The 447,318-nt window shown below is 60.9% G+C and carries 409 protein-coding genes, 1 tRNA gene, 1 other RNA gene, 2 pseudogenes and 1 riboswitch (1 of these 414 only partly in view); of the genes and pseudogenes, 203 read left to right on the top strand and 210 right to left on the bottom strand.

Features of this window, described 5'->3' with window-relative positions:
- The 12 genes from trpD to AB7933_RS30485 form a co-directional block, all read right to left on the bottom strand.
- On the bottom strand, window positions 1-349 hold the 5' end (the start) of the coding sequence (gene trpD, locus AB7933_RS30430) for an anthranilate phosphoribosyltransferase (protein ID WP_024077699.1). 701 nt of this gene lie to the left of the window's left edge; 349 of the gene's 1,050 nt are visible here — the first part of the coding sequence; it begins with the start codon at window positions 347-349; its stop codon lies off the left edge, out of view.
- Window positions 350-358: 9 nt separating this feature from the next.
- Complete coding sequence (locus AB7933_RS30435; protein ID WP_024077700.1) at window positions 359-952, bottom strand: aminodeoxychorismate/anthranilate synthase component II; 594 nt, start codon at window positions 950-952, stop codon at window positions 359-361.
- Window positions 953-961: 9 nt separating this feature from the next.
- Window positions 962-2,443: an anthranilate synthase component I gene (trpE, locus tag AB7933_RS30440; RefSeq protein WP_024077701.1), complete on the bottom strand. Its 1,482-nt coding sequence runs from the start codon at window positions 2,441-2,443 to the stop codon at window positions 962-964.
- 70 nt (window positions 2,444-2,513) lie between these two features.
- A complete protein-coding gene (locus tag AB7933_RS30445) occupies window positions 2,514-3,332 on the bottom strand; it encodes a phosphoglycolate phosphatase (protein ID WP_024077702.1) in 819 nt (272 codons plus the stop codon).
- Entirely contained in the window at window positions 3,329-4,003 is a 675-nt protein-coding gene (gene rpe, locus AB7933_RS30450) for a ribulose-phosphate 3-epimerase (protein ID WP_024077703.1), read from the bottom strand. The genes AB7933_RS30445 and rpe overlap by 4 nt, the downstream gene beginning before the upstream one ends.
- Window positions 4,004-4,087: 84 nt before the next feature.
- Window positions 4,088-5,236 (bottom strand): iron-containing alcohol dehydrogenase, encoded by a 1,149-nt coding sequence (locus AB7933_RS30455; RefSeq protein WP_024077704.1) that lies wholly within the window; start codon window positions 5,234-5,236, stop codon window positions 4,088-4,090.
- A 137-nt stretch (window positions 5,237-5,373) separates the two neighbouring features.
- Window positions 5,374-6,198 (bottom strand): ABC transporter permease, encoded by an 825-nt coding sequence (locus AB7933_RS30460; protein ID WP_024077705.1) that lies wholly within the window; start codon window positions 6,196-6,198, stop codon window positions 5,374-5,376.
- Window positions 6,199-6,210: 12 nt separating this feature from the next.
- Complete coding sequence (locus AB7933_RS30465; RefSeq protein WP_024077706.1) at window positions 6,211-7,458, bottom strand: ABC transporter permease; 1,248 nt, start codon at window positions 7,456-7,458, stop codon at window positions 6,211-6,213.
- 159 nt (window positions 7,459-7,617) lie between these two features.
- A complete protein-coding gene (locus AB7933_RS30470) occupies window positions 7,618-8,658 on the bottom strand; it encodes an ABC transporter substrate-binding protein (RefSeq protein ID WP_024077707.1) in 1,041 nt (346 codons plus the stop codon).
- Window positions 8,659-8,702: 44 nt separating this feature from the next.
- Window positions 8,703-9,815: an ABC transporter ATP-binding protein gene (locus AB7933_RS30475; protein ID WP_024077708.1), complete on the bottom strand. Its 1,113-nt coding sequence runs from the start codon at window positions 9,813-9,815 to the stop codon at window positions 8,703-8,705.
- Between the two features lie 226 nt (window positions 9,816-10,041).
- Entirely contained in the window at window positions 10,042-10,671 is a 630-nt protein-coding gene (locus AB7933_RS30480; protein WP_024077709.1) for a response regulator, read from the bottom strand.
- Window positions 10,672-10,689: 18 nt separating this feature from the next.
- The gene (locus tag AB7933_RS30485) at window positions 10,690-12,684 is read right to left on the bottom strand and encodes a sensor histidine kinase (RefSeq protein WP_375156305.1); all 1,995 of its coding nucleotides are present in this window, start codon (window positions 12,682-12,684) and stop codon (window positions 10,690-10,692) included.
- A gap of 77 nt (window positions 12,685-12,761) precedes the next feature.
- On the opposite strand from AB7933_RS30485, the gene AB7933_RS30490 reads away from it, so the two are divergent.
- Entirely contained in the window at window positions 12,762-13,736 is a 975-nt protein-coding gene (locus AB7933_RS30490) for an alpha/beta hydrolase family protein (RefSeq protein ID WP_024077711.1), read from the top strand.
- Window positions 13,737-13,878: 142 nt separating this feature from the next.
- Here the strand turns inward: AB7933_RS30490 and AB7933_RS30495 are convergent, their stop codons facing one another.
- Genes AB7933_RS30495 through AB7933_RS30505 form a run of 3 tightly spaced genes read right to left on the bottom strand, consistent with a single transcriptional unit; the run spans window position 13,879 to window position 16,344 of the window.
- Complete coding sequence (locus tag AB7933_RS30495) at window positions 13,879-14,646, bottom strand: TerB family tellurite resistance protein (RefSeq protein WP_024077712.1); 768 nt, start codon at window positions 14,644-14,646, stop codon at window positions 13,879-13,881.
- Window position 14,647: 1 nt separating this feature from the next.
- On the bottom strand, window positions 14,648-15,322 hold the full coding sequence (gene murU / locus AB7933_RS30500) for an N-acetylmuramate alpha-1-phosphate uridylyltransferase MurU (protein ID WP_024077713.1): 675 nt from the start codon (window positions 15,320-15,322) through the stop codon (window positions 14,648-14,650).
- Window positions 15,319-16,344 (bottom strand): aminoglycoside phosphotransferase family protein, encoded by a 1,026-nt coding sequence (locus AB7933_RS30505; protein WP_024077714.1) that lies wholly within the window; start codon window positions 16,342-16,344, stop codon window positions 15,319-15,321. The genes murU and AB7933_RS30505 overlap by 4 nt, the downstream gene beginning before the upstream one ends.
- Before the next feature lie 130 nt (window positions 16,345-16,474).
- Here AB7933_RS30505 and AB7933_RS30510 point away from each other — a divergent pair, with 130 nt between their 5' ends.
- From AB7933_RS30510 to AB7933_RS30560, 11 genes are all read left to right on the top strand, one after another.
- Window positions 16,475-19,288, top strand: a complete 2,814-nt coding sequence (locus AB7933_RS30510) for an LPS-assembly protein LptD (protein ID WP_024077715.1) — start codon at window positions 16,475-16,477, stop codon at window positions 19,286-19,288.
- Window positions 19,263-20,603 carry a peptidylprolyl isomerase gene (locus AB7933_RS30515; RefSeq protein WP_024077716.1) on the top strand — a complete coding sequence of 447 codons (1,341 nt, stop codon included), beginning with the start codon at window positions 19,263-19,265 and terminating at the stop codon, window positions 20,601-20,603. Before AB7933_RS30510 ends, AB7933_RS30515 begins: the two co-directional genes overlap by 26 nt.
- Window positions 20,600-21,589: a 4-hydroxythreonine-4-phosphate dehydrogenase PdxA gene (gene pdxA / locus AB7933_RS30520; protein WP_024077717.1), complete on the top strand. Its 990-nt coding sequence runs from the start codon at window positions 20,600-20,602 to the stop codon at window positions 21,587-21,589. Before AB7933_RS30515 ends, pdxA begins: the two co-directional genes overlap by 4 nt.
- A complete protein-coding gene (gene rsmA / locus AB7933_RS30525; RefSeq protein ID WP_024077718.1) occupies window positions 21,586-22,398 on the top strand; it encodes a 16S rRNA (adenine(1518)-N(6)/adenine(1519)-N(6))-dimethyltransferase RsmA in 813 nt (270 codons plus the stop codon). The genes pdxA and rsmA overlap by 4 nt, the downstream gene beginning before the upstream one ends.
- 160 nt (window positions 22,399-22,558) lie before the next feature.
- Entirely contained in the window at window positions 22,559-22,939 is a 381-nt protein-coding gene (gene apaG, locus AB7933_RS30530) for a Co2+/Mg2+ efflux protein ApaG (protein WP_024077719.1), read from the top strand.
- Complete coding sequence (locus tag AB7933_RS30535; RefSeq protein WP_024077720.1) at window positions 22,939-23,790, top strand: symmetrical bis(5'-nucleosyl)-tetraphosphatase; 852 nt, start codon at window positions 22,939-22,941, stop codon at window positions 23,788-23,790. The genes apaG and AB7933_RS30535 overlap by 1 nt, the downstream gene beginning before the upstream one ends.
- A gap of 29 nt (window positions 23,791-23,819) precedes the next feature.
- Window positions 23,820-24,149 (top strand): thiosulfate sulfurtransferase GlpE, encoded by a 330-nt coding sequence (glpE, locus tag AB7933_RS30540; protein ID WP_024077721.1) that lies wholly within the window; start codon window positions 23,820-23,822, stop codon window positions 24,147-24,149.
- Window positions 24,150-24,434: 285 nt separating this feature from the next.
- Window positions 24,435-26,357: a PrkA family serine protein kinase gene (locus AB7933_RS30545; RefSeq protein WP_024077722.1), complete on the top strand. Its 1,923-nt coding sequence runs from the start codon at window positions 24,435-24,437 to the stop codon at window positions 26,355-26,357.
- Window positions 26,358-26,470: 113 nt separating this feature from the next.
- Window positions 26,471-27,742: a YeaH/YhbH family protein gene (locus AB7933_RS30550; RefSeq protein ID WP_024077723.1), complete on the top strand. Its 1,272-nt coding sequence runs from the start codon at window positions 26,471-26,473 to the stop codon at window positions 27,740-27,742.
- Window positions 27,739-29,304, top strand: a complete 1,566-nt coding sequence (locus AB7933_RS30555) for a SpoVR family protein (RefSeq protein ID WP_024077724.1) — start codon at window positions 27,739-27,741, stop codon at window positions 29,302-29,304. Before AB7933_RS30550 ends, AB7933_RS30555 begins: the two co-directional genes overlap by 4 nt.
- A gap of 63 nt (window positions 29,305-29,367) precedes the next feature.
- Complete coding sequence (locus tag AB7933_RS30560; protein WP_024077725.1) at window positions 29,368-30,600, top strand: multifunctional CCA addition/repair protein; 1,233 nt, start codon at window positions 29,368-29,370, stop codon at window positions 30,598-30,600.
- Window positions 30,601-30,668: 68 nt separating this feature from the next.
- On the opposite strand, the gene folK is transcribed toward AB7933_RS30560, so the two are convergent.
- Entirely contained in the window at window positions 30,669-31,187 is a 519-nt protein-coding gene (gene folK / locus AB7933_RS30565) for a 2-amino-4-hydroxy-6-hydroxymethyldihydropteridine diphosphokinase (RefSeq protein WP_024077726.1), read from the bottom strand.
- Window positions 31,178-31,531, bottom strand: coding sequence for a dihydroneopterin aldolase (folB, locus tag AB7933_RS30570; protein WP_015886183.1), 354 nt, complete (start codon window positions 31,529-31,531; stop codon window positions 31,178-31,180). Before folB ends, folK begins: the two co-directional genes overlap by 10 nt.
- Window positions 31,532-31,603: 72 nt before the next feature.
- On the opposite strand from folB, the gene plsY reads away from it, so the two are divergent.
- Complete coding sequence (gene plsY / locus AB7933_RS30575) at window positions 31,604-32,173, top strand: glycerol-3-phosphate 1-O-acyltransferase PlsY (protein ID WP_024077727.1); 570 nt, start codon at window positions 31,604-31,606, stop codon at window positions 32,171-32,173.
- 33 nt (window positions 32,174-32,206) lie between these two features.
- On the opposite strand, the gene tsaD is transcribed toward plsY, so the two are convergent.
- Window positions 32,207-33,232 carry a tRNA (adenosine(37)-N6)-threonylcarbamoyltransferase complex transferase subunit TsaD gene (gene tsaD, locus AB7933_RS30580; RefSeq protein ID WP_024077728.1) on the bottom strand — a complete coding sequence of 342 codons (1,026 nt, stop codon included), beginning with the start codon at window positions 33,230-33,232 and terminating at the stop codon, window positions 32,207-32,209.
- A gap of 203 nt (window positions 33,233-33,435) precedes the next feature.
- Between tsaD and rpsU the strand changes: the two genes are divergently transcribed.
- The 6 genes from rpsU to arsA all read left to right on the top strand — a co-directional run bounded on the left by rpsU (window position 33,436) and on the right by arsA (window position 43,955).
- The gene (gene rpsU, locus AB7933_RS30585) at window positions 33,436-33,651 is read left to right on the top strand and encodes a 30S ribosomal protein S21 (protein ID WP_002551877.1); all 216 of its coding nucleotides are present in this window, start codon (window positions 33,436-33,438) and stop codon (window positions 33,649-33,651) included.
- A gap of 442 nt (window positions 33,652-34,093) precedes the next feature.
- Window positions 34,094-36,064 (top strand): DNA primase, encoded by a 1,971-nt coding sequence (gene dnaG, locus AB7933_RS30590; protein ID WP_024077729.1) that lies wholly within the window; start codon window positions 34,094-34,096, stop codon window positions 36,062-36,064.
- 67 nt (window positions 36,065-36,131) lie between these two features.
- Window positions 36,132-37,982 (top strand): RNA polymerase sigma factor RpoD, encoded by a 1,851-nt coding sequence (gene rpoD, locus AB7933_RS30595; protein ID WP_024077730.1) that lies wholly within the window; start codon window positions 36,132-36,134, stop codon window positions 37,980-37,982.
- A gap of 124 nt (window positions 37,983-38,106) precedes the next feature.
- Window positions 38,107-41,850: an EAL domain-containing protein gene (locus AB7933_RS30600; RefSeq protein ID WP_024077731.1), complete on the top strand. Its 3,744-nt coding sequence runs from the start codon at window positions 38,107-38,109 to the stop codon at window positions 41,848-41,850.
- Window positions 41,851-41,865: 15 nt separating this feature from the next.
- Window positions 41,866-41,942 (top strand) — tRNA-Ile (locus AB7933_RS30605).
- Window positions 41,943-42,194: 252 nt separating this feature from the next.
- On the top strand, window positions 42,195-43,955 hold the full coding sequence (gene arsA, locus AB7933_RS30610; RefSeq protein ID WP_024077732.1) for an arsenical pump-driving ATPase: 1,761 nt from the start codon (window positions 42,195-42,197) through the stop codon (window positions 43,953-43,955).
- 63 nt (window positions 43,956-44,018) lie between these two features.
- Here arsA and AB7933_RS30615 read toward each other — a convergent pair whose 3' ends face one another.
- Entirely contained in the window at window positions 44,019-44,444 is a 426-nt protein-coding gene (locus AB7933_RS30615; protein WP_024077733.1) for a VOC family protein, read from the bottom strand.
- Window positions 44,445-44,556: 112 nt separating this feature from the next.
- Between AB7933_RS30615 and AB7933_RS30620 the strand changes: the two genes are divergently transcribed.
- From AB7933_RS30620 to pqqE, 10 genes are all read left to right on the top strand, one after another.
- Entirely contained in the window at window positions 44,557-45,426 is an 870-nt protein-coding gene (locus tag AB7933_RS30620) for a LysR family transcriptional regulator (protein ID WP_024077734.1), read from the top strand.
- 36 nt (window positions 45,427-45,462) lie between these two features.
- Window positions 45,463-45,909: an Lrp/AsnC family transcriptional regulator gene (locus tag AB7933_RS30625; RefSeq protein ID WP_024077735.1), complete on the top strand. Its 447-nt coding sequence runs from the start codon at window positions 45,463-45,465 to the stop codon at window positions 45,907-45,909.
- A 167-nt stretch (window positions 45,910-46,076) separates the two neighbouring features.
- A complete protein-coding gene (locus AB7933_RS30630; RefSeq protein ID WP_041161310.1) occupies window positions 46,077-47,759 on the top strand; it encodes a flavin monoamine oxidase family protein in 1,683 nt (560 codons plus the stop codon).
- A gap of 10 nt (window positions 47,760-47,769) precedes the next feature.
- Window positions 47,770-48,564: a carbon-nitrogen hydrolase family protein gene (locus AB7933_RS30635; protein ID WP_024077737.1), complete on the top strand. Its 795-nt coding sequence runs from the start codon at window positions 47,770-47,772 to the stop codon at window positions 48,562-48,564.
- 48 nt (window positions 48,565-48,612) lie between these two features.
- A complete protein-coding gene (pqqF, locus tag AB7933_RS30640; RefSeq protein ID WP_024077738.1) occupies window positions 48,613-50,994 on the top strand; it encodes a pyrroloquinoline quinone biosynthesis protein PqqF in 2,382 nt (793 codons plus the stop codon).
- 159 nt (window positions 50,995-51,153) lie between these two features.
- The gene (gene pqqA / locus AB7933_RS30645) at window positions 51,154-51,228 is read left to right on the top strand and encodes a pyrroloquinoline quinone precursor peptide PqqA (protein WP_003194766.1); all 75 of its coding nucleotides are present in this window, start codon (window positions 51,154-51,156) and stop codon (window positions 51,226-51,228) included.
- A 71-nt stretch (window positions 51,229-51,299) separates the two neighbouring features.
- Window positions 51,300-52,211, top strand: a complete 912-nt coding sequence (gene pqqB / locus AB7933_RS30650) for a pyrroloquinoline quinone biosynthesis protein PqqB (protein WP_024077739.1) — start codon at window positions 51,300-51,302, stop codon at window positions 52,209-52,211.
- A gap of 11 nt (window positions 52,212-52,222) precedes the next feature.
- Entirely contained in the window at window positions 52,223-52,975 is a 753-nt protein-coding gene (gene pqqC, locus AB7933_RS30655; protein ID WP_024077740.1) for a pyrroloquinoline-quinone synthase PqqC, read from the top strand.
- Complete coding sequence (gene pqqD / locus AB7933_RS30660; protein WP_024077741.1) at window positions 52,972-53,247, top strand: pyrroloquinoline quinone biosynthesis peptide chaperone PqqD; 276 nt, start codon at window positions 52,972-52,974, stop codon at window positions 53,245-53,247. The genes pqqC and pqqD overlap by 4 nt, the downstream gene beginning before the upstream one ends.
- Entirely contained in the window at window positions 53,189-54,370 is a 1,182-nt protein-coding gene (gene pqqE, locus AB7933_RS30665; RefSeq protein WP_051448908.1) for a pyrroloquinoline quinone biosynthesis protein PqqE, read from the top strand. The genes pqqD and pqqE overlap by 59 nt, the downstream gene beginning before the upstream one ends.
- A 5-nt stretch (window positions 54,371-54,375) precedes the next feature.
- Here pqqE and AB7933_RS30670 read toward each other — a convergent pair whose 3' ends face one another.
- Together AB7933_RS30670 and AB7933_RS30675 are read right to left on the bottom strand one after the other, a co-directional pair.
- On the bottom strand, window positions 54,376-54,534 hold the full coding sequence (locus AB7933_RS30670; RefSeq protein WP_024077743.1) for a YqaE/Pmp3 family membrane protein: 159 nt from the start codon (window positions 54,532-54,534) through the stop codon (window positions 54,376-54,378).
- Between the two features lie 182 nt (window positions 54,535-54,716).
- The gene (locus AB7933_RS30675; RefSeq protein ID WP_024077744.1) at window positions 54,717-55,985 is read right to left on the bottom strand and encodes an aspartate aminotransferase family protein; all 1,269 of its coding nucleotides are present in this window, start codon (window positions 55,983-55,985) and stop codon (window positions 54,717-54,719) included.
- 209 nt (window positions 55,986-56,194) lie between these two features.
- On the opposite strand from AB7933_RS30675, the gene AB7933_RS30680 reads away from it, so the two are divergent.
- Window positions 56,195-57,094 (top strand): LysR family transcriptional regulator, encoded by a 900-nt coding sequence (locus AB7933_RS30680; RefSeq protein WP_024077745.1) that lies wholly within the window; start codon window positions 56,195-56,197, stop codon window positions 57,092-57,094.
- A 241-nt stretch (window positions 57,095-57,335) separates the two neighbouring features.
- On the opposite strand, the gene AB7933_RS30685 is transcribed toward AB7933_RS30680, so the two are convergent.
- The 10 genes from AB7933_RS30685 to bioB form a co-directional block, all read right to left on the bottom strand.
- Complete coding sequence (locus AB7933_RS30685) at window positions 57,336-59,114, bottom strand: acyl-CoA dehydrogenase C-terminal domain-containing protein (RefSeq protein ID WP_024077746.1); 1,779 nt, start codon at window positions 59,112-59,114, stop codon at window positions 57,336-57,338.
- Between the two features lie 122 nt (window positions 59,115-59,236).
- A complete protein-coding gene (locus tag AB7933_RS30690) occupies window positions 59,237-61,006 on the bottom strand; it encodes an acyl-CoA dehydrogenase C-terminal domain-containing protein (protein WP_024077747.1) in 1,770 nt (589 codons plus the stop codon).
- Window positions 61,007-61,096: 90 nt separating this feature from the next.
- On the bottom strand, window positions 61,097-62,386 hold the full coding sequence (locus AB7933_RS30695; RefSeq protein ID WP_041161035.1) for a GGDEF domain-containing protein: 1,290 nt from the start codon (window positions 62,384-62,386) through the stop codon (window positions 61,097-61,099).
- A 202-nt stretch (window positions 62,387-62,588) separates the two neighbouring features.
- On the bottom strand, window positions 62,589-64,394 hold the full coding sequence (locus AB7933_RS30700; RefSeq protein WP_024077749.1) for a phenylacyl-CoA dehydrogenase: 1,806 nt from the start codon (window positions 64,392-64,394) through the stop codon (window positions 62,589-62,591).
- A 414-nt stretch (window positions 64,395-64,808) separates the two neighbouring features.
- Window positions 64,809-65,090, bottom strand: a complete 282-nt coding sequence (locus tag AB7933_RS30705) for a hypothetical protein (RefSeq protein WP_024077750.1) — start codon at window positions 65,088-65,090, stop codon at window positions 64,809-64,811.
- A gap of 104 nt (window positions 65,091-65,194) precedes the next feature.
- Window positions 65,195-65,875, bottom strand: a complete 681-nt coding sequence (gene bioD / locus AB7933_RS30710) for a dethiobiotin synthase (RefSeq protein ID WP_024077751.1) — start codon at window positions 65,873-65,875, stop codon at window positions 65,195-65,197.
- A complete protein-coding gene (gene bioC, locus AB7933_RS30715; RefSeq protein WP_024077752.1) occupies window positions 65,872-66,684 on the bottom strand; it encodes a malonyl-ACP O-methyltransferase BioC in 813 nt (270 codons plus the stop codon). The genes bioD and bioC overlap by 4 nt, the downstream gene beginning before the upstream one ends.
- Window positions 66,677-67,408 (bottom strand): alpha/beta fold hydrolase, encoded by a 732-nt coding sequence (locus AB7933_RS30720; RefSeq protein WP_024077753.1) that lies wholly within the window; start codon window positions 67,406-67,408, stop codon window positions 66,677-66,679. The genes bioC and AB7933_RS30720 overlap by 8 nt, the downstream gene beginning before the upstream one ends.
- Window positions 67,401-68,582 (bottom strand): 8-amino-7-oxononanoate synthase, encoded by a 1,182-nt coding sequence (gene bioF, locus AB7933_RS30725; RefSeq protein WP_024077754.1) that lies wholly within the window; start codon window positions 68,580-68,582, stop codon window positions 67,401-67,403. The genes AB7933_RS30720 and bioF overlap by 8 nt, the downstream gene beginning before the upstream one ends.
- A gap of 145 nt (window positions 68,583-68,727) precedes the next feature.
- Complete coding sequence (gene bioB, locus AB7933_RS30730) at window positions 68,728-69,783, bottom strand: biotin synthase BioB (protein WP_024077755.1); 1,056 nt, start codon at window positions 69,781-69,783, stop codon at window positions 68,728-68,730.
- Window positions 69,784-69,875: 92 nt separating this feature from the next.
- Here bioB and AB7933_RS30735 point away from each other — a divergent pair, with 92 nt between their 5' ends.
- From AB7933_RS30735 to rarD, 5 genes are all read left to right on the top strand, one after another.
- Entirely contained in the window at window positions 69,876-70,613 is a 738-nt protein-coding gene (locus AB7933_RS30735; RefSeq protein WP_024077756.1) for a ComF family protein, read from the top strand.
- A 57-nt stretch (window positions 70,614-70,670) separates the two neighbouring features.
- The gene (locus tag AB7933_RS30740; RefSeq protein ID WP_093235435.1) at window positions 70,671-71,435 is read left to right on the top strand and encodes a TOBE domain-containing protein; all 765 of its coding nucleotides are present in this window, start codon (window positions 70,671-70,673) and stop codon (window positions 71,433-71,435) included.
- Between the two features lie 90 nt (window positions 71,436-71,525).
- On the top strand, window positions 71,526-73,424 hold the full coding sequence (locus tag AB7933_RS30745) for a PhoX family protein (protein WP_024077758.1): 1,899 nt from the start codon (window positions 71,526-71,528) through the stop codon (window positions 73,422-73,424).
- 179 nt (window positions 73,425-73,603) lie between these two features.
- Complete coding sequence (locus AB7933_RS30750) at window positions 73,604-74,578, top strand: serine/threonine protein kinase (RefSeq protein WP_024077759.1); 975 nt, start codon at window positions 73,604-73,606, stop codon at window positions 74,576-74,578.
- Window positions 74,579-74,706: 128 nt separating this feature from the next.
- Window positions 74,707-75,591: an EamA family transporter RarD gene (gene rarD / locus AB7933_RS30755; protein WP_024077760.1), complete on the top strand. Its 885-nt coding sequence runs from the start codon at window positions 74,707-74,709 to the stop codon at window positions 75,589-75,591.
- Window positions 75,592-75,814: 223 nt separating this feature from the next.
- Here the strand turns inward: rarD and AB7933_RS30760 are convergent, their stop codons facing one another.
- Window positions 75,815-76,327 carry a glycine cleavage system protein R gene (locus tag AB7933_RS30760; protein WP_024077761.1) on the bottom strand — a complete coding sequence of 171 codons (513 nt, stop codon included), beginning with the start codon at window positions 76,325-76,327 and terminating at the stop codon, window positions 75,815-75,817.
- 486 nt (window positions 76,328-76,813) lie between these two features.
- Here AB7933_RS30760 and AB7933_RS30765 point away from each other — a divergent pair, with 486 nt between their 5' ends.
- Window positions 76,814-78,991 carry a malate synthase G gene (locus AB7933_RS30765; protein WP_024077762.1) on the top strand — a complete coding sequence of 726 codons (2,178 nt, stop codon included), beginning with the start codon at window positions 76,814-76,816 and terminating at the stop codon, window positions 78,989-78,991.
- Window positions 78,992-79,158: 167 nt separating this feature from the next.
- Here the strand turns inward: AB7933_RS30765 and AB7933_RS30770 are convergent, their stop codons facing one another.
- Window positions 79,159-79,605 (bottom strand): response regulator, encoded by a 447-nt coding sequence (locus tag AB7933_RS30770; protein ID WP_024077763.1) that lies wholly within the window; start codon window positions 79,603-79,605, stop codon window positions 79,159-79,161.
- 245 nt (window positions 79,606-79,850) lie between these two features.
- Here AB7933_RS30770 and AB7933_RS30775 point away from each other — a divergent pair, with 245 nt between their 5' ends.
- The 8 genes from AB7933_RS30775 to AB7933_RS30810 all read left to right on the top strand — a co-directional run bounded on the left by AB7933_RS30775 (window position 79,851) and on the right by AB7933_RS30810 (window position 88,765).
- Entirely contained in the window at window positions 79,851-81,773 is a 1,923-nt protein-coding gene (locus AB7933_RS30775; protein ID WP_041161311.1) for a putative nucleotidyltransferase substrate binding domain-containing protein, read from the top strand.
- A complete protein-coding gene (locus AB7933_RS30780) occupies window positions 81,770-82,477 on the top strand; it encodes a 3'-5' exonuclease (protein ID WP_024077765.1) in 708 nt (235 codons plus the stop codon). Before AB7933_RS30775 ends, AB7933_RS30780 begins: the two co-directional genes overlap by 4 nt.
- A 98-nt stretch (window positions 82,478-82,575) precedes the next feature.
- Window positions 82,576-83,094 carry an RNA polymerase sigma factor gene (locus tag AB7933_RS30785; protein WP_041161036.1) on the top strand — a complete coding sequence of 173 codons (519 nt, stop codon included), beginning with the start codon at window positions 82,576-82,578 and terminating at the stop codon, window positions 83,092-83,094.
- On the top strand, window positions 83,091-84,059 hold the full coding sequence (locus AB7933_RS30790) for a FecR domain-containing protein (RefSeq protein WP_024077767.1): 969 nt from the start codon (window positions 83,091-83,093) through the stop codon (window positions 84,057-84,059). The genes AB7933_RS30785 and AB7933_RS30790 overlap by 4 nt, the downstream gene beginning before the upstream one ends.
- 205 nt (window positions 84,060-84,264) lie before the next feature.
- Window positions 84,265-86,694, top strand: a complete 2,430-nt coding sequence (locus AB7933_RS30795; RefSeq protein WP_024077768.1) for a TonB-dependent siderophore receptor — start codon at window positions 84,265-84,267, stop codon at window positions 86,692-86,694.
- 63 nt (window positions 86,695-86,757) lie between these two features.
- Window positions 86,758-87,861, top strand: a complete 1,104-nt coding sequence (locus tag AB7933_RS30800) for a PepSY-associated TM helix domain-containing protein (RefSeq protein ID WP_024077769.1) — start codon at window positions 86,758-86,760, stop codon at window positions 87,859-87,861.
- On the top strand, window positions 87,858-88,040 hold the full coding sequence (locus AB7933_RS30805) for a hypothetical protein (RefSeq protein WP_024077770.1): 183 nt from the start codon (window positions 87,858-87,860) through the stop codon (window positions 88,038-88,040). Before AB7933_RS30800 ends, AB7933_RS30805 begins: the two co-directional genes overlap by 4 nt.
- Before the next feature lie 95 nt (window positions 88,041-88,135).
- Window positions 88,136-88,765, top strand: a complete 630-nt coding sequence (locus AB7933_RS30810; protein WP_024077771.1) for a glutathione S-transferase — start codon at window positions 88,136-88,138, stop codon at window positions 88,763-88,765.
- Between the two features lie 292 nt (window positions 88,766-89,057).
- On the opposite strand, the gene creD is transcribed toward AB7933_RS30810, so the two are convergent.
- The 4 genes from creD to AB7933_RS30830 are packed head-to-tail and all read right to left on the bottom strand — an operon-like array spanning window position 89,058 to window position 93,101.
- Entirely contained in the window at window positions 89,058-90,431 is a 1,374-nt protein-coding gene (gene creD, locus AB7933_RS30815; RefSeq protein ID WP_024077773.1) for a cell envelope integrity protein CreD, read from the bottom strand.
- A gap of 52 nt (window positions 90,432-90,483) precedes the next feature.
- Window positions 90,484-91,923, bottom strand: coding sequence for a two-component system sensor histidine kinase CreC (gene creC, locus AB7933_RS30820; RefSeq protein WP_024077774.1), 1,440 nt, complete (start codon window positions 91,921-91,923; stop codon window positions 90,484-90,486).
- Window positions 91,923-92,591 (bottom strand): two-component system response regulator CreB, encoded by a 669-nt coding sequence (gene creB, locus AB7933_RS30825; RefSeq protein WP_024077775.1) that lies wholly within the window; start codon window positions 92,589-92,591, stop codon window positions 91,923-91,925. Before creB ends, creC begins: the two co-directional genes overlap by 1 nt.
- A gap of 9 nt (window positions 92,592-92,600) precedes the next feature.
- Window positions 92,601-93,101 carry an ATP-dependent zinc protease gene (locus AB7933_RS30830; RefSeq protein WP_024077776.1) on the bottom strand — a complete coding sequence of 167 codons (501 nt, stop codon included), beginning with the start codon at window positions 93,099-93,101 and terminating at the stop codon, window positions 92,601-92,603.
- 173 nt (window positions 93,102-93,274) lie between these two features.
- On the opposite strand from AB7933_RS30830, the gene AB7933_RS30835 reads away from it, so the two are divergent.
- The gene (locus AB7933_RS30835) at window positions 93,275-94,162 is read left to right on the top strand and encodes an acyltransferase (RefSeq protein ID WP_024077777.1); all 888 of its coding nucleotides are present in this window, start codon (window positions 93,275-93,277) and stop codon (window positions 94,160-94,162) included.
- Here AB7933_RS30835 and AB7933_RS30840 read toward each other — a convergent pair.
- The gene (locus tag AB7933_RS30840) at window positions 94,159-94,731 is read right to left on the bottom strand and encodes a DUF2780 domain-containing protein (protein ID WP_024077778.1); all 573 of its coding nucleotides are present in this window, start codon (window positions 94,729-94,731) and stop codon (window positions 94,159-94,161) included. The two genes, AB7933_RS30835 and AB7933_RS30840, sit on opposite strands and share 4 nt — an antisense overlap.
- 136 nt (window positions 94,732-94,867) lie before the next feature.
- Between AB7933_RS30840 and AB7933_RS30845 the strand changes: the two genes are divergently transcribed.
- The gene (locus AB7933_RS30845) at window positions 94,868-95,326 is read left to right on the top strand and encodes an anti-sigma factor (RefSeq protein WP_024077779.1); all 459 of its coding nucleotides are present in this window, start codon (window positions 94,868-94,870) and stop codon (window positions 95,324-95,326) included.
- Between the two features lie 75 nt (window positions 95,327-95,401).
- On the opposite strand, the gene fdhA is transcribed toward AB7933_RS30845, so the two are convergent.
- The 8 genes from fdhA to AB7933_RS30885 form a co-directional block, all read right to left on the bottom strand.
- Window positions 95,402-96,601: a formaldehyde dehydrogenase, glutathione-independent gene (fdhA, locus tag AB7933_RS30850; protein ID WP_017847873.1), complete on the bottom strand. Its 1,200-nt coding sequence runs from the start codon at window positions 96,599-96,601 to the stop codon at window positions 95,402-95,404.
- 181 nt (window positions 96,602-96,782) lie between these two features.
- Entirely contained in the window at window positions 96,783-97,640 is an 858-nt protein-coding gene (gene purU / locus AB7933_RS30855) for a formyltetrahydrofolate deformylase (protein ID WP_024077780.1), read from the bottom strand.
- Window positions 97,641-97,782: 142 nt separating this feature from the next.
- Window positions 97,783-98,415: a sarcosine oxidase subunit gamma gene (locus AB7933_RS30860; RefSeq protein ID WP_024077781.1), complete on the bottom strand. Its 633-nt coding sequence runs from the start codon at window positions 98,413-98,415 to the stop codon at window positions 97,783-97,785.
- Between the two features lie 122 nt (window positions 98,416-98,537).
- Complete coding sequence (locus AB7933_RS30865; RefSeq protein WP_024077782.1) at window positions 98,538-101,555, bottom strand: sarcosine oxidase subunit alpha; 3,018 nt, start codon at window positions 101,553-101,555, stop codon at window positions 98,538-98,540.
- Complete coding sequence (locus tag AB7933_RS30870; protein ID WP_024077783.1) at window positions 101,552-101,854, bottom strand: sarcosine oxidase subunit delta; 303 nt, start codon at window positions 101,852-101,854, stop codon at window positions 101,552-101,554. Before AB7933_RS30870 ends, AB7933_RS30865 begins: the two co-directional genes overlap by 4 nt.
- A 156-nt stretch (window positions 101,855-102,010) precedes the next feature.
- Window positions 102,011-103,261, bottom strand: coding sequence for a sarcosine oxidase subunit beta (locus AB7933_RS30875; protein ID WP_010207084.1), 1,251 nt, complete (start codon window positions 103,259-103,261; stop codon window positions 102,011-102,013).
- A 22-nt stretch (window positions 103,262-103,283) separates the two neighbouring features.
- Complete coding sequence (gene glyA / locus AB7933_RS30880; RefSeq protein WP_024077784.1) at window positions 103,284-104,537, bottom strand: serine hydroxymethyltransferase; 1,254 nt, start codon at window positions 104,535-104,537, stop codon at window positions 103,284-103,286.
- A 256-nt stretch (window positions 104,538-104,793) separates the two neighbouring features.
- Window positions 104,794-105,522, bottom strand: a complete 729-nt coding sequence (locus AB7933_RS30885) for a TraX family protein (protein WP_041161037.1) — start codon at window positions 105,520-105,522, stop codon at window positions 104,794-104,796.
- A gap of 90 nt (window positions 105,523-105,612) precedes the next feature.
- Here AB7933_RS30885 and AB7933_RS30890 point away from each other — a divergent pair, with 90 nt between their 5' ends.
- On the top strand, window positions 105,613-106,653 hold the full coding sequence (locus tag AB7933_RS30890) for a threonine aldolase family protein (RefSeq protein WP_003176549.1): 1,041 nt from the start codon (window positions 105,613-105,615) through the stop codon (window positions 106,651-106,653).
- 103 nt (window positions 106,654-106,756) lie between these two features.
- Here the strand turns inward: AB7933_RS30890 and AB7933_RS30895 are convergent, their stop codons facing one another.
- Complete coding sequence (locus AB7933_RS30895) at window positions 106,757-108,574, bottom strand: flavin monoamine oxidase family protein (protein WP_024077786.1); 1,818 nt, start codon at window positions 108,572-108,574, stop codon at window positions 106,757-106,759.
- Window positions 108,575-108,851: 277 nt separating this feature from the next.
- Between AB7933_RS30895 and AB7933_RS30900 the strand changes: the two genes are divergently transcribed.
- Window positions 108,852-110,297: a purine-cytosine permease family protein gene (locus tag AB7933_RS30900; RefSeq protein ID WP_041161038.1), complete on the top strand. Its 1,446-nt coding sequence runs from the start codon at window positions 108,852-108,854 to the stop codon at window positions 110,295-110,297.
- Window positions 110,294-111,109 (top strand): nitrilase-related carbon-nitrogen hydrolase, encoded by an 816-nt coding sequence (locus AB7933_RS30905; RefSeq protein ID WP_024077788.1) that lies wholly within the window; start codon window positions 110,294-110,296, stop codon window positions 111,107-111,109. The genes AB7933_RS30900 and AB7933_RS30905 overlap by 4 nt, the downstream gene beginning before the upstream one ends.
- 3 nt (window positions 111,110-111,112) lie before the next feature.
- Here AB7933_RS30905 and gbcB read toward each other — a convergent pair whose 3' ends face one another.
- A complete protein-coding gene (gene gbcB, locus AB7933_RS30910; RefSeq protein ID WP_024077789.1) occupies window positions 111,113-112,213 on the bottom strand; it encodes a glycine-betaine demethylase subunit GbcB in 1,101 nt (366 codons plus the stop codon).
- A gap of 281 nt (window positions 112,214-112,494) precedes the next feature.
- Here gbcB and gbcA point away from each other — a divergent pair, with 281 nt between their 5' ends.
- From gbcA to AB7933_RS30980, 14 genes are all read left to right on the top strand, one after another.
- The gene (gene gbcA / locus AB7933_RS30915; RefSeq protein WP_024077790.1) at window positions 112,495-113,790 is read left to right on the top strand and encodes a glycine-betaine demethylase subunit GbcA; all 1,296 of its coding nucleotides are present in this window, start codon (window positions 112,495-112,497) and stop codon (window positions 113,788-113,790) included.
- An 812-nt stretch (window positions 113,791-114,602) separates the two neighbouring features.
- Window positions 114,603-115,097: a type II secretion system protein gene (locus tag AB7933_RS30920; RefSeq protein ID WP_024077791.1), complete on the top strand. Its 495-nt coding sequence runs from the start codon at window positions 114,603-114,605 to the stop codon at window positions 115,095-115,097.
- Window positions 115,072-115,452 (top strand): type II secretion system protein, encoded by a 381-nt coding sequence (locus AB7933_RS30925; RefSeq protein ID WP_024077792.1) that lies wholly within the window; start codon window positions 115,072-115,074, stop codon window positions 115,450-115,452. Before AB7933_RS30920 ends, AB7933_RS30925 begins: the two co-directional genes overlap by 26 nt.
- The gene (locus AB7933_RS30930; protein ID WP_024077793.1) at window positions 115,439-115,945 is read left to right on the top strand and encodes a hypothetical protein; all 507 of its coding nucleotides are present in this window, start codon (window positions 115,439-115,441) and stop codon (window positions 115,943-115,945) included. Before AB7933_RS30925 ends, AB7933_RS30930 begins: the two co-directional genes overlap by 14 nt.
- A 74-nt stretch (window positions 115,946-116,019) precedes the next feature.
- A complete protein-coding gene (locus tag AB7933_RS30935; protein WP_024077794.1) occupies window positions 116,020-117,516 on the top strand; it encodes a lytic polysaccharide monooxygenase in 1,497 nt (498 codons plus the stop codon).
- A 293-nt stretch (window positions 117,517-117,809) separates the two neighbouring features.
- The gene (gene gspG / locus AB7933_RS30940) at window positions 117,810-118,241 is read left to right on the top strand and encodes a type II secretion system major pseudopilin GspG (RefSeq protein ID WP_024077795.1); all 432 of its coding nucleotides are present in this window, start codon (window positions 117,810-117,812) and stop codon (window positions 118,239-118,241) included.
- Between the two features lie 6 nt (window positions 118,242-118,247).
- Window positions 118,248-118,712, top strand: a complete 465-nt coding sequence (locus tag AB7933_RS30945; protein WP_024077796.1) for a transglycosylase SLT domain-containing protein — start codon at window positions 118,248-118,250, stop codon at window positions 118,710-118,712.
- A complete protein-coding gene (locus AB7933_RS30950; protein ID WP_024077797.1) occupies window positions 118,709-119,893 on the top strand; it encodes a type II secretion system F family protein in 1,185 nt (394 codons plus the stop codon). The genes AB7933_RS30945 and AB7933_RS30950 overlap by 4 nt, the downstream gene beginning before the upstream one ends.
- Before the next feature lie 4 nt (window positions 119,894-119,897).
- Complete coding sequence (locus AB7933_RS30955) at window positions 119,898-121,535, top strand: GspE/PulE family protein (protein ID WP_024077798.1); 1,638 nt, start codon at window positions 119,898-119,900, stop codon at window positions 121,533-121,535.
- Entirely contained in the window at window positions 121,516-122,241 is a 726-nt protein-coding gene (locus AB7933_RS30960) for a hypothetical protein (protein WP_024077799.1), read from the top strand. The genes AB7933_RS30955 and AB7933_RS30960 overlap by 20 nt, the downstream gene beginning before the upstream one ends.
- The gene (locus AB7933_RS30965; RefSeq protein ID WP_024077800.1) at window positions 122,238-122,795 is read left to right on the top strand and encodes a hypothetical protein; all 558 of its coding nucleotides are present in this window, start codon (window positions 122,238-122,240) and stop codon (window positions 122,793-122,795) included. Before AB7933_RS30960 ends, AB7933_RS30965 begins: the two co-directional genes overlap by 4 nt.
- A gap of 6 nt (window positions 122,796-122,801) precedes the next feature.
- Window positions 122,802-123,338 carry a hypothetical protein gene (locus AB7933_RS30970; RefSeq protein ID WP_024077801.1) on the top strand — a complete coding sequence of 179 codons (537 nt, stop codon included), beginning with the start codon at window positions 122,802-122,804 and terminating at the stop codon, window positions 123,336-123,338.
- On the top strand, window positions 123,335-123,826 hold the full coding sequence (locus AB7933_RS30975) for a hypothetical protein (RefSeq protein ID WP_024077802.1): 492 nt from the start codon (window positions 123,335-123,337) through the stop codon (window positions 123,824-123,826). Before AB7933_RS30970 ends, AB7933_RS30975 begins: the two co-directional genes overlap by 4 nt.
- An 18-nt stretch (window positions 123,827-123,844) precedes the next feature.
- Window positions 123,845-125,776 carry a secretin and TonB N-terminal domain-containing protein gene (locus tag AB7933_RS30980; RefSeq protein WP_024077803.1) on the top strand — a complete coding sequence of 644 codons (1,932 nt, stop codon included), beginning with the start codon at window positions 123,845-123,847 and terminating at the stop codon, window positions 125,774-125,776.
- Window positions 125,777-126,131: 355 nt separating this feature from the next.
- Here AB7933_RS30980 and AB7933_RS30985 read toward each other — a convergent pair whose 3' ends face one another.
- From AB7933_RS30985 to AB7933_RS31015, 7 genes are all read right to left on the bottom strand, one after another.
- Window positions 126,132-126,353: an EF-hand domain-containing protein gene (locus AB7933_RS30985; RefSeq protein WP_024077804.1), complete on the bottom strand. Its 222-nt coding sequence runs from the start codon at window positions 126,351-126,353 to the stop codon at window positions 126,132-126,134.
- Between the two features lie 898 nt (window positions 126,354-127,251).
- Window positions 127,252-128,022 carry an electron transfer flavoprotein subunit beta gene (locus tag AB7933_RS30990; RefSeq protein WP_024077805.1) on the bottom strand — a complete coding sequence of 257 codons (771 nt, stop codon included), beginning with the start codon at window positions 128,020-128,022 and terminating at the stop codon, window positions 127,252-127,254.
- A 10-nt stretch (window positions 128,023-128,032) separates the two neighbouring features.
- Window positions 128,033-129,253: an electron transfer flavoprotein subunit alpha/FixB family protein gene (locus tag AB7933_RS30995; protein WP_024077806.1), complete on the bottom strand. Its 1,221-nt coding sequence runs from the start codon at window positions 129,251-129,253 to the stop codon at window positions 128,033-128,035.
- Window positions 129,253-131,196 (bottom strand): dimethylglycine demethylation protein DgcB, encoded by a 1,944-nt coding sequence (dgcB, locus tag AB7933_RS31000; protein WP_024077807.1) that lies wholly within the window; start codon window positions 131,194-131,196, stop codon window positions 129,253-129,255. The genes AB7933_RS30995 and dgcB overlap by 1 nt, the downstream gene beginning before the upstream one ends.
- 171 nt (window positions 131,197-131,367) lie before the next feature.
- Window positions 131,368-133,428, bottom strand: coding sequence for a dimethylglycine demethylation protein DgcA (dgcA, locus tag AB7933_RS31005; RefSeq protein WP_024077808.1), 2,061 nt, complete (start codon window positions 133,426-133,428; stop codon window positions 131,368-131,370).
- 15 nt (window positions 133,429-133,443) lie between these two features.
- Window positions 133,444-133,974, bottom strand: a complete 531-nt coding sequence (locus AB7933_RS31010; RefSeq protein WP_024077809.1) for a 4-vinyl reductase — start codon at window positions 133,972-133,974, stop codon at window positions 133,444-133,446.
- Window positions 133,975-134,025: 51 nt separating this feature from the next.
- A complete protein-coding gene (locus AB7933_RS31015; RefSeq protein WP_024077810.1) occupies window positions 134,026-135,003 on the bottom strand; it encodes a dipeptidase in 978 nt (325 codons plus the stop codon).
- Between the two features lie 219 nt (window positions 135,004-135,222).
- Between AB7933_RS31015 and AB7933_RS31020 the strand changes: the two genes are divergently transcribed.
- Together AB7933_RS31020 and AB7933_RS31025 are read left to right on the top strand one after the other, a co-directional pair.
- On the top strand, window positions 135,223-135,624 hold the full coding sequence (locus AB7933_RS31020; protein ID WP_024077811.1) for a lysozyme inhibitor LprI family protein: 402 nt from the start codon (window positions 135,223-135,225) through the stop codon (window positions 135,622-135,624).
- A gap of 39 nt (window positions 135,625-135,663) precedes the next feature.
- Entirely contained in the window at window positions 135,664-136,080 is a 417-nt protein-coding gene (locus tag AB7933_RS31025) for a DUF3010 family protein (RefSeq protein ID WP_024077812.1), read from the top strand.
- A gap of 124 nt (window positions 136,081-136,204) precedes the next feature.
- On the opposite strand, the gene AB7933_RS31030 is transcribed toward AB7933_RS31025, so the two are convergent.
- Window positions 136,205-137,383: an AAA family ATPase gene (locus AB7933_RS31030; protein ID WP_024077813.1), complete on the bottom strand. Its 1,179-nt coding sequence runs from the start codon at window positions 137,381-137,383 to the stop codon at window positions 136,205-136,207.
- A 68-nt stretch (window positions 137,384-137,451) separates the two neighbouring features.
- A complete protein-coding gene (locus tag AB7933_RS31035; protein WP_024077814.1) occupies window positions 137,452-138,396 on the bottom strand; it encodes a GlxA family transcriptional regulator in 945 nt (314 codons plus the stop codon).
- Between the two features lie 193 nt (window positions 138,397-138,589).
- Here AB7933_RS31035 and AB7933_RS31040 point away from each other — a divergent pair, with 193 nt between their 5' ends.
- The 7 genes and pseudogenes from AB7933_RS31040 to AB7933_RS31070 form a co-directional block, all read left to right on the top strand.
- Entirely contained in the window at window positions 138,590-139,534 is a 945-nt protein-coding gene (locus AB7933_RS31040; protein ID WP_024077815.1) for a choline ABC transporter substrate-binding protein, read from the top strand.
- 89 nt (window positions 139,535-139,623) lie between these two features.
- Window positions 139,624-140,511, top strand: a complete 888-nt coding sequence (locus tag AB7933_RS31045; RefSeq protein WP_024077816.1) for a 3-keto-5-aminohexanoate cleavage protein — start codon at window positions 139,624-139,626, stop codon at window positions 140,509-140,511.
- 128 nt (window positions 140,512-140,639) lie between these two features.
- Window positions 140,640-141,605, top strand: a complete 966-nt coding sequence (locus AB7933_RS31050; protein WP_024077817.1) for an L-carnitine dehydrogenase — start codon at window positions 140,640-140,642, stop codon at window positions 141,603-141,605.
- A 125-nt stretch (window positions 141,606-141,730) separates the two neighbouring features.
- On the top strand, window positions 141,731-142,207 hold the full coding sequence (locus AB7933_RS31055) for a thioesterase family protein (RefSeq protein WP_024077818.1): 477 nt from the start codon (window positions 141,731-141,733) through the stop codon (window positions 142,205-142,207).
- 9 nt (window positions 142,208-142,216) lie between these two features.
- Complete coding sequence (locus AB7933_RS31060; protein ID WP_024077819.1) at window positions 142,217-143,377, top strand: gamma-butyrobetaine dioxygenase; 1,161 nt, start codon at window positions 142,217-142,219, stop codon at window positions 143,375-143,377.
- Window positions 143,378-143,659: 282 nt separating this feature from the next.
- Window positions 143,660-143,923 (top strand): hypothetical protein, encoded by a 264-nt coding sequence (locus AB7933_RS31065; protein WP_024077820.1) that lies wholly within the window; start codon window positions 143,660-143,662, stop codon window positions 143,921-143,923.
- A pseudogene (locus AB7933_RS31070) lies at window positions 143,920-144,048 on the top strand (outer membrane lipoprotein carrier protein LolA); the annotation flags it as partial. The gene AB7933_RS31065 and the pseudogene AB7933_RS31070, both read left to right, overlap by 4 nt.
- Here the strand turns inward: AB7933_RS31070 and AB7933_RS31075 are convergent.
- Both AB7933_RS31075 and AB7933_RS31080 read right to left on the bottom strand, forming a co-directional pair.
- On the bottom strand, window positions 144,038-145,141 hold the full coding sequence (locus AB7933_RS31075) for a GlxA family transcriptional regulator (protein ID WP_024077821.1): 1,104 nt from the start codon (window positions 145,139-145,141) through the stop codon (window positions 144,038-144,040). The pseudogene AB7933_RS31070 and the gene AB7933_RS31075 overlap by 11 nt on opposite strands.
- Before the next feature lie 523 nt (window positions 145,142-145,664).
- The gene (locus AB7933_RS31080) at window positions 145,665-147,041 is read right to left on the bottom strand and encodes an L-serine ammonia-lyase (RefSeq protein WP_024077822.1); all 1,377 of its coding nucleotides are present in this window, start codon (window positions 147,039-147,041) and stop codon (window positions 145,665-145,667) included.
- A gap of 416 nt (window positions 147,042-147,457) precedes the next feature.
- On the opposite strand from AB7933_RS31080, the gene AB7933_RS31085 reads away from it, so the two are divergent.
- The 3 genes from AB7933_RS31085 (at window position 147,458) to choV (ending at window position 150,492) form a co-directional block, all read left to right on the top strand.
- Window positions 147,458-148,405, top strand: coding sequence for a choline ABC transporter substrate-binding protein (locus AB7933_RS31085; RefSeq protein ID WP_024077823.1), 948 nt, complete (start codon window positions 147,458-147,460; stop codon window positions 148,403-148,405).
- 66 nt (window positions 148,406-148,471) lie between these two features.
- A complete protein-coding gene (choW, locus tag AB7933_RS31090; protein ID WP_041161040.1) occupies window positions 148,472-149,317 on the top strand; it encodes a choline ABC transporter permease subunit in 846 nt (281 codons plus the stop codon).
- Window positions 149,314-150,492, top strand: coding sequence for a choline ABC transporter ATP-binding protein (choV, locus tag AB7933_RS31095; RefSeq protein ID WP_024077825.1), 1,179 nt, complete (start codon window positions 149,314-149,316; stop codon window positions 150,490-150,492). Before choW ends, choV begins: the two co-directional genes overlap by 4 nt.
- Window positions 150,493-150,778: 286 nt before the next feature.
- Here choV and AB7933_RS31100 read toward each other — a convergent pair whose 3' ends face one another.
- Window positions 150,779-152,713: a BCCT family transporter gene (locus AB7933_RS31100; RefSeq protein ID WP_236646016.1), complete on the bottom strand. Its 1,935-nt coding sequence runs from the start codon at window positions 152,711-152,713 to the stop codon at window positions 150,779-150,781.
- Window positions 152,714-153,091: 378 nt separating this feature from the next.
- On the opposite strand from AB7933_RS31100, the gene betI reads away from it, so the two are divergent.
- The 10 genes from betI (at window position 153,092) to yccS (ending at window position 167,845) form a co-directional block, all read left to right on the top strand.
- The gene (gene betI / locus AB7933_RS31105; RefSeq protein ID WP_024077827.1) at window positions 153,092-153,685 is read left to right on the top strand and encodes a transcriptional regulator BetI; all 594 of its coding nucleotides are present in this window, start codon (window positions 153,092-153,094) and stop codon (window positions 153,683-153,685) included.
- A gap of 110 nt (window positions 153,686-153,795) precedes the next feature.
- Window positions 153,796-155,268: a betaine-aldehyde dehydrogenase gene (gene betB / locus AB7933_RS31110; protein WP_024077828.1), complete on the top strand. Its 1,473-nt coding sequence runs from the start codon at window positions 153,796-153,798 to the stop codon at window positions 155,266-155,268.
- Between the two features lie 159 nt (window positions 155,269-155,427).
- Window positions 155,428-157,131, top strand: a complete 1,704-nt coding sequence (gene betA, locus AB7933_RS31115; protein WP_024077829.1) for a choline dehydrogenase — start codon at window positions 155,428-155,430, stop codon at window positions 157,129-157,131.
- A 203-nt stretch (window positions 157,132-157,334) separates the two neighbouring features.
- Complete coding sequence (locus AB7933_RS31120) at window positions 157,335-158,777, top strand: TldD/PmbA family protein (RefSeq protein ID WP_024077830.1); 1,443 nt, start codon at window positions 157,335-157,337, stop codon at window positions 158,775-158,777.
- Window positions 158,777-160,093, top strand: coding sequence for a TldD/PmbA family protein (locus AB7933_RS31125; protein WP_024077831.1), 1,317 nt, complete (start codon window positions 158,777-158,779; stop codon window positions 160,091-160,093). Before AB7933_RS31120 ends, AB7933_RS31125 begins: the two co-directional genes overlap by 1 nt.
- 283 nt (window positions 160,094-160,376) lie before the next feature.
- Window positions 160,377-161,267 (top strand): alpha/beta fold hydrolase, encoded by an 891-nt coding sequence (locus AB7933_RS31130; protein WP_024077832.1) that lies wholly within the window; start codon window positions 160,377-160,379, stop codon window positions 161,265-161,267.
- Window positions 161,268-161,303: 36 nt separating this feature from the next.
- On the top strand, window positions 161,304-162,731 hold the full coding sequence (gene mdtD, locus AB7933_RS31135) for a multidrug transporter subunit MdtD (RefSeq protein ID WP_024077833.1): 1,428 nt from the start codon (window positions 161,304-161,306) through the stop codon (window positions 162,729-162,731).
- A 130-nt stretch (window positions 162,732-162,861) separates the two neighbouring features.
- On the top strand, window positions 162,862-164,199 hold the full coding sequence (gene dbpA, locus AB7933_RS31140) for an ATP-dependent RNA helicase DbpA (protein ID WP_236646017.1): 1,338 nt from the start codon (window positions 162,862-162,864) through the stop codon (window positions 164,197-164,199).
- A 150-nt stretch (window positions 164,200-164,349) separates the two neighbouring features.
- Complete coding sequence (locus AB7933_RS31145; protein WP_024077835.1) at window positions 164,350-165,528, top strand: NAD(P)/FAD-dependent oxidoreductase; 1,179 nt, start codon at window positions 164,350-164,352, stop codon at window positions 165,526-165,528.
- 133 nt (window positions 165,529-165,661) lie between these two features.
- Complete coding sequence (yccS, locus tag AB7933_RS31150; RefSeq protein ID WP_024077836.1) at window positions 165,662-167,845, top strand: YccS family putative transporter; 2,184 nt, start codon at window positions 165,662-165,664, stop codon at window positions 167,843-167,845.
- A gap of 42 nt (window positions 167,846-167,887) precedes the next feature.
- Here yccS and AB7933_RS31155 read toward each other — a convergent pair whose 3' ends face one another.
- On the bottom strand, window positions 167,888-168,625 hold the full coding sequence (locus AB7933_RS31155) for a substrate-binding periplasmic protein (protein ID WP_024077837.1): 738 nt from the start codon (window positions 168,623-168,625) through the stop codon (window positions 167,888-167,890).
- 201 nt (window positions 168,626-168,826) lie between these two features.
- Here AB7933_RS31155 and AB7933_RS31160 point away from each other — a divergent pair, with 201 nt between their 5' ends.
- A complete protein-coding gene (locus AB7933_RS31160; RefSeq protein ID WP_024077838.1) occupies window positions 168,827-169,279 on the top strand; it encodes a GNAT family N-acetyltransferase in 453 nt (150 codons plus the stop codon).
- A 121-nt stretch (window positions 169,280-169,400) separates the two neighbouring features.
- Here AB7933_RS31160 and AB7933_RS31165 read toward each other — a convergent pair whose 3' ends face one another.
- From AB7933_RS31165 to AB7933_RS31175, 3 genes are read right to left on the bottom strand one after another with little or no spacing between them, the layout of a single operon-like run.
- Window positions 169,401-169,697, bottom strand: coding sequence for a winged helix-turn-helix domain-containing protein (locus AB7933_RS31165; RefSeq protein ID WP_024077839.1), 297 nt, complete (start codon window positions 169,695-169,697; stop codon window positions 169,401-169,403).
- Window positions 169,698-169,716: 19 nt separating this feature from the next.
- A complete protein-coding gene (locus tag AB7933_RS31170) occupies window positions 169,717-170,217 on the bottom strand; it encodes a M48 family metallopeptidase (protein ID WP_024077840.1) in 501 nt (166 codons plus the stop codon).
- Window positions 170,218-170,261: 44 nt separating this feature from the next.
- Window positions 170,262-172,367 (bottom strand): putative bifunctional diguanylate cyclase/phosphodiesterase, encoded by a 2,106-nt coding sequence (locus AB7933_RS31175; RefSeq protein ID WP_024077841.1) that lies wholly within the window; start codon window positions 172,365-172,367, stop codon window positions 170,262-170,264.
- Between the two features lie 313 nt (window positions 172,368-172,680).
- Here AB7933_RS31175 and AB7933_RS31180 point away from each other — a divergent pair, with 313 nt between their 5' ends.
- Window positions 172,681-173,346: a polysaccharide lyase family 7 protein gene (locus AB7933_RS31180; protein WP_024077842.1), complete on the top strand. Its 666-nt coding sequence runs from the start codon at window positions 172,681-172,683 to the stop codon at window positions 173,344-173,346.
- Between the two features lie 179 nt (window positions 173,347-173,525).
- Here AB7933_RS31180 and AB7933_RS31185 read toward each other — a convergent pair whose 3' ends face one another.
- From AB7933_RS31185 to tkt, 7 genes are all read right to left on the bottom strand, one after another.
- Complete coding sequence (locus tag AB7933_RS31185) at window positions 173,526-173,978, bottom strand: DUF3757 domain-containing protein (RefSeq protein WP_041161041.1); 453 nt, start codon at window positions 173,976-173,978, stop codon at window positions 173,526-173,528.
- 360 nt (window positions 173,979-174,338) lie between these two features.
- The gene (gene fba, locus AB7933_RS31190) at window positions 174,339-175,403 is read right to left on the bottom strand and encodes a class II fructose-bisphosphate aldolase (RefSeq protein ID WP_003177554.1); all 1,065 of its coding nucleotides are present in this window, start codon (window positions 175,401-175,403) and stop codon (window positions 174,339-174,341) included.
- 282 nt (window positions 175,404-175,685) lie between these two features.
- Window positions 175,686-176,018, bottom strand: a complete 333-nt coding sequence (locus AB7933_RS31195) for an MliC family protein (protein ID WP_024077844.1) — start codon at window positions 176,016-176,018, stop codon at window positions 175,686-175,688.
- Between the two features lie 62 nt (window positions 176,019-176,080).
- The gene (locus AB7933_RS31200; RefSeq protein ID WP_024077845.1) at window positions 176,081-176,308 is read right to left on the bottom strand and encodes a hypothetical protein; all 228 of its coding nucleotides are present in this window, start codon (window positions 176,306-176,308) and stop codon (window positions 176,081-176,083) included.
- A gap of 29 nt (window positions 176,309-176,337) precedes the next feature.
- Window positions 176,338-177,501 carry a phosphoglycerate kinase gene (locus AB7933_RS31205; protein ID WP_024077846.1) on the bottom strand — a complete coding sequence of 388 codons (1,164 nt, stop codon included), beginning with the start codon at window positions 177,499-177,501 and terminating at the stop codon, window positions 176,338-176,340.
- Between the two features lie 18 nt (window positions 177,502-177,519).
- Window positions 177,520-178,569: an erythrose-4-phosphate dehydrogenase gene (epd, locus tag AB7933_RS31210; protein WP_024077847.1), complete on the bottom strand. Its 1,050-nt coding sequence runs from the start codon at window positions 178,567-178,569 to the stop codon at window positions 177,520-177,522.
- Window positions 178,570-178,778: 209 nt separating this feature from the next.
- Entirely contained in the window at window positions 178,779-180,776 is a 1,998-nt protein-coding gene (gene tkt / locus AB7933_RS31215; RefSeq protein ID WP_024077848.1) for a transketolase, read from the bottom strand.
- 272 nt (window positions 180,777-181,048) lie between these two features.
- On the opposite strand from tkt, the gene AB7933_RS31220 reads away from it, so the two are divergent.
- From AB7933_RS31220 to AB7933_RS31240, 5 genes are all read left to right on the top strand, one after another.
- The gene (locus AB7933_RS31220; RefSeq protein ID WP_024077849.1) at window positions 181,049-182,044 is read left to right on the top strand and encodes an ArsR/SmtB family transcription factor; all 996 of its coding nucleotides are present in this window, start codon (window positions 181,049-181,051) and stop codon (window positions 182,042-182,044) included.
- Between the two features lie 19 nt (window positions 182,045-182,063).
- Window positions 182,064-183,254 (top strand): methionine adenosyltransferase, encoded by a 1,191-nt coding sequence (gene metK, locus AB7933_RS31225; RefSeq protein WP_024077850.1) that lies wholly within the window; start codon window positions 182,064-182,066, stop codon window positions 183,252-183,254.
- A 219-nt stretch (window positions 183,255-183,473) separates the two neighbouring features.
- A complete protein-coding gene (locus AB7933_RS31230) occupies window positions 183,474-183,821 on the top strand; it encodes a hypothetical protein (protein WP_024077851.1) in 348 nt (115 codons plus the stop codon).
- A 98-nt stretch (window positions 183,822-183,919) separates the two neighbouring features.
- The gene (ligB, locus tag AB7933_RS31235; RefSeq protein WP_024077852.1) at window positions 183,920-185,581 is read left to right on the top strand and encodes an NAD-dependent DNA ligase LigB; all 1,662 of its coding nucleotides are present in this window, start codon (window positions 183,920-183,922) and stop codon (window positions 185,579-185,581) included.
- Between the two features lie 69 nt (window positions 185,582-185,650).
- Complete coding sequence (locus AB7933_RS31240) at window positions 185,651-186,046, top strand: DUF1090 domain-containing protein (RefSeq protein ID WP_024077853.1); 396 nt, start codon at window positions 185,651-185,653, stop codon at window positions 186,044-186,046.
- 6 nt (window positions 186,047-186,052) lie between these two features.
- Here the strand turns inward: AB7933_RS31240 and AB7933_RS31245 are convergent, their stop codons facing one another.
- Entirely contained in the window at window positions 186,053-186,502 is a 450-nt protein-coding gene (locus tag AB7933_RS31245; protein ID WP_024077854.1) for a c-type cytochrome, read from the bottom strand.
- Between the two features lie 128 nt (window positions 186,503-186,630).
- On the opposite strand from AB7933_RS31245, the gene AB7933_RS31250 reads away from it, so the two are divergent.
- Window positions 186,631-187,815 carry a murein transglycosylase A gene (locus AB7933_RS31250; protein ID WP_024077855.1) on the top strand — a complete coding sequence of 395 codons (1,185 nt, stop codon included), beginning with the start codon at window positions 186,631-186,633 and terminating at the stop codon, window positions 187,813-187,815.
- A gap of 134 nt (window positions 187,816-187,949) precedes the next feature.
- On the opposite strand, the gene AB7933_RS31255 is transcribed toward AB7933_RS31250, so the two are convergent.
- Both AB7933_RS31255 and AB7933_RS31260 read right to left on the bottom strand, forming a co-directional pair.
- Window positions 187,950-188,336, bottom strand: a complete 387-nt coding sequence (locus tag AB7933_RS31255) for an MAPEG family protein (RefSeq protein ID WP_024077856.1) — start codon at window positions 188,334-188,336, stop codon at window positions 187,950-187,952.
- Between the two features lie 31 nt (window positions 188,337-188,367).
- Window positions 188,368-189,201, bottom strand: a complete 834-nt coding sequence (locus AB7933_RS31260) for an EamA family transporter (RefSeq protein ID WP_024077857.1) — start codon at window positions 189,199-189,201, stop codon at window positions 188,368-188,370.
- 124 nt (window positions 189,202-189,325) lie between these two features.
- Between AB7933_RS31260 and AB7933_RS31265 the strand changes: the two genes are divergently transcribed.
- Window positions 189,326-190,585, top strand: coding sequence for a cation:proton antiporter (locus tag AB7933_RS31265; protein ID WP_024077858.1), 1,260 nt, complete (start codon window positions 189,326-189,328; stop codon window positions 190,583-190,585).
- Here AB7933_RS31265 and AB7933_RS31270 read toward each other — a convergent pair.
- Both AB7933_RS31270 and AB7933_RS31275 read right to left on the bottom strand, forming a co-directional pair.
- Entirely contained in the window at window positions 190,579-191,466 is an 888-nt protein-coding gene (locus AB7933_RS31270; protein ID WP_024077859.1) for a formate/nitrite transporter family protein, read from the bottom strand. The two genes, AB7933_RS31265 and AB7933_RS31270, sit on opposite strands and share 7 nt — an antisense overlap.
- Before the next feature lie 75 nt (window positions 191,467-191,541).
- Window positions 191,542-191,946, bottom strand: coding sequence for an acyl-CoA thioesterase (locus AB7933_RS31275; RefSeq protein ID WP_041161043.1), 405 nt, complete (start codon window positions 191,944-191,946; stop codon window positions 191,542-191,544).
- A gap of 198 nt (window positions 191,947-192,144) precedes the next feature.
- Window positions 192,145-192,251: riboswitch (S-adenosyl-L-homocysteine riboswitch) on the top strand.
- Window positions 192,252-192,272: 21 nt separating this feature from the next.
- Here AB7933_RS31275 and ahcY point away from each other — a divergent pair.
- The 5 genes from ahcY to AB7933_RS31300 all read left to right on the top strand — a co-directional run bounded on the left by ahcY (window position 192,273) and on the right by AB7933_RS31300 (window position 198,839).
- A complete protein-coding gene (gene ahcY, locus AB7933_RS31280) occupies window positions 192,273-193,682 on the top strand; it encodes an adenosylhomocysteinase (protein ID WP_024077861.1) in 1,410 nt (469 codons plus the stop codon).
- 167 nt (window positions 193,683-193,849) lie between these two features.
- Window positions 193,850-194,695, top strand: a complete 846-nt coding sequence (metF, locus tag AB7933_RS31285; protein WP_041161313.1) for a methylenetetrahydrofolate reductase [NAD(P)H] — start codon at window positions 193,850-193,852, stop codon at window positions 194,693-194,695.
- A 78-nt stretch (window positions 194,696-194,773) separates the two neighbouring features.
- Window positions 194,774-195,856 carry a hypothetical protein gene (locus AB7933_RS31290; RefSeq protein ID WP_024077863.1) on the top strand — a complete coding sequence of 361 codons (1,083 nt, stop codon included), beginning with the start codon at window positions 194,774-194,776 and terminating at the stop codon, window positions 195,854-195,856.
- Between the two features lie 63 nt (window positions 195,857-195,919).
- The gene (locus AB7933_RS31295; RefSeq protein WP_024077864.1) at window positions 195,920-196,723 is read left to right on the top strand and encodes a substrate-binding periplasmic protein; all 804 of its coding nucleotides are present in this window, start codon (window positions 195,920-195,922) and stop codon (window positions 196,721-196,723) included.
- A 223-nt stretch (window positions 196,724-196,946) separates the two neighbouring features.
- On the top strand, window positions 196,947-198,839 hold the full coding sequence (locus AB7933_RS31300) for a DEAD/DEAH box helicase (RefSeq protein ID WP_024077865.1): 1,893 nt from the start codon (window positions 196,947-196,949) through the stop codon (window positions 198,837-198,839).
- A gap of 68 nt (window positions 198,840-198,907) precedes the next feature.
- Here the strand turns inward: AB7933_RS31300 and AB7933_RS31305 are convergent, their stop codons facing one another.
- Window positions 198,908-199,504: a YceI family protein gene (locus AB7933_RS31305; protein WP_041161044.1), complete on the bottom strand. Its 597-nt coding sequence runs from the start codon at window positions 199,502-199,504 to the stop codon at window positions 198,908-198,910.
- 32 nt (window positions 199,505-199,536) lie between these two features.
- Window positions 199,537-200,088, bottom strand: coding sequence for a cytochrome b (locus tag AB7933_RS31310; RefSeq protein WP_024077867.1), 552 nt, complete (start codon window positions 200,086-200,088; stop codon window positions 199,537-199,539).
- A gap of 274 nt (window positions 200,089-200,362) precedes the next feature.
- Here AB7933_RS31310 and AB7933_RS31315 point away from each other — a divergent pair, with 274 nt between their 5' ends.
- Both AB7933_RS31315 and AB7933_RS31320 read left to right on the top strand, forming a co-directional pair.
- The gene (locus tag AB7933_RS31315) at window positions 200,363-201,769 is read left to right on the top strand and encodes an adenosylmethionine--8-amino-7-oxononanoate transaminase (protein WP_024077868.1); all 1,407 of its coding nucleotides are present in this window, start codon (window positions 200,363-200,365) and stop codon (window positions 201,767-201,769) included.
- A 150-nt stretch (window positions 201,770-201,919) separates the two neighbouring features.
- Window positions 201,920-202,639, top strand: coding sequence for a 16S rRNA (uracil(1498)-N(3))-methyltransferase (locus AB7933_RS31320; protein WP_024077869.1), 720 nt, complete (start codon window positions 201,920-201,922; stop codon window positions 202,637-202,639).
- Window positions 202,640-202,707: 68 nt separating this feature from the next.
- Here the strand turns inward: AB7933_RS31320 and AB7933_RS31325 are convergent, their stop codons facing one another.
- From AB7933_RS31325 to AB7933_RS31335, 3 genes are read right to left on the bottom strand one after another with little or no spacing between them, the layout of a single operon-like run.
- Window positions 202,708-203,610 carry a transporter substrate-binding domain-containing protein gene (locus AB7933_RS31325; RefSeq protein ID WP_024077870.1) on the bottom strand — a complete coding sequence of 301 codons (903 nt, stop codon included), beginning with the start codon at window positions 203,608-203,610 and terminating at the stop codon, window positions 202,708-202,710.
- 24 nt (window positions 203,611-203,634) lie between these two features.
- Complete coding sequence (locus AB7933_RS31330; protein ID WP_024077871.1) at window positions 203,635-203,985, bottom strand: RidA family protein; 351 nt, start codon at window positions 203,983-203,985, stop codon at window positions 203,635-203,637.
- A gap of 10 nt (window positions 203,986-203,995) precedes the next feature.
- Window positions 203,996-205,237: a D-amino acid dehydrogenase gene (locus AB7933_RS31335; protein WP_024077872.1), complete on the bottom strand. Its 1,242-nt coding sequence runs from the start codon at window positions 205,235-205,237 to the stop codon at window positions 203,996-203,998.
- 107 nt (window positions 205,238-205,344) lie between these two features.
- Here AB7933_RS31335 and AB7933_RS31340 point away from each other — a divergent pair, with 107 nt between their 5' ends.
- From AB7933_RS31340 to AB7933_RS31360, 5 genes are all read left to right on the top strand, one after another.
- Complete coding sequence (locus AB7933_RS31340) at window positions 205,345-206,247, top strand: LysR family transcriptional regulator (protein ID WP_024077873.1); 903 nt, start codon at window positions 205,345-205,347, stop codon at window positions 206,245-206,247.
- Window positions 206,248-207,307: 1,060 nt separating this feature from the next.
- Window positions 207,308-209,056, top strand: a complete 1,749-nt coding sequence (locus tag AB7933_RS31345; protein ID WP_024077876.1) for a B12-binding domain-containing radical SAM protein — start codon at window positions 207,308-207,310, stop codon at window positions 209,054-209,056.
- 22 nt (window positions 209,057-209,078) lie between these two features.
- Entirely contained in the window at window positions 209,079-209,927 is an 849-nt protein-coding gene (locus AB7933_RS31350; RefSeq protein ID WP_024077877.1) for a DUF692 family multinuclear iron-containing protein, read from the top strand.
- 556 nt (window positions 209,928-210,483) lie between these two features.
- Window positions 210,484-211,464, top strand: a complete 981-nt coding sequence (locus AB7933_RS31355; RefSeq protein ID WP_010466230.1) for an IS5-like element IS1384 family transposase — start codon at window positions 210,484-210,486, stop codon at window positions 211,462-211,464.
- Between the two features lie 183 nt (window positions 211,465-211,647).
- The gene (locus tag AB7933_RS31360) at window positions 211,648-212,904 is read left to right on the top strand and encodes a hypothetical protein (RefSeq protein ID WP_143036934.1); all 1,257 of its coding nucleotides are present in this window, start codon (window positions 211,648-211,650) and stop codon (window positions 212,902-212,904) included.
- Window positions 212,905-213,219: 315 nt separating this feature from the next.
- Here AB7933_RS31360 and trhA read toward each other — a convergent pair whose 3' ends face one another.
- Window positions 213,220-213,837: a PAQR family membrane homeostasis protein TrhA gene (gene trhA / locus AB7933_RS31365; protein ID WP_024077878.1), complete on the bottom strand. Its 618-nt coding sequence runs from the start codon at window positions 213,835-213,837 to the stop codon at window positions 213,220-213,222.
- Between the two features lie 144 nt (window positions 213,838-213,981).
- Here trhA and AB7933_RS31370 point away from each other — a divergent pair, with 144 nt between their 5' ends.
- Complete coding sequence (locus tag AB7933_RS31370) at window positions 213,982-214,905, top strand: LysR family transcriptional regulator (protein WP_024077879.1); 924 nt, start codon at window positions 213,982-213,984, stop codon at window positions 214,903-214,905.
- Between the two features lie 271 nt (window positions 214,906-215,176).
- Here the strand turns inward: AB7933_RS31370 and madM are convergent, their stop codons facing one another.
- The 10 genes from madM to AB7933_RS31420 all read right to left on the bottom strand — a co-directional run bounded on the left by madM (window position 215,177) and on the right by AB7933_RS31420 (window position 222,890).
- Window positions 215,177-215,941 (bottom strand): malonate transporter subunit MadM, encoded by a 765-nt coding sequence (madM, locus tag AB7933_RS31375; protein WP_024077880.1) that lies wholly within the window; start codon window positions 215,939-215,941, stop codon window positions 215,177-215,179.
- A 1-nt stretch (window position 215,942) separates the two neighbouring features.
- Entirely contained in the window at window positions 215,943-216,347 is a 405-nt protein-coding gene (gene madL, locus AB7933_RS31380) for a malonate transporter subunit MadL (protein ID WP_024077881.1), read from the bottom strand.
- A gap of 67 nt (window positions 216,348-216,414) precedes the next feature.
- A complete protein-coding gene (mdcH, locus tag AB7933_RS31385) occupies window positions 216,415-217,314 on the bottom strand; it encodes a malonate decarboxylase subunit epsilon (RefSeq protein WP_024077882.1) in 900 nt (299 codons plus the stop codon).
- Window positions 217,311-217,907, bottom strand: coding sequence for a malonate decarboxylase holo-ACP synthase (locus AB7933_RS31390; RefSeq protein ID WP_024077883.1), 597 nt, complete (start codon window positions 217,905-217,907; stop codon window positions 217,311-217,313). The genes mdcH and AB7933_RS31390 overlap by 4 nt, the downstream gene beginning before the upstream one ends.
- Window positions 217,901-218,671, bottom strand: a complete 771-nt coding sequence (gene mdcE, locus AB7933_RS31395; RefSeq protein WP_024077884.1) for a biotin-independent malonate decarboxylase subunit gamma — start codon at window positions 218,669-218,671, stop codon at window positions 217,901-217,903. Before mdcE ends, AB7933_RS31390 begins: the two co-directional genes overlap by 7 nt.
- Window positions 218,668-219,510: a biotin-independent malonate decarboxylase subunit beta gene (locus AB7933_RS31400; protein ID WP_024077885.1), complete on the bottom strand. Its 843-nt coding sequence runs from the start codon at window positions 219,508-219,510 to the stop codon at window positions 218,668-218,670. The genes mdcE and AB7933_RS31400 overlap by 4 nt, the downstream gene beginning before the upstream one ends.
- Window positions 219,503-219,802: a malonate decarboxylase subunit delta gene (locus AB7933_RS31405; RefSeq protein ID WP_024077886.1), complete on the bottom strand. Its 300-nt coding sequence runs from the start codon at window positions 219,800-219,802 to the stop codon at window positions 219,503-219,505. The genes AB7933_RS31400 and AB7933_RS31405 overlap by 8 nt, the downstream gene beginning before the upstream one ends.
- Complete coding sequence (locus AB7933_RS31410; RefSeq protein WP_024077887.1) at window positions 219,802-220,650, bottom strand: triphosphoribosyl-dephospho-CoA synthase; 849 nt, start codon at window positions 220,648-220,650, stop codon at window positions 219,802-219,804. Before AB7933_RS31410 ends, AB7933_RS31405 begins: the two co-directional genes overlap by 1 nt.
- Entirely contained in the window at window positions 220,651-222,321 is a 1,671-nt protein-coding gene (gene mdcA / locus AB7933_RS31415) for a malonate decarboxylase subunit alpha (protein ID WP_024077888.1), read from the bottom strand.
- A 308-nt stretch (window positions 222,322-222,629) separates the two neighbouring features.
- Window positions 222,630-222,890 (bottom strand): DUF6124 family protein, encoded by a 261-nt coding sequence (locus tag AB7933_RS31420; RefSeq protein WP_024077889.1) that lies wholly within the window; start codon window positions 222,888-222,890, stop codon window positions 222,630-222,632.
- A gap of 488 nt (window positions 222,891-223,378) precedes the next feature.
- On the opposite strand from AB7933_RS31420, the gene AB7933_RS31425 reads away from it, so the two are divergent.
- On the top strand, window positions 223,379-223,666 hold the full coding sequence (locus AB7933_RS31425; RefSeq protein WP_041161314.1) for a HigA family addiction module antitoxin: 288 nt from the start codon (window positions 223,379-223,381) through the stop codon (window positions 223,664-223,666).
- Window positions 223,667-223,686: 20 nt separating this feature from the next.
- Here AB7933_RS31425 and AB7933_RS31430 read toward each other — a convergent pair whose 3' ends face one another.
- Entirely contained in the window at window positions 223,687-224,322 is a 636-nt protein-coding gene (locus tag AB7933_RS31430) for an NBR1-Ig-like domain-containing protein (RefSeq protein WP_236645997.1), read from the bottom strand.
- Between the two features lie 288 nt (window positions 224,323-224,610).
- On the opposite strand from AB7933_RS31430, the gene AB7933_RS31435 reads away from it, so the two are divergent.
- Entirely contained in the window at window positions 224,611-225,417 is an 807-nt protein-coding gene (locus tag AB7933_RS31435) for a 2OG-Fe(II) oxygenase family protein (RefSeq protein WP_024077892.1), read from the top strand.
- Between the two features lie 22 nt (window positions 225,418-225,439).
- Entirely contained in the window at window positions 225,440-226,075 is a 636-nt protein-coding gene (locus AB7933_RS31440) for a LysE/ArgO family amino acid transporter (protein ID WP_024077893.1), read from the top strand.
- 351 nt (window positions 226,076-226,426) lie between these two features.
- On the opposite strand, the gene AB7933_RS31445 is transcribed toward AB7933_RS31440, so the two are convergent.
- The 6 genes from AB7933_RS31445 to pilG all read right to left on the bottom strand — a co-directional run bounded on the left by AB7933_RS31445 (window position 226,427) and on the right by pilG (window position 236,297).
- Entirely contained in the window at window positions 226,427-226,882 is a 456-nt protein-coding gene (locus tag AB7933_RS31445) for a chemotaxis protein CheW (protein ID WP_010207210.1), read from the bottom strand.
- Window positions 226,875-232,694, bottom strand: coding sequence for an Hpt domain-containing protein (locus AB7933_RS31450; RefSeq protein ID WP_024077894.1), 5,820 nt, complete (start codon window positions 232,692-232,694; stop codon window positions 226,875-226,877). The genes AB7933_RS31445 and AB7933_RS31450 overlap by 8 nt, the downstream gene beginning before the upstream one ends.
- Window positions 232,695-232,892: 198 nt before the next feature.
- Window positions 232,893-234,944 carry a methyl-accepting chemotaxis protein gene (locus AB7933_RS31455; RefSeq protein ID WP_024077895.1) on the bottom strand — a complete coding sequence of 684 codons (2,052 nt, stop codon included), beginning with the start codon at window positions 234,942-234,944 and terminating at the stop codon, window positions 232,893-232,895.
- Window positions 234,941-235,465 carry a chemotaxis protein CheW gene (locus tag AB7933_RS31460; protein ID WP_024077896.1) on the bottom strand — a complete coding sequence of 175 codons (525 nt, stop codon included), beginning with the start codon at window positions 235,463-235,465 and terminating at the stop codon, window positions 234,941-234,943. The genes AB7933_RS31455 and AB7933_RS31460 overlap by 4 nt, the downstream gene beginning before the upstream one ends.
- Before the next feature lie 12 nt (window positions 235,466-235,477).
- Window positions 235,478-235,843, bottom strand: a complete 366-nt coding sequence (pilH, locus tag AB7933_RS31465) for a twitching motility response regulator PilH (protein ID WP_014720320.1) — start codon at window positions 235,841-235,843, stop codon at window positions 235,478-235,480.
- 46 nt (window positions 235,844-235,889) lie between these two features.
- Window positions 235,890-236,297 carry a twitching motility response regulator PilG gene (pilG, locus tag AB7933_RS31470; protein WP_010564379.1) on the bottom strand — a complete coding sequence of 136 codons (408 nt, stop codon included), beginning with the start codon at window positions 236,295-236,297 and terminating at the stop codon, window positions 235,890-235,892.
- Between the two features lie 239 nt (window positions 236,298-236,536).
- On the opposite strand from pilG, the gene gshB reads away from it, so the two are divergent.
- From gshB to AB7933_RS31505, 7 genes are all read left to right on the top strand, one after another.
- On the top strand, window positions 236,537-237,490 hold the full coding sequence (gene gshB, locus AB7933_RS31475; RefSeq protein ID WP_024077897.1) for a glutathione synthase: 954 nt from the start codon (window positions 236,537-236,539) through the stop codon (window positions 237,488-237,490).
- A gap of 77 nt (window positions 237,491-237,567) precedes the next feature.
- Window positions 237,568-238,473, top strand: a complete 906-nt coding sequence (locus AB7933_RS31480) for a TonB family protein (RefSeq protein ID WP_024077898.1) — start codon at window positions 237,568-237,570, stop codon at window positions 238,471-238,473.
- An 81-nt stretch (window positions 238,474-238,554) separates the two neighbouring features.
- Complete coding sequence (locus AB7933_RS31485) at window positions 238,555-239,124, top strand: YqgE/AlgH family protein (protein WP_024077899.1); 570 nt, start codon at window positions 238,555-238,557, stop codon at window positions 239,122-239,124.
- The gene (gene ruvX, locus AB7933_RS31490; protein WP_003195067.1) at window positions 239,124-239,561 is read left to right on the top strand and encodes a Holliday junction resolvase RuvX; all 438 of its coding nucleotides are present in this window, start codon (window positions 239,124-239,126) and stop codon (window positions 239,559-239,561) included. Before AB7933_RS31485 ends, ruvX begins: the two co-directional genes overlap by 1 nt.
- An 83-nt stretch (window positions 239,562-239,644) precedes the next feature.
- Window positions 239,645-240,151, top strand: a complete 507-nt coding sequence (gene pyrR, locus AB7933_RS31495) for a bifunctional pyr operon transcriptional regulator/uracil phosphoribosyltransferase PyrR (protein WP_024077900.1) — start codon at window positions 239,645-239,647, stop codon at window positions 240,149-240,151.
- A 24-nt stretch (window positions 240,152-240,175) separates the two neighbouring features.
- A complete protein-coding gene (locus AB7933_RS31500; RefSeq protein WP_024077901.1) occupies window positions 240,176-241,180 on the top strand; it encodes an aspartate carbamoyltransferase catalytic subunit in 1,005 nt (334 codons plus the stop codon).
- On the top strand, window positions 241,177-242,448 hold the full coding sequence (locus tag AB7933_RS31505; protein WP_024077902.1) for a dihydroorotase: 1,272 nt from the start codon (window positions 241,177-241,179) through the stop codon (window positions 242,446-242,448). The genes AB7933_RS31500 and AB7933_RS31505 overlap by 4 nt, the downstream gene beginning before the upstream one ends.
- Window positions 242,449-242,514: 66 nt before the next feature.
- Here the strand turns inward: AB7933_RS31505 and AB7933_RS31510 are convergent, their stop codons facing one another.
- Window positions 242,515-242,943 carry an NINE protein gene (locus AB7933_RS31510; protein ID WP_024077903.1) on the bottom strand — a complete coding sequence of 143 codons (429 nt, stop codon included), beginning with the start codon at window positions 242,941-242,943 and terminating at the stop codon, window positions 242,515-242,517.
- Window positions 242,944-243,193: 250 nt separating this feature from the next.
- On the opposite strand from AB7933_RS31510, the gene AB7933_RS31515 reads away from it, so the two are divergent.
- Complete coding sequence (locus tag AB7933_RS31515) at window positions 243,194-243,829, top strand: C40 family peptidase (protein WP_024077904.1); 636 nt, start codon at window positions 243,194-243,196, stop codon at window positions 243,827-243,829.
- A 139-nt stretch (window positions 243,830-243,968) separates the two neighbouring features.
- On the opposite strand, the gene AB7933_RS31520 is transcribed toward AB7933_RS31515, so the two are convergent.
- A complete protein-coding gene (locus tag AB7933_RS31520) occupies window positions 243,969-245,003 on the bottom strand; it encodes a type IV pilus twitching motility protein PilT (protein ID WP_024077905.1) in 1,035 nt (344 codons plus the stop codon).
- A 57-nt stretch (window positions 245,004-245,060) separates the two neighbouring features.
- Here AB7933_RS31520 and AB7933_RS31525 point away from each other — a divergent pair, with 57 nt between their 5' ends.
- From AB7933_RS31525 to AB7933_RS31565, 9 genes are all read left to right on the top strand, one after another.
- Window positions 245,061-245,747: a YggS family pyridoxal phosphate-dependent enzyme gene (locus AB7933_RS31525; protein ID WP_024077906.1), complete on the top strand. Its 687-nt coding sequence runs from the start codon at window positions 245,061-245,063 to the stop codon at window positions 245,745-245,747.
- Window positions 245,748-245,780: 33 nt separating this feature from the next.
- On the top strand, window positions 245,781-246,599 hold the full coding sequence (proC, locus tag AB7933_RS31530) for a pyrroline-5-carboxylate reductase (RefSeq protein WP_024077907.1): 819 nt from the start codon (window positions 245,781-245,783) through the stop codon (window positions 246,597-246,599).
- 24 nt (window positions 246,600-246,623) lie between these two features.
- Window positions 246,624-247,211, top strand: coding sequence for a YggT family protein (locus tag AB7933_RS31535; RefSeq protein WP_024077908.1), 588 nt, complete (start codon window positions 246,624-246,626; stop codon window positions 247,209-247,211).
- 125 nt (window positions 247,212-247,336) lie between these two features.
- Complete coding sequence (gene metX, locus AB7933_RS31540; RefSeq protein WP_024077909.1) at window positions 247,337-248,476, top strand: homoserine O-succinyltransferase MetX; 1,140 nt, start codon at window positions 247,337-247,339, stop codon at window positions 248,474-248,476.
- Window positions 248,477-248,483: 7 nt separating this feature from the next.
- Window positions 248,484-249,104 (top strand): methionine biosynthesis protein MetW, encoded by a 621-nt coding sequence (gene metW / locus AB7933_RS31545; RefSeq protein WP_024077910.1) that lies wholly within the window; start codon window positions 248,484-248,486, stop codon window positions 249,102-249,104.
- Window positions 249,105-249,125: 21 nt separating this feature from the next.
- The gene (locus AB7933_RS31550; protein WP_024077911.1) at window positions 249,126-249,560 is read left to right on the top strand and encodes a DUF4426 domain-containing protein; all 435 of its coding nucleotides are present in this window, start codon (window positions 249,126-249,128) and stop codon (window positions 249,558-249,560) included.
- Window positions 249,557-250,153, top strand: coding sequence for an RdgB/HAM1 family non-canonical purine NTP pyrophosphatase (gene rdgB / locus AB7933_RS31555; protein ID WP_162163625.1), 597 nt, complete (start codon window positions 249,557-249,559; stop codon window positions 250,151-250,153). Before AB7933_RS31550 ends, rdgB begins: the two co-directional genes overlap by 4 nt.
- Window positions 250,150-251,352: a radical SAM family heme chaperone HemW gene (gene hemW / locus AB7933_RS31560; RefSeq protein ID WP_024077913.1), complete on the top strand. Its 1,203-nt coding sequence runs from the start codon at window positions 250,150-250,152 to the stop codon at window positions 251,350-251,352. The genes rdgB and hemW overlap by 4 nt, the downstream gene beginning before the upstream one ends.
- Window positions 251,353-251,371: 19 nt before the next feature.
- Complete coding sequence (locus AB7933_RS31565; protein ID WP_003176691.1) at window positions 251,372-251,695, top strand: DUF3392 domain-containing protein; 324 nt, start codon at window positions 251,372-251,374, stop codon at window positions 251,693-251,695.
- A gap of 142 nt (window positions 251,696-251,837) precedes the next feature.
- Here AB7933_RS31565 and trmB read toward each other — a convergent pair whose 3' ends face one another.
- The 4 genes from trmB to AB7933_RS31585 form a co-directional block, all read right to left on the bottom strand.
- On the bottom strand, window positions 251,838-252,563 hold the full coding sequence (gene trmB / locus AB7933_RS31570) for a tRNA (guanosine(46)-N7)-methyltransferase TrmB (protein WP_024077914.1): 726 nt from the start codon (window positions 252,561-252,563) through the stop codon (window positions 251,838-251,840).
- A gap of 9 nt (window positions 252,564-252,572) precedes the next feature.
- The gene (locus tag AB7933_RS31575; protein ID WP_017845016.1) at window positions 252,573-253,367 is read right to left on the bottom strand and encodes a thiazole synthase; all 795 of its coding nucleotides are present in this window, start codon (window positions 253,365-253,367) and stop codon (window positions 252,573-252,575) included.
- Between the two features lie 65 nt (window positions 253,368-253,432).
- Window positions 253,433-253,633: a sulfur carrier protein ThiS gene (thiS, locus tag AB7933_RS31580; RefSeq protein ID WP_069077196.1), complete on the bottom strand. Its 201-nt coding sequence runs from the start codon at window positions 253,631-253,633 to the stop codon at window positions 253,433-253,435.
- 83 nt (window positions 253,634-253,716) lie between these two features.
- Window positions 253,717-254,094 carry a DUF423 domain-containing protein gene (locus AB7933_RS31585; RefSeq protein ID WP_024077916.1) on the bottom strand — a complete coding sequence of 126 codons (378 nt, stop codon included), beginning with the start codon at window positions 254,092-254,094 and terminating at the stop codon, window positions 253,717-253,719.
- 74 nt (window positions 254,095-254,168) lie between these two features.
- Here AB7933_RS31585 and mtgA point away from each other — a divergent pair, with 74 nt between their 5' ends.
- Window positions 254,169-254,891, top strand: a complete 723-nt coding sequence (gene mtgA, locus AB7933_RS31590) for a monofunctional biosynthetic peptidoglycan transglycosylase (RefSeq protein WP_024077917.1) — start codon at window positions 254,169-254,171, stop codon at window positions 254,889-254,891.
- Between the two features lie 47 nt (window positions 254,892-254,938).
- On the opposite strand, the gene rpoH is transcribed toward mtgA, so the two are convergent.
- The 4 genes from rpoH to ftsY all read right to left on the bottom strand — a co-directional run bounded on the left by rpoH (window position 254,939) and on the right by ftsY (window position 259,016).
- Entirely contained in the window at window positions 254,939-255,793 is an 855-nt protein-coding gene (gene rpoH / locus AB7933_RS31595; protein WP_003176698.1) for an RNA polymerase sigma factor RpoH, read from the bottom strand.
- Between the two features lie 129 nt (window positions 255,794-255,922).
- Complete coding sequence (ftsX, locus tag AB7933_RS31600; RefSeq protein ID WP_024077918.1) at window positions 255,923-256,945, bottom strand: permease-like cell division protein FtsX; 1,023 nt, start codon at window positions 256,943-256,945, stop codon at window positions 255,923-255,925.
- Window positions 256,942-257,613 (bottom strand): cell division ATP-binding protein FtsE, encoded by a 672-nt coding sequence (gene ftsE, locus AB7933_RS31605; protein ID WP_003213784.1) that lies wholly within the window; start codon window positions 257,611-257,613, stop codon window positions 256,942-256,944. Before ftsE ends, ftsX begins: the two co-directional genes overlap by 4 nt.
- A complete protein-coding gene (ftsY, locus tag AB7933_RS31610; protein ID WP_024077919.1) occupies window positions 257,610-259,016 on the bottom strand; it encodes a signal recognition particle-docking protein FtsY in 1,407 nt (468 codons plus the stop codon). Before ftsY ends, ftsE begins: the two co-directional genes overlap by 4 nt.
- 498 nt (window positions 259,017-259,514) lie before the next feature.
- Here ftsY and AB7933_RS31615 point away from each other — a divergent pair, with 498 nt between their 5' ends.
- The 4 genes from AB7933_RS31615 to AB7933_RS31630 all read left to right on the top strand — a co-directional run bounded on the left by AB7933_RS31615 (window position 259,515) and on the right by AB7933_RS31630 (window position 264,318).
- Window positions 259,515-260,870, top strand: a complete 1,356-nt coding sequence (locus AB7933_RS31615) for a M16 family metallopeptidase (RefSeq protein ID WP_024077920.1) — start codon at window positions 259,515-259,517, stop codon at window positions 260,868-260,870.
- Complete coding sequence (locus AB7933_RS31620; protein ID WP_024077921.1) at window positions 260,863-262,353, top strand: M16 family metallopeptidase; 1,491 nt, start codon at window positions 260,863-260,865, stop codon at window positions 262,351-262,353. Before AB7933_RS31615 ends, AB7933_RS31620 begins: the two co-directional genes overlap by 8 nt.
- Window positions 262,353-262,970, top strand: coding sequence for a 16S rRNA (guanine(966)-N(2))-methyltransferase RsmD (gene rsmD / locus AB7933_RS31625; RefSeq protein ID WP_024077922.1), 618 nt, complete (start codon window positions 262,353-262,355; stop codon window positions 262,968-262,970). The genes AB7933_RS31620 and rsmD overlap by 1 nt, the downstream gene beginning before the upstream one ends.
- A gap of 352 nt (window positions 262,971-263,322) precedes the next feature.
- A complete protein-coding gene (locus tag AB7933_RS31630; protein ID WP_024077923.1) occupies window positions 263,323-264,318 on the top strand; it encodes a hydrolase in 996 nt (331 codons plus the stop codon).
- Between the two features lie 67 nt (window positions 264,319-264,385).
- On the opposite strand, the gene AB7933_RS31635 is transcribed toward AB7933_RS31630, so the two are convergent.
- A complete protein-coding gene (locus AB7933_RS31635; protein WP_024077924.1) occupies window positions 264,386-265,240 on the bottom strand; it encodes a sulfurtransferase in 855 nt (284 codons plus the stop codon).
- Between the two features lie 32 nt (window positions 265,241-265,272).
- A complete protein-coding gene (locus tag AB7933_RS31640; RefSeq protein WP_024077925.1) occupies window positions 265,273-265,944 on the bottom strand; it encodes a TetR/AcrR family transcriptional regulator in 672 nt (223 codons plus the stop codon).
- A 146-nt stretch (window positions 265,945-266,090) separates the two neighbouring features.
- Between AB7933_RS31640 and AB7933_RS31645 the strand changes: the two genes are divergently transcribed.
- The 5 genes from AB7933_RS31645 (at window position 266,091) to AB7933_RS31665 (ending at window position 270,788) form a co-directional block, all read left to right on the top strand.
- Window positions 266,091-267,518, top strand: a complete 1,428-nt coding sequence (locus AB7933_RS31645; RefSeq protein ID WP_024077926.1) for a coniferyl aldehyde dehydrogenase — start codon at window positions 266,091-266,093, stop codon at window positions 267,516-267,518.
- Between the two features lie 28 nt (window positions 267,519-267,546).
- Window positions 267,547-268,092, top strand: coding sequence for a hypothetical protein (locus AB7933_RS31650; protein WP_024077927.1), 546 nt, complete (start codon window positions 267,547-267,549; stop codon window positions 268,090-268,092).
- A 71-nt stretch (window positions 268,093-268,163) separates the two neighbouring features.
- A complete protein-coding gene (locus tag AB7933_RS31655; RefSeq protein WP_024077928.1) occupies window positions 268,164-269,759 on the top strand; it encodes a GMC family oxidoreductase in 1,596 nt (531 codons plus the stop codon).
- A gap of 114 nt (window positions 269,760-269,873) precedes the next feature.
- A complete protein-coding gene (coaD, locus tag AB7933_RS31660) occupies window positions 269,874-270,353 on the top strand; it encodes a pantetheine-phosphate adenylyltransferase (protein ID WP_003176711.1) in 480 nt (159 codons plus the stop codon).
- Window positions 270,354-270,536: 183 nt separating this feature from the next.
- Window positions 270,537-270,788: a YfhL family 4Fe-4S dicluster ferredoxin gene (locus AB7933_RS31665; RefSeq protein WP_010564414.1), complete on the top strand. Its 252-nt coding sequence runs from the start codon at window positions 270,537-270,539 to the stop codon at window positions 270,786-270,788.
- 124 nt (window positions 270,789-270,912) lie between these two features.
- Here AB7933_RS31665 and mutM read toward each other — a convergent pair whose 3' ends face one another.
- Together mutM and AB7933_RS31675 are read right to left on the bottom strand one after the other, a co-directional pair.
- Window positions 270,913-271,725 (bottom strand): bifunctional DNA-formamidopyrimidine glycosylase/DNA-(apurinic or apyrimidinic site) lyase, encoded by an 813-nt coding sequence (gene mutM / locus AB7933_RS31670; RefSeq protein ID WP_024077929.1) that lies wholly within the window; start codon window positions 271,723-271,725, stop codon window positions 270,913-270,915.
- 21 nt (window positions 271,726-271,746) lie between these two features.
- Window positions 271,747-272,613, bottom strand: coding sequence for an HDOD domain-containing protein (locus AB7933_RS31675; RefSeq protein WP_024077930.1), 867 nt, complete (start codon window positions 272,611-272,613; stop codon window positions 271,747-271,749).
- Between the two features lie 133 nt (window positions 272,614-272,746).
- On the opposite strand from AB7933_RS31675, the gene AB7933_RS31680 reads away from it, so the two are divergent.
- From AB7933_RS31680 to ilvD, 3 genes are all read left to right on the top strand, one after another.
- Window positions 272,747-273,943 (top strand): class I SAM-dependent rRNA methyltransferase, encoded by a 1,197-nt coding sequence (locus AB7933_RS31680; protein ID WP_015886370.1) that lies wholly within the window; start codon window positions 272,747-272,749, stop codon window positions 273,941-273,943.
- A gap of 225 nt (window positions 273,944-274,168) precedes the next feature.
- On the top strand, window positions 274,169-275,329 hold the full coding sequence (locus tag AB7933_RS31685) for an MFS transporter (RefSeq protein WP_024077931.1): 1,161 nt from the start codon (window positions 274,169-274,171) through the stop codon (window positions 275,327-275,329).
- Between the two features lie 305 nt (window positions 275,330-275,634).
- Window positions 275,635-277,476 (top strand): dihydroxy-acid dehydratase, encoded by a 1,842-nt coding sequence (ilvD, locus tag AB7933_RS31690; protein WP_024077932.1) that lies wholly within the window; start codon window positions 275,635-275,637, stop codon window positions 277,474-277,476.
- A gap of 128 nt (window positions 277,477-277,604) precedes the next feature.
- Here ilvD and AB7933_RS31695 read toward each other — a convergent pair whose 3' ends face one another.
- On the bottom strand, window positions 277,605-278,666 hold the full coding sequence (locus AB7933_RS31695; RefSeq protein ID WP_024077933.1) for a hypothetical protein: 1,062 nt from the start codon (window positions 278,664-278,666) through the stop codon (window positions 277,605-277,607).
- 241 nt (window positions 278,667-278,907) lie between these two features.
- On the opposite strand from AB7933_RS31695, the gene AB7933_RS31700 reads away from it, so the two are divergent.
- The gene (locus AB7933_RS31700) at window positions 278,908-280,299 is read left to right on the top strand and encodes an L-cystine transporter (RefSeq protein WP_024077934.1); all 1,392 of its coding nucleotides are present in this window, start codon (window positions 278,908-278,910) and stop codon (window positions 280,297-280,299) included.
- A gap of 92 nt (window positions 280,300-280,391) precedes the next feature.
- Here the strand turns inward: AB7933_RS31700 and AB7933_RS31705 are convergent, their stop codons facing one another.
- Window positions 280,392-280,904 (bottom strand): dihydrofolate reductase, encoded by a 513-nt coding sequence (locus tag AB7933_RS31705; RefSeq protein WP_024077935.1) that lies wholly within the window; start codon window positions 280,902-280,904, stop codon window positions 280,392-280,394.
- A 90-nt stretch (window positions 280,905-280,994) separates the two neighbouring features.
- On the opposite strand from AB7933_RS31705, the gene AB7933_RS31710 reads away from it, so the two are divergent.
- Both AB7933_RS31710 and AB7933_RS31715 read left to right on the top strand, forming a co-directional pair.
- Window positions 280,995-282,374, top strand: a complete 1,380-nt coding sequence (locus AB7933_RS31710) for a DUF2868 domain-containing protein (RefSeq protein WP_024077936.1) — start codon at window positions 280,995-280,997, stop codon at window positions 282,372-282,374.
- The gene (locus tag AB7933_RS31715; RefSeq protein WP_024077937.1) at window positions 282,367-283,734 is read left to right on the top strand and encodes a DUF3482 domain-containing protein; all 1,368 of its coding nucleotides are present in this window, start codon (window positions 282,367-282,369) and stop codon (window positions 283,732-283,734) included. Before AB7933_RS31710 ends, AB7933_RS31715 begins: the two co-directional genes overlap by 8 nt.
- 5 nt (window positions 283,735-283,739) lie before the next feature.
- On the opposite strand, the gene AB7933_RS31720 is transcribed toward AB7933_RS31715, so the two are convergent.
- The 8 genes from AB7933_RS31720 to AB7933_RS31755 form a co-directional block, all read right to left on the bottom strand.
- The gene (locus AB7933_RS31720) at window positions 283,740-284,282 is read right to left on the bottom strand and encodes a hypothetical protein (protein WP_024077938.1); all 543 of its coding nucleotides are present in this window, start codon (window positions 284,280-284,282) and stop codon (window positions 283,740-283,742) included.
- Between the two features lie 93 nt (window positions 284,283-284,375).
- The gene (locus AB7933_RS31725) at window positions 284,376-284,930 is read right to left on the bottom strand and encodes a phosphonate degradation HD-domain oxygenase (RefSeq protein ID WP_041161315.1); all 555 of its coding nucleotides are present in this window, start codon (window positions 284,928-284,930) and stop codon (window positions 284,376-284,378) included.
- Window positions 284,930-286,063, bottom strand: a complete 1,134-nt coding sequence (locus AB7933_RS31730) for a TIGR03364 family FAD-dependent oxidoreductase (protein ID WP_024077940.1) — start codon at window positions 286,061-286,063, stop codon at window positions 284,930-284,932. The genes AB7933_RS31725 and AB7933_RS31730 overlap by 1 nt, the downstream gene beginning before the upstream one ends.
- Before the next feature lie 73 nt (window positions 286,064-286,136).
- The gene (locus AB7933_RS31735; protein ID WP_024077941.1) at window positions 286,137-287,162 is read right to left on the bottom strand and encodes a putative 2-aminoethylphosphonate ABC transporter substrate-binding protein; all 1,026 of its coding nucleotides are present in this window, start codon (window positions 287,160-287,162) and stop codon (window positions 286,137-286,139) included.
- A 22-nt stretch (window positions 287,163-287,184) separates the two neighbouring features.
- Entirely contained in the window at window positions 287,185-288,897 is a 1,713-nt protein-coding gene (locus AB7933_RS31740; protein WP_041161047.1) for a putative 2-aminoethylphosphonate ABC transporter permease subunit, read from the bottom strand.
- Window position 288,898: 1 nt separating this feature from the next.
- Complete coding sequence (locus AB7933_RS31745; RefSeq protein WP_024077943.1) at window positions 288,899-289,963, bottom strand: putative 2-aminoethylphosphonate ABC transporter ATP-binding protein; 1,065 nt, start codon at window positions 289,961-289,963, stop codon at window positions 288,899-288,901.
- A 144-nt stretch (window positions 289,964-290,107) separates the two neighbouring features.
- On the bottom strand, window positions 290,108-290,971 hold the full coding sequence (locus AB7933_RS31750; protein ID WP_024077944.1) for a LysR family transcriptional regulator: 864 nt from the start codon (window positions 290,969-290,971) through the stop codon (window positions 290,108-290,110).
- Between the two features lie 16 nt (window positions 290,972-290,987).
- On the bottom strand, window positions 290,988-293,252 hold the full coding sequence (locus AB7933_RS31755; RefSeq protein ID WP_024077945.1) for a heavy metal translocating P-type ATPase: 2,265 nt from the start codon (window positions 293,250-293,252) through the stop codon (window positions 290,988-290,990).
- A gap of 84 nt (window positions 293,253-293,336) precedes the next feature.
- On the opposite strand from AB7933_RS31755, the gene cadR reads away from it, so the two are divergent.
- Window positions 293,337-293,786, top strand: a complete 450-nt coding sequence (gene cadR / locus AB7933_RS31760; RefSeq protein ID WP_024077946.1) for a Cd(II)/Pb(II)-responsive transcriptional regulator — start codon at window positions 293,337-293,339, stop codon at window positions 293,784-293,786.
- A gap of 324 nt (window positions 293,787-294,110) precedes the next feature.
- Here cadR and AB7933_RS31765 read toward each other — a convergent pair whose 3' ends face one another.
- From AB7933_RS31765 to AB7933_RS31775, 3 genes are all read right to left on the bottom strand, one after another.
- On the bottom strand, window positions 294,111-294,944 hold the full coding sequence (locus tag AB7933_RS31765; protein WP_024077947.1) for a thymidylate synthase: 834 nt from the start codon (window positions 294,942-294,944) through the stop codon (window positions 294,111-294,113).
- A 52-nt stretch (window positions 294,945-294,996) separates the two neighbouring features.
- A complete protein-coding gene (gene lgt, locus AB7933_RS31770) occupies window positions 294,997-295,809 on the bottom strand; it encodes a prolipoprotein diacylglyceryl transferase (RefSeq protein ID WP_024077948.1) in 813 nt (270 codons plus the stop codon).
- 64 nt (window positions 295,810-295,873) lie between these two features.
- The gene (locus AB7933_RS31775; protein WP_024077949.1) at window positions 295,874-296,656 is read right to left on the bottom strand and encodes a sulfite exporter TauE/SafE family protein; all 783 of its coding nucleotides are present in this window, start codon (window positions 296,654-296,656) and stop codon (window positions 295,874-295,876) included.
- A 122-nt stretch (window positions 296,657-296,778) separates the two neighbouring features.
- On the opposite strand from AB7933_RS31775, the gene AB7933_RS31780 reads away from it, so the two are divergent.
- Entirely contained in the window at window positions 296,779-297,525 is a 747-nt protein-coding gene (locus AB7933_RS31780) for an NRDE family protein (protein ID WP_024077950.1), read from the top strand.
- A gap of 65 nt (window positions 297,526-297,590) precedes the next feature.
- Here AB7933_RS31780 and ptsP read toward each other — a convergent pair whose 3' ends face one another.
- Window positions 297,591-299,870: a phosphoenolpyruvate--protein phosphotransferase gene (gene ptsP, locus AB7933_RS31785; protein ID WP_024077951.1), complete on the bottom strand. Its 2,280-nt coding sequence runs from the start codon at window positions 299,868-299,870 to the stop codon at window positions 297,591-297,593.
- Window positions 299,871-299,892: 22 nt separating this feature from the next.
- Window positions 299,893-300,372 (bottom strand): RNA pyrophosphohydrolase, encoded by a 480-nt coding sequence (locus tag AB7933_RS31790; RefSeq protein WP_003176750.1) that lies wholly within the window; start codon window positions 300,370-300,372, stop codon window positions 299,893-299,895.
- 143 nt (window positions 300,373-300,515) lie between these two features.
- On the opposite strand from AB7933_RS31790, the gene AB7933_RS31795 reads away from it, so the two are divergent.
- Complete coding sequence (locus tag AB7933_RS31795) at window positions 300,516-301,172, top strand: HAD family hydrolase (protein ID WP_024077952.1); 657 nt, start codon at window positions 300,516-300,518, stop codon at window positions 301,170-301,172.
- Window positions 301,173-301,275: 103 nt separating this feature from the next.
- Here AB7933_RS31795 and AB7933_RS31800 read toward each other — a convergent pair whose 3' ends face one another.
- Together AB7933_RS31800 and ilvA are read right to left on the bottom strand one after the other, a co-directional pair.
- Window positions 301,276-301,689, bottom strand: coding sequence for a DUF2269 family protein (locus tag AB7933_RS31800; RefSeq protein WP_024077953.1), 414 nt, complete (start codon window positions 301,687-301,689; stop codon window positions 301,276-301,278).
- A gap of 40 nt (window positions 301,690-301,729) precedes the next feature.
- Complete coding sequence (gene ilvA, locus AB7933_RS31805; protein ID WP_024077954.1) at window positions 301,730-303,244, bottom strand: threonine ammonia-lyase, biosynthetic; 1,515 nt, start codon at window positions 303,242-303,244, stop codon at window positions 301,730-301,732.
- A gap of 135 nt (window positions 303,245-303,379) precedes the next feature.
- Here ilvA and rpiA point away from each other — a divergent pair, with 135 nt between their 5' ends.
- The gene (gene rpiA / locus AB7933_RS31810; RefSeq protein ID WP_024077955.1) at window positions 303,380-304,051 is read left to right on the top strand and encodes a ribose-5-phosphate isomerase RpiA; all 672 of its coding nucleotides are present in this window, start codon (window positions 303,380-303,382) and stop codon (window positions 304,049-304,051) included.
- A 124-nt stretch (window positions 304,052-304,175) separates the two neighbouring features.
- Here rpiA and AB7933_RS31815 read toward each other — a convergent pair whose 3' ends face one another.
- From AB7933_RS31815 to AB7933_RS31830, 4 genes are all read right to left on the bottom strand, one after another.
- Window positions 304,176-305,090: an SdiA-regulated domain-containing protein gene (locus AB7933_RS31815; RefSeq protein ID WP_024077956.1), complete on the bottom strand. Its 915-nt coding sequence runs from the start codon at window positions 305,088-305,090 to the stop codon at window positions 304,176-304,178.
- Between the two features lie 120 nt (window positions 305,091-305,210).
- Window positions 305,211-306,137: an SdiA-regulated domain-containing protein gene (locus AB7933_RS31820; RefSeq protein ID WP_024077957.1), complete on the bottom strand. Its 927-nt coding sequence runs from the start codon at window positions 306,135-306,137 to the stop codon at window positions 305,211-305,213.
- Between the two features lie 337 nt (window positions 306,138-306,474).
- Complete coding sequence (locus AB7933_RS31825; protein ID WP_024077958.1) at window positions 306,475-307,140, bottom strand: fumarylacetoacetate hydrolase family protein; 666 nt, start codon at window positions 307,138-307,140, stop codon at window positions 306,475-306,477.
- 22 nt (window positions 307,141-307,162) lie between these two features.
- Window positions 307,163-308,557, bottom strand: coding sequence for an FAD-binding oxidoreductase (locus tag AB7933_RS31830; protein WP_024077959.1), 1,395 nt, complete (start codon window positions 308,555-308,557; stop codon window positions 307,163-307,165).
- Between the two features lie 205 nt (window positions 308,558-308,762).
- On the opposite strand from AB7933_RS31830, the gene serA reads away from it, so the two are divergent.
- Window positions 308,763-309,992, top strand: a complete 1,230-nt coding sequence (gene serA / locus AB7933_RS31835) for a phosphoglycerate dehydrogenase (protein ID WP_024077960.1) — start codon at window positions 308,763-308,765, stop codon at window positions 309,990-309,992.
- A gap of 64 nt (window positions 309,993-310,056) precedes the next feature.
- Here serA and AB7933_RS31840 read toward each other — a convergent pair whose 3' ends face one another.
- Window positions 310,057-310,497: a DUF4399 domain-containing protein gene (locus tag AB7933_RS31840; RefSeq protein ID WP_024077961.1), complete on the bottom strand. Its 441-nt coding sequence runs from the start codon at window positions 310,495-310,497 to the stop codon at window positions 310,057-310,059.
- 134 nt (window positions 310,498-310,631) lie between these two features.
- Here AB7933_RS31840 and AB7933_RS31845 point away from each other — a divergent pair, with 134 nt between their 5' ends.
- Window positions 310,632-311,159 (top strand): transporter substrate-binding domain-containing protein, encoded by a 528-nt coding sequence (locus tag AB7933_RS31845; RefSeq protein WP_024077962.1) that lies wholly within the window; start codon window positions 310,632-310,634, stop codon window positions 311,157-311,159.
- On the opposite strand, the gene AB7933_RS31850 is transcribed toward AB7933_RS31845, so the two are convergent.
- Entirely contained in the window at window positions 311,110-311,592 is a 483-nt protein-coding gene (locus AB7933_RS31850; RefSeq protein WP_024077963.1) for a DUF523 domain-containing protein, read from the bottom strand. The genes AB7933_RS31845 and AB7933_RS31850 overlap by 50 nt on opposite strands.
- A 2-nt stretch (window positions 311,593-311,594) precedes the next feature.
- Window positions 311,595-312,227 (bottom strand): 2OG-Fe(II) oxygenase, encoded by a 633-nt coding sequence (locus tag AB7933_RS31855; RefSeq protein WP_024077964.1) that lies wholly within the window; start codon window positions 312,225-312,227, stop codon window positions 311,595-311,597.
- Between the two features lie 131 nt (window positions 312,228-312,358).
- On the opposite strand from AB7933_RS31855, the gene AB7933_RS31860 reads away from it, so the two are divergent.
- Together AB7933_RS31860 and AB7933_RS31865 are read left to right on the top strand one after the other, a co-directional pair.
- Window positions 312,359-313,111: a DUF2059 domain-containing protein gene (locus AB7933_RS31860; protein ID WP_024077965.1), complete on the top strand. Its 753-nt coding sequence runs from the start codon at window positions 312,359-312,361 to the stop codon at window positions 313,109-313,111.
- An 85-nt stretch (window positions 313,112-313,196) separates the two neighbouring features.
- A protein-coding gene (locus AB7933_RS31865; RefSeq protein WP_404943211.1) for an IS3 family transposase occupies window positions 313,197-314,572 on the top strand; the annotation gives its coding sequence in 2 pieces (ribosomal slippage) (window positions 313,197-313,688 and window positions 313,691-314,572; 1,374 coding nt in all).
- Window positions 314,573-314,677: 105 nt separating this feature from the next.
- Here AB7933_RS31865 and AB7933_RS31870 read toward each other — a convergent pair.
- On the bottom strand, window positions 314,678-315,619 hold the full coding sequence (locus AB7933_RS31870) for an alpha/beta hydrolase (protein WP_024077966.1): 942 nt from the start codon (window positions 315,617-315,619) through the stop codon (window positions 314,678-314,680).
- A 111-nt stretch (window positions 315,620-315,730) separates the two neighbouring features.
- Between AB7933_RS31870 and AB7933_RS31875 the strand changes: the two genes are divergently transcribed.
- Together AB7933_RS31875 and AB7933_RS31880 are read left to right on the top strand one after the other, a co-directional pair.
- Window positions 315,731-316,306, top strand: coding sequence for a DUF6436 domain-containing protein (locus AB7933_RS31875; protein WP_024077967.1), 576 nt, complete (start codon window positions 315,731-315,733; stop codon window positions 316,304-316,306).
- Window positions 316,307-316,336: 30 nt separating this feature from the next.
- Complete coding sequence (locus AB7933_RS31880) at window positions 316,337-318,691, top strand: penicillin acylase family protein (protein WP_024077968.1); 2,355 nt, start codon at window positions 316,337-316,339, stop codon at window positions 318,689-318,691.
- A 255-nt stretch (window positions 318,692-318,946) separates the two neighbouring features.
- On the opposite strand, the gene AB7933_RS31885 is transcribed toward AB7933_RS31880, so the two are convergent.
- Window positions 318,947-319,912 carry a GlxA family transcriptional regulator gene (locus AB7933_RS31885; RefSeq protein WP_024077969.1) on the bottom strand — a complete coding sequence of 322 codons (966 nt, stop codon included), beginning with the start codon at window positions 319,910-319,912 and terminating at the stop codon, window positions 318,947-318,949.
- Window positions 319,913-320,204: 292 nt separating this feature from the next.
- Between AB7933_RS31885 and AB7933_RS31890 the strand changes: the two genes are divergently transcribed.
- On the top strand, window positions 320,205-320,846 hold the full coding sequence (locus tag AB7933_RS31890) for an HD domain-containing protein (protein ID WP_024077970.1): 642 nt from the start codon (window positions 320,205-320,207) through the stop codon (window positions 320,844-320,846).
- Between the two features lie 82 nt (window positions 320,847-320,928).
- Here AB7933_RS31890 and AB7933_RS31895 read toward each other — a convergent pair whose 3' ends face one another.
- The 7 genes from AB7933_RS31895 to AB7933_RS31925 all read right to left on the bottom strand — a co-directional run bounded on the left by AB7933_RS31895 (window position 320,929) and on the right by AB7933_RS31925 (window position 329,353).
- Complete coding sequence (locus AB7933_RS31895; RefSeq protein WP_024077971.1) at window positions 320,929-321,813, bottom strand: ABC transporter permease subunit; 885 nt, start codon at window positions 321,811-321,813, stop codon at window positions 320,929-320,931.
- Window positions 321,810-322,730 (bottom strand): ABC transporter permease subunit, encoded by a 921-nt coding sequence (locus tag AB7933_RS31900; RefSeq protein ID WP_024077972.1) that lies wholly within the window; start codon window positions 322,728-322,730, stop codon window positions 321,810-321,812. Before AB7933_RS31900 ends, AB7933_RS31895 begins: the two co-directional genes overlap by 4 nt.
- Complete coding sequence (locus AB7933_RS31905; protein WP_024077973.1) at window positions 322,727-323,869, bottom strand: ABC transporter ATP-binding protein; 1,143 nt, start codon at window positions 323,867-323,869, stop codon at window positions 322,727-322,729. Before AB7933_RS31905 ends, AB7933_RS31900 begins: the two co-directional genes overlap by 4 nt.
- Before the next feature lie 66 nt (window positions 323,870-323,935).
- On the bottom strand, window positions 323,936-325,030 hold the full coding sequence (locus AB7933_RS31910; protein WP_024077974.1) for a polyamine ABC transporter substrate-binding protein: 1,095 nt from the start codon (window positions 325,028-325,030) through the stop codon (window positions 323,936-323,938).
- Between the two features lie 239 nt (window positions 325,031-325,269).
- The gene (locus AB7933_RS31915; RefSeq protein WP_041161317.1) at window positions 325,270-326,364 is read right to left on the bottom strand and encodes a polyamine ABC transporter substrate-binding protein; all 1,095 of its coding nucleotides are present in this window, start codon (window positions 326,362-326,364) and stop codon (window positions 325,270-325,272) included.
- A 207-nt stretch (window positions 326,365-326,571) separates the two neighbouring features.
- The gene (locus AB7933_RS31920; RefSeq protein ID WP_024077976.1) at window positions 326,572-327,936 is read right to left on the bottom strand and encodes an aspartate aminotransferase family protein; all 1,365 of its coding nucleotides are present in this window, start codon (window positions 327,934-327,936) and stop codon (window positions 326,572-326,574) included.
- 58 nt (window positions 327,937-327,994) lie between these two features.
- A complete protein-coding gene (locus tag AB7933_RS31925; protein WP_017845082.1) occupies window positions 327,995-329,353 on the bottom strand; it encodes a glutamine synthetase family protein in 1,359 nt (452 codons plus the stop codon).
- A 609-nt stretch (window positions 329,354-329,962) separates the two neighbouring features.
- On the opposite strand from AB7933_RS31925, the gene AB7933_RS31930 reads away from it, so the two are divergent.
- Together AB7933_RS31930 and AB7933_RS31935 are read left to right on the top strand one after the other, a co-directional pair.
- Window positions 329,963-331,339: a glutamine synthetase family protein gene (locus AB7933_RS31930; protein WP_003213894.1), complete on the top strand. Its 1,377-nt coding sequence runs from the start codon at window positions 329,963-329,965 to the stop codon at window positions 331,337-331,339.
- A 231-nt stretch (window positions 331,340-331,570) separates the two neighbouring features.
- On the top strand, window positions 331,571-332,200 hold the full coding sequence (locus AB7933_RS31935) for a TetR/AcrR family transcriptional regulator (RefSeq protein ID WP_024077977.1): 630 nt from the start codon (window positions 331,571-331,573) through the stop codon (window positions 332,198-332,200).
- A gap of 121 nt (window positions 332,201-332,321) precedes the next feature.
- Here the strand turns inward: AB7933_RS31935 and AB7933_RS31940 are convergent, their stop codons facing one another.
- The 10 genes from AB7933_RS31940 to argE all read right to left on the bottom strand — a co-directional run bounded on the left by AB7933_RS31940 (window position 332,322) and on the right by argE (window position 343,231).
- Window positions 332,322-332,537 (bottom strand): TOBE domain-containing protein, encoded by a 216-nt coding sequence (locus AB7933_RS31940; protein ID WP_003176783.1) that lies wholly within the window; start codon window positions 332,535-332,537, stop codon window positions 332,322-332,324.
- Between the two features lie 28 nt (window positions 332,538-332,565).
- Entirely contained in the window at window positions 332,566-333,372 is an 807-nt protein-coding gene (ssuB, locus tag AB7933_RS31945; RefSeq protein ID WP_024077978.1) for an aliphatic sulfonates ABC transporter ATP-binding protein, read from the bottom strand.
- Window positions 333,369-334,157, bottom strand: coding sequence for an aliphatic sulfonate ABC transporter permease SsuC (gene ssuC / locus AB7933_RS31950; protein WP_024077979.1), 789 nt, complete (start codon window positions 334,155-334,157; stop codon window positions 333,369-333,371). Before ssuC ends, ssuB begins: the two co-directional genes overlap by 4 nt.
- A gap of 9 nt (window positions 334,158-334,166) precedes the next feature.
- A complete protein-coding gene (gene ssuD / locus AB7933_RS31955; RefSeq protein ID WP_024077980.1) occupies window positions 334,167-335,315 on the bottom strand; it encodes an FMNH2-dependent alkanesulfonate monooxygenase in 1,149 nt (382 codons plus the stop codon).
- A gap of 25 nt (window positions 335,316-335,340) precedes the next feature.
- Window positions 335,341-336,309 (bottom strand): sulfonate ABC transporter substrate-binding protein, encoded by a 969-nt coding sequence (locus tag AB7933_RS31960; protein WP_024077981.1) that lies wholly within the window; start codon window positions 336,307-336,309, stop codon window positions 335,341-335,343.
- A 98-nt stretch (window positions 336,310-336,407) separates the two neighbouring features.
- Window positions 336,408-337,001 (bottom strand): NADPH-dependent FMN reductase, encoded by a 594-nt coding sequence (gene ssuE / locus AB7933_RS31965; protein ID WP_024077982.1) that lies wholly within the window; start codon window positions 336,999-337,001, stop codon window positions 336,408-336,410.
- A 312-nt stretch (window positions 337,002-337,313) separates the two neighbouring features.
- Window positions 337,314-337,952 carry a peroxiredoxin gene (locus tag AB7933_RS31970; RefSeq protein ID WP_024077983.1) on the bottom strand — a complete coding sequence of 213 codons (639 nt, stop codon included), beginning with the start codon at window positions 337,950-337,952 and terminating at the stop codon, window positions 337,314-337,316.
- A 290-nt stretch (window positions 337,953-338,242) separates the two neighbouring features.
- Complete coding sequence (locus AB7933_RS31975; protein ID WP_024077984.1) at window positions 338,243-339,601, bottom strand: OprD family porin; 1,359 nt, start codon at window positions 339,599-339,601, stop codon at window positions 338,243-338,245.
- Between the two features lie 1,046 nt (window positions 339,602-340,647).
- Entirely contained in the window at window positions 340,648-341,949 is a 1,302-nt protein-coding gene (argA, locus tag AB7933_RS31980) for an amino-acid N-acetyltransferase (protein WP_024077985.1), read from the bottom strand.
- A 133-nt stretch (window positions 341,950-342,082) separates the two neighbouring features.
- Window positions 342,083-343,231 (bottom strand): acetylornithine deacetylase, encoded by a 1,149-nt coding sequence (gene argE, locus AB7933_RS31985; RefSeq protein WP_024077986.1) that lies wholly within the window; start codon window positions 343,229-343,231, stop codon window positions 342,083-342,085.
- A gap of 158 nt (window positions 343,232-343,389) precedes the next feature.
- On the opposite strand from argE, the gene AB7933_RS31990 reads away from it, so the two are divergent.
- Entirely contained in the window at window positions 343,390-344,757 is a 1,368-nt protein-coding gene (locus tag AB7933_RS31990) for an inorganic triphosphatase (protein ID WP_024077987.1), read from the top strand.
- Window positions 344,758-344,836: 79 nt separating this feature from the next.
- Here the strand turns inward: AB7933_RS31990 and AB7933_RS31995 are convergent, their stop codons facing one another.
- Window positions 344,837-345,307: an Lrp/AsnC family transcriptional regulator gene (locus AB7933_RS31995; RefSeq protein WP_024077988.1), complete on the bottom strand. Its 471-nt coding sequence runs from the start codon at window positions 345,305-345,307 to the stop codon at window positions 344,837-344,839.
- A 127-nt stretch (window positions 345,308-345,434) separates the two neighbouring features.
- On the opposite strand from AB7933_RS31995, the gene AB7933_RS32000 reads away from it, so the two are divergent.
- From AB7933_RS32000 to AB7933_RS32030, 7 genes are all read left to right on the top strand, one after another.
- Window positions 345,435-345,773, top strand: coding sequence for a hypothetical protein (locus tag AB7933_RS32000; protein WP_024077989.1), 339 nt, complete (start codon window positions 345,435-345,437; stop codon window positions 345,771-345,773).
- A 76-nt stretch (window positions 345,774-345,849) separates the two neighbouring features.
- Window positions 345,850-347,529 carry a GspE/PulE family protein gene (locus AB7933_RS32005; protein WP_024077990.1) on the top strand — a complete coding sequence of 560 codons (1,680 nt, stop codon included), beginning with the start codon at window positions 345,850-345,852 and terminating at the stop codon, window positions 347,527-347,529.
- Window positions 347,530-347,606: 77 nt separating this feature from the next.
- A complete protein-coding gene (locus AB7933_RS32010) occupies window positions 347,607-348,527 on the top strand; it encodes an SPFH domain-containing protein (protein WP_024077991.1) in 921 nt (306 codons plus the stop codon).
- Window positions 348,528-348,537: 10 nt separating this feature from the next.
- A complete protein-coding gene (locus tag AB7933_RS32015; protein ID WP_024077992.1) occupies window positions 348,538-348,984 on the top strand; it encodes an NfeD family protein in 447 nt (148 codons plus the stop codon).
- A 69-nt stretch (window positions 348,985-349,053) separates the two neighbouring features.
- The gene (locus tag AB7933_RS32020) at window positions 349,054-349,371 is read left to right on the top strand and encodes a DUF2388 domain-containing protein (protein ID WP_041161049.1); all 318 of its coding nucleotides are present in this window, start codon (window positions 349,054-349,056) and stop codon (window positions 349,369-349,371) included.
- Window positions 349,372-349,560: 189 nt separating this feature from the next.
- Complete coding sequence (locus tag AB7933_RS32025) at window positions 349,561-350,226, top strand: outer membrane protein (protein ID WP_024077994.1); 666 nt, start codon at window positions 349,561-349,563, stop codon at window positions 350,224-350,226.
- A gap of 156 nt (window positions 350,227-350,382) precedes the next feature.
- Window positions 350,383-351,522, top strand: a complete 1,140-nt coding sequence (locus AB7933_RS32030; protein ID WP_024077995.1) for a DegT/DnrJ/EryC1/StrS family aminotransferase — start codon at window positions 350,383-350,385, stop codon at window positions 351,520-351,522.
- Between the two features lie 42 nt (window positions 351,523-351,564).
- Here AB7933_RS32030 and gcvH read toward each other — a convergent pair whose 3' ends face one another.
- The 9 genes from gcvH to AB7933_RS32075 all read right to left on the bottom strand — a co-directional run bounded on the left by gcvH (window position 351,565) and on the right by AB7933_RS32075 (window position 360,818).
- Window positions 351,565-351,951 carry a glycine cleavage system protein GcvH gene (gcvH, locus tag AB7933_RS32035; protein WP_024077996.1) on the bottom strand — a complete coding sequence of 129 codons (387 nt, stop codon included), beginning with the start codon at window positions 351,949-351,951 and terminating at the stop codon, window positions 351,565-351,567.
- 51 nt (window positions 351,952-352,002) lie between these two features.
- Window positions 352,003-353,085, bottom strand: coding sequence for a glycine cleavage system aminomethyltransferase GcvT (gene gcvT / locus AB7933_RS32040; protein ID WP_024077997.1), 1,083 nt, complete (start codon window positions 353,083-353,085; stop codon window positions 352,003-352,005).
- A gap of 156 nt (window positions 353,086-353,241) precedes the next feature.
- Entirely contained in the window at window positions 353,242-354,858 is a 1,617-nt protein-coding gene (locus tag AB7933_RS32045; protein ID WP_024077998.1) for an ABC transporter permease, read from the bottom strand.
- A 60-nt stretch (window positions 354,859-354,918) separates the two neighbouring features.
- Entirely contained in the window at window positions 354,919-355,923 is a 1,005-nt protein-coding gene (locus tag AB7933_RS32050; RefSeq protein ID WP_024077999.1) for an extracellular solute-binding protein, read from the bottom strand.
- A gap of 105 nt (window positions 355,924-356,028) precedes the next feature.
- On the bottom strand, window positions 356,029-357,246 hold the full coding sequence (locus tag AB7933_RS32055; protein ID WP_168233073.1) for a 2-octaprenyl-3-methyl-6-methoxy-1,4-benzoquinol hydroxylase: 1,218 nt from the start codon (window positions 357,244-357,246) through the stop codon (window positions 356,029-356,031).
- Window positions 357,247-357,255: 9 nt separating this feature from the next.
- Window positions 357,256-357,741, bottom strand: a complete 486-nt coding sequence (locus tag AB7933_RS32060) for a DUF4442 domain-containing protein (RefSeq protein ID WP_024078001.1) — start codon at window positions 357,739-357,741, stop codon at window positions 357,256-357,258.
- A complete protein-coding gene (ubiH, locus tag AB7933_RS32065) occupies window positions 357,734-358,921 on the bottom strand; it encodes a 2-octaprenyl-6-methoxyphenyl hydroxylase (RefSeq protein WP_024078002.1) in 1,188 nt (395 codons plus the stop codon). The genes AB7933_RS32060 and ubiH overlap by 8 nt, the downstream gene beginning before the upstream one ends.
- Complete coding sequence (gene pepP / locus AB7933_RS32070) at window positions 358,918-360,240, bottom strand: Xaa-Pro aminopeptidase (RefSeq protein ID WP_024078003.1); 1,323 nt, start codon at window positions 360,238-360,240, stop codon at window positions 358,918-358,920. Before pepP ends, ubiH begins: the two co-directional genes overlap by 4 nt.
- Before the next feature lie 20 nt (window positions 360,241-360,260).
- Window positions 360,261-360,818, bottom strand: a complete 558-nt coding sequence (locus AB7933_RS32075) for a YecA family protein (protein WP_021492630.1) — start codon at window positions 360,816-360,818, stop codon at window positions 360,261-360,263.
- Between the two features lie 138 nt (window positions 360,819-360,956).
- Between AB7933_RS32075 and AB7933_RS32080 the strand changes: the two genes are divergently transcribed.
- The 4 genes from AB7933_RS32080 (at window position 360,957) to AB7933_RS32095 (ending at window position 362,376) form a co-directional block, all read left to right on the top strand.
- Complete coding sequence (locus AB7933_RS32080) at window positions 360,957-361,166, top strand: TIGR02449 family protein (protein ID WP_003177365.1); 210 nt, start codon at window positions 360,957-360,959, stop codon at window positions 361,164-361,166.
- On the top strand, window positions 361,163-361,480 hold the full coding sequence (locus AB7933_RS32085) for a cell division protein ZapA (RefSeq protein WP_010207385.1): 318 nt from the start codon (window positions 361,163-361,165) through the stop codon (window positions 361,478-361,480). Before AB7933_RS32080 ends, AB7933_RS32085 begins: the two co-directional genes overlap by 4 nt.
- A gap of 30 nt (window positions 361,481-361,510) precedes the next feature.
- A non-coding RNA gene (gene ssrS, locus AB7933_RS32090) (6S RNA) lies at window positions 361,511-361,689 on the top strand.
- 57 nt (window positions 361,690-361,746) lie between these two features.
- On the top strand, window positions 361,747-362,376 hold the full coding sequence (locus AB7933_RS32095) for a 5-formyltetrahydrofolate cyclo-ligase (protein ID WP_024078004.1): 630 nt from the start codon (window positions 361,747-361,749) through the stop codon (window positions 362,374-362,376).
- 7 nt (window positions 362,377-362,383) lie between these two features.
- Here AB7933_RS32095 and AB7933_RS32100 read toward each other — a convergent pair whose 3' ends face one another.
- Window positions 362,384-362,533: a hypothetical protein gene (locus tag AB7933_RS32100; protein ID WP_024078005.1), complete on the bottom strand. Its 150-nt coding sequence runs from the start codon at window positions 362,531-362,533 to the stop codon at window positions 362,384-362,386.
- A gap of 195 nt (window positions 362,534-362,728) precedes the next feature.
- Between AB7933_RS32100 and AB7933_RS32105 the strand changes: the two genes are divergently transcribed.
- The 4 genes from AB7933_RS32105 to AB7933_RS32120 all read left to right on the top strand — a co-directional run bounded on the left by AB7933_RS32105 (window position 362,729) and on the right by AB7933_RS32120 (window position 368,152).
- Window positions 362,729-363,178 (top strand): EVE domain-containing protein, encoded by a 450-nt coding sequence (locus AB7933_RS32105; protein WP_024078006.1) that lies wholly within the window; start codon window positions 362,729-362,731, stop codon window positions 363,176-363,178.
- Window positions 363,179-363,354: 176 nt separating this feature from the next.
- Entirely contained in the window at window positions 363,355-364,320 is a 966-nt protein-coding gene (locus tag AB7933_RS32110) for an HlyD family secretion protein (protein WP_024078007.1), read from the top strand.
- Complete coding sequence (gene rbbA, locus AB7933_RS32115; protein WP_024078008.1) at window positions 364,317-367,034, top strand: ribosome-associated ATPase/putative transporter RbbA; 2,718 nt, start codon at window positions 364,317-364,319, stop codon at window positions 367,032-367,034. The genes AB7933_RS32110 and rbbA overlap by 4 nt, the downstream gene beginning before the upstream one ends.
- A complete protein-coding gene (locus AB7933_RS32120; RefSeq protein ID WP_024078009.1) occupies window positions 367,034-368,152 on the top strand; it encodes an ABC transporter permease in 1,119 nt (372 codons plus the stop codon). The genes rbbA and AB7933_RS32120 overlap by 1 nt, the downstream gene beginning before the upstream one ends.
- Window positions 368,153-368,215: 63 nt before the next feature.
- Here the strand turns inward: AB7933_RS32120 and AB7933_RS32125 are convergent, their stop codons facing one another.
- Window positions 368,216-368,623 (bottom strand): flagellar basal body-associated protein FliL, encoded by a 408-nt coding sequence (locus tag AB7933_RS32125; protein ID WP_024078010.1) that lies wholly within the window; start codon window positions 368,621-368,623, stop codon window positions 368,216-368,218.
- Between the two features lie 150 nt (window positions 368,624-368,773).
- Here AB7933_RS32125 and AB7933_RS32130 point away from each other — a divergent pair, with 150 nt between their 5' ends.
- Window positions 368,774-369,751: an NADPH:quinone oxidoreductase family protein gene (locus tag AB7933_RS32130; RefSeq protein ID WP_024078011.1), complete on the top strand. Its 978-nt coding sequence runs from the start codon at window positions 368,774-368,776 to the stop codon at window positions 369,749-369,751.
- A 293-nt stretch (window positions 369,752-370,044) separates the two neighbouring features.
- Window positions 370,045-371,382, top strand: a complete 1,338-nt coding sequence (glpT, locus tag AB7933_RS32135; protein WP_024078012.1) for a glycerol-3-phosphate transporter — start codon at window positions 370,045-370,047, stop codon at window positions 371,380-371,382.
- On the opposite strand, the gene AB7933_RS32140 is transcribed toward glpT, so the two are convergent.
- Window positions 371,379-372,032 carry a gamma-glutamylcyclotransferase gene (locus tag AB7933_RS32140; protein ID WP_024078013.1) on the bottom strand — a complete coding sequence of 218 codons (654 nt, stop codon included), beginning with the start codon at window positions 372,030-372,032 and terminating at the stop codon, window positions 371,379-371,381. The two genes, glpT and AB7933_RS32140, sit on opposite strands and share 4 nt — an antisense overlap.
- A 40-nt stretch (window positions 372,033-372,072) precedes the next feature.
- Complete coding sequence (locus tag AB7933_RS32145) at window positions 372,073-374,460, bottom strand: TonB-dependent receptor plug domain-containing protein (RefSeq protein WP_024078014.1); 2,388 nt, start codon at window positions 374,458-374,460, stop codon at window positions 372,073-372,075.
- A gap of 329 nt (window positions 374,461-374,789) precedes the next feature.
- Here AB7933_RS32145 and AB7933_RS32150 point away from each other — a divergent pair, with 329 nt between their 5' ends.
- Entirely contained in the window at window positions 374,790-375,272 is a 483-nt protein-coding gene (locus AB7933_RS32150) for a hypothetical protein (protein ID WP_024078015.1), read from the top strand.
- Between the two features lie 128 nt (window positions 375,273-375,400).
- On the opposite strand, the gene AB7933_RS32155 is transcribed toward AB7933_RS32150, so the two are convergent.
- The 6 genes from AB7933_RS32155 to AB7933_RS32180 all read right to left on the bottom strand — a co-directional run bounded on the left by AB7933_RS32155 (window position 375,401) and on the right by AB7933_RS32180 (window position 382,674).
- The gene (locus AB7933_RS32155; protein WP_024078016.1) at window positions 375,401-376,369 is read right to left on the bottom strand and encodes a CDP-6-deoxy-delta-3,4-glucoseen reductase; all 969 of its coding nucleotides are present in this window, start codon (window positions 376,367-376,369) and stop codon (window positions 375,401-375,403) included.
- Window positions 376,369-377,835, bottom strand: coding sequence for a 4-hydroxy-3-polyprenylbenzoate decarboxylase (gene ubiD / locus AB7933_RS32160; RefSeq protein ID WP_024078017.1), 1,467 nt, complete (start codon window positions 377,833-377,835; stop codon window positions 376,369-376,371). The genes AB7933_RS32155 and ubiD overlap by 1 nt, the downstream gene beginning before the upstream one ends.
- A 59-nt stretch (window positions 377,836-377,894) precedes the next feature.
- Window positions 377,895-379,877: an acyltransferase family protein gene (locus tag AB7933_RS32165; protein WP_024078018.1), complete on the bottom strand. Its 1,983-nt coding sequence runs from the start codon at window positions 379,875-379,877 to the stop codon at window positions 377,895-377,897.
- Between the two features lie 156 nt (window positions 379,878-380,033).
- Window positions 380,034-381,293 (bottom strand): transcription termination factor Rho, encoded by a 1,260-nt coding sequence (rho, locus tag AB7933_RS32170; protein WP_017845130.1) that lies wholly within the window; start codon window positions 381,291-381,293, stop codon window positions 380,034-380,036.
- A 233-nt stretch (window positions 381,294-381,526) separates the two neighbouring features.
- Complete coding sequence (trxA, locus tag AB7933_RS32175; protein WP_024078019.1) at window positions 381,527-381,856, bottom strand: thioredoxin TrxA; 330 nt, start codon at window positions 381,854-381,856, stop codon at window positions 381,527-381,529.
- A gap of 122 nt (window positions 381,857-381,978) precedes the next feature.
- On the bottom strand, window positions 381,979-382,674 hold the full coding sequence (locus AB7933_RS32180; RefSeq protein WP_024078020.1) for a FadR/GntR family transcriptional regulator: 696 nt from the start codon (window positions 382,672-382,674) through the stop codon (window positions 381,979-381,981).
- Between the two features lie 255 nt (window positions 382,675-382,929).
- Here AB7933_RS32180 and AB7933_RS32185 point away from each other — a divergent pair, with 255 nt between their 5' ends.
- Genes AB7933_RS32185 through AB7933_RS32200 form a run of 4 tightly spaced genes read left to right on the top strand, consistent with a single transcriptional unit; the run spans window position 382,930 to window position 385,769 of the window.
- The gene (locus AB7933_RS32185; protein WP_024078021.1) at window positions 382,930-383,715 is read left to right on the top strand and encodes a transporter substrate-binding domain-containing protein; all 786 of its coding nucleotides are present in this window, start codon (window positions 382,930-382,932) and stop codon (window positions 383,713-383,715) included.
- Window positions 383,716-383,729: 14 nt separating this feature from the next.
- Complete coding sequence (locus AB7933_RS32190; RefSeq protein WP_024078022.1) at window positions 383,730-384,398, top strand: amino acid ABC transporter permease; 669 nt, start codon at window positions 383,730-383,732, stop codon at window positions 384,396-384,398.
- On the top strand, window positions 384,395-385,045 hold the full coding sequence (locus AB7933_RS32195) for an amino acid ABC transporter permease (protein ID WP_024078023.1): 651 nt from the start codon (window positions 384,395-384,397) through the stop codon (window positions 385,043-385,045). Before AB7933_RS32190 ends, AB7933_RS32195 begins: the two co-directional genes overlap by 4 nt.
- Window positions 385,032-385,769: an amino acid ABC transporter ATP-binding protein gene (locus tag AB7933_RS32200; protein ID WP_024078024.1), complete on the top strand. Its 738-nt coding sequence runs from the start codon at window positions 385,032-385,034 to the stop codon at window positions 385,767-385,769. The genes AB7933_RS32195 and AB7933_RS32200 overlap by 14 nt, the downstream gene beginning before the upstream one ends.
- Before the next feature lie 4 nt (window positions 385,770-385,773).
- Here the strand turns inward: AB7933_RS32200 and AB7933_RS32205 are convergent, their stop codons facing one another.
- The 5 genes from AB7933_RS32205 to AB7933_RS32225 form a co-directional block, all read right to left on the bottom strand.
- Entirely contained in the window at window positions 385,774-386,289 is a 516-nt protein-coding gene (locus tag AB7933_RS32205; protein WP_158244166.1) for a hypothetical protein, read from the bottom strand.
- Between the two features lie 10 nt (window positions 386,290-386,299).
- Entirely contained in the window at window positions 386,300-388,807 is a 2,508-nt protein-coding gene (locus tag AB7933_RS32210) for a fimbria/pilus outer membrane usher protein (RefSeq protein ID WP_024078026.1), read from the bottom strand.
- Between the two features lie 6 nt (window positions 388,808-388,813).
- The gene (locus AB7933_RS32215) at window positions 388,814-389,530 is read right to left on the bottom strand and encodes a fimbria/pilus chaperone family protein (protein ID WP_024078027.1); all 717 of its coding nucleotides are present in this window, start codon (window positions 389,528-389,530) and stop codon (window positions 388,814-388,816) included.
- Between the two features lie 98 nt (window positions 389,531-389,628).
- On the bottom strand, window positions 389,629-390,273 hold the full coding sequence (locus AB7933_RS32220) for a DUF1120 domain-containing protein (RefSeq protein ID WP_024078028.1): 645 nt from the start codon (window positions 390,271-390,273) through the stop codon (window positions 389,629-389,631).
- Between the two features lie 139 nt (window positions 390,274-390,412).
- A complete protein-coding gene (locus tag AB7933_RS32225; RefSeq protein ID WP_024078029.1) occupies window positions 390,413-391,066 on the bottom strand; it encodes a DUF1120 domain-containing protein in 654 nt (217 codons plus the stop codon).
- A 499-nt stretch (window positions 391,067-391,565) separates the two neighbouring features.
- On the opposite strand from AB7933_RS32225, the gene ppx reads away from it, so the two are divergent.
- Both ppx and AB7933_RS32235 read left to right on the top strand, forming a co-directional pair.
- Complete coding sequence (gene ppx / locus AB7933_RS32230; RefSeq protein WP_024078030.1) at window positions 391,566-393,068, top strand: exopolyphosphatase; 1,503 nt, start codon at window positions 391,566-391,568, stop codon at window positions 393,066-393,068.
- Window positions 393,069-393,296: 228 nt separating this feature from the next.
- Window positions 393,297-394,538: a hypothetical protein gene (locus AB7933_RS32235; RefSeq protein WP_024078031.1), complete on the top strand. Its 1,242-nt coding sequence runs from the start codon at window positions 393,297-393,299 to the stop codon at window positions 394,536-394,538.
- Window positions 394,539-395,041: 503 nt separating this feature from the next.
- On the opposite strand, the pseudogene AB7933_RS32535 reads toward AB7933_RS32235, so the two are convergent.
- From AB7933_RS32535 to hemB, 3 genes and pseudogenes are all read right to left on the bottom strand, one after another.
- Window positions 395,042-395,155 (bottom strand): annotated as a pseudogene (locus AB7933_RS32535) (hypothetical protein); the annotation flags it as partial.
- A gap of 381 nt (window positions 395,156-395,536) precedes the next feature.
- Window positions 395,537-397,765 (bottom strand): polyphosphate kinase 1, encoded by a 2,229-nt coding sequence (gene ppk1, locus AB7933_RS32240; RefSeq protein WP_024078032.1) that lies wholly within the window; start codon window positions 397,763-397,765, stop codon window positions 395,537-395,539.
- Window positions 397,766-397,783: 18 nt separating this feature from the next.
- Window positions 397,784-398,797 carry a porphobilinogen synthase gene (gene hemB / locus AB7933_RS32245; protein WP_024078033.1) on the bottom strand — a complete coding sequence of 338 codons (1,014 nt, stop codon included), beginning with the start codon at window positions 398,795-398,797 and terminating at the stop codon, window positions 397,784-397,786.
- Between the two features lie 207 nt (window positions 398,798-399,004).
- Here hemB and AB7933_RS32250 point away from each other — a divergent pair, with 207 nt between their 5' ends.
- Window positions 399,005-399,652: a DedA family protein gene (locus AB7933_RS32250; protein WP_024078034.1), complete on the top strand. Its 648-nt coding sequence runs from the start codon at window positions 399,005-399,007 to the stop codon at window positions 399,650-399,652.
- Here the strand turns inward: AB7933_RS32250 and AB7933_RS32255 are convergent.
- Window positions 399,633-400,868 (bottom strand): sterol desaturase family protein, encoded by a 1,236-nt coding sequence (locus AB7933_RS32255; RefSeq protein ID WP_024078035.1) that lies wholly within the window; start codon window positions 400,866-400,868, stop codon window positions 399,633-399,635. The genes AB7933_RS32250 and AB7933_RS32255 overlap by 20 nt on opposite strands.
- Window positions 400,869-400,984: 116 nt before the next feature.
- Between AB7933_RS32255 and elbB the strand changes: the two genes are divergently transcribed.
- Complete coding sequence (elbB, locus tag AB7933_RS32260) at window positions 400,985-401,650, top strand: isoprenoid biosynthesis glyoxalase ElbB (protein ID WP_041161052.1); 666 nt, start codon at window positions 400,985-400,987, stop codon at window positions 401,648-401,650.
- A gap of 296 nt (window positions 401,651-401,946) precedes the next feature.
- On the opposite strand, the gene AB7933_RS32265 is transcribed toward elbB, so the two are convergent.
- Both AB7933_RS32265 and AB7933_RS32270 read right to left on the bottom strand, forming a co-directional pair.
- A complete protein-coding gene (locus AB7933_RS32265) occupies window positions 401,947-402,402 on the bottom strand; it encodes a YaiI/YqxD family protein (RefSeq protein WP_024078037.1) in 456 nt (151 codons plus the stop codon).
- 2 nt (window positions 402,403-402,404) lie between these two features.
- A complete protein-coding gene (locus tag AB7933_RS32270; protein ID WP_024078038.1) occupies window positions 402,405-404,300 on the bottom strand; it encodes an FTR1 family protein in 1,896 nt (631 codons plus the stop codon).
- Window positions 404,301-404,616: 316 nt separating this feature from the next.
- Here AB7933_RS32270 and AB7933_RS32275 point away from each other — a divergent pair, with 316 nt between their 5' ends.
- The 4 genes from AB7933_RS32275 to AB7933_RS32290 are packed head-to-tail and all read left to right on the top strand — an operon-like array spanning window position 404,617 to window position 407,763.
- Window positions 404,617-406,014, top strand: coding sequence for a COG3014 family protein (locus tag AB7933_RS32275; RefSeq protein ID WP_024078039.1), 1,398 nt, complete (start codon window positions 404,617-404,619; stop codon window positions 406,012-406,014).
- A gap of 10 nt (window positions 406,015-406,024) precedes the next feature.
- Window positions 406,025-406,396, top strand: coding sequence for a YcfL family protein (locus tag AB7933_RS32280; RefSeq protein WP_024078040.1), 372 nt, complete (start codon window positions 406,025-406,027; stop codon window positions 406,394-406,396).
- Between the two features lie 35 nt (window positions 406,397-406,431).
- Window positions 406,432-407,019: a penicillin-binding protein activator LpoB gene (lpoB, locus tag AB7933_RS32285; protein WP_024078041.1), complete on the top strand. Its 588-nt coding sequence runs from the start codon at window positions 406,432-406,434 to the stop codon at window positions 407,017-407,019.
- Between the two features lie 3 nt (window positions 407,020-407,022).
- Window positions 407,023-407,763, top strand: coding sequence for a hypothetical protein (locus AB7933_RS32290; RefSeq protein WP_024078042.1), 741 nt, complete (start codon window positions 407,023-407,025; stop codon window positions 407,761-407,763).
- Window positions 407,764-407,856: 93 nt separating this feature from the next.
- On the opposite strand, the gene AB7933_RS32295 is transcribed toward AB7933_RS32290, so the two are convergent.
- The 3 genes from AB7933_RS32295 to AB7933_RS32305 all read right to left on the bottom strand — a co-directional run bounded on the left by AB7933_RS32295 (window position 407,857) and on the right by AB7933_RS32305 (window position 411,138).
- Window positions 407,857-408,489, bottom strand: coding sequence for a LysE family transporter (locus AB7933_RS32295; RefSeq protein WP_024078043.1), 633 nt, complete (start codon window positions 408,487-408,489; stop codon window positions 407,857-407,859).
- 172 nt (window positions 408,490-408,661) lie between these two features.
- On the bottom strand, window positions 408,662-409,228 hold the full coding sequence (locus tag AB7933_RS32300; protein ID WP_024078044.1) for a mechanosensitive ion channel family protein: 567 nt from the start codon (window positions 409,226-409,228) through the stop codon (window positions 408,662-408,664).
- Window positions 409,228-411,138: an ATP-binding cassette domain-containing protein gene (locus AB7933_RS32305; RefSeq protein ID WP_024078045.1), complete on the bottom strand. Its 1,911-nt coding sequence runs from the start codon at window positions 411,136-411,138 to the stop codon at window positions 409,228-409,230. The genes AB7933_RS32300 and AB7933_RS32305 overlap by 1 nt, the downstream gene beginning before the upstream one ends.
- Window positions 411,139-411,188: 50 nt before the next feature.
- On the opposite strand from AB7933_RS32305, the gene AB7933_RS32310 reads away from it, so the two are divergent.
- A complete protein-coding gene (locus AB7933_RS32310) occupies window positions 411,189-411,656 on the top strand; it encodes a TIGR02444 family protein (protein WP_024078046.1) in 468 nt (155 codons plus the stop codon).
- Here AB7933_RS32310 and AB7933_RS32315 read toward each other — a convergent pair.
- A complete protein-coding gene (locus AB7933_RS32315; RefSeq protein WP_024078047.1) occupies window positions 411,653-412,822 on the bottom strand; it encodes an AlgP family protein in 1,170 nt (389 codons plus the stop codon). The genes AB7933_RS32310 and AB7933_RS32315 overlap by 4 nt on opposite strands.
- Window positions 412,823-413,015: 193 nt before the next feature.
- Between AB7933_RS32315 and AB7933_RS32320 the strand changes: the two genes are divergently transcribed.
- A complete protein-coding gene (locus tag AB7933_RS32320) occupies window positions 413,016-413,693 on the top strand; it encodes an FKBP-type peptidyl-prolyl cis-trans isomerase (protein WP_024078048.1) in 678 nt (225 codons plus the stop codon).
- 54 nt (window positions 413,694-413,747) lie between these two features.
- Here AB7933_RS32320 and AB7933_RS32325 read toward each other — a convergent pair whose 3' ends face one another.
- The 7 genes from AB7933_RS32325 to AB7933_RS32355 form a co-directional block, all read right to left on the bottom strand.
- Window positions 413,748-414,206 (bottom strand): Rsd/AlgQ family anti-sigma factor, encoded by a 459-nt coding sequence (locus tag AB7933_RS32325; RefSeq protein ID WP_024078049.1) that lies wholly within the window; start codon window positions 414,204-414,206, stop codon window positions 413,748-413,750.
- 209 nt (window positions 414,207-414,415) lie between these two features.
- Complete coding sequence (locus AB7933_RS32330; protein WP_024078050.1) at window positions 414,416-414,937, bottom strand: disulfide bond formation protein B; 522 nt, start codon at window positions 414,935-414,937, stop codon at window positions 414,416-414,418.
- 237 nt (window positions 414,938-415,174) lie between these two features.
- Complete coding sequence (locus tag AB7933_RS32335; protein WP_024078051.1) at window positions 415,175-416,416, bottom strand: heme biosynthesis protein HemY; 1,242 nt, start codon at window positions 416,414-416,416, stop codon at window positions 415,175-415,177.
- Between the two features lie 5 nt (window positions 416,417-416,421).
- The gene (locus tag AB7933_RS32340) at window positions 416,422-417,537 is read right to left on the bottom strand and encodes a uroporphyrinogen-III C-methyltransferase (RefSeq protein ID WP_024078052.1); all 1,116 of its coding nucleotides are present in this window, start codon (window positions 417,535-417,537) and stop codon (window positions 416,422-416,424) included.
- 42 nt (window positions 417,538-417,579) lie between these two features.
- Window positions 417,580-418,329: a uroporphyrinogen-III synthase gene (locus AB7933_RS32345; RefSeq protein ID WP_024078053.1), complete on the bottom strand. Its 750-nt coding sequence runs from the start codon at window positions 418,327-418,329 to the stop codon at window positions 417,580-417,582.
- Window positions 418,326-419,267 carry a hydroxymethylbilane synthase gene (gene hemC / locus AB7933_RS32350; protein ID WP_024078054.1) on the bottom strand — a complete coding sequence of 314 codons (942 nt, stop codon included), beginning with the start codon at window positions 419,265-419,267 and terminating at the stop codon, window positions 418,326-418,328. Before hemC ends, AB7933_RS32345 begins: the two co-directional genes overlap by 4 nt.
- A gap of 138 nt (window positions 419,268-419,405) precedes the next feature.
- Window positions 419,406-420,152: a LytR/AlgR family response regulator transcription factor gene (locus tag AB7933_RS32355; protein ID WP_024078055.1), complete on the bottom strand. Its 747-nt coding sequence runs from the start codon at window positions 420,150-420,152 to the stop codon at window positions 419,406-419,408.
- 502 nt (window positions 420,153-420,654) lie between these two features.
- Here AB7933_RS32355 and argH point away from each other — a divergent pair.
- Window positions 420,655-422,049 carry an argininosuccinate lyase gene (gene argH / locus AB7933_RS32360; RefSeq protein ID WP_024078056.1) on the top strand — a complete coding sequence of 465 codons (1,395 nt, stop codon included), beginning with the start codon at window positions 420,655-420,657 and terminating at the stop codon, window positions 422,047-422,049.
- A gap of 39 nt (window positions 422,050-422,088) precedes the next feature.
- On the opposite strand, the gene AB7933_RS32365 is transcribed toward argH, so the two are convergent.
- Window positions 422,089-422,748 (bottom strand): glutathione S-transferase family protein, encoded by a 660-nt coding sequence (locus AB7933_RS32365; protein ID WP_024078057.1) that lies wholly within the window; start codon window positions 422,746-422,748, stop codon window positions 422,089-422,091.
- Window positions 422,749-422,873: 125 nt separating this feature from the next.
- On the opposite strand from AB7933_RS32365, the gene AB7933_RS32370 reads away from it, so the two are divergent.
- The 3 genes from AB7933_RS32370 (at window position 422,874) to AB7933_RS32380 (ending at window position 426,574) form a co-directional block, all read left to right on the top strand.
- The gene (locus tag AB7933_RS32370) at window positions 422,874-423,158 is read left to right on the top strand and encodes a hypothetical protein (protein ID WP_024078058.1); all 285 of its coding nucleotides are present in this window, start codon (window positions 422,874-422,876) and stop codon (window positions 423,156-423,158) included.
- A 152-nt stretch (window positions 423,159-423,310) separates the two neighbouring features.
- Window positions 423,311-423,565 carry a TIGR02647 family protein gene (locus tag AB7933_RS32375; RefSeq protein WP_024078059.1) on the top strand — a complete coding sequence of 85 codons (255 nt, stop codon included), beginning with the start codon at window positions 423,311-423,313 and terminating at the stop codon, window positions 423,563-423,565.
- Between the two features lie 168 nt (window positions 423,566-423,733).
- Window positions 423,734-426,574 (top strand): class I adenylate cyclase, encoded by a 2,841-nt coding sequence (locus tag AB7933_RS32380; RefSeq protein WP_024078060.1) that lies wholly within the window; start codon window positions 423,734-423,736, stop codon window positions 426,572-426,574.
- On the opposite strand, the gene rnk is transcribed toward AB7933_RS32380, so the two are convergent.
- From rnk to cyaY, 3 genes are all read right to left on the bottom strand, one after another.
- Window positions 426,571-426,981 (bottom strand): nucleoside diphosphate kinase regulator, encoded by a 411-nt coding sequence (gene rnk, locus AB7933_RS32385; protein ID WP_024078061.1) that lies wholly within the window; start codon window positions 426,979-426,981, stop codon window positions 426,571-426,573. The genes AB7933_RS32380 and rnk overlap by 4 nt on opposite strands.
- A gap of 131 nt (window positions 426,982-427,112) precedes the next feature.
- Window positions 427,113-427,331 carry a DUF1289 domain-containing protein gene (locus AB7933_RS32390; RefSeq protein ID WP_024078062.1) on the bottom strand — a complete coding sequence of 73 codons (219 nt, stop codon included), beginning with the start codon at window positions 427,329-427,331 and terminating at the stop codon, window positions 427,113-427,115.
- A 2-nt stretch (window positions 427,332-427,333) separates the two neighbouring features.
- Window positions 427,334-427,681, bottom strand: a complete 348-nt coding sequence (gene cyaY / locus AB7933_RS32395) for an iron donor protein CyaY (RefSeq protein ID WP_024078063.1) — start codon at window positions 427,679-427,681, stop codon at window positions 427,334-427,336.
- A 238-nt stretch (window positions 427,682-427,919) separates the two neighbouring features.
- Between cyaY and lptM the strand changes: the two genes are divergently transcribed.
- Genes lptM through AB7933_RS32425 form a run of 6 tightly spaced genes read left to right on the top strand, consistent with a single transcriptional unit; the run spans window position 427,920 to window position 432,493 of the window.
- A complete protein-coding gene (gene lptM / locus AB7933_RS32400) occupies window positions 427,920-428,078 on the top strand; it encodes an LPS translocon maturation chaperone LptM (protein WP_024078064.1) in 159 nt (52 codons plus the stop codon).
- 9 nt (window positions 428,079-428,087) lie between these two features.
- Window positions 428,088-429,335 (top strand): diaminopimelate decarboxylase, encoded by a 1,248-nt coding sequence (gene lysA / locus AB7933_RS32405; RefSeq protein ID WP_024078065.1) that lies wholly within the window; start codon window positions 428,088-428,090, stop codon window positions 429,333-429,335.
- Window positions 429,336-429,338: 3 nt separating this feature from the next.
- Complete coding sequence (gene dapF / locus AB7933_RS32410; RefSeq protein ID WP_024078066.1) at window positions 429,339-430,169, top strand: diaminopimelate epimerase; 831 nt, start codon at window positions 429,339-429,341, stop codon at window positions 430,167-430,169.
- 13 nt (window positions 430,170-430,182) lie between these two features.
- Window positions 430,183-430,899 (top strand): DUF484 family protein, encoded by a 717-nt coding sequence (locus AB7933_RS32415; RefSeq protein ID WP_024078067.1) that lies wholly within the window; start codon window positions 430,183-430,185, stop codon window positions 430,897-430,899.
- Between the two features lie 2 nt (window positions 430,900-430,901).
- On the top strand, window positions 430,902-431,801 hold the full coding sequence (gene xerC / locus AB7933_RS32420; RefSeq protein ID WP_024078068.1) for a tyrosine recombinase XerC: 900 nt from the start codon (window positions 430,902-430,904) through the stop codon (window positions 431,799-431,801).
- Window positions 431,798-432,493: an HAD family hydrolase gene (locus AB7933_RS32425; RefSeq protein WP_024078069.1), complete on the top strand. Its 696-nt coding sequence runs from the start codon at window positions 431,798-431,800 to the stop codon at window positions 432,491-432,493. Before xerC ends, AB7933_RS32425 begins: the two co-directional genes overlap by 4 nt.
- Window positions 432,494-432,624: 131 nt before the next feature.
- Here AB7933_RS32425 and sutA read toward each other — a convergent pair whose 3' ends face one another.
- The 4 genes from sutA to glnK all read right to left on the bottom strand — a co-directional run bounded on the left by sutA (window position 432,625) and on the right by glnK (window position 435,401).
- Complete coding sequence (gene sutA, locus AB7933_RS32430; protein ID WP_010567186.1) at window positions 432,625-432,951, bottom strand: transcriptional regulator SutA; 327 nt, start codon at window positions 432,949-432,951, stop codon at window positions 432,625-432,627.
- A 102-nt stretch (window positions 432,952-433,053) separates the two neighbouring features.
- Window positions 433,054-433,479 (bottom strand): secondary thiamine-phosphate synthase enzyme YjbQ, encoded by a 426-nt coding sequence (locus AB7933_RS32435; RefSeq protein ID WP_017845176.1) that lies wholly within the window; start codon window positions 433,477-433,479, stop codon window positions 433,054-433,056.
- 211 nt (window positions 433,480-433,690) lie between these two features.
- Window positions 433,691-435,028, bottom strand: coding sequence for an ammonium transporter (locus AB7933_RS32440; RefSeq protein WP_024078070.1), 1,338 nt, complete (start codon window positions 435,026-435,028; stop codon window positions 433,691-433,693).
- 34 nt (window positions 435,029-435,062) lie between these two features.
- Window positions 435,063-435,401 (bottom strand): P-II family nitrogen regulator, encoded by a 339-nt coding sequence (gene glnK / locus AB7933_RS32445; protein ID WP_002555808.1) that lies wholly within the window; start codon window positions 435,399-435,401, stop codon window positions 435,063-435,065.
- A gap of 422 nt (window positions 435,402-435,823) precedes the next feature.
- Here glnK and AB7933_RS32450 point away from each other — a divergent pair, with 422 nt between their 5' ends.
- Window positions 435,824-436,084 carry an accessory factor UbiK family protein gene (locus AB7933_RS32450; protein WP_010567183.1) on the top strand — a complete coding sequence of 87 codons (261 nt, stop codon included), beginning with the start codon at window positions 435,824-435,826 and terminating at the stop codon, window positions 436,082-436,084.
- A 153-nt stretch (window positions 436,085-436,237) separates the two neighbouring features.
- A complete protein-coding gene (locus AB7933_RS32455; RefSeq protein WP_024078071.1) occupies window positions 436,238-437,755 on the top strand; it encodes a YifB family Mg chelatase-like AAA ATPase in 1,518 nt (505 codons plus the stop codon).
- 91 nt (window positions 437,756-437,846) lie between these two features.
- Here the strand turns inward: AB7933_RS32455 and AB7933_RS32460 are convergent, their stop codons facing one another.
- Window positions 437,847-439,097, bottom strand: coding sequence for a benzoate/H(+) symporter BenE family transporter (locus AB7933_RS32460; protein ID WP_024078072.1), 1,251 nt, complete (start codon window positions 439,095-439,097; stop codon window positions 437,847-437,849).
- 142 nt (window positions 439,098-439,239) lie between these two features.
- Here AB7933_RS32460 and AB7933_RS32465 point away from each other — a divergent pair, with 142 nt between their 5' ends.
- Window positions 439,240-440,739 (top strand): PLP-dependent aminotransferase family protein, encoded by a 1,500-nt coding sequence (locus AB7933_RS32465; protein ID WP_024078073.1) that lies wholly within the window; start codon window positions 439,240-439,242, stop codon window positions 440,737-440,739.
- A 20-nt stretch (window positions 440,740-440,759) separates the two neighbouring features.
- On the opposite strand, the gene AB7933_RS32470 is transcribed toward AB7933_RS32465, so the two are convergent.
- On the bottom strand, window positions 440,760-442,736 hold the full coding sequence (locus tag AB7933_RS32470) for a methyl-accepting chemotaxis protein (protein ID WP_024078074.1): 1,977 nt from the start codon (window positions 442,734-442,736) through the stop codon (window positions 440,760-440,762).
- Window positions 442,737-442,913: 177 nt separating this feature from the next.
- Window positions 442,914-443,834 (bottom strand): LysR substrate-binding domain-containing protein, encoded by a 921-nt coding sequence (locus AB7933_RS32475; protein WP_024078075.1) that lies wholly within the window; start codon window positions 443,832-443,834, stop codon window positions 442,914-442,916.
- A 152-nt stretch (window positions 443,835-443,986) separates the two neighbouring features.
- Between AB7933_RS32475 and AB7933_RS32480 the strand changes: the two genes are divergently transcribed.
- Window positions 443,987-445,390, top strand: coding sequence for a NorM family multidrug efflux MATE transporter (locus tag AB7933_RS32480; protein ID WP_024078076.1), 1,404 nt, complete (start codon window positions 443,987-443,989; stop codon window positions 445,388-445,390).
- A 9-nt stretch (window positions 445,391-445,399) separates the two neighbouring features.
- Here AB7933_RS32480 and AB7933_RS32485 read toward each other — a convergent pair whose 3' ends face one another.
- Window positions 445,400-447,064 (bottom strand): putative bifunctional diguanylate cyclase/phosphodiesterase, encoded by a 1,665-nt coding sequence (locus AB7933_RS32485; protein WP_024078077.1) that lies wholly within the window; start codon window positions 447,062-447,064, stop codon window positions 445,400-445,402.
- Between the last annotated feature and the right edge of the window lie 254 nt (window positions 447,065-447,318).

Genomic DNA, 447,318 nt, shown 5'->3' on the forward strand with positions numbered 1-447,318 from the left:
ATACCGCACGGTTACCGTGCTTGGCCACGGTGCAGCCAGCCGCCGCGACCACAAAGGAAGCCGCCGTCGACACGTTGAAAATATTCGCACCGTCGCCGCCGGTACCGACCACATCGACAACACCGTCGAGGGTCTTGAGCGCGACCTTGTCCGCCAGCTCGCGCATCACCGATACCGCGCCGACGATTTCGTCGATGCTCTCGCTCTTCATGCGCATCGCCATCATGAAGGCGCCGATCTGCGCGTCGGTGCATTGACCGGTCATGATTTCGCGCATCACATCGCTCATTTCAGCGGTGCTCAGGTCCAGATGGCCGACGATACGGCTCAGGGCAGTCTTGATATCCATGGAAAGTCCTTAGCGCGTGCCGCCGCTCTGCTTGAGAAAGTTGGCGAACAGCTCGTAGCCCTGCTCGGTCAGGATCGACTCAGGGTGAAACTGCACCCCTTCGATGTTCAGTGTCTTGTGGCGCAGGCCCATGATCTCGTCGACGGAGCCGTCTTCCAGTTGGGTCCAGGCGGTCAGTTCCAGGCATTCTGGCAGGGTTTCGCGCTTGACCACCAGCGAGTGGTAGCGGGTCACGGTCACCGGGTTGTTGAGTGCCTGGAATACGCCCAGGTCTTTATGGAACACCGGGCTGGTCTTGCCATGCATCACCTGCCGCGCACGCACCACGTCACCACCAAAGGCCTGGCCGATGGACTGATGGCCCAGGCATACGCCCAGGATTGGCAGCTTGCCGGCGAAGTACTTGATGGCTTCGAGGGAAATACCCGCCTCGGTCGGCGTGCAGGGGCCCGGCGAAACCACAATGCGCTCCGGGTTCAGGGCGGCGATTTCGGCCACGGTCAGTTCGTCATTGCGAACCACTTTGACCTCGGCACCCAACTCCCCCAGGTACTGCACAACGTTGTAGGTAAAGGAGTCGTAGTTATCAATCATCAGTAACATGGGGAAACCTCAAGAATTGGGGGTCTGTTCAGCCAGCGCTACGGCGCGGAACATCGCACGGCGCTTGTTCAGGGTTTCTTCCCATTCGAGGGCCGGCACCGAGTCGGCGACAATCCCGCCACCGGCCTGCACATGCAGCTCCCCGTCCTTGATCACGGCCGTGCGAATCGCGATGGCGGTGTCCATGTTGCCGTTCCAGGCGAAATACCCCACGGCGCCACCGTAGACGCCACGCTTGACCGGTTCCAGCTCATCGATGATTTCCATCGCACGAATCTTCGGCGCGCCCGACAAGGTACCGGCCGGCAAAATCGCCCGCAGCGCGTCCATCGCGGTCAAGCCGGCTTTCAATTCCCCGGTGACGTTGGAGACGATATGCATCACGTTGGAATAACGCTCGATGACCATTTTCTCGGTGAGCTTCACCGAACCGATTTCCGAGACACGCCCCGTGTCGTTGCGGCCCAGGTCGATCAGCATCAGGTGTTCGGCGATTTCCTTGTCGTCGCTGAGCAGGTCTTCCTCGAGCGCCAAATCCGCTTCTTCGGTCGCGCCACGCGGGCGTGTACCGGCGATCGGGCGCACGGTGATCAGGTTGTCTTCAACACGCACCAGCACTTCTGGCGAACTGCCCACCACGTGGAAGTCACCGAAGTTGAAGAAATACATGTAAGGCGTCGGGTTGAAGCAGCGCAGCGCTCGGTACAGATCGATCGGCGCGGCCTTGAAGTCGATGGACATGCGTTGCGACGGCACCACCTGCATGCAGTCACCGGCGAGGATGTATTCCTTGATGGTATCGACGGCGCGTTCGTAATCATCCTGGGTAAAGCTGGAGCGGAACACCGGGTCGGCCGCCGGTGGACGGCTGAGGTCCAGGCCGCGACGCGGGGTGATCGGCTGGCGCAGTTTTTCCAGCAAGGCTTCGAGGCTGGCCAGGCCCTGCTCGAAAGCGTTGGCCTGGGATGGGTCGGCGAGCACGATCGCATGCATCTTGCCGGCGAGGTTATCGAACACCACCACCGCATCGGAGACCATCAGCAGAATGTCCGGCACGCCCAATGGGTCCGGATTCGGGCATTTGCCCAGGCGTTTTTCCACATAACGAACACAGTCGTAGCCGAAATACCCCACCAGGCCGCCATTGAAACGTGGCAGGCCAGGGATGGTCGGCACGTTGTAGCGCGCCTTGAAGGTTTCGACGAAGGCCAGCGGGTCTTCGACATCGTGGCTTTCGATCTCGACGCCATCATGGGTAATGCTCACATGATGGTCATGCACCCGCAGTACGGTGCGGCACGGCAGGCCGATGATCGAGTAACGGCCCCACTTCTCGCCGCCCTGTACCGACTCCAGCAGGTAGGAGTTGGGCTCGTCGGCCAGCTTCAGGTAGATCGACAGCGGTGTGTCGAAGTCGGCCAGGGTTTCGCAGGCCAGGGGAATACGGTTATAGCCGGCAGCGGCCAAACGCAGGAATTCTTCGCGGATCATGGTGTGCCTCGTGGCATGAGGGTCTAACAGTCAGGTATGCAAACGTGCCGCAGGGCGCGGCCAGGATCAGTCAGGCGCGCCAACGCCAGCGGGCCAGGGCCTTGATAACTTTCATCCAGAGTTTGCGAGTGACCACCACGATGGAATTTCCAGAAGGGGACGGATCGGTATCGGGCAACGTTATCTCAGCGCCAGCTCCCAAGCAACCGGGGATTAGCAGTCGCAGGTCATCAATCACCAACGACGGCGACTCTTCGGCGATCGGCCGACCATGGTTGTAGCCGTAACTCAAGGCCACGCACTGCACCCCCGCCGCTTTTGCCGCCAGCACATCACTGCGCGAATCGCCGACAAACAACGACTGCGACGCCGGGATATTGGCCATTTTCATCACAAAAAACAGCGCCGCCGGGTCGGGTTTCTTCTGCGGCAAGGTATCGCCACCGATGATCCAGCGGAAATACCGGCCGATTTTCATCTGGTCCAGCAACGGCGCGACGAAGCGCTCCGGCTTGTTGGTGATCAGGGCCATTTCCACGCCCTGCTTGCTCAGCCATTTGAGCGTGTCGCGCACGCCGGGGTATACCACCGTGAGTTCGTGACCGTCCTCATAGGCAGTGTTGAACAACTCCAGTGCATGCTCGGCCTCGACATCATCCACACCTTCGGCGTCGATATGATTGGCCAGGGCCCGGCGCACCAGCATCTGCGCACCGTTGCCGACCCATTCACGCACCGAGTCGATCCCCACCGGCTTGCGCCCCAGCTTGAGCAGCATCTCGTCCACCGCCGCCGCCAGGTCGGGCACCGAATCGATCAACGTACCGTCCAGATCGAACATCACCAGCCGTGGCAGTTTGCCGGGGAATAACTGCTCAAAGCCGCTCATGGACGCGCCAGCGCCAGTTCGGCACGCATCTTGGCGATCACTTCCTGATAATCCGGGGCATTGAAGATCGCCGAGCCGGCCACGAAGGTATCGGCACCGGCGGCGGCGATTTCGCGAATATTGTTGACGTTGACCCCGCCGTCGATTTCCAGGCGGATGTCACGGCCCGAGGCATCGATCAGCGCACGGGCTTCGCGCAGCTTGTCGAGGGTGCCAGGAATGAACTTCTGCCCGCCGAAGCCTGGGTTGACGCTCATCAGCAAGACCATGTCGACCTTGTCCATCACGTACTTGAGCACATCCAGCGGGGTGGCCGGGTTGAACACCAGGCCCGCCTTGCAGCCGCCCTCGCGGATCAGTTGCAGGGTGCGATCGACATGCAGCGAAGCTTCCGGGTGGAAGGTGATGTAGGTTGCTCCGGCGTCAACGAAGTCACCGATGATACGGTCCACCGGGCTGACCATCAGGTGCGCATCGATCGGCGCGGTGATCCCGTACTTGCGCAACGCGGCGCAGACCATCGGCCCGATGGTCAGGTTGGGCACGTAGTGGTTGTCCATGACATCGAAGTGCACGAAGTCGGCACCGGCGGCCAACACCTTGTCCACTTCTTCACCCAGGCGGGCGAAATCGGCAGAGAGAATCGATGGAGCGATAACGAAGGGCTGCATGACGCACCTTTTTTGAGCTAAATCACGATGGCGCGCATTGTATACCTCATGCTTTGCCCTGCGCACCGTGACCTAACTCAACGGCTAATAGGCCGCTCGATAGATTTTCTCGATATCCGCCGGGCTGAGCTTGCGCGGATTATTGCGCATCAGCCGCTCAATGCCCGCCGCTTCGCAGGCCATGGCCGGGATTGCGTCCTCGGGAACCCCAAAACTGCGCAGGCCCGACGGGATCTCCACTGCGGCACACAGTCGCGTCATCGCATCGACCGCCTGGTCGGCGGCATCGTTGACACTCAGGCCGCTGACGTTCACGCCCATGGCCACGGCGATGTCCTGCATGCGCTCGACACACGCCAGCTTGTTCCAATGCATCACATACGGCAGCAACAGCGCATTACTCACGCCGTGGGCGATGTTGAAGCGCCCGCCCAACGGGTACGCCAGCGCATGCACCGCGCCCACACCGGCATTCCCGAATGCCATCCCGGCCATCAGGCTGGCGGTGGCCATATCGTCGCGGGCCTGCAGGTTGGCCGGGTTCGCGTAGGCCTTGGGCAGCGCCTTGGCGATCAGCTTGATTGCGCCAATGGCCAGCGCATCGGTGATCGGCGAGGCATTCAGCGACAGGTAGGCCTCAATCGCATGCACCAGTGCATCCACGCCACTGGCGGCGGTGACGCTGCGTGGGCAGGTCAGGGTCATTTGCGGGCTGATCAGCGCGACATCCGGCAACAGGAAGTCGCTGACGATGCCTTTTTTCAATTGCGCGACCTTGTCGGAAAGAATCGCCACATTGGTCACTTCAGAACCGGTACCGGCCGTGGTGGGAATGGCGATCAGCGGCGGCCCCTTGCGCGGCACCTGGTCGACCCCGAACAAGTCCGCCAGGGCGCCGTGGTAACCCGCGTACGCCGCCACGCTCTTGGCGATATCGATCGCACTGCCGCCGCCCAGGCCGATCAAGCCGTCATGGCCGCCCTCGCGGTACACGCGCATGCAATCTTCGACGATGGCGACTTCCGGGTCGGGCAGCACGCGGTCGAAGATTTCGTAGGTGCGATCGCCCAAATGCTCAATCGCCAGGGCCACGGTGCCCGACTTGACCAGCGCGGCGTCGGTGACGATCAGCGGGTTGTCGATATCCAGCCGCGTGAGCTCTGTAGCCAGTTGCTCGATGGCGCCAGCACCGGTCAGTAGTTTGTGGGCGATCTTGAATGAGGAAGTACTCATGTGCGCGGCCTCTTGTCGATTGTGGGCTAGCACAAGAGTAACTGATCGAAACAGGTTGTCTTCCATTCAACTGCTGAATGGTCACAGTCCCATGCGGGAGGGGCTTTCCCCCTCCCACACTGTGATCTGCGTGGGCTTCAGACCTGTGCGGTGCGCAACTTCTCGCTACGCCCGCGCAGCCATTCCAGGGTCAGCAACAGCAACACCGAGAACGCAATCAGCAAGGTCGCCGCGGCGGCAATCGTCGGGCTGAGGTTCTCACGGATACCGCTGAACATCTGCCGAGGCAAGGTCGCCTGCTCCGGGCCGGCCAGGAACAGCGTCACCACCACTTCATCGAACGACGTCGCGAAGGCAAACAGCGCTCCGGAAATCACTCCCGGCGCGATCAGTGGCAAGGTCACCCGACGAAACGCGGTCAGCGGCGAAGCCCCCAGGCTGGCAGCCGCCCGCACCAGGTTATGGTTGAAACCCTGCAGCGTCGCCGACACGGTGATGATCACAAAGGGCACGCCCAACACGGCGTGCACCACGATCAACGAAAAGAAGCTGTTACCCAGGCCCAGCGGCGCAAAGAACAGGTAACTCGCTACACCGATGATCACCACCGGCACCACCATCGGCGAAATCACCAGGGCCATCACCAGCGCCTTGCCGGGAAAATGCCCGCGGGTCAGGCCAATCGCCGCCAGGGTGCCGAACACCATGGCCAGCACGGTGGCCGCCGGCGCGACGATGATGCTGTTCTTCAGCGCGCGCATCCATTCCGCCGAGGCGAAAAAGTCCTGGTACCAGTGCAGCGAGAAGCCTTGCAACGGGTACACCAGGAAACTGCCGCTGTTGAACGACAGCGGGATGATCACCAGCACGGGCAGGATCAGGAACAGCAGGATCAGGCCGCAGAGTATCCGCAAGCTGTAGAACCACACCCGTTCCACCGGTGACATATAAGGGCTCAGCATCGCAAGGTCTCCTCAGCTCAGGCGCAGGCGACTGGCGCCCACCAGCCGGTTGTAGATCAGGTACAGCAGCACGGTCGCCAGCAGCAGTAAGCCACCCAACGCCGTCGCCATGCCCCAGTTGATACTGGTGTTGGTATAGAAGGCCACGAAGTAGCTGACCATCTGGTCGTTCGGGCTGCCCAGCAGCGCCGGGGTGATGTAGTAACCAATCGCCAGGATGAACACCAGCAGGCAACCCGCCCCCACACCGGCATAGGTTTGCGGGAAGTAGACGCGCCAGAAGCTGGTGAACGGGTGGCAGCCTAGGGAAATGGCCGCACGCATATAAGTCGGTGAAATACCCTTCATCACGCTGTAGATCGGCAAGATCATGAACGGCAGCAGGATATGCACCATGGAGATGTAGACCCCGGTGCGGTTGAACACCAGTTCCATGGGTTTATCGATCAGCCCCATGCCCATCAGTGCGCTGTTGATCAAGCCGCCGGACTGCAGCAACACAATCCACGCCGCCACCCGCACCAGGATCGAGGTCCAGAACGGCAGCAGTACCAGGATCATCAGCAGGTTACTTTTGCGCGCCGGCAGGTTGGCCAGCAAGTACGCCAGTGGATAGGCCAGCAGCAGGCAGACGAAAGTGATCACCAGGCCCATCCAGAAGGTACGGGCGAAAATATCCAGGTAGATCGCCTGGTCGGGGGTGGCCGGGGCCACTTCGCCGAGGTCATCGATGCGATGATCGACGGCCGCCAGCAGGTAGTAGGGGGTCAGGCTGCTGGTATTACGCCGGATCGCCTGCCAGTACGCCGGGTCGCCCCAGCGTTCATCGAGGCTTTCCAACGCTTCTTTATAAGAGGCCGGGGCTTCGGTAAACGGCAGCGCCCGTGCGGTTTTGGTCAGCAGGCTGCGGTAGCCGGCCAATTCCATGTTCAAACGTTTCGACAGATCGCCCAGGGTCTGGTTTTTGCGGGCTTCGCCCAGGTCTTCGCTCAGCGCCTGGTACACCGGCTCGCCCGGCAGGCCACGACCGTCCCAGGTCTTCACCGCCACCACGGTGCGCGGCAAACCGCCCACCACTTCAGGGTTACCCACGCTTTTGTAGAGCAGCGCAACGATCGGCACCAGGAACACCAGCAGCAAAAACAGCACCAGCGGTGCAATCAAGGCCTGGGCCTTCCAGCGATTGAGCCGTTCGGCACGCGCCAGGCGCTGCTTGAGGGTGGGGCTGTTGACCTCGTTCGAGGGAACGGCGATGGCCATGGCTGACTCCGAAACTTGAAAATGAATGCAATCTTTCACACGCGGGAAATCCCTTGTGGGAGGGGGGCTAGCCCCCGATGGCAGAGTTTCAGTCAACACAGGTATCGACTGGGCCGCCGTCATCGGGGGCAAGCCCCCCTCCCACAGGGTTATGCGGTGTTACTTGGCAGCCCAGGAGTTGAAGCGCTGCTCCAACTGCTCGCCGTTATCCGCCCAGAAGCTCACATCGATCTGCACCTGGTTGGCGATGTTCTCTGGCGTAGTCGGCATGTCTTTCAACACATCCTTGGCCAGCAACGGTACGGCTTGGGTGTTGGCCGGGCCGTAGGCGATGTTTTCCGAGTAGATCTTCTGCTGCTGCGGCTGCACGGAGAAGGCGATGAATTTCTTCGCCGCGTCTGCGCGATCCTTGGCCAGGCCTTTTGGAATGGCCCAGGCATCGAAGTCGTAGATGCCGCCGTTCCAGACCACTTTGAGGTTGCTCTCTTTCTGTACGGCCGCGATACGGCCGTTGTAGGCCGAGCTCATCACCACGTCACCCGAGGCGAGGTACTGCGGCGGTTGTGCGCCGGCTTCCCACCATTGGATCGACGGCTTGAGTTCATCTAGCTTCTTGAACGCACGGTCCTGGCCATCTTTGCCGGCCAGTACTTTGTAGACATCCTTCGGCGCGACGCCGTCAGCCATCAAGGCGAATTCGAGGGTGTACTTGGCCCCCTTACGCAGACCGCGCTTGCCTGGGAATTTCTTGGTGTCCCAGAAATCCGCCCAACTGGTCGGCGCGCTGGTCAGCTTGTCGGCGTTGTAGGCCAGCACCGTGGACCACACGAAGAAGCCCACGCCACAAGGCTGGATCGCGCCCTTCACGTAATCCGCGGTGTTGCCGAACAATTTCGGGTCCAGCGGCTCGAACATGTCCTCGTCGCAACCACGGGACAGTTCCGGCGACTCTACTTCCACCAAGTCCCAGGACACGCTCTTGGTGTCAACCATGGCCTTGACCTTGGCCATTTCACCGTTGTATTCACCGGCGACGATCTTGCCGTTGCCCGCGCTTTCCCACGGTGCATAGAAGGCCTTGACCTGTGCAGCCTTGTTCGCGCCACCGAAGGACACGACCGTCAGGTCCGGGCCTGCCATGGCCTGTGTCGCGCCCATCAAGCTCAAAGCCAGGACGGAATATTTCAGGGATCTCAACATTGTTGTTCTCTCCACGTGCAGGGTTGGTGAAGCCATGGGGGCGATTATTTCGCCTCTAGAAGTGGGTCGAGTGCGCGAACGTGCTCGACTTGCCAGCCAATCGGTACCACGTCGCCGACCGCCAGGGCCGGGTCCAGCTCGGCGATCGGTTGTTTCACAAAAAAATCGCTCATGCCGCAGACTTCCAGACGCACGCGCACGTGGTCGCCCAGGTAAATGAATTCCGCCACTCGCCCCGAGAAACGGTTGATGCAGCTTTCACTGGAGCCATTGAGGCTGACGCGCTCAGGTCGTACCGACAGCGTTACCGGGCCGCCGACCTGGCCGACATTCACCGCCAGCGCCTCGACTTTCTCGCCCCGCGCCAGCTCCACCACGCAGCGGTCGCCGCTGTGGCTATGCAAGCGACCATTGAGGCGGTTGTTTTCGCCGATAAAGTTGGCGACGAAGGTGTTCTTCGGTTCTTCATACAAGGTGCGCGGCGCGGCGATCTGCTGGATCTCGCCCTGGTGGAACACCGCCACCCGGTCCGACATGGTCAAGGCTTCGCCCTGGTCGTGGGTCACGTACACCACCGTCACGCCGAGGCGCTGGTGCAGGTGCTTGATCTCCATCTGCATGTGTTCGCGCAATTGCTTGTCGAGGGCGCCGAGGGGTTCGTCCATCAGCACCAGTTGCGGTTCGAACACCAGCGCCCGGGCCAACGCCACGCGCTGTTGCTGGCCGCCGGAGAGTTGCGCCGGATAGCGCTGGGCGAAGGCGTCGAGCTGGACCATGCTCAGCACGCGTTTGACCCGCTCGCTGATATCGGTCTTGCTCAAACCACGTACCGACAGAGGGAACGCCAGATTCTCGGCCACCGTCATGTGCGGGAACAACGCGTAGTTCTGGAACACCATGCCGATATCGCGCTTGTGCGGCGGCACGTTGTTGATCGAGCGCCCGGCCAGCTGGATTTCACCGGCGGTCGGCGTTTCGAAACCCGCCAGCATCATCAGGCTGGTGGTCTTGCCTGAACCGGATGGCCCGAGCAAGGTGAGGAACTCGCCCTTGCGAATCTCCAGGTTGAGGTCTTTGACGATCAGGTTCTCGCCGTCGTAGCTCTTCTGCACGCCACGAAAGCTGACCAGCACATCATTTGAATCCACCTCGCTCATACCCGCACCTTTGTATTTTGGACTGCTGTGGCACAAGCGTAGTCCAGGGGCGAGGCCCCGGAAATCGGGGGCCAGGAGAGAATCACATCAGCAGGATGGACGGTTGGGGGTAGGGAACGCCCTACACCCATGGCGTGTACTGGACAGTGCCGCGCCAGGTGGAGCGCCGCAAGCGGCGAGAATGGGGGCCGTGCCGGTTTGCGGGGTGTCGCAAATAGATATGTCGCTACAGGAGCTTGTGCTCCATGGCGTACTTCACCAGTTCGGCCAGGGAGGTGATATTGAGCTTTTGCATCAAGCGCGCCTTGTGGGTGCTGATGGTCTTGCTGCTCAGCGCCAACTGCTGGGCAATATCATTGACGTTGGCGCCCTGGGCCAGGCGTTCGAATACCGAGAACTCGCGCTCCGAGAGCAATGAGTGCAAGGGCCGCGAATCGGTCAGGCCGACCTCGAATACCATACGGTCCGCCAGGTCCGGGTCAATATAACGACCACCGGCCGCGACCTTGCGAATCGCCATCAACAGCAGTGCCGGGTCGCTGTCCTTGGTGGCATAACCGGCCGCCCCCACCTTCAAGGCACGGGCGGCCATTTGCGCTTCATCGTGCATCGATAGCACCAGGATCGCCGGCGGGTTGTTCAGTGCACGAATGCGCGCGATGGCCTCCAGCCCATTGACCCCGGGCATGGAGATGTCCAGCAGCACCACTTCGCAAGGCACATGACGCAAGGTCTCCAGCAATTGCTCGCCATTGCTTGCCTCGCCCACCACCAGCAGGTCTTTGGCCAGGCCGATCAATTGCTTGATGCCTTCACGCACGATGGTGTGGTCTTCGGCTACCAGTACACGGATCACAGGGGTTTCCTCTTATCGTTATGCATCCAACGGCACCGTGACACTCAGGGTCGTGCCCTCTCCCAACTCGCTGTCCAGGGTCAATTGCCCGCCCATGATCAACACCCGTTCGCGCATGCCAACCAGGCCAAACGACACCGGCCGCCCCTGGGCCTGGACGAAGCCGACACCATCGTCGCTGATAGTCAGCCGCAGGTGTTTGCCTTCCACCGTCAAGGTCAGCTCCACAGTATGCGCCTGGGCATGGCGCATCACATTGGTCAGCGCCTCCTGGAGAATGCGAAACAGGCCAATAGCCTTGGCATCGCTCAGCAGCGGCAGGTTTTCCGGAACCTGCACCAGGCACGGGATCTGCGTGCGCGCTTCGAAGCGCCGCGCCTGCCACTCGATGGCAGAGGCAATCCCCGCATCGAGAATCGGCGGGCGTAGCGCCGTGGCCACATCGCGAACCAGCTGGAACAACTGGGCGATCAGGCGCTTCATGCTGTTGAGCCGCTCATTCAACCCTGGGTCGAGTTGCGCGTAGGCCAGCTCGCACATCAAGGTTTCCAGCTTCAGCACCGTGAGCATTTGTCCGAGCTCGTCATGCACTTCGCGGGCGATACGGGCCTTTTCTTCTTCGCGCACGGTTTCCAGGTGGGCCGACAGTTCACGCAATTGCGCTTCACTTTGCAGCAGCGCGGCCACATAGCGGCGTCGTTCGGTGACGTCATTGAGGTAGACCACCAGGTATTCGCCCTCGGCAAAACGCAGGAAGCTCAAGGACACATCGACGGGCAAGACACTGCCATCGGCACGCAAGCAATCGGTGGCGAAGTTCTGCGGCCCCTCTTCGCTGGCGCGTGCGCGTTTCCACAGGTTCAGCCAGCGGTCCATGTCCAGGCTCGGGTCAAAATCAACCAAGGGTCGCTCGATCAAGGCGCCGGGACCATAGCCCAGCATGGTTTCGGCCGCGCGGTTGGCGTAGCGCACATGGCTGTCCCAGTTGACCCAGAGGATGCCGACGGTGCTTTGATCGATGGAGAATTGCGTCAGCCGCAGCGCTTCGGCACCCGCGGCGCGCGCTGCACTTTCCTCGCGGGCGGCCAGCAGACTGTGTTCGAGCACGCGCTGATGACGCCGCTGCCAAAACACCACCGCCAGGCAGGCGAGCAGCAACAGGCCCAGCAGCAGGCTGAGGTTCTGCCACAAGCCCGGCGACTCTGACAGCCGTGGGTACTTGGGTTGCAGCCAACGGGTGTGTAATTGGTCGAGATCGCGGGCTGGGATGGCACGCAGGGCGCTTTGCATGATGCCCGCCAGTTCCGGCCATTCGCGGCGGGTCGCCACCCGCAGCAACTGCGGCAGGCCGATGTCCCCCACCACGGCCAGCCCGGCGAATTCCGCTTCACCGGACAATCGGCTCAACTGGGCTTCGTCCACCACGGCATAACGCGCCTGCTGGCTCACCAGCAACTGCAAGGCCTGGCGCTCCATGGGCACGCCTTGCAGGTTGAGGCTGGGATAAGTGCTGCGCAGGTAATCGGCCACCGCGCTGGGCATGCGCACCGCAACGCGCGAGCGGTCGTCGAGCTTTTCCAGGTCGACCGCGCCGCCGCCCTCTCGGATACCGACAATGTGCTGGGGCACGCGCATGTACGGGTCAGTGAACAACCACAGGCGCAAACCGGCCGGGGTCTGTTGCAAGCCGGGGGCGATATCGACCTCCCCGTCACGCACGGCGTCTTCCAGTTGTTCCTGCGTCGGGAAGTTACGCCACAACAGTTCAATATTCAGCGCCTTGGCCAGCCATTGCATCAACTCGACATTGGCGCCGGACAAACGCTGCAGGCGCCGATCGTATTGCGCATACGGTGCCTGTAATACCAGGCCCACCCGCAACTCCGGGTGGCCGGCCAACCATTGACGTTGCTGCGCATCGAGCTGCGCTTGCGGTACGACAGGGGCAGGTGCAGCTCCCGCCATCAAGGCAAAGCATAAACAGCCGATAACCAGCAGACAGCGAAAACCCATGATCCACGTCTCACATCACTGACAAATACTGACCAACCCATTAGGCTGCCGGAATCACTTCTGGCCGGGAAATAACGATGCCCCATCTCCACCGTTCGGCACTGCCAGCATTGTGCCTGTCGCTGCTATTTACCAGCGCCTTTTCTGTCCAGGCCGCCGATGCGCCTGCGCCACCAGCCGAAAAACCGGCTGAACGCCAACCCTTGCCTGAGCGTAGCCAGGAAGAAGCCAGCGCCCTGGAACGGCAAATACCACGCGCCGAACAGCAACAGCTACAGGCCGGCAGCGATTCATTCCTGGCCTTGTGGAAACCGGCCAACAGCGCCGAACCCGAAGGTGTGGTGATTATCGTACCGGGCGCTGGGGAAAGTGCTGACTGGCCGCAAGCAATCGCACCATTGCGACGTAAATTGCCCGACGCCAACTGGGGCACCCTTAGCCTGTCGCTGCCGGACGTCAACATGGATACCCTGCCGCCCCGAGTGATCGAAGCGCCCAAGGCGACCGTCGACACCAGCAGCAAAGAAGGCAGCACGGCCGCCAAACCCATTGAACAGGCCGCCAGTGCCGAAGCCGAAGGAACCGATCCGGCAGTGGTGCCAGGCGCGGATGAACAGGAGAAGACTGACACCAAGCGCATCTTCGACCGCATCGACGCTGCGGTCGCCTTCGCCCAGACCCAAGGCGCGCGCAGCGTTGCACTGCTCGGGCATGGCACCGGCGCCTGGTGGGCAGCGCGCTACCTGAGCGAAAAACAACCGGCTCAAGTGCAAAAGCTGGTCATGGTCGCCGGCAAGACCCCGGCAGCTCGCCAGCCGGACCTGCAACAACTGGCCCCAGGCTTGAAAGTGCCGACGGCGGATGTCTTTTATCAAGACAGCGCCCAAGAACGCAAAAACGCGCAGGAGCGTAGCCAGGCGGCCAAGCGTTCGAAGAATGACAGCTATAAGCAGGTGTCGCTCAAGACGCTGCCCGGCAACAGCGCCGCCGAGCAGGAACAGTTGTATCGCCGGATTCGCGGCTGGTTGAGCCCGCAGGCCAGCAACGACTGAGGATCAGCACAACAGCAATGTGGGAGGGGGCTTGCCCCCGATTGCGGTGGGTCAGCCATCGATGCATCTACTGACACTCCCTCATCGGGGTGCAAGCCCCCTCCCACATCGGGTTGTGGTTATCCCCCGCAAATACCGGCAGCTAACGAAAATCCCGGCGCTCGCGAATCAACGCATACGCGTTATGCAATTCACGGGTGCGCTCGGTGGCCTCACGCACTTGCGCGGGGCTGGCACCGCTGCCGGCGATCTTGTCCGGGTGGTGACGACTGAGCAGGCGACGGTAGGCACGCTTGATCACCGATGGCTCGGTAGTGGAAGTCACCCCCAGAATCCGCAACGCCTCCTGATAGGCGCCACTGCGGCTAGCCAGCGGTTTACGTTCCGGCGCGTAGTCAGACGCCAGCGCCTGGAGCTGTTGCGGCGTCCACCCCAGCCACTTGCCCCACTGCTCGATCAGGTCGCGCTCGGCATCATCCGCCTTGCCGTCCGCCCAGGCCATGCGCCAGCAAGCCCGTAACACACCCTCCGCCGCATGGGGCTGCGCCTTGAGGAGGCGCAAGTAGGTGCGCACCCGATCAGAACCCGACTTGCCACGATTGAAGGCCATGATCGCTCGGCGTTGGGCCGGCTCGCTCATGTCCAGTGAACGCATTTCCTGCCGTGCCTGCTGGATATGCCCATCTACCACCCGACCATTGCTCTTGGCCAGGCGCCCCAACAGCACAAACAGCAGTTCGTCATTGCGCAACGCCGGGCGACCGCCCAGGCGCTCGCGCAATTGTGCCCAGCTTTGCAGTTGCAGGCGGCGGTCCAGCGCCTGCCCCAGTAATGCGCCCAACAAGGCCCCCGGAATACTGGCAATGGCAAAGCCAGCCCCGGCGCCGATCAGCGTCCCTGGCCACAACATCCTATTGCCCCGCTTTCAGCAGGGTTTCGACCTGCGCCAGACGCTCCAGCGTACCGACATCAATCCAGCGTCCCGTCATCTTTTCCCCCGTTACCAGACCTTTCGCCATGGCCTCCCGCAACAGCGGCGCCAGCTTGAAGGCACCCGCACTGCAACCCGCGAACAACTGGGGGTCGAGCACTGAAATGCCACTGAAGGTCAGGTTATCGGCACCGGGCGCCGCATCATGAAGCACGCCCTGATGCAGATAGAAATCCCCACCCGATGGGTGATGCGCCGGGTTGTCGACCATCACCAAATGGGCCAGGCCCCGCAGCGGTTGCCGCAGGCGGGTAAAGTCGTAGTCGGTCCAGATATCGCCATTGACCACCAGAAAGGGTTCATCGCCTAGCAACGGCAATGCCTGGAAGATCCCGCCCCCCGTTTCCAGCGGCTCGCCTTCAGCGGAATAACGAATGCGCACGCCAAACTGCGCGCCGTCGCCCAGGTAACGTTCGATCTGCTCGCCGAGCCACGCGTGGTTGATCACGATATCGGTGAAGCCGGCCTTGGCCAGCGCTTCCAGGTGATATTCGATCAAGCGCTTGTCGCCCGCCTGCACCAACGGCTTGGGCGTGTGCAACGTGAGCGGACGCATCCGTTCGCCTTTGCCCGCCGCCAGGATCATTGCTTTCATACCCGCGCCTCGGCGGGTTGACGCAGGCTGGCGAGCAGGTCACCCAGTTCGCTCAGCTCCGCTCGGTCCGCCAGCACCGCTTCTATATAGGCGAAGAAGCGTGGCACATCGGCCAGGTAGCGTGGCTTGCCATCACGATGGCAGATACGCGCAAAAATGCCGATGACCTTGAGATGGCGCTGCACACCCATCAGGTCGCTGGCGCGCAGGAAGTCGTCGAAATCCGCCTGTACCGGGATGCCCAGTTTTCCAGCACGTTCCCAGTAGCCGCGTTGCCATTCACGCACGCGGGCCTGGGGCCAACTGAGGAACGCGTCCTTGAACAGGCAGGTGATGTCGTAGGTCACCGGGCCGTAGACCGCGTCCTGGAAGTCCAGTACGCCGGGGTTGGGCTGGCTGATCATCAGGTTGCGCGGCATGTAGTCGCGGTGCACCAGCACCATGGGCTGGGCCAGGGCGCTGTCGATCAGATGTTCGCTGACACGTTGCCAGAGGGCCTGTTGCTGGGTATCGAACTCGATACCCAAGTGCCGGCGCACGTACCACTCAGGAAACAATTCCAGCTCGCGACGCAGCAGGGCGACGTCATAGCTGGGCAGCGGCGTGTCCATCGGCAATTGCTGGAAAGCCAGCAAGGCGTCGATAGCGTCGGCGAACAATTGATCGGCATTTTGCTCGTCAATCACGTCCAGGTAGGTGTTTCTGCCCAGGTCATTGAGCAAAAGAAAGCCTCGCGGCAAATCTTCTGCGTAAATTTTCGGAACATTAATTCCCGATTTCGCGAGTAAATGAGCGATATCGACGAAAGGTTTGCAGTTTTCCTGGGGGGGTGGCGCGTCCATTACCACGAACGTCCGGCCACCGCCTTCCCAGCGGAAGTAGCGCCTGAAACTTGCGTCGCTGCTGGCCGCGGTCAATGTGGCCGGGGGTACCGGGCCCCAGTCCTGGGCATTGAAAAGGATCGGCAACTGCTCATCCAGCCAGACTTCCAGCTGTTGTAAACGTAGATCTTGCTCGGGCATTACAAGGGTCTCCGACGGCGCTAGCCGTCAAGCGGGGCATGCTTTATTATCACGCATCTTTTTCAGACCATCGAGAGGCGTGCGGCCCAAACCGCGGGCAGATGGCACGCAGGAAGCCCGGACTAATAAGATGGCATTGAAATCCCCCGCGTTTCGTAGAAAATTTCCGTTGCTGGTAACCGGCAGTCTGCTGGCCATGCAACCTTTCGCCACCTCATTCGTGGTCGCCGCGGAACAGTATGACTGCTCAGTCTCTGCTTCGGGTGCCTGGGATTGCGCGCCGAAAACCGCCGCCACCCCATTACCACCGCGCCCGGTGCATGACGGTGCAGCCGTCAGCTCGGCCAACAGCACGGCGCAAGCCGATGCGGGTGGCAACGCCGAGGCCGAGCCGAAAACCGCTCTGGTTACCGAATCCAAGGGCCGTGGCCTGCGCTCGCGCAGCGCCGACTACAGCCACCTGGACTGGGTACCTCGCGAGAAGCTGACCGCAGCCCAGTTGGCCGAAACCGGGCCTTATTGCGCCGGCGCGTACATCGAGCCGACTCGCCCCGGCATGAACGACAAGACGAACAAGAGCGATGCGCCGACCTTCATCGGCGCCAAGGCCTCTCGTTACGAGCAGGAGTCGCAGGTCGCGACCCTGGCCGGTGACGTCGTCATGCGCCAGGGCAGCATGCAGCTCGAGTCCCAGGAAGCCAGCCTGTATCAGGCCGAGAACCGTGGCGAGCTGAACGGTAACGTCCGTTTGCGCGACAATGGCGCGCTGATCGTCGGTGACCACGCGCAAGTGCAGCTGGACACCGGTGCCGCACAAATCGATAACGCCGAGTACGTACTGCACAAGTCGCGCATCCGCGGTAACGCGCTGTACGCCAAGCGTGCCGAAAACGCGATCATCCGTCTCAAGGACGGTACGTACACCACATGCGAACCAGACAGCAATGCCTGGCAGCTCAAGGGCAACAACATCACGTTGAACCCGGCCACCGGTTTCGGTACGGCGACCAACGCGACGTTGCGGATCAAGAACATCCCGATCCTCTACACCCCTTATATCTACTTCCCGATCGACAACCGTCGTCAATCCGGCTTCCTGCCGCCGAGCTTCAGCACGGGCGGTGAAACCGGCTTCACCCTGGTTACGCCGTACTACTTCAACCTGGCGCCGAACTACGACGCCACGTTGTACCCGCAATACATGACCAAGCGCGGCATGTTGATGGAAGGCGAATTCCGCTACCTCACCAAATCCAGCGAAGGCCAGTTCGGCGGCGCGTACCTGAACGACGACAACGACGAGCGCAAAAAGCAGACCGACTACGAAAAAACCCGCTACATGCTCAACTGGCAGCATAAGGGCGGGCTGGATTCGCGTGTACTGACCCAGGTCGACTACACCCAAATCAGCGACCCTTACTACTTCCAGGACCTGAAGGCTTACCAGGAAGGTGTAGAGAGCCGCGATTACATCAACCAGCAGGGCTCCGTGACCTATCGCGGCGACTCCTACCAGGCACGCCTGAACCTCCAGGCCTACCAACTGGCGACGATCTCCCAGATCACCCCGTATGACCGGCTGCCGCAGATCACCTTCAATGGCCAGCTGCCATACCATCCGGGCGGCCTGAACTTCAGCTACGAAACCGAAGCCGTGCGCTTTGAGCGGAACCTGGAGAACGGCACCTTTACCGACGAGAACGGCCTGGTATCGCCGCGCCTGGACACCTACGTCAGGGGGCTGACCCGTGCAAACGGTACGCGCCTGAACGTTGCTCCCGCCGTCGAATACCCGATGAACTGGACCTACGGCTTTGTGACGCCGAAGCTCAAGTACGTCTACACCAAATACGACCTGGACCTAGACAGCATCGGCAAGAACCAGATCATTGCCGATCAAAATGCAGCCGCCGCCGCCGGCACTCAATATGCGGGGGGTAGCTTCAAGAGCTCCCAAGATCGCGCAATCCCCATCGCCAGCGTCGACAGCGGCCTGTACTTCGACCGCAACACCAACTGGTTCGGCAAGGATTACCGCCAGACCCTGGAGCCGCGTGCGTTCTACCTGTACGTACCGAACAAGGACCAGAGCGACATCCCGGTCTTTGATACCAGCGAGTACTCGTTCAGCTACGCCTCGCTGTTCCGCGACAACCGCTTCAGCGGCTCTGACCGGATCGGTGACGAGAACAAGCTGTCCCTGGGCCTGACCAGCCGCTGGATCGAAGATAACGGCTTCGAACGCCAGCGCGTATCCGTAGGCCAGGCGGTGTACTTCAAGGATCGTGAAGTCCAGTTGCCAGGTATCCTGGCGGCCGACCGCGCCGATGCTCAATCGGATGTCTCGCCAATCGCCCTGGACTACGAGTTCCGCTTCAACCGCGACTGGCGCGCCACTGCCGACTACAACTGGGACACCGAGGAACACAGTCCTCGTTCCGGCAGCGCGATGCTTCACTACCAGCCGGAAGACAACCCGAACAAGATCATCAACGTTGGTTATCGCTATCGTAACGACCAGGTCGTCTACAACCAGCTGACCGGCAAATGGCAGTTCGGTGGTGACTACGGCACTCCGGGCCAAGAGAACTTCGTGAAGGATTACTACAAAATCCAACAACACGACTTCTCGATGATGTGGCCGATCGTTCCGCAGTGGAACCTGATCACCCGCTGGCAGTATGACTATGCCCGCAACCGTACCCTGGAAGCCTTCGGTGGTTTCGAGTACGACAACTGCTGCTGGAAACTGCGCGTCATCAACCGTTACTGGGTTTCCAACGACGAATACAGCCAGATCGCCCCGCTTAACGAAAAGGGTGACCACGGGCTCTTCCTCCAGATCGTCCTCAAAGGACTCGGCGGCCTGACCGGCGCCAAGGTAGAGAGCTTCCTCGACAAAGGCATTGAAGGTTATCGTGAACGTGAAGACCAAGCTTTCTGATTGTCTGCGCCCGCTAGTGCTGGGCGCGCTGTTCCTCGGTACCGCATCGGCCCACGCTGCGGTTCAACAGCTGGATAAAGTAGTGGCCATCGTCGATAACGACGTGATCATGCAGAGCCAACTGGACCAACGGGTCAAGGAAGTTCAGCAGACCATCGCCAAGCGTGGCGGTGGTGTGCCACCTACCAGCGTCCTGGACCAACAGGTGCTGGAACGCCTGATCGTTGAAAACCTGCAATTGCAGATCGGCGATCGTTCCGGCATCCGTATCTCGGATGAAGAGCTGAACCAGGCCGTTGGCACCATCGCTCAACGCAACAACATGAGCATTGACCAGTTCCGTGCCGCCCTGGCCCATGACGGCCTGTCCTACGAGGACGCCCGTGACCAGATCCGCCGCGAGATGATCATCAGCCGCGTGCGTCAGCGCCGTGTGGCCGAGCGGGTCCAGGTCTCCGAGCAGGAGGTGAAAAACTTCCTGGCTTCGGACCTGGGCAAGATGCAGCTTTCCGAAGAACTGCACCTGGCCAATATCCTGATCCCGACCCCGGACAGCGCCAACGCCGAGCAGCTCAATGCAGCAGCGGCAAAAACCCAGGCGATCTACGATCGCCTGAAAGCCGGTGCTGACTTCGCTCAAATGGCTATTGCCCAGTCCGGCAGCGACAACGCCCTCGAAGGCGGTGACATGGGCTGGCGTAAAGCCGCTCAACTGCCACCACCATTCGACCGGGAACTGAGCGCCATGGAAGTGGGTGGCATTACCCAGCCAGCCCGTACCCCTGGTGGTTTCATCATCCTCAAGTTGCTGGAACGTCGTGGCGGCGAGACCTCGCTGAAAGACGAAGTCCATGTTCGTCATATCCTGGTCAAACCGAGCGAAATCCGCACCGAAGCGCAAACCAAGGAACTGGCCCAGAAGATCTATGACCGCATCGAAAGCGGTGAAGACTTCGCCACCCTGGCCAAAAGCTTCTCGGAAGACCCGGGTTCGGCCCTCAACGGCGGCGACCTGAACTGGATCGACCCGAAGGCACTGGTGCCTGAGTTCCAGGACGTCATGGCCAAGACCCCGCAAGGCGTTCTGTCCAAGCCATTCAAGACTCAATACGGCTGGCATGTACTGGAAGTCCTTGGCCGCCGCGCCACCGACAACACCAGCCAGGCCCGCGAGCAACAAGCGTTGACCGTACTGCGTAACCGCAAGTACGACGAAGAGCTGCAAACCTGGTTGCGTCAGATCCGTGACGAAGCCTACGTAGAAAACAAGCTGCCAGGCGCCGAGCAAACAGGCACCAACCAGGCAACCCAGTGAAACCCCAGCGTTTCGCGGTGACACCCGGCGAGCCGGCCGGCATTGGTCCAGACCTGTGCCTGCTGCTCGCCTCACAAGCCCAGCCACACCCCCTGATTGCCATTACCAGCCGTGACCTGCTCCTTGAGCGAGCCACGCAACTGGGTGTGGCTGTCGATCTGCTGGACGTTGGGCCGGGGCACTGGCCTGACCTGCCGGCGCCGGCAGGCAGCCTTTATGTGTGGGATACCCCACTGCACGCCAAGGTGGTTGCCGGGCAACTGGACAAGGCCAACGCGGCCTTTGTGCTGGAAACCCTGACCCGCTCCGGGCAAGGCTGCATCGACGGCGACTTCGCCGGCATGATCACTGCGCCTGTGCACAAGGGCGTGATCAATGAATCGGGTATCGCCTTTTCCGGGCATACCGAATTCCTTGCCGAACTGACCCACACCGCCCAAGTCGTGATGATGCTGGCCACACGCGGCCTGCGCGTCGCCCTGGTAACCACGCACCTGCCACTGCGCGATGTTGCCGATGCCATCACTGTCGAGCGCCTGGAGCGCGTGACGCGCATCCTGCACGCCGACCTGCAACAGAAATTCGGCATTGCCCAACCGCGCATCCTTGTCTGCGGGCTCAACCCCCACGCGGGCGAAGGCGGCCACCTGGGCCATGAAGAAATCGACATCATCGAACCCACCCTGGAGCGTCTGCGCCAAGAAGGCATGGACCTGCGCGGCCCACTGCCTGCAGACACTCTATTTACCCCCAAATATCTGGAGCACTGCGACGCAGTGCTGGCGATGTACCACGACCAGGGGCTGCCGGTGCTCAAATACAAAGGCTTCGGCGCCGCCGTCAACGTGACACTGGGCCTGCCGATCATCCGTACCTCCGTCGACCATGGCACCGCCCTGGACCTGGCGGGCAGCGGCAAGATCGACACCGGCAGCCTGCATGTGGCCCTGGAAACCGCCTATCAGATGGCCGAGACCCGTATATGACCGAGCATTACCAACACCGGGCGCGCAAGCGCTTCGGGCAAAACTTCCTGCACGACGCTGGCGTGATCGACCGTATCCTGCGCTCCATCCATGCCAAGCCTGAAGACCGTCTGCTGGAAATCGGCCCGGGCCAGGGCGCCCTGACCCAAGGCCTGTTGGCCAGCGGAGGTCAACTGGACGTGGTCGAACTGGACAAGGACCTGATCCCGATCCTCAACCAGCAGTTTGCCGACAAACCCAACTTCAACCTGCATCAGGGCGATGCGCTGAAGTTCGACTTCAACACCCTGAACGCGGCGCCCAACAGCCTGCGGGTAGTGGGTAACCTGCCGTACAACATCTCCACACCGCTGATTTTTCACCTGCTCAACAACGCCGGGATCATCCGCGACATGCACTTCATGCTGCAAAAGGAAGTGGTGGAACGCCTGGCTGCCGGCCCTGGCGGTGGTGATTGGGGTCGCCTGTCGATCATGGTGCAGTACCACTGCCGCGTCGAACACCTGTTCAACGTCGGCCCTGGCGCATTCAACCCGCCACCGAAGGTCGACTCGGCCATCGTGCGCCTGGTGCCTCACGCCGTACTGCCGCACCCGGCAAAGGATCACAAATTGCTGGAGCGCGTGGTGCGTGAAGCGTTCAACCAGCGTCGCAAGACCTTGCGCAACACGCTGAAGGCCCTGCTGAGCAACGCTGAAATCGAAGCCGCCGGCGTCGACGGCAGCCTGCGCCCCGAGCAACTGGACCTGGCTGCCTTCGTGCGCCTCGCAGACCAACTGGCCATCCAGCCTGCCCCCGCGGTGGAATAAACACCAGCAGCCAGTTTGCCAGCGATGGCGTGCTCGTCATTGCTATCGCCGGCAAGCCGGCTCCTGCCGGGCCAGACAGCATGTCTGGCCTAGTGCCCACCTCATGGCCTAGACTGATCCGCATCTGCTGTCCTCCGCTTTTGCTTTTAAGGCCTCTTGCATGTCCGATCCTCGCTACCAGATCGACGTCAGCGTCGTCACCCGCTTCCTGGCGGACCAATCGCAACCTGAACAGAACCGCTTCGCCTTTGCCTACACCATCACGGTGAAAAACAATGGGCTGGTGCCGGCCAAGCTGCTGTCTCGCCATTGGGTGATCACTGACGGTGACGGCCAAGTCGAAGAAGTGCGCGGCGCCGGCGTCGTCGGCCAGCAGCCATTGATCGATATCGGCGCCAGTCATACCTACAGCAGCGGCACGGTGATGACCTCCAAGGTGGGCACCATGCAAGGCTCGTATCAGATGAAGGCCACTGATGGCCAACTGTTCGACGCAATCATCAAGCCTTTTCGCCTGGCGGTGCCCGGAGCCTTGCACTGATGGCGACGTACGCGGTCGGCGACCTGCAAGGCTGCCTGGAGCCCCTCCAGTGCCTGCTCGAACGCGTGGCCTTCGACCCAGCAAAAGATCGCCTTTGGCTCGTTGGCGACCTCGTCAACCGTGGCCCGCAGTCCCTCGACACCCTACGCTACCTCTATCGCCTGCGTGACTCGCTGGTGTGCGTATTGGGCAATCACGACCTGCACCTGCTGGCGGTCGGCAATAATATCGAGCGCCTGAAAAAGGGCGATACGCTGCGCGAGATCCTCGAAGCGCCGGACCGGGGCGAACTGCTGGATTGGCTTCGCCAGCAGAAAATCATGCATTACGACGAAAGCCGTGACATGGCCCTGGTCCACGCCGGTATCCCGCCCCAGTGGACACTGAAAAAGGCCCTCAAGTGCGCCGCCGAGGTCGAAAGCGCCCTGGCCGATGACAGCCTGTACACCGCCTACCTCGACGGCATGTACGGCAACGAACCGGTCAAATGGGACAACGACCTCACCGGCGTGGCCCGCCTGCGAGTGATCACCAACTACTTCACGCGCATGCGCTTCTGCACCGCCGAAGGCAAGTTGGACCTCAAGAGCAAGGAAGGCGCCGACACCGCGCTGCCCGGCTACAAACCCTGGTTCGCCCATAAGGACCGCAAGACCCGCGACACGAAGATTATCTTTGGTCACTGGGCGGGCCTCGAAGGCAAGTGCGACGAACCTGGTGTATTCGCCCTCGACACCGGCTGTGTGTGGGGTGGCGCCATGACCATTATGAACATCGACACCGGCGAGCGCCTGAGCTGCCAGTGCCCCTCCCCCCTTCCCGCTACACTGCCGGCTGCCGCCAAGCGCTAGACGCAGCAGCCATGCCCAAGGAGCCCGCCATGAGCGAATTCAAACGTATCTCTCCCGAACAAGCCCAGGTCCTGCGCGAACAAGGCGCGGTGGTGGTGGATATTCGTGATCCGCAGACTTACGCCCTGAACCACATCAAAGACGCCCGTCATCTGGACAACCACAACATTGCCGATTTCATCCGCGCCGCCGACCTCGACGCGCCGGTGATCGTGGCCTGCTACCACGGCAACTCCAGCCAGAGCGCGGCCGCCTACCTGATCAGCCAGGGTTTCTCCGACGTCTATAGCCTGGACGGCGGCTTTGAGCTGTGGCGTACGACGTATCCTGCAGAAATTTCTTCATCCGATTCGCAATAATTTTTTTCACACCCCGCTACCCCCCGTGATGCTTGGGCTAGCGCCGTTTCTGACGAACGGCGCAGCCAAACTAATTGTGCATCGCACCTTGACCTCCCGGATTCCGAACTATCCTTAAGCGCAGGCCATCCGAATCAGGGGAGAGCCGGTACACCGGCGTGCGGGTCATCGGTAGCGTTTCAGGGTGTTCTGGGGGGAAAACAGCCATTGGCGTCCGTCAATGTCTGCCAGCATCGACTGATTGATCCGGCGTCGGCTCCACGTATCGAGCGAGGTGACGACGTCATGAGTATTTTTAGCCACTTCCAACAACGCTTCGCATCCACACAGCAGGAAGAACTCACGCTTCAAGAGTATCTCGAGCTGTGCAAACAGGATCGCAGCACCTACGCGTCTGCCGCCGAACGCCTGCTGCTGGCGATTGGCGAGCCGGAGCTGGTAGACACCTCCAACAATTCGCGCCTGTCGCGAATATTCTCCAACAAGGTGATCCGTCGCTACCCGGCCTTTGAGGACTTCCATGGAATGGAAGAATGCATTGACCAGATCGTCTCCTACTTCCGCCATGCCGCCCAAGGCCTGGAGGAGAAGAAACAGATCCTCTACCTGCTCGGCCCGGTTGGCGGCGGTAAATCGTCCCTGGCTGAAAAGCTCAAACAACTGATCGAGAAAGTGCCCTTCTATGCGATCAAGGGCTCGCCGGTCTTCGAATCGCCCCTGGGCCTGTTCAACGCCACGGAAGATGGCGCGATCCTCGAAGAGGATTTCGGCATTCCCCGGCGCTACCTCAACACCATCATGTCGCCCTGGGCCACCAAGCGGCTGGCCGAGTTTGGCGGTGATATCAGCCAGTTCCGCGTAGTGAAACTCTACCCGTCGATCCTCAACCAGATCGGCGTGGCCAAGACTGAACCGGGCGATGAGAACAACCAGGACATTTCGGCACTGGTGGGTAAGGTCGATATCCGCAAACTGGAGGAATTCCCGCAGAACGATGCCGACGCCTACAGCTACTCCGGCGCGCTGTGCCGGGCCAACCAGGGCCTGATGGAATTCGTGGAGATGTTCAAGGCGCCGATCAAGGTGCTGCACCCACTGCTCACCGCGACCCAGGAAGGCAACTACAACAGTACTGAAGGCCTGGGTGCGATTCCGTTTACCGGGATCCTGCTGGCCCACTCCAACGAATCGGAATGGCACACCTTCCGCAACAACAAGAACAACGAAGCCTTCATCGACCGGATCTACATCGTCAAGGTGCCGTACTGCCTGCGCGTCAGTGACGAAATCAAGATCTACGACAAGTTGCTGTTCAACAGCTCCCTGGCCAAGGCGCATTGCGCACCTGACACCTTGAAGATGCTTGCCCAGTTCACCGTGCTGTCGCGCCTCAAGGAGCCGGAAAACTCGAATATCTACTCGAAGATGCGGGTGTACGACGGCGAAAACCTCAAGGACACCGACCCTAAGGCCAAGTCGATCCAGGAATATCGCGACACGGCGGGCGTGGATGAGGGCATGAACGGCCTGTCGACGCGCTTTGCGTTCAAGATCCTGTCCAAAGTCTTCAACTTCGACCCGCATGAAATCGCCGCCAACCCGGTGCACCTGCTCTATGTGCTGGAGCAGCAGATCGAACAGGAGCAATTCCAGGCAGAAACCCGCGAACGCTACCTGCGCTTCCTCAAGGAATACCTCGCACCACGCTACATCGAGTTTATCGGCAAGGAAATCCAGACCGCTTACCTGGAGTCCTACAGCGAGTACGGCCAGAACATCTTCGACCGCTACGTGTTGTACGCAGACTTCTGGATCCAGGACCAGGAATACCGCGACCCGGAAACCGGCGAAATCCTCAACCGCGTAGCCCTCAACGAGGAACTGGAAAAAATCGAGAAACCGGCGGGCATCAGCAATCCGAAGGATTTCCGCAACGAAATCGTCAACTTCGTATTGCGCGCACGAGCGAACAACAACGGCAAGAACCCCACCTGGCTCAGCTACGAGAAGTTGCGGGTGGTCATCGAGAAGAAAATGTTCTCCAACACCGAGGATCTGCTGCCGGTCATCAGCTTCAACGCCAAGGCCAGCAAGGAGGACCAGCAAAAACACAACGACTTCGTCACACGCATGGTCGAGCGTGGCTACACCGACAAACAAGTACGGCTACTCTCCGAGTGGTATTTGCGAGTTCGCAAATCGCAGTAAGGCAGCGGCAAGCGTGCGCTGCCAGGCATTTGGCCTGGCAGCTGACCGCTTGTCTCTAAGCTTCCAGCTCGCGGCTTGAAGCTTGTAACGTGAAGCTGCCCGGAGGGCTCCCCATGAGCTATGTGATCGACCGACGCCTCAATGGCAAGAACAAAAGCACGGTAAACCGCCAACGTTTCCTGCGGCGTTACCGTGACCACATCAAAAAGGCCGTTGAAGAGGCCGTCAGCCGCCGCTCCATCACCGACATGGAGCACGGCGAGCAAATCAGCATTCCCGGACGGGACATCGACGAACCGGTGCTGCACCATGGCCGGGGCGGCAAACAAACCGTGGTGCACCCCGGCAACAAGGAATTCACCACTGGCGAACATATCCAACGACCCCAGGGCGGCGGCGGGGGCAAAGGCCCAGGCAAGGCGGGTAACTCCGGCGAGGGCATGGACGAGTTCGTGTTCCAGATCACCCAGGAAGAATTCCTCGAATTCATGTTCGAGGACCTGGAGCTACCCAACCTGGTCAAGCGCAACCTGACCGGTACCGACACCTACAAAACGGTGCGCGCGGGGATCAGCAACGAAGGCAATCCGTCCCGTATCAACATCATCCGCACCCTTCGCTCAGCCCATGCACGGCGTATCGCCCTGTCGGGAAGCAGCCGCGCCAAGCTGAGAGAGGCCAAGGAAGAGTTGGCACGCTTGAAGCGCGAAGAACCGGATAACTTCGGCGATATCCAGGAAATTGAAGTTGAAATCGAGAAACTCAGCGCGCGGATCCACCGGGTGCCGTTCCTCGACACCTTCGATTTGAAATACAACCTGCTGGTCAAGCAGCCCAACCCCAGCTCCAAAGCCGTGATGTTCTGCCTGATGGACGTGTCCGGCTCGATGACCCAGGCCACCAAGGACATTGCCAAGCGCTTTTTCATCCTGCTGTACCTGTTCCTCAAGCGGAACTACGACAAGATCGACGTGGTGTTTATCCGCCATCACACCAGCGCCCGAGAAGTGGACGAAGAGGAGTTCTTCTACTCGCGGGAAACCGGCGGCACTATCGTTTCCAGCGCCTTGAAACTGATGCAGGAGATCATGGCCGAGCGCTACCCCGCCAACGAGTGGAACATCTATGCCGCGCAAGCCTCGGACGGTGACAACTGGAACGATGACTCGCCCATCTGCCGCGACATCCTGATCAACCAGATCATGCCGTTCGTGCAGTACTACACTTATGTTGAGATCACCCCCCGTGAGCATCAGGCGCTGTGGTTCGAATACGAGCGCATCGGCGAAGCCTTTGCCGACACATTCGCCCAGCAGCAACTGGTCTCGGCCGGCGATATCTACCCGGTCTTCCGTGAACTCTTCCAGCGCAGGTTAGTGACATGACCGCCAAAAAAGAGCAAAAACGCCAACCTATCTCCACGGGGTCTGAGTGGACCTTTGAACTGATCCAGGCCTATGACCGGGAAATCAGCCGTATCGCGGCCGGTTATGCCCTGGACACCTACCCCAACCAGATCGAAGTGATCACCGCTGAACAGATGATGGACGCCTATGCCTCGGTGGGCATGCCGCTGGGTTATCACCACTGGTCCTATGGCAAGCACTTCCTCAGTACTGAAAAGTCCTATAGCCGCGGGCAGATGGGCCTGGCCTACGAAATCGTCATCAACTCCGACCCGTGCATCGCCTACCTGATGGAAGAAAACACCATCTGCATGCAGGCGCTGGTGGTGGCTCACGCCTGCTATGGGCATAACAGCTTTTTCAAGGGTAACTACCTGTTCCGCACCTGGACCGACGCTAGCTCGATCATCGATTACCTGGTGTTCGCCAAGCAGTACATCATGCAATGCGAGGAACGCCATGGCATCGACGCGGTGGAAGACCTGCTCGACTCCTGCCATGCCCTGATGAACTATGGGGTCGACCGCTACAAACGACCCTATCCGATTTCGGCCGAGGAAGAGCGCCTGCGCCAGAAGGAGCGCGAGGAGCACCTGCAGAAGCAGATCAATGACCTGTGGCGCACTATTCCCAAACGCGCGGGCAAGAACAGTGACAAGGATAATGCACGCTTCCCCGTCGAACCCCAGGAAAACATTCTGTACTTCCTGGAAAAACACGCACCGCTACTGGAGCCCTGGCAACGGGAAATCGTGCGCATCGTGCGCAAGATCGCCCAGTACTTTTATCCACAACGCCAGACCCAGGTGATGAACGAAGGCTGGGCGACATTCTGGCACTACACGTTGATGAACGACCTGTACGACGAAGGCCTGGTCACCGACGGCTTCATGATGGAGTTCCTCACTTCCCATACCAGCGTGGTATTCCAACCCGGCTTCGACAGCCCGTATTACAGCGGCATCAACCCCTATGCCCTGGGCTTTGCCATGTACCGCGACATCCGGCGCATGTGCGAGCACCCCACCGAGGAAGACCGTCGCTGGTTCCCGGAAATCGCCGGCAGCGATTGGCTGTCGACCATCAAGTTCGCCATGAGCAGCTTCAAGGATGAAAGTTTCATCCTGCAGTACCTGTCACCCAAGGTCATTCGCGACCTCAAGCTGTTCAGCATTCTGGATGACGACCTCAAGGATGACCTGGTGGTGCCGGCCATTCACGACGAACCAGGCTACCGCATCATCCGGGAAACCCTGGCGGCGCAGTACAACCTGGGCAACCGCGAGCCGAACATCCAGATCTACAGCATCGACGTACGCGGCGATCGCTCGCTGACCCTGCGTCATCAGCAGCACGACCGCAAACCCTTGGGGGAATCCACCGAGGAGGTGCTCAAGCATCTGCACCGGCTATGGGGGTTCGATATCCACCTGGAAACCTTGCAGGGTGATCAGGTGATGAAAACCCACCATGTCCCCCCACGCAGCGATCACAACGACAACGACTACGGCCGCCTGGACCTCGCCGTCGTCCATCTCTGAAACAGCAAAGCCTCCATTGGCCAGGCACAGGCGGTATCCTGTGGCGCTAATGGAGGCTTTTTCATGAAAATCTACAAAGTCGGTGGCGCCGTGCGCGACCGCCTGCTGGGCATCAAGGTCACCGATATCGATCGCGTCGTCGTCGGCGCGACCACCGACGAGATGCTTGCCAAAGGCTACAAACCGGTGGGCGCGGACTTCCCGGTATTCCTGGACCCAAAAAACGGCGACGAATACGCCCTCGCCCGCACGGAACGCAAAAGTGGTCGTGGGTATGGCGGGTTTGTGTTTCACGCCAGCCCTGAAGTCACCCTGGAAGAAGACCTGATCCGTCGCGACCTGACCATCAACGCGATGGCCGAAGACGACGACGGCAACCTGACCGATCCATATCACGGCCAACGCGATCTTGAAGCGCGCATTTTGCGTCACGTTTCCCCGGCGTTCGCCGAAGATCCTTTGCGCGTACTTCGCGTTGCGCGGTTTGCCGCACGTTACGCCCACCTGGGTTTCACGGTCGCTCCCGAGACCCTGGAGCTGATGCGCCAACTCAGCGAATCCGGTGAACTGGAGGCCCTGACCCCGGAGCGCAGCTGGAAAGAAATCTCCAGGGCACTGATGGAAGATCAGCCCCAAGTGTTTATCCAGGTACTGCGTGACTGCGATGCGCTGAAAACCTTGATGCCGGAAGTCGACGCACTGTTCGGCGTACCACAGCCCGAAGCCCATCACCCCGAAATCGACACCGGCGTGCACACCTTGAGCGTGTTGGAGCAGGCCGCCCTGCATCAGCAGCCGCTGACCGTGCGCTGGGCCTGCTTGCTGCACGACCTGGGCAAGGGCCTGACGCCTGTGGATAAGTTACCGCAGCATATCGCTCATGAGCATCGAGGCCTGGAACTGATCAAGGCCGTCAATGAGCGCTTCAAAGTACCGAGGGATTGCCAGGAATTGGCGTTGCTGGTGGGCCAATATCACACCCATGGCCACCGCGCGCTGGAGCTGAAAGCGTCAACGCTGCTGGAGTTACTGCAGAGTTTTGACGTCTACCGCAGGCCACAGCGTTTTGAAGAGTTTGTAGTCGCCTGCGAAATGGATGCCCGGGGCCGCAAGGGGCTGGAGCAAAGAAGTTATCCACAAGCGGATTACTTGCGCGGTGCGGCGAAGGCAGCGCGCGAAGTTGCCGTTGCGCCACTGCTTGAGAAAGGTTTCAAAGGCCCGGAGTTGGGCGAGGCACTCAAGCGCGAACGGCTCAAGACACTCAAAGCCTACAAGGAACAACACAAACCCTTGTAGGAGCCTTGCTCGCGAAGAACGTCAACGATAACGCAACGCTCTCGGTTTTTTCGCGAGCACGCTCGCGCCTACAAGAGCGCGTCCGGGGTGAGTTGCTGGCCCTGCCATTCAAACCCGACAGGCGCCAGCACCTGGTCGATCTGAGCATCACGCCAGAGTGCAGCCATCGTCTTGCCCGTTTCAGGATGCACACGATCGGGCGCCATCAACGACAGCGGCCACAGCACGAAGGCGTTTTTCAGGATTTCTGCCCGTGGCAGGATCAAGCCATCAAAGTTGCCCACCAAGTCGCCGTACAGCAGCACGTCGATATCCAGCGGTAGCCCTTTGCGGTCTGGCGCATAACGACCGTTGTCGGCCTCGATGAATTTAAGCCGGCGATCCAGCTCCATCAACGGCAGGTCGGTATAGGCCGACACCACGAGATTGAAGAACGGTCCGCTCTTGATGCCCACGGGCTGGCTTTCGAACACAGCCGAACAGCGCACATCCGTCAAGAAGCTCGCCAGCGCGTCAAGACCCGCGCGCAGGTGGGCTTCGCGCTCAATATTGCTGCCAAGGCCGAGATAAACCTGAGTTAGCGACATCCGCGCTCGATCTCCACGCCCACGCCCTTTGCGGCCGGTACGGCACCCGGTTTGGTCAACTTGAGGTGCAGCCAGGGAATCTGGAATTCACTCATCAGCACTTCGGCCAGCCGCTCGGCGAACGTCTCCACCAACTGGTACTGAGACTGCTCGGCAAAGGCCTGGATGCGGGCAGATACGCTGGCGTAATCCAAAGCCAGGGTCAGGTCGTCACCGGCAGCAGCTGGGCGATTGTCCCACGCGAAGCTCAGGTCCAGGCGCAAGCATTGACGGATCCCGCGCTCCCAGTCGTAGGCCCCAATCACGGTGTCGACTTCCAGGCCTTCGATAAACACTCTGTCCAAGCTCTTCTCCGCAGCACGACAAGGGCGCAATGCCCCGTTAGAATCAGGGCGTCCTCGCCCGGAATAGTTAGCATGTTTTGGTCACTGGCGATTTTCGCCTACCTGCTTGGCTCGCTGTCCTTCGCCATTTTGCTCAGCCGCCTGACGGGAAATCCCGACCCGCGAATGAGTGGTTCAGGTAATGCCGGCGCTACCAACATGTTGCGCCTGGCCGGCAAGAAACTCGCCGTACTCACCCTGCTGGGCGACGTCTGCAAAGGCCTGTTACCCGTACTGATCGCCAGCCTGGCCGGCCTTACCCTGCAACAGCAGGCCTGGATCGGCGTGTGCGCCGTCCTCGGCCACCTGTTCCCGTTGTACTTCCGCTTTCGCGGTGGCAAAGGTGTCGCCACGGCGGCCGGCATGCTGCTGGGGATTTACCCACCGGCGGCGCTGCTGGCCGTGCTCGCCTGGCTGCTGACGTTCTACTTGACCCGCACCAGCTCGTTGGCCGCACTGATCGCCACCCCGCTCACCCTGCCCTTGCTGGCCTGGCAGGAACCGGCTGCATTGCTGCCGATGAGTGTGTTGACACTGTTGATTGTCTGGCGTCACCGCGGCAATTTACGCGACCTGTTTGCCGGGCGCGAACGGCATTTTTAAAATCGCCCGATAAGCCCGGCTCACATCGCGCCATTACAACGGCGACAACTGCTCCATCGGCCAGCGCGCCTGCACGCTGATCGCCAGGCTTTCATGCTGCCCGGCCTGCAGGCGCTGGCAACCGGCATAGGCGATCATCGCGCCATTGTCGGTGCAGAACTCAGGGCGCGCGTAGAACACATCACCCTTCATGTCTCCAAGCATTTTTTCCAGCGAGGTGCGCAAGGCCTTGTTGGCGCTGACGCCCCCTGCAATCACCAGGCGCTTCATGCCGGCCTGTTTCAGGGCGCGCTTGCACTTGATGGTCAAAGTCTCCACCACGGCCTGCTGGAATGCCAGCGCGATGTCGCAACGGGCTTGCTCACTGTCGTCCCCGGCGCTGACGCTTTGCTGCCAGGTATTGAGCGCGGAGGTTTTCAAGCCGCTGAAGCTGAACATCAGGCCCGGCCGATCGCACATTGGGCGCGGGAAGGTATAACGACCCTGGATGCCTTTTTCTGCAAGACGGGCGATTTCCGGACCACCGGGATAATTGAGCCCCATCATCTTCGCGGTCTTGTCGAAGGCTTCGCCGGCGGCGTCGTCCAGGGACTCGCCCAACAGCGTGTATTGACCGATGCCGTCGACCTGAACCAGCTGCGTATGGCCGCCCGAAACCAACAAAGCGACGAACGGGAACTGCGGCGGTGTTTTTTCCAGCATCGGCGCCAATAAATGGCCTTCCATATGATGCACACCCAGGGCAGGAATCCCCCAGGCAAAAGCCAGCGCCTGGGCGCAAGAGGCCCCAACCAGAAGGGCTCCAACCAATCCAGGGCCGGCGGTATAGGCAATGGCATCGATCTCGGTGGGCACGCAACCGGCTTCATCCAGCACCTGGCGAATCAACGGCAGCATGCGCTTGACGTGATCACGGCTGGCAAGCTCGGGCACCACGCCGCCATAGGCGCGGTGCAGGTCGATCTGACTGAACAGCGCATCGGCCAAAAGCCCGCGTTCACTGTCGTAAAGTGCGACACCGGTTTCGTCGCAGGAGGTTTCAAGTCCCAGTACTAGCATGGGTTTGCGCCTTGTAGAGGCTGAATTCGAAGGCGCGCATAATAGTCGCCACTCCCCCTCCCGACTAGCGGTTTTCGATCAGAGGCTTTGCATTCCGGGCAATGAGGGGTTAACATCCGCAACCCTTAAAAACCGACGACCTCAGCCGCGAATTTTTTGCGACGAGAACGTTGATTCCCGGTAATGAAAGAAGGTAGCTCTGGATGCCAGCCGTCAAAGTAAAAGAGAACGAACCCTTCGACGTAGCTCTGCGTCGTTTCAAGCGCTCCTGCGAAAAAGCCGGTGTTCTGGCTGAAGTTCGTAGCCGCGAATTTTATGAGAAGCCAACTTCTGAGCGTAAGCGCAAGGCAGCAGCCGCTGTTAAGCGTCACGCCAAGAAAGTTCAGCGCGAACAGCGCCGCGCCGTTCGTCTGTACTAATACACAGACGTTCGTAGCAAGCTTCTGCCAAGCCCGGCCCTCAGCCGGGCTGTTGGCATTTGCGGATATCGCTTGATGCTTCATCGTCGACGCCGCCCATGCGACAGAGACACCGCTTCACACGTCAGGACTGGCTTTTCTGCCAGCGGTGCACGTCTCTTCTGACGAGCCTAACAAGGCTACTGACGAGCACACTTATTTTCAGGCAGGCGATCAACAGGTCGACTGTGCCCAACGATGAGCTTCCGAGGCCCTCTATTGGCCAAGACCGGATGCCAGGGCAGCCTTTACACGCCGGACACTGATTGAAATTAACGTCAGTGAACGTTCGGCAGATACACTTCCATACAGCCCAAGCAGACGATTGATGGTCGAGCCACTCGATACGTACGCCTGAGCACTTCACGGGCCCTCAATTACACGCAGTGATGACGAGAACGCCATGGCCGGGCTGATTCCCCAGAGCTTTATTGACGACCTTCTGAACCGCACCGACATCGTCGATGTTGTCAGCTCGCGCCTGCAAATGAAGAAGGCAGGCAAGAACTACACCGCCTGCTGCCCGTTCCACAAGGAAAAGACCCCTTCGTTCAGCGTCAGCCCCGACAAGCAGTTCTATTACTGCTTCGGTTGCGGCGCGGGCGGCAATGCCCTCGGCTTTATCATGGACCACGACAACCTGGACTTCCCCCAGGCCGTCGAGGAACTGGCCAAAGCCGCCGGCATGGAAATCCCTCGCGAAGAAAGTGGCCGACCGCACAAACCGCGGCAACCCACTGACTCGCCGCTATACCCACTGCTGACCGCCGCTGCGGACTTTTATCGCCAGGCGCTCAAGAGCCATCCGCAGCGCAAGGCCGCCGTCGATTACCTCAAGGGCCGTGGCCTTACCGGTGAAATCGCCCGCGACTTCGGTCTCGGCTTCGCCCCGCCGGGCTGGGACAACCTGTACAAACATTTGAGCAGCGACACCCTGCAGCAAAAAGCCATGATCGACGCCGGCCTGCTGGTGGAAAACGCCGAGACCGGCAAGCGCTACGACCGTTTCCGCGACCGCGTGATGTTTCCGATCCGCGATAGCCGCGGCCGGATCATCGCCTTCGGTGGTCGCGTGCTCGGCGACGACAAGCCCAAGTACCTGAACTCCCCGGAAACCCCGGTGTTCCACAAGGGACAGGAACTCTACGGCCTGTTCGAGGCGCGCAAGAACAATCGCAACCTCGATGAAATCATCGTGGTTGAAGGCTATATGGATGTGATCGCCCTGGCCCAGCAAGGTTTGCGCAACGCCGTGGCCACCCTCGGCACAGCCACCAGCGAAGAGCACATGAAACGCCTGTTTCGCGTAGTGCCCAGCGTTTTGTTCTGCTTCGACGGCGACCAGGCTGGTCGCAATGCCGCCTGGCGCGCCCTCGAAGCCACGCTGTCGAGCCTGCAGGATGGTCGCCGCGCACGCTTTCTGTTCCTGCCCGAAGGCGAAGACCCGGACACCCTGGTCCGCTCCGAAGGCACCGACGCCTTTCGCGCACGCATCAATCAACACGCGCAGCCGCTGGCGGATTATTTCTTCCAGCAACTGACTGAAGAAGCCGACCCGCGCTCTCTCGAAGGCAAGGCCCACATGGCCACCCTTGCGGCGCCACTGATCGACAAGGTTCCAGGCGCCAACCTGCGCACCCTGATGCGTCAACGCCTGCTGGAAATCACCGGCTTGAGCGGCGAAGCGGTCAGCCAGCTGGTGCACAGCGCACCACAGGACGCACCGCCCGCCCACGACCCTGGCATGGACTACGACGCCATGCCGGACTATTCCGACTTCCACCAACCGCAGGAGGCGTATGCGCCCCAGCAGGAGTGGACGCCGAAGAAACCCGGCGCCGGCGGCAAAAAATGGGACAAGAAACCGTGGAGCAAGAACGGCAAGCGCGGTGATCGCGACGAGCCCTATGCCCCCCGTACACCGGTAGCCGTGGAAGCCCCGACGCTCATTGCATTGCGCACGTTGATTCATCACCCGCAATTAGCGGGCAAGGTCGAAAGCGCCGAGCATTTTGCCAACGAAAGCAATACCTACGCCCAGGTGCTGATTGCCCTGATCGAGGCAGTGCAGAAAAATCCTAAGCTAAACTCTATTCAGCTGATGGCTCGTTGGCATGGCACCGAACAAGGTCGCTTGCTCAAGGCACTCGCGGAAAAGGAGTGGCTAATTGACGGCGACAACCTTGAACAACAGTTTTTAGACACCATTACTAGGTTATCCGAGGGCCAGCACACGCAGACCCTCGATGAACTCATCAAGAGAGCAAGGCAGCCGGGATTGTCGGCTGAAGAGCAAATTCAGATAGCAAAACAGATGCGCGACCTCTTAAAACAGAATGTTTCCGCATCAAACCCGACCTCAGCTGGCGTGTGAGGTCATAGCTCGGGTATAATCCTCGGCTTGTTTTTTGCCCGCCAAGACCTTCAGTGGATAGGGTGTTATGTCCGGAAAAGCGCAACAGCAGTCTCGTATCAAAGAGTTGATCACCCTTGGTCGTGAGCAGAAGTATCTGACTTACGCAGAGGTCAACGATCACCTGCCTGAGGATATTTCAGATCCAGAGCAGGTGGAAGACATCATCCGCATGATTAATGACATGGGGATCCCCGTACACGAGAGTGCTCCGGATGCGGACGCCCTTATGTTGGCCGACGCCGATACCGACGAGGCAGCCGCTGAAGAAGCCGCTGCCGCGTTGGCCGCGGTGGAGACCGACATCGGTCGCACGACTGACCCTGTGCGCATGTATATGCGTGAAATGGGTACCGTCGAGTTGCTGACACGCGAAGGCGAAATCGAAATCGCCAAGCGTATTGAAGAGGGTATCCGTGAAGTGATGGGCGCAATCGCGCACTTCCCTGGCACGGTTGACCACATTCTCTCCGAGTACACTCGCGTCACCACCGAAGGTGGCCGCCTGTCCGACGTCCTGAGCGGTTATATCGACCCGGACGACGGTATTGCGCCGCCTGCTGCCGAAGTGCCGCCGCCTGTCGACCCGAAAGCCGTGAAAGCGGACGACGATGCCGAAGACGACGATGCTGAAGCCAGCAGCGATGACGAAGATGAAGTCGAAAGCGGTCCAGACCCGATTATCGCTGCCCAGCGTTTCGGTGCGGTTTCCGATCAAATGGAAATCACCCGCAAGGCCCTGAAAAAGCACGGTCGCGCCAACAAGCTGGCGATTGCCGAGCTGGTAGCGCTGGCCGAGCTGTTCATGCCGATCAAGCTGGTACCGAAGCAATTCGAAGGCTTGGTTGAGCGTGTTCGCAGTGCCCTTGAGCGTCTGCGTGCACAAGAGCGTGCGATCATGCAGCTCTGTGTTCGTGATGCGCGCATGCCGCGTGCCGACTTCCTGCGCCAGTTCCCGGGCAACGAAGTTGACGAAAGCTGGACCGATGCACTGGCCAAGGGCAAGGCGAAATACGCCGAAGCCATTGGTCGCCTGCAGCCAGACATCATCCGTTGCCAGCAGAAGCTGACCGCGCTTGAGACCGAAACCGGTCTGACGATTGCCGAGATCAAGGACATCAACCGTCGCATGTCGATCGGTGAGGCCAAGGCCCGCCGCGCGAAGAAAGAGATGGTCGAAGCGAACTTGCGTCTGGTGATCTCCATCGCCAAGAAGTACACCAACCGTGGCCTGCAATTCCTCGATCTGATCCAGGAAGGCAACATCGGCTTGATGAAGGCTGTGGACAAGTTCGAATACCGTCGCGGCTACAAGTTCTCGACTTATGCCACCTGGTGGATCCGTCAGGCGATCACTCGCTCGATCGCCGACCAGGCCCGCACCATCCGTATTCCGGTGCACATGATCGAGACGATCAACAAGCTCAACCGTATTTCCCGGCAGATGTTGCAGGAAATGGGTCGCGAACCGACTCCGGAAGAGCTGGGCGAACGCATGGAAATGCCTGAGGATAAAATCCGCAAGGTATTGAAGATCGCTAAAGAGCCGATCTCCATGGAAACCCCGATCGGTGATGACGAAGACTCCCACTTGGGTGACTTCATCGAAGACTCGACCATGCAGTCGCCAATCGATGTCGCCACCGTTGAGAGCCTTAAAGAAGCGACTCGCGACGTACTCTCCGGCCTCACTGCCCGTGAAGCCAAGGTACTGCGCATGCGTTTTGGCATCGACATGAATACCGACCACACCCTTGAGGAAGTCGGTAAGCAGTTTGACGTGACCCGTGAGCGGATCCGCCAGATCGAAGCCAAGGCGCTGCGCAAGTTGCGCCACCCGACGCGAAGCGAGCATCTACGCTCCTTCCTCGACGAGTGATCCCAGAACCCCCGGCCCAGGCCGGGGGTTTTGCTGTGTGCCGATAAAATTCCCCGCACCTCCCCTCTCCCCCCGCAATGCCCGTCTACACTCGAAACATTCCCCGTGCCATAACGAGACCGTTATGCCCAGATTGCCGACCGTGATACTGCTGTCGCTGCTGACCTGGACCGCAACGGCTGGCGCGTTGACTCTCACTGATGATGAGCGTGGCTGGTTGGCGGACCATCAGGAGCTGCGCCTGGGGGTGGACGCGTCGTGGCCGCCCTTTGAGTACCGTGATGAAAACGGCCGCTACCAAGGCTTGGCGGCAGACTATGTGCGGTTGATCCAGGACCGCCTCGGCGTCAGGATCAAACTGATCGAGCCGGAGAACTGGAGCGCCGTGCTGGAGCTAGCCAGGCAAAACAAGCTCGATCTGCTGCCCGGCATCATGTCCACCCCGGAACGCCAGAGTTTTATGGCGTTCACACGCCCTTACCTGGACTTTCCCATTGTCATCCTCGCCCATGAAGGCGGTGCACACCCACGCAACCTGAAGGAGCTCTATGGCCTGAAGATCGCCGTGGTGGAAAACTACGCCCCCCATGAGCTACTGCGTACCCACCACCCTGACCTCAATCTGGTGGCTCTGCCCAACGTGAGTTCGACGCTGCAGGCGTTGGCCACTGATGAAGTAGACGCCGTGGTCGGCGATCTGGCTTCCAGCGTCTGGAGCCTGCGCCAGCTCAAGCTCGACGGTTTGTACGTCAGCGGCGAGACACCCTACCGCTACCAACTGGCGATGGGCGTACCTCGGGATGACAAAATGCTGGTGAGCATCTTGGACAAGGTTCTCGCCGACCTCAGCCCAGATGAAACTCAAGCGATTCAGCAACACTGGGTCGGCAGCCTCACCGATCACCGCACCTTCTGGTCAGACCTGCTGACCTACGGCCTGCCGGCGGTACTGCTATTGAGCACGGTGCTGGCCATCGTGATTCGCATCAACCGCCGCCTCAGCTCAGAGATCTCTCGCCGTGTCGCCCTCGAGCAGGAGCTGCGCAGCAGCGAATACCACTATCGCGGCCTGGTCGAAAGCCTGTCCGCCATAGCCTGGGAAGCCAGCGTCAGCGATTTCACCTACAGCTACGTGTCGCCGCATGCCGAAGAGTTACTCGGCTATCCTCGCGCCCATTGGCTGATTCCCGGCTTCTGGCGCAACATCATTCATCCTGCCGACCTGACACGTACCGAAGCGTATTGCTTGCGCGAAACCCGCGCCAACCGTGATCACAGTGTTGATTACCGAGTGATCACGGCCGATGGCCGCTGCTTGTGGGTCCGCGATATTGTCAGCCTGATCGAACATGGCCATGAACCGGTGCTGCGTGGCTTGATGATCGACATCAGCGACGCCAAGCGCACCGAAGAGGCGCTGCAGTTGTCAGAGCAAAAGTTTGCCTCGGTGTTCCAGCAGTGCCCGGATATTCTGGTGATCGCACGGATGTCCGATGGCTGCCTGCTGGAGGTCAATAAAGCATTCGAGGACCAGGTTGGCCTGAAGGCCAAGGACGTGATTGGTAAAACCGCCACCGAGCTGAATATCTGGGGCATCCCCGGTACCGGCCCGGATCTGTTGCAACAGGTGCAGACCACCAGCATCCGCAACCTGGAAATGCCTTTTCTGCGCAGCAATGGCCAAGCGTTTACCGGCCTGATTTCGGCCGAACCCTTCCAACTCGACACTATCGAAGCGCTGGTGGTCGTGGTGCGTGATATCACCCAACTCAAGGAAACCCAGCAACAGCTGCAAACCTCCGAAGAAAAATTCGCCAAGGCCTTCCATGCCTCCCCCGATGGTTTACTGCTGAGCCGTCAAAGCGATGGCCTGCTGATCGAGGTCAACGAGGGGTTCAGCCGCATTACCGGCTTTACCAGCGCGACGTCCCTGGACCAGTCGACCCTGGACCTGGGCATCTGGGTCGACCTCAACGAACGCAAACACATGATCGAGCTGATGCAGCGCGACGGGTTTGTCCGCGACTTCATCTGTCACATCCGCCGCAACGACGGGCAGACTCGGCTTTGTGAAGTGTCCAGCCGCCCGCTGCCCATTGGCGGTGATGACTGCATGTTGACCATCGCTCGGGACATCACCGAACGCCAACAGATGCAGGAAAAACTGCAACAGGCCGCGACGGTTTTCGAAAGCACCGCCGAAGGCGTATTGATCACCGACACCCGGCAGAACATCAGCGCCGTCAACCGCGCCTTCAGCGAAATCACCGGCTACAGCGAAGCCGAGGCCCTCGGCCACACGCCGCGCCTGCTCGCCTCGGGCCTGCACGACAGCGCCTTTTATGCCGCCATGTGGCACCAGTTGACTGCGCATGGGCACTGGCAAGGCGAAATTTCCAACCGTCGCAAGAACGGTGAGGTGTATCCCAGTTGGCTGACCATCAGCGCCGTGCGCAACCGCGACCAGTTGATCACGCATTTTGTCGCCGTGTTCGCCGACATCTCCAGCCTCAAGCACGCCCAGGCCCGCCTCGACTATCAGGCACACCACGACCCCCTGACCGGCCTGCCCAACCGCACGTTGTTTGAAAGTCGGTTACAGGCCGCCATCAACTGCCAGCAGGAAACCGGCAGCCAGGGCGCGGTGCTGTTCCTCGACCTGGACCGCTTCAAACATATCAACGACAGCCTCGGTCACCCCATCGGCGACCTGCTGCTCAAGGACATCGCCGTACGTCTCAAGGAGCAGTTGCGCGACATCGACACCGTCGCACGCCTGGGGGGTGACGAATTCATCATCCTGCTGCCCGGCCTGCAACAAGCCAGCGATGCACAACACTTGGCCAACAAACTGCTGGACTGCTTCACCCCGCCGTTCCAGGCCGGTGAACACGAGTTCTTTATCAGCGCCAGTATTGGCACCAGCCTCTACCCCCAGGACGGCACCGACGTGGCCACCTTGGTCAAAAACGCCGACGCCGCGATGTACCGCTCCAAGGCCAAGGGCCGTAACCGGGTCGAAAGCTACACCCGCGACCTCACGGCCCAGGCCAATGAACGCGTAGCGCTGGAGCACGAACTGCGGCGCGCCATCGAACGCGATGAATTGAGCCTGTATTACCAACCAAAACTGAGCCTGCTCACGCAGGAACTGATCGGGGCCGAGGCACTGATCCGCTGGCACCACCCGACATTCGGCGATGTAGCGCCGGAACACTTTATCGCCCTGGCCGAAGAAAACGGCATGATCCTGCAGATTGGTGACTGGGTGCTGGAACAGGCGTGTCGACAAATGCACGCCTGGCAAACCGCCTTCGATGGCTTCGGCCCCCTGTCGGTCAACCTCGCCGGCGCCCAACTGCGTCACCCCAACCTGCTGTCACGTATCGAACAATTGCTGCGCGAGTACCACCTGGAACCTGGCTGCCTGCAACTGGAGATCACCGAGAACTTCATCATGAGCCAGGCCGAAGAAGCCCTCGATGTGCTGCATCAGCTCAAGCGCCTGGGCGTACAACTGGCGATTGATGACTTCGGCACCGGCTATTCGTCCCTCAGCTACCTCAAGCGCCTGCCCCTGGACTTCCTGAAGATCGACCAATCCTTCGTCCGCGGCCTGCCCGACGACCCTCACGACGCCGCCATCGTGCGCGCCATCATCGCCCTCGGCCACAGCATGCAATTCACCATCATCGCCGAGGGCGTGGAAAATTCGGCGCAGCAAGCCTTCCTTGCCGCAGAGGGTTGTGAACAGATGCAAGGCTACATCGTCAGCCTGCCTCTCCCCCCGGAGCTGTTCGCCGCGACCTTTCTTCGTATGAGCGTTGAGGATTTTTCGGATAGCACAGCGGAGAAACCATCGCTATAATCCGCGACCTACTAAGGGCCTATAGCTCAGTTGGTCAGAGCAGAGGACTCATAATCCTTTGGTCCACGGTTCAAGTCCGTGTGGGCCCACCAACTCCAAAGCCGCGCATTGCGCGGCTTTTGCGTTTCTGGCGTATCGACCTCATATACAGTCCAACGGTCCAAGTGATCGTGACCGAAGGTTATCGCCGGAGGAAGAATACCTTCTGCTCGCCGCCGTGAATCGACATAGCAACCCTATGTTGGGCTAAACCTGTCCGCTTGATTCATAAAATAAACTGAGGGGGCAGAACATCGGTCTAAACTCTGAGCCTCACTTGTGCTCCGCGGGGAGGCCAGCACGCCATGCGACCCACCATCAAACTGCTCGATCAACCCACCAAATATATGTTCTTCACTGGCAAGGGCGGAGTGGGCAAAACGTCGGTCTCCACTGCGGTATCAATCGCCTTGGCTGATGCAGGCAAGCAGGTGCTGTTGGTTAGTACAGACGCCGCCTCGAACCTTGATGAGATGCTCGGTGTCGAGTTGAGCAATCAGCCTGTAGCAGTGCCGGAGGTGCCTGGGATGTTCGTGCTGAACATCGACCCCGAGGCCGCCGCCATCGACTACCGAGCCCGGGTAGTCGAGCAAATGGGCTCCCAGGCCAGCGATCAGGATATTGCTCTGGTACGCGAGCAGCTTTCGGGGGCATGCACGACCGAAATCGCAACCTTCGATGAGTTTGCCCACCTCCTGTCAGAAGGCGCAGCAGCCTACGATTATGTCGTGTTCGATACCGCGCCCACGGGGCACACGCTTAGACTGTTGAGCCTGCCAAAAGCGTGGAGCGGTTTTTTGGAAGGCAATGACCGTGGCGCGTCATGCCTGGGGCCGCACTCGGGTTTGAAAATGCAGGAGCAGCTTTTCAAGCAGGCGTTGGCGGCGCTCAACAATTCAGCCCTGACCACCGTTGTGCTAGTCACTCGCCCTGACAAAGGCGCGCTCGACGAGGCTGCGCACTCCTCCGACGAGCTCCGTGAGTTGGGTCTGGTCAACCAGCGTTTAGTGGTAAACGCGGTGTTCAAACGCAGCGATTTGAATGACCCGATCGCAGCAGCGATCGAGGCTATTGGCCAACGGGCGCTCGACCAGATGCCAGCTTCACTGCGCCAGCTTTCAGCCGACTATATTTCGCTCAAGGCTGTAGACTCCGTTGGTTTGCCCGCGCTTCGCGGACTGCTTGCCCCGGAGCCTGCCAGGCCAACAAGTACTGCAACTCAAGCGCCCTCACGCCTGGAACATCACACGCTCTCGGAGCTGATCGCCGAGCTTGCGAATGATGAACGCGGGTTGATCATGGTCATGGGCAAAGGTGGGGTTGGCAAAACCACTATTGCCGCCGCCGTCGCCCTGGGCCTGGTGCAGCACGGCAAGTCCGTGCACCTGAGCACCACTGACCCTGCGGCGCATCTGGCCGTGACCCTCAATGCCGATGTGAAAGGGCTTAGCGTTGGCCGCATTGACCCTAAGGTCGAGACCCAAAAATACGTAGACAAGATCGTGGCGTCCCGCGCGCCGACCCTGACGGAAGCTGAAATAGCCTTGCTCATCGAGGACCTTCGCTCCCCCTGTACCGAAGAGGTCGCCGTCTTCCACGCGTTCTCCCGCGTGGTTTCTCAAGCCAGGACCTCGTTCGTGGTACTGGACACCGCCCCCACGGGGCATTCTTTGCTACTGATGGATGCCACAGGCGCCTATCACCGCCAGATGCTTCGGGAATTCAAAGGCCGAGCCTCGGACCATATCGTTACGCCATTGATGCGCCTGCAAGATGCCAACTACACCAAAATTCTCCTTGTGACGCTGCCCGAAGCCACACCTGTGTCTCAGGCGGCAGCGCTGCAAGATGACTTGCGCAGGGCCAACATCGAACCGTATGCATGGGTGGTCAATAAGTCACTATTGGCTACAGCCACCACCGACCCGCTGCTGCGCGCGCGCCTGGATAGCGAGCAAAAACAGATGACGCGAGTAGCCGACCAAACCAGCCATGCTGTCATTGTGGTTCCCTGGACGGCGGAGCCGCCTGTTGGCGTCGCTGCGTTAAAGCACCTGCTGGATTGATACGCCAGCGTCGGCTCGACGCTGCGTCTCTACTGAGAAGAAAGACCGTGCGAAATACAGTCATCACTTCGCAAACAACTGCCCCATATCCCGAAACGCCTTGAACTCCAGCGCATTCCCGCACGGATCAAACAGGAACAACGTCGCCTGCTCCCCCACCTGCCCCTTGAACCGAATGTGCGGTTCCAACACAAACTTCGTCTCCCGCGCCTGCAAACGCTCGGCCAGGGCATGCCAGTCTTCCCAGCCCAGCACCACGCCAAAATGCGGGACCGGCACGTCGTGGCCGTCCACTGCATTGGTATGCGCCGCTGCTTGAGAGGCGGTTTTCGGGTGTTCGTGGATGACCAATTGGTGGCCGAAGAAATTGAAGTCAACCCAGTGCTCGCTCGACCGCCCCTCCTCCAGGCCAAAGACTTCAGCGTAGAAGTGCCGCGCGGCGGCCAGGTCGAATACCGGGATTGCCAGGTGAAAAGGAGCCAATGCCATCAGGTCAAACCTCTGTGGGTATTAGATGCGTCGAGTTTAGCCTTGCTCCAGATGATGAAAAGACGATAATTTTTGCGCCGAGCTCAAATTATTTCGATGAATCGAGACGTCCATGCTGCGTGAATTGAAGACCTTTATTGCGGTAACCCGCCATGGCACGTTTGCGGCGGCGGGCATGCATATCGGGCTGACGCAGTCGGCGGTGAGTGCACAGATTCGCCAGCTGGAGCAGGTGCTGGGGATGCAATTGTTCGACCGCACGGGACGCCAGGCCACTCTGAATGCCGCCGGCATTCGCGCCTTGCCGCTGGCCAAGGAGATCCTGGAGACCTTCAACCGCATGGCGGTGCCGGTGGATGCCAACGAATACCGGGGCGAGTTGAAAGTCGGCGCGATCACCACGGCGCAAACCGGCCTGTTGCCTCAGGCGCTGGTGCGCTTACGCCAAGCCGCGCCGACAGTGGAATGCAAATTGGTGCCCGGGGTCTCCCTTGAGCTGCTGAGCCAGGTCGACGCCGGCGAGCTGGACTCGGCGATCATCATTCGCCCGCCCTTTGACTTGCCCAAGGAGTTGCATGTACGCGTGCTGCGCAAAGAGCCGTTCGTACTGATCGCGCCTCAGACCGTCGACGGCGATGACCCTTTGCAATTGCTCGGCACACAGCCACACGTACGTTATGACCGCGCTTCGTTTGGGGGGCGATTGGTCAGCCGATTTCTGCGTGAACAAAAGATAGAGGTACAGGTAGCGCTCGAGCTGGACGAGCTGGAAGCCATCGTGAAGATGGTCGAGTGCGGCCTGGGCGTGTCGTTGATTCCCCAGGCGGGCCTGTGGCTGGAGCGCTCGCCCAAGGTGCGGATTATCCCGCTGGGTCATCTGACCTTTTACCGCGAGATCATCCTGTTGAGCCGCTACAGCCAACGCCACCTACCGGTGCCGCAGCTGTTCGCCCGCTGCCTGCTCGCCGACGCAAGCCTGTAACATGCCACCCCATCGCCGCCCGTATCGGAGCCTCCCTTGCACGCCCTAGATGAAATCGATCGCCAATTGATCGCCGCTTTGCAGATCAACGCTCGCGAAAGCGTCGCCATGCTTGCCCGGCAGTTGGGTATCGCGCGCACCACGGTGACGTCGCGCCTGGCGCGCCTGGAAAAAACCCAGGTGATTACCGGTTACGGCGTGCGCCTTGGCCAGCGGGTCGTGGATGGCGGTTTGCAGGCTTATGTCGGCATCACCGTGCAGGCACGCTCGGGCAAGGACGTGCTGCGCAGGCTCAGCGCCATGGCTCAGGTCCAGCAGCTCTGCGCCGTGAGCGGCGAGTTCGATTACGTGGCCTGGCTGCGCACCGATTCGCCGGAGCAGTTGGATCAACTGCTGGACCAGATCGGCAGCGTCGACGGCGTGGAGAAAACCACCACCTCGATCATCCTCAGCAATAAATTGGACCGTGGCCAGCCAATCTGACCAGCCACTTCGTCATATTGACCAAAAACAATCCAAACCGACGACAGTTTGCGTCTTATTAACGAGCGCTACGCTGCCTAAACTGGCTGCCATCTTTTCCTATACTCAGCGGGTCGCTTCCCGCCGAGTCGTCAGTAAGGTCAGCCATGAGCATTCCTTCCAGCACCATCAGCAAAAACAACCGCCACCCGGTCGACGGCAAGAAGCCCATCACCATCTTCGGCCCGGACTTCCCGTTTGCCTTTGATGACTGGATCGAACACCCAGCAGGCCTGGGCAGCATTCCCGCAGCCAACCATGGCGCCGAAGTGGCGATCGTCGGCGCCGGGATTGCCGGGCTGGTGGCCGCTTATGAACTGATGAAGCTGGGTTTGAAGCCCGTGGTATACGAAGCCTCGAAGATGGGTGGCCGCCTGCGTTCCCAAGCCTTTGAAGGCGCCGAAGGCATCATCGCCGAGCTGGGTGGCATGCGTTTCCCGGTATCGTCCACGGCGTTCTATCACTACGTGGACAAACTGGGCCTGGACACCAAACCCTTTCCCAACCCGCTGACCCCGGCCTCCGGCAGTACGGTGATCGACCTGGAAGGCCAAACCCACTACGCACAAAAGCTCTCTGACTTGCCGGCACTGTTCCAGGAAGTGGCTGACGCCTGGGCCGATGCCCTGGAAGCCGGTTCGCAGTTCGGCGATATCCAGCAAGCCATCCGCGACCGTGACGTGCCACGCCTCAAAGAACTGTGGAATAAACTGGTGCCCTTGTGGGACGACCGCACCTTCTACGATTTTGTCGCCACCTCCAAGGCGTTCGCCAAGTTGTCGTTCCATCACCGCGAAGTGTTCGGCCAGGTGGGTTTCGGCACGGGCGGCTGGGACTCGGATTTCCCCAATTCCATGCTGGAAATCTTCCGCGTGGTGATGACTAACTGCGACGACCACCAGCACCTGGTGGTCGGCGGCGTGGCGCAAGTGCCCATGGGCATCTGGCGCCATGTGCCGGAACGCTGCGCCCATTGGCCAGCCGGTACCAGCCTCAGTTCATTGCACAGCGGCGCGCCACGGGCCGGGGTCAAGCGCATTGCCCACGCGCCCGGTGGCCGGTTCGCAGTCACCGACAACTACGGTGACACCCGCGAATACGCGGCGGTACTGACCACCTGCCAGAGCTGGTTGTTGACCACCCAGATCGAATGCGATGAAACCCTGTTCTCGCAAAAGATGTGGATGGCCCTCGACCGTACGCGCTACATGCAGTCGTCGAAAACCTTCGTGATGGTCGACCGCCCGTTCTGGAAAGACAAAGACCCGGAAACCGGCCGCGACCTGATGAGCATGACCCTCACCGATCGCCTGACCCGTGGCACTTACCTCTTCGACAACGGCGACGACAAGCCGGGCGTGATCTGCCTGTCGTACTCGTGGATGAGCGACGCCCTGAAAATGCTCCCGCAGCCCATCGACAAGCGGGTGAAGCTGGCCCTCGACGCGCTGAACAAGATCTACCCGAAAGTCGACATCAAGGCGCGCATCATCGGCGACCCGATCACCGTGTCCTGGGAAGCCGACCCGCATTTCCTCGGGGCCTTCAAGGGCGCGCTGCCCGGCCACTATCGCTACAACCAGCGGATGTACGCGCACTTCATACAGAAGGACATGCCCGCCGAACAACGTGGGATTTTCATTGCCGGCGACGACGTATCCTGGACCCCCGCCTGGGTGGAAGGCGCCGTGCAAACCTCGCTGAACGCGGTGTGGGGCATCATGACCCACTTCGGTGGCAGCACCCATCCAGAAAACCCAGGGCCGGGTGATGTGTTCGATGACATCGGGCCGATCGCCCTGCCCGAGTAAGGAGTTGACCATGCGTGTCGCCCTGTACCAATGCCCGCCCTTGCCCCTGGATGTGGCGGGCAACCTCAAGCGCCTGCACAAACTGGCGCATGAGGCGTCCGGCGCTGATGTGCTGGTGCTGCCGGAGATGTTCCTGACCGGCTACAACATCGGCGCCGAGGCCGTGGGCGCACTGGCCGAAGCGCAGAATGGCCCGTCAGCCCATGCGATTGCCGAACTGGCACGCAGCGCCAAGCTGGCGATTCTGTACGGCTACCCGGAGCGAGCCGAGGATGGGCAAATCTACAACGCCGTGCAATTGATCGACGCCAACGGGCAGCGCCTGTGCAACTACCGCAAGACGCACCTGTTTGGCGACCTGGATCATTCGATGTTCAGCGCCGGCGAGGATGATTTCCCGCTGGTGGAACTCAACGGCTGGACGCTCGGATTTCTCATCTGCTACGACCTGGAGTTCCCGGAAAACACCCGGCGCCTGGCCCTGGCCGGTGCCGAACTGATCCTGGTGCCCACGGCCAATATGGTGCCGTTCGACTTTGTTGCCGACGTCACCGTGCGGGCACGGGCCTTTGAGAACCAGTGCTACGTGGCCTACGCCAACTATTGCGGGCACGAAGGCGAGATCCATTACTGCGGACAAAGCAGCATCGCCGCGCCCAATGGCCAGCGCATCGCCCAGGCCGGCCTGGATGAAGCCTTGATTGTCGGCACGCTGGAACACCAATCGATCCTCGACGCCCGCGCCGCCAATCACTACCTGCAAGACCGTCGCCCCGAGCTCTATGGCACGCTGTACAAGCCCTGACCTGATGGGTTTGCTAGCATAGGCGCTTCCTACGTTTCGGAAGTGCCCATGCCTGCGCCGGTCCATCCTCACCACTCTCATCTGACCCTGGCCAATGGTTTGCGGGTTTCCCTGCGTCATGCCCCGCGCCTGAAGCGCTGCGCCGCGGCCTTAAGAGTGGCTGCCGGCAGCCATGACGTCCCGTTGGCGTGGCCAGGCCTGGCGCATTTCCTGGAACACTTGCTGTTTCTGGGCACGGCGCGGTTCACGGGTGACGAAGGCCTGATGAGCTACGTGCAGCGCCACGGCGGCCAGGTCAACGCCAGCACGCGCGAGCGCACCACGGACTTTTTCTTTGAGCTGCCGGTATCGACCTTCGACGATGGGCTGGAGCGGCTGGCGGACATGCTGACTCACCCGCGCCTGATGCTGGAAGACCAACTGCGCGAGCGCGAGGTGCTGCACGCGGAGTTCGTCGCCTGGTCCGAGGATGCCAACGCACAGCAACAAGTGGCACTGCTGCAAGGCGTCGCCGCCAATCATCCACTGCGGGGTTTTCATGCCGGCAATCGCGATAGCCTGCCGCTGGAAAGCGAGGCATTCCAGCAAGCGTTGCGGGGATTTCACGCGCACTTCTATCGAAGCGGGCAGATGACGTTGAGCCTTGCCGGCCCACAATCATTGGCGCAACTGGAAGCCTTGGCGCAGCGGTTCAGTGACGCACTGACATCGGGGCCCCTGCATCCGCAGGACGCCCCACCCGCCTTGATGGCCGGCCTGGCGCGCGGTTATCAACACACTGCTGGCAATCACCTGCATCAGGTCATCACCTGCGCAGCACCCCGCGAAGCGCTGGATTTCCTGTGCCTCTGGCTTAATACCTCGGCGCCGGGCGGTCTGCTTGCCGAAGTGAAAACGCGACAACTGGCCACCGCGCTGCATGCCAGCGTGGTTTATCACTTCAGCGGGCAAGCGCTGCTGGATGTCGACTTTACCCTGGGTACCCAACGCGGCTCAGCACCACAGATCGAGACACTGCTGCACGACTGGCTGAGCTTTTTCGCCCACAGCGACTGGACACCCTTGCGCGAAGAGTTCGCCTTGCTGAACGCGCGCCAACAACAGACCCTGAGCGCACTCGCCTTGGCGCGACATGACAGCGACGGCCTGGAGCCACAACTGTCGGAACACAGCGCCACCGCCCTCAAGGCCATGCTCGACGCCCTGCAACTGGCGCCCTCCCGGCACACCTGGCAGCTCCCGCCGAACAACCCGTTCCTGCGCCCGCCTGCCAGGGACGAACGCGCCGGTTTGATCCGTGGCCAGACCAGCGCTCATCGCGGCTTGCGCACCTTCGCCCAGGACCGCTCACGGGGACGCAGGGAAGTGTCGGCTCTGACCTTCAGCCAGGCCCTGGCGAATGACAGCGGCGAAGGCGCTTTATACCTGCGCTGGCGCTTTGATTCTCCCGTGCCAGCAGGGCTGGAAAGCACGTTGCAGCCCTTGCGCACGAATGCCCGCCAGGCCGGGGTCGAATTGTCTTTCGAAACGACCGGCAACGATTGGCTGCTGAAAATGGTCGGCCTGCATGAGCCCATGCCGGCCGTGCTGGAAGCGTTGGCACATCGCCTGCACCAGCCGTTGGAGGCGCCCTGCGCCCAGCCCACTATGATCGCGATTCGAGCATTGCTCAGCGCCCTGCCGGCGTGCTGCGCCGGCAGCCCGCCCAAGGCCGGTGAGCCATCGGCGTCGTGGGCCAACGCAGGTTGGCACGGGCTGGGCTGCGGTTTGCCCGCCGCGTATGAAGCGGCGATCAAAACCGCTGTCGCTCGCTTGCCCGGGCAGCCCGTTAACAGCGAGCACGTCCCCCCAAGCCTCAGCGGTCAACAGCTGTGGCATGAGGTAAAGACCGATTCCAACGACGCCGCCTTGCTGCTGTTTTGCCCGACACCCACATATTCCCTGACGGATGAAGCGTCATGGCGACTGCTCGGGCACTTGCTCCAGGGCCCGTTCTATCAACGTCTGCGCGTTGAATTGCAGCTGGGCTACGCCGTATTCAGCAGTGTCCGACAAATCAACGGGCAAGCCGGCCTGTTGTTGGGGGTGCAGTCCCCCAGTGTTTCCCTTGAAGCGATCGTTGATCACCTCCAGGCGTTTCTTGCCCAACTGCCGGCATTGATCGACAGCAACGACGACCTGGGCCAGCAACCCTTGGCGCAACAATTCACAGCACAGGCGCTGCCCATCGCCCAAGCCGCCGAACTGTTGTGGCACGCGCGCCTGGCAGGCCATCCGTCGGATTACCTCTCACAGTTGCAACAAGCAATCCTGACCCGCACCCGCGAAGACCTGCAGTACGCCGCCCAACAATTGCAGGTCGCCGCGGGCGGCTGGCGCTGCGTCGCCAATGGCCCGCGCATCAACGATGCCTGGCAAACGGTGCACTGATCATTGCCGCCCCTGCAATAGGCTTTTTCCACCAAGACAGCGCTAACTTGAAAAGAATTCGGTAACATTCCCACGCACACATCTGAACATCTCCGACTGGAGGTGGACTATATGTATTACTTGGTAGTAAACGTCCCATCCCTTCGTAGGAGTAAGAATATGACCTGGTCCAAACCTGCTTACACTGATCTGCGCATCGGTTTCGAAGTGACCATGTACTTCGCCAGCCGCTGATTGGCTGGGTAAGATTACGCCTCGGCTCGTCCGGGGCGTTTTTGTTTTCAGCTTTGCTTGATGGAGCGGCCATGTTTGTCCAGATTCTAGGTTCCGCCGCCGGCGGCGGCTTCCCGCAGTGGAACTGCAACTGCGTGAACTGCGCAGGCTTTCGTGACGGCAGCCTGCGGGCGCAGGCGCGCACCCAGTCGTCCATCGCGATTTCCGACGATGGCGTCAATTGGGTGCTGTGCAATGCTTCGCCGGATATTCGCGCGCAACTCCAGGGCTTCGCGCCCATGCAGCCCGGTCGCGCACTGCGCGATACCGGCATCAGCGCAATCATCCTGATGGACAGCCAGATCGACCACACCACCGGCCTGTTGAGCCTGCGCGAAGGCTGCCCGCACCAGGTGTGGTGCACCGACATGGTCCATGAAGACCTGAGCAGCGGCTTCCCCCTGTTCACCATGCTCACCCACTGGAACGGCGGCCTGGCCTGGAACCGTATCGAGCTGGACGCCAGCTTCACCATCCCCGCCTGCCCCAACCTGCGCTTCACCCCGCTGCCGTTGCGCAGCGCCGCGCCACCCTATTCGCCGCACCGCTTCGACCCGCACCCCGGCGACAACATCGGCCTGATCGTCGAAGACCTGCGCACTGGCGGCAAACTGTTCTACGCCCCAGGCCTGGGTAAAGTCGATGCGCCGCTGCTGGAGATCATGGCCGGCAGTGATTGCCTGCTGGTGGATGGCACGATGTGGGACGACGATGAGATGCAGCGCCGTGGCGTCGGCACCCGCACCGGTCGCGAGATGGGCCACCTGGCACAGAACGGCCCCGGTGGCATGCTCGAAGTGCTGGAACAATTGCCGAAGCAGCGCAAAGTACTTATCCATATCAACAATACCAACCCGATCCTCGATGAAGACTCCCCCGAACGAGCGGAACTGGTGCGGCGCAATGTCGAAGTGGCTTACGACGGCATGAGCATTGAATTGTAGGAGCTGACGACATGACTGACACACCGTTGACACCCGTCGAATTCGAGCACGCCCTGCGGGCCAAGGGCGCCTTCTACCATATCCATCACCCATACCACGTGGCGATGTATGAAGGCCGCGCCACCCGCGAGCAGATCCAGGGCTGGGTCGCCAACCGTTTCTACTACCAGGTGAATATCCCGCTGAAAGACGCCGCGATCCTGGCCAACTGCCCGGACCGCGAGATCCGCCGCGAATGGATCCAGCGCCTGCTCGACCACGATGGCGCCCCCGGTGAAGATGGCGGTATCGAAGCCTGGCTGCGTTTGGGCCAGGCTGTCGGCCTCGACCCGGACCAACTGCGCTCCCAGGAATTGGTGCTGCCCGGCGTGCGCTTTGCGGTGGACGCCTACGTCAACTTTGCGCGCCGCGCCAGCTGGCAGGAAGCCGCCAGCAGCTCGCTGACCGAGCTGTTCGCGCCGCAGATCCACCAATCACGCCTCGACAGCTGGCCACAGCATTACCCATGGATCGACCCCACCGGCTACGAGTATTTCCGCACCCGCCTGGGCCAGGCCCGACGCGATGTGGAACACGGGCTGGCGATCACCCTGCAGCACTACACCACCCGTGAAGGCCAGGAGCGCATGCTGGAAATTCTCCAGTTCAAACTGGACATCCTGTGGAGCATGCTGGATGCCATGAGCATGGCCTACGAACTGAATCGCCCGCCGTATCACAGCGTGACCGAGCAGCGGGTCTGGCATAAAGGGATCGCCCTATGAGCTTTGATCGCAGCAAAAAACCGACCTGGCGCCAGGGCTACCGCTACCAGTACGAACCCGCGCAAAAAGGCCATGTGTTGCTCTACCCCGAAGGCATGATCAAGCTCAACGACAGCGCCGCGCTGATTGGTGGGTTGATCGACGGTGAGCGCGACGTGGCGGCGATCATCACTGAGCTGGATAAACAATTCCCCGGTGTGCCTGAGCTGGGTGATGACATCGAGCAATTCATGGAGGTCGCCCGTGCCGAGCACTGGATCACCCTTGCCTGAAAAACCGGCGATCGGCCTGCCGCTGTGGCTGCTCGCCGAGCTGACCTACCGCTGCCCGTTGCAATGCCCGTATTGCTCCAACCCGCTGGACTTTGCCGAGCAAGGCAAGGAGCTGAGCACCGAGCAGTGGATCAAGGTGTTTCGCGAGGCTCGTGAGATGGGCGCCGCGCAACTGGGGTTTTCCGGCGGTGAGCCGCTGGTGCGCCAGGACCTGGCCGAGTTGATCGCTGAGGCGCGCAAGCTGGGCTTCTACACCAACCTGATCACCTCGGGCATCGGCCTGACCGAGCAGAAGATCAGCGACTTCAAGAAAGCCGGCCTGGACCATATCCAGATCAGCTTCCAGGCCAGCGACGAACAGGTAAACAACCTGCTGGCCGGTTCGAAAAAAGCCTTCGCGCAAAAGCTGGAAATGGCCCGTGCAGTGAAGGCGCACGGCTACCCGATGGTGCTGAACTTCGTCACCCACCGGCACAATATCGACAAGATCGACCGCATCATCGAGCTGTGCATCGCGCTGGAGGCGGACTTTGTCGAACTCGCCACCTGCCAGTTCTACGGCTGGGCGCAGCTCAATCGTGTGGGCCTGTTGCCGACCCAGGAGCAACTGGTGCGCGCCGAACGCATCACCAACGAATACCGCGCCAAGCTCGAAGCCGAAGGCCACCCGTGCAAGCTGATCTTCGTCACCCCGGATTACTACGAGGAACGCCCAAAAGCCTGCATGAACGGCTGGGGCAGTATCTTTCTGACGGTAACACCCGACGGCACCGCCCTGCCCTGCCATGGCGCCCGACAGATGCCGGTGCAATTTCCCAATGTGCGCGACCACAGCATGCAGCACATCTGGTACGACTCCTTCGGCTTCAACCGCTTTCGCGGCTATGACTGGATGCCCGAGCCGTGCCGTTCATGCGATGAAAAGGAAAAGGACTTCGGCGGCTGCCGCTGCCAGGCTTTCATGCTCACGGGGGATGCGAGCAATGCCGACCCGGTGTGCAGCAAGTCCGAGCAACACGGCATCATCCTTCAAGCACGGGAAGAAGCCGAACATGCCACCCAGACCATCGAGCAACTGGCCTTTCGCAATGAGCGCAACTCACGGCTCATCGCAAAAGGCTGACGACCTCAGCGCTTGGCGATGATGTACACGGCGTGGATGATGCCCGGGAAGTAACCGCACAAGGTCAGCAGGATGTTCAGCCAGAACGCGCCGGCAAACCCCACTTGCAGGAACACACCCAGTGGCGGCAGCAGAATGGCGATAATGATACGAATGAAATCCATGGGTCAGCTCCAAAAAGTCGGCTCGTGTGAGCCGTGTAGCTAATCGACCTTGGGGGTTCGTGAGGGTTCAGTGGGATCTGGCACCGGGCCATACCGAGGTGCACAGTCAAAAAAACGCCCCCAGCCGAAAAAATCAGGCTGGAGGCGACGCGTAGACCGCGAGACGGTTCAGGAATAAGGGGTTAAACGGCGATGCCCTTGCGGCATTGCAACTGCGCGGTGCGCACGCGGGAGAAAGCGCGGGCCAGGCGCAGGAGCATTTCGTCGATATTGCTCTTGCTCACGGTCAGCGCCGGCGTGAAGCGCAGGCAGTCGGGCTGCGGGGCGGTCAGGATCAAGCCTTCATGAAGTGCAGCTTTTACTACGGCGTCCGCAGAGTCATCCGACAGCGTCAGCCCCCACATCAGGCCGTGACCGCGCAGTTCGCCGTGATCGTAGCGATAAGCCAGGCGGGCCAGGCCTTCACCCAGGTAAGCACCCGACTCGCGCACATGTTCAAAGAAGCCGTTCTCCAACACAGTATCGAGGACCGCGACACCGGCCGACGCCATCAGCGCGTTGCCATGATGGGTGCCTTCCAGCTCCCCCACTTCAAAGCAACAGGCTTTGCCCCGCGCCAACAGCGCCGCCAACGGTACGCCGCCGCCCAGGCCTTTGCCGAGGGTAACGATGTCGGCCCGCACGCCGTATTGCTCTTGCGCGAGCAAGGTGCCGCAACGGCCGACGCCGGTTTGCACTTCGTCGAGGATCAGCAGAATCCCCAGCTCACGACACAGGCGCTCAACGCCTTTAAGGTAGTGATCGGTCGCCGGGATGACCCCGGCTTCACTCTGGATCGGCTCCAGCATGATGGCGACGGTGTGTGCATCGACCGCGGCGTGCAAGGCCGGCAGGTCGTTGAACGGCACATGGCTGAAACCCGGCAACTGCGGCTCAAAGCGGTTTTCCTGGGTGCTCGCCGAGGCCGACATCGCCGCAAAGCTGCGACCATGACAACCGTTGCTGGCACTGATGATTCGATACGCGCCACCGCGATACAATTGCCCCCATTTGCGCGCCAGCTTGATCGCCGCTTCGCAGGCTTCCGCGCCACTGTTGAGCAGGTACGCCTGGTCGCTGCCGGTGCGATGACACAAGCGCTCGACCAGAGTGAGTTGAGCGCGATTGTGCAGGGCATTGCCGGGGTTGATCAGGGATTGGGTCTGATCAGCCAGGGCCTTGATCAGGACCTGTGGGCTGTGGCCGAGGCTATTGGCGGCACTGCCCTGGCTGAAATCCAGGTAGGCACGGTCATCGCTGTCCCACAGCCAGGATGCCTGGCCACGTACAAAGACTTGTGGGGGGCGTGCCACGGTTGGCATCAGGCATTCGCCGGGGAGATCTTCATGGGGCGCGTCCAGGATCAGGTCATCCAGGCTCGCCGCGGGGCGACGCAAATTGAACAGGTTCACACTTTACCTCCCATGGCAACCACGCCTTGGTCGGTCCCACCGGCAAAACCCCACGAGAGGTTTTTTGCCTTGCCTATGCAAATACCATCAACATAAACGCTATTCATTGCCCGATCTGGCCCTGTAAGCCTTGTGGATAGGCGCTAGACTAGGCGTCTCGGCGGCTAACGGCCATTTCGATTTTCCAGCTTTTTCGATAAGAAAGACTTATGGATTTCAAGCAACTGCGTTATTTCGTCGCGGTATATGAAGAAGGCCACGTGGGCCGTGCCGCTGAACGCCTGTCGATCTCCCAACCGGCGCTGTCACAGCAGATTCGCCAACTGGAGCAGAACCTGGATGTCAGCCTGTTCGAGCGCAGCAGCAAGCGCCTGTTACCGACACTCGCCGCCCATACCTTGTACAACCACGCCCTGCCGTTGATCGACGGTATGCAGCAAGCCGTCGAAGCCTTGCGCAACTTCAAGGGCCAGGCACTGCGCACCTTGGCCATCGGCGTACTGCAAACCGTGCACACCAGCCTGGTGCCGCAGATGCTGGAGCGGGTGCGCAAGGCCCAACCCCACCTGGTGGTGCAGATCTACGAATTGACCGGGATTGAGATTGAACGGCGGCTGCTCAACGGCTCGCTGGACATCGGCATCAGTTACCTGCCGCCACGCCAGCCGGGCCTGCACGGTGTGCTGTTGTATGAAGATGAACTGAAAGTGGTGATCCCCGAGGATCACCCCCTGCGCGAATTCAAGAAGGTCTCGCTGAAACAGGCGGCCGAATTACCGATGTTGCTGCTGGGAGAAGAGTTTCAGGTTCGACAGATCTGGCAGGGCCAGTTGGCTAACCTCGGGCGGCGCCCGCAAGTGCAAGCGGAGCTCAATACCATGGTGGGGATTCTCGACAGCCTGCCCCATACCAAACTGGCGACCGTCTTGCCGGGCCGTTCCCAGGATGAACACAACAGCCAGTCGCTGCTGTGGAAGCCCTTGAGTGAACCCAGGGTGCCGCTGAAAGTGGGCCTGGTGTGCCGCGATGTGCAGCGTCAGCAGGCCACGATGGCGTTGCTGCGCACCTTGCTTGAAGACGTGATGAATGCCCCGCTGGCCCAGCCCTGAACTCAGCGCCCCTGACTTTTTCGCGGGCAAAAGAAAACCCCGCCGAAGCGGGGCTTTGCAGACTGTTTCCCTGACATCCATTTCACTCCGCCATCCTGGCAGAATCCTACGTGTCCGTGTTGTTGCTTTGCGCTTCCTGCGCGACGTCCATGTGAAGTAGATTATCCGTGGATCCAATTTGGCGATAGAGGACGAATAGCGGCACGTCATGTAAGAGAATGCTTACACGCCCTCAACCCCCTTAGAACAACGCTTCATCCAGCAAAAACAGCGATTCGCTACCGGCTTTTACAGACGCACTCAGTGAGTGAATCCGCGGCAACAGACGGGCAAAGTAGAACCGTGCAGTGCCCAGCTTGCTGGCGTAGAAGTCTTCCTGCGCCTCTTTGCCCAACGCGGCCTTGGCCATCAATGCCCACATATAGGCATAGGCCATGTATCCAAATGCATGCAGGTATTCCACCGAGGCCGCGCCGATTTCATTCGGGTTGGTCTTGGCGCGGTCCAGCACCCAGGCGGTCAGGTCGTCCAGGTTATCCACCGCCGCGTTCAGCGGCTTGGTGAACTCGGCCAACTCAGGGCCTGCGGTGGCGGTGAACTGGCGAATCTCATCGGCGAACAAGGTGTAGAACGCACCGCCGCTGCCGACGATCTTGCGCCCCATCAAGTCCAACGCCTGAATACCGTTGGTGCCTTCGTAGATCTGGGTGATACGCACATCGCGCACCAGTTGCTCCTGGCCCCATTCACGAATGTAGCCGTGGCCGCCAAACACTTGCTGGCCGAGCACGGCGGTTTCCAGGCCCAGGTCGGTGAGGAACGCCTTGGCGACGGGGGTCAACAACGCCACCAGGTTGTCGGCACGCTCGCGGGTGGCAGCGTCTTCACTGAACTTGGCGATGTCCAACTGCGTCGCCACGTAAGTGGAGAACGCACGGCCGCCTTCGTTCGAGGCTTTCATGGTCAGCAGCATACGGCGCACGTCGGGGTGCACGATGATCGGATCAGCCACCTTGTCCTTGGCCTGCGCCCCCAGGGGCGAACGGCTCTGCAAGCGGTCACGCGCATATTCGATCGCGTTCTGGTACGAGCGCTCGCCGGACGCCAGGCCCTGGATACCCACCCCCAGGCGCTCGTAGTTCATCATGGTGAACATCGCTGCCAACCCACGGTTAGGCTCGCCCACCAGGTAGCCGACCGCTTCGTCGAAGTTCATCACGCAGGTCGCCGACGCCTGGATACCCATCTTGTGTTCAATGGAACCGCAGCTCACCGGGTTACGCGCGCCCAGGCTGCCGTCGGCGTTCACCATGAACTTCGGCACCAGGAACAACGAAATGCCCTTGGGACCGGCCGGCGCATCCGGCAACTTGGCCAGCACCAGGTGGATGATGTTTTCCGTCAGGTCGTGTTCACCACCGGTGATAAAGATCTTGGTGCCGCTGACTTTGTAGGACCCATCCGATTGAGGCTCGGCCTTGGTCCGGATAATGCCCAGGTCGGTGCCGGCATGGGCCTCGGTCAGGCACATGGAACCGGCCCACTTGCCGGAGTACATATTCGGCAGGTAGGTCGCCTTGAGCGCCTCGCTGGCATGGGTGTTGATCGATACACAGGCGCCCGAGGTCAACATCGGGTACAGGCCGAACGCCAGGCTCGACGAGTTGATCATCTCTTCGACCTGGGCCGACACGGCCTTGGGCATGCCCATGCCACCGAAGATCGGGTCACCGCCGACACCGACCCAGCCACCTTCCGCGTAGGTTTTGTACGCCTGGGGGAAACCCTCCGGCGTGGTGACGACCGTGTCCGCCCAGTGGCAACCCTGTTCATCGCCACCACGGCTGAGCGGGGCGATGGATTTGGCGGTGACTTTGCCGGCCTCTTCAAGGATCGCCTCAACGGTTTCGGCATCTACGGTGTCTGCCAATGCCGGCAATTGGGCCCAAGTTTTGGCGACCTCAAAAACTTCGTTGAGGACGAAGCGCATATCACGCAGCGGCGCTTTGTAATCAGCCATGGCAAACCTCGTGAGAACGTGAAAAGTGATTCGATAGGATCGGTTTTACAGGCTCCGAGTGTACCCGAACAACTTTTCAGACACATAGGGTCCACTTGTGACTGATTGGTATTCTTAAGTCATCACAACGCAAATGCCTCCGCAGACAGACTCATCAGGCAGTCACTGCCGGCTTCCACGGCCGCCCGATGGGTCGCAGTACGTGGCAGCAAGCGCTTGAAATAGAAGTCGCAGGTGGCCAGCTTGGCTGTGGCGAAGTCGCTGTCGCCCTGTTCCAGCGCTGCAATCGCCATACGCAGCCACAGGTAGGCAAGGATGACGTAACCGCTGTACATCAGGTAATCCACCGCAGCGGCGCCCACTTCGTCAGGGTTTTTCATCGCGGCCATCCCGACCTGGGTGGTCAGCTCGCCCCATTCCTGGTTCAGTTGATTGAGCTGCAGCACATAGCCTTTGAGCTGCGCATGCTCGGCATTCACCGCGCAAAACTTATGCACAATCCTGGTAAAGCCGCGCAGCAGCTTGCCCTGGCTGCCCAACACCTTGCGCCCCAGCAGGTCGAGGGCCTGGATGCCGTTGGTGCCTTCATAGATCGGCGCAATCCGCGCATCGCGTGCCAGTTGCTCCATGCCCCACTCACGAATGTAGCCATGGCCGCCGAATACCTGCATGCCGTGGTTGGTCACCTCCAGCCCGGTATCGGTCATAAAGGCTTTGCAGATCGGCGTCAGGAACGCCAGCAGGTCTTCAGCCTCCTGGCGCTGGCCGGCGTCGCGGCTCAGGTGCGCGGTGTCGAGCAGTTGCGCGGTGAAATAGGTCAGCGCCCGGTTGCCCTCGTTGAACGCTTTCATGGTCAGCAACATACGGCGTACATCGGGGTGCACGATGATCGGGTCGGCGGCTTTTTCCGGCGCCTTGGCGCCGGTAAGCGAGCGCATTTGCAGGCGGTCGTTGGCGTACTTGATCGCGCCCTGGAAGCTCGCCTCGCCGTTACACAGGCCCTGCATGCCGGTCCCCAGGCGTGCATGGTTCATCATGGTGAACATGCAGTTGAGGCCCTTGTTCGCCTCGCCAATCAAAAAGCCCCGGGCGCCGTCAAAGTTCAGCACGCAGGTGGCCGAGCCCTTGATGCCCATCTTGTGCTCGATGGAGCCGCAATGCACGGCGTTGCGTTCACCGGAATCGGCATGAAACTTGGGCACGATAAAGAGGGAGATGCCCTTGGTGCCCGCTGGCGCATCCGGCAGCTTGGCCAGCACCAGGTGGATGATATTGGCGCTCATGTCGTGTTCACCGGCCGAGATGAAAATCTTGCTGCCGGTGACGGCGTAGCTGCCATCCGCCTGGGGCACGGCACGGGTCTTGATCAGGCCCAGGTCGGTACCGCAGTGGGCTTCGGTCAGGCACATGGTGCCGGTCCATTGGCCGGCGGTGAGTTTGCTCAGGTAGGTGGCTTTCTGTTCCTCGGTGCCATGGGCGTGGATCGCCGACATCGCGCCGTGGGTCAGCCCCGGGTACATACCCCAGGAGGTGTTACTGGAGCCGATCATTTCGCTCAGCACCAGGCCCAGGGATTGCGGCAAGCCTTGGCCTCCGTAGGCGGGGTCTGCCGCCACGCCGTGCCAGCCACCTTCCACGTACTGGGCGAAGGCTTCCTTGAAACCTTTGGGCGTGGTCACCACGCCATTATCGAAATGGCAGCCTTCTTCATCGCCACTGCGATTGAGCGGTGCCAGCACGTTCTCGCAAAATTTCGCACCTTCTTCGAGGATCGCACTGACCATGTCCGGGCTGGCGTCCGTCGCGCCCAGCGCGGCGTAGTGGCCGTGGAAGTCGAACACGTGGTCGATCAGAAAGCGCATGTCGCGCAGGGGAGCTTTGTACTCAGGCATGGCAATGTCTCCGGCAGCAGATGATTTCAACCTACTGCCGGCCAGCGCCCCGGACAATCACTGTAGAGCCGCTGAATACACCACCATCACTCAACCGGCAGCGCTCTCCATGCGCACAGCGCCGCGGCGGGTTTGCCCGGCCGCGACCACGCAATTACGCCCGGCGCCCTTGGCGGCGTAGAGCGCCTGGTCGGCGGACTTGAGCACCTCTTCGGGCGTGCGCTGCTCAGCCTGGCGCTCGGCCACGCCGATGCTGACGGTCACCGAGACACTTGAGGCGCCACTCCCCGCCCGGCGTTGACGGCCCTGCTGATCGTCCTGGGGCCGGTCTGAGTGGCGCAACTTGATGTCGTAGTCGGCGATGATCTCGCGAATTTCCTCCAGGTGCGGCATGCACTCGTCCAGGGTCTTGCCGGCAAATACCACGGCGAACTCTTCACCGCCGTAACGGTAGGCACGCCCACCCCCATTGACCTTGGACAGTTTGCTCGCCACCAGGCGCAGCACTTGGTCCCCCACATCGTGGCCATGGGTGTCGTTGAAACGCTTGAAGTGGTCGACGTCGCTCATGGCCAGCACATAGTTGCGCCCCAGCCGCTGCATGCGCTCGTTGAGGGCACGACGCCCCGGCAGGCCGGTCAGCTCGTCACGGAAGGCCATTTGATAGGCCTCGTGGGCGACACCGGCAGCGATCATCAGCATCACTTGGCTGCACATGATGTTCAGGGTAAACGGCAGGATAAATGTCTGCGGCAGCATCCAGAACATCCCCAGCAGCCCGACCATCTGCGCCGCATGCAGCGGCCGCGGCTGGTACCAGTACTGCGCCGCCAGGGTCAGGAAACCAATCAGGAACATCGGGTACGACAGCTGGATCAGGCTCATCCAGGTGCCATGCAACGCCGGCCAGCGAATTTCGGCCAACCAGTTGAGCAGCGCCTGGGGATAACTTTGCTCAAGAGCCAGGGCCACGCTGCCTACCGCCAGCAACACAGCGCCACGTGCGACAAAGTCGCGGAACAGGTGGGTCTTTTCTTGCCACAGGGCATAGACGCTGAACAACACGGGCAACAGCAGGCAACACAGGTGGAACACCACCGCCGCGTCTTCGCGAACCCGGCCATTGTCTCGGTAGAAATCGGTCTGGGTGTCGAGCAGGAAGTAGACGATGTACACCGTGATCATCAGGAACAGTTCACGCTGGCGCCGATAGACCGCGCAATACGATCCGCCGAGCAACAGCACCAGGGTCGGCAACACGTTGAACAGCGAAGTGAAGAAGACGTTGAGGTCCTTGACGTACGCAGCCGAGAGCCCGGCCAGCAATAGCAGCAACGAAGGAAAGAAATGACTGAAACGTACTGCGGACACGCGTGACAAGGGTAAAACTCCGACCCGCAAAAAAGATGGCACAGTGCCTTCACGCGAACAGTTAAGCACAACCTGCCCGACATGTATCACATTGCCATCACTGTAACGGCAGCTCGACGCAATCCCTGAGCGCAACGCTGCGTTTTTTATCGTCGAAAAAAAACCGCCGCTCCCGAAGGAAGCGGCGGCCCTGAAGTGAACCCGGTAAGGCTTAGTAAGCCAGGCCGAAGTCCTCTTCTTTCATGTCCATCAGGTTGTTGGCGCCCGACAGCATGGTGGCTACGTGGGTGCGGGTGCGCGGCAGGATGCGTTGGAAGTAGAAGCGCGCGGTCTGCAGCTTGGCGGTGTAGAACGCTGCCTCGCTGGTACCGGCAGCCAGTTTCTCGGCGGCCAGGCGGGCCATGTCGGCCCAGAAGTACGCCAGGCACGCGTAACCGGAGTACATCAGGTAGTCCACCGAAGCAGCACCGACCTCTTCACGGTCTTTCATCGCCGCCATGCCGACCTTCATGGTCAACTCGCCCCACTCTTTGTTCAGCGCAGCCAGTGGCGTTACGAATTCCTTGACGGCTTCGTTGCCTTCGTTGGCCTGGCAGAACTTGTGGACGATCTTGGTGAAGCCTTTAAGTGCTTCGCCCTGGGTCATCAGCACTTTACGGCCGAGCAGGTCCAGCGCCTGGATACCGGTAGTGCCTTCGTACAGCATCGAAATGCGGCTGTCGCGAACGTTCTGCTCCATGCCCCACTCGGCGATAAAGCCGTGGCCGCCGTAGATTTGCACACCGTGGTTAGCCGATTCAAAACCGACTTCGGTCATGAACGCCTTGGCGATCGGGGTCATGAACGCCAGCAGGCCATCGGCCTGTTTCTTGGCTTCGTCGTCGGTGCCGTACTTGACGATGTCCACTTGCTTGGCGGTGAAGTACACCATCGCACGGTTGCCTTCAGCGAAGGCTTTCATGGTCAGCAGCATGCGGCGCACGTCAGGGTGCACGATGATGGGGTCGGCCGCCTTGTCCGGCGCTTTCGGGCCTGTCAGGGAACGCATTTGCAGGCGATCACGAGCGTATTTCAGGCCGCCCTGGAAACCGATCTCGGCGTGGGCCAGGCCTTGCAGCGCGGTGCCCAGGCGAGCGGTGTTCATAAAGGTGAACATGCAGTTCAGGCCTTTGTTCGCCGGGCCGATCAGGAAACCGGTGGCCGCGTCGAAGTTCATCACGCAGGTGGCGTTACCGTGGATGCCCATCTTGTGTTCCAGGGAACCACAGGTCACGGCGTTGCGTGCACCGATCGAGCCATCGGCGTTGGGCAGGAACTTGGGCACAATAAACAGCGAGATGCCTTTGGTGCCCGCCGGTGCATCCGGCAGGCGGGCCAGTACGATGTGGACGATGTTATCGGCCATGTCGTGCTCACCGGCCGAGATGAAGATCTTGGTGCCGGAGACTTTGTAGGAACCGTCGGCCTGAGGTTCGGCCTTGGTACGCAGCATGCCCAGGTCGGTACCACAGTGAGGCTCGGTCAGGCACATGGTGCCGGTCCATTCGCCCGATACCAGTTTGGTCAGGTAGGCGTCCTGTTGCTCGGGGGTGCCGTGCTCGGAAATGGTGTTCATCGCACCATGGGACAGGCCGGGGTACATGCCCCACGACCAGTTGGCTTCACCGACCATTTCGCTGACAGCCAGGCCCAGGGATTCCGGCAGGCCTTGGCCACCATGCGCCACGTCGTGGGCCAGGCTTGGCCAGCCGCCTTCGACGAACTGTTTGTAGGCTTCTTTGAAACCAGCAGGGGTCTTAACGCCTGACTCGCTCCAGGTGCACCCTTCGATGTCACCCACGCGGTTCAACGGTGCCAGCACTTGCTCACAGAACTTGGCGCCTTCTTCGAGAATGGCGTCAACCATGTCCGGGGTAGCGTCCTGGCAAGCCGGCAGGCTCTGATAGTGCGCTTCATAACCAAGCAGTTCGTCACGAACGAAGCGAATATCACGCAAGGGGGCCTTGTAGTCAGGCATAGCGATAAACCTCTGCTGATGTATCTGGAATGAACAACCGCGTGGATTTGTTATGGCGGTCAAACAGGTGTTTGAAACATACGTTTACGACCTGGGGTTGTCAAGCGTCCACCCGACACCGTTTGTCCTGATGCAGGTTATGGGCAGACACGGCCACGCCTGCGGCGGGATGCCACATCAGAAGGATATGCAGAAAATTCAGAGGGAAGGCATGTGGCAATGCGGGGCTTGTTGTGGCGAGCGGGCTTGCCCCGCGTTGGGCTGCGCAGCAGCCCCAAAACCAACCACCCAGGTAATACCTGATACACCGCATTCAGATTTATTGGGGCCGCTTCGCAGCCCAACGCGGGGCAAGCCCGCTCGCCACAACAAGCCCGCTCGCCACGAGGGCCCGCGCTTAGAGGGGGTCAGGGATTAAGCGAAGGTATCGATCAACGTGCCGAGCATTTCGTCCGAAGCCTTGGCGACTTTCGCGCCGAGCTCCACTTGAAACTTGCCTTGCGCCATTTCCACCATGTTGCTCGCCGAATTGGACGGCTGGGCGCGGGCGTTGGCACGTAGAAGGTCTACCTGCGCATCCGAGGGCTGGGTTGTCGCGGCGCTGGCAATCTTGCCGGCGGCCTGGTCGACACGGCTTTGCCCGGCCTGAATGGTGCTCAAGCCCGAATAAAACGCACTGCTGCCAGAGATTTCCATGGCGTGGCCCTGCTAAGAGAATCGTGAAGTTGAATTGAAGCAGAGATCCTGTCAAAAGGCCCGTCAAAAACGCTAATGGCATAATGCCTTATCGATAGCCAAAATCAGTCAAGCAGGTCCAGTTGCAGGTGCTCGGCCACCGCCTCAGCACTGGCGTGCTTGAGTTTCGGCACCCGGCCCAGGCAAGGAGCGGGCAAGCGCTCGGCCAGGGTGGCGAGGTTTTCTTCCAGACGAGAGGTCTTGGGGTCGATGATATTCGCCACCCAGCCCGCCAGGGGCAAACCGTCCCTTGCGATAGCTTCGGCAGTCAACAACGCATGGCTGATGCACCCCAGGCGCACGCCCACCACCAGGATCACCGGTAACTTGAGCGCCATGGCCAGGTCCGACAGGTTGTCCTGATCAGCCAATGGCACGCGCCAGCCGCCCGCGCCTTCGATCAAGGTGAAATCTGCTTGCCGTGCCAGGACCTGCTGCATGGGTTTGAGCAGCGACTGCACCGTCAGCGCCACACCCGCCTCTCGCGCGGCCAAATGGGGGGCAATGGCCGGTTCGAACGCCACCGGGTTGACCTCGGCATACGTCAGCGGTAATGAACACTCAGCAAGCAGCGCCAGGGCGTCAGCGTTGCGCAAGCCCTTGGGCGTGACCTGGCAACCGGAAGCAACCGGTTTGCCGGCGGCGGTGCTTTTGCCAGCCTGGCGCGCCGCGCGCAGCAGGCCGGCAGCGACGGTGGTCTTGCCGACATCGGTGTCGGTACCAGTGATGAAATAAGCGGCGCTCATAAAGGTTTCTCCAGTACGGCGTACACCACTTGGTAAGTCGCCGGCAGGCCCTGGGCCCGACGGAACCGCTCATAAGCGTTCACCAGTGCAACAATCCGCGCACGCCCCGTCAACCCTCCCGGTCGCCCAGGGTTGAGATTGTGCGCCCCCAGCGCCTTCAATTCATGGGTCAGGCTGCGCACATCCGGGTAGTGCAGCACATGGGGTTGACGCTCCAGGCTGATCACACGCAAGCCACTGGCCGCGCACAACTGCTGGTAAGCCTCGAAGGTCCGGAAGCGATTGACGTGCACCAGGCCATCCGCTGCCCGCCAGCTTTCGCGCAACTCATCCAGGGTGCCCACGCACAAGCTTGCGAACGCCAGCACGCCACCGGGCTGCAGCACTCGATACGCCTCGTTGAGCACCGCCGCGAAGTCCGCACACCATTGCACCGCCAGGCTGGAGAAGATCAGCCCGCAACCGCCATCCCGCAATGGCAGGCGCTCGGCATCGCCGGCGATGAAATGCTCGGCGCCCCCCAGAGGCCGTGCATGGTTGAGCATGCCTTCGGCAATATCCAGCGCCACGCCGTGGCTGGCGGGCCACATGCCGCCCAGCACCCGGCTGAAATACCCCGTGCCACAGCCCATATCCAGCCAGCGTTGCGGCGCCCCGGCAGACGGTAAGCGGGCCAGCAGTTCATGCCCCACCGCCCGCTGCAACTCGGCGACACTGTCGTAACTGGCCGCCGCACGGGAAAACGAGGCCGCTACCTGACGCTTGTCCGGCAAGGCGCCTGGCAGGGGAGGATGGGATAAATCAGTCATCAACGCACTCATGCAAAAAAGCCTGGATAGCCCCCGCCACGCCGTGGGGGTCTTCCAGAAGAAAAGCGTGACCGGCCTGTTCAATCAGGCCGATTTCCACATCGGGGAGCAACGCCAGCAGATCACTGGCGGCTTCGGCCGGCACCAGCCCGTCCAGGCCGGCAAACAGGTGCAACTGGGGGCCGCGAAACGCTTGCAGGGCGGCGCGGGTATCGAGTTGGGCCAGCAACTCAAGGCCTGGCATCAACACGCTGGCGGGTGAATTCGGCGCACCGCTGACCAGTAATCGCGAAAGCCCGCGTGGGTCCTCGGCACCCTTGGCGCACAACAGGCCAAAACGCTTGAGCGTGACTTGGGAATCGGCGTGGCAGCCCGCCAAAAAAGCATCGAAGGTCTCGCCGGGCATCGCATTCGGCCAGCCATCGTGGGCGACGAAACACGGGTTGCTCGCCAGGGTCAGCAGGCCGCAACAGCGCTCGCCACGCCTTGCAGCCAGCTCGGAAGCGAGCATACCGCCCAGCGACCAACCGCCCAGCCAGGCGTTGTCCGGCAGCGTGGCGTCGAGTTCGTCGAGCCACTCCTCCAGGTCGCAGGAATCCAACGCCGGCAACGGCTCGATCTGCACCTGCAAGTGTTCGTCCAGCCCACGCAGGGCGGCGGCCAACGGCTCCAGAGGGGACACGCCGAGGCCCCAGCCGGGCAACAGAATCAGTCGATCACGCATGGTCGGGCTCCGTGGCACCCAGCAAGCGGAAACACGCCTCCAACGCATTTAACAATAGCTGCACCTGCGCCTCGCTGTGGGCGGCCGTCAATGTCACACGCAACCGCGCGCTGCCGGCAGGCACGGTGGGTGGGCGGATCGCGGTGACCATCAGGCCACGCTCGCGCAGCATCTGCGACAGGCGCACGGCCTTGGCACTGTCGCCGATCAGGATCGGCTGGATCGGTGTAAAGCTGTCCATCAAGTCCAGCCCGAGCTGCTCGGCGCCCTGGCGGAACTGGCGGATCAGGCGATTAAGGTGCTCGCGTCGCCAATGCTCGGTGCGCAGCAATTCCAGGCTTTTGAGGGTGGCGCAAGCCAGCGCCGGTGGCTGGCTGGTGGTGTAGATATACGGCCGGGCAAACTGGATCAGGCTTTCGATCAGCTCCTCGCTGCCCGCCACAAACGCCCCGGCGGTGCCGAACGCTTTGCCCAGGGTACCGACCAGCACCGGCACGTCGTCCTGGCTCAAGCCGAAATGCTCGACGATCCCGCCACCGTTGGCACCCAACGGGCCAAAGCCATGGGCGTCATCCACCATCAACCAGGCGCCCTTGGCTCGCGCTTCACGGGCCAGCGCTGGCAGGTCGGCCAGGTCGCCATCCATGCTGAACACGCCGTCGGTGACCACCAGGGTGTTGCCGCTGGCTTTCTCCAGGCGCTTGGCCAGGCTGGCGGCGTCGTTGTGCAGGTAGCGATTGAAGCGCGCGCCGGACAGCAGGCCAGCGTCCAGCAACGAAGCATGGTTGAGGCGGTCTTCCAGCACGGTATCGCCCTGCCCCACCAGCGCGGTGACTGCACCGAGGTTGGCCATGTAGCCGGTGGTAAACAGCAATGCCCGCGGGCGACCGGTGAGGTCGGCCAGGGCTTCTTCCAGCTCATGGTGCGGCGTGGCATGGCCCACCACCAAGTGCGAAGCGCCGCCGCCCACGCCCCAACGGGACGCCCCGGCGCGCCAGGCCTCGATCACCTGCGGGTGATTGGCAAGGCCCAGGTAATCGTTATTGCAGAACGCCAGGAGGGGTTGGCCGTCGACCACCACTTCCGGGCCTTGAGGGCTCTGGAGCAGCGGGCGTTGCCGGTAAAGGTGTTCGGCACGGCGGGCAGCGAGGCGCGCGGAGAGATCAAAAGACATGCAGGCCTCGGACTGGCAGGTTCAACTCGATCAGAACAGGTGGGAGGGGGCTCGCCCCCGATAGCAATTCGTCAGTTGAAACCTAGGTCGACTGACACGCCGCAATCGGGGGCAAGCCCCCTCCCACCGTTGTTCTGTATTTCAATCAAACAACGGCGTTATAGAACTGCTCGCTGCTCTTTTGCTCCACCAGCGCCTGTTCAATCGCCGCCTGATGCACTTCATCGGCATGCTCTTCGCGGGCTTCAGGCTGGATGCCCAGGCGCGCGAACAGTTGCATGTCCTTGTCAGCCTGCGGGTTGGCGGTGGTCAGCAGCTTGTCGCCGTAGAAAATCGAGTTGGCGCCGGCAAAGAAGGCCAGGGCCTGCATCTGCTCATTCATCGCTTCACGGCCGGCCGAAAGACGCACATGGGATTGCGGCATCAGGATGCGCGCTACCGCCAGCATGCGGATGAAATCGAACGGGTCGATGTCCTCGGCGTTTTCCAACGGCGTGCCGGCGACTTTTACCAGCATGTTGATCGGCACCGACTCCGGGTGCTCGGGCAGGTTGGCCAGCTGGATCAGCAGGTTGGCGCGGTCGTCGAGGGACTCGCCCATGCCGAGGATGCCGCCGGAGCAGATCTTCATTCCCGAGTCCCGCACGTAGGCCAGGGTTTGCAGGCGCTCGGCGTAGGTGCGGGTGGTGATGATCGAGCCGTAGAACTCCGGCGAGGTGTCGAGGTTGTGGTTGTAGTAGTCCAGGCCGGCCTGGGCCAGCGCTTGGGTCTGGTCCTGGTCGAGGCGGCCGAGGGTCATGCAGGTTTCCAGGCCCATGGCCTTCACGCCCTTGACCATCTCCAGCACGTAGGGCATGTCTTTGGCCGACGGGTGTTTCCATGCAGCGCCCATGCAGAAGCGCGTCGAGCCGATGGCTTTGGCGCGGGCAGCCTCTTCGAGGACCTTCTGCACTTCCAGCAGCTTTTCTTTTTCGAGGCCCGTGTTGTAGTGGCCCGACTGCGGACAATATTTGCAATCTTCCGGGCAGGCACCGGTCTTGATCGACAGCAACGTCGACACCTGCACACGGTTGGCATCGAAATGCGCGCGGTGCACGGTCTGCGCCTGGAACAACAGGTCATTGAACGGCTGCACGAACAGGGCTTTGACTTCGGCTAAGGACCAATCGTGACGCAGGGTTGCAGTGGTGCTGGCGCTCATGGGCGATTCCTTGATTATGCTTGGGCTTTCGCTGTGGGAAGGGCAATACCCACAGGCACGACACGGATGCTCGGCATATTTAAGGAAGAATCATGCACTGTCAACCGAGACACAAACGCCAGGTTTACATCTGGTTAAAAAACACACAAACCTGTTTAATCTGCGATGAGGCGACCGAAAGCGTCGATTGCGTGTGCAACGTCTGCGAAACCGAGCTGCCGTGGCTGATGGAACAGTGCGAAGTGTGCGCCCTGCCCTTGCCGATGGAGGGTCTGGTCTGCGGCCAATGCCAAAAATACCCGCCGGCCTTTAAACAGGTGGTCGCCCCCTGGTCCTACAGTTTCCCGGTCGACACCCTCATCAGCCGCTTCAAGCACCAGGCTCGCTGGCCGCTCGGGCATCTGCTGGGGCGTTTGCTTGCGCGCTACCTGCAACATCGCTTCGAGCAGGCCGACCTCAGCCGCCCGGACTGCCTGCTGCCCGTGCCCCTGGCCCGCAAGCGCCTGCGCGAACGTGGCTATAACCAGGCACTGATGCTGGCTCGCTGGCTCAGCGCCGAGCTGGACCTCGAATACGATGAGCACCTGTTGTTACGTCCCCATGAAACCGTGGCGCAACAAACCCTCGACGCCAAGGCTCGCAGGCGCAACCTGCTCAGCGCCTTTGCCCTGGCACCCGGCGCCCAGGTGCAGGGCCGTCACCTGGCGCTGGTGGACGATGTGCTCACCACCGGCGCCACCGCCCACAGCCTGGCGCAACTGTTGATGGAGGCCGGCGCGCGGCAGGTCGATGTGTACTGCCTGGCCCGCACGCCCAAACCGGGCGCCTGACTTGACTCCCGGGCGCCAGGGCGGCAACGTCCCTGCATCTCATCGAAGCGTATTCCCATGTCCCTGCCCACTTCCCTCAGCCAACACATGATCCGCCGCCCCCAGCGCATCGCCTTGCTGGGCCACATTGCCGAGCAGGGCTCCATCACCCGCGCCGCCAAAAGCGCCGGCCTGAGTTACAAGGCCGCCTGGGACGCGATCGATGAACTAAACAACCTGGCGCAAAAGCCGCTGGTGGAACGCAGTGTCGGCGGCAAGGGCGGCGGCGGCGCCAAGCTGACAGCCGAAGGTGAGCGTGTACTGCGCCTCTACCAACGCCTGCAAGTGTTGCAGGCCGAGGTCTTGGGGTCGGCCGAAGCCGCCAGCGATTTCAACCTGCTGGGCCGCTTGATGCTGCGCACCAGCGCCCGCAACCAATTGCATGGCCAGGTCATCGGCATCGACAGCCATGGCCGTAATGACCTGGTCCACCTGCAACTGGCCGGCGGCCTGAGTTTGCATGCGCAGATCACTCACGACAGCACGCAACGACTGGAGCTGGAGAACGGCGTGGAAGTGGTCGCGCTGATCAAGGCCGGCTGGCTCGAATTGCTCGCCGCCGGGGCGCCAGCAACACCCGGACACAATTATATGAGCGGTACCGTCGACGCGATTCTCGCCGCCGAGGACGGCCCCAGCGAAGTGCGCATCGCCCTGCCCAGCGGCCAGGTTTTATGCGCCCTGGCGCAGCCTGACGCCCTTAAGGCGCTGGGCACTGCCGTAGGCAAAACCGTCCAAGTGCAATTCGCACCGAGCAATGTACTGCTGGGGACGCCGGTCTAGGCGCGCGTCCTGCTGCGCCCACCTTCAAACTGCAACAATTTCGTCACGCCCGCTCCTTATGGTGTCTGCAAAAACCGCAGGGAGCCTGACATGAGCCTATTAGAAGAAAACCAAGCCACCGACCTCGAACAGATGGTTGGCCTGACCCGCCGTCGCTTTATCGGCGCCGGAGCCCTGTGCGGTGCCGCGATGTTCCTCGGCGGCAACCTGCTGACCCGCAGCGCACTCGCCGTCAACGCCGCCTCCGCCAGCCCGTTGTTGGGCTTTGCCAGCATCGCCGCCGCCACCAGCGACGCCATCAGCCTGCCACCCGGCTATACCGCCTCGGTGCTGATCAGCTGGGGCCAGCCGCTGCACAAGAACGCACCGGCCTTCGACCCGTCCGGCAACGGCACGGCCAAGGCCCAGGAGCAGCAGTTCGGTGACAACAACGACGGCATGAGCCTGTTCGCCTTCCCCGGCGATGACAACCGCGCGCTGTTGGCGATCAACAATGAATACACCAACTACCGCTACCTCTTCGCCCACGGCGGCGCGCCGCAATCGGCCGAAGACGTGCACAAGGCCCAGGCCAGCGAAGGTGTGTCAGTGATCGAAGTGCGGCGCCAGGGCGACACCTGGCAGTTCGTCCAGGACTCGCGTTACAACCGGCGTATCCACGGCAATTCGCCGATCCGCCTGAGCGGCCCCGCCGCTGGCCACGAATGGTTGAAAACCAGCGCCGACAAGTCCGGCAAAAAAGTCCTCGGCACTTTCCAGAACTGCGCCAACGGCAAGACCCCATGGGGCACTTACCTGACGTGCGAAGAAAACTTCACCGACTGCTTTGGCAGCAGCAACCCCCAGCAAGCGTTCGATGCCGGGCAGAAACGCTATGGCGTGGTGGCCGCCAGCAAAGAGATCAACTGGCACTTGCACGACCCGCGCTTCGACATGGCCAAGAACCCCAATGAACTCAACCGCCACGGCTGGGTCGTGGAAATCGACCCGTTCGACCCGCAATCCACCCCGGCCAAACGCACCGCCCTCGGCCGTTTCAAGCACGAGAACGCCGCACTGGCGCAAACCCGCGACGGCCGCGCGGTGGTGTACATGGGCGACGACGAACGCGGCGAATTTATCTACAAGTTCGTCAGCCGCGACAAGATCAACCACAAGAACCCCAAGGCCAACAAAGACCTGCTCGACCACGGCACCTTGTACGTGGCCATCTTCGATGCGGGCGACGGCAACGCCGATCATCCCAAGGGTAAAGGGCAATGGGTCGAGCTGACCCATGGCAAAAACGGCATCGACGCCAGCACCGGTTTTGCCAGCCAGGCCGAAGTGCTGATCCACGCACGCCTGGCCGCCAGCGTGGTGAAAGCCACGCGCATGGACCGCCCGGAATGGATCGTGGTCAGCCCCACTGACGGCCAGGTTTATTGCACCCTGACCAACAACGCCAAGCGGGGCGAAGACGGCCAGCCAGTGGGCGGCCCTAACCCGCGCGAGAAAAACGTCTACGGCCAGATCCTGCGTTGGAAGGCCAACGCCGATGACCACGGTGCCCCGGACTTTACCTGGGACCTGTTTGTGGTCGCCGGCAACCCAGGCGTACACGCCGGCACACCCAAAGGCGGCTCGTCCAATATCAACCCGCAAAACATGTTCAACAGTCCCGATGGCCTGGGTTTCGACAAGGCCGGGCGCCTGTGGATTCTCACCGACGGCGACTACAGCAACGGCGGCGACTTCGCCGGCATGGGCAACAACCAGATGCTCTGCGCCGACCCGAGCACCGGAGAAATTCGCCGCTTCATGGTGGGGCCGGTGGCCTGTGAAGTGACGGGGATCAGCTTTTCGCCGGATCAGAAGACCCTGTTTGTGGGGATTCAGCATCCAGGTGAAACCGGCGGTTCGACTTGGCCGGAGCACCTGCCCAATGGCAAGCCGCGATCGTCGGTGATGGCGATTCGGCGGGAAGACGGCGGGGTTGTCGGCGCCTGACACGCCGCTATCGGGGGCAAGCCCCCTCCCACAGTTGACCGCGTTTAACCTGTAGGAACGCGGACGAATGTGGGAGGGGGCTTGCCCCCGATAGCAATCGCACAGTCACCCCCTATCTCAAGCCCGGTGCGTTACCATACCCGGCCGGACGCGGCGACCTGCTGCGCGCAGGAGTTCGTATGGCCCATCCGTTTGAAACACTCACTCCCGACCTGGTTCTCGACGCCGTCGAAAGCATCGGTTTTCTCAGCGACGCTCGCGTATTGGCGCTCAACAGCTACGAAAACCGCGTCTATCAGGTGGGCATCGAAGACTCCGAGCCGCTGATCGCCAAGTTCTATCGTCCGCAGCGCTGGACCAACGAAGCCATCCTCGAAGAACACAGCTTTACCTTCGAGCTCGCCGAGTGCGATGTGCCGGTGGTCGCGCCGATGATCCATAACGGCAAGAGCCTGTTCGAACACGCCGGTTTCCGCTTCACCCTGTTTCCTCGCCGTGGCGGCCGCGCGCCGGAGCCGGGCAACCTCGACCAGTTGTACCGCCTCGGGCAGTTGCTCGGGCGCTTGCACGCCGTCGGCGCCACCCGCCCCTTCGAACACCGCGAAGCCCTCGGGGTGAAGAACTTCGGTCACGACTCCCTCACGACCCTGCTCGAAGGCAATTTCATTCCCAAAAGCCTGCTGCCGGCCTACGAGTCCGTCGCCCGCGACCTGCTCAAGCGTGTGGAAGAGGTGTACAAGGCCACGCCGCACAAGAACATCCGCATGCACGGCGATTGCCACCCCGGCAACATGATGTGTCGCGACGAAATGTTCCACATCGTCGACCTGGATGACTGCCGCATGGGCCCGGCGGTGCAGGACCTTTGGATGATGCTCGCCGGCGACCGCCAGGAATGCCTCGGCCAGTTGTCCGAGTTGATGGACGGCTATCAGGAGTTCCACGACTTCGACCCGCGCGAACTGGCCCTGATCGAACCGTTGCGCGCCTTGCGCCTGATGCACTACAGCGCCTGGCTGGCACGACGCTGGGACGACCCGGCGTTCCCCCACAGCTTCCCGTGGTTTGGCAGCGAGCGGTATTGGGGTGACCAGGTGCTGGCATTGCGTGAGCAGCTCTCAGCCCTCAACGAAGAGCCGCTGAAACTCTTCTGATTGTTTTTAATGTGGCAGGGGGCTTGCCCCCTCCCACACAAAGCAGACCTCATTACCAATCCAGTCCCATTGGTTGACAAATATCCTTACAATCGCGCTTTGTTAGCTGCCTAAGCAAGGATTCTGCAATGCACGCCGCCAACCCCCGCAAGGGGTACATCCTGGGCCTGAGTGCCTACGTCATCTGGGGTCTGTTCCCGCTCTACTTCAAAGCCATCGCCAGTGTTCCCGCCGCCGAAATCATCGTGCACCGCGTGCTGTGGTCGGCGCTGTTTGGCAGCTTGCTGTTGATGGCCTGGAAACATCCCGGCTGGTTCCGCGAACTGCGCGACAACCCCAAGCGCCTGGCGATCCTGGCCCTCAGCGGTTCGTTGATCGCCGGTAACTGGCTGACCTATGTCTGGTCGGTGAACAGCGGGCGCATGCTCGAAGCCAGCCTGGGCTACTACATCAACCCACTGGTGAATGTGTTGCTGGGCATGCTGCTGCTCGGCGAGCGGCTGCGTCGCCTGCAATGGGTGGCCGTGGGGCTGGCCGCGGTGGGTGTGGCGCAACAGGTGTGGCAGGTGGGGAGCTTGCCGTGGGTATCTTTAGTGCTGGCGCTGACCTTTGGTTTCTACGGCCTGATCCGCAAGCAGGCGCCGGTCAAGGCGTTGCCGGGGCTGGTGGTGGAAACCTGGATGCTGGTGCCGATCGCCGTGGCATGGTTGCTGTTCAATCCGTCGGCCCACAGTGCGAAACTGGCATTCTGGAGCACGTCCGAAGCCTGGTGGCTGGTAGCGGCGGGCCCGGTGACGCTGATCCCGCTGGTGTGCTTCAACGCCGCCGCACGGCATTTGCCCTACACCGCCCTGGGCTTTTTGCAGTATGTGGCGCCGACCCTGGTGCTGCTGGAAGCCGTCCTGCTGTTCGGTGAACACCTGGCGCCCAGCACCCTGCTCGCTTTCGCCTTTATCTGGGCCGGCCTGGTGGTCTATAGCGTGGACGCCTGGCTGACCGTGCGCAAACGCTGATCAAATAACGTACAAACCTATGCAAGCCACGGCCCGCGTGGCTTGCAGGCATTCACCCCAAGGTTATCCACAGCCTGGTCCCCGTCATTTGTGCACAAGCCGTTGAAACTGCTCGTTTTTTGCTCAGATAACGAAGACGGCCGGCCGGCGTGGCCTGGGGCCGAGTCTCTACAGGTTATCCACAGGCCCATGCAAGATTTCCATGCATAACCTGGTGGGCAGATTATTCCTCGTTGTGCAGTTCCACCATCAGGTCGTCTGCCAAGGTTTCCAGGGATTGCTGCAAGTCATCCAGGGATAACGTCGCCGGCACCTGCAACAGCGCCTCGGCGGTAAACAGTGGGTCGCCACTCATGGGCGCTGGGCGCACATCGGTGCTCAGGCTCCCCAGGTTCACGCCCTGCTTGCTCAACAGCGCCGTGATCTCGCGCACGATGCCCGAACGGTCATTGCCCACCAGCGTCATCAGAATCGATTTGGACGCCACAGCCTGGCCAGTGCTGCCCTCCCCCACCAGCACGCGAATGCCGTGTGTGGATAAATCCTCCAGCGCATCGACCAACGCCTGACGGTTCTCCGCCGGCACGCTGACTCGCAGAATCCCGGCAAACTGGCCAGCCATGTGAGCCATGCGACTCTCGAGCCAGTTGCCACCGTGGACCGCGATGTTCTGCGCGACGCGTTCGACCAGGCCGGGTTTGTCGGCGGCGATAATAGTGAGTACAAGATGGTCCATGGCAAAGCCCTCTGGTGCTGATACCGGTAGGAGCGAGCTTGCTCGCGAAGGTCGTTAACGATAGCGCGGGAATACTGACACCCAACGGCACCCTCAGGTTGTTCGCGAGCGAGCGCGCTCCTACAAGGTGGACGCCGCAGCCCATGAAAACAAATCGTGTACCATTTTTATATTTATATGGAACAATCTCATGGTTTTTTGAGAACATCCCATACCCCACTGTGACCGTACGACCAAAGTGGGTCGCTAAACGACGTATTTAGTCTAATTTTCACAACCGCAAATCATCATGTAGTATGCCCAGTCGCGCACTACATAACGTTAGGTCGATGTCTGCCAAGGCGCCAACGTATCACGATAACCCGCCAGCCCAGCCGCCTCGACGGCATGTACTGGGGGATCGGGTTCGTGGTTTAAATGGCCAGAGGCTTCATTGGTAAATTGAAAAGCTGAAAAGCGCATAAGCTCCGCAGAGTGAGGCAAGCAATGACTGAACACGTTCAAGTCGGTGGCCTGCAGGTCGCCAAAGTCCTGTTCGACTTCGTGAACAACGAAGCCATTCCCGGTACCGGCATCACTGCCGACCAGTTCTGGGCCGGCGCCGACAAGGTCATCCACGACCTGGCACCGAAGAACAAAGCCCTACTCGCCAAACGCGACGATTTCCAAGCGCGGATCGACACCTGGCACCAGACCCACGCCGGCCAGGCCCATGACCCGGTGGCCTACAAGGCCTTCCTGCAAGATATCGGATACCTGCTGCCAGAAGCCGCAGACTTCCAGGCCTCGACCCAAAACGTCGACGACGAAATCGCCCGCATGGCCGGCCCGCAGCTGGTGGTGCCGGTGATGAACGCCCGTTTCGCCCTCAACGCCTCCAATGCACGCTGGGGCTCGCTGTATGACGCGCTGTATGGCACCGATGCCATCAGCGAAGCCGACGGCGCCGAAAAGGGCAAGGGCTACAACAAGGTGCGCGGCGACAAGGTCATCGCCTTCGCGCGCGCCTTCCTCGACGAGGCTGCGCCGCTCAGCGCCGGCAGCCATGTCGACTCCACCGGCTATAAAATCGCTGATGGCAAGCTGATTGTCAGCCTCAAGGGCGGCAGTAACAGCGGCCTGCGCGACGACGCGCAGTTGATCGGCTTCCAGGGCCCCGCGGCCCAGCCGATTGCGATCCTGCTGAAACACAACGGCCTGCACTTCGAAATCCAGATCGACGCCAGCACCCCAGTCGGCCAGACCGACGCTGCCGGCGTCAAAGACGTCCTGATGGAAGCCGCGCTGACCACCATCATGGACTGCGAAGACTCCGTCGCCGCCGTCGATGCCGACGACAAAGTGGTGATCTACCGCAACTGGCTCGGCCTGATGAAGGGTGACTTGGCCGAGGAAGTGGCCAAGGGTGGCAAGACCTTCACCCGCACCATGAACCCCGACCGCGTCTACACCGGCGTGGATGGCCAGGATGTGACGCTGCACGGCCGTTCGCTGCTGTTCGTGCGCAACGTGGGTCACCTGATGACCATCGACGCGATCCTCGACAAAGCGGGCAACGAAGTACCGGAAGGTATCCTCGACGGCCTGCTGACCAGCCTGGCGGCGATCCATAGCCTCAACGGCAACAGCAGCCGCAAGAACAGCCGTACCGGTTCGGTATACATCGTGAAGCCGAAGATGCACGGCCCGGAAGAAGCCGCGTTCACCAACGAGCTGTTCGGTCGCATCGAAGACGTGCTGAACCTGCCGCGCAATACCCTCAAAGTCGGGATCATGGACGAGGAGCGCCGCACCACGGTCAACCTCAAGGCCTGTATCAAGGCCGCCAGCGAGCGCGTGGTGTTTATCAACACCGGCTTCCTCGACCGTACCGGCGACGAAATCCACACCTCCATGGAGGCCGGTGCGATGGTGCGCAAGGCTGCCATGAAAACCGAAAAGTGGATCGGCGCCTATGAAAACTGGAACGTCGATATCGGCTTGAGCACCGGCCTGCAAGGTCGTGCACAGATCGGTAAAGGCATGTGGGCAATGCCCGACCTGATGGCGGCGATGCTCGAACAGAAAATCGCCCACCCGTTGGCCGGCGCCAACACCGCCTGGGTCCCATCGCCTACCGCTGCGGCGCTGCACGCGCTGCACTACCACAAGGTCGACGTGTTCGCGCGCCAGGCCGAACTGGCCAAGCGCGAACGCGCGTCGGTGGACGATATCCTGACCATTCCCCTGGCCAAGAACACCGATTGGTCCGAGGAAGAGATCCGCAACGAACTGGATAACAACGCCCAGGGCATCCTCGGCTACGTCGTCCGCTGGATCGACCAAGGCGTTGGCTGCTCCAAAGTGCCGGACATCAACGACATCGGCCTGATGGAAGACCGCGCCACCCTGCGCATCTCCAGCCAGCACATCGCCAACTGGCTGCGCCACGGCGTTGTGACTCAGGACCAGGTGATGGAAAGCCTCAAGCGCATGGCGCCGGTGGTGGACCGTCAGAATGCCGGGGATGCGTTGTACCGTCCGCTGGCGCCGGATTTCGATAGCAATATCGCGTTCCAGGCGGCGGTGGAATTGGTGATTGAAGGGACCAAGCAACCGAATGGTTATACCGAGCCGGTATTGCACCGCAAGCGTCGGGAGTTCAAGGCCAAAAACGGCCTGTAACCAACGCGGCCCCTGTAGGAGCGAGCTTGCTCGCGAAGAACCAACAGGCAACGCGGGCTATCTGGTAACACTGCGTTTTCGTTCACGGTTTTCGCGAGCAAGCTCGCTCCTACAGGTAAAAGAAAGCCCTGATCTCGCGATCAGGGCTTTTTTTGTTTCAACGGGCTTTACTGCGTCATCCCCAGCTCACGCTTGACCATCTTCGCCAACTTCACGCTATCGATCGGTTTGAGCAGGAAGTCCAATACACCATCATGCATAGCATCAATCACGTCCTTGGCGTCCGCGTCCCCCGACATGATGATGATCGGCAATGCCGCGCGAGTGGATCCACGTACCTTGCGGATCAGTTCCAAGCCACTGCTGGGCTCCATGCGCAGGTCAGTGATCAACAAGCCGATGGAGCTGCTGGAGCTCAACAAGTCCCACGCCGCCTCACCGCTGTCAGCGGTCATGCAGCCAATATCATCCAGCCTCAGGATCTCCGCCAACAATTCCCGCGCGTCCTTGTCGTCGTCAACAATCAACACGCGTTGTGGCGGTAAATCAGGCTCCAGCATCACGGCGCTCAGCGCCTCGCGCTCGGCATCGCTCAAAATATCGTGGTCGGACATACGTTTCTCAGCAGTTCTATTCAACTCCCAGCACACTCGTCAGACATCTGCGGAAGGGCGATCAATGTGCACTTCGTCGGAAAGTTTGCCTAGTGGGTGTTCTACGGGGTTTGGACGATAGCCATGTAAGGTTTTTCCCTAGATTTACACCTCGTTGGTCGACCTAGACTTACGTCCAATGGGCACCCGCCGCGCAGGAGTCGACCATGCAGGACGATAACGACAAAAAAATTGCGGTCATGGTTATGAGTAAAGCTGATGCTTTCGCCCAGGCAGGAAAAACAGCGGTATTGCAGAATATCCACGGCACCCTGCAGTTCCTGCAACGCTTCCCGCCGTTCAACCAGATGGAAAACGCCCACCTGGCATTTCTGGTGGAACAGTGCCAATTGCGCTTCTACGCCCCCGGCGAGAGCATCCTCAAACCGTCGGGTGGGCCGGTCGAGCACTTCTATATTGTCAAACAGGGCCGGGTGGTCGGCGAAAGGCCCGACTCGGCCGAAACCACCTTCGAAATCACCACTGGCGAGTGCTTCCCCCTCGCCGCACTGCTTGGCGAACGAGCGACCCGCACCGAGCACAAGGCGGCCGAAGACACCTTCTGCCTGCAACTGAACAAACCGGCTTTTATCAAACTGTTCGCGCTGTCCAGCCCGTTTCGCGACTTTGCCCTGCGCGGCGTCAGCAGCCTGCTGGACCAGGTCAACCAGCAAGTGCAGCAAAAAGCCGTGGAAACCCTCGGCACCCAATATTCCCTGAACACCCGCCTGGGCGAATTGGCCATGCGCCATCCGGTCACGTGCAGCCCCGACACACCGCTACGCGAAGCGGTGACGCTGATGCATGAGCAACAGGTCGGCAGCATCGTGATCGTCGACGAGCACAAGGCGCCCTTGGGGATTTTCACCCTGCGTGACCTGCGCCAGGTGGTGGCCGACGGCACCAGCGACTTCACCCAGGGCATCAAAGGGTCTATGACCCAGGCGCCGTTCTTCTTGACCCCGGACCATAGCGCCTTCGACGCCGCCATCGCCATGACCGAGCGGCATATCGCCCATGTGTGCCTGGTGAAAGACCAGCGCCTGTGTGGGGTGGTGTCCGAGCGCGATCTGTTTTCCCTGCAACGTGTCGACCTGGTCCACCTGGCCCGCACCATTCGTAACGCGCCCCGGGTGGAGAACCTGGTGGCGATACGCGGCGAGATCGGCCAGTTGGTGGAACGCATGCTGGCCCATGGGGCATCATCCACCCAGATCACCCACATCATTACCCTGCTTAACGATCACACCGTGTGCCGGGTAATCGAGCTGACCCTCGCCGAAAAAGGCGACCCCGGCGTGCCATTCAGTTGGCTGTGTTTCGGCAGTGAAGGCCGTCGCGAGCAGACGCTGTACACCGACCAGGACAACGGCATTCTGTTCGACGCCAAGGACGCCGCCGAAGCCGCGGAGATTCGTGGCCGCTTGTTGCCGCTGGCGCAGCAGATCAACCAGAGCCTGGCGCTGTGTGGCTTCAGCCTGTGCAAGGGCAATATCATGGCCGGCAACCCGGAGCTGTGCCTATCGCGGGCCGAATGGGCACGCCGGTTTGCCGCGTTTATCCGCGAGGCGACGCCGGAGAACCTGTTGCGCTCGAGCATCTATTTCGACCTGCGGGTGGTGTGGGGCGACGAGCAAGGCTGTGAGCAACTGCGCCAAGGCATTCTCGACCAGGTCGCGGACAACCGGCTGTTCCAGCGCATGCTCGCCGAAAACGCCTTGCGCCAACGCCCGCCGGTGGGACGTTTTCGCGAGTTCGTGCTGACGCGCAAAGGTGGTGAGAAAGCCACGCTGGACCTCAAGGTGCAGGGCCTCACGCCGTTTGTCGACGGTGCGCGCCTACTGGCCCTGGCCAACGATGTCCACGCCATCAACACCCTGGAGCGTCTGCGCCAGCTGGTGGCCAAGGGCGTGATTGAACCACTGGATGGTGCCGCCTATGAAGAGGCATACCACTTTATCCAGCAAACCCGCATGCAGCAGCACCAGTTGCAAACCCGGGAAAACCAGGCGTACTCCAACCGTGTCGACCCCGACAGCCTCAACCATCTGGACCGACGTATCCTGCGCGAATCCCTGCGCCAGGCCCAGCGCCTGCAAAGCAGCCTGACCTTGCGGTATCAACTGTGAGCCTGTTCGGTTGGCTGCGTGCGGCAAAACCCGGACTGGACGCGGCGCAACAGCGGCGCCTGGAACAGTTACCCAAACCGGCGCCGCTGGGCGACGTGTCGCTGCGTCAGCAGCGCTGGGTGGTGGTCGACCTGGAAACCAGCGGCCTGAACCTCAACCGCGACCTGGTGCTGTCGATCGGCGCCGTGGTGATCGAGGACGGCGCGGTGGATTTTTCCCAGCTGTTCGAGCGCACCCTGCAACGCACCGAGACCAAGCTCAGCCCCAGTGTACTGATCCACGGCCTTGGCCCCAGCGCTATCGCCGCCGGTAGCGACCCGGTGGAGGCGCTGCTGGATTTCATGGAGTTCGTCGGTGACAGCCCGCTGCTGGCCTTCCATGCACCGTTCGACCAACACATGCTCGGCCGCGCGCTCAAGGACAGCCTGGGTTACCGCCTGGCCCATCCGTTTCTCGACGTGGCCGACATCGCGCCACTGCTGTGCCCCGAGGCGAACATACGCGAAGCCGGGTTGGACCACTGGCTCGAGTACTTCAACCTGCAAGTCGGTGAACGCCACCACGCCAGTGCCGATGCCCTGGCCACGGCGGAACTGATGCTGATCCTGTTCAGCCGCGCGCGCCAGCAGCAGATCGACACCCCCCAAGCATTGCAAGAGCGTTTGAGCCAATGGAAACGTCGTAAACAAGCGCCATCGTTTTAATAGCAACCGCCCGACAGACACCAATTGCGCCCGCCCCACGCCTCTGACACAATCGCGAATAATTCTCGTTAGTTTAAACTTGTTTATTCGGTGATGCCTTGTCGTCGGTCCAGTCCCCACACAGTGAGCTTGTTGGCGCGTTGTATCGCGACCATCGCAGCTGGCTGCTGGCCTGGCTGCGCCGTAACGTGGCCTGCCCGAGCCGCGCAGAAGACCTGAGCCAGGACACCTTCATGCGCCTGCTGTGCCGTGCCGAGTTGCGTGAACCCCGCGAGCCCCGGGCGTTCCTGGTGGCGATCGCCAAAGGCCTGCTGTTCGACTACTTCCGGCGCGCCGCCCTGGAGCAGGCCTACCTCACCGAACTGATGCTGATCCCGGAAAGCGAACACCCCTCGCCGGAAGCACAGCAGTTGATCCTCGAAGACCTCAAGGCCATCGACCGCCTGCTCGGCAAGCTGTCGAGCAAAGCCCGCGCCGCCTTTCTCTATAACCGCCTCGACGGCCTCGGCCACGCCGAAATCGCCCAGCGCCTTGGTGTGTCGGTACCGCGGGTGCGCCAGTACCTGGCCCAGGGCATTCGCCAGTGTTATATCGCCCTGTATGGCGAGCCGTTGTGAGCGCGATCAGTTCAAAACCGGTTTCGGCCCGTGTGCTGGATGCCGCGATTGCCTGGCAACTGTCCCTCGACTCCGGTGACGGCAGCCCGGTGGAGCAGGAAGAGTTCGCCAAATGGCTGGCCAGTGATGAAGAACATGCGCGCGCCTGGCGCCAACTGGGCATGCTTGACCAGCGTTTCAGCATGGCCTCGGGCCCGGCGCGGGCGGCGTTGCTGCAATCGCGCGAGGGCATTCGCCAGCGCGTCCGCAAGCTTGGCAGCGGCCTGGCGAGTATTGCGCTGGTGTGCGGCCTGGCCTTGTTTGCCGGTGAACGCTACGTGCCGATTCACTATTGGCTGGCCGACCAACGCACCGCCACCGGTGAACAGCGCACGCTGAAACTGGCGGACGGCACGCTGATCAACCTCAATACCCACAGCGCCATTGACGTGCGTTTCGATGAACAGCGCCGGCTGATCGTGCTGCAGGAAGGCGAGATCCTCGTCGAAACCGGCCACCACGATGCGCGTCCGTTTTATGTGCAAACCCGCGACGGCAACCTGCGAGCGCTGGGTACGCGGTTTATCGTCAAGCGCGAAGACCACGCCACACGCCTGAGCGTGCTGCAATCGGCGGTCGCTGCCCAGCCCGAGGCATTGCCTCAGGAACAGATTTTCAAGCAAGGCCAGCAAGTACTGATGCGCAGCGACGGCCTCGGCCCGCTGCTGGCCGTCCCCCCCGCCACCGACGCCTGGACGCGCGGCATGCTGGTGGTCGACAACGCGCGCCTGGAAGATGTGGTGGCGGAACTGAGCCGTTATCGCCGCGGCCACCTGGGTGTGGATAAATCCGTGGCCGACCTGCGCATCACCGGCAGCTTCCCGTTGCATGACACCACCTTGGCGCTCAACGCGTTGTTGCCGACCTTGCCGGTGCAGATCGAGCAACACACGCCGTGGTGGGTGACGGTCACGGGTAAGCCTTAGGTTCTGTGTAGCTGGGCTATCGCTATCGGGGGCAAGCCCCCTCCCACATTTTGATGTGGAAATTGCCTTCAAATGTGGGAGGGAGCTTGCTCCCGATGAGGCCCGCAAGCACGCCGCAAAAAATAGTTTCACCCGGCCCTATCACTTTTCGATTCTCGTTCGGCACCTAGGCAATTGAGAAATATTTCCATTCAGGAGCCGCCGTATGTCCCGCATGCTAGACACTTTGTTGCGCCCCAGCCTGTTAGCCGTGGCCATTGCCCTCAGCACACCGCTGGCCAGCCCTGCGCTGATCGCCGCCGAACAATCCTCCAGCCTGCGTGCCTACAACCTGCCCGCCGCGCCCTTGGCCAGCACCTTGAACCAGATCGCCAGCCAGGCCGGCCTGGCGCTGACCCTCAACCCGACGCTGGCCTCGGGCAAGACCTCGGCGCCGGTTAAAGGCCAGTTCGATGCACAGGGCGCGTTGCGCGAAGCGTTGCGTGGGACCGGGTTGCAGTTGGAGCAGAGCAGTGCCGGCACGTACACCCTGGTGGCGATTCCTGAGGGTGTGGTGGCATTGCCGATGACCAACATCACCGGCCAGGGTGATGCGGAAAGTGCCTGGGGCCCCGTAGACGGCTACGTCGCGACTCGCACCGCCGCCGGGACCAAGACCGACACCGCACTGGTCGAAGCACCGCGCTCGATCTCCATTGCCACCCGCGAGCAAATGCAGGACCGCAACGTCCAGAACCTGGATGACGCGGTCAAGTACATGCCCGGTATTGTGTCCGCCAGCTACGGCAGCGACACCCGCTACGACTGGATGCGCGTACGCGGCTTCGAACCTACGCAATTCCTCGACGGGCTGCCCTTGCCGCGCGGCGTGTACGCCAACCCGAAAGCCGAAACCTGGAACCTCGACCGCCTCGCATTGCTGCGTGGCCCGGCCTCGTCGGTATACGGCCAAACCCCACCGGGCGGCCTGCTGGACATGGTCAGCCGCCGTCCCAGCGCAGAATCAAGCCATGCCATCCAACTGCAATACGGCAGTGACAACTACCGCCAGATCAACTTCGCCAGCACCGGCAAGATCGATGATGAAGGCCAGTTCCTCTATGGCCTCAGCGGCGTGGTGCGCGATGCCGGCACCCAGGTCGATCACATCGACAACAAGCGCTACAACATCGCGCCCAGCCTGACCTGGAACATCGATACCGATACCAAGCTGACCCTGTTGTCGCAGTTCACTCGCGACGATACCGGCACCACCAGCCAGTTCATGCCGATCCAGGGCACCAAGATCAAATCGCCGCTGGGCGAGGTCTCCCACCACAAAAACCTGGGCGACCCGGACTACGAGTTCTACGACCGCACCTACTACGCGCTGGGCTATGCCTTCGAGCATCGTTTCAACGATACCTGGCAGTTCAAGCAGAACCTGCGCTACACCAAGTCGGAGTTGTCGTTCCAGCAACTGACCGTCGGTTCCTACGCGTTCTCCCCGGCTGATGCCGCGGGCAATATCAGCCGCTCGACCACCAACGTTGACGAAAACATTGGCCAGTTCGCTGTGGATAACAATTTCCAGGCCGACTTTGCCACCGGCGACATCACCCATACCCTGCTGCTGGGCCTGGATCACCAGCGCACCGACACCTCCTATCGCGCGATATACGGCACAGCCTCGGGTATCAACATTTTCAACCCGGTCAACACCCAGCCAACCCTGCGCCCGACAGATGTCAGGCCGTTTTACGACTACAACCAGAAAACCGTGCAAACCGGCCTCTACGTGCAAGACCAGATGGCCCTGGATAAGTGGCGCCTGACCTTGGGCGGGCGTGAGGATTGGGTGCATCAGGGCACCACCTACTTCAACGATAGCGATGCGACCAACACCGACCGCATCAAACACTTCAGTGGCAACGCGGCGCTCAGCTATGTGTTCGACTCGGGGTTCGTCCCCTACGTGTCGTACGCCGAGTCATTCCAACCGGCGAGCAACGCAGATACAAACGCGCTCAAGACATTCAAACCAACGGAAGGCAAGCAATGGGAAATGGGGGTCAAGTACCAGCCGCCCGGCTCCAATACGCTGTTGAGTGCGGCGGTCTACGACCTGACCCAAAAGAATGTGCAGGTGACCACCCTCGGTGCGGGGGGCCAGCAAATCAACGACCAGACCGGTGAAGTGAAGGTCAAGGGCCTGGAGCTGGAAGCGGTGTCTGACGTGAGCGAAAACCTCAAGGTCATTGCCGCCTACACCTTGGCAAAGTCGGAGGTGCAAAAAGGTATCTACAAAGGCAACCGCCTGACATTGATGCCTGATCAACAAGCCTCGCTCTGGACTGACTACACCTGGCACAGCGGCGTACTGGACGGTTTCGGCATCGGCTTGGGCGCCCGCTACACCGGCAATACCTATGGCGACCAGGCCAACACCTGGCTGGGCAAGGCTAACGCCTACACCGTGTTCGACGGCGCGGTGCATTACGACCTCGGCCGCCTCGACAACAGCCTGAAGGGTGCGTCAGTGAAGTTGAATGCCACCAACCTGTTCAACAAGGACTACCTGTCGACCTGTGACGGCAACTACTGCTACTTCGGCGACCAACGCAGCGTCGTCGCCAGTGCCACCTACCAGTGGTAATCAGCTGAGTCAGCACCCAGGCCGCCCCTGTGGGCGGCCTGGGTGTGTCTGAAGGCTATACACATGAAAAGCAAAACCATCCGCCGCTGGTCCTTCGTCCACACCTGGAGCAGCCTGATCTGTACGGTGTTCCTGCTGCTGCTCGCCCTCACCGGCCTGCCGCTGATCTTTCACCATGAGATCGATCATCTGCTGGGCAATGAGCCGCAACTGCAAGCGATGCCCGTCGACACCCCGCAGTTGAACCTGGAACAACTGGTGGCCAAGGCCCAGGCCCATCGCCCCGGTGAAGCCCTGCAATACCTGGCCTGGGACGAAGACGACAAGAACGGCGTGATCGCGATCATGGCCGCCACCGCCGGCACCGAGCCCAACTCATCCCACACCTTCATGCTCGACGCGCGCACCGGCGAAGCCGTGGAGATGCCGTCCGCGAACGGCGGGCTGACGCTGTTCCTGCTGCGCTTGCATGTGGATATGTTCGCCGGTCTGCCGGGCAAGTGGCTGCTGGCGTTCATGGGCCTGCTGTTTGTGGTGGCCATCGTCTCGGGTACGGTGCTGTACCTGCCGTTCATGCGCCGCTTGAAGTTCGCCACCGTGCGCCAGGACAAGTCCACGCGCCTGCGTTGGCTTGACCTGCACAACCTGATCGGTGTGGTCACCCTGACCTGGGCGCTGGTGGTCGGCGTGACCGGGGTGATCAGCGCCTGTGCCGATTTGATCATCGCCGCCTGGCGTACCGACAGCCTCAGCGCAATGATCGAACCCTACAAGAACGCCCCGCCGCTGACCCAACGCGCACCGGCCGCCGAGCTGCTGAAGATTGCCGCCGAGGCAGCACCCGGCATGCAGCCGGACTTTATCGCCTTCCCCGGCACGCGCTTTTCCAGCGAGCACCATTACGCGGTGTTCATGAAGGGCAGCACGCACCTGACCTCGCACCTGCTCACACCGGTACTGATCGACGCCAGCACCCTGGCCGTCACCGCCATCGCCGCACGGCCGTGGTACATGGACGCCATGGGCATGTCCCAGCCCCTGCACTTTGGTGACTATGGCGGCATGCCGATGAAGGTCCTGTGGGCGGTGTTGGATGTGCTGACCCTCATCGTGCTGGGCAGTGGCATTTACCTGTGGGTCGTGCGGCGCAAGGCAGGCAAGGCATGAAGCCAAGGCAGTCGAGTTTCTGGAAGGTGTTTGGCATTCCGCTGGGGATCGGCCTGCTCAGCGCCGCCGGGTTATTTGCAGCGTTGCTGGGGGATGGGGGATGGGATTCGTTGAGTTGGGTGGGGTTGGGCATACCGGCTGCCATTGGTAGTTGGGCGTTGTTCAAGGGGCGTGGCTGAGTGCGCTATCGGGGGCAAGTCGAATCGTCACACTCCCCCTCGCCAGCCACCGCGCAACCCTCTAGGCTAGCCACAGCCCATTCAGAGGAATGCCCATGTCCGCTCCCAGCATGACCTTGTTCCATAACCCCGCTTCCCCGTTCGTACGCAAAGTGCGCGTGTTGCTGATCGAGACCGGCCAGCAGGACCGTGTAGCGTTGCAGGCCTGCATGCCGACACCGGTCACCCCTGACGCGCAGGTGGTACAAGGCAACCCCGTGGGCAAGATCCCGGCCCTGCGCCTGGCCGACGGCAGTGTGCTGCACGACAGCCGGGTGATCCTCGATTACCTCGACCACCAGCATGTCGGCAACCCGCTGATCCCCCGTGACGGCTCGGCCCGCTGGCGCCGCCTGACGCTGGCGTCGCTGGCCGACGGGATCATGGATGCCGCCGTGCTGGTGCGTTACGAGACCGCCCTGCGTCCAGTGGAAAAACACTGGGCACCGTGGCTCGACGAGCAGCGCAACAAGATCCGCCGCGCCGTCGCCGAACTGGAGCAGGATGCCATCGCCGAACTGGCCAGCCACTTCGACATTGCGTCCATCAGCGTGGCCTGCGCCCTGGGCTACCTCGACTTCCGCCACCCGGACCTGCAATGGCGCTCGGATAACCCCAAGCTGGCCGCCTGGTACGCCGAAGTCAGCCAACGGCCTTCGATGCTCCAGACTCAGCCACCGGTCTAATCCGCGGTCACAAAGCCCTGCGGTGAGCGGGGCTGTTGTGGCAAGCGGGCTCACTGTGGCAAGCGGGCTTGTTGTGGCGAGCGGGCTTGCCCCGCGTTGGGCTGCGCAGCAGCCCCAGAACCAGCCGCTTAGGAGTGCCTGATACTCCGCATTCCGATTGATTGGGGCTGCTGCGCAGCCCAACGCGGGGCAAGCCCGCTCGCCACAACAGCCCCGTTCACCGCAACCGGAAATAGCTGGTTTATCCTCGCCACCAACTGCACCTTCACTTGCTGGTCCTCACGCAACCCGATCATTGCACCGCCTCCAGGTCGAACGTCAACGGCTCGGCCGGCTTGCGCTTGCCCACGCCATACCAGTCCAGTTTGCGCGTCAGCACCATCACCGTACCCAGCAGCCCGAACAGCAGCAGCGAGCCCATCAGCAGCGCGTAATCCTCGGCACTCAACAACCCGTACAGCAAGCCATACAACGCCGCCAACCCCGCCGAAAACCCCATGCCATGGGCAACGCTGCGCAGCACATGGCACACGTAGAAACCGATCAACAGCACGCAGGCACTTGCCGATATCAGGTACGCCAGGGCAAAGCCCAGGTGCTCGGACAATGACAACAGCAGCAAGTAGAAAAATGCCAAGGCAACACCCACCAATGCATATTGAATCGGGTGCACCGCCAGGCTCTTGAGCACTTCGAAGAGGAAGAAACCGGCAAAGGTCAGGGCGATAAACAGCAGCGCGTATTTGATCGCGCGGTCGCTCTTGAGGTACTGGTCCACCGGGTCGATGAAGTTCACGCCAAAGCTGCGGTTGTTGAAGTCGTTGCAGCCCTGCCCGTCCAGGCAGGTTTGCAGGGCTTGTTCGAGGTTGGTGGAAAAAAAGGAGGTCTGCCAGTTGGCCGTGAAGCCGTTGTCAGTCACTTCGCGCTGGGCCGGCAGGAAGTTGCCGATAAAGCTGGGGTGCGGCCAGTTGGAGGCCAGGGACACCTGGCTGGTCTTGCCCACCGGCACCACTTGTAGTTGCTCGGTGCCTTGCAGGCGCAGGTCGAAAGCAAAGTCGATCACACCTGGCTTTTTACTGTCCTGCTCCGGCAACGTCACATGCACGCCCTCCCCCAGCCAGTCCACTAGGGAGCCCGGTTCGAATTCCAGGCGCTGGCCGCCCAGCTCCAACTTCAGCGCATTTTCGATGCCGCGAATGTCGCTGATGCCCACTGCCAGAAACGCCGCTTCAAAACGGTAATCGGCGAAGTCTTCGGTGATACCCAACTGTGCAGGCAGCTCGAAACGCCCACTGATACGGTTGTCGGCATGGAACAGCCGCGCCTGGTAAATACCCCGTGCGCGCAGTTCGGTCTGCACTTTGCCGTCGAGCTCAAAACGGTCCGGCAGGAAATACAGACGACCCCGCTCTTCACGGGTGACCTCGTAGCGCTTGTTGAGTTTTTCATTGAACTTCCACTCGCGCACGGTCTTGCGATACGGCACCACCATCACCGGGCCGGTGAGGCGCTGGGCATAGCTGGAGCTGCGGGCGATGTCCATCAGGACACCATCGCGCAGTTGCTGGCGGTCGCTGATGATGCCGTTGATCATCAGCAACGGAATCAGCAACAGCAGGATCAGCAGCGCAATCGCGCCAAGTTTGAAAAGCAGGCTGCGGTTCATGGGGTCTCTCCCTGTTTTGATGGGGAGAGTCTGCGCAGCCCATGTGGGCGATTTATGTGGGCAATGTGGAGACTGTGTGGAGATGCAGCACCACCTGCACGCCGCCAGGTACATTGCCGATCTGCAAGGCGCCGCCGTGCAGCTTCATCACTTCCTCGACAAAATTGAGACCCAGGCCGGTGCTCTTGCGCCCGCTGGCCGGTCGCGGCAACGAGTAGAAACGCTCGCTCAGGCGCGGCAAGGCGTAGTCGGGAATCGCCGCGGCCTGGTTGAACAGGCTGATCTGTACATCGTTGTGCCGGGTGTGTGCGCTGAATCTCAAGACGCCACCAGGCGGGGTGAAGTCCAGGGCATTGTCCAGCAGGTTGCCCAGGGCCTGGCGCAGCAGGAAGGGCTCGCCGAACACCTGCACATCGGCGGCAATCGTCTGTTCGACTTGCAGCCCAGCGCCTTCAATTCGCGCACATTGGGCGTTGAGTACAGCATCGACCAAGGCCGCCAGCGGGATGCTCACCTGTTCTTCCAGGCCCTGGCGCTGCTCCACCTGCGCCAGGCTCAGCAGACGCTCGATCAACTGCTGCAAACGCGCGCTTTCGCTGTCGATATTGCCGACGAAGCGCTGCTGCTGCTCACGGGTCATATCACCCTGCAACAGCTCCGCCGCGCCGCGAATTGCGGCCAATGGGCTTTTCAATTCGTGGGTCAGGGTGTGCACGTAATGCTCGACGTACGCCTTGCCCTCCAACTGCGTACGCATATGCTCCACGGCAGTGGATAACTGCTTCAGCTCGCCGCCGCGGTAATGCGGCAACTCGGCACGCCGGCCTTCGCTGACGGCTTCGGCGTAGGCGGTCAGGCGCCGCAGGGCAACGCTCAACCACCACGACAACACTGCGCCCAGCAGCAAGCCGAGGATGACCAGCCCGGCGCCGTACCAGAGCAGGCGCCGCTCGGTGCGGTCGATATACGGCTGCAATGAGCTGTTGGGCTTGGCCACGGTGACCACGCCGATGATCTGGCCATTGTCGCGAATCGGCGCCCCCACGTGCATCACCGAGGAGGTGGGGTCGTCGGCTTCGCTGCGGGTGGAGCGCGCGCCGTATTCACCGCGCAGGGTGAGGTACACATCGTTCCATTTGGAGTAGTCCTGGCCCACCGCTTCGCCACTGGAGTCAAGCAACACCTTGCCCTGGGCGTCCGTCACGTAGATGCGATGGTTGACTTGGTTTTTCGGCAGGCCCCAGATGGTCGCGCCGGGCTGGCGGTTGCCGTAGGCCTTGAGCAGCTCCGGCCAGTGGCTTTGGCCGAGGGTGCCATTCCTGACGTCATCGCGCAGGACTTCAGCCAGCAGGTTGGCCGTATCCACCAGGGTTTCTTCGGTCGACTGGCGCACGCCGGGGCGTATTTCCTTCATCACCGTATTGAGCACGAAGTAGCCGGTCAGGCCGATGAACAGCGCATACACCAGGAAAATCCGCAGCCCCAGGCGCATCAGCTGTGGCTCGGGCTGTAACTGTAGCCGAGGCCGCGATGGGTCTGGATCGGCTCGGCATCGGCGGCCACGCTGCGTAATTTGCTGCGCAGGCTCTTGATATGGCTGTCGATATTGCGCTCATAACCGGCATCGGCGGGCACGCCCACCGCGTCCAGCAGTTGCTCGCGGCTGAACACGCGCTCAGGTTGCTCCAGCAGGCTTTGCAGCAGGCGAAACTCATGGCGCGTCAGGCTCAAGGGATGGCCGCGAAAGCTGATCTGCATGCGCTCCAGGTCGACCTGGAACACAGCGGGCGCCACGCCGGGGCCGACACGCTTGAGGATCGCCCGTACGCGCGCCGCCACTTCCCGCGGGCTGAACGGCTTGACCACATAATCGTCGGCACCGATCTCCAGCCCCACCACCCGATCGATCTCGCCATCCCGTGCACTGAGGAACATCACCGGCACCTCACTGAAACGGCGCAATTGCTTGCAGGTTTCAAAGCCGGTGATGTCCGGCAGGCCGATGTCGAGAATGATCAGGTCGGCCGGGGTCTGGCGTTGATGGGCCAACGCCTCCTGGCCAAGGCTCAGCCAGGTGGTGGTGAAACCCTCGCCTTGCAGGGCGAAAATCAATGTGTCGGCTATCGCCGCTTCGTCTTCGACAATCAGGATGTGGGGCATGGGTTCAAATCAGCAGTCCGGTTTGTCGGCCGTGTAACGACGGGCCGGGTTGACCGCCGCGCCGAACTCACGCAGGGCCTTGGCGCCGATCAGCAACGGGTAGTTGAAGCTGCTGCGGTCGGTGAGGTTGACCTCGACGGTACGCTTGACGTTACCCAGGCACATTTCCAGGTCGATCACCGGGCGCTTGGCCACGGTGGCTTCGTCTTTTTCGTCGTCTTCGTCGGCGCGGCTCTTGATCTTGCTGATGCGCGACACCTTGTGCTCGTAGACTTTGTTGCCGGCGTCTTTACCACCGAGGCGGAAGCGCACCCAGTCGTCGCCATCACGGGTAAACGTCTCAATGTCCCGGGCCGACAGTGAGGCGGTCAGCGCGCCGGTGTCCATCTTGGCCTTGAAGGTTTCGCCGATCTCCGGCAACTGGATGTATTCGTAGCGACCGTAAAGGGTCGGCTCGGCGGCCATGACAGGCAGGGCAGCCAGGGCGAGGGAGGCAAGAAGCAGTTTCACGAAGTGATTTCCTCGGAAAGAAGTAGGCGGATTCTAGACCGCAAAGACAGCACTTAGTTAGTCACACCCACCATAACCGGCACATTGTGAAACATTCGTACGGCCATTTGCGATTTGGCCTATAGACTCAGCTTGCTTATGATGGCCCGCCCACAAGATTCCAAGAGTTACTTATGCGCCGCCTGCTCACCGGCTGTTTGGTCACACTGCTGCTATTGCTCAACACCTTGGTGCTGTTTGGCCCACTGATGGTCTTTGCCCTGCTCAAGCTGGTGGCCCCAGGGCGGTTTCGCGACTATGCCTCATGGGCGGTGATGTGGATCGCAGAGACCTGGGCCGAGATCGACAAGCTTATTTTCTCCTTGTGCATCCCCACCCAGTGGGACATTCGCGGCGGCGACGAACTGCGCGGCAACACCAGCTACCTGGTGATCAGCAACCACCAATCCTGGGTGGACATCCCGGCGCTGATCCAGGCCCTCAACCGCCGCACGCCGTTCTTCAAATTCTTCCTGAAAAAAGAGCTGATCTGGGTACCCTTCCTCGGCCTGGCCTGGTGGGCGCTGGATTACCCGTTCATGAAGCGCTACACCAAGGCGTTCCTGGCCAGGCACCCGGAACTGGCCGGCCAGGACCTCAAGATCACCCAGCAAGCCTGCGAGCTGTTCAAGCGCCAGCCGGTGACGGTGGTCAATTACCTGGAAGGCACGCGGTTCAGCGAGGCCAAACGCAAGCAGCAGGATTCGCCATTCACGCACTTGCTCAAGCCCAAGGCGGGCGGCGTAGCGTTTGTGCTGGCGGCCATGGGTGAACAATTGGACGCGGTGCTTGACGTAACCGTGGTCTACCCGCAGCAAAAGATTCCGGGGTTCTGGGATTTGATCAGCGGCGCGGTGCCGAAGGTGATCATTGATATCCACACCCGTGAGCTGGACCCGGCGTTGTGGCAAGGGGATTACGAGAACGATCCAGCGTTTCGCCAGACCGTCCAGAACTGGGTGAACCAGCTCTGGAAGGAGAAGGATGCGCGCATCGCTCAACTGCGCGCAGAGCGTATTTAGCTACCGGTGCCCCAGGCCTGGGCCAGTTTACCCAGCAGCGAGCTGTTGGCACCCTGCCCGCCCAGGTATTGCAGGATCAGCGGGGCAAACTGGCCGACCATGCCACTGTCCATGCCCAGGGCACTGAACGCGGTATTCAGGTCGTTGGTGTTCTTCACGTTACCCAGCAGGCCGTCCAGGCCGCTGGTCTTGCTGCCACCGTTCTGGCCGAGCATCCCGCTCAAGGCCCCGAGGCTGCCCAATGCATTGTTGCCCGACAGTTGGTCAAGGCCCGGCACGCTGTTACCCAGTTGCGAATAGTCGTTGCCGCTCAGTTTGTTCTTGGCCAGGCCCAGCATGGCGCCCGTACCGCCCACGGCTTGTTCGGGGGTGATGTTCAGTTGCGAGGTCAGCGTGGTCAGCAGGTCCGCCGTCTCGGACGACGGTGCGGCGGCTGCGGCCTTGTTGTTACCCCCTTGCATGCCGGAGATGGCATTGGCCGCGTCGCCAAGGCTGAACCCTGCGGCAAACACCGGGGCGGCGGCCAGGCTCATCAGGCAGGAAAGGGCGAAACCGCGTGAAATCTTCATCGAAACAACCTCTGGATGTAGGGGTAAAAGCAGGCGTTTGACTGGGTATCCGGCACATTGTTCCGAGGCGTCCCAGGAACCCAATGGCTGGGGCAGAGTCAATGAAATGACTCCAAAACCTGTCAGGAACAATTCCATGAGCGCGACCCGCCCCCCCATGATTGAGCCAAAACCACCCTTCTGGAGCCGTCCACGCCTGTTTATCGGCGTCTGCGTGGCCGTGATCGCCGGCCTCGGCGTCGCGTTCTACACCCAGGACAACGTCAAGTCCACCGCCACCCTGATCACCACCACCCAACAGCCGGCGGCGCAGATCATGGCGCACAAGGATTACCTGGAAGTGCAACCCATCGCTATCACCACACCCGCGCCGGACCAGAGCCTGGAACTGTGGGCGATTCCCAATGGCGGCAAGCCCGTGTCACTTGGGCTGTTACCGGAAGATGGCGAAGGCATCATCGGCTTGAACCCAAGGCAGCAGGCCTCGATCAGCAAGCCCGTGGAATTGATGGTGAGTGCGGAGAGCAAAGGGGGCTCGGTGAGCAAGCAACCGACGGGGCCGACCGTCTACCAAGGTGCCTTGGCCAACCGTTGAGATCCCAAACACCACAACCCAAATGTGGGAGGGAGCAAGCCCCCTCCCACATTTGGGTTTTCGTATGCCTGGGATTTACGCCGCGCTGAACAACTTATGCGGATCAATCACAAACTTCTTCGGCACGCCCGCATCGAACTCGCCATACCCACGTGGGGCGTCATCCAGGCTGATGACTTCAACCCCCACGATGTCGGCGATGTGAATGCGGTCCCACATGATCGCCTGCATCAGCTGGCGGTTGTACTTCATCACCGGGGTCTGGCCGGTATGGAAGCTGTGGGATTTGGCCCAGCCCAAACCGAAGCGGATGCTTAGGCTGCCCATTTTTGCGGCAGCGTCGACAGCACCTGGGTCTTCGGTGACATACAGACCGGGAATGCCGATCTTGCCCGCCACGCGCACCACGCCCATCAGTGAGTTGAGCACCGTGGCAGGGGCTTCGTGCTTGACGCCGTCGTGCCCGTGGCCGCGGGCTTCGAAGCCCACGCAGTCAACGGCACAGTCCACTTCAGGCTCACCCAGCAGGGCGGCGATCTGTTCGTGCAGCGGGGTGTCGGTGGACAGGTCGACCACTTCAAACCCCTGCGCCTTGGCGTGGGCCAGGCGGATAGAGTTGACGTCGCCGATAATCACCACCGCCGCCCCCAGCAGGCGCGCGGAGGCGGCGGCAGCCAAGCCGACAGGACCGGCACCGGCGATGTACACCGTGCTGCCTGGACCCACGCCGGCGGTGACGGCGCCGTGGTAGCCGGTGGGCAGGATGTCGGAGAGGCAGGTCAGGTCGCGGATTTTCTCCATGGCCTTGTCGCGGTCCGGCAGTTTCAGCAGGTTGAAGTCGGCGTAGGGCACCAGTACGTATTCAGCCTGGCCACCGGTCCAGTCGCCCATGTCGACGTAGCCATAGGCGCCGCCGGCACGGGCCGGGTTGACGGTGAGGCACACACCGGTGTGTTGTTCTTTGCAGGAGCGGCAGCGGCCGCAGGCGACGTTGAAGGGAACGGAAACCAGGTCGCCGATCTTCAGGTTTTCGACGTCACTGCCCTTCTCGATCACTTCACCGGTGATCTCGTGACCGAGCACCAGGCCGGTCTGGGCAGTCGTGCGGCCACGCACCATGTGTTGGTCGGAGCCGCAGATGTTGGTGGAGACCACGCGCAGGATGACGCCGTGCTCAATCTTCCTGCCACGGGGGTCCTGCATTTTGGGATAGTCGATTTTCTGTACTTCGACCTTGCCGTTGCCGAGATACACGACACCACGATTACCAGACATGCTTTCACCTCGCTGTTGTTTTTATGGAACTGCGTTGCCCGTAGGGTGGGCAGCGCGTTGAGTGCTCGGGTACAGATGCTGTTTCTTGTGTTGTTTGTGAGGGCCTCATCGGGGGCAAGCCCCCTCCCACATTCGACCGCATTCCAAATGTGGGAGAGGGCTTGCCCCCGATTGGCGTCAGTCAGAGCACCACCGTCCTATTGGCGTTCAGAAACACCCGCCGCTCAATGTGATACCCCACCGCCCGGGCCAAGGTAAGCCCTTCGATATCGCGCCCCTTGGCAATCAAATCCTCGGGATAGTGGCTGTGATCCACCACCTCCACGCCCTGGGCGATGATCGGTCCTTCGTCCAGATCGTTGTTGATGTAATGCGCCGTGGCGCCGACCAATTTCACCCCCTTGTTGTACGCCTGGTGATACGGCTTGGCGCCCTTGAACCCCGGCAACAAGGAGTGATGGATATTGATCGCCTTGCCATCCAGCTTGCGGCACAGCTCCGGCGACAGCACTTGCATGTAGCGCGCAAGGATCACCAGTTCGGCGCCGGTCTCTTCGATCACTTGCCACACCTGACGCTCCTGGGACGGTTTGTCGTTCGGGTCGAGAGGGAAATGGTAGTAGGGAATCTGGTGCCAGTCGGCCAACGGTTTCAAATCAGGGTGGTTGGACACCACCGCGACCACGTCCATCGACAGTTGGCCGATCCGCTGGCGGTACAGCAGATCGTTCAGGCAGTGATCGGCCTTGGAGACCATGATCACCACTTTTGGCCGGTAGTTCGGCGCCGTCAGCTCGAAGATCATGCCAAAGGCTTCGCCGCGCGTGGCCAGGCCGGCGCGAAACGCCTGCTCGTCGAACCCGTCGGGCTGACGGAATTCCACGCGAATAAAAAATCGGCCCGAGAGGCGGTCATCGAACGAGTGGTGCTCGGTCACGTAACAGCCCTGCTCGAACAGGTAGCGGGTGACCGCGTCCACCGTGCCGAGCACGCTGGGGCAGTCGGCAGTCAAAATCCATGTATCGGGTGCGCGGCTCATTACAGTTAACTCCTCATACAGCGATGCTGCTTACTGTAGGAGCGAGCTTGCTGGCGAAAAATCCAAGGGCGCCGCGTTCATTCAGGATGCGCGCGTTATCGTTGACGTTTTTCGCGAGCAAGCTCGCTCCTACAGGGTCATATCAGGCTTGAACGCTCAGGCCGAATTCAGCCGAGGCGTCCTGCAACCACAGCCACCAGTAATCCGAGAAGCTGCGACGGATCACCAGCTCCCAGGTGTCTTCAGCGGTATGGCGGATCACCAGTTGCGACTTGGCGAACACCGTGCCCACCGCCTTGCCCACCGGGAAGTTATTGGGGTGCACGTCGTAGCTGGTGGACTTCATCAGCACATCACGCACGTTCGGGCCGCTCAGTTCGAGGATCTGCTGGCCGCCGCTGACGTTGACGACCTGGATATGCAGGTCGCCCAGCGCAGCACGCAGGTTTTGTTCGGCGGCGAATTCTTCACCGCTGGGCACGACCAGCAGCCACTCATCCGGGCCGAGCCATTGCAGGCTGGTTTCGCCTTTGACGATGACCTGCAGGGCACCAGGCAACTCGATGCCCAGGGCTTTGTGTACGCCAGCGGCGAAGGCGGCGTCATGGCCGTCGCCACGGATGGTCAGGTGGCCGAGCAGTTTCTTTTCACGCACGGTCACGCCGGCGTTCTTGCGGCCCTTGCCGACCAGGCTGGCGAGGTCGGCATGGTGCAGCGACGACTCGGCCTTGGCGCCGGTGGTGGGGCGTTGTTGGTAAACATTGGCTGCTGTCATAAAGCACCTGTTTTGAATTCTGTGGTGACTGTTCTGGCCTCATCGGGGGCAAGCCCCCTCCCACATTTGGAATGCATTCCCTATGGGAGGGGGCTTGCCTGCGATGCAGGCGACTCGGTCTATCAGATGTTCTGCCGCTCGCCTTTCGGGTCAAAGAACACCGAAGACACGATCTCCGCCTCGATCACACTGCCATCCGCTTGCGGCGAGAACACCCGCTCACCGATGCGCTTCAAGCCGCCCTTGACCACCGCCATCGCAAACGAATAACCCAGGGAGTTATGCGCATAGCTGGAGGTGACGTGGCCAACCATCTTCATCGGAATCGCCTGCTTCGGATCGAACACCAACTGCGCGCCTTCCGGCAGCCACACTTTTGGATCGACCGGCTTCAAGCCCACCAGTTGCTTACGCTCTTCGCGCACGCAGTCTTCACGGTTCATGCCGCGCCAGCCGATCCACGAGAACGGTTTGGTGCGGCCTACGCACCAGCCCATGTTCAGGTCGTCCGGGGTCATCGAGCCGTCAGTGTCCTGGCCAACGATGATGAAACCTTTCTCGGCACGCAGTACGTGCATGGTTTCGGTGCCGTACGGGGTCAGGTTGTACTTTTTGCCCGCCTCGACGATTTGCTCCAGCACGCCCATGGCGTAGTCGGCCTGCACGTTGACTTCGTACGACAACTCACCGGTAAACGAGATACGGAACACCCGCGCCGGCACACCGCCAACCAAGCCTTCCTTCCAGGTCATGAACGGGAAGCCGTCCTTGTCCAGGTCGATGTCGGTGACTTCCGCCAACAGCTTGCGGCTGTTGGGGCCGGACAGGGTCATGGTCGCCCAGTGGTCGGTGACCGAGGTGAAGTACACCTTCAGGTCCGGCCATTCGGTCTGCTGGTAGATTTCCAGCCACTGGAGTACGCGAGCCGCGCCGCCGGTGGTGGTGGTCATCAGGAAGTGGTTGTCGGCAAGGCAGGCGGTGACGCCGTCGTCGAAGACCATGCCGTCTTCCTTGCACATCAGGCCGTAGCGCGCCTTGCCCACGTCGAGCTTGGTCCAGGCGTTGCTGTAGATGCGGTTGAGGAACTCACGCGCATCCGGGCCCTGGATGTCGATCTTGCCGAGGGTGGAGGCATCCAGCAGGCCGACGCTGTCGCGCACGGCCAGGCATTCACGTTTCACGGCGGCGTGCAGGTCTTCGCCATTGCGTGGGAAGTACCATGGGCGTTTCCACTGGCCGACGTCTTCAAATTCGGCGCCGTTTTTAACGTGCCAGGCGTGCAGCGCGGTGTAGCGCACCGGCTCGAAGATATGCCCACAGTGACGGCCCGCTACCGCGCCGAAGGTCACCGGCGTGTAGTTGGGACGGAACATGGTGGTGCCCATCTGCGGGATGGTCACGTTCAGCGAGCGCGCGGCAATCGCCAGGCCGTTGACGTTACCCAGCTTGCCCTGGTCGGTGCCGAAACCCAGCGCGGTGTAGCGCTTGACGTGCTCGACCGACTCGAAACCCTCGCGGGTAGCAAGCTCGATGGCGGCGGCGGTGACGTCGTTCTGCAGGTCGACAAATTGCTTCGGTGCCCGTGCGGTAGCTTTCTCGTGAGGCACTTGGAACAGCGCCAGGGTCGGCTCTTCAAGACGGCTCAAGGCTTTGGGCAACGTGCCTTCCACCGGGGTAAAGCCGGCTTCGCTGGCCGCGCGCACGCCGCCTTCAAAACCGTCCGCCAGGGAATCGCCAAGGCCGTAGACGCCATTGATGCCACCGACGCACACGCGTTTCTGCGGGGCTTCGCCCGGTACAAAACCGAGGATGTCTTCACGCCAGGTCGGTTTGCCGCCCAGGTGCGAGGCCAAGTGGACCACCGGGCTGTAGCCGCCGGAGCTGGCCACCAGGTCGCAGTCCAGCCACTCGCCGGGGCTGGTGACTTTGTGGGCTTTCACATCGATGGCAGCCACCCGAGCGGCGGTGACGTGCTTACTGCCACGGGCCTCGATCACGGCGCTGCCAGTGAGGATACGAATGCCTTTGGCGCGCGCTTCTTCCACCAGCGCGCCACGTGGGTTGTGACGGGCATCGGCCACGGCGACCACCTGCAGGCCAGCGTCAAACCAGTCCAGGGCAACGCGGTAGGCGTGATCGTTGTTGGTCGACAGCACCAGTTTCTTGCCCGGTGCCACGCCGTAGCGGCGCACGTAGGTGGAGACCGCGCCGGCGAGCATATTGCCCGGTACATCGTTGTTGCCGTACACCAGCGGACGCTCACACGCACCGGTCGCCAGGACCACACGCTTGGCACGCACACGGTGGATGCGCTGGCGCACCTGGCCAATCGGTGCACGGTCACCGAGATGGTCGGTCAGGCGCTCGTGAATGGTCAGGAAGTTATGGTCGTGGTAACCGTTGACGGTGGCGCGGGGCAGCAGCACCACGTCCGGCAGGGCTTTCAGTTCGGCGATAACGCTGGCGACCCATTCCGTGGCGGGCTTGCCGTCGAGGCTTTCGCGGGAGTCGAGCAAGGAACCGCCGAACTCTTCCTGCTCATCGGCGATGATCACGCGGGCACCGCTGCGCGCGGCGGCCAGTGCAGCCGCCAGGCCAGCAGGGCCGGCGCCGACCACCAGCACGTCGCAATGACGGTTGAAGTTGTCGTAGGTGTCCGGATCGTTCTCGGTCGGCGAGCGGCCAAGGCCGGCAGCCTTGCGGATGTACTTCTCGTAGGTCATCCAGAACGATTGCGGGTACATGAAGGTTTTGTAGTAGAAACCCGGCGGCATCAGCTTGCCGCCGACCTTGCCAAGAATGCCCATCATGTCGTTGTTCACGCTCGGCCAGCCGTTGGTGCTGGTGGCAACCAACCCCTGGTACAGCGCCTGTTGCGTGGCTCGCACGTTGGGAATCTGGGTGGCTTCGGTGGCACCGATCTGCAGCACCGCGTTCGGCTCTTCGGCCCCGGCGGCAAAGATGCCGCGTGGGCGCGAATACTTGAAGCTGCGGCCAATGATGTCGACGCCGTTGGCCAGCAATGCAGCGGCCAGGGTGTCGCCTTCGAAGCCTTTGTAGCTCTGGCCGTTGAAGCTGAAGGTCAGGACTTTGTTACGGTCGATCCGGCCACCGTTGGACAGGCGATTGATCTGGCTCATACCTTCTCTCCAGAAGCCTTGGCGGTGAATTGCGGCTTGCTGCCAATCTTGTAGGTTTCAAGAATTTCGTAGGTCACGGTGTCGCGGGTCGCGTTGAAATACTGGCGGCAACCGGCGGCGTGAATCCACAGTTCGTGGTGCAACCCACGCGGGTTATCGCGGAAGAACATGTAGTCGCCCCACTCTTCATCGGTGCAGGCGTTCGGGTCCAGCGGGCGCGGGATGTGCGCTTGGCCGGACGCGTGGAATTCCTCTTCGGAGCGCAGTTCGCCACAGTGAGGACAGAAGATATGCAACATAGGGAATTTCTCCTCTCAAGCGCCTTGAAAACGTAGCGAGCGAAGGCAAGACAAGGCGAAAACAGGGGAGAAAGCGGAGCTTAGTTTACTAAGTGAGCATTTCGAGCCTGTTTTCAACGCAGTATTGCCGAGCGCAGTAGTTTTCATGGCGCTTTGTTAGTGGGCGACGGCTGCAGCGCCATGTTCATCGATCAATGCACCGTTGTGGAAACGGTCGATGGAGAAAGGTGCAGCCAATGGGTGCATCTCACCTTTGGCCAGGCTGGCGGCAAACACGTTGCCTGAGCCTGGGGTAGCCTTGAAGCCACCGGTACCCCAACCGCAGTTGAAGAACATGTTCGGCACCGGGGTCTTGGAGATGATCGGGCAGGCATCCGGGGTGGTGTCGACGATACCGCCCCACTGGCGGTTCATGCGCACCCGCGACAGCACCGGGAACATCTCGACGATGGCCTGGATGGTGTGTTCGATCACCGGGTACGAGCCGCGCTGGCCGTAGCCGTTGTAACCGTCGATACCGGCGCCGATCACCAGGTCGCCCTTGTCGGACTGGCTGATGTAACCGTGCACGGCGTTGGACATGATCACGCTGTCGATAATCGGCTTGATCGGCTCCGACACCAACGCTTGCAGCGGGTGGGATTCGATCGGCAAACGGAAGCCGGCGAGGGATGCCATGTGCCCGGAGTTACCCGCGGTGACCACACCGACGCGCTTGGCGCCGATAAAACCCTTGTTGGTTTCCACGCCGATGCACACGCCGTTTTCCTTGCGGAAGCCGATCACTTCGGTCTGCTGGATCAAGTCCACGCCGAGGGCGTCGGCCGCACGGGCAAAGCCCCAGGCCACGGCATCGTGACGGGCCACGCCGCCGCGACGTTGCACGGTGGCGCCGAGTACCGGGTAGCGCGTGTTTTTCGAGCAATCCAGGTACGGAATCTCGTCGGCCACTTGCTTGGCATTCAGCAGCTCGCCATCCACGCCGTTAAGGCGGTTGGCGCTGACGCGACGTTCGGAATCACGGATGTCCTGCAGGGTGTGGCACAGGTTGTAGACGCCACGCTGGGAGAACATCACGTTGTAGTTCAGGTCCTGGGACAGGCCTTCCCACAGTTTCATCGCGTGTTCGTACAGGTGCGCCGACTCGTCCCACAGGTAGTTGGAGCGCACGATGGTGGTGTTGCGCGCGGTGTTACCGCCGCCCAGCCAGCCTTTCTCGACCACGGCCACGTTGGTGATGCCGTGCTCTTTGGCCAGGTAGTAGGCGGTTGCCAGACCATGCCCGCCGCCGCCGACGATGACCACGTCGTAGACCTTTTTAGGGGTCGGCGTGCGCCACATCTTCTGCCAGTTTTCGTGGTGGCTGAGTGAGTGCTTGAAGAGGCCGAAGCCCGAGTAGCGTTGCATAGTCATTACTCCAAAACCGCGCTCAGCGATAAACCGGGAAATCAGCGCACAGGGCAGACACGTGCTTGGCCACGTTGGCCTCGACGTCGGCATCGCCGAGGTTGTCGAGGATGTCGCAGATCCAGCCGGCCAGCTCGATGCACTGCGGCACTTTGAAACCGCGCGTGGTCACCGCCGGGGTGCCGATGCGCAGGCCCGAGGTCACGAACGGCGACTGCGGGTCGTTCGGTACGGCGTTCTTGTTGACGGTGATGTGGGCGCGACCAAGGGCGGCGTCCGCCTCTTTGCCGGTGAGGCCCTGACGGATCAGGCTGACCAGGAACAGGTGGTTATCGGTGCCGCCGGACACTACATCGTAGCCGCGTTTGATAAACACGCTGGCCATGGCCTGGGCATTGTCGATCACTTGTTGCTGGTAGGCCTTGAAGCCTGGCTCCTGGGCTTCCTTGAAGCACACCGCCTTGCCGGCGATCACATGCATCAGCGGGCCACCCTGGGCGCCGGGGAATACGGCAGCGTTGAGTTTCTTCTCGATTTCTTCGTTGGCCTTGGCCAGGATCAAACCACCACGGGGACCGCGCAGGGTCTTGTGGGTGGTGGTGGTGACCACATCGGCGTACGGCAGCGGGTTCGGGTACAGGCCAGCGGCGACCAGGCCAGCAACGTGGGCCATGTCGACGAACAGCAGCGCCCCGACCTTGTCGGCGATCGCGCGAAAACGTGGGAAATCCAGGGTCTTGGAGTAGGCGGAGAAACCGGCCACTACCATCTTCGGTTTGTGTTCTACGGCCAGGCGCTCGACTTCGTCGTAGTCGATCAGGCCGGTGTCGGTGTTGATGCCGTACTGCACGGCGTTGTACAGCTTGCCCGAGGACGACACTTTGGCGCCGTGGGTCAGGTGGCCGCCGTGGGCCAGGCTCATGCCGAGGATGGTGTCGCCGGCGTTCAGCAGCGCCAGGTAAACCGCACTGTTGGCGGAGGAGCCGGAGTGCGGCTGTACGTTGGCGTAATCGGCGCCGAACAGCTGCTTGGCGCGCTCGATGGCCAGGGCCTCGACCTTGTCCACGTGCTCGCAACCACCGTAGTAGCGCTTGCCTGGGTAGCCTTCGGCGTATTTGTTGGTGAGGCCGCTGCCCTGGGCTTCCATGACGCGCTTGCTGGTGTAGTTCTCCGACGCGATCAGCTCGATATGATCTTCCTGACGTTGCTCCTCGGCATTCATCGCCGCCAGCAGTGCATCGTCATAACCCTGGATCTGGTCTTTCTTGCTGAACATCGCGTCTCTCCCAGCCTTTCGTATTGTTGAGGCCCGTGCACGGTGGCATAGCCCTTTGATGCGATGGTAGGGCTGGCGCAGGCAGGTCAAATGCCTACGGACGCCACGCAAAGGTGCGTTTACGACATTGCCTGCAAATGACCCTGGCCCCTGTAGGAGCGAGCTTGCTCGCGAAAAACCTGAGGGCGCGGTATTCATTCAGGCAATCCGCATAATCGTTGACGTTTTTCGCGAGCAAGCTCGCTCCTACAGGAGGTCAGGCGATGATCTTGCGGACGAGTAGCAGCAGCAGGAAATGCAGGGGATAGAGGGAATAGGCCCAGCGGCGCATGGCTGGCGGCGAGGCGCTGCGGGCATGTCGCAACAGGACCAATCCCGCCAACGGCGCAATCAGGCACGCCGCCAACCCCATCAGCGCCACCGGCGTGCCGCTATCGAGCAGGATCTGCCATTGGTTGGCGGCCACGCACACCAGGCCCGGCAACAGGCTGAAATACCAAGGCCTGCGAAACACCAACAGCATCGCCAGTGGCAGCAACACACCAAAGAAACCGAACATTAACTGCGTCGAAAATACCGCGGCTATCGTGACAGCGATCAGCGCCAATCCTCGATCAGCCAGCGCCTTCTGCTGCCATCCTCGGGCAACCAGCAACCCCAAGGCCAGGGTCGGCAGCACATTCAACGTATCGGCATCGTCGATAAACATCCGGTACGGCACTTCGCTGATCACACTGAACAGCAACAACCAACCCAGGTAGCGCCACTGGCCGGTCACGGGGGCGTTCCTGACCCGATGCAGATTCGCCGCAATCGCCAGGCAAAACCACGGGAACGCCAGGCGTCCTGGTACATACAGGCCATCCAGGCTCAGGCCGACGTAGCGCAGGTGATCGAGCACCATGCACAGCAGCGCCAGCCACTTGAGCAAATCCAAAGCGCCATCACGGACACGTCCGACAGCCATCGTTTCAGTACCGTGCATAATTCCCCAGTGACTTTGCATTTACAGTGCGTGCGCACGCCCGACAATCTTGGTTAAAGTGCGCACCAACATCGACCACAGGAATGGGCCATGACCGACAAGAGCCAGCAATTCGCCAGCGACAACTATTCCGGCATCTGCCCGGAAGCCTGGGCCGCCATGGAACAAGCCAACCACGGCCACCAGCGCGCCTATGGCGACGATGAATGGACCCACCGCGCCGCCGACGGTTTCCGTAACCTGTTCGAAACCGACTGCGAAGTATTCTTCGCCTTCAACGGCACCGCCGCCAACTCCCTGGCGCTGTCTTCGCTGTGCCAGAGCTACCATAGCGTGATTTGCTCGGAAACCGCCCACGTCGAAACCGACGAGTGCGGCGCACCGGAGTTTTTCTCCAACGGCTCGAAACTGCTCACTGCCCGCACTGAAAACGGCAAGCTGACCCCGGAATCGATCCGCGAGATCGCCCTCAAGCGCCAGGACATCCATTACCCCAAACCGCGCGTAGTGACCCTGACCCAGGCGACGGAAGTCGGCAGCGTCTACACCCCGGAAGAAATCCGCGCCATCAGCGCCACCTGTAAGGAACTCGGCCTGAACCTGCACATGGACGGCGCGCGCTTTTCCAACGCCTGTGCGTTTCTCGGCTGCTCACCCGCCGACCTGACCTGGAAAGCCGGGGTGGACGTGTTGTGCTTCGGCGGCACCAAGAACGGCATGGCCGTGGGTGAAGCCATCCTGTTCTTCAACCACAAGCTGGCCGAAGACTTCGACTACCGCTGCAAACAGGCCGGCCAACTGGCCTCGAAGATGCGCTTCCTCTCCGCCCCCTGGGTGGGCCTGCTGGAAAACGACGCCTGGCTCAAACACGCACGCCACGCCAACCACTGCGCGCAGTTGCTCAGCAGCCTGGTGGCGGATATTCCCGGCGTGGAGTTGATGTTCCCGGTGCAGGCCAACGGCGTGTTCCTGCAACTGTCGGAACCGGCGATTGCAGCGTTGACGGCCAAGGGCTGGCGCTTCTACACCTTTATCGGCAAAGGCGGCGCACGGTTCATGTGTGCGTGGGATACCGAAGAAGAACGCGTGCGCGAACTGGCGGCGGATATTCGCGAAGTCATGGGTGCCTGAAACGACGGCCGCGCAAGCCCGCGTCGCAGCCTCATGACCTGCGACGCGCAGCTGGAGCCACTTGCGCGCCTATCGCTCCCGCACCTCACTCACACACCTATGCTCACAAGGCTTTGGGCTGAAGCGCTTGCCATTCATCAATGGGGCCGCGGTTGGTGAGCAAGGTCCCACCGTTGAAGTGCACCGCCAGTTTATTTACGGCGTTCAAGGCCGTCGTTACCGCCCCTTCCGCCCAGCCCCCCGTCCAGGAAACATCGTCCCCGGCGAGAATGAACCCATCGGGTTGCCCACTCGACACACCGTTCATGAACTGGGAAAACAGCAAGCGCTGGTACTCGTATTGTCCCGGCAGGTTCATTTTGAACGCGCACAGGAAAAACGGCTGCTCTTCCCAGTTGATCTCGACAAAGGGATTGGTCATGCCGAACTCAGCCGCCAGGTTCAACTGATGAGGGGCGTACACGCTATCCAGCAAGCTTGTGCATAACTGCACATGAGACGGCAGCGGCGCACTGCGATCACCCAGGAATTTGAGGCTGTCGTCATTCCAGGTGTAAGACAAAAACATGCCACTGCCTCTGTGAGGCCCTTCGCTGCGGCCGTAGTCCAGCAGGTAGGTGCCACGGGTGATTCGGTCCGACAACGTCACGCTCATCTTGTGCTGCAAATCCACGCCCACGTCGGTCCAGAACGGTCGTTTGGTTTGCGCGAAGATTTTTGCCGACTGCATGTAATGGGTGTACATCACCGCTTCCCATTCCTTGGGGGATAACAGGTCATTCATCTGATTGAAGCGGGCAGCGCCGTCCATATAACGGAATTTATCGAGGATCCGCTTTTGAGGGGTGTAGACCACGGCAGGAAAGGTGTATTGGCGCTCGCCTGCCAGATGATGATCAAACACCCACACGTCGAATTTGCCATCCGGCCGCCGCAGGATCTGCCGCACTTCCTGCTTCAAAGGCTGAGCGATGACCTGGGTGGTCAGGCCTCGGACGGTGGTACCCGCAGGCCAATGAACCATAGCGTCGCCAAAAGTCTCCGGGGCACGCGTCCAAAGTCGGTTTGGCAGCTCACTGGAGCCGTCGTACATCAGCTTGTGGTTGGTATCCAGCCCGGTATACAGCACCCGTAACACCTCCAGGAAGCAGTTCGGGTAATCGGTGTTCCAACCGCCTGTGCCGAAGCCGATCTGGCCGAACAGATCGATATCTTCGCGGCTCCAACCCGCCTGCTCGACCATCGCAGCAAAAAAACTGAGGTTGTCCCAACCCGCATCAAGGATCGCGTTCCACAGGGCTTTGATCTTGGCTTGATCCAGGCTGCCCTCGGACATTGCCGTTTCCATCTCAGTGAACTTGATCGGGTTCTGCTCAAGAAACACGTTGAATAACTTATCCTCGATCTCAGCGTAATCAGGCGGCAGGTTATCGCGTTCGTAATAGACCTGTTGCTGCTGATAGTCGACGACCGTACTGGGGGTAAACGCCGACCCCGGATTGGGAAAATCGGTCGAGCGGGCCGTCATGCCAACTTTGTTGAAATAGTGCATCAACGCCTTGCCTGAAACAGGAAAGCGCATGGCACCCAGCTCGCAGATGACACTGTTATCCGGATCTTGCGGATTACCTGCCACATGGGAATACAGTCGCCCACCGATGCGATCACTGGCCTCTACCACCACCGGGTGCAACCCCATGCGCATGACTTCATAGGCCGTCACCAGGCCGGCGACCCCGCCCCCGACGATCAATACCTGGCTGCCATACGCCAGGTGGGATACCCGCGCCAGCGGCGTGCCCTGACTGGCGGCCGTCTCAAGAAACCGGGCGTAATGAAAAGGAAAGTCTGGAATCAGTGCAGTGACATCGTTGGCAAGCAAGCGCGCTGCACCTTTACTGCGAGAGGGAATAGCAGACATGGTCATCATCCTTGGCATGAAATGAGGACGTCCACCTACTGCTTCAATGCGAAGGGCGAATACGACGGCTGAGATGCTCAGCGTAGTTAGTTGTAGGAAATGTCTCTATATCACTTGGGAATAAAAAACTGATGCGTCATACAAGCCTTGTGTCAGCAGGCTTCAGGCAATCAGTTCAGAAATTCGTGAAGTGATTATTTGCGAATAGCGATTCAATTGTCTTTTTAGTTACAAGACTCTTCGTAGCCTCACTTAATAAAAACAGACCGTGATGCCTATGAACGCGCCCTCCAACCGATCGGCTGCCCCGCCCTCCGCCACGCTGAAAATCGAAACCCGTTCCATTGACTACGTGCCGCGCAATGAGCGCCACGGCAAGGTCTGGCATCAGGCGCCGTTCTGGTTCACCGGTAACTTCGTACTGACCACCCTGGTCACCGGGTTTACCGGCGCCGCCTTGGGGCTGAGCCTGGTGTACGCGATCCTGGCGATAGTCATCGGCGTGTGCCTGGGCACGTTTGCCATGGCGTTCCATGCCAACCAGGGGCCGCGCATGGGGTTGCCGCAGATGATCCAGTCGCGGGCACAGTTCGGCCTGCGCGGGGCCATCGTGCCCTTTATCGCCGTGGTGTTCGTGTACATCGGCTTTAACGTGTTCAACGTGATCCTGGCGACCGACGCCATCAATACCGTGCTGCCCGGCAACCGTGCACCGTGGTACGCCTTGATGATCATCCTGGCAGTGGTGATCGCCGTGATCGGCCACGACCTCCTGCACACTGTGCAACGCTGGCTGACCTACGTGATGATCAGCGTGTTCGCGGTCCTCACGGTCGCCGCCGTGATGTACCTGCAGGCCGACACCGCGGTGGTCGACGCACATTTTTCCTGGTCGGCCTTTCTGATCCAGCTTTCAGCCGCCGCGGGTTACCAGATCAGCTACGCCGTCTACGTCTCGGATTACTCGCGCTACCTGCCGCATAACACGCCGTCGCGCAGCGTCATCTTCTGGACCTACCTGGGGGCCGCCGGCTCGGCGCTGTGGCTGATGTCGCTGGGGGCCTTCCTCGCCTCGGCGCTGCCCTCGCCCGACGCCATCGGCAGCGTACAGGCCGTGGGCAACCAACTGCTTCCGGGGTTTGGCACCTTTACCGTGTTGATCGCAGTACCCGCGCTGGTCGGCATCATGGCGGTCAACTGCTACGGCGCGATGCTCACCGGGATCAGTGCCATTGACGGTTTTGTACCGATCAAGCCGCGGATCAGGAGCCGCATCGTTGGGATCAGCCTGGTGGCCGTGGTGATTTTTGTGATTGCCCTGAGTATCCCCGAGAGCTACCTGAACAGCTTCAACACCTTCGTCCTCTTGATGCTGTATTTCCTGGTGCCCTGGACAGCCGTCAACCTCGCAGATTTCTATGCCATACGAAAAGGGCACTACGCAATCAGCGACATTTTCAACCCGGCCGGTATCTATGGGCGCTGGTCGAGCGCCGGGCTCATTGCCTATTTCCTCGGCCTGGCGGCAATGATTCCGTTTATGTCGCTGGGTTTTTATCAAGGACCGATCAGCGTGATGCTGGGCGGCGCCGATGTTGCGTTCGTCGTCGGCCTGGCGGTCTCGGCAATGGTCTACTGCATGATGAGCCGCCACCTCGACCACGCCGCCGAAGCGCGGGCCGTGCAAGCCAGTGAGCGAGCGTTGGAAGGAGACCTGTCGTGACCCTGCTACGCGTGGTTTGTCATCAACTGGCGCCGCGTATCGGCGATACCCACTACAACCGGACGCTGACCGAGCGCTCGATTCGCGCAGCGGCCAGCCTTAATGCGCAGGTGATCGTCCTGCCTGAGCTGGTTCAGAGCGGCTACATGTTCACGGACCTGGAGGAAGCCCACGAGGCCTCCGAGACACGCGACGGTCCGACCCTGAGCCTGTGGAAAAGCCTCGCGCAAGCGCTGGGGATCATCATCGTCGCAGGCTTCTGCGAGCGCCTGAGCGCGGGACGCGTAGCCAACAGTGCCGCGCTGGTCGAACCCAGCGGGCGGTTGACGGTGTATCGCAAGGCGCACCTGTGGGACCGCGAAAAACTGATCTTCACCGCCGGTGATGCGCCGCCTCCGGTGGTCGACACCGCCGTCGGGCGGATCGGCATGATGATCTGCTACGACCTGGAACTGCCGGAGTGGGTACGCCTGGCAGCACTGGCGGAAGCCGACCTGCTCTGCGCCCCGGTGAACTGGCCGGACGGCCCGCGCCCCGTGGGTGAACGGCCGGCAGAGATCGTGCGGGTCCAGGCCAATGCGGCGGTCAACCGCATGTTCATCGCTGCGTGCGACCGTTATGGCGAAGAACGTGGCGTCAATTGGGTAGGCGGTTCGGTCATCGTCGACGCCGATGGCTACCCGCTGGCCGGAGCAGCCTCCCAGCCGATGGAACAACAATGGGTGGCCGACCTGCCACTGGCACAGGCCAGGAACAAGTCAATCAGCGACCACAACCATGTTCATCGGGATCGTCGGCCGGGGCTGTACTGAGCCTCAGAACTCGATGCGCACATCGCCCTTCGGCACACTGCAGCACGACAGGATGTAGCCTTCAGCTTCGTCCTCCTCGGTGATCCCGCCGTTGTGGTCCATCTCGACCTCGCCACCCAGCTTCAGCACCTTGCATGTGCCGCAGATCCCCATGCCGCAGGCTTTCGGGATCAACAGGCCCAGCTTGGCGGCCGCCGCATGCACGGTTTCACCCGGGGCCACGCGAATGCTCTTGCCCGAGGCAATGAATTCCACTTGGTGCAGGTCTGCCAGATCGATTTCCGGCGCATCGGCGGCTTGTTCGGCCTGCTCCACGGCATCCGCCCGCGCTTCCGGCGGCGTAGCGCCAAAGGACTCCTCGTGATACCGCGCCATGTCGAAACCGGCCACTTCCAGCAGGCGCTTCACCGCGTTCATATACGGCGTAGGCCCGCAGCAGAACACTTCGCGCTCCAGGAAGTCCGGCACCATCAGTTCCAGCATCTTGTGGTTCAGATAACCGCGATAACCCGCCCAAGGCTCACCCAACCCGTGTTTCTCGCAGATCAGGTGCAGGCTGAAGTTATCGATCCGCGACGCCATATGCTCCAGCTCGCGGTGGTAGATGATGTCTTTGGGCGAGCGGGCGCTGTGGATAAACGTCATGTCGACGTTGGCGTTGGTGTCGTAGAACCAGCGGGCCATGGACATCACCGGGGTAATCCCCACGCCGCCACTGAGGTACAGCACTTTCGGGCTGGGGAAGTCGATGGCATTGAACAGCCCGACCGGCCCGTGCACCGCCAGCTCCTGGCCCTCATGCAGGGTGTCGTGCAGCCAATTGGAGACCTTGCCGCCCGGCACGCGCTTGATGGTCACCGAGAAGCTGTAGGGCACCGACGGCGAACTGGAAATGGTGTAGGAGCGCATGATCGGCTGGCCGTCGATTTCCAGCTCCAGGGTGACGAACTGCCCCGGCTTGAAAAAGAACAGGATCGGCTGGTCGGCCATGAAGCAGAAGGTGCGCACGTCCCAGGTTTCCTGGATGACTTTGACGCAACGGACAATGTGCCGACCATTGGCCCAGGTCTGGGTGGTTACCGGATTCAGGAAATTATTGGACATGTTGTTCTCCACCGCCGAGGTCGGCCTTATGGTGGCGATTCTGCGTAACGCGAGAACCGCCCACTTACCTATCTGCGACATTCACATACTTATCGCGACCAGCCCCCATACCACGGGGCTTGCGCGTCGGGATCAGAGTGGGCCATGTCGCTCATGGATAAGGTTCGCCGCATCAGCAGCCCCACACTCGCTCCCAACAACGACGCTTTCTTTACGCCTTGCTGCACACCTGATCAGCCACTATTCGCCGGCCACACAGAATGGCCATGAGGACACACACGATGGACGTCACCGCAACCTTAAGCTTGGGCGATCCGCTGGAACCCGCACGCAAGGCCACCGCGCAGATGCTGCAAGAGCGCGAGCGCACGTTTTCGCTGCCACAGCCGTTCTACTCTGATGACCGGCTGTTTGATATCGACATGCAGGAGATCTTCCAGAAAGAGTGGTTGATCGCCGGCATGACCTGCGAGATCCCCACCAAGGGCAACTACCTGACCCTGCAAGTGGGCAAGAACCCGATCATCGTGATCCGTGGCGCCGAAGGCGTGGTGCACGCGTTCCACAACGTCTGCCGCCACCGCGGTTCGCGCCTGTGCACCAGCGACAAGGGCAAGGTGGCCAAGCTGGTCTGCCACTACCACCAATGGACCTACGAACTGGACGGGCGCCTGCTGTTCGCCGGCACCGAGATGGGCGCCGACTTCGACATGAAGCAGTACGGCTTGAAGCCGGTGAACGTGAAGACCGCCGGCGGTTATATCTTTATCAGCCTGGCCGAGAACCCGCCGGCCATCGATGATTTCCTGTCGACCCTGAACCACTACATGGAACCCTACGACATGGAGAACACCAAGGTGGCGGTGCAAACCACCTTGATGGAAAAGGCCAACTGGAAACTGGTGCTGGAAAACAACCGCGAGTGCTACCACTGCAACGCGTCGCACCCGGAACTGCTGAAAACCCTGCTGGAGTGGGACGACGTCACCGACCCGCGCGCCGACCAGGCCTTCAAGGACCACGTGGCCGCCTCCGCCGCTGCCTGGGACGCCGAGAAGATCCCTTACGCCCACGCCAGCTTCGGCCTGCGCAACCGTATCGTGCGCATGCCACTGCTCAAGGGCACCGTGTCCATGACCATGGACGGCAAGCAGGGCTGCGCAAAGCTGATGGGCCGCATCAAGAACCCGGACCTGGGCTCGATGCGCATCCTGCACCTGCCGCACTCGTGGAACCACTGCATGGGCGATCACATCATCGTGTTCACCGTGTGGCCGATCAGCGCCCAGGAAACCATGGTCACCACCAAGTGGCTGGTGCACAAGGACGCCGTGGAAGGCGTGGACTACGACGTGGAACGCATGCGCCAGGTGTGGGACGCCACCAACGACCAGGACCGTCGCCTGGCCGAGGAGAACCAGCGCGGTATCAACTCCAGCGCCTACCAGCCGGGCCCGTACTCCAAGACCTATGAGTTCGGCGTGGTGAACTTTGTGGATTGGTACAGCGAGCGCATGTTGAGCAACCTGGGCGCGGCGCCGGCGCCTTACCTCAAGGGCGTGGCTGCACACGAATAACCGATACCCACCGCTCAAAAATGTGGAAGGGGGATTGCCCCCCTCCCACACTTGAACCTCACACTGCTTAATATTTGATCAAATCTCTCGCAGACCACTGCCAGCCTGCCCTCCAGCCTTTGCCCAACAACTTATCCACAAAGCCACCCACAGCAATTGTGGGCAACTGCGCTCACCCCGCAAAATAAACCGAAGAAAATCCGTGACTTATTCAGATCACCGGGTTTCGCCGCCCATTGATCACTTTTCGACCAACACCCTGAAAGGCCCGTCGCCTATGGCCTGTAGCTGAACGCAAACACCTTATCCACAGAACCGCCAACAGACTTTGGGGGCAACTTCACGCCTTCTGTGGAAAACTGCTGCAAGACGCGATAAATAGGGGCTTACAGCCTTTTACAGGCGCAAAAACACACAATCGATCAATATTTAACCAAGACTGGCAAAGCCACGTATTACCTGGCCCGTAGCCGATAGCGAACATCTTATCCACAGAACCGCCAACAGACTTTGGGGGCAAGTCGACCGCAGGCAGCGGCCTTATCCACACTAAAATCCCCGTAAAAACCGTCACTTAGGGTGATCACTTTTCATACAGCGCGCTACAGGCGTGACTTTACGTGGCCTGTGGACAACCGCGAACACCTTATCCACAGCCACGTGCACAGCCATTGTGGGTAACCACCGTTTATCCGCCAGTTGTACAAAAAACACTCTGTTTAAAACTTCATCTACACTCACCCTTGCAGTTACGTCCATTGGCCTGGGTTAGTGCTGAAGTCCTTGGCGGGTTAGAGGGAGGTTGAACAGTGATGTGGCAGGGGCCTCCCAGCCATCACTGCGCTAAAGGTTTTACGCTGATTGAATTGCTACTGACGCTGGCCTTGCTGGCCACGCTGTCGACAGTGGCTTATCCGCTGACGGCGTTGATGGGTAAACGCGATCGAGAACTGGACTTGCAACGGTCGTTGCGGGAAATACGCCGCGCGATTGATTCCTACAAAGAGGCCGCCGACGACGGCCGTATTCAAAAAAGTATCGGCGACAGCGGCTATCCACCCACCTTGCAAACCTTGGTCGAGGGGGTCACCGACCAGACCGACCTCAAAGGCAAGAAACTCTTCTTCCTGCGCCGCATTCCCCGCGACCCCATCTGCGAGTGTCCCGAACTGTCGCCTGCCCAAACCTGGCAACTGCGCAGCTACCAGAGCAGCGCCGATAACCCACAAGAGGGGAAAGATGTCTTTGACGTTTCATCCCGCAGCACACGGGAGAGTTTGAATGGAACGTTATACAGCCAGTGGTAATCGGGGTTTTACCCTGATTGAACTGCTGGTGGTCATGGCCATTATCGCCACCCTCATGACCCTGGTGACCCCCCAGTACTTTCGCCAGCACGCCAAGGCCCAGGAAACCGTGCTGCGCCATAACCTGTCTTCCATCCGCCAGGCGCTCGACCAATACCGCGAAGACCACGGTGCCAATCCCGAGTCCCTGCAAGCCCTGGTGGACCGCCGCTACCTGCGCGAAATCCCCCTCGACCCGCTGACCGGCAAGCGCGATACCTGGCAATTGCAACCTTCCGACGAACAAGGCCTGGGCGATGTGCGCAGTGGCGCCCCCGGCAATGCGAATGACGGGAGTGCCTATGCGGATTGGTAAACAGCGTCAACACGGTTCGGTGTTCATGGGCATGTTGGTGACGGTAGCGGTGGTGGCCGTGATGTTGATGGAAGTGGGCACGCTCACGGCCAGCGTGTTGCAGCGTGAGCGCGAGCTGGAGCTGCTGGCGCGGGGGAATGAAATCCGCCGCGCGATCGGCCTGTATTACAGCGCCGGCCACACCTTTCCGAAATCCCTCAATGACCTGGTGCTCGACCGCCGCCAACCAACCGTCAAGCGCTACCTGCGCCGGGTCTATGCCGACCCGCTGAGCGGCAGCACCGAATGGGGCGTGGTGGCGGGGCCGGGCGAAACCATCATGGGGGTGTTCAGCAAGGCCAAGGGCACGCCGTTCAAACAAGGCAATTTTTCAGTCAAGGATCAGAGTTTTACAGGGCAAGGTAGTTATCAAGGGTGGGTGTTTCTGTACGGTCCTGGACGGAGTAACCCCGCAACCCGCACCACTCCCATGGGAGATCAGACGACCCGATGATGCCAATGCACTCACACAACTGATCGTTCCAGCAGTTCGGAACTTGTTTATCTGAATTGAAGGTGGATTCGAACATGAATAACTACGCGAAAAGACTTTGCACATGGACATTGGCGGCGCTGTGTCTGGCGCCGGCCTTGAGTTGGGCACATGGCGCGGTGGATCAGCCCATATCACGCCAGGTCTACTGCAGAACGCTCCCGGATTTCTGGTCGGGCAACCCCAGCGATGCCGGTTGCGCTGCCTTAGCCAAGAAAAGTGGTCAGTATCCAGGCCAGCAGTGGAACGAAGTGGCGCATTTGATCAAGGAGCCCGGTTATAACGATCCGGAAACGGTTAAAAGAGAAGTGCCAGACGGCACGCTTTGCGCGGCGGCAGATATAAAAAAAGACGGCCTGAACATTGTGTCAGATGATTGGTATCGGACCGACGTCGTTCCCTCCAATGGCATGATCGACGTTCGCATCATCGGTACGGCGCCGCACGTTCCCAGCTTTGCGAAAGTGTTCCTGACAAGACCTGGTTTTGACCCGACCCGATCACCGTTGACCTGGAATGACTTGGTCCTTATTCACACCGAACAACTGCCCACGGCCCAAACCAACTGGGGCAGCAATCCTCCTGCGCTACCTTCCTCCGGGTATTTCAAGTTCCCGGTACCTATCCCCTCGGGGCAAATAGGCAAAGCGACCCTGTTCGTTCAGTGGCAGCGTATCGATCCGGCAGGCGAGGGTTTCTATAACTGCAGCGATATCAACATTGCAGGGGGTGGAGTCCCGGCACCATGGGTGGATCTGGGTCAATTCATCGATGCTGTCATGAACGAGCTCAAAGCCGGTGATTCCGTGCACTTCCGTATCCTGGACAACACACCGCAAGCCAAAGAAGTCGTAGACATTACCCTCCCCATTACCCCAAGCAACCTGGACCCCAAAATATGGGGCCGGCAGTTGGCGGACCAAATCAATCCAAGCATCGCCAAAGTTGGGGAAAAACAGGGTAGTAACATCGTGTTCAACCCAACTGATCCGAGCGTCAACTCTGTGTTCACAACGGCCAAGGGTTACTCCAAGGCGATGGCCATTATCCCGGGCGGCGAAAAGCCGATCGATCCACGCGCACCTGAAGCCGTGATCGACTCCCACGCGCCCGTTAAATCAGGTGACACGTTCACCATGAACGGCAGAAACTCCAAGTTTTACAACAACGGTCCAATCCGGTGGCAGTGGGACAACGACTTCCTCGGCGGTAACTTTCATGAATCGACAGCCACGTTCACTGCGCCAACGGTGGATAAAACCACCACCGTCAATATCAGCCTGACGGTATATGACGGCAGCAACTATAAAAATGACCGAGCAACGACTACGGTTACGGTCAACCCCGGCAGCGGTGGAGGGGAATACCCTGCGTATGTGCCGGGGACCAATTACAAGGCCGGAGACAAGGTGTCCCATAATGGCAGCAACTATGAATGCAAACCTTGGCCGGCAACCGGTTGGTGCTCACTTCCAGCGTATGAACCGGGGCACGCAAATGGCAATTGGGTAAACGCTTGGGACAAGCTATAACCATTAAGCCGCCTACTTGATACATTCAGCGCCGCATACCTTATGCGGCGTTTTTATAGGCGTTATTCATTCACCGGCCCAATATAAGAGCCAAAGGTTATAGCCAAATCCCCGGCCCCCTATATTTATCAACGCTATAATTGAACCCATGCAAAAACCGCGAAGAGACTAAGTGTCACAAGACCCAGCGTTATAGAACATATGAAGTCCTACCGGCGGTGCCCGCCAAACAGCGGGCCGGGAGAGTTACACACAACCGCCGTACCTTGGCACTCCCAACAGGGTATCTCTCCATGCGCACTCGCACCTTTATCCACAGCCCCGCTCGCGGCTTCACGTTGCTGGAGTTGCTGGTCGTCCTGCTGATCATCGCCCTGCTTGCCGGCTACGTCGGCCCGAAGATGTTTGATCGCCTGGAACTGGCCAAGGTCCAGACCGCCCAAGGCCAAATGAAGTCCCTCGCCGATGCCCTGAACCAGTACCGCCTGGACAACGGCAATTACCCGGACGAAACACTCGGCTTGAATGCGCTCACTACACGCCCCGCCAACGCGAACAATTGGCAAGGCCCCTATTTGAAAGTGTTGCCGCCAGACCCCTGGGGCAACCCTTATCTCTACAAGAATCCCGGTACACCACCCAACGATGCAGAAATCATCTCCTTGGGGCGCGACGGCAAGGCCGGTGGCGTGAACACCTACGCCGACATCGTGCACGGCTTGTGACCCACCATGCACACACTACGAATCGCCCTGACGTTGCTGTGCCTTTCCGGCGTCGCCGAGGCCGACTGCTGGCAGCTGGCAGCCAGCCGCTACCACGTCGACCCCCTCTTGCTGTACGCCATCGCCAAGGTCGAATCCGGCCTCAACCCCAGCGCGCGCAATATCAACAGCGACGGCAGCCAGGACATCGGCCTGATGCAAATCAACAGCCGCCACTTGCCCGCACTGGCTCGATTCGGCATCTCCGAACAGCACCTGCTCACCCAGCCCTGCACCAGTGTGATGGTCGGCGCATGGATCCTTGCCGGTTTTATCCGCGAGCAGGGTTACGGCTGGCAGGCAATCGGCGCCTATAACGCGGGGGCCAAGGCGGATCGACAAGCGCAGCGTTCACGCTATGCCCTGGCGGTATGGCGCTACTACTCCGAGTTGTTGCAGCAACGCCAGCAACTGGCCAGGCAATCACCATGATCGACATCGACGCGCGCATCATCCGCGACGGCCATTTGCAGTCCCTGCGCCTGCAAGCCCTCGATATCGCCCAGGCACGCCAGCAACTGCAGGCCGACGGCGCCCAGGTCATTTCATTGAAAGCCCGCCGCCCACTCAAGCTGCCCAGCCGCCGCACCCGGTTCGCCCTGAGCCTGTTTATCCAGGAACTGGTGGTGCTGCTCGATGCCGGCCTGGTGCTGGTGGAAGCCGTGGAAACCCTGCGCGACAAAGCCCCCCAGGGCATCAACCGGCAGGTCATGAGCGATCTGCTCACGTCCATGTACGAAGGCAACTCGCTGTCCAAGGCGATGCAGCTCAAGCCACAGACCTTTCCTTCGCTGTTGATCGCCACCGTGGCGTCCTCGGAACACAGCGGCCAGTTGGCCGTCGCCCTGCGCCGCTACCACCATTTCGAGGCGCACCTGGAAACCGTGAAAAAACGCGTCAGCGGCGCCCTGATGTACCCCTTGGTGGTGCTCAGCGTGGGCGCGTTGATCCTGTTGTTCCTGCTGTTTTTCGTGATCCCGCGTTTTGCCTCAGTGTTCGACGCGGTCGCCGACCTGCCAGCGACGGCGCGCTTTATGGTGTGGTGGGGCGCGTTGGTGGAGGCGCGCGGCATGGAGCTGCTGCTTGGCGTGGTGCTGGCGATTGCCGGGCTGGCGTTGCTGTTTTGCAGTGCCGGTTTCAAACGTCGCGCCGCCAGCCTGTTCTGGAAAATCCCCAGCCTGGGCGCCCAGCGCACGTTGTTCGTGCTCGCGCGGTTTTATCGCACCGCCGGCATGCTGCTGATGGGTGGGATGCCGGTGGTCACGGCCGTGCAATTGTCCGGTGCGCTGCTGCCCGTCGAGCGTCAAGCCGACCTGCACCAGGCCCTGACCGATATCCAGGCCGGCCAGCCCCTGTCCACTTCGCTGGCCCGCCACCAACTGACCACCGCCGTCGCCGAGCGCCTGTTGCGCGTGGGTGAGCAGAGCGGCGAGCTGGCGGCCATGTGCGAGCGTATCGCGCAGTTCCACGATGAAGCGCTGGAACGCGCCATCGAGCTGTTCAGCAAAGTCTTCGAGCCCCTGCTGATGCTGGTGGTGGGCGGGCTGATCGGCTTGATCGTGTTCATGTTGTACATGCCGATTTTCGAGTTGGCGGGTTCCATCCAGGGGTAGCGCGATGAGCGAACAGACACGGCAATGGCAAGCACTCGCGGCGCAACGGGGCCTGTCCCTGGCCGATTACCTGCGCGAAGTGCTGCACACCGTGCCCGACCAGTTGCCCATGATCGCCACCACCCTGGGCCTGATCCCCATCGAGCCCGCACACCTGGCCGAGCACTGGCGCTTCGACCTGCTGGCGCTGCCCCAGGCACTGATCCACAACGTGCTGCCTGTGGACTATCAGGGCCGGCCTTGCCTGGTACTCGGAGAGCCTTTCACCCTGCGTGATCGCCACTGGATTCAATCCACCCAAAGCCTGCGTGCCTTGCCCCTGGCCATGAGCCTGCCCGATGCGGTCAAGGCCCAATTGAGCCTGGCCGAAGCGAGCCAGCGGGTCATGCAACCCTTTGGCGAGGACGACGAAAACGTCCGGGTCAGCCAAGCCGCCCAGGAAATTTCCCTGAGCAGCATCGCCCGCGACGACAACCCGGTGGTGCGCCTGGTCAACTCCATGCTGTTCGATGCACTGCAAAGCCGCGCCAGCGATATCCATGTGGAAAGCACGCCCCAGGGCCTGGTGATCAAGTACCGCATCGACGGCGTGTTGCAGCAGATGGGCCAGGCCAGCGGGATGGATATGGCCGAGCAGGCGCTGTCGCGGATCAAGGTGCTGTCGGAGCTGGATATCGGCGAGCGACGGGTGCCCCAGGACGGGCGTTTCAAGATGAAAATCCAGGGGCGCGAAGTGGATTTTCGCGTGTCGATCATGCCCAGCATCCACGGTGAAGATGCGGTGCTGCGGATCCTCGACAAATCCCAGCGCGGCGAGTCCCTGAGCCTGGAAACCCTGGGTTTGAACGCCGATACCATAACGCGCATCCGTGTGTTGGCCAGCGAGCCTTATGGGATGCTGCTGGTGACCGGGCCCACCGGCAGCGGCAAATCCACCACGCTCTACGCCGCCTTGTCGGAGACCAATACCGGCGAGAAAAAAATCATCACCATCGAAGACCCGGTGGAATACGAACTGCCCGGCGTACTGCAAATCCCGGTGAACGACAAGAAGGGGCTGACGTTCGCCCGTGGCCTGCGCTCGATCCTGCGCCATGACCCGGACACCATCCTGGTGGGGGAAATCCGCGACGGTGAAACAGCGGGCATTGCCGTGCAGGCGGCGTTGACCGGGCACCTGGTGCTGTCGTCGGTGCATGCCAACAGCGCCTTCAGCGTGCTGGAGCGTTTTACCTATATGGACGTGGACCCGGCCAGTTTCGTCGAAGCCCTCAATGGCGTGGTTGCCCAGCGCCTGGTGCGGCGCATTTGCCCGGACTGCGGCGTGGACGCGGAGCCCGACGCGGACCTCGCGCGCCTGGCCCAGCTGCCCGAAACCCAGCTCAGGCAAGGCCATTACCGCGAAGGCAAAGGCTGCGAGGCCTGTCGCCATACCGGTTATCGCGGCCGGCTCGCCCTGGCGGAGGTGCTGAGCGTCACCGACAGCATCAAGGAGGGCCTGCTCCATCGCAGCTCGGCGTCAACCCTGCGCGAACTGGCGCGCGAAGCCGGCCACGTGTTCATCCGCGATATCGCCCTGGCCCACGCGGCCCAGGGCGACACCACGCTCAAGGAGCTGCACCGTGTCATTTCCCTTTATTGAGCACGTGGTGTGGCTGCACAGTACCGGTGTCGCCTGGGCCGCGCGCGCCCGCGGGCGCAATGCGAAGGTGTGGGGTGCCCAGCAGGCCGGCGCCCCCCTGGGCGCCTGCGCCGAACTGTTGGCACAGGCCCCTCGCGGCCGCGTGCGCTTGCTTGATCGGGCCAAGGTGTTGCTGGGGTTTCCCCACGTGCACTACCTGATGCTGCCGTGGCAAACCGGCCTGTACAGCGCAGGCGACTGGCAAGGTTTCGCCGAGGCCACTTTCAACCAACAGGCCGGCATCGACCCTGAGCGCTGGCAGGTGCAGGTCGCCGCGGGTGCGTTCGGCGACGAGCGCCTGGCCGTGGCCGCCCCACGGGACCTGCTGCACGACCTGCGCGAGCTGTTCAAGCTGCAGCGGTTGCCCCTGGTGACCTGCGCACCGCTGCTGACGGCGGTGGCGCAGCAGTACTGGCGGCAATTGCCGGCTGATTGCGTACTGGCCGTGCCGGAAGCCGAGAGCCTCAGTTGCCTTTATCGGCACCAGGGGCGCGCCGATCAAGTGTGCGTGATATCGACACAGCCCGGCAGCACCTTGAGCGACAACCTGTTCACCGCCGACCTGCTGGCCCAGCGACAGGCGCCCGCTACCCGGGTCGTCGCCAACAGCCCCACCGAGCACTGGCTGGGCCCCCTGCACCCGTGGCTGGGAGCGCCGTTACCATGATTACCCGGCTGACTGCCCGCCTCGCTCGCACCCGGCAACAGGGCTACGCCCCCCACGTCGACTTCCAACGGGCCAGCGCCACCCATCGACCGCTGGTGGCGGCATTGTGGCTGGTGGCGACCCTGCTGATCATCCAGGCATGGCAGCAATGGGACGCCATGGCGCAACAGCAACAACAGACCGATGCCCTGGAGCAGCGCTTTACCCAGTTGACCCGCCGCCAGGAGCAATTGATCCAGGCGGCTATTCGCCTGTCGCCCCGGCAGAAACAACAGGTGGCGGCCTTTACCCAACAGTCCAGCACACCCTTTGCGCTGATGAACGCCGTGGCGCGGGCCTGGTCCGGCGAGGTCGCCTTGACGCGCGTAGAGATCAACACCCAGGCCCAGTTGCTGCACCTGGACCTGGAAGCCAAAGGGCTGGGTGACGCGTTTCGCTTTGTCGAGCGGCTCAAGGCCCAACCCGGTGTCCAGGTGAACCTGCAACAAAGCGCGCGCAAAACCACTGACCCACAGCACCCGGTGCAGGTCAAACTCAGCGTTGGCGCGAGGTAGCCCGCCATGGACGCCCTCACCCGCCACTGGCCGCGCCTGCGTTGGCACTTGATGCAAGCGCAACAGCGCCTGGGCTTTTGGGGCCTGTTGGCGCTAGGGGTGATGGCCGCGACGCTGGTGATCGAGGTCACGCTGATTCACCCGGCCGGCGTGGCCGACAGCCTGCGTCGCCAGGCCTTGGAGGCTGGCATCGCCGCACACCCCGAGCAAGTCCAGGTCACCGAGCCGGCCGTGGTTGAGCGCTTGCCCAGCGCTGAGGACTTCGCCCCGCGCCTGGAAAAACTGCTGGGCCTGGTCACTCAACGCGGCTTCATCATCGAACAGACCACCCTGGCGTACTCCGCCCCCGGCGACACCGGGTTGCAGCGCCTGGACCTGGAGATCCCCCTCTCCGGCCCCTACCTGCTGCTGCACAGTACCTTGGTCGACATCGCTAAAGAGCCAGGCGTGCGCATTGAAAGCGTGACCCTGGAGCGCAAGGCAATCAGCAACGGCCTGCTGGACATCAGCCTCAAGCTGAGTGTGCTGGGGGTGGTGGAATGAAACTGCCGCTGTACTTGCGCGTGCTGTTGCTGCTGACCCTGGTCGGCTGCGCCTGGCTGTTCTGGGAGGACACTGCGGACAGCCCCGAGACAGCCTCGACGCCGGCGATCGCGCGGGCCGTCGACGCGCCCTCGGCCCCCGTCGCCCCCGGCCCCCCGGACGAGGTTGAAGGGGTCGACCTGTTTCCCGCCCAGACCTGGACGCCACCGCCGCCGCCAACACCGGTCGACACGTCGCCGCCCCAACCACCGCCGTTGCCGTTCAGCGTGAGCGCGCAGTGGCGCTACGAAAACCAGCCGAAAATCGTGGTGCTGCGCGGCAATGGCCGCCAGTACACCCTGTGCCACCGCTGCGCGGTGCCCGGGCACATTGAGCCGGGCAAGATGCTCGATGCCCAGTACCGGCTGGATAAGCTCACCGACACCGCCGTGGTGCTGACCTTCATGCCGCTCAAGCATGCCAGCACCTTGCGCCTGGACAAACACTGACCGGGGAAGGACAGGATCATGGCGAGACATACGTTATTCCCCCTGAGCCTGGCGCTGACGCTGCTGGGGGCCTGTGAAACCCAGCGCGCCATCGAGCAGAGCGACGCGTTGCGCCAACAGGGCGACATCGTGCGCTCGGTCGAGGTGCTGCAAGCCGAAGCCAAGGAAGCGCCTGACGATGTGCGGTTGCGCACGGCACAATTCGGCAAATTGGAGTTGCTGGTCGCCCAATACAGCCGGGAAGCAAGTGCCGCCTTGCTGCGCGGCGATGATGCAGCCGCCATCCGCGCGCTGGAAACCATCCTCAAGTACGACCCCAGCAACCTCGGCGCACGCCAGGAAATCCAGAGCATCCAGGCGATGAAGCAGCTGCGGCCACAGCTGGAGCGGGCCTATGCCCTGCAACAATCGAGACCCGTGGAAGCATTGAACCTGGTGCGCCAGGTCATCGCGCAAAAACCCAATTACCGCGCCGCCCTCGATTTACGCAGTGCCCTCACCCGCCAATTGGTCAGCGCCGACTACCTCAGCCCCGACCTCAGTGACGCAATGCGCAAACCGCTCAGCCTGGACTTCAGCTCGCAGAGCCTGAGCACGATTTTCGAAACGATTGCGCGGCTGTCCGGGGTCAATTTCGTCATCGACAAGGACGTCAATCCCAGCGCCTCGGCAAGCATGAGCGCCAGCAGAACTACCGCCGAAGACGCGCTTAACCTGCTGCTGACCACCCAGGGCCTGGACAAGAAAATCCTCAACGCCAACACCATCCTCATCTATCCCCGGCGGGCGGACAAAGAGCGTGAATACCGTGAGCTGGCAGTGCGCACGTTCTACCTCAGCCATGGCGACCCCAAGGTCGTCGGCGCCGAAATCAAGCAAGTCCTCAAGCCCAAGGAAGTACTGGTGGACGAACGCCTCAACGCGGTGATCGTGCGCGATGGCCTCGACACCCTCAGCGCCGTGGAAAAACTGGTGGAGGCCATTGATATCGCACAGTCGGAAGTGACCATCGATATCCAGGTGCTGGAGGTCAGCCTGAATGACGAACGGAACCTGGGCATCGTCTACCCCGAAAGTATCGGCCTGTCGCTGGGCAACTTCAGCAACCTGCCCGGTGGGCTGGCGGGCACACCGATCAGCGCACTGCGCGGCGTGAACGGCGACAACATCCTGCTCGACGCGGGCAGCACCTCGGCGCGCATCAACATGCTGCAACGCAGCGGCAATACGGTGACCCTGGCCAACCCCAGGGTCCGCGTGCGCAACCGTGAAGAAGCCCAGGTGAATATTGGCGACAAGATCCCGGTGGTGACCACCACCACCGCCAACCAGGTCACCACGTCGTCGGTGACGTACCAGGACGTGGGGCTGCAGATCAACGTCAAGCCCAATATCAGCGTGAGCGATGAGGTGAACCTGGAATTGAACGTGGAAATGAGCCATATCACCAAGCGCATTCCCGGCTCGGACAATGTGCCGGCCACCTTCGAGCTGGGCTCCCGCGCGACCAAGACCTTGTTGACCGCGCGCAACAATGAAACCCAGATCGTCTCGGGGCTGATCCGCACGGCGGATATCGACGAAGGCTCAGGGCTGCCGTGGCTGAGCCAGATCCCGTGGATTGGCAAGAAACTGTTCGGCAGCAACCAGAACACCCAGCAGAAAACCGAGATCATCCTGCTGCTGACGCCGAGGATCGAACGCAACCTGGACCTGCCGATTTCCCAGATCAGCACCTTCCACAGCGGCACGGAGGCACGCAGTTCGACCGAGGGCATGATCCTGCGCGATACCACCAGCAATATGTTGCTCAAGTCCACCGGAGGCGGCGGCGGCACCCCGGCCCTACCACCACCGTTGATACCCCCGTCGGACAGCAACTGGCAGCCCCTGCCACCGCCGCTGCCAGCATTGGTGCCCAAGCCGGAATCGCCCCCGGCCTCACCGTAAGAGTCACGTCCGGGGTCGAGCTTCTGCGGAGGTTTTTGCCCAGGAACTGGTCTGGTATATGGTGCTCGCCGGCTGGAATGCGTGGCGTCATAGACAGCATTGAACCAGAGTGTCAGTGTGCCAAAACTTCCAGCACCTGCTGCTTGGCATACCCAACACTGCTGCACCGCTCGCAGGAGCAACAGCTCTATCTAAAACTCCTATTGCAAAACAATCCAGCCACACATGCCGACACGCACGATCTCTGCCTAAATATTCGTCACAGAAGAAATACAAAACGATCATCCGCCCACGAAGTTAAAATTCAAGGGCGGATGATTAAATCAAATACTTACAATACACCGTATACAACACACTAAAGCCCCAACAGCGCCGAAACCGCCACAAACTCTTTAAAGTCAACTTTACCACTGAGATCAAGATCAAAGCGTATAAGGGCACGCATTATTGCCTGATCATCCATCCCAACCCTAGCGCCAATGGCAACTAATAAATTATGAAGCTCTTCTTCGTTAAGTTGGCCATCACCATCAGCATCGCATTTAATAAATTCCGCCCTTAACTCTTCTCTGTTCATTTTATGTTCACCGTAGTAAGAATTTTCTGAAAGCCGCCATCCTCACCTCTCTCTTCACCCATACGTTAGCGATGAAGGCGACGAATTCTAGGTATGTTGTGCGTCATGCCTGCCATTTACACCTATTGCATCTTCTTGACACCTCTTGAACCCTAAAACTTCACGAGTACAAAATTGCACCAAAGTAGGTGAAAGACCACTGTTATAAACAACAGTCTTTAATACGCTTTTTAAATAACGGGTATAGCTATCTGTTACCGCGAGAAGTGATTGAGAACCGGCTCTTGGTTATTCAACCTGAAGATCCGCACCCGCAGGCGCCCGATATGAACTCTTGAGCCTCTGCCAAAACTCAATCCTCCTTGTACCCTTCACTTTTAAAACCGCCCTGTTTCAATTTTTTCTGCCGTCAACGCTGCTCGGACGGGAGAACTTGGAGCCAAGCAGAAATCCAAAGTTTTCTGGCCATAGGTTCCACTGCCGTTTGGGGCGCGCGTCTTACATGAAGGTGCAAAACCTATGCTCCGCCGTTCTGCACGGCGGTCCACCGAGAATGGGAGGTCCCGCTAAATATCCGACTTAGCGCTGTCGCGCAGCAAACTGGAACCCCTGTGGCGAGCGGGCTTGCCCCAATGCCAGTCAGTTAAGGCTTTTTGTAGGAGCGAGGGGGACGCCTAGTTCTTGCTCGCGAAAAACGTCAACGATAACGCGTGTTTCCTGAATGAACACGGCGCCTGTGAGTTTTTCGCGAGCAAGCTCGCTCCTACAGAAGGCGATAGGCGCTTAACTGACGGGTATTGGGGCTTGCCACAACAAGCCCGCTCACCACAAAAGTGCGGTCGTTTGAGATAAAAGGGGAGGCAAGCCCCTCCCACATTTGTTTTGCAGTGTTTATGCGTTAACGCACCACGCCTTCTTCGATCAGCAACTTGAGAATGGCTTGGGCGCCTTCCTCGGCGCTTACGCCCTTGAGCACCTGCCCACCGCCGCCGCTGGCCTTGGCCGTGGCGGCCTTCATGCGGTCGGCGCCGCTCTTGGCCTTGATCACCTTGAGCCGCTTGGGCCGAGGTTTGGCCGGTTGCAACAGCGCACTGCCGAATAACTCATCCTCTTGAACCTCAACCTCATGGGCCGCCAGCTCACCGCGTTGCGCAGGGCCGTAGGCACTTTGCCGAGGTTTGGGCGCAGCGTTATCCACCGTCGCCAGGAACGGCAGGCGCACCTTCAAGCGGCGGCGTTGGCCGCGGGGCAAGGCTTGCAGTACATGGGCCACGCCCGCGTCGATGGACTCCACCTGCGCCAGCCCCACAATCAACGGCCAGCCCAGGTGCTCGGCGAGCAGGAACGGCAACATGCCCGACCCCTCGCCGGTTTCCGCCTGGCTGCCAGTCAGCACGATGTGTGCCCCCGCGTCGCGCAGGTAGTCGCTGAGCGCCGGCAACACGTCGGCCCCCAGCGGTTGCTCAAGGACCTGCAGTTGCGGCAACCCCATGCCCAGGTAGCTGCGCAACGTGGGTTCGGCGATGTTGCCGGCATGCAGTACCTGCAACGTATCCCCTGCCAGTTGCAAACCCAGTTCCACAGCGCGTGCATCCTGTTCGGCGCGGCGCGGCCGGCCGGAGGTCGGGTGGGCGCCGATGGACACCAGGCTGATTACATTCGTCGTCATGGCCATTTCCTTAAGCCGCATCGCGCTTGGCGCCGCTGCGGTATGTCTGGACCGCGTCGATCAAGGCTTGCAGTATCGCGGCGCTTTCGCCGATCACCGACAGGTCGGCGCGCTTGATCATGTCGCAGCCCGGGTCGAGGTTGATCGCCACCACTTTGTCGCAGGCGCCGATACCTTGCAGGTGCTGGATCGCCCCGGAGATCCCCACGGCCACGTAGACCCGTGCGGTGACCCAGGTGCCGCTGGCGCCCACCTGGCGGTCGCGCGCCATGAAACCGTCATCCACCGCTACCCGTGAGGCGCCTTCGGTCGCGCCCAGTGCGGCGGCGGTCTGGTGGAAGAGTGCCCAGTCCTTGACCCCGTTGCCGCCGGAGAAGATGAATTCGGCCTCGGCCATGGGAATCGCCGCCGGGTCCACCGCCACCGCGCCGAGGTCCTCGATACGCGGCAGGCTGCGCGCCAGGGCTGTGGATAACGCTACCGGCAGCACTTCGTGACGGGTATCGCTGACCGGATCGGCACACTCGGCGGCGGCCAGGATCAGGCGCGGCAGCGGTCGAGCCAAGTCTTGCTGGCCGGCACCCGCGCGGCCGATGCATTCCTCCCCCTTGATCTGCCACACCCGCGTGGCCGGGCGCTCCTTGAGGCTGGCGGCGAAACGCCGACCCAGTTCGCCGCCACCACTGCGGCTGTCGGGCAGCAACCAGTGGCGCGGGTTGAACTGCTGATCCACGGCCCGCAGGCCCTGGACGCGCTGCTCCGGTGAGTAACCGTCGAACTCGTGGCCTTCCAGCACCAGCAGACGATCGACACCGGCCGTGGCAAACGCGCTTTCCTTATGCTCGCCAAACACCACCGCCAGTACCGCGCCGTCGCTGCCGGCCAGTTGCCGGGCCAGGCCGAGCAGGTCTCGGTCATGGCTGCTCAGGCGGCCGCCGACCATGTCCGGCACGACGTTGATGTAGAACGCCGGGCTGGGCACCTGGTGCAACGGCAACTGCACTTCTACCGCGGCTGTACGCTTGGTCGCACCACCCTGCTGGGCGCCGCTGCGGTCGATGCGCTTGATGCCGTTGGGGCCGATAAAACCGACACCGTGCACGTTCTTGCGAATGACGCCGTTGGGCCCCATCCAGCTGTGTTGCAGCGGCTGCATCGCCGCATGCAGCGGGTGCAGACGGTTACGGGCAATCCATTCGGCCCGTGGGTCGCGGCGGATAATGTCGCTCATCAGTGCACCTCCGCAGGTTCACGCGGGATGGGAGCCTTGGCCGGCGTGGCATCTTCGAGCAAGGCGTCAGCCACCAACTCGGCGATGTCCTTGATCAGTGGGCGCGGTTCGACCACGCCTTCGAGCATCGCGGTGCACTGTGGGCACCCCACGGCCACCAGCTCGGCGCCGGTTTCACGGATGTCGTCCATGCGCATATCCGGGATACGTTGCTTGCCGGGAATGTCCGTAATCGGCGCACCGCCGCCGCCACCGCAGCAGCGTGAACGGAAGCCCGAGCGTTGCATTTCCTTGACCTCGATCCCCAGCGCCCGTAGCACTTGGCGCGGTGCTTCGTATTCGCCGTTGTAGCGGCCGAGGTAACAAGGGTCGTGATAGGTCACGCTGTTGCCCTTGTGCTGGCCCAGACTTAATGCGCCGTCGCCGATCAGTTCGGCCATGTAAGTGCTGTGATGCTGCACCACATAGTCACCGTTGAAGGCGCCGTATTCGTTTTTCAGCACGTGGAAACTGTGCGGGTCGCACGTGACGATGCGCTTGAAGCTGTACTTGGCCAAGGTCTGGATATTGCGTGTGGCCAACAGCTGGAAGGTCGCTTCATCGCCCAGGCGACGGGCCACATCGCCACTGTCGCGCTCCTCGAGGCCAAGCACGGCGAAGTCGACCTTGGCCGCTTTCAGCACTTTGACGAAGGCGCGCAAGGTCCGTTGGTTGCGCATGTCGAAGGCACCGTCGCCGACCCAGAACAGCACATCGGCGCTGCCTTTTTCACTGAACAGCGGCAGGTTCAAGTCTGCCGCCCAGTTCAGGCGCCCGCCCGGGGCAAAGCCGCCCGGGTTGTCGGTGGCGATCAGGTTCTCCAGGACTTCGGCGCCCTTGTTCGGTGTGGCGCCTTTTTCCAGAGTGAGGTGGCGGCGCATGTCGACGATGGCGTCCACGTGCTCGATCATCATCGGGCACTCTTCCACGCAGGCGCGGCAGGTGGTGCACGACCACAGGGTCTCGGCGTCCACCAGGCCGTTGACGATCGGTTGATGAGGATTACCGCTGTGTTCGCCGATCGGCTTACCGGGATACGGGCTGCCGGCGAATGCGGCATCGGTGCCGCCGGCGAGGCCGACCACCATGTCCTGGATCAGCTTTTTCGGGTTCAGCGGCTGGCCGGCGGCAAATGCCGGGCACGCGGCTTCGCACTTGCCGCACTGCACACAGGCGTCGAAGCCGAGCAGTTGGTTCCAGGTGAAATCCTTGGGTTTTTCCACGCCCAGTGGCGCGCTTTTGTCGGTCAGGTCCAGCGGCTTCAAACCTGTGGATCGACCACCGCCAAAACGCTCGGCGCGGCGGTGCCAGGCCAGGTGCAGGGCACCGGCGAAGGCGTGTTTCATCGGGCCGCCCCAGGTCATGCCGAAGAACATCTCGGACACGCCCCACAGCACGCCAACGCTGAGCAGCGCTGCCAGCAGCCAGCCGCCGAAGTCGGCAGGCAGGATCCCGGCCACCGGCAAGGTCACCAGGAAGAAGCTCACCGAGAACGCCATCAGGCTCTTCGGCAGACGCATCCACGGGCCTTTGGACAGGCGTGACGGTGGGTTACGCCGACGCAGGTAGACGAACGTGGCGCCGACAAACATCAGCACCGAGGCCAGCAGCAAGGCGTAGCCGAGGATGCGATTGTGCAGGCCAAAGCCATGCACCAGGATCGCCAGCAGCGCCGACAGCACAAAGCCCAGCGCCGTAGCGACGTGGGTGTTGGCGATGTATTTGTCGCGGGCAACCACGTGGTGCAGGTCGACCATGTAGCGCTTGGGCATGGCCAGCAGGCCGCCCAGCAGGTCGACCTTGGACGCGCGGCCACGGCGCCACATGTTCACCCGGCGCAGGGCGCCGAGGACGGCGAGGCCCAGGGCGGCAAACAAAAGAATAGGCAGCAAGGTGTTCAACATGGTGAAGCTCCCACAGACCACACAGGTCTACTGTGAAACCGGCCCTGAATGTGGGAGGGGGCTTGCTCCCGATGGCGGACTGTCAGTTGATACCGCTGTAGCTGACCCACCGCTATCGGGGGCAAGCCCCCTCCCACACTTGGACCGAGTACACATTGGTTCAAGGCCGGCTTAGAAATCCTTGCACAGGCGCAGGGCGTCATAGATGGCAGCGTGGGTATTGCGCTGGGCCACACAGTCACCGATGCGGAACAGCAAGTACCCATCGCCCGTCTCGCTCAGGCACGGCTGTGGCTTGATCGCGAACAGGGCTTCAACGTCGATCTGGCCCTTGTTGCGCGAACCTGGCTTGAGGGCGTAGTAGATTTCCTCGTCCGGACGGACACCGTTCTCCACCACCACCTGGTCCACCACCCGCTCCTCCTTGGCGCCGGTGTATTCGTTCTCCAGCACCGCCACCAGCTTGTCGCCTTCGCGGTAGACCTTTTCCAGCATCATGTCGCCGGTCATGATCACTTCCTTGGGGTACATGCTGCGGTAGTAGGTCGGGAACGACGTACCGCCGATGGCCACGCCGGGTTTGATGTCGTCGGTGACGATCTCAACCTGGCTGCCTTTGTCCGCGAGGAAATCCGCCACTGACATGCCGGTGAACTCACAGATGGTGTCGTACACCAGCACGTTCTTGCCCGGCGCCACCTTGCCGTCGAGCACGTCCCAACTGCTCACCACCAGGCCTTCGGCTGCGCCCCAGTGTTCGTTTTGCTCGACATTCGGATGCCCGCCGACCGCCAGCACGACCACGTCCGGACGCAGGTCCAGAATGGTTTCAGCGTCAGCGGCAACCCCCAGGCGCAGGTCGACTTTCAAACGCGCCAGCTCCAGTTGGAACCAGCGGGTGATACCGGCGATCTGGTCGCGCTGCGGAGCCTTGGAGGCGGTGGTGATTTGCCCGCCGATAAATTCTTTCTTCTCGAGCAGGGTCACGTCGTGGCCACGTTCGGCAGCCACGCGCGCGGCCTCCATCCCGGCCGGGCCGGCACCGACCACCACGACTTTGCGCTTGGGCCCGGTGGACTTCTCGATGATGTGCGGCACGCCCATGTATTCACGCGACGTCGCGGCGTTCTGGATGCACAGCACATCCAGGCCCTGGTACTGGCGGTCGATGCAATAGTTGGCGCCGACGCACTGTTTGATCTGGTCGATCTGGCCCATCTTGATCTTGGCGATCAGGTGCGGGTCGGCGATGTGCGCACGGGTCATGCCGACCATGTCCACATAGCCGCCTTCGAGGATACGGGTGGCCTGGTTCGGGTCCTTGATGTTCTGCGCGTGCAGCACCGGAACCTTGACCACTTCCTTGATACCGGCCGCCAAATGCAGGAACGGCTCCGGTGGATAACTCATGTTGGGGATCACGTTGGCCAGGGTGTTGTGGGTATCGCAACCCGAGCCCACCACGCCGATGAAATCGAGCATGCCGGTGTCGTCGTAATACTTGGCGATCTGCTTCATGTCCTCGTGGGACAGGCCGTCCGGGTGGAACTCGTCACCGCACAGGCGCATGCCCACGCAGAAGTCGTCACCGACCTCGGCGCGCACGGCTTTCAGCACTTCCAGGCCGAATTTCATGCGGCCTTCGAAGGTACCGCCCCACTCGTCGGTACGCTTGTTGACCCGTGGGCTCCAGAACTGGTCGATCATGTGCTGGTGCACCGCGGACAGTTCCACCCCGTCCAGGCCACCGGCCTTGGCGCGCTTGGCGGCGCTGGCGTAGTTGCCGATCACGCGCCAGATTTCTTCCGGCTCGATGGTCTTGCAGGTGGCGCGATGCACCGGCTCGCGCACGCCGGACGGCGACATCAGGGTTGGCCAGTTAAAGCCGTCCCAACGCGAGCGACGGCCCATGTGGGTAATCTGGATCATGATCTTGGCGCCATGCTTGTGCATGGCGTCGGCCAGGTTCTGGAAGTGCGGGATGATGCGGTCGGTGGACAGGTTCACCGAACTCCACCATTCCTGGGGGCTGTCGATGGCCACCACCGAGGAACCGCCGCAGATCGCCAGGCCGATACCGCCCTTGGCTTTCTCTTCGTAGTACTTCACATAGCGGTCGGTGGTCATGCCGCCGTCGGTGGCATACACCTCGGCGTGGGCGGTACTGAGCACGCGGTTGCGGATGGTCAGTTTGCCGATCTGGATCGGCTGGAACATTGCTTCGAAAGCCATGGCAGGGTCCTCGGCTTACAACGGCTTGACGATGAACAGGCCGTCATCGTGGCCCTCTTCGGAGCCTCCGTAGACTTGCTCGGCCACGGTGCGAATCTGGCTACCACGCGCTTGCAGGATCTGGTCCATGGCGCCGGCAAACCAGCCGGTGAACATGTAGTCGACCTTGCGCCCGACCTTGCCGTACACGTAGACGAACGCCGAGTGTTCCAGCTTGACGCTGGCGGTGCCTTTGTCGAGGTCGATGTCCTGGATCTTGAACAGGCCCCAGCCGCGTTGCGACAGGCGTTTCATGTAGTGCTCGAACACCGCGACGCCTTCCAGGCCGTGGCATTCGGCTTCTTTTTCACACCAGTGCCAGGCGGACTTGTAGCCGGCCTTGTAGAGGATCTCGGCGTAGGCTTCGGCGCCCAGCACTTCTTCGATGCCCATGTGGTTGTTGACGAAGAAATGGCGCGGTACGTACAGCATCGGCAGGGCGTCGGAAGTCCAGACACCGGTTTCGCTGTCGACTTCGATTGGCAATTGCGGGGCGATCTTGGCCATGGAAACTTAACTCCAGAAAAATTCGTAGTGGTATGCCCGGGGGTGTTTGGCTTATTCGCCCCAAACGTCCTTCAAGACGTTGACCCAGTTCTCGCCCATGATCTTGCGCACCACACGCTCAGAGTGGCCGCGCTTGAGCAGGGTCTCGGTGAGGTTGGGGAACTCGCCCACGGTGCGGATGCCCAGCGGGTTGATGATCTTGCCGAAGCTGGTCAGGCGGCGGGCGTAGCCCTTGTCATGGGTCAGCATTTCGAAGAAATCCTGGCCATGGCCCTGGGTGAAGTCGGTGCCGATGCCGATGGCGTCTTCGCCGACGATGTTCATGGTGTATTCAATCGCTTCGGCGTAGTCGTCGATGGTGGAATCAATGCCCTTGGCCAGGAACGGCGCAAACATGGTCACACCGACAAAACCGCCGTGGTCGGCAATGAACTTCAGCTCTTCATCGGACTTGTTGCGCGGGTGCTCCTTAAGGCCCGATGGCAGGCAGTGGGAGTAGCACACCGGTTTCTTCGATTCGAGGATGACTTCTTCGCTGGTCTTGGAGCCGACGTGGGACAGGTCGCACATGATGCCGACGCGGTTCATCTCGGCGACGATCTCGCGACCGAAGCCCGACAGGCCGCCGTCGCGCTCGTAGCAACCGGTGCCCACCAGGTTCTGGGTGTTGTAGCACATCTGCACCACACCGACGCCGAGCTGCTTGAAGATCTCGACGTAGCCGAGCTGGTCTTCAAACGCGTGGGCGTTCTGGAAGCCGAAGATGATGCCGGTCTTGCCCTGTTCCTTGGCCTTGCGGATGTCGGCGGTGGTCTTCACCGGGATCACCAGGTCGCTGTTCTCGCGGATCAAGGTCTGGCTGGCGACAATGTTGTTGATCGTGGCCTGGAACCCTTCCCACACCGACACGGTGCAGTTGGCGGCAGTCAGGCCACCTTTGCGCATGTCCTCGAACAGCTCGCGGTTCCACTTGGCAATGATCAGCCCGTCGATAACGATGCTGTCGGCGTGCAATTGCGCTGGGCTCATCAGGCGTCCCCTTATTGGCGATTCATGCGCCGAATCGTCTGCCGGCGCTTTGGGGCCAGCATATGCCCAGGGGCAACCTGAGCCGGGTGCAAAAACGACAGGGGAATTGCCGAAAGCGTCAATCCGCGACAAAGGCTGTTAAGAGGTGTCTGACTGGCGGCTGTTCTTTGTCTTACGCTTGAGCCAGAATTCGGTCATCCACTGATATGAGACGGCGCAATGAAATCGATTTTCCTGGCTTTGGCACTCATCGCAACCGGCGTCCACGCCGCCGAAGAGACCGACAGCACGCCGTGCGACGGCATCGAAAACGACAAGCAAACCCTGGAATGCGCCACCTACAACAAAACCACCGCGGAACAATTGCTCAAGGATAACTACCAGGTCCTGCTGGAGCGCATGGGTTCGACCTATGGCCGCAACAAGTCACAGCTCGCCGACATTACCGCTCGTCTGAAGGACGCCCAGCAGAAGTGGGAAAAGCTGCGTGACGCCGATTGCGCGGTGGATACCTTCCCGGCGGTGACAGGCACCAAGGAATATGCAATTGCGCAGAATGATTGCCTGGCGCGGATGAGTGATGAGCGGTCGGAGTTTCTGGAGTCGATTGGGCAGGAATAAGCGACAATCCCTGCCTCTCTCTTTGAACCAAGGCTACTCATGACTCTCTGCGGCATCGAAATCAAAGGCAGCGAAGCGATCTTCGCCATTGCCTCCCTGGACGACCAGACACTGACCCACGTCGCCCTGGCCACCAAGAAAATCGCCCTTGAAGACGACGATGAAGCCGCCAACGTCAAAGCCTTCGCCGCCCAGGTGAAGGCGTTCGTGCAGGAAAACGCCCTCCAGCGCATCGCCATCAAGAAGCGCAGCAAGAAAGGCGAATTCGCCGGCGGCCCGACCACGTTCAAGATTGAAGGGGTGTTTCAACTGCTGGAGGGGGTTGAGGTGACGCTGCTGTCACCACAGACCATCAACGCGCAGAACAAGAAGCACAACTTTGACCTGCCGGCGACACTGAACAAGTATCAGCATGAGGCCTTCAAGACGGCGTGTTCGGCACTGCTGAAGAAATAAACCACACCAAACACCCCATGTGGGAGGGGGCTTGCCCCCGATAGCGGTGGGTCAGCCAAAGCTGTATCAACTGACCGTCCGTCATCGGGGGCAAGCCCCCTCCCACATGGGATGTGTGTTGTCTTTAGTGGGGGGCATGGCGCTTGTGCCGCAGCCAGTCGCCGAATGTCTTGTCTTCCAGGGCATACCCGCCCCGGCTCGACTTCCACACCAGTTCCTTGTCGCGCAGGGCATCGATGCAGGCCTGGATGGTCTGGGTACCCGGTACCACGTCGCTGCCCATATCTTCCAGCGCCTTGCTGACAGCCGTGAGGGTGCTGTCGGTAAATGGCGCGAAGGGTTCGTTGTTTTGAGAGCGCTCCACCATCACCTCCAGCACGGCGCGCTGCGGGATGGTCAGGGCGTTCCAGGCGCTTTCGAACTCGGTCCATACACCCGCGCGCAACAGCTCGGCGCGGCTGTGCAGGAGTTGGCCGAGGTTACTGGCCTCGCCTAACTCCAACGCGACTTCACCGATGATCGTACGCAACATCTCGGGGCGCCGGCCTACCAGCTCAAACGCCTCATCAATGTCGGCAGGGTTGAACTGATTGGTTTGCGCCAAATGAGCGTTGAGGTGCACGGTGTACGCCTGGGTGAACTCTTTGCCGAGCAAGGGGAACGGCGTGATGCTGGAGCCGAAGAACGGCTGGCTTTTGCCGAGCACCAAGTGAGCCAGCTTGTCGCGGTTGGAGCCGGTAAACACCAGGCGCAAGCCGCTGCCCTCCTCATCACGGCCTTGGTTGAGCTGATCCCGGGCAGCCTTCAACGCGAACATCGCATTGATACCCGACTCGGTGGTTAATGCGTGCTGCGCTTCGTCAATCACCAGCACAACGGGTTTTTCAGCAGCGCTGTGGAGCAATTCCAACGCTTGGGTCAGCGTCGCCCCGACAGGCAATTGTGGCTTGGTAAAATCCCAGGAGAGCGTACGCAGAAAGCTCAGTTTCTCGATGCCGATGTTCTTGGCCAGTTTGCGAATGCCCTTTTCATAGGGAACCAGAGCAGCCGCAATAGCACTGGCAATCAACTCTGCAGGATCTTTCTCTTTGTCAGCCCAGAGATCCACATACACCGTCAGCCAGCCCCGGAGCTGACATTCCGGAATCAAGTCTTCGCGCAGAAAGGTGCTTTTGCCGGTGCGACGGGGCGCCGCGAGAAACAGGCCAGAGGTGAAATCCTGAATACCGGCCCCCACCAGGCCATCGGCAATACTGCGTGCCAGGGTGGGGCGGCGAAACACAAAGCCGCTGTGCTTGGGCATGGTTTTATACTCAATTATGTAAAGGACTATAAATTATAGTAACGAGTATAATTGACTATAATTGCCCGTCAAACCACCTCCCGTCGCCGATCCTCCCTCGGACACTTGGCAAACCTGGCCCGATAACTCCTGGTGAAATACGACGGCGACTCAAACCCGCAGGCAATGCTCACCTCCAGCACGCTCATGTCGCTCTGGCGCAGCAACTGCCGGGCTTTTTCCAGGCGCAGGCCCAGGTAGAAGTTGCTCGGCGTGTCGTTCAAATGCAGGCGAAACAAGCGTTCCAACTGGCGCCGGGTGACCTTGATCGTGTCAGCCAGGGCCAAGGTACTCAGGGGCGGCTCGGTGTGCTGCTCCATCTCGCCGATCACATGCACCAGCTTCTTGTTGTTGATGCCGTAGCGCGTGGCGATCTGCATGCGCTGGTGGTCTTTGCGTGGGCGAATGCGCCCGAGCACGAATTGTTCGGAGACCTGGATGGCCAGGTCCGGGCCGTGGGCCTGGGCGATCAGGTCGAGCATCAGGTCGATGGATGCAGTGCCGCCGGCGCAGGTGATGCGGCGTCGGTCGATCTCGAACAGCTCCTGGGTCACGCTCAGGTGCGGATACGATTCCTTGAAGGCATCAATGGCTTCCCAGTGCAGGGTCAGGCGATGGCCGTCGAGCAGGCCCGCCTCGGCGAGAACACAGGCGCCGGTGTCGATGGCGCCAAGGGTGACGCCGTCGTGGTCGAGGCGGCGCAGCCAGTGCTCCAGGGCGGGCGTGGCGAACTGGAGCGGTTCGAAGCCGGCGACCACCATCAAGGTGGCGCCCTTCTTCAACGGTTCCAGCGCGGCGTCGGCGTTGACCGACATGCCATTACTCGCCAGCACCGCGCCGCCATCGGCGCTCAATACGTGCCAGCGGTACAACTCGCCACGAAAGCGGTTGGCCACGCGCAACGGTTCAAGCGCCGAAATAAAACCGATGGCCGAAAAGCCCGGCATCAGCAAAAAGTAGAAATCCTGGGACATGGTGGCGCTCTCGTCGGACGGGCAGCGTGGCACTGTGATACTCCCGTTCTCGGGTGGATTCAAGGGGGCAGGTCGCTGCAGTGCAAGAGTGAGTCGCCGCCGTGCGTTTTGCCGCCCTCCAAGCTGCGTAACGTGATCCCACGGCGCACAAAGACGCCGGCCCCCACAATAACGACCTGCCGAGGGATCCACCATGAATCGACTGATCAGCCGTTGCGTACTCGCACTCAGTGCCAGCGCCCTCTTGAGCACCAATGTCCTGGCCGCCGACGCGGCGTCCTGCCAGAACGTGCGCATGGGCGTGGTGAACTGGACCGATGTCATCGCCACCAGCGCCATGACCCAGGTATTGCTCGACGGCCTCGGCTATAAGACCAAGCAAACCAGCGCCTCCCAGCAAATCATCTTCGCCGGCATCCGCGACCAGCGCCTGGACCTGTTTCTCGGCTACTGGAACCCGCTGATGACCCAGACCATCACACCGTTCGTCAACGCCAAGCAGGTCAAGGTCCTCGACAAACCGAGCCTGGAAGATGCCCGCGCCACCCTCGCCGTGCCGACTTACCTGGCGGACAAGGGCCTGAAAACCTTCGCCGATATCGCCAAGTTCGAGAAAGAACTGGGTGGCAAGATCTACGGCATCGAACCTGGCTCGGGCGCCAATACCCAGATCAAGGCGATGATCGCCAAGAACCAGTTCGGCCTGGGCAAGTTCCAGTTGGTGGAGTCCAGCGAAGCCGGCATGCTCGCCGCCGTGGACCGCGCCGTGCGCCGCAAGGAAGCCGTGGTGTTTTTCGGCTGGGCGCCGCACCCGATGAACGTCAACGTGGCAATGACCTACCTGACCGGCAGCGAGGACGCCCTGGGCCCGAACGAAGGCATGGCCACCGTCTGGACCGTCACCTCGCCGACCTACGCCGAGCAGTGCCCCAACGTGCACAAGCTGCTGAGCAACCTGACCTTCACCGCCGCCGACGAGAGCCGGATGATGCAGCCGCTGCTGGATCACAAGGACGCTCTGGAGTCCGCCAAACAGTGGCTCAAGGATCACCCGCAGGACCAGCAGCGCTGGCTTGAAGGCGTGACCACCTTCGACGGCAAACCGGCCGCCGCCAACCTGCAATTGACCAGCAAATAACCTTTTTTGGACTCCCCGCGTCGCGGTCATCCCTGGCCGCGAACGGCGTCCTACGCCTTGAAATCACACGCCTGTAAGGAACCCACCTCATGAACCACGACGTCATCATCACCTGCGCACTCACCGGTGCTGGCGACACGACCGCCAAAAGCCCTCACGTGCCGGTCACCCCCAAGCAAATTGCCGCCGCCGCCGTGGAAGCCGCCAAAGCCGGCGCCACCGTGGTGCACTGCCACGTCCGCGACCCCGAAACCGGTAAGTTCAGCCGCGACGTCGCCCTGTACCGCGAAGTGATGGAGCGCATTCGTGAGGCTGACATCGACATCATCGTCAACCTCACCGCTGGCATGGGTGGCGACCTGGAGATCGGCGGCGGCGAGAACCCGATGGAATTCGGCCCCAATACCGACCTGGTCGGCCCGCTGACCCGCCTGGCTCATGTGGAAGAACTGCTGCCGGAAATCTGCACCCTCGATTGCGGCACCCTGAACTTCGGCGATGGCGACACCATTTATGTGTCCACTCCGGCCCAACTGCGCGCTGGCGCCAAACGCATCCAGGAGCTGGGGGTAAAAGCCGAGCTGGAAATCTTCGACACCGGCCACCTGTGGTTCGCCAAGCAGATGATCAAGGAGGGCCTGCTCGACAACCCGCTGTTCCAGCTGTGCCTGGGCATCCCGTGGGGCGCGCCGGCCGACACCACCACCATGAAAGCCATGGTCGACAACCTGCCCGCCGACGCGGTGTGGGCAGGGTTCGGGATCGGCCGCATGCAGATGCCGATGGCGGCCCAGGCCGTGCTGCTGGGTGGCAACGTGCGTGTGGGCCTGGAAGACAACCTGTGGCTGGACAAGGGCGTACTCGCCACCAACGGCCAACTGGTGGAGCGCGCCAGTGAAATCCTCAGCCGCCTGGGCGCGCGGGTCATGACCCCGGCCGAAGGCCGCATAAAAATGGGCCTCACCAAACGCCGCTAATCAAAAAATGTGGGAGGGGGCTTGCCCCCGATAGAGGTGTGTCAGTTGAAGGATCTATTGGCTGACACACCGTAATCGGGGGCAAGCCCCCTCCCACAAGGGATCACTGAACGCTTTAGGAATTTGCCATGCGCTTTATTACAGAAATCAAAACCTTCGCTGCCCTCGGCAGCGGTGTCATCGGCAGCGGCTGGGTGTCCCGCGCCCTGGCGCATGGCCTCGATGTGGTCGCCTGGGACCCCGCGCCGGGTGCCGAAGCGGCGCTGCGCAAACGCGTCGCCAATGCCTGGGGCGCCCTGGAAAAACAGGGCCTCGCACCCGGCGCATCGCAAGACCGCCTGCGCTTTGTGGCCACCATTGAAGAATGCGTGAAAGACGCCGACTTCATCCAGGAAAGCGCCCCGGAACGCCTGGAGCTGAAACTGCAATTGCACAGCAAGATCAGCGCAGCGGCCAAGCCCAATGCACTGATCGGCTCGAGTACCTCCGGGCTGTTGCCGAGCGAGTTCTACGAGGGTTCGACTCACCCGGAACGCTGTGTCGTCGGCCACCCTTTCAACCCGGTCTATCTGTTGCCACTGGTGGAAGTGGTGGGAGGCAAGCACACCGCGCCGGAAGCGATCCAGGCCGCGATCAAGGTGTATGAAGCCCTCGGTATGCGCCCGCTGCATGTGCGCAAGGAAGTCCCCGGTTTTATCGCCGACCGATTGCTCGAAGCGCTGTGGCGCGAGGCGCTGCACCTGGTCAATGACGGCGTGGCGACCACCGGCGAAATCGACGACGCCATTCGCTTTGGCGCCGGGTTGCGCTGGTCGTTCATGGGCACCTTCCTCACCTATACCCTGGCAGGCGGTGATGCGGGCATGCGGCACTTCATGGCGCAGTTCGGTCCGGCGTTGCAGTTGCCGTGGACCTACCTGCCGGCACCGGAGCTGACCGACAAGCTGATCGACGACGTGGTCGAGGGCACCAGCGACCAATTGGGCAAACACAGCATTTCGGCGCTGGAACGCTATCGTGACGATTGCCTGTTGGCGGTGCTCGAAGCGGTGAAAACCACCAAAGCCAAGCACGGCATGACCTTCGCTGAATAACCCTGTGGGAGGGGGCTTGCCCCCGATAGCGGTGGATCAGTACCGAACACCTTGACTGACACACCGCTATCGGGGGCAAGCCACCTCCCACATTCCTGACCGCGTACATAGCCGGAATTCATGTGATGCCTGCACTGACCACCTACGCCACCAAAATCCAACCCGCCTGGGTCGACTACAACGGCCACCTGCGCGACGCGTTCTACCTGCTGATCTTCAGCTACGCCACCGACGCGCTGATGGATACGCTGGGCCTTACCAGCGACAACCGCGAAGCCACCGGCCATTCGCTGTTCACCCTGGAACTGCACCTGAACTACCTGCACGAAGTGAAACTCGGCGCCGCGGTGGAGGTGCATACGCAACTGATCGCCCACGACGCCAAGCGCCTGCACCTTTATCACAGCCTGCATTTAGTGGGCGACGAGAAAGAACTGGCCGGCAACGAACAGATGCTGCTGCACGTTGACCTGGCAGGCCCGCATTCGGCGCCGTTTGCCGAGGCGACGCTGGAAAAACTCGTTGCGATCAGCGCTGAGCACGCCGATCTGCCAAGGCCCGCCCTCCTCGGCCGAGTGATTGGACTGCCACCAAAAAAATAAGGAGCCATCATGCAAACCGCCGCCGCTGTTGCCGATTTCCGTACTTACCCGAAGCGCTGCGACCTCGCCGAGGCGCAGGTGTTGGAAGATCAGATTCGCGTACGCTGGGCCGATGGCCGGGTCAGCCCGTTTCATCATCAGTGGCTGCGGGACAACTGCCCGTGCGCACAATGCGTGTACAGCGTGACGCGTGAGCAGGTGCTGGAAATTGTCGACGTGGATGACGACCTCAGCGCCATCGGTGCGCGGATCGAGCACGGTGTTCTCAGCGTGGAATGGCGTGGCGGCCATCGCAGCCAATACGATCCCGGCTGGCTGCGCGCCCATGCCTATGACGATGAATCCCGCGCCGAACGCAGGGCGGCAAAGCCCCAACCCCAGTTGTGGGACAGCACCTTCGATCTCCCGGTGTTTGACTATACCGCCGTGATGGAAGACCCCAAGGCCCTGCTGCAATGGCTACTGGCACTGCGCGACCAGGGCCTTACCCAAGTCCGTGGCGTGCCCACCGAACCGGGTTCCCTGGCACTGATCGCCAAGCGCATTTCGTTTATCCGCGAGAGCAATTTTGGTGTGCTGTTCAACGTGCAATCCAAGGCCGATGCCGACAGCAATGCCTACACCGCTTTCAACCTGCCGTTGCACAGCGATCTGCCGACCCGGGAGCTGCAACCGGGGCTGCAATTCTTGCACTGCCTGGTGAACGATGCGGACGGTGGCGAGAGTCTTTTTGTCGATGGGTTTGCCATCGCCAATGCCCTGCGCGAGGAAGATCCCGAAGCGTTTCGCGCCTTGTGTGAAATACCCGTGGAGTTTCGCAACAAAGACCGTCACAGCGACTATCGCCGCCTTGCGCCGATCATTGCCCTGGACGCGTTGGGCGAGGTGGTGGAGATTCGCATGGCCAACTTTTTGCGCGGGCCGTTCGAAACGTCGGTGGCGCAGATGCCGTTGCTGTATCGGGCTTATCGGCGGTTTATCGCGATGACGCGCGAGGCGCGCTTTCGGCTGGTCAAGCGCCTGAACCCGGGCGAGCTGTGGTGCTTCGATAACCGCCGTACGTTGCATGCGCGTAATGCGTTTGATCCAACATCCGGGGCGCGGCACTTTCAGGGGTGCTACATCGATCGCGACGAGTTGCTCTCGAGGATCCTGGTGTTGCAGCGGTAGATCGCGGCGCGGCAGCGCAAAAACCCCAGGCAAAAAAAAGCCCCGATCCAGCCGTGACGGGATCGGGGCAGAGCGCTTTGTGTGAGCCGTACATCCCGAGGGTGACCAAACCTTCAAGCTGCTTGCTGGTAGCCAGTGTGCCTATTCCTTGGGTGGGTAAATGACCCGAAAACGACACGCTCATAGCCATCTGAGCCATTCGTGCATTCTGCCCTTGCCGACCAGCCGGGGGCCTACCAGAATCCAGATCAATCCCCCGCTCCCTTCACCAGGATAAACGTCATGATGCATGCGGATTTGATTGACCAGGATGACCTGCTGAGCCAACTGCGCTCGCTGGGTTTCGAGGTATCCAGCGGTGCCAGCGCCGAACAGGCGTGCGAATGCGCGGTACGCGGTTTGAGCGAAGCACGGGCCAAGGCGCTCAAGGGTATGGTTGAGCAGATGTACACCGGCAGTGCGACGATTCTGCCGGCGGTGCGCCAGGCGATCGACAAGCAGTTGTTGCCGGCGTTGGTGCAGTTCAAGCAGAACGCTGGCGCCTGACAGCCACCCTCCCTGTAGGAGCGAGCTTGCTCGCGAAGATCGCCAACAATGACGCGGGGCACCAGGTGCCCCGCGGCGCTCTTGCTTTTTTCGCGAGCAAGCTCGCTCCTACAGTTAGAGCCGTACGCTGGCGAATGTCGACTCGTTGCGCGCCTGGCTCAACGCCGACATCGGCCCCGACAACGGTGACAACACCAACGCCTGCGGAATCGGCATCATCGCCACCTGCTGGGTGGTGTTGGAGCCTACGCGCTCATCCCGTGGCGGAATGCCGAAGTATTCGCGGTAGCACTTGGAGAAGTGCGGCGTGGACACGAACCCGCACACCGACGCCACTTCGATGATCGACATCGGCGTTTGCTTGAGCAACTGCCGGGCGCGAATCAGGCGCAGCTTGAGGTAGTAGCGCGACGGCGAGCAGTGCAGGTATTTCTGGAACAGCCGCTCCAACTGGCGCCGCGACACGGCGACGTACACCGCCAGCTCATCCAGGTCGATCGGCTCTTCGAGGTTGGCTTCCATCAGCGCCACGATTTCCTGCAACTTCGGCTGGTTGGTGCCAAGCATGTGCTTGAGCGGCACGCGCTGGTGATCCTGCTCGTTGCGGATGCGCTCGTACACGAACATCTCGGAGATCGCCGCCGACAGTTCACGGCCATGGTCGCGGCTGATCAGGTGCAGCATCATGTCCAGCGGCGCGGTGCCGCCGGAGCTGGTGAAACGGTTGCGATCGAGGGTGAACAGGCGGGTGCTCATCGACACGCGGGGGAAGGCTTCCTGCATCGACGCCAGGCACTCCCAGTGCACGCTGCAATCGAACCCGTCGAGCAAGCCGGCGCAGGCCAAGGCCCAACTGCCGGTGCACACCGCGCCAAGGCGACGGGACTGACGCGCCTGGCTTTGCAGCCACGACACGTGTTCACGAGTGACGGTACGCTGGATGCCCACGCCGCCGCACACAATCACAGTGTCCAGGGCCGGGGCTTTGTGCATGGAGGCATCGGGGGTGATTTGCAGGCCGTCGCTGGCCCACACCTGGTTCCCGTCGACACTCAGGGTCGTCCAGCGATACAACTCGCGACCGGACAACTGGTTGGCCATGCGCAGTGGTTCCACTGCCGAAGCCAGGGAAATCAGCGTGAAATTGTCCAGCAGCAAAAAGCCGATGGATTGAGGCGCACGGTTCTGGGGTTGAGTCCCGGAGTTGAACGACGTCATGGCGGTATCTCCTCACACAAAGCGGGTGATGGCCTCAGGCGAGGCTCTTGTTATTGCGCGCGTCTGCGATGCAGAGCGACGCTTTGAATTGATAGAGCAAATGCCATGCCTAAAATTGAATGGCTATTCAATAACTCCTGAAAACGACCTCATGACGCGTCTATATAAGCCCACGCAGGAAGTGCGGAATACGACCCGAATTGGTCGTAGGAGCGAGCCTACTCAAGGGCTGTGAGCAGTTCGGTAGCACTTGTGGGAAGGCGCTTTCAGGGCGTAGGAAAAGTCTGTCACCGCACGCACAGGTGACGGGTGGTCGGAGGGGAAATCGTTCGCGAGCTACTTATCTGTTTGCGACGCGCTAAAAGGTGGCGATTTAGGTTGGAGTGTTCACTTTTTGAGCAGCATTGCCTGGATTACAGCCATCGGGGGCAAGCCCCCTCCCACATTTGAAGGTATTCACAATTCAACATGTGGGAGGGACGGTGCGACGATTCGACTTGCCCCCGATGCAGGCAACGCGGTCTCAGCACTCCACCGCACTCACCGCCAACCCACCCCGCGATGTTTCCTTGTACTTGTCATGCATATCCGCCCCGGTATCGCGCATGGTGCGGATCACCCGATCCAGGGAGATGAAGTGCTGGCCGTCGCCGCGCAGGGCCATCTGTGCCGCGTTGATCGCCTTCACCGCCGCAATCGCGTTGCGTTCGATGCACGGCACTTGCACCAGGCCGCCCACCGGGTCGCAGGTCAGGCCAAGGTTATGTTCCAGGCCGATTTCGGCGGCGTTGCACAATTGCTCCGGCGTGGCGCCAAGAACCTCTGCCAGCCCGGCGGCGGCCATGGCGCAGGCTGAGCCCACCTCGCCCTGGCAGCCGACTTCAGCACCGGAGATCGATGCATTCTTCTTGCACAGGATCCCCACCGCCGCGGCGCTGAGCAGGTAGTCGACCACGTTGGCTTCGGTGACTTCGTCGCTGAATTTCATGAAGTAATGCAACACAGCCGGAATGATCCCCGCCGCGCCGTTGGTGGGGGCGGTGACCATGCGTCCACCGGCGGCGTTTTCTTCGTTGACCGCCAGGGCGAACAGGTTGACCCACTCCATCGCGCTCAAGGTCGAGCCGATCACATTGGGCTTGTTCAATTCCTGCAAGCTACGGTGCAACTTGGCGGCACGGCGACGCACGTTGAGGCCGCCGGGCAGGATGCCTTCGTGCTTGAGGCCCTGCTCGACACACTCTTGCATGGCGCGCCAGAGCTTCATCAGGCCGCTGCGGATTTCGTCCTCGGAGCGCCAGACCTTTTCATTGGCCATCATCAGCTCGGCGACGCGCAGGTTGTGGGTCTTGCACAGCTGCAACAGCTCCACCGCGCTGGAAAAATCATAGGGCAAGGCGGTGCTGTCCATATCGGCCACACCGCTGCGAGCCTGGGCTTCATCCACCACAAAACCGCCCCCCACTGAATAGTAAGTGTCGCGGTGCAGCTCGCCGTCATCGCCGAACACCACCAGGGTCATGGCATTGGGATGGAACGGCAGGTTTTCGTCGAGCAGGCGCATGTCCCGGGCCCATACGAACGGCACGGGCAAACGTCCGTCCAGCAGCAAGGTATCGGTCTCGCGCAGGGTGTGAATGCGCAGGCCGATTTGCGCCGGATCGATCGCGTCTGGCCACTCGCCCATCAGGCCCATGATGGTCGCGGTATCACTGCCGTGACCGATGCCGGTAGCCGACAAGGAGCCGTAGAGCTGAACTTCGACGCGCCGGACCTGTTCCAACAGTTCACGCTCACGCAAAGCCTGGACGAACAACGCCGCGGCGCGCATGGGGCCGACGGTGTGAGAACTCGAAGGCCCGATGCCGATCTTGAACAGGTCGAAAACACTGATAGCCATTGCGGTAGAACTCCTCGATAAGCACGGCCAGGCTTGAACGAGGTGCTACGCTCAGATCGCCCAGATGGCGGCATCATCAAGCTTTTACCTGCCCTCACGGCGTCTCACACCGACGCACTCATGCTCACCAGCGTCGCTCCCGTGCGATCGCCTGTTTTGGCCGTTTTTAGCGGTGCAGATGGGCAAAAACAGCAGTTTTGACTTGGGAAAAACCTGTAAGCGACGTCACCGACACTGGATACGACCCTCCCTGTACTGGATACGACGCCCCCTGTAGGCGTCAGATTTTCACTGGTACATGATCAGTCTCGACTCGTTTGCAAGGCACCGTGCCAGAGCTGTCGTCGCACGCCCCAACCGCAACACCTAATAAAGCGCGGCGAATGCCGCCAGAAAAGACACAGGAGTCTACCCCGATGAAAGGTTCACCCTCGTTGTTGTTGGCCGCCATGCTGAGTCTGCCAGTCATGGCACACGCTGCAGAACCGGAACAGTGTAAGACCGTCAACTTCTCCGATGTCGGCTGGACCGACATCACCGTCACGACTGCGACCACCAGCGAAATTCTCAAGGGCCTGGGCTACAAGCCACGCACCACGATGATTTCGGTACCGGTGACCTACAAGTCACTGGCAGACGGCAAGAACATGGACATCTTCCTCGGCAACTGGATGCCGACCATGGAAAACGACATCAAGCCGTACCGTGATGCCGGCACCGTGGAAACCGTGCGCGCCAACCTGGAAAACGCCAAGTACACCCTGGCCGTCCCCGAGGCGTTGTACAACAAAGGCCTGAAAGACTTCGCCGATATCGCCAAATTCAAGGATGAGCTGGGCGGCAAGATCTACGGTATCGAACCAGGTAACGACGGCAACCGCACCATCCAGACGCTGATCGACAAAGACGCCTTCGGCCTGAAAACCGCGGGCTTCAAAGTGGTCGAATCCAGCGAAGCCGGCATGCTCTCCCAGGTGGAACGCGCCACCAAGCGCGACCAGGCCATCGTGTTCCTCGGCTGGGAACCGCACCCGATGAACACCCGCTTCAAGATGAAGTACCTGACCGGCGGTGACGACTCGTTCGGCCCCAACTACGGCCAGGCCACCATCTATACCAACACCCGCAAGGGCTACACCCAAGAATGCAGCAACGTCGGCCAACTGCTGAAAAACCTGGTGTTCACGCTGAACATGGAAAGCACCCTGATGGGGAATGTCCTGGACGACAAAATGAAGCCCGACGCCGCGGCCAAGGCCTGGCTGAAGAAGAACCCTCAGGTGCTCGACACCTGGCTGGCCGGCGTGACCACGGTTGATGGCAAACCCGGCCTGGAGGCCGTCAAAGCTTACCTCGACAAGTAACCGCTGACCCCGGGGCGGTGCGCTGCCCCGGGATGTTTTCCCCTTCGCATGTGGACATTCACTACCATGCTGACTGAACAGAAAATCCCACTAGGCCAGTACATCGCTGCCTTCGTCGAATGGTTGACCAAACACGGTGCCAACTATTTCGACGCAATCGCATCGACACTGGAAACGATGATCCACGGCGTGACGTTCGCGCTGACCTGGTTCAATCCGCTGGCATTGATCGGTCTGATTGCGCTGCTGGCTCACTTTATTCAACGTAAATGGGGCCTGACGGTTTTTGTCGTCGCCTCCTTCCTGCTGATCCTGAACCTTGGGTACTGGCAGGAAACCATGGAAACCCTCGCGCAGGTGTTGTTCGCCACCCTGGTCTGCGTGGTCATCGGAGTGCCGCTGGGCATTGTTGCCGCGCACAAGCCGATGTTCTACACCCTGATGCGGCCGGTGCTCGATCTGATGCAGACCGTACCGACCTTCGTCTACCTCATCCCTACCCTGACCCTCTTCGGGCTGGGTGTGGTGCCCGGGCTGATTTCCACGGTGGTGTTCGCGATTGCCGCGCCGATCCGCCTGACCTACCTGGGTATCCGCGATGTACCGCAAGAGTTGATGGACGCCGGCAAGGCCTTTGGCTGCTCGCGCCGTCAGTTGCTCTCGCGCATTGAACTGCCCCACGCCATGCCGAGCATCGCTGCCGGCATTACCCAATGCATCATGCTGTCGTTGTCGATGGTGGTGATCGCCGCCCTGGTGGGTGCCGATGGCCTCGGCAAGCCGGTGGTCAACGCGCTGAACACCGCCGATATCGCCCTGGGCTTTGAAGCCGGCCTGGCGATCGTATTGCTGGCCATCATGCTCGACCGCATCTGCAAACAACCCGACGCCAAAGTAGGGGGTGATGCATGAGCATTATCCGATTCGACAATGTCGATGTGATCTTCTCCAAAGACCCACGCGAAGCGCTCAAGCTGCTGGACCAGGGCATGAGCCGTAACGAGATCCTGAAAAAAACCGGGCAGATTGTCGGCGTAGAAAAAGCCAGCCTGGATGTCGAGAAAGGTGAAATCTGCGTGCTGATGGGCCTGTCCGGTTCCGGAAAATCGAGCCTGCTGCGCTGCATCAACGGCCTCAATACGGTCAGCCGTGGCCAGCTGTTCGTGGAGCATGAAGGGCGCCAGATCGACATCGCCTCCTGCACCCCGGCGGAGCTGAAAATGATGCGCACCAAGCGCATCGCCATGGTGTTCCAGAAGTTCGCCCTGATGCCCTGGCTGACGGTGCGCGAGAACATCAGCTTCGGCCTGGAAATGCAGGGCCGCCCGGAGAAAGACCGGCGCAAGCTGGTGGACGAGAAACTCGAACTGGTGGGCCTGACCCAGTGGCGCAACAAGAAGCCCGACGAACTGTCCGGCGGCATGCAGCAACGCGTCGGCCTGGCCCGCGCGCTGGCGATGGACGCCGATATCCTGCTGATGGATGAACCCTTCTCGGCCCTCGACCCACTGATCCGCCAGGGCTTGCAGGACGAACTGCTGGAACTGCAGAGCAAGCTGAGCAAGACCATCGTGTTCGTCAGCCACGACCTCGACGAAGCCCTCAAGCTCGGCAGCCGTATCGCGATCATGAAAGACGGCAAGATCATCCAGTACAGCGTGCCGGAAGAGATCGTGCTGAACCCGGCGGATGACTATGTGCGCACCTTCGTCGCCCACACCAACCCGCTGAACGTACTGTGCGGGCGCAGCCTGATGCGCACCCTGGACAACTGCAAGCGCGTCAACGGTTCGGTGTGTCTCGATCCGGGCGGCGACTCGTGGCTGGACCTGGCCGAAGGCAACACCATCAAGGGCGCCCGCCAGAATGGCGCAGTGATGAACCTGCAGAACTGGGCACCCGGGCAAGCGGTGGAAGGCCTGGGGCGGTTGCCGACGCTGGTGGATTCGAATATCGGCATGCGCGATGCGCTGCAGATTCGTTATCAGACGGGGAACAAGCTGGTGTTGCATGACAACAACCAGGTGGTGGGGATCTTGGGCGACAGTGAGCTGTACCACGCTCTGCTGGGCAAAAACCTGGGCTAATCACCCAGGCCCACTGTAGGAGCGAGCTTGCTCGCGAAGAACGATCAGACAACGCATTAAGCCAGGATACCCGCGTTATCGTTGACGTTTTTCGCGAGCAAGCTCGCTCCTACAGTTCGTCCGTGAAGGCGGTGGTGCTCATAGGCCCACTGTAGGAGCGAGCTTGCTCGCGAAGAGCGATCAGACAACGCATTGAGCCAGGATACCCGCGTTATCGTTGACGTTTTTCGCGAGCAAGCTCGCTCCTACAGTTCGTCCGTGAAGGCGGCGGCGCTCATTTCAACTATCAGCTATAGACACGGCCAAGGAGCTGCCGATGGCTTTCAAACTGATCGAGCACGTCCCGGGTGATCTGTTCCTGGGCGAAGCCCATCAGGTCGTACTCCTGAGGCCCGTTATGCAGGTACACCTCAGCGCGGTAGTAACGGGTGCGCTCTTCCTCGGGCAGGTCGTCCGACGCCGTCGAGTAGCCATCCAGGCTGACTTCGTAGACAAACGGATTCCCCTCTTCCCTCTCGATGCGCACGCCAATGCAGCGCTTGGATTTGCCCAACAGGGTCTGCACTTCCAGCCCCTGCTCGCGCAACACCATCGCGGCTTCTTCCAACGCCGGCGTTACATGCTTGTCCATAAAGCGTTGCACGGTGGCCTGGCTCGGTTGCAGGTCCAACGCGCTCAGGCGCTCGCTGAAACCACGACGACCACGCTCGGCCAACTGCGCCTGCTCCAGCTCCGTCGCCACGTCCTGGCGCATCGCCTTGTGCAAACCGAACATAAAGAAGATCAGCACCACCGAGAACGGCAGCCCCGCCAGCACCACCATGGTTTGCATGGCTTCGAAGTTACCCGCAAACAGCAGGCCGATCGTCACCAGGGTGATCACCGCCGACCAGAAGATCCGCAGCCAGTGCGGCGCATCCTCATCCACGTTGCCACCCTTGCAGGAAAGGTTCGCCATCATCACCGCGCCGGAGTCCGCCGGGGTCAAAAACAGCACAAAGCCTACAAAGATCGACACGCCAATCACGATTTTCGACGCGGGGTAATGCTCCAGCAGTTGGTAGATGGCCATGGACGGTTGTTCCAGCGCCGTCTTGCCCAACTCTACCGCACCGTGGTTGAGCACCAGGTCCAGTGCCGAGTTGCCGAAGATCGACAGCCACGCCAAGGTAAAGCCCAGCGGGATCAACAGCACGCCGGCGACCAATTCACGCACCGTGCGGCCCCGGGAAATACGCGCGATGAACATGCCCACGAAAGGCGCCCAGGAAATCCACCAGGCCCAGTAGAACAGGGTCCACAGGCCCATCCAGCGCTCGGTCTTGTCGGCGTCGCCTTCGTACACATACAGGTCGAAGGTTTTCAGGATGATGCCGTTGAGGTAGTCACCGGTGTTCTGCACCAGGCCGTTGAGCAAGTGCAGGGTCGGGCCGAACAACAGCACAAAGATCAGCAGGCCGCTGAACAGCACGATGTTGAGGTTGGACAGGCGACGAATGCCGTTCTCCACGCCCGACACGGCAGCAATGGTCGCCACGGTGCTCATCACGACGATGACGATCAACAGGTTCGTGTTGCTGTGCGCCATGCCGAACAGGTTTTCCAGCCCGGACGACACCTGCATCGAGCCGATGCCCAGGTTGGTCACCAGGCCCAGCAGGGTCACGAACATGCCGAAACCGTCCACGGCATGCCCGGCCGCGCCCTTGACCCAACGTTCGCCCACCAGCGGGTACAGCGCCGAACGCAGCGCCAGCGGCTGGTTATGGCGATACGCGAAGTACGCCACGGCCAGGCCGACCAATGCATAGATCGCCCAGCCATGCAGGCCCCAGTGCAGGAAGGTCAGTTGCAACGCCTGGCGTGCCGCACCGTTGCTGGCCGCTGCGCCTTCAGGCGGGTTGAAGTAGTGGTCCAACGGTTCCGAGGCGCCGAAGTACAGCAACGAAATGCCGATGCCCGACGAAAACAACATGCCGGCCCAGGCGCCGTAGCTGAAGTCCGGGGTGTCGTCCTTGCTGCCTAGTTTCAGCTTGCCGTAGGAGGAAAACGCCAGGCCCACCACGAACACCAGGTAGGCGGCGATGACCACCATGTAGTACCAGCCGAAGCTTTTCGACAGCCACGCCTGTGCGATGCCGAGCATGCGCCCGGCCTCTTGCGGGGCGATGATCAGGATGGCGGTCAACAACAGAATCAATGCGGTGGAGGTGTAGAACACCCAACCGTTGACCCGCACCTTTTCTGGCGGGGTCTTTATAAGAGAGGCAGAACTCATGGCGCAGATGCTCCAGGCAGTGCGAGAGAGAAACACAAGGCAGCGGTTATCCCGCGCCATCGATTTTTCGGCAGTCGACGGACGGGTGTTATAAAGACACCCCGAAAATCCATGGCCCCCGCCGTAGCGGTACAGCGGGTGTTTCAAGGGTTTTCCAGGTGTCAGATGTCGTTGGCCCCGGGTAGGAAATACCTGTAGGCAGCGACCATTTGTCGCAGAGCTTATTCTTTGTTGATTGAACGTTCAATCAAAACAAAATAGACTGGCCTTCAAGTCGACGAACGTTGATCGCGCGTCGGCAGGCCTAAGGAGAGGTGCTACATGCCCAAGGTCGGTATGCAACCCATACGCCGCCAACAGTTGATCGAAGCCACGCTGACGGCCATCGATCAGGTCGGGATGGGAGATGCCAGCATTGCGCTGATTGCCCGTCTGGCCGGTGTTTCGAACGGCATCATCAGTCACTACTTTCAGGACAAGAACGGCCTGATCGCCGCGACGATGCGCTACCTGATGAACGTGCTGATCGAGAACGTCCATGAACGCAGGCTGGCGCTGAAGGATGACAGCCCACGGGCACACATTCAGGTGATCATCGGGGGGAACTTCGATGCGAGCCAGGTCAATGGACCGGCAATGAAAACCTGGCTGGCCTTCTGGGCCGCCAGCATGCACCACCCGTCTTTGCACAGGTTGCAGCGGATCAACGATCAACGTCTGTATTCCAACCTGTGCTGCCAGTTCCGCCGAGTGCTGCCGCTGCCGCACGCACGCAAAGCAGCCCGAGGCCTGGCGGCCCTGATCGACGGTTTGTGGTTGCGCGGCGCCCTGTCGGGAGACGCTTTCGACACGGCGCAGGCGCAACGGATCGCTTACGAATACATGGATTTCCAATTGGCCAAGCAGGTGAGTTAGAGCACACATAACCGCTCAACCCCTGAACGTCCGCCACTCAGTGTTGCCACACCCTTATGGCCCACTTTGCGGCGGGTAACGCCAACCACTTATGCACTTGCGAGGACTTTATGGCCCGTTTCGACCTGCAAAAACTCTACATTGACGGCGGCTACAGCGACGCTGGCAGCGATGCCACCTTCGAAGCCATCAACCCGGCTAACGGTGAAGTTCTCGCCCAAGTGCAACGCGCCACGAAAGACGACGTTGAACGTGCCGTGGTCAGCGCTGAAAAAGGCCAGAAAATCTGGGCCGCCATGACCGCCATGGAGCGTTCGCGCATCCTGCGTCGCGCCGTCGACATCCTGCGCGAGCGCAACGACGAACTGGCCGCCCTGGAAACCCTGGACACCGGTAAAGCCTTCTCGGAAACCCAGTACGTCGACATCGTCACCGGCGCCGACGTGCTGGAATACTACGCAGGCCTGGTGCCGGCCATCGAAGGCGAGCAGATCCCGCTGCGCGATACCTCGTTCGTCTACACCCGTCGCGAGCCGCTGGGCGTGGTCGCCGGTATCGGTGCGTGGAACTACCCGATCCAGATCGCCCTGTGGAAATCCGCGCCAGCCCTGGCCGCCGGTAACGCGATGATCTTCAAGCCCAGCGAAGTCACCTCGCTGACCACCTTGAAACTGGCCGAGATCTACACCGAGGCCGGCGTTCCAGCCGGTGTATTCAACGTCTTGACCGGCAGCGGCCGTGAAGTCGGCACCTGGCTGACCGAACACCCACGCATCGAGAAAGTCTCGTTCACCGGCGGCACCGACACCGGTAAAAAAGTCATGGCCAGCGCTTCGAGCTCTTCGCTCAAGGAAGTGACCATGGAACTGGGCGGCAAGTCCCCGCTGATCATTTTCGACGACGCCGACCTGGATCGCGCCGCCGACATTGCGATGATGGCCAACTTCTACAGCTCCGGCCAGGTCTGCACCAACGGCACGCGCGTGTTTGTGCCAAAGCACCTGCAAGCCGCGTTCGAAGCCAAGATTGCCGAGCGTGTTGCGCGCATCCGCGTGGGCGACCCGCAAGATGCCAACACCAACTTCGGCCCGCTGGTCAGCTTCGCCCACATGGAAAGCGTGCTGGGCTACATCGCCAAAGGTAAGGAAGAAGGCGCCCGCGTACTGTGCGGCGGCGATCGCCTGACCGATGGTGCCTTCGCCAAAGGCGCCTACGTGGCCCCGACCGTATTCACTGACTGCACCGACGAGATGACCATCGTCCGTGAAGAAATCTTCGGCCCGGTGATGAGCATCCTCACTTACGAGACCGAAGCAGAAGTGATCCGCCGCGCCAACGACACTGACTTCGGCCTGGCCGCCGGCCTGGTCACCAAGGACCTGAACCGCGCCCACCGCGTGATTCACCAGCTGGAAGCGGGTATCTGCTGGATCAACGCCTGGGGCGAGTCCGACGCGAAGATGCCGGTCGGTGGCTACAAGCAGTCGGGTGTGGGCCGTGAGAACGGGATCAGCTCGCTGAACAACTTCACTCGCATCAAATCGGTACAGGTTGAGCTGGGCGACTACGCCTCGGTGTTCTAAGACCCGAGTTTTGTATTGCCTGTCAGGCCGCCATCGGGGGCAAGCCCCCTCCCACGTTTGACTGTGTTTACACATCTGAAACTGTGAACACAGTCAGTGTGGGAGGGGGCTCGCCCCCGATGAGGCCCGACCTGACCACACATCAAAGAGGGTGCATTTATGTCCCAAGAATACGATTACATCATTGTGGGTGCCGGCTCCGCCGGTAACACCCTGGCGACCCGTCTGACCGAAGACGAAGGCGTCACCGTCCTGCTGCTGGAAGCCGGCGGTCCTGACTACCGTCTCGACTTCCGTACCCAGATGCCCGCCGCCCTGGCATTCCCGCTGCAAGGCCGCCGCTACAACTGGGCCTACGAAACCGATCCAGAGCCGCACATGAACGGCCGCCGTATGGAATGCGGGCGCGGCAAGGGCCTGGGTGGCTCTTCCTTGATCAACGGCATGTGCTACATCCGTGGCAACGCCCTGGACTACGACAACTGGTCGAAACTGCCCGGTCTGGAAGACTGGACCTACCTCGACTGCCTGCCGTATTTCCGTAAAGCCGAAACCCGTGACATCGGCCCCAACGACTACCATGGCGGCGACGGCCCGGTCAGCGTGACGACGCCCAAAGCCGGCAACAACCCGCTGTTCCACGCCATGGTCGAAGCCGGCGTACAGGCCGGTTACCCGCGTACCGAAGACTTGAACGGCTACCAGCAGGAAGGCTTCGGCCCGATGGACCGTACCGTCACGCCAAACGGCCGACGCGCCAGCACCGCGCGCGGTTACCTGGACACGGCCAAAAAGCGTTCGACCCTGACCATCGTCACCCACGCCCTGACCGACAAAGTGTTGTTCGAAGGCAAGCGGGCCGTTGGCGTGCGTTACCTGATCGGTGCCGCCGAAGAGCGCGTCGAAGCCCGCGCCCGCAAGGAAGTACTGGTGTGCAGCGGCGCCATCGCCTCGCCGCAGCTGCTGCAACGCTCCGGTGTCGGCCCGGCCAAACTGCTGGAAAGCCTCGACATTCCGGTGGTCCATGACCTGCCCGGTGTCGGCGAAAACCTGCAAGACCACCTTGAGCTGTACCTGCAATACGCCTGCACCCAACCGGTGTCGCTGTACCCATCGCTGCTCTGGTACAACCAGCCGGCCATCGGTGCCGAGTGGCTGTTCAACGGCACCGGCATCGGCGCCAGCAACCAGTTCGAGGCCGGCGGTTTTATCCGTACCCGTGAAGAATTCGATTGGCCGAACATCCAGTACCACTTCCTGCCGGTAGCGATTAACTACAACGGCAGCAACGGCGTGAAAGAGCACGGTTTCCAGGCGCACATGGGGTCCATGCGCTCGCCAAGCCGTGGCCGCGTGCAACTGAAGTCGAAGAACCCACGGGACTACCCGAGCATCCTCTTCAACTACATGGCCACCGAGCAGGATTGGCAGGAGTTTCGCGACGGCATCCGCCTGACCCGCGAAATCATGCAACAGCCGGCGCTGGACCCGTACCGCGGCCGCGAAATCAGCCCGGGCATCGAGGTGCAAACCGATGAGCAACTCGACAAGTTCATCCGCGAACACGCCGAAACCGCGTTCCACCCGTCCTGCTCGTGCAAGATGGGCACCGATGAGATGGCCGTGGTCGATGGCGAAGGCCGCGTGCATGGCATGCAAGGCCTGCGTGTGGTCGATGCGTCGATCATGCCGATCATCACCACCGGCAACCTGAACGCGCCGACGATCATGATCGCCGAGAAAATCGCCGACAAGATCCGTGGTCGCAAGCCGCTGCCGCGCAGCACCGCCGACTACTACGTGGCAGGCACCGCGCCGGTGCGTGGCAAGCCGCTGCGGGAAGTGGGGCCGACTGCGCAGTAACTGATACACCGAGGCGCCTGCATCGGGGGCAAGCCCCCTCCCACATTTGAATGTATTCACAAATCAAGTGTGGGAGGGGGCTTGCCCCCGATAGGGCCCGATCAGGCACTGCAAACCTTGCCTCTACACTTTCCTTGATCAGCCCCCAGCCCAGGCCTACTCTGTTTGCCTGCCCGCGCTGAGCCGCCCACAAGGAAGGCCCCATGTTCGAACACCACGCCACACTCAAAAAACATTTCAGTGCCCTGCGCACCACCGCCGACTTCTTCTCCCTGCGCTACGTACGTGAGTCCGGCCACTACCTGTCGGTGCGCAAGAACGTCGCCGAACCGCCACACCTGAACCACGACGCAGGCGCCATGCTCACCGTGCGTGTCAACGGCGTCGAAGCCTATGCCGCGACCCACGATATTTCCCTGGCCGGCCTGCAAGCGGCCCTTGAACGTGCCGAACAGCAAGCGCGCCTGATCAAGCCTCACGCCCTGCTCGACCTGCGCGATCAACAGGTCTCCAGCGACGTGGCCGACTACCTGTCACCGAACCTTGCGCAAGCCTTCCCTTCCTTGAGCGACTGCTACCAACTGCTGGGTGATGAATCCGCCGCCGTGCCCCGCGACGAACGCCTGGTCAACTGGGAAGTCAGCCTCGGCCTGAGCCACGTCGAGCAGATCTACCTCAACAATGCCGGGGCCGAACTGCGCCAGGCCCAACGGTTCGTATTCCCCGGCGTCAACGTCACGGCCTACGACGGCAACGACAGCCAGACCCGTACCCTCGGCGGCAGCAACTTCGGCCAGCAAGGCAGCTTTGACGTGATCGAGCGTTTTGGCCTGGTCGGCGCCGCCCCCCGCATCGCCGACGAAGCCCTGCAACTGCTGCTGGCGCCGAATACGCCCCAAGGTCCGCGCGACCTGCTGCTGATGCCCGACCAGATGATCCTGCAAATCCACGAATCCATCGGCCATCCACTGGAGCTCGACCGCATCCTGGGTGATGAGCGCAATTACGCCGGCACCAGCTTCGTCAAGGCCAGCGACTTCGGTCACCTGCAATACGGCTCCAAGCTGTTGAACGTGACGTTCGACCCGGACATTCCCGAACAACTTGCCAGTTATAGCCATGACGACGACGGCAGCGCCGCCAGCAAGCAGTTCCTGATCCGCGAAGGGCTGCTGCTCAAGCCGTTGGGCGGCGCGCTGTCGCAATTCCGTTCGGGCATGAACGGTGTGGCCAACAGCCGTGCCAGCAGTTGGAACCGCCCGCCGATCGACCGCATGGCCAACCTGAATATCGAAGCCGGCGATAAGAGCCTGGCGCAACTGATTGGCGGCATCGAACACGGCATCCTGATGTCGACCAACCGTTCGTGGTCGATCGACGATGCGCGCAATAAATTCCAGTTCGGCTGCGAGTGGGGCCAGTTGATTGAAAACGGTGAGCTCAAGGGCGTGGTAAAAAACCCCAACTACCGGGCTATCTCCGCGCAGTTCTGGCGCAACCTCAGCGCAGTGGGCGACGCCAGCACCTTCAAGGTCCTGGGCACGCCCAACTGCGGCAAAGGCGAACCCAACCAGGTGATCCGCGTCGGCCATGCCTCGCCCGCCTGTGTGTTCAGCAACGTTGATGTATTCGGGGGAGATGCCTGATGAACAACTTCAAGGCATTGGTGCAGTGGCTCAAGCAGGCCCTCACCGACAAGGAACAATTTCACCTGGGCTATGCCGCCGAATCGTCCGAGTTCGTGCGTTTCAACCACGCCAAGGTGCGTCAGGCCGGGCAAGTGCAACAGGCCAGCCTCACCCTCAAGCTGATCAACGAAGGCCGCCATGCCGACCTGGGCATCACCCTGGCCGGCGAACCGGAGCTGGACCGCCAGCGCCTCGCCGACGGCCTGCAACAGTTGCGTGAAACCTTGCCACTGCTGCCGCACGACCCGTACTTGCTGCTCAACCACAACGCCTGGCAAAGCCACAACGAACAGGCGCGCCCCCTGCCCGACCTGGCGCAGGTGCTGGAGGAAATCAGCCAGGCGGCGCACGGCGTCGACCTGGTCGGCTTTTATGCCGCAGGCCCGATCAGCCGTGGCTTTGCCAGTTCCAACGGCGCATTTGGCTGGCACCAGGCCAATAGCTTCAACTTCGATTTCAGCCTGTTCCACGCCAATGGCGAAGCGGTGAAAGCCAGTTATGCCGGGCACACCTGGAACAGCGACGAGTTCGCCCAGCGCTTCCAACTGGCCCGCCAACAGCTGGAGTTCCTCGACCGCCCGCTGCACACACTGGCGCCTGGGCAATACCGCGCCTACCTGGCCCCCGCGGCGCTGGAAGAAATCATCAGCATCATCACCTGGGGTGGTTTTTCCGCCCAGGCCATCGCCAGCAAAGGCAGCTCGTTGCAACGGTTGTATGCCGGCGAACAATCGCTGAGCCCGCTGGTGACGGTGGATGAGCAGATCAGCGGTTCCCTGAGCCAGGCGTTTTCCACCGAGGGCTACCCGCGCAGCGATGTCACGCTGATCAACGCCGGCAAAGCCGATGGCCAACTGGTGAACTCGCGCAGCGCCGCTGAATACGGCCTCAGCGCCAACGGCGCCAGCCGCGACGAATCCCCCAGTGCCTTGCAGATGGCGGCGGGCACCTTGGCCCAGGCCGATATCCTCAAGCAACTGGGCACCGGGCTGTATATCAGCAACCTGTGGTACCTGAACTACTCCGACCTGCCGGCCGCCCGCCTGACCGGCATGACGCGCTTCGCCACGTTCTGGGTGGAAGACGGTGAGATCAAGGCGCCGGTCAGCACCATGCGCTTTGATGACAGCGTCTACAGCTTGCTCGGGTCGCAGTTGGAGGCCCTGACCGCCGAGCGCGAACTGCTGCTGTCGGCCAGTACCTACAGCCAACGCAATACCGCGTCCAACCTGTTGCCGGGCGCCCTGGTTAAACGCCTGACCCTGACCCTGTAAATACAACCCCCTGTGGGAGGGGGCTTGCCCCGATGGCGGTGTGTCAGTCAATGAGTACTTTGCTGATACACCGCCATCGGGAGCAAGCTCCCTCCCACCTTGTCCTGTGCTGATTTCAGACATCCCGGTTTCAGCCCTTCCTACCGTAAATTCTCTTCCTCCCAGTCTGCACGGGCAGCCTGTTGTCGCCTGCGAAAAACCTCGTTATAAGAGTTAGTGGCCCCCCGCCACCTCATCCACGAGAGCATGACCTTGCCCGGGAAGGGCAAGCTGGAGCGTTGACATGAACCATGGAAGTTTTGTCATTGAAAAGCTGTTCAAGCACTACAACGTTCATGTTGAGCAGCTAGGAAACGATTCGGAAAAGAAGACCATCTTGATGGTCAATGGCGCACTGTCCACCACACGCTCATTCGCCCGCACCAGCAAATGCCTGGCCGAGCATTTCAATGTGCTGTTGTTCGACCTGCCGTTCTCCGGCTATTCGCGCGAGTACAACACCGACCTGGACCTGGTGACCAAGGACGACGAAGTCCAAATCCTGCGCGCGCTGGTCGAGCGCTTCCAGGTCAACCATCTGGTGTCGGCCTCGTGGGGCGGTATCTCCACGCTGCTGACCCTGGCGCATAACCCGCCGTCGATCGAAAGTTCGGTAGTCATGGCCCTGGCGCCCAACCTGAACCAGGCCATGCTCGACTATGTGGAGCGGGTACGCGTGCTGATCGAGGCCGATGACAAATCCGCCGTCGGCCACTTGCTCAACGAGACCGTCGGCAAATACCTGTCGCCCCGGCTCAAGCGCAACAACCATCGGCACCTGTCGAACATGGCCACCACCGAGTACCGCCAGGCGCGTTTCCATATCCACCAGGTGTTGGCGCTGGGCGATGGCAACTACCTGCCCCAGCTCAAACAGATCGAAACCCCGGTGCACTTTCTCAACGGCACGCTGGACGAATACACCCCGGCCGCCGATGCCCAGTTGTTCAAGCACTACGTCGGCCACAGCAGCTTTGCCGTGGCGGAACATACCGGGCATTTACTCGACCTGGAGTCCCGTGAATCAGCCCTGGCGGTGCACCGCGCGCTGTTGGATTTCTTGGTGGGAGAGCACGCAAAGCTGTCGGATTTAGACGAACCGCCAGTGGGAAAAGGAGCGACGAATGGCGCATAATCGCCGACACATAGCCGGCTAACAAAAAGGTACCCCATGCCAGATCGTGCCCCTCTCGATGCCAAGACTGCCCGCTGGCTCCCCTGGGTAGTAGCGATTGCCTTCTTCATGCAATCGCTGGATGGGACGATTCTCAACACGGCACTGCCGGCCATGGCCCGGGACCTGGCGGAAAACCCGCTGCGCATGCAAGGGGTGGTGATCGCCTACATGCTCACCGTCGCCTTGCTGATCCCGGCCTCGGGCTGGATCGCCGACCGCTTCGGCACCAAGAAAATCTTCTTCGGCGCGATCATGCTGTTCAGCATCGGCTCCTTGCTGTGTGCCCTGTCCAGCAGCCTGACCATGCTGGTGGGCGCACGGGTCATCCAGGGCCTCGGCGGTGCGTTGATGCTGCCGGTTGGCCGGCTCGTGGTTCTACGTGCTTACCCCCGCTCCGAATTGGTGCGGATCATGGGTTTCATTACCATCCCCGGCCTGCTCGGGCCCTTGCTCGGCCCGACCATGGGCGGTTGGATGGTGCAATACCTGACGTGGCACTGGATCTTCCTGATCAACCTGCCGGTGGGCATGATCGGTTGCTATGCCGTGTGGAAACTCATCCCCGACCTGCGCGGCAGCGAACGTACGCGCTTCGATGGCATCGGCTTCCTGCTGTTCGGCGCAGCGATGGTGCTGATCACCATTGCCATGGAAGGCTTGGGCGAACTGCACCTGCCGCACCTGCGGGTGATGTTGCTGCTGTTCGGCGGGTTGGCGTGCCTGGCGGCGTATTGGCTGCGCGCCGGGCATATCGATAACCCGCTGTTCTCGCCGGCGCTGTTCAAGACCCGCACCTTTGCGGTGGGCATCCTCGGTAACCTGTTCGCGCGCCTGGGCAGCGGTGCCTTGCCGTTCCTGGTGCCGTTGCTGCTGCAAGTGGCCCTGGGGTATTCGCCGTCCCAGGCCGGGATGAGCATGCTGCCCCTGGCGGCCGCGGCGATGTTCGCCAAGTCGGTGGCGCGCCCGCTGATCGAGCGCCTGGGTTATCGCGTGGTGTTGACCGGCAACACCCTGGCCCTGGGCATCATGCTGGCGAGCATGGGCCTGGTCAGCGAGCAAACACCCTACCCGCTGTTGCTGGGCATGCTGGCGGTGCTGGGGGCGATCAACTCCCTGCAATTTACCGCCATGAACACCGTGACCCTGATCGACCTCGACGACGCCCAGGCCAGCAGCGGCAACAGTTTGCTGTCGGTGGTGGCGCAATTGTCCCTGAGCCTGGGGGTGGCCTGCGCCGGTGCGTTGCTCGGGGGCTTCACCGCCGAATCGGGCAACGACGGCGTCAGCACGGTACTCGGCGCGTTCCAACTGACCTTCCTCACGGTGGGCATCATGGCGATGCTGGCGGCGGCGATCTTCCTGCAATTGTCGCCAAAAGACGGCAAACGTGTGGTCAGCCGCGAACACCACATCGAGCACTAGCAGGCGTCTCGTCGAGAACTTGCAGGGAAAATCCCATAGGGCTGGTACACTGCGCGACATTTTGTTTTGCAGAGCCAGTCCCGTGACCACCATCGCCACCGCTTTTAATACTTTGCCGCTCTCCGCCGCCATGCTGGCTAACCTCGACTCGCTGGGTTATGCCGAGATGACGCAGATCCAGGCGCAAAGCTTGCCGGTGATCCTCAAGGGGCTGGACCTGATCGCGCAGGCCAAGACCGGCAGTGGCAAGACCGCCGCCTTCGGCATCGGCCTGCTGAACCCGATCAACCCGCGCTACTTCGGCTGCCAGGCCCTGGTGATGTGCCCGACCCGTGAGCTGGCCGACCAGGTCGCCAAGGAAATCCGTCGCCTGGCCCGTGCCGAAGACAACATCAAGGTGCTGACCCTGTGCGGTGGCGTGTCCCTCGGCCCGCAGATCGCCTCCCTGGAACATGGCGCCCACGTGATCGTCGGCACCCCGGGCCGTATCCAGCAGCACCTGCGCAAGGGTTCGCTGGTGCTCGATGGCTTGAACACGCTGATCCTCGACGAAGCCGACCGCATGCTCGACATGGGCTTCTACGACGCCATCGAAGACATCATCAGCAAGACCCCGGCACGCCGCCAGACCCTGCTGTTCTCGGCCACCTACCCGGTGAGCATCAAGCAGTTGGCCTCCAAGTTCATGCGCGCGCCGCAGCAAGTCAAAGCCGAAGCCTTCCACTCCGACGACCAGATCGAGCAGCGTTTCTTCGAAATCTCGCCGGAAGAGCGCATGGACGCGGTGACGAAAGTCCTCGCGCACTTCCGCCCGGCATCGTGCGTGGCGTTCTGCTTCACCAAGCAGCAAGTGCAGGAAACCGTCGACCACCTGACGTCCAAGGGTATTTCCGCCGTCGGCCTGCATGGCGACCTGGAACAGCGCGACCGCGACCAGGTACTGGCGATGTTCGCCAACCGCAGCACCTCGGTGCTGGTGGCGACCGACGTCGCCGCCCGTGGCCTGGACATCGACTCGCTGGACATGGTGATCAACGTCGAACTGGCCCGCGACTCGGAAATCCACATCCACCGCGTCGGCCGTACCGGTCGTGCCGGTGAGACCGGCATCGCCATCAGCCTGGTGGCGCCTTCCGAAGCGCACCGCGCCCAGGCCATCGAGCAACTGCAAAAGTCGCCGTTGAACTGGGACCAACTGGACAACCTCAAGCCGCAAAGCGGTGGCCCGCTGCTGCCGCAGATGAGCACCCTGTGCATCGCCGCCGGCCGTAAAGACAAAGTGCGCCCGGGCGATATCCTTGGCGCATTGACCGGGGAAGCCGGCATCCCAGGCGCCCAGGTGGGCAAGATCGCGATCTTTGACTTCCAGGCCTTCGTGGCCGTGGAGCGTGGCGTCGCCAAGCAGGCGTTGCAGCGTTTGAATGACGGCAAGATCAAGGGCCGTTCGTTGCGCGTTCGCATCCTGTAAAAAACCCACCCCCCTTGTAGGAGCGAGCTTGCTCGCGAAAAACGTCAACGATCACGCAGCGCTATCAGGTAGCCCGTGTCGTCTATGGGGTTTTCGCGAGCAAGCTCGCTCCTACAGGGATCGTACTGATTCATAGATGAGGACATTGCTGTGCGCTCTACCGAAGTTGTGATCATTGGCGCCGGCGCCGCAGGCTTGATGTGCGCCCTGACCGCTGCGGGGCGTGGGCGCAAGGTGATGTTGATCGACCATGCCAACAAGGCCGGCAAGAAGATCCTGATGTCCGGCGGTGGCCGCTGCAATTTCACTAACCTGTACACCGAGCCGGCCAACTTCCTTTCGCACAACGCGCACTTCTGCAAGTCCGCCCTGGCCCGTTATACCCAGTGGGATTTCATCGGCCTGGTGGCCAAGCACGGCGTGCCGTACCACGAGAAGAAACTCGGCCAACTGTTTTGCGATAACAAGTCCAGCGACATCCTCGGCATGTTGCTCGACGAATGCATCCAGACCGGCGTGAGCCTGCACCTGGATACGTCTATCCAGGAAATCGCCAAGCTCGACAACGGCTACCAGTTGCAGACCACCTTGGGTGAACTGCGCTGCGAATCCCTGGTGATCGCCACCGGCGGCCTGTCGATTCCAACCCTGGGCGCTACCGGATTTGGCTATCAAGTGGCCAGGCAGTTCGGCCACGAACTGCTGCCGACCCGCGCCGGGCTGGTGCCGTTCACCATCACCGACCAGCTCAAGGACTTGTGCGGCGAGCTGTCCGGCACCTCGGTGGATTGCCTGGTCAGCTGCAACGGCCAGAGCTTTCGCGAGAACATTCTGTTTACCCACCGCGGCCTGAGCGGCCCGGCGATCTTGCAGATTTCTTCGTACTGGGAGCCCGGCGACACAGTCGAGATCAACCTGCTACCCGACCACGACGCCCACACCTGGCTGCAACAGCAACAGGTCGAGCGGCCCAACAGCGAGCTGAAAACCTTGCTGGGTGAAATCTTCACCAAGAAAATGGCCAACTTGCTGTCGGAAACCTGGTTCGTGTCCAAGCCGATGAAGCAGTACACCCACGCCGAAGTGGCGGATATCGCCAGCAAGCTGGGGAACTGGCAATTGGTGCCGGCAGGCACCGAAGGTTATCGCACCGCCGAAGTGACGCTGGGCGGCGTGGATACGCGGGAAGTGTCGTCCAAGACCATGGAATCACTGAAAAGCCCGGGCTTGTACTTTATTGGGGAAGTGCTGGATGTGACCGGGCACCTGGGCGGGTTTAACTTTCAGTGGGCGTGGGCGTCGGGTTACGCCGCAGCGCAGTACGTCTGAAGGATGTACCCCTCCCACATTTTGATTTGTGGTGTGCCTGGGAATAATTTGCTGTCAGATGTGATCGCCACGCTTGCCGTGGCGTCCTTGATAGCTCAATTTAGCGGCAACGTCCCGGAAGACTCCAGACTTCATGTCATCGACCTCGTTCAAGCAGTCCATGCGGCGCCTGTGGGCGCTGGATAAATTCAGTTATAGCGTGCGGGTCTTCATCGCCCTTACCGGCAGCATGGCGCTGTGCTGGTACCAGGATGAAATGACACTGCTGATCCCACTGTTCCTGGGGATCATCGCCAGTGCCCTGGCCGAGACCGACGACAGTTGGCAGGGCCGCCTCAATGCCCTGGCGGTGACGCTGGTGTGTTTCAGCATCGCCGCGCTGTCCGTGGAGTTGCTGTTCCCCTACCCCTGGATTTTCGCAGTCGCCCTGGCCCTGGCCAGTTTCGGCCTGACCATGCTCGGGGCCCTGGGCGAACGCTATGGCGCGATTGCCTCGGCCACCTTGATCCTATCGGTCTACACCATGATCGGCGTGGACCAGCGCGGCGGCGCCGTCAGCGATTTCTGGCATGAACCCTTGCTGCTGGTGGCCGGTGCCGCCTGGTACGGCGTGTTGTCGGTGCTGTGGCAGGTGCTGTTTTCCAACCAGCCGGTACAGCAGAGCCTGGCGCGCCTGTTTCGAGAGTTGGGGCATTATCTCAAGCTTAAATCGTCGCTGTTCGAGCCGATCCGCCAACTGGATGTGGAGGCGCGGCGCCTGGAACTGGCCCAGCAAAATGGCCGGGTGGTGGCGGCGCTCAATGCGGCCAAGGAAATCATCCTGCACCGCGTCGGCAATGGCCGACCGGGTTCGAAGGTCAGCCGCTACCTCAAGCTGTACTTCCTGGCCCAGGACATCCATGAACGCGCCAGTTCGTCCCACTACCCCTACAACGCCCTGGCCGAGGCGTTCTTCCACAGCGATGTGCTGTTCCGCTGCCAGCGCCTGCTGCGCCAGCAAGGCAAAGCCTGCCAGGCCCTGGCCGAGTCGATCCAACTGCGCCAGCCGTTCATTTATGACGCCCACTTCGCCGAAGCCCTGGGCGACCTGAATGCCTCCCTGGAACACCTGCGCATCCAGAGCAACCCGGCCTGGCGCGGCCTGCTACGCTCGTTGCGTGCCCTGGCGGCCAACCTCTCGACCCTGGATCGCCTGCTGGGCGACGCCAGCAATCCCGACGCCCTGGCCGACGCTACCGACAGCAACCTGCTGGACCGCGCCCCGCGCAACCTCAAGGAGATGTGGACGCGCCTGCGCACCCAGCTCACACCGACGTCGCTGCTGTTCCGTCACGCCTTGCGCCTGGCCCTGGCGCTGACCGTCGGCTATGGCGTCCTGCACGCGATCCACGCGTCCCAAGGCTACTGGATCATCCTCACCACCCTGTTCGTCTGCCAGCCCAACTATGGCGCCACGCGGCGCAAGCTCGGTCAGCGGATCATCGGCACGGCCATCGGCCTCACCGTGGCCTGGGCACTGTTCGACCTGTTCCCCAGCCCGCTGGTGCAATCGATGTTCGCCATCGCCGCAGGCCTGGTGTTCTTTATCAACCGCACCACCCGCTACACCCTGGCCACGGCGGCGATCACCTTGATGGTGCTGTTCTGCTTTAACCAAGTGGGCGATGGCTACGGGTTGTTCCTGCCACGCCTGTTCGATACGTTGCTGGGCAGCGTGATTGCCGGCCTGGCGGTGTTCCTGTTCCTGCCGGACTGGCAAGGCCGCCGCCTGAACAAAGTGCTGGCCAACACCCTGACCTGCAACAGCATCTACCTGCGCCAAATCATGCAGCAGTATGCTGCCGGCAAGCGCGATGACCTGGCCTACCGCCTGGCTCGACGCAATGCGCATAACGCCGACGCGGCCCTGTCCACCACCTTGGCCAATATGCTGATGGAACCGGGGCACTTCCGTAAGGAAGCCGATGTGGGCTTCCGCTTCCTGGTGCTGTCCCACACCCTGCTCAGCTACTTGTCAGGGCTCGGCGCGCATCGGGAAACCCAACTGCCGGCCGAGGTGCGTGAGCATTTGATCGACGGCGCCGGCAAGACACTGGCGGCAAGCATCGATGAGATCGCCGAGGGCTTGGCCAACAAACAGCCGATTGCGATTCAGAGTGATGCCGAGGAAGCGCTGGCAACCGACCTGGAGCAGATGCCGGACGAGATCGATGAAGGGCAACGGTTGGTGCAAACGCAGTTGGCGTTGATTTGCCGGCAGTTGGGGCCGTTGCGCACCTTGGCGGCGCATTTGATCAAGGACACCAGCGCGGCTTAGGTCGCTATCGGGGGCTTGGTCCCGATGAGGCCCGCACAGGCACTACATGCCATGGGCCTTCATCAACCGCGCATAACTGCCATCAGCCTTCATCCTGGCAATCTCGCGGTCAAAGCTGGCGACGATCTGCGCATGCTCAGGGTTCTTCAGGCTGACCAGGATATGCAGGCTATTTTCGCTCAAGGGCTTGGGCAAAAACTCCACCGCATTGCGCACCCGCGCCGATTCGCGTGACAGGTAATAGCGCGCCACATATTCATCCTCCACCGTCAACCGCACGCGCTGCGCCGCAAGCATGCGCACGGCCATGGCAAAGTTATGCACAGGGACTTTCTGCAATTGCGCATCCTGGTCGAACGCCGGCGAATACACGTACCCGCGCACCACGGCGATAGGCTCATCGTGCAATTGCTCAAGGTTCTGGAACTCGATCGGGTCATCACGGCGCTTGATAAAACGCACACGGTTCACCAGGTATTCCGCGGAAAACTGCCCCAACTGCGTGCGAGCATCGTCGTACCAGGCGTTGATCAGTACGTCATAGCGCCCATCGCCCACCCCCATCAGTGCGCGAGCCCAGGGCACCTGTTCGAAATCACTGGCGTACCCGGCGCGGGCCAAGGCCGTGGTGACAATGTCGGTGGCCAGCCCGCCATTGATCAAGGTGGCATCGGTAAAGGGTGGCCAGGCATCCGCTACCAGGCGCAGACGCTCTGCGAACACTGGCTGGGCCAGCAATAAAACTCCAATCAAAGCAACGGCACGAGAGAATCGCGGCATGCTTAAAGTCCTTGGCAGGCAGGCGGTAGCCCTTACTCAGGCGAGGCCTGAGGCTCTAACAGTAGTTCAGATTACACAAGAAGCCGACGGCAGATGCACACAATGATGGCGAATTGACGTCACTCACAAAAATAGCTGATTTCGACACAAAGGCGTGGCGCGCTTACTATCCAGAACAGACATTGATAAAGAGAACGCACCATGACAGTCGAATGGGTCTGCAAACATCACAATGACCTGGGCAAGGAGCAGCTCTACGCCATCCTGCGCCTGCGCAGCGAAGTCTTTGTCGTCGAGCAGAAGTGCATCTACCAGGACATCGACGGGCAGGACCTGGAAGGCGATACCCACCACCTGATGGCCTGGCAGGACGACCAGTTGGTGGCTTACCTGCGCCTGTTGGACCCGGAGTCCCAGGGCGGCGACGTGGTGATCGGGCGGGTAATCGTGGCCCCCATGGCGCGCGGCACCGGGCTGGGGCACCTGATGCTGCAGGAAACCCTCAGGCAGATTGACGATATCTGGCCAGAAACGCCGATATTCCTGTCAGCCCAGGCCCATTTGCAAGGGTATTACGGTCGGTATGGTTTTCTGGTGGCGGGCGAGGAATACCTGGAAGACGATATTCCACATATTGGTATGCGGCGCGTTTGAGGCCGCCATCGGGGGCAAGCCCCCCTCCCACATTTGAATGTAGTCACAGTTCAAACTGTGGGAGGGGCGGTGCGACGATTCGACTTGCCCCCGATGGCGTCAGCCAAATCCCCGCAGAACCTCAGGGATAACCCAATACCTGTTTGATGGACCCGAGATTCACCTCGATCCACCGCCGATCAATCGCGCCCCAATCCCGAATCCGATAATGCCCGGCATGGTTGCGGCCGCCATCTTGTTGTTCGAACTCACACACGATATCCAGGTCGGCCAGCGCCGCAATCGTGTCCTGCGCCGTGCGCCGGGGCATGCCCGTCAACTCGGTCAGCGCCGGTACGCTGCTGGCTTGCCCGCTGTCGATCAGGTAGGCCACATAGAGCCGGCGGTAAAAGCTGCTCTTGGTCTTGCTCACATCCATGGTCGGTCGCCTTGTACGGTTAGGGCTTGCCCTGCAAGTCGCGATAGGTGAGGTACACCCGCAGGTCGAATTCCACCTGATGGTAGCCCGGCATCATGTACTCACAGAGTTTATAGAACGCCTTGTTGTGGTCCGACTCCTTGAAGTGCGCCAGCTCGTGCACCACGATCATGCGCAGGAACTGCGGCGCGGCCTCCTTGAACAGCGCGGCGATGCGGATCTCTTTCTTGGACTTCAGGTTGCCGCCCTGCACCCGGGAAATCGTGGTGTGCAAGCCGAGGGCGCGATGGGTCAGGTCCAGGCGGTTGTCGAACAGCACTTTGTCGATGGCCGGCGCGTTGCGCAGGTGCTCCTGCTTCAGGGCCAGCGCGTAGACATACAACGCCTTGTCACTCTGCACGGCGTGGCGCTCGGGGTAACGCTGCTCCAGGTAGGCACCCAACTGGTCCTTGGCGATCAGTTGGCGCACTTGCTCCTGGAGGGCTGCGGGGTAGGCCTGGAGGTATTTCAGGGCGGTCATTGGGGGTCTGCAACAGGGTTCGGATGGGCGCCAGTGTAGCGAATTCAACGCACGCGAGCGCGCGCCCAGACGAGCACTTCCTCGGCCATCAACGGCTGCGCCGCCCATGGCCCCTGGATAAATCGGCAACCATTGGCCTTGAGCCACTCGGATTGCTCCTGCGTCTCTACGCCCTCGGCGATCACCAGCACCTCGAAGTGCTCGCACAATTGGATAATGCTGCGGGCCAGTGCGGCATCCCGCGCCGAACCCGGCAGGCGCGCGACCAGTTGCGGATCAAGCTTGAGGGTGTCGAACTCCAGGTCGCGCAGGTGAGCCAGGGAACAGTGGCCGCAGCCAAAGTCATCCAGGGCGATACGCACCCCGACCTGACGCAACAACTTGAGCTGCTTGGCAGACTCTTCAAGATTGCTCATCAGGCTGTCTTCGCTGATTTCCACCTCCAACTGCCGCCCCTGCAACCCATGCCGCTCCAGCACCTGCTGCAGTTGGCTGGACAGCTGCGGCATATTGAACTGGCTGCTGCTCAGGCTCACGCTCAGCACCAGTTCGTCATCCAAAGCCACCTGCCACATCTGGCGCTGCGCAGCGACCTGCAGGTAAATCCAGGCACTCAACTGGCTGATCAGCCGGGCCTCCTCCAGCAGCGGTAAAAACAGCCCCGGCGGCACATCACCGACGCTGGGGTGCTGCCAGCGCAATAGCGCCTCGACGCCGCGCAAGCGACCGTCCTCCAGGGACACCTGGGGTTGGTACACCAAGGTGAAGTCCTTGTTCTGAATCGCCGTGCGCACGCTGTCTTCAAGCATCAGCCGCGAACGAGCACGCCCGTTCATTTCCTGATCGTAATAGCGGTACTGCTGACGCCCCGCACGCTTGGCTTCGTACATGGCGATGTCTGCCGCACGCAGCAGACCGTTCAAGTCAGAGCCGCAATCCGGGAAAGTGGCAATGCCGATGCTGACCCCGAGCATCACATCCAACCCGTCGACCTGCTGGCAAACAGACACACGCTCAATCAGTTTTTCCGAAATTTTCGCGGCCTGTTCCGGGAACTCCAGCTCCAGCAATGCCGTGAATTCGTCGCCGCCCATGCGTCCGAGAATGTCGCTGGCGCGCACGCTGCCCTGCAATTGTTCCGACACCCAGCGCAGCACCCGATCGCCAGCGTCATGCCCCAGTGAATCGTTGACCCGTTTGAACCCATCCAGGTCCAGGTACAGCAACACCAGCGACCGCTCGACGCGTTCGCCGCGCAACAACGCACTCTCTACCGCCTGATAGAAGCCGCGCCGATTCAGCAAACCGGTCAGCGGGTCTGTGACGGCCTGAAACTCCAGTTGCTGGTGCAGGTGACGTATTTCGGACATATCCAGCACCGTCACCACCATGGCCTTCTGCTCAGAGGGCAACGGCGCGCACGACAACGCCACCGGCACCTGTTGGCCGCGGCCTGTGCGCAGGATCGCATCATGCAAGCGCCAGGTTTCGCCCTGGCGGTAACCGGCATACATCTGCGAATCCAGCCAGGCAGGTACATGGGGTTTTTGCAGGAAGCCGAGGAACTCCTGGCCTTGCAGTTCCTGGATCGTGGCATTGAGCAGGCGCGAAATCGCCGGGTTGGCGTACTCGATCACTCCCCCCTCCCCCACCACCAGGATGCCTTCGGCGGCGTTGTCCAACACCGAGGCATTAAAGGCACGCGCCGATTCCAGGTCATGACTCAGGCGCTGCAGCGCCCGGCGATTACGCTGGTGCTCCAGCAACGCCTGGACCTTGGGCTTGAGGATATGCGGGTCGAACGGTTTGAACAGGTAGTCGATCGCGCCGCTGGCATAGCCCTCGAGCACGGCGGCGGGCGATTGGGCATTGGCACTGAGGAAGATGATTGGCGTCATCCGGGTGCGCTGGTTGCCGCGCATCAGGCGGGCGACTTCAAAGCCGTCCATGCCGGGCATCATCACATCCAGCAATACCAGATCAACTTCGAGCTGCAGCAGCAATTCCAGGGCTTCAAGACCTGAAGCAGCGGTCACCACATGCCAATCATCACGCTGCAAAAGTGCGCGCATGCTGATCAGGTTTTCCGGGTAGTCATCGACCACCAGAAGAACCGAACTGCCATCGCCGGGGAGTGGTGCGCATTCCATGCTACGTCTCTTCCTAAAGGAGCTGTCCCAGTCACTTCTGACAGAAAACCCGGACAAACTCTGAGGCATCACTCTAGCCTCGGTTCCCAAAAATCAGAAGTCACCGCGATGCCATCATTGCGCCAAAGCCTGGGAAGCCGACTAACGGTCAGTGCCTGCAGCCCACGGTTCATGGGCAACATGGCTTTTTGGCATTCCTTTGGCGCCAATAAATTGCCGAGCAATAATTAACAAGCGCGTGACGACCGCCTATAAAGAACCTGTCTGGCCCAAGGGCCATAGCCTACACCCCTCTGTAAAAAGGCCTACGCCCATGATTGATCTTTCCACCTGGAACCTGAGTATTCCGGTCGGCTCGCCCCCCGCGACCATCGACACCCCGAAGCTGATGAGCGGCTTCAATGACCAATATTTCCAGGCAGAAGGGAGCAATGTGCAATTCTGGACACCCGTCACCGGCACCCGTACCGAAAACGCCGTCTACCCCCGCAGCGAACTGCGTGAAACCTACGCCGACGGCCGCCTGCGTAACTGGACCTACCCTGACGCCGACAACTTCCTGCGCGCCACGCTGACCGTCAACCAGGTACCGTCCACCGGCAAGGTGGTGATCGGCCAGATTCACGCCTATGACAGCCAGAAGCCGCTGATCAAGCTGGAGTATCAATTCAAGGACAAAACCCAGACCGGCAACATCGTCGCCAAGGTCCGCATGCGTCCGGATGAGGATGAAAGCCGCGTAATCATCGTGGCTTCCAATGTGCCGCTGGAAAAAAGCTTCACCTACGTGATCAACCTCAACAAGGCCGGGCTGCTCAGTGTGTACGCCGCCGACAGTGAGTGGAACGAACGCATCGGTGCGGCGTGGGGCAGCAAACCCCTGTACTTCAAGGCTGGCGCGTATGTTCAGGACAACAGCGGGGATAGCAAGGAAGGCGCACGGGTGACGTTTGCCAAGCTGGATATCGACCACGAGTGAGCGGCGCCTCATTTCGCGTGGGCGTTGCCTGCCTGCGCGAACGCCTTGACGCCCCCCCTTGAGCGCCTCGGCCTGGCGGACTTCGCCGAGCGCGATCTGAACAATGTGGCCACTCGCATACACATGCGCGGCCGCTCACCAAGAGCGGCCGCCACTTTTCACGCGACGAGGTTGCCTGTCTACTGGGCAGGTAATTTCATCTGAGCTGGGCCCTTTGAATTCACCAACTCAAAAGCACAGTCCGCGACCTTACTCGTTGCGCACTCATTATCCTTCCAACCAGAACCTTTAGGCACAGGAGGCAGGACAAACCTCTGGGACAACCTTAGATAGTCATCCTTACCTTTACCACTGTAATTACAGATTACATAGTTATAAGGCAACTTTGTTTCGCTGTCCGTTCCCTGCTTGATTGCCGAGCCCATAAACTTGAACCCTTTGACCATCGATTTATTGTCAATGGACTGCTCACCCTTCCACCCCTCTTCTTCAGCTGAAAACTGAATGCTCACCGCCTTGATGGTTGAAACCTCGGGGCAAGATAACGGTGCCGCATATGCACTCCCCATCAATGCCAACGCGCCAATAGCAGTTAGACACTGAAGCGATTTTATAAGATATGGATGTGACATAGCCGTGTACACCTCTCTTTAATGAGTGACTCCAGCCTAGGCACGATGGCCAACGAGCGATACTGTCAAGGTTGACAGCTTTAAATATAAGTTAGAAATAAGCGCCGGTAGTTTAATTGCGTTCAGCACGATCCCTGTAACGCCTCATGGATTTAATTACAGTTAAACAAGACGGATCTGAATGACACCCGACACTTAACTGAACCAACGGGCGCACCGAGCATTTTGTCTTATCAACTTGATCGAACTTAAAATGTTCAGCAAAGCATCAAAAAACAACAAAGGGAAAACATTCAGTTCATTTAACTCGGTACCCAAAAAAGCCCGCATCACTGCGGGCTTCTTTTTAACGCCTGAGGCTTAATTCACCTTAGCGTTCAACTCACCTTTCAGGTAACGCTGGTACATCGCTTCCAACGAGATCGGCTTGATCTTCGAAGCGTTGCCGGCAGTACCGAACGCTTCGTAGCGAGCGATACACACGTCACGCATCGCCGTCACGGTTGCGCCGAAGAATTTACGTGGGTCGAATTCGCTTGGGTTGGTGGCCATCAGGCGACGCATCGCACCGGTGGACGCCAGGCGCAGGTCGGTGTCGATGTTGACCTTGCGCACGCCGTACTTGATGCCTTCGACGATTTCTTCAACCGGTACGCCGTAGGTTTCTTTGATGTCGCCGCCGTACTGGTTGATGATCGCCAGCCACTCTTGCGGTACCGAGGAAGAACCGTGCATCACCAGGTGGGTGTTAGGGATGCGCTTGTGGATTTCCTTGATGCGGTCGATGGCCAGCACGTCGCCGGTTGGCGGCTTGGTGAACTTGTAGGCGCCGTGGCTGGTGCCGATGGCGATCGCCAGGGCATCCACCTGGGTCTTCTTGACGAAGTCAGCGGCTTCTTCCGGGTCAGTCAGCATCTGGCTGTGATCCAGCACGCCTTCGGCGCCAATGCCGTCTTCTTCACCGGCCATGCCGGTTTCCAGGGAACCCAGGCAGCCCAGCTCGCCTTCAACCGACACGCCGCAGGCGTGAGCCATGGCCACGGTTTGTTGGGTCACGCGGACGTTGTACTCGTAGTCGGTCGGGGTCTTGCCGTCTTCGCCAAGGGAACCGTCCATCATCACCGAGCTGAAACCCAGTTGGATGGAGCGCTGGCACACGTCAGGGCTAGTGCCGTGGTCCTGGTGCATGCACACCGGGATGTGCGGGAATTCTTCGATCGCGGCGAGGATCAGGTGGCGCAGGAAAGGCGCGCCAGCGTATTTGCGGGCACCGGCCGAAGCCTGGACGATCACAGGGGAGTCGGTCTTGTCAGCGGCTTCCATGATGGCGCGCATCTGCTCAAGGTTGTTGACGTTAAAAGCTGGGACGCCGTAGCCGAATTCGGCTGCGTGGTCCAGCATTTGACGCATGCTGATAAGTGCCATTGTGTTGTCTCTCCCGGTCGAGGGTCGTTAATCGTGCAAGCCTGCCGTAGCGGCGGCTGCTATTCAAGTTATTGAAGGTCAGGCTTTGCATACCTGGCCTGCTGAATCGTTTTTTGTGAGCCGGACTCAACGCCGACATCACTTTGAAACCGTATCGATGTGGGAGGGGGCTTGCCCGCGATGGCGATTTACCTGTCGACATCGCGGGTGGCTGACCCAACGCTATCGGGGGCAAGCCCCCTCCCACATTGGGATCTCATTAATGTTGAGACCGTGTTCTGTTTACTGGGCCTTGCAGCCCCGCCCGATCAAATCGTCGGTGGCCACCCAGTAAACCAGGCCTTCCTCACCTTTTGTGTGAAACGCCAATTGGTCGTTGCTGTACAGCACGCCCGAGGCGGCAACGTCCTGCTTAAGGCGGTAAACCTGGTCGGAACCGCCGAGGCGTACATCCACCTCGCTGTGGGCCTGGTTAGCAAAGCGCCAGTTGACCTCGGCCTTGCTATCGCAGGTCCAAGTGGTCCATTTGTCGGCAGACTCTGCCTTGTTGAACATGTTCATGCTGCTGCAACCGGCCAGTAACGCCAGTGTTGCCAGGGCGAAAACGCCTTTCATTGCCAATCCTCGAACGGCGCCCCAAAAGGCCGCCACTGCTGTCGGTTAGTTGATCAGACCCGTCAAGGGCAACCCTGTTCCTGACCGTTGGGCGCGGAGTCGTATTTCTCCAGGCGTTCATTGCCGATGCGCTTGTTGATCACCGGCATGGTCTCGGCTTGCCAATCGGCCTGATAGCAGCTTTTTTTCTGCGCTGGCGCGGGCTTGCCAACCTCCGGCGCAGCGTTCGGCGTACTGCCGCAGCCAGCCAACAGGCCCGCTGCGAGCACCAGTGCCAACGACTTGATCATGGGAATGCTCCTTTTCCTGATCGCGCGCCTTAGCCTTTGGCCCGGCTTTCCAGGACTTCAACGGCAGGCAGGACCTTGCCTTCAACGAACTCGAGGAACGCACCGCCACCGGTAGAAATGTAGGAGATCTGGTCGGCAACGCCATATTTATCGATGGCCGCCAGGGTGTCGCCGCCGCCGGCGATGGAGAATGCCGAGCTTTCGGCAATCGCCTTGGCCAGCACTTTGGTGCCATTGCCGAACTGATCGAACTCAAACACACCCACCGGGCCGTTCCACAGGATGGTCTGGGAAGCCTTGAGCAGCTCTGCGAAGTTGGCCGCGGTTTGCGGGCCGATATCCAGGATCATGTCGTCGGCGGCCACATCGTCGATCAGCTTGACGGTCGCTTCGGCGCTTTCCGCAAACTCCTTGGCCACGACCACGTCCACTGGCAGCGGTACGCTGACCTTGGCAGCGATGGCGCGCGCGGTGTCGAGCAGGTCCGGCTCGTACAGGGACTTGCCCACCGGGTGACCCGCGGCCGCCAGGAAGGTGTTGGCAATGCCGCCGCCGACGATCAACTGGTTACAGATCTGGCTGAGGCTATTGAGCACGTCCAGCTTGGTGGAAACTTTCGAGCCGGCCACGATGGCGGCCATTGGCTGTGCGGGCGCACCCAGGGCCTTGCCCAGCGCGTCCAGTTCAGCAGCCAGCAGAGGGCCTGCAGCGGCGACCTTGGCAAACTTGGCCACGCCATGGGTCGAACCTTCGGCGCGGTGGGCGGTACCGAAAGCGTCCATCACGAACACGTCGCACAGGGCCGCGTATTGCTGGGCCAGTTCGTCGCTGTTCTTTTTCTCGCCTTTGTTGAAGCGCACGTTTTCGAACAACACGATGTCGCCAGGCGTGACGTCGACGCCCCCCAGGTAGTCAGCCACCAGTGGCACGTCCCGGCCCAGGGCCTTGCTCAGGTAGTCAGCCACAGGCTTGAGGCTGTTTTCGGCGGAGAACTCACCTTCGGTCGGACGACCCAGGTGGGAGCAGACCATCACGGCCGCACCTTTTTCCAGAGCCAGCTTGATGGTCGGCAGCGAGGCCAGGATTCGCGCATCACTGGTGACAACACCGTCCTTGACTGGGACGTTGAGGTCTTCGCGAATCAGTACGCGCTTACCTTGCAGATCGAGGTCGGTCATCTTCAACACGGTCATGGGAGGCAATTCCTGAGGCTAAAGTTTTGGAGAGGCTGTTTGCAGATAGTGTTCTGCGACGTCCAGCATACGGTTGGCAAACCCCCATTCGTTGTCGAACCAGGCCAGGATGTTCACCAGCCTCGGGCCGGAAACGCGGGTCTGGCTGGCATCGACAATCGCCGAATGCGGGTCATGGTTGAAATCACAACTGGCGTGGGGCAACTCGGTATAGGCCAGAAGGCCCTTGAGCGGGCCGCTGGTGGCGGCGTCACGCAGGATCCGGTTGACCTCCTCGGCATCGGTGTCGCTGACGGTTTGCATGGTGATGTCCAGGCAGGACACGTTCACCGTCGGCACCCGTACGGCTTTGGCCTGAATTCGCCCGGCAAGTTCCGGCAACAGTCGTTCGATGCCGCGCGCCAGGCCGGTGGACACCGGAATCACTGACTGGAACGCCGAGCGCGTGCGGCGCAGGTCTTCGTGGTGATAGGCGTCGATCACCGGCTGGTCGTTCATCGCCGAGTGGATGGTGGTAATCGACACGTAGTCCAGGCCGATCGCCTGATCCAGCAGGCGCAACAGCGGTACGCTGCAGTTGGTGGTGCAGGAGGCATTGGACACCAGCAACTCATGACCGGTGAGGCAATCCTGGTTGATGCCGTAGACGATGGTGGCGTCGACATCCGCCTCGCTGGCCATCGGCTGGGAAAACAACACTCGCGGGGCGCCGGCATCGAGAAAACGCTGGCCATCGGCGCGGGTGTTATAGGCACCGGAGCATTCCAGCACCAGGTCGACGCCCAGCGCCGCCCAGTCGATCCCCTCGGGGGTGGCACTGCGCAACACTTTCACGCAGTCGCCCTTGATATGCAGACAATCGCCTTCGACCCGCACTTCGCCGGGAAAGCGGCCGTGGGTGGAGTCAAAGCGTGTCAGGTATTCGATACTGGCCATGTCGGCCAGGTCATTGATCGCGACAATTTCAAAACCGGCCGCCGCCCCTCGCTCGAACAGAGCACGCAAGACGCAACGACCAATGCGGCCGTAGCCGTTGAGTGCAACTTTGTAGGGACGCGGTTGGGGCATGGGGTTCTCGCAGTGGGGGCGACATAAACCATCTAACCAATGTAGGAGCGAGCTTGCTCGCGAAGATCGTCAACGATAACGCAGCGTTTCTGATGTGACGCGGCGCTCTCTCGTTCTTCGCGAGCAAGCTCGCTCCTACAGAGGGTGCGATGGGCAGTCGCCAACGCACATCTGTGTGCAGCGGCCAAATTGGCCGCCGCGTTCGCGCTTTAGTCTTCCAGCAGCTCTTCAGCCTGACCCAGGATGTTATCCAGGGTGAAACCGAATTCTTCGAACAACGCCGGCGCCGGCGCCGACTCACCGTAGGTGGTCATGCCGATCACGCGGCCTTCCAGGCCCACGTACTTGTACCAGTAGTCGGCGTGCGCCGCTTCGATGGCGATACGCGCGCTGACCTGCAACGGCAGCACCGACTGTTTGTAGTCGGCATCCTGGGCTTCGAACACGCTGGTGCACGGCATGGAAACAACGCGCACGTTGCGGCCCTGGGCAGTCAGCTTGTCGTATGCCTGGACGGTCAGGCCCACTTCGGAACCGGTGGAGATCAGGATCAGCTCCGGCTCGCCGATGCAGTCCTTGAGCACGTAGCCGCCACGGCTGATGTCGGCGATCTGCGCGTCGGTACGCACCTGGTGTTGCAGGTTCTGGCGAGAGAAGATCAGCGCCGAAGGGCCGTCCTTGCGCTCGATCGCATGTTTCCAGGCCACGGCGGATTCGACCGCGTCGGCTGGGCGCCAGCAATCCAGGTTCGGCGTGGTACGCAGGCTGGTCAGTTGCTCGACCGGCTGGTGCGTCGGGCCGTCTTCGCCCAGGCCGATGGAGTCGTGGGTGTACACATGGATCACACGCTTCTTCATCAGCGCCGCCATGCGGACTGCGTTACGTGCATATTCCATGAACATCAGGAAGGTCGCACCGTAAGGCACCAGGCCGCCATGCAGGGACACGCCGTTCATGATGGCGCTCATGCCGAACTCGCGCACACCGTAGTACATATAGTTGCCGCTGGCGTCTTCGGCCGAGACACCTTTGCAGCCTTTCCACAGGGTCAGGTTGGAACCGGCCAGATCGGCCGAACCGCCGAGGAACTCGGGCAGCAGCGGGCCAAAGGCGTTCAGGGTGTTCTGGCTGGCTTTACGGCTGGCGATGGTCTCGCCCTTGGCCGCGACTTCGGCGATGTAGGCCGAGGCTTTTTCCGAGAAGTCGGCAGGCAGGTCACCGGCCAGGCGGCGTACCAGCTCGTTGGCCAATTCCGGGAATTCAGCGGAGTAGGCGGCGAAGCGCTGGTCCCACTCGGCTTCGGTGGCCAGGCCTTTTTCCTTGGCATCCCATTCGGCGTAGATGTCGGCCGGGATTTCGAACGGACCGTGGTTCCACTTCAGCGCGGCGCGGGTCAGGGCGATTTCCGCGTCACCCAGGGGGGCACCGTGGCAGTCTTCTTTACCTTGCTTGTTGGGCGAACCGAAACCGATGGTGGTCTTGCAGCAGATCAGCGTCGGCTGCTCGCTCTTGCGGGCGGTGTCGATGGCGGTCTTGATTTCTTCCGGATCGTGGCCGTCGACATTGCGGATCACCTGCCAGTTGTAGGCTTCGAAACGCTTCGGGGTGTCGTCGGTGAACCAGCCTTCGACTTCGCCGTCGATGGAGATGCCGTTGTCATCGTAGAAGGCGATCAGCTTGCCCAGGCCCAGGGTACCGGCCAGGGAAGCGACTTCATGGGAAATGCCTTCCATCATGCAGCCATCACCCAGGAACACGTAGGTGTGGTGGTCAACGATGTGGTGGCCAGGGCGGTTGAATTGCGCGCCCAGGACTTTTTCAGCCAGCGCGAAACCTACGGCGTTGGCCAGGCCTTGGCCCAGGGGACCGGTAGTGGTCTCGACGCCTGGGGTGTAGCCGAATTCCGGGTGGCCCGGGGTGCGGCTGTGCAGCTGGCGGAAGCTCTTGAGGTCATCGATGGTGACGTCGTAGCCGGTCAGGTGCAGCAGCGAGTAGATCAGCATCGAGCCGTGGCCGTTGGACAGCACAAAGCGGTCACGGTCGGCGAACGATGGGTTGCTCGGGTTGTGTTTCAGGTAGTCACGCCAAAGTACCTCGGCGATATCCGCCATGCCCATCGGGGCACCGGGATGGCCGCTGTTGGCTTTTTGCACGGCATCCATGCTGAGGGCACGAATGGCGTTGGCACGCTCACGACGGCTGGGCATCGCTGTTCTCCTGAGGATTTTGAATAGTGAGTGATTAAAAGAAACGGAAAAAAGGACCGGCATTTTCCCTCAGCCACCGCCTGCGGGCAATGACAGATAGTCACTTGCAGGTGTTTTTCCTGTGCTTTGCGCGGCAATCGCTTGCAGAAACCTTTAACCGCTTCGTCTAAAGGTTATAGCGACTGTTTATAACCGCCACTTATCGTCCAATATCAAAACTTTTTGATATTGGCCTTGCGAGGAGACCCACCCGTCACTAGACTGCTGGCCTTATGAACCTACCCGTGCCCTCCCTGCGTCCTGACGACGGCGATGACCTGGCAGCCTTGTGCAAGGCCGCTGGTGACCCGTTGCGCCTGAACGTATTGCGCGCACTGGCCAACGACTCTTTCGGTGTACTGGAGTTGGCGCAGATTTTCGCCATTGGCCAGTCCGGCATGAGCCACCACTTGAAGGTATTGGCCCAGGCCGACCTGGTAGCCACCCGCCGCGAAGGCAATGCGATTTTTTACCGCCGCGCCCTGCCCCACTCCGACGTGCTCGGCGGAAAGCTTCATGCCGCCCTGCTCGACGAAGTGGACAGCCTCAACCTGCCCAACGACGTGCAATCACGCATCGGCCAGGTACACGGACAACGCGCTGCGGCCAGCCAGGACTTTTTCTCGCGGGTTGCCGAGAAGTTTCGTGCCCAGCAGGACCTGATCGCCGGTTTGCCCCAATATCGCGAAAGCGTACTGGCGCTATTGGACAAGCTGAGCTTCAGTCATGAGGCCACGGCATTGGAAGTCGGGCCTGGGGATGGCGGCTTTCTGCCAGAACTGGCGCGCCGTTTCGGCCAGGTCACCGCGCTGGACAACAGCCCGGCAATGCTTGAGCTGGCACGCCAGCTCTGCGAGCGCGAGGCGTTGGGCAATATCCGCCTGCAGTTGGCCGACGCGCTGACTCATACGGGCCTGAAGGCCGATTGCGTGGTGCTGAACATGGTCCTGCACCATTTCGCGGCCCCCGCCGACGCCCTCAAGCAGATGGCGAACTTGCTGCAACCCGGCGGTAGCCTGCTGGTTACAGATTTATGCAGCCACAACCAGAATTGGGCCAGGGAGGCCTGCGGTGATCTCTGGTTGGGTTTTGAACAGGACGACCTGGCCCGTTGGGCCACCGCTGCGGGGCTCGTTCCCGGGGAAAGCCTCTATGTAGGTTTACGTAATGGTTTCCAGATTCAGGTCCGCCATTTTCAGCGACCGGCTGGCGACACTCACCATCGGTAAATATCAGGAAAACATCGAGATGAGCGAATACTCCCTTTTCACCTCCGAGTCCGTGTCTGAAGGGCATCCGGACAAAATCGCCGACCAGATTTCTGATGCGGTGCTGGACGCCATCATTGCTGAAGACAAGTTCGCCCGTGTGGCGTGCGAGACTCTGGTGAAAACCGGTGTAGCGATCATCGCTGGCGAAGTGACCACTACCGCCTGGGTTGACCTGGAGCAGATCGTTCGTGACGTGATCACCGACATCGGCTACAACAGCTCCGACGTCGGCTTTGACGGCGCTACCTGCGGCGTGATGAACATCATCGGCAAGCAGTCCCCTGACATCAACCAGGGCGTCGACCGGGCCAAGCCTGAAGATCAGGGTGCCGGCGACCAGGGCCTGATGTTCGGCTACGCCAGCAACGAAACCGACGTGCTGATGCCAGCACCGATCACCTTCTCGCACCAGCTCGTGCAACGTCAGGCCGAAGCGCGCAAATCCGGCCTGCTGCCTTGGCTGCGCCCGGACGCCAAGTCCCAGGTGACCTGCCGTTATGAAGGCGGCAAGGTGGTCGGCATCGACGCAGTCGTCCTGTCGACCCAGCACAACCCGGACGTTTCCTACGCTGACCTGCGCGAAGGCGTGATGGAACTGATCGTCAAGCACGTGCTGCCCGCCGAACTGCTGAGCAAAGACACTCAGTTCCATATCAACCCGACTGGCCAGTTCATCATCGGTGGCCCGGTCGGCGACTGCGGTCTGACCGGTCGCAAGATCATCGTTGACAGCTACGGCGGCATGGCCCGTCATGGCGGTGGCGCGTTCTCCGGTAAAGATCCGTCCAAGGTTGACCGTTCCGCGGCCTACGCCGGTCGCTACGTGGCCAAGAACATCGTCGCCGCCGGCCTGGCCGAGCGCTGCGAGATCCAGGTGTCCTACGCCATCGGCGTGGCCCAGCCTACGTCGATCTCGCTGAACACTTTCGGTACCGGCAAGATCAGCGATGACAAGATCGTCAAACTGGTGCGCGAGATCTTCGACCTGCGCCCTTACGCGATCACCACCATGCTCGACCTGCTGCACCCGATGTACCAGGAAACCGCAGCCTACGGCCACTTCGGTCGTACCCCTGCGCAGAAGACCGTCGGCGACGACACCTTCACCACCTTCACCTGGGAAAAGACCGACCGCGCCAACGACCTGCGCATTGCTGCCGGCCTGTAATCGCTCGCGTCATCCAAAGCCCTGCCGGGTTTTCCCGGCGGGGCTTTTTATTGTCGGGTGAATCGCGGTGACGTTCACATTTTTTGGATCCAAAGCTTGCAGGCCAAATAATGGCCCACTAGAATCCGCGCCCTCTCGGGCCCTCCACCTTAATTGGATATTGCACTGCGCCAGCCCGGGATAGATAAGTGCGCAGGCAATCGAACATTGAGGTTTTTCATGCGCATCTCCACGCTCGTCCCCGCCGCCCTTCTGCTCAGCCTGCTCGCCCTGCCGGCCCACGCCGCCGACCTGAGCGCCCTGAGTGGCGCCCTGACCTCCCAACTGGGTGGCAATGCCGGCGACTGCCAGAAGCAAGCCGCAGACCTGCAAACCAAAATCGATGCGGCCGAAGCCAGCAAAGACACCATGAAAGTGAAGGCATTCAAAGCCGCACAAGACCAGGTCAACAAAGGTTGCAACAAACTCGCTGAAACCCAAGCCAAAGCCGACGCCAAGCAGCAAAACCAGGAAGCCAAGGCGGATAAGCCGGACGCCGTGAAAGCCTTGGGTGGTTTGTTCAAGTAACTGGAAACACCCGGTAAAAAGCCCCGCACTGCCGGGGCTTTTTTGTGGGAGAGAGGATCATTTAGGCTGGGCGCCCTTTTCGAGCAAGGATGCTCATGATGCGTTCAGTGATCACTCTTCTAGTCAGTGCTCTGCCCATTTTGTGTTGGGCAGATGAATGCCCTGATGAAGCCAGGTCGCAGGTCAATACCCTCGCCGAACACATTCGCCTGTGGGATGACAGCTACCATCGACTCGGCCATTCGCCCATCAGCGATGAGCTCTACGACCAGGCCCGCCAGCGCCTGGCCAACTGGCGCCAATGCGTCTCCCCCTCCGCGGCGACCACAGACAAACCGCTGGCCAGTTCACGCGGCACCGTGCCGCACCCGATTGCCCATACGGGCCTGGAAAAACTGCTGGATGAACAGGCCGTTGGCGAATGGTTGCACGTGCGCCAGGATGTCTGGATTCAACCCAAGGTCGACGGCGTTGCCGTCACGCTGGTGTACCGCCAGGGCCACTTGAGCCAAGTCATCAGCCGCGGTGACGGCCGACTCGGCCAGGATTGGTCAGCCTCTTCCAGCAGGATCCCGGCCATCGTCCAACGCTTGCCTGAACCCATCGACCTGGTGTTGCAGGGCGAGCTCTACTGGCGTCTCGACGACCACGTGCAATCGGCACAGGGTGGGCTCAATGCCCGCAGCAAAGTGGCCGGGCTGATGAACCGTCGCCAGCTGAGCGACGCCGATGCAGCCGGAATCGGCCTGTTCGTCTGGGCCTGGCCCGAGGGTCCGGAAGACTTTACCGAACGTCTGGCTACCCTGGCGCGCTGGGGGTTCACGGACAGCCAAGACTACAGCCACCCCGTCGAGAGCCTCACCGAAGCCGCCCATTGGCGCACCCACTGGTATACCCATCCACTGCCGTTCGCCAGCGACGGCGTGGTGTTGCACCAGGCCGTGCGCGCCCCCGCCGAACGCTGGCAGGTCAGTACGCCTTACTGGGCAGTCGCCTGGAAATACCCCGCAGCCAAGGCCCTGGCGCTGGTGCGCAACGTGCAGTTCAAGATCGGCCGCACCGGGCGCATCACGCCGTTGCTGGAACTCGAGCCGGTGCGGCTGGACGACCGGCAGATCAGCCGGGTCAGCGTCGGCTCCCTGAAACGCTGGCAAGCGCTGGACATCCGCCCCGGCGACCAGGTTTCCATCAGCCTCGCCGGCCAAGTGATCCCACGCTTGGACGAAGTCATCCTGCGCAACGAAACCCGAGTCGCCATGGCCGTGCCCCATGCCCGGGATTTTCACGCGCTGAGCTGCTGGCAACTCGACCCCGGCTGCGAAGAACAATTGCTCGCGCGCCTGACCTGGCTGAGCGGCAACCAGGGCCTGGCGTTACCGCATTTGGGCCGCGAGACCTGGAACGTATTGATCCAGGCCGGTCTAATCGCTGGCTTTCTCGATTGGTTAACCCTGGATGCGGCAGAGCTTGCTAACATTGATGGCTTCGGCGATCGCAGCCGTGCGCGACTGCTCGACAGCATTCGCAGCGCGCGGCAACGGCCTTTCGCGCAATGGCTCAAAGCCCTGGGTGTACCGCCCGTGGCACGCAATAACCTGGAAGGCGGCTGGCAGACGCTGGTCGCCCGGGACACCCAAGCCTGGCAGGCCATCGATGGCATTGGCCCGGGTCGCGCAGCGCAATTGAGCGCTTTTTTTCACGACCCACAAGTCCAGGCGTTGGCTGAGACACTCCGCGTGGCCGGGATAGACGGGTTTTGAACCGGCCCGGCCACCTTTAAACCACGGCAGAATTCACCCTGCCATCCGATTGCGACCTTGGAGCTCCACATGAAATTTCTAGCCCCCCTTGCCCTGTTGACCGTCGCAAGCTTCATGGCCACGCCATCGCTGGCGGCCGAAGACACGCAACCCCTGACCGGCTGCGCCGCCAAGCGCCAGGCCATCAGCACCCAGATCGAACAGGCCAAGGCCCATGGCAACAGCGAACAACAGGCCGGCCTGGAAAAAGCCCTGGCTGAAGTCACCGCCAACTGCAATGACGCCGCCTTGAAGAAGGAACGCGAAAACAAGGTGCTCGACGCCAAGCACGAAGTCAGCCGTCGTCAGGCCGACCTCGACAAAGCGATGAAAAAGGGTGACGCGGACAAGATCAACAAGCGCAAGGACAAGCTTGCCCAGTCACGCAAAGACCTGCAGGACGCCGTGGAAGAGCTCGACCAGTAAAATCGGTCAGTGGTCTCGGAACTGTTTATGGCAAGCGCTGCAGGCATCTTCAACTTTCTGCACCGCCGGCCCCAGGTTGGCGGCCTTGTAAGGCTGCACCTGGCTGGCGATCACCAATTCACCGGTGGCCGCTTCAAGGTTGCGCGCCAGCTCCTGGAAACGTGCCTGCTGCTGCCAGACATCGTCCTTTGCGCTGGTGTGATCTTCTTCGCGCACACTCGGAAAATGCTTCCAGGGCTCATGGGACAGGGCATCGAGCTTGACCGCCCCTTCGGCGAACTTTGCGCCGTCGAACGGGATGCGCCCACGCAACATGCCGCCCAGGTCTTCGCCGGTTTTGAGCATCTGCTTGAAGATTGCCTTGCGCTGGCCCAGGGGGGAGTTGGGGTCAACGCCGCCACAGGCAGACAAGGCCAGGCAGGCCAGCAATACAACCGTCAATTTTTTAAAAGTCATGGTGGCTCACGGTCACGGAAAACGGCGGCCAGTATCCTCGCCCCGCCCGAAAAGACCAATAGCCCTATTAATAATAAGGGTTGCCCCAACGCGCGATGGCGCAGGCAATCGCTTCAGGAATTACCCCTATGAATGTCACCTTGAAACCCTGGAGCCGCCGCCTGGCGTGGGCTCTACCGATGATCGCGCTGCTGGCCGGCTGCGACGCGGGCAAAGATGCCGGCAAAGATGAAACCGTAAAACCCCATGCCATAGCCACCTACGTGAACGCACCGTGGGAAGCGTTGCCGGCGGTGTCCGACAGCGACCTGCTGGCCGGGTTTGAATCCTGGCGCAGCGCCTGCCAGCGTCTCAAGGCCGACCCTGTGTGGGGCGCCACGTGCACGGCGGCGGCCGCAGTGCCGGGTGATGCCGTGGCAATCCGCGGCTTCCTCAAGGAGCGCCTGGATGTGTTCGGCCTGCGCTCGGCGGACAATAGCCCGAACGGCCTGATCACCGGCTACTACGAACCGGTCTACCCCGGCAGCCTGACCCAGACCGCCAGCGCCCATGTGCCGGTGTACGGCGTGCCGGATGACCTGATCATCGTCAACCTGGAAAGCATTTACCCCGAACTCAAGGGCAAGCGCCTGCGCGGCCGCCTCGAAGGTCGCGTGCTCAAGCCCTATGACGATGCCAGCGCGATCAATGGCCAAGGCTCCAGCGCCAAGCCGATCGCCTGGCTGACCAACCCGATGGACCTGCAATTCCTGCAGATCCAGGGCTCCGGCCGTATCCAGCTGGCCGGCGGTCGTCAACTACGCGTCGGCTACGGCGACCAGAACGGCTACCCCTATCGCCCTATCGGCCGCTGGCTGGTGGAACAAGGCGAACTGAAAAAAGAAGACGTGACCATGGGCGCCATCAGCGCTTGGGCCAAGGCACACCCGCAGCGCATTCCCGAGCTGCTGGCGAGCAACCCCAGCTATGTCTTCTTCAGCGCCCGCCCCGACAGCAACGAAGGCCCACGCGGCTCGCTGAATGTGCCATTGACCGCCGGCTACAGCGTGGCGGTGGATCGCAAGGTGATCCCACTCGGTAGCCTGTTGTGGCTGTCGACCACCAAGCCCGATGGCTCACCGATCACAAGGCCCGTGGCGGCCCAGGACACGGGCGGCGCCATTACCGGCGAGGTGCGGGCAGACTTGTTCTGGGGCACGGGCGATGCGGCGGGCGAGCTGGCCGGGAATATGAAGCAGCAGGGGCAGATCTGGATGCTGTGGCCCAAAGGCGCAGCGTTGCCGCAGGTACCGGATGCGCCCGCCGGCAGCTGACAGCCACTGACCGTCAACGATGAAACCGGCCGTTGTGGCCAGGAAGCTTGCTCCCGTTGGGCGGCGCAGCGGCCCAGCGGTTTTGGGAGCGCTACGCACGCCCGCGGGAGCAAGCGTGCTCCCACGAAGCCAGGTCAGATCGAGACGAAGAAGAAACTCGCAATCAGCACCATGCCCACCGTCCACACCAACGAACGCAATATCGCCCAGTCCGCCAGGTAGCAGATGATGTACAGCAGGCGGCTGGTGATAAACAGCACCGCCAGCACGTTGATGGTCACCAGCGACGCCGTGCCGGCGATGTGCGCGATGATCACCGCCGCGGCAAACGCCGGGGTCACTTCAAAGCTGTTGAGTTGCGCGCTGTGGGCACGCTTGGCAAAGCCTTCGAGGGTATCGAGGAAAGCGCGTGGGTCGTGGTTCTGCCTGAGGCCGAACTTGCCGCCACTGAACTTGGCGACGCCCGTGCACAGGTAGGGTAGAAAGATTGCAATCAACACACACCAGAAAGCCGCTGTCATCACTCATTCCTTTTTTGGTTTTATCCGACGGTTAGAGTTTCATCACGAACATGCCGATCAGCACCAACCCACAGGCTATGAGCCGTGGGCGACCGAAAGGTTCTTTCAGATAACGCATGCCGAACAACACCACCAGGATCACGCTGACTTCCCGCAGCGCGGCAGCCTCGGCAATCGAGCCCAACTGCATGGCCCAGAGCACCAGAGCGTAGCTCAACAATACGCAGAACCCCACGCTCAACCCCAGCCGCCATTGGGTGCGCCAAAACAGGTTGAACGCCGCGCGCTTGCGTACCACCGCCAGCAACGGGAATGGCCAGGCGCTGATCAGCGTCAGCCACACCAGGTAATCCAGCGGGTGTGACCAGCGCCGCAATGCCTGGCCGTCCAGGAAGGTATAGCAGCCAATGCACAGGCCGATCAGCGCCACTACCGGCAACATCGACCAGGGCAAACGGTCGCCACCACCGCCCTGCCATAGCAGGCACAGCATGCCGAACGGGATCAGCAGGATGCCGAGGATTTGCTGGGTGCTCAGCACTTCACCGGCGAACACCAGAGTCAACGCCAGTACCACCAGGGGCGACAGGCCACGCATCAGCGGATAGACCAGCCCCAGGTCGCCGACGCGATAAGCTTGAATCAGCAGATAACGGTAGAGCAGCTCAAACAGCGCCGAGGCGATGATCCACGGCCAGATGTCCAGCGGCGGCACCGACACAAACCCCACCGCCAGCACCACAAACAGCAAGGCCACAGTGTCCATGCAAGCGATCACAAGCAGGCGCTCGCCGCTGAACTTGATCAAGGTGTTCCAGGTCGCATGCAACAGCGCCGCTACCAGCACCAGAGCTGTCGCTACCAATGCAATCTCCTTAATTGATTCGTGATGTATCAACGCCTGTTTATACTAAACGCCGCCTCGGCGCACCTGCCGCGCCTGCATCTGCCCAGTTGAATCCCCTCTCCCACCTCCCCAAGGACCCCGGATGCTTGAACTTGTCGCCGCCTTCATTTGCCTCACCACCCTGCTCACCTATGTGAACTTCCGTTTTATCGGCCTGCCGCCCACCATTGGCGTGATGGTCACCGCCCTGCTGTTTTCGCTGATCCTGCAAGGCCTGAGCGTGCTCGGCTACCCGGGCCTGGAGGAACGTATCCAGCAGTTGATTGGCCAGATCGACTTCGGCGACCTGCTGATGAACTGGATGCTGTCGTTCCTGCTGTTCGCCGGCGCCTTGCACGTGAACCTCAACGACCTGCGCAGCTACCGTTGGCCCATCGGCCTGTTGGCGACCTTTGGCGTGCTGATCGCCACCGGGGTGATCGGCAGCCTGGCGTACTACATCTTCGCCCTGTTCGGCTGGCACGTGAGCTTCCTCTACTGCCTGCTGTTCGGCGCGCTGATCTCGCCCACCGACCCGATTGCGGTGCTGGGCGTGCTGCGTACCGCCAATGCGTCGAAACCACTGAAAACCACGATCGTCGGCGAGTCGCTGTTCAACGACGGTACAGCCGTAGTGGTGTTTACCGTATTGCTGGGTATCGCACAGTTGGGCGAGACGCCCACCGTGGGCGCCACCGCGATGCTGTTCGCCCATGAGGCAATCGGCGGCGTGGTGTTTGGCGGGCTGATCGGTTACCTGGTCTACCTGATGATCAAGAGCATCGAACAGCACCAGATCGAAGTGATGCTGACCCTGGCATTGGTGATCGGTGGCTCGGCGATGGCCACCGAACTGCACGTCTCGGCACCGATTGCGATGGTGGTGGCAGGCCTGATCATCGGCAACCTGGGCCGCAAGCTGGCGATGAACGATATGACCCGGCGCTACCTGGACGGTTTCTGGGAGTTGCTCGACGACATGCTCAACGCCCTGCTGTTCGCGTTGATCGGCATGGAGTTGTTGCTGTTGCCGTTCAACTGGCTGCATGTGTTCGCGGCCAGCTTGCTGGCGGTGGCGATCCTGCTGTCGCGCCTGCTGACAGTGGCCCCGGCGATCCTGCTGCTACGGCGCTGGCGCACGGTACCTCGCGGGACTATTCGCATCCTGACATGGGGCGGGCTGCGCGGTGGGGTTTCGGTGGCGCTGGCGCTGGCCCTGCCGTTGGGCCCGGAGCGCGACCTGCTGCTGAGCATCACCTACATTGTGGTGCTGTCGTCGATCCTGTTGCAGGGACTGAGCATCGGCAAGCTGGTCAAGCGCGTGACCGAGGGCGAACCCCAGGCCACGCCCGACACTCACTGACCCTTGTCAATCTGCTGCGGATGCCTGGGGTCCGCAGCCTTTTTGCCCGGCAAACTGCTTTCACTGCGAATCTGCGCATGGCTGATCAGCGCAAAGATGAAGCTGCCGCCAATGATATTGCCGGCCAGGGTCGGCCCGGCGAAGACCAGCCAGAAATCCTTCCACGGCAGCTCACCGGCGAACACCAGGTAGGACACCTCGGCCGAGCCCACGACGATGTGAGTGAAATCGCCCAAGGCCATCAGGTAGGTGATCAGGATGATGATCCACATCTTGGCGCTTTCCATGGACGGAATCATCCACACCATGGTCGCGATCATCCAACCGGAAACAATGCCTTTGGCAAACATCTGGCCGGCATCGTTTTCCATGATCTTGCGCCCGATTTCAAGGAAAGCATGGTCGGTCTTGGTATCGAAGATCGGCAGGTGCAGCATCACGTAGGCCACCAGCAGAGTGCCGCACAGGTTGCCCACCAGCACCACGCTCCACAACCTCAACAAGCGTCCGGCGTTGGCCAATGTAGGTTTGCTCATCACCGGCAACACCGCGGTCAGGGTGTTTTCGGTGAACAACTGCTGGCGTGCAAGAATCACCGCCAGAAAGCCCGCACAGTAACCGAAGCTGGCGATCACCTTGAACGCCTCACCGTCCGGCAGGCGGGAATTGAGTAGCCCCATGGCCATCAGCGACAGCCCCATGGTCAACCCGGCGGCCAGCGCCGACCACCACAAGGCAGCGACACTTCGCTCCAGCTCCTGGTCGCCCTGGGTACGGATGATTTCGTGCAGCACCGCTGCGCGGGGCGGTTGGTTTTTGTCGACGTCGTGCTGTTCTTCCTGCGACAGGTTGGGGGTCTTGCCGTCTTCTTGGGTGGCCATGGTGATACCTGAACGGGGGGCGGTGTTCAGGTACGACCTATCGCCTATCAAGAGCGTTCACTGCCACCCGCAGGATTAATTCTTGATGCCGTCTTCCTGGAATTGGTCCTTGACGTACTTGATCTCGGTACGGCCATGGGGCGCGGGTAAACCGTCCTCGCCGAGGTTGACGAAGACCATTTTTTCCACGGTCAGGATGCTTTTGCGGGTGATTTTGTTGCGCACTTCGCAGGTCAGGGTAATGGAGGTGCGGCCGAACTCGGTGGCGGTGATGCCCAGCTCGATGATGTCGCCCTGGCGCGAGGCGCTGACAAAGTTGATTTCGGAGATGTACTTGGTCACCACACGCTGGTTGCCCAGTTGGACAATCGCGTAGATGGCTGCTTCTTCGTCGATCCAGCGCAGCAGGCTACCGCCGAACAGGGTGCCGTTGGGGTTGAGGTCTTCAGGTTTTACCCATTTGCGGGTGTGAAAGTTCATGGTCACTCCAAAGCGCGTGGCGAAATGATGGGCAACATCATGGCAGAGCCTGCCCCCAAGCTCTATGCGCCATTGCCTATCAAGCCGATGAGCGATCTTCATGTCGTCGACAGAAAGGCTTGGGAAGTGCCGCGTACACGGCTATAATCGCCCCCGCTTCAAAACGGTCATCTTCAGTTGATACCGTTCTCCCGCCACCTGTCCGAGGGGCGCTGCAGCAGGCTAGGCCTGTCAGGCTCGGATGGGGCGTTGTCCGGCCTGGTTGTCCTGGCCTGATACTAAACGCACAACGGCGCCCATTCGCACACTACGAATGGAGGCTCTTCATGAGCGCTGTAATTACGCCTGCAGATTTCACCGACTACAAAGTCGCCGACATGTCCCTCGCCGCCTGGGGCCGTCGCGAAACCTTTATCGCCGAATCCGAAATGCCAGCCCTGATGGGCCTGCGTCGCAAGTACGCCGCTGAGCAGCCGCTCAAGGGCGCGAAGATTCTCGGCTGCATCCACATGACCATCCAGACCGCCGTGCTGATCGAAACCCTGGTTGCCCTGGGTGCCGAAGTGCGTTGGTCGTCCTGCAACATCTTCTCGACCCAGGACCAGGCCGCTGCCGCCATCGCCGCCGCCGGTATCCCGGTATTCGCCTGGAAAGGCGAGACCGAAGAAGAGTACGAGTGGTGCCTGGAGCAAACCATCCTGAAAGATGGCGCGCCATGGGATGCCAACATGATCCTCGACGACGGCGGCGACCTGACCGCGCTGCTGCATACGAAGTATCCGCAGATCCTCGACCGCGTCCACGGCGTGACCGAAGAAACCACCACTGGCGTGCACCGCCTGCTGGACATGCTGGCCAAGGGCGAGCTGAAAATCCCGGCCATCAACGTCAACGACTCGGTGACCAAGAGCAAGAACGACAACAAGTACGGCTGCCGTCACAGCCTGAACGATGCCATCAAGCGCGGCACCGACCACCTGCTGTCGGGCAAGCAAGCCCTGGTGATCGGCTACGGTGACGTGGGCAAGGGTTCGTCCCAGTCCCTGCGTCAGGAAGGCATGATCGTCAAGGTTTCCGAAATCGACCCGATCTGCGCCATGCAAGCCTGCATGGACGGTTTCGAAGTGGTTTCGCCGTTCATCGATGGCGTCAATGACGGCACCGAAGCGAGCATCGACAAGGCCCTGCTGGGCAAGATCGACCTGATCGTGACCACCACCGGCAACGTGAATGTTTGTGATTCGAACATGCTCAAGGCCCTGAAAAAGCGCGCCGTGGTGTGCAACATCGGTCACTTCGACAACGAGATCGACACCGCTTTCATGCGCAAGAACTGGGCATGGGAAGAAGTGAAGCCACAGGTACACAAGGTTCACCGTACCGGCGCTGGCGCTTTCGACCCACAGAACGACGACTACCTGATCCTGCTGGCTGAAGGCCGCCTGGTTAACCTGGGCAACGCCACCGGCCACCCAAGCCGCATCATGGACGGCTCGTTCGCCAACCAGGTACTGGCGCAGATCTTCCTGTTCGGCCAGAAGTACGCCGACCTGTCGCCAGCCCAGAAAGCCGAGCGCCTGACCGTGGAAGTACTGCCGAAGAAACTCGACGAAGAAGTGGCCCTGGAAATGGTCCGCGGCTTCGGCGGCGTGGTGACTCAACTGACCAAGACCCAGGCCGACTACATCGGCGTGACCGTCGAAGGTCCGTTCAAGCCGCACGCTTACCGCTACTAAGTAACCAGCCCGACCTGCTGTACCTGTAGGAGCGAGCTTGCTCGCGAAAAACTCAAAGGCACCGCGTTCATCCTGAATGCACGCGTTATCGTTGACGTTCTTCGCGAGCAAGCTCGCTCCTACAGTGCAGGTGGGTTGCACGCTTCTGAGTTTCAAAGGGTATGACCATGTCCCAAGACCGTCGCTACAGCTTCGAGTTCTTCCCCACCAAGACCGATGCTGGGCATGAAAAACTGATGGCGACTGCCAAGCAGTTGACCAGCTACAACCCCGACTTCTTTTCCTGCACCTACGGCGCCGGCGGCTCGACCCGTGATCGTACGATCAACACCGTGTTGCAGCTGGAAAGCGAAGTCAAAGTTCCCGCCGCCCCGCACTTGTCGTGCGTGGGCGACAGCAAGGCCGACCTGCGCGGCCTGCTGACCCAATACCGGCAAGCCGGCATCAAGCGTATCGTCGCCCTGCGTGGCGACCTGCCCTCCGGCATGGGCATGGCCAGCGGTGAGCTGCGCCACGCCAATGACCTGGTGAGCTTCATCCGCGAGGAAAGCGGCGATCACTTCCATATCGAAGTGGCGGCTTACCCGGAGATGCACCCTCAGGCGCGCAATTTCGAAGATGATCTGCAGAATTTCGTGCGCAAGGCCAACGCTGGCGCCGACAGTGCGATCACCCAGTACTTCTTCAACGCCGACAGCTACTTCTACTTCGTCGAGCGTGTACGGGCCATGGGCGTGAACATCCCGATCGTGCCCGGCATCATGCCGATCACCAACTACAGCAAGCTCGCGCGTTTTTCCGACGCCTGCGGTGCCGAGATTCCACGCTGGGTACGCAAGCAACTGGAAGCCTATGGCGACGACGTCAAGAGCATCCAGGCGTTCGGCGAACAGGTTATCAGCGAGATGTGTGAACAATTGTTGCAAGGTGGCGCGCCAGGGTTGCACTTCTATACCCTGAACCAGGCTGAACCCAGCCTTGCCATCTGGAACAACCTCAAGCTGCCACGCTAAAGCTTGTCCGGCTGTGCCAAGGCCCTCGTTTCTACGAGGGCCTTTGTCGTTTTACATGCCTACGGAACCCAGCAGTTCATGAATACAGCGCCCACGACTTCCCGCCCGCAACTGGTCTACCTGGTCTTTGGCTCCGAGACCTACCACCAGGAGGCGGTATTCAGTATCGCCAGCGCACTGGCGTTTCTGCAGGAAACCCCGGACGCCGCCGTGGACATCCAGGTATTCAGCGACAACCCACAACCCTATCGCCTGCTGCCGGTGCGGGTGCGCCCGCTGGACGAGGCCACGCGCAAACGCTGGAGCGAGCCCCACGGCTATCATTTCCGCACCAAGCACGTGGCGCTGCGCCAAGTGCTGGAAGAGTCGCCGCTGGCGATCCTGATCGACACCGACACCTTCTTCCACCATTCGCCCATGGACCTGTTCGAGCGCGTGCAACCCGGCACGCTGTTGTGCAACGCGTTCTACACCCGGTATGGCGATAACCACGAAAGCGTCCTCTACACCGCGCTGCACCAGCGCCTGCTGGACATGGGCGTGGCCGACGATGACATGATGACCCTCAACTCCGGGGTCATGGGCCTGACGCAACAGGACGCGCATATCCTCGATCGCTCCATTGCGTTGATGGACGAACTGTTCCCCCACGCCCAGGGCGCCTACACCCTGGAAGAGTTCTGCCTGTCGATCGCCGCCTACCGCACCGTCAACGTGCGCGAGTGCCCGGACCTGATCCACCATTACTGGAGCCGCAAGCAACTGTTTCGCGCCAAGGTCAAGGCGTGGATCGCCAAGCACGCAGCCGCCCCCACCAGCGCGCTGGCCCTGGCCGATACTCGCCAGGTCTCGGCGCACCTGCCGCGCCCGCCTCGCGTGCAGCGCCTGATGTACAAGCTGATCACCCTGCTTTTGCCCAAGCACCAGCAGCAGTTCATCCGCGAAATCCTCTATGGCTGCTACGAGCATGAGAACGAATTCGACCAGGCTTGCGGCCCGGTTTGGTGGGACAAGGCCCGGCAGAACCAGGAAGAGCGGCAGAAACGCCCGATCGATGCCCACCAGCTGGAGCATTGGTTCGCCAACCCGGTGGTACGCCTGATTCTCGGCGCTCGACGCGCCGCGATCTACGAACACTTGATGACCTCGCCGGCCAAGTAGCAGCGCCCGCAGAAGCTTGCGCCAGAGCTTCTCTTTAGCGCAGGAGCGTCGTAACCTCCGGGTATGTCCGTCATCCCCAAGCTGTTGACCGTTGCCCTCTTGACTTGCCTGAGCCTGGCCGCTCATGGCGAGAAACTGCGCATTGTCACCGAGCCATGGGCGCCCTATGTGTACGACGATAACGGGGCCATGCGCGGGCTGGACTACGAAACCACGGTGATCGTGTTCCATCGCCTGGGCGTCGATGTTGAATGGCAATTCCTGCCCTGGAAGCGCTGCCTGGCCATGCTCGAACAGGGCCATGCCGACGGCGCGCTGGATATTTTCCACAGCCACGACCGCGACGCACTGCTGCTGTATCCCAGCGAGCCCCTGTCGGAAGTGGAATTCGTACTGTTCTACGCCAACGAACGCCCTTACCCGGCCCAGACTCTCGATGACCTGCGCGGCCGGACGGTCGGCACCTCGCCGGGCTATCTGTATGGCACCGAATTCACCGACTCCAGCCTGTTCACCCGCGAACCGGCTCCCAGCCATGAAGCCAACTTCGGCAAATTGTTGCTGGGGCGCATCGATCTGCTGATCACCGACCGCCGAGTGGGTCAGCATGTGATCAAGCAACTGGGCCTGGAGGACAAGGTCAGCCAGGCCCCCCTGGTGGTCAGCCGCCAACAGCAATTCCTCGCCGTGCGCCGTGGCGCGGGCATGGACCTGCTGGTGCAACGCTTTGCCGCCGAGCTCAAACGCTTCAAACAAGAGCCGGCCTACACCGTCTTGAGCGCCAAATACGGCGGCCTCCATGCCAAAAACGCTGCCATTACGGCACCTGAACGCACCGTTGAGCAGCAGGAAAGCAGCGCGCGGTGATTGCTCTGTTATACTCCGGCCTTCCCGCCAGGCTTACGCCCGGCCGCTGAGGTCTTGAAAAAGGCACCCAACCCCGCTACTGCGCAGCTTTGCAAGCCCGCGCGAGCCGGTGGAGTGCCCGCCAGACGCAGCAGGACCGGACGGGATTGCGCTCCCCTAAGCGCCATTCACGCCCGGCAAGATTATCCCTTTGGGCCAAGCCCTAACTAAAACAGGATTACTCATGTCCTTTGCTTCCCTCGGTCTCTCCGAGGCTTTAGTCCGCGCCATCGAGGCAGCGGGCTATACCGAGCCTACTCCGGTGCAACAGCGGGCCATTCCCGCCGTGTTGCAAGGTCGCGACCTGATGGTTGCGGCTCAGACAGGTACTGGTAAAACCGGCGGCTTCGCCCTCCCGATTCTGGAGCGGTTGTTCCCCAACGGTCATCCGGACAAATCCCAGCGTCACGGCCCGCGCCAACCGCGCGTCCTGGTCCTGACCCCTACCCGCGAACTCGCCGCCCAGGTGCATGACAGCTTCAAGCTGTATGCCCGCGACCTGAAGTTCGTCAGCGCCTGCATCTTCGGCGGCGTCGGCATGAACCCACAGGTTCAGGCCATGTCCCGCGGTGTCGACGTGCTGGTCGCCTGCCCAGGTCGCTTGCTTGACCTGTGCGGCCAAGGCAGCGTCGATTTGTCCCACGTGGAAATCCTCGTGCTGGACGAAGCCGACCGCATGCTCGACATGGGCTTTGTCCATGACGTGAAGAAGGTCCTCGCCCGCCTGCCGGCCAAACGTCAGAACCTGCTGTTCTCGGCAACGTTCTCCAACGACATCACCGCCCTGGCCGGTAAGCTGCTGCACAACCCGGAACGTATCGAAGTCACGCCGCCGAACACCACGGTCGAGCGTATCGAGCAGCGCGTGTTCCGCCTGGCCGCCAGCCACAAGCGTTCGTTGCTGGCGCACCTGATCACCCACGGCGCGTGGGAACAGGTCCTGGTGTTCACCCGCACCAAGCACGGCGCCAACCGCCTGGCCGAGTACCTGGACAAGCACGGCCTGACCGCCGTCGCCATCCACGGCAACAAGAGCCAGAACGCGCGTACCAAGGCCCTGGCCGACTTCAAGGCCGGTGAAGTACGCATCCTGGTAGCCACCGATATCGCCGCGCGCGGCCTGGATATCGACCAGTTGCCCCACGTGGTCAACTTCGAACTGCCAAACGTCGACGAAGACTATGTGCACCGTATCGGCCGTACCGGCCGCGCCGGTCGTTCGGGCGAGGCCATTTCCCTGGTCGCGCCGGACGAAGAAAAACTGCTGAAAAGCATCGAGCGCATGACCAAGCAGAAAATCGCCGATGGCGACCTGATGGGCTTCGATGCCAGCGCCGTCGAGGCTGAAAAGCCTGAAGTACGCGAGCGTCCGGACGTGCGTAACCCACGCAACCCACGCGGTCCGAAGGGCGATGGCCCGAACGGCGGCGGTGGTGGCGGTGGCCGTCGTGACAAGGGCAAGGACAAGGGCGGCAAGGAAAAAGCGCCAACCAACGGCCGTGGCGAACGCCCGGCCCGCGAGCAGAAACCCCGTGAAGGCACCCCGGCCCGCGAACAGCGCCAGCCGAGCCAGCCACCACGCGCCGCATCCGATCGTGCCCCGGACGAGTTCCTCGATGACGACGTGGATAACTTCGGTAACCGCGTCGACTACGTGCCCCAGGCCAAACCGGCCCAGGGCCGTGGCCGTCGTCCAGGCGCACCGGCACAAGGTGCTGGCGCTGGCGCTGGTGCTCCACGTGGCGGCCAGCCGCAGGGCGGTCGTCAGAACGGCCCTCGCAACAGCAGCGGCGGCACCACCGGCACACCACCGGCCAAGCGCAGCGGCCCGCGCAATGGCGCACCCCGTGATGGCCAGGCGCGTCGCGAAGATTCGCGCAGCAACAACCGCCGCCCGGCCCGTGACGACCAGCCACGCTTGTCCGAACCCGCCGTGCAGAACCCACGCGGTGGCCCGGCGCCAAAGATCATCCACAAGGAGTCGAAAGCCGACCGCTTCCCGACACCGGAGCAGTTGGATCAACTGCCAGGCCGTCCTCGTGGTGAAAAACCAGCGCTGCTGACCCGCAACCGCTGAGTTTCAAAGCACCATAAAAAATGCCCCGCATCCAAAGATGCGGGGCATTTTTGTATGCGAGGCGAAAATTACTTCGCTTTCACACCTTCAAACGTGACGTACAGTTCAACCGTGTTGGACGCTGGGCCCAGGTCCATCTGCTTGCCGAAGTCCTGGCGATTGAAGCTGGTGGTGCCTTCAAAGCCAGCACGGTAGCCGCCCCATGGGTCCTTGCCTTCACCCAGGAAAGTCGCCTTGACGACGATCGGCTTGGTCACACCGTGAAACGTCAGGTCGCCGGTCACGTCAGCAGTGACTTGGCCTGCAGCATTTTTACCGGTGGTTTTAACACTGGTGGAGACGAACTTGGCATCGGCAAACTTGCCCACGTCCAGGAAGTCTTTGCTGGAGATGTGCTTGTCACGTTCGGCGTGGTTGGTGAACACGCTGGCGGTACGGACATTGAACTCAATCTTGCTGTCTTCAGGCTTGGCGGCATCGAAGCTGAACTTGCCGTCCAGATCCTTGAAGGTACCGGTGATGTAGCTGTAGCCCAAGTGGCTGATCTTGAAATCAACGAAGGCGTGCTGGCCTTCTTTGTCGACAACATAATCAGCGGCCATCACCTGGCCTGCCGACAGCAGAGCAGAACCGATTGCCAGCGCGGCGAGTGTCTTTTTCAACATGCTTTCTATTCCTTGTGAGTCGAGGTTGAACATCAGGCTTTGCGCCCCAGCATTCGCTTAAGGGTCGCATCACGATCGATAAAGTGGTGTTTCAAAGCAGCCACGCCGTGCAAGCCGGCAAAGACCACCAACACCCAGGCGAGGTACAGGTGCACCACGCCAGCGGTGTCCGCCTGGTCCGGTAGACCGGAAACCACGGCAGGAATGTCGAACAGGCCAAACACCGGGATACCGACACCGTCTGCGGTGGAAATCAGGTAACCGGCAATCATCACGGCAAACAGGCCGATATACAGGAACGCGTGGCCAAACGCGGCGCCGATACGAGTCAAGCGGCTGTAGCTGGCCAACGGTGGCGGCGGCGGGCTGATCAAACGCCAGACGATACGTACCAGCATGATGGCGAACAGTGTGATGCCAATACTCTTGTGCAGGTCCGGCGCGTCTTTGCGCCAGGCGCTGTAGTAGTCGAGCCCGACCATCCACAAGCCCAGGGCGAACAGGCCAAACACCACCAGGGCCACGCCCCAGTGCAAAATCATACTGACCCAGCCGTATCGGGCCGGAGAGTTACGTAGCTGCATGTACTTAATCCCGTAAGAACTGTGCCCAAGACTAGCGATTTACCTATCGAATTAAAGCGGAAAATTTTGCTTTGAAATATCGAGAAATACGATCTTGAGGGTATGAAGAGTAAATTAACCAAGGATTAAGGACTATCCAGAAGAAACGTGACAGACCGTCCTGCGTTTACTGCCAATTCATACATAACAGGTTGTGACAAACCCGCCCATTGCATAGGCTTGCGCGATTGTTTCACCTGCGCCAGTTGCAGGACCGCTTCGAGGAGATAACCCGATGGGCTTGAACAACCAGTGGATGCAACGCGACCTCGCGGTGCTGTGGCATCCCTGCACCCAGATGAAAGACCACCAGCAACTGCCGCTGATCCCGATCAAGCGCGGTGAAGGCGTGTGGCTGGAAGACTTCGAAGGCAAGCGCTATCTCGACGCCGTCAGCTCCTGGTGGGTCAACGTCTTCGGTCACGCCAACCCGCGCATCAACCAGCGCATCAAGGACCAGGTCGACCAGTTGGAACACGTGATCCTCGCCGGCTTCAGCCACCAGCCGGTGATCGAACTGTCCGAACGCCTGGTCGCGATGACGCCCGAAGGCCTGACCCGCTGCTTCTATGCCGACAACGGTTCGTCGTGTATCGAAGTCGCCCTGAAGATGAGCTTTCACTATTGGCTCAATCGCGGCCTGCCGAATAAAAAGCGCTTCGTGACCCTGACCAACAGCTATCACGGCGAAACCATCGCCGCGATGTCGGTGGGCGACGTGCCGCTGTTTACCGAGACCTACAAGGCGCTGCTGCTGGACACGATCAAGGTGCCCAGCCCGGATTGCTACCTGCGCCCCGCCGGCATGAGCTGGGAAGAACACTCGCGCACCATGTTCCTGGCCATGGAGCAGACCCTGGCGGACAACCATGACACCGTCGCCGCCGTGATCGTCGAGCCGCTGATCCAGGGCGCGGGTGGCATGCGCATGTACCACCCGGTGTACCTCAAGCTGCTGCGCGAAGCCTGCGACCGCTATGGCGTGCACCTGATCCACGACGAAATCGCCGTGGGCTTCGGTCGCACCGGCAGCATGTTTGCCTGTGAGCAGGCCGGCATCCGCCCGGACTTCCTGTGCCTGTCCAAGGCCCTCACGGGTGGCTACCTGCCGCTGGCGGCGGTGGTGACCACCGAAGACGTCTACGCGGCCTTCTACGACGACTACCCGACCCTGCGCGCCTTCCTGCATTCCCACAGCTACACCGGCAACCCGCTGGCGTGCGCGGCAGCATTGGCGACGTTGGATATTTTCGAAGAAGACAACGTCATCGAGAACAACAAGGCATTGGCCCAGCGCATGGCCACCGCCACCGCGCACCTGGTCGACCACCCGCACGTATCCGAAGTGCGCCAGACCGGTATGGTACTGGCCATCGAGATGGTCCAGGACAAAGCCACCAAGACCGCCTACCCGTGGCAGGAACGCCGTGGCCTCAAGGTGTTCGAACATGCCCTGGAACGTGGCGCGCTGTTACGGCCGCTGGGCAGCGTGGTGTATTTCCTGCCGCCCTATGTGATCACGCCGGAGCAGATCGACTTTCTGGCAGAAGTCGCCAGCGAGGGCATCGATATCGCGACCAACAGCCAGGTCAGTGTGGCGGTGCCGAAGGACTTCCACCCAGGTTTTCGCGATCCGGGCTGATCATCCCGCGCCCCTGCAGGAGCCGGCTTCCTGTGGCGAGGGCGCTTGCTCCCCCTGGGGTGCGAAGCGCCCCAACAGCCGGCGACTGCTGTGCAGTCGAACGGGAGCAAGCCAGCTCGCGCCTACAGAACACTTTTCCAGAGAACAGAAATGAGACTGTCCCGTTTTTTCACCGACACCCCGCTGAGCCTCGGCGACCATGAACTGCCGGAAGCCCAGGCGCACTACATCAGCCGCGTGCTGCGCATGGGCGAAGGTGACGCCGTGCAATTGTTCGACGGCTCCGGCCAGGAGTTTCGTGGCACGCTGCTGGAGGTCGGGAAAAAACGCGTCACCGTGCAACTGACCGAAAGCTTTGCCGGGCAGAGCGAATCGACGCTGCATATCCACCTCGGTCAGGGTTTATCCCGAGGCGAGCGAATGGATTGGGCGATCCAGAAAGCCACCGAACTGGGGGTCAACGCCATCACGCCGATTTTCAGCGAGCGTTGCGAAGTGCGCCTCAAGGACGAACGCGCCGACAAACGCCTGCTGCACTGGCGCCAGGTGGCGATCAGCGCCTGTGAGCAATGCGGGCGTTCGACGGTGCCGGTGATTCATCCACCGTTGTTGCTGGCGGACTGGTTGAAGCAGGTCGAGGCGGACCTGAAGCTGGTGCTGCACCCGGTGGCCGAGCCGATGATCAGCCATGCCAAGCCTGGGAGCCTGGCGTTTTTGATCGGGCCGGAGGGTGGGCTGACCGACAACGAAGTCGACACCGCCCAAGGCGCCGGCTTCCATGCTGCCCGCCTCGGCCCGCGCGTGTTGCGCACCGAGACCGCGCCGGTAGTCGCATTGGCGGTCGCCCAGCAGTTGTGGGGCGACTTCTAACCCCCCACTGCAAACCCAATCAAAAATGTGGGAGGGGGCAAGCCCCCTCCCACATTTGGATGCGGTGATCACTCCACCGGATCGCTGACCGGCTTGGCGATGATCGCCTTCAGCTCACTGGTCATCGGGAATTCCAGGTTCAAGCCCTTGGGCGGAATCGGCTGTTCAAACCAGCGCTGGTAAATCCCATTGATCTCCCCCGAGCGGTACAAGTCCCCCAGCGTTTCGTTGACCACCGCGAGAAACTGCGGATCATCCTTGCGCACCATGCAGCTGTAGATTTCCCGCGATTGCTCTTTGCCTACCACGACCCAGTTGTGCGGGTCCTTGGCCTTGGCCCGCTCGCCATAAAGCAATGCGTCGTCCATATAGAACGCCACTGCGCGGCCGGTCTCGAGCATCTTGAACGCCTCGCCATGGTCCTTGGCGCTGATCACGAACATATTGCTCTTGTGCTCGGCGTTGTAGCTCTTGAGAAAGCGCTCATTGGTGGTGCCGGCGGTGGTGACCACGTTCTTGCCCTTGAGGTCGTCAAAACCGTTGATGCCGCTGTCCTTGGCGGTCAGCAATTGGCCCTTCACGTAGATAAACCCATAGGAAAACGCCACCTGCTTCTGCCGCTCGGCGGTCACCCCGGTGGAGCCGCATTCCAGGTCGACGGTGCCGTTCTGTACCAGCGGGATACGGGTCTGGGAGGTCACCAGGTTGTACTTCACGTTGAGGTCGGCAACCCCGGTTTTCTGCTGCACGCGCTCGACGATCTTGCTCGCCAGGTCCACCGAATAGCCCATGGGTTTGCCGCTGTGGTCACCCACATAGGAAAACGGCACCGAGGCGTCACGGTACCCCAGGGTGATGGACTTGGCGCTGGCGATCTTGCTCAGCGTGCCGCCCAGCGCCGGTTCGTTCGCCTGAACCTGTGCGCCGAACAAAAGCCCCAGGGTGCAACCGGTCAACAGGATTGTTCTCATTGTTATGCTCCGTTGGTCTTTGAGTTACTGACGTACTGCAATCACGCTGATTTCCACCAGCACGTCAGGGCGTGCCAGTTCCGCTTGCAGGGTGGTCCGGGTAGGCGCCATGCCTGGCGAAAGCCACGCGGACCACTCCGTGTTCATCGGCGCAAACCCTTGCGCGATATCCTTCAGGTAGATGGTCGCGTTGAGCAGATGATCCTTGTCGCTGCCTGCTTCAGCCAGCAGCGCATCGATCTTGGCCAGCACCTCGCGAGTCTGGCCCGCCACATCCTGGGCGTCTCCCGGCACCTGGCCGGAGAGGAATACCAGGTCCTTGTAGGTCACGGCACCCGAGAGACGCTCATTGCTGCTGATTCGGTTGATGGTCATCGGTGCATCCTCAAGCGGCGCGGGGCGCCAGGCCCTGCATATCAATGGAAGGAAGGTGTTGGTCGATCAGCTCGGCCAGCAATTGGCCGCTGCCGCATGCCAGGGTAAAGCCGAGGGCGCCGTGGCCCAGGTTCAGCCACAGGTTGCGGTAGGCACTGGCGCCAATCAGCGGCACACCGGTTGGCGTGGCCGGGCGCATGCCGGCCCATTCAATCGCCTGGGCATAGTCGCCGGCCATAGGAAATGTCTCGAGCGCCTGGCGCTTCATCAGCGCCAGGCGCTTGGGCTCAAGGCCGGCGTCGAAGCCGACGATATCCACCATGGCCGCCACCCGCAGTTGCTCGCCAATACGCGCGTAGACCATCTTGCGGTCGTAGTCCGTAATGCTCACCTTTGGCGCCTGGTGCTGCGCGCCAATCGGTACGCTAAGGCTGTAGCCCTTCAGCGGATAAAGGGGCAGCGACAACCCTGGCAAGCCCAGTTCAGCGCTGCGATGCCCGGCGGCCAGCACCAGGTGCTCCACCGGCATCACCTCATCGCCCACCTCGATGGCCTGCACCACGCCGCCGGCATGGCGAATCGCGGTGACCTTGCGGCCCAACAAAAAGCGGCACCGCCCCGACGCATCAAGCCGCGCCGCCAGGCGCTGGCAGAAGGCATGACAATCGGCCACTTCCTCATTTGGTGTGTAGATACCGCCGACAAAATCGCCCTCAGCCAGCGCCGGTTCCACGCGCGCGCAATCCGCGGCCGACAGCACCTGCTGTTGCAGGATATCGGCGACCTTGCCGCGCGCATGCTCGAAACTGCCGGCACGACGAAACGTCACCAGCTTGCCGTTGCGACGCCAGTTGAAGCCCTCCAGGCGATCATGCTCGCGCCATTGCTGCAAGGTGTCCTGGCTCAGGGAAGCCAGGCGCAGCAGGTGGGCCGCATTGCGCTTGTTCACCGAGCCACGGCAAGCACGCAGGAACGCCGCCATCCAGCGCCATTGCTGGGGGTCCAGGCGCGGGCGCAGCTTCAACGGCGAATCCCCCCGCAGCAGCCAACCAATCGCTTGCAGCGGCACCCCGGCATCCGCCAGCGGCGCAACATAGCGGTAGGACAATTGCCCGCCATTGGCGAAACTCGTCTCGCGACCCAAGGCGTCGCGTGCGTCGATCACTGTCACCTCATGGCCGGCGCGCACCAGCGCATAGGCGCTCGCCAAGCCGATGACCCCGCCGCCGATGATGCAAACCTGCTTGGCCATGCCAGCCCCCGACCGTTGATTAAGAGAGGCCCAGCCTAGGGGCAGGTGACAGGCCACCGACAATGAATAAAGATGGGTCACCTATAAACAAAGGTTATGGACCTGCCATGCGCTTGCGTCATATCGAAATCTTCCAGGCCATCCGCCAGACCGGCTCCGTCAGCGCGGCTGCGCAGTTGCTGCACGTCTCGCAACCGGCGGTGACCAAAGTACTGCAACACGCCGAATTGCAGCTGGGCTTCCCGCTGTTTCTGCGGGTGCGCGGTAAATTGCAGCCAACACCTGAAGCCCTGGCGCTGGAACGCGAAGTCGAGAAAGTCACCGAGAGCCTGCAAGGCGTGCGACGCCTGGCCAAGAGTTTGCGCCGTGCACCTGAGCAAAGCGTGCGGATCGGGGCTATTCCGGCGTTGGCGCTGTCGCTGCTGCCACCGGCGATTCTGGAATGGAAACGCGAATACCCGGACATCGCCTGCGAGCTGTCCAGCGACCATAGTCGCGAGCTGGTGCAGAAACTGTTGATGCGCGAGATCGACCTGGCGCTGACCCTCAATTTCTCCGGGCATCCAGGGTTGACCACACAAGTGCTGGCCAACGGTGTGCTGGTGGCATTGGCCTCAAAGGGCTATTGGCCCGACGCACAAATGCACACCCCCTTACCACTGGCTGACCTGGCGGGGGCACCGCTGATTGGTCTGTCCAGCGCCGACCCGTTGGCGGCCAAACTCGACAGCTACCTGGAAAACGTCGAGCCGCCACCGCGCGTGACCATCTCGGTGCAAACCTATTCCCTGGCCCGCGCCATGGTCGAATCGGGCGCCGGCCTGACCGTGATCGATCCGTTCACGGCGTTGGGCGCCTCAACGGCCACCACCTGCATCCGCACACTCACACCGCCGCTGCCGATCACCCTGTACGCCCTGACCCGTGCCGATGAACCGCCGCCGCATATGTTGGCCAAGCTGCTGGATATCTTCGGCAACCGCGCCAGGGAACTACTGGAACGCTTGTAAGCGCACTGAAGACCCAATGTGGGAGGGACAAGCCCTCCTCCATCTATATGTCTCATTGGCTGTTAAAGCACTTACTTAGTACATGAATTGGAACCTGGGTATCGGTTGCAGAAGCCGATCGGATTGGGCTTTTTACAGTCCAAGAAGTAGGACTCGAATTTGCTGGTGCGGCTGGCGAACTGTCGAGTGCATGCCGCTCGCCAGTCTGGATAAACCTCATATTCGACAGGCGAGTCATGAGAGAGCAACACAAAAATATCCGCACGACGTAACGGTTTAAAAATTCTTAAAACTTGGCTAATAGAGCTTTGCTATAACGACCCAGCAATTAATTCATTTTTTGCAAGCAAAAAATAAAACAAATTCCGGGACTCAAAAATAATCGACTACATTTGCATAACCTCCCCTTCCTACATGCACGTAGGAGTTATCTTTCAAAGTGGGACCATTCTTACAAAAAAACAAAAATCCTAGGAAATTTCTGAAATTTCATTTTTTATTTGACTCACAGAATATTAGGGACTTTTATATAAGAGCCACCAAGCTTCTTGCTGGCATACAAGACACTTAATTAATCCGACTGGTTATTCTTACAGCCATCCCTATTCATCAATTAAACACCACCGCTCTTTTGTGTAGTAAGCAGAAACCAAAAACAAGAAGGAGTAATATATGAAAGATGAAAACGACGATGACTACCTGGATGAACTGGCCTCTGATGTCGAGACCTTAACCCCGGTATCAGATGGAAGTTACGACATGGTTGCTGGAAAAACGGCTCCCGAATTCTAATGAAGCACTAACTAATTGGGCACTGTAAAGCCGGTGCCCAATCATTGGGAGTGGATGGAAAAACATCGTATGAGAATAAAAACGAAGCCCGAAGTAATTTGCCTAACGGAGCTAGGGTATTGCTTTTTTCACAACGGGACGCACCTTCTGAAAATATCGAAAAGAAAGTTTATTGAAGCACTAGAGTCTGACGAAAAATCTGCGCTCATAGCGGAGCGCTATCCAGATTTTTTTAACCTGGCTAACGCCAATGAAGCGAGGAGTTCTTATGAAAAAAGCTCCCTACTTTTCAGCGACTCGCACGAGTGAGCCTGTCGAGCTCTGTCGGCTCGCATTAGTAGCTTTACCCTACGGCGAAGGCCCACAAAAAGTAATGCCGCTTGGCCTGCAGAATATCTCAGCGTATGTAAAAAAAAATGCCAAGCATGCAACTTGTAAAATCTTTGACTACTCCGATCTATACACATCAGATATTAACGAGCTATCCGATTTAATCAACTGGGCTCCACACCTTGTTGGGATTTCAATATATAGCAGTCATGTGCAAGCAGCAATCACGTGGGGAAGCACAATAAAAAATGCCTTGCCCGGAACATTCATTTTCTGTGGAGGCCCTCATATAAGTCTAGCAGCGGAAGATTTCCTGCGTGCGGCCAAAGGGACTTTTGAGTTAGCGTTACGTGGCGAGGGCGAGCATTCAACTGCCAGACTTATAGTACTATTTAATAAAGTTAATACGCAGACCTCACTTAAAACAAAATCAAAAAAACAAAGAAAAAAATACATATATAAAAATCACTTCAATAAAGTACCAAACGCAGTGTGGCTTACCGCATCTGGAAAGCTTAAAGAGTCCTATATAGAAAAAATACAGCTTCCCACAGCAGACTGGGAGAACCCACTCCTTGAATACTCCTCAGAACGCTTACAAAACCTTTATTTCACAGATAGAAATGATGCTAAAAAGAGAAAAGCCATAGCATTGACGAGCAGTCGAGGCTGCCCATTAGCATGTTCCTTTTGCGCTATTGTCGCAGCAGACAAGGAGGGTCCAAAATGGCGGGCCATCGACGCCACGACGCTTGTTAACTGGATAGCAGAAGCCTATACACAGTACTCGTTCGAACACATATACATGATGGATGCGAATTTTTTTGTTCGAAAAGATAGAGTGCTGGAGTTCTCAGAAAAACTGTACAACTTATTCGAAGGTCGAGTCACATGGAGCAGCTCCTCCACCGTAGGCTATCTTCTAAAATTGCAATCCGAACTACCAAAATTAGTAAGGCAGGGATTAAGGCTTGTCGAGATGGGAGTCGAGTCCGGCTCACAGTCCCAACTAGACTACATGAACAAAAAGGTCACTGTACAAAACAATATTGATGCCGTAAGAGCCCTACAAAACAACAGAATAGATGTCGGCCTTGACTTTATAATGTTTTATCACGACCAACAAAAAAGAGAAATCATTGAGAACTTAGTATTCTTGGTTAAATCCGGACTGACCGAACACGATTCCTTAGATCACTACTTCAACATTATGATGTTGTATCCAGAAACGCCCGTAAGAAAAAATTTGGAGAGAAAGATAGGTACAAAGCTTGACTTGTTACAGCTACCAAACAGCAGAGCATTTATTGAAAATCACGAAGTATATAAAATATATACTGCCTATATAGACAACTTTGCAAAACCCATACTAAACCAACTCGAGCAAGCAATTGCATCAAACATTGAAAAGGTCGGGACATCCACTTCACTTACCGAAGTTGCCTACTTATCCTTGCTAAATATTCACTTAAAACATATGCCATTCCAAGTATTATGGTGGCTTTGTCACAACCCAGATAAAACAACTGAAATTAACCGTAAGAATTTTTTTATTAACTATGTAACTAAAATCAATAAAGCTATCGCCAATGACAATGCAATCAACGCCCCCAAACTCAAAATTATAGAAACACCGACAACTGGTTCAGGAGGGAGAAAAGGTGAACTCATAGGTAAATCTTTATAACCAGCCTTCAAACGGGTGTTTTATGAAAGAACGTTCAATTCGCATAGGCGTTAGCGGCGACATAGAAAAACTAAAACAGTTCATTCAGCATCGCAATGACATCAACCATATATATCATCACACACCGATTCGTCACTTTAGTTTGGGCATACGCCCATGGGACAAAATAGAAAATTCGTTAGTTGAGACATGCCTATCCGCAGATTTTACAATGTCAGCACACCCCGTAGACATCAATTTTTCTGGGGTTATTGACATGGCGGATTTAAAAAGCCTCAAGGAGGCACTGGCCACACTTCCTATCATTTATATAGAGGAAGATATCGGAATATGGAGGAACGGCAACCTCTTTTTGGGCGCCCATCAAACCAATCCACCCATGAACAAAACAACATTAAAAACCACTGCTGACAATGCCAGAATCATAAATGACTACTTTGAAATACCCATAGTCTTAGAAAACCCGCCAATCTATAGCGAATTTGGAAATATAGAGTTTTGGGGATTTTACCTAGAGCTATGCAGGCGCTCTGAATGCATGATGGCGCTTGATATTGGACATTATCTGGGCTACTGCAAAACTAAAGGCCTAGCGTTCGATTTACCCTGCGCTACCCACGAAATCTGGAATCTAATTAAAACTGTACACATCTCAGGAGTAAAGTCTTGGCTATGGAATGGTATTCCCGTCTGGCTTGACCAACACTCAGACCCTTTCAACAATGAACTCATGGAGACCTTCAAAAATACGATAATAAAAACCCGAAAAACACATAACGTCTTATTGGAAATGGAGGGAGCACCATTAGAAGTTGAAAACAGCAATATATCCCTCATAAAAAATGCGCTTAGGGATGCGAATAAAAAATGAAAGAAACCTGCAAACTCTCAACAACTATGCTTTTCTCAAAAATATATGAATCTAATAACTTATTATCAAATCCAACATCCCCAGAAGAAAAACACTTCTCATTTGAAAGCATCAGAAGGTATTTAGACATCTCTAGGCACATTAGTAGACGCTGGCCACATACGATCAGATACTTAGAATCCATTCACGGGGAGGACGTTCTAATCGACGTATTTGATCGCTTTGATAAAACCTCGAAAATCTACAAAAACCTAAACGCCGCCGCGTGTGAAATTTTTTTCAAGAAGATAAACACTCAGTTTCCACCCATCGATTCCGAACTACTATTTTACGAAGACTTTCGAAACGGGAGGGACAAGTACTACAAATACACTTCCGTCCTGCCCTTAGGATACCCTCACACTTTAGTCCCCTTCGACCTTGACTCTATTTACACGACACTAATGTTTTATGGTCGAGCTCATGCCCCGTCAATCCTTTATAGAAATCTAGGGAAACTCTGAAAAAGACTTTCTGATTTGGCAAAATACCGCGACCCCACCCACCGAGTTTCCCGATGAAGCAGATGACCTTCGCCGACGCCGAGTACGCTGGCAAGCGCAAGCAAACCCGCAAGGAGTTGTTCCTGATCGAGATGGATCGGGTGGTGCCGTGGAAGGGCTTGATTGCTTTGATCGAGCCACATTATCCGAAAGGTGAAGGTGGCCGTCCGGCCTACCCGTTGATGGCGATGCTGCGTGTGCATCTGCTGCAGAACTGGTTCGGCTACAGCGATCCAGCGATGGAGGAAGCGCTGTACGAAACCACGATCCTGCGCCAGTTTGCCGGGCTGAACCTGGAGCGCATCCCCGACGAAACCACCATTCTCAACTTCCGCCGCTTGCTGGAGAAACACGAGCTGGCGGCCGGCATCCTCGCTGTCATCAATGGCTATCTGGGCGACCGCGGCCTGTCGCTGCGCCAGGGCACCATCGTCGATGCAACGCTGATCAATGCGCCCAGTTCGACCAAGAACAAGGACGGCAAGCGCGACCCGGAAATGCACCAGACCAAGAAGGGAAACCAGTATTATTTTGGCATGAAGGCCCACATCGGCGCCGATGACGAATCGGGTCTGGTGCACAGCGTAGTGGGCACGGCGGCCAATGTGGCGGATGTCACCCAGGTGGACAAATTGCTGCATGGCGACGAAAACGTGGTCTGCGCCGATGCAGGCTACACCGGTGTCGAAAAGCGGCCCGAGCATGAAGGACGTGAAGTTATCTGGCAGGTGGCGGCACGCCGCAGCACCTACAAAAAACTCGATAAGCGCAGCGTGCTGTACAAAGCCAAGCGCAAGATTGAAAAGGCCAAGGCTCAGGTGCGCGCCAAGGTCGAGCATCCGTTCCGGGTAATCAAGCGCCAGTTCGGTTACACCAAGGTGCGCTTTCGCGGCTTGGCCAAAAACACGGCGCAACTGGTGACACTGTTCGCTCTGTCGAACCTGTGGATGGCGCGCCGACATTTACTGACGAATGCAGGAGAGGTGCGCCTGTAATGCGGGAAATGGCCACCGGAGTGGGGTCCGGGTGGCGAAAACGTAAGAAATACTCGTCGAATTGATTGTTTTTTGATCATTTGGCGAGTTTAAAAGTTGCGCTAGGTGGTATGCCGGGGAAATACATGGCTACTTCAGACCATCCCTAGTTCTTGAACCCGGCAAAACTTTCAGAGTCAGCCTATGAAAAGCGCCGCCAATATCGTCTCCCGCTCAGACGCACTATATGGTGGCATCGCGATGGGTGTAACAATACTAGAGCTGGCTCTGATAGCAACCAACCCTAAACTCGGAAGTTTCTCCTTAGAATTTTCACTTATCACACAACTGTTAATTTCCTTGGTTATTGAATTTTACACTGGACATTCGTTCGTAAACCGATTTGGTACGGCCAGCACAACAATTTACGGATTCACATTCAAGCTAGCAAGCGCTGTTTTTTTAACCGCTGGGTTCTATTTTGTATTACTCGACTACTGGTATATTAGTTGGTGCTTTATACTCATTTCATTCACCTTAGACTCACTAGGCACTGGCTGCCTGAGGTCATCTTTCAGGCCAGCCTACAACGACCTCCATCTGCACCTCACTGGACATAGCGCAGATTATGTGGGTGCCTTTAAAAAACACCTGCACATACGCATAGGCACTCCATTAGTTTTATTACTGATAGCCTCACTCATGATGAGTGGCGGATATTACTTGTATGCTATGTTAGTGACGATGTTGCCAATATTACTATGCCGTTCTATTCAGATTTACTTCTCTCACCATGACCTCAGGCCAATCCTCACTAAAAGAAATAGTTCAGAACATCGAATCCACCTTAACTACATGCAGCACTTTACAATAATATTTAAATACCCCAGCCAGTTTTTTGGATATATAGCAGGCAACACTTTTGAAATGTTGATCCTCATGTACGCAATCGGCTTACTATATCGCCACAACTCCTCTACAGGCATACCTGAAAGCTTATATTGGCTAGGAAGCTCACTAACAGCCTTTTTAGTTTTTTTGGCGTCTACGGCTATCGGAGCAGCCGGGCTATCCAAGCTAACTTTTAAAAAATCCAGCTCAGCACTTTCATCTTTTTGTTTTTTAATGACTATTGCCATATCTCTGGCAATGGCCACTGAAAGCACGGATAGTTTATATTTTTATATACTTTCCGCCTTTTGTTTTCTTGGGACTGGGATCGGAATCATATTGACCCGAGTAACATCAAATGAAATTCTAGATCATGCATGCAGAGAGGAAATATTCTCTTTCTTTTTAATCACAGAACTCATAACGACAGTTTCAGTTATATTCACCGTCACAGCAAGCAGCCTTCTCTTTTCTCCAGAAAAAACAATGAATGGGCTAAGCTACGGCTTAACAATACTCATGGGGGCTTACTGCTTTTCCACTACTTACAAAAAGCCGAAAGAAAAGTAGACTACCGTTGCAAACCAACGCCAAACATAAGCAACAGTTCCGAACCCAGAACAACACAACGTCTCAGGACTGTTCGCTCTTGAATAAACATGGAAATTTTATCGATACACGCCAGAATCGTATCAATAAAATCGACCTTACTGACAGCATTTCAGCAGGCAGCCCTATCCCCCCTTAGTGTTGATGGCACAGCCCCGTTATTTGCCCAGCGAAATGAGTTGCCCCATTACAGCTGTAAATACAAAACTCCAAATCCAATGGAGATCCAATGTGGGAGGGGCTTGCCCTCTCCCACATTTTTTACCTCATTGGCTGTTAGAGCACGTACCGCATGATCGCCACAAAGTGCAGCAGGCTGCCGCCGATCACAAACAAATGCCAGATCCCATGGGAATGCCGCAGGCGCTCCTCCAGGGCAAAAAAGATAATGCCGACGGTGTACAGCACCCCGCCCGACGCCAGCCAGATAAACCCCGCCGTGCCCAGCGCGGCGAGCAGCGGCTTGACCGCCACCAGCACGATCCAGCCCATCACCGCATAGATCACGATCGACAGGATGCGGGCCTCGGAACGTGGCTTGATTTCCTGCAAAATGCCGATCACCGCCAGCCCCCACACGATGCCGAACAGCGTCCAGCCCCACGGCCCTCTTAAGGTCACCAGGCAAAACGGCGTGTAGCTGCCGGCGATCAACAGGTAGATCGAAAAGTGATCGACCTTCTGCATGATCGCTTTTCGCCGCCCCTGCACGCTGTGGTACACGGTGGATGCGCTGTACAGCACCATCAGCGTAAAGCCATAGATCGCGACGCTGACAATCTTCCAGGGGCTGCCGTCCAGGCTCGCCACTACCAACATCCACACAGCGCCAATACACGCCGCGACGGCACCGAGCAAATGGCTCCAGGCGTTGAATCGTTCCCCGTGGTACATCTGACACTGACCTCCTGTAACCGTTAACCGCAGGCTGGCAAGCCTCCCGCCTTGCACATAAGAGTGCAAGGGCCTTGTGACGTTCCGGCGACGCCGGGCGGTTTTGCGGGCACAATCGAGCGCATTCGAACAAGAGTCATGGCCATGCTGATCGACGAAGAATTCACCCTCAAGAAGCTGGAAGTCTTCCTGGCGTTCATGCGCACCGGCAACCTGGCCCGCGCCGCCGCCGAACTGCAAACCAGCAACGTCAGCGTGCACCGCGCGATCCACTCTTTGGAAAATGCCCTGCGTTGCCCGCTGTTCAAGCACGAAGGCCGCAACCTCACACCGTTGGAAAGCGCCTACGTGCTGGAAGAACGTGCGCAGAAACTGGTCGCCGATGTGGTCGACAGCGTGCGCCTGACCCGCGAAGCCGCCGGTTTCTCCGCCGAGCGCTTCAAGCTCGGCTCGCTGTATTCGTTGACGGTCAAGACCGTGCCGCAACTGATCATGGGCCTGAAAATCAGGCGCAGCGAACTCAATATCGACTTGATCCTGGGCTCCAACTTCGACCTGCTCTACAAGCTCAAGAACATGGAAGTGGACGCGATCCTCATCTCCCTCGACGAACACGCCAACGACCCCGACTGCGAGCAGATCGCGCTGTTCTCCGACGACATCTTCCTCGCCACTCCGGCTGACTCGCCCTTCGATCGCGACCAGGAAATCGACCTGGCCGACGTGCGCGACGCCACTTTCATCACCCTCACCCAAGGCTTCGCCACCCACCAGGATGGCAACCGTGTGTTCAAGCAGGCGGGGTTCGAGCCCAAGGTGGCGATGCAGGTCAACGACATCTTCACCTTGCTGAGCATGGTCAGTTCAGGGGTGGGCTATGCGTTGCTGCCGGGGCGGATTGCGGCAGTCTACGAGAACCGCGTGAAGCTGATACCGCTGCAGGCGCGGTACCGGCTGCAGCAGCATATCGGGGTGGTGTTCCTGAAGGCCAAGGAGCGCGACCCGAACTTGCTGGCGTTGTTGGCGGAGTGTCGGATGTATGCCAATCGGCAGGCTTGCCCCCGATGAGCATGGGTATCTACACAACTTTTCAGCCCCTGACAAATCTCCCTGTGGCGAGCGGGCTTGTCCCGCGTTGGGCTGCGTAGCAGCCCCAAAACCAGCCTCTGCAGAGTGTCTGATACACCGCGTTCTTCTTGACTAGGGCTGCTACGCAGCCCAACGCGGGACAAGCCCGCTCGCCACAACAGCCCTATTTTCCGGGCATTCAGCGTTGAGCCAACGTTGTGCAGATACCTATGCCCCGATGAGGCCAAACCAGACAACACAACTTCCAAAGCTAGCCAACCAACCCGCGAACAATGAAGTACAGCAACGAAGGCCCAAGCAAACACCCAAGCCCGGTGTGGAACGTCGCCGTCAGCGCACCATACGGCACCAACCGACGATCCGTCGCCGCCAGCCCCGCCGTCACGCCACTCACGGTCCCGGCCAAGCCACCAAACACCATCGCCGACCGCGGGTTATCCAACCCCATCCAACGCGCCGCTACCGGCGTGCCGACCATCACCAGGATCGCCTTGATCAGGCCGGTGGCGATCGACAGCGCCATCACATCCGAGGTCGCACCAATCGCCGCACCGGTCACCGGGCCAACGATGTAAGTCACCGCGCCCGCGCCGATGGTGGTCATGCTGATCGCATCCCGATAACCAAAGGCCCAGGCCATGCTCGCACCAACAATAAACGGCAGGATCGTGCCGAGCAGCAGCGCAATCACGCCGATCATCCCGGCTTTGCGCGCTTCGGTGGCTTGCACTTCAAACGCCGTGGCGACAATCGCGAAGTCGCGCAGCATCGCCCCGCCCATCAGGCCGATGCCGGAGAACAGCGACAGATCCGCCAGGCCTTTTTGCCCGCCCGTCATAGTGCCGCCGACCCAGGCCAGCACCAGGCCGATCACGATCGCAATCGCCGAGCCATGGATGCGCCCGAACGTCAGGCGCTTGGACAGCACCACGGAAATCCACATGACCACGCCGACGAAGGCAAACGCGGTGATCAGGCCGTTATGTTCCAAACCTTTTTCAATGAGATCCCACATATCAGCGACCTCCCACTGGCGCGATCAGCGGCTCTTCAGCGGGTAACGGTTCACCCTTATGAGTGCGGCTGATCAGGGCGATGGTGCACCCACACACCACCACCGAACCAATGGCCGCAAGCACCGCGACCGGGCCACCGTGCAGGGCGGTGACCACGTTTTGCTGCGCCGCCATCGCAACCACCACGGGGATGTACATCGCGCCCCAGAAGCCGACGCCCATTTCGCAGTCCTTGGTCATGCCGCCACGCTTTTGCATCCACAGGCGTGCGCAGATCAACAGGATCATCGCGATCCCTACCCCGCCCACATTGGATTTCACGCCGAGCAGTACGCCGAGCATGTCGCCCATGATCACGCCCGCCAGCGTGCAGATCGCCAGCAATGCCACACCGTAAATAATCATTGTTGTTGTCCTCAAAGTGCTCGATCGAAATTGTTGTTGTTGTGCTTCGAAAGCCTTGGGTGGTGCTTTATCGGTGGCGGCGCTCCTCCTCTTCCAACAGGGCCTGCAAGGTGTCCAGGCGTGCGCCTTCGCAGGCGATCACCGTGCCTTGTTCAAATACTCGGCGTGACAGGCCGGTGAGTACGCTGCCTGGGGGCAGTTCGATTTGCAGGCGCACGCCGCGCTCATAGGCGCTTTGCACGGTGCCGCGCCAGTCGACGACGCGGCACATGTTGAAGGCCAGGTCGTCGCGCAAGTGCTCGGGGTTGTGAATGGGGCGCGCCCGGGTACTGCTCAGGTAAGTGATGCGCGGCGCTTTAAGCGTGACAAACGCCTGGGCCAGTGCCTGGGCAGGTTGTTCCAGCAGCGCGCAATGGGACGGCACGCTCACGGCCAGGCGCTTGGCGATGCCGTTGCCTTTGATGCGTGCTGCGACCAGCTTCATCGCCTCGTCGCTACCGGCAATGACGGTCTGGTTATCGGCGTTGATATTGGCCAGGTATACCGGGGTCTGCGGGCTGTGGATATCGGCCAGCAGGGCTTCGACAGTGGATAACTCAGGGCCGACCAGCGCGGTCATGCCGTAGCCTTGTGGATAAGCGTGCTGCATCAGTTCACCCCGCAGGCTAACCAGCCTGACAGCGTCCGCAAAGTCCAGGGCACCGGCAATGACCGCCGCCGGATACGCCCCGATGGACAAGCCCGCCACGTAATCCGGTGTGCGCTCCAGCAAGCGCGCATGGGCCACACCCGCGATCAACAGACACAGCTGCACCGCGCGGGTACTGGCCAAGGCTTGCGCCGAATCGAACTGGCGCACGTCTTCACCAAGGGCATCGCAGGCTTCATCCAGTACCGAGACGGGCAACCGCGTGAGCATGCCCGGACGCTGCGCCCCCTGCCCCGGAAACACCAGCAGGCTGCTCATGCCACGGCCTGCCAGGGATCGAGCACGAGGTGCGCGCCACGCGCGGTTTTCAACAGCACCCGCCGCGAGCCGCCGGCCCATTCGCGCAAGGCGACGGCACCGAACGGGGTTTGCAGTTGCAGGTCCACGGCACAGGCCGCGGTGTCCAGGATCGCCAGCAGGTCTTGCGCATCCCGCCGGTCAAGCGGCGCGGGCGTACGCAGGAGCAAATCCAGATCGCTCATCGCATGCAGTGCCTCAATGCCCGTGGCCAACTCGAAACCCGCGCTGCCCGTGACGCCCCAGGTCTGCTGCGCCAACACCGGCCGCAGTTGATCGAGTGCGCGCAACGCCGGCAAATCCCGGGGCGAGATCGCGTCGCGCAGGGCTTCCGGCGCCACACTGCGCTGCACGGCGGCCAGGGGCATTGCCGTCGCAAAACGCTGCTCACGCAGACGCCCGCGCACACCGACCGCCACCTGGCCCGGCTCGGCCATGGCGCGACGCACCACCACCGGGTGACCGGCGCCGATGGCCTCCAGCGCCCAGCCCGGCGCGTCGCTGGGCAGATGCGCCGGGGTCATGCCCCAGAGCAAATCGTGAGCGTTCACCATTGTTCCCGCAGCAACTGGCGTACATGGCTGGAGGCCGCGCGATTAGTAGCACCGAGGCGCCCACTCAAATCACGGCTATCGATATCCTGGATCGCACTGACCAGGCAATCGCTGACTCGCGTCACATCGTCCTGCGTCGGCTGTTCAATCTGGCTGACCGACAAGGTTTCCCACAGCAGGCCGAGGCTGGCAAAACTGTCGATGTCATAGGCCATGGGCGGCACGCTGGCAGCCAGGGTTTCAAGCTCTTCGACACTGCGCAGGGTCACCCGCGCCGCCGATGCCTTACCCATGGCGTGCACCATCACGCCGGGGTCGCGCAGGGCAATCAGGCGGTTGGCCTGGTAACCGTGGGCGAGGAAGGCACCGGACATGGCCTTGCCCACCAGCAGCGCAATCACCGGGTGCCCGGCCAGGCGGGCACGGGCGTAACTGTCGGCGGCGGCGGCCAGGGCCTGGTGGATGCCGAGGGCTTCTTCGCGACGGCCATAGGCTTGGCTCGGGACATCGACGATGGCGATGATGGGACGCTTGTCGCCACGGGCGATGGCTTCATCCACGGCCTTGGCCAGCCCCCAGCCTTCCAGCAGGCCGACTTCGCCGTTGCGTGCACGGGGGAAGCGGTTTTGCGCGTCGGGGACCACGGCGATAAAGCGCACCGCATGTTCCCCCAATACGCCGTCGGCAACTTTCAACGAGCCGGGCAAATCGGCCACAGGCGTGGCACCGGCGCTCAATGCGTTAAACCACTGCAAGCCTCTCATGAGCGTTCTCCCTGATACAGAGCGCGAACCGTCGCCGGGTCGATTTGCGGTGCAGCGTCCAATTCGGCCAGGCGCGCGAGGTAATAATCGGCCTGGCGGCTGCGCTGCTGCGCAGGCAAACCTTGCTGCAACAGCACGCTGATCGTCTCTTGAAGTTGCGCCACATCATCTGCCACATAACGGTCGACCAGCCCGCTGTTGAAGCGTTGCTCGCCACCGGTGAGGCTCCAGATGAAAGGCCGGTCGCGGGAGTCGTACTCTTCAAGACCGGCTTCCTGCTCGATCACTTGCGGGCCATTCAGGCCAAGACGGGCTTCGCGGGTGACGACCAGGTAACTGCACAACCCGGCCGCGATGGACATGCCACCGAAGCAACCGACACTGCCCGCCACCACACCGATCACCGGCTGGTACTGGCGCAGATCGACAATGGCCGCATGAATGTCGGCAATCGCTGCCAAGCCCAGGTTGGCCTCCTGCAAGCGCACGCCACCGGTTTCCAGCAGCAGCACGGCACGGGTCGGAACCCCGTTGCGGTTGTCTTCGGCGGCCAGTTCGAGGGCGCCAGCGATTTTCGCGCCGCCCACTTCCCCCAGGCTGCCCCCCTGGAAATTGCCTTCGATCGCGGCGATCACCACGGGCACACCTTCAATGCTGCCCTTGGCGATCACCACGCCGTCATCGGCCTGGGGCACCACACCCTGGCGACTGAGCCAGGGCGACATGACGCGCTGGAATGGGTCGATCAATTCTCGGTAAGTGCCGCTGTCCAGCAAGGCCTTGGCCCGCTGCCGCGCCCCCAGTTCAACGAAGCTGTGTTTGCTGAGCAAGTCAGTCATGGCCGATCTCCTCGAAACCCTGTTCCAGGCGCAAACGCACCACGCCGGGAGTCGCGCCGAAATCGTGGATATCAATCTTCAGGGCCGGCGGGGTTTGTTCCTGGAAGATCCGCTCGAACAGGTGTTGCCAGCGTTGTTCGGCGCCATTCACCGAGGTTTGCACCTGAATGGTCAGGGTGCCGGCCGTGCCCGGTTCCAGCAGCACTTCCAGGTCGCCCGAGCCGACACACCCCACCAGCGCACGGCCTTTGGGTGGCTGCCCGGCGGGGAATTCAAAGGATAAGGTTTCCATCACAACGCTCCATCGAGGCGGTCGATAAACAGGCAGGCAGCCAACAGGTCGGCGGCACCGCCGGGGGAGGCATTCAGGGCCAGCAATTGTTGGTCGAGTTCATGCAGTTGGCGGCGGCCGGCGAGGGTTGCACTGCCGCCCGCCTCCAGCACGGCTTGGGCCCCGCGTTGCATGGCGTGTTGGCCTTCCAGGCCGGCACGGTAGAGCACGCAGGTGTCGGCCAGCTCGGTCATGATCGCGAGCAAGGCATCCAGGCGTGCGTTCTGTTCACCGGCATTTTGCCGGCGGCTTTTGTGCAGTTGCGGCAGGCCGCGTTGCAGCACCGAGGGGAAGCCCAGTTGCGCTTCTTCACGGGCGCCGCGTGCGCCGTAGCGCTGGGCGACGTGTGCGCCATGGCTCATTGGCTGGGGCGCGTAGCGGTCATTGAGCAGGGCCAGTTTGGCGGCTTTCAAGGTCACGGCGCTGGCATGGGCGGACTGCGGTTCCAGTGCCGCTGCGGCGGTCAGCAGGCCGAGGGCCCAGATCGCACCGCGGTGGGTGTTCACGCCGTTGGTGGTGGCGAGCATCGCCTGCTCACCTTCGCGGCCCAATCGGCCGAGGGCTTCGCGCAGGGGTAAACCGACTTCACCGATGTCGAGCGCGGCATCAGCCATCTCCTTGAACATCGGCCACAGCGACAGCGCCGAGGCGTGCATCAGCCCCAGGTGCAAATCGCTATGGGCGCCGTTACCACGACGGTCCACCAAGGCAGGTTTGGGCGACAGGTCGGCTTCATCGATCAGCGCATCCACGGCCATATCCGCCAGGCGTTCGGCGAGGCTCAGTTCATGCAGTTTGAGGGCGCGCATTTACCAGCTCCTGAATTTGGCGGGCGGGTTGTACAAGCCACCGGACCACTCCACCAGGTCGGCGACGCTCTTGGCGGCCAACAGCTCACGGGTGGCGTCAGTGCGGCGAATCCCCAAGTCCTCGGGCAAGGCGATCAGCCCCTCGCGGCGCATGCGCGCGGTGTCCTTGGGGTTGTGGCGCATGCCGATGGCGGTCACCCCGGCGACGGCGGCGATCATCGCCTGGCGCTCTTCGAGGGAGCGCGCCTTGTACAGGTAGGCAATGCCTTCTTCGGTGAGCAAGTGAGTCACGTCGTCGCCATAGATCATGATCGGCGCCAGGGGCATGCCGCTTTTACGCGCCACTTCCACGGCGTCGAGCGTGTTGACGAAGGTGGGTTTGCCGCCTTCCTGGAAGGTTTCAACCATCTGCACCACGAGCTTTTTGCCGCGTTCCAGCAGGGCTTCGGGCGCATCATCGTGACGCATATCCAACCACGCCGGCGTGCCATGGCGGCGACCGCGCGGGTCGTGCCCCATGTTCGGCGCACCACCGAAACCGGCGAGGCGGCCACGGGTCACCGTTGAAGAGTGGCCATCGCCATCAACTTGCAGGGTGGCACCGATAAACAGGTCCACCGCGTATTGGCCAGCCAGTTGGCAGAACATACGGTTGGAACGCATCGAGCCGTCACGACCGGTGAAAAACACATCCGGGCGGGCGGCAATGTAGTTCTCCATGCCCAGCTCGGTGCCGAAACAATGCACGCTTTGCACCCAACCGCTTTCGATGGCCGGAATCAGCGTGGGGTGCGGGTTAAGGGTCCAGTTGCGGCAGATCTTGCCCTTCAGGCCGAGGGATTCGCCGTAGGTGGGCAAGATCAATTCAATGGCGGCGGTGTTGAAGCCAATGCCGTGGTTGAGCGACTGCACATTGTGTTTTTCGTAGATGCCACGGATCGCCATCATCGCCATCAGCACATGCACCGGCTTGATATGGCGCGGATCGCGGGTGAACAGCGGCTCGATGTAGAACGGCTTGTCGGCCACCACCACAAAGTCCACCCAACTGGCGGGGATGTCGACACGGGGCAAATCGGTGACGTCATCCACCAACTGGTTGACCTGCACGATCACGATGCCATCGCTGAACGCAGCGGGTTCGATCAGCGCGGGGGTGTCTTCGGTGCTGGCGCCAGTGTAGATATTGCCGGCGCGGTCGGCCATGAAACCCGCCGAGAGCACCACGTTGGGGATCAGGTCCACCACCAGCCGGGCATAGAGTTCGATGTAGGTGTGGATCGCGCCGATTTCCAGCAGGCCATCTTCGAGCAGTTGGCTGATGCGCAGGGATTGGGTGCCGGCGAAGGAGAAGTCCAGCTTGCGTGCGATGCCCTTTTCAAACAGGTCCAGGTGCTCGGACCGCCCGACGCTGGGCATGATCATGTGCAAATCGTGAAGCTTGGCCGGGTCGGCCTTGGCCAGCGAACGCGAGAGGAAGTCGGCCTGCTTTTGGTTGTTGCCTTCCAGCACCACGCGGTCGCCGGGGAGGATCAGGGCTTCGAGGGCTTCGACGATTTTATCGCTGGGCAACACGGCCCCGTCTGCGTAGTGCTTGACCCGCTCGAGCCGCCGCTGCTTCTCGTCGCGCCGCCGCGTCCAGCGCGAGTCGGGGTTGATTATTGTTGTCATGGTCGCTCCACGGGTTTGCTGTCGTGGGCTGTACCTTAGGAGTGATTCAGGGGGGTATCAATCAAGCTCAGCGGCAGATCGTTACGGTTGGAGTAATGGAGCATCTGCAAACGCAGACCCGAGCCCAGTGAAGATCAAAAATGTGGGAGGGGCGGTGCGACGATTCGACTTGCCCCCGATGAGGGTGGGTCAGCTAAGTGATGTACCAACTGTCTAATAAGCCATCGGGGGCAAGTCGAATCGTCGCACCGCCCCTCCCACATTTGCTCATTGGTGTCTGTTAGATAGCGGTCCCAAAAAGGGAATGATCAGTCCCTGTTTGGGACCTTTTCCAGCGAAGGGCTGACCTGCTCCAGCGCCCGATCCACCAACAACTGCCCAAACTCGGCCATTTGCTGGATCCCGAGCATGATGGCGCGCTGGGAAGTGTCCAGGTCGAAGGCCAGGTTGCAGGTGAGTGCGTTGAGGGAGGACAGGGTTTCGCTGGCGTTGACCAGCAGGGTTTCGGTGTTTTGGTGGGGGTTTACGGTGAAGAGGCTTGCGGGCGGATTGGGGGTAGGTTTGACCATGATTTACAACTCCGATATGTGATGGAGACTGCTCTCTTCCGCTTGCACGCGAATTAAGGTGGCAGCTGTGCGCAGGTGTGCAAGACCGGGCATATCGGACCCCGGCAGACCCCGAAGGATCTCCCACGCACAGCCGCCATAACAAATACAGCAGGCATGAAAAACGCCCGTTGAATGGCTATGGGCGTTGGTGCGCCGACATGTAACCGAACTTGCACGTCCGTGTCACCGTTTTTTGCGATGACGGGACGAAGACTAGGCGCGCGGGCTGCACGCGGCAAGTTCATGCACGGCCCAAAATCTTGCAGGAAAAATCCGAAGGCTGGTCACACCTCTCAAGCGCAAAGCGCTTGCTGTGGCGAGCGGGCTTGCCACACAGAATATTCCGACAAGGTTTTCAGGTTGTTGCTCGGAACTCGCCTCTTATAGCCTTTTTCGTCCAAATCCCACCACGGGCAAACATGATGAGTCCGAACACTAAGCCCAATATAGCCATGCACAACCCACCTCACCCGGGCGAAATTCTGCTTGAAGATGTAGTCCCGGCCCTCGGTATTACTATCACCGAAATGGCACGACGCCTCGGCTTCGCCCGCGAAACTTTCTCAAGGATCTTGCATGGCCACGCCCCCGTCAGCCCGGACCTTGCCGTCCGGTTGGAGAGAGCCGGCGTAAGTACTGCGCAGCTATGGCTATCGATGCAAAGCGCCTACGACTTGTGGCAGGCCGAGCATCGGGAGCAGCCAATGATTGAGCGGTTTGCGCGGATTGACTAAGGAAAAATCCGACCGGACGCTCAACGCGCCATGACGTTAACCACCACATGCAAAATGAACGCAGGCCCGTAACAAGGTTTCCCCTGCTCATCCTCGATTCTCCAGACTGAAGCCACCGTACAGGTCTCCTTGGGTGCTGCAAACTCCACACTGATATGCACCGGCTGGCCCGGCAGCGTATCGGCAATAGGGAGCTCGCTGTGCAGGCTACGCAAATGAATATCCATCACTACCTCCAACTGGCCTTGTGGATCTGCGCGGCGGGCAATCACATATTCCCCATCAACACGCACCAGTCGTCGCCCGCGCCAGGGTCGTGTGCCCAGGTTCTGAATCTCCCAGGTTTTCTGAAAAACTTCCCCTGGCAACACGACGGTTTGATCAGGCGTCGTGACATCGGCATTGAACACCGCAACGTCCTCCGGATCATCAATACCTGCAGCCCGATTGGTGTTAGCCATTGAGCACGCATTAGCGGGCGCGCCTGTCAGGTCAGCGAAGTAGCGAAACAGCAGCAAGGGAGAAACCTGCAATGCCTTCGCCAGCTTGATCAGCGTGCGTACCGACGGGTCCCTGGACGCTCCAGCCGCTAGACCGTACAGGTAGGTTCTGGAAATTCCTGCTTCCTTGGCCAGCGCAGTCAGGGGCTTGCCCAACTCGCGGCTGCGCCGTGCAACCAGTGACCTGAGGGTATCTCGCGTTCTTATATTCATACGAAGTTTGCGGTTCCCGTTTTTAGGTGAACGTCATTTCTTTGTCCGCCAAAAAAGACAACCTGTCCGCCGCCACGTGTCTTGAACCATGCACACTCGCCACCTGCTGGCGATGTTGTGAAGGACATGGATGGCACCCTTTTAGCCGGTCATATCCAGTGTCGTAGTTTCTCGCATGCTTGCGAACCTAGTGTTTGTTGCATTCCTTTACATCTACCTTTGGATATAGCCATGACCCACATCAAAGCGTGCTGTGAATCCATTTCTCGAACAGGCTTTGGCACCCTGCAAATATCAGAAGCGATGCTGCTGGATTACAAAAAAATCGTTGATGGATACTCCGCAATATCACCAGCCACCAAGGCCTCGTTTTCCTTCGCGAAAGACACCGATGGATTTTTCCCCTTTGGCGAAGAGTACTCGAGCATTGAGGCTCAGCCTGATCTGTGTGAGCGCTTTTGCTACTGGCCTGCGCATTCATCAAAACGAAAATCCTTTGAGTTCACGCGAAGTGAGTTTTTTGTTGCCGTTGATGCTTTTGAGAGACAGATCAGCGAGCTTGCACAGGAACTGATGAACGGGGTTTGCGCGGAGTTTGGGGCCACTTCGTTGACCTCTTTGCGTGCGGCGTCCTATCTGCAACTGTGTGTCTATGGAGCTAATTACGGGCCTGATAAGCGCCAGTTTGCTCAGGATCCTCACGAGGATGGTCATTTGTTGTCGTTTATCAAACCTACTCGTGATGGCCTCGTTCTGGTTCGAGGCAGCTCGCTGGAGCCGGTACGACTCTTGGAGAATGAGATTGCAATCTTGGCTGGATCGCTACTGACTGAGCTCTCAGACTACGCGATTCCCGCTGCATACCACGCCGTTCTGGCTCCTAGAAGACCAGTGCCACGCAGCTCTCTTATTTACTTCGTCAACCCTGATGCGGGGCAGGAGCTGACAGGTTTTTTCCGCCACCAGCCGATCGACTTGAAAGCCGCCGCCAATGCCCGCCATACCGGTTTCGGTAATCACCCCCTTCAATTGACCTGATACTCAGGCGGCCGAGCACTTCATGATTCCTGACCTCAACGCCCTTTATCTCGAAGGTCTGCTCTTGGGCATCGGACTGTTCGCCGCTCCTGGGCCAAAGGACACCCTGGTCATTCGCCAGGGTGTCAGTCGAGGTCGTGTCTGGGGGGTGGTGGCGGTATGTGTGCTCGCCGATATCATTCTCATCAGTCTTGGGGTCATGGGGTTGGGTTCATTGCTCGGCAGCCAGCCAGGTCTAGTGGCGCTCCTGCTGCTATCGGGAGCGGCCTATCTGCTGTGGTTCGGTTGGCAGCGGTTACTGGCTTGCGTGCGTAACCAGTCGATGCCAGATACTCAAAGCAACCTCACCTCACAACAGGGTTTGATACGCACGGCAGTGATACTTGGATTTGCCAACCCATATGCCTGGCTTGATACCGTAGTGCTGATTGGCTCTATTGGCGCGGCAAAGCCCGTCAGCCAACAAGCATCCTTTGCCAGCGGAGCGATGACCGCGTCGCTGGTGTGGTTTGTGGTTTTGGCGTTGGGATGTCAAATGTTGACGGGGCTGTTTCGTTCGGCGAAGGTCTGGCGTTTATTGGACGCGGGTGTGGCGATTTTGATGGTGTATCTGGCGGGAATGCTGATTGCTGATTTTCTGGTGCTGCATCCTCTCTAAACGGAGCAAACCCGGTCTAACCTTCGGTGTGAACTGAGGGGGTGTTTTGGTGCGGGCGGCAAGCGACAAATTCATGCACAGCCCAAAATCTTGCAGGAAGAATCAGAAGGCTGGTCACACCTTTCAAGCGAAAAGCGCTTGCTGTGGCGAGCGGGCTTGCCCCGCGTTGGGCGGCGAAGCAGCCCCAGCAAGATAAATGCGCCGCTTCAGGCAAACCGAGTTGCCAGGTTTTGGGGCTGCTGCGCAGCCCAACGCGGGGCAAGCCCGCTCGCCACAACAAACCCGCTCGCCACCGTTACAGTGTTCCTCCTTAACTGACTGGCATTAGGGCAAGCCCCCTCTTCACATGGCTCAGGCCAACCCAGACTCCACCAGCAGCGCCTCAAGCCCCATCAAGTCCGGCACCTTCGCCACATGTTCTCCTACCTGCACCGCTGCCAGTTCCAATGGGCACAGCGGCACGTCCACATAGCTCAATTCGCTATCGAGCTTGTACGACCGCGGAATCCCCTGGATCACCAGCGCAATAAACTTCAACGTCGGCCGCCCGCCCAGCGCATTCAACACCACAATCCGCGAGCGTTCGCCCGTCACGCTCGCCTCGCCGCACACCGCTTCAAAGCTGATCAACGGTATTTGCCGATCCCGCCAGGTCACTTGCCGCAGATACCACGGCGGTGCATCACTGGCCGGTTCGCCACGCTGGAAGTCGATCAGCTCGGCAATGGCGACGTTAGGCAGCACCAGGTGGCGGTCGGCCAGGGGCAACAGCAGGCCGGTGAGTTGGCTGGTGCGGTGGTCAAGCATGGGACTTGCTCCAATAGGCAATGCTTTCCAGCAGCACCGACTCCTGGTAAGGCTTGCCCAGGTAATCGTTGACGCCGATGGCCATGGCGCGGTCGCGGTGTTTTTGGCCGGTGCGGGAGGTGATCATGATGATCGGCAGGCGCATCAGCCGAGGGTCGTTGCGCACCTGGATAGCCACTTCGAAACCATCCATGCGCGGCATTTCGATGTCGAGCAGCATCAGGTCCGGGGTGTGTTCTTCGAGCACGGCAAGGGCGTCGATACCGTCCTTGGCGGTGAGGACGTTCATGCCGTTACGCTCCAGCAGGCGGCTGGTCACTTTGCGCACGGTGACCGAATCGTCCACCACCAGCACCAGCAGCGGCCGCTTTTTCAGCGGATCGTTGAGGATCAGGGGCGCATCGACTGCCTGGGCCGGCAAGGCCGGTTGCCGGGCGCGAATATGCGCCAGCAAGTCAATGATCAGCACCACGCGGCCATCAGCGAGAATGGTCGCCCCGGAGACGCCCTTCACCCCCGCGAATTGCGGCCCCAGGCCCTTGACCACGATCTCCCGGGTCCCGGCCATGGCATCCACATGCACCGCCACGTGCCGCTCATTGCATTGCACCAACAGCACCGGCACCGGCTGGTACTGGCCCAGCAGTTTCGGGCGGCTGACGGTGTGCAGCAGATCACCGAGGTAGAACAGTTCATACCGCTGGCCGGCGTACTCATAACGCGGCGGGTCTTGCTGGTAGTGCCCGGCCAACTCGTGGGGCAGCACGCGCACCAGGCCTTCGATGGTGTTGAGCGGGATCGCGTATTGGTCATCCGCGCACTGCACCATCAGCGCCCGGTTGACCGACACGGTGAACGGCAGGCGAATACGAAAATGCACGCCCGCGCCCGGTGTCGAGTCGATGAACATCGAACCGCCGAGCTGGCGCACTTCTTCATGCACCACATCCATGCCTACGCCGCGCCCGGAAATCTGCGTGATCTTTTCTGCCGTGGAGAAGCCCGGTTGCAGGATGAACTGCAACACGTCGCGGTCACTCATTTCTTGGTTGGGGTCGAGCAAACCGCGCTTGATCGCCTTGCGCCGCACCGCTTCCAGGGGCACGCCGGCGCCGTCGTCGCGCATGTCGAAGACGATATCGCCGCCTTCGTGGGTCAGGTCCAGGGTGATGCGCCCCTTCTCCGGTTTACCCGCCAACAACCGCGCATCGCGGGATTCCAGGCCATGGTCGACGGCGTTGCGCAGCATATGTTCCAACGGTGCCACCATGCGTTCCAGCACATTGCGGTCCATCTCGCCCTCGGCATTGCCGACCACAAACTCCACGTCCTTGCCCAACTCGCCGGCCACCTGGCGCACGATGCGCTTGAGGCGCGGCAGCATGCGTTCGAACGGCACCATGCGCGTACGCATCAAGCCTTCCTGCAACTCGGTGTTGATGCGGGCCTGTTGCTGCAACAGCTGTTGCGCATCCTGGTTACGGCGCTCGAGGGTTTCCTTGAGGTCCACCAGGTCGGAAGCCGATTCGAACAGCGCACGGGAGAGCTGCTGCAACTGCGAATGGCGGTCCATTTCCAGCGGGTCGAATTCTTCATAGCCCAGGCGCTCGGCCTCGGCCTGCTGGCGACTGAGGATGCGCCCCTGGGTTTCAGTGTCGAGCCGGCGCAGTTGGTCACGCATGCGCTCGATGGTGGTTTCCATTTCGTTGAGGGCGATCTGTGCGTCGCTGACCTGCTGCTCGATGCGGCCACGGAAGATCGACGTTTCGCCGGCCAGGTTGACCAGGTCATCCAGCAAGTCAGCGGAAACCTTCACCATGTCGGCGGCCGGGTCAACCGCCGCTTCGGCCTTGCTCGCCGGCAAGGCCACCGGGGCTACCGGCTCTACGCCGGGGTGTACCAGGCTTTTGATGCGCTCGATCAGCTTGTCCACCGGGCCGACCGGCACGCCATCGGCCACTGCATCGATCATCTGCGCCAGGCGGTCATGGCAGCCTTGCAACAGCGCGAAGAGTTCAGGGGACGGGCCGAGCAAGCCGGCGGACAGGCCTTCGTAGAGAAACTCCAGCTCATGGGCCAGGTCGCCAATCGGGCCGATCTCGACCATGCGCGCGCCGCCCTTGAGGGTGTGCAGGTCGCGCAGCAGGGTTTCCACTTCCTGGCGATTGTTCGGCTCAGCCTGCCAGCGCAGCAATGCGCTGCCTGAACTATCAAGAATGTCGGCGGCCTCTTCGAGGAAAATATCCAGCAGTTCAGGATCCGCAGCCGCGCCTTGCGGTGCCGCGGTCGGCGCGGCAGGCGTGCTGCTCTGGCGAAACTCGCGCAGACGCGCGATCAGCTCGCCGGAGTCGCTCAGGGGTTGGTGGTGTTGCAGTTCTTCAAGTTGCAACGCCAGCCGTTCGTGACTGGCCATCAGCACCTGGGACAGCTCGGTGGAGTAGCTGTAGCGGCGGTCCGCCAAGCCTTCGTAAAGACACTCCAGCTCATGGGCCAGGTCGCCCACCGGGCCGATTTCGGCCATGCGCGCCCCACCCTTGAGGGTGTGCAAATCTCGATGCAACGACGACAACGGTGCCACGCCATCAGGCTCCAGCAACCAGCGCTTGAGGGACTGCCCGGCGCTGTCGAGGATATCCACGGCCTCTTCGAGGAAGATCTCGACAATCTCATCGTCCGGTACCGCTTCCTGGTGCAGCCGCGCCGTGGCGGCCCCCAGTTCGGCGATGTTCAGGGCTCGGCTGCCGTCACTTTTGATCAGGCCGGTGGCAGAGGGGTCGAGGGCATCATCGAGCAGCTCGCGCAGGGCCTGTAACGGTGCCGGCACCGGGCTGATCTCCTGGCCGGCGGCCAGTTGGTCGAGCATATTGATCAGCGCTTCATGGGCCTGTTCGGCTTCCTGGAAAAACCGCTCGCTGACCGCCAGGCTGCTCTCTTCCACAGCGCCATACAGGTCGAGCAAGGCTTCGCAGAGTTCGTCGATGGGGTGCAGGTCGGCGACGTGCGCGCCCTCCCCCAGGGTGGTCAATTCATCCAGCAATGCGGTGAGTTCCTGGCGCTCGCCGGGGTGTTGTTGCCAGCGGCGCAGCAGGCTTTCGGCGTCGAGCAGGATATCCATGCCCTGGGCCAGGAAGTCAGCGATCAGTTGTGGATCGCGCTTGATGCGCAGGCCGGTGCTGGGGGCGTCGAGCAGGGCTTCGAGCTGACGATCAAGCAGGCTCTGTGTGCGGTTGATCAGGTCCGCCGCGCCTTTGATCGGCACCAAGGGGTCGCTGTCCAGTTGCCGCAGCCCGCGTTGGAACAGGTCCTCGGCTTCCAGCAGCAACTCCACTTCATCCAGGTCCAACGGCAGGCGGTGAGCCTTGTACTCGCGGGTCAGGTGATCGAGTGGGCGCGCCAGTTCGGCGATCGGCAGCACGCCGGCCATGTAGGCGCTGCCCTTGAGCGTGTGCAGGGCGCGTTGCAGTTCATCGCTGACTTGCAGCGGCACATGCTCGGCGGCTTGTTGCAGGAAGTGATTGAGGCTGTCGAGGTGGGTCTGGGCCTCGTTGCGGAAAATCTCCAGCAACATCGGGTCATGGGCTTCGACGGCCGAGGCTTCAACCCCGCTGGCCAAGGCGTGGGCACGCGCGGCCAGGGTGTCGACCTCCTTGCGCTGGCGCTGGGCACCGGCGGCGAAGTCGGCGATCAGTTCCGGCAGCAGGGCGACCGCTTCATCCAGTACCTGTTGCACCTCGGGGCCGGGAGCCACGCTGCGCTCAAGCACGCGGTTAAGCAGGTTTTCCACGGCCCAGGCCAGCTCCGCCAGCACCAGGGCGCGGACCATACGGCCGCTGCCCTTCAAGGTGTGGAAGGCACGGCGCATTTCGCCGAGGGCAGTTCTATCGGCACCGCTCGGCAGGTTGCGATGCAGCAGCTCAAGGACTTCTTCGGTTTCTTCGAGGAAGACGTCGCGCAGCTCCTCGTCAATCGGCTCTTCACCGGCCGGTGGCGGCAGCAGGCTACCGGGGCGTTGCTGGGCCGGCGGGTTCAGCCGCGAGGTGGGGCTGGCCAGGGCGTCGAATTGCGATTGGCTCGGTGAGGTCTCGGCCGACAATGCGCCCTCCGGCGCCACCAATGCCTGGCGCCAGGGTTTTTCCGCAGGCAGGTAACCCAGCGCCTCCAGGCTACGGGTGGCCAGCTCCAGCACGCGTTCGCCGGCGGCATCGGGGTCTTGGAGCATGCGTTCCAGGTAGTACTCCAGGCCGCTGATCACGTCGGCAAACTGCCCCAGCTGCGCCTCGGAGGGCACGGCGTCGTTGATCATCAGTTGTTCATCGACGTAAACGCTGCAACCACGCATCAGGCTCGCCGCCCGTGGCAATGGGATCATCGCCAGGGCGCCGCGCACCTGGCTCAACAGTTCCGGCAAGGACTCCAGGCGCTGGCGCTGCCAATCGGCTTCGATGCAATCGATCACCAGCTCCTTGGCTTGTTGCAGGCACTGGCAGCACTCGCGGATCACCAGTTGGTGAATCTGGGTCAGGTCAGTGGTGGGCAGGCGGCTTTCTTCGCGGCTGTCCGGCTCGACGGTGCCGGCCATCCCCGCCAGCGTGGCTTCGACGTAGAGCAAGGCGCCGGCGACGTCCATCAGCACCGCATCGTTAGGTTCGCGCTGGCCCTGGGCCAGGCTCAGCACGACGGCAAGCTGGTCGATGATGACTTTACGCGGCTGACCAAACCCAAGCACCGCCAGGGTATCGGCGATCTGCCGCAGCGGCGCCAGCAGCGCCTCAAGGTCACGGGTGTGCTGACGGTCGCTGCGCACGAACAGGTCGAGACGCTCCTTGACCCGCACCAACTCCTCACACAAGGCACCGAGCACCGAGCCCATGGCATTGCGATCCGGCCCCGCCATGCGTGCGCGCTCGGCATCGACCAGGGCGCTGTCGGGCAAGGCTTCATCCAGGCCGTAGCGTTCTTTCAGGCTTTGCATACGCGGTGTCGGCCGGGTGACTTTGGCGACGTAGAACAACAGGCTCTTGAGCAGTTCGTCCGGCGCCGCCTGGTTGATACCGCCAATGCCCTGGGCCAGCAGGCGCTTGAGTTGTTTGTCGCTGGCCTTGAGCAGGCTGCGCAGCGCCGGGCTGTTGGCGATCACGCCGGTGAGCATGCCCTCGACCAGCGCCGAGGTGACTTGCCACAGCGGCAACAGCGGCGCGCCCTGGCACAATGCTTCGAGCCGCGCGAACACCCGCGCCATGTCTTCCAGGTTGCTCGGGCCATGGTCTTCGCGCAGCAGGCCGGCCAGGGCTTGTTGCAGCAGGTGGTGCCACTGGCGCAGTTGTTCGGTCAGGTCCGGCGGCGCACGTTGGGCCAGTACTTCATCGGGCAAGGACGCAATCGACAGCAGTTGCGGGCTGAACAGGCTGGTCTCCGACAACAGGCTTTCGCCGCGCGCACTGCGCAGGTCGTTGAGCAGCGGCAACACCACCAGGGGCAGGTCGCGGCGCGCGCTGTGGATACGGTCAAGGTACAGCGGCAATTGGCCCAGGGCCTGTTGCAGCAGGCGGATACTTTCTTCCCACTGGCTGACATGCCCGGTCTGGAGCGCCAGGGCCAGCTGTTCGATTTCTTCGGCGAGCAGGGCCGCGCCGTAGAACTCGACCATCTGCAGGGCACCGTGCACCTGGTGGATACCGGCCAGGCACTGGCTGATCACATCGCCGTCATGGGTTTCGACAAACGCGTCCAGCGCCGAACGGGCCTGTTTCAGGGTTTCGGCAATGTCGCCCTTGACCCATTCGAGGGCCACGTAGTCGTGCCGATCAACCATAACTGCTCCGCTTAGAATTCATGGGTTGCTGGTAGTGCGAGATCTCCAGACAGATGGAGATCAAATGTGGGAGGAGCGGTGCGACGATTCGACTTGCCTCCGATGGCGGTGTATCAGTCAGCAAGTGTGTTAACTGACCCACCGCTATCGGGGGCAAGTCGAATCGTCGCACCGCCCCTCCCACACTTGGATCGCATTTCAATCATCTGCCTGCTTGGCCACAGGCAAGGTGAAACCCGACACCGACCTGCGCAACTGGCTGGCCATCTTCGCCAAATTGCCGATGCTTTCGGCGGTGGCGGTGGACCCCGAGGACGTCTGAGTAGTGATCTGCTGGATCACGTTCATGGTCAGGGAGATCTGCCCCGCCGACGACGTCTGTTGCTGCGCCGCATTGGAGATGCTCTGGATCAGCGCCGCCAGGGTTTTCGACACGCCTTCGATCTCTTCCAGCGCGACGCCAGCGTCCTGGGCCAGCCGCGCGCCACGCACCACTTCGGTGGTGGTCTGCTCCATGGAGATCACGGCTTCGTTGGTGTCGGTCTGGATCGCTCGCACCAGGGTTTCGATTTGCCGGGTGGCCGCCGACGAGCGCTCGGCCAGGCGCTGCACTTCGTCGGCCACCACCGCAAAGCCGCGCCCGGCATCCCCGGCCATGCTCGCCTGGATCGCCGCGTTGAGGGCAAGGATGTTGGTCTGGTCGGCGATGTCGTCGATCAGGCTGACGATGTCGCCAATCTCCTGGGACGACTCGCCCAGGCGCTTGATGCGCTTGGCGGTGTCCTGGATCTGCTCGCGAATGTTGTCCATGCCGTGGATGGTGTTGTGCACCACCTCGTTGCCCTTGTTGGCGATTTCCACCGAACGTTCCGCCACCGCCGAGGACTCAGCGGCGTTGGCCGACACCTGGTCGATGGACTGGGCCATCTGTTCGATTGCGGTGGAGGCTTCGGCGATCTGCTGGGCTTGATGCTCAGAGGCTTGCGCCAGATGCATGGCCGTGGCCTGGGTCTCCTGCACCGCACCGGCAACCTGCCCGGCGGTGAGGTTGATGGTGGCGACCAGGTCACGCAGTTGGTCCACGGAGTAATTGATGGAATCGGCGATGGTGCCGGTGAAATCTTCGGTCACCGAGGCGGTGACGGTGAGGTCGCCATCGGCGAGGTCTTCGATTTCATCCAGCAGGCGCATGATCGCGTTCTGGTTGCGCTCGTTCTTCTCGGCGGTTTCATGCAGTTGGCGGTTGGTCTCGCGCACCATCACCAGGCCGATCAGGATGATCGACGCCAGCGCCAGCAGGCCCAGCACATAACCACCAATGGTGTCGAAGCTGCGTCCGCTGGCCAGGTTTTCAAAGCCGGTGGCCAGGTGCGAGGCTTCATCGAGCAGGGTTTGCGAGAGGTTGAAGATATTGCTCGCCGAGGCGCGCACTTGGAACAACTGCGGCGAGGTCTCGAGGATTTCATCCACGGAGCCGGAAACAAACTCGAACAGCTCGGCAATTTCTGCCAGCCGCGCACGGGCATCACGGTCTTCAACCTGGGTGATACGCAGGCCAGGGTTGCCATTGAGCATGCCATTAAGGACTTGGCCGAAGCGGTTGGCATCGCGGCCAAAGGCATCGGCGGCCTGCACGGCGGTTTCATCGCCGGCGAGCACAGTGTTGACCGCACCGAGGATGCGTTCGGCCAGTAGCGACTGGCGCTGGGCCACGGCCACCTGGCTGGCGGGGGCGCCGCGTTGCAGGAGGATGTCGACGACCTTTTCCGATTCCATCTGTAATTGCGGCACGGTTTCGGCCAGGGTCGCGGCCACTTGGTGCAGGGACAGCACCGTTTGTTCGCTGGCCAGGATGACGTCGGTGTTTTTCAACAACGCTTCCCAGTCGGTCTGCACTGCGCGCATTTCGGTGCGCACCGCGCTGGGCGCCGCCGGCAGGCCGGTTTCCGGGTCGCCTTTCTTCAGGTACCCCCAGCGCTGGGCAAAATCATTGCGGGCCTCCCCCAGCAGCTTGAACGCGGCGGCCTTGCCGGCGGCGGCTTCCGTGGCGTTCTTGGCGATACGCTGGGACAGCACGCGCAACTCACCGGCGTGGCCGATGTACTGCTTATCGTAGGTAGATTGGGTATTGAGGTAGGCGAAGTTGGCGAACAACAACATGATGAACACGATCAGCGCGATAAACAGCACGATGATCTGGGAGCGGCTACGCGAGCCGGCCTGGGGTTTAGGCGTGGTGACAGTGGTCATGCGGCAACATCCATGAAGCCTGGGGCCTGGGCCAGGGCGAAGGGGCTGAAGACCTGCCACAGCGGGTCGCCATCAAACTGGCCTTGGATAAACGGCGCGCCTGGGGCGGCGTGTGCCTGCAACGCGTCTTGTGCGAAATGCTGCATACCCACCACCTCATCCACCAGCAGCCCGACAAATATGTCCTGGTACTCCACCACCAACACCCGCCGCTGCTTGCGCGCCTTGGACAACGCATGGCCGAGGAAGCCGCCGAGGTCCATCACCGGTAACAGGCGCCCACGCAGGTTAGCCACGCCCTTGATCCAGGTCTTGACCCCGGGCATTAACGTGCAGCGAGGCTCATGCAGCACTTCGGCCACTTCGCCCATGGGCGCCACATACCAATGCTCGCCCAGGCGAAAACCGATGCCGCTCCAGCTGTGCAGGCGGGCTTCCTGGGATGGCAGGTCAGCGGCCAACAGGCGGCAGCGGCGATCGATGTCCAGCAGCAACTCGAAGGCGGTTTGCGACTCGGTCATGATGGCGTGCCGTCAGCCGGCCAACACCTTGTTCAGTGTGGCGATCAGGGTTTCTTCATCCACCGGCTTGGTCAGGTAGTCCTTGGCGCCTTGGCGCGCGCCCCAGATCTTGTCGGTCTCCTGGTCCTTGGTGGTGATGATGATGATCGGAATACCGTTGGTTTCCGGCTCCTTGGACAGCTGGCGGGTCGCCTGGAAACCATTGAGGCCCGGCATCACGATGTCCATCAGGACCGCGTCGGGCTTTTCCTGGCGAGCCAGGGCCACACCGTCTGCGCCGTTTTCGGCCTTGAGGACCTGGTGGCCGTGCTTTTCCAGCATACCGGTCAGTTTGTACATTTCAGTCGGCGAATCGTCGACGATCAGAACGCGTGCCATGGTTTTCCCCACTACATTGGTCGGCGCCAGCCCTTGTGAGGTGACGTCAGTGTGCTTGTTCTACTGCGGCGAACCCAGGCACGTAGGCCTTGATCGCGCCCAGCAGTTCTTCCTTGCTGAAAGGCTTGGTCAAAAACTGATCAACTCCGACGATGCGCCCCTTGGCCTTGTCGAACAGGCCGTCCTTGGAGGAGAGCATGATCACCGGGATCGACTTGAACGCCGGGTTGTTCTTCACCAGGGCGCAGGTCTGATAGCCATCCAGGCGCGGCATCATGATGTCGACAAAGATAATGTGCGGGTGATGATCCACAATCCGAGCCAGGGCATCGAAACCGTCGATGGCCGTGATGACATCGCATCCCACATTCTTCAACAAGGTTTCGGCGGTGCGGCGGATCGTTTTCGAATCGTCGATCACCATCACTCTCAAGGCGTTGGAATGCTGTTCCATATCTGCTCTACCATCGCCACAGCGAATCGGTTTTCGGTGTGTACTGCCTGATGTTGCACAGGATGAGCGCCGCAAGCCTTGGAATTCAAGGGCTGCTGCGCCGTGGCAGTCTTTTTAGCACAGTCTCCGGGCGCAATCTATCGAGCAGCCTGCCAGGTGGTTTTTCCTTGACCCACAACAGCCGCAGCGCCACTCTGACGCCACTTTTATATGCCCTAATTTGCTAGAGGAAATCCCCCATGAGCGTTCGCGTCGGCATTGTCATGGACCCTATCGCCAGCATTTCCTATAAAAAGGACAGTTCGCTGGCCATGCTCCTGGCTGCCCAGGCCCGCGGCTGGAGCCTGTTCTATATGGAGCAGGGCGATCTGTATCAGGGCGACGGCGTGGCCCGCGCGCGCATGCGTCCGCTGCAAGTGTTCGCCAACCCTGATAGGTGGTTCGAGCTGCATGACGAAATCGATAGCCCCCTGAGCGACCTGGACGTGATCCTGATGCGCAAGGACCCGCCCTTCAATATGGAATTCGTCTATTCCACCTACCTGCTGGAGCAGGCCGAGCGCGCCGGCGTACTGATCGTCAACAAGCCGCAGAGCCTGCGCGACTGCAACGAAAAGCTGTTCGCCACGCTGTTCCCGCAGTGCACCCCGCCCACCGTCGTCAGCCGCCGCGCCGATGTGCTGCGTGAATTTGCCGACAAGCACGGTGATGTGATCTTCAAGCCGCTGGATGGCATGGGCGGCACGTCGATCTTCCGCCACAGCGCCGGCCACCCGAACCTGTCGGTGATTCTGGAAACCCTGACCGACCTGGGCACCCAGCAGATCATGGGCCAGGCCTACCTGCCCGCGATCAAGGATGGCGACAAGCGCATCCTGATGATCGACGGCGAGCCGGTCGATTACTGCCTGGCGCGTATCCCGGCGGCCGGCGAGACTCGCGGCAACCTGGCGGCCGGTGGTCGCGGTGAAGCGCGACCGTTGTCGGACAAGGATCGCTGGATCGCTTCCCAGGTCGGCCCGACTCTGCGGGAAAAGGGCCTGCTGTTTGTAGGCCTAGACGTAATTGGTGAAAACCTCACCGAAATCAACGTCACCAGCCCAACCTGTATCCGCGAGATTGATAACGCATTTGGCACGAACATCGGCGAAATGTTGATGGCAGCGATTGAACGCAAGCTACAAGCCAAGTGACATAGAACAGCCGGACACCAACCAACATTGCGTTATCATGCGCCACCTGTGAAACGCGCGATGTTGGTTTTCTTGTCATGACACTCCCGTCCGAACTGCCCCCCGAACTCTCCCAACGCGGCGTGCGCCCGGCTGATCGGCTCGGATTTACCCTGTTTCTCGCGGCGTTGATCCACCTGGCCCTGATCCTGGGCGTGGGTTTCACCATGGTCGAGCCCAAGCAGATCAGTAAAACCCTGGAAATCACCCTCGCCACGTTCAAGAGCGAAAAGAAGCCCGAGAAGGCAGACTTTCTCGCCCAGGACAACCAGCAAGGCAGCGGCACCCTCGACAAGAAAGCCGTGCCGAAGACCACCGAGTTGGCGCCGTTCCAGGACAACCAGGTCAACAAAGTCACGCCGCCCCCGGCCCCCAAGCCCGAGGTCAAGCAGGCCGCGCCCAAGGCTGCCGTGACCACCGTCGCGCCAAAACCGCAGAAGGCTCCGACCCAACGCGAGAAAACCAAGACCGAGCCGCAGCCCGAACCGGTGAAACCGGCGCCCACCTTTGACAGCTCGCAACTCTCCGACCAGATTTCCAGCCTCGAAGCCGAACTGGCCAACGAACAACAGCTGTACGCCAAGCGCCCGCGCATCTACCGCCTGAACGCGGCCTCCACCATGCGCGACAAAGGTGCCTGGTATAAGGACGAATGGCGCAAGAAGGTCGAGCGCATCGGTAACCTCAATTACCCGGATGAAGCCCGGCGCCAGCAGATTTATGGCAATTTGCGCTTATTGGTGTCGATCAACCGCGACGGAACGTTATATGAGGTCCAGGTGCTGGAGTCGTCCGGCCAGCCGCTGCTGGACCAGGCCGCCCAGCGCATCGTGCGCCTGGCTGCGCCCTTTGCCCCGTTTACCGGGGACCTGAACGACGTCGACCGCCTGGAAATTATCCGCACCTGGAAGTTTGCCAAGGGCGATCGCCTCTCCAGCAACTGATAACACCCACCCTGCGGCGGGCTTGCCACAACAGGCAACTCCAGCTTGTCAGTTCGCCGCTCCAACGCCACACTAGCGGACATGAAAAATGTCGACCCGACCTACCTCAAGCACCAATTCCTGATCGCCATGCCCCATATGGCCGACCCGAACTTTGCGCAGACCTTGACCTACATCGTCGAGCACACGGCCAATGGTGCCATGGGGCTGGTGGTGAATCGCCCGCAAGAGCTCAACCTGGCCGATATCCTTGAGCAACTGCGCCCGGAGGTCGACCCACCGGCCCGCTGCCAAGGCGTGCCGATCTATACTGGCGGGCCGGTGCAGACCGATCGCGGCTTTGTATTGCACCCGAGCGGGCCGAAGTTCCAGGCCACGGTAGACCTTGATGGGCTGTCGCTGTCGACGTCCCAGGACGTGCTGTTTGCCATTGCCGATGGCGTCGGCCCCGAGCAGAGCCTGATCACCCTCGGCTACGCCGGCTGGGAAGCCGGGCAACTGGAAGCCGAACTGGCCAGTAACGCCTGGCTGACCTGCCCGTACGACGCCGACATCCTGTTCAACACCGCCAGTGAGCTGCGCCTGGAAGCTGCCGCCGCCAAGCTGCGGGTCAACCTCAGCCTGCTCACCAGCCAGGCGGGGCACGCCTGATGGCCTTGCGTCTGATCCTCGGTTTTGACTACGGCACCAAACAGATCGGCGTTGCGGTCGGCCAGGTGATCACCGGCCAGGCCCGCGAGCTGTGCACCTTGAAAGCCCAGAATGGGGTGCCGGACTGGAACCAGGTCGAAGCCCTGATCAAGGAATGGAAACCCGACGCCGTCGTGGTTGGCCTGCCTTTGAACATGGACGGCACCCCCAGCGACATGTGCCTGCGCGCCGAGAAGTTCGCCCGCCGTCTTAACGGCCGCTACAACCTGCCTTTCTATACCCACGATGAACGCCTGACCACTTTCGAAGCCAAGGGTGAGCGACGTGACCGTGGCGGGCAAAAAGGCAGCTACCGCGACAACCCCGTGGACGCCATCGCCGCCGCCTTGCTGTTGCAGGGCTGGCTGGATGAAAACACCGCTTTATTTGAATCCTGACTGACGCGGCTTGCCGCGTCTTTTTACGTTTGAGCCCGGACCGTGCAGGCACCCCCGCCACGCAGGGCCTTGAAGGAGCCACCATGAGCCTGCCCAATCCCGCCGACCTGATCAGCCAGATGGCGATACGCCTCAAGGCCCATCTGGAACACCGTGCCATCAGCGAACCGCGCTTTATCGGCATTCGCACCGGCGGCGTATGGGTCGCCCAGGCACTGTTGAAGGAACTGGGCAGCGATTCGCCACTGGGCACCCTGGACGTGTCCTTCTACCGCGACGACTTCAGCCAGAACGGCCTGCACCCGCAGGTGCGTCCCTCGGCGCTGCCGTTCGAGATCGAAGGCCAGCATCTGGTGCTGATCGATGACGTACTGATGAGCGGCCGTACCATTCGCGCCGCCCTGAACGAACTGTTCGACTATGGCCGCCCGGCCAGTGTGACCCTGGTCTGCCTGCTCGACCTGGACGCCGGCGAATTGCCGATCAGCCCCGATGTGGTCGGCGCCACCCTGTCGCTTTCAGCCCACCAGCGGGTAAAATTGTCCGGTCCCACGCCGCTCGAACTCGAACTGCAAGACCTTGCCCTTTAAACCGCCTTGTAAAGAGTCCCCGCGATGACGCCTCTCGATGCCAAGCGCCCGCTGCAGCTCAATGCTCAGGGCCAGTTGCAACATTTCTTGTCCCTAGACGGTTTGCCCCGCGAACTGCTCACCGAAATCCTCGACACCGCCGACTCGTTCCTCGAGGTCGGTGGCCGCGCGGTGAAGAAGGTCCCGCTGCTACGCGGCAAGACCATCTGCAATGTGTTCTTCGAGAACTCCACCCGCACCCGCACCACCTTTGAACTGGCGGCCCAGCGACTGTCGGCCGACGTGATCACGTTGAACGTGTCCACCTCGTCGGCGAGCAAGGGCGAGACCCTGCTCGACACCCTGCGCAACCTGGAAGCCATGGCCGCCGATATGTTCGTCGTGCGCCACGGCGACTCCGGTGCCGCGCACTTCATCGCCGAACACGTGTGCCCGCAGGTAGCGATCATCAACGGTGGTGACGGCCGTCACGCCCACCCGACCCAGGGCATGCTCGACATGCTCACCATCCGTCGGCACAAGGGCAGCTTTGAAAACCTCTCGGTAGCCATCGTCGGCGACATCCTGCACTCGCGGGTGGCGCGCTCGAACATGCTGGCCCTGAAGACCCTGGGTTGCCCGGATATCCGCGTGATCGCGCCGAAAACCCTGCTGCCCGTGGGTATCGAGCAATATGGCGTGAAGGTCTACACCGACATGACCACCGGCCTCAAGGATGTGGACGTGGTGATCATGCTGCGCCTGCAACGCGAGCGCATGGCCGGTGGCCTGCTGCCCAGCGAAGGCGAGTTCTACCGCCTGTTCGGCTTGACCACCGCACGCCTGGCCGGCGCCAAGCCCGATGCGATCGTGATGCACCCGGGGCCGATCAACCGAGGGGTGGAGATTGAGTCGGCGGTGGCCGACGGTAACCAGTCGGTGATTCTCAACCAGGTCACCTATGGCATCGCCGTGCGCATGGCGGTGTTGTCCATGGCCATGAGCGGGCAAACCGCGCAACGTCAATTCGAGCAGGAGAAGGCCCAGTGAAGCTCAGCATTCTCGGCGCCCGAGTCATCGATCCAGCCAGTGGCCTGGATCAAGTTACCGATCTTCATCTGGAAGCCGGCAAGATCATCGCCATCGGTGCGGCGCCCAGCGGGTTCACCGCGGTCGAGACCATCGATGCCAAAGGCTTGGTGGCCGCGCCTGGCCTGGTTGACCTGAACGTCGCCCTGCGCGAGCCGGGTTACAGCCGCAAGGGCAACATTACCAGCGAAACCCGCGCCGCCGCTGCCGGTGGCGTGACCAGCCTGTGTTGCCCGCCGCACACCAAGCCGGTACTGGACACCTCGGCCGTGACCGAACTGATCCTCGACCGCGCCCGTGAGGCCGGTAATTGCAAAGTGTTTCCCATCGGCGCCCTGAGCAAGGGCCTGGAAGGTGAACAACTCGCCGAGCTGATCGCCCTGCGTGACGCCGGTTGCGTGGCCTTCGGCAACGGGCTGGAGAGTTTTCGCAGCACTCGCACCTTGTGCCGCGCCCTGGAATACGCAGCGACCTTCGACCTGACCGTTATTTTCCACTCCCAGGACCGCGACCTGGCCGAAGGTGGACTGGCCCATGAGGGCGCCGTCGCCAGCTTCCTCGGCCTGCCGGGCATTCCGGAAACCGCTGAAACCGTCGCCCTGGCCCGCGACCTATTGCTGGTGGAGCAAAGCGGTGTACGCGCGCACTTCAGCCAGCTGACCAGTGCTCGCGGCGTCGCCCTGATCGCCCAGGCCCAGGCCCGTGGCCTGCCAGTGACGGCGGATGTGGCGCTGTACCAGTTGATCCTGACGGACGAGGCGCTGATCGACTTCTCCAGCCTGTATCACGTGCAACCGCCGCTGCGTACCCGTGCCGACCGTGACGGTTTACGTGCCGCAGTGAAGTCTGGCGTGGTCTCGGCCATTTCCAGCCATCACCAACCCCACGAGCGCGATGCCAAGCTGGCGCCGTTTGGCGCAACAGAGCCGGGTATCAGCAGCGTAGAGTTGTTGCTGCCACTGGCGATGACCTTGGTGGAGGATGGCTTGCTGGACCTGCCGACACTGCTGGCACGCCTGAGCGCAGGTCCGGCCGAGGCCTTGCGCCTGCCGGCGGGCAAGTTGGCGGTAGGTGCTGCGGCAGACCTGGTGCTGTTTGATCCAGCCAGCTCGACGATTGCCGGCGAGCACTGGTTGTCCAAGGGTGAAAACTGCCCGTTCATCGGCCATAGCCTGCCGGCGACGGTGCGCTACACCCTGGTGGATGGGCGGATCAGCTACCAGGCCTGAAGCGGGCACGGTCAATGTGGGAGGCAAGCCCCCTCCCACATTGAGTTCGCTATAAGGTCTGAGAAATCAGCGCCCGCCTCTCAGCTCGGCATTGCGGATCGAAATCTGCGTATTCAACGTCCAGAAGTCATACAGCACCCCCACCAGGAACAAACCTCCGGTCAGCAGGTAGATCAGGCCGGTGATCCATTTGCCCTGGTACATCCGGTGCACACCGAATACCCCGAGAAACGTCAACAGAATCCACGCCACGTTGTATTCGATCGGCCCGGCGGTAAAACGCAGGTCGGCCTCACGGTCCATGGCCGGGATGAGGAACAGGTCGATCAGCCAGCCAATACCGAGCAAGCCGAAGGTGAAAAACCAGATCGTGCCGGTCACCGGCTTGCCGTAATAGAAGCGGTGCGAGCCGGTAAACCCGAAAATCCAGAGCAGGTAACCGATCACCTTGCTGTGGGTGTCTTGCTGCGAACCAAGCTGTTGATAGGTGTTCATGGAGTACCTCTTTTGCCTTGATAGATAAATTTTTTCACTTTATTTGTGACTTTTTTACGGGCGCCCGACGTACGGCCAATGGTATCTTCCCTCCCCTGAAAGCCTTATGCCACCTGACTTGTGTAGGACAATTGCGGCGATTCGTCGCGTTTTTCCTGGATTTGACCCCAAGGTTCAGTCGACAAACGGCCTGAGAACGACACAAAAAGCTGTTATAAAGTTGCGCGCAAACCCATAAGAGCCACGCCTAATGCGACCATTTTTCAAGACATGGCTAACCATTTGCCTATTAATGCCACTGGCCGCCCACGCCACCAATCGTGAGCAACGACTTCCTAACGTAAACGGTTTCACCCCTAAAGTTCACAGCACACCAAGCACGGCCAAATCAGCCAAGCCTACTGTCAGCCGCCCGACTCAACTGAGCAAGGCCCACGGCAAAACCACCCCAGGCCTGATGGCAGCCAACACCAAACAAAGCAGCACCGTCCTCAGCCGCGCCGTCAACGTGCTCGGTACTCCTTATCGTTGGGGCGGCAGCAGCCCAAGTAAAGGGTTCGACTGCAGCGGTTTGGTGAAATATGCGTTTAACGACGTAGCGGCCGTGGATTTGCCGCGCACCTCCAACGCCATGGCCGCCGGCCACGGGCAAAAGGTTGAGCGCAAGGATTTGAAACCGGGCGACCTGTTGTTCTTCAAACTCAAGAGCCGCAAGGTCAACCACGTTGCCATCTACCTGGGCAACGACCGCTTTATCCACGCACCACGCCGTGGCAAGTCGGTCAGCATCGACACCCTGAAAAAGCCGTTCTGGGACAAGAACTACGTGATTGCCAAGCGGGTTCTGCCAAAAGAGCAGAACACCTTGCGGGTAGTCCAACGCTGATCCAAAGCTGGAATGCAGTAATAAATGTGGGAGGGGGCTTGCCCCCGATAGCAGAGTGTCAGTCGACATCAAAGTGACTGATCCACCGCTATCGGGGGCAAGCCCCCTCCCACATTTGATTTGTACTGTCCACAAGCCCTCAGATATCCCCAGGTACCCTCGCCTTCTCCCGCGCCTCTTCCCGACTGATCACGCCTTCCGTGACCAACGCCTTCAAACTCATATCCAAGGTTTTCATCCCCAACGCTGCACCGGTCTGAATCGCCGAGACCATCTGCGCCACCTTGTCTTCGCGGATCAAGTTACGGATGGCTGGCGTGCCCAACATGATTTCATGGGCGGCCACCCGCCCACCGCCGAGCTTCTTGACCAACACCTGTGACACCACCGCTTGCAGCGACTCAGACAGCATGGTGCGGACCATGGCCTTTTCCCCCGCCGGGAACACGTCCACCAGCCTGTCCACGGTCTTTGCCGCCGAGGTGGTGTGCAGGGTGCCAAAGACCAGGTGGCCGGTCTCAGCGGCCGTCAGCGCCAGGCGAATGGTTTCCAGGTCGCGCAATTCGCCCACAAGGATCACATCCGGGTCTTCCCGCAGGGCCGAACGCAGGGCGGTGGAAAAACTGTGGGTGTCGCGGTGGACCTGACGCTGGTTGATCAGGGCCATTTTCGGCGTATGGATAAACTCGACAGGGTCTTCGAGGGTGAGGATGTGCTGGCGCCGATGCTGATTGAGGTAGTCGATCATCGCCGCCAGGGTGGTGGACTTGCCGGAGCCGGTGGGTCCGGTCACCAGTACCAGGCCGCGCGGCAACTGGGCAATACGCTGGAACACCTCCCCCAGGCCAAGGGCTTCCAAGCTCTGGACCTCGGCTGCAAGCGTGCGAAACACCGCCCCCATACCGCGCGCCTGCTGAAATACATTGACCCGGAACCGCGCCACACCGGGCAGTTCGAAGGCAAAATCCGTTTCAAGAGATGTTTCGAAATCCTTTTGTTGGTATTGGTTGAGCAAAGGGCTCAATAAGTTAGCCACTTGGGCAGGTGCCAGTACCGGCCAATCCAACGGCCATACCTCACCGTCCACCCGCAGCATCGGCGCCAGGCCAGCCGACAGATGCAGGTCGGAGGCGCCCTGGCGTACGCTGTGCGCCAGTAATTCAGTGATATCCATAGGGCTTTCCATTTCCAGTAGAATGCCGCGGACTCCATATCCACGGGCGCATCTTGAATGTCGACGATAGCAGACAACATCGGCCTGGTTAGCGAGCGGATCCGCGCCGCAGCCAACGCCGTGCAACGTGACGCAAACAGCATCCACCTGCTGGCCGTGAGCAAGACCAAACCCGCGCAAGCCGTGCGCGAAGCCTATGCCGCCGGCATGCGCGACTTCGGTGAGAACTACCTGCAGGAAGCATTGGGCAAACAGGCCGAATTAACCGACCTGCCCTTGAGTTGGCACTTCATCGGCCCCATTCAATCGAACAAGACTCGTGCGATCGCCGAGAATTTCGCTTGGGTGCATTCCGTGGACCGCCTGAAAATCGCACAACGCCTCTCCGAACAACGCCCGGCTGACCTGCCGCCACTGAATATCTGCATCCAGGTCAACGTCAGTGGCGAGGCCAGCAAATCCGGCTGTACTCCCGCCGACCTGCCGGCCCTGGCCAACGCCATCAGCGCCCTGCCGCGCTTGAAGCTGCGCGGCCTGATGGCGATCCCCGAGCCAACGGAAGATCGAACCGCTCAAGATGCAGCGTTCGCCACCGTGCGTGACCTGCAAGCCAGCCTGAACCTGCCGCTGGACACACTTTCCATGGGCATGAGCCATGACCTTGAGTCGGCCATCGCCCAAGGTGCCACCTGGGTGCGGATCGGCACCGCCCTGTTTGGCGCCCGCGATTATGGCCAGCCGTGAAATGGCTGATCTCCCACTGAATAAGGACCTGTCATGAGCAACACGCGTATTGCCTTTATCGGCGCCGGTAACATGGCGGCCAGCCTGATTGGCGGCCTGCGGGCCAAGGGCCTGCAAGCCCAACAGATTCGCGCCAGCGACCCGGGCGCCGAGACCCGCGCCCGCGTCAGCGCCGAGCACGGTATCGACACGTTCGCCGACAACGCCGAGGCCATCCAGGGCGTCGACGTGGTCGTGCTGGCGGTCAAGCCGCAGGCCATGAAGGCCGTGTGCGAAAGCCTGCGCCCAAGCCTGCAACCCCATCAACTGGTGGTGTCCATCGCCGCCGGCATCACTTGCGCCAGCATGAACAACTGGCTCGGCGCCCAGCCGATCGTACGCTGCATGCCCAACACCCCGGCGCTGCTGCGCAAGGGTGTGAGCGGTTTGTACGCCACGTCCGAAGTGACCGCCCAACAGCGCGACCAGGCCCAGGAACTGCTGTCCGCCGTGGGCATCGCCTTGTGGCTGGAACAGGAACAGCAACTGGATGCGGTCACCGCCGTGTCCGGCAGCGGTCCGGCGTACTTTTTCCTGCTGATCGAAGCCATGACCGCCGCCGGCGTGAAATTGGGCCTGCCCCAGGAAGTCGCCGAGCAACTGGCCGAGCAAACCGCCCTGGGCGCCGCGCAGATGGCCGTGACCAGCGAAGTGGATGCCGCCGAGCTACGCCGTCGCGTGACCTCCCCAGGCGGCACCACGCAAGCCGCTATCGAATCGTTCCAGGCCGGGGGGTTTGAAGCCCTGGTGGAAAAAGCTCTCGGCGCCGCTGCGCACCGTTCGGCTGAAATGGCCGAACAACTGGGCCAATAGTCGTCCCTTACAAAGGAATAAATGATGCTTGGACTCAATGACGCTGTGATCTTCATCATCCAGACCCTGGGCAGCCTGTACCTGCTGGTCGTGCTGATGCGTTTTATCCTGCAACTGGTGCGGGCGAACTTCTACAACCCGCTGTGCCAATTCGTGGTGAAGGCCACGCAACCACTGCTCAAGCCCCTGCGCCGGGTGGTCCCGAGCATGTTCGGCCTGGACATGTCCTCGTTGGTGCTGGCGCTGCTGCTGCAGATCCTGCTGTTTGCGGTCATCCTGATGCTCAAGGGCTACTTGCCCAAAACCTTGCTGTTGCTGCCGTGGGCACTGATTGGCGTGTTCTCGCTGTTCTTGAAGATCCTGTTCTGGTCGATGATCATCAGCGTGATTCTGTCGTGGGTGGCACCGGGCAGCCGCAGCCCGGGGGCTGAGCTGGTGGCGCAGATCACTGAGCCGGTGCTGGCGCCGTTCCGTCGTTTGATTCCCAACCTGGGTGGCCTGGATATCTCGCCGATTTTCGCGTTCATTGCGATCCAGCTCCTGCAAAGCTGGGCGATTCCATACTTGGCGGACTTCGTCGCCATGCCGCCGCTGTTGTTTGGCCTGATCTGATCCTCCCTCGGATGATCGTTCTCACGCCCTGCGCGAGAACGATCTCCCACTCCCCTCCGGCCTTTGCTTGCCGCTGGGTGCAGCGGTCTTTAGACTTACGCCTCATTTAAACGAGAGCAGGGTCGATGCCAACTGCCTTCCCCCCCGATTCTGTTGGACTGGTCGTGCCCCAAGTGGCGCACTTCAGCGAACCGCTGGCCCTGGCCTGCGGCCGTTCGCTGCCTGCCTATGACCTGATCTATGAAACCTACGGCCAACTGAACGCCACGGCGAGCAACGCCGTGCTGATTTGTCACGCCTTGTCCGGCCATCATCACGCCGCCGGTTTCCACAGTGCCGACGAGCGCAAGCCGGGCTGGTGGGACAGCTGCATCGGCCCCGGCAAGCCCATCGATACCAACAAGTTCTTCGTGGTCAGCCTGAATAACCTCGGCGGTTGCAACGGCTCCACCGGCCCCAGCAGCCTCAACCCGGAAACCGGCAAGCCGTTCGGCGCGGACTTCCCGGTGCTGACCGTGGAAGACTGGGTCCACAGCCAGGCCCGCCTGGCCGACCTGCTGGGCATCCAGCAATGGGCCGCCGTGATCGGCGGCAGCCTGGGCGGCATGCAGGCGCTGCAATGGACCATCACCTACCCGGATCGCGTGCGCCATTGCCTGGCGATCGCCTCGGCGCCCAAGTTGTCGGCGCAGAACATCGCCTTCAACGAAGTGGCCCGCCAGGCGATCCTGACCGACCCCGATTTTCACGGCGGTTCGTTCCAGGAAGCGGGCGTGATCCCCAAGCGTGGGCTGATGCTGGCGCGGATGGTCGGGCATATCACTTACCTGTCCGATGATTCCATGGGCGAAAAATTCGGCCGTGGCCTCAAGAGCGAGAAGCTCAACTACGACTTCCACAGCGTCGAATTCCAGGTGGAGAGCTACCTGCGTTATCAGGGCGAGGAGTTCTCCGGGCGTTTCGATGCCAACACCTACCTGCTGATGACCAAGGCCCTGGACTATTTCGACCCGGCGGCGAACTTCAACGATGACCTGGCGAAAACCTTCGAAGGTGCCAAGGCCAAATTCTGCGTGATGTCGTTCACCACCGACTGGCGCTTCTCGCCTGCCCGCTCGCGGGAACTGGTGGATGCCTTGATGGCAGCGAAGAAAGACGTCTGCTACCTGGAAATCGATGCTCCGCAAGGCCACGACGCCTTCCTGATCCCGATCCCTCGTTATCTGCAGGCGTTCAGGAACTACATGAACCGCATTACTCTGTGAGAACGCCATGAGAGCCGACCTGGAAATCATCCAAGACTGGATACCCGCCGGCAGCCGTGTGCTCGACCTTGGCTGCGGCGATGGCGAACTGCTGAGCTGGCTGCGCGACAACAAGCAGGTCACCGGCTACGGCCTGGAAAACGACCCGGACAACATCGCCCAGTGCGTGGCCAAGGGCATCAACGTGATCGAGCAGGACCTGGACAAGGGCCTGGGCAACTTTGCCAGCAACAGCTTCGACGTCGTCGTGATGACACAGGCCCTGCAAGCGGTGCATTACCCGGACCGCATCCTCGACGAGATGCTACGCGTCGGCCGCCAGTGCATCATCACCTTCCCCAACTTCGGGCACTGGCGCTGCCGCTGGTACCTGGCCACCAAGGGCCGCATGCCGGTATCGGATTTCCTGCCTTACACTTGGTACAACACGCCGAACATCCACTTCTGCACGTTCGAAGACTTCGAAGCGCTGTGCGGCGAACGCAAAGCCAAGGTGATCAACCGCCTTGCCGTCGATCAACAGCATCGCCACGGCTGGGCGAGTAAGCTATGGCCTAATTTGTTGGGTGAGATTGGGATTTACCGGGTCAGCAGTCCTGGTCTGACGGACCATAAGATTGCCGTCTAACTATTTTTAAGGAGGACGATCATGAGTCGCCTGGCTGTTTTTCTACTCACCGCGTGCCTGGGCGTCAGCGCCATGGCCGCCGACCCTATCGACAGTAAACGCCAGAAAGAATTTGGCGATATCACCGTACACTACAACACCTTCACCTCCAGCTTCCTGCAGCCCGACACGGCCCAGGCGGTTGGCGTGGTACGCAGCAAAAACAAGGGGCTGATCAACGTGACCGTGATCAAGGGCGTGACGCCCGTGGCCGCGCAAGTCACCGGCACGGTCAAAGACCTGAGCGGCAGGAGCGAAATCCTGACGTTCAAGCAGATTACCGAGAAAGGTGCGATCTATTACCTCGCGCCCTACAACGTGCCGCAACAAGAAATGCGGGTTTTCACCATCAATGTTGAAACCGGCGGCAAGGCCCATGGTTTCCAATTCAACCAGGAACTGTTTCCGGCGGACTGATGAACCTGACTCAACTCGTGCTGGCCAGCCATAACGCCGGCAAACTCAAAGAACTCCAGGCCATGCTCGGCGAATCCGTGCAACTGCGCTCGATCGGTGAGTTCAGCCAGGTGGAACCGGAAGAAACTGGCCTGTCGTTCGTCGAGAACGCCATCCTCAAGGCGCGCAATGCTGCACGCATCTCGGGCCTGCCGGCGTTGGCCGATGATTCGGGCCTGGCGGTGGACTTCCTCGGCGGCGCTCCGGGTATCTATTCCGCGCGCTATGCCGACGGCAAGGGTGACGCGGCCAACAACGCCAAGCTGCTGGACGCCCTCAAGGAAGTACCGGACGCCGAGCGCGGTGCGCAGTTCGTCTGCGTGCTGGCTCTGGTGCGACATGCCGACGACCCGCTGCCGATCCTTTGCGAAGGCCTGTGGCACGGGCGCATCCTGCATGCGGCCAGCGGCGAGCATGGGTTTGGTTACGACCCGCTGTTCTGGGTGCCGGAGCGCAATGTCTCCAGCGCCGAACTGAGCCCGGCCGACAAAAACCAGATCAGCCACCGCGCCCGCGCCATGGCTTTGCTGCGCCAGCGCCTGGGCTTGAAATGACCCAGAACACCTCCGCGCAGCCGCTGATCCACGGCGGCGCGCAAACACCAAGGGCGGCGTTGCCGGTGCTGCCGCCCCTGGCGCTGTATATCCACATCCCGTGGTGCGTGCGCAAATGCCCTTATTGCGACTTCAACTCCCACACCGCCAGCCCCGTGTTGCCGGAAGAAGAGTACGTCGACGCGCTGCTGGCCGACCTCGATCAGGACCTGCACGCGGTGTACGGCCGTGAACTGAGTTCGATCTTCTTCGGCGGTGGCACCCCGAGCCTGTTCAGCGCCGCCGCGCTGGGTCGCCTGCTCAAGGGGGTTGAAGCACGCATCCCGTTTGCCGACGACATCGAGATCACCCTGGAAGCCAACCCCGGAACGTTCGAGCAAGAGAAGTTCGTGGCTTACCGCAAGCTGGGGATCAATCGCCTGTCCATCGGCATCCAGAGCTTCCAGCAGGAAAAACTCGCAGCCCTGGGCCGCATCCACAACGGCGATGAAGCCATGCGCGCCGCCGGCATGGCGCGCCAGGCCGGGTTCGACAACTTCAACCTGGACCTGATGCACGGTTTGCCCGATCAGTCCCTGGATGACGCCTTGGGCGACCTGCGCCAGGCCATCGCGCTCAAGCCGACCCATTTGTCGTGGTACCAGCTGACCCTGGAGCCCAACACCGTCTTCTGGAACCAGCCGCCGACGCTACCGGAAGACGATACCTTGTGGGATATCCAGGAAGCCGGCCAGGCGCTGCTGGCCGAACACGGTTACGCGCAATATGAAGTCTCAGCCTATGCGCAACCGGGGCGTGCGGCGCGACATAACCTCAACTACTGGAGCTTTGGTGACTTTATCGGCATCGGTGCCGGCGCCCACGGCAAGCTCAGCCTCCCGAATGGACGCATCGTGCGTACCTGGAAGACCCGCGCGCCGAAGGACTACCTCAACCCGGCCAAAAGCTTTCAGGCTGGCGCGAAGGAACTGACCAACGAAGAATTGCCGTTCGAGTTCCTGATGAACGCCCTGCGCCTCACCGAAGGCGTCGAGGCCAAGCTCTATGCCGAGCGCACCGGCCTCGACCTGGCCAGCCTCGATGAGGCCCGGCGCGAGGCAGAACAAAGTGGCTTAATGCAGGTCGAACCGTCACGCCTGGTGGCCACCGACCGCGGGCAACTCTTTCTCAATGACCTGTTGCAGAAGTTTTTGAGCTGATCGCTCTTAAGGAAATCGAATGGATTTGGTACTCGACCTGCTCGCCACCGTATCCCGCTGGAGCCGCAGCAACCTGTCGGAAATATCCCTGGCCCTCGTCGGCTGCCTGTTGGTGCTGTTCGGCGCGGACATCAAGGGCTGGGTTGAAGCCCGCCTGGGCAGCATCGCCGGCGCGTTGCGCGTACCGTTGATGGCCCTGCTGTGCATGATCGGCAGCGGCGCGGCGCTGATCTACGCCACGCCGTGGATTGTGCGAGGGTTGAGCCAGTTCAATAACTACAGCCTGGCGCCGGTGCTGGTGGTGGTGCTGGTGTTGATTGGCGTCGTCGCTGATCGCCGCTGATTCCATACCCAACACAGATACAAATGTGGGAGGGGGCTTGCCCCCGATAGCAGAATATCAGTCAACCACTCTATGACTGACCCACCGCTATCGGGGGCAAGCCCCCTCCCACATTTTGACCGCATTCCAAGTGACCGGCTGATCAGTCCACTTTCTCGAACTTCAAATCCCAAACCCCATGCCCCAGCCGCTCGCCGCGGCGTTCGAACTTGGTGATCGGGCGTTCGGCCGGGCGCGGTACGCATTTGCCGTCTTCGGCCAGGTTGCGGTAGCCGGGGGCGACGTTCATCACTTCCAGCATGTATTCCGCGTAGGGTTCCCAGTCGGTGGCCATGTGCAGGATGCCGCCGACTTTCAACTTGCTACGCACCAACTCGGCGAAGGAGGCCTGGACGATACGGCGCTTGTGGTGACGGCTTTTGTGCCACGGATCAGGGAAAAACAGCATCAGGCGGTCAAGGCTGTTGTCGGCGATGCAGCGGTTGAGCACCTCGATCGCGTCGCAGTCATACACCCGCAGGTTGGTCAGGCCCTGGGTGAGCACGCCGTTGAGCAGCGCGCCGACACCGGGCCGGTGCACTTCCACACCAATGAAATCCTGTTCGGGCGAGGCCGCGGCCATTTCCAACAGGGAGTGGCCCATGCCGAAACCGATTTCCAGGGAACGTGGGGCCGAGCGACCGAACACCTGGTCGTAATCCACCGGCGCGTCGGCCAGGGGCAGGACGAACAGCGGCGTGCCCTGTTCCAGCCCCTTTTGCTGGCCTTCGGTCATGCGACCGGCGCGCATCACAAAACTCTTGATACGGCGGTGCTTGGACTCGTCGCCTGCGTCCACGGTGTTCGGCGTTTCGTTTGATTCAGTCATCAATGGCTCTTACTTGATCAGACCATCCAGCGGCGAGGAGGCGCTGGCGTAGAGTTTTTTCGGCATGCGCCCGGCAAGGTAGGCCAGGCGGCCCGCGACGATCGCGTGTTTCATGGCTTCTGCCATCATGATCGGTTGCTGGGCATTGGCGATGGCAGAGTTCATCAGCACCGCTTCGCAGCCCAGTTCCATGGCGATGGTGGCGTCGGAGGCAGTGCCTACACCCGCGTCCACCAGCACCGGAATCTTGGCTTCTTCGAGGATGATCTGCAGGTTATACGGGTTGCAGATCCCCAGGCCCGTGCCTATCAGGCCAGCCAGTGGCATCACGGCGATGCAGCCGATTTCGGCCAGTTGGCGGGCGATGATCGGGTCGTCGCTGGTGTAGACCATCACGTCGAAACCTTCCTTGACCAGGGTTTCGGCGGCCTTGAGGGTTTCGATCACGTTGGGGAACAGGGTTTTCTGGTCGGCAAGTACTTCCAGCTTCACCAGATTGTGACCGTCGAGCAGCTCACGAGCCAGGCGGCAGGTGCGCACGGCTTCGATGGCGTCGTAGCAACCGGCGGTATTCGGCAGGATGGTGTAGCGGTCTGGCGGCAGGATATCCAGCAGGTTCGGTTCGCCCGGGTTCTGGCCGATGTTGGTGCGTCGCACGGCCACGGTCACGATCTCGGCGCCCGAGGCTTCGATGGCCAGGCGGGTTTCTTCCATGTCGCGGTACTTGCCGGTGCCGACCAGCAGACGGGACTGGTAGGTGCGGCCGGCCAGGACGAAGGGCTTGTCGCTACGAACGATGCTCATGGGAAATCCTCGAAATGGGGTGAGGTTCTGCAGAATCCGGGGTGGCGCGCCTGGACGCCGGACGACTAGCCGCCGCCGATGGCGTGCACCACTTCGACCTGGTCACCTTCGGTGAGCGCGGTCTCGGCGTGCTGGCTACGCGGGACGATATCCTGGTTGAGCTCCACTGCGACGCGACGCCCGGTCAGGTCCAGGCGGGTCAGCAGGGCCGCAACGGATTCCCCGTCGGGCAGTTCAAAAGATTCGCCGTTCAACTGAATGCGCATGCCACGGGCCGCCATCGTTTTTAGGGGCCAGCATTCTAGCCCGATTGAGGTTGCTGGCCCAAGTCCTCCGGTCAGCGAAAGCTTTAATCAGCCTGCAGGCGCCATGCCGCCAGGCCGAGGAAGAACCAGCCCAGCAGGAACGCGAGCCCGCCAAATGGCGTGATGATGCCCAGCTTGCTGATGCCAGTCAGGGTCAGCACATACAGGCTGCCGGAGAACAGCAGAATACCGACGGTAAACGAGAGACCCGCCCAGTTGACCAGCCGGCCAGGCATGTGCGCGGCCAGCAGCGCGACGCCGAACAGCGCCAGGGCGTGCACCAACTGGTAGGTGACGCCGGTGTGGAAGATTGCCAGGTACTCGGCGCTCAGGCGGTTTTTCAGGCCATGGGCGGCGAATGCACCGAGGGCGACGCCGGTGAAGCCGAAAAAGGCAGCCAACATCAGAAAGCCACGCAGCATGAGGAACTCCAGTCAGACTCATTGGGCAGGGTCTGTATAATGGCCCGCTCAACGGGTTCGGCCAAGCCATCTCTATGCTGCGTGTCCTCTTCAATCGTTTTCTCAAAGTCGTGAAATGGTTTGCCATCGGCAGCGTTTTGCTGGTGCTGCTATTCCGTTTCGTGCCGCCACCGTTCACGGCGTTGATGGTGGAACGCAAGGTTGAATCCTGGTTCGACGGCGAACCCATTGACCTGCAGCGCACCTGGGTGCCCTGGGACCAGATCTCCGATGACCTCAAGGTCGCGGTGATGGCCGGTGAAGACCAGCGCTTCCCGCAGCATTGGGGCTTTGATTTCGGCGCGATCCAGGCGGCGCTCCTGCACAACGAGCGCGGCGGTTCGATTCGCGGCGCCAGTACGCTGAGCCAGCAGGTGTCGAAAAACCTGTTCCTGTGGGCAGGCCGCAGTTATTTGCGCAAGGGCCTGGAGGCCTGGTTTACCGGGCTGATCGAGGTGCTGTGGCCCAAGGAGCGGATTCTTGAGGTGTACCTCAACAGCGTGGAGTGGGATGAGGGCGTGTTTGGCGCGGAAGCGGCGGCGCAGCATCACTTCGGCGTAAGTGCCAAGGGGCTGTCCCGGCAACAAGCCAGCTATCTGGCGGCGGTACTGCCTAACCCACGGGTGTGGAGCGCAAGCCATCCGACCGCCTATGTGGCGCGACGGGCCGCATGGATTCGCCAGCAGATGAGCCAGTTGGGTGGGGATGGTTATCTGGTGGAGTTGAACAATTCGCGCAAGGCGCCTTGGTCCGACTGAGACAACACAAAACAAATGTGGGAGGGGGCAAGCCCCCTCCCACATTTTTAAGCCGCGATCGACAGCTTCAGCTTATTCATCGCGCTTTTCTCAAGCTGACGAATCCGCTCGGCCGACACGTTGTACTTCTGCGCCAGGTCGTGCAGCGTGGCTTTTTCTTCCGCCAGCCAGCGCTGGTAGAGGATGTCACGGCTGCGGTCGTCCAGCACTTCCAGCGCTTCGTGCAGGTTGTGGTTGGAATTGTCGCTCCAATCAGCGTCTTCCAGTTGACGCGCCGGGTCGTACCGGTGGTCTTCCAGGTAGTTGGCTGGCGATTGGAACGCGCTGTCGTCGTCCGCTTCGGCGGCCGGGTCGAAGGCCATGTCATGGCCGGTCAGGCGGCTTTCCATCTCACGTACTTCACGGGGCTCCACGCCAAGGCTTTCGGCCACGCGGTGGACTTCCTCGTTGTTCAGCCACGCCAGGCGTTTCTTCTGGCTGCGCAGGTTGAAGAACAGCTTGCGCTGGGCCTTGGTGGTCGCGACTTTCACGATGCGCCAGTTGCGCAGGATGAATTCGTGGATTTCCGCCTTGATCCAGTGCACGGCAAACGACACCAGGCGCACACCCATCTCCGGGTTGAAGCGCTTTACAGCCTTCATCAAGCCGACGTTGCCTTCCTGGATCAGGTCAGCCTGGGCCAGGCCGTAGCCACTGTAGCTACGGGCGATATGTACGACAAAACGCAGGTGGGCGAGCACCATCTGCCGAGCCGCCCCCAAATCCTGCTCATAGTAGAGACTCTCGGCCAGTTCACGCTCCTGCTCCGGTGTCAGCAATGGAATGCTGTTCACCGTGTGCACATAAGCCTCCAGGTTCGCACCTGGGACCAAAGCATAAGCAGGTTGCAAAGAAGTGGTCATACGAAAAAACCTCCGACTCACATAACTCGTGCAGTTCAGCACTGCGAAAATTGACCGGGAACCGTAGGACAAGTTCCCTAAACTACTGATACGGCCAATACAAACGAAACCACATTACCCTGACATTAACTACTTCGGTGCCAGCTCACGTAAATGCCGTGCGACCGCAATCCACGCACCGATATACCCCAACAATACCGCGCCAAGCAAGAGCGACAGACCGTCGGCAACCGGCACGCCCGCCAGGGCGAAATCACTGCCGTACAAGCCGGCAAGCCCGACCACCGCGTCATTCAGCCAGTCAAGGCCAAACGCCAGGACGCCCCAGGACAAGATCCCCGCACCAAAGCCATAAAGCGCGCCCATGTACAGAAAGGGACGACGCACATAGCTGTCCGTGCCGCCGACCAGTTTAATCACTTCTATCTCGGTGCGACGGTTTTCAATATGAAGACGAATGGTATTACCTATCACCAAAAGTAATGCAGACACCAACAGCACCGTCAGGCCGAACACAAAGCGGTCGCCCAGCTTGAGAATCGCGGCCAGGCGCTCTACCCAGACTAGATCAAGTTGCGCCTGTTGCACCTTGGGCATCTCTGCGAGTTTTTGTCGCAGCGCTTCAAGGGCAGGCTTGTCGACTTCATTCGGCGTCACCAGCACCACGCCCGGCAGCGGGTTCTGCGGCAGCTCTTTGAGCGCCTCACCTAATCCGGACTGCTGCTGGAACTCTTCAAGGGCCTGATCGCGACTGATGTACTCGGCATCCGCCACGCCCGGCAGGTTCTTGATGTCATCACGCAGAGCCTCGCCCTCCTTGGCGCTGGCATCCAGGTTCAGGTACAGCGAAATCTGCGCCGCACGCTGCCAGGAACCGCCCAGGCGCTCCACATTATTGAGCAACAGCGACAAGCCCATCGGCAGGCTCAAGGCCACGGCCATCACCAAACAGGTGAAAAAGCTGCCGATGGGCTGCTTGCCCAGACGACGCAGGCTGTCCAGCAGGCTGGCGCGATGGCTTTCGATCCAGGCGCGCAACAGGGTGCTGAAGTCCGGGCCGTCGTCTTCGTCGTGTTTTTTCTTTTTCGGCTGCGGGTCGGCTGCCTTTGGCGCCACACGCTCGGAAACCTTGGGGCTGCGGGTCGCACTCATACGCCAGCCTCCCCGTCGCCGATCAGGCGCCCGCGTTGCAGCGTGAGCATGCGATGGCGCATGCGCGCGATCAACGCCAGGTCGTGACTGGCGATCAATACGCTGGTGCCCAGGCGATTAATGTCTTCAAACACCCCCATGATCTCGGCGGCCAGGCGCGGGTCGAGGTTACCGGTGGGTTCGTCCGCCAACAGCAGGGCCGGGCGATGGACGATAGCGCGGGCGATGCCGACGCGCTGTTGCTGGCCTGTGGACAGGTCACCCGGGTAGAGGTCGGTCTTGTCGGACAGCGCCACGCGCTCCAGGGCCGAATCCACGCGCTTGACGATCTCGGCCTTGGACAACCCGAGTATCTGCAATGGCAAGGCAATGTTATTGAACACCGTGCGATCGAACAGTAACTGGTGGTTCTGGAATACCACGCCGATCTGGCGGCGCAGGAACGGAATCTGCGCATTGCTGATGGTGGCCAGGTCCTGCCCGGCCAGCAGCAGCTTGCCGGTAGTCGGGCGCTCCATGGCCAGCAGCAGGCGCAACAATGTACTTTTACCGGCGCCCGAATGGCCGGTCACAAACAAGAATTCGCCGCGACGCACTCGAAAGCTCAGCTCATGCAAGCCGACATGCCCGTTGGCATAGCGTTTACCGACCTGTTCGAATCGAATCATGAACGCTCCCGCTCGGCAAACAGTGCCTGGACAAAGGGTTCGGCTTCAAAGGTGCGTAGGTCGTCGATGCCTTCACCAACGCCGATGTAACGAATCGGTAACCCGAACTGCTTGGCCAGGGCGAAGATCACCCCCCCCTTGGCCGTGCCGTCGAGCTTAGTCAATGCCAGGCCGGTCAGTTGTACCGTCTGGTTGAATTGTTTGGCCTGACTGATGGCGTTCTGCCCAGTGCCGGCGTCCAACACCAGCAACACCTCATGCGGCGCGTCGGCATCGAGCTTGCCGATCACACGGCGGACTTTCTTCAGCTCTTCCATCAAATTGTCTTTGGTGTGCAAGCGACCGGCGGTGTCGGCGATCAGCACGTCAATATTGCGCGCCTTGGCGGCTTGCACGGCATCGAAGATCACCGAGGCCGAATCGGCACCGGTGTGCTGGGCGATCACCGGGATCTTGTTGCGCTCACCCCAGACCTGCAATTGCTCCACAGCAGCGGCGCGGAAGGTGTCGCCAGCGGCGAGCATGACTTTCTTGCCTTCCAGTTGCAGCTTCTTGGCCAGCTTACCGATGGTAGTGGTCTTGCCGGCGCCGTTGACGCCCACGACCAGGATCACGAAAGGTTTCTTCGGGGTAATCACCAGCGGCGCTTCCACCGGCTTGAGCATCGCGGCCAGCTCGGCTTGCAGGGACTTGTACAGTGCGTCCGCGTCGGTCAACTGCTTGCGCGCGACCTTCTGGGTCAGGCTCTGGATGATCACGGCGGTGGCTTCAACGCCCACGTCCGCCGTCAGCAGGCGAGTCTCGATATCTTCGAGCAGTTCGTCATCGATGGTCTTCCTGCCCAGGAACAGGCTGGCCATGCCTTCGCCGATGCTGGCGCTGGTCTTGCTCAGGCCTTGCTTGAGGCGGGCGAAGAAACCGGTCTTGCTGGTTTCGACGGCAGCGGCGGGCTCGGGCTCGACGGGACCCGGCTCAACCACGGGCGCGACAACCGCAACGGGCGTCGGCTCGCTCACAGCCACAGGCGCAGGGGCTTCGAACACAACAGGAGCCGGCTCGATAACCACCGGAATCGGCGGCGTCACATGCTCGGCCTGCACATCGTCAACCAACGCCACGGGCTCCTCGGCCACCGGCAGCTCCGGCCACGGCTTATGCTCGGGCTCAGGTTCCGGCACCACTTCGGCCACTGGCTGCAACACCGGTTCAGCCATCGGCAGCACCACCGGCGCCGGCGCTTGGGCAACCGGTTCGGCTTCTACTATAGGAGCGGGGATCGGCTCAGCTTGAACCTGTGGCTGTTCGACGACGGTTTCCTGCGGCTTTTTGCGCAGCCATCCGAACAGGCCTTTTTTCTCGCCAGCCGCAGCTGGGGTCTTCTTGTCGTCGTTGGAACCAAACATGGAGACGGCTATCTCAAGGTAGCGACGCGCCAAGGGGCACATCGGTAAATAAAATTCGATGCGTAACAGACTGTTTTTTAGCCAGCTCGTTCATGCGCAACATTTTGTAAGGCCTAAATAGGGCCTCAACAAGACAGCCATAGTGGCCGTCCCTAGGTCGGATCAGTATCCTAGGGCGTGTCATTCATCATTACCAGTGCCGCGTTGTCGCCTAAAAGCCAGCCAGGCAAGGCGCAGGCCGCAGGGAATGTGCTTTCCTTGCCAAGGCCTGCAACGCAGCCTGGCTGGCTTTTAGGCACAACCCGGAGGGCCGGGCCTGCTAGTGTGCAGGGCTGCGTTACTCGGAGCTTATTTGAAACGACCAAACTGCGCTCCTCGCGCCTTGCCCTGCACACTAGCAGGCTCCGGCGCGGCACTGGTAATGATGAATGACACGCCCTAACCTCCTCGCCCGCCGACGCTAAGACCAAGCGGGCAGCCCAACAGGTTTAAAAACGAATGAATGCTCTAGCCCGCCGCGCTGCAGGCCTGCTGCTCAGCACAGTTTGTCTGCCCCTCTCAGCCTTGGCTGCCGACCCACAACCCACCCATGAATTCACCTTGGATAACGGCCTCAAGGTCGTGGTGCGCGAAGACCATCGCGCGCCGGTGGTGGTTTCGCAGGTCTGGTACAAGGTCGGTTCGAGCTACGAAACCCCAGGCCAGACCGGTTTGTCCCACGCTCTGGAACACATGATGTTCAAAGGCAGCGCCAAGGTCGGCCCCGGCGAAGCCTCGCTGATCCTGCGCGACCTGGGCGCCGAAGAAAATGCCTTCACCAGCGATGACTACACCGCTTATTACCAGGTACTGGCCCGCGACCGCCTGGGCGTCGCTTTCGAGCTGGAAGCCGACCGCATGGCCAGCCTGCGCCTGCCGGCCGACGAGTTCAGCCGCGAAATCGAGGTCATCAAGGAAGAGCGCCGCCTGCGCACTGACGATAACCCGATGTCCAAGGCCTTCGAGCGCTTCAAGGCCATGGCCTACCCCGCCAGTGGCTACCACACGCCGACCATCGGCTGGATGGCCGACCTCGACCGCATGAAGGTCGAGGAACTGCGCCACTGGTACCAGTCCTGGTATGTGCCGAACAACGCCACGCTGGTAGTGGTGGGCGATGTAACCCCGGATGAGGTAAAAAACCTGGCCCAGCGCTACTTCGGCCCTATCCCCAAGCGTGACGTACCGCCCGCCAAGATCCCGATGGAACTGGCCGAGCCCGGCGAGCGCCTGTTGACGATGCACGTGCAGACCCAATTGCCGAGTGTGATCCTGGGCTTCAACGTACCCGGCCTGGCCACCGCCGAAGACAAGCGCTCGGTCCAAGCCCTGCGCCTGATCTCGGCCCTGCTGGACGGTGGCTACAGTGCACGGATCTCCGAGCAACTGGAGCGTGGTGAAGAGCTGGTATCCGCCGCATCCACCAACTACGACGCCTACACCCGGGGTGACAGCCTGTTCACCCTCTCGGCCACCCCGAACCAGCAAAAGAAAAAGACCGTTGCCCAAGCCGAAGCCGGCCTGTGGCGCCTGCTGGAAGAGTTGAAGGCCAAGCCACCGACCGCCGAAGAACTGGAGCGCATCCGTGCCCAGGTCATCGCCGGCCTGGTATACCAACGTGATTCCATCACCAGCCAGGCAACGGCCATCGGCTCCCTGGAAACCGTCGGCCTGTCCTGGAAACTCATGGACACCGAGCTGGCCGACCTGCAAAGCGTGACCCCGGAAGACATCCAGAAGGCCGCACACACCTATTTCACCCGCGAACGTCTCAGCGTCGCCCATGTTCTGCCTCAGGAGACCGCTCATGAGTGATCGCAAAAGCAGCCGCCTGATCCTGCCCGGCCTGATCGCCGTCACCTTGATCGCAGCAAGCGCCGTGTATTTCCTGCGCCCCAGCGAGTCCGTCGCCAGCCAGGCCCTGGACAAGGCCCAATCGGCCAACAAGCTGCAATCTCTGGCAGAGCTGAACGGCAAGGCGCCGACCAATCGCAAGCTCGATGTGCAAACCTGGACCACCGCCGAAGGCGCCAAGGTGCTGTTCGTCGAGGCCCATGAACTGCCGATGTTCGACATGCGTATCCTGTTCGCCGCTGGCAGCAGCCAGGACGGCAACGTCCCGGGCCTCGCGCTGATGACCAACGCCATGCTCAACGAAGGCGTGCCGGGCAAGGATGTCAGCCAGATCGCCAGCGGTTTTGAAAGCCTGGGCGCCGACTTTGGCAATGGCGCTTATCGCGACATGGCGCTGGTCTCCCTGCGCAGCCTGAGCGACAGCACCAAGCGCGACGCCGCCCTGACGCTGTTTGACCAGGTGATTGGCAAGCCGACCTTCCCCGCCGACTCCCTGGCACGGATCAAGAACCAGATCCTCGCCGGCTTTGAATACCAGAAGCAGAACCCCGGCAAACTGGCCAGCCTTGAACTGTTCAAGCGCCTGTACGGCGATCACCCTTACGCTCACCCAAGCGAAGGCACGCCAGAAAGCGTTCCGAAGATTACCCTCGCGCAGTTGCAGGCGTTCCATGCCAAGGCTTATGCGGCGGGTAATGCCGTGATTGCCGTGGTCGGTGATTTGACTCGCGCCGAAGCCGAAGCGATGACGGCCAAAGTGTCGGCCTCGCTGCCCAAGGGCCCGGCCCTGGCGAAGATCGCCCAGCCGACCGAGCCCAAGGCTGGCCTGAGCCATATCGAGTTTCCGTCCAAGCAGACCCACCTGTTGTTCGCCCAACTGGGTATCGACCGAGCCGACCCGGACTACGCGGCCCTCTCCCTGGGCAACCAGATCCTCGGCGGCGGTGGTTTCGGCACCCGGTTGATGAGTGAAGTGCGCGAGAAGCGCGGCCTGACCTACGGCGTGTACTCCGGTTTCTCGCCGATGCAGGCACGCGGCCCGTTCATGATCAACCTGCAGACCCGCGCGGAAATGAGCGGTGGCACCCTGCGCCTGGTCGAGGATGTGCTCGCCGACTACCTCAAGACCGGCCCGACGCAAAAGGAGCTGGATGACGCCAAGCGCGAGCTGGCCGGCAGCTTCCCGCTGTCGACCGCGAGCAATGCCGATATCGTCGGGCAACTGGGCGCCATGGGTTTCTACAACCTGCCGCTGAGCTACCTGGAAGATTTCATGAAACAATCCCAGGCCCTGACCGTAGAGCAGGTCAAGGCTGCCTTGAACAAACACTTGAGCGCCGACAAGATGGTCATCGTGACCGCCGGCCCGACCACTGCGCAAAAGCCACTACCGCCCCCCACTGATAAACCTGCCGAGCAGCCGCTCGGGGTTCCGGAGCATTAATGGCCAGTTCATCTCGCCCGAAAAAACCTGTCCACAACGTGCATAACGGTGTGGGCCAACTGCGCATCATTGGCGGCGAATGGGGCAGCCGCAAGCTGAGCTTCCCCGACGTCGTGGGCTTGCGCCCAACGCCGGATCGCGTGCGCGAAACCCTGTTCAACTGGCTGGCCCCGTACATCGCCGGGGCGAAGGTGCTGGACCCGTTTGCCGGCAGCGGCGCCCTGTTCCTGGAGGCGCTGTCCCGTGGCGCGGCCCAGGCACAGGCGCTGGATGCCAGCAATGTGGCGGTGTCCAGCCTCAAGGAGCACCTGGGCACCCTGCGCTGCACCAACGGCCAGGTGCAGACCGCTGACGCGCTGCGCTACCTGGAAACCCAGGCGGCGAGCGAATACGACGTGGTGTTCCTCGACCCGCCATTCAACCAGAACCTGTTGCCGACGGTGTGCGCATTGCTTGAAGAGCGCCAATGGCTGGCACCGGACTCATGGATCTACACTGAAAGCGAGACGGCACCGTCTACCTTGGGTTTGCCGGGCGCCTGGCGCCTGCACCGGGAGCAAAAATCCGGGCGGGTGTATTACGCGCTGTGGCATCGGTTGGTCGAAAGCGCCGTCTGACCTTTCAGACTGGCGTCAATTGTGGCGAGCGGGCTTGCCCCGCGTCGGGCTGCGAAGCAGCCCTAAAACCTGCGACGGCACTCTGACTGAATAAATGCGGTGTTCTTGATGGGGCTGCTTCGAAGCCCAACGCGGGGCAAGCCCTAATGCCGTTCAGTTAAGGCTTTTTTGTAGGAGCGAGCTTGCTCGCGAAAAACTCACAGGCGCCGCGTTGATTCAGGAAACACGCGTTATCGTTGACGTTTTTCGCGAGCAAGCTCGCTCCTACAGAAGGCGATGTACTCTTAACTGAACGGCATTAGGGCAAGCCCGTTCGCCACAGACAGTGAGTTAGCTCAAAACCGAGAGTTTCATGACACCGTCCTCCGACCTGTTCACCCCCGCCTTCGGCCTCGGCAACCCTCACCTGCAAACCCTGTGGGGGCCGCTGTGGCGCCCTACCACCCACCTCGAACGCCAGCGCGAACGGCTATGGCTGGAAGATGGCGACTTTCTCGACCTCGACTGGCACGGCCCGCACGACGCGCAAGCACCGTTGGTACTGGTGCTGCACGGGCTCACCGGCTCATCCAACTCGCCTTACGTGGCCGGCCTGCAAAAAGCCCTCGCCGTACAAGGCTGGGCCAGCGCAGCCCTGAACTGGCGCGGCTGCTCGGGCGAGCCGAACCTGTTGGCGCGCAGCTATCACTCCGGAGCCAGTGAAGACCTGGCAGCCACGATTACCCACCTGCGCACCAAACGACCATTGGCACCGCTGTATGCAGTGGGTTATTCGCTGGGCGGTAATGTGCTGCTCAAGCATTTGGGCGAAACCGGCGACGCTTCGGGGCTGCAAGGCGCAGCAGCGGTGTCGGTGCCGTTTCGCCTGGACCAGTGCGCAGATCGCATCGGGCTGGGCTTTTCGCGGATCTATCAAAAGCACTTCATGCGCGAAATGCTCGCGTATATCCGCGCCAAACAAAGCCGCTTTTTACAGGATGGTCGTGCGGACGGGCTGAAAACCCTGGAAGCCCTCGGTTCACTGGAGAAGATGCGCACGTTCTGGGACTTCGATGGCCGGGTGACCGCGCCGCTGCATGGTTTCTTGAGTGCCGAGGACTATTACCGGCGCGCGTCGAGCCGCTACTACCTGGGCGCTATCCGCACACCGACGTTGATTATCCAAGCTGCCGACGACCCGTTCGTATTCGCCCACAGCTTGCCCGAAGCCAGCGAGCTGTCGGCATGCACCGAGTTTGAGCTGACGACCAAAGGTGGGCACGTGGGCTTCGTCGACGGCTCACTGAAACGCCCCAGCTACTACCTGGAGCGGCGCATCCCCCAATGGCTACTGGCCCAACACGGTTGAAGTAAAACCGTAGACATCGTTTACATCTGAAACCGGGGACATCGTTTACACATTTGAGGCAGGGAACTCAGTCACCCGTAGCGATTGCCCGCGCGGGATCGGTAATCCACTCGCTCCACGACCCCGCATACAACTTGCCCAACGGGTAACCCGCCAGGCTCAGGGCGAACAGGTTGTGGCACGCCGTCACGCCCGAGCCGCAGTAAGCCACCAGATCTTCGGGCGAGCGGCCCTGCAACTGCGCGGCGAAGCGTTGCTTGAGTTGGTCGGCCGGCAGGAAACGCCCATCACTGCCCAGGTTTTCGCTAAACGCTGCACATTGAGCACCGGGGATATGCCCAGCAATCGGGTCAATAGGCTCAACTTCACCGCGAAAACGTGCTTGGGCACGGGCATCGATCAAGGTCAGGCCGGGCTGGCCCAGGCGTTTTTGCAGCTGTTCGGCGTCCAGCAGCAGGTGATTGTCCGGCGCCCCCACAAAGGTGCCAGGCGCAATTACCGGCGCATCCAGGCTCAACGGGAAACCCGCGGAGTGCCAGGCCTTGAGGCCACCGTCCAGGATAAACACGCCGTCACGCTTGCCCAGCCAGGCCAACAGCCACCAGGCGCGAGCGGCATAGGCGCCGGGGCCGTCGTCATAAAGCACCACGTCGGTGTCGGCATTGATGCCCCAGGCCTGGAGCTGTTCGACGAATCTTTTCGCCTCTGGCAAGGGATGACGCCCGGTCACCCCCTTGGTCACCGGCCCGCTCAAATGGCGCTCCAGGTCAGCATATTGCGCGCCTTCGATATGCCCTTCGGCGTAGCTGCAACGCCCGTAATCCGGGTCTTCCAGGGCAAAACGGCAATCCAGGATCACCAGCCCCGCCGACTTTTGGCGCTCGGCTAATTGCTGGGGGCTGATCAATTGGGCAAGTGGCATGACGGACTCCTACAAATACAGGTGGGAAAGGTCTACTTCACTTCTTCCAGTGCCTGGTTCAGCGGCACGTAAAACTCTTTGAACAATGCATCCACCGCCTCTTTGGCCTGGGGCGTGACAAACCCCGCCTCCAGCACCAGCACCTGGTACACACCGCGCTTGATTGCCTCGGCGCTCAAATGCGTGGAATTTTCGTTGGTGGTGCACAAGAAACGCACCCAAGAGGTGAGGATGATCCAGGCATTGAGGGTCAGGGCTTCGGTCTGCACCGGGTTCATATTAAGGATGCCGGCGTCGACAAACCCCTGGTAGATGGCGCCGCCCTGGATCAGGCAACGCTGGGAAAACCGCCGGTAGCCGGTGGCCAGTTCCGGGTCGCTTTCCAGCAAGTGTTCAAGGTCGCGATGCAGGAAGCGGTAGTGCCACATCCCGGCTAATACGGCCTGCAGGTAGAAACGCTTATCCTCCACGACCATTGCACGCCCCTGGGGCGGGCGCAGGAAGCTGTCGACCAACGCTTCATATTCGCGAAACAGCACGGCGATGATCGCTTGCTTGTTGGGGAAGTGGTAGTACAGGTTGCCCGGCGAAATTTCCATATGGGCGGCGATATGGTTGGTGCTGACACTACGCTCGCCCTGCTGGTTAAAAAGCTCCAGGCTGGTTTGCACAATGCGCTCGCTGGTCTTTACTCGTGGTGCCATAGGGGATCAGCTTCTGTACACGTGATCGGGCATCTTACGGCCTATCCTGATTGGGATAAATCCGGATGTTACTGCAATGTTATTTGACAATTTAGAGTAATGACTCTAAAAATCCAGGCAGACCTATAACAATCGGGAACTGCGCCATGTCTGCCAACGTTGCCTACCTCCAGGATTCCCAGGCACTGGACCAACTCCAGGGCTTGTTCGATGCCCAGCGTCGCGCCTATGTGGCCAACCCGATGCCGCCGGCCGCGCAACGCCAGCAATGGCTCAAGGCCCTGCGCGAGTTGCTCAGCGACGAACGTCAGGCGCTGATCAACGCGATCAGCCAGGACTTCAGCCACCGCAGCGCAGACGAAACCCTGTTCGCCGAGCTGATGCCCAGCCTGCATGGTATTCACTACGCCAGTAAACACCTCAAGGGCTGGATGAAACCTTCCCGCCGCGCTGTAGGTATAGCCTTCCAACCCGCGTCAGCCAAAGTTATCTACCAACCGCTGGGCGTGGTCGGGGTGATTGTGCCCTGGAACTACCCGCTGTACCTGGCCATCGGCCCGCTGGTCGGCGCCCTGGCGGCCGGTAACCGGGTAATGCTCAAGCTGAGCGAGTCCACCCCCGCTACCGGCGCGCTGCTCAAGACCCTGCTGGCGAAGATCTTCCCTGAAGACCTGGTGTGTGTGGTGCTGGGCGAGGCCGACGTGGGCATGGCGTTTTCCAGGCTGCGCTTCGACCACCTGCTGTTCACGGGTGCCACCAGCATTGGCAAGCATGTGATGCGCGCCGCAGCCGAACACCTCACGCCGGTGACGCTGGAGCTGGGCGGCAAGTCGCCGGCCATCGTCTCGGCGGATGTGCCGCTCAAGGACGCCGCCGAACGTATCGCGTTCGGCAAGGCCCTGAATGCCGGGCAAACCTGTGTGGCACCGGACTACGTGCTGGTTCCGGAAGATCGCGTCGAGGGTTTTGTCGAGGCTTACAGCCAGGCGATTCGCGGGTTTTATCCGACCTTGGCCGACAACCCGGACTACACCGCCATCATCAACGAGCGGCAATTGGCCCGGCTGAATGCTTACGTAAAGGACGCCACCGACAAGGGGGCCACCCTGATCCCGCTGTACGAGCAGAACCAGGCACGGCGCATGGCCCACAGCCTGCTGTTGAATGTCAGTGACGACATGACCGTGATGCAGGATGAAATCTTCGGCCCTGTGCTGCCGATCGTGCCTTATCGCGGCCTCGACCAAGCGTTTGCCTACATCAACCAACACCCTCGCCCACTGGCCCTGTATTACTTCGGCTACAACAAGCGCGAACAGAACCGCGTGCTCCACGAAACCCACTCCGGTGGCGTGTGCCTGAACGACACCCTGCTGCACGTCGCCCAGGACGACATGCCCTTTGGCGGGATCGGCCCTTCAGGCATGGGCCATTACCATGGCCATGAAGGTTTTCTCACGTTCAGCAAGGCCAAGGGGGTACTGGTGAAACAGCGCCTCAATGCGGCAAAGCTGATCTACCCGCCCTACGGCAAATCGATCCAGAAGTTGATCCAGAAGCTGTTCGTTCGCTGATACCGCCACCCTCGGGATAACAATAACAATGAACCCTAGCCTGACTGATTCACCCGCGCTGTCGCGGCGCGGCGTCTTGAAAATCGGCCTGTGCGCCAGTGCCTTCCTGGCCACCGCCGGGCTGGGCGCCAGCCTCAGCGGCTGCTCCAGCAGCACCCCGGCCAGCGGCTTCGCCATGCTGCGTGCCAGTGATTTGCCATTTCTGCGCGCGGTGATCCCGGTCCTGCTGGAAGGCGTGGCCAGCGCCCAGGAAGTCGCCAACGGGATTGAAGACACGCTGAAAAAGCTCGACTACAGCCTGCAACACCTGTCGCCGGAGATGTTCAAGCTGACCGAGCAGTTGTTCGACGTGCTCGGCATGGGCATCACCCGTGGCCCACTGACCGGCATCTGGGGCAGTTGGGAAAACGCCAGCAGCGAGCAAATCCGCAACTTCCTGCACCGCTGGGAAAACAGCTACCTGAACCTGCTGCGCATGGGCCAGGGCTCGCTGCTCAAGCTGGTGATCATGGCCTGGTACTTCCGACCGGCGTCCTGGGCACATTGCGGTTACCCCGGGCCACCGAAGATCTAGCCGTGTTCTCCGGCGCCCACATTGACGGCAACGTCCTAGCCTTTAACGCATAAAAACAAGAGTGCCCCTCTATGCCCGTACCCGATTTGTTTCGCGACGGCCTGGCCCGTGGCTGGAAAACCCACAACGGCGCCGCCCTGGACAACGACCTGACCCTGGACGCCGACGTCGCAATCATCGGCAGCGGTGCCGGCGGCGGCACCACCGCTGAGATCCTCAGCGCCGCCGGCTACAAAGTGCTGCTGATCGAAGAAGGCCCGCTCAAGACCAGCAGCGATTTCAAGCTGCTCGAAGATGAGGCTTACGCCAGCCTGTACCAAGAGGGCATCGGTCGCATGAGTAAGGATGGCGCCATTACCATCCTGCAAGGCCGGGCAGTGGGCGGCACGACGTTGATCAACTGGACCTCGAGTTTTCGCACCCCGGACGCCACCCTCGCCCACTGGGCCAGCGAATACGCGGTCAGGGGCCACAGCAGTGCCGAGATGGCGCCGTGGTTCGAAAAGATGGAGCAGCGCCTGGGCATCGCACCCTGGGCCATGCCGCCCAACGCCAATAACGATGTGATCCGCAAAGGTTGCGAGAAGCTCGGCTACAGCTGGCATGTGATCCCGCGCAACGTGCGCGGCTGTTTCAACCTGGGGTATTGCGGCATGGGCTGCCCGGTCAATGCCAAGCAGTCGATGCTGGTGACCACCATTCCCTCCACCCTGGAGAAAGGTGGTGAACTGCTCTACCTGGCCCGCGCCGAGCGCCTGAGATACAGCGGCGACACGATCAGCAGCCTGGAATGCGTGGCCATGGACGAACGCTGCGTGGCCCCCACCGGGCGCAAGATCACGGTCAAGGCCAAGCATTACGTACTCGCGGGTGGCGGCATCAATAGTCCGGCGCTGCTGATGCGCTCGAACGCCCCTGACCCGCATTCACGGCTGGGCAAGCGTACGTTTTTGCACTTGGTGAATTTCTCCGCGGGGCTGTTCGGTGAGGTGATCAACCCCTTCTACGGTGCGCCACAGTCGATCTATTCCGACCACTTCCAATGGCAGGACGGCACCACCGGCAAAATGTCCTACAAGCTCGAAGCACCGCCGCTGCACCCGGCGCTGGCCAGCACCCTGCTCGGCGGCTACGGCACCCAGAACGCCCTGGACATGAGCCAGTTGCCCCACACTCACGCCATGCTCGCCTTGCTGCGCGACGGTTTCCATCCCGATAGCCCCGGTGGCAGCGTGGAATTGCGCGGTGACGGTACGCCGGTGCTCGACTATCAGGTGTCGGACTACGCCTGGGACGGCCTGCGCCGCGCCTTCCACAGCATGGCCGAGATCCAGTTCGCGGCAGGTGCCAAGTCGGTCAAGCCGCTGCATCACGATGCGCAGTATGTGAAGACCCTGGCCGAAGCCCGTAGCCTGATCGACGGCCTTAACCTGGAATTGCACCGCACCTGCCTGGGCAGCGCCCATGTGATGGGCGGTTGCGCCATGGGCGAAGACCCGAAAAATGCCGTGGCCGACAGCCTCGGTCGCCATCACCAGCTGCGCAATCTGTCGATCCACGATGGCTCGCTGTTCCCCACGAGCATTGGCGCCAACCCGCAGTTGTCGGTGTATGGATTGACCGCGCAACTGGCGTCGGCATTGGCCGAACGTCTGAAAACAGCATGAAAAAAGCCGGTATTCGGGGTGTCTATAGTGCTTTCTTCTGCATAAGTTGACTTGGCCGACCGGGATGGCTGCGATACCATCCGGTTCCCCAACGGACTCCGCCAGGACGACGCGATGAACCGAGTGTTGTACCCAGGTACCTTCGACCCGATTACCAAAGGCCATGGCGATCTGGTCGAACGTGCCTCACGCTTGTTCGACCACGTGATCATCGCGGTCGCGGCCAGCCCCAAGAAAAACCCGCTGTTTCCCCTGGAACAGCGCGTGGAGCTGGCGCGTGAGGTCACCAAACACCTGCCTAACGTTGAAGTGGTGGGCTTCTCGACGTTGCTGGCGCACTTCGCCAAGGAGCAGAACGCCAATGTGTTCCTGCGCGGCTTGCGTGCGGTGTCGGACTTCGAATACGAATTCCAGCTGGCCAACATGAATCGCCAACTGGCGCCGGACGTGGAAAGCCTGTTCCTCACGCCGTCGGAACGTTATTCGTTCATTTCCTCGACGCTGGTCCGTGAAATCGCCGCATTGGGCGGGGATATCACCAAGTTCGTCCACCCGGCCGTGGCGGATGCACTGACGCTGCGCTTCAAGAAGTAATGCTCTTATTGGCAAGCCGGGTTTGACTGTGGCGAGCGGGCTTGCCACAGCAACAAAGTAGTCTTCTACACGACATGCCGGACGGCCACAGGTCATGTGCACTCGCACTGCGGGCGCCAATGCGGCACAATTGCGCGCATTCGTTTTCAGATGCCTTGGCTGACAGCCCTGGCAGGAGTTTCCATGTCCCTGATCATCACCGACGATTGCATCAACTGCGACGTCTGCGAACCTGAGTGCCCGAACGCTGCGATTTCACAAGGCGAAGAGATCTATGTGATCGACCCCAACCTGTGCACCCAGTGCGTCGGCCACTACGACGAACCCCAGTGCCAGCAGGTGTGCCCGGTGGATTGCATTCCGCTGGATGAGGCACACCCCGAGACTGAAGCGCAGTTGATGGAGAAGTACCGGAAGATTACCGGTAAGGCTTGAGCTTCTTTAGTGCCTGTAAGGACCTCATCGGGGGCAAGCCCCCTCCCACACTTTGATTTGTGAATACCCTCAAAATGTGGGAGAGGGCTTGCCCCCGATAGCGATATCAGCCTTTACACCGCAATCAACTCTGGCACTTGGGGCAAAACACACTCGCCCGTTGCCCCAGCACCACGTTGCGCAATTCGCTCCCACAGACCTTGCACGCCTCGCCACCCCGGCCGTAGACGAACAATTCCTGCTGGAAATACCCCGGCTGCCCGTCACCGCCGATAAAGTCGCGCAACGTGGTGCCGCCACGCTCGATCGCCGCCGCCAGAATGCGCTTGATCTCGATCGCCAGCTTCAAATAACGCCCGCGTGAAATGCCGCCGGCGGCGCGACGCGGATCAATCCCCGCCGCAAACAACGCCTCAGTCGCATAGATATTGCCCACGCCGACCACCACCGCGTTGTCCATGATGAACGGTTTCACCGCCATCGACTTGCCGCGAGACAGTTGAAACAAACGCTCACCGTCGAACAGCTCGGTCAACGGCTCCGGCCCCAGGCGCAGCAGCAGTTCGTGGTTATGCGGGTCCTGGCTCCAGAGCATTGCGCCGAAACGCCGAGGGTCGGTGTAACGCAGGGCCAGGCCGGATTCAAGCTCGATGTCCACATGCTCATGCTTGGCCGCCGGCATGCCGACCTCCACCAAGCGCAGGTTACCGGACATGCCCAGGTGGCTGATCAAGGTGCCCACTTCGGCGTTGATCAACAGGTACTTGGCCCGTCGTTCCACCAGCACGATGCGCTGCCCGGACAGGCGCACATCCAGGTCTTCCGGGATCGGCCAGCGCAGGCGCCGTTCGCGCACCACGACGCGGCTGACCCGCTGGCCTTCCAGGTGCGGCGCGATCCCGCGCCGGGTGGTTTCGACTTCAGGTAACTCGGGCATGTGGACCTCTTGAAGGGGGGATCAGTGCGCGCCCAGCTCGCGGATCGACAGCTTCATGCTTTCGAAGTCGTAGTCCGACAGGCCCACGTAGTCCAGCACCAGGTGGCCAATGGCGTTCCACTCATGGTCCTCCGCCTGGTTGCCCAACACGCGGTAGGACGAGCAGATGTGCTCGGCCATTTTCAGGATCGCCAGCAGGTTTTTCAGCTGCGGATTGCGCGACGACTCATCGCTGAAGATCGCCAGGGCATTGTGGTGGTTGGCGATGGCATCGGTCACATGTTCCGGCAGGCGCCAGGACTTGGCCGTGTAGTAGCCGACCACGGCGTGGTTGGTGTTGAACGCATTGTTCTCGGTGTCGACTACCCGGCAATCGGCGCCGGCGTTGGCGTAGGCCTCTTCGAGCACCGCCATGTAGTCGGGGAAGCGCTTGAGCATCAACGGCACGCCGCAGTCGTGGAACAGGCCCAAGGCATAAGCCTCGTCGACTGCCTGGGAACCGGTGCGCTTGGCCAGGGTCAGGCAGGTCATCGCCACATCCTGGGCGGTGTCCCAAAAACGGTTGAGCGTAACGATGGTGTCGTCGCTCATCTCGCCTTTGATCGACAATGCGTTGATCAGGTTGATGATCGAACGGCTCCCCAACAGGTTAACCGCGCGCTGGATCGAAGCGATCTTGTTGCTCAAGCCGTAATACGACGAGTTGACGATCTTCAACAGCGCACCGGAAAGGCCTGGATCCTGGGAAATCAGCCGCGCAATCACTTCCAGGTCCGGATCGGGCATGTACTGCTCCATCTGCAAATCCACCATGATTTGCGGCTGAGGCGGTACGCTGATGCCTTGCAAGGCCTGTTGGATCTGTTCGGCGGAAAGCTCTGGGGACATAAGTGCATACTCTGGGCTAGGCGGAGATTCTAACCCTTATCCACGGCGCGCCGACACCTTCCCGCACATCCGGCAGCCCGGCCATTTCCTACACAACACGGTATACTCCCGCTCTTTTTTCCGGAGCGACGTCATGTCCCTGCCAAGCCTGCGTCTCAAAGCCAACGCCGATCGTCGTTTGCGCAACGGCCACCTGTGGGTCTACAGCAACGAAATCGACGTGGCCGCCACACCTCTTCACGGCTTCCAGGCAGGCGACCAGGCCATCCTGGAAGCGGCCGGCGGCAAGACCCTGGGCATCGTGGCCATGAGCCCGAACAACCTGATCTGCGCACGCCTGCTGTCGCGTGACATCAAGTTGCCCCTGGACAAATCGCTGCTGGTGCACCGCCTCAACGTCGCCCTGTCCCTGCGCGACCGCCTGTTCGACAAGCCGTTCTACCGCCTGGTCTACGGCGATTCCGACCTGTTGCCAGGCCTGGTGGTCGACCGTTTCGGCGACATCCTGGTGGTACAGATCGCCTCGGCGACCATGGAAGCCCATAAAGAAGACGTGATCGCCGCATTGACCCAAGTGCTCAAGCCGAGCGGCATCCTGTTCAAGAATGACTCCGCCGCGCGCGATGCCGAAGGCCTCAACCGCTACGTCGAGACCGTATTCGGCCTGGTGCCGGAGTGGGTGGCACTGGAAGAAAACGGCGTGAAATTCGAAGCCCCGGTGATCCAGGGCCAGAAAACCGGCTGGTTCTACGACCATCGCATGAACCGCGCGCGCCTGGCGCCGTATGCCAAAGGCAAACGTGTACTCGACCTGTACAGCTACATCGGCGGCTGGGGCGTGCAAGCCGCGGCCTTTGGCGCCAGTGAAGTGTTCTGCGTCGACGCCTCGGCCTTCGCCCTCGACGGCGTCGAGCGCAACGCCGCGCTGAACGGTGTCGCCGAGAAAATGACCTGCATCGAAGGCGACGTCTTCGAAGCCCTGAAGGAACTCAAAGCCAGCGAAGAACGCTTCGACGTGATCGTCGCCGACCCGCCGGCCTTCATCAAACGCAAAAAAGACATGAAAAACGGCGAAGGCGCCTACCGCCGCCTCAACGAGCAAGCCATGCGCCTGCTCAGCAAGGACGGCATCCTCGTCAGCGCCTCATGCTCCATGCACCTGCCGGAAGACGACCTGCAAAACATCCTGCTGACCAGCGCCCGCCACCTGGACCGTAACATCCAGATGCTCGAACGCGGCGGCCAGGGTCCGGATCACCCGGTGCATCCGGCGATTGTCGAGACGCGCTATATCAAGAGCATTACGTGCCGGTTGTTGCCCAATAGCTAAATACCGAAACCGTCCCCCTGTAGGAGCGAGCTTGCTCGCGAAGACCCCATAGACGACGCGGGCTACCTGATAGCGCTGCGTTATCGTTGACGCTTTTCGCGAGCAAGCTCGCTCCTACAGGGGCGGCGTACACCAATACGGGACGCTTCGCACAATAGATTTGATTGAATTCCATCTTTCGCAGACTAGTATCGGTTTCTGGTTTTACTCCGGAAAACAAAAACAATGTCTGGGCCCACCCTCTCCCGCTTTATCCTCATCACCTGCATTTCACTGATCAGCTTCTTCCCTATCAACATCCTACTGCCCTCTTTCCCCGCGCTGGCAACCCGGTTTGACACGCCCAGCGCAGACATCGCGCTGTCCATCAGCCTGTTCACCCTGGTCTTTTCCATCTCTCAACTGGTCACCGGTCCGCTTTCGGATAAATGGGGGCGCAAGAACGTGCTGCTCGGCTGCATCACGTTGTCGATTGTCGGAGCAATAGGCTGCGCACTGGCGTCGAATTACCTGACCTTCCTGCTGTTTCGCGCGGTGCAGGCCATGGGCTGTGGATTCTTTGTATTGGGCCATGCACTGGTGGAAGACCTGTTCGACGAACAGGACCGAGTCCGGGTGCGCCTCTATTACATGACCCTGAGCGGCTCGTTTGTCGCCTTGTCACCGCTGATCGGCTCCTGGCTGCAAACCACCTTCGACTGGCAAGGGAGCTTCTATGCGTTCGCACTCATGGCATTGGGCATGTTTCTCCATGCGTTTTGCATCCTGCCTTCCAAGGCTGCCAGCCCTCACAGCGCGCCCGTCTCGATCCCAGGCACGCTCAAGGCGGTCGCGGCCAATCGCGACTTCCTGCGCTACTGGTGGATCGCCGCCCTGGTGTTTGCCTGCTACTTCGCCTTGATCAGCGTGACACCGCTGATTTTCATGGATGCGCTGAAGCTTTCCGAATATCAGTACGCGCTGGTGCTGATGGTGTACGGCGCGGCTTATCTCCTCGGCGGAGTGGCAGCCTCGTACCTGCAAAAACTTATCGCGCTGTCCCGGCAAATCAATATCGGTCTTGGGTTGTTGCTGGTCGCGGGTGTGCTGCTGGCGCTGATTATCATCTTTGAAGCCATTACCACAGTGACCCTGCTCATTCCGATGATGATCAGCGCACTGGCGGTCACCCTGATTCGTCCCGCCGCAATTTCGGCGGCGATGCTGTTGTTTTCAAGCAGCGCGGGCACAGCAGCATCAGCAGGAAATAGCATCATGTTCTTCACCGCCGCCGTCAGCAGCGCAGCGCTTGCGCAAACCGGCAGTCATTTGCTGATGACGATTGCCGTGAGCTTTATCATCTTCAGCCTGTGGGGTTGGCTGACCAATGCGCGGGTCGGACACTGACACTGTCCCCCTGTAGGAGCGAGCTCGCTCGCGAAAAACTCATAGACGACTCGGGCCATCTGATAGCGCTGCGTTATCGTTGACGTTTTTCGCGAGCAAGCTCCCTCCTACAGGAAGACGGTGTAGAATCGGCCCTATTCATCGCCAGTCATCCCCCGGCGGGTTTATGAGCTCAAGGCCAATGCGCACGGCGATCCCGTCACGTTTGCGGCAACTTCCGGACACCAGTGCCATTTTTCGGGTGTTCCAGACGTCAATAGAAGCTCACTCCCCTTTGATACCGATTAGCCGCCCGGAGTGCTCCAATGCCTGATTACCGCTCGAAAACATCCACCCACGGTCGCAACATGGCCGGCGCCCGCGCGCTGTGGCGGGCCACTGGGATGAAAGATGACGACTTCAAAAAGCCGATCATCGCGATTGCCAACTCGTTCACCCAGTTCGTACCGGGTCACGTGCACCTCAAGGACCTGGGCCAGCTGGTCGCCCGCGAGATCGAACGCGCTGGCGGCGTGGCCAAGGAATTCAACACCATCGCCGTGGACGACGGCATCGCCATGGGCCATGACGGCATGCTGTACTCGCTGCCGAGCCGCGAGATCATCGCCGATTCCGTCGAGTACATGGTCAACGCCCACTGCGCCGACGCCATCGTCTGCATCTCGAACTGCGACAAGATCACCCCCGGCATGCTGATGGCCGCCCTGCGCCTGAATGTGCCGGTGATCTTCGTCTCCGGCGGCCCGATGGAAGCCGGCAAGACCAAGCTGGCCTCCCACGGCCTCGACCTGGTCGACGCCATGGTCATCGCCGCCGATTCCAGCGCTTCTGACGAGAAGGTCGCGGAATACGAGCGCAGCGCCTGCCCGACCTGCGGTTCGTGCTCCGGCATGTTCACCGCCAACTCGATGAACTGCCTGGTGGAAGCCCTGGGCCTGGCCTTGCCGGGCAACGGTTCGACACTGGCCACCCACAGCGACCGCGAGCAACTGTTCCTGCAGGCCGGCCGCACCATCGTCGAGCTGTGCAAGCGTTACTACGGCGAGAACGATGAGTCGGTATTGCCGCGCAATATCGCCAACTTCAAGGCGTTCGAAAACGCCATGACCCTGGACATCGCCATGGGCGGTTCCACCAACACCATCCTGCACTTGCTGGCCGCGGCCCAGGAAGCCGAGATCGATTTCGACCTGCGCGACATCGACCGTCTGTCCCGCCACGTGCCGCAACTGTGCAAGGTCGCGCCGAACATCCAGAAGTACCACATGGAAGACGTGCACCGCGCCGGCGGGATCTTCTCCATCCTGGGCTCCCTGGCCCGTGGCGGCCTGCTGCACACCGACCTGCCGACCGTACACAGCAAGTCCCTCGCCGAAGGCATCGCCAAGTGGGACATCACCCTGACGGACGACGAAGCCGTGCACACCTTCTTCAAGGCCGGCCCGGCGGGTATCCCGACCCAGACCGCGTTCAGCCAGTCGACCCGCTGGGACACCCTCGACGACGACCGTGAAAACGGCTGCATCCGCAGCGTCGAGCACGCCTATTCGAAAGAAGGCGGCCTGGCCGTGCTGTACGGCAACATCGCCCTGGACGGCTGCGTGGTGAAAACCGCCGGCGTGGATGAGTCGATCCACGTGTTCGAAGGCAACGCCAAGATCTTCGAAAGCCAGGACAGCGCCGTACGCGGCATCCTCGCCGACGAAGTCAAGGAAGGCGACATCGTGATCATCCGCTACGAAGGCCCGAAAGGCGGCCCGGGTATGCAGGAGATGCTCTACCCGACGTCCTACCTGAAATCCAAGGGCCTGGGCAAAGCCTGTGCCCTGCTGACCGACGGCCGCTTCTCCGGCGGCACCTCGGGCCTGTCCATCGGCCACGCTTCGCCAGAAGCCGCTGCTGGCGGCGCGATCGGCCTGGTGCAGGATGGCGACAAGGTGCTGATCGACATTCCGAACCGTTCGATCAACCTGTTGATCAGCGACGAAGAACTGGCTGCGCGCCGGGTCGAGCAGGACAAGAAAGGCTGGAAACCGGTGGAGAAGCGTCCGCGCAAAGTCACCACGGCGCTGAAAGCCTATGCCCTGCTGGCCACCAGTGCCGACAAAGGCGCGGTGCGTAACAAGGCGATGCTCGACGGCCTGTAAGCCTCGCGCATAAAAATGCCCCGCCAAGTGCGGGGCATTTTTTTGCCTGGAACAACTCTTCAAAACACTGAAGATCAACTGTGGGAGGGGGCAAGCCCCCTCCCACATTTTTGACCGCATTCGGCCCGTTACTGGATTTCGTCAGGCTTGACGATCACCCAGTTCTTGTCCGCCGTCACCGGCAACCCTTCCTTGGCCTGCGCTGCCGCGTGCTTGGCGATCATGCCGTTGAGCTGGGTCATGTACTTGTCCTTGCGGTTGACCCACAGATGGATGCCGCCCTTGGCCACGTCCACATCGTGGAACAGCATGTAGCCGTCGCTGGTCGGGGTATCGCCACCGACGATCACTGGTTTTTTCCATTCGTCGATGTAGGTCAGGATTGCGGCGTGTTTGCCGGCCATCCAGGTGGCGGGGGTCCACAGGTACGGGGTCAGTTCCAGGCCGAGGTTGGCTTTCTCGTCATATTTACCGGCGCTGATCTGCTTGCGCGCCGTGGTCAGCTCGCCGGTCTTGCGGTCCTTGAGCAAGGTGGTCACGCCGATGACGTTCTCGGGCTTGACGTTATAGCCGTACTTCGGATCGGCGGCGACCATGCGCACCAGCTCTTCCGAGGCAGCGGTCATCACGTACACCTCGATGCCGTTTTCCATCAGTTTGTTGTACAGCTCGGCCTGGCCGGTGAAGACTTTCGGCGGCTGTACTTCGGAGTTCTTCACCACGTCGCCTTCGAAGTAGCTGACCGGTACCGGCTTGCCGGAGGCCATCAACTCATCGACCTGAACCTTGAGCTCCTTGAGGGTAAAACCTGCAAACACTTGGGCGACCCACGGGTAGCAGACCATGTCGTCCACTTCGCAGAGGCGATAGTAGTAACTGAACAGGCTTTCCTTATGGTCGGCGGTGTCTTTGAACGGGATGAGCTTGAGCGACGGGTCGAGCGTGTCGCGGGTGATCAGGCCCTTGTTTTCCATGTAGGGCAGCAGGGACTCTTCGAGGTCGTAGCGATAGCTGGTGTTGTCCATGTCGAACACCGCAAAGTTACCTTTGTTGGCATTGGCGGCGATCATTTCGTCCAGTTGCTTGGCGGCGGGTGCCGGCCAGTGTTTCAACTCGGTGGCGGCGAACGCCTGGCTGGCGAGGCCTAGGCAGAATGCGGCGGATACCAGTAGTTTCGGTACGAGCTTCATAGGCGTTGTCTCCCTGAGTGAAAGACATCGACGCTAACAAATCTCTGTGACAGTTACCGCCCGAGCACGACCGCATCCATCGCGATTGCGCCAATGGCATGTGCCTGAGCGTCAAACGCTTATTCCAAAAACGACAGACGCCATTCCATATCGGTATTAAATCATTATATTTCAAGCTGTTAGGCTTCCCGGTTCGCAATCGCAGGCTCACGCGATTGGCTGCCTTCTCAACGGAGCTTCAATGAATCTGCCCCTGATTCTCAACTTACTGGTGTTCGTGGCCTTGCTATTGGGCCTGGCACAAACCCGTCGCACCCACTGGAGCCTCGCCAAGAAGGTTCTGTTCGCCCTGGTACTGGGCGTGGCGTTCGGTGTGGCCCTGCACGCCATTTATGGCGCCGGCAACCCGGTGCTCAAGGCCTCCATCGGCTGGTTCGACCTGGTCGGCAATGGTTATGTGCAGTTGCTGCAGATGATCGTGATCCCGCTGGTGTTCGCCTCGATCCTCAGTGCCGTGGCGCGCCTGCATAACGCCGCGTCCCTGGGCAAGATCAGCTTCCTGACCATCGGCACGCTGCTGTTCACCACGGCGATTGCAGCCCTGATCGGCATCGGCCTGACCAACCTGTTCGGCCTCACCGCCGAAGGCCTGGTGGCCGGCACCCAGGAAATGGCGCGCCTGCAAGTCATCCAGAGCGATTACGCGGGCAAGGTCGCCGACCTGAATATCCCGCAGTTGCTGCTCTCATTCGTGCCGGCCAACCCGTTCGCCGACCTGGCGCGGGCCAAGCCGACGTCGATCATCAGTGTGGTGATCTTCGCCGCATTCCTAGGGGTTGCCGCGCTGCAACTGCTCAAGGATGACGTGGAGAAAGGCCAGAAAGTGCTCAACGCCATCGACACCCTGCAAGCCTGGGTGATGCGCCTGGTGCGCCTGGTGATGAAGCTGACGCCCTACGGTGTATTGGCGCTGATGACCAAGGTGGTCGCCAGCTCCAACCTGCAAGACATCATCAAGCTCGGCAGTTTTGTCGTGGTCTCGTACCTGGCCCTGGGGCTGATGTTCGTGGTGCATGGCCTGCTGCTGTCGCTGGCCGGGATCAACCCGCTGCGCTTCTTCCGCAAGGTGTGGCCGGTGCTGACCTTTGCCTTTACCAGCCGCTCCAGCGCGGCGGCGATCCCGCTGAGCATCGAAGCGCAGACCCGTCGCCTGGGGATCCCGCACTCCATCGCCGGTTTCGCCGCCTCGTTCGGCGCCACCATCGGCCAGAACGGCTGCGCCGGCCTGTACCCTGCCATGTTGGCGGTGATGGTCGCGCCGACCGTGGGCATCAACCCGCTGGACCCGCTGTGGATCGCGACCCTGGTGGCCATTGTGACCTTAAGCTCGGCCGGTGTGGCGGGCGTGGGTGGCGGTGCGACATTCGCCGCACTGATCGTATTGCCAGCCATGGGCTTGCCGGTGTCACTGGTGGCGCTGCTGATTTCCGTGGAGCCGCTGATCGACATGGGCCGCACGGCGTTGAACGTGAATGGTTCGATGACAGCGGGGGCGATTACCAGCCAGATCATGCAGCAGACGGATAAAGCGTTGTTGGATGCCGATGAGCATGCCGAATTAGCGCAGGCTTGATAGACCGCCATCGGGGGCAAGCCTCCCACAGTTGATCGAGTTCCAACATGAGAATGCGGTCGAATGTGGGAGGGGGCTTGCCCCCGATGCTTTTAGACTTTTTCCCAGACTTCGAAGGTGTAAGCCGGCTTATCACCTTCGGCTGGGTTCGGCAGATTGGAGACCAACGTCCACTGGTTCGTATCAAACTCCGGAAACCACGCATCCCCATCCGGGCTCAACGCCACCCGCGTCAAATACAGGCGATCCGCCTGCGCCAGCCCCTGCTCATACAGCTGCGCGCCGCCGATCAGCATCAGCTCATCCACGCCCTGCTCCAGCGCCCAGGCCTCAGCCCGCGCCACGGCGGCATCGAGTGACGGAAAAACTTCCGCACCTTCAAGCACCAGATCGGTCTGACGACTGACCACAATGTTCAAGCGCCCCGGCAGCGGTCGGCCCAGGGAATCCCAGGTCTTGCGCCCCATGATGATCGGCTTGCCCAGGGTGGTGGCCTTGAAATATTTGAAATCCCCCGGCAAATGCCAGGGCATGCTGTTGTCGACGCCGATCACACGGTTTTCACCGAGGGCTGCGATCAGGCTTAAAGGGAGAGTTTTTTTCATGGCGACGAGAATACCAGAGCAGCACGCCGCGTACCCCAACCAGGTGCACAGCGGTTATGCTCCAGGCTCACGAACACAACAGGACGGCGCGTGACTGCACTGACCCCCCTGCACACACTCTGGCTGACGGAAACCGTGCGCCTGCGTGAAGAACACGCCGGCCCCTTGGAAGACCTCGAAGCCAACCGCCTGGCCCGCACGGCCGGCGGCGATCTGCCGACGCGCATCCAGCAGCGCGCTCTGCACCTGGCCGAGCGCGATGGCCTGACGGCCGCCCTTGCTCGCTGGCTGCAAGGTGCGCGCCTGGCGCTGCTGCTGCTGGCAATAGTCGCAGTGATCAGCGGTGCCGGCCTGGCCTTTGCCGCGCTGGGTAACGGCTTGATCCCGGTGAACGTATTCTGGGCCCTGGGCAGCCTGCTCGGCTTAAACCTGATCCTGTTAATCAGCTGGGCTTTGGGCCTGCTGTTTGCCGGCGAACACAGCGCCAGCCTTGGGCGACTGTGGTTGTGGCTCAGCGAAAAGCTCGCCCGTGACGCCAAGGCCGCACAACTGGCGCCAGCGCTTTTACTGCTGCTGCAACGACAGAAACTCAATCGCTGGGCGGTCGGTGTGCTGGTCAACAGCCTGTGGGTGTTGGCGCTGCTCAGTGCCCTAGTGATTCTGCTGACGCTGCTCGCTACCCGCCGCTACGGCTTTGTGTGGGAAACCACCATTCTGGGCGCCGATACCTTTGTCGCCGTCACCCAGGCCCTCGGCACCCTGCCCTCCCTGCTGGGCTTCAATGTGCCAACCGTCGACATGATCCGCGCCAGCGGCGATTCCGCGCTGAATATCGAAAGCGCCCGCCAAGCCTGGGCCGCCTGGCTGGTGGGCGTGCTGCTGGTCTATGGCTTGATGCCCCGCTTGATCCTCGCCCTGCTGTGCCTGTGGCGCTGGAAACGCGGGCGCGCCGCCCTGCGCCTGGACCTCAACCTGCCCGGCTACAGCCAGTTGCGCGAACGCCTGATGCCGAGCAGCGAGCGCCTTGGGGTCAACGATGCCGCGCCCGAACAGCTGCACCACGTCAGCGGCGGCGTCAGTGAATTGGAAAGCGATGGCGCGCTGCTGGTGGCCATCGAGCTGGACGACCAGCACCCCTGGCCGCCCAAGCTGCCCTCCAGCGTCAAGAACGCCGGCATCCTCGACAGCCGCGAATCGCGCAACAAGCTGCTGGAACAACTCGCCCGCTTTCCACCTGCGCGCCTGGCCATCGCCTGCGATCCACGCCGCTCGCCGGACCGCGGCAGCCTGGCGCTGATCGCCGAGCTGGCACGCAGCGCCAGCGCTACCCGGGTGTGGCTGCTGCAAGCCCCGCCCGGCCAGGCGCTGGATGCCGAGCGCCTGGGCGACTGGCACGCCGCGCTGCAACAGCTTGAACTACCGTTCGCCGATTGCGCGCCGCTGAACTGGCTGGAGACCGGTCATGACTAAACCGCTGAAACTCGCCGTGGTCGGCCACACCAACGTCGGCAAGACCTCCCTGCTGCGCACGCTGACCCGTGACGTCGGCTTCGGCGAAGTCTCCCATCGCCCCAGCACCACACGCCATGTCGAAGGCGCGCGTTTGTCGGTGGATGGCGAAGCCTTGCTGGAGCTTTACGACACCCCCGGCCTGGAAGATGCCATCGCCCTGCTCGACTACCTGGAGCGCCTGGAACGCCCCGGCGAACGCCTGGACGGCCCTGCACGCCTGGTGCGGTTTCTGGACGGCAGCGAAGCGCGCCAGCGGTTCGAACAGGAAGCCAAGGTGCTGCGCCAGTTGCTCGCCTCCGACGCCGGCCTGTATGTGATCGACGCCCGCGAGCCGGTGCTGGCCAAGTATCGCGATGAACTGCAAGTGCTGGCCAGTTGCGGCAAACCGCTGCTGCCCGTACTCAACTTTGTCAGCAGCAACGACCACCGCGAGCCGGACTGGCGCGAAGCCCTGGCCCGCCTAGGCCTGCATGCGCTGGTGCGCTTTGACAGCGTGGCGCCGCCGGAAGACGGCGAACGGCGCTTGTATGAAAGCCTTGCCCTGCTGCTGGAAAACGCGCGGCCGCAACTGGAAAGGCTGATTCTCGATCAACACGCCCAACGCCAGGCTCGTCAGCAAAGCGCTGCGCGGTTGATTGCCGAATTGCTGATCGACTGCGCCGCTTGCCGCCGCAGCGTGGTCACCGAAGACGAACAGCAAGCCATCGGTGACCTGCGCAAAGCGGTGCGCCAGCGCGAACAAAAATGCGTGGAAGCCCTGCTCAAACTATTCGGCTTCCGCCCCCAGGATGCCGCCGCCAGCGACCTGCCCTTGCTCGACGGCCGCTGGGGTGATGACCTGTTCAACCCGGAAACCCTCAAGCAACTCGGCGTGCGCGTCGGAGGTGGCATCGCCGCAGGCGCTGCCGCGGGTGCCGGTGTGGACCTGCTGGTCGGTGGCCTGACGCTTGGCGCCGCCGCCCTGGCCGGCGCGATTGCCGGCGGCGCACTGCAAACCGCGCGCAGCTATGGCAGCCGACTGCTGGGCAAAATCAAAGGCCAGCGTGAGCTGACCGTCGACGATAGCGTGCTGCGCCTGCTCGCCCTGCGCCAACGCCAGTTGCTCAAGGCCCTTAACCTGCGCGGTCATGCGGCGATGCACAGCATCAAGGTCGACACGCCGCAGGACAAGACCTGGCGTGAAGGCAAGCTGCCGGAAGCCTTGCACAAGGCCCGCGCTCACCCGCAATGGTCGTCCCTCAACCCAAACGCCAAATTGAGCCAGGCCGAGCGTCAGGAGCAGGTCGAAGCCCTGGCCGCCCGACTCGATGAAGCCTGACCGGCTTATTGACGCGCGTACCACTCAAAGCCCAGAAAGGTCGTGCATAACGTGCGGATCAGCTCTTTATCGACCTTGTCCGCAATACCGTCGCGGTCGATGTCACTGTTGGTAAACGATTCCAGCACCCCGTCGCCATCGCCGTCATAGGCCGCCGCCTTGTAGATCAGCGAACCCTTGCACTGCGACGCCGTGCGCTCTTGGAATTCCAGCTTGACCGCGTTGGGCGTGCCGGCCTTGGCGTAATGATCGACGTACAGCGTCAACGTGCGCTGCCAGTGGCTGCGCCGATTGAACCAGTTCAACTTCAAAAAGCAGTCGGCGAAAGTGTCCACCCGCTGTTTTTCCAGCCGACAGGGGCGGGTGACCGGGTTCAGATCGTCCGCCCATTGCAGGTCGACCCGACCGTCCGCGCTCATGTCCACGGCGAAGATCTCGTGGATCAGTTCATCGGGACGGCCAGCCTGCTGCTCATAGAAGTGCAGGATGACGGTGTCTGCCCGACCGTTGCCGCTCATGTCCTGGGCCGTCACTTTTAAGTAGCGCATCAGCGTTGCTCCTTGGATTGAAGAAGCAAGCCACCTTAGTGATCCGACCTCAGGGGCTCTAGGCGGCGCATCTGCATTTGGCGTAAGGCCAATCTACGCAGCCAGTAGCCGCGCGGCCTTGGCCTTGAGTAGCTGCAGGTCGAGCACCGGCACCTGCGCTTGCTTGGCCTGTTCGTCCCAGTGGCGCAGACGCAGACTGATCGCGTAGAGCGGGTCTTGCTCGAACGCCCGCGCTTCGTCAGGCGTCATTGCCCCGCCTTGATACGCCAGCGTGCGGCGGCTGGCTTCGCTCAACCGGGCGTAGTAGTCCGGCTGGCTGAAGGTCAGGTAGCGCTTGGCCTCGACGTGATATTCCACCAGCCGCGCCAGGCGCTCGCTGAAACCGACGCGGCGCAGGTAATCGGCGCCCAGCCGCTCATGGCTGGCCACGCCATAACCGCCCATGTTCTCGCCGCCCTGGCCGCAGAGATGGCCGATATCGTGGAAGAACGCCGCCAACACCACTTCATCATCAAAGCCCTCGGCCATGGCCAACTGAGCGGCTTGGGACATGTGCTCGATCTGCGACACCGGCTCGCCGATGTAATCCGCCGCGCCGTGCTGCTCGTACAAGCCAAACACCTCGGCGATTGCCTGTTCCGGGTTCATCATGCCGCCCCCCACAACGCACTGATATTTCGCTCGGCCATCGCCGGCCCCACGCTCATGCCTACACCGGTGTGCATCAACGCCGCGCTCACCCCTGGAGCAGCACGCAGGAATGAAAACGGTCCCGGCCCGCGCGAGCCATAGACACCCTGCCAGCGCTCCACCACCTGAATCCTGCACCCCAAGGTGTGCTCGGCCAGCTCAACCAACCAGTTATCCACGTGTTCGGCGTTGAACGGCGACGGATCGCTGCCGTAATCATGGGAATCGCCGATGATCAGCTCACCATGGAGCGTCGGGCTGATCAGCAGGTGGATGCCGTGTTCGTGCAGGTACGGTGCCTCCCGCAGGATCTGCGCCTGTACCGCCGCCGCTTCCGGCAAGTCGGCAAACGCACCGTAGTGCACGCAACTGAGGCCGGTGAGCAAGGCGTGTTGCAGGTTAAGGTTGAGTGCAGGCCGGGCGCGCAGCATTTGCAGCCGGCAGATCTGCGGGTTGAGTTCGGCGATGGCCTCGGCCAGCAGGGTTTGGTAGTCATGGCCGGAACACACGATGATCTGCTCGCCACGAAAGCTGCCGGCCGTGCTGTGCAACTGGCCCGGTTCCACATCGCGCACCAGGGTGGAAAAGTGAAACTCCACCTTCAGTTCACGGCGAAGGTAGTTGATCAGCGCCGGGATCGCTTCGCGCGAATACAGTTGCTGGTCGTCCTTGCCATGCAGCGCGGCGCGGTGATGGCGGAACTGGCCGCCGTACAGGTCCTTCATTGCCGCGCCTTGCAGCAGTTCGACGTGATAGCCGTGCTCCTGCGCGCGGCCGGCACAGAAGGCTTCCAGCAAATGTTCTTCCGCTTCGGTTCGCGCGAACAGGTAAGAACCATTGCGCTTGAGTTGCAGGCTGGCGAGTTGTGCCCATTGGTCCCAGATCGCGCGGCTCTCCCGAGCCAGGTCGAGCATCGGCCCCGGTGGTTGGCCAGTGACCAGCGCCTGGCCAAAGTTGCGCACGGAGGCGCCCAGCGGGGTGGCGCTGCGCTCGAATACCCTGACCTTGAGCCCGCGCCTGGCAGCGGCGTAGGCGTGGGACAGGCCGAGGATGCCGGCGCCGACGATCAGCAGGTCGCTGTGGTGTGTCATTGAGTGATGTCCTGTTTTCAAGACCGCTATCGGGGGCTTGCCCCCGATGAGGCCAGTAGCCCTAACGAAAGCCTTACTGACCCGCGACCTTCTCCGACTTGCCGTCATAGCGCTTACGCCACTCGGTCAAGATGCTGTCGCGATTCTTCGACGCCCAGCCAAAGTCGTTCTTGATCAGGCGCTGCTCGTAGTCGGCCGGCAGTTCGGTTTGCGGCTTGGCGATGCCAGGCTGGGCGAGGACCGCAAAATTTTCTTTGTACAGGTCCATCGCGGCGGGGCTGGCAGAGAAGTCGGCGAGTTTTTTCGCCGCATCGGCGTGGGCGGAGCCCTTGATCACGGCGGTGGCTTCGATGTCCCAGCCCAGGCCTTCCTTCGGCAGGATGATGTCCAGCGGTGCGCCCTGGCGCTTGAGCTGCACGGCCGGGTACTCAAAGGAAATACCAATCGGGAATTCACCGGAAGCCGCCAGCTTGCAGGGCTTGGAGCCGGAGTGAACGTATTGGCCGATGTTCTGGTGCAAGTCGTCCATGTACTGCCAGCCCTGCTTCTCGCCGAAGGTTTGCAGCCAGGCGCTCACATCCAGGAAGCCGGTGCCGGACGAGGCCGGGTTGGGCATGACGATCTTGCCCTTGTACTCGGGCTTGGTCAGGTCCTGCCAGCTCACCGGCTTGGTCAGGCCCTGTTTCTCGGCTTCGACAGTGTTGAAGCAAATGGTCGCGGCCCACACATCCATGCCGACCCAGGCCGGTGGGTTGGCGGCGTCACGGTAGTGCTTGCCGATCTTGTCCAGGTCCTTGGGCGCGTAGTTGTCCAGCATGCCCTGCTGATCGAGAATCGCCAGGCTCGACGCGGCCAGGCCCCACACTACGTCGGCTTGCGGGCGAGCTTTTTCGGCCAGCAGCTTGGCGGTGATGATACCGGTGGAGTCGCGCACCCATTTGATATCGATATCCGGGTTGGCCTTCTCGAAGGCCTGCTTGTAGGTCTTCAACTGCTCGGCTTCGAGGGCCGTGTACACGGTCAGCTCGGTTTTCGCGGCAAAGGCATTCAGGCTGAATACGCTGAGTACAGCAGCGGCCAGCGCCAGGGGCTTGAACATGGTGCACTTCCTTTATCGAGGGTTATTGACCGGGCGCGGTTTGACGCCAGGCTTGGGAGCGACGCAACAGGCCGCGTGAGGCCCACGCCAGCAGCAGCGAGACGGCGGCCGAAGTGAACAGGATCAGGGTCGACATGGCCGCCGCGCCGCCCACGTTGCCGGCGTCGTCCATGTTCAGCACGGCGACGGCGGCGAGAATGGTGTCGGGGCTGTAGAGAAAAATTGCCGCCGACACCGTGGTCATCGCCGACACAAACAGGTAGCGCACGATATCCAGCAGTGCCGGCAGGCAAATCGGCACGGTCACCCGCAGGTAGTGGCGATAAAGCGGCGCCTTGAGGGACAGCGCAGCGGCTTCGAACTCGGCGTCCAGCTGGCGCAGGGCAGTGGTCGCGGTCATCTGGGCAGTGGTCAGGTAGTGTGCGATGGTGCACACCACCAGCAAGGTCATGGTCCCGTAGAACACATGCAGCGGGTTGCCGTTGAGGTTGAAGAAGAACACATAACCCAGGCCCAACACCAAGCCCGGCACGGCCATCGGCACAAAACTGAGCAGGCGCAGCGCCAGGTTGAGGCCCTTCTGGCCCTGGGTCTTTTCCATCAGGTAGGCGCCGGTGAAGATCAGCACGCTGCCGATCAACGCGGTGCACAGTGCCAGGGTCAGGCTGTTGCGATAGGCCAGCCAGCCGCCGCCGGCCGTGTCTTCGAACTGGTAGTGGTTGAGCGACAGCGACAGGTTGTACGGCCAGAACTTCACCAGCGAGGAGTACACCGCCATGCCGAACACCAGCAGCAACACGGCACACATCCCCAGCACAATGGCCAGGTAGCAGGCGTCCCGCAGCCGCGATGGCGCGGGTTGGAACACCTGGGCGCGGCCACTCATCGAATCACCCTGCCGACGACGTAACCAGGCGTCCACGCCAAAGCTGAACAGCGCCGGCAGCAGCAACACCATGCCAATCAACGCACCGCGGCCGAACTGTTGCTGGCCCACCACCGCCTTGTAGGCTTCCAGCGCCAACACCTGATAATCGCCGCCGACCACCACGGGCACGCCGAAGTCGGTGATGGTCAAGGTGAACACCAGGCAGAACGCGGCGAACACCGCCTGGCGCGTGGCCGGCCAGGTGATGCTACGAAATGCTCGGGCGGGGCTGGCGCCCATGCTCGATGCCGCGTCGAATAACCGCGCATCCGCCAATGACAGCGCTGACAACAGGATCATCAAGGCATGTGGGAAGGTGTAGATCACTTCGCCGAGGACAATGCCCCAGAAGCCGTAGATATTCTCCGAGAGCAGGCCACGTAACAGGCCCTGGTTACCAAACAGGTACACCAACGCAATCCCCGGCAGCATCGACGGTGCCATCAACGGCAGTAACGACAGGCCACGCCAGATGGCCTTGCCGGGAATCAGGGTGCGTTGCAGCGCGTAGGCAAACAGGTAGGCCAGCGGTACGACGATAGCCGCCACGCTAAGGGAAACTTTCAGGCTATTGCCCAACAGCCAATGAAAGTTGGCGCTGCTCACCAGCTCTCGCGCAGCGACCAGGCCACCGCCCTGCCCCGCCTCGCTGCTGAAGCCACGCCAGAAGATCGCCAACAGCGGTAGCAGGACCGCGACACCCAGCAGGCACAGCCACAACAGTTTGCCGCCGAGCACAAAAAGGCGGTCGCCGGTTTCCGCACGGGAAACCTGGCGCGGTATCGGCAAGCTCATATCAACGGCCATCTCAGGCAAACACCTGCAGGCTACGCGGCGGCAAGGCGACCCAGATGTGCTGGGCGCCCAGGCGTGGCATGGCTTCCGGGGCCAGCTCGGCCAACAGCGGATGCCCAGGCAACTGCTCCAGTTCAAAGCTCATGCGGCAGCGGTTACCCAGGAAGGTGATCTCGCGGACCTTGGCCGGGAACAGGTTTTCTTCATGCACCGGCGGGTTGACGCTGATCGCTTCCGGGCGGCAGAACAGGCGGCCGGAGGAAGCCACACCCGCGTCGTCGGCCAGGCGCATGTTCATCCCGCCGACCTGCGCGTGACTCGCGCTGTTGCGGCTGAACGGCAGCCAATTGCCCTGGCCGACAAACTCGGCCACGAACGGCGTGGCCGGGCGATCATAGATTTCCTGGGGCGTGGCGTATTGCTCGACCTTGCCGTTGTTCATCACGGCGATGCGGTCGGCCATCAACATGGCCTCATCCTGATTATGGGTGACCATCAGGGTGGTGATGCCCAGGCGCCGTTGCAGTTGGCGCAACTCGGTGCATAAATGCTCGCGGACACGGGCATCGAGGGCCGACATCGGCTCGTCCAGCAGCAGCAACGACGGTGCTGGCGCCAGCGCACGGGCCAGGGCGACACGCTGCTGTTGGCCACCGGACAGTTGGCCTGGGTATTTCTTTTCACTGCCGAGCAGGCCCACCAGTTCGAGCATCTGCCCGACACGCTGGCGCACTTCATCACGGCCGCTGCCGGTAAGGCCGTAGCCAATATTGGCTTCGACGCTGAGGTTGGGAAACAACGCGTAGGACTGGAACAGAATGCCGTAGTCCCGTGCCTGGGGCGGCAGCAGGGAAACATCCCGGCTGCCCAGGTACAGTTCACCGCTGTCCTGGCGCTCCAGGCCGGCGATGCAACGCAGCAAGGTGGTCTTGCCGCAACCCGACGGGCCCAGCAGACACACCAGCTCGCCGGCGTCGACGTCCAGGGACACGTTGTCCAGCGCGGTAAAGGCGCCGAAGCGTTTCTGGACACCGCGCACCTTCATTGGCGCGCCGGGGTTGCTCAGGGCTGTGTTCATGGAGGCACCTCATCAAACGGATGAGGGCCATGCTAGGCAGCCAATGCGTCCCTGGTGTGGCAGAAAGGCAAAACATGGCGATAGTGGTATTGGTGGATTTGGGTAGGCCATTCAGAGATGGGTTGCCTGGTCTACCGCAAGGCTTCAGATCGGCGACATTTCCTGCGCCAACCCCAAAAACGCCGCCGGCAACCGAGCGCCTTTTCTTTCCTTGAGGCAGTAGAGATATTCCGGAATCTGCGGTGCATGCTCGATGGTCAGCACCCGTAACTGCGGGTCATGGGGCACTTCCTGGCGGGCGATGATGCTGATGCCGATATTGCGCAGCACTGCTTCGCGAATCGACTCGCGACTGCCGATTTCCAGCAGCGGCCCATAACTCACACCGGCGCCTTGCAGCATCTCTTCCGTCAGCCGTCGCGTGGTAGAACCCGCCTCACGCATCAACAGCGTATGGCCAGCGAGCGCGGTCAACGGCACATGATCCAGTTTGGCCAGGGGATGGTTGCGATGCACCGCCAGCACCAGGGGGTCGGTGCCCAATACGCGGCGGATCAAACGGGGGTCTTCCAGCAATTGCGAGGAGGCAGCGACGTCTACACGGTAATCGTCCAGGGCCTCGAGCACCTGCTGGGAGTTGCCGATTTCCACCGACACCTCCACGTGCGGCAGGCGTTCGCGAAAGGCTTTGACCAGGTCGAGGATGTAATACGGCGCCGTCGCGGCAATCCTCAGCGCCCCTTGGACCTGACCGCTGTTGCGCAGGAAAAACTCGATGTCCGCTTCCTGCTGCAACAGCGTCTTGACCATCGGCAACAGGCGCGCGCCTTCGTCGCTGACGGTGAGACGGCGGCCGCCACGGTAGAACAACTCAACGCCGTATTGGCTCTCCAGGTTGCGCACCTGGGTGGTGACGGTGGGCTGGCTCAGGCCGAGTTTTTTCGCCGCCTGGGTGATGCTGCCCAGGCGGGCGACCAGATAAAACGCCTTCAGCTCGGCACTCAGCACACCACCCTCTCATCGTCTATTTGCGCAGCAGGCGCAGGCCATTGAATACCACCAGCAGGCTCACGCCCATGTCGGCGAACACCGCCATCCACATGGTGGCCATGCCCAGGAAGGTAACGGCCAGGAAGATGGCCTTGATCACCAGCGCCAGGGCGATGTTCTGCTTGAGGATACTCGACGTTTGCCGCGACAACCGAATGAATGCGGGAATCTTGCGCAAGTCATCGTCCATCAAGGCGACGTCGGCGGTCTCGATGGCGGTATCCGTGCCCGCGGCGGCCATGGCAAAACCGATCTCGGCGCGAGCCAGGGCCGGGGCGTCGTTGATGCCGTCGCCGACCATGCCCACGCGGTGGCCTTGGCCGTAGAGGGTTTCGATGGCTTGCAGTTTATCGGTGGGCAACAGGTCGCCCTGGGCCTGGTCGATGCCGACCTGGGCTGCGATCGCCTGGGCGGTGTGGGTGTTGTCGCCGGTGAGCATCAGGGTCTTGATGCCCAGCTCATGCAACTGCTGGATGGCTTCGCGGCTGCTGTCCTTGACCGTATCGGCCACGGCGAACAGCGCCAGCGGGCCGGATGTGTCGAGCAGCAGCACCACGGACTTGCCTTGTTTTTCCAGGGCGAAGAGTTTTTCTTCCAGGGCTGGCGAACACAGGCCCAGGTCTTCCACCAGGCGGTGGTTGCCCAGGTGGTAGGTTTGACCGTTGATATCGCCGCGCACACCGCGACCGGCCAGCGCTGCGAAGTTATCCACAGCGTGGGTCGCCAGGTTTTTATCCACAGCCGCCAAGGCGATCGCCAGGGACACCGGGTGATCGGACCGCGCGGCCAAACTCGCGGCCAGGGCCGGTGCGCTGTCTTCGACATTCGGGAACAGCGCCAGGTAATCGGTTTGCACCGGCTTGCCGTGGGTAAGGGTGCCGGTCTTGTCGAGGGCCAGGTAGTCGAGCTTGTAACCGCCCTCCAGGTACACGCCGCCCTTGATCAGGATGCCTTTGCGCGCCGCGGCGGCCAGGCCGCTGACAATGGTCACCGGGGTGGAGATCACCAGCGCGCAGGGGCACGCGACCACCAGCAGCACCAGCGCGCGGTAGATCCAGTCAAACCACATGCCGGCCATGAACAGCGGCGGGATCAACGCCACGCCCAGCGCGAACAGGAACACAGCCGGGGTGTAGATCCTCGCGAAGCTGTCGACAAAGCGCTGGGTCGGTGCACGCGCGCCCTGGGCCTGTTCCACCGCGTGGATGATCCGCGCCAGCGTGGAATTGTTGGCTGCCGCCGTCACCTTGTATTCCAGGGAGCCGGCCTGGTTGATAGTGCCGGCAAAGACCTTATCGCCCGCTGCCTTCTCAATCGGCAGGCTTTCGCCGGTGATCGGCGCCTGGTCGACAGTGGATTGGCCGGCGGTAACTTCGCCGTCCAGGCCAATGCGCTCGCCAGGTCGAACCCGCACGATTGCACCCAGTTCGATGTTTTTGACCGGTTGTACGCCCCACGATCCATCCGCCTGCCGTACCGTGGCCTGCTCCGGCGTCATCTGCATCAAGCCGCTGATCGCGTTGCGCGCCCGGTCCAGGGACTTGGCTTCGATCAACTCGGCCACGGTGAACAGGAACATCACCATCGCCGCTTCTGGCCACTGGCCAATCAGGATCGCGCCGGTGACCGCGATACTCATCAGCGCGTTGATGTTCAGGTTGAGGTTTTTCAGGGCTATCCAACCCTTTTTATAGGTGGTGAGGCCGCCACTGAGGATCGATACCAGCGCCACGATGGCGATCACCCAGGTCGGCGCGGCATTGGTAAAGTGCAACACTTCGGCGCCCAGTGCGCCCACGCCAGACAGCGCCAGCGGCCACCAGTGCTTCTTGGCTGGCGGCTCGGCGGCCGGGACGCCCTCTTCGATCGGATCGGCGTGCATGCCCAGGGATTTGATGGCCTCGACAATCGACGCGGTGCTCGGCAGGTCATGGGTGACGCCGAGTATGCGGTTGATCAGGTTGAACTCCAGTTGCTGCACACCGGCCAACTTGCCCAGTTTGTTCTGGATCAGCGTTTGCTCGGTGGGGCAGTCCATGGCTTCGATACGGAAGGTGCTCAGGCGTGAGCCGGCGGTCTGGGCATCGCTCAGTCGCACCAATGCAGGCGCCGGGGTACCGGAGCAGCAGGAGCCGCCGTGGCCGTGATCATGCACGGGCGTAAGTTTCTTCGGAGCATGATCGTGCTCATGGTCGTGATCGTGGTCATGCTTATGCGGGGTGTGGAAGGAGTCGCTCATCAGGTCGCGTCCGTAAGGTGCCTGTTGCCAAGTAAAGACCCTGTAGCCACTATAGGGTCAAGCACCCATTTGGAGATTGCTGCGATGAAGATCGGCGAACTGGCCAAACTGACCGACTGCCCGGTGGAAACCATCCGTTATTACGAGAAGGAAGGCCTGCTGCCGCCCCCGGCGCGCACCGAGGCCAACTACCGTGTGTACACCCAGGCGCACACCGAACGGCTGGTGTTTATCCGCAATTGCCGCAGCCTCGACATGACCCTGGAAGAAATCCGCAGCCTGCTCGGGCTGCGCGACAGCCCGCAGGACCAGTGTGAAAACGTGAATGCATTGATCGATGAGCATATCCACCATGTGAAAGCGCGGATCGATGGGCTGCTGGCGTTGCAGGAACAGTTGATCGACCTGCGCCAGCGCTGTGGCAGCGGGCCGGAGCTGGACCAGTGCGGGATTTTGCAGCGGCTGGAGGTCAGCGGCGGTGTCGCTGCCAGCGAGGCTGAGCCTTCGCACGTGGGCAGAAGCCACGGCCACTGACTCAAGGCGACACAGATCAAATGTGGGAGGGGGCTTGCCTCCGATAGCAGTGGATCAGCTAAGTATTAGGTGGCTGACATAGTTAAGGCTTTTTTGTAGGAGCGAGCTTGCTCGCGAAGAACTCACAGGCGCCGCGTTCACTCAGGAAACACGCGTTATCGTTGACGTTTTTCGCGAGCAAGCTCGCTCCTACAGAAGGCGATGTACGCTTAACTGAACGGCATTAGGGCTTGCCTCCGATAGCAGTGGATCAGCTAAGTATTAGGTGGCTGACATACTGCAATCGGGGGCAAGCCCCCTCCCACAGTGGAACCGAGACCGACGTTAGATAGCCACGTCGGCCTTGATGCTTGGGTCGGCGTCGTAGCCCACGATTTCAAAGTCTTCGAACCTGTAGTCGTAGATCGACGCCGGCTTACGCTTGATCACCAGTTCCGGCAGCTTCTTCGGCGTGCGCGCCAGCTGGGTCCGGATCTGTTCCATATGGTTGCTGTAGGCGTGGGTGTCGCCGGTGGTGACGATGATCTCATGAGGGATCAGGTCGCATTGCTGCGCCAGCATATGGGTCAGCAGCGCCAGCGCGGCGGTGTTGTAGGGCAGGCCGAGGAACACGTCGGAGCTGCGGATGTACAACTGCATCGACAGATGGCCGTCATGCACGAACGCCTGGTACAGCAGGTGGCACGGTGGCAGGGCTTGTTTGCCGTTGCGCGCGTTTTCCTGCGGGCTCTTGGTTTCGTCCGGCAGGTACTCGACGTTCCAGCCGTGGAACAGGATGCGACGGCTGTTGGGGTTGGTCTTGAGCGTGTGCACCATGTAGTCGATCTGGTTGATCGTGCCGCCATCCTTGGTCGGCCAGGCGGTCCACTGTTCGCCGTACACCGGGCCCAGGTCACCTTCTTCGGTGGCCCACTCGTCCCAGATTCTCACGCCGTTTTCGTTCAGCCACTTGATGTTGGTGTTACCGCTCAACATCCAGATCAGCTCGTTGGCGATGCTCTTGAAGTGAAGCTTCTTGGTGGTCAGCAACGGGAAGCCGTCGGCCAAGTTATGCCGATACTGACGGGCGAACACGGCCTTGGTGCCGGTGCCGGTACGGTCGCCTTTGGTCAGGCCATTGGTCACGACGTCGTTCAGTAGTTCGAGATATTGCTTCATGTCATTACCCGTATCGTTGAAGCCGAGACCTCGCAGGCCTCGGCGTTCGAATTTAAAGCGCGGTGTTCTTCAGCGGTTGCGGGCGGTTGTAGGCCCACCACAGCAAGCCCAGGCCGGCCAGGATCATCGGCAGGCTGAGGATCTGGCCCATGGTCAGCCAGCCCCACGCCAGGTAGCCCAGTTGCGCATCCGGCACGCGCACGAACTCGACGATGAAACGGAAGATCCCGTAGAACAACGCGAACATACCCGACACCGCCATGGTGGGACGTGGTTTGCGCGAGAAGAGGTACAGGATAAGGAACAGTGCCACCCCTTCCAGGGCGAACTGGTAAAGCTGCGACGGATGGCGCGGCAGCTGTGCCGGGTCGCTGAACGGCGGGAACACCATGGCCCACGGCACGTCGGTCGGCTTGCCCCACAACTCGGCGTTGATGAAGTTACCGATACGCCCGGCACCCAGGCCGATCGGCACCAGCGGTGCGACGAAATCCATCAGTTGGAAAAACGACTTGCCGTTGCGCCGGCCAAACCACCAGGCGGCGATCATCACGCCGATAAACCCGCCGTGGAACGCCATGCCACCCTTCCACACTTCGAAGATCAGCGTCGGGTTGGCGATATACGCCGAGAGATCGTAGAACAGCACATACCCCAGTCGCCCGCCGACAATCACCCCCATCGACAGCCAGAACACCATGTCGGAGAGTTTTTCCTTGGTCCAGGTCGGGTCAAAACGGTTCAAACGCCGAGAGGCCAGCAGCCAGGCGCCGCCGATGCCGATCAGGTACATCAACCCGTACCAGTGGATTTTCAGCGGACCGATGGCCAGGGCCACCGGGTCGATCTGCGGGTAAGGCAGCATTGCGACTCCTCGTTAAATCATTCGTTATGGCGCCGGACCATGCCCGGGCGCGATTAAGCCTGCGTTACAGCAAAAAATTCAAACCGACACAAAACAACAGACCGGCGAACAGCCGCTTCAACAGACGCGGCGACAAGCGGTGCGCCAGGCGTGCGCCGAAGCGGGCGAACACCATGCTGGTCAAGGCAATGCCCAGCAGTGCCGGCAAATACACGAACCCTAGACTATGAGCGGGCAACAGCGGGTCATGCCAGCCCAGAATCATGAAACTTAACGCGCTGGCCACGGCGATCGGCAGGCCGCAGGCCGATGAGGTGGCCACCGCTTGCTGCATCGGCACGCTGCGCCAGGTCAAAAACGGTACGGTCAGCGAGCCGCCGCCGATGCCGAAAATCGCCGAGGCCCAGCCGATCACCGTACCGGCCAGGGTCAGGCCGACCTTGCCGGGTACCGTCCGGCTGGCCTTGGGCTTGACCTCCAGGGCCAGCTGCACGGCGACGATCAATGCGAACACGCCAATGATCTTCTGCAAATGCGGGCCGGAGATCGCCTCGGCCGTCAGCGCGCCGAAGCCTGCGCCGATCAAGATGCCGACCGTCATCCACACGAATATCGGCCAACGCACCGCGCCGCGTCGGTGATGCTCACGCACGGCATTGATCGAGGTAAATATGATCGTCGCCAGGGAAGTGCCCACGGCCAGGTGGGTCAGCACCTGCGAGTCAAAGCCCTGCAAGGTGAAACTGAACACCAGCACCGGCACGATAATGATCCCGCCCCCCACGCCAAACAGCCCGGCGAGCACGCCCGCACAGGCACCCAGCAGCAAATACAGCAGAAATTCCATGGGAGCCCCCCAACCAAGTCCGGCATGTTAACGGATGGAAGGCATGCGACCCAACTGGATACGATGGAACGCCGCTGCCGGTGTGGGTAGAGTGACAAAAAAACACAAAGGGGAATCGCCTGATGTGCCTGATTGTTTTCGCCTGGCGGCCGGGCCACGCCCAACCGCTGATCGTCGCGGCCAACCGTGATGAGTTCTACGCCCGCCCCAGCCTGCCGCTGGCCCAGTGGCTGGATGCGCCCGATGTGTACGCCGGTCGCGACCAGGAAGCGGGCGGCACCTGGCTGGGGGTCAATACCGATGGGCGATTCGCCGCCCTGACCAATATCCGCGACCCGCACCAACCGCCCGCGCGCAAGTCGCGCGGTGAATTGGTGGCGCGGTTTCTCAGCGGTTCACTGCCCATTGATGACTACTTGGCCGACGTTAACGGCCGATCGATTGAATATGCCGGGTTTAACCTGCTGGTGGGCACGCGGGATGAGTTGTGGCATTACAACGCCCGGGACACTGCGCCCAGCCTGTTGGCGCCTGGCGTGTACGGGCTATCCAATGCAGGGCTGGATACGCCCTGGCCGAAGCTGCTCAAGGCCAAGTCAGCATTGATCGAAGTCCTGGACGACCCGCAGCCGGACGCGTTGCTGCAGATCTTGAGCGACCCGCTGACAGCGCCATTTGCGGAGTTGCCGGATACCGGCGTGGGGTTGGCGACTGAAAGCCTGTTATCGAGCGTGTTTATCGCCAGCCCAAGTTATGGGACACGGGCGAGTACGGCGTTGATTGTAAATGCCGATGGCACGCGGCGGATGGTGGAGCGTAGTTTCGGACCCCATGGTGGCCGACTCGGCGAAGTCGAACTCACGCTCTAGGCACACCACAAAACCAATGTGGGAGGGAGCAAGCCCCCTCCCACCTTTCTCATCGGCACCAGGCTTTAGAGGGTCTTGGCGGAAGCCGGATTGATCATCCGCGTCAGCCCCAGGTTCTTCAGCGCCAATTGCAGCGAGCTGTGGATCACTTGCGGGTTGTCGATGGTCATCAACTCCGCCAGCAAGTCCTTGGCCCGGCTCAGGTTGATCTGGCGCAGCATCCACTTCACTTTCGGCAAGTTGGTGGCGTTCATCGACAGGCTGTCAAAGCCCATCGCCATCAACAGCACTGCTGCGGCCGGGTCGCCGGCCATTTCACCGCAGATGCTCACCGGCTTGCCTTCGGCATGGGCGTCGCGCACCACGTGTTGCAGGGCTTGCAGGACGGCCGGGTGCAGGTAGTCGTAGAGGTCGGCCACCCGTGGGTTGTTGCGGTCCACGGCCAGCAGGTACTGGGTCAAGTCGTTGGAACCGACCGAGAGGAAGTCCACCTGCCGCGCCAGCTCCTTGGCCTGGTAGACCGCCGCCGGGATTTCGATCATCACGCCAATCGGCGGCATCGGTACGTCGGCACCTTCGTCGCGCACTTCGCCCCAGGCACGGTGAATCAGGTGCAGGGCCTCTTCCAGCTCATGGGTGCCGGAGATCATCGGCAGCAGGATGCGCAGGTTATTCAAGCCTTCGCTGGCCTTGAGCATGGCGCGGGTTTGTACGAGGAAAATCTCGGGATGGTCGAGGGTGACGCGAATACCGCGCCAGCCGAGGAAGGGGTTGTCTTCCTTGATCGGGAAATAAGACAGTGACTTGTCGCCGCCGATGTCCAGGCTGCGCATGGTCACCGGTAACGGGTGGAAGGCCTGCAATTGCTCGCGATAAATCGCCAGCTGCTCCTTCTCACTCGGGAAACGCTGGTTGATCATGAACGGCACTTCGGTGCGGTACAGCCCCACCCCTTCGGCCCCGCGCTGTTGCGCGCGCGCGACATCGGCGAGCAGGCCGGTGTTGACCAGCAGCGGCACGCGGTGGCCGTCGAGGGTGACGCAGGGCAGCTCGCGCAACGAATCGAGGCCTTGCGCCAGTTGTTTCTCTTCTTCCACCACCTCGGCGAATTGCTTGCGCAGCACATCGCTGGGGTTGGTGTAGACCTCGCCACGATGGCCATCGACGATCATGTCGATGCCGTCGACCTTGGAATAAGGCAAGTCCACCAGGCCCATCACGGTCGGAATGCCCATGGCGCGAGCCAGGATCGCGACGTGGGAGTTGCCCGAACCCAATACCGAAACCAGGCCCACCAGCTTGCCTTCTGGCACTTCGCCAAGCTGAGTGGCCGTCAGTTCTTCACTGACCAGGATGGTGTTATCGGGGAAGACCATGTTGGTGGTGCGATCTTCCTGCAGATAAGCCAGCAGACGGCGACCCAGGTCGCGCACATCCGAAGCGCGTTCACGCAGGTAGGCGTCATCCATCATTTCAAAGCGGTTGACGTGATCGGTGACCACCTGGCGCAACGCGCCCTGGGCCCACTGGCCGGTCTTGATCACGGTCTTGACTTCGTTACCCAGGGACGCGTCGTCGAGCATCATCTGGTACACGTCGAACAGCGCGCGCTCTTCGGGGCGCAGCTGGGTGGCCAGCTTGTTCGACAGGTTGCGCATGTCGGCGCGCACGCCTTCGAGGGCGGTCTTGAACAGCTTGATCTCGGCGTCGATGTCGATGACGGTCTTGTCCGGCACCACATCGAGGTCGGCCGGTGGCAGCATGACCACCGCCGTACCCACCGCAGCGCCCGGCGAACCCGGCACGCCGACGAACTTGGCTTCCTGGATGCCCTTGCCCTGGCGCCCCAGGCCGCGAATCGAGCCAGTGGCCTCGGCGTGGGCGATAACCCCGGCCAGTTGCGCGCTCATGGTCACGAGGAAGGCTTCTTCACCTTCGTCGAACTGGCGGCGTTCTTTCTGCTGGATGACCAACACGCCAACGACGCGGCGGTGGTGGATAATCGGTGCGCCGAGGAACGAGGCGTAGCGCTCTTCACCGGTCTCGGCGAAGTAGCGATACCGCGGGTGATCAGCGGCGTGTTCAAGGTTCAGGGGTTCTTCACGCGTCCCCACCAGGCCCACCAGACCCTCATTGGGTGCCATGCTGACCTTGCCAATGGAGCGCTTGTTCAAGCCCTCGGTGGCCATCAGCACAAAACGGTTGGTCTCTGGGTCCAGCAGGTAAACCGAGCAGACCTGGCTGCCCATGGCTTCCTTGACGCGCAACACAATAATCCCCAACGCCGCCTTGAGATCCTTGGCGGAGTTAACTTCCTGGACGATCTTGCGCAGCGTATTGAGCATGGCTCGGGGTCGAACTCCGTCGTCAGTCGCGCGCTAAAAGGCGCGGGGCAAGCTCTTTGAGAGCGCGACGATAAACCTCGCGCTTGAATGTCACCACCTGGCCCAACGGGTACCAATAGCTGACCCAGCGCCAGCCATCGAACTCCGGTTTACCGGTCAAATCCATCCGCACCCGCTGCTCGTTGGAGATCAGGCGCAGGAGAAACCATTTCTGCTTCTGGCCGATGCACAGCGGTTGGCTGTGGGTACGCACCAGACGTTGCGGCAAACGATAGCGCAACCAGCCGCGGGTACAGGCCAGAATTTGCACATCTTCACGCTCAAGGCCGACTTCTTCGTTCAACTCACGGTACAAGGCGTCTTCAGGGGTTTCGTCGGGGTTGATTCCACCTTGAGGAAACTGCCAGGCATCTTGGTTGATTCGGCGAGCCCATAGCACCTGTCCGGCATCATTCGTAAGAATAATCCCGACATTAGGACGGAAACCATCGGGGTCGATCACGGCAACAACCTCGCAAACGCATGTCGCCGCATTGTTCCACAAAGGTTGATCCAGCGGCAACGAGGCTTCTTACCTTATGTGCACTCTTGTGAAAAGACCGTATTCTGGACGCCTTTTTACAGACTTTTCAGCGAGTAACTGCAATGCGCCTGGCTTTATTCGACTTGGACAACACGCTCCTGGGGGGTGACAGCGATCACGCCTGGGGCGATTACCTCTGCGAACGCGGGATTCTCGACCCGGTGGCCTACAAGGCTCGCAACGATGAGTTCTACCAGGACTACCTGGCCGGCCAACTGGATAACGCGGCCTACCTGAACTTTTGTCTGGAAATCCTCGGCCGCACCGAGATGGCCCAGCTGGACGAGTGGCACAACGACTATATGCGCGACTGCATCGAGCCGATCATGTTGCCGCAGGCATTGGAACTGCTGGCCAAACACCGCGATGCCGGCGACAAGTTGGTGATCATCACCGCCACCAACCGGTTCGTCACCGCGCCAATTGCCGCACGCCTGGGCGTAGACGCCCTGATCGCCACCGAATGCGAGATGGAAGACGGCCGCTACACCGGGCGCAGCACCGATGTGCCGTGCTTCCGTGAAGGCAAGGTGACACGCTTGAATCGTTGGCTGGAAGAGACCGGGCATAGCCTGGAAGGCAGCTATTTTTACAGCGATTCGATGAATGACCTGCCGCTGCTGGAACAGGTGACCCACCCGGTGGCGGTGGATCCGGACCCGAATCTGCGCGCTGAAGCCGAGAAGCGTGGTTGGCCGGTGATTACGCTGCGTAGCTGATGGCCCTATCGGGGGCAAGCCCCCTCCCACACTCGAGCACATTCACAAATCAACATGTGGGAGGGGCTTGCCCCCCCCGATAAGGTAGACGCGGTCTAAAACCCTAAACCGGCTTGGCGCCCATCAACCCCGCAATCGCTACAAACCCCACCAAGCTGACCACTGCCAGGACCAGGGTGAAATTCAGGCTGCCGCCCTCGCCCTTGCGCAGGCGATTGAGCCGCGCCACCAGCCAGAACCAGGCCAGCGCCGCGACGGTGTAGAGGATGCTGGAGCCCAGGATCCAGGTCTGCCCCAGCGGCCAGCCGATCAAGTGCGCCAGCCACCAGCCGGTAAACGGCATGCTGAGCAGGCAGACCCCCATCAGCAACCACACGAACACCCATGGGCGTTGCACGGTAACCGCCGGGCCGGCACTGCGTTTGCGCCAGGCCAGCAGTGCCAGGCCCAGGCCGCTGAGCAGCAATAACGCAGTGGCCGCAATGTGGATAACTTTCAGGGTGGTCAGGGTTTCCATGGTTTCGATTCCTTAAAGGCCGCCCAATCAGCGTAGTCGTTCAACCGAGGAACAGTTGGTACGCCGGGTTATCACTTTCATCCCAGTACGGGTAGCCGATGGCTTCAAGGGCTGCAGGCACCAAGTGGCGCTCGTCCGCCGGCACTTGCAAGCCGGCGACCACACGGCCATCAGCCGCGCCATGGTTGCGATAGTGGAACATCGAGATATTCCAGCGCCCGCCCAGCTTATTCAGGAAGTTGAACAGCGCGCCGGGGCGCTCCGGGAACTCGAAGCGCAACACCACTTCATCGCTGACTTTGGCCGCATGCCCGCCAACCATATGGCGGATGTGCAACTTGGCCAGCTCGTTTTCGGTCAGGTCCAGCACCGGAAAGCCCTTGCCGGTGAGGCTGGCGATCAACGCGCTGCGCGGGTCGTTTTCCGGGTGGGTCTGCACGCCGACAAAGATGTGCGCCTCGCTGCCGGAGTGGTAGCGGTAGTTGAATTCGGTGATCTGGCGCTTGCCCACGGCCTCGCAGAACGCTTTGAAGCTGCCCGGTTTTTCCGGGATGGTCACGGCGATAATGGCTTCGCGCCCCTCACCCAACTCAGCGCGCTCGGCCACATGGCGCAGGCGGTCGAAGTTGACGTTGGCCCCCGAGTCGATGGCCACCAGGGTTTGCCCGGTGATGCCACGGGTCTCGACGTACTTCTTGATACCGGCCACGCCCAGCGCGCCGGCCGGCTCGGTGATCGAACGGGTATCGTCGTAGATGTCCTTGATCGCCGCACAGATTTCATCGGTGCTGACGGTGATCACTTCATCCACATAGTCCTTGCAGATATCGAAGGTGTACTGGCCGATCTGCGCCACCGCCACGCCATCGGCAAAAATGCCCACGGTCGGCAGTACCACACGTTCGCCCGCCGCCATCGCGGCTTGCAGGCAGTTGGAGTCGTCCGGCTCGACGCCGATGATCTTGATTTCCGGGCGCAGGTATTTCACGTACGCCGCGATACCCGCGATCAGCCCGCCGCCGCCCACCGGAACGAAGATCGCATCCAGCGGCCCTGGGTGCTGGCGCAGGATCTCCATGGCCACAGTGCCCTGCCCGGCAATGGTGTGCGGATCGTCATAGGGGTGGATGTAGACGTAGCCTTTTTCATCGACCAGCTTCAGCGAGTAGGCCAGGGCTTCCGGGAAGGAATCACCGTGCAGCACCACCTTGCCGCCACGGGAGCGCACGCCTTCGACCTTGATCTCCGGGGTGGTCTTGGGCATTACGATAGTGGCCTTGACCCCCAGCACCTTGGCTGCCAGGGCCAGGCCCTGGGCATGGTTGCCGGCCGAGGCGGTGACCACGCCGCGCGCACGCTCTTCGTCCGTCAACTGGGTCAGCTTGTTATACGCACCGCGAATCTTGAATGAGAACACCGGCTGCAAGTCTTCACGCTTGAGCCAGACCTTGTTGCCCAGCCGCTCGGAGAGCTGGCGGGCGGTCTGCAATGGAGTTTCCACGGCAACGTCGTAAACGCGCGAGGTGAGGATCTTTTTGACGTACTGTTCAAGCATCGGAAAGCATCACTGGGCGGGTTGGGCAGGGTCGAGGAGTCTAACCCGGCTTTTGGCCGTACGACCACACGAATCCCGAGGTTTTGTTGGGTTATACTCGCGCCCTCTTTACTCCCCGCCCGTTCCGGAGCCCGCATGACCCAGGATCAACTCAAACAGGCAGTGGCCCAGGCCGCCGTCGATTTAATCCTTCCTAAACTCGACGACAAGAGCATCGTCGGTGTCGGCACCGGCTCCACCGCCAACTGCTTTATCGATGCGCTGGCCAAGCACAAGGGCGCATTCGATGGCGCCGTGGCCAGTTCCGAAGCCACCGCCGCGCGCCTCAAGGGCCATGGCATTCCGGTGTACGAGCTCAATACCGTGAGCGACCTGGAGTTCTATGTCGACGGTGCCGATGAAAGCGACGCGCACCTGAACCTGATCAAGGGCGGCGGCGCGGCCCTGACCCGCGAGAAGATCGTCGCGGCCGTGGCCAAGACCTTTATCTGCATCGCCGACGCCAGCAAGCTGGTGCCGGTGCTCGGCGCGTTCCCGCTGCCGGTGGAAGTGATCCCCATGGCCCGCAGCCACGTGGCCCGCGAACTGGTGAAACTGGGCGGCGACCCGGTGTACCGCGAAGGCGTGTTGACCGACAACGGCAACATCATCCTCGACGTGTTCAACATGCAAATCACCAACCCGGTGGAGCTTGAGACTCAAATCAACGCCATCGTCGGCGTGGTCACCAACGGCCTGTTCGCTGCGCGTCCGGCTGATGTGCTGCTGCTGGGCACGCCCGAAGGCGTGAAAACCCTCAAGGCCTGAGAACACCACAAATCCAGTGTGGGAGGTGGCTTGCCCCCGATGGCGGTGCCTAAGTCAAGTAGATGTCGACTGACACATCGCTATCGGGGGCAAGCCCCCTCCCACATTTTTGATCGGCGGTGCCTCAGAGATTGGGTTTCTTGAACACATAGAACAGGTTCGGCTCGCTGACCAGGTACAACGTGCCCTCGTCATCCATGGCGATCCCTTCGGCCTGCGGCACGCGCTTGCCCAGGCCATGGCGCCCTTTGAGCAGCGACAAACTGCTTAATGGCCGTCCATCGATATCCAGCTCCAACACCAGGAACGACTCATCCGACAGCGCCAGCAAATGACCGCTGCGCTCATCGTATTGCAAGCTTGAAAGGTCGCGCACAAACAACCCGGCATCGCGCCTGGGGTTGTTGACCACGTGCACTGAGTAGGTTTTTTCCGGTTTGAAATGGGGAAAGCCGTGGACCTCGTAGATCAGCATCGGGTCGCGCTCCTTGGCGACAAACAGGCGCTTGCCAACCGAGTCATAGGCCAACCCTTCGAACCCCTTGTTGCCGCCGACATGCATGCCCAGGGTCATCTGCTCCGCGTCGGCCGCGTCGAGGAATTGGGTGTCGTCGTCCACATGCACCTTGATCAGGCGTTGCTGGCGCTCATCGCTGATGACGTAGATGTTGTCGCTGATGAACTCCACGGCTTCGGCATCGCCAAACCCCACCAGGGGAATGCGTCGCAGGATCTTGCCCTGCAGGGATAGTTCGATCAGTTCGGCGTTTTTATTGGTGACAGTAAACAGGCTGTTGCGCACCGGGTCGTAGGTGAGCGCTGAAACATCGTCGTCGAGCCCCTCGATCACCTGGGCTTCGAGGGCGACCCGATAATCCGCCAGGCCGATGGAGCGCTCGTCGGCAGGCTGGCGCCACGCTTTCCAGTTGAACCAGGCGCGCTCGAACAGACGAAACTGTTGCGCAAAGACGCCGACGGAAACCAGCGCAATCAACAGCAGGATAAACAATGCAGGTTTGGGGCGGGCAAATCGGCGCATCGGGGCGGGCTCGAAGAAAAACTGGCGAATAGATATCAAGGTCGCCTGAATTTAAACTTAAACGCACCGGACTGTCTGGCGAATGCCGCTCATAGAGACGCATCCGACGTAATCGGTCTGCTATTTCCGCTTCTCGAAGCGATAGAACAGGTTTGGCTCACTGACAAAGTACAGGTTGCCACTCTCGTCCATGGTCACCCCTTCCGCGCGGGGGATGGTGTCTTTCAGGCCATTGAAGCCGCCGAGCAAGGTCATGAAGCTGACCTGCTTGCCCTTCTCGTCCAGTTCCAGCAACAGGTGGGAGTCCGCCGACAGCACCAGCAAGTGCCCGGTACGCGGGTCGACGGCCAGGGCCGAGAGGTTGCGCATGTCCAGCTCGGTGCTGGCCAGCTTTTGCTTGTCGCCGACCAGGGTCTGGCTACCGTCGCTTTTCCAGGTGAACAGCGCCGGCGGTCGTTCTTCACCCAGCACCAGTTGCTGGTTGCGCTTGTCCCAGGTGATGGCTTCAAAGGCTTTGTTCTGGTCTTTGGACGGCCCCAGGTCATAACTGGAGAAGTCCGCCTTGTTCAACGCTGTCGTACCGGCGTCGACCTTGATGATGGTCAGGCTGTGCTGGCGCTCATCCACCACGGCCATCAGGCCGTTTTCCATGACAGTCACACCTTCCGGGTTATTCCAACCGTTGAGCGGCATCTTGCGCAGCACATCGCCTTGCAGGGTCAACTCAACCAGGAACGGGTTCTTGCCCATGACCGAAAACAGGGTTTTGGTCTGCGGGTTATAGGCCAGGTCGGAAGCCTCGTCCTTCTCCATGCCGGGCAGCAACTTGGCGTCGATCACGGCGCGATAGTCCGGTAGCCAGACACTGGCCTCGCGCTCGGCGGGCGATTCAAAACGCTCCACCAACCACAACACACCGCGATTGTCCCAATGCATGGCCCAGGCGATGCCATACACAATGGCCCCGACCAGGAACAGCCAGGAATACCAGCGCAGGGCAAAACGCGAACGTCGCTTGGGCGTCAGGGTAGGCAGGGGCACAGCCATTGGGCGCTTATCCAGAAAGTCAGCATTAGGTGATAGCACAGGCTCGACGAGCCTGCGTGTTCGAGGCTGAGGATTATCCGGATAGCGTGTGAAAAAAATGCAAAACATTGGATTTGTGGCGAGCGGACTTGCTGTGGCGAGCGGGCTTGCCCCGCGTTGGGCTGCACAGCAGCCCCAATAAGAGCGCTGCAGTGTGTCAGTCAGCTCCGGGGCTGTGTTTTGGGGCTGCTTCGCAGCCCAACGCGGGGCAAGCCCGCTCGCCACAACAAGCCCGCTCGCCACAAGGATGCGAGAGTTAGCGCAACCCCACACATTTTTACCGCGTTTCGTCAGGCGCTCAGCGAACGCTGCTTTCGAAGCGGTTCACGCCAGACAGTTCCAGCACCAATTCATCACCCACATTCAGCGGGCCTACGCCGGCCGGGGTGCCGGTGAGGATTACATCGCCAGCTTGCAGTGAGAAACAGCCGGCCATGTGCTGGATCATCGGGACGATCGGGTTGAGCATCTGCGCGCTATTGCCGTCCTGGCGCACTTCGCCGTTGATGGTCAGGCGAATGCCGATATCGGCCAGGTCCGGGAACGTACTGCCGACCACGAACGGGGCAATCACCGCCGCGCCGTCGAAGGACTTGGCGATTTCCCACGGCAAGCCCTTGGCTTTGAGCTCAGCCTGCTTGTCCCGCAGGGTCAGGTCCAGGGCCGGGGCGAAGCCGGAGATGGCGTCCAGCACTTCTTCACGGCTGGGCTTGGTCGACAGGGGCTTGCCGATCAGCACGGCGATTTCCGCTTCGTAGTGCACCGAACCGCGTTCGGTCGGAATGCTGAAACCACCTTCCAGCGGCACCACGCAACTGCCCGGCTTGATGAACAACAACGGCTCGGTCGGTACCGGGTTGTCCAGTTCCTTGGCATGTTCGGCGTAGTTACGCCCAATACACACCACTTTACCCACAGGAAAGTGGATGTTGGTGCCGTCGACATACTTGTGCTGGTAGCTCATGAAACGACTCCTTCAGGGGCGGTTAAACAGCGAAGATCTTGCCAGGGTTCATGATCCCTTTCGGGTCGAACACGGCCTTCACGGCCTTCATGTATTCGATTTCAACCGGCGAGCGGCTGTAGGTCAGGTAATCGCGCTTGGTCATGCCCACGCCATGCTCGGCGGAGATCGAGCCGTTGTACTTCTGAACGGTTTCGAATACCCATTTATTCACGGTGGCGCACTTGGCGAAGAACTCGTCCTTGCTCAGGTTTTCCGGCTTGAGGATGTTCAAGTGCAGGTTGCCGTCGCCGATATGGCCGAACCAGACGATTTCGAAGTCCGGGTAGTGTTCGCCGACGATCGCGTCAATTTCCTTCAAGAACGCCGGCACTTTGGAGACAGTCACCGAGATATCGTTCTTGTAGGGCGTCCAGTGGGAAATGGTCTCCGAGATGTACTCGCGCAGCTTCCACAGGTTGTGCAGTTGGGTTTCGCTCTGGCTCATCACGCCGTCCAGCACCCAACCCTGCTCCACGCAGTGCTCGAAGGTTTCCAGGGCATGGTTGGCAACTTCTTCGGTGGTGGCTTCAAATTCCAGCAGCGCATAGAACGGGCATTCGGTTTCGAACGGTGCAGGCACATCACCACGACCGAGGACTTTGGCCAGGGCCTTGTCGGAGAAAAACTCGAACGCGGTCAGGTCCAGCTTGCTTTGGAAGGCATGCAGCACCGGCATGATCGAATCGAAGTCGGTGGTACCGAGCACCATGGCGGTGAGGTTTTTCGGCGCCCGATCCAGGCGCATGGTGGCTTCGACCACAAAGCCCAGGGTGCCTTCAGCACCGATGAACAGCTGGCGCATGTCGTAGCCGGTGGCGTTCTTGATCAGGTCGCGGTTCAGCTCCAGCACATCGCCCTTGCCGGTGACGACTTTCATGCCGGCCACCCAGTTACGGGTCATGCCGTAGCGAATCACCTTGATCCCGCCGGCATTGGTGCCGATATTGCCGCCAATCTGGCTCGAACCGGACGACGCGAAATCCACCGGGTAGTACAAGCCGTTTTCTTCGGCGACGTTCTGCAATTGCTTGGTGACTACCCCCGGCTGGCACTTGGCGGTGCGGTCGGTGAGGTTCACCTCGAGGATCTGGTTCATATAGTCGAACGAGACGACCACTTCGCCATTGGCCGCGACCGCGGCGGCCGACAGACCGGTACGGCCACCGGACGGCACCAGCGCCACTGTGTGCTCATTGGCCCAGCGGACAATGGCCTGCACCTGCTCGATGGTCTTGGGGAAGACGATGGCGGTGGGGGCGGGAGCGAAGTGCTTGGTCCAATCCTTGCCGTAAGCCTCCAGGGAGTCTGCATCGGTCAGCACTTTGCCGGGCTCAACCAGGGTCTTTAGCTCATCAATCAGGGCAGGATGGGTCATCGACAGAACTCTCGAACAATTCATGGTCATCCTGAGAACGCTTCACGTCGCAGGAATAGGTGTTTAGCGGGGCGCGTATGCTAGCATACCGCCCCCGCAGGACAGAGCCCAAAGGCGTTTCTGCGGTGACGGCTTTCCTGCCGTCCGGGTCAGCTTAAGCGATCCGATTCCCTGCCATTTTTCTCCGGGATACAGGTTTACGCAGATGAGCAAGACTTCTCTCGATAAGAGCAAGATCAAGTTCCTTCTTCTGGAAGGCGTCCACCCATCGGCCGTCGAAGTACTGAAGGCCGCCGGGTACTCCAGCATTGAGTACATCACCAGTTCTCTGCCGGAAGCCCAGCTCAAGGAAAAGATCGCCGACGCGCACTTTATCGGCATTCGCTCCCGCACCCAGCTGACCGAAGAGATCTTCGATCACGCCAAGAAACTCGTGGCGGTCGGCTGTTTCTGCATCGGCACCAACCAGGTCGACCTCAACGCAGCGCGCGAGCGCGGCATCGCGGTGTTCAACGCACCGTACTCCAACACCCGCTCCGTTGCGGAACTGGTGCTGGCCGAGGCGATCCTGCTGTTGCGCGGTATTCCTGAGAAGAACGCCTCCTGCCATCGTGGCGGCTGGATCAAGAGCGCAGCCAACTCCTTCGAAATCCGCGGCAAGAAGCTGGGTATCGTCGGTTACGGCTCGATCGGTACTCAACTGTCGGTCCTGGCTGAAGGCCTCGGCATGCAGGTGTTCTTCTACGACACCCTGACCAAGCTGCCATTGGGCAACGCCACGCAAGTGTCGAGCCTGACCGAGCTGCTGGGCATGTCCGATATCGTCACCCTGCACGTGCCGGAAACCGCTGAGACCCAGTGGATGATCGGCGAGAAGGAAATCCGCGCCATCAAGAAAGGCGGGATCCTGATCAACGCCGCACGCGGCACCGTGGTCGAGCTGGACGCCCTGGCCGAGGCGATCAAGGACAAGCACCTGATCGGCGCCGCCATCGATGTGTTCCCGGTGGAGCCGCGCTCCAACGACGACATCTTCGAAAGCCCGCTGCGTGGCCTGGACAACGTGATCCTGACCCCGCACATCGGCGGTTCCACCGCTGAAGCCCAGGCCAACATTGGCCTGGAAGTGTCGGAGAAACTGGTCAAGTACAGCGACAACGGTACGTCGGTCTCGTCCGTCAACTTCCCGGAAGTGGCCCTGCCGGCTCACCCTGGCAAGCACCGTCTGCTGCACATCCACCAGAACATCCCTGGCGTGATGATGGAGATCAACAAGGTCTTCGCGGAAAACGGCATCAACATCTCCGGTCAGTTCCTGCAGACCAACGAAAAGGTTGGCTACGTGGTGATCGACGTCGACGCCGAGTACTCGGACTTGGCGCAAGAGAAGCTGCAGCACATCAACGGCACCATCCGTAGCCGCGTGCTGTTCTAAGGCTTCAACCGCACCACGAAAAAGGGAGCCCCTCGGGGCTCCCTTTTTTGCATCTGAACAAATCTTACTTGACGTTAACCGTGATTACTTTCGAGGCTACAGTGGGCTCGAACTGGTGGTGCACGTTATCGCCTGCCACCAGTTGCAAGGTGTGCTTGCCAGGGGCCAGTGTCAGTTCGGTTTCGGTTTGCGCCTTGCCGAAATGGATCGAGGTGGCGGTGGCCGGGATAGCCTCGTCTGCCTTAAGCGCCGTCACGTCCTGGTCGACCAGCAGGTGATGGTGACCGGCACCGGGCACCTGCTTGTCGATCGGTTCCAGGTCCAGCCCCTTCACGCCAAACTTGACGGTGAAGGTCTTGTCGACGGTCGCGCCATCCTTGGGCGAGACAATAAACACCTCAGCGCCCTTGGGGGCGGGTGTACGGGGAACATCAGCAGCACTCGCCAACATCGAAGCACCCAGCATCAGGGAGGCCAGCGTGGCACGGGACAAAAGGGCTTTCATTCGCTTCTCCAGTTTTTCTGTGAAATCTGTAGGGTTATGACAACTTCGCGACAAATTGCTGTCCAAGGCACTCAACACCATAGCAAAGCGATGCTGAACGGCGCCTCGCACATAAAAATTCTCTAGGAGTGACCATGCGCTTTTCGCCTGGCCTGTTACTGCTGCTTCCCCTTCTGAGCCCCCTGGCTCACGCCGAACTGGTCGATGATGTGTTCGATCGTGGCGAACTGCGCATCGCCCTTGAAGCCAATACGCCACCGTTCAACTTCAAGGACGGCGACAAACTCACCGGTTTTGAAGTGGAACTGGGTGAACTGCTGGCAAAGGAAATGGACGTACGCTCCTCGTTCATCACCACCGATGACGCCGACTTGCTGCCAGGGGTGGCAACCGGCAAGTACGACGTGGCCATTAACCATATCGCTAAGACTGCCGACCTTGAGGATCAGTTCGATTTCAGTGAGGTTTATCGCGAGAAGCCCGATTTGGTGATCCCATTCCAAAAGGGTAACCCCGCGTTCAAGACGAGCCTTGACGGCGCGCTGAAACGGGTGAAGGAGGATGGCCGGTTAAAGGCGCTGTCGCAGAAGTGGTTTGACGCAGAAGCACCGACTACAGCTGCGCCAGTGCCTGCGCAGCCTCAGGCAACTCCAGCTCACTGAACACCTGCACGCCGTGGCGTTTGAGCAGCGCCGCGGTTACGCCCTCGCCCTTCACTTTCACGCCGGTAAAGGTGCCGTCATAAGTGAGCAGGTTGCCACACGACGGGCTGTTGGCCTTGAGCACGGCGATGCGAATAGCGTGGCGTTGCACCAGCGCCAAGGCCTGGCGGGCGCCGTCGAGAAAGGCGGCGCTGAAATCTTCGCCCTCGGCCGTCAGCACCTGGGCGCGCCCCTCCCACACATCCACACCCTGCCCGCCTGGGATCTCGGCGGCAGGTCGTGGCGTTGGCAAACCACCCGACACTTCCGGGCAGATCGCAACCACACGCCCCTCGGCCTGCCATGCGGCCAACTGGTCAAACGGCCCGCTGGCCCCGCCGTCGTAACGCACCTTGTGCCCGAGCAGGCAGCGGCTGACAAGAATCTTTTGCATGCTCAAAACGGCTCATTGCCCCGCCGGCGAAACCAGCCCGTCAGGGACAGGCGCTCACGCGTAGCAGGCAAAACTTCGTGGGGTACCTCGCCCGACAGGAACACCACCAGGCAACCGCCGGTGGGCACCACGTCGTATTCGACGCCGTCCTTGAGGTACATGCGCAACTGGCCGCCATGCTCGGGCAGCCAGGCGTCGTTCAAGTAGATCACCGCCGACACCGTGCGCCGATCATCATCGCGAAACCGGTCCAGGTGCTTGAGGTAGAAGGCCCCTGGCGGGTACATCGCGAAGTGGCTTTCGAAATCCTCCAGGCCCAGGAACAGGTTGCGGTTCATCGCCAGGCGCAGGCTGTCCATCAGCGCCATATAGTCGCCACAGACCGCCGCGTCGCCCTCTTCCAGCCACTGGATATGGTCGCCGCGAATACCCTCACGAATTTCCTGGGCCGGCCCGCGCCCCACCGCCGCCGGCGACAGCTCACCTTCGGCCGCACGTTTACGGCACTCAGCCGCCAGTTCCAGGGTCAGAGCCTGGGACAGGAAGGCGTTCTGCTGCGACCAGCCTTTCTCGGCCAGGTCGTCGACGATGCGTTGCAGCAGCGGGTGATCAAAGGGTATTTGCATGGCGCGCATAGTATCCATACGCCTATGAATCCGACAGAGCCGCCGAGCGTCTGAATGCACTTTAGTCAGGTGACTGATAGGACTTCTCGACAAATCCTACGCCCGACACGGACAATAGTGGCCGACTGACAGGAGTCCATATGCGTCGTTTGTTTTTTTCCTTGCTGATGTTCTGCGTTTTGCCCGCCTGGGCAGACGGCCATGACCAGTTGTACAAGGTCGCCGGCTGGGCCGAACAACGTGCGCATTTCAATGATGCCCTCAGTGCAGCCCAGCAACGCTACCGCAACAGCCTGCCGCCGGCGGTGTACCAGGCGCTGGTGGACAACAGCAACAGGCGCTTCGCCGCCCAGGCCATGGACCAGCGTGCCGAAGCGCAGTTGCGCCAGCACCTGGCGGACCCCAAGCCGGCCCTGGCGTTCTTCCAATCGCCGCTGGGCCGCAAGATCGTCGCCGCCGAATTGCTCGCCACCCGCCGCGACCAGTTGGCTAAAAATGCCCAGGGCCTGCCGCATGTCGAAGCCGACGCCACCCGCAGCCTGATCATCGGCCACTTGGCCCAAGCCCTGCCCGCCCGTGAAGCCGGTGCGGAAGTCAGCCTGGCAATCGCCGGCGTGGCGGCCGACAGCTTGAGCCAGATGATTCCCGGCCTGTTGGGCGGCGACCAAGCCCAGGGCATGCTGGATGGGCAACGCGAGCGCTTGATGCAACAGATCGGCAATGACCTGAACAACACACTGCTGTACGTCTATCGAGATTTGTCTGACCCGGAGTTGGAAGAATTCGCGACGTTTGCGGAGTCGCCGGAGGGTAAGGCGTATTACCGGGCGGCGCTGGCAGCGGTTCGTGCGGGGCTGGCGGTCGGCCAAAGCACTTCAAGCCTGACGCAGTAGAAAATGTGGGAGGGGGCTTGCCCCCGATGGCAGTGTGAAGTGCGCCCCAGAAGTTGGACACCCATCCAATTTCTGGGGCGTTTTCATGAGCAAGTACACCACGCAGTTCAAGCTATCTGCCATCACCGCTTTCCTTGAGCGAGGCCGAGGGTTTCGCCGGGTCGCCGCTCAATTTCAAATGGACCCCACCTTGCTTCGTCGTTGGGTCGAGGCTTATCGATTACACGGTGAGGCCAGCTTGAGCAGTACCGGCCAGCGTTACAGTGCCTTGTTCAAGTTCTCTGTTCTACGGCGCATGTGGGATGACTCCCTTTCCTTGCGCCGCGCAGCGGCGCTTTTCAACTTGGGGGATTCCACTCAGGTGGGCAGATGGCAACAGCAGTATTACAGTGGCGGTATTGAAGCCCTGGAGTCAGGGAAAAGAGGACTGAGCACCGCTATGCCTAAACCACCTGCTAAACCACGCAAAACCGCTGCCCCACTCACCAGCCCTGAGCCTGAGCACAAGACGTTACTTGATGAGCTCCAATACCTACGGATGGAGAACGCTTATCTAAAAAAGCTTGGGGAGTTAGGCGAGGCGGTGATGAGGCGGGAGAAAGAACAGAAGAAAAAGCCCGATTAGTCAGTGAGCTTAAGCAACACTTTCCCTTGCGTGACTTGCTCAAGCTAGTGAGCCTTGCGCGAAGTACGTACTACTACCAACTCAAGGCAATGGGCGTTGCGGACCGATTTTCCTCGATCAAAGCTTCTATCCAGACCATCCAAAACGAGCATAAGGGCCGCTTTGGTTACCGTCGGATGACGCTAGAACTACGTAAAGAAAGATCGCTGATCAACGGTAAAACGGTACGACGACTGATGGGGGAGCTGGGTCTGAAATGCACGGTGCGGCCTAAGAAATACAGGTCGTATAAAGGGCCGATGGGCGAAGTGTCGCCCAACACCTTGGCTCGTCAGTTCGAGGCTGAGCAACCGAATCAGAAATGGGTGACGGATGTCACCGAGTTCAAAGTGGCCGGCAAAAAGCTGTACTTGTCCCCAGTTTTGGACTTGTACAACGGAGAAATCGTGGCCTATCAGACGGCAATACGTCCCCAATATGCCTTGGTGGGCGAGATGCTGGAAAAAGCTATTGAAGGCTTACCTGAGGGCGGCAAGCCAATGCTGCATTCAGATCAAGGCTGGCACTATCGATATCCAAAGTACCGGGAGAGGCTAGAAAAAGCAGGGCTGGAGCAAAGCATGTCACGCAAAGGAAACTGCCATGACAACGCCACAATGGAGAGTTTCTTCGGCACGCTGAAGTCAGAGTTCTACTATCGGGAAAGCTTTGAAAGCGTGGAGCAGTTGCAAGCGGGGCTGGATGAGTACATCCATTACTACAACCATAAGCGAATCAAAGTGAAGCTTGGCGGACTGAGCCCTGTAGCGTACAGGACCCGGTCCGCTGTAGCCTAACCAACAGCTGTCCAGCTTTTGGGGCGCACTTCAGTGGGTCAGCTACAGATAAGCTGACTGATGCACCGCTATCGGGGGCAAGCCCCCTCCCACATTTGGATTGCGTTATTTCAAATGGTCTGTCAAATACCGGAAGTACTCTTCACGAATCTCCGGAATCTCATTGGCCAGGTGATGCCGGCCACGCGGCAGCATCAACACCTCGGGCTGGTCGAACTTGCCCCGCAGTACCTGCAAGTTGTGCTGCCAATCCACGGTCATGTCTTCCTCTCCCTGCACAATCACCGGCCGCCGTGGGCTGCGCGGTGCGGCTTCGATGCGTTTGATCCAGCGCGCCAGCGCCCCCACCCAGGCGGTTGGCAGCTGGCGCGGCTGAAGCGGGTCGGCCTCCAGGAACGGCTTGAACTGCGGGTCGTTGGTGTTCTCGCTGAAACGCCGGGCGATGCCTTTGACGAACGGGCGCAACAGGTAATAGCTGACCTGCGACCACCCCCACGCACGCGGCCGTACCAGCGGAGACAGCAGGAAGGTCTTGCCTTGGGCCGGGCTGTCGGCCCCGCGGCTGAGCAGGTGGTCGACCACCACCGCGCCGCCGGTGCTTTGCCCGAACAAGTGCCAGGGCTGCGGCAATTGCAGCGCTTGAGCTTGAGCGAACAGTGCCTGCACCACGTCCTGATACACCGCAAAATCATCGATGCTGGCACGCGCGCCGCTGGACAAGCCATGGCCTGGCAAATCGCAGGCGATCACCACAAAGCCCTGGTCCAGCGCCCAGTCCACCACGTGGCGATACAGCCCCATGTGGTCGTAGAAGCCGTGGAACATGAACATCGTCGCCACCGGTGCGGGCGGCCACCATACCTGGGCCACCACCTGGAACCCATCGACCTCGAAACGTCCCAGCCGGCTCACTGCCGGCACTTTGCGTGCGGCCAGGTCCAGGCCGTAGAAACGCTGGTAGACCCGCGCCTCGGCGCTGAGCGGCTGCGCATCCACCAGGGGTCGCAAGCTTTCGCGCAGATGATCGGGGTCAAAGGTGACGGGCATAGGAGGTTCCAGACTTGAGGCTTCACGCACTGCGCAGATGAATATCGAGCTGCGATATTCATCTGTCAGGGCAAGCATGGCAAGCTACGCGACCTTCGAGGATAGATCTGAATGCGACAGCCCTACCGCAGTGCCTTATTCGCCAGCCTGCTCCTGATCCTCTGCGTCGGCGTGCTATGGGCCGCCTATGATTGGTTCCAAGGCCGCTACCTGCGCGCCTTCAGCGAACATACGGCGGTCTTTTCCGGCGACGCCCTGCGCCTGCCCGCCGACCTTGCCGGCCCCGGCAACATCCGCCTGGTGCACTTCTGGGACCCGGCCTGCCCGTGCAACGTCGGCAACCAGCAACACCTGGCCGAGCTGATCGAGCACTACGCGCCCCAGGGCGTCGAATTCTACGCCCTGCAAAAAACCGGCAGCCACGGCCAATTGCCCGATAACCTGCGCCAGATGAAAATCCTCACCGCCCTGCCCGGTGCCGACCAGATACCCGCCGTCCCCGCCGTGGGGATCTGGGATCGCACGGGCAAGCTTGCGTATTTCGGGCCTTATAGCGAAGGGCTGACGTGCAATTCCAGCAACAGCTTTATCGAGCCGATCCTCCAGGCTCTTGAAGACGGACGCGCAGTGAATGCCACTCACACCCTGGCGGTGGGCTGCTATTGTTCGTGGCCAACAGGTTCGTAGCCCACTCCCCTCTCTTGCTAAGGAATGTTCATGAAGCGCGTCTTGCAGGCTCTCGCGGTTCTGGTGGTGCTGATCGCTCTCGGCGCCGTCGGGTACGTCTACAGCAAACTGCCCACCCGCCAGGGCACGGTTGAGCTGGCGCACCTGCAAGGCTCGGTCACCGTGCGCTACGACGACCGTGGCGTGCCGCATATCCGCGCCGAGAACGAGACCGACCTGTACCGCGCCCTGGGCTATGTGCAGGCCCAGGACCGGCTGTTCCAGATGGAAATCATGCGGCGCCTGGCCCGTGGCGAGCTGGCCGAGGTGCTGGGGCCCAAGCTGCTGGAGACCGACAAGCTGTTTCGCAGCCTGCGCATTCGTGAGCGCGCCCTGAGCTATGTGGAGCATATGGACCGCGAGTCTGCGTCGTGGAAGGCCCTGCAAGCCTATTTGGACGGGATCAACGCGTATCAGGACAGCCACGCCAGCCCGATGGAGTTCGATGTGCTGGGCATTCCCAAGCGCCGGTTCACCGCCGAAGACACCATCAGCGTCGCCGGCTACCTGGCCTACAGCTTTGCCGCCGCGTTTCGTACAGAGCCCTTGCTGACCTATGTACGTGACCAGTTGGGCAGCGATTACCTGAAAGTGTTCGACCTCGACTGGCAACCCAAGGGCGCACTCAACCTGGCCGCCGGCGATTGGCAAACCCTTGGCGCCATCGCCTCCCTGAGCGAACAAGCCTTGGCCGACAACGGCTTGCCGCAGTTCGAAGGCAGCAACGCCTGGGCCATCAGTGGCAACCGCACCAAAAGCGGCAAGCCGTTGCTGGCCGGTGACCCGCATATCCGCTTCTCGGTGCCGTCGGTGTGGTATGAGGCGCAGTTGTCGGCGCCGGGCTTCGAACTGTACGGCTATCACAACGCGCTGGTACCGGTGGCGTTCCTGGGGCACAACCTGGACTTCGGCTGGAGCCTGACCATGTTCCAGAATGATGACCTCGACCTGATCGCCGAGAAGGTCAACCCGGACAATTCCAACCAGGTCTGGTACCACGACCAGTGGGTCGACATGACCAGCAGCGAGCAACAGATCGCGGTGAAAGGCCAGGCACCGGTCACGGTCACCCTGCGCCAGTCGCCCCATGGCCCGATCATCAATGACGTGCTTGGCGACAATGCCGGCAAGACGCCGATTGCCATGTGGTGGGCGTTCCTCGACACCGAGAACCCGATCCTCGAAGGTTTCTACCAGCTCAACCGCGCCGACACCCTGGCCAAGGCGCGCGCGGCTGCATCCAAGGTTTCCGCGCCGGGGCTGAATATCGTGTGGGCCAATGCCAAGGGCGATATCGGCTGGTGGGCGGCGGCACAGTTGCCGATCCGCCCCGCCGGTGTCAACGCCGGGTTTATCCTCGACGGTAGCAGCGCCCAGGCCGACAAGCTGGGTTTCTACCCCTTCAGCGCCAACCCCCAGGAAGAAAACCCCGCGCGTGGCTATGTGGTGTCGGCCAACGCCCAGCCGGTATCGCCCACGGGCATGGAGATCCCCGGTTATTACAACCTGGCCGACCGGGGCCAACAGTTGAACGCGCAGTTGAGCGACAAGAGCGTGAAGTGGGATGTGAACAACAGCCAGGCCTTGCAACTGGGCACCACCACCGCCTACGGCCCGCGCCTGCTGGCGCCGCTGCTGCCGGTGCTGCGCGAGGTGGTCAAGGACCCGGCGCAATTGAAGCTGGTGGAACAGCTTGCCAGCTGGAAAGGCGACTACCCGCTGGACTCCACCAGCGCCACGCTGTTCAACCAGTTCCTGTTCAACCTGGCCGATGCCACCTTCCACCCGAAACTGGGCGACGGCATGTTCAAGACCCTGCTCGGCACCCGCGTGATCGACGCCGCCTTGCCACGCCTGGCCGCATCGGCGGATTCACCCTGGTGGGACGGCAAGCGCGCCGACCTCGTCAAACTGGCCTGGGACAACAGCCTGGCGCACCTCAAGACCACCTTCGGCGATGACCCGACTCAGTGGCAGTGGGGCAAGGCCCATACCCTGACCCACAGCCATCCACTGGGCTCGCAAAAGCCATTGGACTTGATCGTCAACGTCGGCCCCTTCCCGGCGCCCGGCACCCACGAAGTGCCGAACAACCAGTCGGCCGCCATCGGCCCGGCGCCATGGCCGGTGACCTATGGCCCATCGACCCGCCGCCTGATCGACTTCGCTGACCCGGCCCACGCCCTGACCATCAACCCGGTGGGGCAAAGCGGCGTGCCGTTCGACAAGCACTACAGCGATCAAGCGGAAACCTATATCGAAGGGGGTTACGAGCAGGCGCATTTCAGTGATGAGGAAGTCACGGCCAATACGCGCGGTACGCTGAAGCTATTGCCCGCTCGATAACGGCCTGAAACGCGATCAAACCTGTGGGAGGTCCCGCTAAAAGCGCCGTCGCCCAGCAAACTGGCCCCCTGTGGCAAGCGGGCTTGCCCTTTGTAGGAGCGAGCTTGCTCGCGAAAAACGTCAACGATAACGCGTGTTTCCTGAATCAACGCGGCGCCTGTGAGTTCTTCGCGAGCAAGCTCGCTCCTACAGAAGGCGACGTACGCCACAAAAAATGCCGTCGTTTAATACAGCCCTTCCCACGGTGTGTTCCGTTTAGAGCGGCGCCGCAAAGTTGCGCCGGAACTGTTGCGGCGTCACGCCCAGGCGGCGATTGAACACGCTGCGCATGTGCTGGGCATCGCGAAAACCGCACTGATAGGCCACAGTCTTGAGCGGCGCGGGACTGCTTTCGAGCATCATCCGCGCCGCATCCACCCGCGCCCGCTCGACAAACTCCGCAGGCGTTATCCGCGCTTCACGGGTGAACACCCGAGAGAAATTACGCGCACTCATATTCGCGGCCTTGGCCAGGTCGGCGATGGTCAAGTCACCGGTCAGGTTCGCCAAGACGTACACCTGCACCAGCGCTACCGCCGAGGTGGTTTCGGCATGGGGCGTGAGGAACGGGCTGAACTGTGACTGCCCACCCGAGCGCTGGGTGAACACCACCAGGCGCTTGGCCACGCTCAGCGCCACCTCCGGGCCATGGTCCTGGGCCAACAGGTACAGCGAGAGGTCGATACCCGCCGTGACGCCAGCCGAGGTGTAGAGGTTGCCGTCTTGCACGTAGAGGCGGTCAGCTTCGACCTGGGCGCGGGGGCACAAACGCGCCAGGCCTGCCGCATCATTCCAATGCGTCGTGACGGTTTTTCCATCCAGTAGCCCGGCGCGCGCCAACGTGAAGGCGCCGTTGCAGATTGAACCGAAGCGCCGCGCCCGGGCGGTTGCACCACGCAGCCAATCATCGAACAGGGCGCCAAATTCCTCGAAGGGCAATTGCGGGCCACCGGGGACCAGCAGCAGGTCATAGGCTTGCAGGGCTTCGCTGTAGTGCCGGTGGGCCTGCAATGACAAACCGTTGGAGGCAGCCAGCGTGCCGTGGCCCAGCCCGATGACCTCCATCTGGTAGTGATCCTGGGGCGGCAGAAAGCGGTTGGCTTCGCAGAACACATCCAGGGGGCCGGTCACATCCAGTGACTGGACGCCGGGGAAGATCAGGATGGCGACGGTCTTGTGCATGCTCACAGACACCTTTTTCTAGCGGAATAAAATGCAAACCCTGTGGGAGGGAGCTTGCTCCCGATAGCGTTGTATCAGTCAGCAGATGCAGTGCCTGGTGCTCAGCTATCGGGGGCAAGCCCCCTCTCACATTTTGATTTTCGCAGGCTTCAAGAGTGATATCGCCCGCTACACCCTAGTCGATTTCCCCTTGGCACGATGTGACGGCAGATTGGCCGGGATCGCCCCCTCGTCACCATGGCCGCTTCACGGGCGCGCGGCCAGACTGAAGGCTTTCCAGAGGAGAACCACCATGAGCACCACCATCGCCGGCATCAAGATCCCGGACAGCGCCCTGGCCAAGGCCACCACCGAGTACATCCGCGACATTGAATCCGACCTGCTCTACCACCACTCCCGCCGGGTATTCCTGTTCGGCGCCTTGAGCGGTGAGCGCAGGCAACTGGCCTACAACCCCGAGTTGCTGTACGTCGGTGCGATGTTCCATGACCTGGGCCTGGTGGAAGGCCATCGCAGTGACAACGAGCGTTTCGAAGTAGACGGTGCCAACGCAGCGGCGGATTTTCTCAAGCCCTACGGACTGAGCGACGACGATATCGAACAGGTGTGGCTGTCCATCGCCCTGCACACCACACCGGGTGTGCCACAGCATCTGCGCCCGACCGTGGCGCTGGTGACGGCTGGCGTGGAAATGGACGTGCTGGGCATGGACTACGCCGCCTTTCCCAGCGTGCAGCGCGAAGCCGTGGTGCATGCGCATCCACGTGGTGAAGGGTTCAAGGAATGCATCATCTGCGCCTTCGCCGACGGCTTGCGCCATCGTCCGCAGACCACGTTTGGCAACGTGAAGACCGATGTGCTGGTGGACCAGGAGCCGGGGTTCAAACCGATGAATTTTGTCGAGGTGATTCGCCAGTCGCCGTGGTTGGCGTAGCGGAGTTGAAATGCAATCAACTGTGGGAGGGGCGGTGCGACGTTTCGACTTGCCCCCTCCCACATTTTGACCGCGCAGGCTTTTAGACCGGCGCTGGCGCCCGACGCACATCCGGCTGCTGCCAGCCATCCGCCGCTGCTTCTTCGATCGCCTGCTGGATCGCCTTCTTGCGCATTTCTTCGGCACGCCGGCTGAAGAACCACACCAGGAAGGTCACCAGCGATACCGCCAGCAGAATCAGGCTGGCCACGGCGTTGATCTCGGGTTTAACCCCCAGGCGCACTGCCGAGAACACTTCCATCGGCAAGGTGGTCGAACCCGGGCCCGACACGAAGCTGGCCAGTACCAGGTCATCCAGGGACAGCGCGAACGACATCATCCCACCGGCCGCCAACGACGGCGCGATCATCGGGATGGTGATCAGGAAGAACACCTTCCACGGCCGCGCCCCCAGGTCCATCGCCGCTTCTTCGATCGACAGGTCCAGTTCACGCAGGCGCGCCGACACCACCACCGCCACATAGGCCGCGCAGAACGTGGTGTGGGCGATCCAGATGGTGACAATGCCACGCTCCTGGGGCCAGCCGATCATCTGCGCCATCGCCACGAACAGCAGCAACAGCGACAGACCGGTGATCACTTCCGGCATCACCAACGGTGCAGTCACCAGGCCGCCGAACAGCGTACGGCCTTTGAACTGACTGATGCGCGTCAAGACGAACGCGGCCAAGGTGCCCAGCGCCACCGCCGCCACCGCCGTGTAGCAGGCGATTTCCAGGGAGCGCGCCACCGAGCCCATCAACTGGGTGTTGTCCAGCAGGCCCACGTACCACTTGATCGACCAACCGCCCCACACTGTCACCAGCTTGGATTCGTTGAACGAGTAGATCACCAGGATCAGCATCGGCAGGTAGATGAACAACAACCCCGCCACCAGCATGAAGCTTGAGAAACTGACGCGCTTCATATCTTGCCCTCCATCTCTTTGGCTTGGCTGCGGTTAAACAGGATGATCGGCACGATCAGGATCGCCAGCATCACCACCGCCAGGGCAGAGGCCACCGGCCAGTCACGGTTGTTGAAGAATTCTTGCCACAACACTTTACCGATCATCAGGGTTTCCGGGCCGCCAAGCAGTTCCGGGATCACGAACTCGCCCACTACCGGAATGAAGACCAGCATGCAGCCGGCGATGATGCCGTTCTTGGACAGCGGCACGGTGATCTTCCAGAAGCTGTTGAACGTGCTCGACCCGAGGTCTGACGCGGCTTCCAACAGGCTCTGGTCATGCTTCACCAGGTTGGCGTACAGCGGCAGGATCATGAACGGCAGGTACGAATAGACCACGCCGATATACACCGCGATGTTGGTGTTGAGGATCTGCAACGGTTCGTTGATCAGGCCCATGGACATCAGGAAGCCATTGAGCAAGCCGTTGTTGCTGAGAATGCCCATCCACGCATACACGCGGATCAGGATCGCGGTCCAGGTCGGCATCATGATCAGCAGCACCAGTACGGTCTGCATCTCCTTGCGCGCACTGGCAATCGCATAGGCCATCGGGTAGCCGATCACCAGGCAGAGGATGGTGCTGAAAAACGCCATCTTCAGCGAGCCCAGGTACGCGGCGATGTACAACTCGTCATCGCCGAGCATCGCGTAGTTGGCCAGGTTCAGCACCAACTGCAACTTCTGCTCTACGAAGGTGTAGATCTCGGTGTATGGCGGGATCGCCACGTCGGCTTCGGCAAAGCTGATCTTCAGGACGATGAAGAACGGCAGCATGAAGAACAGGAACAGCCAGAGGAAAGGGATCCCGATGACCACATGCCGGCCACCGGGGGTTATTCGTTGCAGCTGGCGCTTGAACTTTTTCATATTCATGAGCGAAGTACCACGCCGCTGTCGTCTTCCCACCATACGTACACCTGGTCACCCCAGGTCGGACGCTGGCCACGGCGCTCTGCGTTGGCAACGAAGGACTGCACCAGCTTGCCGCTCGGCAGCTCGACGTAGAACACCGAGTGGCCACCCAGGTAGGCGATATCGTGCACCTTGCCGCTGGACCAGTTGTGCTCGCAGGTCGGCATTTCGGTGGTCACCAGCAGTTTTTCCGGGCGGATGGCGTAGGTCACCGACTTGTCTTCGACCGCTGTGGCGATGCCGTAGCCCACGTAGATATCGCGGTCCAGGTCCGGGCACTTGAGTACCGCGTGGCCTTCGGCGTCGTCCACCACCTGGGTGTCGAAGATGTTGACGTTGCCGATGAATTCGCACACCAGGCGGCTGGTGGGGGTCTCGTAGATGTCGACCGGGCTGCCGATCTGGGCGATCCAGCCCAGGTGCATGATTGCGATGCGCTCGGCCATGGTCATGGCCTCTTCCTGGTCGTGGGTCACCATGACGCAGGTCACGCCGACACGCTCGATGATTTCCACCAGTTCCAGTTGCATCTGCGAACGCAGTTTCTTGTCGAGTGCGCCCATCGGCTCATCGAGCAGCAGCAGTTTCGGGCGCTTGGCCAGGGAACGGGCCAGGGCCACGCGCTGGCGCTGGCCGCCCGACAACTGGTGCGGCTTGCGCTTGGCGAACTGGCTCATCTGTACCAGCTTGAGCATCTCGGCCACGCGCGCATCCACTTCGGCCTTGGGGATCTTGTCCTGCTGCAGGCCGAACGCGATGTTCTGCGCCACGGTCATGTGCGGGAACAAGGCGTAGGACTGGAACATCATGTTGATCGGCCGCTCGTAGGGCGGCATATCAGTGATGTCCACGCCGTCGAGGTAGATGCGACCTTCGGTGGGGCGCTCAAAGCCTGCGAGCATGCGCAGCAAGGTGGATTTGCCCGAACCCGAACCGCCGAGCAAGGCGAATATCTCGCCTTTCTTGATTTCCAGGGACACATCGTCCACGGCAATCGTCTCGTCGAACTTCTTCGTGACCCGGTCGATTTTGACCAGCACCTTTTTCGGTGTCTGGTCGCCCTCGAGGGCTTTCTTATAGGCGCCGGAGGCAACTGCCATTTACGAAACTCCCAAAAAAAAGAGTGCGGTTCGCCCGAGGTGGGCGAACCTTGGATAGTTAGAGCCTTACTTGCCCGTCTTGACCTTGGTCCAGCTACGGGTCATTAAACGCTGCACCTTCGGGGGTAGCTCGAAGTTGACGAATGTCCGGTCGAGAACCGCCTGCGGTGGGTAAACCGCTGCGTCGGTGCGTATCGATTGCTCCATCAGTTTGTCCGCCCCTGGGTTAGGGTTGGCATAACCGACGTGATCACTGACCTGAGCGATCACCTCAGGTTGCAGCAAATAGTTGATAAAGGCGTGGGCTTCCTTGACGTTGGTGGCATCCTTGGGAATCGCCAGCACGTCAAACCACAGGTTGCCGCCTTCTTTCGGAATCGCGTAGGCGATGTTCACGCCTTTACCCGCTTCGGCCGCCCGGGCCTTGGCCTGGAACACATCACCGGAGAACCCGGCAGCCACGCAGATATTGCCGTTGGCCAGGTCGGAGATGTATTTGGAAGAGTGGAAGTAGGTCACGTAGGGACGCACTTTCAGTAGTTTTTCTTCGGCCTTCTTGTAGTCGTCCGGGTTGGTACTGTTGGGGTTGAGGCCCATGTAGTTGAGTACTGCCGGCAGCATTTCATCCGCCGAGTCCATAAAGGACACGCCGCAGGACGCCAGCTTCTTCATGTTTTCCGGTTCGAACAGCACGGCCCACGAGTCGATATGGTCGACACCCAGTACTTCCTTCACTTTATCGACGTTGTAGCCAATGCCGTTGGTGCCCCACAGGTACGGTACAGCGTACTGGTTACCCGGGTCGTTCTTTTCCAGGCGCTTGAGCAACGCCGGATCAAGGTTGGCGTAGTTCGTCAGCAACGACTTGTCGAGCTTCTGGAATGCTCCGGCCTTGATCTGCTTGCCGAGGAAGTGGTTGGACGGCACGACCACGTCGTAACCCGTGCGCCCGGCGAGCAACTTGCCTTCCAGGGTTTCATTGGAGTCAAACACGTCATACACCGGCTTGATGCCGCTGGCTTTTTCAAAGTTGGCCAGGGTGTCGGGCCCGATGTAGTCCGACCAGTTATAAACATGCACGGTCGATGCGGCCTGCACGCTGACAGCCAGCGTGATACCTGCACCCACCAGCAAGGCTTTGCGAAATAAAGAAAATGGCAAGTGGAGGTCCTCTTAAATAGTTGGGCCCAAAGTTGTTGCCCGGCAACAAAACCGGCGCGCAACTTACCCTCGATAAACCGATCCGGCAAAACTTTCTGTCATTTAATTACTGTACGGTTGCCGCTCTTTGTAGGAGCGAGCTTGCTCGCGAAGAACTCACAGGCAACGCGGGCGACCAGAGGCGCTGCGTTATCGTTGACGATTTTCGCGAGCAAGCTCGCTGCTACAGGTTTCCTCGCTTATTTGCCCGACTTGATCTTGGTCCAGCTGCGTGTCATTTCACGCTGGGTTGCCGCCGGCAAGTCAGCAATGGCGTAGAGCTTGGCCTGCACCTCCGCCGGCGGGTAGATGCCCGGGTCGCTGGTGATGTCTTTATCGACCAGTGCGGTGGCTTTTTCGTTACCGTTCGGGAAACGGACGCTGTTGGTAATGCTCGCCATGACTTCCGGCTTGAGCAGGTAGTTCAGGAACTTGTAGGCAGCGTCGACGTTTTCGGCATCTTTAGGGATGGCGACCATGTCGTAGAAGCTACCGGCGCCTTCTTTCGGAATGTCGTAGGCGACCTTGACCTTGCCACCGGCTTCAGCCGCGCGGGACTTGGCCTGCTGGATGTCACCCGAGTAGCCCACGGCCACGCAGATGTTGCCGTTGGCCAGGTCGGAGATGTATTTGGACGAGTGGAAGTAGCCAATCGAAGGACGGATCTTGAGGAACAGATCTTCAGCTTTCTTCAAGTCTTCTTTTTTCTGGGTGTCGGTCGGCAGGCCCAGGTAATGCAGCGCCACTGGCAGCATTTCGGTTGGCGAATCGAGGAAGCTCACGCCGCAGCTTTTCAGCTTGGCGATGTTTTCCGGCTTGAGCAGGGTGTCCCACGAATCGATCTTGTCCACGCCCAGCGCAGCCTTGACCTTCTCCGGGTTGTAGCCGATACCGATCGAGCCCCACATGTACGGGAATGCGTGCTTGTTGTCCGGGTCGCTGACCGACACGGCTTTGAGCAGGGCTTTGTTCAGGTTGCCGTAGTTGGACAATTTGGACTTGTCCAGCTCCTGGTAGACCCCAGCCTTGATCTGCTTGGCAAGGAAGTTGTTCGACGGTACGACGATGTCGTAGCCGGACTTGCCTGCCAGCAACTTGGCTTCCAGGGTCTCGTTACTGTCGAAAACGTCGTACACCACTTTAATGCCCGACTCTTTTTCAAAGTTGGCGATGGTGTCCGGAGCGATGTAGTCGGACCAGTTATAGACGTGCAGCACTTTATCGTCTGCCTGGGCCGCGCCTGCCATTGCGCCCATCAGGGACAAGGCGAGGAGGGTCTTGCCCGCGTTCTTCAAACCTAATGCCTTCATTTGGTGATGCTCCAATTTTTCTTTTTTGGGCCACAAGCTTGTGTGTGTTTCGCGGCCCACAAAGGGCAACAAAACAGGGCGACAGTCTGGCAACTTAGAGGGCCGGCTTTCAACCAAAGCCCTCGATTTATACATGCATATTTATAGCTGCCCAGACGCAGCGGCAAAGCCACCGCGCACTGAGCCTAGCACTTAGCCCTGCAATGCCGCCAAAGTCAGGTCCAGGCAATGCCGAGCCTTGGTTACCAGCTCATCAATTTCAGCCTTGCTGATCACCAGTGGCGGCGAAATGATCATGGTGTCGCCCACGGCGCGCATGATCAGGCCATTCTCGAAGCAGAAGGTGCGGCAGATCATGCCAACGCCACGGCCTTCGTAACGCTTGCGCGTCGCTTTGTCCTGGACCAGTTCAATTGCACCGAGCATGCCGACACCGCGTACTTCACCCACCAACGGGTGGTCAGCCAGCTCCCTCAGACGTTTCTGCAAATACGGTGCCGTTTCGTCGTGAACGCGGTTAACGATTTTTTCATCGCGCATGATGCGGATGTTTTCCAACGCAACCGCCGCTGCCACCGGGTGACCGGAGTAGGTGAAGCCGTGGTTGAAATCGCCGCCTTCATTCAGCACGGCAACCACATCGTCGCGCACGATCAGGCCGCCCATCGGGATGTAGCCCGAGGTCAGGCCCTTGGCGATGGTCATCATGTCGGGCTTGAGGTCGTAGAAATCACTACCGAACCACTCACCGGTACGGCCGAAACCACAGATCACTTCATCGGCGACAAACAGGATGTCGTACTTGGCGAGAATTTCCTTGATGCGCGGCCAGTAGGTCGCGGGCGGTACGATCACGCCACCAGCGCCCTGGATCGGCTCGGCAATAAAGGCCCCGACGTTGTCCACACCCAGCTCCAGGATCTTCTCTTCCAGCTGGTTGGCAGCCCACACCCCGAACTCTTCGGGGCTCATGTCACCGCCTTCGCCGAACCAATAGGGCTGGGCGATATGGACGATGCCCGGGATCGGCAAATCGCCCTGTTCATGCATATAAGTCATGCCGCCCAGGCTGGCGCCAGCCACGGTGGAGCCGTGGTAGCCATTCTTGCGGCTGATGATGGTTTTCTTGTTCGGTTGGCCCTTGATCGCCCAGTAGTGGCGGACCATACGCAACATGGTGTCGTTGCCTTCGGAGCCGGAACCGGTGAAGAACACGTGGTTCATGCCAGCAGGCGCGATGTCGGAAATGGCCTTGGCCAATTCGAGTACCGGCGGGTGTGCGGTCTGGAAGAACAGGTTGTAGTACGGCAGTTCTTTCATCTGCTTGGCGGCGGCGTCGGCCAGTTCATCGCGACCGTAGCCGATCGCCACGCACCACAGGCCGGCCATGCCGTCGAGGATCTTGTTACCTTCGCTGTCCCACAGGTAAACGCCGTGGGCTTTGGTGATGATCCGCGGGCCTTTCTCTTTCAATTGCTTGAAGTCGCTGAACGGTGCCAGGTGGTGCTCACTGCTCAAGGCTTGCCATTCACGGGTTTGCGGGTTGTTGCTGGACATACCAATCTCCTAGACTTTTCAGGTGAGGGCGCGCCGTTCCCACGGCACGCCCGGCGCATCAGACGGCGAAGAGCAGGAATTCCCGCTCCCACGAACTGATCACGCGCTTGAAGTTTTCATGCTCGGCCCGCTTGACCGCGACGTAGCCTGTGATGAATTTATGACCCAGGTATTTCTCGATGGTCTTGCTGTTTTCCATGCGCTCCAGGGCGTCTTCGATGGTCAACGGCAGGCGCAGGTTGCGCCGCTCGTAGCCACGACCAACCACTGGTGCGCTCGGGTTATGGCCTTCGACCATGCCGATGTAGCCACACAGCAGGCTGGCGGCAATCGCCAGGTACGGGTTGGCGTCGGCCCCCGGCAGACGGTTTTCCACACGGCGGTTTTGCGGGCCGGCATCCGGTACGCGCAGGCCGACGGTGCGGTTTTCTTCGCCCCATTCCACGTTGACCGGCGCCGAGGTGTCGGGCAGGAAGCGGCGGAACGAGTTCACGTTGGGGGCAAACAGCGGCAGCAATTCGGGGATGAATTTCTGCAAGCCGCCAATGTGGTTGAGGAACAGCTGGCTCATGGTCCCGTCTTCGTTGGAGAAGACGTTCTTGCCGGTGGCGATGTCGATGATGCTCTGGTGCAGGTGCATCGCGCTGCCAGGCTCGCCGGTCATCGGCTTGGCCATGAAGGTGGCGGCCACGTCGTGCTTGAGCGCAGCTTCCCGCATGGTGCGCTTGAACACCAGGATCTGGTCGGCCAGGGACAGGGCATCGCCATGACGGAAGTTGATTTCCATCTGCGCCGTGCCGTCTTCGTGGATCAGGGTGTCGAGGTCCAGCTCCTGCAGCTCGCACCAGTCGTAGACGTCTTCGAACAACGGGTCGAATTCGTTGGCGGCTTCTATGGAGAAGGACTGGCGGCCGGTTTCCGGGCGACCGGAACGACCAATCGGCGGCTGCAGCGGGAAATCCGGGTCTTCGCAGCGCTTGGTCAGGTAGAACTCCATCTCCGGCGCCACGATGGGCTGCCAGCCTTTGTCGGCGTAGAGCTTGAGGACTTTCTTGAGCACGTTGCGCGGCGACAGCTCGATCGGGTTGCCTTGCTTGTCGTAGGTGTCGTGGATCACCTGGGCGGTCGGCTCGATGGCCCAAGGCACCAGGAATACCGCGTTCTGGTCGGGGCGGCAGATCATGTCGATGTCGGCCGGGTCGAGCAATTCGTAATAGATGTCGTCTTCGACGTAATCGCCGGTCACGGTCTGCAACAGCACACTCTCGGGCAGGCGCATGCCTTTTTCGGCGATGAACTTGTTGGTCGGCGAGATCTTGCCCCGGGTGATGCCGGTGAGGTCGCCAATCATGCATTCGACTTCTGTGATCTTGTGGTCTTTCAACCAATCGGTGAGCTGGTCGAGGTTGTTACTCATAAATGCCTCTGGGCTGGGTTTCCTGGCATCCATTAAAGGCCAGGCGTTGGTTGACGCAGCATCCGCGTCGTTTTTTTCGTTCAGAGTAGGAGCTTACCTGCCATTTGCTGCAGCGTTGCATTCCTCAGGCCAAAGTCGTGCAGAATCATGAGCAGCACCTTGCACGGGAGCCGTTCAGGGGTAAATTCGAGGGAAGCGCAGAGGCATAGAAGAGGTCCGCCGAAGCGTCAAGAATATTGGCCGGGGCGCGGGTGTTCACACAGGACGGATGAACGGATGACAAAGCCTGTATGGAGCAGGCCAAGACGCCAAGTGGCGGCAGGAGACACATGAAACACCCCGGTATTATTGCTGTTATGGGTTTGAATCGAGCTTAGCCTTGTTCATTTTTTTACACAACACCCCCGTAAAAAATACAACACGGCCCGCTCAAGCCTGCTGGTCCCACGGCGGTCAAACCGAAAAAACAGCCCCAAAAAGCCTCAAAAAAGCCCTCAAGGCGCTTTTTTAGGGCAAAAAAGGCCTCGCTTGACTTCGGCATGCCGTTCGGGTTGACTGAAACCAGAAAAGATCAATGATTGATATTTTTAACAACAAAGGTGTTGCATCATGTCGGTACCCCCGCGTGCCGTTCAGCTTAACGAAGCGAACGCGTTCCTTAAGGATCATCCTGAGGTTCTGTACGTAGACCTTCTAATTGCGGATATGAATGGTGTGGTGCGCGGTAAGCGCATCGAACGCACCAGCCTCCACAAGGTTTACGAGAAGGGCATTAACCTGCCTGCCTCTCTATTTGCCCTGGATATCAATGGCTCTACGGTGGAAAGCACCGGCCTGGGCCTGGATATCGGTGATGCTGACCGAATCTGTTATCCGATCCCTGACACCCTGTGCAATGAACCCTGGCAAAAGCGCCCTACCGCGCAACTGCTGATGACCATGCACGAACTTGAAGGTGAACCTTTCTTCGCCGATCCGCGCGAAGTGCTCCGCCAAGTTGTAAGCAAATTTGATGACCTCGGCCTGACCATCTGTGCTGCCTTCGAGCTTGAGTTCTACCTGATCGACCAGGAGAACGTGAACGGCCGCCCGCAACCGCCCCGCTCGCCGATCTCCGGCAAACGCCCGCACTCGACACAGGTCTACCTGATCGACGACCTCGACGAATACGTCGACTGCCTCCAGGACATCCTGGAAGGTGCAAAGGAACAAGGCATCCCGGCCGACGCCATTGTCAAGGAAAGTGCCCCGGCGCAGTTCGAAGTGAACCTGCACCACGTGGCCGACCCGATCAAGGCTTGCGACTACGCGGTACTGCTCAAGCGCCTGATCAAGAACATCGCCTACGACCATGAGATGGACACCACCTTCATGGCCAAGCCTTACCCAGGCCAGGCAGGCAACGGTTTGCACGTACACATTTCGATCCTGGACAAGGACGGCAAGAACATCTTTGCCAGCGAGGATCCCGAGCAGAACGCCGCATTGCGTCACGCGATCGGCGGTGTGCTCGAGACCCTACCCGCCCAAATGGCGTTCCTGTGCCCTAACGTCAACTCCTACCGTCGTTTCGGCGCACAGTTCTACGTGCCGAACTCGCCGTGCTGGGGCCTGGATAACCGTACCGTGGCGATTCGCGTACCGACCGGCTCGTCCGATGCGGTGCGTATCGAACACCGCGTGGCCGGCGCCGATGCCAACCCTTACCTGCTGATGGCTTCGGTCCTGGCAGGCGTGCACCACGGCCTGACCAACAAGATCGAACCGGGCGCTCCCGTGGAAGGCAACAGCTACGAGCAGAACGAGCAAAGCCTGCCGAACAACCTGCGCGATGCCTTGCGCGAGTTGGACGACAGCGAGGTGATGGCCAAGTACATCGATCCTAAATACATCGATATCTTCGTCGCCTGTAAGGAAAGTGAGCTGGAAGAGTTCGAACACTCCATCTCCGACCTTGAGTACAACTGGTACCTGCATACCGTGTAAGCAGTGGTTGTACTGAAAAACGCCTCCGACCTTTGGTCTGTGGCGTTTTTTTATGGGTTTCTTCCGGTTGACCGAGTCGGCCTCATCGGGAGCAAGCCCCCCTCCCACACTTGACTGCATTTCAAGGTTGGAACTCAGTCAACTGTGGGAGGGGGTTTGCTCCCGATGGCGCCTTGGCAGACAACACCGGTTCCTGCTCATACAATGCCCGCTGCCTTGTAGGAGACTTCCATGCCACCCCGCCCCGCCGCCCCTCGCAAACCCCGCGCCCGCAGCCAGGCCCGGATCGACGCGATCCTTGATGCCGCCCGTACCTTGCTGGCCGCCGAAGGCGTGGCCAGTTTGTCGATCTACAGCGTGGCCGAGCGTGCGCAGATTCCACCGTCGTCGGTGTATCACTTTTTTGCCAGTGTGCCAGCGCTGCTCGAGGCACTGACGGCGGACGTCCACGCCGCCTTCCGGGCAGCAATCCAGGCGCCCATCGAGCATGGCTCACTCAAGCACTGGCGTGACCTGTCCTGCATCGTCGAGCAACGCATGCTCACCATCTACGACCAAGACGCCGCCGCCCGCCAACTGATCCTGGCGCAGCATGGGCTGACCGAAGTGACCCAGGCGGATCGCCAGCATGATCTGGAACTGGGCGACTTGATGCTGGAGGTGTTCAATCGTCACTTCGAGGTGCCGAGCCTGCCTAAGGATGTGGACGTGTTTGCCCTGGCACTGGAACTGAGTGACCGGGTGTATGCGCGCTCGGTGCATCAGCATGGGTTGATCACGCCGCGCATGGCGGAGGAAGGGATGCGGGTGTTCGATGCCTATGTCGGGCTTTATTTGCCGGCGTATCTGCCCAAGCGATAAGCCTTGTGTTGACTGGGATGGCCTCATCGGGGGCAAGCCCCCTCCCACATGTTGATCTGTGAACACATTCAAAATGTGGGAGGGGGCTTGCCCCCGATGACGGCCTCAAGAGCGACGCAAATCACAACTTGGCGATCGACACCTCGGTGGACTTAACAAAGGCAATCACTTCGCTGCCAATCACCAGCTCCAGCTCTTTGACCGAGCGGGTGGTGATCACGGAAGTGACGATGCCGGACGCCGTCTGCACGTCGATTTCCGACAGCACGTCGCCTACCACGATTTCCTTGATGGTGCCTTTGAACTGGTTACGCACGTTGATGGCTTTAATAGTCATGGTGTTCTTCCTTCGTGGGACAAGTGAGTTATTGAGCCCAACGCAATTGCGTAGGCAACGGTGAAACAGGTTCGGGCTCCGGCGGGGTGCCGGGCAACGACAGCACACGGTTGAGCACTTGCGCTTCCAGCGCGGCCAGGCGGTGTGAGCCACGGGCGCGTGGACGCGGCAGATCGACGAGCAGGTCCAGGCCGATTTCGCCGTCTTCGATCAGGATCACCCGGTCGGCAATGGCCACGGCTTCACTGACGTCATGGGTCACCAGCAACACCGTGAAGCCGTGTTTTTGCCAGAGGTTTTCGATCAGTTGCTGCATCTCGATACGGGTCAGGGCGTCCAGGGCACCCAGCGGTTCGTCGAGCAGCAGCAGGCGCGGCTGGTGGATCAAGGCGCGAGCCAACGCCACCCGCTGCTTCTGCCCACCGGACAAGGCCGCCGGCCACTCATTGGCACGCTCGGCCAGGCCGACCGCTTCCAAGGCTTCCAAGGCTTTAGGGCGCCAGTTGCCTTTGAGGCCAAGCCCGACGTTGTCGATGATCTTTTTCCACGGCAGCAGGCGCGCTTCCTGGAACATCAACCGCGTGTCTTCAATCGCCTCGCTCAGCGGCGCGGAACCGGCCAGCAGCTCGCCGCCGCTGGCTTTGTCCAGGCCGGCCAACAGGCGCAGCAAGGTACTTTTACCGCAACCGCTGCGCCCGACCACGGCGACGAACTGGCCCGCGGGGATATGCAGGTCGATGCCCTTCAGCACTTCCCGCGCGCCAAAGGCCTTGCGCAACTTACGCACCGCCAGCGGGATGCCTTTCAACAGGCGTGGAGGTTGTTGAGCAGTCATGCCGCACCTCCTTTATTGACTTGATACGCCGGGTGCCAGCGCAGCCATACACGTTCCAGGCCGCGCGCGGCCAGGTCGGCCAGCTTGCCGAGGATGGCGTACATCACGATGGCCAACACCACCACGTCGGTTTGCAGGAATTCGCGAGCGTTCATCGCCAGGTAGCCAATCCCGGAGCTGGCAGAGATCGTTTCCGCCACGATCAGCGTCAGCCACATAAAGCCCAGGGCAAACCGCACGCCCACCAGGATCGAAGGCAGCGCACCCGGCAGGATCACTTGCCAGAACAGGCTGAAACCGGACAAGCCATAGCTGCGCGACATTTCCACCAACGCCGGGTCGACGTTGCGAATACCGTGGTAAGTGTTGAGATAAATCGGGAACAGCGTGCCGAGGGCCACCAGGAAAATCTTCGCGGTCTCGTCGATGCCGAACCACAGGATCACCAATGGAATCAGCGCCAGGTGCGGCACGTTACGGATCATCTGCACCGAGCTGTCCAGCAGGCGTTCGCCCCACGTCGACAGGCCGGTGATAAACCCAAGCGCCAGGCCGATGCCGCCACCGATCACAAAGCCCAGGCCGGCCCGCCAGCCACTGATCGCCAGGTGCGTCCAGATTTCGCCGCTGCGCACCAGGTTGACCCCAGCCTCAATCACCGCGCTGGGCGCCGGCAGGATGCGCGTCGACAACCAGCCCGCCGACACTGACAGTTGCCACACCGCCAACAACAGTACCGGCAACACCCACGGCGCCACGCGATGGCTCAATTTTTCAAGGTTCATGGCGCTGCCTCAGCTCTGTGATGCAGCTTTGGGAAGGATATCGTTGGCCACCATCTCGCCGAACGGGCTGACGTAACCGGCGCTTTTCGGCAGCTCGGGACGTTCGATATCCAGGTGTGGGAACAGCAGTTCGGCCACGCGATACGACTCTTCCAAGTGTGGATAGCCGGAGAAGATAAAGGTGTCGATGCCCAACGCTGCGTACTCCTTGACCCGGGCCGCCACGGTCGGACCATCGCCCACCAGCGCAGTGCCTGCCCCGCCGCGTACCAGGCCAACGCCCGCCCACAGGTTGGGACTGACTTCCAAGTTGTCGCGGCTGCCGCCATGCAAGGCCGCCATGCGTTGCTGGCCGACGGAATCGAAGCGCGCCAGGGAAGCCTGGGCACGGGCGATAGTGTCGTCGTCCAGGTGGGAGATCAGTTTGTCGGCGGCTTTCCAGGCTTCAGCGTTGGTTTCGCGCACAATCACATGCAGACGAATGCCGAAACGCACGGTGCGCCCCAGCTTCGCCGCCTTGGCCCGCACCTGTTCGATTTTTTCGGCAACGGCAGCCGGTGGCTCGCCCCAGGTCAGCACCATGTCCACTTGCTCAGCGGCCAGGTCCTGGGCCGCTTCCGAGGAACCGCCGAAGTACAGCGGCGGACGCGGTTGCTGGATCGGTGGGTAAAGCAGCTTGGCGCCTTTGACACTGATGTGCTGGCCGTCGTAATCCACGGTCTCGCCTTCCAGCACGCGCCGCCAGATGCGAGTGAATTCCACCGAGGCCTGGTAGCGCTCTTCGTGACTGAGGAACAAACCGTCGCCAGCCAATTCTTCCGGGTCGCCACCGGTCACCAGGTTGAACAACGCCCGGCCACCGGACAGGCGGTCGAGGGTCGCGGCCTGACGCGCCGCCACCGTCGGGGAAATGATCCCAGGGCGCAGCGCCACAAGGAATTTCAAACGCTGGGTCACCGGAATCAGCGAGGCGGCCACCAGCCACGAGTCTTCGCAGGACCGGCCGGTGGGGATCAATACCCCGCCAAAACCGAGACGGTCAGCGGCCTGGGCCACTTGTTGCAAATAACCGTGGTCGACGGCGCGAGCGCCTTCGGCGGTGCCAAGGTAATGGCCGTCGCCGTGAGTAGGCAGGAACCAGAAAATATTGAGGCTCATGGAGTTGTCTCCTGAAGAAGTCGAATTACGGCGCTTTGGCCACGGCGGCAGGTGGCGTCCAGATCACGTCCTTGATGCTCAAGGGTTTGGGGATCAATTTGAGTTGGTAGAAGCTGTCAGCGATTTTCTGCTGGGCCGCCACCACTTCCGGGGTCAGGAACAGCGCGCCGTAGCCTTGCCGCTTCACCGAAGTCAGGGTGATGTCGGCCGGCAAGCCAAGCAGCGGAGCGACTTGTTCGGTGACTTCCTGGGGGTTGGCCTTGGACCATTCGCCCACCGCGCGTACTTCTTCCACCAGCGCCTTGATCACTTCGGGGTGTTTTTCGGCATAGGGTTTGGTGGCCAGGTAGAACTGGTGGTTGTCGGCAATGCCGGTGCCGTCACGCAGGGTGCGCGCTTGCAGTTGTTTCTCGGCGGCGGCCTGATACGGGTCCCAGATAACCCAGGCGTCGACACTGCCACGCTCGAACGCGGCACGGGCATCGGCGGGCGGCAGGAATACGGTTTGTACATCGGTGTATTTCAGGCCGGCGTCTTCCAGGGCACGTACCAGCAGGTAGTGCACGTTCGAGCCTTTATTGAGCACAACTTTCTTGCCCTTGAGTTCGGCCACGGATTTGATCGGCGAATCTTTCGGTACCAGGATCGCTTCGCTGGTCGGCGCGGGCGGCTCGTAGGCAACGTAGAGCAAGTCGGCACCGGCCGCCTGGGCAAACACCGGCGGGGTCTCGCCGGTGACGCCGAAGTCGATGGAGCCCACGTTCAAGCCTTCGAGCAACTGCGGGCCGCCAGGGAACTCAGTCCATTGCACCTGCACGCCTTGGGCGGCCAGGCGTTTTTCCAGGGTGCCCTTGGCCTTGAGCAGCACCAGGGTGCCGTACTTCTGATAACCGATCCGCAGGGTTTCGGCGGCGTGGGCTTGAACGATGGCGCCGAAGGACACAGCCGCGGCAAACAGCGCGACCAGACCACGACGCAAGATGACAGTGCGCATGGCGCTCTCTCCAAAAATGCGATGAAGGGGTTGGCTGCACCTGCTTGGCCGTTGGCGGCTGAGTAAGGTGAGTACTTCTATATAGCGGTGAGGCTTACTTAAATGCTCCAGCGAGCACTCAACAAACGTTCATTCAACACATGCGGGTCCAGCGGTTTCGGGCGACGGGCCATGGCGCCATAAAGCGTCTCCAGGGCCTCGTGCAAACGGTGTTCGAGCACCGGCACCAACTGCGCCTGGGCACTGCCTTCGCCATAGGCGATCTGGCTGTCTTCGGCGAAAATCCCGTGGAGCAGCTCCTGGGCTTTCAATGCCGACAACACCGGCTTGAGCGCGTAGTCCACCGCCAACATGTGGGCGATGCTGCCGCCGGTCGCCATGGGCAGCACGATCTTGTGGGCCAGGGCGCGTTCCGGCAGCAGGTCGAGCACGGTCTTCAGCGCGCCGGAGAACGAGGCCTTGTACACCGGCGTGGCGATCACCAGGCCGTCTGCATTGGCCACCTGTTGCAGCAGGTCGATGACCTTGGGGCTGTCGAAGCGGGCGTGCAGCAAGTCTTCGGCCGGGAAGTCCCGTATCTGGTAACTCACGACTTCCACGCCTTTGTGTTGCAACCACTGACGGGTTTTATCCAGCAACACCCCGGAGCGCGAACGCTGGCTGGGACTGCCTCCAAGTGTTACGACCAGCATCTAGGAAATTCCTTAAGCAAGTGTCGGCGGTTCGCTGTGTGGCGATGGCGCCAAGATGGAACAGACCATATCAGCAGATTTATATATCTATAAATCTTATTTTTTCATTTGTTTATTCTTTAAATGCATAAAGCATAGATAAATTCACAGGCGAAAAAAAAGGCCGTCGAAACGGCCTGAAAACCCCTGCTATGTGTGACTTGAAATGCGCTCAACCTGTGGGAGGGGGCTTGCTCCCGATAGCAGCGTGTCAGTCGACACATTCAGTCCTGACGCTATCGGGAGCAAGCCCCCTCCCACATAGGTCCTGTGTCAGCGGTTGGGTTGCGGGGTGAGACGCAGGTATGGCTTCACCGCTCGATACCCCTTCGGAAAGCGCTTCTTGATCTCTTCCTCGTCCTTGAGCGACGGCACGATCACCACTTCATCGCCGTCCTGCCAGTTGGCGGGCGTCGCGACTTTGTAGTTGTCGGTCAGTTGCAACGAGTCGATCACCCGCAGGATTTCGTGGAAATTGCGACCGGTGCTGGCCGGGTAGGTGATGGTCAGGCGGATCTTCTTGTTCGGGTCGATCACGAACAAGGAACGTACGGTGAGGGTGTCACTGGCGTTCGGGTGGATCAAGTCGTAGAGGTCCGAGACCTTGCGGTCGGCATCGGCCAGGATCGGGAAGTTGACGATCGTGTGCTGGGTTTCGTTGATGTCTTCGATCCACTTGTGGTGCGAGTCCACCGGGTCTACCGACAGGGCGATGGCCTTGACGCCGCGCTTGGCGAATTCGTCCTTGAGCTTGGCGGTAAAGCCCAACTCGGTGGTGCACACCGGGGTGAAGTCTGCCGGGTGGGAAAACAACACCCCCCAGCTGTCGCCCAGCCATTCGTGGAAACGAATCTTGCCGGCGCTGGAATCCTGTTCGAAGTCGGGGGCGATGTCGCCCAGTCTTAGGCTCATGGTGTGGCTCCTGGTGAGTGCTATGGAGCCCACTGTGCATGCATTGTGGATAATTTAAAAAGAATAAATATCGATTTATCTAGATGATAATGGAATATTAAAAATCTGTTCATTGGACGCCGGAACGGGCAAGGAGCAACATCCATTTCAAGGTTTGAGAAGGCCTTGAGACGCTGTACGAAGAGGGGTTCAGGAAGGGCTTGCGGGGGTTGAGCCCGACTTGAAAAGCAAGACACCTTGCCCGGCGTTGCGCCGGGCAAGGTTTACAGTCTTACAACAGCGTTACGCTACTAGAACAGTGGCAGCGAATAGCTGACGATCAGGCGGTTTTCGTCCTGGTCACGTGCGGAAGCAATATCAGTACGCCACATTGCGTTTTTCCAAGCGACACCCAGGTTTTTCAGTGGGCCTTCTGGGATCACGTAGGCAACGGTGATATCACGCTCCCACTCGGACTGACCAGTGAACTCGGTACGGCTAGCGTTCACAGTGTCAATGTCACTGCCTTTGAGGTAAACAACACCGGCAGTCAGGCCAGGTACGCCGACTTTAGCGAAATCATAAGCGTAGCGAGCTTGCCAGGTGCGTTCGCCGGCACGGGCAAACTTCTGAATCTGCATGTCAGTGGTCAGGTAAGCCGACGAACCGTCGCCTTGGTTCAACCAAGGGAAGTCGCTGCTACCGTTGCTGACCTGGTAACCACCACCGAAGGTGTGACCGGCGACGGTGTACAGGAACAGGCCGCTGTACAGGTTGTTGTCAACCTTGCCCTTGCCACTGGTGACACCGTTGTAGTTACCGCTGCTGTAATAAGCAGGGGTGTTGCCGTTTTTGCCGTCGTCGGAGCTATTGAAGTAACGCAGGTCAGACTTCAAAACGCCCGGGCCGATTGCCCAGTTGTGGGTCAGACCCAGGAAGTGCTGCTTGTAGAAGTCTTCCAGGTTGCCGTAGTAGTACTGGGCGGTCAGGTCTTTGGTGAGCTTGTAGTCACCACCAGCGTAGTAGAACTTGTTGGTGAACTTGCCTGCGCTGTAGTTGGAGCTGCCGTTGGCACCGCCAATCGACAGGTTTTCGTTGTTGCTGGAGTTACGACCTTTGGCCTTTTCGACCTGACCAGCAACCAAGGTCAAATCCTTGATGTCGTTGGTAGTGATCTGGCCACCTTGGAAGGTTTGCGGCAGCAGACGACCATCGTTGGTCACGATAACTGGCAGCTTAGGCTGCAGGGTGCCCAGCTTCAGCTCGGTTTGGGAGATCTTGACCTTGCCGGTTACACCCAGGCTGGCGAAATCGTTGACGGCCTCGTTGCCATCGCTTGGGAATACAGTACCGCCCGAAAGCGTACCGTTGTAGTTCCCGTGTTCCGCGCGGCTGGAATCCAAGCGAACGCCGTACAGGCCAATAGCGTCAACACCGAACTGCACCGTACCTTGGGTGTAGCCCGAGATGAAACGCAGGTCAAAACCCTGGCCCCACTCCGCGTTTTTGCTGTGGCTGGTAGCCGTGTCAGCGCCATTGCGGTTATCAGTGTTGATGTAGAAGTTACGCGCACTCAGTGTGGCGTGGCTGTCTTCGATGAAACCGGCAGCGCCTGCTTGCTGAGCGATTACGCCCAAAGCTACAGACAGTGCCAAGGTGGACTTCTTCATGTACCGCTCCTCTCATTTCTAATTTTTGTATTTCTTTGGTCTCGGGTCTGACGCCCTCGATCCACAGATGCGCGATTAGCACCGGATAGTGACTGACAAGTCAATCGTAACCTTGTGTGTCTACTACCTTCGTCTAATCACAGTTGATTTGGTCCCTGCAGGGTAATGAGTTTTTCATACACCCAAAAAGAATTGTTTCATTCTTTTTCATACGATTTGGGAATAAGCCCTAGCATGGGGTGAGCGAGTCAGCGTAGACCAACTACTCCACGAGCTAATTCCTAAAGGGTATTTGTTAGCCTTTTTTTAGATCGCTTAGTGTGGCCGCGAGGTTGCATACGTCACCCACGATCAAAAAAGCGACGCCATCATGGCCAAACGCGCATCCTCCCGTCAATTTGTTACAGTTTTTGTATCGCTAATATTTTTTCCGGGATTAAAGCCGTCGTATGGAGCGTTCTGACCACGGCAGCCTAGTGCAATCTACCCACTGCCGCCTTGATCGTATCGGCTCAAATCAAGAATTCTGAAACTTTAGTAGGGGTTCACGGCAGCCAAATTGACGCACCCCAAGACCGGCTCGACAAAAACCATTACCCCCTCCTTGTCTCATTACGGCCTGCCTGTTGCACTGGCGCCTTTGGGGGCTGGGCACCAGACAAATCAACGGCGTGAACCTGAAATCCGCCGACCAGGTGGCCCAGAAAGACGGCCGGATGATGGATTTTAACCGACACAGAAAATCGCCAAACTGACAGGTTTAAACACCGCCGGTATCCCCGAACCGTTGGCCGGCCTTACATTCCAGAATGCACAGGCGCGACAAGCCGACGCCCCGCTTAAAGGGGACACGGCAAGGGTTTTGAAGGTATGGGGGAAGGGATCGATGCAGTGTGACCGACGTATTTATCAGCCCTGGACAGATCAAATGTGGGAGGGGGCTTGCTCCCGATTTCGGTAGTTCAGATCGACACTCATTGACTAATCCACCGCATCGGGAGCAAGCCCGCCCCACATTGCAACTTCATTCATCTATCGAGTCGGGCCTACAGGGCCTTCTCGAAAATCTTCGAGTTACGCTGATAGTTGTACAGTGACGCCCGTGCCGACGGTAGGCGGTCCACACTGCTCGGTACGAAACCGCGCTCACGGAACCAATGGGCCGTGCGCGTGGTGAGGACGAACAACGTCTTCAAGCCCTGCGCCCGGGCACGCGTCTCGATGCGCTCCAGCAGCTCATCACCACGGCCACCATGGCGGTACTCCGGGTTGACCGCCAGGCACGCCAGCTCCCCCGCGTCCGACTCCGCAATCTGATACAGCGCCGCACAGGCGATGATCATGCCTTCGCGCTCCACCACGCTGAATTGCTCGATCTCACGCTCCAGCACCTCCCGCGAGCGGCGCACCAGGATGCCCTGCTCTTCCAGCGGGCTGATCAAGTCAAGCAAGCCGCCGACGTCTTCAATCGCCGCTTCGCGCACCAGTTCGAATTGCTCCTGGGCCACCAGCGTACCGCCGCCGTCCCGGGTAAACAGTTCGGTGAGCAATGCGCCGTCTTCGGCGTAGCTGACGATATGGCTGCGCCCTACCCCGCCACGGCAGGCCTGGGCCGCTGCATCGAGCAATTCGGCCTGGTAGTTGCTGCTGCCCAGGCGTTGCAGGTGCGCCGGCACTTGTTGCGGGCGCAGTTCACGGACCAGGCGACCGTTTTCATCGATCAGGCCCAGGTCGGCGCCAAACAGCAGCAGCTTGTCGGCGCCCAGGTCGATGGCGGCACGGGTGGCGACGTCTTCGCAGGCCAGGTTGAAGATCTCGCCGGTGGGCGAATACCCCAGGGGCGACAACAGCACAATGGAGCGCTCGTCCAGCAGGCGATTGATGCCCTTGCGGTCGACCCGGCGCACTTCGCCGGTGTGGTGGTAGTCCACGCCTTCGAGCACGCCGATCGGCCGCGCGGTGACCAGGTTGCCGCTGGCCACCCGCAGGCGCGAACCCTGCATCGGCGACGAGGCCATGTCCATGGACAGCCGCGCCTCGATAGCGATACGCAGGTGGCCGACCGCATCGATCACGCATTCCAGTGTTGCGGCATCGGTGATGCGCAAACCATCGTGGTAAGCCGGGGTCAGGCCGCGTGCTTCAAGGCGTGCTTCGATCTGCGGGCGCGAACCGTGCACCAGCACCAGGCGCACGCCCAGGCTGTGAAGCAGCACCAGGTCGTGGACGATATTGCCGAAATTCGGGTGTTCCACACCGTCGCCGGGCAGCATGACCACAAAGGTGCAGTCGCGGTGGGCGTTGATGTAGGGCGAAGCGTGACGAAGCCAATTGACGTATTCGGGCATGGAACCTGGGCCTGTAATAAAAAGCAGCCGAAAAAGGATGAGTCGTGAAAACGCACAGCGGGCTGATGGTTATCGTCGGAACAGGCTTGGCGACACGCTCGCTCTCCTTATGTACGAATGGACGGGGGTTAATTTATGCAGGTTTGAGGCAGTAATGCTCGATCAGCTCACGCAATAGACGCACTGTAGGCGTCAAGCGTGACATTTCGAGGTACTCGCCCGGCTGGTGGGCACAAGCGATATCGCCGGGGCCCAATACCAGGGTTTCACAACCAAGGCGCTGAAGATAAGGCGCTTCGGTGCCAAACGCTACTGCTTCGGCACGATGACCGGTCAATCGTTCCGCTACCCGCACCAGCTCGGCGTCTTCGGCCTGTTCGAACGGCGGCACTTCGGGGAACAACGGCGCGTAGTCGATCTTGACTTGATGGCGTTCGGCGAGCGGTTCGAGTCTCTGCCGGATGGCGGCGCGCAACGCCTGGGGGTCCATGCCCGGCAGGGGCCGCAGGTCAAATTCCAGGGAACACTGGCCACAGATGCGGTTGGGATTGTCGCCGCCATGGATGCAGCCGAAATTCAGGGTCGGCTGCGGCACACTGAATTGCGGGTTGCGGTACTCGCGCTGCCAGGCCAGGCGCAGGCCGCGCAATTCGCCGATGGCATCGTGCATGGCCTCAAGGGCGCTGTGGCCCAGGCTCGGGTCTGACGAATGGCCGCTTTGGCCGAGAATATCGATGCGCTCCATCATCACGCCTTTGTGCAGGCGGATCGGCTTGAGGCCGGTCGGCTCGCCAATCACCGCCGCACGCCCCAGCGGGCGCCCGGCGGCCGCCAAGGCACGGGCGCCAGACATGGAGCTCTCTTCATCACAGGTGGCGAGGATCAGCAGCGGCTGCTTGAACGGCTGCTCCAGCAGCGGCAACACCGCTTCGATGGCCAGCGCGAAGAAACCCTTCATGTCACAACTGCCCAATCCGACCCAGCGGCCATCGACTTCCGTCAGCTTGAGGGGGTCGGTCTTCCACAGCGCCGGGTCATAAGGAACGGTGTCACTATGACCTGCCAGCACCAAGCCACCCGGGCCGCTGCCGAAACTGGCCAACAGGTTGAACTTGCCGGGGCTGACGGGCTGGATGTCGATGGCGAATCCCAGGTCGCCCAGCCAACTGGCGAGCAGATCGATCACCGGGCGATTGCTCTGGTCGAGAGACGCCTGGGTACAACTGACCGACGGCGCGGCAATCAAGGCGGCGAATTGCTCTTTCATGGACGGCAACGGCATGCGCGGTCTCCCTACTTCCCGGATGAACCTCACTATAGAGGCATCTGCACGACACAATAAACCGTTGCGGCGCGCTGCCGGGCTCAGTCCTGTACACTGCACGACCTTGGCAGCCACTCTTTTCCCCGGCTGCGCTCCCGATCCTGGATTTTCCGGCCATGCAGAAAGAAACCGAAATCAAGCTCCGCGTCAGCCGCGAAACACTCGCCGCGCTGCGTGAGCACCCGCTACTGAAAAAACGCAACAAAAGTGGCTGGGAACGCCGTGAGTTGATGAACCAGTATTTCGACACCCCCGAGCGCGACCTGGCCCAGGCCAAGGTTGCCCTGCGCCTGCGCAAGGACGGTGACGACATTATCCAGACCCTCAAGACCCGTGGCCAAAGCGTCGCTGGCTTGTCGGAACGTAACGAATACAACTGGGAATTGCCCAAAGCCAAGCTCGACGTCAAGAAACTCGACGGCGAATGCTGGCCCGAGCAACTGGCCGAGCTGGACAAGAAAACCCTCAAGCCAATCTTCACCACCGACTTCGTGCGCGAACGCGCCGAAATCGCTTGGGGCCGCGGCAAAGCCAAGGTGGTGATCGAAGCCGCCCTGGACCTGGGCCATGTGGTGGCTGGCAAGCAGAAAGAAGAAATCTGCGAGCTGGAACTGGAACTGCGTGAAGGCGAACCGTCCGCCCTGCTGGAGCTGGCCGCTGAACTGGCTGAGACCCTGGCCCTGATGCCGTGTGATATCAGCAAGGCTGAGCGCGGCTACCGCCTGTACGACGCCAGCAGCTACTCACTGAGCCTACCGGCGCCCCAATTGCAGGCTGAAATGCCGCTGGACGACGCCTTCGCCGCGATCATGTGGCACCTGCTGGGCAGCAGCCAGCGCCTGGCCGAGCAATACCGCTTCAATGGCCACTGGCGCCTGTTGCAAGACTGGGTCGACAACCTCGGCGAACTGCGTGCCCTGCTTGGCAGCCTCGGCCAGGCCGCCCCGCGCCAATCCACCAGCGAACTGCGCAGCGCCCTCGACGCCCTGCTGGAAGACTGGCGCCCGCTGGTCCAGGCCGGTGATGACGACGAAGACATTCGCAAAGCCGCGCCGGAACAGTTCGCTGAAGAATTGACTGACGTACGCTGGGGCCTGTTCTCGCTGAACACCTCCCGCTGGTTGCTGAACCGCACCTGGACCGCCGACCGCAACGTACGCGGCAACCGTCAGGGTGCTGCGCAAATCACCAACTGGCTGCCGCGCCTGCTGGCCGAAGATGCCGTCGCCCTGCAACTGCCGCGCTACCAGCAGCAACCGGAAGACCTCGCCGAGCAACTGCCGCGCATCGAACGCATCCAGGCCTGGCTGCACCATGCACGCCAGGTGGTGGACATCCCGGAGCTGGACCGTTTGTACGGCGAGCTGAACAAACTGGCACAACTGGCCAACCAGCCGATCACCGATGAATCGCTGGATGCGCGCATGCATCAGGCCATCGCGGTGTATCAGAACCGTGCCTGGAAAACCCTGCTGCGTCTGTAAATCGCCATCGGGGACCCCTCCCACATTTGCAAATGCAATCAAATGTGGGAGGCGCTTACCCCCGACAAGGCCGGTACGGTCAACGCAATACTGGCAGGCTAGTGGTCGACTTGATCTCGGACAGTGCCACAATCGAGTTGACCTCCTGAATCCCCGGCACCATCGACAACTTCTCAAAGAAAAACCGCTCGTACGCCTCGATATCCGAGGTGACGATACGCAGCAGAAAATCCACCGCCCCCATCAGCACATAACACTCCAGCACTTCCGGAAAGCCGCGGATCGCCTCGGTAAACTCAGTGAAGTTGGATCGCCCGTGGGCGTTGAGTTTGACCTCGGCAAAAATCTGCGTATTGAGGCCGATTTTCTTGCGATCCAACAGGGTGACCTGGCCGCGGATCACCCCTTCCTCCTTGAGCCGCTGGATGCGCCGCCAGCAAGGTGACTGGGACAGCCCGACCTGTTCGGCGATCTGCGCGCTGGAGAGCGAAGCATCCTCCTGCAGCAAGGCCAGGATGCGGCGATCATAGACGTCCAACTCGCTACGCATAAAACAACCTGCTTAGTGGCTTACATTGAATAGAATTATTCGAGTACGCGTGAATATTGCCCATTTTAGATAAGAAATCTCCGTTGGCGAATGTAAAAATTTCTCCAGTCGAAACTGGAGAGCCAACATGCACGCCGTTGAAACCACCCATTCCGTTTGCCGCGTCGATGCCTGGGCCGTCGATAGTGCTCACTGCCAGGCGCATTATCAGATCGTCGCCGAGGCTGAGCCGGATGTGCTGTGCCGGGTACTCAACTATTTCGCGTTGCAGTTCCTGACTCCGCGCCAGGTCAATGTGAACCGGCAGGAAGACCTGCTGACCCTCGATATCGTGATGGATGGCCTGAGCTGGCACCGTGCCCAGGTGATTGGTGAAAAGATTCGAAACCTGATCAGCGTGTGCACGCTCGAGGTTTGGCCTGCCGATGCCGTGCGGCCCCAGGCGCTGGCGGCGGGAGCCCAGTAAAAGCCTGCAATACACATCGGGAGGAGGAAAACTGGCGGCTGACTAGCCTGGGATCACGCCTCCCAGGAAACGCCTCATGCCCGTTGATCATCGATTGGAATTGCACCCGTTGTTGCCGGCCCTGCTCGAAGAAGGGCTGATCACGCCTGACATGGCACAGCGCCTGGCGACGCTGCCGGCCAGCGACACCCAGCACCCACTGGAACACATCGCGGCCCTGGGCCCTTGCCTGGAAACCCTGACCCAATGGCTTGCCCGACACACCGGGCAAGCCTACCTGCGTATCGACCCCCTGAAAATCGACGTGGCAACCGTGGTGCCGCTGATGTCCCACGCCTTTGCCCAACGCCACGCCATCCTGGCGGTGGCCGTGGACGCGCAGAGCGTCACCATCGCCAGCGCCCAACCCCATGTCACCGCCTGGGAAGCCGGGCTGGCGCAGGTGCTCAAGCGCTCGATCAAGCGGGTGGTCGCCAATCCCCAGGATATCCAGCGTTGTATCGCGGAGTTCTACCGGCTAGCCAAGTCGGTCAGCGGCGCGGATCTCAAGATGGCAGCGCCGGGCCATTTCGACCTGCTCAACCTCGGCAGCGGCGACCAGGAGCCGGACGCCAACGACGCGCACATCGTCAACATTGTCGACTGGCTGCTGCAGTACGCGTTCGGCCAACGCGCCAGTGATATCCATGTCGAACCGTGCCGGGACCAGGGCCGGGTGCGCTTTCGCATCGATGGGTTGCTGCATGATGTCTATCAATTTCCGTCCCAGGTAACGGTGGCCGTGGTCAGCCGCCTGAAAAGCCTCGGACGGATGAACGTGGCGGAGAAACGCAAACCCCAGGACGGCCGGGTCAAGACCAAAAGCCCGGCGGGCGCCGAAGTGGAGCTGCGCCTGTCGACCTTGCCCACGGCGTTCGGCGAGAAACTGGTGATGCGGATTTTCGACCCCCAGGTGCTACTCAAGGACTTCGATCAGTTGGGCTTACCCACCGAAGACCAGCGACGCTGGCACACCATGGTTCGCCAGACCAGTGGCATCATCCTGGTCACCGGCCCTACCGGCTCGGGCAAGACCAGCACCCTTTACACCACGCTCAAGCAACTGGCGACCCGCGAGGTCAACCTGTGCACGGTGGAAGACCCCATCGAGATGGTCGAGCCGGCGTTCAACCAGATGCAGGTGCAGTCCAATATCGACCTGACCTTCGCCAGCGGTATCCGTGCCCTGCTGCGCCAGGACCCGGACATCATCATGATCGGCGAGATTCGCGACAGGGAAACCGCCGAAATGGCGATTCAGGCTGCATTGACGGGGCACCTGGTACTGTCGACGCTGCACACCAACGATGCACCCAGCGCTATCAGCCGTTTACAGGAACTAGGAATTGCTCATTATTTGATCAAAGCTACGCTGATTGGAGTGATGGCGCAGCGCCTGGTGCGGCTGTTGTGCCCGCACTGCAAGCGTGTCGCGGATGAGCGCTACGAAGCTGTGGGCTGCGCGCAGTGCCGAGACAGCGGTTACCGAGGCAGGGCCGGCGTGTACGAAATCATGGTCATGGACGAAACGCTCAAAGCGTTGATCACCCCCGGCGCCGATGTGCAGGCCTTGCGCCGGGCCGCGCTCAAACAAGGCATGTGCAGCCTGCGTATCGCCGGCCTGCGCAAGGTCAACGCCGGGCTGACCACACTGGCTGAAGTATTACGAGTAACGCCCGGGGATTCAGATACAAATCCTTTGCTTGTCGAACCGTGAAATCGTTCTTATCCGTGACAACACCGCTACAATCGGCCGAACGTCGTTTCACTGACACCAACAGATAGGGAATCGCTATGCAGATCGGAACCGTACTGCTTCTTTTCGTGGGTTTGGCTGTCGCCATTCTCTTCATGGGTTTCAAGGTCGTGCCCCAAGGCTACCAGTGGACCGTGGAGCGTTTCGGGCGCTACACCAACACGCTCAAGCCGGGCCTCAACATCATCATCCCGGTCATGGACCGTATCGGTCGCAAGATCAACGTGATGGAAAGCGTGCTGGATATCCCTCCCCAGGAAGTGATCACCGCCGACAACGCCACCGTGCAGATCGACGCCGTGTGCTTCTTCCAGGTGGTCAACACCGCCCAGGCGGCCTACGAGGTGAACAACCTCGAGCATGCTATCCGCAACCTGCTGCAAACCAATATCCGTACCGTCCTCGGCTCCATGGAGCTGGACGCCATGCTCAGCCAACGTGACGGCATCAACGAAAAACTGCTGCGCACGGTCGACGAAGCCACCGCGCCGTGGGGCATCAAGATCACCCGGATCGAGATCAAGGACATCAGCCCACCTGCGGACCTGATGGCCGCCATGTCCGGCCAGATGAAAGCCGAGCGGATCAAGCGTGCACAGATTCTGGAGGCCGAGGGCCTGCGGGCGTCGGCGATCCTGACCGCCGAAGGCAAGAAGCAGGCACAGATCCTTGAAGCCGAAGGTGGCCGCCAGGCTGCGTTCCTGGAATCCGAAGCCCGTGAGCGTCAGGCTGAAGCGGAGGCTCGTGCGACCCAGGTCGTTTCCGAAGCGATCGCCACCGGTAACGTGCAGGCCATCAACTACTTCGTCGCGCAAAAATACATCGACGCCCTGGGCAAGCTGGCTTCGGCCAATAACAGCAAAGTGATCCTGATGCCGCTGGAAGCCAGCCAGGTAATCGGTGCAGTCGGTGGTATCGGCGAGATCGTCAAGGCCACGTTCGATAACAAGAAAGGCTGAGGCGATCGACATGTGGGATTTCCTGCAGCATCTATCGTTCTGGGATTGGCTGGCGCTGGGCACTGTGTTGTTGATTCTTGAGGTGTTCGGCGCCGGGGGTTATCTGCTGTGGATGGGGATCGCCGCCGCCGCCGTGGGCGTGATCAAGTTCCTGGTACCGCCGCTCGGGCTGGAATGGCAACTGCTGCTGTTCGCCCTCCTGTCGATCCTGACGGCGGTGTATTGGTGGAAACGCCAACGCAGCAGCGCCAAGGCCAGCGACCAGCCGGGGCTGAACATGCGCGGCTCCGAGCTGATCGGCCGCACCTTCATAGTGCATCAGGCAATTGTCGATGGGCGCGGCAAGATAAAAGTCGGTGATGGCGTATGGATCGTGACCGGCCCGGATATGCCTGTAGGCGCTCAAGTACGGGTCGTTGGCCAGGATGGCGCGATTCTGAAAGTTGAAACTGTTTAGTCAGTGATGGAACTCGGCTGGGCTAACCACAATCATAATGTACAGATAACCCACCCGGAGTCACCCATCATGCGTCTCAAATATGCTGTCGCAACCCTCGCTGTGCTTTCCCTCCCCGTCGGCTCAGCCATGGCCGACAGTTTCTGGCGCAATGTCATCTCCTCGGGCGCGACTACCGGCTCGACTTACCTGACATTCAAGGACCATAAGTTGGTGGTTGCCGCCCAGGACGACGCCGGCAGCTTCGTTGCCAGCGACGGCGGCATCCGTGGCCCGTACCTGGAGGCTGCGATGCAGAAGGTCCGTGCCGATAACCCTGGCCTGAAAGCCACGGACATGGAACTGGCCAATGCCATCCTGGCGAAAAACGCCATCGCTTCCGAGTAATACTGCCCCATGAAAAATGCCGCTTTTGAAGCGGCATTTTTTTGCGCCGATATCCTACAGCCAGAGCTGGTAATTCATTAGCCAATGGCGCCGGCTTCGCCCATGAATGCCAGAGAAGTCCTGTTCACGCTAGATCCCCCTCCGCAACAAGCTATCGATCCCCTTTTACATCAAAGTGAATCGACGACCATGCAAAAGCTGTCCTTCGCCCTGTTACTCGCCGCGACCGCCAGCCCTACCACCCAGGCGGAAGGCTGGTATGGTTCGGCAAAACTCAACAGCGCCCGCCAGGACCTTGCCAATGCTCTGCTGACCAGCCCCCGTGTCACCGCGCGGGTAGACGGCCCCAACAACGCCAAAACGTTCACCGGCTCCTTCGCGGCCGGTTACGCGCTCAGGGAAGGCTGGCGCCTGGAGGGCGAATACACCCTGCCTGGCAACTCGACGTTCAAGTCCTATTGGGCGCCTTTCAACGCCAACGTCAACAGCCTGCACACACGAAGCCAGCGTTTAATGCTCAATGGCTACAAAGACATTCCGATCACCCCCTGGCTGTCGTTTTACGGCATGGCCGGCGTGGGCGCAGCGCGGATTGACGCCAACGGTACCCAGGCCAACGACACCCGGCGCTTCGCCAGTCACCGCCAGTACAATCTCGCCTATAGCGTTGGCCTGGGACTGGACGCCAAGGTCAGTGACGAAACAACCCTGGGGGTGGGCTATCGCTATGTGGGCATGGGCAATGTTGAAACCGGCTACAACACCTTTGCCAACCGCATAAACGCACGGGATGAACAGCTCAAGGGCAAGCTCAAGGAGCAGAATCTGTTTCTTGAAACTCGAATGGCCTTCTGACCCTTATTGTCGAGATGCGGCCCACCGGGCGGATCTTTTTGCAACGGCTGACGATTCATTCACAGGCGACAGGCTATATTCAGTCGAGCCGTGCAACCATGCCGGTACTGATCCATTTTTTCTCATCGTCTATCTGAAACGGATGCCTTCGTCGTCATGAGCCAACAGCCCTTTCTGCCGTTTTCCAAACCCACCATCGATGAAGCCACCATCTCGGCGGTCGGCGATGTACTGCGCTCGGGCTGGATCACCAGCGGGCCGAAAGTGCAGGCATTCGAGGCACAGCTGTCGGAATACTTTGGCGGCCGCCCCGTGCGCACCTTCAACTCAGGCACCTGCACCATGGAGATCGCCTTGCGCATCGCCGGTATCGGGCCTGGCGATGAAGTCATCACCACACCGATCTCCTGGGTCGCCACGGCCAACGTGATTCTCGAAGTGGGCGCCACACCGGTGTTTGCCGACATTGACCCGGTGACCCGCAATATCGACCTGGCCCAGGTGGAAGCGGCCATCACCCCGCGTACCAAAGCGATCATCCCTGTGTACCTGGCGGGCTTGCCCGTGGACATGCCGCTGCTTTACGCGCTGGCCAACAAATACAACCTGCGCATCGTCGAAGACGCTGCCCAGGCCCTGGGTTCCAGCTGGGATGGCGAGCGCATTGGGGCCACGGGTGACTTTGTGTCCTTCAGCTTCCAGGCCAACAAGAACATCACCTCCTCCGAGGGGGGTTGCCTGGTGTTGAACAACACCGAGGAAGCCCGCCTGGCGGAAAAGTATCGCTTGCAGGGGGTGACCCGAACCGGCTTCGACGGCCTGGACGTGGACGTGTTGGGCGGCAAGTTCAACATGACTGATATCGCTGCTGCCATCGGCCTGGGGCAATTTGCCCATATCGAGAAGATCACCGCCCATCGCCGGCACCTGGCACAGCACTACTTCAAGTGCTTCGGCAGTGACTTTGAAGAGAAGTACGGCGCGCAACTGCCGCCGCCGGACTTTGAAAACAGCAACTGGCACCTGTTCCAACTGGTGCTGCCGGAACGTCAGGACGGCCTGCCCGCCCGCGCCACCTTCATGGAGCAGATGCAAGCCCTTGGCGTCGGCATTGGCTATCACTACCCGCCGATCCACCTGTTGAGCCTGTATCGGGCACAGGGCTTCAAGGAAGGCATGTTCCCGGTGGCGGAGCGTGTTGGGCGTTTGATCGTGTCGTTGCCGATGTTCACGGCGATGACAGAGGCGGATGTGGAGCGGTCGGTAGCGGCAGTGAAGGCTGTGTTGAAACGCTGAATGCCTGTTGCAGGAGCCGGGTGACCGGCTCCTGCAGCGGAATCACTCGCCGATGGCGGCCTTGTAGGCAGCAGCATCGAACAGTTTGGCCAGGTCGGCATCAACGCTGCTTGGCTTGAGCTTGAAGATCCAGGCACCGTAAGGGTCGGAGTTCAGCAACTCAGGGCTGCCGCCCAGCTCTTCGTTAACCGCAATCACTTCGCCGGCAACTGGCGAGTAGATATCAGACGCCGCTTTAACCGACTCCACGACACCCGCCGTGTCACCCGCCGCAAACACTTTGCCAACCTCGGCCAACTCAACAAACACCACATCACCCAACGCTTCCTGGGCATGGTCGGAGATCCCGACGGTCACAGTACCGTCAGCTTCCAGACGCGCCCATTCGTGACTTTCGGCAAAACGCAGGTCGGCAGGGATATTGCTCATAGTCTGTGTCCTCAAGAAGAAATGTCAGCAGCCTTTGGCCTGCCGGAAAAGTTAGATCAAGGTTTTGCCATGGCGCACGAAGGTCGGTTTGACCACTCGAACCGGGTACCACTTGCCGCGGATTTCCACTTCGGCCCGATCGGCAGTCGCCATCGGTACGCGCGCCAGGGCAATGGATTTGCTCAGCGTAGGAGAGAAACTACCACTGGTGATCTCTCCTTCGCCAACATTGGCGATACGAACCACTTGGTGAGCGCGTAAAACCCCACGCTCTTCCAGCACCAAGCCGACCAATTTGGTCTGCACACCGGCCCCCAGTTCGGCTTCCAGCGCGGCGCGGCCGATGAAACGGCGCTCGGCCGGCTCCCACGCAATGCTCCAGGCCATGTTGGCCGCCAGGGGCGAAACGTCTTGGTGGATATCCTGCCCATACAGGTTCATGCCCGCTTCCAGGCGCAAGGTATCGCGGGCGCCGAGGCCGATAGGAGAAATACCGGCGCCCACCAGGTCGTTGAAAAAACCCGGCGCCTGGTCGGCAGGCAGGACAATCTCCAGGCCGTCTTCGCCGGTGTAACCGGTACGGGCGATAAACCAATCACCGTCGGCCTGGCCTTCGAAGGGCTTGAGCTGATGAATCAGGGTGCCGCGGGACTGGGTAACCAGCTCGGCAATCTTCTGCCGGGCATGGGGGCCTTGAATCGCGAGCATGGCCAATTCGGGCCGCTCGAGCAATTGCGCCTGGTAGGTGCCCAACTGAGCCTGCATCCAGGCCATATCCTGATCGCGGGTAGCGGCATTGACCACCAGCCGATAACCGGTTTCGGTGCGGTAGACGATCATGTCGTCCACCACCCCACCCTGCTCGTTGAGCATGGCGCTGTACAACGCACGGCCGCAGCCCTGCAGACGATCGACATCATTGGCCAGCAGGTGCTGGAGCCATTCCTTGGCCTCGGGGCCTGTGACATCGATCACGGTCATATGAGATACATCGAACACCCCGCAGTCGCGCCGCACCTGATGGTGCTCTTCAACTTGCGAGCCGTAGTGCAGAGGCATATCCCAACCGCCAAAATCGACCATTTTCGCGCCTAGGGCGAGATGCAGGTCATACAGAGGCGTACGCTGTCCCATGGGTTTCTCCTTCCGGGCTTGGCGAAGGTGCGTAAGGTTGCCGTTCGCGCTGCAAACCTTGAATTACAAGGCCTGCAGCCACGTACAGCGACCCGACCCGAAAGACGGACCGCACCGAATGCCGCGCATTGTAGCCGCAAGCTGTAGGACTGGCACCTAGCCGATTTGTCGGGCGGAGCGACGGATCAGCCCGATCACCGGCAGCAAGCCCACCAACACCAGGGTCAGCGCCGGCAAGGAAGCCCGCGCCCACTCCCCTTCACTGGTCATTTCAAAAATCCGCACCGCCAGGGTGTCCCAGCCAAACGGGCGCATCAGCAGGGTGGCGGGCATTTCCTTGAGCACGTCGACGAACACCAGCAACGCAGCGCTCAGGGTCCCGGGCAGCAGCAACGGCAGATACACCTTGCAAAACAGTCGTGGGCCGCTCACCCCAAGACTGCGCGCCGCCTCCGGCAACGATGGACGGATTCGTGCCAGGCTGTTTTCCAGCGGCCCGTAGGCCACCGCGAGGAAGCGCACCAAGTACGCCAGCAGCAGTGCCGACAGGCTGCCGAGCAACAACGGCTTGCCCGCACCGCCGAGCCAGCCCGACAGCGGCACCACCAACTCACGGTCCAGGTAGCTGAATGCCAACATCATCGACACCGCCAGCACCGAGCCCGGCAAGGCATAACCGACATTCGCCAGGCTGATGCCGGAGCGAATTGCCCTGGTCGGCGCCAAGCGATTGGCGAACGCCAGAATCAACGCCACGCTGACCGTGATCAGCGCGGCGGTACCGCCCAGGTACAGCGTGTGGACGATCAGGCCGGTATAGCGTTCATCCAGGTCGAACCGACCGCGCTGCCAGAACCAGGCAACCAGTTGCAGCACCGGAATGACAAACGCACAGCCGAACACCAATCCACACCAGGCACTGGCCGCCGCCGCCTTGAACCCGCGCAGGTGGTACAGCGCCTTGCCGCGCGGTCGTTCATTGCTCGGTCGGCTGGCGCCCCGGGCTCGCCGTTCGCCGTACAGCACCAGCATCACCACCAACAGCAACAGGCTGGCCAGTTGGGCCGCGCTGGAGAGGCTGAAAAAGCCGTACCAGGTCTTGTAGATGGCGGTGGTGAAGGTATCGAAGTTGAACACCGAGACCGCACCAAAATCCGCCAGGGTTTCCATCAATGCCAGCGCCACGCCGGCGCCAATCGCCGGTCGCGCCATGGGCAAGGCCACGCGCCAGAACGCCTGCCATGGCGATTGCCCAAGCATGCGCGCGGCTTCCATCAGGCCCTTGCCCTGAGCCAGGAAGGCGGTGCGCGCCAGCAGGTAGACGTAGGGATAGAACACCAGCACCAAAACAATGACCACGCCGCCCGTGGAGCGCACACGCGGCCAGCGTAGGCCCGTGCCGAACCAGTCGCGCAGCAGGGTCTGCACCGGGCCGGAGAAGTCCAGCAAGCCGACAAATACGAACGCCAGCACATACGCAGGAATCGCGAAGGGCAACATCAGCGCCCAGTCCAGCCAGCGCCGCCCGGGAAACTCGCAGAGGCTGGTCAGCCAGGCCAGGCTTACGCCCAACAGGGTCACGCCAATACCGACGCCCAGCACCAGGATCAGGGTATTGCCCAGCAAGCGCGGCATCTGGGTTTCCCAGAGGTGGGACCAGATCTGCCCATCGATGCTTTGCCAGGACAGCAACAGCACGCTCAGCGGCAGCAGCACCAGCGCGGCGACGATAAAGACCGGCGCGTACCAGCGACGTTGGGCGGGGTGGACCAAGAGCAAATTCCCAGGGAAGAGTATCTAAAGGCAGACACAAAAGGGGCGGCGTTTACACCTTCAGTTCCAGCCAGCGCGATCCATCAGGCGAATGGCCTCGGCCTGGCGCTTGCCCGCGACTTCCACCGGCAAGGTATCGGCCACGAACTTGCCCCAGGTCGCGACTTCGGCAGACGGTGGCACCGCCGGGTTGGCCGGGAATTCCTGGTTCACGTCGGCGAAGATCTTCTGTGCCTCAGGTGTGGTCATCCATTCCACCAAGGCCTTGGCGGCTTCCGGGTGCGGCGCATGCTTGGTCAGGCCGATACCGGACAGGTTCACATGCACGCCACGGTCGCCCTGGTTGGGCCAGAACAACTTCACCGCCAGGTCCGGCTTCTGCTTATGCAGGCGGCCGAAGTAGTACGTGTTGACGATACCCACGTCGCACTGCCCGGCGTTGATCGCTTCGAGCACGGCGATGTCATCGGAGAACACGTCGGTGGACAGGTTGTTGACCCAGCCCTTGACGATTTCTTCGGTCTTGGCCGCGCCATGGGTTTCGATCAGGGTGGCGGTCAGCGACTGGTTGTAGACTTTTTTCGCCGTGCGCAGGCACAGGCGGCCTTCCCATTGTTTGTCGGCCAGGGCTTCGTAAGTCGTCAGGTCGCCGGGTTTGACCCGGTCGGTGGAGTAGGCGATGGTCCGCGCGCGCAAGCTCAAGCCGGTCCAGGCATGGGCCGACGAGCGATATTGAAGAGGGATGTTCTTGTCGATCACTGGGGAGGTGAACGGTTGCAGGATGCCCATTTGCTCAGCCTGCCAGAGGTTGCCGGCGTCGACGGTGAGCAGCAGGTCGGCAGTGGCGTTTTCGCCCTCGGCCTTGATGCGCTGCATCAACGGGGCTTCCTTATCGGTGATGAACTTCACCTGCACGCCGGTCTTTTGGGTGTAGGCGTCGAATACCGGCTTGATCAGTTCGTCGATGCGCGAGGAGTAGACCACGACTTCGTCGGCCGCCTGCACGGTGGTGCTGCCGATAAGGGTTAGGGCCAGGGCAGTCAGGAGGCGCTTGGGTGCCAACATGGGTGCGGTCTCTCATATGCAAATTGAAAGCAAATGATAGGGACTCACATTTGGCAGCTCAATCAAACACTCAGCGGAGGCGTTACCAGATGTTGCACGGCGCCTTCAGGGCCGTGCCAACTCTGGTAGATCCCCAGTCAGGCCAAGGGCCTGACGCACGAATACCGCCTTGGCTTCCGGCATTTGATCAACCATTTTCAACCCGGCATTACGCAACCAGCGCAACGGCAGTTGATCGGCCTGGAACAAGCGCTCGAAGCCTTCCATCGCCGCCATCAACGCCAGGTTGTGCGGCATGCGCCGACGCTCGTAACGGCTCAGCACTTTCACATCCGCCAGGCGTTCGCCACGTTCAGTCGCCGACAACAGCACCTCGGCCAGGACCGCCGCGTCGAGGAAGCCCAGGTTCACGCCCTGCCCGGCCAACGGGTGGATGACGTGTGCGGCGTCGCCGATCAACGCCAGGCCTTCGGCCACATAGCGCTTGGCATGGCGTTGGCGCAATGGCACACAGACACGCGGATCAGCGCTGAGCACCGTGCCGAGTCGGCCTTCAAAGGCGCGTTCCAGCTCACGGCAAAAGCTTTCATCCTCAAGTGCCATCAGGCGTGCGGATTCAGCCGGCGTGGTCGACCAGACGATCGAGCACCAGTCTTCCTGACCATCGCGCACCAATGGCAAGAAGGCCAGCGGACCGGTATCGGTAAAGCGCTGCCAGGCGGTGCGCTGGTGCGGCTGGCTGCTGCGCACGCTGGTGACAATCGCGTTATGCAGGTAATCCCACTCGCGGGTCGCGGTGCCAGTCAGGCGGCGTACGGCGGAATTGGCGCCATCGGCGGCCACCACCAGCGGCGCGCGCAATTTGCGGCCATCGGCCAGGGTCAGCAGCCAGTCATCGCCGGAGCGGCGCATTTGCTCCAGGCGTGCATTGGCCAGCAGGCCGAGGTCACAGTCATGCAGGCGATCAAGCAGGGCATCCTGGACCACACGGTTTTCGACGATATGCCCGAGCACTTCGGCATGCACGCTGGCCGCCGAAAAGTGGACCTGCCCGGTGCCGCTGCCGTCCCACACCTGCATCTCTGCGTAAGGGCTGGCGCGGCGGTCGACGATGCCGTCCCACACGCCCAGGCGCTCGAGGATGCGCTGGCTGGCGGCCGACAAGGCGCTGACCCGCGGCTCGAAGGCGGCGTCACGTTCGAACGGCTTGACGCTCAACGGGCTGCCGTCCAGCAGCAGCACCTGCAGGCCACTGCCCTGCAACGCCAGCGCCAGGGCGCTTCCGACCATTCCGGCCCCGACAATCAGCACATCTGCGCGCATGTCCATGCTTTAAGCCTGTCTCGCTGGCGGCTTGCGCCGCACGTAAAGGGTTTTGTCGACTCGCGCCACCAGGGTGCCGGAGCCGTCATGAATCTGGACCTTGAGGCGGGGCAAATACTTCTCGCCGCCTGCGGTCTGTCGACGCACCTCATCCAGCAAGGCGTCGTCGATGGAAAACTCGGCATACACCGGGCCTTTGCCCGGCGAGACGAAGTCGATGCTGGCCGCCTTGTCCCACACAATGTAGTCGCGGCCCAGGTTCTCCATCAGCATCAGCATGTAGAACGGGTCGACCATCGAATAGAGGCTGCCGCCGAACTGCGTACCCACGTAGTTACGGTTGTACCACCCCAGGCCCATGCGCACTTTGACGTGGCGAAAATCGGCGCTCATGTGCTGCACGCTGATCCCCGCACCCAGATACGGCGGGTAAAGGGTCATGACCCAACGCAATAAACGCGCTTTACCCAGGCGAGCGACCAGCCACTTACGCATCGGGACGCGTACCCAGGCCCATGGCCTGCCGGGCGAACCAGCGTTTGGCCGGTGGCAGCAGGTCCAGGCCCAGCAAGCCCATGTTGCGGCCCAGGGCGACCAGCGGTTGGGCACTGCCGAACAGGCGCGTGACCTGGTCGGAGAAGCCCACGGTCAGCTTCTGATCCAGCCGCTGACGCTCGCGATAGGCCTGCAAGGTGGCCAGGTCGCCCGGCACCGTCGGCCCGGCCAACAGGGCCTCGGCCAAGGCATTGGCATCACGCAGGGACAGGTTGAAACCCTGCCCGGCAATCGGATGCAGACTGTGGGCGGCATTGCCGAGGATCGCCAGGTGGGAGCGGACTTGTTCTTCGGCTTCCACCAGGGTCAGCGGGTACAGGTGACGAGCCCCCACTTGCTTCAGGGTGCCTAGGCGGTAACCAAACACGCCCTGCAACTCACTCAAGAAACTGCGTTCATCCAGGCTGGCCAAGCGCTGGGCGTCCATGCCGATGCGGGTCCACACCAGCGCGCAACGGTTGTCCGGCAGCGGCAGCAAGGCCATCGGCCCCTCATCGGTAAAGCGCTCGAAGGCTTCGCCGTTATGGGCTTCGCTCGGGGTGATATTGGCGATCAGCGCGCTCTGGTTGTAGGGGCGGGTTTTCACGCCGATGCCCAGTTGCTCACGCAAACCGGAGCGGCCACCATCCGCGAGCACCGCGAGGTCGCATTCCAGTACGGTTTCATCGTTGAGGGTCAGGCGGTAGCCATCCGGCAGCGGTTCCATGCGCGTGACTTCCGCCGGGCAGCGCCAACTGACCACCTCTTTATCCAAGCCTTGCCACAGGCACTGGCCGAGCCAGGCGTTTTCCACCACATAGCCAAGGGCAGGAACGCCCTCCTCCATGGCGGATAACCGCGCGGTGGAGAAACGCCCGCGGTCCGACACATGAATCTGCTTGATCGGTTCTGCGCGGCGGGAGATGTGCTGCCAGAGCCCCAGGCGCTGGTAAATCTGCCGAGCGCCAAACGACAGCGCCGAGGAGCGTGCATCGTAGCTAGGCTGGTAGCTGTCACCCGGTGCAAAGGGTTCGATCAGCACGATCTTCCAGCCTCGGGCCTTTGCCCCCGCTTGCAATGCCAGCGCCAGGCTGGCGCCCACCAGGCCGCCACCGATGATCGCCAGGTTGACCCGGCTCATCGGGCAGCCGCCATCAGGGCTTCAATGTCGGCGACGGTCTTGGGCACGCCGACGGTCAGGATTTCACAGCCTTGCTTGGTCACTACCACGTCGTCCTCGATGCGCACGCCAATGCCACGCCATTTCTTTGCCACATTCTGGTTGTCCGGCGATATGTAGATCCCCGGTTCCACGGTCAATGCCATGCCGACCTCCAGCACACGCCATTCACCGCCCACTTTGTACTCGCCCACATCGTGCACATCCATGCCCAGCCAGTGGCCGGCTCGGTGCATGTAGAAAGCCCGGTAGGCTTCGCTGGCAATCAACTCGTCCACATCACCCTGCAGCAAGCCCAGTTTGACCAGCCCGGCGGTGATGACCTGCACGGTTGCCTCGTGGGCCTGGTTCCAATGCTTGTTCGGCGCTATCTCGGCAAAGGCGGCTTCCTGGGAGGCCAGCACGATTTCATAGATCGCCTTCTGCTCCGGCGAGAACTTGCCATTGACCGGCCAGGTGCGGGTGATGTCGCTGGCGTAGCAGTCGATCTCGCAACCGGCATCGATCAGCACCAGGTCGCCGTCCTTGAGCACGGCGTCATTCTGCTGGTAATGCAGGATGCAGCTGTTGCGCCCGGCGGCGACGATGGAGCCATAGGCCGGCATTTTCGCGCCGCCCTTGCGGAACTCGTAATCCAGTTCGGCTTCCAGGCTGAACTCATGCAAGCCGGCGCGGCTGGCCTGCATCGCCTTCACATGGGCCGCGCAGGAAATTCGCGCAGCCTCGCGCATCACCTTCACTTCCGCCGCCGATTTATACAGGCGCATGTCGTGGAGCAAATGATCCAGGGCAACGAATTCGTTCGGGGGCTGGGCACCGAGGTGCGCTTTAGAGCGGATGACGTTGATCCACTCCATCAGGTGCCGATCGAATTCAGCGTTGCTGCCCATGGCCGAATACACCCGGTCGCGACCTTCGATCAAGCCGGGCAGGATGTCGTCGATATCGGTGATGGGGAAGGCATCGTCGGCGCCAAAATCGCGGATCGCGCCCTCGGTACCGGCGCGCAGGCCGTCCCACAGTTCGCGTTCGGCATTGCGCTCGCGGCAGAACAGCACGTACTCGCCGTGCTGGCGACCGGGCATCAGCACGATCACCGCCTGTGGCTCGGGGAAACCGCTCAGGTACTGGAAGTCGCTGTCCTGGCGATAGACGTGCTCGACATCACGGTTGCGGATCGCCACGGCGGCGGCCGGCAGGATCGCGATGCTGTTGGGTTCCATCTGCGCCATGAGCGCCTTGCGGCGCCGGGTGTATTCCGCTTTGGGGATATGGATCATGGGCAGATGGGCTTCCTTTCTCAGTGCAGCGAAGGCTTGGGGGCAGCCGGCTCAGCGGACTTCTTGGTCTCGGTGAACAGCAGCAACGGTGCGACGCGCAGGTATTCCATGACTTCCATGTAGTCGCCTTCGCCGTCTTCGGACTCTTCCAGGGCGTCTTGCACCTGGGAGATGGCCGCCAGGTCCTGCAACACTTCCTTGGCATCGGTGCTCAGCTCCAGGCCACCGGCGTTCACGCCGAAACCGTGGAGGAAGCCCTGGCACCATTGGCCCAGTGCGGCGGCGCGTTCGGCGAGCGGTGCATCGTCGGTCGGCAGCAGCAGGACCACGGTGACGTCATCACCGGTCAGCTCGCCCTTGACCATCTCTTGCAGGCCGATCAGCGCGTTACGCACGTTGTCGGTCGGTTCGGTTTCCAGCAGCTCGGCCACATCGGCCAGCCAGTTGTCGGCATCAAAGCCAACGCCGGTGCAACTGCGGCCGAGCAACACGCCGTGCAGTTCGGCAGGCGAGCAAGGATGACCGCTGGTGCTCAGCAGTTTGGAAAAAGCATCGTACGGGGAGTTCTGAATGGGCATGGTGAGCTAGGCGCCAGACGGCGCAATGTCTAGAATGGAGCGCTGTATCCTAGCACCGGCAGACGTACCAAGACTATCGAGGGCGTCAGATCGTTTATCCTGCAGTTGCCATTCATCAGACAAATCCAGTGGAACCCAATGGAAGACACCGACCTGCAAGCGCTGATGGCCAGACTCGAATTGCTAATTGATCGGGTCGAGCAACTAAAGAGCCAAAACGGACTCCTATTAGCTCAGGAAAAGACCTGGCGCGAGGAACGCGCTCACCTCATTGAAAAAAACGAAATCGCCCGGCGTAAGGTCGAATCGATGATTTCGCGCCTGAAGGCCCTGGAGCAAGACTCATGAGTTCAAGCAATAGCGTTACCGTGCAGATCCTCGACAAAGAGTATTCGATCATTTGCCCCCAGGAAGAACGCAGCAACCTGGTGAGCGCTGCCCGCTACCTGGATGGCAAGATGCGTGAAATCCGCAGCAGCGGCAAAGTCATCGGCGCCGACCGCATCGCCGTGATGGCCGCGCTGAACATCACCCACGATCTGCTGCACAAGCAGGAACGTCCTGACGTACAGGCCAGCGGCTCAACGCGCGAACAGGTGCGTGACCTGCTCGAACGCGTTGATCTGGTGCTCTCCAGCGACTCAGACGCACCCAAGGGCTGATTGCCGCGACTGTTTAAGGTATACTCGCCCCACTCCCTGGCGTGCTTGCCAGTCGGCGATGTCCCGGAGCCGATTCGCACTACCCTGGAAGTTGCACGTTGGGCTGGTGTGCATGTCCGCTAGACGGAAAGCCTTAAAGCCTACTGCTTCTTCCACCTTGAACTTTCGGGTTCAAGGGCTTAGTCGACAGCGGTTCTGTCGGGGAGCCTGATTCCCAAACTCAATGCCAGTCTTAAGGACTGGCATTGTTTTATGAGCCGAAAACCATGACCGAACCTGCGCCGCTTTCCCGTCCGCACCTTCGACGCATGTTGCGCAAGGCCCGCCGTGCGCTCACCCCCAGCGAGCAGCGCCGGGCGGCCCTTGGCTTGTATCGGCAACTGGCACAGCACCCGCTGTTTCGCCGGGCCAAACATATTTCTCTATACCTGCCGACGGACGGTGAAATCGATCCGCGCCTGCTGCTGCGCGCGGCCCAGCGCCGGGGCAAGGCCACCTACCTGCCAGTACTCAGCGCCTGGCCGAGAACCAAGATGGTCTTCCAACGCGTGGACCCAGGGGAAAAACTGCTGCCCAATCGGTTTCGCATTCTCGAACCCCGGATAAACGCCTGCCGCCAGCGCAAGGTGTGGGCGCTGGACCTGGTGTTGCTCCCGCTGGTGGGGTTCGACGACGCGGGGGGGCGCCTGGGCATGGGCGGTGGGTTTTATGACCGCAGCCTGGCCTACCTCGCTCGCCGCCAAAGCTGGCGCAAGCCGACGCTGCTGGGGCTGGCCCATGAGTGTCAGAAGGTCGATCGGTTGGCGCAGGCGAGTTGGGATGTGCCGCTGGCGGGCACGGTCACTGACAAGTATTGGTATATCGCAGAGACGCCACTGGAGTCAGCGGCGCCTTGAATAAGGGTCAGCGCTTGAACGGTTTAGGCTGCTGCTGAGCCAGTTCAACGGGTGCATCGGTCTTGTTCGACCACAAGCTTTGCGCATACCCGGTGGTCACGACGCCCAGACCAAACAAAATCACCAATATCCATAGTAAATCCGGTTTACGTTGCATCGATTGCCCCCCTTCAGGCATCTCGTACACGATGACAACAACGTTCCAAAGTAGTCCGTTGCAGCTGCGTCAAGCTTAAAATCCCGGCATTCTGCGTTAACGTGAACCAACACGCAAACCTTGGCGTCAACCGACTGTCGGTTTGTCATGGAATTGCCTGACAACTTGCCCAACGCCTTTTTCAGGAGCCCCCAAATGGCCTATTGGCTGATGAAATCCGAGCCCGACGAACTCTCCATCAAAGGCCTGGAAACGCTTGGCGAAGCCCGCTGGGATGGGGTGCGCAATTATCAGGCGCGCAACTTTCTGAGGGCGATGGCGGTGGGTGACCAATTTTTCTTCTATCACTCCAGCTGCCCCGAGCCTGGTATTGCCGGCATCGGCACCATCGTCGAGGCCGCCTACCCGGACCCGACCGCACTGGAGCCGGACAACCACTATTTCGACGCCAAGGCCAGCCCGGAGAAAAATCCATGGAGCGCGATCAACGTGGCCCATGTCGAGACGTTCCCCTGCGTACTGGGCCTGGGGTACCTGAAGCAGCAAGCCGCCCTAGCCGAGCTGCCTCTGGTGCAAAAAGGCAGCCGTCTCTCGGTGATGCCGGTTACCGCCGAGCAATGGGCCGCGGTCTTGGCGCTACGCTGACGGCTGGAGCCAGCTTGCTCGCGAAGAGCGCAGCTTCACCGCGACCTTCCAGGCTGGTCGCGTTATCGTTTACATTTTTCGCGAGCCAGCTCGCTCCTTCAGTTCATTTGATCGGTATCAACGCCTTCTGAGGCGAGGCCGGTCAAACTAGGACGCTAACGCCGCAGGATGCATTCATGTCGACGAACCATCGCACCTCCCAGCTGTTTGCCTCGCTCCTGATTGTGTTGCTGCTCGCCGCCGGCGGCTTCGGTTACTGGAAATCCACCCAGGACCGCCTGCCCGAAGGCTTGAGCATGGGCAACGGTCGCCTGGAATCCACTGAGGTGCAGATTGCCGCCAAGATACCCGGGCGCCTCGCCGAAGTGCGCGTGGATGAAGGCGACAAGGTGCTCAAGGGCCAACTGCTGGCGCGCATGGACACCCGCACCCTGGAGGCCCAGCGCGCCCAGGCTGAAGCCGAGGTGCTGCGCGCCAAGGAAAACTTCGCCGCTGCCGAAGCCAATGTGCAACTGCGCCAAAGCGAGCAACTGTTGGCCCATCAGGAGCTCAAGCGTACGCAGGAGCTATACGCGCGCGGCTTTGCCAGCAGCCAGTTGATCGACCAGCAGCAGGCTCGCCAGAATACCGGCAATGCGGCCGTAGTCGCGGCCCAAGCCCAGGTCAATTCGGTCAAGGCGGCCATCGGCGCCGCCGAAGCCCAGGTGGCGCAACTCACCAGCGAAATCGATGACAGCAGCCTGCGCGCGCCCATCGACGGCATTATCCAGCTACGCCTGGCTGAACCGGGCGAAGTGCTCGCCGCCGGTGGGCGCGTGTTGCTGCTGATCGACCCCCAAGATCAATACATGAACCTCTACTTGCCCGCCTCTGTGACCGGCCGGCTGACCGTCGGCAGCGATGCACGCATCCTCCTCGATGCACTCCCCGACCAACCGCTGCCGGCCAAAATCAGCTTTGTCGCGGCCAAATCGCAATTCACGCCCAAGGAAGTGGAAACCCGCGACGAACGCCAGAAACTGGTATTCCGCGTCAAACTGCGCCTGACCCAACCCAGCGCCGTGCCGCAGGCCAAGCCCGGCATGCCCGGTGCCGGCTATGTGCGTACGGCTGACATCGACTGGCCGGCCAACCTGAAATGACCGACCTGGCGCTGCACGCCACAGGTGTTCAGCACCGCTATGGCAAGCAACAGGCGCTGATCGACATCGCCTTCAGCCTGCCCGCCGGTACGCGATGCGGGCTGATAGGCCCGGATGGCGCGGGCAAGTCGAGCCTGCTGGGCTTGATCGCCGGGGTTAAACACCTTCAGGAAGGCCAACTGGAGGTGCTCGGCGGCTCCATCGCCGACCGCCGCCATCGCAACAGCCTGTACCCGCGTATCGCCTTTATGCCCCAGGGCCTGGGCGGCAACCTGTACCCCGAGTTGTCCATCAGCGAAAACATCCGCTTCTTCGCCACGCTGTTTGGCCTGTCGAAAGCCGACTGCGACCAGCGCATGCACAACCTGCTGCTGGCCACCGACCTCGCCCGTTTCGCCGAGCGCCCGGCCGGCAAACTCTCGGGCGGGATGAAACAGAAGCTCGGCCTGTGCTGCGCACTGATCCACGACCCGGACCTGCTGATCCTTGACGAGCCCACCACTGGCGTCGACCCGCTGTCGCGTAGACGCTTCTGGGAACTGGTCGATACCGTACGTGCCGAGCGCCCGCAACTGACCCTGCTGGTGGCCACGGCCTACATGGAGGAGGCCGAGCAGTTCGAACATTGCCTGATGCTCGATCGCGGCAAACTGATCGCCAACGGGCTTAGCAGCGAACTGGCGGCGGCCACACCCAGCGGAAAACTGGATGAAGCCTTCACCCACTTCCAGGGCGACAGCGCCCACAACAACCAGCCACTGGTGATCCCGCCCAGAGCAAGCGCCAACACCGATATCGCCATCGAAGCCCACGACCTGACCCTGCGCTTCGGCGACTTCACGGCAGTCAACAAGGTCAGCTTCGCTATTGGCCGGGGCGAGATCTTCGGTTTCCTCGGTTCAAACGGTTGCGGCAAGACCACCACCATGAAGGTCCTCACCGGCCTGATGCCGGCCACCGAAGGCAGTGCCACGTTGCTGGGCAACCCGGTGAACGCCAAGGACCTGGCCACCCGCAAGCGCGTGGGCTTCATGTCGCAGAGCTTCTCACTGTATGGCGAACTCAGCGTGCGCCAGAACCTGGTGTTGCATGCGCAGTTGTTCGACTTGCCCAAGGCCGACAGTGGCGCGCGGATCGACGAACTGATCCAGCGCTTCGACCTGGGCGAAGTCGCCGAGCAGCCGTCCGGTGAACTGCCCCTTGGCCTGCGCCAACGGTTGTCGCTGGCCGTGGCGGTGCTGCATCGCCCCGAGGTGCTGATCCTCGATGAACCGACCTCAGGCGTAGACCCAGCGGCGCGGGATGATTTCTGGCGGTTGCTGATCGAGCTATCGCGCGAACAGGGGGTGACGATCTTCCTGTCCACTCACTTTATGAACGAAGCCCAGCGCTGCGACCGCATCTCCCTGATGCATGCGGGCAAGGTGCTGGCCTGCGACACGCCCGACGCGCTGCAACAGCAGTTCCGCGGCGACACCCTTGAAGCCGCGTTTGTCACGTGCCTGGAGCAAGCCCAGGGCGAACCGGAACCGACGGCGCCTACCGCCACCGTCAGCGAAACCACTGCACCGCCTGTGAGCAAGCGCGGGTTCAGCCTGGCGCGCCTACTGGCCGTGGCCAGTCGCGAAGGCAAGGAACTCTTGCGCGACAAGGTGCGCATGGCCTTCGCCCTGCTCGGGGCGATGTTCATGATGGTGATCTTCGGCTACGGCATTTCCCTGGATGTGGAAAACCTCGCCTTCGCCGTCTACGACCAGGACCAGACCCCGCAAAGCCGTGCCTACCTGGAAGCCTTTCGCAGCTCGCGCTATTTCGCCGAGCAAACGCCAATCCAGGATGCCAACGAACTGCACCGGCGCCTGCAACGCTCGGAAATCAAACTGGCGCTGGAAATCCCGCCGGGCTTTGGTCGTGATCTTTACGCCGGTCGCCAGCCCACCGTGGCCGCGTGGCTCGACGGCGGCATGCCGTTTCGCGCGGAAACCAGCCGCAACTATGTCGAGGCCGTGCACCAGGGCAACCTTGAACAACTGGCCGAACTGAGCAGTTCGCCCTCGAACACACAAGCTGCCGCCAAGTTGGAAACCCGCTTCCGCTATAACCAGGACGTGGTCAGCGTAAATGCCATCGGCCCGGGCGTCATGGCGCTGATCCTGGCCTTTATACCGGCCATGCTGACGGCCCTGGGCATCGTGCGCGAGAAGGAGCTGGGCTCGATCACCAACTTCTATGCCACGCCCCTGACCCGCCTGGAGTTTTTGCTGGGCAAACAGGCGCCCTACCTGGCAGTGAGCCTGGTGAACCTGGCTGTACTGGTGGCGATGAACCGCTGGCTGTTCGGCGTGCCGTTCAAGGGCAGCGCCCTGACCCTGGCGTTTGGCGGCCTGCTGTACGTGCTCGCCACCACCAGCATGGGCCTGCTGATTTCCGCATTCACGCGCACCCAGATCGCGGCGATCCTCGGCACCATGATCATCACCAGCCTGCCGACCATCCAGTTCTCCGGGCTGATCGTGCCGCGCTCGTCCCTGGAGGGCGCGGCGGCGGTGATGGGCATGCTGTTTCCGGCGGGGCACTTTCTCGATATTGCGGTGGGCACCTTCACCAAGGCCCTGGACTTGCGCCAGTTGTGGCCACAGTGCCTGGCGCTGTTCGGATTTTTCCTCGGTTTTACCGGACTGAGCCTGATCATGCTCAAGAAGCAGGAGGCCTGATGCACAAGTTTGCGCATATCCTGCGCCTGGGGATCAAGGAGCTGACCAGCCTGCGCCACGACAGTGTGTTGCTGCTGTTTCTGTTCTACGCCTTCACGGTGGCGATCTATATGCCCGCCGCGGGCTCGGTGATTGGGGTGCACCATGCCAGCGTGGCATTTGTCGACGAAGACCACAGCCCGCTCTCGCGACAGATGGCCGAAGCGCTGCAACCGCCCGAGTTCCAGCCACCCGCACCGTTGGCGTACGACCAGTTGGACAAGGTCATGGACAGCGGCCAGTACACCTTCGTGATCAACGTACCGGCGAACTTCCAGGCCGACCTGTTGGCCGGTCGACAGCCCGCCGTACAGGTGAACGTCGACGCCACGGCGATGAGCCAGGCCTTTATGGGCGCCGGCTACATCGGCCGGATTTTCCAGCGCGAGTTGCTCACCTACAGCGGCCAGGCGGATAGCGCCGCGAAAGCGCCAGCGCAACTGACCACCCGGGCGCTGTTCAATACCAACCTGGAGGGTGGCTGGTTCCTGGCGGTGATCCAGATCGTCAACAACATCACCATCCTCGCCATCGTGCTCACCGGCACCGCCCTGCTGCGCGAGCGTGAACACGGCACCCTCGACCACTTGCTGGTACTGCCGCTGACAGCACTGGAAATCATGCTGGCGAAAATCTGGAGCAACATGCTGGTGGTCGTGCTGTGTACCTGGCTATCCCTGGAAGTGGTGGTCAAGGGCTTGCTCGGCGTACCGCTGGCCGGCTCGCTGGCGTTATTTCTGTTCGTGACCGCGCTGTACCTGTTTGCCAGCACGGCCCTGGGCATCTTCCTCGCCACCCTCGCCCGCTCGACGCCTCAGTTCGGCTTGCTGGCGATCCCGGTGATCATCCCGATGCTGCTGCTTTCCGGCGGCAGTACCCCGCTGGACAGCATGCCCGAGTGGTTGCAGTGGGTGATGCAGGCTTCGCCGTCGACGCACTTTGTGAGCCTGAGCGCAGCGATCCTGTTCCGCGATGCGGGCGCTAGCGTAGTGTGGCCGGACCTGCTGGCGCTGGCAGGGATCGGCCTGCTGTTCTTTGCCGTGGCGTTGGCGCGGTTCAGGAAAAGCCTGGCCTCCTGAGCGTGGCGAGCGGGCTTCTTGTTGTGGTCAGCCGGCTCGCCACAGTAAGCGCGATCGCCACAGTTACTGGATGATGAGGTTATTGAACAGCAGGTCTTCCACCACCGGTTTGCCGGTTTCGTCACTCATCACTTGCTGGGTTTGCTTGAGTGCTTCCTGGCGCAGCTTTTCCTTGCCTTCGACACTGCTCATGGTCTCGTTGGTCTGCTGGGTGAACAGTGCCACCAACTGGTTGCGAATCAATGCATCGTTGGATTTGACCAGCGCCGCCGCTTCGGGGCCGGTGACGCGCAGGGCGATGTCGGCCTTGTACACCTTGAGCTTTGCCGTGCCATCCAGGCCATAGTTGCCCACGAACGGCGGAGTCAGGCTGATATAGCTGACCTTCGGTGCCTCACCTTCTTTGGCTTCTTCGGCCTGGGCTGCCATCGGCAAGGTCAGGGCCAGCATCAACGGGATCCACGCTTTCACAGTTCATTCCTCACATTCGATTGCCAGGTAGCATAACGCTAGCAAGGCTGAGCACAAGCTTATGGCGACTTATCAGGCCAGGGCATGCTCGTTGACCCCCGGGCGTACCCTCCTACACTTATCGGCCACGACGCCAAAAGGAATAGTCCGATGAAAGCTGTGCTGTGCAAAGCCTTCGGCCCTGCCGAAACCCTGGTGCTGGAAGAGATCCCCAGCCCGGCGATCAAGAAGAACGAAATCCTGCTGGACGTGCACGCGGCCGGGGTCAACTTCCCGGATACCTTGATCATTGAGGGCAAGTACCAGTTCAAGCCGCCTTTCCCGTTCTCGCCGGGCGGCGAAGCGGCGGGGGTGGTCAGTGAAGTGGGCGAAAAGGTCAGCCACCTGAAGGTCGGCGACCGGGTCATGGCGCTGACAGGCTGGGGCAGCTTTGCCGAACAGGTCGCCGTACCCGGCTATAACGTGCTGCCGATCCCGCCGAGCATGGACTTCAACACCGCAGCCGCGTTCAGCATGACCTACGGCACGTCGATGCACGCCCTGAAACAACGGGCCAACCTGCAACCTGGCGAAACCCTGCTGGTGCTCGGCGCCTCCGGCGGCGTGGGCCTGGCCGCCGTGGAAATTGGCAAGGCCATGGGCGCGCGCGTGATCGCCGCCGCCAGCAGCGCCGACAAGCTCGCGGTGGCCAAGGCGGCCGGCGCCGATGAACTGATCAATTACAGCGAAGCCAACCTGAAAGACGAGATCAAGCGCCTGACCGATGGCAACGGCGCCGATGTGATCTACGACCCGGTGGGTGGCGACCTGTTTGACCAGGCCATCCGCGCAATCGCCTGGAACGGCCGCCTGCTGGTAGTGGGGTTTGCCAGTGGGCGCATTCCCGAGCTACCGGTGAACCTGGCGCTGCTCAAAGGTGCGGCGGTGGTTGGGGTGTTCTGGGGCTCGTTCGCCCAGCGCCAGCCGCAGGATAATGCGGCGAACTTCCACCAGTTGTTTGCCTGGTACGCCGAGGGCAAGCTCAAGCCGCTGGTGTCGCAGGTGTATCCGCTGGAACAAGCCGCACAGGCGATCAATGATCTCGGCCAGCGCAAGGCGGTCGGCAAGGTCGTCGTCCAGACCCGCTGATAGCCACGTGAAATGCGATCAGTGTGGGAGGGGGCTTGCCCCCGATTGCTGTGGGTCAGTTGATGCAACTGTTGACTGAATCACTGCCATCGGGGCAAGCCCCCTCCCACATTTGTTCTGCATTGGTCTGAGAAGCGCTAAACGACCACCACGTATCGATTATCGACATGTTCGTAAGAGAACACGCGCTTGCTCTGTTTTCTTGTGTTTGCACATAAGACGCGATGCTATTTTCGGTAACGAAACTGTAACATTCGCATCCGCAGTCAAAACAAGAAATCTGGAGCTCTTGAATGTTTGCTTTTTTTCGTCCTGCCGCGCACCAGGCACCCCTGCCTGAAGAAAAAATAGACAGTACCTACCGACGACTGCGCTGGCAGATCTTCGCCGGTATTTTCTTCGGATACGCCGGGTACTACCTGCTGCGCAAGAACTTCTCCCTGGCCATGCCTTACCTGATCGACGAGGGTTACACCCGTGGCGAACTGGGCCTGGCAATGTCGGCCATCGCGATTGCCTACGGCTTGTCCAAGTTCCTGATGGGCCTGGTGTCCGACCGCTCCAACCCGCGCTACTTCCTGCCCTTCGGCCTGCTGGTATCGGCGGGGGTGATGTTCATTTTCGGTTTCGCACCTTGGGCAACGTCCAGCGTGACCATGATGTTCATTCTGCTGTTCATCAATGGCTGGGCCCAGGGCATGGGCTGGCCGCCAAGCGGACGCACCATGGTGCACTGGTGGTCGCAAAAAGAACGCGGCCGCGTAGTCTCGGTCTGGAACGTCGCGCATAACGTCGGCGGCGGCCTGATCGGCCCGCTGTTCCTGTTGGGCATGGCCTGGTTCAACGACTGGCATGCGGCGTTCTATGTGCCGGCAACCGTAGCGTTGCTGGTGGCGGCGTTTGCCTTCATCACCATGCGCGACACCCCGCAATCGGTTGGCCTGCCGCCGATCGAGCAGTACAAGAACGACTACCCGGAAGGCTACGACGCCAGCCACGAAGACGAATTCAGCGCCAAGGAAATCTTCGTCAAGTACGTGCTGCGCAACAAAATGCTGTGGTACATCGCCTTCGCCAACGTGTTCGTCTACCTGCTGCGCTATGGCGTACTGGACTGGGCGCCAACCTACTTGAAAGAAGCCAAGCACTTCACGGTCGACAAGTCGTCCTGGGCGTACTTCTTCTACGAATGGGCCGGTATTCCAGGCACGCTGTTGTGCGGCTGGATGTCGGACAAGATTTTCCGCGGTAACCGAGGCCTGACCGGCATCGTGTTCATGACGTTGGTAACCTTGGCCACCCTGGTCTACTGGCTCAACCCGCCGGGCAACCCGATGGTCGATATGATCGCGCTGTTCTCCATCGGCTTCCTGATCTACGGCCCGGTGATGCTGATCGGCCTGCAGGCGCTGGAACTGGCGCCGAAGAAAGCCGCCGGTACGGCAGCGGGCTTCACCGGCCTGTTCGGTTACCTGGGCGGTTCGGTGGCGGCGAGCGCGGCCATGGGCTACACGGTGGACCATTTCGGCTGGGACGGTGGCTTCGTGCTGTTGATCGGCGCGTGCCTGCTGGCCATCGCCTTCCTGATCCCAACCTTATGGCACACCAACAGTGTCAGCTCGGCGCGTTAATCACCTGAGCAATCCTTTGCACAACGCTTGAGCCGCGCCTCCAGATTCTTGTCTGGCATGGCGTGGCTACGCAGGGCGTTGACGGTCTGCTCGACATAATCGCGCGTAGTGCCGTAACGCCCGCAAGCGCTTTGCAATACGTGATTGAGTACGATATCGGGCAAGTTGCCGGCGTAGCTGGGTAAATGCCGCTCCAAGACAAACCCTAACGCCTGTACCTGGCTGCCATCTTCCAGGCGGCAACTGAGCCAGTGCGGCCGATAGGAGGGGTAAGGCATCTCGCGCTGCCACAGGGCATAAAGCGAGGCCTCCAGCTGATCTTCCGGCAGGCGGTAGGCAAACCCGCTGCACGAACCGCCCCGATCCAGCCCGAACACCAACCCTGGTAGTTCCGGTGTACCCCGATGCTCGTGGGACCACAGGTACAGGCCCCGGTGATAACCGTGGACCCGTGCCCGCACGCGCTCGGTCGAGGAGCACTCAGGGCGCCAGATCAGCGAACCATAAGCGAATAACCAGACCGGCCCACCCTTATGCCTGGCCATGGTGGCCTGCATTGAGCTCATCAACTGTTCGTGAGTGAGTTGCGGCCCCAGATCGAGCCGCGGAGGGTAAGCCAATTGCAAAAGATCGGTTTCAATAACGGTCATGGCGGATCGCTTAGGTCTCCTGTGTTGCTGCGAAAAGCTGTTACCAGTTGTAAGCAACTTTACCGTAATAGAACGCGCCGCTGTAACCGTATGGCGAAAAAGTGCTATAGGCCAAATTGCCACCACTGCTGGCGAAGGCGTTGACCTTCTCCGGGTATTTATCCGTAACGTTGTCGCCGCCCAGGGTGAAGGTCCAGTTCTTCAGCTTGTAGTCCACCGACAGGTCGAGCACCCAGGCCGCCTTGAAGGTCTGGTCGTTGACCTTGTCGGCCTGGTAACTGGTGAATTCACCATAGCGCACCAGGTTGCTGTGCAACGCCCACCGGCCGAAGGTGAAGTCGTTACCCAGGCTCAGTTTGTGCTGGGGCGTGGTGTCGCCGAGCAAACCGATGCGCTCGCGACGGTCCACCCGCAGCAGGTTCACCCCCAGGCTATCGAGGACGGCCGGGTTGGCTTTCACGTCGGTGACCTTGGTGTGGTTGTAGTTGTAGCCCACGGTGCTGTTCCAGCGGATGCCGTTATCGAGTTGATAGCGATAGTTGGCCACCAGGTCGACGCCATCGGTGCTGGTGTCGGTGGCATTGGTGAAGTACCGCGCACTGGTGTAGTTGATATTGCCCACGCCATTGGCCTGCAGGTAGGCAATCGCCGCCGGGTTGAGGTTCAGGTTGGACGAAAGGCTGATGCGGTCACGGATATCGATGCGGTACACGTCCAGCGTCACGGTCAAGTCATCGGCCGGTTCCAGTACCAGGCCGAGGCTGTAGTTGCGCGATTTCTCGGCCTTGAGGTCTTCGGCACCGAGCAGACGGGCCACCTGGCTGTTGGCCGGGAAGGTGCCGGCTTCCTGGATCGTACTGCCGATCAACTGCGAGGAGGTGTAGGCAAAGTTCTGCTGGGCCAGGGACGGTGCGCGGAAACCATTGGAAATACTGCCGCGTACAGCGACTTGCGGGGTGAAGTCGTAACGCGCTGACAGCGAGCCGCTGACATTGGAGCCAAAGTCGCTGTAGTCCTCATGGCGCACGGCAGCCGAGGCACTGAGTTTTTCGGTGAAGTTGGTTTCCAGGTCCAGGTACTGTGCCCAGTTATGCCGTGTGCTGGTGCCCGCATCAGCATCACGAAAGCCACCTAACCCCGAGCTGCCGGTCTGGTAATAAGAGGCGGGCTCTCCCGCCTCGATTTCATACCCCTGGTGCAAGTATTCACCACCAAACGCCACGGACACCGGGTAAGGCAGCCAACCCACGTCGAACTCGCGAGACAGGTCCAGGCTGATTTGCTTCTGGTCGTTGCTCAACGTGCCGTTATCGAACTTGCGCGGCGTGGCCAGGCCCAGGGAGGTGTTGATGGTTTCGGTGCTCAGCGCGTACTGGTTCTTGCCGTAATTGGCCGAGAAGTCGTAATGCCAGTCGTAGGCCAGCAAGCCGCGCAGGCCCACCACCAGTGAGGTGTCCTCCAGGTCGCCTTTGATCAGCGGCAGGTAGCCGTTGGGGTTGAGCGCCGGGATGTTGTTGGACGCATTGCTCGCCCGGTAGAACGCTGCCGTCTCGCCGCGTCGCTTGCTGTAACCGCCGAAAGAGTAGAACTCGGCCGCATCGTTGAAGGAATATTCGGAGTTGAACTGCAATTTGCCTTCATTGGTCGCCGGCTCGCCTTGTCGGAACACGCGCTGGCCGTAGGTGGTGGAACCCACGCTACCCGGCCGGAAATCATCCCCGGCGCGGTTGGTGTAGTCGTTGTCGGCACCTTCGGCCGAGAGGTTGATAAAGCCGTTGTCACCCAAAGCCAGGCCAGTGTTGCCGCTGATATTGCGCTGGATGCCATCGCCCTTCTTGTATTCGCCAAACTTGGTGGAGATCGAGCCGCCATGGTCAGCGTGCTTGAGGATCACGTTGATCACACCCGCGATGGCATCGGAGCCGTAGCGCGCGGAAGCGCCGTCACGCAGCACTTCGATATGATCCACCGCCGACAGCGGGATCGCATTCAAATCCGCCGGGGCCGAACCACGCCCTACCGCACCGCCCAGGTTGACGAACGCACTGGTGTGGCGGCGCTTGCCGTTGACCAGCACCAGCACCTGGTCCGGCGACAGGCCGCGCAACTGTGCAGGTCGTACCAGCTCGGCACCGTCCACCAGGCTTGGGCGAGGGAAGTTGATCGACGGAATCAGGCGCGCCAGCACCGCCCCCAGCTCATCGGAGCCGGTACTGCGTAGGGTCTCGCCGGAAATCACATCGATAGGCGACAGTGAAGCGCTGGCCGTGCGCTCCTGGGCACGGGTACCGGTGACAATCACCGTGTCGAGTTTGGGTACATCGGCGGCGGGCGTTTCAGCCGCCTGGACTGGATTGAATCCCACAGCGGTCAGCAAATTGGCCGACAAAATCGCTGAGTACAGCGCGTGTTTCTTGTAGCTCCCCATACCGCTCCCCTTGGAATCAACACTCAGAACTTCATTGCGCTGAGTGCGTACGATCGATCCGGCTGGCGGGCGGTGGCGGTCAGTGATTGGTTAGTGTCTGTCGTTCGGTAGTCCGTTGATATATAGCTTAAAGATATCTATCAAATAAATTAAATACCTTAAAAGAATAAGCAAAAGTATAAGCCCCCCCGCCCTTTCGTCAGGATTCAGGGCAGCAATCCCGCTACTTTCAGCCCCGGTTCAGCCTGGGCGCACGTCAAGCCGTCAAAATAGCGTGCACATCACGACCCACTTAGCCGCCTCTCACACCGACTATCGAGGTCGCCTCCATGAAAAAATATCGACTGCCCGGCCTGCTGTTCCTGGCCCAGGCCGCCACGGCCCTCGCTGCCGAAGCGCCGCCCGCCAATGACGACGATGGCTTCTGGTATGCGCAGACCAGTGTCTACACCCGCCACTTCGCGCCGGACCCGGACCACAATAACCAGCAAGACTTGATCGGGCTGGAACGCAATGAGCCGTCAGGCCTGGTATATGGCGGCGCGACGTTTCGCAACTCGTTCAGCCAGCGCTCGTACTACGTCTACGCGGGCAAGCGCTATGACATGGCTGAGTATCCGGTGTATGTGAAACTGACAGGCGGGGCGATCCAGGGTTATCGCGGCGAATATCGCGACAAGATCCCGTTGAACCGTTTTGGCGTGGCGCCGGTGATCATTCCGTCCGTGGGCGCCCATTACGGGCCGGTGGCGGCGGAACTGGTATTGCTGGGGTTCAACGCGGCGATGGTGACGACCGGAGTACGATTCTGAGCCGGCACAAACCATTGTGGCGGGTGGCTTGCTCCCGATAGGGAAGTGCCAGCCAGCTCATTTGGACTGATACACCGCTATGGGAGCACGTCGAATCGTCGCACCGCCCCTCCCACCGTTTGATCGCGTCAGGGCCGCGGGGCGTAGGCGAATACGTCGGCGCGCATCTGGTGCGCATCCATGCCGGCCTCCACCAGTGCGTCCAAGGTCCCGTAGATCATCGCCGGCGAACCGCTGGCGTAGACATGCACCGCCTTCAGGTCGGCAATGTCCTCGCACACAGCCTCATGCAACAGCCCGCAGCGACCCTGCCAGCCACACAGGTCGCTGACGACTTTGTGCAGGAACAGGTTGGGCAGTTGAGCCCATTGATCCCAATGCTCGATCTCGTAGAAGTCTTCCGGACGACGCACGCCCCAATACAGGTGCACCGGGTGCTTGAAGCCCGAGGCGCGGCAATGCTCGATCAGGCTGTGCATCTGCGCCATGCCGGTGCCGGCGGCGATCAATACCAGCGGCCCGTCTGGCAGCTCAGCCAGGTGGGTGTCGCCAAACGGCAGCTCAATGCGAGCCATCCGGTTGCGCTGCAACTGCTCCAGCAGGTTGCGCGCGCTGTCCTCACGGGCCAGCACGTGCAATTCCAGGTCGCGCCCGGCATGGGGCGCGGAGGCCAGGGAAAACGCCGACTTCTCGCCGTTCTCCCGCTCGATCATCAGGTATTGCCCAGCGTGGTAACGCACTGCCTTGCCGGCCGGGGCGCGCAGGCGCACGCGCCACACATCGCCACCGACCTCCACGCACTCGCTCAACTGGCACGCCAACTTGCGCAGCGGTAACTCACCCGGTGCCAGCACGCCATCCCACAACACCACACAATCTTCCAGTGGCTCGGCGATGCAGGTATAGAACTCACCATGGTCGCGCACCTCGCCGGCCTGCTGCACGCGGCCTTCCACCAGGAGCGCCGCACACACGTGGCACACGCCGTTGCGACAGGCTTGCGGGCACTCGTAGCCCAGGCGGCGGGCGCCTTCGAGAATTCGCTCGCCAGGGACCAACTCCAGTACCGCACCGGAAGGTTGCAGGGTTACACGCATCAATCTATTCCCAATTCTTTCCAGATCGCATCGACACGCGCCGTCACGGCTTCATCCTTGACGATCACCCGCCCCCACTCGCGGGTGGTTTCACCCGGCCACTTATGGGTGGCATCCAGGCCCATCTTCGACCCCAGCCCCGACACCGGCGAGGCGAAATCAAGGTAGTCGATCGGCGTATTGTCGATCATCACCGTATCGCGCTTGGGGTCCATGCGCGTGGTGATGGCCCAGATCACGTCGTTCCAGTCACGGGCGTTGATGTCGTCGTCGGTGACAATAACGAACTTGGTGTACATGAACTGTCGCAAAAACGACCACACACCCAGCATGACCCGCTTGGCATGGCCTGGGTACGACTTCTTCATGGTGACAATGGCCATGCGGTACGAACAGCCTTCCGGCGGCAGGTAGAAGTCGGTGATCTCCGGGAATTGCTTTTGCAGGATCGGCACGAACACTTCGTTGAGCGCCACGCCGAGGATCGCCGGCTCATCCGGTGGTCGGCCAGTGTAGGTGCTGTGGTAGATCGGCTTGATTCGATGGGTAATGCGTTCAACGGTAAACACCGGGAAGCTGTCGACTTCGTTGTAGTAACCGGTGTGGTCACCGTAAGGGCCCTCATCGGCCATTTCACCGGGGTGAATCACGCCTTCGAGGATGATTTCGGCGGTGGCCGGTACTTGCAGGTCGTTGCCACGGCACTTCACCAGCTCAGTGCGGTTGCCGCGCAGCAGGCCGGCGAATGCGTATTCGGACAGGCTGTCCGGTACCGGCGTCACGGCGCCGAGGATGGTCGCCGGGTCGGCACCCAGCGCCACGGAAACCGGGAACGGCTTGCCCGGGTGCTTTTCACACCACTCACGGAAATCGAGGGCACCGCCGCGGTGGCTCAGCCAACGCATGATCACTTTGTTGCGGCCGATCACTTGCTGACGGTAGATGCCGAGGTTCTGGCGATCCTTGTTCGGGCCCTTGGTGACGGTCAGGCCCCAGGTGATCAGCGGGCCGACGTCGCCGGGCCAGCAGGTCTGCACCGGCAACATGCCCAGGTCGACGTCATCACCCTCGATGACCACTTCCTGGCACACCGCGTCCTTGACCACCTTGGGCGCCATGGCAATGATCTTGCGGAAAATCGGCAGCTTCGACCAGGCATCCTTCAAGCCCTTGGGAGGCTCGGGCTCCTTGAGGAATGCCAGCAGCTTGCCGATCTCGCGCAATTCGCTGACCGATTCGGCGCCCATGCCAAAGGCCACGCGGTCGGGGGTGCCGAACAGGTTGCCGAGCACCGGGATATCAAAGCCGGTCGGGTTCTCGAACAGCAGCGCCGGGCCCTTGTTACGCAGGGTACGGTCGCAAATCTCAGTCATTTCCAGCACCGGGGAAACCGGTACCTGGATACGTTTCAACTCTCCGCGCTGCTCAAGTTGCTGCACGAAATCCCGAAGATCCTTGAATTTCATTAACCATGCCACCCGTAAAATAGGCGTACATCCTACCTGCTCTGACCGCGGCTGGCAGCTTAATTGGCCGTCAGCCCCCGTGATTGCAGCGAACTGAACAGTGGCTCCAGAAAGGCTTCGATGTGCCGCGCACCGACCTCGGAGAGGTGATTATCATCGGTGTACAGCGCGCGACCATTGAGTTCGACCCGACATAGACCGTCGACGCCACACAGCAGGGGCGCCGGGTCCAGTACCGCCACGCCACTGTCGGCAGCCGCCAACTCGTCGAATAGCTGGGTGATAAAAGCCTGGCGCCGCTCATGCTCCTCCACCGCAAGCCCTTCTCCCTCCACCGGGCGGTGCATCATGGCCAGGCGACTGAGGCGGTAAGGCACGATGATTTGCTGCAGCGGGACTTCCTTGACCAACCACACGCGATGCCCGGCGGCGCGCAACCCCTTGATGCGCTCGCGCAGGCCCTCGGCGAAGCGTTGTTCGGCCACGGCGCGCACGTACTCACCGGTGCTCGGGTCCTTGAGCGCGTGCTCCTTGTCGCCCGACATTTGCCCATAGAGGTACAGGCTCCAGCGCGCCGCCAGTACCACATCACTGAACGACTGATCGGCCAAGGCCTTCTCGACGCGGCGATTGAAATGCGCACACCGAGAAATATTCTCCAGACCGTCCAAGGGCACGCAACCGGCGAAGCTGGCCTGTACCAGGCTGATGTCGTGGCGCTTGGCCCCATCCTCAAGCGCCGGAATCAACGCGGTGGCATGGCTATCGCCCCACACCAGCGCGGACACCGACAGACTTTTGGGGCCAAAGTGGCAGAACAGTCGCTCATCGGGCGTGTCCTTGTCCGCCAGGCAGGCCATGAGTTCCGGGCTCCATTTCTTAGCCTGGGCATACCGCAACGCCTGTTCGGACAAGCGTGAAGGCACGCCATCGGCTTCGCGCACCGCAAGGCCCGTCAAGCCCAGGCACAGGATGCCAGCCCCGGCAGCGGCCAGGATCGCCTTGCGCCCAGCCAGCAAGCGCTTTTCCCGAAACGGCGCCTCCACGAAGCGCCAGGACACATAACCCAGCACCAGGCTCAGCAATAACAACCCGGTCAGATCAAGCGTGCCCAAGCCATCAACCGCGGCATAGTTGGCGTACACGAACACCGGCCAATGCCACAGGTACCAGGAATAAGAAATCAGCCCCAGGCCCACCATCAACCGCGAACTGAGCAACCGCCCGACCCAGGTTTGCCGCTGCCCATTGGCCCAGATCAAACCAACCACACCCAGCACCGGCAGCAAAGCGGCGGCACCGGGGAATGGCGTGGACGCATCGAAAGCGAATATGGCAATCAGGATCAACGCCATGGACACCAGACTGACCCCCTGGGCGAGTGCCGGTGAAGCGCGCCAGTCACGCTTGGGCATCACCGCCAGCATCGCACCCGCCAGCAGTTCCCAGGCCCTGAGGTGTAGCAGGAAGAAGGCTTTTTGCGGTTGATGGTCGACGGCCCAGACGCTCAGGCCAAACGACACCAGCAACACCACGAACAAGGCCAGGCGCCAGTGTTTCAAGCGGCTGGAAAGCAGGGTCAGCAACAACGGGAAGAGGATGTAGAACTGCTCCTCCACCGCCAGCGACCAAGTGTGCAGCAATGGCTTGATGTCAGAGGAGGCGTCGAAATAACCGTGCTGGCGTGAAAAGAGCAGGTTGGAGGTGAATATCACCTGGTAGTGCGCCGACCGTCCCAGCTCTTCGTAGTCCTTGGGTGCCAACAGGAACCAACCCACTGCCAGTGTCGCGGCCATCATCATGAACAACGCCGGCAGGATACGCCGGGCGCGGCGAGCCCAGAAGTCGACGAAACTGAAACGCCCGGCCTGGCGTTCGCGCCAGATGATCGAAGTAATCAAAAAGCCGGAAATCACAAAAAAAACGTCTACCCCCACAAAGCCGCCAGTAACGCCTGGAACGCCAAAGTGGAACAGTACGACTGCAAGGACAGCGACAGCACGTAGGCCATCAATGTCTCTTCGGTAAGCAAGAGAGGTCATAAATCTAGAGTCAGCCAGATACGAATGGGGATGAGCGTAGCCTCGCTCACCTTTTTTGTTTCTTAACTGACACTTGACGCGCTCAAACCTCCCTTTTTCGACACAAAAAAAATGGCGCCCCAGAGGGCGCCATTCTTTCGGACCTGAAACGTCGTATTACTTACGTTTCATCGACAGGAAGAACTCGTCGTTGGTCTTGGTGGTTTTCAGCTTGTCGATCAAGAACTCAATGGCCGCAACTTCGTCCATTGGGTGCAGCAGCTTGCGCAGGATCCACATGCGCTGCAGTTCGTCGTCGGCGGTCAGCAACTCTTCGCGGCGGGTGCCGGAGCGGTTGATGTTGATCGCCGGGAACACGCGTTTTTCCGCGATGCGACGGTCCAGGGGCAATTCCATGTTGCCGGTACCCTTGAACTCTTCGTAGATCACTTCATCCATCTTCGAGCCGGTTTCAACCAGCGCGGTGGCGATAATGGTCAGCGAGCCGCCTTCTTCGATGTTCCGCGCGGCGCCGAAGAAACGCTTCGGTTTCTCCAGGGCGTGGGCATCGACACCACCGGTCAATACCTTGCCGGAGCTCGGGATCACGGTGTTGTAGGCGCGAGCCAGACGGGTGATGGAGTCGAGCAGGATCACCACGTCCTTCTTGTGTTCGACCAGGCGCTTGGCCTTCTCGATCACCATTTCGGCAACCTGCACGTGGCGGGTTGGCGGCTCATCGAACGTCGAGGCAACCACTTCGCCGCGCACGGTGCGCTGCATTTCGGTAACTTCTTCCGGACGCTCATCGATCAGCAATACGATCAGGTGAACTTCAGGGTTGTTACGTGCGATGTTCGCTGCAATGTTCTGCAGCATGATGGTCTTACCGGCTTTCGGCGGTGCGACGATCAGGCCACGCTGGCCCTTGCCGATGGGAGCGCACAGGTCGATGACTCGACCGGTCAGGTCTTCGGTGGAACCGTTGCCGGCTTCCATCTTCATGCGCACGGTCGGGAACAGCGGGGTCAGGTTCTCGAAGAGAATCTTGTTTTTCGCGTTCTCGGGACGATCGAAGTTGATCGTGTCGACCTTGAGCAGGGCGAAATAACGCTCGCCTTCCTTCGGAGGGCGGATCTTGCCAACGATGGTGTCACCGGTGCGCAAGTTGAAGCGACGGATCTGGCTCGGCGAGACATAGATATCGTCTGGGCCGGCGAGATAGGAGGCGTCTGCAGAGCGGAGGAAGCCGAAGCCGTCCTGGAGAATCTCCAGCACGCCATCACCGGAGATTTCCTCGCCGCTTTTCGCGTGCTTTTTCAGCAGGGAGAAAATCACGTCCTGCTTGCGCGAACGGGCCATATTTTCTATGCCCATCTGTTCGGCCAATTCGAGCAGTTCGGTAATCGGCTTTTGCTTGAGTTCAGTCAGATTCATATAGGAATGACGTAATCATTTATGGAGGGGGGGAAATTAAGCTTTTGGCTTAATGAGGCCGCGCCGCAGAGAAGGCGACAGGATCGCGTACTAATCGAAAGGAATGCGTCGGCGACGGCTTGCAGGGGGCAGTGGAGAAACCAGTGCGGGGCCGAATGTACCACCTGAGTTTCGGAGCGTCTAGCCCTGTTTCACGAAAAAGCCCCGCGATTTGCGGGGCTTTTTGCTGACGCTTAGATGTGCGCGTCGAGGAAAGCTTGCAACTGGGACTTCGACAGCGCGCCTACTTTGGTCGCTTCGATGTTGCCGTCCTTGAACAGCATCAGGGTCGGGATACCACGCACGCCGTGCTTGGCCGGGGTTTCCTGGTTGTCGTCGATGTTCAGCTTGGCAATGGTCAGCTTGCCTTCGTAGGTGGTCGCAATGTCGTCCAGGACTGGAGCGATCATTTTGCAAGGGCCGCACCATTCAGCCCAGTAGTCAACCAGCACCGGGCCAGCAGCCTTGAGTACTTCGGCCTCAAAGGTCGCGTCGGTGACGTGCTTGATAAGATCGCTGCTCATGGATGTCTCCGGATTGTAAGCAAAAAAAACGTTGCCCATCATAGCTGCCCTTCCCCCGTTCAGGAAGCCGTCTCTGATTGAGTCTTGCTATGGTGGTGCATGAGTTTGGGTATGGGCCCAACTCAGGGCGTTACGGGAGTCACAAAGGCAATGCCAGTACGCAATGCCGCGTTGCGCACGTGTTCCTGCATGGTTTTTTGTGCCGCTGCACTGGCGCGACGGGCCAGGGCACGCAGGATTCGACGGTGCTCCTGCCAGGTTTCCATGGCCCGCTCCGGCCGGATGAACGGTAGTTTCTGGCTCTCCAGAAACACCTCGGCGCTGGCGCTGAGTATGCTCACCATCGCCTGATTGCCGCTGGCCAGGAGGATGCGCTGGTGAAATTCGAAGTCCAGTCGGGCGGCAGCTTCGAAGTCTCCGGCCTTGAGCACTTTGCGCATGGCCTCGACATTATCTTCAAGGCTATCCAGCTCATCGAGGGTCAATGTCACTGCCGCCAAACCCGCCGCAAACCCCTCCAGCGCGTAGCGCAACTGGAAGATATCCAGCGGCGTGGCCTGGGCCGCGAAGGGCCAGGCAAATCCCGGCGACTCTTGTACCTCCTGCACAAACACGCCCTTGCCTGGCTGCACACTGACTACGCCCAAAGCACTGAGGGACGACAATGCCTCGCGCAAAGACGCCCGGCTCACGCCCAACTGCACTGCCAAGTCGCGCTGGGATGGCAATGCATCACCCGGCCCGAAGCCCTGCTCCTTGATCAGTTTACGGATGGCCTGCAGGGCCGCTTCCGGTACGGCTTGGGCGATGGAATTCATAAAAAACTCAAGGTTCCAGACAACTGAGCGGCTAGTTGTAAAGCTATTCGCAGCCGGCGGCAAGCTACGCCCCAAAGGGGCTCGCCAGGTTTTGTCGACGCCCGAAAAGGGTGCGAAATGCCTGCCAACTGTTCAGACCAGTAAGACCACTTAAACTCAACAAATCCGAGCGTTGCAGGCCATTGCGACGGTCATGGCATGGGCTGTGCACTGGGCAAATCCAGAAATTCCCTTCGCCCTTCTCGGAGAGTTGCCATGACCAAGCGCTACAGCGCCCTGCTCACTGCCCTGTTTGCCAGCCTGATGCTGAGCCAGGCACCCGCCCAGGCCAACGGTCTGGACGACATCGTCGCCCGTGGCACCCTCAAGGTCGCCGTGCCCCAGGACTTCCCGCCATTCGGTTCGGTCGGCCCCGACATGAAACCACGCGGCCTGGATATCGACACCGCCAAGCTGCTGGCCGACCAACTCAAGGTCAAGCTGGAACTGACGCCGGTCAACAGCACCAACCGCATTCCGTTCCTCACCACCGGCAAGGTCGACCTGGTGATCTCCAGCCTGGGCAAGAACCCCGAGCGTGAAAAGGTCATCGACTTCTCCAAGGCCTACGCCCCCTTCTACCTGGCGGTGTTCGGCCCGCCTGACGCCCCCATCGCCAGCACTGACGACCTCAAGGGCAAGACCATCAGCGTGACTCGTGGCGCCATCGAAGACATCGAGCTGACCGCCGTCGCCCCCAAAGAGGCAACCATCAAGCGCTTCGAAGATAACAACTCGACCATCGCCGCCTACCTGGCCGGCCAAGTCGACCTGATCGCAAGCGGCAACGTGGTGATGGTAGCGATCAGCGAGCGCAACCCCAAACGCGTGCCCGCGCTGAAAGTGAAGCTCAAGGATTCGCCGGTGTACGTGGGCGTGAACAAGAACGAGCCGGCATTGCTGGAGAAGGTCAACCAGATCCTGGTCGCGGCCAAGGCGGACGGCAGCCTGGAAAAGAACGCGATGCAGTGGCTCAAAGAACCACTGCCTGCTGACCTCTGAAGCGGAGCTGATTGATGGCCTATCAATTCGACTTTGTGCCGGTGCTGGCCAATACCGACCTGCTGTTGCGCGGTGCCCTGTTCACCCTTGAGCTGACCGCTATCGGCGCGATCCTGGGGGTCGCCCTGGGCACCGTGGGGGCCGTGGTGCGGGCGTGGAAAATCCAGCCATTCGCCTGGTTCTTTGGGGTGTATGTCGAGTTGATCCGCAACACGCCGTTCCTGGTGCAGTTGTTCTTTATCTTCTTCGGCCTGCCGTCCCTGGGGCTGAAGATTACCGAGTGGCAAGCCGCCGTGCTGGCGATGGTGATCAACCTGGGGGCCTACTCCACCGAAATCATCCGCGCCGGTATCCAGGCCATCCCGCGCGGGCAACTGGAGGCCGCCGCAGCGCTGGCGATGACACGCTTCGAAGCATTCCGCCATGTGGTGCTGCTACCGGCGCTGGGCAAGGTGTGGCCGGCCTTGAGCAGCCAGATCATCATTGTGATGCTCGGCTCGGCGGTGTGTTCGCAGATCGCCACCGAGGAACTGAGCTTTGCCGCCAACTTTATCCAGTCGCGTAACTTCCGCGCATTTGAAACCTATGCCCTGACCACCCTGGTGTACCTGTGCATGGCGTTGATGATTCGCCAGTTCCTCAACTGGATTGGCCGCCGCTTCGTGATGAGGAACAGTCGATGAGTGATTTTTCCTTCTGGGACATCGTTCGCAACCTGGCCACCGGCCTGCAGTGGACATTGTTGTTGTCGTTGGTGGCGTTTGTCGGCGGTGGCCTGATCGGCTTGCTGGTGATGACGATGCGCATCAGCCGCAAGGCTTTCCCGCGTAATGTCGCGCGCACCTACATCGAACTGTTCCAGGGCACGCCGCTGTTGATGCAACTGTTCCTGGTGTTTTTCGGCATCGCCCTGCTTGGCGTGGATATCTCGCCCTGGCTGGCCGCGGCGATTGCCTTGACGCTGTTCACCAGCGCCTACCTCGCCGAAATCTGGCGTGGCTGTGTCGACTCCATCGCCCACGGGCAGTGGGAAGCCTCGGCCAGCCTGGCCCTCAACCCATTTGAGCAACTGCGCTACGTGATCCTGCCCCAGGCCCTGCGAATTGCCGTGGCGCCCACCGTGGGCTTCTCGGTGCAGGTGGTCAAAGGCACCGCAGTGACCTCGATCATCGGCTTCACCGAATTGACCAAGACCGGCGGCATGCTCGCCAATGCCACTTTCGAGCCCTTTATGGTCTACGGCCTGGTGGCCCTCGGTTACTTCCTGCTCTGCTACCCCTTGTCCCTCAGTGCGCGCTACTTGGAAAGGAGACTGCATGCCTCTGCTTAGAATTTCCGCCCTGCATAAGTATTACGGCGATCACCACGTACTCAAGGGCATCGACCTGACGGTTGAAGAAGGCCAGGTGGTGGCGATCATCGGCCGCAGCGGCTCGGGTAAATCCACTTTACTGCGAACCCTCAATGGCCTGGAATCGATCAACGACGGCGTGATTGAAGTTGACGGCGAATACCTCGACGCCGCCCGTGCCGACCTGCGCAGCCTTCGGCAGAAAGTGGGCATGGTGTTCCAGCAGTTCAACCTGTTCCCGCACCTTACGGTGGGCGAAAACGTCATGCTTGCGCCACAGGTCGTACAAAAAGTGCCCAAGGCCAAGGCGACACAATTGGCGCGACAGATGCTGGAACGCGTTGGCCTGGGCGAGAAGTTCGACGCCTTTCCCGATCGCCTTTCAGGCGGCCAGCAGCAACGCGTTGCCATCGCTCGTGCGCTGGCGATGTCGCCCAAGGTGCTGCTGTGCGATGAAATCACTTCGGCGCTGGACCCGGAACTGGTCAACGAAGTCCTCAGTGTGGTTCGCCAGTTGGCCAAGGACGGCATGACCCTGATCATGGTGACCCACGAAATGCGCTTTGCCCGGGAAGTCGGGGATAAGCTGGTGTTCATGCACCAGGGCAAGGTGCATGAAGTCGGTGATCCCAAGGTGCTGTTTGCAAACCCTCAGACTGCCGAGCTCGCGAATTTCATCGGCACTACCGAGGCCTCCGCCTGACCCGTCAGCCTCCTGGCACCAGCTCGAATCGTCCATTGCCCTCCAGCGTGGTTTTATCGCGAACGGCAATGGCCGCACTCGACAGCCAGGTGTCGACCTGCACCTGCGCTGAAAAGGTACGCCCGGTGGCAGGCAACCCACCTGCCAACACAACCAGCACCTGCCCTGGGCGCAGGGCCCCGCCTCGCTCGGCGTGGTTGTACAACTGCGCCAGCTCCACTGGCTTCCCATCCAGCAGGGGATGCTGGAGGGTCAAGTTGAAATAGTCTTGCCGACCAAACCTGTAGCCCTCAGCGTTGGCGGGCGTACCGTCAAAACGCAGCGCAATCACGGTTGCCCCAGGGCACACCACATTCAAACGCACTGTGCGCTTGCCCATGGAAACGGCCTGGCTGGCCGACTGCCCGTCACTTCGCAGCAGGCCATAGTCAACCAGCGGCTGGCTCAAGGACAAACGACAAGCCGCACTGGCCTCACCCGCCAGCAACAGCCCCGCCAGCAGCACACCAGCACGCTTCAAGGCGCCAGCCCTAGCGGCAGGTCGCCGAAGCGGCTTCATAAAATTGGCCATCATTCGTTTGCTCCGCGAGGTCGAGTTTCAGTACGCAAGAAGTCGCATTCGACGAGGATACTTTCAGGGTTTTCAACGCGTCGGCATTACTCAGGAAAATCATGCCGTCACTCACTACCGTGGTCAGGAAAGTATTGTCAGCTCCAAGGACCGCAGCGCCCTGGGGCAAAGGGTTACCCCACGAGTCGGTGGCACGCAGCAGCACTCGTCGCACCTTCACCACATCGAAGTTGACCTGACTGAACGAACCTCGCCCTGCCTCCAGGGTCCGGGTGCCATTCTTGATATCCACTTGTTTCGGCAAGCTTTTGCCTTCGACTTCCAACTGGCTGGTTTGATAGGCCGGCAAGGCGGCAATGACCGCATTGCCCCATGGGTCGGTCCATACGGGGCCTTGCGGCGTGGTAATCCGTGCGCCAGGGATATCGCCGACCGAGACCACGCCAAACGTGTCCTCGACAGGGTAAGGCGATAGCGTGACGCCTTCCGAGTGAGCAACCACACCGCCTTGCACCTGTCCGCTGTAGCTGGTGTTGTAAGAATCGCGGTTGATTCCCAGGCCCACCTGGGCATAGCGGGATGTCGTATTGAGCGTTGCGCCCAGTGTGTTTCCAGCAGGTTCACCCAGCTCATGATCACTGCGGACCTGGTAGTTCAGCGTTTCATCGACGCGCTCGTCATAGGCGGTACCGATGCTGGATCGCAGGCCCTGGCGGCGGGCATACGTACTCAGGGAACGATCGCCACCCAAGGGCACGCTGACCTGCAAGCGCACACCTACGCCGTCGTCGTTTCGGCCCTTGTCCTTTGCCTGGCTGGATTGGCCTACTTGCGAGTCCACCGTCACGCCCACGTTGGCGTACAAGAAGTTCTTGTTCCATGAGCCATAGACGTGCTCGGAAGTGCGGCTGTTGAAATGCGATCCACGCGTATAGCCGATAGAGAAGCCACCGAATAGCGGGTCCGCCCAGCTGAAACCCGCGGTGTACTGGTTCTTGAAGCGCGAGCCTTCATGCCCTTCACGGGATACGGCATCGAGTACGTCCCGGTAACCCTGCGTCTGGGTCGTGGCGCTCAACGCCATCTGCACATCCCAGGGCAATGCAGCGCCTACGGAAATACTGCTTCGGGCGCCCTGTACTTTTTTCGAATGGTCTCGAGACAGGTTATTACGCACCCCGACGGAAAAGCGCTGGGAGAAATTACTGTCCAGCGCCCATCCCAACGAGTTATAGCCTTCAGTGGCCTGCACACCTGCGCTGAGCGCGCTGTTCCTGCCCACCGCCCAAGTGCCACTCCCCATGGCCATCAAGGGCTCCCTGGCGCCTCGCCGCTCGACATCGCGAATCTTGCCCACCGACGCGGCGTAGCCCGACTTGACGGGCACTGCCGCACGAAACGAGGCGGCGGGTACCACAAAGCTGCGCTGGCCACCGCGAGTGTCGATGACGGTGACGTTAAGATCGCTGGTGCCATTGAGCAAGGGCAGGTTCTTCAAGGCGAAAGGCCCCTCTGGCACCACTGTTGTGTAGATCAGGGCACCGGACTGCCTCACCTCGACCCGTGATTGGCTAAGAGCCTGCCCTTCCACCAGGACGCCTGCGTTGGCCGCACGGTTTTCTATACCGTCAGGGAACAGCTGTGCCCCCATCAGTTGCACGCCACCAAACACAGGACTGGTTCCAGAAACCTGTCCGACTTGGAATGTAGAAGCCAGCGGCGCAAAGTCGCGCTGTGCATAGGCGTACAGATGCTCGGACGTGGTGTTACGGTCGTTGGCGATGTAGAGCTGGCGACTGCGGGCAATCCAGTCGCCCAGGTTGAAACCCACCTCGGTGGAGGCGGACATATAACGGTTGGTGTCTGCTCGCGAGTGACTATTGACTGCCTGAATGTCGTAATTGAGCAGTGCGGCGGTGCCCCCCCGAGCGTAGCTGCCGGAACCTCGCTGACCATCGTGCAGCGCGTCCGTGGGCACCACTAACGCCACTTCTTCACTTCCAGGACGCAGGGTCGTGACCGTCTTGGGGTACTCGGCCCGAAAATCATGGCAGGCGTGATCAGCGTCGGCCCCCTTGTCAATCACCGAGGAAGGCACACGCAGGCCTGCGCGCTCCAGCAAGGCACGGGTAAAACACAATTCGCCCTCGCTATCGAAGCGTGCATCCGTCAAGCCAATACGTTCACCATTCACGGTCAGGTCTACGACCCTCAGGCCCTCGCTAAAACGCGGGGCGCTACGGAAATACTGGGCAACCGAAGGGCTGATGCCACGCGCCTGCAACGTCGCCAGATCAAAACCCGCGATGGTCGATGTCGGTGCCGCATAAGACCCCGTCGCCACCCCCGACATCATCACTACACACACCGACAGGCTCAGGCCATTGACGCTGAACAGCGGCTGGGGTGTTTGTTTTTCACGTGAACGACTACGAACCGTGCCGGTGACTCCGTTGATATCACTCATGGCGGATTACGGTGCGTTCGCTACGAGCAACGCTTCGTAGCTATCGACGGAAAAACCATACACGGTGGCAGGCTCGAGGGTGACGGAGGTCGCCCCTGGTGCCGCTGTCTTCAACTCCACGCTCAATACTTCGCCCGGCAGGATGTAGGTACGGGGAAGGCTGGTGCTGATTTTCTGTGGATTGAGCCGTACTTCAGCCGCCAAACGAACCACATAGGGGCTGTCGTTACGCACACTCAAGGTTTTGTTCCGGAGTTGCCATGCCAGCAACTCCCAGGGTGCCTCGTGCCGCGGCAGTCCCTTCGGATGCAGGATCAGCGGCAGATTCTGTCGAAGGCTGATACCGATGGTTGCGCCCGAACCGGGTTGAGCCTGGGGAATGCCTTCGAAGGAAACGCGCTTCAACCGCTGGGTCTTGAGCGGTTCCTTGGCGGTTATCAGGAACCTCACCATTTGCCGCTCACCACCATCGACCCGTGCAACCGGCGGGGTCAACACCACCAGGGGCTCAAGATCTTCTGGAATATCCTCGATGGTCGAATGCAGCAACGCGGGTCGGGCATCCGTATTTGTCACATTGATGCTGGCCTCCCCATCGGCCTCATTCAAAACGACGACAGTGGTTTCAGGTTGCATGCCATCGCCCACCGCCACGCTGCATAAAAGAAAGTTGAAGCATACAAACAACGAAAGGAGAGCCTTTGCCTTTGACACTATTATCATTTGTTCTTCCCTTCATTTAACGAGCATCAAAACGATTGGTGCAACTTCCAGCACGCCACGCAAGAGCACCGATTTGCCCTGACCACACCCACTACCCCTTAGAGATAGCGCAACTCCAAAGTCGCGAGACCGTCCAACCTGGCCACATCCTTAAAATTCAATTCGGAGGTTTTATTGATGACGGCTTGAAACTGTAGATCTCCAGAAATAACAGTAAGCCGCACAGGCGCCATTGTTCCTGAATACCAGCTGGTTAAATGTCCCCCCTGCCCCAGCGCACCCTCACCCCCCACCCAGCGTCCTTGACCGTCCCCATAAAGAGGCAAAACAGGCCTTCCGTCAGCGGTGGAATTAAGCAATTGCATTATGTAACCACCAATCTTTTGATTCGCCGCGGTCAACCCAAGCCCGAAATTGAAGCGATCAGTAACCGGATGATCGAACTGACGCCTCATCATGTCCGGAATTTTACTGGCGGCGCGATTATCTACAGCGGTCACAGCCAACTGGGTTCCAGAAGAGCACTTAATGTTATAAGGCGTACTTTTCGCTTCCAGCGTGGTGTAGTTTGTAGCGCTTAATAGTTGAGGGTCAATGGTGCCATAATCGATGACCGCATTGACCAATGTGAAGCTGCAACTTGCAGGCACAATAAAGCCCTTTACACGCACATCAATAGCCTGGGCATTAAAACCTGCGACAACCAGAAATATGCCCGTCATCACTGCAACTATTTTTTTCATACAATTTACCGCTCATAAGACTGTCTGTTGCAGGTTTTGCAGTCCTGCCCCAATCACGCCTCTCTGACAGGTAATGAAATCCAATACTGTTAAAGGGAACGTTCACGAGACAGGAACCTGTAGCAGGTGGGCACACGTCTTAGAGGTAGCGCAGCTCCAGTGTGGCCTGACCATCCAGGCTTACCCGGCTACTCAAGTCGAGCTCGGACGTTTTATTGATGACGGCCTGGACTTCCAGGTTTCCGGAAAGGGTATTGAGTTGAATAGGGGTAGCGGTGCCCGAGTACCACGAGGCAACATTGGAAACGAGCCCCAAGGCTTGGCCACCCGCCGACCAACTTGCACCATTATTGGTGGAGGTCAGAACGCCGACCGCTTTACCATCCGCTACCGAATTGCGCAGGTGAACAACATAGCCGCCAACCTTCTGATTTTTGGAATTAACGCCCAGGCCGTAGTTGTAAGTATCCGTGTAGCTACTACCGAACTGGGACACCATCAAGTTAGGGATGCGGGTACTGGCACGGTTATCGACTGCCTTGATGCCCACTTTGGCCTTGGCGTGAGATCCGCACCTTATTGCATACGGCGTGCTTTTCTTTGCGAGCTTGGTGTAATTTGTTGCACTCAGTGTATTCGGATCAATACTGCCATAATCAATAACCGAGTTAGTAATAGTAAAGCTGCAGCTGGGAGGAGCAATGGATCCTTTTACGCGTAGATCTGCCGCTTGAGCTGTCAAGCCAGCAACAGCCAAAAATACACCTGCGAATATTGCTATATTCTTCTTCATCTAAAGCGCACCTTAATCAAGAATTAGAGGGTGTATCAATAAAGATCAAAAAGCTCCTCATGCGCGCCCGGCGACGACGCCTACCAATATCTTCTTCCTGAAACGCTGACCGATAGATCAATAACACCACGGCACAATCGCCGGTCGGAAGTATCAACGCTTCACATCGGCGATAAAGCCGGAAAAAATATCAATTTCCGTAAGAACCATCAGCCGCGTAACGCGAAACCTTCAACCAGAGCCGTACGAATAAAAGCGCCACCAATAAGGTACAAAGATAAATCAAGTAGGACTTAGCCAATAAATCAGTAAATTCACGGGTAGCGGAACATGTCTTACAGCGGCTATCCGCCTTGCAATACAATATTTATGAACATTTCTTACATCCCTTACTCAATTGCCCTACCGAGCACGCAGCAAAAATCCCCTGGCACTACGCGTTGGCTCCAGCGGTCGATCGTGGCACGATGGTCAGGTTATCGACCGAGACCCCCAAACCATGCCGCAAGCCCAAGCCAAGAATCTGTCCCTGATCGCCGCCATCGACCTGGGCTCCAACAGTTTTCACATGGTCGTGGCCAAGGCCCAGAACGGCGAGATCCGCATCCTTGAGCGGCTCGGCGAGAAAGTACAACTGGCAGCCGGGATCGACGATGAGCGCCAGCTCAATGAAGAATCCATGCAACGCGGCCTCGACTGCCTCAAGCGTTTTGCCCAACTGATCAACGGCATGCCCCAGGGCGCCGTGCGCATCGTCGGCACCAACGCTTTGCGCGAAGCACGCAACCGCGGCGAATTCATCCGCCGCGCCGAGGAGATCCTCGGGCACCCTGTAGAAGTCATCTCCGGCCGTGAGGAAGCCCGCCTGATCTACCTCGGCGTGTCCCACACCCTGGCCGATACCCCTGGCAAGCGCCTGGTGGCCGACATCGGCGGCGGCAGTACCGAATTCATCATCGGCCAGCGCTTCGAACCGTTGCTGCGCGAAAGCCTGCAGATGGGCTGCGTCAGTTATACCCAGCGTTATTTCAAGGACGGCAAGATTACCCCGGCGCGCTATGCCCAGGCCTACACGGCGGCACGCCTGGAAATCATGAGCATCGAGCACGCCCTGCACCGCTTGACCTGGGATGAGGCTATCGGCTCTTCAGGCACCATTCGCGCCATCGGCCTGGCCTTGAAGGCCGGTGGCCATGGTACCGGCGAGGTCAATGCCGAGGGCCTGGCCTGGCTCAAGCGCAAGCTGTTCAAGCTGGGGGATGCCGAGAAAATCGACTTCGATGGCATCAAGCCGGACCGTCGCACCATCTTCCCCGCCGGCCTGGCGATCCTCGAAGCGATCTTCGACGCCCTCGAACTGCAACGCATGGACCACTGTGACGGCGCCCTGCGCGAAGGCGTGCTGTACGACCTGCTGGGCCGTCATCACCATGAGGACGTGCGTGAGCGCACCCTCAGTTCGTTGATGGAGCGTTATCACGTCGACCTTGAACAAGCGGCACGCGTGGAGCGCAAGGCCCTGCATGCCTTCGACCAGGTGGCCGAGGACTGGGATCTGGAAGACGGTGTATGGCGCGAGCTGCTCGGCTGGGCGGCCAAGGTGCATGAGGTGGGCCTGGACATTGCCCACTACCATTACCATAAGCACGGCGCCTACTTGATCGAGCACTCCGACCTGGCCGGCTTCTCCCGGGAAGACCAGCAGATGCTTGCGCTGCTGGTGCGCGGCCATCGCCGCAATATCCCCAAGGACAAATTCGCCGAGTTCGGCGATGAAGGCATCAAGCTGATTCGCCTGTGTGTGCTGCTGCGTTTTGCAATCCTGTTCCACCACATCCGTGGCACCCAGGAAATGCCCCAGGTGACCCTGCGCGCCAACGGCGACAGCCTGGACGTGGTGTTCCCGAAAGGCTGGCTGGACGAAAACCAGCTGACCCAGGCGGACTTCGCCCAGGAAGCGGAATGGCTGACACGGGTGGGTTTCAGCCTGAACCTGCGCTGAGCCGATCCAAGACACACCGCAAACCAAATCTGGGAGGGGCACACCGCCCCTCCCAGATTGGCTCGCGTAAGACACCTCGCTCTTCCCCCCGTCACCACTCGTACAGACCTGTCAAATATGACAGTTGCGCACGCCTGCCGATCAGTTTTTACTCACGCTCACCCCTTCGCGTAACAGGCAGTAACGCCAAGGGCCAACAGACCGTCTCGTTCCAGGGAAGGGCACACTATGAAATTATCAGCGATCACGCTTACAGGCCTAGGCCTCTGGACTGCTGGCCTGAGCATTGCTCATGCAGCCACATGGACACCTTTCTCCGCAACCGTAGGTGCACAATGCGCGCCGGTCGACATCAACGATAGTGGCACGACCGTGGGCAACTGCAAGCCGGCCAGCGCCACCGCCAACAACATCCCATGGGTGGCCGACGGCTCCGCACACGGCCCCCAAACGGCACTGCCCCCTCTGGCGAGCGGGCAACCCTGCAGCGTTTGGGTAGTGTCCAACAATGGGAAAGTGGCGGGCAATTGCAGGGACGCCAGCAATTCCCACTTTGCAGTGGTGTGGGACGCCGCGTCTCCCGGAACGGCGCCCACCAAGCTGGATTCGCTACCCGCTACATTGTTAATCCCCCTGCTACGCCCCAAAGATGTCGCTACCGAAAGCGTTGCGATCAATGACCAAGGCGACGTGGCGGGTTCAAGCTTCGATGCCGATAGCCGGGGAACCGTAGTGTTTTATGCCTCCGGCAGCGGGACACCTGAACGCGTGTCCGGCTGGGGGGACAATTGCACCGTCGCAGATATCAACCGGCCCACCACCGGCACCCCGCAAATCGCGCTCAATTGCCCGAACAATGCAGGTAATACCACCCCGCGAGTCGCGGAAAAAACCGGACTATCCTACAACCTGACTGACTTGGCCCTGCCCACTGGGGCTAGTTACTGTACGGTCAGCAGCGCCACTAACACTGCAAGGTTTGTGGGGACATGCATTTATCCAAACTCGTCAGTAAACGTGGCGAAAAGTGCCTTCTGGAGCAGCAAGAATGCCATGCCCCTGGTACTGAACTTGTCCTCGGGCTCAAAAAACATGGCCATCGATATCAACGAGGAAGGCCTGGTGCTAGTGTCCCAGAACACCGCAGATGGGCGATACCAGTACATGACCTGGGTACCCTCCGTGCTCCCTATCCCGGTCATCACGATCATCCCTCTTCCGAGTGGAAGCGTATGGGGCGAAGCCGGTGCGATTTCCAGCAGTACTGTCGTTGGGTTGAACATCCTTACCAGCGACCAATACTCACAGGGTTGCACCTGGACACCGACGGCAGGAACGGTATGCCTGCCGTCGATTGGCGGCGGCAAAAACAACCAGGTGACGGTCATTTCCAAAAATGGAACGTACATAGCCGGAGTGGTCATGGACAGCACACAAACCGTTGTTGCTGTAACGACGCGGCTCCCCTGAAAAGCAGGTTTGCGGGACATCAATAGCCATCGCGGCGCTGCATGCACTGAAAGAAGGAGTTGCACTTATGAAATGCAGAATGGTTGTCAGCGGCCTCCTGTGTCTATGGGCCGTCAGTCAAATCACAATGCCGCCATCTGCTGAAGCCGGGCGTTGGTTCTTCGGTAGATACTATGCAAAAGGAGGCTATGTAGGAGGAGGATGGTATATCCCTCTATTCCCTCCAGGGAATAGTGACTCGAACATAGCAGGAGACTCGAACCCAGGGCCTGGCACTTCGGTCACTGAGCACACCGCACCTAACCCTGCCGTCTGTAAGGGTGGATACCGATGGGGGCGAGTAACCCCTGACGACTTCATCACAAAAATCTATTGCTAAGTCCTTAACCAAAGCATCGAGGGCGACTGACAGCTAGCCAACAACATCGAAAAAACCGCGGGGCCTTTCGCCCCCGTCTTCCATCTTCGCTGTTTGAGGGCATTCCCTAAGCCCGAGTACCGCCTCAGTTCACCGACAGAATCGGGCTACCCAACCTCTCCAACAACGTCGCCTGCGCGCTGCGTGGGTTCTGGTTGCCAGTTGGCGTATTACGCACATAGCGCCCGTCCGACTGCAGTTACGGGACATCAATAGCCATCGCGGCGCTGCATGCACCGAAAGAAGGAGTTGCACTTATGAAATGCAGAATGGTTGTCAGCGGCCTCCTGTGTCTATGGGCCGTCAGTCAAATCACAATGCCGCCATCTGCTGAAGCCGGGAGTTGGCACGGCGGTGGACTCAATACGGGAGGAGAATTGAATTCCCGTCAATGGGGTAGTGTTTGGAGAAGCGACCTGAGCGTGCCCCTTTGGACATTGGGCCCAACGCAAATAACCCTGCGGCCTGTAAGGGTGGGCGACTGACAGCTCGCCAACAACATCGAAAAAAAAGCGGGGGCTTTCGCCCCCCGTCTTCTATCTTCACTGTTTGAGGGCATTCCCTAGGCCCGAATACCGCCTCAGTTCACCGACAGAATCGGGCTACCCAACCTCTCCAGCAATGTCGCCTGCGCGCTGCGCGGGTTCTGGTTGCCGGTTGGCGTATTGCGCACATAGCGCCCGTCCGACTGCAGGCTCCAGCTGTGGGTGTTGTCGGTCAGATAGCTTTCCAACTCTTTCTTGACCCGCATGATCAACTTCTTGCCTTCCACCGGGAAGCAGGTCTCCACGCGCTTGTCGAGGTTGCGCTCCATCCAGTCGGCGCTGGAGAGGAACATCTGCTCTTCGCCGCCGTTGAGGAAGTAGAACACCCGCGTGTGCTCCAGGAAGCGGCCGATGATCGAGCGCACATGGATATTGTGCGAGACGCCGGCAATGCCTGGGCGCAGGCAGCACATGCCACGCACCACCAGGTCGATGCGCACGCCGGACTGGCTGGCCTTGTACAGCGCGCGGATGATCTTCGGATCGGTCAGCGAGTTGAACTTGGCGATGATATGCGCCGGCTTGCCTTCGAGGGCGAACTGGGTCTCGCGGGCAATCATGTCGAGCATGCCCTTCTTCAGGGTGAACGGCGCGTGCAGCAGCTTCTTCATGCGCAAAGTCTTGCCCATGCCGATCAACTGGCTGAACAACTTGCCGACGTCCTCACACAGGGCGTCATCGGAGGTCAACAAGCTGTAGTCGGTGTAGAGTTTGGCGTTGCCGGCATGGTAGTTACCGGTACCCAGGTGCGCGTAACGCACGATCTCGCCGGCTTCGCGGCGCAGGATCAGCATCATCTTGGCGTGGGTCTTGAAGCCCACCACGCCGTAGATCACCACCGCACCGGCCGCTTGCAGGCGGCTGGCCAGTTGCAGGTTGGACTCTTCGTCGAACCGCGCACGCAGCTCGATCACTGCCGTGACCTCCTTGCCGTTACGCGCCGCATCGACCAGCGCATCGACGATTTCCGAGTTGGCGCCGCTGCGGTACAGGGTCTGGCGTACGGCCAATACATGCGGGTCCTTGGCGGCCTGGCGCAGCAGGTCGACCACCGGGGTGAAGGACTCGAACGGGTGCAGCAGCAGGATGTCCTGCTTGCTCACGACGCTGAAGATGTTCTCGCTGTTTTGCAGCAGTTTCGGGATCTGCGGCGTGAACGGCGTGTATTGCAGCTCTGGATGGCTGTCCAGGCCAGTGATGCTGAACAGGCGCGTCAGGTTGACCGGGCCGTTGACCTGGTACAGCTCGCTCTCGCCCAGGTTGAACTGTTTGAGCAAGTAGTCCGAGAGGTGCTTCGGACAGGTGTCGGCCACTTCCAGGCGCACCGCATCGCCGTAGCGCCGCGAGAACAACTCACCGCGCAGGGCACGGGCCAAGTCTTCGACGTCTTCGGAATCCAGAGCCAGGTCGGCGTTGCGGGTCAGGCGGAACTGGTAGCAGCCCTTGACCTTCATGCCCTGGAACAGGTCATCGGCGTGGGCGTGGATCATCGACGACAGGAACACATAGTTATCGCCAGCGCCCCCTACCTCTTCCGGTACCTTGATGATCCGTGGCAACAGGCGCGGTGCCGGGATGATCGCCAGGCCGGAATCGCGACCGAACGCGTCGATACCTTCAAGCTCAACGATGAAGTTCAGGCTCTTGTTCACCAGCAACGGGAACGGGTGCGTCGGGTCGAGGCCGATGGGCGTGATGATCGGTGCGATTTCGTCACGGAAGTAGCGGCGCACCCAGGTCTTGATCTTGGTGGTCCAGTGACGACGACGGATAAAGCGGACCTGATGTTTTTCCAGTTCCGGCAGCAGGATGTCGTTGAGGATCGCGTACTGGCGATCGACATGCCCGTGCACCAGCTCACTGATGCGCGCCAGCGCCTGGTGTGGCTGCAGGCCGTCGGCACCGGCTTGTTCACGGGCGAAGGTGATCTGCTTCTTGAGGCCGGCGACGCGGATTTCGAAGAACTCGTCCAGGTTGCTGGAGAAGATCAGCAGGAATTTCAGCCGTTCCAACAATGGGTAGGACTCATCCAGCGCCTGCTCCAGCACGCGGATGTTGAATTGCAGTTGTGACAGCTCACGGTGGATGTACAGGCTGCTGTCATCCAGGTTGGTCACCACCGCCACCGGTGCCGGCGCGGGCACGGGCGCTTCGGCGACCGCAACGGGCGGGGCCGGCTCCAGCTCCGGCGGGGTCTCGGCGATTTGTTCAACCACCGGGTGAGCGTCTTTTACGGCAACTTCGGAGAGTCCTTCGGTATTCATCGAGTGTTCCTGTGAGGGCTATTGTTGCTCTCTAAGCAATTGGGCAGCGCGGGCAGCGAAGTAGGTCAGGATGCCATCAGCACCCGCACGTTTAAAGGCAGTCAGGGATTCGAGGATCACCCCTTCGCTCAACCAACCATTCTGGATCGCGGCCATGTGCATGGCGTATTCACCGCTGACCTGATAGACAAAGGTCGGCACCTTGAATTCCTCTTTGACCCGGTAAAGGATGTCCAGGTAGGGCATCCCGGGCTTGACCATCACCATGTCGGCCCCTTCGGCCAGGTCGGCCGCCACTTCGTGCAGGGCCTCATGGCTGTTGGCCGGGTCCATCTGGTACGAGGCCTTGTTCGCCTTGCCCAGGTTCAGTGCAGAGCCCACCGCATCGCGGAACGGGCCATAGTAGGCACTGGCATATTTGGCCGAGTAGGCCATGATCCGTACATTGACGTGGCCGGCCAGTTCCAGGGCTTCGCGAATCGCCTGGATGCGACCGTCCATCATGTCCGACGGGGCGACCACCTGGGCACCGGCGGCGGCGTGGGACAAGGCCTGCTTGACCAGCGCGTCAACGGTGATGTCGTTCTGAACATAGCCGTCTTCATCGAGGATGCCATCCTGCCCGTGGGTGGTGAACGGGTCCAGGGCCACGTCGGTGATCACCCCCAGCTCCGGGAACCGTTTGCGCAAGGCGCGAGTGGCGCGCTGGGCAATACCGTCCGGGTTCCAGGCTTCGGCAGCGTCGAGGGACTTGAGCTCGGGCGGAGTCACCGGGAACAGCGCCAACGCCGGAATACCCAGCGCCACCCAGTTCGCGGCTTCTTCGAGCAGCAGATCAATGGTCAAGCGCTCGACCCCTGGCATCGATGCCACCGCTTCCCGACGATTCTCACCGTCGAGCACGAACACCGGCAGGATAAGATCGTTCGTCGTCAGCACGTTTTCACGAACCAGGCGGCGAGAGAAATCATCACGGCGATTACGACGCAGACGGGTGGCAGGGAACAGGCGATTGGCAGGGGTAAAGCTCACGACAGACTCCTGAGCCCGTGTTTACGGGCGAGCGTTGCAGTTATAAGCGGCCATTATGACGAAGGAATGACAGTTGTGCTTATCGATGCGACCTGTAGTCGCATTCGTCGTTTATGTAGGAAATGTTCACTTCGTGACACATCTCGATACTTTCATGAATGATCACGAAGGCGTAGGCTGCGCGTTCATTTCGCCAGCACCCAGACCATGCTTCAACAATTTCTGCATGACTTCGGCTACTTTGCCCTATTCCTAGGCACGTTCTTCGAAGGTGAGACCATCTTGGTACTCGCAGGCTTCCTGGCGTTCCGTGGATACATGGATATCAACCTGGTGGTCGTCGTTGCCTTTTTTGGCAGCTACGCCGGCGACCAGTTGTGGTACTTCCTGGGGCGCAAGCACGGCCGCAAACTGTTGGCGCGCAAGCCGCGCTGGCAATTGATGGGCGACAAGGCCCTGGAACATATCCGCAAACACCCGGACATCTGGGTGCTGAGCTTCCGGTTCGTCTACGGCTTGCGTACGGTGATGCCGGTGGCGATTGGCTTGTCAGGCTACCCGCCGGCCCGCTACCTGATCCTCAATGGGATAGGCGCAGCCGTCTGGGCCGCCGCGCTCGGGGCCGCGGCCTATCACTTCGGCGCGGTGCTGGAAGGCATGCTGGGCAGCGTCAAGAAGTACGAGCTGTGGGTGCTGGGCGCATTATTGCTGTTGGGCCTCGGCCTGTGGCTGCGCCGCCGCTTCAAGAACGCACGCATCACCCGCCAGGCGTGCGCCGACGCCAAGGCCCGACTGGCCGAACAGCAACAGGCCGAGCCCGCTAAAGTCGATGCGCCTAAGACGCCAATCGAGTAAGCCGGCCTCTGCAGCAGTAGAGGCCGATCACACTGAGCAAGCTGTAACTGAGCAGCCCCAGCCAGCCCAGGTGGCTGGCCGGCCATAGCCCCAGCAGCGGCGCCAGCCACACCAAGGGCACGTTCAGCGCCAGGCGCACCAGCTCCGCCTTCAACGCCCATGGGCGATTCTCCAGGGCCACGCCCAACGTAAACAGGCCCAGCGCCATTGCACTCCAGCCCAGGATCAGCGCAGCCGTGGGCAAACCTTCGCCGAAATTCATCAAGTAGCTGCCAAACCCCACATACGCCGCAAATTGCAGGGCGATATAGACCTGCTGGCGCGCGTCCAGCGGCACGTCGAATTTACGGAACTGGCTCAGGTCTGGCTTGGCCAACGGGTATTTGGCCTTCACGTCCGCCGGGCGCCAGCCGGTACGCATAAACCAGATGCGCAGCTTGTCCCACCAGCGTTCGGTGCGTCGCGCATCACTCCACAACTGCGCATAGAACTGCAGGTTGGCCCACAGCGGATTCCAACTGGCCAAAGGTGTGGTCACGCCGAAAATCACCGGCTCGTTGTCGTCTTCTTCCTGGAAGGTGCCGAACAGCCGGTCCCAAATAATGAACACCCCGCCGTAGTTGCGATCCATGTAGAGAGCGTTCTGTGCATGGTGGGCCCGATGATTGGATGGCGTGACGAAGAACCACTCGAACCAGCCAAGCTTGGGCACATGGCGGGTGTGAACCCAGAATTGGTACAACAGGTTGAGCGAAGCCACGCTGATAAACACCACCAGCGGCACGCCAAGCACGGCCAGGGGCAGGTAGAAGATCCAGCTCAGCAGAAAGCCGGTGCTGGTCTGGCGCAGGGCGGTGCTGAGGTTGTAGTCCTCGCTCTGGTGATGCACCGAATGGGCGGCCCACAGGATATTGCGTTCATGCCCCATGCGGTGCAGCCAGTAGTAGCAGAAGTCGTAGAACACAAAAGCGAACACCCAGGTCCAGGCACTCTGGGCAGGCAACTCGATAAGTGCCAGGTGCTTGAGGGCGAACGCATAGGTCAGCAGCCCCACGCCCTTGGTCAACAAGCCCGTGGTGGTAGACAGCACGCCGGTGCTGAGGCTGTTGATGGCATCCGCCACCCGGTAGTTACGCTGGCTGCGCCAACGATCGGCCAGCAACTCAACCACGATCAAGGCGATGAAAAACGGTACCGCGTAAGGCACGAAGTCCATGGGCTAGTCCGGTCTATTTTTGTTACATCAAGATTAGGTGCTGCGGCGAGAGTTCCCATTGGCAACAGATGACAAATTAGTAGACATTTAACGCCAAGACCCCAGGAGAAATGCCCATGAGCAAAAAGATTGCAGTGATCCTTTCCGGCTGCGGCGTGTATGACGGCGCAGAGATTCACGAAAGCGTGATCACCTTGCTGCGCCTGGACCAGCGCGGTGCTCAGGTCCAATGTTTTGCCCCGGATATCGCGCAACTGCATGTGATCAATCACCTGACGGGCGAAGAAATGCCTGAATCGCGCAATGTGCTGGTGGAGTCGGCGCGCATTGCCCGGGGCAACGTGAAGGACATCCGTGACGCCAACGCCGAAGACTTCGACGCGTTGATCGTGCCTGGCGGGTTTGGCGCGGCGAAAAACCTGTCGAACTTCGCCGTCGAAGGTGCCGGTTGCAGTATCAACCCGCAGGTCTTGGCACTCGCCGAAGCCTTTGCCGAAGCGGGCAAGCCGATAGGTTTGATCTGCATCTCGCCAGCCCTGGCGGCGAAGATCTATGGCCCGGGCGTCACCTGCACCATCGGCAACGATGCCGACACCGCGGCCGCCATGGACAAGATGGGCGCCACCCACCAGGAATGCGGGGTTGAAGACATTGTCGAGGACAAGGCGCGCAAGCTGGTGAGCACCCCGGCCTACATGCTCGGCAAGAACATCAGCGAGGTCGCGTCAGGCATCAACAAGCTGGTGGACCGAGTGCTGGAGCTGACGCACGAAAACGATTAGTCGCGATGAATAAGCTTCTGTGAGGTGGACGCTTGCTGAACGAGCAAACAGTAACCTGTGGCGAGCGGGCTTGTTGTGGCGAGCGGGCTTGCCCCGCGTTGGGCTGCGAAGCGGCCCCAATAAGAACGCTGCAGTGTGCCAGGCTGCTCCGGGGCTGTGTTTTGGGGCTGCTGCGCAGCCCAACGCGGGGCAAGCCCGCTCGCCACAACAAGCCCCCTTGCCACAACAAGCTCACTCTCGACAACAAGCTCACTCCCCAGCAAGCGCCTTCTCCACAACGCTCAATCTCCACAGGATCAGGTCTGGCGCATCAACCGCGTCAGTATCCTGTCGAGTGCGTTGGCAAACGCCTGCTTGTCCTTTTCCCCATGGGGCGGCGGGCCGCCGCCCATCTGGCCCTGCTCGCGCAGATCGGTGAACAGGTTGCGTACCGCCAACCGTTCACTCATGTTTTGCGGGCTGAATTCCTTGCCCCGTGGATCAAGGGCTGTAACCCCCTTCTTCACCAGGCGGTCAGCCAGGGGGACATCGCTACAGATCACCAATTCGCCGGGCACTGCGTGCTCCACCAGGTAATCATCCGCCGCGTCCGGACCGCTGGGTACCACGATCAGCTTCACGCAGGCAAAGCTCGGCTTGATCTGGCTCTGCCCCGCCACCAGCACCACCTCGAACTGACGCTTGAGGGCAAATTTCACCACCTGATCCTTGGCGGCCCGAGGGCAGGCATCGGCATCGATCCACACGCGCATGGTCAGGCCGCCAATCGGCGCTTGTCAGCCACACGGCTGCGGCTGTACAGCACCACAATTGCCAGGATCGCCACCACCTGTGCACTCAGCGAGTAGGCATCGGCGTGGATACCCAGCCAATCGAAGTCAAAGAACGCCACTGGCCGAGTGCCGAAAATGCCCGCTTCCTGCAACGCCTTCACGCCATGCCCGGCGAACACCACCGACAGCGCGCACAACAAAGCGGCGTTGATACCGAAGAACAGCGCCAATGGCAGCTTCGCCGAACCGCGCAGGATCACCCACGCCAGGCCCACCAGCAGCACCAGCGCCGTGGCACCACCCGCCAGCACAGCGTTGTGCCCGGCCGGGCCGGCTTGCAGCCACAGGGTTTCGTAGAACAGGATCACCTCGAACAGTTCGCGGTACACCGAGAAGAACGCCAGCACCGCAAAGCCAAACCGCCCACCGCCGCCCACCAGGCTGCTCTTGATGTAGTCCTGCCAGGCTGCCGCGTGGCGCCGGTCGTGCATCCACACGCCAAGCCACAGCACCATGACGCTGGCGAACAGCGCCGTGCAGCCTTCGAGCAATTCGCGCTGTGCGCCGCTGACGTCAATCACATACGCCGCCAACGCCCAGGTCGCGAGGCCGGCCAACAACGCCAGGCCCCAGCCAATATTGACGCTGCGCACCGCCGATTGCTGGCCGGTATTGCGCAGGAAGGCGAGGATCGCCGCCAGCACCAGAATCGCTTCCAACCCTTCGCGCAACAGGATCAACAGCCCGGAAATAAAGCTCAGCGACCAACTCAAACCGTCGCCGCCCAGTAAACCGGCAGACTCGGTGAGCTTGCCCTTGGCCACGTCCAGACGCTGCTGCACCTGTTCGATCGGCAAGCCATCCTGCAACGACTGCCGATAGGCCATCAGGGCTTTTTCGGTGTCCTTGCGTACAGTGGCGTTGACGTTATCCAGGGAGCTTTCCACCAGCTCGAAGCCTTCCAGGTACGCCGCGACCGACAGGTCGTAGGCCTGTTCACGATCACCGTTGCGGAACGCGGCAAGGCTCTTGTCCAAGGTCGCGGCGGTGTAGTCGAGCAACTGCGCCGGGCCACGCTTGACCTGCGGCGGTTGCGCACGCTGGGCCCGGAACGTTGCGGCAGTGGCCGGACCGGCACTGGCCAGCACTTCATTGGGCGTCTGACGGGCGAGGTCGGCAAGGTTGAAGGGGTGTTCGCTTTTGGCTGCGGCCGGATCGGCTGTAAAGCCTGCGATGTAAGTGGCCAGGTCCCAACGCTGGCGATCGTCCAGTTGGTCGGCGAAGGACGGCATGTCCGTGCCTTCGACGCCCAGGCCAAGGGTGTTGTAGATCGCATACAGGCTCAGGCGGTCCAGGCGTACAGCATTTCGCAGGTTCGCCGGAGGTGGCGTCATGCCCACGCTCGCCGGGCCATCACCGGTACCCGCCGTGCCGTGGCAGACCGAACAGTGCTGTGCATAGAGCGGTGCACCTCGCGTTGGGTCAGGGGTGATTGCCGGGGCCTGGCTGACTTCATACGCCACCGCGAGCTTGGCGCCCAACTGACGGGCCTGGCGGGCCACGGTCGCGCCATCCTGACGAGCCGTCACGGCCGCCTGTAATTCATCCACACCCTTTACCAGCTCGGCGTGCTCGGGTTTCGACGGCAAGTCCGCGACCAGGCCCTGCAAAACCCCAAGAAACTCCACCTGCTCACGGTATTCCGACTCATCAACGACTTTGCCCGCCGCCACTGTCGGGGGGTAGTCCGCGCCAATGTAATCCAGCAAATGCAGGGCTTTTTGCGCGCCTTCAGGACTCGCGGCCAACAGGTTGAAGCTGCACGACATCAACGCCGGCAACACCAGCCAGGCGAGAACACGGAAGGGGGCAGTCATGAATGAATCTCAAGGGGAAATACGAAGTAACACATTGTTGAGGTTTATGCGCTTTGACTCAAGGCGTATGTGATTCGCCGAGCAGAAGAAGAACCGAGCCTTTTGAAAAGCCATGATGGCTTTTTGTCGATTAGATCACAGCAAAAAGCCATTGTTTTGCCATTAATGACGCCTATAATGCCGCGCCCTGTTATCGCGAAAGGGAATTTTGCTCCTCGTTTTTATGAGGAATTAGTAGGACGCGCCGTGCATCCTGCGATTGGTGATTCGAGCCGACCAGCACCTCGGCTGATTACGTTCAGGGAAGAAGCTTGCCATGGCATTTCGCGCCTTAACCCCGCTAGCGCTCGCGGCGGTCACCGTGTTGTCCGGTTGCTCGATGTTTCGTAGCTACGATTCCGAGCTGCAAGCCACCAATCAGCAGTTGGCCACGGGCAATGTCGACGCCGCCCTGACCCTGCTGGAAAAGAACAACATCGGCGAAGACAAGGACCTGCTCTATTTCTTTGAAAAAGGGGAATTGCTGCGGGCCAGGGGCGACCTGACTGGCAGCCAGACCGCCTGGCGCAGCGCCGACCTGCAAGTCTACAAATGGGAAGAGTCGGTCAAGTTCGACAGCGAAAAGTACCTTTCCCAATTCGGCAGTCTCCTGGTCAACGACAAAGTGCGTCGCTATGAAGGCTATGACTACGAAAAAGTCATGCTGACCACCCAGATGGCCCTGAACCTGCTGGCCCTGAATGACTTCGACGGCGCGCGCACCGAGATCAAGAAGACCCACGAGCGCGAAGCCGTGATCGCCGACCTGCGCGACAAGGAATATCTCAAGCGCGAAGACGAAGCCGAGCGCCAGGGCGTGACCACCCAGATCAAGGACCTGCGCGGCTATCCGGTGCAAGCCCTGGACGCTCCCGAAGTGGTCGGCCTGAAGAACAGCTACCAGAGTGCGTTCAGCCATTATCTCGCCGGGTTCGTCTACGAAGCCCTGGGTGAAAAAGACCTGGCCGCACCGGGTTATCGCAAGGCGGCCGAGTTGCGCCCCAATACCCCGCTGCTGGAACAGGCCTTGCTGGACCTGGATAAATCCAAGGTCGGCGCCGATGAAACCGACGTGCTGATCGTGGTCCAAAGCGGCCTGGCACCGGCCCGCGATTCGATCCGTCTGCCCTTGCCGATACCGATCAACGGCAACCTGGTGATCACCCCACTGTCGTTCCCGGTGATCAAGGCAGACACCTCCACCCCGGCCTTCGCCCAAATCGGTGTCGACGGGCGGCAGCAGAACCTCACCGCGCTCAACAGCACCACCGCGATGTCCCGTCGCGCACTGCGTGACGACATGCCGGGGATCATCCTGCGCACCACCGTGCGCGCGATCAGCCGTGGCGTGGCGCAAAACAACCTGAACAAGACCAACCCCATGGCGGGCCTGGTGCTGGGTATTGCTTCGGCCGTGGCCGAAGGCGCCGACACCCGGACCTGGCGCACCTTGCCGGATATGACCCAAGTCACGCGCCTGCGCCTCAAGCATGGCGAGCACCAGGTCAGCCTGCCCAACGCCTTGGGTGGCACGCTGGTGACGATCAAGGCCGATCAGCGCTACCAGGTGATCACCCTGCGCGTAGTCGGCAACCAGGTGTTCGCCGGCGGCCTCGCGGCCCATGTGGTCCCGAGCACTCAACCCCAGGCTATCGCCACCCTCAAACAACCCTAAGGAGCGCGCTATGCGTCATTTCATCCTCGGCGCCTTGGCGCTGGTCCTGCTCGCCGGCTGCGCGACCCCGCCGCCCCCGGCACCCGGCAGTGCCGCCAGCAAGATCGTGGTGATGGGCAAGTTCAAGGGCATCGCCGTCGGTGCCATCCGCGTCGCCCGCGAGAACGGTTTTCTAACGGCCAAGGTGCAGTTGAGCAACATCACCAGCAGCAACCAGATGATGTATTACCGCTTCGCCTGGCTGGGCGCCGACGGTTTCCCGGTAGGCGATGAAGAGACCTGGAAGGTGCTGAATCTGTACGCCAACCAGGCCACGTTCCTGCCGGCCATCGCCAATTTGCCCCAGGCGGCGGACTTCCGTCTTGAAGTGAAGACGCCTTGAAGCCCTCCTCCCTCCGCTTACAGAGAGATATCCCCATGTTTGCACGCTTCTCGATGCTCGCCGTGGTCGCCGTCCTGGCCAGCGGCTGCGCCAATACTTCACCGGTATTGGGCGGCAAAAATATCAGCTACGGCGATACCAAGGCTGTGGAACTGGTGACCAACGAATTCGGTTCCACCGACCTGCAGATGATCGCCGAGAGCATGACCCGCTCCCTGGCCCAGTCCGGCATCCTCCAGGGGCGCCCGGTAGTGCAGGTGTATGACGTGAAGAACAAGACCAGCGAGTACATCGATACCCGCGAGATCACTACGTCGATCAAGACCCAGCTGATGAAGACCGGCACCGCGCGGTTCGCCAGCGACAACACCGATATGCAAAGCCAGGTCGACCAACTCAAGCTGCAGAACCAGAGCGGCCTGTACAAGAAATCCACCGTGAGCAAGACCGGCAATATGGTCGCCGCCAAGTACCGCCTGGAAGGCTCGATCAGCTCCATCGTCAAGCGCAGCTCGGACTACAAGGACGTGTTCTACAAGTTCAGCCTGCAACTGATCGACGTCGAGAGCGGCCTGGCCGAATGGATGGACGAAAAAGAAATCCGCAAGACCACGGAGCGCTAAGCAATGCGTGCATGGATCGGCATGATCGGCCTGCTGTGCGCCTTTGGCGCCTCGGCCGCGCCGAAGATCGCGGTGACCGACCTGGCCTATGAGGCGCAGGTCGAGGAGTACATTCACCAGGTCTCGGCCAGCAACAACTTCCAGGCCGGCGCTTACCACGCCAGTGGCGCGTCGAACTACAGCGAGTACGAAAGCCGCACCCGCTACATCGAACAGACCGAGCTGCGTAAATTCAGCGGTGACATCAAGGGCGAGATCCTCAAGTCGCGCCAGTTCCAGCTGGTGCAGGGCACGCCTTACACGGCCGACGCCAAGGCAGACGTCTACGATGTGATCAAACGCATCAAGGCCGGCAACTTCAAGGGTGCGGACTACGTGCTGTTCGGCACGCTGTCAGACATCGACTTCACCCAGGACATCAACGCCCTGGACCACACCAACAGTTACTCGGCGGTGCTGGGCCTGACACTGGTGGCGGATTTCAGCCTGATCAACACCCGCACTTTCGAAATCACCTCGGCGTTCACCGCCATGGGTGAGGGCCAGGACACCAAGCTGGTGAACAGCCGTGATGTGCGCGTAAGCCTGAACCGGCCGCGTGTGGTGAAGGAGGTGTCGAAAGCGCTGGGTGAAGATGTGGCGCGACAGTTGGCGGAGCAACTGGGCGGAGGGTATCAAGACCCCGGTCAGCCGGTGTTGCGCAACAACCTGCCAAGGGATGAAGCGCCGAAGATCCTGCGCTGACGCCCTATTCACACACACCGCAAAACTAATGTGGGAGGGGCGGTGCGACGATTCGACTTGCCCCCTCCCACAGTTTTGATTCGGTTTCGTCAGTTATGCCGTGGCGCGGTGAAGGCTGGCGAGGAAGCCGGCAGCCCCTACGAACAACCCGGCAAACGTGCGGTTCATACGCTTCTGCTGCTTAGGCGTGCGCAACAACCGCAACACCTTCGACGCCAACCCCGTATACCCCGCCATCACGATCATATCGACGCTGATCATCGTCGCACCCAGGATCAGGTACTGGATCAACAGCGGCGCCTGCGGGTTCACGAATTGCGGCAGCACCGCGAGCATGAACACCAGCGCCTTGGGGTTGCTGGCGTTAACCAGAAAACCCCGGAACATCATCGCCATCGGCTTGCCGATCGGGCGCACCGCCGCGTCATCGGTCATGTCCATGGGCAGCGCACGCCATTGCTTGACGGCCAGGTACACCAGGTACGCCACGCCAAACCATTTGATCGCATAGAAGGCGGTGGAAGATGTCGCCAGAATGGCACCCAGGCCGCAAGCAACGACCGCAATCTGCATCGCCAGGCCCAGTTGCAGGCCGATGGCATTCCAGTAACCGCGCAGGAAACCGTATTGCAGGCCGCTGGACATTGAGGCGATGGCGCCAGCGCCAGGGGAAAGGGAGATGATCCAACTGGCCAGGAAAAAGGCCAGCCATGTGTCGAGTGCCATTACACACCTCGGGAAAGAGTCAGCGATTGTTGTGCCTTAAGCTAACTCCGACGACCAAGGAATGGCTATAGATTTCTTGCAGGAGCGAGCTTGCTCGCGAAAAACCAAGAGGCGCCGCTGGGCGTCAGGCTCCCCGCGGTATCGTTCACGTTCTTCGCGAGCAAGCTCGCTCCTACAGAGGTGAGACGCTTGTATCGCGCCAACGTCGTACCGAACGCTGGAAGAACAAGCTGTTGGGCACCTGCACCACTGCGCTGCCGGTCCCTGCTTCCTCGACCTCGATCAGCGTGGTGTAGAGCAGGTTGATCGCCACCACCCGGCCTTTCACGCCGGGCTTGTCGACGGTGTCTACCAGCTCGACGATATCACCGAGACGAAACGGCCCGACCGTGAAGATCAGGATCGCGCACAGCAGGTTGGACAACACCGACCACATGGCAAAGAACGCCACCGCCGCCACCGCCACAAACCCCGACAGTGCCGTCCACAACACCGTGGCGGAAACGCCCAGGCGCTCCAACACAAAGATCAGCGCGCTGCCCATGATCAGCCAGCGCAAGCCGCCGCGCAGCGGCATCAGCAATTGTGGCGGGAACGGGTAACGCTCACCCAGGCGGGTCAGGCCTTTTGCGACAAAGCGCTGGGCAAGGTAGCCGGCCAGCAGGATCAGCAGGATTTGCACACCGATCCACACCGGCTCGACCCATTGCGCCGGGAACGGCAGCTGCAACGCATCCATCAGGACAGCGCCTCCAGCTCCGCTTGCAGGCTTTCGAGCAGCTCGAGGGCTTCCATCCAGCTTTCCTCCAGTTGCCCTTCACGGACCTTGAGCTTGGCCTGCTCGGCCAGCAGGTCGCGCAGTTCGTCCTTGCGGGCCGCTTCATACACGGCACTGTCGCCCAGGCTGGCTTCGATTTTGGCCAGGCGTTCATGGACCTTGCCCAGCTCGGCTTCCAGCTTGTCGGCCTCGCGCTTGTGCGGCGCCAACTGCTGGCGCAGCGCGGCAGCGGCCTGGCGCTGGGCTTTCTTGTCGGTCTTGTCCGGGTTGACCGGGGTGTTGCTGACCGGTGCGTTGCGCAGGCGGTAATCCGTCAGCCAGCGCGCATAGTCGTCCAGGTCGCCATCGAACTCTTCGACTTTGCCATCGGCCACCAGCAGGAAGTTGTCCGTGGTGCTCTTGAGCAAGTGGCGATCGTGAGACACCACCAGTACCGCACCGCTGAATTCCTGCAGGGCCATGGTCAACGCCAGGCGCATCTCCAGATCCAGGTGGTTGGTGGGTTCGTCGAGCAACAACAGGTTCGGTCGGTCCCAAGCGATCAACGCCAGGGCCAGGCGAGCCTTTTCGCCACCGGAGAAGTTCAACACGGGCTCATCGATCCGTGCGCCACGGAAGTCGAACCCGCCGAGGAAATCGCGCAAGGTCTGCTCGCGCTCGGTCGGTGCCAGGCGCTGCAGGTGCAGCAACGGGCTGGCCTTGGCATCGAGGGAGTCCAACTGATGCTGGGCGAAGTAGCCCACTACCAGGTTCTCGCCACGGGTCAGGCGGCCGGCCAGGGGCTGCAGCTCACCCGAGAGGTTCTTGATCAGCGTCGACTTGCCCGCGCCGTTAGGCCCGAGCAAACCGATGCGTGCGCCCGGCGTGAGCTGCAGCTTGACCTTCTCGAGGATGGTTTTGTCGCCATAGCCCAGGCGCGCATCCGAGAGGTCGAGCAGTGGGCTGGAGATTTTCACCGATTCGCGGAACACAAAATCAAAGGGCGAATCGACGTGGGCCGCCGACAGCTCTTCCATGCGCTCCAGTGCCTTGATCCGGCTCTGGGCCTGGCGGGCCTTGGTGGCCTGGGCCTTGAACCGAGCGATGTAGCTTTCCATGTGCGCACGCTGCGCCTGCTGCTTCTCGTAGGCTTGTTGCTGCTGGGCCAGGCGCTCGGCACGGGCGCGTTCGAACGCGGTGTAGCCACCCCGGTAAAGGGTGATTTTCTTCTGTTCGACGTGGGCGATGTTGTCGACCACGGCGTCGAGGAAATCCCGGTCGTGGGAAATCAGCAGCAAGGTGCCTTGGTAGTTCTTGAGGAAGTCCTCCAGCCACAGGATTGCATCGAGGTCCAAGTGGTTGGTCGGCTCATCGAGCAGCAACAGGTCCGAAGGGCACATCAGCGCCTGGGCCAGGTTCAGGCGCATGCGCCAGCCGCCGGAAAAGTCAGCGACCGGGCGGTCCATCTGCTCGTTGGTAAAGCCAAGGCCGGCCAGCATCTTGCGCGCACGGGCGTCGGCGGTGTAACCGTCGGCACTGTCGAGTTCCGAGTGCAGGCGCGCCTGGGCGGCACCGTCCTGGGCTTTCTCGGCCTCGGCCAGGTCGTGCTGAACCTGGCGCAGGCGCAGGTCGCCATCGAGCACGTAGTCGATCGCAATGCGGTCCAGGGTGTCGATCTCCTGGCGCATATGGGCGATGCGCCAGTCGGCCGGCAGCAGGCAGTCCCCGGAATCCGGGGTCAGCTCACCCAGCAACAGGGCGAACAACGTGGATTTGCCGGCGCCGTTGGCACCGATCAGGCCGGCTTTGTGACCGGCGTGCAGGGTCAGCTCGGCGTCTTCGAGAAGACGTTGCGGGCCACGCTGTAATGTTAGGCTTTGAAGTCGGATCATAATGGCGGCGGAGTCTACCAGCTTCGCAGGCCGCTGGCTTGGGTGTGAATATGTGTGCTGACCTGTGGAGCTTTGCCCTCTCGACTTACACCCGTCCGGGCGTGGAGGCCGCGTGCCTGCGCCTCCAGGAACAAGGAGCGGATGTGTGCCTGTTGCTCTGCGGGGCCTGGCTGGAACAACGAGGTGTAGGGTGTGTACCCGAGCGCGTGCAGGCACTGCAACAAATTGCCCGGCCTTGGCAGATGCAGGTCATCGAACCCTTGCGTCGGGTGCGGGTGCAATGGCGAGAGCTGGCACAGCAGGATGAATCATTGGCGGCATTGCGGGAACGGGTCAAGGCCCTGGAGCTGGATGCCGAGCGACAGTTGCTGGCACGCCTGGAGGCGTTGGTTCTGGGATGGCAGTCGGGTGATGGCGTGGGTCAACCGCAATGGTTGGAAAGACTGGCGACTGAGGATGCCGCCAACCTTGACCCCGACGCGCTGCAGCAGCTGCGCGTCGAAGTCACCGGCACTTAGGAAGCGCTGGTTGGGGTGGTGCTTGGCGCTACCGGTGCAGGGGTGCTGCTGGCCGATGCGGTTGGAGCGGTGGTCGCTGCCGGGCTAGCAGCAGGCGCTGCTGGAGCCGTTGGCTTGGCCGGTGCAGGCTTGGCAGCAGCGGGTTTCGCAGCAGCGGCTTTAACCACTGGCTTGGCGGCTGGTTTCGCGGCAGCGGCTTTAACGGCCGGCTTGGCGGCTGGTTTCGCAGCAGCGGCTTTAGCGACTGGCTTGGCAGCTGGTTTTGCAGCAGCGGCTTTAGCGACTGGCTTGGCGGCTGGTTTTGCAGCAGTGGCTTTAGCAGCTGGCTTAGCGGCTGGTTTTGCAGCAGCAGTTTTAGCAACTGGCTTGGCGGCTGGTTTTGCAGCAGTGGCTTTAACAGCTGGCTTAGCGGCTGGTTTTGCAGCAGCAGTTTTAGCAGCTGGCTTGGCGGCTGGTTTTGCAGCAGTGGCTTTAACAGCTGGCTTAGCGGCTGGTTTTGCAGCAGCAGTTTTAGCAGCTGGCTTGGCGGCTGGTTTTGCAGCAGCAGTTTTAGCAGCTGGCTTGGCGGCTGGTTTTGCAGCAGCAGTTTTAGCAGCTGGCTTGACGGCTGGTTTTGCAGCAGCAGTTTTAGCAGCTGGCTTGGCGGCTGGTTTTGCAGCAGCGGTTTTAGCCACTGGCTTGGCAGCCCCTTTAGTCGGCGCCTTCGCTGCAACAGCTTTGCTCGCCGGTTTTTTCGCCGCGCTGGTCGCTACAGCTTTTGCAGGGGTACGAGCGCCGAGCACTTTAGATACAGCTTCCTTCACACGACCAACGCCCTGGGCCAATTTCAGGCTTTCTTGAGCATCTTTTTTGAGTTGGGAAATGTAGGTGCGGGTTTCGGCTTGGCGATCCTTGAGGGCGTCCAGCAGGTCCTCAAGTTCTTTGACAGCGTCTTTGGCTTTGGCTTGTGCCTTGGCCTTGCCGGCAGTGGCGGCGTCTTGCAGTTTGGTGCGGGATTTGTGCAGCTTCTCTTGCGCTTTACCGCGTTGTTTTTCCAGTTTGGCGAGCAGTTTTTCTGCATCGGCCAACGCTTGGGAACATGCGCTTTCCAGATGTTCGAGCAGGCTGCCCGAAAGTTGTTGGAGTAAATGCAACGGGGTATTTACAGGCTTCTGTTTGGCCGACATGGTTTACCTCCTGGCTGACGTGGGTGCGGCTCATACTAGCCCTCTGCTCTTACCGCCGCTAGGGCATGTTGACAGTATCCTTTGCCTTGCGTTGCACCGTGCGAAAATTCTTATCGATATAACGAAAGACCACGCCACTTTTTACCTCATCACACTGGCATAATCCGTCGCACTTTCGGCGGGAGACATGCGTATGTCACGTTACCTTTTTCTTGTGCTTGGCTTGGTGCTTGGCGGGGCCAATGCAAGCGAGCAGTCGCCGCCCAAAACCTCACCCCAGGACCAGCACGACCTCGCGTACAGCCTGGGCGCCAGCCTCGGCGAACGGCTGCGCCAGGAGGTCCCCGACCTGCAGATCCAGGCGCTGGTCGAGGGCCTCAAGCAAGCGTATCAAGGCAAGCCACTGGCACTGGATAACGCACGCATCGAACAGATTCTGGCCCAGCACGAAGAACAGAGTGAAGCCGACACACAGGTTCCAAAAAGTGAAAAAGCGCTGGCGGCGGAACAGCAATTTTTAACCAAGGAAAAATCGGCAACCGGTGTGCGCGAATTGGCGGATGGCATCCTGCTCACAGAGCTGACGCCCGGCAATGGCAACAAACCATTGGCCAGCGATGAGGTGCAAGTGAAATACGTGGGGCGTTTACCCGATGGTACTGTGTTCGATCAGAGCACCCAGCCTCAACGGTTCCGCCTGGACAGTGTGATCGACGGCTGGCGCAGTGCGTTGCAACAGATGCCTGTCGGCGCGAAATGGCGACTGGTGATCCCCTCGGCACAAGCGTATGGCGCCGACGGGGCCGGCGAATTGATCCCGCCTTACACACCGTTGGTATTCGAGATCGAGTTGCTCGGTACTCGCCACTGACCCAATAAAAAACGGTGCGCCATGCGCACCGTTTTTTTATCTCGCCAGCAAAGGTCAGGCCTGGGTGGCCGTCTCTTCCTTATGGGCGTTGTGGAGTACTTCGATCAGGCAATCTTCCAGTTCGAAACGTTCATGGAGCAGGCCACCCAACTCCTTGAATTTCTCGGCAACACATTGGCCGGCATCACACAGATCGGTGAACGCCAGCAATTTCTCAGTGATGACATCAATGCGCGGGTAAAGAGTCTCGGCCAGTTCCAGCCCACGCTGGTCATCGAAGGCTTCCGCCTCTTTGGTCAGCTGCTCATAGACACCGAAATGGCCAGCCGACGCGTAGTCCACCAACACGCCACAGAATTCCTGCAACGGCTTGCGATTCTCAGCCAGAGACTCGGGCTTGGCGCCAAGAGCATCAAAGGCCCGAACCAGTTCGTGACGTGCTTTCAACCAGCTGTCGATCAGCTTGTGCACCCCACCCCAGCGTTCCTGAGCATTCTGACAACTTTCCAGCATGATGATCTCTCTTCCCTATTGGGGGCGCTGCCGCGCTGTGCCCGCGCAACACTTCAAGGATAAAGCGGCGGCCGGACAAGGCAGCATCTGGCTAACAGTTTCATAACGCCTGCGGGCCAGATTATGCCCGCATGACTATGGCTTCAAGGTACGCAGGAGAGAAAGTTCATACAAGTGTTTAATCCCGTCCTACAGCTTTTGAGCTGTTTTCAGTGCCTTGCCAAGCTTAAACGCTGACTGAACAACAGCCGCGAAAACTGCACGCCTCCCAGGATCAGCATCGCCACGAAGAACAACAGGCTCCACTCCGGAAGGCTTAGGTCGAACAGCGTCCAGTTTATCTCCATGCAATCGACGGTGCCTTTGAACACCGAGCGCACCGCATCCTCAAGCGACAGGTTTTCAATCATGTCCTGTGCGCTGGGCCAACAATCGGGGGCTTGATCCGGCACGCTGTTCTGCAGCAGCACCTGGCGTACGGCGGCAGTCGCGCCGAGCACGGCACAGCTCATGCTTGCCAACCCGTAAAGGAAGACGCCAGAGCGCTTGGGGTTATGAATGGCAGCACTCAGGTTGATCAGCGTAAAGACCGCTAAAAATAGCCGCTGCACCTGGCACAGGAAGCAGGGCCGAAGCAGCGCGCCATATTCCAGATAGAACGATGCGCTCAACGTCAGCGCACCTGCCATGAACGCCAGCAAAAACAGGGAGCGTGAGGGGGCCAAAGACATTGTCGATCCGTAACGCAAGAGATAGGCCGTTACGGTAGAGGAAAGGCCCGAGCCCTTTCAATACACGCTAGAGCAGACGATTCCGCGAAAACGTAGGGACATCCCGTCAGAACACGAAGGGCATCACCTAGGAATACGTAGGAACACATTACGAGCCCCATTAAACCGAGGCCATTGGCAAAATTGAAGCGTTGGCTACCAGACAATTCCGAGCCAACGCTCACTCTTTTTCCTACCTCAAACCCGCGCCGGTACCGGCAATGGAGAGGCCAGCAGACGACTGTCCAGCAGACCCAGGCCTTCCTGGAACAGCTGGTTGCTGCGCTCAGTGTCGCCTAATTGGGCCAGCAGTCGCGCCAACTCGGCGCAGGCTTCGGGATTGCGCTGCACCTGCAGGCTGCCTTCCAGGTAGTCCCGTGCCTTGCCCCACAGGCTGTTCTGCAAGCACAGGCGACCCAGGGTCAACAGCAGGCTGGCGTCACCGGAGTGGTCCTTGAGCCAGCCTTCGGCAAACTTCAGTTGCCGCGCCGGGTCACTGCCTCGCAGCAGGCCGTATAACCGAATCAGATGGCTGTCGTAGCTGCGCTTGATCGCACCCCGCAGCACTTCCTCGGCCTTGGCATCCGCGCCTAACTGACGCAGTTGCTCAGCGTAGGCCAACACCAGCTGCGGCTCCTGACGCTGGGCAGAGGTCAGTTGCTGCCAGGCCCGTTCAAGGGACTGCAAACCGGCTTCGCCCTGCTCTTCCCGCTGGGCCGCCAGGCTCAGGTTTTCACCCCAGGCGCGACGCTCCAGCTCGGCCAGTTCACCAGGGGGCAAGACTTTGTCTTTGCGCAACTCGGGCAATAGTCGAATGACCGACGACCAGTCGCCCCGCTGCTGATGCAGGCGCTGCAATTGACGCAGTACCTGGGCGTTATGGGGATGGCGCTCATGCATCGCCTGCAGGGTCACCAGGGCGCCCTCGGTATCGCCGCGGTCCGTCTGCAATTGCGCATGGCTCAAGGCAACCGCCAGCTCGGCTTGAGGCTGACGCTCCAGGGCGCGCTCGAGCAAGCTGTCCGACTCTTCGTAGCGCCCCTGCTCATTGGCCGCACGGGCCGCGCCAAGGTAATACAGCAACGGTTGACGCTCGGCTTCGGCAGCCCGGTGCAGGTGGCGCTCGGCACTGGCCCAGCGCCCTTCGGCGAGGTCCATCTGGCCCTGTTCGATCGCAATTTGTACGCGACGGCTGCGGTTACGGCGCGACCATGGGTTGACCACGCCCCCGGAGGTGGTCACCAGGCTCAGCAACACGCGGAGCAGGTAGATCGCCAGGACGATGACAAACACCGCCACCAGGGTGGCCCACAGGCTCGATTCGTAATGCAGCACATGGGGATAGGTAATCAGCACGTAGCCAGTATGTTTCGAGATGCCCACGGCCAGTGCCAGGGCGATCGCAATCGCCAGCACCAGGATCACATAGAAACGCTTCATCGGCTCTACTCCTGGGTCGCCGGCGTGCCAGCCGAAGCCTTGGCTTCGTCAGCAGACAGATGACGACGCTCGAGATACGCCTGCACGGCCGCCAGGCTCGCCGCCAGGTCCGGTGTCACCACCGAGACGGCCTTGGGCTCAAGCTCGGCGATCCGTGCCAGCATCGCCTTGCTCTGGGGGTTGTCCTGGTTGAAGTTGTCCTGCAACACGCTACGCGCTTCACCCAGCGAACGGCTGTACACCGCCGACTCGCCATTGAGCGCGGCCCATTGAGCTTGCTCCAGGGCCAGGCTCAGGGCCAGACGCACCTGGTTCAAGCCCTGGCCGGCCAGCAGCGGGCGAATGTTGTCATCGGGGTTGAAATCGATGCGGAAGTAACGGGAAATCTGTTCCCACCATTGGCTCCAACGGTTGTCAGTGTCCGTGGTTGGACGCCCTTGGGAAGCCGGCTCCGTAAGCTGGTATTCCGGCGCAATCGCCGCCAACTGCACGACCTGATCGCGCAACGCCGCCAATTGCAGATACAACCCGGTACGGTCCGGCTGCTCGGTGCTGCGCAGCGCGGCCAGGCTCTTGGCCAGTTGCTCGCGGGCAGCGTAGGAACCCGGATCATTCTGCTCGCGCAGGATCTCATCGGCGCCCTGGACCAGCGACTGAGCACTGTTGATATCCTGCAAGGCCGACAGTCGCAAACTCGCCAGACGGATCAGATGCTCGGCTTCAGCCAGGCGCCAGTCCTTGCGGCTGGCCCCCAGCACGGTTTCCAGGCGTTGGTTCAGACGCTGCTGATCACCTTGCAACTGGGCCACCAGGCGGCGACGCTCCTCCAGCTCATCAGCGCCCGGCAACTGTGCCAGGCGTGCCGCCAACTGTTGCTGGCCTTGCTTGAGAGACTGGGACTGGTCATCAAGGGTCTGCACCTGGCCCAATTGATGCTGGCTGCTGGCTTGCAGGGCACGGACCTGCCAGATCCCCCAACCGCCAGCGGCAACACCCGCGGCGCCCAGCAGCAGGGCAACGATTGCCAGGCCATTGCCACGGCGTGGCGCGGCGACCGGTGTCTCGACCGGCGCATCAAGCGCGGGCTGAGTTTCATCTTTAGGCAAGGCTGTATCGCTCACGTATCCGTCCTTTGCGTATCAGAGAGTGGGGGCGGGATGTTTTTATAAGACAAAGCCGCCTAACGCCACTAACAAAGCCGCAGCACTCGCGCCGCGACAATCCACAACATTTTCTGCCCCAGCGTCCCGCGCCATCTCATAGACTCGCGGGCTGGGTACGAACAACGGCAGTCGGGCCACCTGTGGCCAATCGGGTCCGGCCAGGGCTTGCAGATGCAAGAAACCCTGCCCACTGCTGACCACCAGGCCGTTCAAGCGTTCCAACTGGATGCGCTGCATCAGTACCCCGGCGTCGTAGGCCGGCAGGAAGCGGCGATACAACTCCAGATAGTCGACACTAGCACCTTGCTCGCGCAAACGCTCAGCCAGCAGTTCTCGGCCGCCTTCTCCCCGCAGGATCAACACCCGCGCCCCAGGGCGTGCAATAGCCTCGCGCAAGGCGGGTAAGGCGAGCAAGGCTTCGCTGTCATCACCGGTGGGCGGATAGTGAACGTCAAGGCCCTGGTCAGCCAGCACCTGGGCGGTCGCCGCGCCAACGCTGAACCACGGCAATTGCGGCCAGTGTCGCTCCAGCTGTTGCAAACCCAGGCGCGCAGCCGGTTTGCTCACCACGATCACTGCGCAATAACGGCCCAGGTCGCGGAAAACCGCCTGTTGTGCGGGCGTGACCGGCAACGCCTCGATCTCCAGCAAGGGCAGGCTGCTGCTGAAAATGCCGGCTTCGGACAACGACGCCGCCAGGGCCTTCGACTCCTCGGCAGGCCGCGTCAGCAGCACACGCCAGCCGGTCACTGCGGACCGGCCTCGCCATAGACTTTTTGCAGAATGGCGCCAGCGCCTTTTTCCAGCAGCTCTTCAGCCACCTGGATACCCAGGGCGCTCGCATCACGCCGTGGCCCGCGCATCTCGGCGGTGAGCAGGGTGCCACCGGCCGGATCCCCAACCAGGCCACGCAGCCACAGAGTGTCACCTTCGAGCACGGCGTAGCAGGCGATCGGCACCTGACAGCCACCGTTGAGGTGCTTGTTCAGGGCGCGCTCGGCCGTGACGCGCACTTCGGTGTCGTGGTGATCGAGGGGTTTGAGCAACGCGTGGATTTCGCTGTCTGCCGTGCGGCATTCAATACCTACCGCACCCTGGCCGCCAGCGGGCAAGCTGTCTTCAACGCTGATCGTTGACGTAATACGGTCTTCGAAGCCAAGGCGGATAAGCCCGGCCGCAGCGAGGATAATCGCGTCATATTCGCCGGCATCCAGCTTGGCCAGGCGCGTGTTGACGTTGCCGCGCAGAAAGCGGATCTGCAGGTCTGGACGACGGGTCAACAACTGCGCCTGGCGACGCAGGCTCGAAGTGCCGACGATGCTGCCCAAAGGCAGCTCATCCAGAGATGCATAGGTATTGGAAACGAACGCATCGCGCGGGTCTTCGCGCTCGCAGATGCAAAAAAGGCCCAGGCCTTCGGGGAAGTCCATGGGCACATCTTTCATCGAATGCACGGCGATGTCGGCTTCATTTTCCAGCAGCGCGGTCTCCAGCTCCTTGACGAACAGGCCCTTGCCGCCAATCTTCGACAGCGGCGAGTCCAGCAGCTTGTCGCCGCGACTCACCATGGGCACCAAGGATACCTTGAGACCTGGATGAGCCTCTTCAAGGCGAGCTTTGACGTATTCGGCCTGCCACAAGGCCAGGGCGCTTTTACGAGTGGCGATGCGGATTTCGCGAGAGGACATGGATCAATCCGTACTGAATAGATACGGCAGATAATAACAGCTCAGGCAAATACGCTTTGATTTGAATCAGCAAGTGCGGGGCCTCCCTGGCCGCATCACACCGGGATAAGCACTGCAGTCCACGCTACAGCCCTTGGGCTAAAGCTGCTGCATCATCTTGCGCACGCCGGCGACATGGCGTCGGCTGACGATCAAGGCATCGCCATTGAGCCCTTTCAGGAACAGCTGGAAGTGCCCCAGGGGCGTACGTTGCAGGCGCTCGATTCGTTCGCGGGCCACCAACGCATTGCGGTGGATTCGCACAAAGCGGTCGCCAAACTCATCTTCAAGAGCCTTGAGCGGCTCATCGAGCAGGACTTCACCGGCTTCATGGCGCAGCGTCACGTACTTGTGATCGGCAATGAAGTACACCACCTGGCTCAGGGGGATCAGCTCGATACCTTTGCGCGTACGCGCACTGATATGGCTGCGCGGCCCGTTGCCACTCTGGGCGGCAGGTTGAGTCAGGGCAGCGAGTTGGACCCGGTTAGGGCGCTCGGCCTTTTTCAATGCCTTGAGCAACGCGTCGCCAGTCGCCGGCTTGACCAGGAAACTGACACCACTGGCTTCCAACGCTTCCGCGGAAAACTCTTCCTGGGCAGCGCACAACACCACCGACGGAGGTGATTCTCTCTCACTCAGGCGGGCGGCAACCTGCAGGCCATCAAGGCCGGGCATGCGGATATCGAGCAGCACCACATCCGGCTTGAGGCTATCGATCAACGTCAACGCCTCCTCCCCGTTGGTGGCGCTCGGTTCAAGGACTGTATAACCCTCGAGTTCACTGACCAGGCGGCTCAGTCGCTCGCGGGCTTGGGGTTCGTCATCAACGATCAGGACATTCATATTGCGCTGGATTCCTGCGTGAGTCTCGCACAAGGATAGCGTAGACAGGTGCGGTGACTTGCGTCACAGCGATCCACGCTAAGACTAGCGCGAGCGGCAAAAAGTGCCCTGAGAGCGGCACGCATATTTACCCGGACCTGTTCAATAGCGCCCAAAACCTGCTGCCCTTGGGCATAGTCGTAGGGTTTGCTGATACACAATCCGAATACCCCCCTTTTTAATGGATAGTCTGGGTTATGACCGCATCACCCGACTTTGGTGCATTCACACACTATCAGTCCAACTGTAGACGCTCGCTGAGACGACATTACTCAATCCTCAAATATCGTTTCAACAAGCACCTGGCCCCAGTCTCTTCCCGGACGCGCTCGGCGGCAAGGCACTTAGCCATCCTTCGCGCAAATAAAAATGCCGGCCACCCACAGCACCGCCTCCACGAGCAACCCTGTTATTATCGGCGGCACACCTCCACGCCTCTTTTAAGCAGATCACGAGCGAATCCATGAGCACCGACAAGACCAACCAGTCCTGGGGCGGCCGCTTCAGTGAACCCGTCGACGCCTTCGTCGCCCGCTTCACCGCCTCCGTCACCTTCGACCAGCGCCTGTACCGCCACGACATCATGGGCTCGATCGCCCACGCCACGATGCTGGCCAAGGTCGGCGTGCTGACCGACGCCGAGCGCGACAGCATCATCGACGGCCTGACCACCATTCGCGGTGAGATCGAAGCCGGTACGTTCGACTGGCGCGTCGACCTGGAAGACGTGCACATGAATATCGAGGCCCGCCTCACCGACCGCATCGGCGTGACCGGCAAGAAACTGCACACCGGGCGCAGCCGCAATGACCAGGTGGCCACCGATATCCGCCTGTGGCTGCGCGATGAAATCGACCTGATCCTGGCCGAAATAACTCGCCTGCAGAAAGGCTTGCTGGAACAGGCCGAGCGCGAATCGGACACCATCATGCCCGGTTTCACCCACCTGCAAACCGCCCAGCCTGTCACCTTCGGCCACCACTTGCTGGCCTGGTTCGAAATGCTCAGCCGCGACTACGAGCGCCTGGTGGATTGCCGCAAGCGCGCCAACCGCATGCCCTTGGGCAGCGCCGCGCTGGCCGGCACCACCTACCCGATCGACCGCGAATACACCGCACAACTGCTGGGCTTCGATGCCGTGGGCGGCAACTCCCTGGACGGCGTGTCGGACCGCGATTTCGCCATCGAATTCTGCGCCGCCGCCAGTATCGCGATGATGCACCTATCGCGTTTCTCCGAAGAACTGGTGTTGTGGACCAGCGCGCAATTCCAGTTCATCGACCTGCCGGATCGCTTCTGCACCGGTAGCTCAATCATGCCGCAAAAGAAAAACCCCGACGTACCCGAGCTGGTGCGTGGCAAGAGCGGCCGCGTATTCGGCGCACTGATGGGCCTGCTGACCCTGATGAAAGGCCAGCCCTTGGCCTACAACAAGGACAACCAGGAAGACAAGGAACCGCTGTTCGACGCCGCCGACACCCTACGTGATTCGCTGCGTGCCTTTGCCGACATGATCCCCGCGATCAAGCCCAAGCACGCGATCATGCGTGAAGCGGCCCTGCGTGGGTTCTCCACCGCGACGGACCTGGCGGACTACCTGGTACGCCGTGGCCTGCCGTTCCGCGACTGCCACGAAATCGTCGGCCATGCCGTGAAATACGGCGTGGACACCGGCAAGGACCTGGCGGAAATGAGCCTGGAAGAACTGCGCCAGTTCAGCGACCAGATCGAGCAGGACGTGTTTGCCGTGCTGACCCTGGAAGGCTCGGTGAATGCCCGTAACCACGTGGGCGGCACCGCACCGGCGCAGGTGAAGGCCGCCGTCGTGCGCGGCCAGGCCCTCCTCGCCAGCCGCTGAAAAATGAGGGAGGGGGGGGCAACCCCCTCCCACACTGGATCACTTTTTGGCCGCAACCATCGCCATGAACGCCGGCATCGCGGCTTCCCTGTCCGCCGCCACCTTCTGCGCATTGGGCATGGCATGCAGCCGCTCCAGCAACACTTTGGCCGCCGGGAGTTCAGCCAACAGGTCCAGGCCAAACAACTTCTCGCCCACGGCACAGGCGAGGTTCACGCTATACATGAAATACAGATCCGCAATCGTAAAGCTCTCCCCTGCCACATAAGGCGCGAACTTGCCGTGCCGACCTAAAGAACCGATCCCCAGCAGCAACTCAGCCTTGGATTTCTCCTTGATCGCGTCCGGCACCTGCATGCCGAAAAACGCCTCGGCGAAACACGCGCGGGCGGGCAGTTCGATGTACAGCTCGATTTCCCGGCACAACGCCAGCACCTGGGCACGCTGAAAAGGATCAGCAGGCAGCAGCGAACGGCCCTCCTGGGTTTGCTCGATGTATTCGAGGATCACGCTGGTTTCATTGACGAAACCCTGCTTCACCCCCAGTACCGGCACCTTGCCTCGCGGGCTGACGGCAAGCGCCTCAGGGGTTTGCCCGGCGTAAAAAGGCACCTCTTCGAACGGTAGCCCCTTCTCCAGCAGCGCCAGTTTCACCATGTTGTAGTAGTTACTGACCGAAAATCCGTAAAGCTTGAGCATCGCAAAGCCTCCAGGCCGTGTGCGGGGTTGGCCGCAAGAGTTATAGATGCCCGGGCCCGCCCTGACCAGCAGCATCACCGGCCTGAATGGAGTTAGACTGGCGCCCTTTCCTTGAGGAGCCTGCCATGAGCGAGCCGACCGATATCGACAGCGACGAAGAAGCGTTCACCGAAAGTACACTGATCGAAGCCATCGAGAATCAGATCGAAAGCGACACTCCGCCTGCCGCCAAGGCCACGTTCAACAAGCTGACCCTGGTAGGTTACGAGCGCGAGGAGATTCTGAATCTCATGGCCCATGTGCTGGCGGTTGAAATCGACCAGATGCTCGACGAAGACCGTGCATTCGATACCCAATGGTATGAGACAGCCCTGCGGGCGCTGCCGGAATTGCCGCCGGAAAACGACTGAAGCCCCCCTCTGCGTGGCCGGGAAGCCTGCTTCCTCGCCACAAATCTGCGGCATATCAATACCCATGACTTTCTCACTGGACAGCCTGCCAAAGTGCGTTCACCTTATGGCCTGCTAGCCTCTAATAAATTCTTAGAAAGTCTGGAGTCCTTATGTCGTATACCCCTGAGTTGGTTGCCGAACTGGAAATCCTTGCACTCTTCAACCTGGGCAGCTCCCAGGAAGGTCTGAAAGTCCACCAGACTGCCGCTCCCACTGCCATCGCCGCGGCCAAACGCCTGTTCGAGAAAAAGCTGATCGACCAGCCGGACGGAGGCTATCTGACCAGCCTTGGCCGAGACGCCGCCGAGCAAGCGCAAACCCTGCTGACGATCTTGAGCACCGCGACAAGCAAAGAAGCCGCCTGACACCTGATACCGCCCATGGAGTCCGCCCCTTGCGGATTCCGAGGGCGCTGCTGTGGACGCGAGAAAATTCTGACGTCAAAAAACATTTCCCTCTAAACCTCCTACGCTTCTGACTGTAAACTCCTACACGGCCGCCCATGTCGGGCCTTGCGAGCCACCGAGTTCGACATGACCCGCACCCATGAAATCCGCCCCGACCTGGACGAAGGCATCGACCGCAAGGTGCTGGCTCAGCTGCGCGCGCGCTTCATGGCCCTCAACGAAGGCCGCATGGCCCGCGCCATCGAGGGGCTAACGCCGCGCCAGCAAAGCGTACTGACACTGTTGCCGCTGTTTTTCCACGTCAATCACCCGCTCCTGCCAGGCTATGTGTCGGGCAGTACACCGGCCGGGCTGTCGAACTTCGAGCCTGATGCCCAGGCCCTGACCGAAGCCCAGCGCCTGACCCGTTCATTCTCCTACAAGCCGCGCCATGGCAACCCGCCCCGTCCGATCCATGGCCTGTTCCTGATGGGCAGCCTCGGCACCCTGGCCCAGGCAGACCAGAGCGATATGGATGTGTGGGTGTGCCACGCCGCCGACCTGGACGAAAGCGAACTGGCCGAACTGCGCAAGAAATGCCAGCTGCTGGAGGCCTGGGCCTTGAGCATGGGCGCCGAGGCACATTTTTTCCTGATTGAGCCGACGCGCTTCGTACTGGGTGAGCGCGACACCCAACTGAGCTCCGACGACTGCGGCACCACCCAGCATTACCTGCTGCTGGACGAGTTCTACCGCACCGCCATCTGGCTGGCTGGCCGTACACCGATCTGGTGGCTGGTGCCCGTCTATGAAGAAACCCGCTACGCCGAATTCACCCACACGCTGATCTCCAAGCGCTTTATACGCGCCGATGAAACCCTTGACCTGGGCCACCTGGCACGCATCCCTCCGGGCGAATTCATCGGCGCCGGGTTGTGGCAACTGTTCAAAGGCATCGAGTCGCCCTACAAGTCAGTGCTCAAGCTGCTGCTGACCGAGGTTTATGCCAGCGAGCACCCAAACGTGCAGTGCCTGAGCCTGCGCTTCAAGCAGGCGGTGTTCGCCAACCAGATGGATCTGGATGAGCTGGACCCTTACATCGTGGTCTATCGCCGCATCGAGGAATACCTCAAGGTCCGCAACGAACCGGAGCGCCTGGAGCTGGTAAGGCGAGCGCTGTATTTAAAGGTCAACCGCAAGCTCAGCGCTGGCCAGCGTACCTCTAGCTGGCAACACCTGTTGCTGGAGCGCCTGGCCCAGGAGTGGGGCTGGAACCCGCGCCAATTGGCCCTGCTGGACAGCCGCAGCCAATGGAAAGTGCGCCAGGTCGCTTCCGAGCGTCGTGCATTGGTCAGTGAGCTGAACTACAGCTATCGCTTCCTGACGCAATTCGCCCGCAGCGAACAGACAGTCAGCCTGATCAATAAGCGAGACCTCAATGTGCTCGGCCGCCGCCTATATGCTGCGTTCGAGCGTAAAGCCGGCAAAGTCGAGTTCATCAACCCCGGCATCGCCCCGGACCTGGCCGAAGACACCCTGACCCTGGTGCAATCGCCCAACCGCAAAGAGCCGGGCCAGCACCATTGGGGGCTGTACAACGGCAACCTCACCGCCCTGGAATGGGAGCACTTTGCGCCGATCAAGCGCAGCCGCGATTTGCTGGAAATGCTGACCTGGTGCCACCGCAACGGCGTGATCGACAGCAGCACTCGCCTGGCGCTGCACCCGGGCACCAGCGACATGACCGAGTTCGAGCTGTTCAACCTGCTGGGCAGCCTGCAGCAGAGCATTGCCCTGCCCTTGCCCAGCGTCGCTGAAGAACGCCTGTTACGCTCGGCGGTGCCCGAAGAGGTATTACTGCTGATCAACGTCGGCGTCGACCCGCTCAAGCATCACCGCGACCTGAATATCCTGATGACCACCGAGCGCACCGACTCCCTGAGCTACGCCGGTGTGCGCGACAACCTGGTGCTGACCCTCGACCAGGTCACCCTCAATAGCTGGAACGAGGTGATGGTCAGCCGCTACGACGGCCCCCATGCCCTGCTCGATTGCCTGCGCGACTACCTCAACCAGCTGCCATCGGATCACCTGCCGCGGCTACGGGTGCGCTGCTTCTGTCACAACCGTGCGCAGTTCATTGCCCAGCGCGTAGAAGAAATCTTCGACACGGCGCAGAACCTGCTGCTGGGGCAGGGCAATCACCGCTACTTGCTCCAGGTGCAACAGCACTATCACGTGATGGAGTTGATGCCCGGCCAGGCCACCCACGTATCACTGGCGACCCAGGATGCGCTGATCGCCTACCTCAGCGAAGAACTGGCCAGCTACAGCCCGCTGCACCTGGATGCCATGGCCCTGGAGGACCACGACCTGGCGCTGCTTTTGCCCATGGGTATGGCCGATTGCGTGCAAGTGTTCTACCGGGTCAATGAAGGCTTCGCCGAGCTGTATGTGCTGGATGAGTTCAACGCGCTCTGGCAGCAGCGCCTGCCGTTTCATGACGAGCAGAGCCTGTTGGCACCGCTGCAGCGCTTCCTGCAATCGATCATCTATCGCCGGGACGCGCTGTCGCCGCTGGACCCACAGGAACCGCTGGGCGCGGTGCAAACCCTGTACTACCAACTATTACCGTCAGGCAATAACCGTGCACGCGGCATAGAACCTCGGCCAGCACCGCAAAATCCGGCCAACAAGCCGTTTTATGACGTGCAGGCAATTATCGGCAAGGCGGCGCCGGGCCAAGTGGGGATTACCCTGTACTGCAATCAGCGGGAGTTTTCCGAACTGGAATTTGGCGACCAGCTGTTTGCAGTGGTCGCCCAGGAGATCGTCGGGCAGCGCCGCGAAACCGAGCGCTACCGCTGCTATATCACTGATCTGGACCTGTCGGGTCTGATCGGTGATGTGCAAAGCCCGAGCAATTTGTACCTGCGCTACAAGGCCGAGCTGGAGCAAGCGCTCAATGAAGCACTGAACCAGATTTAAAGCGAGAAAGCGCCGCCGTCTTTGGGCTGGCCTTCCACTTTGAGCAACTTGAGCTTGAGAGTCTTGCCGCCGGGAGCCGGCCAGTCGATATGCTGGCCCACTTGCAAGCCAAGCAACGCACTGCCCACCGGTGCCAGGATCGAAATCTTGCCTTCGTCGGCGTTGGCATCCTTGGGGTAAACCAGAGTCAGGTGATAGTCCTTTCCGCTGCTTTGCTCGCGGCAATGCACGCTGGAGTTCATGGTCACGACATTCGCAGGCACTTCATCGTGGCCAACCACTTCTTCGGCGCGGTCGAGTTCGTGTTGAAGGGCTTCGACACCCGGCGAGTCCTCGCCTACACGGTCGATCAGTTGCTCAAGACGCTGCACATCGAGACGGGTAAGAATGATGGAAGGTGCGGTCATGATTCAGGCAGACTCCTTTTTTCTGCACAAAAAAGCAAAACCCCGCCAGGAAAAGGCGGGGTTCTCACGGACCTCGATGAGTTGAGGTGTACCCGGACACTACCACAGCACAGTAAATAAACAAGACGGGGTCAAGGCGCTGCCTTGCGCTGCTCGGCCTGGGCCACGATCACCCGCCGGCGCTGATCGTCGGCGGAGCGCCATTCACGGATGTCTTCCACGTGGCGGAAACAGCCAAGGCAAACTTTCTCCTCGTCCAGCCGACACAAACTGATACAAGGTGACGGCACGGCCGGGCTGACATTGCTGAACAGCGGCTTCGGCGGACGTACAGGTGCAGGCTCGGTCACGATCAGTTCTCGTCGGGGTTCAGCTCATCGAAACTCAACTCGATGCCTGCCTGCTCCAGCGAGAGGCGCGCGAGCATTTCGCTGAGCAGCTCATCGCTGGTATCGCACTGCCAATTGCAGTCTTCTTCGTTGTAATCGAAGTGAAAACCACCGGAACGTGCCGCCAGCCACAGTTGGCGCAACGGTTCCTGGCGACTGAAGATCAGTTGAGTGCCGTTCTCGAACTTGACGGTCAGCACCCCGGCCGAGTTTTCCAGGTCCACATCCAGGCCGCTGTCGTCGAAAATATCTTCCAGCGCCTGCTGGGTCGAATCCACCAGGTCGTGAAAACGGGCTTCGGTCAAACTCATTGTGGCAACCTCAAAAGTGTCTGGTTTTGCTCGAGCGGCGCACGATACGGGCGAGCCCCGCCGATTGCAAAGGATACCGATTTCATCACAACTGACGGCATGAAATATCCCCCGCCAGCGTAGCCCGTTTCTCAACCCACTCAGCAAAGCCCCGCCGGACGGGTATTCCAGCGCATAGGCAAGCTGGCAGGTGGTCGGTATACTCGGGCGCAATTAATGCATATTCAAGGATTTCGCCATGAAGCGCCTGATCTCTTCCCTTGCTGCGCTCGTCGCGGTCGCCTGCCTCGTTAGTGCCTGTGGTCAAAAAGGCCCGCTGTACCTGCCTGATGACAGCAAAGACCCGAATGAACAGGCGCAATCGTCGCAAAAAGCGCACAAGCACGACACTTACTAAGGGTAAATCATGGACGCTTTTAACTACCGGGACGGCGAGCTGTTCGCGGAGGGCGTGGCGCTGTCCGCGATTGCCGAACGCTTTGGCACCCCGACCTATGTGTACTCGCGCGCGCACATCGAAGCGCAATACCGCTCGTTCACCGATCCGCTGGACGGCGTGCCGCACCTGGTGTGCTATGCGGTGAAGGCCAACTCCAACCTCGGTGTACTCAATGTCCTGGCGCGCCTGGGCGCTGGTTTCGACATCGTGTCCCGTGGCGAATTGGAACGTGTTCTGGCCGCAGGCGGCCAGGCTGACAAGATTGTGTTCTCCGGCGTCGGCAAGAGCCGCGAAGACATGCGTCGTGCCCTGGAAGTCGGCGTGCATTGCTTCAACGTCGAATCCACCGACGAGCTGGAGCGCCTGCAGGTCGTCGCCGCCGAAATGGGCGTTCGCGCGCCGATCTCACTGCGCGTCAACCCGGACGTCGATGCCGGCACCCACCCGTACATTTCCACCGGTCTCAAAGAGAACAAGTTCGGCATCGCCATCGCCGACGCCGAGGACGTGTACATCCGTGCCGCCCAACTGCCGAACCTGGAAGTACTGGGCGTCGACTGCCATATCGGCTCGCAACTGACCAGCCTGCCCCCGTTCCTTGATGCCCTGGACCGCCTGCTGGCGCTGACCGATCGCCTGGCCGAGTGCGGCATCTACCTGCGCCACATCGACCTCGGTGGCGGCGTGGGTGTGCGTTATCGCGATGAAGAGCCTCCGCTGATTGCCGACTACATTGCCGCCGTGCGTGAACATATCGGCGGCCGCGACCTGGCGCTGTTGTTCGAACCAGGCCGCTATATCGTGGCCAACGCCGGCGTGCTGCTGACCCAGGTCGAGTACCTCAAGCACACCGAGCACAAGGATTTTGCGATCGTCGATGCCGCGATGAACGACCTGATCCGCCCGGCGCTGTACCAGGCCTGGATGGATGTCACCGCCGTAACGCCTCGCGACAGTGAAGCCCGCGCCTATGACATCGTCGGCCCGATCTGCGAAACCGGCGACTTCCTGGCCAAGGATCGTCAACTGGCCCTGGAAGAAGGCGACCTGCTGGCCATTCATTCGGCCGGTGCCTACGGGTTTGTCATGAGTTCCAACTACAACACCCGCGGGCGTACCGCCGAGGTGCTGGTGGACGGTGATCAAGCGTTTGAAGTGCGTCGCCGCGAGACGGTAGCCGAGTTGTATGCTGGCGAAAGCCTGCTGCCGGAGTAAGCCATGCTGCTGCGTTTTACCAAGATGCACGGACTGGGCAATGACTTCATGGTCCTTGACCTGGTCAGCCAGCACGCGCACATCCTGCCCAAGCACGCTAAACAGTGGGGCGACCGTCATACCGGCATCGGCTTCGACCAGTTGCTGATCGTTGAGGCGCCGAGCAACCCGGAGGTGGATTTCCGTTACCGGATCTTTAACTCCGACGGCTCCGAGGTGGAACAATGCGGTAACGGCGCCCGCTGCTTCGCGCGCTTTGTGCTGGACAAGCGCCTGACCGCCAAGCGGCAGATTCGCGTCGAGACCAAGAGCGGCGTGATCGAACTGGATGTGCGCAGCGACGGCCAGATCAGCGTCAACATGGGTGCACCGCGCCTGGTGCCGGCGGACATTCCGTTCCAGGCCAGCGAGCAGGCCACGAGTTACACGCTGGACGTTGAAGGCAAGGCCGTCGACATCGCCGCAGTGTCCATGGGCAACCCCCATGCAGTACTGCGGGTCAACGACATCAACAATGCCCCCGTGCATGAACTGGGGCCGAAGATCGAACACCACCCGCGCTTTCCGGCACGGGTCAATGTGGGCTTCCTGCAGGTGATCGACCGTTCCCGCGCGCAATTGCGTGTGTGGGAACGCGGCGCCGGCGAAACCCAGGCCTGCGGCACCGGCGCCTGCGCCGCTGCCGTAGCCGCAATCAGCCAGGGGTGGATGGATTCGCCGCTGCTGATCGACCTGCCAGGTGGACGCCTGTCCATCGAATGGGCAGGCCCCGGCCACCCGGTGATGATGACCGGGCCGGCCACGCGCGTATACGAAGGACAGGTCCGTCTATGAGTGAGCCAAGCAAATGACCGATAAGCCTCAAGTACCCGCACAAGCATCCCCGAGCGAAAGCCTGGAGGCCGCCGCTGTCGCGGCGTACCTTGAGGCTCATCCGGACTTCTTCGTTGAGCATGAAGAACTGTTGCCGGCCTTGCGCATCCCCCACCAGCGCGGCGATACCGTGTCACTGGTGGAGCGGCAGATGAAGATCCTGCGCGAGCGCAACATAGAAATGCGCCATCGGCTCTCGCACCTGATGGACGTGGCCCGCGACAACGACCGCCTGTTCGACAAGACCCGCCGCCTGATCCTGACCCTGATGGACGCCACCAGCCTGGAAGAAACGGTGATCGCCGTGGAAGACAGCCTGCGCCAGGATTTCCAGGTGCCCTTTGTCAGCTTGATCCTCTTCAGCGACAACCCGATGCCGGTGGGACGCTGGGTCAGCGGCAGCGAAGCACAGACCGCGATCGGCGGCCTGCTCTCCGAAGGCAAGACCATCAGCGGCACCTTGCGCGAGCACGAACTGGACTTCCTGTTTGGCGCTGAACAACGCCAACAGATCGGCTCCACCGCCGTCGTGGCCCTCAGCCACCAGGGCCTGCACGGCGTACTGGCCATCGCCAGCCGTGATCCTGCGCACTACAAGAGCTCGGTGGGCACCCTGTTCCTGACCTACATCGCCGAAGTCCTGGGCCGCGTGTTGCCGCGTTTCACTACCGCCCTGCGCGCGGTGCGCTAGCCATGGAACGGCAACTGGACGCCTACTGCGCTCACCTGCGCAGCGAGCGCCAGGTGTCGCCCCACACCCTGGAAGCCTACCGACGGGACCTGAACAAGGTCCTGGCCTACTGCGAGAAACACCAGATCGCCAGCTGGAAAGCCCTGGATATCCAGGGCCTGCGCAGCCTGATCGCGCGCCTGCACCAGCAAGGCCAATCCTCACGCAGCCTGGCCCGGTTGCTGTCGGCGGTGCGCGGCCTCTACCACTACCTCAACCGTGAAGGCCTGTGCGATCACGACCCAGCCAACGGCCTGGCCCCACCCAAGGGCGAGCGGCGCCTGCCCAAGACCCTCGACACCGACCGCGCCCTGCAACTGCTCGACGGCGCGGTCGAGGATGACTTCCTGGCCCATCGCGACCAGGCGATCCTCGAACTGTTCTATTCTTCGGGCCTGCGCCTATCGGAGCTGACGGGGCTGAACCTCGACCAACTGGACCTGGCGGACGGCCTCGTGCAAGTGCTCGGCAAAGGCAGCAAGACCCGCGTGTTGCCAGTGGGCAGGAAGGCCCGGGAAGCCCTGCAACTGTGGTTGCCGCTGCGCGCCCTCACCAACCCGGCCGATGATGCGGTGTTTGTCAGCCAGCAAGGTCGGCGCCTGGGGCCACGGGCCATCCAGGTACGGGTCAAGGCGGCGGGCGAACGCGAACTGGGGCAAAACCTGCACCCGCATATGCTGCGGCACTCCTTCGCCAGCCATCTGCTGGAATCATCCCAGGACCTGCGCGCAGTACAGGAACTGCTCGGCCACTCCGATATCAAGACCACGCAGATCTACACCCACCTGGACTTCCAACACCTGGCAACGGTGTATGACAGTGCCCATCCACGGGCCAAACGTATCAAGGGCGGCGACTCATGAGTATCAAGCTGATCACTTTCGACCTGGACGACACCCTCTGGGACAACGTCCCCGTCATCGTCAGCGCCGAGGCGTCAATGCGCGAATGGCTGGCCACCCATGCCTCCAAGGTCGGCGACTTGCCCCTGGAGCACTTCGCCAGCCTGCGCCAGCAAGTGCTGCAACGTCATCCCGAACTCAAGCACCGCATCAGCGTCCTGCGCCATCGAGTGTTGATGCATGCGTTTGAAGAGGCCGGTTATCCACAGCCTCAGGCCACCGAAATGGCCGATGTGTGTTTCGAAGCGTTCATTCACGCCCGCCATCAGCTCACGCCCTTCCCCGAAGCCGAGCCGATGCTGCAAGCGCTGCGCCAGCACTTTCTGCTGGGTGTGATCACTAATGGCAATGCCGATGTGCAGCGTGTGGGCCTGGCGGACTACTTCCACTTTGCGCTGCGTGCCGAAGATATTGGGATCGCCAAGCCGGATGCGCGCTTGTTTCAGGAAGCGCTGCAGCGCGGTGGAGTGGATGCCAGTGCGGCTGTGCATGTTGGCGATCACCCCGGGGACGACATTGCCGGGGCGCAGCAGGCGGGGCTGCGGGCGGTGTGGTTCAACCCCAGCGCCAAGGCATGGGAAGCAGATAAACGCCCCGACGCGGAGATTCGTAGCCTCACGGAGCTGCCGGAATTACTCCGCAAGTGGCAGTAGCACTGGAGATCCAAATGTGGGAGGGGCAAGCCCCCTCCCACATTTGGATCACCACAAAGCTCAAATAAATCAGCAAGCATGAAAAAGCCCGCAGCGACGGCGGGCTTTTTCATACAGGCATGCGGCGGGCCTTAGATAGGCCGGCTGCCATACTTGTTGTCAGGCTTCTTGGGCGGATCTGCAACCACGTTGGGCTCGACTTCAACCACCTTGCCGCCTTTAGCGAGGAACTCTTCCATCGCGCGGGCCAGCGCATCGCGTTCTTTGTTCTTGGCTTCAACGCTCGGCAATTCGTCTACCGAAACAGCAGCCTTCGCCTTGCCCTTGGCAGCCGGAACAGGAACATCGTCACCGCCATCGTCGTCGGCAACGTCTTCCGCCGCCGCTTCAAGGCCTTCTTCGGTGTCGTCTTCGTCACCTACTTCCAGTTCGTCGTTTTCCAGATCATCGTCGCTCATGTTCTACCTCATGACTTGCGAAAAGCAGATTAGTTATAGCCCAGCCTCACCCTCTGTCGAGGTCGCCGGAAAAAAATCAACATCCACCGGATAACCAGTGGCTTATGCCCCATCACCGTGCAAGGTGGCGAGGACTTTACGAGCACCACCATGATCACGGTGCTCGCCCAGATAAACACCTTGCCAGGTCCCCATCGCCAAGCGGCCGGCCTTGACCGGCAAACTCAGCTGGCAGCCCAGGAGACTGGCCTTGAAGTGCGCCGGCAGATCGTCCGGGCCTTCGTCGTTGTGTTCAAACCCCGCACGCCCTTGCGGCACCAGCGAGTTGAAGAAACGCTCGAAGTCACGACGAACCGCCGGATCGGCATTCTCGTTGATGGTCAACGAAGCCGAGGTATGCTGCAGCCACAGGTGCAACAGGCCCACGCGGCATGCCTTCAACTCAGGCAAGCCGGCAAGCAACTCATCGGTTACCAGGTGAAAACCCCGGGGCTTGGCCCGCAAGGTAATCAGGGTCTGTTGCCACATACAGTTCTCCGCCCATCGGCGCGCATTCTAGCGCGCTCTGGGAAAAAACAAAGTGCCGAATACGCCTACATGGCTGTAAGACATTCGCACGCTTACAAGTACCGTGTGCGCGCCATCACAAACTTTGCGCTAAAACCGGTACAGCTTGTTATGACTGACAAACGCCAGGCAAAAAAATGCCCGGCAAGCCGGGCATCTTTTTTTTGCGTACTTACAAGTTGTAGCCGCGTTCGTTGTGTTGCGCCAAGTCGAGGCCGACAGCCTCTTCTTCTTCGGTAACCCGCAGGCCCATGACCATGTCCAGCACCTTGAGGATGATGAAGGTCACAATAGCCGTATAGATCACGGTGAAGCCGACGCCTTTGCACTGAATCCAGACTTGGGCCGCCACATCAGTCACGGTGCCGAAGCCACCCAGTGCCGGCGCTGCAAACACACCGGTGAGGATTGCGCCGAGGATACCGCCGATACCGTGAACACCGAAGGCGTCCAGGGAATCGTCATAGCCCAGTTTGCGTTTCAGGGTCGTCGCGCAGAAGAAGCACACCACACCCGCCGCCAGGCCGATGATCAGCGCGCCCATCGGGCCCACAGTGCCGGCTGCCGGCGTAATTGCCACAAGGCCCGCCACCACACCCGAGGCGATGCCCAGGGCACTTGGCTTACCGTGGGTGAGCCACTCGGCGAACATCCAGCCCAGCGCAGCGGCAGCGGTAGCGATCTGGGTCACCAGCATTGCCATACCGGCAGTGCCGTTGGCCGCAGCAGCGGAACCGGCGTTGAAGCCGAACCAGCCCACCCACAGCATGGCCGCACCCACCAGGGTGTAACCCAGGTTGTGTGGCGCCATTGGCGTGGTTGGGAAACCTTTACGCTTGCCGAGGACCAGGCACGCGACCAGACCGGCCACACCGGCGTTGATGTGCACCACGGTACCGCCAGCGAAGTCCAGCACGCCCCAGTCACCCAGCAACGAACCCGGACCGCCCCAGACCATGTGGGCAATCGGTGCGTAGACCAGGGTGAACCAGACGCCCATGAAGATCAGCATCGCGGAGAACTTCATACGCTCGGCGAAGGCGCCGACGATGAGCGCCGGAGTGATGATGGCAAAGGTCATCTGGAAGGTGACGAACACCGCCTCAGGGAACAGCGCCGCCGGGCCGGTGATGCTGGCAGGGGTCACACCCGACAGGAACAGCTTGGACAAGCCGCCCACAAAGGAGTTGAAGTTGACGACGCCTGCTTCCATACCCGTGGTGTCGAACGCCATGCTGTAGCCGTAGACGAACCACAGGATGGTGATCAAGCCGGTAATGGCGAAGCACTGCATCATCACGGAAAGAATGTTCTTGGAGCGCACCATGCCGCCGTAGAACAAGGCCAGGCCGGGAATGGTCATGAACAGCACCAGCGCGGTGGATGTGAGCATCCACGCCGTGTCGCCGGAATTGAGGACTGGAGCCGCCACTTCGTCTGCCGCCATGGCCAGGCTTGGCATTACGATGGACAACAGGGCTCCGAGCCCTGCGAATTTACGCAGAGTCATATTGTTTTCTCCTGGGGCGTTGGGGTTTGGCGGCTTAGATTGCGTCGGTATCGGTTTCGCCGGTACGGATGCGAATAGCCTGTTCCAGATTGACCACGAAGATCTTGCCGTCACCAATCTTGCCGGTGTTGGCGGCCTTGGTTATCGCCTCGATAACCCGGTCAAGATCCTTGTCGTCAATGGCGACATCAATCTTCACCTTCGGCAGGAAATCGACCACGTATTCCGCGCCGCGATACAGCTCGGTGTGACCCTTCTGCCGACCGAAGCCTTTGACCTCAGTAACGGTAATGCCCTGCACGCCGATCTCGGACAACGACTCGCGTACATCGTCCAACTTGAACGGCTTGATGATGGCAGTGACTAGCTTCATGAAAACTCTCTCCCGAATTGGTGGACTTGCCCCAGGAAAACAAACCCGTCTCAAGTCTAAGCGCAGTGCCTGGCTTTGTAACGCGTCGTCGCAAGAGCAGTTGCCGTTGCAACGCCAGCGAACCACTGGTGACGAAACCTGTACCCCTGATCCGTCGGCGCACTGCATTCGTCACAGCGACTGCATCAGTGCATGGGTCATGATCGTCTAAGCAGAAACCTTGCCAGCTCCGTAAAAATCACTGAAATCAGTCCTTTGCTCCGCTACGCCCACCTGCGAGGCTTTTTGGCGGCGCCATTGCGCACGAAAACAGTGCGCAGACGCCCGCCCCCATGCGCGAAAAGCGTGCGCCTGCGGCCGTGGAAATGACTATAGACGCTGCGTGATACACTGCCCGCCAACAGTTTTCCGGAATATTTCCCATGCTCGCGCCCAAAGACCTCCTCGACGCCCTGAGCGGCCACGCCTCTCGCCTGTTCAGCGGCGACACCCCGCTGCCCCGCAATGAAATCGAAAGCCAGTTCAAGGCGTTGCTGCAAAGCGGCTTCAGCAAGCTGGACCTGGTGAGCCGGGAAGAATTCGATAGCCAGATGGTCGTACTTGCCCGCACCCGTGCGCGCTTGGAGAGCCTGGAGGCGAAAGTTGCAGAGCTGGAAGCGCGGTTGAACCCTCCTGCGGAATAAATGCGATCAGTGTGGGAAGGGGCTTGCTCCCTCCCACATTTGCTCTACCTTTTGTTCTGGATACGTTCTGTAAAACCTCCCCGCCTCGCTCTTCCCCACCTCGTCTACCCTTGAAAAACCGCAGGAAGCGGCCACCTCTTTCAAGGAACGAGCATGTCCCTCGCCATCGTCCACAGCCGCGCCCAGGTCGGCGTCGAAGCCCCTGCCGTCACCGTTGAAGTGCATATGGCCAACGGGTTGCCGTCGCTCACCCTGGTGGGGCTGCCAGAAACCGCGGTCAAGGAAAGCAAGGACCGCGTACGCAGTGCCATCCTCAACTCAGCGCTGCAATATCCTTCCCGCCGTATCACCCTCAACCTCGCGCCCGCCGACCTGCCCAAGGACGGTGGGCGCTTTGATCTGGCGATCGCCCTGGGGATCCTGGCGGCGAGTGTGCAGGTGCCGGCGTTGATGCTGGATGACGTGGAGTGCCTGGGGGAGTTGGCGTTGTCCGGCGAGGTGCGGGCGGTAAAAGGCGTATTGCCCGCCGCATTGGCGGCGCGCAAGGCCGGGCGCACCGTGATAGTGCCGCGGGCGAATGCCGAGGAAGCGTGCCTGGCATCCGGGCTGAAGGTCATTGCCGTGGATCACCTGCTGCAGGTGGTGGCACACCTGAATGGGCATGCACCGATTGAGCCCTACAAGTCCGACGGGTTGCTGTATTCGAACAAACCCTACCCGGACCTGAGTGAAGTTCAGGGCCAGCTGTCAGCCAAGCGCGCACTGCTGATTGCAGCAGCGGGCGCACATAACCTGCTGTTCAGCGGGCCACCAGGTACCGGCAAGACCTTGCTCGCCAGCCGCCTGCCCGGGTTGCTGCCGCCATTGAGTGAACAGGAAGCACTGGAAGTGGCGGCGATTCAATCCGTGGTCAGCCTGGCACCGCTGAGCCATTGGCCCCACCGGCCGTTTCGCCAGCCACACCATTCAGCCTCCGGTCCGGCACTGGTGGGCGGCGGATCGAAACCGCAGCCGGGGGAAATCACCCTGGCCCATCATGGAGTGCTGTTCCTGGATGAACTCCCGGAGTTTGATCGCAAGGTGCTGGAGGTCTTGCGCGAGCCACTGGAGTCGGGGCACATCGTGATTTCCCGCGCCCGTGACCGAGTGCGCTTCCCCGCGCGTTTTCAACTGGTGGCGGCGATGAACCCCTGCCCCTGCGGTTATATGGGCGCGCCCTGCAACCGATGCCGTTGCACGCCCGAGCAAATCCAACGCTATCGCAACAAACTCTCCGGGCCCTTGCTGGATCGGATCGACCTGCACTTGACGGTCGCCCGCGAAATCACCGCGCTGAACCCGACCCCACAGCCCGGCGGCGACACATCCACCGCCTCCGCCCTGGTCGCCCAGGCTCGAGAGCATCAACAGCAGCGCCAGGGTTGCGCCAATGCGTTCCTGGATCTCTCTGGGTTGCGCCAGCATTGCGCGCTGTCCAAGCCGGATGAAGCCTGGCTGGAAAGCGCCTGCGAGCGCTTGACCCTGTCCCTTCGAGCCGCCCACCGCCTGCTCAAGGTCGCCCGCACTCTGGCGGACCTGGAGCGCGCAGACACTATCGGCCGCAACCACATTGCCGAAGCACTGCAATACCGGCCCTCGGCCTCCAGCCAAGTCGACGGCGCAAACGGCTAGAAACACCCCTCGGCGATACACCGGGCGACGGCGGCACAGCGCAACCACGCGTTCACGCACCTGTAGGTCGTTAACGGCTGATTGGCGCGCATCATTGGGCCGCTCCCTTCGCCGTCACCACCGACTCGGAGACCGGCGCCACAGTCGCCCGGCGACGGGGCAGGCGGCCGTTCAGCAGCACATACGCGGCCAATCCGATCAACAACCCCCAAAACGCTCCACCGATCCCCAGCAGGGTGATGTTTGCGGCGCAGGCCAGAAAGGTGATCAGCGCAGCTTCACGGGATCGGGTGTCCGCCATGGCGTTGGCCAGGCTGGTGCCAATGGTGCCCAACAGCGCCAAGCCGGCCAACGTGGTGATAAACGCCGACGGGAACGCCATGAATACGGCGGCCAACGTCACCCCGAACACCCCGACAAGGATATAGAACACCCCTGCGGCAACACCCGCGAGCCAACGTTTGGACGGGTCTTCCGAGGCTTCCTTGCCCGTGCAGATGGCCGCCGTGATGGCCGCGATGTTGAACGCGTGCGAGCCGAATGGCGCCATCAACAGCGAGCCCAGCCCGGTCACTGCCAGGATGGGGTTGGCGCTGGTCTTGAAGCCATCATTGCGCAACACCAGCATGCCCGGCATGTACTGGCCCGTGAGGGTGATCAGGAACAGCGGCAATGCCACACTGAGCAGCGCATTGACGGAGAATTCAGGCTGGGTGAAAACCGGCGCGGCCCATTGCAGGGACAATCCCGATAGATCCACTCGCCCTTGCACCAGCAGCAATACCAGCCCGAGCACCAGAATTCCGACGACCGCGTAGCGCGCGGTAAACCGCTTGAACCCAACGTAAGCGGCAATCAGCAACCCCACCAGGGCAGGGTCCAGGCTCATGCCACTGAATGCGCCGATCCCGAACTGCAGCAGAATGCCGGCCAGCATGGCGGCCGCAATGCCTGGCGGAATCAACCGAATGACTTTTTCAAAGCAGCCGGACAACCCGAGCAGCACAAATGCCACGGCCGAAATGATGTACGCACCGACCGCCTCGGCATAAGGCGTGGTCGACAACGCGACGATCAGGAACGCCGCCGCGGGAGTCGACCACGCGGTGATGATCGGCTCACGACTCACCCAACTGAGAGCCAGCCCTGTCACGCCAACACCGATCGACACCGACCAGACCCACGAAGCGGTCAGCTCCGCGCTGAGCCCGGCCACCTTGGCGGCCTGGAACACCAGGATGAACGTACCGCCATAATTGACGATGACTGAAATCAGACCGGCTACCAGGGGGTGAAACAGGTCGCGTGGGCGCAGCGAAGACGGCGATATCGAAGAAGACATGAGGGCATTGCTCCTTGCCATACGAGAAATTGAGCCTCACGCAGTGGGTTGTCCGCCAACGTGAAGGCTGTGGCTCAGGCCCAAGTCTACGGATAGACTGGCCTGCCATTACCGGCCAATTCTTCGGGGAAAGGCAGACCGCATGGCGAAAACGTTCGAGCTTGAAACCCTGAAAATGCGCCTTGACGATGTGCAGCTCCAGGGGTTGGGCCTGCACCAGCGAATTCAACGCGCGCTGCGGGCGTTGATCCTCGACGGGGCACTGGCGCCCGGCCTGAAGCTGCCCGCGACGCGGGTGTTGGCCAAGTCATTGGGGATCGCACGCGATACGGTGGAGAACGCCTACGTGCAGTTGCAGCGCGATGGCTTTATCGCGCGGCGCGAAGGTTCCGGCAGTTATGTGTGCGAGGCCCTCGGCACCGAATTGCGCGGCGGGTCCGGCCGCCGTATCAAGGCGCAGGCAGGCAAAAGCAGTCTCGCGCCCCTCGGCACCGGCTTGAGCCAGCGCGGACGGATGATCCTCGACAGCGGTGGCGTAAACGACCAGCAGGTGATCAAAGCCTTCGCCACGGGCCTGCCTGAAACCCGCTCCTTTCCCACCGACGTCTGGGAACGCCTGCAACGTCAGGTGATGAGGGACTCTCGCAGCAGCGTGCTGTTGCACGGCGACCCGCAAGGGGCCGAGCCGTTGCGCAAAGCCATCGCTACGTATTTGAACCTTGAACGCGGCGCCCAGTGTTCGCCCGACCAGATCCTGGTGCTGAGCAGCACGCGCCAGGCGCTTTTTCTATGCGCGCAGTTGCTGGTGGACGTCGGCCAGCCGATCCTGCTGGAAAACCCGGGCTACTACGGCGCCAGGAAGGCTTTTGAAACCGCCGAGGCCAAGGTCGTGCCCATCGATGTCGATGAATCGGGCATCCGCACCGACCTGCTGCACGCCGACCGCAGCGGCGCCCACTGCGTGTATGTCACGCCCTCCCATCAATACCCGACCGGCGCCACGCTGACACTGGAACGGCGGCTTGAGCTGATCAACTGGGCGGCGGAAAAAGGCAAATGGGTCATCGAAGATGACTACGACAGCGAGTTCCACTACGACGGCAAACCCACGGCCTGTGTACAGGGCTTGGACAAGTACCAGCGCACGCTTTACCTCGGTACCTTCAGCAAGACCCTCTTCCCCGGGCTGCGCATGGGCTACATGGTGCTGCCCCCTGCGCTGGTCAAAGCCTTCACCTATGCTCGCAGCATGATGGACGGCCACACGCCTCAACTCCTGCAATTGACCCTGGCGCGTTTTATGGAGGACGGTCATTACAACGCCCATGTGCGCGCAATGCGCAAACTCTACGCCGGGCGCCAAACCGTCATGCTCGATGCCATCGGCAAGCATCTGGGCGGCGTGGTCACGGCATGCCGCCCCCAAGGCGGGCTGCAAATTCCCTGCGTGCTCCATGAGGGTTGGTCGGAAGAAAAAACCATCCACAAGGCCGCCAGCGCGGGTGTGCAACTGTCCGGCCTGAGTCGGCTATACGCCGGCACCGCACAGAAACAGGGCTGGCTATTGGGCTACTCGTCCTTGACCGCCCATGAAATCGAAATCGCCATGCAGCGCCTGGCTAACGCGCTCAAGGCCCGCTAGACACACGCCCTGGGCCGCCGTCAACGAAAACGATCCACCTCATGCCGCAAGCTTGCCGCCAGCGTCTCCAGTTCCTTGGCGGTAATGGCCAGGTTGGACACCACCTCACGCTGCTCGCTGTTGGCCAGCGCAATGCTCTGCAAGTTGCTGCTCAGCAAGGTCGCCGTGCTGCTCTGTTCCTGGGTGGCGGTGGTGATCGCAGCAAACTGCTGACCGGCCGAGCGGCTTTGCTCGTCGATCCGCGCCAGCGCCGAAGCCACGTCGGCATTACGCGCCAGGCCTTCCTGCATCAGTGCATTGCCGTGTTCCATGGTGCTGATGGCGTTGCCGGTTTCCTGCTGGATGCTCTGGATCATCCCGGAAATTTCATCGGTCGCCTGGCGGGTGCGCGACGCCAGGTTGCGCACTTCATCGGCCACCACCGCAAAGCCACGGCCTTGTTCACCGGCGCGGGCGGCTTCAATGGCGGCGTTCAGTGCCAGCAGGTTGGTCTGTTCGGCAATCGCGGTGATCACCCCGACGATGCCGCCAATTTCCTGGGAGCGCTGGCCCAGGGTGTTGATGACGGTGGCAGTGCTGTTCAGCGCGGTCGCGATATGCTCCAGGGACGACGACGCCTCTTGCATGGACGTGCGCCCGATACGGGTCTGCTGGGCATTTTCCTGGGCCAGGCGTTCGGTATTGCCCATGTTGTCAGCGATATTCAGTGAGGTGGCGCTGAACTCTTCGACCGCGCCGGCCATGCTGGTGATCTCGCCAGACTGCTGCTCCATGCCTTCATAGGCGCCGCCGGATAACCCGGACAGTGCCTGGGCACGGCCGTTGACCTCTTCAGCCGCCTTGCGGATATGCGAAACCATGGTCGACAGCGCTTCCCCCATCTGGTTGAAGCTGCGTGCCAGTTGGCCGATCTCGTCATGGCTGGACACATTGAGGCGTACGCTCAAGTCACCCGCGCCCAGGGCTTCGGCCTGGCGTACCAGGTCACTCAAGGGGGCCAGCTTGCTGCGCAACAACCAGACCGTTGCCCCCACCGCCAGCAGCATCGCCAGCACACTGCCGATCACCAGGCGAATACCGACGCCCCAGGTCACCGAGCGAATCTCGGCCTTGGGCATGCTCGCAACCACCGACCACGGGCCACCCTCGAACGGCACCGAGACGCTGTAGAAATCTTCGTTCTTGTCGCTCCAGAAGCGGCCCTTGCCTGGGGTCTTGGCCAGGTCCAGCATCACCGGAACCGCTTGATCCAGCGCCTGCACGCCAGCGGGTGGCACCAGCCAGCGTTTCTGTTCATCCAACAGGGCCAGTGAACCGGTCTGGCCGATGCGGAAGCGCTTGAGGTTGTCGAACTGCGCGTTCTGCGCGTCGGTGTAGTCGAAGCCGACAAACAACACCGCGATAACTTTGCCAGCCGCGTCACGCACGGGCGTGTACTGGGTCATGTAGGAACGTTCGAACAACACGGCGCGGCCGACATAACTCTGCCCCGCGAGCAGGCGCTGATAGGCCGGGTGCTGGTGGTCCAGGGCCGTACCGATGGCGCGGCTGCCATCCTGTTTGGTCAGGGAGGTGCTGATGCGGATAAAGTCTTCGCCGCTGCGCACAAACACGGTGGCCACGCCGCCGGAGGTGTCCTTGAATTCATCGACCTCATCGAAATCATTGTTCAACAGGTCACTGCCCAGGTAGAGGGCCGGGGTCTGTACGCCAGCCACAGCCATCTGCTGATCACCGTGCACACTCAAACCCGCGCCGAAACGCTTTTCAAACAGCCCGCTCAAACGCTGAGTGCTCTCGCGCAAGGTGCTGTGGAAGGTATTGAGTTGGTCGGCAAGCAAGCGCGCCTCGCTGGCCAAGTGCTCCTCGCGGGTGTCGAGGTTGGCGGAGTCAAGAGAACGCAAGGCGAAAACAGTGCTGCCGCTGATAACGACAGCCAGAATCACGGCTAATGCGAGACCTAACTGGGAAGCGATCCGGGCACGAGGTTGAGACATGACAGCTCCTGGCCGAGGCCAGGATCATCCTGATCTCATAGCGCTGCTCGGCGAATTATCTGGTGGGTAACGTTGGTGCACGATAGTTCCAACACACCTACTTCGGCGGGCTTGGGCAATACTTGAGCTATTCACAGGGGTATCACGCAAACGGTTGCGAGAAAGCGCTGAAGCGATTCAATCGAGACGCTCGACTGCTGGCAGCACCATCGCCTGCACTTCGCCCTGCAGAAACTCCGCCAGCCGACGCAAGCGCTCGCCACCCGGGCGGGTTTTCGGCCACACCAGGTAGTAACTTTCACCACTGGCGACAGCCGTTGGCCACGGCAGGCTCAGCCTTCCCTGGGCGACGTCCTCGGCCACCATCAGTAAATCGCCCATGGACACCCCGTAGCCGCGCGCGGCGGCGATCATGCCCAGTTCCAGGGTATCGAACACCTGCCCACCCTTGAGCGACACCTGGGAAGCCAGGCCCATGCGCTCCAGCCAACTGCGCCAGTCCCGACGGTCGGGCGTGGGGTGCAGCAACTCGGCGGTGGCCAGGCGGCTCACGTCCCAGGGACCGTCACTCAACAGGTTCGGCGCACCCACCGGAATCAATAACTCCGGGAACAGGTAGCTGGCCTCCCAATCCGCCGGAAAATGCCCATCGCTCAACAACACCGCGCAATCGAATGGCTCCTGATTGAAGTCCACTTCATCCACGCTCATCCATGCGCTGGTCAGTTGCACCTCGTTGCCCGGCTGCAAATGCCGGAAGCGACTCAGGCGCGCCAGCAGCCAGCGCATGGTCAAGGTGGACGGCGCTTTCATACGCAGGATGTCGTCTTCGGCATTGAGGGTATGACAGGCCCGTTCCAGCGCGGCAAATCCCTCGCGCACGCCAGGCAACAGCAGGCGCGCGGCTTCGGTGAGCTGCAGGTTACGGCCGCTGCGCTGGAACAGGCGGCAGGCGAAGTGCTCTTCCAGGGTGCGGATGTGTCGGCTCACTGCGCTTTGCGTAATCGACAGTTCTTCAGCGGCGCGGGTGAAGGAGTTGTGCCGCGATGCGGCTTCAAAGGCCCGCAAGGCATACAGCGGAGGAAGACGACGAGACATAGGGAAAGCTCCGACAGCGCAATGGGCAAACCCTACCAGAATCAATCAGGCATGAGTTTTAATCATGCAAACGATCGCTTTTATCCCTTTGTGCAATGGGCTGAGAGCGCCGAGAATCAACCCCTCCCCAATTCTCTGACTTTCTGAGCGTGATGATCATGCGGCATCCGGCACGTACCGAACTCTGGGCCATTCTGCGGTTGTCAGGGCCGTTGATTGCCTCCCAGTTGGCGCACATGCTGATGGTGCTGACCGACACCCTGATGATGGCGCGCCTGAGCCCTGAAGCCCTGGCCGGCGGCGGCCTCGGCGCGGCGACGTATTCGTTTGTAGCGATTTTTTGCATCGGCGTGATTGCCGCCGTGGGCACCCTTGTTGCCATCCGCCACGGCGCGGGCGATATCGAAGGCGCCACGCGCCTGACCCAGGCCGGGCTATGGCTCGCCTGGCTGATGGCGCTGGTGGCGGCCTTGCTGCTGTGGAACCTCAAGCCGGTGCTGTTGATGTTCGGCCAAACCGAAACCAACGTGCACTCGGCGGGGCAATTCCTGACGATCCTACCGTTCGCCCTGCCCGGCTACCTGAGTTTCATGGCCCTGCGCGGTTTTACCAGCGCCATCGGCAAGGCCACACCGGTCATGGTGATCAGCCTCGGCGGCACGGTGGTCAACTACTTGCTCAACCATGCCTTGATCGAAGGCATGTTCGGCTTGCCGAAACTTGGCTTGATGGGCATCGGCCTGGTCACGGCGATCGTCGCCAACAGCATGGCGCTGGCGCTGATGTGGTACATCCGCAGCAACCGGGCGTATGCGGCCTACCCGCTAAGCAGCGGCCTGCTGCGTCTCAACACTCAATACCTGCGCGAGCTGTGGCGCCTGGGCCTGCCGATTGGCGGTACTTATGCAGTGGAAGTCGGGCTGTTTGCCTTCGCCGCACTGTGCATGGGCACCATGGGCAGTACGCAATTGGCGGCGCATCAGATTGCCCTGCAGATAGTTTCGGTGGCATTCATGGTTCCGGCGGGGTTGTCCTACGCGGTGACCATGCGCATCGGCCAGCATTATGGCGCCGCCCAACTGCTGCAGGCGCGCATGGCTGGCCGAGTCGGCATCGGCTTTGGCGCAGTGGTGATGCTGGGGTTTGCCCTGGTGTTTTGGCTGTTTTCAGACCCGCTGATCGGGCTGTTCCTCGACCATAACGACCCGGCGTTTCACGATGTCATCGTGCTGGCTGTCAGCCTGCTGGCCGTCGCCGCCTGGTTCGAGCTGTTCGACGGCGTGCAGACCATCGCCATGGGCTGTATCCGCGGGCTCAAAGACGCCAAGACCACGTTCCTGGTGGGGCTTGGCTGCTACTGGTTGATCGGCGCGCCCTCCGCCTGGTTGATGGCCTTCACCTTGGGCTGGGGGCCGACTGGCGTATGGTGGGGCTTGGCGCTGGGCCTGGCCTGCGCGGCCGTCAGCCTGACGTGGGCGTTTGAGGCAAAAATGAAACGCATGATTCGCCAGGAGCCTGAATCACAGCCAGCATTTCAGACCGCACAGACAGAATAAAAACCCTGCTCAACCCAGCAACGCCTGCTGGCTTTTCCCGAACGTCAGGTATTCCACCAACTCGGGCAACGGCAGCGGCTTGCTGATCAGGTAACCCTGGGCCTGATCGCAACCGAACAAGCGCAAGAGCGCAAGCTGTTCCGGGGTTTCGACACCTTCGGCCACCACTTCAAGATTCAGGTTGTGCGCCAGGTTGATCATCGCGTGCACCAGCTTGCGGTTCTCTTCCCGCTCCTCCATTCCACCGACAAAGCTCTTGTCGATCTTCAACAAGGCAATCGGCAGGCTGTTGAGGTGCACGAACGACGAGAAGCCGGTGCCGAAGTCATCCAGGGAAAACCGCACACCGAGGCGGCCAAGGGCATCCATGGTCTGCTTGACCAGGTCACTGCGCCGCATGACAGCGGTTTCCGTCAGTTCGAATTCAAGCCATTGCGCATCCACACCGCACTCCGCAATCAGTCGGCTGAGGGTCGAGAGCAACTGACTGTCCTGGAACTGGCGAAACGACAGATTGACCGCCATGTGCAATGCCGGCAGGCCACGTTCGCGCAGGTCTTGCATGTCACGCAGGGCACGGGCGATCACCCAGTAGCCCAGCGGTACGATCAGGCCACTCTGTTCGGCCAAGGGCACGAACTCGCTGGGCGGCAACAGGCCGCGCTCACCGTGGCGCCAGCGCACCAAGGCTTCCAGGCCGACGATATGCCCGTCGTCCAGGTCCAGGCGCGGCTGGTAGTGCAGCTCCAGCTCATCACGGCGCAAGGCGCGCCGCAGTTCGCTTTCCAGGTCGGCCAGGCTGCGGGCGTTGCGGTTGATACGTTCGTTGAAGATATGAAACGTGCAGCCCTGGGTACTCTTGGCCTGCTGCATGGCGATGTGGGCATGCCACATCAGCGGGTCGGCGCCCGCGCGAGCACGGGCGTGCGCCACGCCCAGGCTGCAACCGATCAGCAGGCTTTCGCCGTCCACCCAATAAGGCTCGGCCATGACTTCGGTGATGCGTTCGGCCATCCATTCGGCACGCTGAGGAGCGCGACGGGTGTCGATCAGCAACGCGAACTCGTCGCTGCCCAGGCGCGCCAGTTGGTCGCCGGCCTCAAGCTGGCTCTTGAGCCGCGAGACCACTTGCAGGATCAGTCGGTCGCCGGCCTGGTGACCGAGGGCATCGTTGGCATGGCGGAAGTTATCGAGGTCCAAATGACCCAGGGCCAGGCCGCGGCCGTCGTTCTCAGCCAGGCGCGCAGCCAGCAGGGTCTGGAAACCCTGGCGGTTGGCGATACCTGTGAGCGGGTCCTGTTCGGCCAGGCGTTGCAGGGTGTTTTCCAACAGGCCACGCTCGCGCACATGGCGCAGGCAGCGGCGCAGGGTGTCGGCGTCCAGGGCATGACGGACCAGCCAGTCACTGACCCCCAGTGGCGCAACCAGAGGCTCCTCCTCCAGCAACAACACGCACGGCAGGCTGCAACGCCCAGGGCCGGGTTGCAGGCAGGGCGTGGTCAACAGCACGGCAGTGTGGTCGTCATCGAACAGACGACTCACCGAGTCCCAGTTGGGTGCGCTGATCAGCACAGCCCCATCGCCCATCGGCGCCAGGCACTCGCGCAACAACGCTGCCCACGCTGGCTCATCGGCCAGTAGCAGCAAACGCAAGGGTTCGACAGGCGTAGACAAGCTAGCTCCCTAGACTCTGCAAAATATCGATGGCGGTGGGCATTATGACGTGCGGTCTGATAATCACCAACGATAGGGGTTATCAAATGCGCAGACTGTAAACATTCGTATAAATACACACACATCCTGCGGCAAAGTATCAAAACCGGCAAATTTAGATCGAGTGGTACGTCACACCGTCGATCCAGGGCAGCAGAATCTTGCCAGCCTGTTAAAATGCCCGCCCTTTTGAACAACGACTCCTGAAATTCCGT

The sequence above is a fragment of the Pseudomonas gorinensis genome (assembly GCF_042015035.1).
GTDB lineage: Bacteria > Pseudomonadota > Gammaproteobacteria > Pseudomonadales > Pseudomonadaceae > Aquipseudomonas > Aquipseudomonas gorinensis.

Bases quoted from the DNA above. Each gene is read 5' to 3' on its own strand.
- creB (WP_024077775.1), bottom strand. From the start codon at position 92,591: ATGCCCCACATCCTGATTGTCGAAGACGAAGCGGCGATAGCCGACACA.
- AB7933_RS31515 (WP_024077904.1), top strand. From the start codon at position 243,194: ATGCGACCATTTTTCAAGACATGGCTAACCATTTGCCTATTAATGCCA.
- AB7933_RS31620 (WP_024077921.1), top strand. From the start codon at position 260,863: ATGAGTGATCGCAAAAGCAGCCGCCTGATCCTGCCCGGCCTGATCGCC.
- pyrR (WP_024077900.1), top strand. From the start codon at position 239,645: ATGAGCCTGCCCAATCCCGCCGACCTGATCAGCCAGATGGCGATACGC.
- AB7933_RS31645 (WP_024077926.1), top strand. From the start codon at position 266,091: ATGTCTGCCAACGTTGCCTACCTCCAGGATTCCCAGGCACTGGACCAA.
- AB7933_RS31315 (WP_024077868.1), top strand. From the start codon at position 200,363: ATGGGCTTGAACAACCAGTGGATGCAACGCGACCTCGCGGTGCTGTGG.
- AB7933_RS32120 (WP_024078009.1), top strand. From the start codon at position 367,034: ATGCACAAGTTTGCGCATATCCTGCGCCTGGGGATCAAGGAGCTGACC.
- bioF (WP_024077754.1), bottom strand. From the start codon at position 68,582: ATGTCTTTTGATCTCTCCGCGCGCCTCGCTGCCCGCCGTGCCGAACAC.
- AB7933_RS32235 (WP_024078031.1), top strand. From the start codon at position 393,297: ATGAAATTATCAGCGATCACGCTTACAGGCCTAGGCCTCTGGACTGCT.
- AB7933_RS32450 (WP_010567183.1), top strand. From the start codon at position 435,824: ATGCTCGCGCCCAAAGACCTCCTCGACGCCCTGAGCGGCCACGCCTCT.
- AB7933_RS31935 (WP_024077977.1), top strand. From the start codon at position 331,571: ATGCCACCCCGCCCCGCCGCCCCTCGCAAACCCCGCGCCCGCAGCCAG.
- AB7933_RS32075 (WP_021492630.1), bottom strand. From the start codon at position 360,818: ATGCCCATTCAGAACTCCCCGTACGATGCTTTTTCCAAACTGCTGAGC.
- metF (WP_041161313.1), top strand. From the start codon at position 193,850: ATGTCCCAAGACCGTCGCTACAGCTTCGAGTTCTTCCCCACCAAGACC.
- AB7933_RS30885 (WP_041161037.1), bottom strand. From the start codon at position 105,522: ATGCACGGTACTGAAACGATGGCTGTCGGACGTGTCCGTGATGGCGCT.
- AB7933_RS30735 (WP_024077756.1), top strand. From the start codon at position 69,876: ATGCACTGTCAACCGAGACACAAACGCCAGGTTTACATCTGGTTAAAA.
- AB7933_RS32255 (WP_024078035.1), bottom strand. From the start codon at position 400,868: ATGGACTTCGTGCCTTACGCGGTACCGTTTTTCATCGCCTTGATCGTG.
- ahcY (WP_024077861.1), top strand. From the start codon at position 192,273: ATGAGCGCTGTAATTACGCCTGCAGATTTCACCGACTACAAAGTCGCC.
- AB7933_RS30545 (WP_024077722.1), top strand. From the start codon at position 24,435: ATGAGTATTTTTAGCCACTTCCAACAACGCTTCGCATCCACACAGCAG.
- AB7933_RS31665 (WP_010564414.1), top strand. From the start codon at position 270,537: ATGTCCCTGATCATCACCGACGATTGCATCAACTGCGACGTCTGCGAA.
- mdcE (WP_024077884.1), bottom strand. From the start codon at position 218,671: ATGAGAGGCTTGCAGTGGTTTAACGCATTGAGCGCCGGTGCCACGCCT.
- argE (WP_024077986.1), bottom strand. From the start codon at position 343,231: ATGCCGTTGCCGTCCATGAAAGAGCAATTCGCCGCCTTGATTGCCGCG.
- metW (WP_024077910.1), top strand. From the start codon at position 248,484: ATGAGAGCCGACCTGGAAATCATCCAAGACTGGATACCCGCCGGCAGC.
- AB7933_RS30560 (WP_024077725.1), top strand. From the start codon at position 29,368: ATGAAAATCTACAAAGTCGGTGGCGCCGTGCGCGACCGCCTGCTGGGC.
- AB7933_RS31500 (WP_024077901.1), top strand. From the start codon at position 240,176: ATGACGCCTCTCGATGCCAAGCGCCCGCTGCAGCTCAATGCTCAGGGC.
- pqqB (WP_024077739.1), top strand. From the start codon at position 51,300: ATGTTTGTCCAGATTCTAGGTTCCGCCGCCGGCGGCGGCTTCCCGCAG.
- dbpA (WP_236646017.1), top strand. From the start codon at position 162,862: ATGCTGGCTAACCTCGACTCGCTGGGTTATGCCGAGATGACGCAGATC.
- AB7933_RS31650 (WP_024077927.1), top strand. From the start codon at position 267,547: ATGAACCCTAGCCTGACTGATTCACCCGCGCTGTCGCGGCGCGGCGTC.
- AB7933_RS31830 (WP_024077959.1), bottom strand. From the start codon at position 308,557: ATGACCCATCCTGCCCTGATTGATGAGCTAAAGACCCTGGTTGAGCCC.
- lpoB (WP_024078041.1), top strand. From the start codon at position 406,432: ATGTTTGCACGCTTCTCGATGCTCGCCGTGGTCGCCGTCCTGGCCAGC.
- AB7933_RS30700 (WP_024077749.1), bottom strand. From the start codon at position 64,394: ATGCCTGACTACAAGGCCCCCTTGCGTGATATTCGCTTCGTTCGTGAC.
- AB7933_RS32320 (WP_024078048.1), top strand. From the start codon at position 413,016: ATGTCACGTTACCTTTTTCTTGTGCTTGGCTTGGTGCTTGGCGGGGCC.
- ssuE (WP_024077982.1), bottom strand. From the start codon at position 337,001: ATGCTGGTCGTAACACTTGGAGGCAGTCCCAGCCAGCGTTCGCGCTCC.
- AB7933_RS32155 (WP_024078016.1), bottom strand. From the start codon at position 376,369: ATGCGTGTAACCCTGCAACCTTCCGGTGCGGTACTGGAGTTGGTCCCT.
- AB7933_RS32060 (WP_024078001.1), bottom strand. From the start codon at position 357,741: ATGCGTAAGTGGCTGGTCGCTCGCCTGGGTAAAGCGCGTTTATTGCGT.
- AB7933_RS30840 (WP_024077778.1), bottom strand. From the start codon at position 94,731: ATGAAGATTTCACGCGGTTTCGCCCTTTCCTGCCTGATGAGCCTGGCC.
- ubiD (WP_024078017.1), bottom strand. From the start codon at position 377,835: ATGAAATTCAAGGATCTTCGGGATTTCGTGCAGCAACTTGAGCAGCGC.
- AB7933_RS31265 (WP_024077858.1), top strand. From the start codon at position 189,326: ATGCTTGAACTTGTCGCCGCCTTCATTTGCCTCACCACCCTGCTCACC.
- AB7933_RS31120 (WP_024077830.1), top strand. From the start codon at position 157,335: ATGTTCGAACACCACGCCACACTCAAAAAACATTTCAGTGCCCTGCGC.
- AB7933_RS31685 (WP_024077931.1), top strand. From the start codon at position 274,169: ATGTCTGGGCCCACCCTCTCCCGCTTTATCCTCATCACCTGCATTTCA.
- AB7933_RS31455 (WP_024077895.1), bottom strand. From the start codon at position 234,944: ATGACCACTGTCACCACGCCTAAACCCCAGGCCGGCTCGCGTAGCCGC.
- serA (WP_024077960.1), top strand. From the start codon at position 308,763: ATGAGCAAGACTTCTCTCGATAAGAGCAAGATCAAGTTCCTTCTTCTG.
- ftsX (WP_024077918.1), bottom strand. From the start codon at position 256,945: ATGAGTGCGACCCGCAGCCCCAAGGTTTCCGAGCGTGTGGCGCCAAAG.
- AB7933_RS31045 (WP_024077816.1), top strand. From the start codon at position 139,624: ATGAACCACGACGTCATCATCACCTGCGCACTCACCGGTGCTGGCGAC.
- AB7933_RS31445 (WP_010207210.1), bottom strand. From the start codon at position 226,882: ATGCTTGACCACCGCACCAGCCAACTCACCGGCCTGCTGTTGCCCCTG.
- AB7933_RS32295 (WP_024078043.1), bottom strand. From the start codon at position 408,489: ATGGCACTCGACACATGGCTGGCCTTTTTCCTGGCCAGTTGGATCATC.
- trpE (WP_024077701.1), bottom strand. From the start codon at position 2,443: ATGATCCGCGAAGAATTCCTGCGTTTGGCCGCTGCCGGCTATAACCGT.
- AB7933_RS30445 (WP_024077702.1), bottom strand. From the start codon at position 3,332: ATGAGCGGCTTTGAGCAGTTATTCCCCGGCAAACTGCCACGGCTGGTG.
- AB7933_RS32180 (WP_024078020.1), bottom strand. From the start codon at position 382,674: ATGAATTCCATCGCCCAAGCCGTACCGGAAGCGGCCCTGCAGGCCATC.
- AB7933_RS31240 (WP_024077853.1), top strand. From the start codon at position 185,651: ATGAAATTTCTAGCCCCCCTTGCCCTGTTGACCGTCGCAAGCTTCATG.
- AB7933_RS31740 (WP_041161047.1), bottom strand. From the start codon at position 288,897: ATGGCCGTTGATATGAGCTTGCCGATACCGCGCCAGGTTTCCCGTGCG.
- AB7933_RS31585 (WP_024077916.1), bottom strand. From the start codon at position 254,094: ATGCTGCGTGGCTTTCTGATGTTGGCTGCCTTTTTCGGCTTCACCGGC.
- lgt (WP_024077948.1), bottom strand. From the start codon at position 295,809: ATGCTGCCTTACCCGCAGATCGACCCGGTGGCCCTGGCCATCGGTCCG.
- AB7933_RS30685 (WP_024077746.1), bottom strand. From the start codon at position 59,114: ATGGCTGATTACAAAGCGCCGCTGCGTGATATGCGCTTCGTCCTCAAC.
- AB7933_RS30975 (WP_024077802.1), top strand. From the start codon at position 123,335: ATGAAACTGCCGCTGTACTTGCGCGTGCTGTTGCTGCTGACCCTGGTC.
- AB7933_RS31245 (WP_024077854.1), bottom strand. From the start codon at position 186,502: ATGACTTTTAAAAAATTGACGGTTGTATTGCTGGCCTGCCTGGCCTTG.
- AB7933_RS31925 (WP_017845082.1), bottom strand. From the start codon at position 329,353: ATGAGTAACAACCTCGACCAGCTCACCGATTGGTTGAAAGACCACAAG.
- AB7933_RS31485 (WP_024077899.1), top strand. From the start codon at position 238,555: ATGAAAAATGTCGACCCGACCTACCTCAAGCACCAATTCCTGATCGCC.
- pilG (WP_010564379.1), bottom strand. From the start codon at position 236,297: ATGGAACAGCATTCCAACGCCTTGAGAGTGATGGTGATCGACGATTCG.
- AB7933_RS31990 (WP_024077987.1), top strand. From the start codon at position 343,390: ATGCAGAAAGAAACCGAAATCAAGCTCCGCGTCAGCCGCGAAACACTC.
- AB7933_RS32265 (WP_024078037.1), bottom strand. From the start codon at position 402,402: ATGCGCGTGTGGATCGATGCCGATGCCTGCCCTCGGGCCGCCAAGGAT.
- AB7933_RS30775 (WP_041161311.1), top strand. From the start codon at position 79,851: ATGAGTAAAGCTGATGCTTTCGCCCAGGCAGGAAAAACAGCGGTATTG.
- AB7933_RS31695 (WP_024077933.1), bottom strand. From the start codon at position 278,666: ATGAAGCTCGTACCGAAACTACTGGTATCCGCCGCATTCTGCCTAGGC.
- fba (WP_003177554.1), bottom strand. From the start codon at position 175,403: ATGGCACTTATCAGCATGCGTCAAATGCTGGACCACGCAGCCGAATTC.
- AB7933_RS31420 (WP_024077889.1), bottom strand. From the start codon at position 222,890: ATGGTCAAACCTACCCCCAATCCGCCCGCAAGCCTCTTCACCGTAAAC.
- AB7933_RS32380 (WP_024078060.1), top strand. From the start codon at position 423,734: ATGACCCGCACCCATGAAATCCGCCCCGACCTGGACGAAGGCATCGAC.
- cadR (WP_024077946.1), top strand. From the start codon at position 293,337: ATGAAGATCGGCGAACTGGCCAAACTGACCGACTGCCCGGTGGAAACC.
- choV (WP_024077825.1), top strand. From the start codon at position 149,314: ATGAGCATTATCCGATTCGACAATGTCGATGTGATCTTCTCCAAAGAC.
- AB7933_RS31020 (WP_024077811.1), top strand. From the start codon at position 135,223: ATGAAATCGATTTTCCTGGCTTTGGCACTCATCGCAACCGGCGTCCAC.
- AB7933_RS32470 (WP_024078074.1), bottom strand. From the start codon at position 442,736: ATGTCTCAACCTCGTGCCCGGATCGCTTCCCAGTTAGGTCTCGCATTA.
- AB7933_RS30485 (WP_375156305.1), bottom strand. From the start codon at position 12,684: ATGGGTTTTCGCTGTCTGCTGGTTATCGGCTGTTTATGCTTTGCCTTG.
- AB7933_RS31755 (WP_024077945.1), bottom strand. From the start codon at position 293,252: ATGAGCGACTCCTTCCACACCCCGCATAAGCATGACCACGATCACGAC.
- hemC (WP_024078054.1), bottom strand. From the start codon at position 419,267: ATGTCCTCTCGCGAAATCCGCATCGCCACTCGTAAAAGCGCCCTGGCC.
- AB7933_RS31400 (WP_024077885.1), bottom strand. From the start codon at position 219,510: ATGACTGACTTGCTCAGCAAACACAGCTTCGTTGAACTGGGGGCGCGG.
- AB7933_RS30890 (WP_003176549.1), top strand. From the start codon at position 105,613: ATGACCGACAAGAGCCAGCAATTCGCCAGCGACAACTATTCCGGCATC.
- AB7933_RS30925 (WP_024077792.1), top strand. From the start codon at position 115,072: ATGGAACGTTATACAGCCAGTGGTAATCGGGGTTTTACCCTGATTGAA.
- AB7933_RS32020 (WP_041161049.1), top strand. From the start codon at position 349,054: ATGCGTCTCAAATATGCTGTCGCAACCCTCGCTGTGCTTTCCCTCCCC.
- AB7933_RS30800 (WP_024077769.1), top strand. From the start codon at position 86,758: ATGAAAAGCAAAACCATCCGCCGCTGGTCCTTCGTCCACACCTGGAGC.
- AB7933_RS30475 (WP_024077708.1), bottom strand. From the start codon at position 9,815: ATGAGCGAGGTGGATTCAAATGATGTGCTGGTCAGCTTTCGTGGCGTG.
- AB7933_RS31720 (WP_024077938.1), bottom strand. From the start codon at position 284,282: ATGCGCTACTTAAAAGTGACGGCCCAGGACATGAGCGGCAACGGTCGG.
- sutA (WP_010567186.1), bottom strand. From the start codon at position 432,951: ATGAGCGACGATGATCTGGAAAACGACGAACTGGAAGTAGGTGACGAA.
- epd (WP_024077847.1), bottom strand. From the start codon at position 178,569: ATGCCCCAACCGCGTCCCTACAAAGTTGCACTCAACGGCTACGGCCGC.
- AB7933_RS30495 (WP_024077712.1), bottom strand. From the start codon at position 14,646: ATGTTGTGGCCAGGGACGCTGATCGGCGCCGGGGCTGGCTTTGCCATT.
- AB7933_RS32280 (WP_024078040.1), top strand. From the start codon at position 406,025: ATGCGTCATTTCATCCTCGGCGCCTTGGCGCTGGTCCTGCTCGCCGGC.
- elbB (WP_041161052.1), top strand. From the start codon at position 400,985: ATGAGCAAAAAGATTGCAGTGATCCTTTCCGGCTGCGGCGTGTATGAC.
- AB7933_RS31615 (WP_024077920.1), top strand. From the start codon at position 259,515: ATGAATGCTCTAGCCCGCCGCGCTGCAGGCCTGCTGCTCAGCACAGTT.
- betB (WP_024077828.1), top strand. From the start codon at position 153,796: ATGGCCCGTTTCGACCTGCAAAAACTCTACATTGACGGCGGCTACAGC.
- AB7933_RS31905 (WP_024077973.1), bottom strand. From the start codon at position 323,869: ATGGCAGTTGCCTCCGGCGCCTATAAGAAAGCCCTCGAGGGCGACCAG.
- glpT (WP_024078012.1), top strand. From the start codon at position 370,045: ATGTTTGCTTTTTTTCGTCCTGCCGCGCACCAGGCACCCCTGCCTGAA.
- AB7933_RS31335 (WP_024077872.1), bottom strand. From the start codon at position 205,237: ATGGCCAAGCAGGTTTGCATCATCGGCGGCGGGGTCATCGGCTTGGCG.
- AB7933_RS30745 (WP_024077758.1), top strand. From the start codon at position 71,526: ATGAGCCTATTAGAAGAAAACCAAGCCACCGACCTCGAACAGATGGTT.
- ppk1 (WP_024078032.1), bottom strand. From the start codon at position 397,765: ATGAATACCGAAGGACTCTCCGAAGTTGCCGTAAAAGACGCTCACCCG.
- yccS (WP_024077836.1), top strand. From the start codon at position 165,662: ATGTCATCGACCTCGTTCAAGCAGTCCATGCGGCGCCTGTGGGCGCTG.
- AB7933_RS31960 (WP_024077981.1), bottom strand. From the start codon at position 336,309: ATGCGCACTGTCATCTTGCGTCGTGGTCTGGTCGCGCTGTTTGCCGCG.
- AB7933_RS31840 (WP_024077961.1), bottom strand. From the start codon at position 310,497: ATGAAAGCCCTTTTGTCCCGTGCCACGCTGGCCTCCCTGATGCTGGGT.
- AB7933_RS31640 (WP_024077925.1), bottom strand. From the start codon at position 265,944: ATGGCACCACGAGTAAAGACCAGCGAGCGCATTGTGCAAACCAGCCTG.
- AB7933_RS32325 (WP_024078049.1), bottom strand. From the start codon at position 414,206: ATGCTGGAAAGTTGTCAGAATGCTCAGGAACGCTGGGGTGGGGTGCAC.
- AB7933_RS30455 (WP_024077704.1), bottom strand. From the start codon at position 5,236: ATGAGTACTTCCTCATTCAAGATCGCCCACAAACTACTGACCGGTGCT.
- AB7933_RS30835 (WP_024077777.1), top strand. From the start codon at position 93,275: ATGCGCCGCCTGCTCACCGGCTGTTTGGTCACACTGCTGCTATTGCTC.
- ssuB (WP_024077978.1), bottom strand. From the start codon at position 333,372: ATGACTGCTCAACAACCTCCACGCCTGTTGAAAGGCATCCCGCTGGCG.
- tsaD (WP_024077728.1), bottom strand. From the start codon at position 33,232: ATGCTAGTACTGGGACTTGAAACCTCCTGCGACGAAACCGGTGTCGCA.
- proC (WP_024077907.1), top strand. From the start codon at position 245,781: ATGAGCAACACGCGTATTGCCTTTATCGGCGCCGGTAACATGGCGGCC.
- AB7933_RS30510 (WP_024077715.1), top strand. From the start codon at position 16,475: ATGGCATTGAAATCCCCCGCGTTTCGTAGAAAATTTCCGTTGCTGGTA.
- metK (WP_024077850.1), top strand. From the start codon at position 182,064: ATGAGCGAATACTCCCTTTTCACCTCCGAGTCCGTGTCTGAAGGGCAT.
- ruvX (WP_003195067.1), top strand. From the start codon at position 239,124: ATGGCCTTGCGTCTGATCCTCGGTTTTGACTACGGCACCAAACAGATC.
- AB7933_RS31575 (WP_017845016.1), bottom strand. From the start codon at position 253,367: ATGAGCATCGTTCGTAGCGACAAGCCCTTCGTCCTGGCCGGCCGCACC.
- AB7933_RS31060 (WP_024077819.1), top strand. From the start codon at position 142,217: ATGCAAACCGCCGCCGCTGTTGCCGATTTCCGTACTTACCCGAAGCGC.
- AB7933_RS31360 (WP_143036934.1), top strand. From the start codon at position 211,648: ATGAAAAGCGCCGCCAATATCGTCTCCCGCTCAGACGCACTATATGGT.
- cyaY (WP_024078063.1), bottom strand. From the start codon at position 427,681: ATGAGTTTGACCGAAGCCCGTTTTCACGACCTGGTGGATTCGACCCAG.
- AB7933_RS30845 (WP_024077779.1), top strand. From the start codon at position 94,868: ATGAGCGCGACCCGCCCCCCCATGATTGAGCCAAAACCACCCTTCTGG.
- AB7933_RS31170 (WP_024077840.1), bottom strand. From the start codon at position 170,217: ATGACCGCCCTGAAATACCTCCAGGCCTACCCCGCAGCCCTCCAGGAG.
- AB7933_RS32225 (WP_024078029.1), bottom strand. From the start codon at position 391,066: ATGAAGAAGAATATAGCAATATTCGCAGGTGTATTTTTGGCTGTTGCT.
- AB7933_RS32085 (WP_010207385.1), top strand. From the start codon at position 361,163: ATGAGTTCAAGCAATAGCGTTACCGTGCAGATCCTCGACAAAGAGTAT.
- ftsE (WP_003213784.1), bottom strand. From the start codon at position 257,613: ATGATTCGATTCGAACAGGTCGGTAAACGCTATGCCAACGGGCATGTC.
- mdcH (WP_024077882.1), bottom strand. From the start codon at position 217,314: ATGAGCAGCCTGCTGGTGTTTCCGGGGCAGGGGGCGCAGCGTCCGGGC.
- AB7933_RS31450 (WP_024077894.1), bottom strand. From the start codon at position 232,694: ATGGTTGATCGGCACGACTACGTGGCCCTCGAATGGGTCAAGGGCGAC.
- apaG (WP_024077719.1), top strand. From the start codon at position 22,559: ATGTCCGATCCTCGCTACCAGATCGACGTCAGCGTCGTCACCCGCTTC.
- AB7933_RS31310 (WP_024077867.1), bottom strand. From the start codon at position 200,088: ATGCAGCTACGTAACTCTCCGGCCCGATACGGCTGGGTCAGTATGATT.
- AB7933_RS31680 (WP_015886370.1), top strand. From the start codon at position 272,747: ATGTCCCTGCCAAGCCTGCGTCTCAAAGCCAACGCCGATCGTCGTTTG.
- gbcA (WP_024077790.1), top strand. From the start codon at position 112,495: ATGGACGTCACCGCAACCTTAAGCTTGGGCGATCCGCTGGAACCCGCA.
- AB7933_RS32480 (WP_024078076.1), top strand. From the start codon at position 443,987: ATGATCATGCGGCATCCGGCACGTACCGAACTCTGGGCCATTCTGCGG.
- dgcA (WP_024077808.1), bottom strand. From the start codon at position 133,428: ATGGCTTTCGAAGCAATGTTCCAGCCGATCCAGATCGGCAAACTGACC.
- AB7933_RS31185 (WP_041161041.1), bottom strand. From the start codon at position 173,978: ATGTCACATCCATATCTTATAAAATCGCTTCAGTGTCTAACTGCTATT.
- AB7933_RS32460 (WP_024078072.1), bottom strand. From the start codon at position 439,097: ATGTCTTCTTCGATATCGCCGTCTTCGCTGCGCCCACGCGACCTGTTT.
- AB7933_RS31390 (WP_024077883.1), bottom strand. From the start codon at position 217,907: ATGGTGAACGCTCACGATTTGCTCTGGGGCATGACCCCGGCGCATCTG.
- AB7933_RS31050 (WP_024077817.1), top strand. From the start codon at position 140,640: ATGCGCTTTATTACAGAAATCAAAACCTTCGCTGCCCTCGGCAGCGGT.
- AB7933_RS32250 (WP_024078034.1), top strand. From the start codon at position 399,005: ATGCTTCAACAATTTCTGCATGACTTCGGCTACTTTGCCCTATTCCTA.
- AB7933_RS32375 (WP_024078059.1), top strand. From the start codon at position 423,311: ATGTCGTATACCCCTGAGTTGGTTGCCGAACTGGAAATCCTTGCACTC.
- rsmA (WP_024077718.1), top strand. From the start codon at position 21,586: ATGACCGAGCATTACCAACACCGGGCGCGCAAGCGCTTCGGGCAAAAC.
- AB7933_RS32215 (WP_024078027.1), bottom strand. From the start codon at position 389,530: ATGATAATAGTGTCAAAGGCAAAGGCTCTCCTTTCGTTGTTTGTATGC.
- AB7933_RS32455 (WP_024078071.1), top strand. From the start codon at position 436,238: ATGTCCCTCGCCATCGTCCACAGCCGCGCCCAGGTCGGCGTCGAAGCC.
- AB7933_RS32300 (WP_024078044.1), bottom strand. From the start codon at position 409,228: ATGGATGCGTTGCAGCTGCCGTTCCCGGCGCAATGGGTCGAGCCGGTG.
- AB7933_RS31040 (WP_024077815.1), top strand. From the start codon at position 138,590: ATGAATCGACTGATCAGCCGTTGCGTACTCGCACTCAGTGCCAGCGCC.
- AB7933_RS31735 (WP_024077941.1), bottom strand. From the start codon at position 287,162: ATGTTCAAGCCCCTGGCGCTGGCCGCTGCTGTACTCAGCGTATTCAGC.
- AB7933_RS32415 (WP_024078067.1), top strand. From the start codon at position 430,183: ATGACCGATAAGCCTCAAGTACCCGCACAAGCATCCCCGAGCGAAAGC.
- fdhA (WP_017847873.1), bottom strand. From the start codon at position 96,601: ATGTCTGGTAATCGTGGTGTCGTGTATCTCGGCAACGGCAAGGTCGAA.
- rpoH (WP_003176698.1), bottom strand. From the start codon at position 255,793: ATGACCACTTCTTTGCAACCTGCTTATGCTTTGGTCCCAGGTGCGAAC.
- AB7933_RS30875 (WP_010207084.1), bottom strand. From the start codon at position 103,261: ATGCAACGCTACTCGGGCTTCGGCCTCTTCAAGCACTCACTCAGCCAC.
- AB7933_RS30635 (WP_024077737.1), top strand. From the start codon at position 47,770: ATGCGTGTCGCCCTGTACCAATGCCCGCCCTTGCCCCTGGATGTGGCG.
- AB7933_RS31275 (WP_041161043.1), bottom strand. From the start codon at position 191,946: ATGAACTTTCACACCCGCAAATGGGTAAAACCTGAAGACCTCAACCCC.
- AB7933_RS30760 (WP_024077761.1), bottom strand. From the start codon at position 76,327: ATGGACCATCTTGTACTCACTATTATCGCCGCCGACAAACCCGGCCTG.
- AB7933_RS31635 (WP_024077924.1), bottom strand. From the start codon at position 265,240: ATGCCACTTGCCCAATTGATCAGCCCCCAGCAATTAGCCGAGCGCCAA.
- tkt (WP_024077848.1), bottom strand. From the start codon at position 180,776: ATGCCCAGCCGTCGTGAGCGTGCCAACGCCATTCGTGCCCTCAGCATG.
- AB7933_RS30555 (WP_024077724.1), top strand. From the start codon at position 27,739: ATGACCGCCAAAAAAGAGCAAAAACGCCAACCTATCTCCACGGGGTCT.
- AB7933_RS31995 (WP_024077988.1), bottom strand. From the start codon at position 345,307: ATGCGTAGCGAGTTGGACGTCTATGATCGCCGCATCCTGGCCTTGCTG.
- AB7933_RS31715 (WP_024077937.1), top strand. From the start codon at position 282,367: ATGACTAAACCGCTGAAACTCGCCGTGGTCGGCCACACCAACGTCGGC.
- AB7933_RS31270 (WP_024077859.1), bottom strand. From the start codon at position 191,466: ATGGCCACCCAAGAAGACGGCAAGACCCCCAACCTGTCGCAGGAAGAA.
- AB7933_RS30810 (WP_024077771.1), top strand. From the start codon at position 88,136: ATGTCCGCTCCCAGCATGACCTTGTTCCATAACCCCGCTTCCCCGTTC.
- AB7933_RS31930 (WP_003213894.1), top strand. From the start codon at position 329,963: ATGTCGGTACCCCCGCGTGCCGTTCAGCTTAACGAAGCGAACGCGTTC.
- AB7933_RS31795 (WP_024077952.1), top strand. From the start codon at position 300,516: ATGCGCCTGGCTTTATTCGACTTGGACAACACGCTCCTGGGGGGTGAC.
- AB7933_RS31820 (WP_024077957.1), bottom strand. From the start codon at position 306,137: ATGGCTGTGCCCCTGCCTACCCTGACGCCCAAGCGACGTTCGCGTTTT.
- AB7933_RS30985 (WP_024077804.1), bottom strand. From the start codon at position 126,353: ATGAACAGAGAAGAGTTAAGGGCGGAATTTATTAAATGCGATGCTGAT.
- AB7933_RS31035 (WP_024077814.1), bottom strand. From the start codon at position 138,396: ATGTCCCAGGATTTCTACTTTTTGCTGATGCCGGGCTTTTCGGCCATC.
- AB7933_RS32080 (WP_003177365.1), top strand. From the start codon at position 360,957: ATGGAAGACACCGACCTGCAAGCGCTGATGGCCAGACTCGAATTGCTA.
- AB7933_RS30965 (WP_024077800.1), top strand. From the start codon at position 122,238: ATGATTACCCGGCTGACTGCCCGCCTCGCTCGCACCCGGCAACAGGGC.
- AB7933_RS31890 (WP_024077970.1), top strand. From the start codon at position 320,205: ATGAGCACCACCATCGCCGGCATCAAGATCCCGGACAGCGCCCTGGCC.
- ftsY (WP_024077919.1), bottom strand. From the start codon at position 259,016: ATGTTTGGTTCCAACGACGACAAGAAGACCCCAGCTGCGGCTGGCGAG.
- AB7933_RS30955 (WP_024077798.1), top strand. From the start codon at position 119,898: ATGAGCGAACAGACACGGCAATGGCAAGCACTCGCGGCGCAACGGGGC.
- AB7933_RS31230 (WP_024077851.1), top strand. From the start codon at position 183,474: ATGCGCATCTCCACGCTCGTCCCCGCCGCCCTTCTGCTCAGCCTGCTC.
- rarD (WP_024077760.1), top strand. From the start codon at position 74,707: ATGCACGCCGCCAACCCCCGCAAGGGGTACATCCTGGGCCTGAGTGCC.
- AB7933_RS31155 (WP_024077837.1), bottom strand. From the start codon at position 168,625: ATGCCGCGATTCTCTCGTGCCGTTGCTTTGATTGGAGTTTTATTGCTG.
- AB7933_RS31250 (WP_024077855.1), top strand. From the start codon at position 186,631: ATGAATGTCACCTTGAAACCCTGGAGCCGCCGCCTGGCGTGGGCTCTA.
- ilvA (WP_024077954.1), bottom strand. From the start codon at position 303,244: ATGCTTGAACAGTACGTCAAAAAGATCCTCACCTCGCGCGTTTACGAC.
- AB7933_RS31330 (WP_024077871.1), bottom strand. From the start codon at position 203,985: ATGACCATCAACCGAATCAGCAGCAATGAGCGTCTCTCGGGTGCCGTG.
- AB7933_RS31220 (WP_024077849.1), top strand. From the start codon at position 181,049: ATGAACCTACCCGTGCCCTCCCTGCGTCCTGACGACGGCGATGACCTG.
- AB7933_RS31510 (WP_024077903.1), bottom strand. From the start codon at position 242,943: ATGAACACCTATCAACAGCTTGGTTCGCAGCAAGACACCCACAGCAAG.
- ppx (WP_024078030.1), top strand. From the start codon at position 391,566: ATGCCGCAAGCCCAAGCCAAGAATCTGTCCCTGATCGCCGCCATCGAC.
- AB7933_RS32195 (WP_024078023.1), top strand. From the start codon at position 384,395: ATGAGTGATTTTTCCTTCTGGGACATCGTTCGCAACCTGGCCACCGGC.
- AB7933_RS32435 (WP_017845176.1), bottom strand. From the start codon at position 433,479: ATGTGGCAACAGACCCTGATTACCTTGCGGGCCAAGCCCCGGGGTTTT.
- AB7933_RS31920 (WP_024077976.1), bottom strand. From the start codon at position 327,936: ATGTCCAGCAACAACCCGCAAACCCGTGAATGGCAAGCCTTGAGCAGT.
- AB7933_RS30435 (WP_024077700.1), bottom strand. From the start codon at position 952: ATGTTACTGATGATTGATAACTACGACTCCTTTACCTACAACGTTGTG.
- AB7933_RS32465 (WP_024078073.1), top strand. From the start codon at position 439,240: ATGGCGAAAACGTTCGAGCTTGAAACCCTGAAAATGCGCCTTGACGAT.
- AB7933_RS30740 (WP_093235435.1), top strand. From the start codon at position 70,671: ATGTCCCTGCCCACTTCCCTCAGCCAACACATGATCCGCCGCCCCCAG.
- AB7933_RS30900 (WP_041161038.1), top strand. From the start codon at position 108,852: ATGAACGCGCCCTCCAACCGATCGGCTGCCCCGCCCTCCGCCACGCTG.
- AB7933_RS30950 (WP_024077797.1), top strand. From the start codon at position 118,709: ATGATCGACATCGACGCGCGCATCATCCGCGACGGCCATTTGCAGTCC.
- AB7933_RS31340 (WP_024077873.1), top strand. From the start codon at position 205,345: ATGCGCTTGCGTCATATCGAAATCTTCCAGGCCATCCGCCAGACCGGC.
- AB7933_RS31195 (WP_024077844.1), bottom strand. From the start codon at position 176,018: ATGAAAGGCGTTTTCGCCCTGGCAACACTGGCGTTACTGGCCGGTTGC.
- AB7933_RS31370 (WP_024077879.1), top strand. From the start codon at position 213,982: ATGCTGATCGACGAAGAATTCACCCTCAAGAAGCTGGAAGTCTTCCTG.
- AB7933_RS30535 (WP_024077720.1), top strand. From the start codon at position 22,939: ATGGCGACGTACGCGGTCGGCGACCTGCAAGGCTGCCTGGAGCCCCTC.
- AB7933_RS32185 (WP_024078021.1), top strand. From the start codon at position 382,930: ATGACCAAGCGCTACAGCGCCCTGCTCACTGCCCTGTTTGCCAGCCTG.
- argA (WP_024077985.1), bottom strand. From the start codon at position 341,949: ATGCCCGAATACGTCAATTGGCTTCGTCACGCTTCGCCCTACATCAAC.
- AB7933_RS30995 (WP_024077806.1), bottom strand. From the start codon at position 129,253: ATGAGCGACATTATCCGCCGCGACCCACGGGCCGAATGGATTGCCCGT.
- AB7933_RS31700 (WP_024077934.1), top strand. From the start codon at position 278,908: ATGAATCTGCCCCTGATTCTCAACTTACTGGTGTTCGTGGCCTTGCTA.
- AB7933_RS31160 (WP_024077838.1), top strand. From the start codon at position 168,827: ATGACAGTCGAATGGGTCTGCAAACATCACAATGACCTGGGCAAGGAG.
- AB7933_RS32190 (WP_024078022.1), top strand. From the start codon at position 383,730: ATGGCCTATCAATTCGACTTTGTGCCGGTGCTGGCCAATACCGACCTG.
- AB7933_RS32335 (WP_024078051.1), bottom strand. From the start codon at position 416,416: ATGAAGCGTTTCTATGTGATCCTGGTGCTGGCGATTGCGATCGCCCTG.
- AB7933_RS31845 (WP_024077962.1), top strand. From the start codon at position 310,632: ATGCGCTTTTCGCCTGGCCTGTTACTGCTGCTTCCCCTTCTGAGCCCC.
- AB7933_RS31255 (WP_024077856.1), bottom strand. From the start codon at position 188,336: ATGACAGCGGCTTTCTGGTGTGTGTTGATTGCAATCTTTCTACCCTAC.
- AB7933_RS30920 (WP_024077791.1), top strand. From the start codon at position 114,603: ATGTGGCAGGGGCCTCCCAGCCATCACTGCGCTAAAGGTTTTACGCTG.
- AB7933_RS31725 (WP_041161315.1), bottom strand. From the start codon at position 284,930: ATGAACCCGGAACAGGCAATCGCCGAGGTGTTTGGCTTGTACGAGCAG.
- purU (WP_024077780.1), bottom strand. From the start codon at position 97,640: ATGAGCCGCGCACCCGATACATGGATTTTGACTGCCGACTGCCCCAGC.
- AB7933_RS30705 (WP_024077750.1), bottom strand. From the start codon at position 65,090: ATGGAAATCTCTGGCAGCAGTGCGTTTTATTCGGGCTTGAGCACCATT.
- AB7933_RS32140 (WP_024078013.1), bottom strand. From the start codon at position 372,032: ATGACCGTTATTGAAACCGATCTTTTGCAATTGGCTTACCCTCCGCGG.
- AB7933_RS30970 (WP_024077801.1), top strand. From the start codon at position 122,802: ATGGACGCCCTCACCCGCCACTGGCCGCGCCTGCGTTGGCACTTGATG.
- AB7933_RS32305 (WP_024078045.1), bottom strand. From the start codon at position 411,138: ATGATCCGACTTCAAAGCCTAACATTACAGCGTGGCCCGCAACGTCTT.
- AB7933_RS32110 (WP_024078007.1), top strand. From the start codon at position 363,355: ATGTCGACGAACCATCGCACCTCCCAGCTGTTTGCCTCGCTCCTGATT.
- AB7933_RS31675 (WP_024077930.1), bottom strand. From the start codon at position 272,613: ATGTCCCCAGAGCTTTCCGCCGAACAGATCCAACAGGCCTTGCAAGGC.
- AB7933_RS31875 (WP_024077967.1), top strand. From the start codon at position 315,731: ATGCGACAGCCCTACCGCAGTGCCTTATTCGCCAGCCTGCTCCTGATC.
- AB7933_RS31630 (WP_024077923.1), top strand. From the start codon at position 263,323: ATGACACCGTCCTCCGACCTGTTCACCCCCGCCTTCGGCCTCGGCAAC.
- AB7933_RS31520 (WP_024077905.1), bottom strand. From the start codon at position 245,003: ATGGATATCACTGAATTACTGGCGCACAGCGTACGCCAGGGCGCCTCC.
- glpE (WP_024077721.1), top strand. From the start codon at position 23,820: ATGAGCGAATTCAAACGTATCTCTCCCGAACAAGCCCAGGTCCTGCGC.
- AB7933_RS31165 (WP_024077839.1), bottom strand. From the start codon at position 169,697: ATGGATGTGAGCAAGACCAAGAGCAGCTTTTACCGCCGGCTCTATGTG.
- AB7933_RS31290 (WP_024077863.1), top strand. From the start codon at position 194,774: ATGAATACAGCGCCCACGACTTCCCGCCCGCAACTGGTCTACCTGGTC.
- AB7933_RS31880 (WP_024077968.1), top strand. From the start codon at position 316,337: ATGAAGCGCGTCTTGCAGGCTCTCGCGGTTCTGGTGGTGCTGATCGCT.
- rpiA (WP_024077955.1), top strand. From the start codon at position 303,380: ATGACCCAGGATCAACTCAAACAGGCAGTGGCCCAGGCCGCCGTCGAT.
- AB7933_RS32005 (WP_024077990.1), top strand. From the start codon at position 345,850: ATGCCCGTTGATCATCGATTGGAATTGCACCCGTTGTTGCCGGCCCTG.
- AB7933_RS32055 (WP_168233073.1), bottom strand. From the start codon at position 357,246: ATGCGCGCAGATGTGCTGATTGTCGGGGCCGGAATGGTCGGAAGCGCC.
- AB7933_RS30860 (WP_024077781.1), bottom strand. From the start codon at position 98,415: ATGACAGCAGCCAATGTTTACCAACAACGCCCCACCACCGGCGCCAAG.
- gcvT (WP_024077997.1), bottom strand. From the start codon at position 353,085: ATGGGACAGCGTACGCCTCTGTATGACCTGCATCTCGCCCTAGGCGCG.
- madM (WP_024077880.1), bottom strand. From the start codon at position 215,941: ATGTGGGATCTCATTGAAAAAGGTTTGGAACATAACGGCCTGATCACC.
- AB7933_RS32010 (WP_024077991.1), top strand. From the start codon at position 347,607: ATGCAGATCGGAACCGTACTGCTTCTTTTCGTGGGTTTGGCTGTCGCC.
- AB7933_RS31065 (WP_024077820.1), top strand. From the start codon at position 143,660: ATGATGCATGCGGATTTGATTGACCAGGATGACCTGCTGAGCCAACTG.
- rpoD (WP_024077730.1), top strand. From the start codon at position 36,132: ATGTCCGGAAAAGCGCAACAGCAGTCTCGTATCAAAGAGTTGATCACC.
- AB7933_RS32275 (WP_024078039.1), top strand. From the start codon at position 404,617: ATGGCATTTCGCGCCTTAACCCCGCTAGCGCTCGCGGCGGTCACCGTG.
- AB7933_RS31780 (WP_024077950.1), top strand. From the start codon at position 296,779: ATGTGCCTGATTGTTTTCGCCTGGCGGCCGGGCCACGCCCAACCGCTG.
- AB7933_RS32165 (WP_024078018.1), bottom strand. From the start codon at position 379,877: ATGACCTCTCTTGCTTACCGAAGAGACATTGATGGCCTACGTGCTGTC.
- AB7933_RS32365 (WP_024078057.1), bottom strand. From the start codon at position 422,748: ATGCTCAAGCTTTACGGATTTTCGGTCAGTAACTACTACAACATGGTG.
- AB7933_RS30935 (WP_024077794.1), top strand. From the start codon at position 116,020: ATGAATAACTACGCGAAAAGACTTTGCACATGGACATTGGCGGCGCTG.
- AB7933_RS31410 (WP_024077887.1), bottom strand. From the start codon at position 220,650: ATGCGCGCCCTCAAACTGCATGAACTGAGCCTCGCCGAACGCCTGGCG.
- AB7933_RS30680 (WP_024077745.1), top strand. From the start codon at position 56,195: ATGGATTTCAAGCAACTGCGTTATTTCGTCGCGGTATATGAAGAAGGC.
- AB7933_RS32440 (WP_024078070.1), bottom strand. From the start codon at position 435,028: ATGACTCTGCGTAAATTCGCAGGGCTCGGAGCCCTGTTGTCCATCGTA.
- AB7933_RS30990 (WP_024077805.1), bottom strand. From the start codon at position 128,022: ATGACGACGAATGTAATCAGCCTGGTGTCCATCGGCGCCCACCCGACC.
- rsmD (WP_024077922.1), top strand. From the start codon at position 262,353: ATGGCCAGTTCATCTCGCCCGAAAAAACCTGTCCACAACGTGCATAAC.
- AB7933_RS32330 (WP_024078050.1), bottom strand. From the start codon at position 414,937: ATGTCTTTGGCCCCCTCACGCTCCCTGTTTTTGCTGGCGTTCATGGCA.
- AB7933_RS32030 (WP_024077995.1), top strand. From the start codon at position 350,383: ATGAGCCAACAGCCCTTTCTGCCGTTTTCCAAACCCACCATCGATGAA.
- thiS (WP_069077196.1), bottom strand. From the start codon at position 253,633: ATGCGCATTCAGTTGAACGGCGAATCTTTTGAACTGCCCGACGGGGAA.
- AB7933_RS31940 (WP_003176783.1), bottom strand. From the start codon at position 332,537: ATGACTATTAAAGCCATCAACGTGCGTAACCAGTTCAAAGGCACCATC.
- choW (WP_041161040.1), top strand. From the start codon at position 148,472: ATGCTGACTGAACAGAAAATCCCACTAGGCCAGTACATCGCTGCCTTC.
- AB7933_RS31015 (WP_024077810.1), bottom strand. From the start codon at position 135,003: ATGAGCCCAGCGCAATTGCACGCCGACAGCATCGTTATCGACGGGCTG.
- AB7933_RS30465 (WP_024077706.1), bottom strand. From the start codon at position 7,458: ATGGCCATCGCCGTTCCCTCGAACGAGGTCAACAGCCCCACCCTCAAG.
- AB7933_RS32310 (WP_024078046.1), top strand. From the start codon at position 411,189: ATGTGTGCTGACCTGTGGAGCTTTGCCCTCTCGACTTACACCCGTCCG.
- AB7933_RS30550 (WP_024077723.1), top strand. From the start codon at position 26,471: ATGAGCTATGTGATCGACCGACGCCTCAATGGCAAGAACAAAAGCACG.
- AB7933_RS32015 (WP_024077992.1), top strand. From the start codon at position 348,538: ATGTGGGATTTCCTGCAGCATCTATCGTTCTGGGATTGGCTGGCGCTG.
- AB7933_RS31535 (WP_024077908.1), top strand. From the start codon at position 246,624: ATGCTTGGACTCAATGACGCTGTGATCTTCATCATCCAGACCCTGGGC.
- AB7933_RS31325 (WP_024077870.1), bottom strand. From the start codon at position 203,610: ATGAGAACAATCCTGTTGACCGGTTGCACCCTGGGGCTTTTGTTCGGC.
- AB7933_RS31895 (WP_024077971.1), bottom strand. From the start codon at position 321,813: ATGAAGCGCGTCAGTTTCTCAAGCTTCATGCTGGTGGCGGGGTTGTTG.
- bioC (WP_024077752.1), bottom strand. From the start codon at position 66,684: ATGACTGATTTATCCCATCCTCCCCTGCCAGGCGCCTTGCCGGACAAG.
- AB7933_RS31200 (WP_024077845.1), bottom strand. From the start codon at position 176,308: ATGATCAAGTCGTTGGCACTGGTGCTCGCAGCGGGCCTGTTGGCTGGC.
- AB7933_RS30895 (WP_024077786.1), bottom strand. From the start codon at position 108,574: ATGTCTGCTATTCCCTCTCGCAGTAAAGGTGCAGCGCGCTTGCTTGCC.
- AB7933_RS32130 (WP_024078011.1), top strand. From the start codon at position 368,774: ATGAAAGCTGTGCTGTGCAAAGCCTTCGGCCCTGCCGAAACCCTGGTG.
- arsA (WP_024077732.1), top strand. From the start codon at position 42,195: ATGCGACCCACCATCAAACTGCTCGATCAACCCACCAAATATATGTTC.
- rpsU (WP_002551877.1), top strand. From the start codon at position 33,436: ATGCCAGCCGTCAAAGTAAAAGAGAACGAACCCTTCGACGTAGCTCTG.
- trxA (WP_024078019.1), bottom strand. From the start codon at position 381,856: ATGAGCAGCGATCTTATCAAGCACGTCACCGACGCGACCTTTGAGGCC.
- AB7933_RS31800 (WP_024077953.1), bottom strand. From the start codon at position 301,689: ATGGAAACCCTGACCACCCTGAAAGTTATCCACATTGCGGCCACTGCG.
- AB7933_RS30805 (WP_024077770.1), top strand. From the start codon at position 87,858: ATGAAGCCAAGGCAGTCGAGTTTCTGGAAGGTGTTTGGCATTCCGCTG.
- betA (WP_024077829.1), top strand. From the start codon at position 155,428: ATGTCCCAAGAATACGATTACATCATTGTGGGTGCCGGCTCCGCCGGT.
- ubiH (WP_024078002.1), bottom strand. From the start codon at position 358,921: ATGAGCCGGGTCAACCTGGCGATCATCGGTGGCGGCCTGGTGGGCGCC.
- coaD (WP_003176711.1), top strand. From the start codon at position 269,874: ATGAACCGAGTGTTGTACCCAGGTACCTTCGACCCGATTACCAAAGGC.
- dapF (WP_024078066.1), top strand. From the start codon at position 429,339: ATGCTGCTGCGTTTTACCAAGATGCACGGACTGGGCAATGACTTCATG.
- AB7933_RS31175 (WP_024077841.1), bottom strand. From the start codon at position 172,367: ATGGAATGCGCACCACTCCCCGGCGATGGCAGTTCGGTTCTTCTGGTG.
- AB7933_RS31745 (WP_024077943.1), bottom strand. From the start codon at position 289,963: ATGAACACAGCCCTGAGCAACCCCGGCGCGCCAATGAAGGTGCGCGGT.
- AB7933_RS30620 (WP_024077734.1), top strand. From the start codon at position 44,557: ATGCTGCGTGAATTGAAGACCTTTATTGCGGTAACCCGCCATGGCACG.
- ligB (WP_024077852.1), top strand. From the start codon at position 183,920: ATGCGTTCAGTGATCACTCTTCTAGTCAGTGCTCTGCCCATTTTGTGT.
- betI (WP_024077827.1), top strand. From the start codon at position 153,092: ATGCCCAAGGTCGGTATGCAACCCATACGCCGCCAACAGTTGATCGAA.
- AB7933_RS32095 (WP_024078004.1), top strand. From the start codon at position 361,747: ATGACCGAACCTGCGCCGCTTTCCCGTCCGCACCTTCGACGCATGTTG.
- AB7933_RS31970 (WP_024077983.1), bottom strand. From the start codon at position 337,952: ATGAGCCTAAGACTGGGCGACATCGCCCCCGACTTCGAACAGGATTCC.
- AB7933_RS30720 (WP_024077753.1), bottom strand. From the start codon at position 67,408: ATGCGTGATCGACTGATTCTGTTGCCCGGCTGGGGCCTCGGCGTGTCC.
- AB7933_RS31850 (WP_024077963.1), bottom strand. From the start codon at position 311,592: ATGCAAAAGATTCTTGTCAGCCGCTGCCTGCTCGGGCACAAGGTGCGT.
- rho (WP_017845130.1), bottom strand. From the start codon at position 381,293: ATGAATCTGACTGAACTCAAGCAAAAGCCGATTACCGAACTGCTCGAA.
- AB7933_RS32145 (WP_024078014.1), bottom strand. From the start codon at position 374,460: ATGGGGAGCTACAAGAAACACGCGCTGTACTCAGCGATTTTGTCGGCC.
- AB7933_RS31900 (WP_024077972.1), bottom strand. From the start codon at position 322,730: ATGAATATGAAAAAGTTCAAGCGCCAGCTGCAACGAATAACCCCCGGT.
- mdtD (WP_024077833.1), top strand. From the start codon at position 161,304: ATGCCAGATCGTGCCCCTCTCGATGCCAAGACTGCCCGCTGGCTCCCC.
- AB7933_RS31860 (WP_024077965.1), top strand. From the start codon at position 312,359: ATGCGTCGTTTGTTTTTTTCCTTGCTGATGTTCTGCGTTTTGCCCGCC.
- ssuD (WP_024077980.1), bottom strand. From the start codon at position 335,315: ATGAGCCTCAATATTTTCTGGTTCCTGCCTACTCACGGCGACGGCCAT.
- rpe (WP_024077703.1), bottom strand. From the start codon at position 4,003: ATGCAGCCCTTCGTTATCGCTCCATCGATTCTCTCTGCCGATTTCGCC.
- AB7933_RS30470 (WP_024077707.1), bottom strand. From the start codon at position 8,658: ATGTTGAGATCCCTGAAATATTCCGTCCTGGCTTTGAGCTTGATGGGC.
- metX (WP_024077909.1), top strand. From the start codon at position 247,337: ATGCCAACTGCCTTCCCCCCCGATTCTGTTGGACTGGTCGTGCCCCAA.
- folK (WP_024077726.1), bottom strand. From the start codon at position 31,187: ATGTCGCTAACTCAGGTTTATCTCGGCCTTGGCAGCAATATTGAGCGC.
- AB7933_RS31870 (WP_024077966.1), bottom strand. From the start codon at position 315,619: ATGCCCGTCACCTTTGACCCCGATCATCTGCGCGAAAGCTTGCGACCC.
- AB7933_RS32270 (WP_024078038.1), bottom strand. From the start codon at position 404,300: ATGACTGCCCCCTTCCGTGTTCTCGCCTGGCTGGTGTTGCCGGCGTTG.
- AB7933_RS31655 (WP_024077928.1), top strand. From the start codon at position 268,164: ATGCCCGTACCCGATTTGTTTCGCGACGGCCTGGCCCGTGGCTGGAAA.
- glyA (WP_024077784.1), bottom strand. From the start codon at position 104,537: ATGTTCAGCAAGAAAGACCAGATCCAGGGTTATGACGATGCACTGCTG.
- pepP (WP_024078003.1), bottom strand. From the start codon at position 360,240: ATGATCCATATCCCCAAAGCGGAATACACCCGGCGCCGCAAGGCGCTC.
- gcvH (WP_024077996.1), bottom strand. From the start codon at position 351,951: ATGAGCAATATCCCTGCCGACCTGCGTTTTGCCGAAAGTCACGAATGG.
- lptM (WP_024078064.1), top strand. From the start codon at position 427,920: ATGAAGCGCCTGATCTCTTCCCTTGCTGCGCTCGTCGCGGTCGCCTGC.
- AB7933_RS30460 (WP_024077705.1), bottom strand. From the start codon at position 6,198: ATGCTGAGCCCTTATATGTCACCGGTGGAACGGGTGTGGTTCTACAGC.
- mutM (WP_024077929.1), bottom strand. From the start codon at position 271,725: ATGCCCGAGTTACCTGAAGTCGAAACCACCCGGCGCGGGATCGCGCCG.
- AB7933_RS32210 (WP_024078026.1), bottom strand. From the start codon at position 388,807: ATGAGTGATATCAACGGAGTCACCGGCACGGTTCGTAGTCGTTCACGT.
- gspG (WP_024077795.1), top strand. From the start codon at position 117,810: ATGCGCACTCGCACCTTTATCCACAGCCCCGCTCGCGGCTTCACGTTG.
- pqqC (WP_024077740.1), top strand. From the start codon at position 52,223: ATGACTGACACACCGTTGACACCCGTCGAATTCGAGCACGCCCTGCGG.
- AB7933_RS32425 (WP_024078069.1), top strand. From the start codon at position 431,798: ATGAGTATCAAGCTGATCACTTTCGACCTGGACGACACCCTCTGGGAC.
- AB7933_RS32220 (WP_024078028.1), bottom strand. From the start codon at position 390,273: ATGAAAAAAATAGTTGCAGTGATGACGGGCATATTTCTGGTTGTCGCA.
- rbbA (WP_024078008.1), top strand. From the start codon at position 364,317: ATGACCGACCTGGCGCTGCACGCCACAGGTGTTCAGCACCGCTATGGC.
- AB7933_RS30505 (WP_024077714.1), bottom strand. From the start codon at position 16,344: ATGCCCGAGCAAGATCTACGTTTACAACAGCTGGAAGTCTGGCTGGAT.
- ssuC (WP_024077979.1), bottom strand. From the start codon at position 334,157: ATGAACCTTGAAAAATTGAGCCATCGCGTGGCGCCGTGGGTGTTGCCG.
- murU (WP_024077713.1), bottom strand. From the start codon at position 15,322: ATGAAAGCAATGATCCTGGCGGCGGGCAAAGGCGAACGGATGCGTCCG.
- AB7933_RS31345 (WP_024077876.1), top strand. From the start codon at position 207,308: ATGAAAAAAGCTCCCTACTTTTCAGCGACTCGCACGAGTGAGCCTGTC.
- AB7933_RS31320 (WP_024077869.1), top strand. From the start codon at position 201,920: ATGAGACTGTCCCGTTTTTTCACCGACACCCCGCTGAGCCTCGGCGAC.
- AB7933_RS31550 (WP_024077911.1), top strand. From the start codon at position 249,126: ATGAGTCGCCTGGCTGTTTTTCTACTCACCGCGTGCCTGGGCGTCAGC.
- AB7933_RS31010 (WP_024077809.1), bottom strand. From the start codon at position 133,974: ATGGCCAAGATCGCCCCGCAATTGCCAATCGAAGTCGACAGCGAAACC.
- AB7933_RS31460 (WP_024077896.1), bottom strand. From the start codon at position 235,465: ATGACCGAGTCGCAAACCGCCTTCGAGTTGCTGCTGGACATCGATCGC.
- ptsP (WP_024077951.1), bottom strand. From the start codon at position 299,870: ATGCTCAATACGCTGCGCAAGATCGTCCAGGAAGTTAACTCCGCCAAG.
- AB7933_RS31085 (WP_024077823.1), top strand. From the start codon at position 147,458: ATGAAAGGTTCACCCTCGTTGTTGTTGGCCGCCATGCTGAGTCTGCCA.
- plsY (WP_024077727.1), top strand. From the start codon at position 31,604: ATGTTTTGGTCACTGGCGATTTTCGCCTACCTGCTTGGCTCGCTGTCC.
- AB7933_RS32475 (WP_024078075.1), bottom strand. From the start codon at position 443,834: ATGTCTCGTCGTCTTCCTCCGCTGTATGCCTTGCGGGCCTTTGAAGCC.
- AB7933_RS31565 (WP_003176691.1), top strand. From the start codon at position 251,372: ATGGATTTGGTACTCGACCTGCTCGCCACCGTATCCCGCTGGAGCCGC.
- AB7933_RS31300 (WP_024077865.1), top strand. From the start codon at position 196,947: ATGTCCTTTGCTTCCCTCGGTCTCTCCGAGGCTTTAGTCCGCGCCATC.
- AB7933_RS32100 (WP_024078005.1), bottom strand. From the start codon at position 362,533: ATGCAACGTAAACCGGATTTACTATGGATATTGGTGATTTTGTTTGGT.
- AB7933_RS31775 (WP_024077949.1), bottom strand. From the start codon at position 296,656: ATGGAATTTCTGCTGTATTTGCTGCTGGGTGCCTGTGCGGGCGTGCTC.
- AB7933_RS30600 (WP_024077731.1), top strand. From the start codon at position 38,107: ATGCCCAGATTGCCGACCGTGATACTGCTGTCGCTGCTGACCTGGACC.
- trhA (WP_024077878.1), bottom strand. From the start codon at position 213,837: ATGTACCACGGGGAACGATTCAACGCCTGGAGCCATTTGCTCGGTGCC.
- AB7933_RS32290 (WP_024078042.1), top strand. From the start codon at position 407,023: ATGCGTGCATGGATCGGCATGATCGGCCTGCTGTGCGCCTTTGGCGCC.
- madL (WP_024077881.1), bottom strand. From the start codon at position 216,347: ATGATTATTTACGGTGTGGCATTGCTGGCGATCTGCACGCTGGCGGGC.
- AB7933_RS31525 (WP_024077906.1), top strand. From the start codon at position 245,061: ATGTCGACGATAGCAGACAACATCGGCCTGGTTAGCGAGCGGATCCGC.
- hemW (WP_024077913.1), top strand. From the start codon at position 250,150: ATGACCCAGAACACCTCCGCGCAGCCGCTGATCCACGGCGGCGCGCAA.
- mdcA (WP_024077888.1), bottom strand. From the start codon at position 222,321: ATGACAACAATAATCAACCCCGACTCGCGCTGGACGCGGCGGCGCGAC.
- AB7933_RS32105 (WP_024078006.1), top strand. From the start codon at position 362,729: ATGGCCTATTGGCTGATGAAATCCGAGCCCGACGAACTCTCCATCAAA.
- AB7933_RS31130 (WP_024077832.1), top strand. From the start codon at position 160,377: ATGAACCATGGAAGTTTTGTCATTGAAAAGCTGTTCAAGCACTACAAC.
- AB7933_RS30615 (WP_024077733.1), bottom strand. From the start codon at position 44,444: ATGGCATTGGCTCCTTTTCACCTGGCAATCCCGGTATTCGACCTGGCC.
- AB7933_RS30930 (WP_024077793.1), top strand. From the start codon at position 115,439: ATGCGGATTGGTAAACAGCGTCAACACGGTTCGGTGTTCATGGGCATG.
- AB7933_RS30690 (WP_024077747.1), bottom strand. From the start codon at position 61,006: ATGCCTGAGTACAAAGCTCCCCTGCGCGACATGCGCTTTCTGATCGAC.
- AB7933_RS31435 (WP_024077892.1), top strand. From the start codon at position 224,611: ATGACCCACATCAAAGCGTGCTGTGAATCCATTTCTCGAACAGGCTTT.
- AB7933_RS31305 (WP_041161044.1), bottom strand. From the start codon at position 199,504: ATGTTGAAAAAGACACTCGCCGCGCTGGCAATCGGTTCTGCTCTGCTG.
- trmB (WP_024077914.1), bottom strand. From the start codon at position 252,563: ATGACTGAATCAAACGAAACGCCGAACACCGTGGACGCAGGCGACGAG.
- pqqD (WP_024077741.1), top strand. From the start codon at position 52,972: ATGAGCTTTGATCGCAGCAAAAAACCGACCTGGCGCCAGGGCTACCGC.
- AB7933_RS30670 (WP_024077743.1), bottom strand. From the start codon at position 54,534: ATGGATTTCATTCGTATCATTATCGCCATTCTGCTGCCGCCACTGGGT.
- ilvD (WP_024077932.1), top strand. From the start codon at position 275,635: ATGCCTGATTACCGCTCGAAAACATCCACCCACGGTCGCAACATGGCC.
- bioB (WP_024077755.1), bottom strand. From the start codon at position 69,783: ATGAGCGCCAGCACCACTGCAACCCTGCGTCACGATTGGTCCTTAGCC.
- creC (WP_024077774.1), bottom strand. From the start codon at position 91,923: ATGCGCCTGGGGCTGCGGATTTTCCTGGTGTATGCGCTGTTCATCGGC.
- rnk (WP_024078061.1), bottom strand. From the start codon at position 426,981: ATGACCGCACCTTCCATCATTCTTACCCGTCTCGATGTGCAGCGTCTT.
- AB7933_RS31705 (WP_024077935.1), bottom strand. From the start codon at position 280,904: ATGAAAAAAACTCTCCCTTTAAGCCTGATCGCAGCCCTCGGTGAAAAC.
- AB7933_RS31055 (WP_024077818.1), top strand. From the start codon at position 141,731: ATGCCTGCACTGACCACCTACGCCACCAAAATCCAACCCGCCTGGGTC.
- AB7933_RS31815 (WP_024077956.1), bottom strand. From the start codon at position 305,090: ATGCGCCGATTTGCCCGCCCCAAACCTGCATTGTTTATCCTGCTGTTG.
- AB7933_RS32150 (WP_024078015.1), top strand. From the start codon at position 374,790: ATGAAAAAATATCGACTGCCCGGCCTGCTGTTCCTGGCCCAGGCCGCC.
- bioD (WP_024077751.1), bottom strand. From the start codon at position 65,875: ATGAGCGCCGCTTATTTCATCACTGGTACCGACACCGATGTCGGCAAG.
- AB7933_RS31825 (WP_024077958.1), bottom strand. From the start codon at position 307,140: ATGAGCTACCAGCACAAGTATGTCGACGGCACCAACATCCACTTTCCT.
- AB7933_RS31125 (WP_024077831.1), top strand. From the start codon at position 158,777: ATGAACAACTTCAAGGCATTGGTGCAGTGGCTCAAGCAGGCCCTCACC.
- AB7933_RS31080 (WP_024077822.1), bottom strand. From the start codon at position 147,041: ATGGCTATCAGTGTTTTCGACCTGTTCAAGATCGGCATCGGGCCTTCG.
- AB7933_RS32355 (WP_024078055.1), bottom strand. From the start codon at position 420,152: ATGAATGTCCTGATCGTTGATGACGAACCCCAAGCCCGCGAGCGACTG.
- AB7933_RS31350 (WP_024077877.1), top strand. From the start codon at position 209,079: ATGAAAGAACGTTCAATTCGCATAGGCGTTAGCGGCGACATAGAAAAA.
- AB7933_RS31440 (WP_024077893.1), top strand. From the start codon at position 225,440: ATGATTCCTGACCTCAACGCCCTTTATCTCGAAGGTCTGCTCTTGGGC.
- AB7933_RS30865 (WP_024077782.1), bottom strand. From the start codon at position 101,555: ATGAGCCAGATCAATCGCCTGTCCAACGGTGGCCGGATCGACCGTAAC.
- gshB (WP_024077897.1), top strand. From the start codon at position 236,537: ATGAGCGTTCGCGTCGGCATTGTCATGGACCCTATCGCCAGCATTTCC.
- AB7933_RS31355 (WP_010466230.1), top strand. From the start codon at position 210,484: ATGAAGCAGATGACCTTCGCCGACGCCGAGTACGCTGGCAAGCGCAAG.
- AB7933_RS32315 (WP_024078047.1), bottom strand. From the start codon at position 412,822: ATGTCGGCCAAACAGAAGCCTGTAAATACCCCGTTGCATTTACTCCAA.
- AB7933_RS32200 (WP_024078024.1), top strand. From the start codon at position 385,032: ATGCCTCTGCTTAGAATTTCCGCCCTGCATAAGTATTACGGCGATCAC.
- argH (WP_024078056.1), top strand. From the start codon at position 420,655: ATGAGCACCGACAAGACCAACCAGTCCTGGGGCGGCCGCTTCAGTGAA.
- dgcB (WP_024077807.1), bottom strand. From the start codon at position 131,196: ATGTTGAACACCTTGCTGCCTATTCTTTTGTTTGCCGCCCTGGGCCTC.
- AB7933_RS30490 (WP_024077711.1), top strand. From the start codon at position 12,762: ATGCCCCATCTCCACCGTTCGGCACTGCCAGCATTGTGCCTGTCGCTG.
- AB7933_RS31765 (WP_024077947.1), bottom strand. From the start codon at position 294,944: ATGAAGCAATATCTCGAACTACTGAACGACGTCGTGACCAATGGCCTG.
- AB7933_RS30765 (WP_024077762.1), top strand. From the start codon at position 76,814: ATGACTGAACACGTTCAAGTCGGTGGCCTGCAGGTCGCCAAAGTCCTG.
- AB7933_RS31405 (WP_024077886.1), bottom strand. From the start codon at position 219,802: ATGGAAACCTTATCCTTTGAATTCCCCGCCGGGCAGCCACCCAAAGGC.
- gbcB (WP_024077789.1), bottom strand. From the start codon at position 112,213: ATGTCCAATAATTTCCTGAATCCGGTAACCACCCAGACCTGGGCCAAT.
- AB7933_RS31295 (WP_024077864.1), top strand. From the start codon at position 195,920: ATGTCCGTCATCCCCAAGCTGTTGACCGTTGCCCTCTTGACTTGCCTG.
- AB7933_RS31885 (WP_024077969.1), bottom strand. From the start codon at position 319,912: ATGCACAAGACCGTCGCCATCCTGATCTTCCCCGGCGTCCAGTCACTG.
- AB7933_RS30870 (WP_024077783.1), bottom strand. From the start codon at position 101,854: ATGTTGCATATCTTCTGTCCTCACTGTGGCGAACTGCGCTCCGAAGAG.
- AB7933_RS32000 (WP_024077989.1), top strand. From the start codon at position 345,435: ATGCACGCCGTTGAAACCACCCATTCCGTTTGCCGCGTCGATGCCTGG.
- xerC (WP_024078068.1), top strand. From the start codon at position 430,902: ATGGAACGGCAACTGGACGCCTACTGCGCTCACCTGCGCAGCGAGCGC.
- dnaG (WP_024077729.1), top strand. From the start codon at position 34,094: ATGGCCGGGCTGATTCCCCAGAGCTTTATTGACGACCTTCTGAACCGC.
- AB7933_RS30750 (WP_024077759.1), top strand. From the start codon at position 73,604: ATGGCCCATCCGTTTGAAACACTCACTCCCGACCTGGTTCTCGACGCC.
- mtgA (WP_024077917.1), top strand. From the start codon at position 254,169: ATGCTGCGTGTCCTCTTCAATCGTTTTCTCAAAGTCGTGAAATGGTTT.
- AB7933_RS31855 (WP_024077964.1), bottom strand. From the start codon at position 312,227: ATGCGCGCCATGCAAATACCCTTTGATCACCCGCTGCTGCAACGCATC.
- AB7933_RS30945 (WP_024077796.1), top strand. From the start codon at position 118,248: ATGCACACACTACGAATCGCCCTGACGTTGCTGTGCCTTTCCGGCGTC.
- AB7933_RS31975 (WP_024077984.1), bottom strand. From the start codon at position 339,601: ATGAAGAAGTCCACCTTGGCACTGTCTGTAGCTTTGGGCGTAATCGCT.
- pilH (WP_014720320.1), bottom strand. From the start codon at position 235,843: ATGGCACGCGTTCTGATCGTCGACGATTCGCCGACTGAAATGTACAAA.
- lysA (WP_024078065.1), top strand. From the start codon at position 428,088: ATGGACGCTTTTAACTACCGGGACGGCGAGCTGTTCGCGGAGGGCGTG.
- AB7933_RS30980 (WP_024077803.1), top strand. From the start codon at position 123,845: ATGGCGAGACATACGTTATTCCCCCTGAGCCTGGCGCTGACGCTGCTG.
- pqqF (WP_024077738.1), top strand. From the start codon at position 48,613: ATGCCTGCGCCGGTCCATCCTCACCACTCTCATCTGACCCTGGCCAAT.
- AB7933_RS31205 (WP_024077846.1), bottom strand. From the start codon at position 177,501: ATGACCGTGTTGAAGATGACCGACCTCGATCTGCAAGGTAAGCGCGTA.
- AB7933_RS32370 (WP_024078058.1), top strand. From the start codon at position 422,874: ATGAGCGAGCCGACCGATATCGACAGCGACGAAGAAGCGTTCACCGAA.
- AB7933_RS31075 (WP_024077821.1), bottom strand. From the start codon at position 145,141: ATGACGTCGTTCAACTCCGGGACTCAACCCCAGAACCGTGCGCCTCAA.
- pqqE (WP_051448908.1), top strand. From the start codon at position 53,189: ATGACATCGAGCAATTCATGGAGGTCGCCCGTGCCGAGCACTGGATCA.
- AB7933_RS31180 (WP_024077842.1), top strand. From the start codon at position 172,681: ATGATTGATCTTTCCACCTGGAACCTGAGTATTCCGGTCGGCTCGCCC.
- AB7933_RS30770 (WP_024077763.1), bottom strand. From the start codon at position 79,605: ATGTCCGACCACGATATTTTGAGCGATGCCGAGCGCGAGGCGCTGAGC.
- AB7933_RS31025 (WP_024077812.1), top strand. From the start codon at position 135,664: ATGACTCTCTGCGGCATCGAAATCAAAGGCAGCGAAGCGATCTTCGCC.
- AB7933_RS31480 (WP_024077898.1), top strand. From the start codon at position 237,568: ATGACACTCCCGTCCGAACTGCCCCCCGAACTCTCCCAACGCGGCGTG.
- creD (WP_024077773.1), bottom strand. From the start codon at position 90,431: ATGAACCGCAGCCTGCTTTTCAAACTTGGCGCGATTGCGCTGCTGATC.
- AB7933_RS31730 (WP_024077940.1), bottom strand. From the start codon at position 286,063: ATGACACACCACAGCGACCTGCTGATCGTCGGCGCCGGCATCCTCGGC.
- AB7933_RS32050 (WP_024077999.1), bottom strand. From the start codon at position 355,923: ATGTTGGCACCCAAGCGCCTCCTGACTGCCCTGGCCCTAACCCTTATC.
- AB7933_RS32025 (WP_024077994.1), top strand. From the start codon at position 349,561: ATGCAAAAGCTGTCCTTCGCCCTGTTACTCGCCGCGACCGCCAGCCCT.
- AB7933_RS31030 (WP_024077813.1), bottom strand. From the start codon at position 137,383: ATGCCCAAGCACAGCGGCTTTGTGTTTCGCCGCCCCACCCTGGCACGC.
- AB7933_RS30795 (WP_024077768.1), top strand. From the start codon at position 84,265: ATGTCCCGCATGCTAGACACTTTGTTGCGCCCCAGCCTGTTAGCCGTG.
- glnK (WP_002555808.1), bottom strand. From the start codon at position 435,401: ATGAAGCTAGTCACTGCCATCATCAAGCCGTTCAAGTTGGACGATGTA.